This window comes from Streptomyces sp. NPDC093260 (genome assembly GCF_040683715.1).
In the GTDB taxonomy this organism is placed as follows: Bacteria; Actinomycetota; Actinomycetes; order Streptomycetales; family Streptomycetaceae; genus Streptomyces; species Streptomyces sennicomposti.
The window spans coordinates 1-441,173 of sequence record NZ_JBFBEK010000003.1 but is presented as its reverse complement, the minus strand read 5'-3'; the positions used below and the strand labels follow the sequence as shown (position 1 = coordinate 441,173).

The 441,173-nt window shown below is 73.2% G+C and carries 380 protein-coding genes, 3 tRNA genes, 2 rRNA genes, 5 pseudogenes and 2 riboswitches; of the genes and pseudogenes, 157 read left to right on the top strand and 233 right to left on the bottom strand.

Going from position 1 to position 441,173, the window contains the following annotated elements:
- A partial coding sequence (locus AB0N63_RS06160) for a carboxyl transferase domain-containing protein (RefSeq protein WP_365524801.1) occupies positions 1-163 on the bottom strand: 163 nt, incomplete at its 3' end.
- 326 nt (positions 164-489) lie between these two features.
- On the opposite strand from AB0N63_RS06160, the gene AB0N63_RS06155 reads away from it, so the two are divergent.
- On the top strand, positions 490-1,158 hold the full coding sequence (locus AB0N63_RS06155; protein WP_365524727.1) for a hypothetical protein: 669 nt from the start codon (positions 490-492) through the stop codon (positions 1,156-1,158).
- A 167-nt stretch (positions 1,159-1,325) separates the two neighbouring features.
- On the opposite strand, the gene AB0N63_RS06150 is transcribed toward AB0N63_RS06155, so the two are convergent.
- The 4 genes from AB0N63_RS06150 to AB0N63_RS06135 all read right to left on the bottom strand — a co-directional run bounded on the left by AB0N63_RS06150 (position 1,326) and on the right by AB0N63_RS06135 (position 4,963).
- Positions 1,326-2,084 carry a helix-turn-helix domain-containing protein gene (locus AB0N63_RS06150; RefSeq protein WP_365524724.1) on the bottom strand — a complete coding sequence of 253 codons (759 nt, stop codon included), beginning with the start codon at positions 2,082-2,084 and terminating at the stop codon, positions 1,326-1,328.
- Positions 2,081-3,022, bottom strand: a complete 942-nt coding sequence (locus AB0N63_RS06145) for an ACP S-malonyltransferase (RefSeq protein ID WP_365524721.1) — start codon at positions 3,020-3,022, stop codon at positions 2,081-2,083. The genes AB0N63_RS06150 and AB0N63_RS06145 overlap by 4 nt, the downstream gene beginning before the upstream one ends.
- 316 nt (positions 3,023-3,338) lie before the next feature.
- The gene (locus AB0N63_RS06140) at positions 3,339-4,121 is read right to left on the bottom strand and encodes a TrmB family transcriptional regulator sugar-binding domain-containing protein (protein WP_365524718.1); all 783 of its coding nucleotides are present in this window, start codon (positions 4,119-4,121) and stop codon (positions 3,339-3,341) included.
- A gap of 86 nt (positions 4,122-4,207) precedes the next feature.
- The gene (locus AB0N63_RS06135) at positions 4,208-4,963 is read right to left on the bottom strand and encodes a helix-turn-helix transcriptional regulator (RefSeq protein WP_365524715.1); all 756 of its coding nucleotides are present in this window, start codon (positions 4,961-4,963) and stop codon (positions 4,208-4,210) included.
- Positions 4,964-5,710: 747 nt separating this feature from the next.
- Between AB0N63_RS06135 and AB0N63_RS06130 the strand changes: the two genes are divergently transcribed.
- Genes AB0N63_RS06130 through AB0N63_RS06120 form a run of 3 tightly spaced genes read left to right on the top strand, consistent with a single transcriptional unit; the run spans position 5,711 to position 9,984 of the window.
- Positions 5,711-8,512: a non-ribosomal peptide synthetase gene (locus AB0N63_RS06130; RefSeq protein WP_365524712.1), complete on the top strand. Its 2,802-nt coding sequence runs from the start codon at positions 5,711-5,713 to the stop codon at positions 8,510-8,512.
- A gap of 53 nt (positions 8,513-8,565) precedes the next feature.
- On the top strand, positions 8,566-9,504 hold the full coding sequence (locus AB0N63_RS06125; protein WP_365524708.1) for an NAD(P)-dependent oxidoreductase: 939 nt from the start codon (positions 8,566-8,568) through the stop codon (positions 9,502-9,504).
- Between the two features lie 15 nt (positions 9,505-9,519).
- Positions 9,520-9,984, top strand: coding sequence for a nuclear transport factor 2 family protein (locus AB0N63_RS06120; RefSeq protein ID WP_365524705.1), 465 nt, complete (start codon positions 9,520-9,522; stop codon positions 9,982-9,984).
- 122 nt (positions 9,985-10,106) lie between these two features.
- Here AB0N63_RS06120 and AB0N63_RS06115 read toward each other — a convergent pair whose 3' ends face one another.
- Positions 10,107-11,102 (bottom strand): LysR family transcriptional regulator, encoded by a 996-nt coding sequence (locus AB0N63_RS06115; RefSeq protein ID WP_365524702.1) that lies wholly within the window; start codon positions 11,100-11,102, stop codon positions 10,107-10,109.
- 133 nt (positions 11,103-11,235) lie between these two features.
- Here AB0N63_RS06115 and AB0N63_RS06110 point away from each other — a divergent pair, with 133 nt between their 5' ends.
- Positions 11,236-11,907, top strand: a complete 672-nt coding sequence (locus tag AB0N63_RS06110) for an NAD(P)H-dependent oxidoreductase (protein WP_365524699.1) — start codon at positions 11,236-11,238, stop codon at positions 11,905-11,907.
- A gap of 14 nt (positions 11,908-11,921) precedes the next feature.
- Here the strand turns inward: AB0N63_RS06110 and AB0N63_RS06105 are convergent, their stop codons facing one another.
- The 4 genes and pseudogenes from AB0N63_RS06105 to AB0N63_RS06090 form a co-directional block, all read right to left on the bottom strand.
- Positions 11,922-12,950 (bottom strand): polyprenyl synthetase family protein, encoded by a 1,029-nt coding sequence (locus AB0N63_RS06105; protein WP_365524696.1) that lies wholly within the window; start codon positions 12,948-12,950, stop codon positions 11,922-11,924.
- A 452-nt stretch (positions 12,951-13,402) separates the two neighbouring features.
- Positions 13,403-14,137: a lytic polysaccharide monooxygenase gene (locus AB0N63_RS06100; RefSeq protein WP_365524693.1), complete on the bottom strand. Its 735-nt coding sequence runs from the start codon at positions 14,135-14,137 to the stop codon at positions 13,403-13,405.
- Positions 14,138-14,398: 261 nt separating this feature from the next.
- Positions 14,399-15,457, bottom strand: coding sequence for a HEAT repeat domain-containing protein (locus AB0N63_RS06095; protein WP_365524689.1), 1,059 nt, complete (start codon positions 15,455-15,457; stop codon positions 14,399-14,401).
- Positions 15,458-15,750: 293 nt separating this feature from the next.
- Positions 15,751-16,383, bottom strand: a pseudogene (locus tag AB0N63_RS06090) (HEAT repeat domain-containing protein); the annotation flags it as partial.
- 273 nt (positions 16,384-16,656) lie between these two features.
- Between AB0N63_RS06090 and proS the strand changes: the two are divergent.
- A complete protein-coding gene (gene proS / locus AB0N63_RS06085) occupies positions 16,657-18,069 on the top strand; it encodes a proline--tRNA ligase (protein WP_365524686.1) in 1,413 nt (470 codons plus the stop codon).
- A gap of 105 nt (positions 18,070-18,174) precedes the next feature.
- Here the strand turns inward: proS and AB0N63_RS06080 are convergent, their stop codons facing one another.
- From AB0N63_RS06080 to AB0N63_RS06070, 3 genes are read right to left on the bottom strand one after another with little or no spacing between them, the layout of a single operon-like run.
- Complete coding sequence (locus AB0N63_RS06080) at positions 18,175-19,359, bottom strand: cytochrome P450 (RefSeq protein ID WP_365524683.1); 1,185 nt, start codon at positions 19,357-19,359, stop codon at positions 18,175-18,177.
- Between the two features lie 29 nt (positions 19,360-19,388).
- The gene (locus AB0N63_RS06075; RefSeq protein WP_365524680.1) at positions 19,389-20,744 is read right to left on the bottom strand and encodes an FAD-dependent oxidoreductase; all 1,356 of its coding nucleotides are present in this window, start codon (positions 20,742-20,744) and stop codon (positions 19,389-19,391) included.
- Complete coding sequence (locus AB0N63_RS06070) at positions 20,734-20,943, bottom strand: ferredoxin (RefSeq protein WP_365524678.1); 210 nt, start codon at positions 20,941-20,943, stop codon at positions 20,734-20,736. Before AB0N63_RS06070 ends, AB0N63_RS06075 begins: the two co-directional genes overlap by 11 nt.
- An 898-nt stretch (positions 20,944-21,841) precedes the next feature.
- On the opposite strand from AB0N63_RS06070, the gene AB0N63_RS06065 reads away from it, so the two are divergent.
- The 4 genes from AB0N63_RS06065 (at position 21,842) to AB0N63_RS06050 (ending at position 27,995) form a co-directional block, all read left to right on the top strand.
- Positions 21,842-23,485 (top strand): ricin-type beta-trefoil lectin domain protein, encoded by a 1,644-nt coding sequence (locus AB0N63_RS06065; RefSeq protein WP_365524676.1) that lies wholly within the window; start codon positions 21,842-21,844, stop codon positions 23,483-23,485.
- Between the two features lie 47 nt (positions 23,486-23,532).
- On the top strand, positions 23,533-23,808 hold the full coding sequence (locus tag AB0N63_RS06060) for an RICIN domain-containing protein (protein ID WP_365524673.1): 276 nt from the start codon (positions 23,533-23,535) through the stop codon (positions 23,806-23,808).
- A 238-nt stretch (positions 23,809-24,046) separates the two neighbouring features.
- On the top strand, positions 24,047-25,483 hold the full coding sequence (locus AB0N63_RS06055; protein ID WP_365524798.1) for a lectin: 1,437 nt from the start codon (positions 24,047-24,049) through the stop codon (positions 25,481-25,483).
- Positions 25,484-25,586: 103 nt separating this feature from the next.
- Positions 25,587-27,995, top strand: a complete 2,409-nt coding sequence (locus tag AB0N63_RS06050) for a ricin-type beta-trefoil lectin domain protein (RefSeq protein WP_365524670.1) — start codon at positions 25,587-25,589, stop codon at positions 27,993-27,995.
- A gap of 266 nt (positions 27,996-28,261) precedes the next feature.
- On the opposite strand, the gene AB0N63_RS06045 is transcribed toward AB0N63_RS06050, so the two are convergent.
- Positions 28,262-28,843 (bottom strand): TetR/AcrR family transcriptional regulator, encoded by a 582-nt coding sequence (locus tag AB0N63_RS06045; protein ID WP_365524667.1) that lies wholly within the window; start codon positions 28,841-28,843, stop codon positions 28,262-28,264.
- A gap of 178 nt (positions 28,844-29,021) precedes the next feature.
- Between AB0N63_RS06045 and AB0N63_RS06040 the strand changes: the two genes are divergently transcribed.
- Complete coding sequence (locus tag AB0N63_RS06040; protein ID WP_365524664.1) at positions 29,022-29,237, top strand: creatininase family protein; 216 nt, start codon at positions 29,022-29,024, stop codon at positions 29,235-29,237.
- 365 nt (positions 29,238-29,602) lie between these two features.
- On the opposite strand, the gene AB0N63_RS06035 is transcribed toward AB0N63_RS06040, so the two are convergent.
- Positions 29,603-30,994 (bottom strand): amidase, encoded by a 1,392-nt coding sequence (locus AB0N63_RS06035; protein WP_365524661.1) that lies wholly within the window; start codon positions 30,992-30,994, stop codon positions 29,603-29,605.
- Positions 30,981-31,190 carry a hypothetical protein gene (locus AB0N63_RS06030; protein ID WP_365524659.1) on the bottom strand — a complete coding sequence of 70 codons (210 nt, stop codon included), beginning with the start codon at positions 31,188-31,190 and terminating at the stop codon, positions 30,981-30,983. The genes AB0N63_RS06035 and AB0N63_RS06030 overlap by 14 nt, the downstream gene beginning before the upstream one ends.
- A gap of 239 nt (positions 31,191-31,429) precedes the next feature.
- Between AB0N63_RS06030 and AB0N63_RS06025 the strand changes: the two genes are divergently transcribed.
- Positions 31,430-32,329, top strand: coding sequence for an MBL fold metallo-hydrolase (locus AB0N63_RS06025; RefSeq protein WP_365524656.1), 900 nt, complete (start codon positions 31,430-31,432; stop codon positions 32,327-32,329).
- Positions 32,330-33,048: 719 nt separating this feature from the next.
- Here the strand turns inward: AB0N63_RS06025 and AB0N63_RS06020 are convergent.
- The 4 genes from AB0N63_RS06020 to AB0N63_RS06005 all read right to left on the bottom strand — a co-directional run bounded on the left by AB0N63_RS06020 (position 33,049) and on the right by AB0N63_RS06005 (position 37,527).
- A complete protein-coding gene (locus tag AB0N63_RS06020; RefSeq protein WP_365524653.1) occupies positions 33,049-33,441 on the bottom strand; it encodes a type II toxin-antitoxin system death-on-curing family toxin in 393 nt (130 codons plus the stop codon).
- The gene (locus tag AB0N63_RS06015; RefSeq protein WP_365524650.1) at positions 33,438-33,632 is read right to left on the bottom strand and encodes a hypothetical protein; all 195 of its coding nucleotides are present in this window, start codon (positions 33,630-33,632) and stop codon (positions 33,438-33,440) included. The genes AB0N63_RS06020 and AB0N63_RS06015 overlap by 4 nt, the downstream gene beginning before the upstream one ends.
- Positions 33,633-33,939: 307 nt before the next feature.
- Complete coding sequence (locus AB0N63_RS06010) at positions 33,940-35,295, bottom strand: TRAM domain-containing protein (RefSeq protein ID WP_365524647.1); 1,356 nt, start codon at positions 35,293-35,295, stop codon at positions 33,940-33,942.
- A gap of 180 nt (positions 35,296-35,475) precedes the next feature.
- Complete coding sequence (locus AB0N63_RS06005) at positions 35,476-37,527, bottom strand: APC family permease (protein WP_365524644.1); 2,052 nt, start codon at positions 37,525-37,527, stop codon at positions 35,476-35,478.
- Positions 37,528-38,214: 687 nt separating this feature from the next.
- Between AB0N63_RS06005 and AB0N63_RS06000 the strand changes: the two genes are divergently transcribed.
- The gene (locus tag AB0N63_RS06000; protein ID WP_009191122.1) at positions 38,215-38,886 is read left to right on the top strand and encodes a TrkA family potassium uptake protein; all 672 of its coding nucleotides are present in this window, start codon (positions 38,215-38,217) and stop codon (positions 38,884-38,886) included.
- Entirely contained in the window at positions 38,886-39,563 is a 678-nt protein-coding gene (locus AB0N63_RS05995) for a TrkA family potassium uptake protein (RefSeq protein WP_365524641.1), read from the top strand. Before AB0N63_RS06000 ends, AB0N63_RS05995 begins: the two co-directional genes overlap by 1 nt.
- Before the next feature lie 98 nt (positions 39,564-39,661).
- Here the strand turns inward: AB0N63_RS05995 and AB0N63_RS05990 are convergent, their stop codons facing one another.
- The 7 genes from AB0N63_RS05990 to AB0N63_RS05960 form a co-directional block, all read right to left on the bottom strand.
- A complete protein-coding gene (locus AB0N63_RS05990; protein WP_365524638.1) occupies positions 39,662-40,456 on the bottom strand; it encodes a DUF3159 domain-containing protein in 795 nt (264 codons plus the stop codon).
- Positions 40,457-40,459: 3 nt separating this feature from the next.
- Positions 40,460-40,858: an OB-fold nucleic acid binding domain-containing protein gene (locus AB0N63_RS05985; RefSeq protein WP_365524636.1), complete on the bottom strand. Its 399-nt coding sequence runs from the start codon at positions 40,856-40,858 to the stop codon at positions 40,460-40,462.
- Positions 40,859-40,901: 43 nt separating this feature from the next.
- A complete protein-coding gene (locus AB0N63_RS05980) occupies positions 40,902-41,588 on the bottom strand; it encodes a response regulator (RefSeq protein ID WP_365524634.1) in 687 nt (228 codons plus the stop codon).
- Positions 41,585-44,245: an ATP-binding protein gene (locus AB0N63_RS05975; protein ID WP_365524632.1), complete on the bottom strand. Its 2,661-nt coding sequence runs from the start codon at positions 44,243-44,245 to the stop codon at positions 41,585-41,587. Before AB0N63_RS05975 ends, AB0N63_RS05980 begins: the two co-directional genes overlap by 4 nt.
- 448 nt (positions 44,246-44,693) lie before the next feature.
- On the bottom strand, positions 44,694-45,455 hold the full coding sequence (locus tag AB0N63_RS05970) for a DUF3710 domain-containing protein (RefSeq protein WP_365524629.1): 762 nt from the start codon (positions 45,453-45,455) through the stop codon (positions 44,694-44,696).
- 1 nt (position 45,456) lies between these two features.
- A complete protein-coding gene (dut, locus tag AB0N63_RS05965; protein WP_365524626.1) occupies positions 45,457-46,026 on the bottom strand; it encodes a dUTP diphosphatase in 570 nt (189 codons plus the stop codon).
- Entirely contained in the window at positions 46,023-46,607 is a 585-nt protein-coding gene (locus AB0N63_RS05960) for a PaaI family thioesterase (protein ID WP_365524623.1), read from the bottom strand. Before AB0N63_RS05960 ends, dut begins: the two co-directional genes overlap by 4 nt.
- A gap of 57 nt (positions 46,608-46,664) precedes the next feature.
- On the opposite strand from AB0N63_RS05960, the gene AB0N63_RS05955 reads away from it, so the two are divergent.
- Positions 46,665-47,141 carry a DUF3093 domain-containing protein gene (locus tag AB0N63_RS05955; protein WP_365524620.1) on the top strand — a complete coding sequence of 159 codons (477 nt, stop codon included), beginning with the start codon at positions 46,665-46,667 and terminating at the stop codon, positions 47,139-47,141.
- Between the two features lie 107 nt (positions 47,142-47,248).
- On the opposite strand, the gene AB0N63_RS05950 is transcribed toward AB0N63_RS05955, so the two are convergent.
- The 4 genes from AB0N63_RS05950 to AB0N63_RS05935 all read right to left on the bottom strand — a co-directional run bounded on the left by AB0N63_RS05950 (position 47,249) and on the right by AB0N63_RS05935 (position 50,801).
- Complete coding sequence (locus tag AB0N63_RS05950) at positions 47,249-48,190, bottom strand: hypothetical protein (RefSeq protein ID WP_365524617.1); 942 nt, start codon at positions 48,188-48,190, stop codon at positions 47,249-47,251.
- Between the two features lie 13 nt (positions 48,191-48,203).
- Entirely contained in the window at positions 48,204-48,500 is a 297-nt protein-coding gene (locus AB0N63_RS05945) for a DUF4193 domain-containing protein (RefSeq protein ID WP_005481602.1), read from the bottom strand.
- A gap of 393 nt (positions 48,501-48,893) precedes the next feature.
- Positions 48,894-50,141, bottom strand: coding sequence for a HAMP domain-containing sensor histidine kinase (locus tag AB0N63_RS05940; RefSeq protein WP_365524615.1), 1,248 nt, complete (start codon positions 50,139-50,141; stop codon positions 48,894-48,896).
- A gap of 6 nt (positions 50,142-50,147) precedes the next feature.
- Positions 50,148-50,801, bottom strand: coding sequence for a response regulator transcription factor (locus tag AB0N63_RS05935; RefSeq protein ID WP_009191109.1), 654 nt, complete (start codon positions 50,799-50,801; stop codon positions 50,148-50,150).
- Positions 50,802-51,226: 425 nt separating this feature from the next.
- On the opposite strand from AB0N63_RS05935, the gene AB0N63_RS05930 reads away from it, so the two are divergent.
- Positions 51,227-51,400, top strand: coding sequence for a hypothetical protein (locus AB0N63_RS05930; RefSeq protein WP_019981855.1), 174 nt, complete (start codon positions 51,227-51,229; stop codon positions 51,398-51,400).
- 100 nt (positions 51,401-51,500) lie between these two features.
- Here AB0N63_RS05930 and AB0N63_RS05925 read toward each other — a convergent pair whose 3' ends face one another.
- Complete coding sequence (locus AB0N63_RS05925; RefSeq protein ID WP_365524612.1) at positions 51,501-52,316, bottom strand: inositol monophosphatase family protein; 816 nt, start codon at positions 52,314-52,316, stop codon at positions 51,501-51,503.
- An 8-nt stretch (positions 52,317-52,324) separates the two neighbouring features.
- Positions 52,325-53,452 carry a ferrochelatase gene (locus tag AB0N63_RS05920; protein ID WP_365524609.1) on the bottom strand — a complete coding sequence of 376 codons (1,128 nt, stop codon included), beginning with the start codon at positions 53,450-53,452 and terminating at the stop codon, positions 52,325-52,327.
- A gap of 146 nt (positions 53,453-53,598) precedes the next feature.
- On the opposite strand from AB0N63_RS05920, the gene AB0N63_RS05915 reads away from it, so the two are divergent.
- Together AB0N63_RS05915 and AB0N63_RS05910 are read left to right on the top strand one after the other, a co-directional pair.
- Positions 53,599-54,837, top strand: a complete 1,239-nt coding sequence (locus AB0N63_RS05915; protein WP_365524607.1) for an MFS transporter — start codon at positions 53,599-53,601, stop codon at positions 54,835-54,837.
- Positions 54,797-56,116, top strand: a complete 1,320-nt coding sequence (locus AB0N63_RS05910; protein WP_365524604.1) for a D-arabinono-1,4-lactone oxidase — start codon at positions 54,797-54,799, stop codon at positions 56,114-56,116. The genes AB0N63_RS05915 and AB0N63_RS05910 overlap by 41 nt, the downstream gene beginning before the upstream one ends.
- Here the strand turns inward: AB0N63_RS05910 and AB0N63_RS05905 are convergent.
- Positions 56,040-56,966, bottom strand: a complete 927-nt coding sequence (locus tag AB0N63_RS05905; protein ID WP_365524601.1) for a hypothetical protein — start codon at positions 56,964-56,966, stop codon at positions 56,040-56,042. The two genes, AB0N63_RS05910 and AB0N63_RS05905, sit on opposite strands and share 77 nt — an antisense overlap.
- A gap of 488 nt (positions 56,967-57,454) precedes the next feature.
- On the opposite strand from AB0N63_RS05905, the gene sepH reads away from it, so the two are divergent.
- Positions 57,455-58,495 carry a septation protein SepH gene (gene sepH / locus AB0N63_RS05900; protein WP_019981861.1) on the top strand — a complete coding sequence of 347 codons (1,041 nt, stop codon included), beginning with the start codon at positions 57,455-57,457 and terminating at the stop codon, positions 58,493-58,495.
- A 360-nt stretch (positions 58,496-58,855) separates the two neighbouring features.
- Here the strand turns inward: sepH and AB0N63_RS05895 are convergent, their stop codons facing one another.
- A complete protein-coding gene (locus AB0N63_RS05895; RefSeq protein WP_365524598.1) occupies positions 58,856-59,707 on the bottom strand; it encodes a sulfurtransferase in 852 nt (283 codons plus the stop codon).
- Positions 59,708-60,079: 372 nt separating this feature from the next.
- Between AB0N63_RS05895 and AB0N63_RS05890 the strand changes: the two genes are divergently transcribed.
- A complete protein-coding gene (locus AB0N63_RS05890) occupies positions 60,080-60,901 on the top strand; it encodes a VOC family protein (protein ID WP_365524595.1) in 822 nt (273 codons plus the stop codon).
- A 158-nt stretch (positions 60,902-61,059) separates the two neighbouring features.
- On the opposite strand, the gene AB0N63_RS05885 is transcribed toward AB0N63_RS05890, so the two are convergent.
- The 4 genes from AB0N63_RS05885 to AB0N63_RS05870 all read right to left on the bottom strand — a co-directional run bounded on the left by AB0N63_RS05885 (position 61,060) and on the right by AB0N63_RS05870 (position 66,486).
- Positions 61,060-61,716, bottom strand: a complete 657-nt coding sequence (locus AB0N63_RS05885; protein WP_365524592.1) for a thymidine kinase — start codon at positions 61,714-61,716, stop codon at positions 61,060-61,062.
- A 66-nt stretch (positions 61,717-61,782) separates the two neighbouring features.
- Positions 61,783-62,973: a nucleotide pyrophosphatase/phosphodiesterase family protein gene (locus tag AB0N63_RS05880; protein ID WP_365524589.1), complete on the bottom strand. Its 1,191-nt coding sequence runs from the start codon at positions 62,971-62,973 to the stop codon at positions 61,783-61,785.
- Complete coding sequence (locus tag AB0N63_RS05875) at positions 62,973-63,569, bottom strand: DUF5998 family protein (RefSeq protein WP_365524586.1); 597 nt, start codon at positions 63,567-63,569, stop codon at positions 62,973-62,975. The genes AB0N63_RS05880 and AB0N63_RS05875 overlap by 1 nt, the downstream gene beginning before the upstream one ends.
- 52 nt (positions 63,570-63,621) lie before the next feature.
- Positions 63,622-66,486 (bottom strand): GNAT family N-acetyltransferase, encoded by a 2,865-nt coding sequence (locus tag AB0N63_RS05870; protein WP_365524583.1) that lies wholly within the window; start codon positions 66,484-66,486, stop codon positions 63,622-63,624.
- A gap of 222 nt (positions 66,487-66,708) precedes the next feature.
- Between AB0N63_RS05870 and AB0N63_RS05865 the strand changes: the two genes are divergently transcribed.
- Positions 66,709-66,990, top strand: coding sequence for an HPr family phosphocarrier protein (locus AB0N63_RS05865; protein WP_365524580.1), 282 nt, complete (start codon positions 66,709-66,711; stop codon positions 66,988-66,990).
- A 355-nt stretch (positions 66,991-67,345) separates the two neighbouring features.
- On the opposite strand, the gene AB0N63_RS05860 is transcribed toward AB0N63_RS05865, so the two are convergent.
- From AB0N63_RS05860 to AB0N63_RS05845, 4 genes are all read right to left on the bottom strand, one after another.
- A complete protein-coding gene (locus AB0N63_RS05860; RefSeq protein ID WP_365524577.1) occupies positions 67,346-68,005 on the bottom strand; it encodes a GntR family transcriptional regulator in 660 nt (219 codons plus the stop codon).
- 261 nt (positions 68,006-68,266) lie between these two features.
- Complete coding sequence (locus AB0N63_RS05855; RefSeq protein WP_365524575.1) at positions 68,267-69,025, bottom strand: M23 family metallopeptidase; 759 nt, start codon at positions 69,023-69,025, stop codon at positions 68,267-68,269.
- A 12-nt stretch (positions 69,026-69,037) separates the two neighbouring features.
- Positions 69,038-69,200, bottom strand: a riboswitch (cyclic di-AMP (ydaO/yuaA leader).
- A 223-nt stretch (positions 69,201-69,423) separates the two neighbouring features.
- On the bottom strand, positions 69,424-70,812 hold the full coding sequence (locus AB0N63_RS05850) for a pitrilysin family protein (RefSeq protein WP_365524572.1): 1,389 nt from the start codon (positions 70,810-70,812) through the stop codon (positions 69,424-69,426).
- The gene (locus tag AB0N63_RS05845; protein ID WP_365524570.1) at positions 70,809-72,179 is read right to left on the bottom strand and encodes a pitrilysin family protein; all 1,371 of its coding nucleotides are present in this window, start codon (positions 72,177-72,179) and stop codon (positions 70,809-70,811) included. Before AB0N63_RS05845 ends, AB0N63_RS05850 begins: the two co-directional genes overlap by 4 nt.
- 417 nt (positions 72,180-72,596) lie before the next feature.
- On the opposite strand from AB0N63_RS05845, the gene AB0N63_RS05840 reads away from it, so the two are divergent.
- A complete protein-coding gene (locus AB0N63_RS05840) occupies positions 72,597-75,053 on the top strand; it encodes a DNA topoisomerase IV subunit A (RefSeq protein ID WP_365524567.1) in 2,457 nt (818 codons plus the stop codon).
- Between the two features lie 232 nt (positions 75,054-75,285).
- On the opposite strand, the gene AB0N63_RS05835 is transcribed toward AB0N63_RS05840, so the two are convergent.
- Both AB0N63_RS05835 and AB0N63_RS05830 read right to left on the bottom strand, forming a co-directional pair.
- Entirely contained in the window at positions 75,286-76,503 is a 1,218-nt protein-coding gene (locus AB0N63_RS05835; protein WP_365524563.1) for a GTP-binding protein, read from the bottom strand.
- A 271-nt stretch (positions 76,504-76,774) separates the two neighbouring features.
- Positions 76,775-77,941, bottom strand: a complete 1,167-nt coding sequence (locus AB0N63_RS05830) for a citrate synthase/methylcitrate synthase (RefSeq protein WP_365524560.1) — start codon at positions 77,939-77,941, stop codon at positions 76,775-76,777.
- Positions 77,942-78,047: 106 nt separating this feature from the next.
- On the opposite strand from AB0N63_RS05830, the gene AB0N63_RS05825 reads away from it, so the two are divergent.
- Entirely contained in the window at positions 78,048-79,307 is a 1,260-nt protein-coding gene (locus AB0N63_RS05825) for a citrate synthase (RefSeq protein WP_365524557.1), read from the top strand.
- 53 nt (positions 79,308-79,360) lie between these two features.
- Entirely contained in the window at positions 79,361-80,314 is a 954-nt protein-coding gene (locus tag AB0N63_RS05820; protein WP_365524555.1) for a sucrase ferredoxin, read from the top strand.
- Between the two features lie 150 nt (positions 80,315-80,464).
- Here AB0N63_RS05820 and AB0N63_RS05815 read toward each other — a convergent pair.
- Positions 80,465-80,563 (bottom strand): annotated as a pseudogene (locus tag AB0N63_RS05815) (MerR family transcriptional regulator); the annotation flags it as partial.
- 113 nt (positions 80,564-80,676) lie between these two features.
- On the opposite strand from AB0N63_RS05815, the gene AB0N63_RS05810 reads away from it, so the two are divergent.
- Entirely contained in the window at positions 80,677-82,458 is a 1,782-nt protein-coding gene (locus tag AB0N63_RS05810) for a sensor histidine kinase (protein ID WP_365524552.1), read from the top strand.
- A gap of 169 nt (positions 82,459-82,627) precedes the next feature.
- Here the strand turns inward: AB0N63_RS05810 and AB0N63_RS05805 are convergent, their stop codons facing one another.
- Genes AB0N63_RS05805 through AB0N63_RS05795 form a run of 3 tightly spaced genes read right to left on the bottom strand, consistent with a single transcriptional unit; the run spans position 82,628 to position 85,413 of the window.
- The gene (locus tag AB0N63_RS05805) at positions 82,628-83,686 is read right to left on the bottom strand and encodes an ABC transporter substrate-binding protein (RefSeq protein ID WP_365524550.1); all 1,059 of its coding nucleotides are present in this window, start codon (positions 83,684-83,686) and stop codon (positions 82,628-82,630) included.
- A gap of 58 nt (positions 83,687-83,744) precedes the next feature.
- Positions 83,745-84,608 carry an ABC transporter permease gene (locus AB0N63_RS05800; protein WP_365524548.1) on the bottom strand — a complete coding sequence of 288 codons (864 nt, stop codon included), beginning with the start codon at positions 84,606-84,608 and terminating at the stop codon, positions 83,745-83,747.
- A complete protein-coding gene (locus AB0N63_RS05795; RefSeq protein ID WP_365524546.1) occupies positions 84,598-85,413 on the bottom strand; it encodes an ABC transporter ATP-binding protein in 816 nt (271 codons plus the stop codon). Before AB0N63_RS05795 ends, AB0N63_RS05800 begins: the two co-directional genes overlap by 11 nt.
- 159 nt (positions 85,414-85,572) lie before the next feature.
- On the opposite strand from AB0N63_RS05795, the gene AB0N63_RS05790 reads away from it, so the two are divergent.
- Positions 85,573-86,265 (top strand): response regulator, encoded by a 693-nt coding sequence (locus tag AB0N63_RS05790; protein WP_365524543.1) that lies wholly within the window; start codon positions 85,573-85,575, stop codon positions 86,263-86,265.
- Between the two features lie 111 nt (positions 86,266-86,376).
- On the opposite strand, the gene AB0N63_RS05785 is transcribed toward AB0N63_RS05790, so the two are convergent.
- From AB0N63_RS05785 to ppc, 6 genes are all read right to left on the bottom strand, one after another.
- On the bottom strand, positions 86,377-87,972 hold the full coding sequence (locus AB0N63_RS05785) for a cation acetate symporter (RefSeq protein WP_365524540.1): 1,596 nt from the start codon (positions 87,970-87,972) through the stop codon (positions 86,377-86,379).
- The gene (locus AB0N63_RS05780) at positions 87,969-88,523 is read right to left on the bottom strand and encodes a DUF485 domain-containing protein (RefSeq protein WP_365524538.1); all 555 of its coding nucleotides are present in this window, start codon (positions 88,521-88,523) and stop codon (positions 87,969-87,971) included. The genes AB0N63_RS05785 and AB0N63_RS05780 overlap by 4 nt, the downstream gene beginning before the upstream one ends.
- 69 nt (positions 88,524-88,592) lie before the next feature.
- Entirely contained in the window at positions 88,593-89,282 is a 690-nt protein-coding gene (locus tag AB0N63_RS05775) for a response regulator transcription factor (protein ID WP_365524535.1), read from the bottom strand.
- Positions 89,279-90,430: a histidine kinase gene (locus tag AB0N63_RS05770; RefSeq protein WP_365524533.1), complete on the bottom strand. Its 1,152-nt coding sequence runs from the start codon at positions 90,428-90,430 to the stop codon at positions 89,279-89,281. Before AB0N63_RS05770 ends, AB0N63_RS05775 begins: the two co-directional genes overlap by 4 nt.
- Positions 90,427-90,951 carry a DUF1453 domain-containing protein gene (locus AB0N63_RS05765; RefSeq protein WP_365524530.1) on the bottom strand — a complete coding sequence of 175 codons (525 nt, stop codon included), beginning with the start codon at positions 90,949-90,951 and terminating at the stop codon, positions 90,427-90,429. The genes AB0N63_RS05770 and AB0N63_RS05765 overlap by 4 nt, the downstream gene beginning before the upstream one ends.
- A gap of 272 nt (positions 90,952-91,223) precedes the next feature.
- On the bottom strand, positions 91,224-93,953 hold the full coding sequence (gene ppc / locus AB0N63_RS05760) for a phosphoenolpyruvate carboxylase (protein WP_365524527.1): 2,730 nt from the start codon (positions 93,951-93,953) through the stop codon (positions 91,224-91,226).
- A gap of 295 nt (positions 93,954-94,248) precedes the next feature.
- Here ppc and AB0N63_RS05755 point away from each other — a divergent pair, with 295 nt between their 5' ends.
- Both AB0N63_RS05755 and AB0N63_RS05750 read left to right on the top strand, forming a co-directional pair.
- Positions 94,249-95,256 (top strand): fatty acid desaturase, encoded by a 1,008-nt coding sequence (locus AB0N63_RS05755; protein WP_365524525.1) that lies wholly within the window; start codon positions 94,249-94,251, stop codon positions 95,254-95,256.
- On the top strand, positions 95,253-95,927 hold the full coding sequence (locus AB0N63_RS05750; protein WP_365524523.1) for a TetR/AcrR family transcriptional regulator: 675 nt from the start codon (positions 95,253-95,255) through the stop codon (positions 95,925-95,927). Before AB0N63_RS05755 ends, AB0N63_RS05750 begins: the two co-directional genes overlap by 4 nt.
- A 2-nt stretch (positions 95,928-95,929) precedes the next feature.
- Here AB0N63_RS05750 and AB0N63_RS05745 read toward each other — a convergent pair whose 3' ends face one another.
- The gene (locus AB0N63_RS05745) at positions 95,930-96,292 is read right to left on the bottom strand and encodes a VOC family protein (protein ID WP_365524521.1); all 363 of its coding nucleotides are present in this window, start codon (positions 96,290-96,292) and stop codon (positions 95,930-95,932) included.
- A 3-nt stretch (positions 96,293-96,295) separates the two neighbouring features.
- On the bottom strand, positions 96,296-97,162 hold the full coding sequence (locus tag AB0N63_RS05740; RefSeq protein ID WP_365524518.1) for a trans-aconitate 2-methyltransferase: 867 nt from the start codon (positions 97,160-97,162) through the stop codon (positions 96,296-96,298).
- A 127-nt stretch (positions 97,163-97,289) separates the two neighbouring features.
- On the opposite strand from AB0N63_RS05740, the gene tamR reads away from it, so the two are divergent.
- Positions 97,290-97,787, top strand: a complete 498-nt coding sequence (gene tamR / locus AB0N63_RS05735; RefSeq protein ID WP_009189059.1) for a MarR family transcriptional regulator TamR — start codon at positions 97,290-97,292, stop codon at positions 97,785-97,787.
- A gap of 111 nt (positions 97,788-97,898) precedes the next feature.
- Here tamR and AB0N63_RS05730 read toward each other — a convergent pair whose 3' ends face one another.
- Positions 97,899-98,675, bottom strand: a complete 777-nt coding sequence (locus AB0N63_RS05730; protein ID WP_365524516.1) for a response regulator transcription factor — start codon at positions 98,673-98,675, stop codon at positions 97,899-97,901.
- 304 nt (positions 98,676-98,979) lie between these two features.
- On the opposite strand from AB0N63_RS05730, the gene AB0N63_RS05725 reads away from it, so the two are divergent.
- Positions 98,980-99,423: an N-acetyltransferase gene (locus AB0N63_RS05725; RefSeq protein WP_365524513.1), complete on the top strand. Its 444-nt coding sequence runs from the start codon at positions 98,980-98,982 to the stop codon at positions 99,421-99,423.
- Positions 99,424-99,615: 192 nt separating this feature from the next.
- Here AB0N63_RS05725 and AB0N63_RS05720 read toward each other — a convergent pair whose 3' ends face one another.
- The 5 genes from AB0N63_RS05720 to galT form a co-directional block, all read right to left on the bottom strand.
- The gene (locus AB0N63_RS05720; protein WP_365524510.1) at positions 99,616-100,197 is read right to left on the bottom strand and encodes a hypothetical protein; all 582 of its coding nucleotides are present in this window, start codon (positions 100,195-100,197) and stop codon (positions 99,616-99,618) included.
- A 207-nt stretch (positions 100,198-100,404) separates the two neighbouring features.
- Complete coding sequence (locus AB0N63_RS05715) at positions 100,405-101,091, bottom strand: adenosylcobinamide amidohydrolase (protein WP_365524507.1); 687 nt, start codon at positions 101,089-101,091, stop codon at positions 100,405-100,407.
- Between the two features lie 228 nt (positions 101,092-101,319).
- On the bottom strand, positions 101,320-102,519 hold the full coding sequence (gene galK / locus AB0N63_RS05710; RefSeq protein WP_365524504.1) for a galactokinase: 1,200 nt from the start codon (positions 102,517-102,519) through the stop codon (positions 101,320-101,322).
- Entirely contained in the window at positions 102,519-103,487 is a 969-nt protein-coding gene (gene galE / locus AB0N63_RS05705; protein ID WP_365524501.1) for a UDP-glucose 4-epimerase GalE, read from the bottom strand. The genes galK and galE overlap by 1 nt, the downstream gene beginning before the upstream one ends.
- Complete coding sequence (gene galT / locus AB0N63_RS05700; protein ID WP_365524499.1) at positions 103,484-104,545, bottom strand: galactose-1-phosphate uridylyltransferase; 1,062 nt, start codon at positions 104,543-104,545, stop codon at positions 103,484-103,486. Before galT ends, galE begins: the two co-directional genes overlap by 4 nt.
- A 288-nt stretch (positions 104,546-104,833) precedes the next feature.
- Between galT and AB0N63_RS05695 the strand changes: the two genes are divergently transcribed.
- Positions 104,834-106,525, top strand: a complete 1,692-nt coding sequence (locus AB0N63_RS05695) for a sodium:solute symporter family protein (RefSeq protein WP_365524496.1) — start codon at positions 104,834-104,836, stop codon at positions 106,523-106,525.
- A 21-nt stretch (positions 106,526-106,546) separates the two neighbouring features.
- Positions 106,547-106,873, top strand: a complete 327-nt coding sequence (locus tag AB0N63_RS05690; RefSeq protein WP_365524494.1) for a hypothetical protein — start codon at positions 106,547-106,549, stop codon at positions 106,871-106,873.
- A gap of 314 nt (positions 106,874-107,187) precedes the next feature.
- Here AB0N63_RS05690 and AB0N63_RS05685 read toward each other — a convergent pair whose 3' ends face one another.
- From AB0N63_RS05685 to rsmI, 10 genes are all read right to left on the bottom strand, one after another.
- Positions 107,188-107,856 (bottom strand): LuxR C-terminal-related transcriptional regulator, encoded by a 669-nt coding sequence (locus AB0N63_RS05685; RefSeq protein WP_365524492.1) that lies wholly within the window; start codon positions 107,854-107,856, stop codon positions 107,188-107,190.
- Positions 107,857-108,055: 199 nt separating this feature from the next.
- Complete coding sequence (locus AB0N63_RS05680; RefSeq protein ID WP_365524489.1) at positions 108,056-110,041, bottom strand: PQQ-binding-like beta-propeller repeat protein; 1,986 nt, start codon at positions 110,039-110,041, stop codon at positions 108,056-108,058.
- A 55-nt stretch (positions 110,042-110,096) separates the two neighbouring features.
- On the bottom strand, positions 110,097-112,058 hold the full coding sequence (locus tag AB0N63_RS05675) for a PQQ-binding-like beta-propeller repeat protein (protein ID WP_365524487.1): 1,962 nt from the start codon (positions 112,056-112,058) through the stop codon (positions 110,097-110,099).
- Between the two features lie 254 nt (positions 112,059-112,312).
- On the bottom strand, positions 112,313-114,130 hold the full coding sequence (locus AB0N63_RS05670; RefSeq protein WP_365524484.1) for an ABC-F family ATP-binding cassette domain-containing protein: 1,818 nt from the start codon (positions 114,128-114,130) through the stop codon (positions 112,313-112,315).
- Between the two features lie 245 nt (positions 114,131-114,375).
- Positions 114,376-115,281 carry a 4-(cytidine 5'-diphospho)-2-C-methyl-D-erythritol kinase gene (locus AB0N63_RS05665; RefSeq protein ID WP_365524481.1) on the bottom strand — a complete coding sequence of 302 codons (906 nt, stop codon included), beginning with the start codon at positions 115,279-115,281 and terminating at the stop codon, positions 114,376-114,378.
- Between the two features lie 106 nt (positions 115,282-115,387).
- Positions 115,388-116,329: a 16S rRNA (adenine(1518)-N(6)/adenine(1519)-N(6))-dimethyltransferase RsmA gene (gene rsmA, locus AB0N63_RS05660; protein WP_365524478.1), complete on the bottom strand. Its 942-nt coding sequence runs from the start codon at positions 116,327-116,329 to the stop codon at positions 115,388-115,390.
- Positions 116,330-116,447: 118 nt separating this feature from the next.
- Positions 116,448-117,740, bottom strand: coding sequence for a ubiquitin-like domain-containing protein (locus tag AB0N63_RS05655; RefSeq protein WP_365524475.1), 1,293 nt, complete (start codon positions 117,738-117,740; stop codon positions 116,448-116,450).
- Positions 117,741-117,855: 115 nt separating this feature from the next.
- Positions 117,856-118,737, bottom strand: a complete 882-nt coding sequence (locus AB0N63_RS05650; RefSeq protein ID WP_365524473.1) for a TatD family hydrolase — start codon at positions 118,735-118,737, stop codon at positions 117,856-117,858.
- A gap of 79 nt (positions 118,738-118,816) precedes the next feature.
- Positions 118,817-119,260: a hypothetical protein gene (locus AB0N63_RS05645; protein ID WP_365524470.1), complete on the bottom strand. Its 444-nt coding sequence runs from the start codon at positions 119,258-119,260 to the stop codon at positions 118,817-118,819.
- A 394-nt stretch (positions 119,261-119,654) separates the two neighbouring features.
- Positions 119,655-120,500 (bottom strand): 16S rRNA (cytidine(1402)-2'-O)-methyltransferase, encoded by an 846-nt coding sequence (rsmI, locus tag AB0N63_RS05640; protein WP_365524467.1) that lies wholly within the window; start codon positions 120,498-120,500, stop codon positions 119,655-119,657.
- A gap of 155 nt (positions 120,501-120,655) precedes the next feature.
- On the opposite strand from rsmI, the gene AB0N63_RS05635 reads away from it, so the two are divergent.
- The 3 genes from AB0N63_RS05635 (at position 120,656) to AB0N63_RS05625 (ending at position 126,145) form a co-directional block, all read left to right on the top strand.
- Complete coding sequence (locus AB0N63_RS05635; protein ID WP_365524465.1) at positions 120,656-122,410, top strand: phospholipid carrier-dependent glycosyltransferase; 1,755 nt, start codon at positions 120,656-120,658, stop codon at positions 122,408-122,410.
- Between the two features lie 212 nt (positions 122,411-122,622).
- Positions 122,623-124,245, top strand: a complete 1,623-nt coding sequence (locus AB0N63_RS05630) for a penicillin-binding transpeptidase domain-containing protein (protein ID WP_365524462.1) — start codon at positions 122,623-122,625, stop codon at positions 124,243-124,245.
- Between the two features lie 235 nt (positions 124,246-124,480).
- On the top strand, positions 124,481-126,145 hold the full coding sequence (locus tag AB0N63_RS05625) for a penicillin-binding transpeptidase domain-containing protein (protein ID WP_365524458.1): 1,665 nt from the start codon (positions 124,481-124,483) through the stop codon (positions 126,143-126,145).
- Positions 126,146-126,264: 119 nt separating this feature from the next.
- Here AB0N63_RS05625 and AB0N63_RS05620 read toward each other — a convergent pair whose 3' ends face one another.
- Positions 126,265-126,621: an SsgA family sporulation/cell division regulator gene (locus AB0N63_RS05620; protein ID WP_365524455.1), complete on the bottom strand. Its 357-nt coding sequence runs from the start codon at positions 126,619-126,621 to the stop codon at positions 126,265-126,267.
- 218 nt (positions 126,622-126,839) lie between these two features.
- Here AB0N63_RS05620 and AB0N63_RS05615 point away from each other — a divergent pair, with 218 nt between their 5' ends.
- The 4 genes from AB0N63_RS05615 to AB0N63_RS05600 all read left to right on the top strand — a co-directional run bounded on the left by AB0N63_RS05615 (position 126,840) and on the right by AB0N63_RS05600 (position 130,731).
- Positions 126,840-127,919 (top strand): energy-coupling factor ABC transporter permease, encoded by a 1,080-nt coding sequence (locus AB0N63_RS05615; RefSeq protein ID WP_365524452.1) that lies wholly within the window; start codon positions 126,840-126,842, stop codon positions 127,917-127,919.
- A 1-nt stretch (position 127,920) separates the two neighbouring features.
- Complete coding sequence (gene cbiQ / locus AB0N63_RS05610) at positions 127,921-128,682, top strand: cobalt ECF transporter T component CbiQ (protein ID WP_365524449.1); 762 nt, start codon at positions 127,921-127,923, stop codon at positions 128,680-128,682.
- A complete protein-coding gene (locus AB0N63_RS05605) occupies positions 128,670-129,428 on the top strand; it encodes an ABC transporter ATP-binding protein (protein WP_365524446.1) in 759 nt (252 codons plus the stop codon). Before cbiQ ends, AB0N63_RS05605 begins: the two co-directional genes overlap by 13 nt.
- A 127-nt stretch (positions 129,429-129,555) precedes the next feature.
- The gene (locus AB0N63_RS05600) at positions 129,556-130,731 is read left to right on the top strand and encodes a serine hydrolase domain-containing protein (protein ID WP_365524795.1); all 1,176 of its coding nucleotides are present in this window, start codon (positions 129,556-129,558) and stop codon (positions 130,729-130,731) included.
- A gap of 43 nt (positions 130,732-130,774) precedes the next feature.
- Here the strand turns inward: AB0N63_RS05600 and AB0N63_RS05595 are convergent, their stop codons facing one another.
- The 4 genes from AB0N63_RS05595 to AB0N63_RS05580 all read right to left on the bottom strand — a co-directional run bounded on the left by AB0N63_RS05595 (position 130,775) and on the right by AB0N63_RS05580 (position 134,915).
- Positions 130,775-131,068 carry a DUF1876 domain-containing protein gene (locus AB0N63_RS05595; RefSeq protein WP_365524444.1) on the bottom strand — a complete coding sequence of 98 codons (294 nt, stop codon included), beginning with the start codon at positions 131,066-131,068 and terminating at the stop codon, positions 130,775-130,777.
- Between the two features lie 209 nt (positions 131,069-131,277).
- On the bottom strand, positions 131,278-131,793 hold the full coding sequence (locus AB0N63_RS05590) for a YbaK/EbsC family protein (protein ID WP_365524442.1): 516 nt from the start codon (positions 131,791-131,793) through the stop codon (positions 131,278-131,280).
- 217 nt (positions 131,794-132,010) lie between these two features.
- Entirely contained in the window at positions 132,011-134,212 is a 2,202-nt protein-coding gene (locus tag AB0N63_RS05585) for an MMPL family transporter (RefSeq protein WP_365524439.1), read from the bottom strand.
- A gap of 103 nt (positions 134,213-134,315) precedes the next feature.
- Positions 134,316-134,915 carry a TetR/AcrR family transcriptional regulator gene (locus AB0N63_RS05580; protein WP_365524436.1) on the bottom strand — a complete coding sequence of 200 codons (600 nt, stop codon included), beginning with the start codon at positions 134,913-134,915 and terminating at the stop codon, positions 134,316-134,318.
- 492 nt (positions 134,916-135,407) lie between these two features.
- Between AB0N63_RS05580 and AB0N63_RS05575 the strand changes: the two genes are divergently transcribed.
- Positions 135,408-138,977, top strand: a complete 3,570-nt coding sequence (locus AB0N63_RS05575; RefSeq protein WP_365524433.1) for a S41 family peptidase — start codon at positions 135,408-135,410, stop codon at positions 138,975-138,977.
- Between the two features lie 131 nt (positions 138,978-139,108).
- Here AB0N63_RS05575 and AB0N63_RS05570 read toward each other — a convergent pair whose 3' ends face one another.
- The 4 genes from AB0N63_RS05570 to AB0N63_RS05555 form a co-directional block, all read right to left on the bottom strand.
- Positions 139,109-139,321: a hypothetical protein gene (locus AB0N63_RS05570; RefSeq protein ID WP_365524431.1), complete on the bottom strand. Its 213-nt coding sequence runs from the start codon at positions 139,319-139,321 to the stop codon at positions 139,109-139,111.
- Positions 139,322-139,422: 101 nt separating this feature from the next.
- Positions 139,423-140,316: an SDR family oxidoreductase gene (locus tag AB0N63_RS05565; RefSeq protein ID WP_365524428.1), complete on the bottom strand. Its 894-nt coding sequence runs from the start codon at positions 140,314-140,316 to the stop codon at positions 139,423-139,425.
- Positions 140,313-141,299, bottom strand: coding sequence for an alpha/beta hydrolase (locus tag AB0N63_RS05560; protein ID WP_365524426.1), 987 nt, complete (start codon positions 141,297-141,299; stop codon positions 140,313-140,315). Before AB0N63_RS05560 ends, AB0N63_RS05565 begins: the two co-directional genes overlap by 4 nt.
- Positions 141,296-142,867, bottom strand: a complete 1,572-nt coding sequence (locus AB0N63_RS05555; protein WP_365524423.1) for an NAD(P)/FAD-dependent oxidoreductase — start codon at positions 142,865-142,867, stop codon at positions 141,296-141,298. The genes AB0N63_RS05560 and AB0N63_RS05555 overlap by 4 nt, the downstream gene beginning before the upstream one ends.
- Positions 142,868-143,101: 234 nt before the next feature.
- On the opposite strand from AB0N63_RS05555, the gene AB0N63_RS05550 reads away from it, so the two are divergent.
- Complete coding sequence (locus AB0N63_RS05550) at positions 143,102-143,719, top strand: MerR family transcriptional regulator (RefSeq protein ID WP_365524792.1); 618 nt, start codon at positions 143,102-143,104, stop codon at positions 143,717-143,719.
- Positions 143,720-143,809: 90 nt separating this feature from the next.
- Here the strand turns inward: AB0N63_RS05550 and AB0N63_RS05545 are convergent, their stop codons facing one another.
- On the bottom strand, positions 143,810-144,613 hold the full coding sequence (locus AB0N63_RS05545) for an exodeoxyribonuclease III (RefSeq protein ID WP_365524420.1): 804 nt from the start codon (positions 144,611-144,613) through the stop codon (positions 143,810-143,812).
- Positions 144,614-144,767: 154 nt separating this feature from the next.
- Between AB0N63_RS05545 and AB0N63_RS05540 the strand changes: the two genes are divergently transcribed.
- Positions 144,768-145,244, top strand: a complete 477-nt coding sequence (locus AB0N63_RS05540) for a GNAT family N-acetyltransferase (protein WP_365524418.1) — start codon at positions 144,768-144,770, stop codon at positions 145,242-145,244.
- Positions 145,245-145,425: 181 nt separating this feature from the next.
- Here the strand turns inward: AB0N63_RS05540 and AB0N63_RS05535 are convergent.
- The 7 genes from AB0N63_RS05535 to galU all read right to left on the bottom strand — a co-directional run bounded on the left by AB0N63_RS05535 (position 145,426) and on the right by galU (position 151,233).
- A tRNA-Ala gene (locus AB0N63_RS05535) sits at positions 145,426-145,499 on the bottom strand.
- Between the two features lie 99 nt (positions 145,500-145,598).
- Positions 145,599-146,972, bottom strand: coding sequence for a gephyrin-like molybdotransferase receptor GlpR (gene glpR / locus AB0N63_RS05530; RefSeq protein WP_365524415.1), 1,374 nt, complete (start codon positions 146,970-146,972; stop codon positions 145,599-145,601).
- Between the two features lie 243 nt (positions 146,973-147,215).
- Positions 147,216-147,830, bottom strand: a complete 615-nt coding sequence (locus tag AB0N63_RS05525; RefSeq protein ID WP_365524413.1) for a GNAT family protein — start codon at positions 147,828-147,830, stop codon at positions 147,216-147,218.
- Between the two features lie 20 nt (positions 147,831-147,850).
- Positions 147,851-148,381 carry a MogA/MoaB family molybdenum cofactor biosynthesis protein gene (locus AB0N63_RS05520; protein ID WP_365524411.1) on the bottom strand — a complete coding sequence of 177 codons (531 nt, stop codon included), beginning with the start codon at positions 148,379-148,381 and terminating at the stop codon, positions 147,851-147,853.
- Entirely contained in the window at positions 148,378-148,911 is a 534-nt protein-coding gene (gene moaC / locus AB0N63_RS05515) for a cyclic pyranopterin monophosphate synthase MoaC (protein WP_365524408.1), read from the bottom strand. The genes AB0N63_RS05520 and moaC overlap by 4 nt, the downstream gene beginning before the upstream one ends.
- A gap of 86 nt (positions 148,912-148,997) precedes the next feature.
- Positions 148,998-150,320: a gephyrin-like molybdotransferase Glp gene (glp, locus tag AB0N63_RS05510; protein ID WP_365524405.1), complete on the bottom strand. Its 1,323-nt coding sequence runs from the start codon at positions 150,318-150,320 to the stop codon at positions 148,998-149,000.
- 4 nt (positions 150,321-150,324) lie between these two features.
- Entirely contained in the window at positions 150,325-151,233 is a 909-nt protein-coding gene (gene galU / locus AB0N63_RS05505; RefSeq protein WP_365524402.1) for a UTP--glucose-1-phosphate uridylyltransferase GalU, read from the bottom strand.
- A 100-nt stretch (positions 151,234-151,333) separates the two neighbouring features.
- Between galU and AB0N63_RS05500 the strand changes: the two genes are divergently transcribed.
- Positions 151,334-151,951 carry a 5-formyltetrahydrofolate cyclo-ligase gene (locus AB0N63_RS05500; RefSeq protein WP_365524399.1) on the top strand — a complete coding sequence of 206 codons (618 nt, stop codon included), beginning with the start codon at positions 151,334-151,336 and terminating at the stop codon, positions 151,949-151,951.
- 99 nt (positions 151,952-152,050) lie between these two features.
- Here the strand turns inward: AB0N63_RS05500 and AB0N63_RS05495 are convergent, their stop codons facing one another.
- The gene (locus AB0N63_RS05495) at positions 152,051-154,933 is read right to left on the bottom strand and encodes a penicillin acylase family protein (protein WP_365524396.1); all 2,883 of its coding nucleotides are present in this window, start codon (positions 154,931-154,933) and stop codon (positions 152,051-152,053) included.
- A gap of 262 nt (positions 154,934-155,195) precedes the next feature.
- On the opposite strand from AB0N63_RS05495, the gene AB0N63_RS05490 reads away from it, so the two are divergent.
- The 6 genes from AB0N63_RS05490 to mscL all read left to right on the top strand — a co-directional run bounded on the left by AB0N63_RS05490 (position 155,196) and on the right by mscL (position 161,076).
- Positions 155,196-156,692, top strand: a complete 1,497-nt coding sequence (locus AB0N63_RS05490) for a potassium/proton antiporter (protein ID WP_365524789.1) — start codon at positions 155,196-155,198, stop codon at positions 156,690-156,692.
- A 370-nt stretch (positions 156,693-157,062) separates the two neighbouring features.
- Entirely contained in the window at positions 157,063-158,361 is a 1,299-nt protein-coding gene (locus AB0N63_RS05485; RefSeq protein ID WP_365524394.1) for an MFS transporter, read from the top strand.
- A 67-nt stretch (positions 158,362-158,428) separates the two neighbouring features.
- Positions 158,429-158,731, top strand: coding sequence for an FmdB family zinc ribbon protein (locus AB0N63_RS05480; protein WP_365524391.1), 303 nt, complete (start codon positions 158,429-158,431; stop codon positions 158,729-158,731).
- A gap of 76 nt (positions 158,732-158,807) precedes the next feature.
- Positions 158,808-159,641 carry an S-methyl-5'-thioadenosine phosphorylase gene (locus AB0N63_RS05475; RefSeq protein ID WP_365524389.1) on the top strand — a complete coding sequence of 278 codons (834 nt, stop codon included), beginning with the start codon at positions 158,808-158,810 and terminating at the stop codon, positions 159,639-159,641.
- 559 nt (positions 159,642-160,200) lie between these two features.
- Positions 160,201-160,560: a hypothetical protein gene (locus AB0N63_RS05470; protein ID WP_365524386.1), complete on the top strand. Its 360-nt coding sequence runs from the start codon at positions 160,201-160,203 to the stop codon at positions 160,558-160,560.
- A 57-nt stretch (positions 160,561-160,617) separates the two neighbouring features.
- Entirely contained in the window at positions 160,618-161,076 is a 459-nt protein-coding gene (mscL, locus tag AB0N63_RS05465) for a large conductance mechanosensitive channel protein MscL (protein WP_365524383.1), read from the top strand.
- 70 nt (positions 161,077-161,146) lie between these two features.
- Here mscL and AB0N63_RS05460 read toward each other — a convergent pair whose 3' ends face one another.
- On the bottom strand, positions 161,147-161,317 hold the full coding sequence (locus tag AB0N63_RS05460; protein ID WP_365524381.1) for a hypothetical protein: 171 nt from the start codon (positions 161,315-161,317) through the stop codon (positions 161,147-161,149).
- Between the two features lie 74 nt (positions 161,318-161,391).
- Here AB0N63_RS05460 and AB0N63_RS05455 point away from each other — a divergent pair, with 74 nt between their 5' ends.
- The 4 genes from AB0N63_RS05455 (at position 161,392) to AB0N63_RS05440 (ending at position 166,087) form a co-directional block, all read left to right on the top strand.
- Complete coding sequence (locus AB0N63_RS05455; RefSeq protein ID WP_365524378.1) at positions 161,392-162,639, top strand: low temperature requirement protein A; 1,248 nt, start codon at positions 161,392-161,394, stop codon at positions 162,637-162,639.
- Entirely contained in the window at positions 162,629-163,657 is a 1,029-nt protein-coding gene (locus AB0N63_RS05450; protein ID WP_365524376.1) for a P1 family peptidase, read from the top strand. The genes AB0N63_RS05455 and AB0N63_RS05450 overlap by 11 nt, the downstream gene beginning before the upstream one ends.
- A 285-nt stretch (positions 163,658-163,942) precedes the next feature.
- Positions 163,943-165,163, top strand: coding sequence for an Ig-like domain-containing protein (locus tag AB0N63_RS05445; protein ID WP_365524373.1), 1,221 nt, complete (start codon positions 163,943-163,945; stop codon positions 165,161-165,163).
- Positions 165,164-165,340: 177 nt separating this feature from the next.
- A complete protein-coding gene (locus tag AB0N63_RS05440) occupies positions 165,341-166,087 on the top strand; it encodes a DUF6227 family protein (protein WP_365524371.1) in 747 nt (248 codons plus the stop codon).
- A gap of 89 nt (positions 166,088-166,176) precedes the next feature.
- On the opposite strand, the gene AB0N63_RS05435 is transcribed toward AB0N63_RS05440, so the two are convergent.
- The 5 genes from AB0N63_RS05435 to AB0N63_RS05415 all read right to left on the bottom strand — a co-directional run bounded on the left by AB0N63_RS05435 (position 166,177) and on the right by AB0N63_RS05415 (position 172,174).
- Positions 166,177-166,425, bottom strand: a complete 249-nt coding sequence (locus AB0N63_RS05435; RefSeq protein WP_365524368.1) for a hypothetical protein — start codon at positions 166,423-166,425, stop codon at positions 166,177-166,179.
- Between the two features lie 114 nt (positions 166,426-166,539).
- Complete coding sequence (locus AB0N63_RS05430; protein ID WP_365524365.1) at positions 166,540-168,696, bottom strand: fructose-specific PTS transporter subunit EIIC; 2,157 nt, start codon at positions 168,694-168,696, stop codon at positions 166,540-166,542.
- A gap of 226 nt (positions 168,697-168,922) precedes the next feature.
- Entirely contained in the window at positions 168,923-169,870 is a 948-nt protein-coding gene (gene pfkB / locus AB0N63_RS05425; RefSeq protein ID WP_355153043.1) for a 1-phosphofructokinase, read from the bottom strand.
- The gene (locus AB0N63_RS05420; RefSeq protein ID WP_365524362.1) at positions 169,867-170,628 is read right to left on the bottom strand and encodes a DeoR/GlpR family DNA-binding transcription regulator; all 762 of its coding nucleotides are present in this window, start codon (positions 170,626-170,628) and stop codon (positions 169,867-169,869) included. Before AB0N63_RS05420 ends, pfkB begins: the two co-directional genes overlap by 4 nt.
- A gap of 166 nt (positions 170,629-170,794) precedes the next feature.
- Positions 170,795-172,174 (bottom strand): MFS transporter, encoded by a 1,380-nt coding sequence (locus AB0N63_RS05415; RefSeq protein ID WP_365524359.1) that lies wholly within the window; start codon positions 172,172-172,174, stop codon positions 170,795-170,797.
- Positions 172,175-172,349: 175 nt separating this feature from the next.
- Here AB0N63_RS05415 and AB0N63_RS05410 point away from each other — a divergent pair, with 175 nt between their 5' ends.
- The gene (locus AB0N63_RS05410; RefSeq protein ID WP_365524356.1) at positions 172,350-173,285 is read left to right on the top strand and encodes a LysR family transcriptional regulator; all 936 of its coding nucleotides are present in this window, start codon (positions 172,350-172,352) and stop codon (positions 173,283-173,285) included.
- Between the two features lie 195 nt (positions 173,286-173,480).
- Here the strand turns inward: AB0N63_RS05410 and AB0N63_RS05405 are convergent, their stop codons facing one another.
- Positions 173,481-175,013: an MFS transporter gene (locus AB0N63_RS05405; protein ID WP_365524353.1), complete on the bottom strand. Its 1,533-nt coding sequence runs from the start codon at positions 175,011-175,013 to the stop codon at positions 173,481-173,483.
- A gap of 62 nt (positions 175,014-175,075) precedes the next feature.
- Between AB0N63_RS05405 and AB0N63_RS05400 the strand changes: the two genes are divergently transcribed.
- Positions 175,076-176,107, top strand: a complete 1,032-nt coding sequence (locus AB0N63_RS05400) for a YafY family protein (RefSeq protein ID WP_365524350.1) — start codon at positions 175,076-175,078, stop codon at positions 176,105-176,107.
- Between the two features lie 517 nt (positions 176,108-176,624).
- Here AB0N63_RS05400 and AB0N63_RS05395 read toward each other — a convergent pair.
- Both AB0N63_RS05395 and AB0N63_RS05390 read right to left on the bottom strand, forming a co-directional pair.
- Positions 176,625-177,623, bottom strand: a complete 999-nt coding sequence (locus AB0N63_RS05395) for a sigma-70 family RNA polymerase sigma factor (protein ID WP_365524347.1) — start codon at positions 177,621-177,623, stop codon at positions 176,625-176,627.
- 532 nt (positions 177,624-178,155) lie between these two features.
- Positions 178,156-178,956, bottom strand: coding sequence for a class III extradiol ring-cleavage dioxygenase (locus AB0N63_RS05390; protein WP_365524344.1), 801 nt, complete (start codon positions 178,954-178,956; stop codon positions 178,156-178,158).
- Positions 178,957-179,081: 125 nt separating this feature from the next.
- On the opposite strand from AB0N63_RS05390, the gene AB0N63_RS05385 reads away from it, so the two are divergent.
- Positions 179,082-179,630: a MarR family transcriptional regulator gene (locus tag AB0N63_RS05385; protein WP_365524342.1), complete on the top strand. Its 549-nt coding sequence runs from the start codon at positions 179,082-179,084 to the stop codon at positions 179,628-179,630.
- 552 nt (positions 179,631-180,182) lie between these two features.
- Here the strand turns inward: AB0N63_RS05385 and AB0N63_RS05380 are convergent.
- Positions 180,183-181,763, bottom strand: coding sequence for an MFS transporter (locus AB0N63_RS05380; protein ID WP_365524339.1), 1,581 nt, complete (start codon positions 181,761-181,763; stop codon positions 180,183-180,185).
- A 300-nt stretch (positions 181,764-182,063) separates the two neighbouring features.
- Positions 182,064-182,750: a helix-turn-helix domain-containing protein gene (locus tag AB0N63_RS05375; protein ID WP_365524336.1), complete on the bottom strand. Its 687-nt coding sequence runs from the start codon at positions 182,748-182,750 to the stop codon at positions 182,064-182,066.
- Between the two features lie 391 nt (positions 182,751-183,141).
- Here AB0N63_RS05375 and AB0N63_RS05370 point away from each other — a divergent pair, with 391 nt between their 5' ends.
- Positions 183,142-184,419: a M6 family metalloprotease domain-containing protein gene (locus AB0N63_RS05370; RefSeq protein ID WP_365524333.1), complete on the top strand. Its 1,278-nt coding sequence runs from the start codon at positions 183,142-183,144 to the stop codon at positions 184,417-184,419.
- A 281-nt stretch (positions 184,420-184,700) separates the two neighbouring features.
- Here the strand turns inward: AB0N63_RS05370 and AB0N63_RS05365 are convergent, their stop codons facing one another.
- Positions 184,701-187,397, bottom strand: coding sequence for an ADP-ribosylglycohydrolase family protein (locus AB0N63_RS05365; RefSeq protein WP_365524330.1), 2,697 nt, complete (start codon positions 187,395-187,397; stop codon positions 184,701-184,703).
- A gap of 204 nt (positions 187,398-187,601) precedes the next feature.
- On the opposite strand from AB0N63_RS05365, the gene AB0N63_RS05360 reads away from it, so the two are divergent.
- Positions 187,602-187,674, top strand: a tRNA-Arg gene (locus AB0N63_RS05360).
- Between the two features lie 257 nt (positions 187,675-187,931).
- Here AB0N63_RS05360 and AB0N63_RS05355 read toward each other — a convergent pair.
- The 3 genes from AB0N63_RS05355 to AB0N63_RS05345 all read right to left on the bottom strand — a co-directional run bounded on the left by AB0N63_RS05355 (position 187,932) and on the right by AB0N63_RS05345 (position 191,911).
- The gene (locus AB0N63_RS05355) at positions 187,932-189,002 is read right to left on the bottom strand and encodes an NADH:flavin oxidoreductase/NADH oxidase (protein ID WP_365524786.1); all 1,071 of its coding nucleotides are present in this window, start codon (positions 189,000-189,002) and stop codon (positions 187,932-187,934) included.
- 1,132 nt (positions 189,003-190,134) lie between these two features.
- Positions 190,135-190,596 carry a hypothetical protein gene (locus AB0N63_RS05350; protein WP_365524327.1) on the bottom strand — a complete coding sequence of 154 codons (462 nt, stop codon included), beginning with the start codon at positions 190,594-190,596 and terminating at the stop codon, positions 190,135-190,137.
- 118 nt (positions 190,597-190,714) lie between these two features.
- Positions 190,715-191,911, bottom strand: coding sequence for an MFS transporter (locus AB0N63_RS05345; protein WP_365524324.1), 1,197 nt, complete (start codon positions 191,909-191,911; stop codon positions 190,715-190,717).
- Positions 191,912-192,010: 99 nt separating this feature from the next.
- Between AB0N63_RS05345 and AB0N63_RS05340 the strand changes: the two genes are divergently transcribed.
- Together AB0N63_RS05340 and AB0N63_RS05335 are read left to right on the top strand one after the other, a co-directional pair.
- The gene (locus tag AB0N63_RS05340; RefSeq protein WP_365524321.1) at positions 192,011-193,054 is read left to right on the top strand and encodes an ArsR family transcriptional regulator; all 1,044 of its coding nucleotides are present in this window, start codon (positions 192,011-192,013) and stop codon (positions 193,052-193,054) included.
- A 128-nt stretch (positions 193,055-193,182) separates the two neighbouring features.
- Entirely contained in the window at positions 193,183-193,692 is a 510-nt protein-coding gene (locus AB0N63_RS05335; protein WP_365524318.1) for a glutathione peroxidase, read from the top strand.
- A 167-nt stretch (positions 193,693-193,859) separates the two neighbouring features.
- Here the strand turns inward: AB0N63_RS05335 and AB0N63_RS05330 are convergent, their stop codons facing one another.
- Together AB0N63_RS05330 and AB0N63_RS05325 are read right to left on the bottom strand one after the other, a co-directional pair.
- Complete coding sequence (locus tag AB0N63_RS05330; protein ID WP_365524315.1) at positions 193,860-195,737, bottom strand: MFS transporter; 1,878 nt, start codon at positions 195,735-195,737, stop codon at positions 193,860-193,862.
- A 149-nt stretch (positions 195,738-195,886) separates the two neighbouring features.
- On the bottom strand, positions 195,887-198,253 hold the full coding sequence (locus AB0N63_RS05325; RefSeq protein ID WP_365524313.1) for a D-alanyl-D-alanine carboxypeptidase: 2,367 nt from the start codon (positions 198,251-198,253) through the stop codon (positions 195,887-195,889).
- Positions 198,254-198,686: 433 nt separating this feature from the next.
- Between AB0N63_RS05325 and AB0N63_RS05320 the strand changes: the two genes are divergently transcribed.
- The 4 genes from AB0N63_RS05320 (at position 198,687) to AB0N63_RS05305 (ending at position 203,036) form a co-directional block, all read left to right on the top strand.
- On the top strand, positions 198,687-199,439 hold the full coding sequence (locus tag AB0N63_RS05320; RefSeq protein WP_365524310.1) for a GPP34 family phosphoprotein: 753 nt from the start codon (positions 198,687-198,689) through the stop codon (positions 199,437-199,439).
- A 412-nt stretch (positions 199,440-199,851) separates the two neighbouring features.
- Complete coding sequence (locus AB0N63_RS05315; protein WP_365524307.1) at positions 199,852-200,712, top strand: helix-turn-helix transcriptional regulator; 861 nt, start codon at positions 199,852-199,854, stop codon at positions 200,710-200,712.
- 214 nt (positions 200,713-200,926) lie between these two features.
- The gene (locus AB0N63_RS05310) at positions 200,927-201,118 is read left to right on the top strand and encodes a DUF397 domain-containing protein (protein ID WP_009189155.1); all 192 of its coding nucleotides are present in this window, start codon (positions 200,927-200,929) and stop codon (positions 201,116-201,118) included.
- 346 nt (positions 201,119-201,464) lie between these two features.
- The gene (locus AB0N63_RS05305; protein ID WP_365524304.1) at positions 201,465-203,036 is read left to right on the top strand and encodes a sodium:solute symporter family protein; all 1,572 of its coding nucleotides are present in this window, start codon (positions 201,465-201,467) and stop codon (positions 203,034-203,036) included.
- 11 nt (positions 203,037-203,047) lie between these two features.
- Here the strand turns inward: AB0N63_RS05305 and AB0N63_RS05300 are convergent, their stop codons facing one another.
- The 5 genes and pseudogenes from AB0N63_RS05300 to AB0N63_RS05280 form a co-directional block, all read right to left on the bottom strand.
- Positions 203,048-204,166 carry an ADP-ribosylglycohydrolase family protein gene (locus tag AB0N63_RS05300; RefSeq protein ID WP_365524302.1) on the bottom strand — a complete coding sequence of 373 codons (1,119 nt, stop codon included), beginning with the start codon at positions 204,164-204,166 and terminating at the stop codon, positions 203,048-203,050.
- A gap of 164 nt (positions 204,167-204,330) precedes the next feature.
- Complete coding sequence (locus AB0N63_RS05295) at positions 204,331-204,900, bottom strand: hypothetical protein (RefSeq protein ID WP_365524299.1); 570 nt, start codon at positions 204,898-204,900, stop codon at positions 204,331-204,333.
- A gap of 110 nt (positions 204,901-205,010) precedes the next feature.
- Positions 205,011-207,596, bottom strand: a complete 2,586-nt coding sequence (locus tag AB0N63_RS05290; RefSeq protein WP_365524297.1) for a bifunctional FO biosynthesis protein CofGH — start codon at positions 207,594-207,596, stop codon at positions 205,011-205,013.
- Positions 207,597-207,854: 258 nt separating this feature from the next.
- Positions 207,855-208,421: a protease inhibitor I42 family protein gene (locus AB0N63_RS05285; RefSeq protein ID WP_365524295.1), complete on the bottom strand. Its 567-nt coding sequence runs from the start codon at positions 208,419-208,421 to the stop codon at positions 207,855-207,857.
- A 160-nt stretch (positions 208,422-208,581) separates the two neighbouring features.
- Positions 208,582-208,713 (bottom strand): annotated as a pseudogene (locus tag AB0N63_RS05280) (RNA-guided endonuclease TnpB family protein); the annotation flags it as partial.
- Between the two features lie 370 nt (positions 208,714-209,083).
- Here AB0N63_RS05280 and AB0N63_RS05275 point away from each other — a divergent pair.
- Positions 209,084-212,026: a BTAD domain-containing putative transcriptional regulator gene (locus tag AB0N63_RS05275; RefSeq protein ID WP_365524292.1), complete on the top strand. Its 2,943-nt coding sequence runs from the start codon at positions 209,084-209,086 to the stop codon at positions 212,024-212,026.
- 218 nt (positions 212,027-212,244) lie between these two features.
- Complete coding sequence (locus AB0N63_RS05270; RefSeq protein WP_365524290.1) at positions 212,245-212,445, top strand: hypothetical protein; 201 nt, start codon at positions 212,245-212,247, stop codon at positions 212,443-212,445.
- Positions 212,446-212,601: 156 nt separating this feature from the next.
- Here the strand turns inward: AB0N63_RS05270 and AB0N63_RS05265 are convergent, their stop codons facing one another.
- The 3 genes from AB0N63_RS05265 to AB0N63_RS05255 all read right to left on the bottom strand — a co-directional run bounded on the left by AB0N63_RS05265 (position 212,602) and on the right by AB0N63_RS05255 (position 216,855).
- Positions 212,602-213,246, bottom strand: coding sequence for a hypothetical protein (locus tag AB0N63_RS05265; RefSeq protein WP_365524288.1), 645 nt, complete (start codon positions 213,244-213,246; stop codon positions 212,602-212,604).
- Between the two features lie 176 nt (positions 213,247-213,422).
- A complete protein-coding gene (locus AB0N63_RS05260; RefSeq protein WP_365524285.1) occupies positions 213,423-215,786 on the bottom strand; it encodes a PQQ-binding-like beta-propeller repeat protein in 2,364 nt (787 codons plus the stop codon).
- 337 nt (positions 215,787-216,123) lie between these two features.
- On the bottom strand, positions 216,124-216,855 hold the full coding sequence (locus tag AB0N63_RS05255) for a VOC family protein (RefSeq protein WP_365524282.1): 732 nt from the start codon (positions 216,853-216,855) through the stop codon (positions 216,124-216,126).
- 134 nt (positions 216,856-216,989) lie between these two features.
- Here AB0N63_RS05255 and AB0N63_RS05250 point away from each other — a divergent pair, with 134 nt between their 5' ends.
- Both AB0N63_RS05250 and AB0N63_RS05245 read left to right on the top strand, forming a co-directional pair.
- The gene (locus AB0N63_RS05250; RefSeq protein WP_365524783.1) at positions 216,990-217,625 is read left to right on the top strand and encodes a TetR family transcriptional regulator; all 636 of its coding nucleotides are present in this window, start codon (positions 216,990-216,992) and stop codon (positions 217,623-217,625) included.
- Between the two features lie 184 nt (positions 217,626-217,809).
- Complete coding sequence (locus tag AB0N63_RS05245; RefSeq protein ID WP_365524280.1) at positions 217,810-218,478, top strand: pyridoxal 5'-phosphate synthase; 669 nt, start codon at positions 217,810-217,812, stop codon at positions 218,476-218,478.
- 324 nt (positions 218,479-218,802) lie between these two features.
- Here the strand turns inward: AB0N63_RS05245 and AB0N63_RS05240 are convergent, their stop codons facing one another.
- Entirely contained in the window at positions 218,803-219,420 is a 618-nt protein-coding gene (locus AB0N63_RS05240; protein WP_365524278.1) for a GNAT family N-acetyltransferase, read from the bottom strand.
- A gap of 154 nt (positions 219,421-219,574) precedes the next feature.
- On the opposite strand from AB0N63_RS05240, the gene AB0N63_RS05235 reads away from it, so the two are divergent.
- Positions 219,575-220,801, top strand: a complete 1,227-nt coding sequence (locus AB0N63_RS05235) for an NAD(P)/FAD-dependent oxidoreductase (protein ID WP_365524276.1) — start codon at positions 219,575-219,577, stop codon at positions 220,799-220,801.
- 37 nt (positions 220,802-220,838) lie between these two features.
- On the opposite strand, the gene AB0N63_RS05230 is transcribed toward AB0N63_RS05235, so the two are convergent.
- Positions 220,839-222,152 carry an MFS transporter gene (locus AB0N63_RS05230; protein ID WP_365524273.1) on the bottom strand — a complete coding sequence of 438 codons (1,314 nt, stop codon included), beginning with the start codon at positions 222,150-222,152 and terminating at the stop codon, positions 220,839-220,841.
- 71 nt (positions 222,153-222,223) lie between these two features.
- Between AB0N63_RS05230 and AB0N63_RS05225 the strand changes: the two genes are divergently transcribed.
- Together AB0N63_RS05225 and AB0N63_RS05220 are read left to right on the top strand one after the other, a co-directional pair.
- Positions 222,224-223,210, top strand: a complete 987-nt coding sequence (locus AB0N63_RS05225) for a helix-turn-helix domain-containing protein (RefSeq protein ID WP_365524271.1) — start codon at positions 222,224-222,226, stop codon at positions 223,208-223,210.
- A gap of 265 nt (positions 223,211-223,475) precedes the next feature.
- Positions 223,476-224,279, top strand: coding sequence for a serine hydrolase (locus AB0N63_RS05220; protein WP_365524268.1), 804 nt, complete (start codon positions 223,476-223,478; stop codon positions 224,277-224,279).
- A gap of 572 nt (positions 224,280-224,851) precedes the next feature.
- Here AB0N63_RS05220 and AB0N63_RS05215 read toward each other — a convergent pair.
- From AB0N63_RS05215 to AB0N63_RS05205, 3 genes are all read right to left on the bottom strand, one after another.
- A complete protein-coding gene (locus AB0N63_RS05215; protein WP_365524780.1) occupies positions 224,852-225,370 on the bottom strand; it encodes an ATP-binding protein in 519 nt (172 codons plus the stop codon).
- Between the two features lie 488 nt (positions 225,371-225,858).
- Complete coding sequence (locus tag AB0N63_RS05210; RefSeq protein ID WP_365524265.1) at positions 225,859-226,371, bottom strand: EF-hand domain-containing protein; 513 nt, start codon at positions 226,369-226,371, stop codon at positions 225,859-225,861.
- Between the two features lie 194 nt (positions 226,372-226,565).
- A complete protein-coding gene (locus AB0N63_RS05205) occupies positions 226,566-226,934 on the bottom strand; it encodes an STAS domain-containing protein (RefSeq protein WP_169439001.1) in 369 nt (122 codons plus the stop codon).
- Positions 226,935-227,330: 396 nt separating this feature from the next.
- Between AB0N63_RS05205 and AB0N63_RS05200 the strand changes: the two genes are divergently transcribed.
- Entirely contained in the window at positions 227,331-227,915 is a 585-nt protein-coding gene (locus tag AB0N63_RS05200; RefSeq protein ID WP_365524261.1) for a sigma-70 family RNA polymerase sigma factor, read from the top strand.
- Entirely contained in the window at positions 227,912-229,102 is a 1,191-nt protein-coding gene (locus AB0N63_RS05195) for a zf-HC2 domain-containing protein (RefSeq protein ID WP_365524259.1), read from the top strand. The genes AB0N63_RS05200 and AB0N63_RS05195 overlap by 4 nt, the downstream gene beginning before the upstream one ends.
- Before the next feature lie 216 nt (positions 229,103-229,318).
- Here AB0N63_RS05195 and purU read toward each other — a convergent pair whose 3' ends face one another.
- Both purU and AB0N63_RS05185 read right to left on the bottom strand, forming a co-directional pair.
- Positions 229,319-230,203, bottom strand: coding sequence for a formyltetrahydrofolate deformylase (gene purU, locus AB0N63_RS05190; RefSeq protein ID WP_365524256.1), 885 nt, complete (start codon positions 230,201-230,203; stop codon positions 229,319-229,321).
- Between the two features lie 118 nt (positions 230,204-230,321).
- Entirely contained in the window at positions 230,322-230,825 is a 504-nt protein-coding gene (locus AB0N63_RS05185; RefSeq protein ID WP_009189178.1) for a hypothetical protein, read from the bottom strand.
- A 117-nt stretch (positions 230,826-230,942) separates the two neighbouring features.
- Here AB0N63_RS05185 and AB0N63_RS05180 point away from each other — a divergent pair, with 117 nt between their 5' ends.
- Positions 230,943-232,256 (top strand): ABC transporter substrate-binding protein, encoded by a 1,314-nt coding sequence (locus AB0N63_RS05180; protein ID WP_365524253.1) that lies wholly within the window; start codon positions 230,943-230,945, stop codon positions 232,254-232,256.
- 156 nt (positions 232,257-232,412) lie between these two features.
- Here the strand turns inward: AB0N63_RS05180 and AB0N63_RS05175 are convergent, their stop codons facing one another.
- Together AB0N63_RS05175 and AB0N63_RS05170 are read right to left on the bottom strand one after the other, a co-directional pair.
- Positions 232,413-234,122 (bottom strand): hypothetical protein, encoded by a 1,710-nt coding sequence (locus AB0N63_RS05175; RefSeq protein ID WP_365524250.1) that lies wholly within the window; start codon positions 234,120-234,122, stop codon positions 232,413-232,415.
- Between the two features lie 157 nt (positions 234,123-234,279).
- Positions 234,280-235,665 (bottom strand): hypothetical protein, encoded by a 1,386-nt coding sequence (locus tag AB0N63_RS05170; RefSeq protein WP_009189181.1) that lies wholly within the window; start codon positions 235,663-235,665, stop codon positions 234,280-234,282.
- 345 nt (positions 235,666-236,010) lie between these two features.
- On the opposite strand from AB0N63_RS05170, the gene AB0N63_RS05165 reads away from it, so the two are divergent.
- The 3 genes from AB0N63_RS05165 (at position 236,011) to AB0N63_RS05155 (ending at position 239,241) form a co-directional block, all read left to right on the top strand.
- Positions 236,011-236,676, top strand: a complete 666-nt coding sequence (locus tag AB0N63_RS05165) for a bifunctional DNA primase/polymerase (RefSeq protein WP_365524247.1) — start codon at positions 236,011-236,013, stop codon at positions 236,674-236,676.
- Positions 236,677-236,815: 139 nt separating this feature from the next.
- Positions 236,816-237,610, top strand: a complete 795-nt coding sequence (locus AB0N63_RS05160) for an ABC transporter ATP-binding protein (protein ID WP_365524777.1) — start codon at positions 236,816-236,818, stop codon at positions 237,608-237,610.
- Complete coding sequence (locus AB0N63_RS05155; RefSeq protein WP_365524245.1) at positions 237,607-239,241, top strand: transporter; 1,635 nt, start codon at positions 237,607-237,609, stop codon at positions 239,239-239,241. Before AB0N63_RS05160 ends, AB0N63_RS05155 begins: the two co-directional genes overlap by 4 nt.
- Before the next feature lie 74 nt (positions 239,242-239,315).
- Here the strand turns inward: AB0N63_RS05155 and AB0N63_RS05150 are convergent, their stop codons facing one another.
- Together AB0N63_RS05150 and AB0N63_RS05145 are read right to left on the bottom strand one after the other, a co-directional pair.
- Complete coding sequence (locus AB0N63_RS05150) at positions 239,316-240,185, bottom strand: alpha/beta hydrolase (protein ID WP_365524774.1); 870 nt, start codon at positions 240,183-240,185, stop codon at positions 239,316-239,318.
- 845 nt (positions 240,186-241,030) lie between these two features.
- Positions 241,031-241,723 (bottom strand): metal-dependent transcriptional regulator, encoded by a 693-nt coding sequence (locus AB0N63_RS05145; protein WP_009189186.1) that lies wholly within the window; start codon positions 241,721-241,723, stop codon positions 241,031-241,033.
- Between the two features lie 449 nt (positions 241,724-242,172).
- Here AB0N63_RS05145 and AB0N63_RS05140 point away from each other — a divergent pair, with 449 nt between their 5' ends.
- Positions 242,173-242,562, top strand: a complete 390-nt coding sequence (locus tag AB0N63_RS05140; protein WP_365524243.1) for a RidA family protein — start codon at positions 242,173-242,175, stop codon at positions 242,560-242,562.
- A 53-nt stretch (positions 242,563-242,615) separates the two neighbouring features.
- Here the strand turns inward: AB0N63_RS05140 and AB0N63_RS05135 are convergent, their stop codons facing one another.
- From AB0N63_RS05135 to pdxH, 3 genes are all read right to left on the bottom strand, one after another.
- Positions 242,616-244,085: a PAS domain-containing protein gene (locus AB0N63_RS05135; RefSeq protein ID WP_365524240.1), complete on the bottom strand. Its 1,470-nt coding sequence runs from the start codon at positions 244,083-244,085 to the stop codon at positions 242,616-242,618.
- A 165-nt stretch (positions 244,086-244,250) separates the two neighbouring features.
- On the bottom strand, positions 244,251-245,006 hold the full coding sequence (locus AB0N63_RS05130; RefSeq protein ID WP_365524238.1) for an SIS domain-containing protein: 756 nt from the start codon (positions 245,004-245,006) through the stop codon (positions 244,251-244,253).
- A gap of 104 nt (positions 245,007-245,110) precedes the next feature.
- Positions 245,111-245,788: a pyridoxamine 5'-phosphate oxidase gene (gene pdxH / locus AB0N63_RS05125; RefSeq protein WP_365524234.1), complete on the bottom strand. Its 678-nt coding sequence runs from the start codon at positions 245,786-245,788 to the stop codon at positions 245,111-245,113.
- Positions 245,789-246,090: 302 nt separating this feature from the next.
- Between pdxH and AB0N63_RS05120 the strand changes: the two genes are divergently transcribed.
- Positions 246,091-247,191 (top strand): citrate synthase 2, encoded by a 1,101-nt coding sequence (locus tag AB0N63_RS05120; protein WP_365524770.1) that lies wholly within the window; start codon positions 246,091-246,093, stop codon positions 247,189-247,191.
- A gap of 40 nt (positions 247,192-247,231) precedes the next feature.
- Here AB0N63_RS05120 and AB0N63_RS05115 read toward each other — a convergent pair whose 3' ends face one another.
- From AB0N63_RS05115 to AB0N63_RS05065, 11 genes are all read right to left on the bottom strand, one after another.
- Positions 247,232-248,260 carry a 2-oxoglutarate and iron-dependent oxygenase domain-containing protein gene (locus AB0N63_RS05115; protein WP_365524231.1) on the bottom strand — a complete coding sequence of 343 codons (1,029 nt, stop codon included), beginning with the start codon at positions 248,258-248,260 and terminating at the stop codon, positions 247,232-247,234.
- Between the two features lie 326 nt (positions 248,261-248,586).
- Positions 248,587-249,198 carry a TetR/AcrR family transcriptional regulator gene (locus tag AB0N63_RS05110; RefSeq protein ID WP_365524228.1) on the bottom strand — a complete coding sequence of 204 codons (612 nt, stop codon included), beginning with the start codon at positions 249,196-249,198 and terminating at the stop codon, positions 248,587-248,589.
- Positions 249,186-249,923 (bottom strand): enoyl-CoA hydratase family protein, encoded by a 738-nt coding sequence (locus tag AB0N63_RS05105; protein ID WP_365524225.1) that lies wholly within the window; start codon positions 249,921-249,923, stop codon positions 249,186-249,188. The genes AB0N63_RS05110 and AB0N63_RS05105 overlap by 13 nt, the downstream gene beginning before the upstream one ends.
- Positions 249,920-251,488, bottom strand: coding sequence for a 4-coumarate--CoA ligase family protein (locus AB0N63_RS05100; protein WP_365524222.1), 1,569 nt, complete (start codon positions 251,486-251,488; stop codon positions 249,920-249,922). The genes AB0N63_RS05105 and AB0N63_RS05100 overlap by 4 nt, the downstream gene beginning before the upstream one ends.
- 63 nt (positions 251,489-251,551) lie before the next feature.
- Positions 251,552-252,712: an acyl-CoA dehydrogenase family protein gene (locus AB0N63_RS05095; RefSeq protein ID WP_365524220.1), complete on the bottom strand. Its 1,161-nt coding sequence runs from the start codon at positions 252,710-252,712 to the stop codon at positions 251,552-251,554.
- Positions 252,713-252,864: 152 nt separating this feature from the next.
- On the bottom strand, positions 252,865-254,790 hold the full coding sequence (locus tag AB0N63_RS05090; RefSeq protein WP_365524217.1) for a biotin carboxylase N-terminal domain-containing protein: 1,926 nt from the start codon (positions 254,788-254,790) through the stop codon (positions 252,865-252,867).
- A 28-nt stretch (positions 254,791-254,818) separates the two neighbouring features.
- A complete protein-coding gene (locus AB0N63_RS05085) occupies positions 254,819-256,417 on the bottom strand; it encodes a carboxyl transferase domain-containing protein (protein ID WP_365524215.1) in 1,599 nt (532 codons plus the stop codon).
- A complete protein-coding gene (locus tag AB0N63_RS05080; RefSeq protein ID WP_365524212.1) occupies positions 256,414-258,114 on the bottom strand; it encodes an acyclic terpene utilization AtuA family protein in 1,701 nt (566 codons plus the stop codon). Before AB0N63_RS05080 ends, AB0N63_RS05085 begins: the two co-directional genes overlap by 4 nt.
- On the bottom strand, positions 258,111-259,034 hold the full coding sequence (locus AB0N63_RS05075; protein WP_365524210.1) for a TIGR03084 family metal-binding protein: 924 nt from the start codon (positions 259,032-259,034) through the stop codon (positions 258,111-258,113). The genes AB0N63_RS05080 and AB0N63_RS05075 overlap by 4 nt, the downstream gene beginning before the upstream one ends.
- Positions 259,035-259,225: 191 nt before the next feature.
- The gene (locus tag AB0N63_RS05070) at positions 259,226-260,206 is read right to left on the bottom strand and encodes an EamA family transporter (protein WP_365524207.1); all 981 of its coding nucleotides are present in this window, start codon (positions 260,204-260,206) and stop codon (positions 259,226-259,228) included.
- A gap of 99 nt (positions 260,207-260,305) precedes the next feature.
- Entirely contained in the window at positions 260,306-263,134 is a 2,829-nt protein-coding gene (locus tag AB0N63_RS05065) for an FAD-binding and (Fe-S)-binding domain-containing protein (protein ID WP_365524767.1), read from the bottom strand.
- Positions 263,135-263,523: 389 nt separating this feature from the next.
- On the opposite strand from AB0N63_RS05065, the gene serC reads away from it, so the two are divergent.
- The 8 genes from serC (at position 263,524) to AB0N63_RS05025 (ending at position 271,395) form a co-directional block, all read left to right on the top strand.
- Positions 263,524-264,642: a phosphoserine transaminase gene (gene serC, locus AB0N63_RS05060; RefSeq protein ID WP_223001086.1), complete on the top strand. Its 1,119-nt coding sequence runs from the start codon at positions 263,524-263,526 to the stop codon at positions 264,640-264,642.
- A 548-nt stretch (positions 264,643-265,190) separates the two neighbouring features.
- Complete coding sequence (locus AB0N63_RS05055; RefSeq protein ID WP_365524203.1) at positions 265,191-266,384, top strand: ATP-binding protein; 1,194 nt, start codon at positions 265,191-265,193, stop codon at positions 266,382-266,384.
- Positions 266,381-266,782, top strand: coding sequence for a roadblock/LC7 domain-containing protein (locus tag AB0N63_RS05050; protein ID WP_365524200.1), 402 nt, complete (start codon positions 266,381-266,383; stop codon positions 266,780-266,782). The genes AB0N63_RS05055 and AB0N63_RS05050 overlap by 4 nt, the downstream gene beginning before the upstream one ends.
- The gene (locus tag AB0N63_RS05045; protein ID WP_365524197.1) at positions 266,779-267,150 is read left to right on the top strand and encodes a DUF742 domain-containing protein; all 372 of its coding nucleotides are present in this window, start codon (positions 266,779-266,781) and stop codon (positions 267,148-267,150) included. Before AB0N63_RS05050 ends, AB0N63_RS05045 begins: the two co-directional genes overlap by 4 nt.
- Positions 267,128-267,721 carry an ATP/GTP-binding protein gene (locus AB0N63_RS05040; RefSeq protein ID WP_365524194.1) on the top strand — a complete coding sequence of 198 codons (594 nt, stop codon included), beginning with the start codon at positions 267,128-267,130 and terminating at the stop codon, positions 267,719-267,721. The genes AB0N63_RS05045 and AB0N63_RS05040 overlap by 23 nt, the downstream gene beginning before the upstream one ends.
- A gap of 135 nt (positions 267,722-267,856) precedes the next feature.
- Positions 267,857-269,224: a cytochrome P450 gene (locus tag AB0N63_RS05035; RefSeq protein WP_365524192.1), complete on the top strand. Its 1,368-nt coding sequence runs from the start codon at positions 267,857-267,859 to the stop codon at positions 269,222-269,224.
- Positions 269,225-269,332: 108 nt separating this feature from the next.
- Positions 269,333-270,592 carry a cytochrome P450 gene (locus AB0N63_RS05030; RefSeq protein ID WP_365524189.1) on the top strand — a complete coding sequence of 420 codons (1,260 nt, stop codon included), beginning with the start codon at positions 269,333-269,335 and terminating at the stop codon, positions 270,590-270,592.
- The gene (locus tag AB0N63_RS05025) at positions 270,589-271,395 is read left to right on the top strand and encodes an enoyl-CoA hydratase/isomerase family protein (RefSeq protein ID WP_365524185.1); all 807 of its coding nucleotides are present in this window, start codon (positions 270,589-270,591) and stop codon (positions 271,393-271,395) included. The genes AB0N63_RS05030 and AB0N63_RS05025 overlap by 4 nt, the downstream gene beginning before the upstream one ends.
- Before the next feature lie 132 nt (positions 271,396-271,527).
- Here the strand turns inward: AB0N63_RS05025 and AB0N63_RS05020 are convergent, their stop codons facing one another.
- Positions 271,528-273,087, bottom strand: a complete 1,560-nt coding sequence (locus tag AB0N63_RS05020) for a cellulase family glycosylhydrolase (protein WP_365524182.1) — start codon at positions 273,085-273,087, stop codon at positions 271,528-271,530.
- A gap of 267 nt (positions 273,088-273,354) precedes the next feature.
- Here AB0N63_RS05020 and AB0N63_RS05015 point away from each other — a divergent pair.
- Positions 273,355-273,933, top strand: a pseudogene (locus AB0N63_RS05015) (DUF4157 domain-containing protein); the annotation flags it as partial.
- Positions 273,934-275,358: 1,425 nt separating this feature from the next.
- On the opposite strand, the gene AB0N63_RS05010 reads toward AB0N63_RS05015, so the two are convergent.
- A complete protein-coding gene (locus tag AB0N63_RS05010) occupies positions 275,359-276,345 on the bottom strand; it encodes a WD40 repeat domain-containing protein (RefSeq protein WP_365524179.1) in 987 nt (328 codons plus the stop codon).
- A 130-nt stretch (positions 276,346-276,475) separates the two neighbouring features.
- On the opposite strand from AB0N63_RS05010, the gene AB0N63_RS05005 reads away from it, so the two are divergent.
- Positions 276,476-277,150 (top strand): GDSL-type esterase/lipase family protein, encoded by a 675-nt coding sequence (locus AB0N63_RS05005; protein ID WP_365524177.1) that lies wholly within the window; start codon positions 276,476-276,478, stop codon positions 277,148-277,150.
- A 120-nt stretch (positions 277,151-277,270) separates the two neighbouring features.
- Positions 277,271-278,263 (top strand): aldo/keto reductase, encoded by a 993-nt coding sequence (locus tag AB0N63_RS05000; protein ID WP_365524174.1) that lies wholly within the window; start codon positions 277,271-277,273, stop codon positions 278,261-278,263.
- Positions 278,264-278,433: 170 nt separating this feature from the next.
- Here the strand turns inward: AB0N63_RS05000 and thpR are convergent, their stop codons facing one another.
- From thpR to AB0N63_RS04985, 3 genes are all read right to left on the bottom strand, one after another.
- On the bottom strand, positions 278,434-279,006 hold the full coding sequence (gene thpR / locus AB0N63_RS04995) for an RNA 2',3'-cyclic phosphodiesterase (RefSeq protein WP_365524171.1): 573 nt from the start codon (positions 279,004-279,006) through the stop codon (positions 278,434-278,436).
- 293 nt (positions 279,007-279,299) lie between these two features.
- On the bottom strand, positions 279,300-280,838 hold the full coding sequence (locus AB0N63_RS04990; protein WP_365524169.1) for an MFS transporter: 1,539 nt from the start codon (positions 280,836-280,838) through the stop codon (positions 279,300-279,302).
- Positions 280,839-280,871: 33 nt separating this feature from the next.
- Positions 280,872-281,309, bottom strand: a complete 438-nt coding sequence (locus tag AB0N63_RS04985; protein ID WP_164585378.1) for a MarR family transcriptional regulator — start codon at positions 281,307-281,309, stop codon at positions 280,872-280,874.
- A 152-nt stretch (positions 281,310-281,461) separates the two neighbouring features.
- Between AB0N63_RS04985 and AB0N63_RS04980 the strand changes: the two genes are divergently transcribed.
- Complete coding sequence (locus AB0N63_RS04980; RefSeq protein ID WP_365524167.1) at positions 281,462-281,650, top strand: ribbon-helix-helix protein, CopG family; 189 nt, start codon at positions 281,462-281,464, stop codon at positions 281,648-281,650.
- A gap of 31 nt (positions 281,651-281,681) precedes the next feature.
- Here the strand turns inward: AB0N63_RS04980 and AB0N63_RS04975 are convergent, their stop codons facing one another.
- Positions 281,682-283,133, bottom strand: coding sequence for an NCS2 family permease (locus AB0N63_RS04975; RefSeq protein ID WP_365524165.1), 1,452 nt, complete (start codon positions 283,131-283,133; stop codon positions 281,682-281,684).
- Between the two features lie 289 nt (positions 283,134-283,422).
- Between AB0N63_RS04975 and AB0N63_RS04970 the strand changes: the two genes are divergently transcribed.
- The gene (locus tag AB0N63_RS04970) at positions 283,423-283,710 is read left to right on the top strand and encodes a DUF2530 domain-containing protein (protein WP_365524162.1); all 288 of its coding nucleotides are present in this window, start codon (positions 283,423-283,425) and stop codon (positions 283,708-283,710) included.
- Positions 283,711-283,893: 183 nt separating this feature from the next.
- Positions 283,894-286,293, top strand: a complete 2,400-nt coding sequence (locus AB0N63_RS04965) for a cation-translocating P-type ATPase (protein WP_365524159.1) — start codon at positions 283,894-283,896, stop codon at positions 286,291-286,293.
- 67 nt (positions 286,294-286,360) lie between these two features.
- Here the strand turns inward: AB0N63_RS04965 and AB0N63_RS04960 are convergent, their stop codons facing one another.
- Both AB0N63_RS04960 and AB0N63_RS04955 read right to left on the bottom strand, forming a co-directional pair.
- Complete coding sequence (locus AB0N63_RS04960; RefSeq protein WP_365524764.1) at positions 286,361-289,516, bottom strand: molecular chaperone Hsp90; 3,156 nt, start codon at positions 289,514-289,516, stop codon at positions 286,361-286,363.
- Positions 289,517-289,947: 431 nt separating this feature from the next.
- Positions 289,948-290,874, bottom strand: a complete 927-nt coding sequence (locus AB0N63_RS04955) for a DUF3027 domain-containing protein (RefSeq protein WP_365524156.1) — start codon at positions 290,872-290,874, stop codon at positions 289,948-289,950.
- A 379-nt stretch (positions 290,875-291,253) separates the two neighbouring features.
- On the opposite strand from AB0N63_RS04955, the gene AB0N63_RS04950 reads away from it, so the two are divergent.
- From AB0N63_RS04950 to AB0N63_RS04935, 4 genes are all read left to right on the top strand, one after another.
- On the top strand, positions 291,254-292,816 hold the full coding sequence (locus tag AB0N63_RS04950) for an MFS transporter (protein WP_365524154.1): 1,563 nt from the start codon (positions 291,254-291,256) through the stop codon (positions 292,814-292,816).
- A 106-nt stretch (positions 292,817-292,922) separates the two neighbouring features.
- Positions 292,923-293,399 carry a DUF2771 domain-containing protein gene (locus AB0N63_RS04945; protein WP_365524151.1) on the top strand — a complete coding sequence of 159 codons (477 nt, stop codon included), beginning with the start codon at positions 292,923-292,925 and terminating at the stop codon, positions 293,397-293,399.
- Positions 293,400-293,461: 62 nt separating this feature from the next.
- The gene (locus tag AB0N63_RS04940) at positions 293,462-294,169 is read left to right on the top strand and encodes a futalosine hydrolase (RefSeq protein ID WP_365524148.1); all 708 of its coding nucleotides are present in this window, start codon (positions 293,462-293,464) and stop codon (positions 294,167-294,169) included.
- A complete protein-coding gene (locus AB0N63_RS04935; RefSeq protein WP_365524145.1) occupies positions 294,150-295,034 on the top strand; it encodes a 1,4-dihydroxy-6-naphthoate synthase in 885 nt (294 codons plus the stop codon). The genes AB0N63_RS04940 and AB0N63_RS04935 overlap by 20 nt, the downstream gene beginning before the upstream one ends.
- A gap of 91 nt (positions 295,035-295,125) precedes the next feature.
- Here AB0N63_RS04935 and AB0N63_RS04930 read toward each other — a convergent pair whose 3' ends face one another.
- Complete coding sequence (locus AB0N63_RS04930; RefSeq protein WP_365524142.1) at positions 295,126-295,509, bottom strand: cold-shock protein; 384 nt, start codon at positions 295,507-295,509, stop codon at positions 295,126-295,128.
- Positions 295,510-295,674: 165 nt separating this feature from the next.
- Between AB0N63_RS04930 and AB0N63_RS04925 the strand changes: the two genes are divergently transcribed.
- Positions 295,675-295,926 (top strand): hypothetical protein, encoded by a 252-nt coding sequence (locus AB0N63_RS04925; protein WP_365524140.1) that lies wholly within the window; start codon positions 295,675-295,677, stop codon positions 295,924-295,926.
- On the opposite strand, the gene AB0N63_RS04920 is transcribed toward AB0N63_RS04925, so the two are convergent.
- Positions 295,902-296,585, bottom strand: coding sequence for an HAD family hydrolase (locus AB0N63_RS04920; protein ID WP_365524137.1), 684 nt, complete (start codon positions 296,583-296,585; stop codon positions 295,902-295,904). The genes AB0N63_RS04925 and AB0N63_RS04920 overlap by 25 nt on opposite strands.
- A 576-nt stretch (positions 296,586-297,161) precedes the next feature.
- Positions 297,162-298,247, bottom strand: a complete 1,086-nt coding sequence (locus tag AB0N63_RS04915; RefSeq protein ID WP_365524134.1) for a hypothetical protein — start codon at positions 298,245-298,247, stop codon at positions 297,162-297,164.
- 434 nt (positions 298,248-298,681) lie between these two features.
- Here AB0N63_RS04915 and AB0N63_RS04910 point away from each other — a divergent pair, with 434 nt between their 5' ends.
- Positions 298,682-301,372 carry a helicase C-terminal domain-containing protein gene (locus AB0N63_RS04910; protein WP_365524132.1) on the top strand — a complete coding sequence of 897 codons (2,691 nt, stop codon included), beginning with the start codon at positions 298,682-298,684 and terminating at the stop codon, positions 301,370-301,372.
- A gap of 67 nt (positions 301,373-301,439) precedes the next feature.
- Entirely contained in the window at positions 301,440-303,086 is a 1,647-nt protein-coding gene (locus AB0N63_RS04905) for a DNA repair helicase XPB (RefSeq protein ID WP_365524129.1), read from the top strand.
- On the opposite strand, the gene AB0N63_RS04900 is transcribed toward AB0N63_RS04905, so the two are convergent.
- Both AB0N63_RS04900 and AB0N63_RS04895 read right to left on the bottom strand, forming a co-directional pair.
- Entirely contained in the window at positions 303,049-304,230 is a 1,182-nt protein-coding gene (locus AB0N63_RS04900) for a glycosyltransferase 87 family protein (RefSeq protein WP_365524127.1), read from the bottom strand. The two genes, AB0N63_RS04905 and AB0N63_RS04900, sit on opposite strands and share 38 nt — an antisense overlap.
- 17 nt (positions 304,231-304,247) lie before the next feature.
- The gene (locus AB0N63_RS04895; RefSeq protein ID WP_365524761.1) at positions 304,248-304,430 is read right to left on the bottom strand and encodes a hypothetical protein; all 183 of its coding nucleotides are present in this window, start codon (positions 304,428-304,430) and stop codon (positions 304,248-304,250) included.
- A gap of 677 nt (positions 304,431-305,107) precedes the next feature.
- Between AB0N63_RS04895 and AB0N63_RS04890 the strand changes: the two genes are divergently transcribed.
- Entirely contained in the window at positions 305,108-307,072 is a 1,965-nt protein-coding gene (locus AB0N63_RS04890) for a UvrD-helicase domain-containing protein (protein WP_365524758.1), read from the top strand.
- 71 nt (positions 307,073-307,143) lie between these two features.
- On the opposite strand, the gene AB0N63_RS04885 is transcribed toward AB0N63_RS04890, so the two are convergent.
- Positions 307,144-307,866 carry a copper homeostasis protein CutC gene (locus AB0N63_RS04885; RefSeq protein WP_365524125.1) on the bottom strand — a complete coding sequence of 241 codons (723 nt, stop codon included), beginning with the start codon at positions 307,864-307,866 and terminating at the stop codon, positions 307,144-307,146.
- 114 nt (positions 307,867-307,980) lie between these two features.
- Positions 307,981-308,658: a maleylpyruvate isomerase family mycothiol-dependent enzyme gene (locus AB0N63_RS04880; protein ID WP_365524122.1), complete on the bottom strand. Its 678-nt coding sequence runs from the start codon at positions 308,656-308,658 to the stop codon at positions 307,981-307,983.
- Positions 308,659-308,948: 290 nt separating this feature from the next.
- Here AB0N63_RS04880 and AB0N63_RS04875 point away from each other — a divergent pair, with 290 nt between their 5' ends.
- Both AB0N63_RS04875 and AB0N63_RS04870 read left to right on the top strand, forming a co-directional pair.
- Entirely contained in the window at positions 308,949-309,602 is a 654-nt protein-coding gene (locus tag AB0N63_RS04875; RefSeq protein ID WP_365524119.1) for a hypothetical protein, read from the top strand.
- 52 nt (positions 309,603-309,654) lie between these two features.
- On the top strand, positions 309,655-310,698 hold the full coding sequence (locus AB0N63_RS04870) for a GNAT family N-acetyltransferase (RefSeq protein ID WP_365524755.1): 1,044 nt from the start codon (positions 309,655-309,657) through the stop codon (positions 310,696-310,698).
- 59 nt (positions 310,699-310,757) lie between these two features.
- On the opposite strand, the gene AB0N63_RS04865 is transcribed toward AB0N63_RS04870, so the two are convergent.
- Together AB0N63_RS04865 and AB0N63_RS04860 are read right to left on the bottom strand one after the other, a co-directional pair.
- Positions 310,758-311,030 carry a DUF4031 domain-containing protein gene (locus AB0N63_RS04865; RefSeq protein WP_365524117.1) on the bottom strand — a complete coding sequence of 91 codons (273 nt, stop codon included), beginning with the start codon at positions 311,028-311,030 and terminating at the stop codon, positions 310,758-310,760.
- A gap of 106 nt (positions 311,031-311,136) precedes the next feature.
- Positions 311,137-311,520: a hypothetical protein gene (locus tag AB0N63_RS04860; protein ID WP_365524114.1), complete on the bottom strand. Its 384-nt coding sequence runs from the start codon at positions 311,518-311,520 to the stop codon at positions 311,137-311,139.
- Between the two features lie 57 nt (positions 311,521-311,577).
- Here AB0N63_RS04860 and AB0N63_RS04855 point away from each other — a divergent pair, with 57 nt between their 5' ends.
- The 3 genes from AB0N63_RS04855 (at position 311,578) to AB0N63_RS04845 (ending at position 314,522) form a co-directional block, all read left to right on the top strand.
- Positions 311,578-312,531, top strand: coding sequence for a MurR/RpiR family transcriptional regulator (locus AB0N63_RS04855; protein WP_365524111.1), 954 nt, complete (start codon positions 311,578-311,580; stop codon positions 312,529-312,531).
- Positions 312,532-312,870: 339 nt separating this feature from the next.
- Entirely contained in the window at positions 312,871-313,806 is a 936-nt protein-coding gene (murQ, locus tag AB0N63_RS04850) for an N-acetylmuramic acid 6-phosphate etherase (protein ID WP_365524109.1), read from the top strand.
- A 155-nt stretch (positions 313,807-313,961) separates the two neighbouring features.
- Complete coding sequence (locus AB0N63_RS04845; protein WP_365524107.1) at positions 313,962-314,522, top strand: hypothetical protein; 561 nt, start codon at positions 313,962-313,964, stop codon at positions 314,520-314,522.
- A 52-nt stretch (positions 314,523-314,574) separates the two neighbouring features.
- Here the strand turns inward: AB0N63_RS04845 and AB0N63_RS04840 are convergent, their stop codons facing one another.
- From AB0N63_RS04840 to thrC, 6 genes are all read right to left on the bottom strand, one after another.
- Positions 314,575-316,047 carry an MFS transporter gene (locus AB0N63_RS04840; protein ID WP_365524104.1) on the bottom strand — a complete coding sequence of 491 codons (1,473 nt, stop codon included), beginning with the start codon at positions 316,045-316,047 and terminating at the stop codon, positions 314,575-314,577.
- Positions 316,048-316,312: 265 nt separating this feature from the next.
- On the bottom strand, positions 316,313-317,467 hold the full coding sequence (locus tag AB0N63_RS04835) for an NADH:flavin oxidoreductase (RefSeq protein WP_365524101.1): 1,155 nt from the start codon (positions 317,465-317,467) through the stop codon (positions 316,313-316,315).
- A gap of 199 nt (positions 317,468-317,666) precedes the next feature.
- Positions 317,667-319,289, bottom strand: coding sequence for a chaperonin GroEL (gene groL / locus AB0N63_RS04830; protein WP_365524099.1), 1,623 nt, complete (start codon positions 319,287-319,289; stop codon positions 317,667-317,669).
- A 358-nt stretch (positions 319,290-319,647) separates the two neighbouring features.
- Positions 319,648-319,851 carry a cold-shock protein gene (locus AB0N63_RS04825; RefSeq protein ID WP_009189266.1) on the bottom strand — a complete coding sequence of 68 codons (204 nt, stop codon included), beginning with the start codon at positions 319,849-319,851 and terminating at the stop codon, positions 319,648-319,650.
- 429 nt (positions 319,852-320,280) lie between these two features.
- Entirely contained in the window at positions 320,281-320,556 is a 276-nt protein-coding gene (locus AB0N63_RS04820) for a MoaD/ThiS family protein (RefSeq protein ID WP_365524096.1), read from the bottom strand.
- On the bottom strand, positions 320,553-321,842 hold the full coding sequence (thrC, locus tag AB0N63_RS04815) for a threonine synthase (protein ID WP_365524093.1): 1,290 nt from the start codon (positions 321,840-321,842) through the stop codon (positions 320,553-320,555). Before thrC ends, AB0N63_RS04820 begins: the two co-directional genes overlap by 4 nt.
- Positions 321,843-321,859: 17 nt before the next feature.
- Positions 321,860-322,018: riboswitch (SAM riboswitch) on the bottom strand.
- A 184-nt stretch (positions 322,019-322,202) separates the two neighbouring features.
- Here thrC and AB0N63_RS04810 point away from each other — a divergent pair.
- Both AB0N63_RS04810 and AB0N63_RS04805 read left to right on the top strand, forming a co-directional pair.
- Positions 322,203-323,159, top strand: coding sequence for a glucosyl-3-phosphoglycerate synthase (locus AB0N63_RS04810; protein WP_365524090.1), 957 nt, complete (start codon positions 322,203-322,205; stop codon positions 323,157-323,159).
- 336 nt (positions 323,160-323,495) lie between these two features.
- Positions 323,496-324,929: a trehalose-6-phosphate synthase gene (locus AB0N63_RS04805; RefSeq protein ID WP_365524088.1), complete on the top strand. Its 1,434-nt coding sequence runs from the start codon at positions 323,496-323,498 to the stop codon at positions 324,927-324,929.
- A 60-nt stretch (positions 324,930-324,989) separates the two neighbouring features.
- Here AB0N63_RS04805 and otsB read toward each other — a convergent pair whose 3' ends face one another.
- The 3 genes from otsB to AB0N63_RS04790 all read right to left on the bottom strand — a co-directional run bounded on the left by otsB (position 324,990) and on the right by AB0N63_RS04790 (position 327,806).
- On the bottom strand, positions 324,990-325,856 hold the full coding sequence (gene otsB, locus AB0N63_RS04800) for a trehalose-phosphatase (RefSeq protein WP_365524085.1): 867 nt from the start codon (positions 325,854-325,856) through the stop codon (positions 324,990-324,992).
- Positions 325,857-326,066: 210 nt separating this feature from the next.
- Positions 326,067-326,297 (bottom strand): DUF3263 domain-containing protein, encoded by a 231-nt coding sequence (locus AB0N63_RS04795; RefSeq protein ID WP_365524752.1) that lies wholly within the window; start codon positions 326,295-326,297, stop codon positions 326,067-326,069.
- 234 nt (positions 326,298-326,531) lie between these two features.
- Positions 326,532-327,806 (bottom strand): extracellular solute-binding protein, encoded by a 1,275-nt coding sequence (locus AB0N63_RS04790; protein ID WP_365524082.1) that lies wholly within the window; start codon positions 327,804-327,806, stop codon positions 326,532-326,534.
- A 107-nt stretch (positions 327,807-327,913) separates the two neighbouring features.
- Between AB0N63_RS04790 and AB0N63_RS04785 the strand changes: the two genes are divergently transcribed.
- The 3 genes from AB0N63_RS04785 to AB0N63_RS04775 all read left to right on the top strand — a co-directional run bounded on the left by AB0N63_RS04785 (position 327,914) and on the right by AB0N63_RS04775 (position 331,112).
- Positions 327,914-328,852, top strand: a complete 939-nt coding sequence (locus AB0N63_RS04785) for an ROK family protein (RefSeq protein ID WP_365524079.1) — start codon at positions 327,914-327,916, stop codon at positions 328,850-328,852.
- 4 nt (positions 328,853-328,856) lie between these two features.
- On the top strand, positions 328,857-330,017 hold the full coding sequence (gene nagA / locus AB0N63_RS04780) for an N-acetylglucosamine-6-phosphate deacetylase (protein ID WP_365524749.1): 1,161 nt from the start codon (positions 328,857-328,859) through the stop codon (positions 330,015-330,017).
- Between the two features lie 165 nt (positions 330,018-330,182).
- On the top strand, positions 330,183-331,112 hold the full coding sequence (locus tag AB0N63_RS04775) for a 1-phosphofructokinase family hexose kinase (RefSeq protein WP_365524077.1): 930 nt from the start codon (positions 330,183-330,185) through the stop codon (positions 331,110-331,112).
- A 3-nt stretch (positions 331,113-331,115) separates the two neighbouring features.
- Here the strand turns inward: AB0N63_RS04775 and AB0N63_RS04770 are convergent, their stop codons facing one another.
- Both AB0N63_RS04770 and cdgB read right to left on the bottom strand, forming a co-directional pair.
- Positions 331,116-332,057 (bottom strand): CBM35 domain-containing protein, encoded by a 942-nt coding sequence (locus AB0N63_RS04770; protein WP_365524074.1) that lies wholly within the window; start codon positions 332,055-332,057, stop codon positions 331,116-331,118.
- Positions 332,058-332,176: 119 nt separating this feature from the next.
- Positions 332,177-333,835, bottom strand: a complete 1,659-nt coding sequence (gene cdgB, locus AB0N63_RS04765) for a diguanylate cyclase CdgB (RefSeq protein WP_365524071.1) — start codon at positions 333,833-333,835, stop codon at positions 332,177-332,179.
- A gap of 451 nt (positions 333,836-334,286) precedes the next feature.
- Between cdgB and AB0N63_RS04760 the strand changes: the two genes are divergently transcribed.
- Positions 334,287-334,874 carry a flavin reductase family protein gene (locus AB0N63_RS04760; RefSeq protein ID WP_365524069.1) on the top strand — a complete coding sequence of 196 codons (588 nt, stop codon included), beginning with the start codon at positions 334,287-334,289 and terminating at the stop codon, positions 334,872-334,874.
- A gap of 92 nt (positions 334,875-334,966) precedes the next feature.
- Here the strand turns inward: AB0N63_RS04760 and arfB are convergent, their stop codons facing one another.
- Positions 334,967-335,404 carry an alternative ribosome rescue aminoacyl-tRNA hydrolase ArfB gene (gene arfB / locus AB0N63_RS04755; protein WP_365524066.1) on the bottom strand — a complete coding sequence of 146 codons (438 nt, stop codon included), beginning with the start codon at positions 335,402-335,404 and terminating at the stop codon, positions 334,967-334,969.
- 198 nt (positions 335,405-335,602) lie between these two features.
- Between arfB and AB0N63_RS04750 the strand changes: the two genes are divergently transcribed.
- Entirely contained in the window at positions 335,603-336,178 is a 576-nt protein-coding gene (locus AB0N63_RS04750; RefSeq protein WP_365524063.1) for a TerD family protein, read from the top strand.
- Positions 336,179-336,303: 125 nt separating this feature from the next.
- On the opposite strand, the gene AB0N63_RS04745 is transcribed toward AB0N63_RS04750, so the two are convergent.
- The gene (locus AB0N63_RS04745; RefSeq protein ID WP_365524061.1) at positions 336,304-337,713 is read right to left on the bottom strand and encodes a M1 family metallopeptidase; all 1,410 of its coding nucleotides are present in this window, start codon (positions 337,711-337,713) and stop codon (positions 336,304-336,306) included.
- Between the two features lie 39 nt (positions 337,714-337,752).
- Between AB0N63_RS04745 and AB0N63_RS04740 the strand changes: the two genes are divergently transcribed.
- Complete coding sequence (locus tag AB0N63_RS04740) at positions 337,753-338,253, top strand: hypothetical protein (protein WP_365524059.1); 501 nt, start codon at positions 337,753-337,755, stop codon at positions 338,251-338,253.
- 95 nt (positions 338,254-338,348) lie between these two features.
- Here AB0N63_RS04740 and AB0N63_RS04735 read toward each other — a convergent pair whose 3' ends face one another.
- Positions 338,349-339,062, bottom strand: coding sequence for a pentapeptide repeat-containing protein (locus tag AB0N63_RS04735; protein WP_365524057.1), 714 nt, complete (start codon positions 339,060-339,062; stop codon positions 338,349-338,351).
- Between the two features lie 201 nt (positions 339,063-339,263).
- Here AB0N63_RS04735 and AB0N63_RS04730 point away from each other — a divergent pair, with 201 nt between their 5' ends.
- Positions 339,264-340,781, top strand: coding sequence for a DHA2 family efflux MFS transporter permease subunit (locus AB0N63_RS04730; RefSeq protein ID WP_365524747.1), 1,518 nt, complete (start codon positions 339,264-339,266; stop codon positions 340,779-340,781).
- A gap of 116 nt (positions 340,782-340,897) precedes the next feature.
- On the opposite strand, the gene AB0N63_RS04725 is transcribed toward AB0N63_RS04730, so the two are convergent.
- Together AB0N63_RS04725 and AB0N63_RS04720 are read right to left on the bottom strand one after the other, a co-directional pair.
- On the bottom strand, positions 340,898-342,319 hold the full coding sequence (locus AB0N63_RS04725) for an FAD-dependent oxidoreductase (RefSeq protein WP_365524054.1): 1,422 nt from the start codon (positions 342,317-342,319) through the stop codon (positions 340,898-340,900).
- Positions 342,320-342,329: 10 nt separating this feature from the next.
- Positions 342,330-343,001, bottom strand: coding sequence for a rhomboid-like protein (locus AB0N63_RS04720; protein WP_365524744.1), 672 nt, complete (start codon positions 342,999-343,001; stop codon positions 342,330-342,332).
- 188 nt (positions 343,002-343,189) lie between these two features.
- Here AB0N63_RS04720 and AB0N63_RS04715 point away from each other — a divergent pair, with 188 nt between their 5' ends.
- A complete protein-coding gene (locus AB0N63_RS04715; RefSeq protein WP_365524051.1) occupies positions 343,190-344,254 on the top strand; it encodes a right-handed parallel beta-helix repeat-containing protein in 1,065 nt (354 codons plus the stop codon).
- Positions 344,255-344,309: 55 nt separating this feature from the next.
- Positions 344,310-345,338 carry a methyltransferase gene (locus AB0N63_RS04710; protein ID WP_365524048.1) on the top strand — a complete coding sequence of 343 codons (1,029 nt, stop codon included), beginning with the start codon at positions 344,310-344,312 and terminating at the stop codon, positions 345,336-345,338.
- A gap of 126 nt (positions 345,339-345,464) precedes the next feature.
- Here the strand turns inward: AB0N63_RS04710 and AB0N63_RS04705 are convergent, their stop codons facing one another.
- The 7 genes from AB0N63_RS04705 to AB0N63_RS04675 all read right to left on the bottom strand — a co-directional run bounded on the left by AB0N63_RS04705 (position 345,465) and on the right by AB0N63_RS04675 (position 350,901).
- On the bottom strand, positions 345,465-345,797 hold the full coding sequence (locus AB0N63_RS04705; RefSeq protein WP_365524046.1) for a TcmI family type II polyketide cyclase: 333 nt from the start codon (positions 345,795-345,797) through the stop codon (positions 345,465-345,467).
- A gap of 51 nt (positions 345,798-345,848) precedes the next feature.
- Positions 345,849-346,334, bottom strand: a complete 486-nt coding sequence (locus tag AB0N63_RS04700) for an SRPBCC family protein (RefSeq protein WP_365524044.1) — start codon at positions 346,332-346,334, stop codon at positions 345,849-345,851.
- Between the two features lie 2 nt (positions 346,335-346,336).
- Positions 346,337-346,594, bottom strand: coding sequence for an acyl carrier protein (locus tag AB0N63_RS04695; protein ID WP_009189293.1), 258 nt, complete (start codon positions 346,592-346,594; stop codon positions 346,337-346,339).
- Between the two features lie 72 nt (positions 346,595-346,666).
- The gene (locus tag AB0N63_RS04690) at positions 346,667-347,938 is read right to left on the bottom strand and encodes a ketosynthase chain-length factor (RefSeq protein ID WP_365524042.1); all 1,272 of its coding nucleotides are present in this window, start codon (positions 347,936-347,938) and stop codon (positions 346,667-346,669) included.
- Entirely contained in the window at positions 347,935-349,203 is a 1,269-nt protein-coding gene (locus AB0N63_RS04685) for a beta-ketoacyl-[acyl-carrier-protein] synthase family protein (protein ID WP_365524040.1), read from the bottom strand. Before AB0N63_RS04685 ends, AB0N63_RS04690 begins: the two co-directional genes overlap by 4 nt.
- The gene (locus AB0N63_RS04680; protein ID WP_365524038.1) at positions 349,200-349,664 is read right to left on the bottom strand and encodes a cupin domain-containing protein; all 465 of its coding nucleotides are present in this window, start codon (positions 349,662-349,664) and stop codon (positions 349,200-349,202) included. Before AB0N63_RS04680 ends, AB0N63_RS04685 begins: the two co-directional genes overlap by 4 nt.
- Before the next feature lie 100 nt (positions 349,665-349,764).
- Positions 349,765-350,901 (bottom strand): SchA/CurD-like domain-containing protein, encoded by a 1,137-nt coding sequence (locus AB0N63_RS04675; protein ID WP_365524035.1) that lies wholly within the window; start codon positions 350,899-350,901, stop codon positions 349,765-349,767.
- A gap of 245 nt (positions 350,902-351,146) precedes the next feature.
- On the opposite strand from AB0N63_RS04675, the gene AB0N63_RS04670 reads away from it, so the two are divergent.
- On the top strand, positions 351,147-352,793 hold the full coding sequence (locus AB0N63_RS04670) for an FAD-dependent monooxygenase (RefSeq protein ID WP_365524742.1): 1,647 nt from the start codon (positions 351,147-351,149) through the stop codon (positions 352,791-352,793).
- 47 nt (positions 352,794-352,840) lie between these two features.
- On the opposite strand, the gene AB0N63_RS04665 is transcribed toward AB0N63_RS04670, so the two are convergent.
- Positions 352,841-352,914, bottom strand: a tRNA-Thr gene (locus AB0N63_RS04665).
- A gap of 227 nt (positions 352,915-353,141) precedes the next feature.
- On the opposite strand from AB0N63_RS04665, the gene ugpC reads away from it, so the two are divergent.
- From ugpC to AB0N63_RS04650, 3 genes are all read left to right on the top strand, one after another.
- A complete protein-coding gene (gene ugpC, locus AB0N63_RS04660; protein WP_365524033.1) occupies positions 353,142-354,281 on the top strand; it encodes a sn-glycerol-3-phosphate ABC transporter ATP-binding protein UgpC in 1,140 nt (379 codons plus the stop codon).
- Between the two features lie 228 nt (positions 354,282-354,509).
- A complete protein-coding gene (locus AB0N63_RS04655) occupies positions 354,510-354,959 on the top strand; it encodes a hypothetical protein (protein ID WP_365524031.1) in 450 nt (149 codons plus the stop codon).
- Positions 354,960-355,076: 117 nt separating this feature from the next.
- Entirely contained in the window at positions 355,077-355,811 is a 735-nt protein-coding gene (locus AB0N63_RS04650; protein ID WP_365524028.1) for a nucleotidyltransferase family protein, read from the top strand.
- Positions 355,812-355,927: 116 nt separating this feature from the next.
- Here AB0N63_RS04650 and AB0N63_RS04645 read toward each other — a convergent pair whose 3' ends face one another.
- From AB0N63_RS04645 to AB0N63_RS04615, 7 genes are all read right to left on the bottom strand, one after another.
- Positions 355,928-357,667 carry a DoxX family membrane protein gene (locus AB0N63_RS04645; protein WP_365524026.1) on the bottom strand — a complete coding sequence of 580 codons (1,740 nt, stop codon included), beginning with the start codon at positions 357,665-357,667 and terminating at the stop codon, positions 355,928-355,930.
- A gap of 185 nt (positions 357,668-357,852) precedes the next feature.
- The gene (gene rlmB, locus AB0N63_RS04640; protein WP_365524023.1) at positions 357,853-358,797 is read right to left on the bottom strand and encodes a 23S rRNA (guanosine(2251)-2'-O)-methyltransferase RlmB; all 945 of its coding nucleotides are present in this window, start codon (positions 358,795-358,797) and stop codon (positions 357,853-357,855) included.
- Positions 358,798-358,919: 122 nt separating this feature from the next.
- Entirely contained in the window at positions 358,920-360,320 is a 1,401-nt protein-coding gene (cysS, locus tag AB0N63_RS04635; protein ID WP_365524020.1) for a cysteine--tRNA ligase, read from the bottom strand.
- 154 nt (positions 360,321-360,474) lie between these two features.
- A complete protein-coding gene (locus AB0N63_RS04630) occupies positions 360,475-360,879 on the bottom strand; it encodes a PPOX class F420-dependent oxidoreductase (RefSeq protein WP_365524018.1) in 405 nt (134 codons plus the stop codon).
- A gap of 29 nt (positions 360,880-360,908) precedes the next feature.
- On the bottom strand, positions 360,909-361,487 hold the full coding sequence (ispF, locus tag AB0N63_RS04625) for a 2-C-methyl-D-erythritol 2,4-cyclodiphosphate synthase (protein WP_365524016.1): 579 nt from the start codon (positions 361,485-361,487) through the stop codon (positions 360,909-360,911).
- Positions 361,477-362,241, bottom strand: coding sequence for a 2-C-methyl-D-erythritol 4-phosphate cytidylyltransferase (gene ispD / locus AB0N63_RS04620; RefSeq protein WP_365524013.1), 765 nt, complete (start codon positions 362,239-362,241; stop codon positions 361,477-361,479). Before ispD ends, ispF begins: the two co-directional genes overlap by 11 nt.
- 511 nt (positions 362,242-362,752) lie before the next feature.
- The gene (locus tag AB0N63_RS04615; protein ID WP_003953493.1) at positions 362,753-363,235 is read right to left on the bottom strand and encodes a CarD family transcriptional regulator; all 483 of its coding nucleotides are present in this window, start codon (positions 363,233-363,235) and stop codon (positions 362,753-362,755) included.
- A gap of 878 nt (positions 363,236-364,113) precedes the next feature.
- Between AB0N63_RS04615 and AB0N63_RS04610 the strand changes: the two genes are divergently transcribed.
- Positions 364,114-364,827, top strand: coding sequence for a DUF461 domain-containing protein (locus AB0N63_RS04610; RefSeq protein WP_365524010.1), 714 nt, complete (start codon positions 364,114-364,116; stop codon positions 364,825-364,827).
- 117 nt (positions 364,828-364,944) lie between these two features.
- Here AB0N63_RS04610 and AB0N63_RS04605 read toward each other — a convergent pair whose 3' ends face one another.
- Together AB0N63_RS04605 and AB0N63_RS04600 are read right to left on the bottom strand one after the other, a co-directional pair.
- Positions 364,945-365,625 (bottom strand): response regulator transcription factor, encoded by a 681-nt coding sequence (locus tag AB0N63_RS04605; protein WP_009189308.1) that lies wholly within the window; start codon positions 365,623-365,625, stop codon positions 364,945-364,947.
- On the bottom strand, positions 365,622-366,899 hold the full coding sequence (locus tag AB0N63_RS04600) for an ATP-binding protein (protein WP_365524008.1): 1,278 nt from the start codon (positions 366,897-366,899) through the stop codon (positions 365,622-365,624). Before AB0N63_RS04600 ends, AB0N63_RS04605 begins: the two co-directional genes overlap by 4 nt.
- A 343-nt stretch (positions 366,900-367,242) precedes the next feature.
- Between AB0N63_RS04600 and phoU the strand changes: the two genes are divergently transcribed.
- The 4 genes from phoU to AB0N63_RS04580 all read left to right on the top strand — a co-directional run bounded on the left by phoU (position 367,243) and on the right by AB0N63_RS04580 (position 370,016).
- On the top strand, positions 367,243-367,953 hold the full coding sequence (phoU, locus tag AB0N63_RS04595) for a phosphate signaling complex protein PhoU (RefSeq protein ID WP_365524005.1): 711 nt from the start codon (positions 367,243-367,245) through the stop codon (positions 367,951-367,953).
- 231 nt (positions 367,954-368,184) lie between these two features.
- Complete coding sequence (locus tag AB0N63_RS04590) at positions 368,185-368,340, top strand: hypothetical protein (RefSeq protein WP_169439427.1); 156 nt, start codon at positions 368,185-368,187, stop codon at positions 368,338-368,340.
- 528 nt (positions 368,341-368,868) lie between these two features.
- The gene (locus tag AB0N63_RS04585) at positions 368,869-369,432 is read left to right on the top strand and encodes a lamin tail domain-containing protein (protein ID WP_365524001.1); all 564 of its coding nucleotides are present in this window, start codon (positions 368,869-368,871) and stop codon (positions 369,430-369,432) included.
- A gap of 197 nt (positions 369,433-369,629) precedes the next feature.
- Entirely contained in the window at positions 369,630-370,016 is a 387-nt protein-coding gene (locus AB0N63_RS04580; protein ID WP_365523998.1) for a hypothetical protein, read from the top strand.
- Positions 370,017-370,057: 41 nt separating this feature from the next.
- Here AB0N63_RS04580 and AB0N63_RS04575 read toward each other — a convergent pair whose 3' ends face one another.
- Positions 370,058-370,468 (bottom strand): VOC family protein, encoded by a 411-nt coding sequence (locus AB0N63_RS04575; RefSeq protein WP_365523996.1) that lies wholly within the window; start codon positions 370,466-370,468, stop codon positions 370,058-370,060.
- A gap of 187 nt (positions 370,469-370,655) precedes the next feature.
- On the opposite strand from AB0N63_RS04575, the pseudogene AB0N63_RS04570 reads away from it, so the two are divergent.
- Positions 370,656-370,904 (top strand): annotated as a pseudogene (locus AB0N63_RS04570) (UTRA domain-containing protein); the annotation flags it as partial.
- Positions 370,905-370,982: 78 nt separating this feature from the next.
- Here AB0N63_RS04570 and AB0N63_RS04565 read toward each other — a convergent pair.
- Entirely contained in the window at positions 370,983-371,744 is a 762-nt protein-coding gene (locus tag AB0N63_RS04565) for a phosphoglyceromutase (RefSeq protein ID WP_365523993.1), read from the bottom strand.
- A 229-nt stretch (positions 371,745-371,973) separates the two neighbouring features.
- On the opposite strand from AB0N63_RS04565, the gene AB0N63_RS04560 reads away from it, so the two are divergent.
- Positions 371,974-373,365 (top strand): MFS transporter, encoded by a 1,392-nt coding sequence (locus tag AB0N63_RS04560; protein WP_365523990.1) that lies wholly within the window; start codon positions 371,974-371,976, stop codon positions 373,363-373,365.
- A 226-nt stretch (positions 373,366-373,591) separates the two neighbouring features.
- On the opposite strand, the gene AB0N63_RS04555 is transcribed toward AB0N63_RS04560, so the two are convergent.
- Positions 373,592-374,062: a DUF2000 domain-containing protein gene (locus AB0N63_RS04555; RefSeq protein ID WP_365523988.1), complete on the bottom strand. Its 471-nt coding sequence runs from the start codon at positions 374,060-374,062 to the stop codon at positions 373,592-373,594.
- Between AB0N63_RS04555 and AB0N63_RS04550 the strand changes: the two genes are divergently transcribed.
- The gene (locus AB0N63_RS04550; RefSeq protein WP_365523986.1) at positions 374,061-374,894 is read left to right on the top strand and encodes an AraC family transcriptional regulator; all 834 of its coding nucleotides are present in this window, start codon (positions 374,061-374,063) and stop codon (positions 374,892-374,894) included. The two genes, AB0N63_RS04555 and AB0N63_RS04550, sit on opposite strands and share 2 nt — an antisense overlap.
- Positions 374,895-374,928: 34 nt before the next feature.
- On the opposite strand, the gene AB0N63_RS04545 is transcribed toward AB0N63_RS04550, so the two are convergent.
- Positions 374,929-375,435: a YbjN domain-containing protein gene (locus AB0N63_RS04545; RefSeq protein ID WP_365524739.1), complete on the bottom strand. Its 507-nt coding sequence runs from the start codon at positions 375,433-375,435 to the stop codon at positions 374,929-374,931.
- A gap of 4 nt (positions 375,436-375,439) precedes the next feature.
- Positions 375,440-376,777, bottom strand: coding sequence for a D-inositol-3-phosphate glycosyltransferase (mshA, locus tag AB0N63_RS04540; RefSeq protein WP_365523984.1), 1,338 nt, complete (start codon positions 376,775-376,777; stop codon positions 375,440-375,442).
- A gap of 219 nt (positions 376,778-376,996) precedes the next feature.
- Here mshA and AB0N63_RS04535 point away from each other — a divergent pair, with 219 nt between their 5' ends.
- The 3 genes from AB0N63_RS04535 (at position 376,997) to AB0N63_RS04525 (ending at position 380,843) form a co-directional block, all read left to right on the top strand.
- Entirely contained in the window at positions 376,997-377,818 is an 822-nt protein-coding gene (locus AB0N63_RS04535; RefSeq protein ID WP_365523982.1) for a class I SAM-dependent methyltransferase, read from the top strand.
- A gap of 279 nt (positions 377,819-378,097) precedes the next feature.
- Positions 378,098-379,243: an NlpC/P60 family protein gene (locus tag AB0N63_RS04530; protein WP_365523980.1), complete on the top strand. Its 1,146-nt coding sequence runs from the start codon at positions 378,098-378,100 to the stop codon at positions 379,241-379,243.
- Between the two features lie 250 nt (positions 379,244-379,493).
- Entirely contained in the window at positions 379,494-380,843 is a 1,350-nt protein-coding gene (locus AB0N63_RS04525; protein ID WP_365523978.1) for a fused response regulator/phosphatase, read from the top strand.
- A gap of 184 nt (positions 380,844-381,027) precedes the next feature.
- On the opposite strand, the gene AB0N63_RS04520 is transcribed toward AB0N63_RS04525, so the two are convergent.
- From AB0N63_RS04520 to AB0N63_RS04500, 5 genes are all read right to left on the bottom strand, one after another.
- Positions 381,028-381,375: a DUF2516 family protein gene (locus AB0N63_RS04520; protein ID WP_365523975.1), complete on the bottom strand. Its 348-nt coding sequence runs from the start codon at positions 381,373-381,375 to the stop codon at positions 381,028-381,030.
- A gap of 163 nt (positions 381,376-381,538) precedes the next feature.
- Entirely contained in the window at positions 381,539-382,258 is a 720-nt protein-coding gene (locus AB0N63_RS04515; RefSeq protein WP_365523972.1) for a hypothetical protein, read from the bottom strand.
- Between the two features lie 109 nt (positions 382,259-382,367).
- Positions 382,368-382,982 carry a helix-turn-helix transcriptional regulator gene (locus AB0N63_RS04510; protein WP_365523969.1) on the bottom strand — a complete coding sequence of 205 codons (615 nt, stop codon included), beginning with the start codon at positions 382,980-382,982 and terminating at the stop codon, positions 382,368-382,370.
- Positions 382,983-383,295: 313 nt separating this feature from the next.
- Positions 383,296-383,949: an RraA family protein gene (locus tag AB0N63_RS04505; RefSeq protein WP_365523966.1), complete on the bottom strand. Its 654-nt coding sequence runs from the start codon at positions 383,947-383,949 to the stop codon at positions 383,296-383,298.
- Positions 383,950-384,107: 158 nt separating this feature from the next.
- A complete protein-coding gene (locus AB0N63_RS04500; RefSeq protein ID WP_365523964.1) occupies positions 384,108-385,016 on the bottom strand; it encodes a winged helix-turn-helix domain-containing protein in 909 nt (302 codons plus the stop codon).
- A 181-nt stretch (positions 385,017-385,197) separates the two neighbouring features.
- Here AB0N63_RS04500 and AB0N63_RS04495 point away from each other — a divergent pair, with 181 nt between their 5' ends.
- Complete coding sequence (locus tag AB0N63_RS04495) at positions 385,198-385,386, top strand: hypothetical protein (protein WP_164391339.1); 189 nt, start codon at positions 385,198-385,200, stop codon at positions 385,384-385,386.
- A 460-nt stretch (positions 385,387-385,846) separates the two neighbouring features.
- Here AB0N63_RS04495 and AB0N63_RS04490 read toward each other — a convergent pair whose 3' ends face one another.
- Together AB0N63_RS04490 and AB0N63_RS04485 are read right to left on the bottom strand one after the other, a co-directional pair.
- Complete coding sequence (locus AB0N63_RS04490; protein ID WP_365523961.1) at positions 385,847-387,106, bottom strand: GNAT family N-acetyltransferase; 1,260 nt, start codon at positions 387,104-387,106, stop codon at positions 385,847-385,849.
- Between the two features lie 107 nt (positions 387,107-387,213).
- The gene (locus tag AB0N63_RS04485; protein WP_365523958.1) at positions 387,214-388,011 is read right to left on the bottom strand and encodes an ABC transporter permease; all 798 of its coding nucleotides are present in this window, start codon (positions 388,009-388,011) and stop codon (positions 387,214-387,216) included.
- Positions 388,012-388,191: 180 nt separating this feature from the next.
- Between AB0N63_RS04485 and dtd the strand changes: the two genes are divergently transcribed.
- A complete protein-coding gene (gene dtd / locus AB0N63_RS04480) occupies positions 388,192-388,617 on the top strand; it encodes a D-aminoacyl-tRNA deacylase (RefSeq protein ID WP_365523955.1) in 426 nt (141 codons plus the stop codon).
- A gap of 57 nt (positions 388,618-388,674) precedes the next feature.
- On the opposite strand, the gene AB0N63_RS04475 is transcribed toward dtd, so the two are convergent.
- From AB0N63_RS04475 to AB0N63_RS04455, 5 genes are all read right to left on the bottom strand, one after another.
- A complete protein-coding gene (locus AB0N63_RS04475; RefSeq protein ID WP_365523952.1) occupies positions 388,675-389,640 on the bottom strand; it encodes a folate-binding protein in 966 nt (321 codons plus the stop codon).
- Between the two features lie 9 nt (positions 389,641-389,649).
- Entirely contained in the window at positions 389,650-390,087 is a 438-nt protein-coding gene (locus AB0N63_RS04470; RefSeq protein WP_009189351.1) for a transcriptional repressor, read from the bottom strand.
- Positions 390,088-390,162: 75 nt separating this feature from the next.
- Positions 390,163-390,738: an FABP family protein gene (locus AB0N63_RS04465; RefSeq protein ID WP_365523949.1), complete on the bottom strand. Its 576-nt coding sequence runs from the start codon at positions 390,736-390,738 to the stop codon at positions 390,163-390,165.
- A 226-nt stretch (positions 390,739-390,964) separates the two neighbouring features.
- The gene (locus AB0N63_RS04460) at positions 390,965-391,330 is read right to left on the bottom strand and encodes a DUF397 domain-containing protein (protein WP_365523946.1); all 366 of its coding nucleotides are present in this window, start codon (positions 391,328-391,330) and stop codon (positions 390,965-390,967) included.
- Entirely contained in the window at positions 391,312-392,154 is an 843-nt protein-coding gene (locus AB0N63_RS04455) for a helix-turn-helix transcriptional regulator (protein WP_365523943.1), read from the bottom strand. The genes AB0N63_RS04460 and AB0N63_RS04455 overlap by 19 nt, the downstream gene beginning before the upstream one ends.
- A gap of 186 nt (positions 392,155-392,340) precedes the next feature.
- On the opposite strand from AB0N63_RS04455, the gene AB0N63_RS04450 reads away from it, so the two are divergent.
- Together AB0N63_RS04450 and AB0N63_RS04445 are read left to right on the top strand one after the other, a co-directional pair.
- Positions 392,341-392,745, top strand: a complete 405-nt coding sequence (locus AB0N63_RS04450; protein WP_365523940.1) for a hypothetical protein — start codon at positions 392,341-392,343, stop codon at positions 392,743-392,745.
- A 136-nt stretch (positions 392,746-392,881) separates the two neighbouring features.
- The gene (locus tag AB0N63_RS04445; protein ID WP_365523937.1) at positions 392,882-393,244 is read left to right on the top strand and encodes a DsrE family protein; all 363 of its coding nucleotides are present in this window, start codon (positions 392,882-392,884) and stop codon (positions 393,242-393,244) included.
- A gap of 13 nt (positions 393,245-393,257) precedes the next feature.
- Here the strand turns inward: AB0N63_RS04445 and AB0N63_RS04440 are convergent, their stop codons facing one another.
- The 8 genes from AB0N63_RS04440 to AB0N63_RS04405 all read right to left on the bottom strand — a co-directional run bounded on the left by AB0N63_RS04440 (position 393,258) and on the right by AB0N63_RS04405 (position 398,844).
- Complete coding sequence (locus AB0N63_RS04440; protein ID WP_365523934.1) at positions 393,258-393,515, bottom strand: DUF3099 domain-containing protein; 258 nt, start codon at positions 393,513-393,515, stop codon at positions 393,258-393,260.
- 135 nt (positions 393,516-393,650) lie between these two features.
- Positions 393,651-393,938 (bottom strand): DUF1416 domain-containing protein, encoded by a 288-nt coding sequence (locus AB0N63_RS04435; protein WP_009189358.1) that lies wholly within the window; start codon positions 393,936-393,938, stop codon positions 393,651-393,653.
- Between the two features lie 46 nt (positions 393,939-393,984).
- The gene (locus tag AB0N63_RS04430) at positions 393,985-394,830 is read right to left on the bottom strand and encodes a sulfurtransferase (RefSeq protein WP_009189359.1); all 846 of its coding nucleotides are present in this window, start codon (positions 394,828-394,830) and stop codon (positions 393,985-393,987) included.
- 145 nt (positions 394,831-394,975) lie between these two features.
- Positions 394,976-395,056 carry a putative leader peptide gene (locus AB0N63_RS04425; protein ID WP_351515640.1) on the bottom strand — a complete coding sequence of 27 codons (81 nt, stop codon included), beginning with the start codon at positions 395,054-395,056 and terminating at the stop codon, positions 394,976-394,978.
- Positions 395,057-395,306: 250 nt separating this feature from the next.
- A complete protein-coding gene (locus AB0N63_RS04420) occupies positions 395,307-396,032 on the bottom strand; it encodes a DUF2993 domain-containing protein (protein WP_365523931.1) in 726 nt (241 codons plus the stop codon).
- A gap of 183 nt (positions 396,033-396,215) precedes the next feature.
- The gene (locus tag AB0N63_RS04415; protein ID WP_365523928.1) at positions 396,216-397,535 is read right to left on the bottom strand and encodes a hypothetical protein; all 1,320 of its coding nucleotides are present in this window, start codon (positions 397,533-397,535) and stop codon (positions 396,216-396,218) included.
- A 2-nt stretch (positions 397,536-397,537) separates the two neighbouring features.
- The gene (locus tag AB0N63_RS04410; RefSeq protein WP_365523925.1) at positions 397,538-397,792 is read right to left on the bottom strand and encodes a MoaD/ThiS family protein; all 255 of its coding nucleotides are present in this window, start codon (positions 397,790-397,792) and stop codon (positions 397,538-397,540) included.
- A gap of 59 nt (positions 397,793-397,851) precedes the next feature.
- Positions 397,852-398,844 carry an alpha/beta fold hydrolase gene (locus AB0N63_RS04405; protein WP_365523922.1) on the bottom strand — a complete coding sequence of 331 codons (993 nt, stop codon included), beginning with the start codon at positions 398,842-398,844 and terminating at the stop codon, positions 397,852-397,854.
- A gap of 303 nt (positions 398,845-399,147) precedes the next feature.
- Here AB0N63_RS04405 and AB0N63_RS04400 point away from each other — a divergent pair, with 303 nt between their 5' ends.
- The 7 genes from AB0N63_RS04400 (at position 399,148) to mshD (ending at position 406,414) form a co-directional block, all read left to right on the top strand.
- Positions 399,148-399,969: a response regulator transcription factor gene (locus AB0N63_RS04400; RefSeq protein ID WP_365523919.1), complete on the top strand. Its 822-nt coding sequence runs from the start codon at positions 399,148-399,150 to the stop codon at positions 399,967-399,969.
- 85 nt (positions 399,970-400,054) lie between these two features.
- Positions 400,055-401,077, top strand: coding sequence for a LacI family DNA-binding transcriptional regulator (locus tag AB0N63_RS04395; protein ID WP_365523917.1), 1,023 nt, complete (start codon positions 400,055-400,057; stop codon positions 401,075-401,077).
- A 137-nt stretch (positions 401,078-401,214) separates the two neighbouring features.
- Entirely contained in the window at positions 401,215-402,345 is a 1,131-nt protein-coding gene (locus AB0N63_RS04390; RefSeq protein ID WP_365523914.1) for a trypsin-like peptidase domain-containing protein, read from the top strand.
- A 47-nt stretch (positions 402,346-402,392) separates the two neighbouring features.
- Positions 402,393-402,800: a hypothetical protein gene (locus AB0N63_RS04385; RefSeq protein ID WP_365523911.1), complete on the top strand. Its 408-nt coding sequence runs from the start codon at positions 402,393-402,395 to the stop codon at positions 402,798-402,800.
- Positions 402,801-402,899: 99 nt separating this feature from the next.
- Positions 402,900-403,640: a response regulator transcription factor gene (locus AB0N63_RS04380; RefSeq protein ID WP_365523908.1), complete on the top strand. Its 741-nt coding sequence runs from the start codon at positions 402,900-402,902 to the stop codon at positions 403,638-403,640.
- The gene (locus AB0N63_RS04375; RefSeq protein ID WP_365523905.1) at positions 403,637-405,124 is read left to right on the top strand and encodes a HAMP domain-containing sensor histidine kinase; all 1,488 of its coding nucleotides are present in this window, start codon (positions 403,637-403,639) and stop codon (positions 405,122-405,124) included. The genes AB0N63_RS04380 and AB0N63_RS04375 overlap by 4 nt, the downstream gene beginning before the upstream one ends.
- 369 nt (positions 405,125-405,493) lie before the next feature.
- Positions 405,494-406,414: a mycothiol synthase gene (mshD, locus tag AB0N63_RS04370; RefSeq protein ID WP_365523902.1), complete on the top strand. Its 921-nt coding sequence runs from the start codon at positions 405,494-405,496 to the stop codon at positions 406,412-406,414.
- 393 nt (positions 406,415-406,807) lie between these two features.
- Here the strand turns inward: mshD and AB0N63_RS04365 are convergent, their stop codons facing one another.
- The 5 genes from AB0N63_RS04365 to AB0N63_RS04345 all read right to left on the bottom strand — a co-directional run bounded on the left by AB0N63_RS04365 (position 406,808) and on the right by AB0N63_RS04345 (position 411,752).
- Complete coding sequence (locus AB0N63_RS04365) at positions 406,808-407,449, bottom strand: ABC transporter (RefSeq protein WP_365524737.1); 642 nt, start codon at positions 407,447-407,449, stop codon at positions 406,808-406,810.
- Positions 407,450-407,643: 194 nt separating this feature from the next.
- Entirely contained in the window at positions 407,644-409,218 is a 1,575-nt protein-coding gene (locus AB0N63_RS04360) for an ABC transporter permease (RefSeq protein ID WP_365523899.1), read from the bottom strand.
- Positions 409,215-410,078, bottom strand: coding sequence for an ABC transporter ATP-binding protein (locus tag AB0N63_RS04355; RefSeq protein WP_365523897.1), 864 nt, complete (start codon positions 410,076-410,078; stop codon positions 409,215-409,217). Before AB0N63_RS04355 ends, AB0N63_RS04360 begins: the two co-directional genes overlap by 4 nt.
- Positions 410,079-410,334: 256 nt before the next feature.
- A complete protein-coding gene (locus tag AB0N63_RS04350; RefSeq protein ID WP_365523894.1) occupies positions 410,335-411,213 on the bottom strand; it encodes a zf-HC2 domain-containing protein in 879 nt (292 codons plus the stop codon).
- Positions 411,210-411,752: an RNA polymerase sigma factor gene (locus AB0N63_RS04345; RefSeq protein ID WP_365523891.1), complete on the bottom strand. Its 543-nt coding sequence runs from the start codon at positions 411,750-411,752 to the stop codon at positions 411,210-411,212. Before AB0N63_RS04345 ends, AB0N63_RS04350 begins: the two co-directional genes overlap by 4 nt.
- 527 nt (positions 411,753-412,279) lie before the next feature.
- Between AB0N63_RS04345 and AB0N63_RS04340 the strand changes: the two genes are divergently transcribed.
- The 3 genes from AB0N63_RS04340 to AB0N63_RS04330 all read left to right on the top strand — a co-directional run bounded on the left by AB0N63_RS04340 (position 412,280) and on the right by AB0N63_RS04330 (position 416,550).
- On the top strand, positions 412,280-412,792 hold the full coding sequence (locus AB0N63_RS04340; protein ID WP_365523888.1) for a transglycosylase SLT domain-containing protein: 513 nt from the start codon (positions 412,280-412,282) through the stop codon (positions 412,790-412,792).
- 220 nt (positions 412,793-413,012) lie between these two features.
- Positions 413,013-415,361, top strand: coding sequence for an RNA degradosome polyphosphate kinase (locus tag AB0N63_RS04335; protein WP_365523885.1), 2,349 nt, complete (start codon positions 413,013-413,015; stop codon positions 415,359-415,361).
- Complete coding sequence (locus AB0N63_RS04330; RefSeq protein ID WP_365523882.1) at positions 415,342-416,550, top strand: CHAD domain-containing protein; 1,209 nt, start codon at positions 415,342-415,344, stop codon at positions 416,548-416,550. Before AB0N63_RS04335 ends, AB0N63_RS04330 begins: the two co-directional genes overlap by 20 nt.
- 88 nt (positions 416,551-416,638) lie before the next feature.
- On the opposite strand, the gene AB0N63_RS04325 is transcribed toward AB0N63_RS04330, so the two are convergent.
- Complete coding sequence (locus AB0N63_RS04325; protein WP_365524735.1) at positions 416,639-416,845, bottom strand: hypothetical protein; 207 nt, start codon at positions 416,843-416,845, stop codon at positions 416,639-416,641.
- Positions 416,846-416,982: 137 nt separating this feature from the next.
- Between AB0N63_RS04325 and AB0N63_RS04320 the strand changes: the two genes are divergently transcribed.
- Together AB0N63_RS04320 and AB0N63_RS04315 are read left to right on the top strand one after the other, a co-directional pair.
- Entirely contained in the window at positions 416,983-417,822 is an 840-nt protein-coding gene (locus AB0N63_RS04320) for a hypothetical protein (protein ID WP_365524733.1), read from the top strand.
- A 141-nt stretch (positions 417,823-417,963) separates the two neighbouring features.
- Positions 417,964-418,143, top strand: coding sequence for a hypothetical protein (locus AB0N63_RS04315; RefSeq protein WP_009189379.1), 180 nt, complete (start codon positions 417,964-417,966; stop codon positions 418,141-418,143).
- Positions 418,144-418,240: 97 nt separating this feature from the next.
- Here the strand turns inward: AB0N63_RS04315 and AB0N63_RS04310 are convergent, their stop codons facing one another.
- The gene (locus AB0N63_RS04310; RefSeq protein ID WP_365523880.1) at positions 418,241-418,588 is read right to left on the bottom strand and encodes a metal-sensitive transcriptional regulator; all 348 of its coding nucleotides are present in this window, start codon (positions 418,586-418,588) and stop codon (positions 418,241-418,243) included.
- Between the two features lie 203 nt (positions 418,589-418,791).
- On the opposite strand from AB0N63_RS04310, the gene AB0N63_RS04305 reads away from it, so the two are divergent.
- Together AB0N63_RS04305 and AB0N63_RS04300 are read left to right on the top strand one after the other, a co-directional pair.
- Positions 418,792-419,412, top strand: a complete 621-nt coding sequence (locus AB0N63_RS04305; protein WP_365523878.1) for a DUF47 family protein — start codon at positions 418,792-418,794, stop codon at positions 419,410-419,412.
- 7 nt (positions 419,413-419,419) lie between these two features.
- Positions 419,420-420,418: an inorganic phosphate transporter gene (locus AB0N63_RS04300; RefSeq protein WP_365523876.1), complete on the top strand. Its 999-nt coding sequence runs from the start codon at positions 419,420-419,422 to the stop codon at positions 420,416-420,418.
- 140 nt (positions 420,419-420,558) lie between these two features.
- On the opposite strand, the gene pstB is transcribed toward AB0N63_RS04300, so the two are convergent.
- The 4 genes from pstB to pstS all read right to left on the bottom strand — a co-directional run bounded on the left by pstB (position 420,559) and on the right by pstS (position 424,672).
- A complete protein-coding gene (pstB, locus tag AB0N63_RS04295; protein ID WP_365523873.1) occupies positions 420,559-421,335 on the bottom strand; it encodes a phosphate ABC transporter ATP-binding protein PstB in 777 nt (258 codons plus the stop codon).
- Between the two features lie 41 nt (positions 421,336-421,376).
- Positions 421,377-422,441 carry a phosphate ABC transporter permease PstA gene (gene pstA / locus AB0N63_RS04290; protein ID WP_365523870.1) on the bottom strand — a complete coding sequence of 355 codons (1,065 nt, stop codon included), beginning with the start codon at positions 422,439-422,441 and terminating at the stop codon, positions 421,377-421,379.
- Positions 422,438-423,445 (bottom strand): phosphate ABC transporter permease subunit PstC, encoded by a 1,008-nt coding sequence (pstC, locus tag AB0N63_RS04285; protein WP_365523867.1) that lies wholly within the window; start codon positions 423,443-423,445, stop codon positions 422,438-422,440. The genes pstA and pstC overlap by 4 nt, the downstream gene beginning before the upstream one ends.
- A 99-nt stretch (positions 423,446-423,544) precedes the next feature.
- Positions 423,545-424,672, bottom strand: a complete 1,128-nt coding sequence (gene pstS / locus AB0N63_RS04280; protein WP_365523864.1) for a phosphate ABC transporter substrate-binding protein PstS — start codon at positions 424,670-424,672, stop codon at positions 423,545-423,547.
- A gap of 469 nt (positions 424,673-425,141) precedes the next feature.
- Between pstS and AB0N63_RS04275 the strand changes: the two genes are divergently transcribed.
- Positions 425,142-426,707 carry an FAD-binding oxidoreductase gene (locus tag AB0N63_RS04275; protein ID WP_365523862.1) on the top strand — a complete coding sequence of 522 codons (1,566 nt, stop codon included), beginning with the start codon at positions 425,142-425,144 and terminating at the stop codon, positions 426,705-426,707.
- Positions 426,708-426,928: 221 nt separating this feature from the next.
- Here AB0N63_RS04275 and AB0N63_RS04270 read toward each other — a convergent pair whose 3' ends face one another.
- The 3 genes from AB0N63_RS04270 to AB0N63_RS04260 form a co-directional block, all read right to left on the bottom strand.
- A complete protein-coding gene (locus tag AB0N63_RS04270) occupies positions 426,929-427,633 on the bottom strand; it encodes a phosphatase PAP2 family protein (protein WP_365523859.1) in 705 nt (234 codons plus the stop codon).
- A gap of 246 nt (positions 427,634-427,879) precedes the next feature.
- Positions 427,880-428,881, bottom strand: a complete 1,002-nt coding sequence (locus AB0N63_RS04265) for a bifunctional lytic transglycosylase/C40 family peptidase (protein ID WP_365524730.1) — start codon at positions 428,879-428,881, stop codon at positions 427,880-427,882.
- A gap of 153 nt (positions 428,882-429,034) precedes the next feature.
- A complete protein-coding gene (locus AB0N63_RS04260) occupies positions 429,035-429,754 on the bottom strand; it encodes a trypsin-like peptidase domain-containing protein (RefSeq protein ID WP_365523856.1) in 720 nt (239 codons plus the stop codon).
- Between the two features lie 665 nt (positions 429,755-430,419).
- On the opposite strand from AB0N63_RS04260, the gene AB0N63_RS04255 reads away from it, so the two are divergent.
- The 6 genes from AB0N63_RS04255 (at position 430,420) to AB0N63_RS04230 (ending at position 437,810) form a co-directional block, all read left to right on the top strand.
- Entirely contained in the window at positions 430,420-430,728 is a 309-nt protein-coding gene (locus AB0N63_RS04255) for a hypothetical protein (RefSeq protein ID WP_009189392.1), read from the top strand.
- 256 nt (positions 430,729-430,984) lie between these two features.
- Positions 430,985-431,842, top strand: a complete 858-nt coding sequence (locus AB0N63_RS04250) for a hypothetical protein (RefSeq protein WP_365523853.1) — start codon at positions 430,985-430,987, stop codon at positions 431,840-431,842.
- Positions 431,832-433,199: a hypothetical protein gene (locus AB0N63_RS04245; protein ID WP_365523851.1), complete on the top strand. Its 1,368-nt coding sequence runs from the start codon at positions 431,832-431,834 to the stop codon at positions 433,197-433,199. The genes AB0N63_RS04250 and AB0N63_RS04245 overlap by 11 nt, the downstream gene beginning before the upstream one ends.
- Positions 433,196-434,755 (top strand): SCO6880 family protein, encoded by a 1,560-nt coding sequence (locus tag AB0N63_RS04240; protein WP_365523848.1) that lies wholly within the window; start codon positions 433,196-433,198, stop codon positions 434,753-434,755. The genes AB0N63_RS04245 and AB0N63_RS04240 overlap by 4 nt, the downstream gene beginning before the upstream one ends.
- Before the next feature lie 14 nt (positions 434,756-434,769).
- On the top strand, positions 434,770-436,194 hold the full coding sequence (locus AB0N63_RS04235; protein WP_365523845.1) for an ATP-binding protein: 1,425 nt from the start codon (positions 434,770-434,772) through the stop codon (positions 436,192-436,194).
- 26 nt (positions 436,195-436,220) lie between these two features.
- Entirely contained in the window at positions 436,221-437,810 is a 1,590-nt protein-coding gene (locus AB0N63_RS04230) for a type IV secretory system conjugative DNA transfer family protein (protein WP_365523842.1), read from the top strand.
- A 32-nt stretch (positions 437,811-437,842) separates the two neighbouring features.
- On the opposite strand, the gene AB0N63_RS04225 is transcribed toward AB0N63_RS04230, so the two are convergent.
- From AB0N63_RS04225 to AB0N63_RS04215, 3 genes are all read right to left on the bottom strand, one after another.
- A complete protein-coding gene (locus AB0N63_RS04225; protein ID WP_365523840.1) occupies positions 437,843-438,409 on the bottom strand; it encodes a GNAT family N-acetyltransferase in 567 nt (188 codons plus the stop codon).
- Between the two features lie 69 nt (positions 438,410-438,478).
- Positions 438,479-438,595, bottom strand: a 5S ribosomal RNA gene (gene rrf / locus AB0N63_RS04220).
- An 89-nt stretch (positions 438,596-438,684) separates the two neighbouring features.
- A 23S ribosomal RNA gene (locus AB0N63_RS04215) occupies positions 438,685-441,173 on the bottom strand; the annotation flags it as partial.

Genomic DNA, 441,173 nt, shown 5'->3' with positions numbered 1-441,173 from the left:
ACTGCTCGACCTCCTGGAAGGACCCCGGGTCCAGGAGCAGCTCGATCCGCTCCCGCGCCGTCAGCTTGCCCTTGGCGTGCTGCGCCGCGGTCGCCGCCGGGACGCCCCCGAGGACCTCCTCGCGCAGCAGCGCCAGTTCGCTGACCCGGTCCCGCATCGTCATGGCCGACTCCCCTCGCCTCGCGCGCCCGCCGCATTCCGGATTCCGGCCGCGTGCTCGTCCCGTGCGTGGGCGAAGCCCATCGGACACTCCCTTCCGGGCGGGTGGGGAAGAAGAATGCGACACCTTCGGAGCGCGGTGTCCGACGCCGACAGTGACACCGCGTCCCAGCCCGGCCAACGGCCCTGGCAGGAAAGTGCCACGACCGGCCGGGGGCCGTCGCCCGGCCGCCCTTTCACCTTCCTGCCAACCTTCTCGGCTACCGACTTCATCGACGGATCCGGCGCCTACGCTCCCACATCGAAGAACTCGAAGAAGGGAACGAGGAATTGAACAGAGGATTCGTCTGCGCCGCGCTGGCCGTCGTCGGCGCCTTCTCCCTCCTCGGCGGAACGGCCGCCGCCGCGCCCACGGAGGGAGCCGGCACAGCGCCTTCCTGCGCCGGGGTCAGGCTGACCGGCTCGCTGCCGGTGCCGCCGGCCGGGACGGCCGTGGAGCAGACCGTCACCATCGGTGCGGACTGCGCCCCGCACCCGGGCCCGGTGCGCCGCGTCCCGGCCAGGGCCGCCACGGCGGACTCCCTCGCGGCCGCCGAGGCGACGACGCGTCACGTCCGCAGCTGGAACGAGGAGTTCGACTGCTGCAACATCCGGATGACGGGCCTGTACACCACGTCCGACTGGAACATCGCGGACGGCCGGATCACCACCGCCGCCACCGGCGCCACCCAGGGCTTCAACCGTGAGCCGTGGGACGCCGGCTGGTCGCTCAAGTCCGCTGCCAGCAGCCAGGACTGCGCCACCGACTGTACGGCCGTCAACGCCGTGGCGGACGCGTCCTTCACGTACAAGGGCATCTTCGACGCGAGCGGCGACTGGTACGCCAACAGCCACCACTCCTCGGTGCGGCTCAACGCCGACGGGACGGCCCAGTGCACGTTCGACGTCGAGCTGAAGCACACGTTCGTCGGCTGGAACTGGCAGCACGGCTGCGAGTGAACGGCCGGGCGTGGCGGTCCGGCGCCGACGCGCCGGCGTACGGCAGGGCCGCCGGGCCCGGCGTCCGGCGTCCGGCGTCCGGTCGGAGACTTGCCGTAGGGGCAGGCGCCGGGGACGTCGCCGCCGGTCTCCCCGGCGCGTGCCGGGCGCCGCCGCCACGCCGCGCGTCACCCCGGGGCCGGGCGGCGGCCCACGCGCGCCCGGCCGAGACCGTCGCCCAGCTCGCCGGCCGCGTCGATCGCCGCGCCGAGCAGCTGGCGGCGCGGGCCCGCCATGCGGTCCTGGGGGCCGGTGAGGGCGAGCGCGGCCACCACCCGGTTGCCCGGGGCGCACACGGGCACCGCCGTGCAGACCCGTCCCGGCACCAGCGGGTCGGGGCCGTGCGCCCATCCCCGCCGCCGGACCACGGCCAGTTGAGCGGCCGTGAAGCGGGCGCCGCGCAGCCCCTCGTACAGGGTTCCCGGCTCCTCCCAGGCGAGCAGCACCTGGGCGACCGGACCGGACGTGGCCGGCCGGGCGGTGCCGACCGGCAGCTGATCGGCGTCCCCGGTGCGCTCGTCGGAAGTGGAGATGCAGATCTGCATGGCGCCGTGGCGCCGGAAGAGCCGGGCATGCAGTCCGGTCAGCGCGTGCAGGTCCTCCAGGACCGGAGCGGCCGCCCTGGCCAGCCGGTCCTGGTGGACCTCGACGGCGATGTTCCCCAGCCGCGGCCCGACCACGAAGCGCCCCTGGAAGTCACGGGCGAGCAGGCCGAGTTGCTCCATCCCGCAGGCGATGCGGTGCACCGTCGGGCGGGCGAACCCGGTGACGGCGACCAGTTCGGCCAGCGACGCCGGGCCCCCCTCGACCACGGCGAGCAGGGTCGAGGCCTTGTCCAGCACCCCGATGCCGCTGATCCGCGTCCGCTGCGAGGTCGTGACACTCATCGTCCGGCCGCCGGCGGTGCGAGGAGGGCGGCGGGGCCGTCGACGGAGACGGCCTCCATTGCGGGGTCGATCCGCCGGGCGAGGCCGGCCAGGGTGCGTCCGGGGCCCAGTTCGACCAGCCGCCGGCAGCCCAGCCGCCGCAGGGTCCGCACGCTCTCCTCCCAGCGCACCGGGGAGGTGAGCTGCTGTACGCCGAGCCGTGACCAGACGCGGCCGTCGGTGTGGGGCGCGGCGTCGACGTTGGCGACCACCGGCCGGTGCGCCGGGGCGAACTCCGTCCTGCCCAGTTCGCGGCCGAGGGCCTCGGCGGCCGGAGCCATGAAGGGGCTGTGGAAGGCCCCGCCCACGTCGAGGCGGAGCATCCTGCCCCCGATGGAAGCGGCCCGCTCGCCGGTCGCGGCGACGCCCTCCGGGGAGCCGGACACCACGGTCTGGCCCGGCGCGTTGACGTTGGCGACCCAGACGTCGGCGCCTTCGGCGCGCACCTCGGCCACCAGCGCGTCGACCTGGTCGAGGGGCGCGGCCACCAGCACTCCCATGGTGCCCTCGCGGGCCAGCGCGGCCTCCCGCATGGCCCGGCCGCGCACCGCGACGAGTTCGGCCGCCCGGCGCACGCCGAGGGCCCCGGCGGCGGTGAGGGCGGAGTACTCGCCGAGACTGTGGCCCGCGCAGGCGACGACGGGGCCGTCAAGGCTCCCGGCCCGCACCGCCTCGGCGTGGGCCATCACGGCGACCGTGAAGACGGCGAGCTGGGCGAGGTCGGTGCGCCGCAGCTGTTCGGTCGGGGTGCGCAGCAGGAGTTCCGCGAGGTCCTCGCCGGTGGCGGCGGAGATCTCCTCGGTCAGGGTCCAGGAGGCGGTGTCCCGCCAGGGTTCGCCCATCCCCTGCTTCTGCGTCCCCTGCCCGGGGAACACGAGGGCGACCGGTACTCGATTCATGGGCTCGCCTTCCGCGCGACGTCTTCGGTGGGGCCGGGTCACCCCTCCGGGTGACCCGGCCCCCGTACGCCGACGACTGTCACGAAGGGGGGACCAGCCGTCGGGTACGGAGCCTTCCTGGCCGTTCGGGCCCCGTACCGCGCCCCATGGAACTGGCCCGGGCGAGCGGGCGGCAATGCGCCTTTCAGGAAGATGCCAGCCTGGCCCGGCCGGGCGCCGGGCGCCGCGCCCCGTGGCACCCAGTGCCCACGCAGCGAGGCACGGCGCACGTGCCCACCGCTCCGACCGAGGGCGTCCGCGGCGGACGACGACGATGTCAGGCGCCGCCGTGGCGGGGCGTGCCGGGCCGGGTCGCCGGGGGCAGCAGGCCCAGCTCGGCGGCGCGCACACCGGCCTGGAAACGGGAGGTGGCGCCGAGCAGCGCCATGATGTCCGCCACGTGCCGCCGGTAGGTGCGCACGGAGATGCCCTGTTCACGTGCGGCGACCTCGTCGGTGACGCTGGCCTGCAGCGCGCCCAGGATGCGCCGGGCCAGCGCCGCGCGCTGCCGGTCGCCGAAGACGAGCCGCTCCCCGGCGGGGACGGCCTGCGCCCACACGTTGTCGAAGAGGGTGGCGAGCGCGTGCAGGACCTCCGGCACCCGGATCAGCGAGGCCCGCCGGCCCACCGCCGACTGGGCCACGACCAGGGCGGTGCGGCGGTCGGCGATGAGCGCCTGGAGCGGCGGGATGCGGGCGATGCGGATGGCGACCGGCCACTGCCGGCCGAGCTGTTCGCGCACGTAGTCCTCGTCGACCAGCTCGGGGCTGGACAACAGCCGTACCGTCACTCCCTCACGGGCGCCGTAGATGAGGTCGCGCTCGGTGCGCCCGGTCTCCTCGTCGGAGCCGCGCCGGCGGGCGTGCACGATGTCGATGCTGCGGCGGGCGCCGGTGATCAGTTCCTCCGCCCGGTCGAGAACGGCCTCGTAGTCGTGGGGCAGGATGGTGATCAGCCTCTCCTGGCGGCTGCGCGACCGGTGCAGGGCCACGGTCGTCTCGATCAGTTCCTGGACTTCGAGCAGGGAGCGTTCCAACTCGTCGTCTTCCCTGTGGGGCACGTCGTCTTCCACCCTCTTCCGGTGTCTCGGCTCCGCCCGGCGGGGTCGGCCCTGTCCCGCCGGGCACGTGTGCGGCGCGGCGCGCACTACTCCGACAGCAGTCCGAACTCGACGGCCTTGACCCCGGCCTGGAACCGGGAACTGGCGTCCAGTTCCCGCATGATCTCGGCGACGTAGCGCCGGTAGGTGCGCAGGGAGACGTTCAGTTCCCGCGCCGCCGTCTCGTCGGTGTGGCCGGCGCGCAGCCACTGAAGGATCTTGCGGACGAGTTCGGTGCGCAGCCGCGGGCTCAGTTGGAGGTGGTCGGTCAGTCCGCGCCCGCGCGACCAGGCGCTGGCGAAGAAGAGTTCGAGGGCGCGGACGGTGGCCGCGTCGTGCACGACGAGGTCGGGTCCGGCGCTGCTCTCCACGGCGCGCATGACGGCGGCGGCGCCGTCGACGACGACGACCGCGCGGAGTTCGCTGCGCGAGACCCGTACCACGCAGGGGCCGCCGCCGGTCAGCGGCGCCAGTGCGGCGTCGGCCACTTCGGCGGTGCACAGGACCCGGACGGTCACGTGCGCGGGAGCCTCGGCGAGTAAGCGGACGACGACGTCGGTGAACTCGCCGACCTCGGTCAGCAGCGCGCACACCGTGTGCCGGGCCGGCGCGATGAGCGCCCGGAGGACCTCGCCGGGCGCCGCGCCGTCCGTGCGGGCCACCGGGGTCGGCTCCTCCAGCCGCTGCCGGTGGATGGAGACGGTGCTCTGGATCAGCGCACCGGCCTGGAGCAGCGCCCGTTCGACATGGGTCGCGTGGTCCAGGGCCGGTTCCGGCCCGCCCACGGTTGCCCGTTCAATCATCATCTCCGACATAGACGCCCCCCACGCCTGTGAAGTCCCGGCCGGTTCGGTGACGTCAGGAGTCGGTCGTCGCGAGCACGCCCGACTCGCCCTCTTCAACCCGACAGGCGGAACTTCTTCCAGAATTCGCTTCGACCAGAAGAAGATCATTAGCGTGACGACACTAGTTCAGGCCATATCTAAAGTCAACGCGCGTTCCCCTGTTGACACAGAGTCCCATTTACCCGCAGCCGAAGACTGACATCCGACAGGAATCCGGACGACTGCCGCGCGCATTGTCAGCAAACTGCACGCGAGCCCGGAAACGGAACTTCAATTTCCCCCTCTCGTGACCAAGCGCTTCGTTACCGTGACGTAACGTGGTCTCCCTGACCGTAAGCGGCCATCCGTCTCACCTTGTGAACCGACTCTCGCCTACGGTCACACCCTGAACACGGGACGCACAGGGGTGACACACATCGCATCCACGCCTCGGCCCCCCTGGGGCACGCCGTAATGCACCGCGTTCCGGGGCACCTCGGGCGCCGCGGAGGACGAGACGCCCCCTTGATGATCAGCCAAACCGATTAACTGCGTGTAGCAAGCACCTTCCGCGCGACTTTTCGACGATTCCGGCATCCGACCCTCGAAAAATGCTTTCGAATTCAAATTTCGAGTCGGGACTTCCACCGATCACGGCACGTCCGGAACACACCTTCTCGACGCACCGGGCGGCGCCCGGCGCGCCACCAGGCTAGGGAGACCACCGTGAACACCACGCACCGGCGGACCATCGCCGACCTGTTGCTGCACGCGGCCCGGCAGCACGCCGACTCGGGCGTCCGGCACTGCCACGGCGGAGCGGCGGCCGGGCACGAGGACCAGAGTTACGCCGAACTGCGCGACGACGCGCTGCGGGTGCTCGGCGGGCTGCGCCGGCGCGGGTTGCGCCCCCAGGACAAGGTGGTTCTGCTCCTGGAGCGCCCCAGAGACTTCCTCACCGCCTTCTGGGCGGCGGTTCTCGGCGGCTTCGTGCCCTGCCCGATGGTGGCGCCGGCCGGTGACCCCGAGCGGTGGGCCGCCCAACTGCGCCACGCGCACACCCTGCTGGACGGACCGCTGCTCGTCACCGACCCCGGCCGGGAGGCCACCCTGCCGGCGCTGGACGGCCTCTCCGTCAGCGCGTTGCGCGACCTGTGGGGGGCCGAGCCGGCCGAGCCGTACACCGGTGCCGCACCGGAGGACACCGCGGTGCTCGTGCTCACCTCCGGGTCCACCGGAAACGCCAAGGCGGTCGTGCTGACCCACGCCAACCTGCTGGCCTCCATGGCCGCCAAGAACGGCCACCACGGGCTCACCCCCGCGGACACCAGCCTCAACTGGGTCTCCTTCGACCACGTGGCCGCCCTGCTGGAGGGCCACCTGCTGCCCCTGTCCACGGCCAGCCGGCAGGTGCACGTCGAACCCCGCGTCGTCCTGGACCGGCCCCTGGAGTTCCTGCGGCTGATATCCCGGCACGGCGTGACGATGACCTTCACACCCAACTTCCTGCTGGGCGCGATCCTCGCCGCGGCCGGCCGTGAGCGGGCCGCGGACACGGCCGCCGAGGACGACCGGCTCGACCTGAGCCGCCTGCGGCACATCATCAGCGGCGGCGAGGCCGTCGTCTGCGCCACCGGTGAGGCCTTCCTCGACCGGTTCGCGGCCGACGGCCTCGCCCGCGACGCGCTGTGGCCGGCCTTCGGCATGACCGAGACCTGCGCCGGCAGCGTCTACTCCGCCGGCGCCTTCCCCGGCGCGGACCGCGGCCAGGAGTTCGCGAGCCTCGGCACTCCCGTCGAGCGCCTGCGCATCCGGGTCGTGGACGACGAGGACCAGCCGCTGCCCGAGGGCGAGGTGGGCGAGTTGCAGCTCACCGGCCCGATGATCACGCCCGGATACCACAACGACCCCGGGGCGACGGCGGACGCCTTCACCGCCGACGGCTGGTTCCGCAGCGGCGACCTCGGCCGGATCGACGGGGGACGGCTCACCCTGGTGGGCCGCAGCAAGGACAGCGTCATCGTCAACGGCGTCAACTACTTCAGCCACGAGATGGAGACAGTCCTGGAGCAGCTGCCCGGGGTGGCCGGGTCCTACGTGGCGGTCTTCCCCACCCGGACGTCCGGGGACGACACCGAGCGTCTGGTGGTCGCCTTCCACCCGGAGGTCCCCGACGGCGACGAGGCGGCGCTGCACCAGGCACTCGCGGCGATCCGCAGCACGGTGGTGCTGCACTGGGGCTTCCGCCCCTCGCTGATCCTGCCGCTGCACCGCGAGGCGTTCCCCAAGACCAGCCTCGGCAAGACCCAGCGCGCTCTCATGCGCCGCCGGCTGGAAGCCGGCGGCTACGACCGGGCCGTGCGGGCCGTGCGGGAGCTGGCCACACGCATGCTCGGCGGTCATACTCCCCCGGCCGGGCCGACCGAGCGGACGCTGGCCGGCATCTACGCCGAGATCCTCGGCCTGGAGCCGGAGGCGGTCGGGGCCGAGGCCAACTTCTTCGACCTGGGCGGTACCTCGCTCGACATCCTGCGGCTGCGCAGCCGGGTCGCCCAGTGCCTGGACGCCCCCGGGCTGGAGGTGATCACCGTGTTGCGGGCGCCCACCGTCCGCGCGCTCGCCCGGCGCCTGGACGGACCGCGCGCGAGCGGCGCGCCCGCCTACGACCCCGTGGTGCCGATGCAGACCGGTGGCGCCAAGACACCGTTGTTCTGCGTGCATCCCGGGGTGGGCGAGGTGCTCGTCTTCGTCAACCTGGCCCAGTACTTCGTCGGCGACCGGCCGTTCTACGCGCTGCGGGCCCGCGGCTTCGAGGACGGCGAAAAGCCCTTCGCCACCTTCGAGCAGATGGTGGACAGCTATGTCGAGGCGATCCGCGCCCGCCAGCCGCACGGACCCTACGCGGTGGCCGGGTACTCCTTCGGCGGCGCCGTGGCCTTCGAGATCGCGAAGGAACTGCGCGCGCGGGGGGAACGCGTCGACTTCGTCGGCAGCTTCAACCTGCCGCCGCACATCAAGTACCGCATGGAGCAACTGGACTTCACCGAGACGGCGGTCAACCTGGCGTTCTTCCTCGCCCTCGTCGACCGCGGGCAGGCCCGCGAACTGCCGGGCCGGCTGCGCGGCCTGCCCGCCGAGGAGCAGATCGACCGCCTGGTACGCCTCTTCCCTGCCGACCGGCTGGCCGAACTCGATCTGGACGCCGAGCGGTTCGGCAACTGGGCGGCACTCGCCGACGCCCTGACCGACCTGGGCCGCGACTACCGGCCCACCGGCACGGTGCCCTCGATGAGCGTCTTCTACGCCACGCCGCTGCACGGCACCAAGGAGGACTGGCTGGCCCGCGAACTGCGCCGCTGGGACGAGCACACCACCGGGCCCAACCGCTACATCGAGGTGCCCGGCGAGCACTACACCCTGATGGGCCCGCGGCACGTCGCGGCCTTCCAGGCCATCCTGCGGGACGAACTGGACCGCGCGATGGCAGACGCCGACGCGGCCCGCCGCGACGCGCACCGCACCCACTGAACACGGCCGCGCGCCGCGGCCGGCGGCATCACATCCATGGGGGACGAACAGACATGCTGAAAGGCAAGAAGATCCTGGTCACCGGCGCCACAGGCCAAGTGGCCCGGCCCGTGGCGGAGGCACTCGCCGAGCACAACGAGGTCTGGTGCCTGGGGCGGTTCGGCGCCCCGGGCGTGCGGGAGGAACTGGAACGCAGCTCCCTGACCACACGCCGCTGGGACATGGCCGACCACTCCGGCGACGCGCTGCGGGACGTGCCCGGGGACTTCACCCACGTGCTGCACTCGGCGGTGCACCGCGGCGAGGACGGCGACTGCCACGCCGCCGCCGAGATCAACGCGGTGGCGACGGGCCTGCTGATGGACCACTGCCGCACGGCCGAGTCGTTCCTGTACGTCTCGACCGGCGCCCTCTACGCGCGCCAGAGCCTGGACCACGCCTACACGGAGACCGACCGCGTCGACGCGGTCGCGGACTGGCTGCCCGCCTACCCGGTCGGCAAGCTCGCCGCCGAGGGCGCGGCCCGCGCCTTCGCCCGGGTGCTCGGCCTGCCCACCACCATCGCCCGGCTCAACATCGCCTACGGCCCCGGCGGCTACGGGGGGGTGCCGATGCTGTACTTCCGGCGCATGCTGGCCGGCCAGGAGATCCCGGTCCCCGTGACAGGACAGAACTGGTTCTCCCCCTTGCACACCGACGACCTGGTGGCGCAGGTGCCCGCGCTGTGGGCGGCCGCCGCGGTCCCGGCCAGGATCGTCAACTGGGGCGGCGACGAGGCGGTCGGCGTCACCGACTGCGTGCGGTACCTCTCGGAGCTGACCGGCGTCCCGGCGAAGCTGACGCCGAGTCCCGTCACCCGGGAGACATACCGGTTCGACCCGGCCCTGCGCCGGGCGCTGACCGGCCCCTGCACCGTCTCCTGGCGCGACGGGGTCCGCGACACCCTCCGGGCCCACTTCCCCCAGTACGTCCGCCGTTCGGCCCGAGTCTGAGGAGCACCCACGCCCATGAACCGCGACCCGCTCCGTACCACGCCCGCGGCCGCCGACGGGGCCACGCACCCGCACCGGCCCGAGGCGTCGCCCAACGCCGAGCTGATCCGCTCCGCCTACCGCGCCTTCCACACCCGCGATCTGCCGGCCCTGCTCGGCACCCTCGCGCCCGACGTGCGCTGGGTGCACCCCGACAGCATGTCCGCCTACGGTCTCGGCGGCGTCAAGCACGGTCACGCCGGCGTCCGGGAGTTCCTCGCCCGGGTGCCGCGCGTGCTCGGCGGCATGCGGCTGGAACCGCAGGAGTTCGTGGAGTGCGGTGACCGCGTCGTCGTGTTCGGCGAACGCGACGTCACCTCGCTGAGCGGCCGTACCGAGCGGCTGAAGTTCGTCCACTCATGGACCCTGAGCGACGGCCGGGTGGCCGTCATGGAGGACGTCTTCGACACCGCCCTGCTGCACGAGCTGATCGAGGGCTGACGCGTGCGTGCGCCGGACGGGGCAGGGTCCGTCCGGCGCGCGCACGCGACGTCGCGCGGGCGACCGCGCACACCCGGCCGTGAGGCGAGAGCGCCCGCTCCCGCCCGCACGGAAGAATCGATTCAGCAGTCCGGGCACCCGTCGCGGACGGTTCCGTCCCCTCCGTCCGGCTCCCGCTCACCGTCGGCGCACCGCCCGGGCAGCAGGTCCACCGCGGCGCGCACCGCGGCCATGACGGCCGCCACGGCGGGCCGCTTCAGGGTCCCGCGCCGCACCACCAGGGACAGGTGCCGCCGCAGACGGAGCCCGTCCAGGGCGATCCGGCGCACCGGGTAGCCGGCCCGCTCGGGCACCAGGTCCGGCATGAGGGAGACGCCCCAGCCGCAGGAGACCAGTCCGAGCACGGCCTGGGCGTCACCCGTGCGCGCCACCACGTCCGGGACGAACCCGGCCGCGGCGCAGGCGTGCAGCACCACGTCACGCAGTCCGGAGCCGTCGGCGAGGATCCAGGGACGGTCGGCGAAGTCGGCGAGCGCCGGCGGCCGTGCGGCCGGCTCGCCGTCCGGTATCTCGTCCCGGCCGTCGCCCACGGCGGTCACCAGCCGCACCCGGTCGACGGCCAGCGGCTCCTCGTGCAGCCCCGGAACGGACGGCTCGGGCACCTGGTCGTAGCGCACCGCCAGCACCAGGTCGACCTGGCCGAGACGGACGGCCGTGCGCGCCCGGCCCGACGGCAGCCCCTGCAGGGTGATCCGCAGATCCGGATGCTCACGGCGCACACGTGTGAGCACCGGCACCATGAGCGCCGGCCCCTCGTGGAACGGCACACCGACCCGCAGCTCCCCGCTCACCCGGCCGCCGATCGCCTGCAGTTCGGCCTCCGCCGCCTCCAGGTCGGCCAGGACGCGCTCGGTGTGCCCGGCCAGGAGCCGCCCGGCCACGGTGAGGCAGGCGCGCCGGCTGCCTCGGTCGACCAGCTCCGTCCCGGTCTCGGCCTCCAGCGCGGACAACTGCTGGGAGACCGCGGAGCGCGTGTAGTTCAGGGCCTCGGCCGCGGCCGCGATCGATCCCCTCGCCTCGACCTCGCGCAGCAGCACGAGTTTCCGGACATCAAGCACGGCGTCTACCGTCACTTCCACTAACGTCGAACGTCGTCAAATGCCACTCCTGATCCAGAGACACCGGGCGGAGTCAACCGATTTAATGACGTAACTGCACACATTCCGCTCGGTATCGAGGAGTCGTCCCGGCATGCCCACTCTTCTCCATCTCGACTGCAGCCCGCGCCCCGAGTCGGTCTCGGCACAGATCACGGCGGAGTTCGCCGCCGCGTGGCGCGTGGCGCATCCCGAGGGCAGACATCTCTACAGAAGCCTGGCCAGAGACCCGGTGCCGCACGTGGACGCCGCCTACGTGGAGACGGTGAGCCGGCTGGAGGCCGCGGGCACCCGCGACCTGGACGAGGCGCGCCGTGCGTTCCGCACCCTGAAGGAGCGCAGGTCGTGGCGGGTGAGCTGGAAGCTGATCGACGCCCTGCTCGCCGCCGACGTGCTGCTGATCGGACTGCCGCTCTACCACTTCTCCGTCCCTTCCGTCTTCAAGGCCTGGCTGGACCGGGTGGCCATTCCGCCGCTGCTGGTCGACCCCGAGACCGGCCTGGGCCCGCTGTCGGGCAGACGGACCGTGGTGGCCACGGCGCGCGGCGCGACCTCCGACCACTTCGCCGACGAGTGCGACGACGACTTCCAGGAGCGCTACGTCCGCGCCGCGCTCCGTGCGCTGGGGCTCGCCGACGACCTGGTCCTGCTGCAGGCGGACATGACCAAGGCCGGTCATGTCCCCTGGCTCGCGCCGTTCCAGCAGACCGCGCGGTCCTCACTGGAGCGTGCCGTGGAGGCGGCGCGCACTGCGGCGCGCCGCTGATCCCGGCCCCGCCGTCACTCCGTGCGCGAGGCCACCACGTCGCACAGCGCGTCCAGCGCTCCGCGGGCGGCGCCCGGCGGCAGCGGGGCCAGGGCACTGCGGGCCGCCGCGAGCCGACCGTCCATGAGCGCCCTGGCGCGGTCCAGGGCGTCGGAGCGGCGGAGCAGGCCCAGCGCCCTGTCACGTTGCGGACCGTTCAGCCCGGCGGGCCCGGACAGCAGGGCCAGCAGCTCCTCGTCCTGCGGACGGCCGGCGTCGAGTACCAGCACGACCGGCAGACCGGCCACGCCGACCGCCAGGTCCTTGCCCTGTTCCTTGCCCGACTGCCAGGCCGGAGCAGTGACGTCGAGCAGGTCGTCGGAGATCTGGAAGGCGGTGCCGAGGTGTTCGCCGTAGCGTGCGAGCGCCTCGTCCACCCCCTGCCGGGCGCCCGACTGGAGGGCGCCGAGCCTCAGGGCGAAGGAGAACAGGGAGGCCGACTTGTCCGCGACCACGTCGAAGTAGTGGCGCAGCCGTTCCCGGTCGCCGTCCGGGCCGACCAGCTCGCGCAGCTGGCCGCGGACGAGGCGTTCGGAGGCCTGCGCCTGCAGCGGGACGGCCGCGGGGGTCAGATCCGCCGACAGCTGGGCGGCCTTGGCCAGCAGCCAGTTGCCCGACCGGACCGCGACGGCGTTGCCCCAGCAGGCGTTGACGCTGGTGACGCCGTGCCGGATGACCGCCTCGTCCATGACGTCGTCGTGGTGGAGCGAGGCGGTGTGGATCAGCTCGGAGACGACGGCCGCCTCGACGACGCCCGGAGCCCGAGGATCGCCGAACTCGGCTCCCAGCAGGGTGAGCAGCGGACGCAGACGCTTGCCGCCGGCCGTCACCAGGTGCCCGGCGACATCGGCGAGGAACGGGACGGAAGTCTCGCCCACACAGGCGAGCAGCCGTGCCTCGACCCGGTCGAGGGAGCGGAGCAAACGGCGCTCGAGGGCCTTGTCCCGCATGGTGAGCCGGGCGACGACGGACCGTCCTCGCACTCCTGCGGTGAGCGCGGGCATCTGCTTCTCCTCTGGGTCACGGCCATGGGGCCGGAGTGTTCCTGTCGGAGCGTAGGAAGGCCGCGCGGTGCGGGAGCAGTGGCGTTGTCCGCAACCGGACACGTGGGGCCGCGCCGGAGCGGCCCGTCGCGGTCGCGGCGGGCGGTGTGACAGCAACCTGCCACACGTATTGGCATCCCGGCCCCGGTGTGGGCGGACGGACCAGGTGTGCGCCGCGCCGGCCGCCGCGGGCGGCCGCACGGACACCCGTGCACAAGCCGCCGGCACAGGGTCCGCGAGAGCGACGGTGCCCGGGCTCGGCGGAGTTGAGCGCTCTTCGACACGTGCCGGCGCCGACCGGCAGGTGCCGGGCACGGCGACGGCACGGGGCACTGCGCACCGGCCCGCCTGGCCGGCTTCCGGCGGGGCGGCCTGTGCACGGGCGCCCCGCCGGAAGCCGGTACGGCTGGTGATCAGGGCGCCGGGCAGACGCCGAGGTCTTCCCAGACGCCCCACTCGCCGGTGGTGCCGGGCTTGTCGCCGGTCACCCACCACTTGGCGCGCCAGGTGTGACCCCCGTAGGAGACGGTGTCGCCGCCGTTGTAGACACGTGCGGGGTCCCAGGCGGCCGCGGTGCAGGTGCCTCCGCCGCCGGTGCCGCCGCCGTCGCCTCCCCCGGTCCCGCCACCGCTGCCGCCGATGACGACGTCGACGCAGGAGTAGAAGGCGTTGGCGGTGTCCGCGATGTTCCAGACGGCCAGCACCTTCTGGCGGCCGGTGAAGCCGCCGAAGTCCACCTGCTGGCTGACGTCGGCGCCGGGCTGCGCGTTGTGGCCGTCGAACTCGGCGATCTTCCGGCCGCCGATGAAGTACTGCCAGTTGGCGGTGGCGTGCCGGGCGGTGTTGTGCCAGGTGAAGGTCGCCGAAGAGCCGACCGGCGTGGCCTTCCAGCCCTTGCTGTCGTCGTCCAGTTCGGCGTACTCCGCGTGCCCGCCGCTGCAACTGGACAGGCCCTTGGGCCCTTCGACGCTCTGCGGCTCGTACTTGATCTGGCCGCAGGAGACGACGCCCTCGGCGCACTGCTCCTGCCGGCTCGTGGGCAGCGTGACCCAGCCGTGGGCGCTGGCCGAGCTCGCGGGAAGGCTGACGGCGAGCACGGGCGCGGCCAGCGCGCCGATCACACAGGCCACCCGTCTTTTCGTGTTCATGCCATACCACTCTCCTCGATGGACCGGAACCGGCGCCGCGCGGGAGTCGGCGCTCACGCTCCGAAAGAAGGCGCACAGGTCTAGACCTGCCTCGGGCTTGGTCTAGACCATACTCGGGGAGCGCACCCGGTCAAGGGGTTGGACAAGGCGAACTGCGGGTGCGGGCAAGGAAGATGGGCTCCCGGGCCGGTGAAGGCGTACTCGGTGGGGAGCGAGGCGGGGGCGAGGCGGGGCGCCGCTCCGGGGGATCGACCGCCCCCTTCAGGAAGTCCCGTCGCCCTTCCCGCGCGTCCCGTCGTCCTCGTCCTCGCCGGAGCGCTCGGCGAGGATCGTGAGGAAGGCCGAGGCGACGAGGGCGACGGCGCGGTCGTCGTCGTGGGTCAGCCGGCGCAGGACCTCCCGTACGGACGTCCCCGGCAGCTCGACCAGCGCCTGGGTGAGGCGGATCCGTGTCGCGGAGTCGGCGGTGGGCGAGGCGAGCCGGTCGGCCAGGACGGTCAGGACCCGGTCCGCGCACTCGGGGTCCCGGGACAGCAGGCCCAAAGTCTCCGCCGCCTCGACGTCATGGCCGCCCTCGACCACCATCCCCACGAGCACCGGAACGGCCGTGGTCTCGCCGCACCTGCCCAGCGCCAGAGCGGCACGTCCGCGCACCGTCGGGTCCGGGTCCCCGAGCAGGTCCGCGAGCGCCGCGATCGCTCCCGGGGCCTCGGGCATCTCGGCGATCGCGAGCACCGCGCGCCGTCTGATGTCCGCGTCCGCCGAGCGCAGTCCGGCGGCCAGTGACGCCACGGCGTCGCCGCCCGACCGGGCGAGCGCCCAGCGCAGGGCACCGGCGACATGGGGGTCGGACTCGGTCAGGACCGCCCCGGCCAGCAGCTCGGCGGGGACCGGGGCGCCCTCCGGCCGGGCCAGGACCGCCTGCTGCCGGCGCGCGGCGCTGGCCGAGTCGAGCCCTTGCATCAGCGCGACGATGCGCAGGACGTCCGGCCAGCCGGCGGGCGCCGACGCGTCGACGGCGCGGAGCAGCCCGAGCAGTTCCCGTTCCCGCTCCAGGCGCTCCTCCGTCCGCCGGACGAGGTCGCCGACCAGGGCGGACGGCGAGAAGCCCGGGTCCTCCAGCGAGCGTCCGATCTGCTTGAGCGAGAGGCCGAGGGAGCGCAGGCTCTCCACGTGGAAGATCCTGCGGACGTCCTCGGCGGAGTACTCGCGGTAGCCGCCGACGGTGCGACCGGTCGGCCGCACCAGCCCCAGGGCCTCGTAGTGCCGGAGCATCCGGGGACTCACCCCCGAACGCCGGGCCACCTCGCCGATCAGCACTCCGCGCTCTCCCTGGCGTTTCCGGGGTTCTCGGCCCGCCCGGTGTTCTCGGCCCGCCCGGCGTTGCCGGCCCGCCCGGCTCGCTCCGCCTCCACGGCCCTCACGGCCTCGGACGGCGCCGACGACTCGGACGTCCCCGTGGGCGGGGTCGCCTCCGGGGACTCGCTCGGCCCCGTGGGTTCGACCGCACCGCTCGCCTCCGCGGCCCCCCTGGGCCCGACGGTCTCCCCGGCGTCGGCGCTTCCCCCCGCCACGGCCGCCCCCGGCCCGCCTCCGGTGCCGGTGCCCGCCCCCGCGGCAGCGGCTCGCTCCGGGCCGAGGGCCACGACACGCTTCGCCTCCTCGACCGCCGCGTCGAAGCCGGTCTCCGGATCCCGGCGGAGCAGTTCGGTGGCGCGGGCGTGGGCGGCCACCGCCGGGTCGGAGCTCGCCGCGGCCGTCGCCAGGGCGTGCACGGCGACGTCGCCGAGACCGGCCAGGGCCCGACTCAGGCTCAGCCGCACTTCGCGGTCACCGCGCCCGAGTTGACCGGCCAGTTCGCCGGCCAGGTCCTTCTTCTCGTCCTCGGGCGCCAGGGCGACCGCGACGCGCCACGCGGTCCGCGCGACCTCGTCGTCGGGGTCGCGCAGCATGGCGCGCGTGATCCAGGCCCAGGCCCGCCCGTCACCGATCTTGGAGAGCGTGTGCAGCGCCTGGCTGCGCGCCTGAGCGCGCTCGGAGCCGAGTTCCCGGCGGAGCCGGGGCAGGGTGGTCTCCGCCGGGAGGCGGGTCAGCGCCCAGGACAGCATGTCCCGTACGAAGAGGTCCGGTTCGACGGCGCACCGTTCGACGAGCGGCTCCAGGAGGGCGGTGCCGGGGTTCGAGCCGGCCGCCAGGGCCGCCTGGAGCCGGACCGACGGGTCGCCGGCGCTCAGGGCGCCGGCCAGACGGGTGTCGCGCGGGGTTTTGTTGGTGGGATTGATCGAAACCACCTCCTGCCTCCAGGGGACACCTTGTCACCATGTCAAGGTCAAGCCGGTGACCTGCCGGGAAGGGGAGCTGCCGGACCTGCCCGTCCGGGGAGCGGCAGGTCCCCCGGCCGACCGCGGCACCGCCCTCCGCCCCGCCTCCGCACCCCCGCCGTCCGCACCGCCCCAGTCGCCGTCGCCCGCCGTAAAGCCGCTCGCGTGCGGCTGAGTCCGCGCTCTAGCATGCGCGCTATGGCAAAGGCACCCGTTCTCACCCCCCGGGCGGAAGACTTCCCCCGCTGGTACCAGGAACTGATCAACAAGGCCGAGCTGGCCGACAACGGTCCGGTGCGCGGCACGATGGTCATCCGACCGTACGGGTACGGGCTGTGGGAGCGGATGCAGCAGGAGATGGACGCCCGGATCAAGGACGCGGGCGCTGCCAACGCCTACTTTCCGCTCTTCATCCCGCAGTCGTACCTGACCCGCGAGGCCGAGCACGTCGAGGGGTTCGCGCCCGAGCTGGCGGTCGTCACGCACGGCGGCGGCAAGGAACTGGAGGAGCCGATCGTCGTCCGGCCCACCTCGGAGACGATCGTCAACGAGTACTTCTCCAAGTGGGTGCAGAGCTATCGCGACCTGCCCCTGCTGATCAACCAGTGGGCGAACGTCGTCCGCTGGGAGATGCGTCCGCGCGTCTTCCTCCGGACGACCGAGTTCCTGTGGCAGGAGGGGCACACCGCCCACGCCACCTACGAGGACGCCCGCGCCTACGCCGCGCGCATCCACCGGGACGTCTACCGCGACTTCATGGTCGGCGTCCTCGGCATCGACGTGGTCCTCGGCCGCAAGACGGCCCGCGAGCGCTTCGCGGGTGCGATCAACACCCTCACCCTCGAAGGCATGATGGGCGACGGCAAGGCGCTCCAGATGGGTACCAGCCACGAGTTGGGACAGAACTTCGCCAGGGCCTTCCACACCCAGTACCTGTCCAAGGACGGCAAGCAGGAGCTGGTCTGGCAGACCTCGTGGGGCACGTCGACCCGCATGGTCGGCGGGCTGATCATGTCGCACGGGGACGACAGCGGGCTGCGCGTGCCGCCCCGGCTGGCACCGGTCCAGGCCGTCGTGCTCGCGGTCAAGGACGACGACGCGGTGATCGCGAAGGTCCGGGAGATCGGCGACCGGCTCAAGGCCGCCGGGGTTCGGGTCCAGGTCGACGACCGCGCCGACGTCCCCTTCGGCCGGCGCGCCGTCGACTGGGAGCTGAAGGGCGTGCCGGTCCGTATCGAGGTGGGCCCGCGCGACCTGGAGAACGGCACCGCGATGCTGGCCCGCCGCATCCCCGGCGGCAAGGCGCCGGTGCGGATCGGGGAGATCGAGGCGCTGCTCCCGAAGGTGCTGGAGGAGGACCAGGCGCTGCTGCTCGCGCAGTCCCGTGAGCGCCGCGAGGACCGTACGGTCGAGACGGCCACCATCGAGGAGGCCGTGGAGGCGGCGGCCACGGGCTGGGCCCGCATCCCCTGGGCCACGCTGGGCCCGGAGGGCGAGGCGACTCTCGCCGAGCAGGGCGTGTCCGTACGCTGCCTGGTCGCCGCGGACGGTTCGGTCCCGGACAGCGACGACCAGCCGGGCAACGTCGCCGTCGTGGCCCGCGCCTACTGATCCACGCGGGACCCGGCCACCGTTCGCACAGGGTGCCGGGCCCCGTCGGTGAACGACCGCAGCCGCCGACGGGCCCGCCGAAGGGTCCCGCCCATCCGCGGCCCCTCACAGGTGGATGGGCAGGTGGCGGGGTCCACGCAGCATCGCGTTCTGCCGGTACGGGGGCGGGTCTTCGAGCAGGCGGGCGCTGCCGAGGTGGGGAAGCAGGGCGCCGAGCGCGGCGTACGCCTCGACGCGGGCCAGGGGACCGCCGTAGCAGGCGTGGATGCCGCTGCCGAAGCCGAGGTGCTGGTTGTCCGGGCGGGCGGGCTCGAACCGGTCGGGGTCGGCAAACCGCCGGGGATCGCGGTTGCCCGAGGCCAGGGCCAGGATGACGGAGGCTCCTCTGGGGACGGTGGTACCGGCGACGTCGATGTCGGCGCGGGGAATACGCTCGCGCATGTGGACCGGGGGCTCATAGCGCAGCAGTTCCTCCACCGCTCGCGGCAGCAGGTCCGGCTCGCGGCGCAGCCGGTCCAGTTGCTCGGGCCGGCGCAGGAGGGTGAGGGCGCCGTTGGCGATCAGGTTGACCGTGGTCTCGTGTCCGGCGATGAGGAGCAGCACGGCGGTTTCCGCGAGTTCCTCCTGGGTGAGGCGCAGGGCGGGGTCCGGTTCGTTGACGAAGGCGGAGAGCATGTCGTCGCCCGGCTTGCCACGACGCTGTTCGGCCAGGTTCAGCAGGTAGCCGCCCATCTCCACGCGCGCCTGTTCCCCGGCCTTGTCCGTCTCGGTGGAGTCGTCGTCGGGCCTGACGTCGGCGGCTGCGACCAGGCGATCGGACCAGGCCCGGAAGAGCGGCTCGTCCTCGTGCGGCACGCCGAGCAGGCGGCAGATCACGGTGACGGGCAGGGGGTAGGCGAAGTCGTCGACGACGTCGACCTGTTGGCCCGCCTCGAACGGCTCCAGCAGTTCCTCGGCGATCCGGTCGATCTCGTCGCGCATGCCGTCGACCCGGCCAGGGCTGTGCGGGGGCCCGAAGGGCCGCATGGCGAGGGTGCGCAGCCTGTGGTGCTCGGGGTCGTCGAGCCGCAGGAACGGCGGCTTGTGGGTCGCCTCGCCACGGGTGCGGGGTTCGGCACTCATCCGTGGGTCGTGGAGCAGAGCGGCGACGTGGTGGTAGGTGCCGATGAGGTAGCTGCCGTCGGCCTGGGGCACCACGGGACCGGCCTCGCGGAGTTCCGCGTACAGCGGGTAGGGGTTGGAACGGCTGGCGTAGTCGGTGATCCGTGCCAGCAAGGTAGCGGAGTCCATGGCGGCTCCTCGTGGGGGCGGGATGTGGGCTACACCACCGTCAGCCGGCGGTCGGGAAGGTGACCCGTGAGTGCGACGGTCGGACCGTGGGACAGCACGGAAGGGTCCGGTACGGCGGAGGGGATCGTGATGTCGGCCGCGATCGCACGGTCCTGCGCGCCGGGCGGGGGCGGGAACGGAGCGGCGGTCTCGATCAGGTGCCGGTAGTAGTCGAGCGCCTTGGCCATGTCGACGGTGACGGCGGCGGTCACCCGGCCCTGGTAGCCGTAGACCATCGCCAGACGGCGCGCCTCCAGGGAGCCCTGGGCGATGACCACGTGGTCGGAGTAGGTGGGCACGCCCACCGACTTGATGTTGAGCCCGAACTGGGTCGACCAGAAGACCGGGACGGCCAGGTGCGGGCGCTGCAGCGGCGCCGGGTTGACCATGTTGTGGGCCGCGACCTCGGCCTGCTCGACCGCGTTGCCCCAGTGCTCCAGCGACAGCATCTGGTAGCCGAACAGCGGGTGCGGGAAGCGGGAGACGTCCCCGGCCACGAAGACGTCGTCGGTGACGATCCCGTACATGTTGAAAGCCCGGCAGCCCGCGTCGCAGGCGATGCCGCGCGGACCCGCCGCCAGCCCGGAGTCGGCCAGCCACTCGACGTTGCGGATCGCCCCCAGCGCCACGACGCACACGTCCGCCTCGACACGGCTGCCGTCGGACAACTGCGCGCCGGCGAAGCTTCCGTTGCCGTTCAGGGCGGTGACCGTCACCCCGGTGCGCAGGTCCACTCCGTGGTTGCGCTGCATGACGGCGGCGAGCTTGGACAGGGTGCCGCCGAGCGCGCCGACCAGAGGGGCGGGGCCGCGTTCGGCGACGGTCACCTCCAGGCCCAGTTCCCGGCAGGCCGAGGCGATCTCCGAGCCGGCGAAGCCTCCGCCGATCACCAGCACCCGCTCCGGCCTCGCGGCCAGTCGCTCGGCCAGTCCTGCGCCGTCCTCGCGCGTGCGCAGGGTGAACACCCCGTCCAGGGCGCCTTCCTCCGGGTTGGGCCAGGGCCGCGCGCGGGTCCCGGTGGCGATCAGCAGCCGGTCGTACGGCAGTGACTCGCCGTCGGCCAGCAGCACCCGTTTCGCCAGCAGGTCCACACCGGTGGCGCGCACGCCGAGGCGCCACTCGGCGTCCGGGTCCCGGCGCATCGGCAGCTCAAGGGTGTCCGCCGTCGCCTGCCCCAGCAGCACCTGCTTGGACAGCGGCGGCCGGTCGTAGGGCACATGCGGCTCGTCCCCGACCACGGTCAGAGACCCGGTGAAGCCCTCTGCGCGCAGCGTCTCCGCGGCCCGCAGCCCTGCCAGCGAGGCGCCGACGATGACGATACGGCCGTCTTTCAGGTCATCGGGCACCGGTGGTCACCTCTTCCCCGAGGAGGATCGCCTGCACCGGGCACGCCGCCGCGGCCTGGCGCACCCGCTCCACCTGGTCGTCCGGGACGGCCGTGGCGTACAGCAGCCCCTCCTCCCCGTGCAGCTCGAACACCTCAGGGGCGAGGAACACGCACTGCGCGTAGCCCTGGCAGCGGGTGAGGTCGACAACGGTCCGCATGTCCACCACTTCTTCCTCCGTTGTCACACCCCCCTCAGCTCCAGCATGTGGCCAGATCCGGGCACCCGCATGTCCTGTGATCGCTAACTGGAGTTCGGGCCGGAACGATGACGGTGAGATGGACGAACGCTCGTGATCTGCCCGCCAGTTGCTCTCCTCAGCCTTCAGCCGTGGCACCCCCGGCGGAGCAGGCGCCGCGCCCTTTTCGGCCAGGTCGTCCGGGTGAGCCGAACCGCCTGCGGGGCGGCGGGCGAGTGCGCCTCGAAGACGTCCTCGGCGACTCCTGCCCGGAAGGATTCCGGGCCGCGGCGCGGGAGTGCTTCGACGTCGGTGCCAGCACCGCCGGACCATGCCCGGCGCCCGCTGGTTTCCCGGCGCCACCCTCAGCCACGCCCAGCACACGCTGCGCGGCTGCACCCGGGCGCCCCCGCGATCGTCGCACCGGACGAGACGGAGCCGGCGCGGGCCCGCGGTCCCCAGGGGCCCCATGCGCCCGGGACGAATCCAGACCTCCTCGCGCGAGTCCACGGCAATGCCGTCCAGACCCTTGAGTCCGCCCCCGCTGTGTGCCAGCCTCCTTTTCAACAACAGCGAACATTTTGTCTGGAATTTCGAACACTTCTCGTCGGAGAGCGACAAGTGTGATCACGCCCTCCGGGAGATGGTGAGTGCCGACCGCAGAGGTGTGCGCCTGGGAGCGCTCCCACCTCAAGGAAGGCCGGCCAGCCCCGGAGCGACGGACGGCCCCGGTGTTTCCCGGAGCCGGCCGACTGCGCCACGCCTTCCGACGGTGAACCAGCCCGGCTCCCGCGCATGCGCGGGAGCCCGGGTGAACCACCCCATGCACCCCCACCGGATCCACCCCCACGAGCAGCCCGTTCCCGGAGGTCCACGGACGATGCCCGCACACATTCCCCCCGCACGACGAAGGCTGCGTCATCTGGCGCGCCGGTCACGGACGTTGGCACTCACAGCGGCCGGCGCCCTTCTCTCGCTCGCGCTCCCCCTGGTCGTCGTCGGCACGGCCCAGCCCGCGGCCGCGCTGGGCAACGGCCTGGCGCTGACGCCGCAGATGGGGTTCAACGACTGGAACGCCTACGGCTGCAACGTCTCCGAGTCGCTCATCAAGTCCACCGCACAGGCGATGCACTCCAACGGCATGCAGGCGGCGGGCTACACCTACGTCAACATCGACGACTGCTGGATGACGCACTCCCGCGACTCCTCGGGCCGGCTGGTTCCCGATCCGGCGAAGTTCCCGGACGGCATCAAGGGGACCGCCGACTACGTCCACTCGCTCGGCCTCAAGCTGGGCATCTACGAGGACGCCGGCACCGCCACCTGCGCCGGCTACCCCGGCAGCCTCGGTCACGAGACCACCGACGCCCAGTCCTTCGCCTCCTGGGGCGTGGACTACCTGAAGTACGACAACTGCAACAACAACGGGGTGGCCGCGCGGTCCCGCTACACCGCGATGCGCGACGCCCTCGCCGCGACCGGCCGGCCCATCCTGTACAGCCTGTGCAACTGGGGCCAGGACGACGTGTGGACCTGGGGCGCGGACGTCGGCAACAGCTGGCGCACCACCGGGGACATCACCGCCAGCTACTCCAGCATGCTCTCGATCTTCCACTCCAACGTGCGCCTGGCCTCCTACGCCGGCCCCGGCCACTGGAACGACCCGGACATGCTGGAGGTCGGCAACAGGGGCCTGTCGGACACCGAGGCCCGCTCGGAGTTCAGCCTGTGGGCGGAGATGGCGGCCCCGCTCATCGCCGGCACGGACCTGACCTCCGCCTCCTCCACCACGTTGGCCACCTACACCAACTCCCGTGTGATCGCGGTGGACCAGGACCCGCTGGGCAGGCAGGGAACCATGGTGTCCTCGTCGAACGGCCTGGACGTCCTGGCCAAACCGCTCGCGAACGGTGACGTGTCCGTCGCGCTGTTCAACGAGACCGGATCGACCGCGACCATCAGCACCACCGCGAGCGCGGTCGGCAAGACCGGCGCCGCCGGGTACACGCTGACCGACCTGTGGTCCGGGGCGACGTCGACCACCTCGGGCACGATCAGCGCGTCGGTGCCGGCACATGGGGTTGTCATGTACCGGATGTCCGGGGGCAGCGACACCGGCGGCGGAGCCACCACGGGCGAGATCCACGCGGTGGGCGCCGGCAAGTGCCTCGACGTGCCCGGCTCGGCGACCACCGCAGGCACCCAGGTCGAGATCTGGACCTGCGGCGGTGGAGCCAACCAGCTCTGGACGCACACCTCGTCCCAGCAACTGACCGTCTACTCGGGCAGCTCCCGGATGTGCCTGGACGCCTACGACAACCGGACCGCGCCCGGCACCAAGGTGGAGATCTGGCAGTGCAACGGCCAGGCCAACCAGCAGTGGAGGATCAACTCCGACGGCACCATCACCGGAGTCCAGTCCGGGCTCTGCCTGGACGTCACCGGAGCCTCCACCGCCAACGGGGCCCTGGCCGATCTGTGGACGTGCAACGGACAGAACAACCAGCGTTGGAGCCTGAGTTGAGCCTGTCAGAACGCTCGTAGGGATCGCCGGGCCGGCACCGACCCCTGGTGCCCGGCCCGGCGCACGTCGTTTCCCCGCTCGTCGCCCGGCGACACCGCCGTACACGTGTACGCCCGATCCCGCCGCCACCCGTCTGGACGTCGTGGTCCCCCCTCTCCCCCCTCCGGAGGAGGTTCCCGTGGAACCTCGACTCCGACCGCAGTGTCACCAGTGCCAGGTCCGGCCTGTGCCTGGACGCCACCGGCAACGGCACCGCCAACGGCACCGTGGTCCAGCTGTGGCAGTGCACCGGAGCCGCCAACCAGAAATGGACCCGCGGCTGATCACCGGCCGGGTCCTCAGGAAGGCCGCGCTTCCCCCCTCATCCCCCTGGTCCTCCTTGTTCCATCCTCCCTTCATCCCCCTTCATCCCCCTTCACCCCCCTTCATCCCCCCGACCCCCGACCCCCGACCCCCGACCCCCGACCCCCGAGGAAGAGGACAATGCATCCGTCACCCGTCTCCCCCCGGAAGGAAGCGGCGAGAGGACGCCGCTTCCCGACGGCTGCCGTCACCTGCGTGCTGGCGCTGTTGGCCACGATGCTCGCGACCGCGCTGACATGGCCGGCGCCGGCGTCCGCGGCAGCCGTACCACTCGTCAGCTCGGCCTCAGGACGGTGTCTCGACGTCAAGGGCGATGCCGACGCGGCGGGCACCACCCTCGAGATCTGGGACTGCAACGGCCAGGCGAACCAGGCGTTCGAGTTCACCTCGTCCGGCGAGCTGAGGACCATGGGCGGTACCCGCTGCGTGGACGCCTCCCACTCCGGCACCACGCCGGGGACCCAGGTGATCATCTGGACCTGCAACGGCCAGGCCAACCAGCAGTGGCGGCACACCTCCGACGGGACCGTCACAGGAGCGCAGTCGGGGCTGTGCCTGGACGTCGACGGCGCCTCCGCCGCCAACGGGACCGCCGTCGTCCTGTGGACCTGCAACGGCCAGAGCAACCAGAAGTGGGGCACGCCGTCGACGACGCCTCCGCCGACAGGCGCCTCGCACTCCTGCGACATCTACGCCGCGGGCGGTACACCCTGTGTGGCCGCGCACAGTACGGTCCGCGCGCTCTACGGCTCGTACAGCGGCAGCCTGTACCAGGTCAGGCGCTCGTCCGACAACGCGACGAAGGAGATCGGTGTGCGGACGCCCGGCGGCTACGCCGACGCGGCGGCGCAGGACTCGTTCTGTTCGGGTACCACCTGCGTGATCACCATGGTCCACGACCAGTCGGGGCGCGGCAACGACCTCTGGTACCAGGGGTCGGCACAGGTTCCCGGGTCGAGTCAGAGCAGCCCGGCGAAGGCGGCCTCGGAGTCCCTTGCAGTCGGCGGCACCAAGGCCTACTCGCTGTACATCAATCCCGGCAACAGCTACTGGCGGGACGGGCACCTGACGGGTGTACCGACCGGCAGCGCGCCCGAGGGCGCCTACATGGTCACCAGCGGCACCCACGTGAACAACGGCTGCTGCTTCGACTACGGCAACAGCGAGACGACCCGCGGCGCCGACGCCGCCGGTGCCATGGACGCGATCAACTTCGGCACCGAATGCTGGTTCGGAGGCTGCCCGGGCAGCGGGCCGTGGGTCCAGGCGGACCTCGAGTGGGGTCTGTACTCCGGCGGCAGCCAGTCCTGGAACACCCGACAGCGTGCCTTCACCAGCAAGTTCGTCACCGCGATGCTGAAGAACAACGGCACCTCGAGATTCGCCCTCAAGGGCGGTGACGCGCAGTCCGGCGGACTCACCACGGTGTGGGACGGCGGACTGCCCAGCGGATACAGCCCCATGAAGAAGCAGGGGGCCATCGTGCTGGGAAGCGGCGGCGACTGCTGCAAGCCCGGCGGTGGCGCGAACCAGAGCGCCGGCACCTTCTACGAAGGGGCGATCGTCGCGGGATACCCCTCCGACGCCACGGACAACGCGGTGCAGTCCGACATCACTGCGGCCGGTTACCGCTGACGCCGCGCCGCGCACGCGGCACCAGGCGGGCGGTCCTCCGGCCGGCCCGGAGGACCGCCCGCCGCCGGCACGACACCCACCCCCCGCGAAAGGAAACCCTGCCATGTCAGCGTTCAGCCGGTTGCTCCGGCGCTTACGCACCTCGACGGCCGTGCTCGTCGGCCTCGTCCTGGCCGCCGGCGGCATGGTCGCCGGTGTCGCCGAACCCGCCCAGGCGGCCACCGCGATCACGATCAACGGCTCCTCCACGGGCCGCACGTTCGACGGCGTGGGCGCGATCAGCGGCGGCGGCGGAAACAGCCGACTCCTGATCGACTATCCCGAGCCGCAGCGGGGCCAGATCCTGGACTACCTCTTCCGGCCCGGTTACGGCGCCTCCCTGCAGATCCTCAAGACCGAGATCGGAGGCGACACCAACTCCACCTCGGGAGCCGAGCCGAGCCACGAGCACACGCGGACAGACCTGAACTGCGACCGGGGCTACGAGTGGTGGCTGATGGAACAGGCCAAGTCACGCAACCCGAACATCAAGCTGTACGGCCTCGCCTGGGGAGCGCCCGGCTGGGTCGGCAACGGCAACTTCTGGTCCTCCGACATGATCACCTACCTGGTCTCCTGGCTGGGTTGCGCCAAGCAGCACCGGCTGACCGTCGACTATCTGGGCGGATGGAACGAGCGCGGCTACAACGTCTCCTGGTACGAACAACTGCGCGCGGCGCTCGACAGCAACGGCTACGGCAGCGTCAAGATCGTCGGAGCCGACTCCGACTGGTCCATCGCGGGCGACGTCAACTCCAACCCGGCCTTCGCCTCCTCGGTCGACGTCATCGGCACCCACTACCCCTGTGGTTACCGGTCCGCGCAGACCGACTGCGGTGTTCCGTCGTCCGCCACCTCGTCCGGCAAGCAGCTGTGGGCGAGCGAGAACGGCTCCGACGACTACAACGCCGGTGCCAACGCGATGGCCCGGGGCATCAACCGCGGCTACATAGACGGCAGGATGACCGCGTACCTCAACTGGCCCGTGGTGGCCGCGCTCACGCCGAACCTCCCGTACCCCACCATGGGTCTCGCGCTCACCCCGCAGCCGTGGTCCGGCTACTACGCGATCGGCAAGAACGCCTGGGTGACGGCCCAGACCACCCAGTTCACCGCCCCCGGCTGGCAGTACCTCGACTCCTCCAGCGGTTACATCGGGGGCAGCCGCGGCAACGGCAGCTACGTCTCGCTGAAGTCCACGAACAAGTCCGACTACTCCACGGTCATCGAGACCATGGACGCGACCAGCGCCCAGACGCTGAACTTCGGCGTCACCGGCGGTCTGTCCACCGGTACCGTCCACGTGTGGTCGACCAGTGTCAACTCCGGTAACTCCGCTGACTACTTCGTCCACTCCACGGACATCACGCCCTCGAACGGCGGCTTCAGCCTGACCGTGCAGCCCGGCCGCGTCTACACGATCACCACCACCACCGGCCAGGGCAAGGGGGCGGCCGCCGGCACGGCCCAGAGGCCGATGAGCCTGCCCTACAGCGACGACTTCGACGGCTACACCACCGGGGCCGAAGCCAAGTACCTCATGGACTGGCAGGGAGCCTTCGAGGTCGCGGCCTGCGGCGGCGGACGCGGCGGCAAGTGCGTGCGGCAGATGAGCGCACAGGCACCGATCACCTGGGACCCGCTCACCGATCCCCACAGCATGCTCGGAGACCTCGGCTGGAGCGACTACACCGTCTCCTCCGACGTACTGCTCGAGAGGTCCGGGTACGCCGAACTCCTCGGCCGCGCGAACACGCAGAGCTACAGCGGGGCGGCCGGACTGAACGCCTACCACCTGCGCGTGAGCGACACCGGAGCCTGGTCGCTCCTGCGCACCGGCACGGGTGGCGATTCGACCGCGCTGGCCCACGGAACGACCGCGGCGATCGGCACCAACAAGTGGCACACCCTGTCCCTGGGCTTCTCCGGCAGCACCATCACCGCCTTCGTCGACGGCACCAAGGCCGGTTCGGCCCACGACTACGGCTACGCGGGCGGACAAGTCGGCTACGCCACCGGCCAGGGCGAGACGGCACAGTTCGACAACCTGTCCATCACCCCCGGCCAGGGTGGAGCGGGCGGCGGCACGAGCGGACCGATCACCGGCATCGGCTCAAGCCGCTGCGTGGACGTGCCCAACCAGTCCCAGACCGACGGAACCCAGGTGCAGTTGTGGGACTGCAACGGTGGCGGCAACCAGAAGTGGACCACCACCTCGGCCGGTGAGCTGCGGGTCTACGGCGGCGACTGCCTGGACGCGGCAGGGCAGGGCACCAGCCCCGGCACCAAGGTGGACATCTACACCTGCGACGGCGGCGGCAACCAGAAATGGACGTTCAACGCCGACGGAACGATCACCGGCAACCAGTCCGGCCTGTGTCTGGACGCCACCGGCAACGGAACCGCCAACGGCACCCTGCTGGAGCTGTGGACCTGCAACGGCGGCAGCAACCAGCAGTGGATCCACTACTGATCCCAAGGGTGCCGGTCGCCTCAGCGCACGGCTCCTGACGGCGCCGGCAGCACCACGTCCGGGTCCACCACGGTGATGCGGTCGCCGAACTCCAGCACCGACGACGAGTGGGCGATCACCGGAGTGTGACTGGGTCCGTAAGGCAGTCGGCTCCGTCCCGTGATCGGGGCAGAGCCGACTGGTCACCGGGCCGCGGAGACGATCCGAAGGGTGACCGCCACCGTGCCGACGGGGAGGTTTCCGCACCGGCGCCGGCCGCCGTCACGTCAGGATCGGCCGGAGGTCCGTTCCTGGTTGCCGAAGAGCTCGGTCACGAGCCGGCGGGCGTACGTGGCGTCGAGCCCGGCCGGGCGGAAGAGGATGCGGTACATCATGGGGGCGACGATGCGGTCCATGGCCGTCTCGACGTCGGGAGTGTTCTCCTCGCGGTCGGCCGCTCGGGCGAGAATGACGTCGATCTGTTCAGCCGCGTAGGCCGAGCACTGGCCGGCGTTGCCGCCGTCCGGGTCGCCGAGCAGGGCGTCGCGGATGTAGGCGCGGCCCGAGGTGGACGTCATCTCGTCGAGGAACTGTTCGGCCCACGCTGTGAGGTCGGACCGCAGGTCGCCGTGGTCCTCCGGTTCGGTGTCGGGTCGCAGCCGCTCCACCGCGACGTCCGACAGCAGTTCCTGCAGGGTGCCCCAGCGTCGGTAGATGGTCGACGGGGTGACTCCGGCGCGCTGGGCGACCAGTGGGACGGTCAGTGCCTCGCGGCCCCTTTCCTCCAGGAGTTCCCGTACAGCGGTGTGCACCGACGCCTGGACGCGCGCGCTGCGTCCGCCGGGGCGGGCCCTTTGCTTACTGCTCATCACACCAGCTTAAAGCACAGTCCTTGCGTTTAGCTGGCCCGATACCCGGGCTCAGTGGAGCCAAGCGCTCGTTCTGACGGCTCAGGCGGGATCCCGACCATGCCGAGTATCGCTGGAACCGCCCGACTCCTCCCACGCCGCGAACTGGTGCGACGTGACGCCGTCGTACCGCTTGCCGGTGGGCTCGAAGGAGCAGCACGGGGAACACCTGCCGACCGGTGCGGACGACTTCCTTGTCGTGGAGGTGTGCCGCAGGGTCGCCGAGGCCGCCGACGTTCCCCTGGCCGTCGCCCCGTCGGTGTGGTGCGGCCCGGCCGAGCACCGCATGTCCTTTGGTGGCGCCGCGGCTGGACGCACCGATCGCGGTCACCCGCTGCTTCAGGGCCGGGCGTGAGGTGATCGCCGACGCGTTGGCGACCCAGCGGTACCTCATGGCCTGCCTGCGAGGGCGAGACCTCCACGGCACTGCCCGTCTTCCCCTGCCATGTACGCACGCGGCGTGTCGCCCGGGTGGTGGGCCCGGACATCTTCCTGCGGTTCCGAGGATCCCCCGGCCGTCTGGCGTTCCGTCACCTTCGACATCATCACGCGCTCCGGCACCGCGGGTGGAGGCCGGACCGCGGCCGCGGCGAAAGGGCGAGGGCCTGCTCGACGGCCGTGCCGGAGTCCTCACGGATCTCATCGTCGCGGGCCTCCGGTTCCGATCCCGACCGAGCCGAGCCGAGCGGTGTGCGGGCCGGGCCGGCCCGCACACCGCCCTCAGGTGAGGGGTGCGAGCCATCGGGCGGACTGCGTCCGCTCGTATGCGTGGCCCACCAGCAGCAGCGTCCGCTCGGCGAAGGGCCGCCCGAGCAACTGCATGCCGATGGGCATGCCTGCCGTGTCCTGGCCGACCGGGACGGAAAGTGCGGGCACTCCTGTGATGTTGGCCGGGGAGGAGAGGCGCACGTAGGCGTCGGAGACGCTCTCGACCGTGCCGTCGGGCCAGGTGACGGTCTCCTGGCCCGACGGGACCGCGGCCATGGGGACCGCAGGGGCGGCGATCACGTCGACTTCCTCCAGGATGCGGGCCCATGCGCCGCGCATCAGCGTCCGGGCGCGCTGCGCCCGGAGGTAGTCGCCCGCGCCCATCAGCTCGCCGGCCTCCAGGAGGATCCGGACATCCGCCTGATACAGCTCGGGGACGGTACGCAGGGTGCTTTCGTGGTAGGCGGTGGCTTCCGGCACCATCAGGCCCCACTGGGTGGCCTGGATGTAGCGGGTCATCGGTATGTCGATCTCGATGAGCCGGGCGCCGAGCGTCTCCAGCTGCGCGATGGCGCGGCGGACGGCGGCCGCGACATCCGCGTCGACGTGTTCGAAGTAGTAGGTGCGAGGCACGCCGACGCGCACTCCCGTCAGGTCCGGGTCGGGGCTCGGCCGGTAGTCGGCGCCGGGGACGGCAGCCGAGGCGGGGTCGCGGGCGTCGTGCCCGGCGATGGCGGTCAGGACCAGGGCCGCGTCGTCGACAGTGCGGGTGATCGGGCCGACGTGGTCGAGCGACCAGGACAGTGACGTGACGCCGTGACGGGACACGAGTCCGTACGTCGGCTTGAGGCCGACCACCCCGTTCAGGGTGGCGGGCACCCGGATCGATCCGCCGGTGTCGGTGCCGAGGGCGAATGTCGCCGCACCGGAGGCCACGGCGACGGCGGAGCCGCCGCTGGAGCCACCGGCGATCCTCCCTCGGTCCCAGGCGTTGTTGGTCTGCGGGGTGGTCAGCCCGTAGGCGAACTCGTGGGTGTGCGTCTTGCCGATCAGGATGGCGCCGGCCGCCCGCAGACTCGCGACGACCGCGCTGTCGGAGGCCGCGCGGTGACCGGCCCGGGTCCTGGAGCTCGCCGTGGTGGACACGCCGGCGACATCGATCAAGTCCTTGAGTCCCACCGGGATCCCGTGCAGAGGGCCCCGGCAGGAGCCCTGTGCGACTTCGCGTTCGGCCTCGCGGGCGGCCACGCGGGCCTGATCAGCGGAAACCGCGACGTAGGCCGCGACCTGCGGCTCCACCTGCTCGATGCGGTCCAGGACCGAGCCGACCAGCTCGACGGGGGACAGCCGTCGCTCCCGGATCTGCTGCGCGGCGGCGGCGAGGGACAACTCATACGGCTGCATCGTGCTTCTCCTTTTCCGCACGAAAGGCACCGGCGGGCGCGGTGTCCCCGAAGTCCAGCTCCCGCAGGACAGCGACGACGGAGTGGATGTGGTTGGCGGTGGCCGCAACCGCGGAGTGGCGGTCATCGGGCAGCGGAAGCCCGGCACGGGCGGCCCAGCGGGCGGCCTCGGGCGGTGTGAGTTCGGCGGAGGTCATGGCATTTCCCCTGGTCGGGCCTGGAGCACCGAGGCACCCCACGCCAAAAGCTACTGATTTGCTTTAGCTCGACTGTAGGTTCTACCGTGACTTAAGGCAAACTGTTCGCTTTAAGGAGGTCGCCGCACTCCTAGCTGCAGCGGCCCTCACCGCGCTCGCCGTGTCACGAACCAGAACAAGGCCCAGCAGCTGCCCGCGCAACCGCCCCCTTGGCTGAAGAGCAAAGGAGAAGACAGATCATGCAGAGTCCCTCCGGCACCCCCGTCCCCTCCTGGACCGTGGGCGCCGTCACCGTCCACCGCGTCGACGAAACACCGTTGCCGCCCGCGACCGGACCCTGGCTCCTGCCCGACGCCACTCCCCAGGTGGTAGCAGCCCAGGACTGGCTGCGCCCCCACTTCGCCGGCGATGACGGCATCCTCCACATCGACAGCCACAGTTTCGCGTTCGCCGTGGACGGGCTACGCGTACTCATCGACACCGGCATCGGCAACGGCAAGGAACGGGCCAACCCTGCCTGGCACGACCTGCGCACCGACTTCCCCGAGCGCCTGACCGCCGCCGGCTTCCCGCCCGACTCCGTCGACCTGGTGGTCCTCACCCACCTGCACGCCGACCACGTCGGCTGGAACACCCGGAAGGCGGACGGCGAGTGGGTCCCCACGTTCCCCGCGGCGCGCTACCTCACCGCACGCACCGAAAGGGAGTTCTGGGCCGCGTACGACATGGAGGAGGCGCGCCGCCAGATGTTCCGCGACTCGGTGATCCCGGTCGAGCAGGCCGGACTGCTCGACCTGGTCGACGTCCCGGCCGAGGGCGTGCACATCACCCCGAGCCTGCGCCTGGTCCCCACCCCCGGACACACCCCCGGCCATGTCGCGGTCGAACTGAGCAGTCGGGGTGAGACGGCGCTGATCACCGGTGACTGCATCCACCACCCGGTCCAACTCGCCCACCCCGCCGTCGGCGCCTGCGTGGACATCGACCCACAGCAGTCCGAGACCACCCGCCGTGACTTGCTCGCTTCCCTCGCCGGCACGGACACCCTCCTTCTCGGCACCCACTTCGCCCCGCCCACAGCCGGCCGCATCGTCGCGCACGGGGGCGCCTACCGGCTGCGGCCCGTCCCGGCGGCCTGACCTGCGAGCCGACCGGGCCGCCGGGGCCCGACAGGCTCGGCGGCGCCGCAGGCCGACACCCTCGGCCGCTGCATCACCTTCGACCTGTGAACTGTGCGGGCCAGGCTGGAACGACGCCCGGTCGCGCGATCGTCTCGTGCACCAGCGGCGGGTTACCCAGATGCCGCCGGTCATGGGCGCGGTCCGGCCCTGGTCGGGTGATCGGCGTACGCATATCTGCCCCGCGGACCCCCTGGGCGCGACCGGCGGCAGCCTCACTGACCAGCCGTCAGATCGGGCGCCGAGACCATGCGCCACAGACGCGGGGCCGGGCCGTGCAAGCCGCTTCAGCCGCCTTCGCACGTCGGGTGGAACACCAAGGTCGGCGGCGGCCGGGGAGGCTGCGGCGAGTCTCCACATCGTGCACTTCGGAAAACAGGTCGAGCACCACCGAACACATCTGGAAGACCCAAGAAAGCCTCAGGTCAGAGCTTCTTTGCAGCAGGCTCCAAAATCGCCACGCACTCCACGTGCGAAGTCACCGGAAATATGTCGCAAGTCGAAGCTCCCACGTAACCGCAGGTCAGAGGCCGGTCTTGGCTCGCCCAGCGGCTTTCTCCCTACGCATCGACCCGCTGAACGGACGCGCCCACTGGACTGGACCAGCCCACCCGGCGAAGTCCCAGGAGCCGGCACCGTCCACGGCACCTCGTTCCGCCCCGGATTTCACGACTCGAACGTCAGGGCACTGGAAACCAGACCGCCAGGCGCTTTGCAATGACCGGTACATCGATGTTGTCCTGCGCGACGTCCTCGACGAACGGGCCGGCAGCGGGGACGGGCGGCGGGACAGTACTGGCGCTGACGCCGTTGAAGCGCAGGAAGACGCGCATGGCGAGCCAGGCGGTGCGTTTGTTGCCGTCGATCAGCGCGTGATTGCGGGCGACGGAGTGCAGCAGGGCCGCCGCCTTCTCGTGCAGCGTGGGATACAGCTCGGCTCCGAACACGTTCGTCCGAGGTCGCTCGATCGCCGACACCAGAAGGCCCATGTCACGCACGCCGTGCTCGGTACCGTTGACCGCGCGGGCGATGGCCAGGATCTCGTCGACCTGGAGGTAGCGCACGTCGGTCACTTCAGGTAGTCCAGAATCTCCGCATCACTCTCCATCAGCTCAGCCAGGACGTCATCAACCTTCAGCTCGGCCCGGTCCTGGGCCTCACGGATAGCCTCGATGGCAAGTTCCTGCTTGCTGCGACGCTCCCGACGAGCCCGCTCGGTGAGCTTCGCGTCAAGGTCGTCGGGGAGTCGGAGTGTCATCGCCATACACAGATGATACCTGAGCGGTATCACGGTGGCGCGGTCGAGTCGCGTCCCTGGCACCGTGTGGCCGAAGATGGCGGCTCGCGGCGGGGGCGGAGGCGGAGGCGCAGCAGTGACTTCCGCGTCAAGCGTCGTCCGAGCGTCAAGATTCTCCGAACGCCCCTCTATATGCGTCGCCTATGCAGGCACCCCGCCCACGAAACCGCGGGTCAGCTCGGTGCAAAGAGCAATCCCCCGCTCGAACCGCTGCACAGAGGGAAACAGGTCGAGCACCACCGACCACATCTGGAAGGCCCGAGAAAACCGCAGGTCAGAGCCCCTTCGTAGCAGGCTCCAGAATCGCCACGCACTCCACGTGATGCGTCATCGGAAACAGATCGAACGCCCGCAGCGTCCGCACCCGGTAGCCGCCCTCGCGGAAGTAGGCCAGGTCTCGGGCCAGGGCCGCCGGGTCGCAGGCGACGTAGGCGATGCGTCGGGCGGCGAGGGAGGCGAGGTGGGCCACCGTCTGGCGGCCGGCGCCGGCCCGCGGCGGGTCGAGGACGATCAGGTCGACCTCGGTGATGCCGGTGCGCGGCAGGATCGACTCGACCTTGCCCTGCTCGATCCGCACGCGCGGGAAGTCGGCGAGGTTGTGCCGGGCGTCCTGCACGGCGCGCTTGCCGGACTCGATGCCGAGGACGGCCCCCTTCTCACCGATCCGGTCGGCGAGGGCGCCCGCGAACAGGCCGACGCCGCAGTACAGGTCGAGGGCCATGTCGCCCTTGCGCGGCAGCAGGCCCTGCATGACCGCCTTGACCAGGGTGTCGGCCGCCTTCGGGTGGACCTGCCAGAAACCGCCGCCGCCCACCCGGTGGGTGCGGCCGTCAGCGCGCTCGCGGACGAAGGGGCGGCCGTGGACGCGGTGGACGCCGCCGGTCTTCTCGTCGACCCGGAGGACCGAGACCGGCTTGTCCAGTTCGACCAGCGGGAGGCGGGCGCCGGGACGCGGGGTGAGGATCACCTGGCGGTCCTGCGAGCCGGTGGCCGCGATCGCCTCCACGGACTCCATGCCCGTCCAGTCCCGCTGCTCGATGCCGAGTTCGCTGACGCCCTCCGCCGCGATCATGCAGTGCTCGATCGGCTCCACCTCGTGCGAGCGGTGGCGGCGCAGTCCGGCGTGACCGGTGGCCGGGTCGATCGCGTACTGCACCCGCGTGCGCCACTGCGGGACCTCGCCGGGGGGCAGCTTGTCGCCCTCGGCCGGCATCACCGTGCCGTCCCAGCCGGCCTCCTCGGGCGTGAGGCCCGCCAGCCGCTTCAGCTGCTCGGCGATCACCTCGCCCTTGAGCCGCCGCTGCGCGCCCGGCTTGGCGTGCTGCCAGTCGCAGCCGCCGCACCGGCCGGGGCCGGCGTACGGGCACGGGGCCTCGACACGGTCCTTGGACGCCTCCAGGATCCGTACCGCGTCCGCGCGCAGGAAGCGCGCCCCCTCCTCGCCCTCGGTGACGCGCGCCACGACCCGCTCGCCGGGCAGCGCGTGCCGGACGAACAGCACCTGGCCCTCGTCGGTGCGGGCGATGCAGTGGCCGCCGTGGGCGACGGGGCCGATCTCGACCTCGTACTCCTGTCCCACCAGCGTGTCCGTCTCCGGCCCCACCTGCGTCTTCTTCGGTTCTGCCTGCATGGTGGGGTGACTCCAGATCGGAAAGCGGGAAACGGCCGGACAACAGCCCACCAGTCTACGTGGGTGTCGTCCGGCCGTTCACCACGAGGCGGGTCCGCCGACCGTCCACCGGCCGATCCGCCCACCGGCCGGTCCTTCGGCCTTCGGCCCGGAACGCTCTCCGGGCCGCCACCGCGGACCTCAGCCCTTCGCCGCCGGCGACTCCTTCGGCCGGTCCTGGGCCGGCCCCCGCCGCACCGCGCCCGGCGCGTTCCAGTCCTGGCGCCTGCGGGCCCGTACCTTCGCCGCCTCGGAGGACGCGAGCTGGTAGGGCACCGAGGTCACCATGACGCCCGGCGTGAACAGCAGCCGGCCCTTCAGCCGCAGCGCGCTCTGGTTGTGCAGCAGGTGCTCGTACCAGTGGCCGACGACGTACTCCGGGATGATCACGGAGACCGCGTCGCGCGGGGACTCCTTGCGCAGCCCCTTGACGTACTCGATCACCGGGCGGGTGACCTCGCGGTAGGGCGAGTCGAGCACCTTGAGCGGTACGTCGATGCCGCGCCGCTCCCACTCCTCGCGCAGCGCCTTCGTCTCCGCCGGGTCGACGTTGACGGTGAGCGCCTCCAGCGTGTCCGAGCGCATCAGCTTGGCGTAGGCCAGCGCGCGCAGCGTGGGACGGTGGATCTTGGAGATCAGGACGACGGAGTGCACGCGGGAGGGGCGGACCATGTCGTCGCTGGGGCCCTCGGGGGCGGCGATCTCCTCCGAGACGCGGTCGTAGTGCTTGCGGATCGCCGTCATCGTCGCGAAGAAGATGCACATGCCGAGCAGGGCCACCCATGCGCCGTGGGTGAACTTGGTCAGCAGCACGACGACCAGCACCAGGCCGGTGAGGCAGGCGCCGAAGGCGTTGATGGCGCGCGAGCGGATCATGTGCCGCCGCTTGTTCTGGTCCCGTTCGCCGGCCAGGTGGCGGTTCCAGTGCCGGACCATGCCGATCTGGCTGAGCGTGAAGGACACGAACACGCCGACGATGTACAGCTGGATCAGGCGCGTGGAGTCCGCGCCGTACAGGACGGTCAGCAGGGTCGCCGCGCCCGCCAGCAGGACGATGCCGTTGGAGAAGGCGAGGCGGTCGCCGCGGGTGTGCAGCTGGCGCGGCAGGTAGCGGTCCTGGGCGAGGATCGAGCCGAGCAGCGGGAAGCCGTTGTACGCCGTGTTCGCCGCGAGGAACAGGACCAGCGCCGTGGCCGCCGCGAGGACCACGAACAGGAAGCTGCCCTTGCCGAAGACGGCCTCGGCGACCTGGGAGATCACCGGGTTCTGGACGTAGCCGGAGCCGAGCGGGACGCCCTGGCGGAGCAGGTCGGTGGCCGGGTTCTCGGCCATGTGGACCTTCGTCGTCATGGCCAGGCCGATGATGCCGCAGAACATCGTCACGGCCAGCAGGCCCATCATCGCCAGCGTGGTCGCGGCGTTCTTCGCCTTGGGCTTGCGGAAGGCCGGGACGCCGTTGGAGATCGCCTCCACGCCGGTGAGCGCCGCACAGCCCGAGGAGAAGGCGCGCAGCAGCAGGAAGACCAGCGCGAAGCCGGCCAGTCCCTGGTGCTCGGCCTTGATGTGGAAGTCGGCGGTCGGCGCGCGCATGGTGTCGTCGAGGACCAGGCCGCGGAACGCGCCCCACACGATCATGACGAAGACGCCGGCCACGAACACGTACGTCGGGATCGCGAACAGCGTGCCCGACTCGCGCACCCCGCGCAGGTTCATCAGCGTCAGCAGCACGATCACGGCGACCGCGCACAGCACCTTGTGCTCGACGACGAACGGCACGGCCGAGCCGAGGTTCTCGATGCCGGAGGAGATCGACACGGCCACGGTCATGACGTAGTCGACGAGCAGCGCGCTCGCGACCGTGAGACCCGCCTTGGGGCCGAGGTTGGTGGTCGCGACCTCGTAGTCGCCGCCGCCGCTCGGGTAGGCGTGCACGTTCTGCCGGTAGGAGGCGACCACGGTGAACATCAGCACCACGACCGCCACCGCGATCCACGGGCTGAAGTGGTACGCCGACACGCCCGCGATGGACAACACCAGCAGGACCTCGCCGGGTGCGTACGCCACGGAGGACAACGGGTCGGAGGCGAAGACGGGTAGTGCGATGCGCTTCGGCAGGAGGGTCTCCCCCAGCCGGTCGCTGCGCAGTGCGCGCCCGATCAGAATCCGTTTGGGCACGTCGGTCAGTTTGGACACAAGAGAGGATCGTAGGGCTTCGAACTGGGGCTCGCCCACCTGCCACCCGAGATCTGCCTCACGAGTGAAATCGGCGGCGGCCAGGGCGACGGATTCCGCAGGTGAGGAGGGAGCCGTGCCTAGATGGCTGAATCCCCGGCGAATTCTTCGTCCGCGCCGACACCCGGAGGTCCCATGCCCCCGACCGCGGAGCTGATCGGCGCCGCCGCAGCGCTGCTCGGCCTCGGATTCCTGACCCTGCGCAGCGTGCGCAGCATCACTCGGCGAAGGGCGCCGGAGGCGGAATAGGCCGCCTTTCGGGCTCCCCCTGGTGCCGTGCGGGGCCTGCTCGGCGGCTTTCGCCCCTCTTGGGGCGTCGTGTGGGCCTCCCCGGGCGTTTTCGGCCCTCTCGGGACGCCCTGCGGGGCCTCCCCGGGCGCCTTGCGGGCCGGTCGGGAACACTGTGCCGGGGCGCTTCGAACGCCCGTGCAAGGCGTCCGGAGGCAGCCGCCCGCCCGCGCTCGCGGGGCGCCCGCGCCCCGGTCCGGGCCCTCCCGGGCCGTACGACCGCTCGCGGCGGCGGGGCGGCGGACGCGTCCCGCGATGCGGCACGGGGGTGCCCCTCCCGTACCGGGCATGTGTAGCTTGTCCCTCTGTCTGAGACCCTGATGGGGCTGAGCAGTAGCTATTGACACCGGAAGGACGGTCGTGCACATCGTCATCATGGGCTGCGGGAGAGTGGGTTCCGCTCTCGCCCAGACCCTGGAGCAACAGGGGCACACGGTCGCCGTGATCGACCAGGACCCCACCGCCTTCCGTCGGCTGGGCCCTGGATTCGGCGGCCGCCGGGTCACCGGGATCGGCTTCGACCAGGACACCCTGCGCGAGGCGGGCATCGAGGAGGCCGGCGCCTTCGCGGCCGTCTCCAGCGGCGACAACTCCAACATCATCTCCGCGCGGGTGGCCCGCGAGATGTTCGGCGTGCAGAACGTCGCGGCCCGGATCTACGACCCCCGCCGCGCCGAGGTCTACCAGCGCCTGGGCATCCCGACGGTGGCCACGGTCCGCTGGACGGCCGACCAGATGCTGCGGCGGCTGCTTCCCTCGGGTGCGGAGCCGCTGTGGCGCGACCCCACCGGCGGGGTCCAGCTCGCCGAGGTGCACGCCTCCCCGAAGTGGGTCGGCCACAAGATCAGCAAGCTGCAGGAGGAGACGGGCGTCCGGGTGGCGTTCCTGACCCGGCTCGGCGAGTCGATGCTCCCGTCGTCGCAGACGGTGCTGCAGGAGGGCGACCTCGTGCACGTGATGATGCGGACGGACGAGGTGGAGAAGGTCGAGGCGGCGTTCGCCGAGGGCCCCGAAGAGGAGAGCGGTCACTGATGAGGGTCGCCATTGCCGGTGCCGGAGCGGTCGGTCGTTCGATCGCGGCCGAGCTGCTGGAGAACGGCCACGAGGTCCTTCTCGTCGACAAGGCGCCGACCGCCATCTCGGTCGAGCGCGTGCCGCAGGCCGAGTGGCTGCTGGCCGACGCCTGTGAGATCACGTCCCTGGACGAGGCCGCGTTGCAGCGCTGCAACGTGGTGATCGCCGCGACCGGCGACGACAAGGTCAACCTGGTCGTCTCCCTGCTGGCGAAGACGGAGTACGGCGTCCCGCGCGTGGTCGCCCGGGTGAACAACCCGAAGAACGAGTGGCTCTTCAACGAGGCGTGGGGCGTGGACGTCGCCGTGTCGACGCCGCGGCTGATGTCCGCCCTGGTGGAGGAGGCGGTGAGCGTCGGCGATCTGGTCCGGCTGCTGCGTTTCAGCCACGGCGACGCCAACCTGGTCGAGCTGACCCTGCCGGAGGAGTCGGCGCTGGCCGGCACCCAGGTCGGCGACGTGCAGTGGCCGGAGGACACCTCGCTGGTCACCATCATCCGCGGCACCCGGGTGCTCACCCCGTCGCAGGACGACTCGCTGGAGCCGGGTGACGAACTGCTGTTCGTGGCCGCGCAGGCCCGCGAGGAGCAGCTGGAGGACCTGCTGTCGGTGCGGCGCGCGGACCTGGAGGGCTGAGGGGCCCTGCGCGTTCGGCTCCACGACGCGAGGGGCGCCCGGAGATGTCCGGGCGCCCCTCGCGTCGTCGTCAGGCGCCGTACGGTCCCGCTGGGCGGCTACGCCTCCCGGCGGTGCCGGCCCGCGGCCGGGCCGTCGGCCGCACCGGGCGCGCCCGGCGTCTCACCGCGCTCCGCCACGGGGGCGGCCGCCTTGCGCTCCTCCTCGGCCTTCTCCTCCGCCTCCATCTCCGCGAACACGTCGATGGGCGGCGGCGCCTTCGCCAGGAACACCCAGGTCAGGTACACCGCGAGCAGGAACGGCGGGATCTTCAGGATGACCAGGACCCAGCCGAGCTGGGCGGTGTCCGCCCACCAGTACAGCGGGAAGAGGATCGCGCACTTGGCGAACAGGATCAGGCCCCAGGCCCAACTGGCCTTGGTGTACGCCTTCCTGCGGCCCGGGTTGCGGGTGCGCCAGGAGAGGTTCTCCTTGAAGACCGGGCCGAGGATCAGACCGATCAGCGGCACCCCGGCGAGCGCGGTGACGATGTACGCCACGCTCAGCCCCAGGGTGTAGAGCATGCCGGGCAGGTAGAAGTCCTTGGCGTTGCCGGTCATCATCGCGAAGACCACGCCGAAGGCCACGCCGAAGACGCCGCTGAAGGCGTGCTTGACGGTGTCCCGCATCGCCAGCCGGACCGCGACCAGCCCGAGGGAGACCACGAGCGCGGCGATCGCGGACCAGTGCAGGTCCTTGTTGATCGTGAAGATGGTGACGAAGAGCAGGCCCGGCAGGACCGTCTCCACCATGCCCCGCACTCCGCCGAACGCCTCGAACAGCGCGGCCTCCGTCACCGCCCTGGCCTCGGCGTCGGCGGTCGTGTCTTCGGTCGGCTTGTCGAGTGACGTCACGGGCTACTCCCGTCCGAGGGGTCGCAGTTCGTACTTGGGGTTGAACAGCACCCGGCGGCCCCGGCTCATGGAGATCCGGCCCGATGCGATCAGCTTGCGCCCCGGTTCTATCCCGACGATGGAGCGCCTGCCGAGCCACACCACGTCCAGGGCGGCGGAGCCGTCGAACAGCTCCGCCTCCAAGGCGGGGACTCCGGCGCGCGGGCGCAGGGTGACCGTGCGCAAGGTACCAGTAACGGTGACGACCTGGCGGTCGTGACAGTCACCGATACGGGTGCATCCGGCGGTCTCGGCGTCCTCCCGCAGCTCCTGCGACTCCAGGTCCTCCTGGGACGAGGAGAGCCGGTCGAGCATGCGCCGGAACCGGCCCACCGGCTTTTCGGAACGCGGAACAGCACTCATATCTGAAGCGTACCGGGGTGTGCGCAGGACGCCGTAACCGCGCTCACCTCTCGAAGCGGTAGCCCATGCCGGGCTCGGTGACGAAGTGCTTGGGGTGCGAGGGGTCGGCCTCCAGCTTGCGGCGCAGCTGGGCCATGTAGACGCGCAGGTAGTTCGTCTCGGTCCCGTACGACGGCCCCCACACCTCCTGGAGCAGCTGCTTCTGGCTGACCAGGCGGCCGGTGTTGCGGACCAGCACCTCGAGCAGATGCCACTCGGTCGGGGTGAGGCGTACGTCCCTGCCCGCGCGGTTGACCTTCTTCGCGGCCAGGTCGACGGTGAACTGCTCGGTCTCCACCGTGGTGACCTCGTCGTCGCCCGCGCCCACCGGCTCGGCCCGGCGGACGGCGGCGCGCAGCCGGGCCAGCAGCTCGTCCATGCCGAAGGGCTTGGTGACGTAGTCGTCGGCGCCGGCGTCCAGCGCCTCGACCTTCTCGTCGGAGGAGTGCCGGGCGGACAGGACGAGGATCGGCACCCGGGTCCAGCCGCGCAGGCCCCTGATCACCTCGACGCCGTCCATGTCGGGCAGCCCGAGGTCGAGGACGATCACGTCGGGGTGGCGGGAGGCGGCCAGGTCGAGGGCGGTACGGCCGTCGCCCGCGGCGTCGACCTCGTACGTGCGGGCCTTGAGGTTGATCACGAGGGCGCGCACGATCTGCGGCTCGTCGTCGACCACCAGCACCCTGGTCATGAAACCTGCCTTTCGGGGTGTACGGGGCTGCTCTGTGCGCTCTCGGGGCGGTCCTGTTCCGCACGGCCGCCGGGTCCGGGGCGGTCCGCTTCCGCACGGCTCGGCTCCGCACGGTCCTGCTCCTCCGCGCGGCCGGGTGCGGGATCGTCCTGTTCGGGGCGGGGGCCGGCGGCGCGGACGGTGAGCACCATGGTGAGGCCGCCGCCCGGGGTGTCCTCGGCGCCGAGGGTGCCGCCCATGGCCTCGGCGAAGCCGCGGGCCACCGCGAGTCCGAGGCCGACGCCCGCCCCGCGCGGGGCGTCGCCGTAGCGCTGGAACGGTTCGAAGATACGGTCCTTGGCGTCGTCCGGAACGCCGGGCCCGCGGTCCACGACCCGTACCTCCACCCGGTCGGCGATGGCGCTGGCGGACACCAGGACCGGTGCGCGCGCCGGGCTGTACTTCACGGCGTTCTCCACGATGTTGGCCATGGCGCGCTCCAGCAGCCCGGCGTCCACGGCGACCATCGGCAGCGTCTCGGGCACGTCCAGTTCCACACTGGCCTCGGGGACACCGCCGAGCGCCATCGGCACCACCTCGTCGAGGTCGATCTCGCGGATCAGCGGGGTGACGGTGCCGGTCTGGAGCCGGGACATGTCCAGCAGGTTCCCCACCAGGTGGTCGAGGCGGTCGGCGCCCTCCTCGATGCCGCCGAGCAGTTCGGCCCGGTCCTCCTCGGACCACTCGACGTCCTCGGAGCGCAGCGAGGAGACGGCGGCCTTGATCCCGGCGAGCGGGGTGCGCAGATCGTGGCTGACGGCGGCGAGCAGCGCGGTGCGGATGCGGTTGCCCTCGGCGAGGGCGCGGGCCCGGTCGGCCTCCTCCTGAAGGCGGCGGCGATCCAGCACGACGGCGGCCTGGGCGGCGAAGGCGGCGAGCACCCGGCGGTCGGAGGCGGGCAGCACCCGGCCGGTGAGCGCGAGCGCCATGTGGTCGCCGACCGGCATGTCCACGTCGGCGTCCTCGGGGCGCTGGAGGGGCCGGTCGGCGCCGACCCGGCCGGCGCAGGTCCAGGGGTCCACGTCGCTCTGCCGTTCCAGCAGGGCCACCGAGTCCATGCCGAAGGTCTCGCGGACCCGTTCCAGCAGTGCTTCGAGGCTGGTCTCGCCGCGCAGGACGCTGCCGGCGAGGAAGGACAGTATCTCCGCCTCGGCGCGCAGCCGGGCGGCCTGGTGGGTGCGGCGGGCGGCCAGGTCCACCACGGAGGCCACCGACACGGCGACGCCGACGAAGATCGCTATGGCGACGATGTTCTTGGGGTCGGCGATGGTGAGCCGGTGCAGCGGGGGTGTGTAGAAGTAGTTGAGGAGAAACGATCCGACGGCCGCCGAGGCGAGCGCCGGGAGCAGACCGCCGAGCAGGGCCGCCGCCACCGTCAGGGCCAGGAACAGCAGCATGTCGTTGGCGAGGCCGAGATCCACGGTGCTGAGCAGCAGCCCGAGCAGCGCCGGGCCGGCCACCGCCATCAGCCAGCCGGACACGATCCGGGCCCGGCCGAGCCGCGCCCCCCGGGCCACGGGCAGGCCGCGGCCCTTGGCTATCTGCCCGTGGGTGACGATGTGCACGTCGAGGTCGGGGCCGGACTCACGGGCGACCGTGGCGCCGACGCCTGGCCCGAAGACGTACTGCCAGGTCTTGCGGCGCGAGGAGCCGAGCACGATCTGGGTGGCGTTGACGCCGCGTGCGAAGTCGAGCAGCGCGGCCGGTATGTCGTCGCCGACCACGTGGTGGAAGGTGCCGCCCAGGTCCTCCACGAGGGTGCGCTGGAGGGCCAGCTCCTTGGGGGAGGCGGAGGTGAGTCCGTCGCTGCGGGCGACGTAGACGGCCGTCACCTCGCCGCCGGCGCCCTTCTCGGCGAGGCGGACGGCGCGGCGGATCAGGGTGCGTCCCTCGGGGCCGCCGGTCAGTCCGACCACGATCCGCTCGCGCGAGCCCCAGATCCGCGAGACCTGGTGTTCGCTGCGGTAGCGCTGGAGGTACTCGTCGACGCGGTCGGCCACCCACAGCAGGGCGAGTTCGCGCAGCCCCGTGAGGTTGCCCGGGCGGAAGTAGTTGGACAGGGCCGCGTCGACCTTGTCGGGCTGGTAGATGTTGCCGTGCGCCATACGGCGGCGCAGCGCCTCGGGCGACATGTCGACCAGTTCGATCTGGTCGGCGCGGCGGACGATCTCGTCGGGCACGGTCTCGCGCTGCCGGACTCCGGTGATGGCCTCGACGACGTCGCCGAGGGATTCCAGGTGCTGGATGTTGACGGTGGAGACGACGTCGATGCCGGCGGCGAGCAGTTCCTCCGCGTCCTGCCAGCGCTTCTCGTTGCGGGAGCCGGGGACGTTGGTGTGGGCGAGTTCGTCCACGAGGGCGACGGCGGGGGCGCGGCGCAGCACGGCGTCCACGTCCATCTCGGTGAAGGTGCCGCCGCGGTGGGTCAGCTCGATGCGGGGGACCTGTTCCAGGCCGTGCAGCATCACCTCGGTGCGCGGGCGGCCGTGGTGTTCCACGAACGCCACGACGCAGTCGGTGCCGCGTTCGACCCGGCGGTGCGCCTCGGAGAGCATCGCGTAGGTCTTGCCCACGCCCGGTGCCGCGCCGAGATAGATCCGGAGCTTGCCGCGTCCCATGGCCTCATTGTCTTCCGTCACGTCCGTGCACGCCGGATCGACCCTACGACCGGCGATCGGGACAAAAGGCGCTGGACAGGGGGTGAGCGGCGGTCTTTGACACATCCCTGACGGCGAGGGCCCGGGCACCGCCCCCGGCAGGACGCACCCGACCACAAGGCAGCGATACCCGACGCTCGGGGTGCGGCCGGGGCCGACGCCCGGCGGGCAGCTCGCGGTCCAGGCCGGCGCCGCGCACACGGCATCCGGACCGGGCCGACACCCTGCGGGACGGGGACCGAGCGAGGCCGGCACCTGGGGCGCCGACGACCCGGCCGTGGCCCGCACCGGACACGCGGCCGACGGGTGCCGCAAGCAGCGGAAAGGGCCGCGCTCCCCCAGGGATGCGGCCCATGTGCCCGGCGGCCGGGTGGCCGGGCCGTCGCCCGGCCTCCGCGCCGCCGGGTCGCTAGCGCACCTCGGTGATCTCCGGGCCGCGCTGGAGCTGGCCCATGCCGCCGGAGAAGCGGGACTGGCCCTCCTCCTGCTGCACGCCCTCGGGCACCATCTGCGCGTCGTTCGGCAGCTTCAGGACGATCGGGTCGCGGGGCGCCATCGGGCCCTCGCCGCGGACCACGACGGTGTCCCGGAAGATCTGCTCCAGGAGCCCGGCCGCCTGCGGCTGCACCGCGCCCTGGCCGGAGATCACTCCGCGCAGGAACCAGCGGGGACCGTCCACGCCGACGAACCGCACGACCTGGAAACCGCCCGTGCCGTCGGGCAGTTGCACCGGCACCTGCGCGCGCAGCTCCCAGCCCAGCGGTCCCTCGACCTCGTCGACGATGCCGCCCTGCTGGGTGATCCCGCCGGCGATCTCCTCGCGCACCTCGCCCCAGATGCCCTCGCGCTTGGGCGCGGCGAAGGCCTGGAGCTGTACGGCGCTGTCCCCCAGGACGACGGTCGCCGCGACGATCGCGTCGCCCGCGACCTCCACCCGCAGCTCCATGCCGTCGACACCGGGCACGAAGAGACCTCCGAGGTCCACCCGGCCCTCGTTCGGGTCGCGCACCTCGGAGCTGTCCCAGGGGCCGTCGGGCCGCGGCTCCGGCTCCAGGCGCACCCGCTCGCGCTCGCCCTCGTCGTCCGCCTCGGTGTCGACGCTGTCGACGACCTGCTCGGCCTCGCCGGCCGCGTCCTCGGCGGCACCCTTCTTCTTGCGACGTCCGAACACGTCACTGTCCTTCCCGGTCGGATACGACCGAAGCGTATCTATTCCCACCCGTCTGACCGCCGTCGGCGGCCCGACCGCTTGTGCCGCTCACGCCGTCCACCGCGGCGTGGCCACCGGTGGACCCGAAGCCCCCCTCGGCCCGTGCCGAGTCGGGAAGCTCCGCGACCTCCTGGAAGCGGACCCTCTCGACCTGCTGGACGACCAGTTGGGCAATCCGGTCGAAGCGCTCGAACCGCACGGACTCGCGCGGATCGAGATTCACCACGATCACCTTGATCTCCCCACGGTACCCGGCATCAACCGTCCCCGGGGCATTCACGAGGGCGACACCGCAGCGGGCGGCGAGACCGGACCGCGGATGCACGAAGGCCGCGTACCCCTCGGGGAGCGCGACAGACACTCCCGTGGGCAGGACGGCCCGCTCGCCGGGCGCGAGTTCGCAGGCCTCGGTGGTGCGCAGATCGGCGCCCGCGTCGCCGGGGTGCTCGTACGCCGGAAGCGGTACGTCGGCGTCGACGCGCCGGATCAGCACGTCCAGGGGCCCGCGGCCGGCGGCGGTGGGGCCGGTCACGGGTTCACCTCGAAGGCGCGGGCGCGACGGACCTGGTCCGGGTCGTTCATGGCGGCCTGGATCTCCTCCTGGCGGCCGTGGTTCACGAAGTGGTCGACCTCGACCTCGATGAACAGGGCCTGCGCGCGGACGGCGACCGGTCCGTCGGGGCCGCCGATGCGCCCGGTCGCCTGGGAGTAGATCTTGCGTCCGGCCACGGCGGTGACCTCGGCCTCCAGGTGGAGGGTGGTCCCGACGGGCACGGGCCGCACGAAGTCGGTCTCCAGCCGACCGGTGACGGCGATGGTGCGCAGCAGCCAGTTCAGCGAGCCGAGGGTCTCGTCGAGGGCGGTGGCGAGGAGCCCGCCGTGGGCGAGGCCGGGCGCGCCCTGGTGGGCGGGCTGCACGGTGAACTCGGCGGTGATGGCGACACCCTCGCCGGCCCGGGCCTGCAGGTGCAGTCCGTGCGGCTGGTCACCGCCGCAGCCGAAACACTCGCCGTAGTGCGCGCCGAGGAGTTCCCCGGGCGCGGGGGCGTCGGGGTGCCGGACGGGTTTCACGGCGTCGGCGGGGGGCTGAAGAGCTGCGGAACTGGCACTCACAGGCGCAGACCTTACCCGCGCCCGCGGTCTTCGCCGACACCGTGCCAAGCTAGCTTCATGCAGCTTTCCGCCCAGCCGTACGAAGAACGTCTCACCGCGCCCCGTTCCTGGTGGCTGATCAGCTTTCTGGTCGGTGTCTCGTTCGCCCTGATCCTCTTCCCCTTCGGCACCCTGCCGATGCTCGGCGGCCTGGTCGGCGGCACCGCGGCGGCGGCGGTGGTGGCCAGTTCCTACGGCTCGCTGCGGATCCGGGTGGCGGGCGGTCATCTGATCGCGGGCGAGGCGAAGATCCCGGTGACGGCGCTGGGGGCGGCGGAGATCCTGGACCCGGAGGAGGCGCGCGCCTGGCGTACGCACAAGGCCGACACCCGGGCCTTCCTGCTGCTGCGCGCCTACATCCCGACGGCGTTGCGGGTCGAGGTCACCGACCCGGAGGACCCGACGCCGTACCTGTACCTGTCGACGCGGGAGCCGCAGCGTCTGGCGGACGCCCTGCGGCAGGCCCGGGCGGCGGCGAAGCCGGAACCGGCGTAGGCGCCCCGGCGCCCGTCCACTGCCTCGGGGACGGGCCGTCGCGCAGGGGGTCCGGGGCGCGCGCAGGACCTCTGGGGCAGGCGGCCGACCGGGCGGGGAGCGCCCTCTCAGGACGGGTCGTCGCCGCGCAGCTTCAGCGGGGTCTCGGGGGCGTCCAGCGGCGGCAGCTCCGGCAGGGCGTCCCAGGGGACCTGGATCTTGCGCAGGTCCGCTCTGACGCGGGCGGCGAGCTTCTTGGTGTCGCGCCGGTTGATCACGGCGCCGACGGCCGCGCCCACCAGGAACGGCATCAGGTTGGGCAGGTCGCGCACCATGCGCTTCATGATCTGCTGGCGCAGCCGGCGTTTGGTCTGACCGCCGAGGGCGGCGTCGATCGTCATGGGCTTGCGCACGTCGATCCCGCGCTCCCCCGACCAGGAGGACAGATACGCGGCGCTGCGGGCCTTGAGCGGCCCGGGCGGCCGTACTCCGTAGACCTCGTGGAGTTCGGCGATCAGCTTCAGCTCGATCGCGGCGACTCCGGTGATCTCGGCCGCCAGTTCGGTGGGCATCGCGGGCGGTACCGGCAGCATGGCCGCGGCGCCGATCCCGGCTCCGACCGTGGACGTCGCGTTGGCGGCACCGGCCACCAGCTTGTCGGCGATCTGTTCGGGGCTGAGGCCCGGGAACTGCCGGCGAAGCGTGGCGAGGTCGCGCACGGGTACGCGTGGGGCGATGTCGATGACGCGGTCGGCGAGGTGGGACAGCCCGGCCTTGGCGAGGCTGCCGCTCTTGCGGACGCCGGTGCGGGCCGTTTCGCCGGCCCTGCCGCCGAGCGTCGCGACGCGGCGCCGGGCGAGGGGCGCGGGGCCTTCCGCCGAGGCGGAGTCACCACGCCCGGACACCCGTTCGAGCGAGGCCGATCCCGCTGATGCCGTGGCATCTGTCCGTTCGGACGGACGGGAGGGGCCTCGCTCGTGGTCACGCGCGCCGTAGGAGCCGTCGGACGGCTCCGAGTCCGCTTTCCCACGGGGGAAGCGGCGCTTCCAAGGAGGGGTCGAGCCAGTCACGGCCGACCCTGCCTCAGTCGCAGTCGCGGCAGATCGGCTGGCCGTTCTTCTCGCGGGCCAGCTGGCTGCGGTGGTGCACCAGGAAGCAGCTCATGCAGGTGAACTCGTCCTGCTGCTTGGGCAGTACCCGGACGGCCAGTTCCTCATTGGAGAGGTCGGCGCCGGGCAGTTCGAGACCCTCGGCGGCCTCGAACTCGTCGACGTCGACGGCGGAGGTCGACTTGTCGTTCCGCCGGGCCTTCAGTTCTTCAAGACTGTCCGAGTCGACGTCGTCGTCGGTCTTGCGTGGGGTGTCGTAATCGGTTGCCATGTCGCTCTCCCCCTCTGGGTGTCTGCGGTGTCTCCAGCGCACGTAACGCGTGAGAGGCCGGACTTGTGCCCGACCTGAGGCGGAGATTTTGCCTCACATCAAGGTCTGTTACTCAATCGACACCCAACCGAACTCCTCGAGAGTGATCGGCTTGGATGGCGATGGGGACCGTACACGGTTCGAATGCCGCAGTTCAAAGCGGTCTCACCGTGTACTTCCCGTGATCAGGGCCCCCGAAAACCCGGATTTTCCCGGCTTTCCGACCCCCTTCATGATCACGCAGAGTAGATGGCCGGAAAACCGTCCATGTGATGGATCGCACATGAAGAGGTCGGTGAGGACGCCCGAAAATTCAGCGCAAAGCGAACATCCTCGAATGTCGAGGTCATGATCTCAGATCGGCAGGGTGACTCGCATCACGAGCCCGCCCCCCTCGCGCGGCTGCGCCGCGATGTGGCCGCCGTGCGCCCGCGCCACCGAGCGGACGATGGACAGGCCCAGCCCCACGCCCTTGTCGCTGCCGGTGCGCTCGGTGCGCAACCGCCGGAACGGCTCGAAGAGATTGTCGATCTCGTACGCCGGGACGACCGGTCCGGTGTTCGTGACGACCAGGACCGCCTGCCCGCGTTCGGTGTCCGTGGTGACCTCCACCCAGCCGCCCTCGGCGACGTTGTAGCGCACCGCGTTCTGCACCAGGTTCAGCGCGATCCGCTCCAGCAGCACGCCGTTGCCCTGGACGACCGCCGGCCGCCGCTCGCCGCGGATCTCGACGCCCTTGGCCTCCGCCTCGCCGCGCACCTGGTCGATCGCCTGCGACGCGACCTCGGCGAGGTCCACCGGCTTGCGCTCGACGATCTGGTTGTCGCTGCGGGCGAGCAACAGCAGGCCCTCCACGAGCTGCTCGCTGCGCTCGTTGGTGGCCAGCAGGGTCTTGCCGAGCTGCTGCAGCTCCATCGGGGCGTTCGGGTCGGACAGGTGCACCTCCAGAAGCGTGCGGTTGATCGCCAGCGGGGTACGCAGCTCGTGGGAGGCGTTGCCGACGAAGCGCTGCTGGGCCGTGAAGGCCCGCTGGAGGCGCTCCAGCATGTCGTCGAAGGTGTCCGCCAGCTCCTTCAGCTCGTCGTCCGGGCCGTCCAGCACGATCCGCCGGGACAGGTCGGAGCCGGCCACCGCGCGCGCGGTGCGGGTGATGCGGCCGAGCGGCGCGAGCACCCGGCCGGCCATGGCGTAGCCGAAGGCGAACGCGATCACGGCGAGACCGAGCAGGGCCAGCAGCGAGCGGCTGAGGAGGCTGTCCAGGGCGACCTGGCGCTGGTGGTCGGTGCACGCGCTGATCGCGGCGTTGAACTCGTCGAGCGACAGGTTGCCGTTGTTGACGCCCGGGCAGTCGTGGCTGAAGACCTTGAGGCTGTTGAAGTCGATGATCTTGAACAGCGGCTGGTTGCCCGTGCGCAGGGCCTGCGCGGCGAGCAGGTAGATGATCGACAGCAGCAGGATGCCGGCGATCAGGAACATGCCGCCGTACAGCAGCGTGAGCCTTATGCGGATGGTCGGGCGCAGCCACGGGAAGGGCGGCTCCGGCCTCCTGGGGTCCCAGGTGGGCTTCGGTGGCGCCTGGGGCGGCGCGGGGGTGGCGGCCACGGCGGATCAGATCCGGTAGCCGGAGCCGGGCACCGTCACGATCACCGGGGGTTCGCCCAGCTTGCGGCGCAGCGTCATCACGGTGACGCGTACGACGTTGGTGAACGGGTCCGTGTTCTCGTCCCAGGCCTTCTCCAGGAGCTGCTCGGCGGAGACGACGGCGCCCTCGCTGCGCATCAGCACCTCCAGGACGGCGAACTCCTTGGGGGCGAGCTGGACCTCCTTGCCGTCGCGGAAGACCTCGCGGCGGTTGGGGTCGAGCTTGATCCCGGCCCGTTCCAGGACGGGCGGCAGGGGGACGCTGGTGCGCCGGCCGAGGGCACGCACGCGTGCCGTCAGCTCGCTGAACGCGAACGGCTTGGGCAGATAGTCGTCGGCGCCGATCTCCAGCCCCTCGACGCGGTCGCTGACGTCGCCGGAGGCGGTCAGCATCAGCACCCGGGTGGGCATGCCCAGCTCCACGATCCGGCGGCAGACGTCGTCGCCGTGCACGAGCGGGAGGTCGCGGTCGAGGACGACCACGTCGTAGTCGTTGACGCCGATGCGCTCCAGGGCGGCCGCACCGTCGTACACGACGTCGACGGCCATGGCCTCCCGGCGCAGCCCGGTGGCCACCGCATCGGCGAGCAGCTGCTCGTCCTCGACGACGAGTACGCGCACGTCGCTGTCCTTCCTGTGTCCACCCGCGTAGCGCCGCCTCGGGCGCACGCGGGCAGGGGTCTTCATGGGTGTGTGCCACCATCCTGCACTTTTCGGCCGTAAGTCGGCTGTAAGCCGGGGGGACGGCCGACGAGGTCCGGGCGTGCGGCGGGTGAAGGGGGCGGGAACGGCGAATTTTTCTCGTGCGGCCGAGGTTTTGCCGCAAGGAAGGCTGGGGAGGACGGCTTTACACCCCGCGATCACGCTCTGCATGTGCCGCACCACCATGCGGTACATGGCAATCCGCTTCCGCAGAGTGGGCGTGGGTGTCCGGCACCGCCGCCGCCCGCAGGGCAGCGCTGGGCACCTGCGGGAGACGTGATCGCCCCTTCCCGACGGCACACCCCCGTGCCACCGACCCACGACCCAGGACGAGGGGGCGCAGCATGGACGCATTCACCGCAGGACTTCTGCAGCGCATAAAGGCGACCGAGTCCGACCTGACGCGGGCTCGCGACGAGGGCGACGACTTCCTCGTCGAGGTGGAGCTGGCCGAGCTCGACGACCTGCGCCGCCTCGCCGCCGAACACGGTGTGGAGGTCGGCGTGTCCGGCGTATGACCAGCCTGCACTCGATCGGCGCCGCGGAGCAGAGCGGGGCCCCGGCGAATCCAGCGCCGGGGCCCCGCTCTTCGCATGCGCGCGGGTGCGCGCCCGCCGCTCAGTCGTGCCAGGCGCCGAAGTCCTCCAGGAGGCCCTGCAGGGGCTCGAAGACGCCGGGTGAGGCGGCGACCGTCAGTTCGCCCGAGGGGCGCTCCCCGGGGCGGCCACCCGTCACGGCGCCCGCCTCCCGGGCGATCAGGTCCCCGGCGGCGTAGTCCCACGGGTGGAGTCCGCGCTCGTAGAAGCCGTCCAGCCGGCCGGCGGCCACGTCGCACAGGTCGACCGCGGCGGAGCCGCCGCGCCGGATGTCGCGCACCAGCGGGATCAGCCGCTGGGCGACGGCGGCCTGGTGGGCGCGGACCTCGGCGACGTAGTTGAAGCCGGTGGAGACCAGGGCCTGGTCCAGCGGCGGCGCGGGACGGCAGGCCAGCTTGCGCTCGCCGGCCCACACGCCGGTGGCCCACGCGCCGCGGCCGCGCACGGCGTGGAACGTCTCGTCGCGCATCGGGGCGGTCACCACCGCCACGACCGGCTCGCCGTCCTGCTCGGCCGCGACGGAGACGGCCCAGGTGGGCAGGCCGTAGAGGTAGTTCACCGTGCCGTCGAGGGGGTCGATCACCCAGCGGATGCCGCTGGTGCCCTCGCTGGAAGCGCCCTCCTCGCCGAGGATGCCGTCGGCGGGGCGCCGGTCGGAGATCAGATCGGTGATCAGCTTCTCGGCGGCCAGGTCCATCTCGGTGACCACGTCGATCGGGCTGGACTTGGTGGCGGCCACCGCCAGGTCGGCCGGCCGGCCGTCGCGCAGCAGTTCCCCGGCGCGGCCGGCGGCCTGGAGGGCGAGCTGGAGCAGTTCGGTGTACAGGGCGTCGCTCACGGTGGTCCTCACGCGTAGGGGCTGTCGGCGCCCGCGGCGGCGGGCCGGGCGGTGCGGGCCGGGCAGCAGCCCACCGGGCAGACGTCGTGGCTCGCGCCGAGCGCGCCCAGGGCGCACGGCGTGACCCGCTGGCCCCGCTCGGCGGCGGCGCGCTCGGTGATCAGATCGCGGATCGCGGCGGCGAAGCGCGGGTCGGCGCCGACGGTGGCCGAGCGGCGCACCGGCAGGCCCAGCTCCGCGGCCTTGGCCGTGGCCTCGGTGTCGAGGTCGTAGAGGACCTCCATGTGGTCGGAGACGAAGCCGATGGGTGCCATGACGACGGCCGGGACGCCGGCCGCGTGCCGCTCCTCCAGGTGGTCGCAGATGTCGGGCTCCAGCCACGGGATGTGCGGGGCGCCGGAGCGCGACTGGTAGACGAGCTGCCAGGGGTGGTCCACTCCCGTGCGCTCGCGGACGGCGTCGGCGATCAGCCGCGCCACTTCGAGGTGCTGGCGGACGTACGCGCCGCCGTCGCCGTGCTCCGGCACGGGTCCGGAGGTGTCGGCGGCGGAGGTCGGGATGGAGTGGGTGGTGAAGGCGAGGTGGGCGCCGGAGCGGACGTCCTCGGGGAGGTCCACCAGGGCCTCGATCACGCCGTCGATCATGGGTTCGACGAAGCCGGGGTGGTTGAAGTAGTGCCGGAGCTTGTCGATCCGCGGCAGCTCCAGCCCCTCGCCCTCCAGGGTGGCGAGCGCGTCGGCCAGGTTCTCCCGGTACTGGCGGCAGCCCGAGTAGGAGGCGTAGGCGCTGGTGGCCAGGACGAGGATGCGGCGGCGGCCGTCGCGGACCATGTCCCGCAGGGTCTCGGTGAGGTAGGGCGCCCAGTTGCGGTTGCCCCAGTAGACCGGCAGGTCCAGGCCGTGCCCGGCGAAGTCCTTGCGGAGGGCGTCCAGCAGGGCGCGGTTCTGTTCGTTGATGGGGCTGACGCCGCCGAACAGGAAGTAGTGCTGTCCGACCTCCTTGAGGCGTTCCTTCGGGATGCCGCGCCCGCGCGTCACGTTCTCCAGGAACGGGACCACGTCGTCCGGCCCCTCCGGGCCGCCGAACGAGAGCAGGAGCAGGGCGTCGTACGGGGTGACATCGAGCGCGTCAGGCATGTCTCGATCCTGCCACCCGGCACGGGCGGCCGGGTCGCCGACCCGCGACCGGTGGTGCGCCGCAACTGCCCGGCCCGTAAGCTGTATCAGCTTCCTTCGCGCCTTACCGGACCCCCCGGAGACGCCTTACCGGACCCGGAGAGACCGTGCCCAGCCCGTACCGCGCCCTGTTCGCAGCCCCCGGCTCCCGGGCCTTCAGCGCCGCGGGGTTCCTCGGCCGGATGCCGCTGTCGATGATGGGCATCGGTGTCGTCACGATGATCTCCCAGCTGACCGGCCGGTACGGTCTGGCGGGCGCGTTGTCGGCGACCATCGCGTTGTCCGCCGCGGTGATCGGTCCGCAGATATCCCGGCTGGTCGACCAGTACGGGCAGCGCCGGGTGCTGCGGCCGGCGACGCTGGTCGCGCTGGGCGCGGCGGCGGGGCTGCTGCTGGCCGCGTACTTCCGGTGGCCGGACTGGGCGCTGTTCGTGTGCGCGGCGGGAATCGGTTCGGTGCCCTCCCTGGGGGCCATGGTCCGGTCGCGCTGGGCGGCGCTGTACCGGGGGACGCCTCGGCTGCACACCGCCTACTCGTTCGAGTCGGTGGTGGACGAGGTCTGCTTCATCTTCGGGCCGATCGTCTCCATCGGGCTGTCGACGGCCTGGTTCCCGGAGGCGGGGCCGCTGCTGGCCGCCTGCTTCCTGGCCGTGGGCGTCTTCTGGCTGACCGCGCAGCGGGCCACGGAGCCGGAGCCGCACCCGCGCGAGCACCACGGCGGGGGCTCGGCGCTGCGCTCGCGCGGGCTCCAGGTGCTGGTGGCCACCTTCGTGGCGACCGGGTCGATCTTCGGGTCGGTGGACGTGGTCACCGTGGCCTTCGCCGACGACCGCGGCCACAAGAGCGCGGCGAGCGTCGTGCTCGCGCTGTACGCGGCCGGCTCGTGCACGGCGGGGGTGCTGTTCGGTCTGCTGCGGCCGTCCGGGGCGCCCGCCCGCCGCTGGCTGCTGGGCATATGTGCGATGGGCGTGAGTATGATCCCCCTCCTACTGGTCGGAAACCTGCCGTTCCTGGCCGTGGCGCTGTTCGTTGCGGGCCTGTCCGTCGCTCCCACGATGATCACGACGATGGCCCTCGTCGAAGAGCACGTACCGCGCGCGCACCTGACCGAGGGCATGACCTGGGTGAGCACCGGCCTGGCGGTCGGAGTGGCGCTGGGCTCGTCGGTGGCCGGCTGGGTGATCGACGCGGCCGGCGCGCGTTCGGGGTACGGGGTTCCGGCGGTGTCCGGGGCCGTCGCGGTCGCGGTCGGTTTCCTCGGGTACCGCCGGCTCAGCAGGCCGGCTCCGGGTCGGGGAGGCTCCGTTGGGCAGCAAGACGAGCGCGAAGAGCGGCACGTGGCGTAACTGGGGCGGCAACGTCAGCGCCCGTCCCGTGCGGGAGGTCGCTCCGGCCTCGGTGGCGGAGCTCTCGGCCGCGGTGCGCGAGGCCGCCGAGGACGGTCTGACGGTGAAGGCCGTCGGTACGGGGCATTCCTTCACCTCCATCGCCGCCACCGACGGGGTGTTGATCCGCCCTCAACTGTTGACCGGCATCCGCGCCATTGACCGGGACGCCATGACGGTCACGGTGGAGGCCGGCACCCCGCTCAAGAGACTCAACATGGCCTTGGCGCGTGAGGGACTGTCCCTCACCAACATGGGCGACATCATGGAGCAGACGGTGTCCGGGGCTACCAGCACCGGCACCCACGGCACCGGCCGCGAGTCCGCCTCCATCGCCGCGCAGATCAGGGGCCTGGAGCTGGTCACCGCTGACGGCACGGTGCTCACCTGTTCGTCGACCGAGAATCCGGAGGTCTTCGCGGCCGCCCGAACAGGGCTCGGCGCGCTGGGCATCGTGACCGCGATCACCTTCGCCGTGGAGCCGGTCTTCCTGCTCACCGCCCGCGAGGAACCCATGCCCCTGGACCGGGTGCTCGCGGAGTTCGACCAGCTGTGGGCGGAGAACGAGCACTTCGAGTTCTACTGGTTCCCGCACACCGGCAGCACCAACACCAAGCGCAACAACCGCAGCGCCGGACCCGAGAAGCCGGTGGGGCGCGTGGCCGGCTGGGTCGAGGACGAACTCCTCTCCAACGGCGTCTTCCAGGCGGCCAACTGGGTCGGCCGCGCGGTGCCCGCCACCGTCCCGGCGATCGCCCGCCTCTCCAGCCGGGCGCTGTCCGCGCGGACGTACACCGACATCCCCTACAAGGTCTTCACCTCGCCGCGCCGGGTGCGCTTCGTGGAGATGGAGTACGCCGTCCCGCGCGCGGCCCTGGTCGACACGCTGCGCGAGCTGAAGGCGATGGTGGACCGCTCGGGGCTGCGGGTGAGCTTCCCGGTGGAGGTGCGCACCGCGCCCGCCGACGACATCACCCTGTCCACCGCCTCCGGCCGCGACAGCGCGTACATCGCCGTCCACATGTTCCGCGGCACGCCCTACCACCGCTACTTCACCTCCGCCGAGCGCATCTTCACCGCGCACGAGGGCCGGCCGCACTGGGGCAAGATCCACACCCGGGACGCGGAGTACTTCGCCGGCGTCTACCCGCGCTTCGGCGAGTTCACCGCGCTGCGGGACCGCCTTGACCCGGGGCGCCTGTTCCAGAACGACTACCTGCGGAGGGTGCTGGGGTCGTAGCGGGCGCGGGGGGCGTGCCGCCGGCCCCGGACGCGCCGTCGGCGGTGCCGGAGCCGCCCGTCCCGGTGCCGCTGGTCGCGGTCCCGTCTCCGGACGTGCCGTTCCCCGCCGTGCCGTCCGTCCCGCTTCCGGCGCTCCCCCTGCCGCCGGTTCCCGTGCTCGCGCCGGCGTCGGGCGTCGGGGCGGGGCTCGGTGTCGTGCCGGTGCCGGGGCGGTCGGAGGCGGCGCCGCTCGGGGCCGTGCCGCCCGACGCGCCGTCACCGGCCGTCGAGCCGGCCGTCGGTGACGTCGACGGGTCCGGCGTGTCGTCGCCGGACGACGGCGAGGCGGCGTGCCGGCCGGTCACCGCGTCGCCGACCGTCGTGCCGTGCCCGCCGCTGAAGCTGTTGCCCGACATGGTCTCGTAGACCGTGATGCCGCCCATGGTGACGCCGAAGACGAGGGCCGCCGCGACGAGGGGCCGCTTCCAGCTCTTGATCCGGGCCCGGTAGACCGTGCCCTGCGAGAACTCGCCCGGCAGCGGCGCCGTCCGCTCGACGGGCGCGCCGGAGCGCAAGGCCGCCGGTACGTCGGCGGAGCCCGGCCGGGTGGCGACGGCCACCGTGCGGATCTGCTCGCCGGTGCGCCGGAAGAAGTGCTGGAAGACCGTGCCGCCGCAGGTGGCGATGACGCTCACGACACCGGCGCCGAGGATCGTGCCGTAGACGCCGAAGTACGAGGCGAGCTTGGCGGCCACCACCGCCGCGACCGCGCTGCCCGCGACCTGAGCCGCGTTCAGGTCGAGCCGCCTCCTCTTCGTCACCTCCTCTGCCGCGATCGGCACGTCACCGTTGTCGGGCTTTCCTCGCATACCCGGACCTTGCCTGCCTCTCCCACACATCGACGGACCTTCGGGGCGTGATCGACCCACTGCACGAGAAAGGGACGTATGGACGAAACGGTTAGTTCCGTTTCTGGCGATTCCGTGAAGTACGCCACGTTCATGATCGATAAATCCGGTCAGGGACGGTCAAGTCCCGTCCCCGGCCAGAAGTTGGCCGCGCGCCAATCCACGCACGTGGTCCGAATGGAGTAGTGTTGCGAGCCCTGGGTCCGGTCTCCCGCCAGGGTGTCCGGGACCCGTCTGGACCGCCGGGAGGGGGCTGGTTGCACAGGGTGACGGAGTTGGTCACTTAGCGTTGCGAACAGGTAACCGTGCCATAACGGCGATCCAGGGCCCGTGCCCGACACGCCGGGCAACTCGGCAAGGTTGTGGCAGGCTGCACCCGGGCAGGCCACACTCGACTAGCGGAAGCAGCGACGCACGTGACGTCGGCAGGCACCACCCGGGAGGTCCCCATGCCCGAACTGCGTGTCGTGGCCGTCTCCAATGACGGCACACGGCTGGTGCTGAAGGCTGCGGACAGCACGGAGTACACGCTTCCGATCGACGAACGGCTCCGTGCCGCCGTGCGCGGCGACCGTCCCCGCCTCGGCCAGATCGAGATCGAGGTGGAGAGCCATCTCCGCCCCCGCGACATCCAGGCGCGGATAAGAGCGGGTGCGACCGCGGAAGAGGTCGCCCAGCTCGCCGGCATCCCCGTCGACCGCGTCCGCCGCTTCGAGGGACCGGTGCTGGCGGAGCGCGCCTTCATGGCAGAACGCGCCCGCAAGACCCCGGTCCGCCGCCCCGGTGAGAACTCCGGCCCCCTGCTCGGCGAGGCCGTCCAGGAGCGGTTGCTGCTGCGCGGCGCCGAGAAGGACACCGTCCAGTGGGACTCCTGGCGCCGCGACGACGGCACCTGGGAGGTGCTGCTCGTCTACCGGGTCGCGGGCGAACCGCACTCGGCGAGCTGGACCTACGATCCGCCGCGCCGCCTCGTGCAGGCCGTCGACGGCGAGGCGCGCGCCCTGATCGGCGAGTCCGACGACCTCGGGGCGCCGGAGCCGAGCTTCCCGTTCGTGCCTCGTATCGCCCGGCTGCCGCGCGACCGCCCGCTGGACCGGGAGCACCGCGACCGGGACCGCCCGGCGCTGCCCGCGCAGAGTTCCGAGCCGGCCGAGGAGAGCACCGGCGAACGTGACTCGCTGACCAGCCTGCTGGAGGCGGTGCCGAGCTTCCGCGGCGACCTGGTGGTGCCCGACCGGGCGCCGGAACCCGCCGCCGAGTCCGAGGAGGAGGCGGAGCTGGAGGAGCCGCCGGCCCCCGCGGCCTCCGCCGGCGCCGGGTCCGCCTACGCGGACGTCCTCATGCCGCGCTCCGTCGGCAGCCACCGCGACCGCCTGATCGGCGCCACCGACCGCCAGGCCGAGGCGGACGGCGTCCGCCCCGGCCGCCGGGCCGCCGTCCCGAGCTGGGACGAGATCGTGTTCGGCACGCGGCGCAAGAAGCAGGAGTAGTCCCGCCGCCGGGCGGTACCGTCCGGACTCGCGCCCCGGGAGGCGGCGGCGACGCCGTCCTGGGCGGGGCGGAGACGGCGTTGTCTGGGTGACGGTGTGACGACGGCATGCACGCACGCACGGGCGTCGTCGTGCACGTGTGCGGCCGCCGTTGACGGCCGCGTCCCGCGCCGCAGGCGACCGCGTTCGTACGCGCGTGCTTCACGTGGGGCGCGCGCGTACATCACGTCGCCGTGCACGCGCGCGTGCCGTCGTCCGCCTACGCGTGGACGGGGTCCTGCGTGAGGGCGCGCGAGCGCCGTCGTGCGCCTATGAGGGCCGCCCCTCTCAGGGACGGCCCCCCTTCCTTCCCGGGTCCCGTTACTGCGGGTCCGGGCCCACCGCCACCGGCCTCGCCGGGTCCGAGGACCACTCCGACCACGAGCCGGCGTACAGGGCCGCCGGGATCCCCGCGATGTCCAGGGCCAGCACCTCGTGCGCCCCGGAGACCCCCGAGCCGCAGTAGACGCCGACCTCCCTGCCGTCGCCCGCGCCCAGCGCCCTGAACCGGGCCTGGAGCTCCGCCGCGGGCAGGAAACGGCCGTCCGGACCGACGTTCTCGGTCGTGGGCGCGGACACCGCGCCCGGGATGTGGCCGCCCACGCGGTCGATCGGCTCCACGTCACCGCGGTACCGCTCCCCCGCGCGCGCGTCGAACAGCAGCCCGGAGCGCGCCAGTTCCCCGGCCGCGTCGGCGTCCAGCAGCGGCACCGCGCCCGGCGCCGGCGCGAAGTCGCCCTCGGCGGGCTCGGGAACCGCCGCCTCCAGCTCCCCCGCCCAGGCGGCGAGGCCGCCGTCCAGGACCCGTACGTCGGGGTGGCCCGTCCAGCGCAGCAGCCACCAGGCGCGCGCCGCCGCCCAGCCCTGTCCGCCGTCGTACACGACCACCGGCCGGGTGGCGCGCACCCCGGCGCGGCGCGTCGCGGCGCCGAACACCTCGACGTCGGGCAGCGGATGGCGGCCGTGGGCGCCCGGCGCGGAGGCCAGTTCACGGTCGAGGTCGACGAAGACGGCGCCGGGGATGTGCCCGGAGGCGTACGCGGCACGCCCGTCGAAGGGCGGCTCGCCGGCCGCCTTGGCCACGCTGAGCTGCCAGCGGACGTCGAGCAGCACCGGCGGGTGCGGGCGCGCGAGGGCGGCGGCGAGATCGGCCGCGGAGATGATGGCGTTCATGGTCACCATCCTTGCGCACGGGGTGGCCCCGGCGTCCGCGTCCGGCTACTGTGCACGGCCCCGGGTCCGGTCACGAAAGGTACGGAACCGGCCACATGCTGTACGGGCGATCGACACACGCCGGACAGTGCGCCGCAATGGCCGGGACACCGGCGGAAGCACGCTTCAAGTGCCCCGTCCGACGCTCCGCCCGACGGGCGCGGGGCGGGCGGGGCCGGACCCCGCGGGCCCGGCGCGCTGCGACTTGGCCCGGCACGGTCCGGGCGACGGGCCGACCGCGGCCAAGAGGGCACCGGGCCCGCCGCGGACGGGAAGACGACAGGCCCCGGGACCGGGACGACGACAGGCCCGGGGGCCGCGAAGAGGAGGACGATGACCGAGGCACCGGAGTCCGCGGGCGACAGCGGCCGCGGACCGGCCCGCCGACGGCCCGGCACACCGTGCTGGGCCAGCCTGATGGCCCATTCCATGACCACCGCTCAGGCCTTCTACGGAGAACTGTTCGGCTGGGAGTTCCGGCCCGGACCCGACCGGCTCCGCCCCTACGTACGGGCCGTGCTGGCCGGCCGGGACGTGGCCGGAATCGGCCCGCTGCCACCGGATCTGCCGCTGCCCGCCGCCTGGACGCCGTACCTCGCCTCCGACGACGTGGATCTGACGGCCGAGACGGTACGGCGGTGCGGCGGCACGATCGGGGTCGGCCCCCTGGAGACGGGCGACGCCGGGCGGCTCGCGATCGGTTCCGATCCGTCGGGCGCGGTGTTCGGCCTCTGGCAGGCCCCCGCGCACCGGGGCACGGACCAGGGCGGCGGGCCGGGCACTCCGGTCTGGCACGAGCTGCGCACCTTCGAGACGGCGAACGTCGCGAAGTTCTACGGAGCCCTGTTCGGATACGGGACGGAGCGTCGGGAGCCGGACGCGGAGCCGGGCGCGTCCTGCGACGACCATGTGACGCTGTCCCTCGCGGGCCGTCCGGTCGCCGCGCTGCACGGGGCGGGTGCGGAGCTGCCCCGCGCGCGGGGTTCGCACTGGCTGACGTACTTCGCGGTCGCCGACGCCTACGCCTCCCTCGACCGCCTCACCGCCCTCGGCGGCCGGGTCCTCGCCCCGCCCCGCGACACCGGCCGCGGACGGATGGCCACGGTGACCGATCCGGAGGGGGCGCGGTTCGCGCTGCTGCAGAGGGGTCGTTGAGGCGGCCGACGCCAACGGGCCGGGCCGGGCTCGTTGAGCCGGTGCGACGGGTGGCGCGGCGGACGAGGTGACGGTCGAATCGGCGCACCCGGCGGACCGGCGGTCGCCCGACAGGCCGGTGCCGATGCGCGCTCGGCGGGCGGACGGGCTCCAGTGGGTCAGCGGCGGTCCGGGACCACGGGCAGTACGTCCGGGGACAGGGCCGCCGCGCGGGCCGAGGCCGCGGTCATCCGGCGGCGGTGGTGGCGGCGGCACAGCACCTCGTAGCCGACCTCGTCCGCCGCGTGGTTCACGTCGCCGACGACGACCTGGGCGCCCTCCAGCACCATGACGCCGCCCACCGTGCGGGCGTTGTGGGTGGCGCGGGCGCCGCACCAGCACAGCGCCTCCACCTGGAGCACCTCGACGCGGTCGGCGAGTTCGACCAGCCGCTGGGAGCCGGGGAACAGCTTGGAGCGGAAGTCGGTGGTGATGCCGAAGGCGAAGACGTCGATCCCCAGATCGTCCACCACGCGCGCGAGCTGGTCGATCTGCTCCGGTGCGAGGAACTGCGCCTCGTCGGCGATCACGTAATCGGCACGGCCGCCCCGGGAGAGCTGGTCGACCAGGTAGGCGTACAGGTCCACACCGTCCTCGACCTCCACCGCGTCCGTGACCAGGCCGAGGCGCGAGGACAGCTTGCCCTCGCCGGCCCGGTCGTCGCGGGTGAAGATCATGCCGACGAGGCCGCGCGCCGAACGGTTGTGCTCGATCTGGAGAGCCAGTGTCGACTTCCCGCAGTCCATCGTTCCGGAGAAGAACACCAGCTCGGGCATGGGAGGTCGGGCACCTTTCGGCGGGGCGGGGAGGAAGGTCGGCGGGCCCGGTGTGCGGGCGGCGCGTCAGGAGCGTACTTCGAGGAGGGGCACCAGCTGCTCGGCAGGGGTCATCGAGCCGTGGTTGCCGGCCATCGAGGACTCCTTCGGCTCCCGCTCGGAGGCGATGAGCAGCACGTCGTCGCGGGCGGCGGCGATCACGTCGCCGAGCCGGTCGTGGACGCGGTCGTCCACCCGCGGCCCGAACCAGCCGGCCGCCACCGCCTCGTCCCGGGAGGCCACCCAGAACTGCTCGCCGAGCACCTCGCGCCAGCAGGTCAGCACATCACCGGCGGCGCCGGGTACGGCGTACACGTGCCGGGCACGGCCCTCGCCGCCGAGGAGGGCGACGCCGGCGCGCAGCTCCCAGTCCTCGTCGAAGTCGATGCGGTGCTGCTCGTCGAACGGGATGTCGACCATGCCGTGGTCGGCGGTGACGTAGAGGGCGCTGCGCTCGGGCAGCTGTTCGGCCAGGCGCTGGACCAGCCGGTCGACGTGCATGAGCTGGCCGCGCCAGGTGTCGGAGTCCACGCCGTAGCGGTGGCCCGCGCCGTCGAGTTCGGAGTAGTACGTGTAGACGAGGGCGCGGTCGCCGGCGGCCAGCTGCTCGGCCGCGACGTCCATGCGGTCCTCGCCGGTCAGCCGTCCCAGGAACGTTCCGCCGGTGAGGGCGACCTTGGTCAGCGGGGTGTTCTCGAAGGTCGGCGAGGACACCTGGGCGCTGTGCACGCCGGCCCGCTGGGCCAGCTGGAAGACGGTGGGGTACGGCTGCCAGGCGCGCGGATCGGTGTAGGGCTGCCAGCGCAGCTGGTTCATCAGCTCGCCGGTCGCCGGATTGCGCACCGTGTAGCCGGGCAGGCCGTGGGCGCCCGGCGGCAGGCCGGTGCCGACGGAGGCGAGGGAGGTCGCGGTGGTGGCGGGGTAGCCGGCGGTGATCGGCCGGCCGGTGCCGCCGCGCGAGCTGTCCAGCAGGGAGGTCAGGAAGGGCGCCTCCCCGGGGTGCGCGCGCAGCTGCTCCCAGCCGAGCCCGTCGATCAGGAAGACGCAGGCGCGGTCGGCCGGGGTCAGCTCGGGAATGGCGGCCGTCATGTCCGGCACGCCCATGCCCGCGGCCAGCGTGGGCAGCAGGTCGGCGAGGGAGCCGGAGCCGTACGCGGGGACGGGTGCGGAGGCGACGGCGAGCGGCTCGGGGTGGTCCCAGGCGGTGGACAGTGTCATCAGCGGGTGACGTCCGCGGTGGCCTCGGAGATGGCCTGGGCGAAGGCGAGGGCCTGGCGCACCGTCTCGGGGCCGTCGCCGGCCTCGCTGACGCGCAGGCTCAGGTCGTCGGCCGTGGAGTTGCCCGTGTAGCCGTGGTCGGCCTCGCAGTCGGGGTCGCCGCAGGCGGCGGGCTCCAGGTCGATGCGCGAGACGGCGCCCCAGCCGATGGTGAGGACCACCTCGCGGGGCAGGGTGCCCGGTGTGTACTGCTCGGGGTTGGCGACCATCCGGCTGACGACGACCGACGAGATCCGGTCGATCCGGACCGACTCGGTGGAGGTGGTGGCGTACGGCGTCGGGGAGGTGGTGTCGGCGGCCTGCTCGTCGGTGTGGCTGACGATGAACCGGTTGTCGGTGAGGACGAGCACCGTCACATGGCGGCGCACTTCGTTCTGGTCGAAGGTGGTCTCCTGGTGGACCAGGTACGACCGGATGGGCTCGCCGCCCACGGCGGCCTCCACCGCCTCGGCCACGAGAGCCGGGTAGTAGCCGCTGCGTTCGATCGCCGCCCGCAGCCCCTGGGTCGTCGTACTGGTCTTGGCCATGCCGTCCATCCTACGGGGGCGCGCCGACTGCGAGGCACCGCTGCGCGCGGGAGAAGCGCCGTCAGTACGCCGGGAGCGTGCGCGGTCCGAGATCGTCCCGCGCGGGCGGGGGCGCCAGGCGCACGCTGGCGCTGAGGACGCTCACCCCGTGCGGGGCGACGACGGCCGGCTCCAGGGTGACGGCGACCACTTCCGGGTGGTCGTCCACGAGCCGCGAGACGCGCAGCAGCAGTTCCTCCAGGGCGGGCGTGTCCACCGGTGCGGAGCCGCGCCAGCCGAACAGCAGGGGCGCCGTCCGGATCGAGCGGATCATGGAGGTCGCCTCCCGGCCGGTGACGGGGACGAGCCGGTGCGCCATGTCGTCGAGCAGCTGGGAGGCGGCGCCGGCGAGCCCGAAGGAGAGCACCGCGCCGGCCGCCGGGTCGATGACGGCGCGGACGACGGTGTCGACGCCGCGGGGCGCCATCGCCTGCACCACCGGCCGCAGTTCCTCCGGTGCGCCGAACAGCTCGGTCAGCTCGGCGTAGGCCCGGCGCAGTTGCTCCTCGTCGGCGAGGTCCAGGCGTACGCCGCCGAGGTCGGCGCGGTGGCGCAGATGCGGGGCGGTGGCCTTCAGGGCGACGGGGTAGCCGAGGCTGTGGGCCGCCTCGGCGGCGGTGTCGGGGGTGGGTGCGGGCAGGGCGCGGCGGACGTGGACGCCGTAGCGGCCGAGCAGTTCGCAGGTCTCCTCGGGGCCGAGGGTGAGGCCCTGTCCGCGCGCGAGGAGGCTGCGGATCAGCTCGGCGGCGCCCCGCTCGTCGATGTCGTCGTACTCGGGCACCTTGCCGGGGTCGGCGGCCTCCCGCCGCCACTGCCCGTAGCGGACGGCTTCGGCGAGGGCCCGGACGGCGCGTTCGGCGGCGGGGTAGGCGGGGATGAGACGCGGGCCGGCGGCGGGGCGGGGCCGGGCCGCGTCGGACGGCTGCGCGGGAGTGGCCTGCGGGGCGACGGCCGTGGTGGCGCCGGTGGGCGTGCCGGGGGCGGTCGCGTGGGCGGCGGCGGTGCCGGGGACGGCCTGCGGGCCCGTGCTGGCCGCTGCGGACAGGGCCTCGGCCAGGCCGCCCAGCTCGACGTGGACCACCAGCACCGGCTTGCCGGGCACCGCCTCGGCGGCCGACTGCAGCGCCGCGGCCAGGGCGGCGTCCTCGGTGGCGCCCTCCCCGAGGGCCGGTATGGCGGTGACGACCACGGCGTCGCTGGTCTCGTCGGCGAGCGCCTGCGCCAGCGCGGCCCGGAAGTCCTCGGCGGACGCGGCGGTGGTCAGGTCCCGGGGCGGCTGGGGGCGCAGACCTTCGGCCAGGCACCGGTCGTACGTCAGGACGCCCAGGGACTCGGAGTTGCCGAGGATGGCCACCCGGGGACCGGAGGGCAGCGGCTGGCGGGCGAGGAGCAGTCCGGTGTCCACCAGTTCCGTGATGGTGTCCACGCGGATCACGCCGGCCTGCCGCAGCAGGGCGGAGACCGTGGCGCGCGGCAGCCGGGTCGCCCGTACCGCGTGTCCCTGGGGGGCCGATCCGGCGCCCTGCACGACGACCAGCGGTTTGGCGGCCGCCGTGCGCCGGGCGAGGCGGGTGAACTTGCGCGGGTTGCCGATGGACTCCAGGTACATCAGGGCGACGTCGGTGTCCGGGTCGTCGTACCAGTACTGGAGGACGTCGTTGCCGGAGACGTCCGCGCGGTTGCCGGAGGAGACGAAGGTGGACACGCCGGTGGTGCCGGTGACGCCGCCGCCGCGTCGGTGCAGCCGGGAGAGCAGGGCGATGCCGATGGCGCCGGACTGCGCGAACATGCCGATGCGGCCGGGGCGGGGCATCTCGGGGGCGAGGGAGGCGTTGAGGCGGACGCCGGGCGAGGTGTTGACGATGCCGAAGGCGTTCGGGCCGATGATGCGCATGCCGTACGCGCGCGCGAGCCGGACCAGGGCCCGCTGGCGCTCGCGTCCCTCGGAGCCGCTCTCGGCGTACCCGGCGGAGATGACGACGAGGCCCTGCACTCCGTGCTCGCCGCACTCGGTGACGACCCCGGGGACGTGCTCGGCCGGCACGGCCACCACCGCGAGGTCGACCGGTCCCTCGATCTCCCGCACCGAGCGGTGGGCGGGCACTCCGTCGATCTCCGTGCGGCCGGCCTCGAAGGCGCGGTTGACGGCGTGCAGACGGCCGGTGAACCCGCCGGCGCGGATGTGGTCGAGGATGCTGCGGCCCACGCCCCCGGGCGTGCGGCCCACGCCGACCACGGCGACCGAGCCGGGCACGAGCAGCCGGCGCACCGACCGCGCCTCGGCACGCTGTTCCCGCGCGCGCTGCACGGCCAGCGAGCGGTCGGTGGGCTCGATGTCGAACTCCAGGCGTACGACGCCGTCCTCGAAGCTGCGCTTCTGGGTGTACCCGGCGTCCGTGAACACCTTGATCATCTTGGTGTTGGCGGGCAGCACCTCGGCGGTGAACCGGCGGATGCCGCGCTCGCGGGCGACGGCGGCGATGTGTTCGAGCAGTGCGGAGGCGACCCCGCGGCCCTGGTGGGCGTCCTGCACCAGGAAGGCGACCTCGGCCTCGTCGGACGTGCCGGCGCCGGCGGGCCGCCCGGCGGCGCCGATGCGGTCGTAGCGGACGGTGGCGATGAACTCTCCGCCGATGGTGGCGGCGAGGCCGACCCGGTCCACGAAGTCGTGGTGGGTGAAGCGGTGGACGTCCTTGGCGGACAGGCGCGGGTAGGGCGCGAAGAACCGGTAGTACTTGGACTCGTCCGACACCTGTTCGTAGAAGCTGACCAGCCGGTCGGCGTCCTCGGCGGTGATGGGCCGGATCCGTGCGGTGCCGCCGTCGCGGAGCACCACGTCGGCCTCCCAGTGGGCTGGATACTCGTGCCGGTCCGACGCGGTCTGCATGGGCCCCAGAGTACGGCTAGCCACCGACGGCGGCGCGAGGCAGTCTGTGGGGACCACGACCGGCGGGGGCCCGCCGGAACCCGCCGGGACGCCCGCGAGACGCCGCCGTCCGGGCCGCGGTCCGGCGTCCGGGCCCGGGGCGGTGACCGTGCCGCCCCGGGCGGCCCTCCGGATGTGGGAAACTGGTCTAGACAACCCGGAACACCTGAAGGGCAGCATCACATGGCTGAGCGCCGCGTCAACGTCGGCTGGGCCGAGGGTCTCCACGCCCGCCCCGCCTCCATCTTCGTCCGGGCCGCCACGGCCTCCGGCGTCCCCGTGACGATCGCCAAGGCCGATGGCGCCCCCGTCAACGCGGCCTCCATGCTGGCCGTCCTCGGCCTCGGCGCGCAGGGCGGCGAGGAGGTCGTCCTGGCCTCCGACGCCGAGGGTGCGGACGCCGCCCTGGACCGCCTGGCCAAGCTGGTCTCCGAGGGGCTCGAGGAGCTTCCCGAGACGGTCTGACCCGGGCCCGGCGGATCACCTGGATCACCTGCCGGACCACACGCCGAAGCCGCGCCGCCCGTGCCGGGCGGGGCGGCTTCGGCGTTTCCGGGGCCCCGGCGGTTGCGGACCCCGCAGTTGCCGCGGCCGGGGGCTTTCGGGATCCGGTGTGGCCCGGTTTCCGTGCGTCCGGCTTTCTGCGCGTGACGTTTCGGAGCCGGACGGCCCGGACGTCTCCGGCGGTCGCGTCAGCGCATTTCCGGGCAGCCTCGAAGAACCCACCGCACCGCACTCTCACGGGAATTACGAAAACCCGCGAAAAGGGCAGCGGTAATTCGTCTAGATCGGATATCCCTCTTTGTATACGGGCACCGTGTTAATGCCACGCGCCCGACATGTTTACGGGATGTTGCGAAGTCCTCACGCGGCACACGGCGGCCGTCCGCTCGGTGTGCGCGGCGGTCAGCGCACGCGCGCGCTCGCCGTCGCGGCGGGCCACGGCGTCCGCGATGGCGCCGTGCTCGGACCAGGCCGCGACGGGGTCGGCCGGGGTCTCCACCACGAACATCCAGGCGATCTTGTGCCGCAGCTGGGTGAGCGTCGCGGTCAGCGCCGGACTGTCGCAGGCCTGCGCCAGCGTCTCGTGGAACCAGCCCCCGAGCGCCCGCAGCTCCTCGCCCGAGCCGCTCGCGGCCCGCTCCTGCCCCAGTCTGACCAGGCCGCGCAGCACCTTGAGATGGGCCTGGGTGCGCCGCTCGGCGGCCCGGGCGGCGCACAGCGGCTCCAGCAGCCGGTGCATGTCCAGCAGATCGGCGGCCTCCTGCCCGGTCGGCTCCGCCACGCACGCGCCCGCGTGCCGTCGCGTCACCACGAAGCCCTCCGCCTCCAGGGTGCGCAGCGCCTCGCGCACCGGGACGCGGGAGACGCCGTAGCGGCGGGCGAGGACTTCCTCGGTGAGCCGGCTGCCGCGCTCATAGACACCGGCGACGATGTCGTCCCTGATCGCCGTGCACACCGAGTGCGCCGGAACACGCATTCCCGACCTCCGCCCGAATCACGCTCAAATCACCGTGCCGCACCGGCGACGGGCGACACCTGTTCCGTGACTCTATTGCAATACGCCGGGATTTCCGACGGGCAGCCGGGTTCCATGGGAAATTTTTGGACAGCAAAATACCTGGGCGGCTGGAAATGCCGAAAGCCCCGGCTCGGGGCCGGGGCTTCGTGGACCGTCCGTGGTCTTCCGCACTTGTCGTGCGGTCGTGCTCTGCGCTCTTCGGCGGTCGCGGGCCGTTGGTCAGACGTTCACACCGTGCTGGCGCAGGTAGGCGACCGGATCGACGTCGGAGCCGTAGTCCGGGGTGGTGCGGGCCTCGAAGTGGAGGTGCGGCCCGGTGACGTTTCCGGTCGCGCCGGACACGCCGATCTGCTGCCCCGCGACGACCTGCTGGCCCACCGTGACGCCGACGGACGACAGGTGGCCGTACTGCGTGTACATGCCGTCGGCCATCCGGATCACGATCTGGTTGCCGTACGCCCCGCCCCAGCCGGTCTCCACGACGGTGCCGACGCCGACCGCGTGCACGGTGGTGCCGCTCGCGGCGTGGAAGTCGACGCCGGTGTGGGAGCCGGAGGACCACAGGGAGCCGCCGGTCTTGTAGCCGGTGGAGACGTAGGAGCCGGAGATCGGCGGCACGAAGGTGTTCAGGCGCTTGCGCTCGGCCTCGCGGGCGGCGCGCTCCTTGGCCTCGCGCTCCTTCTTGGCCAGCGCGGCGGCCTTCTCGCGGGCGGCCTGCTCGGCCAGTTTCTGCTCCGCGGCGTGCTGCTGCGCGGCGGCCTGCGCGTCGATCTTGGCGGCGACGGTGTCACCGATGGTGATGACCGGGGTGAGGCCGGTGTCCTCGGGGGCCGGGGTCTCGGCGGCGAGCGCCGGGGCGGCGGCCAGGGTGCCGAGGACGCCGGTGGTGGTGAGGGCCGCGACGCCCGCCGCTCGGACGGTGGTGCGGTGCATCCGGCTGGGCCGGCGGTGCTTCCCGGTGGCGCGCGTGAACGCCATGCAGACGTGGGTCCTTTCCTTCCCTCTCGCCTACCGGGTTAGCTGACGGGTTCGGAGCAGGAAGGTCTCCTACGGACCCCCTCGCCGGCGCGTGGGCGTCCGATTCACCCCAGGGACTGCGTGGGTCCCCGGCTCCCCTGGCTCGCGCCGTACGGGGACTCGGCGATGACTGTCCGGTGCCGCGGGTGCGGCGCACTGCCTGACGAACAGCCGGATCGACGCTAGACGGGGCCGGTTTCGATTCCCAAACGGATCCGGTGTTTTGTAGCGCAGGCCACAGGTCAGACAGGCAGCCTCTCCCGCAATTCGGACACGACGGGGCCCTGGTGACGCTTCGGTCACCAGGGCCCCACGCGCACGCGTGCGTCGCCGTCGCCCCGCGCGGGCGGCGGATGCCGCTACTCGGCGGCGACGACGGTGACCTGACCGATGCCCAGGGCCTCGACCGGCTCCTTGATCTGCGCCGCGTCGCCGACGAGGACGGTCACCAGGCGGTCCACCGGGAAGGCGTTGACGACGGCCGCGGTGGCCTCCACCGTGCCGGTGGCGGCGAGCTGCTGATAGAGCGTCGCCTGGTAGTCGTCGGGCAGGTGCTGCTCCACCTGGTCGGCCAGGGTGCTCGCCACGGCCGCCGCCGTCTCGTACTTCAGCGGCGCCACGCCGACGAGGTTCTGCACGGCGACGTCCCGCTCGGCGTCGGTGAGACCGCCCGCGGCGAGCTTGCGCAGCACCGTGAACAGGTCGTCCAGGGCCGGGCCGGTGTTCGGCGTGTCGACCGAGCCGCTGATGGCGAGCATCGCGGCGCCCGAGCCGTCGGGGGCCGAGCGCAGCACCTGGCCGAAGGCCCGCACGCCGTAGGTGTAGCCCTTCTCCTCGCGCAGGACGCGGTCCAGGCGGGAGGTGAGGGTGCCGCCGAGGCAGTAGGTGCCGAGCACCTGCGCGGGCCACACCCGGTCGTGCCGGTCGGGGCCGACACGGCCGATGAGCAGCTGCGTCTGGACCGCGCCGGGGCGGTCCACGATGACCACGCGGCCGGTGTCGTCGGCGGTGACCGGCGGCACGGGCCGCGGCTCGGTCGGCGAGCCGGTCCAGGCGCCGAGGGTCTCGCCGAGCAGTGCGTCCAGGTCGATGCCGGTGAGGTCGCCGACCACCACGGCGGTGGCCGTGGCGGGCCGTACATGGCGGTCGTAGAAGGCGCGGACGGCCGCCGCGTCGATGGCGCGGACGGTGTGCTCGGTGCCCTGGCGCGGGCGGGAGATGCGCGCGTCGGCCGGGAACAGCTCCTTGGAGAGTTCCTTGGCGGCGCGGCGGGAGGGGTTGGCCAGCTCGTGCGGGATCTCGTCCAGCCGGTTGCCCACCAGCCGCTCCACCTCGGAGTCGGCGAACGCGGGCGCCCTGAGGGCGTCGGCGAGCAGCCCGAGGCCCTTGGCCAGCCGGGAGGCGGGCACCTCCAGGCTGAGCCGGACGCCGGGGTGGTCGGCGTGCGCGTCGAGGGTGGCGCCGGCGCGCTCCAGCTCGGCGGCGAACTCCTCGGCGGAGTGCTTGTCGGTTCCCTCGGAGAAGGCCCGCGCCATGATCGTGGCGACGCCGTCCAGGCCCTTCGGCTCGGCGTCCAGGGGCGCGTCGAGCAGCACCTCGACGGCGACGACCTGCTGGCCGGGGCGGTGGCAGCGCAGCACGGTGAGACCGTTGTCGAGGGCGCCGCGCTCAGGCGCCGGGAACGCCCACGGCCTGGCCTCGCCGGGCTGCGGCTGGGGGTGGAAGTCCATGGTGGCCAGCTCGGTCACTTCGCCGTCTCCTCGGTGTCGTCGGTGGCCGCGGCGTCCGCGTCCTGGGCGTCGGCCGCGGCGGCGGGCGTCGGCTCGTAGACGAGCACCGCGCGGTTGTCGGGGCGCAGGCGGGCCTTGGCGACCTCCTGGACCTCCTCGGGGGTCACCTCCAGGACGCGCCGGACGGCGGTCAGGGCGAGCTGCGGGTCGCCGAACAGGACGGCGAACCGGCACAGTTCGTCGGCGCGGCCGGCCACCGTGCCGAGCCGGTCCAGCCACTCGCGCTCCAGCTGGGCCTGCGCGCGCTCCATCTCCTCGGCGGTCGGTCCCTCCTCGGCGAACCGGGCCAGCTCCTCGTCGATGGCGGTCTCGATGACCGGCACCTCCACGTCGCCGGAGGCCTTGACGTCCAGCCAGCCGAGGGACGGCGCGCCGGCCAGCCGCAGCAGGCCGAAGCCGGCCGCGACGGCGGTGCGGTCGCGGCGCACCAGACGGTTGTAGAGCCGGGAGGACTCGCCGCCGCCGAGGACGGTGAGGGCGAGGTCGGCGGCGTCGCAGGCGCGCGTGCCGTCCTCCGGCAGCCGGTAGGCGGCCATCAGGGCGCGGGCGGGGACCTCCTCCTCGACGACCTCGCGCAGCTGCTCGCCGAGGACGTCGGGCAGGGAGCCGTCGCGCGGCTCGGGCTTGCCGTCGTGGGCGGGGATGGAGCCGAAGTACTTCTCGATCCAGGCGAGCGTCTGCTGCGGGTCGATGTCGCCGACGACCGACAGGACGGCGTTGTTGGGCGCGTAGTAGGTGCGGAAGAACGCGCGGGCGTCCTCCAGGGTGGCCGCGTCCAGGTCCGCCATCGACCCGATGGGCGTGTGGTGGTAGGGGTGGCCCTCCGGGTAGGCGAGGGCGGTCAGCTTCTCGAAGGCGGTGCCGTAGGGGACGTTGTCGTAGCGCTGGCGGCGCTCGTTCTTGACGACGTCCCGCTGGTTCTCCATGGACTCCTCGTCGAGGGCGGCCAGCAGCGAGCCCATGCGGTCGGCCTCCAGCCAGAGGGCGAGCTCCAGCTGGTGGGCGGGCATGGTCTCGAAGTAGTTGGTGCGCTCGAAGCTGGTGGTGCCGTTGAGCGAGCCGCCGGCGCCCTGCACCAGTTCGAAGTGGCCGTTGCCCTTGACCTGGGCGGAGCCCTGGAACATCAGGTGCTCGAAGAGGTGAGCCAGACCGGTGCGTCCCTTGACCTCGTGACGGGAGCCGACGTCGTACCAGAGGCACACCGCCGCGACCGGGGTCAGGTGGTCCTCTGAGAGCACCACGCGAAGGCCGTTGGCCAGGCGGTGCTCGGTCGCTGTCAGGCCGCCGGAGCCTGCCTCGGCTGTGGCCGTGTGACCCATGGGCATGTACGTCCCTTCGATCGCGATGGCGGTCTGGAAACCGCCCTTTTCCTGCCGGTCCTGCCACTGTATGCAAGCGCGCGCACGCCTGGCGAAGTTCCCGGACGTCGTACGCCGAGAGCGAGAACGAAAGAGGGACGGCGACCGGCCGCGCGGGGAGCCCCGGGGCGCGGCGAGGGCGTGTGCGGCGCACGGGAGCGCCCATGGCGCGTGGTGGGGCGTGAGGGGGTGCAGGGCAGCGCGCGGGGGGTGCGGCGGGGCGCGCCAGGCCGTCTGTGGGGGGTCTGCGCGGGGGTGTTGGGCGGGTCCGCGTACGGTGCCTCCGGCGGTCAAGGGGCGGGGTCCGGTCCGCGTTGTCAGTCGGGCGGTCCACAATGGTCCGCGTCAGATCCCGTCACACGCTTCAGCAAGGAGCCGGCAGCGATGGCCCGCCGCAGCACGAAGACCCCGCCGCCCGACGAGCCGTACGAGGAGAAGATCCTCGACATCGACGTCGTCGACGAGATGCAGGGCTCCTTCCTCGAGTACGCGTACTCGGTCATCTACTCGCGCGCCCTGCCGGACGCGCGGGACGGCCTGAAGCCGGTGCACCGCCGCATCGTGTACCAGATGAACGAGATGGGGCTGCGCCCCGAGCGGGGCTACGTGAAGTGCGCCCGCGTCGTCGGCGAGGTGATGGGCAAGCTCCACCCGCACGGCGACGCGTCGATCTACGACGCGCTGGTGCGGCTGGCGCAGTCCTTCTCGATGCGCGTGCCCCTGGTCGACGGCCACGGCAACTTCGGCTCCCTGGGCAACGACGACCCGCCGGCCGCCATGCGGTACACCGAGTGCCGGATGGCCGAGGCGACCAGCCTGATGACCGAGTCGATCGACGAGGACACGGTCGACTTCGCGCCGAACTACGACGGCCAGGAGCAGGAGCCGGTGGCGCTGCCCGCCGCCTTCCCGAACCTGCTGGTCAACGGCGCGTCGGGCATCGCCGTCGGCATGGCCACGAACATGCCGCCGCACAACCTCGGCGAGGTGATCGCGGCCGCCCGGCACCTGATCCGCTACCCGAACGCCGACCTGGACGCGCTGATGAAGCACGTGCCGGGCCCCGACCTGCCCACCGGCGGCCGGATCGTCGGCCTCTCCGGCATCCGGGACGCCTACGAGAGCGGCCGCGGCACGTTCAGGATCCGCGCCACGGTGACGGTGGAGACCGTGACGGCCCGCCGCAAGGGCCTGGTCGTGACCGAGCTGCCCTTCGCCGTCGGCCCGGAGAAGGTGATCGCCAAGATCAAGGACCTGGTCGGCTCGAAGAAGATCCAGGGCATCGCGGACGTCAAGGACCTCACGGACCGCGAGCACGGGCTGCGCCTGGTCATCGAGATCAAGAACGGCTTCGTGCCCGAGGCGGTCCTGGAGCAGCTCTACAAGCTGACGCCGATGGAGGAGTCCTTCGGCATCAACAACGTCGCCCTGGTCGACGGCCAGCCCCTCACGCTGGGTCTGAAGGAGCTGCTGGAGGTCTATCTCGACCACCGCTTCGACGTGGTGCGGCGGCGCAGCGAGTACCGCCGCGGCAGGCGCCGCGACCGGCTGCACCTGGTCGAGGGCCTGCTCACCGCTCTGGTGGACATCGACGAGGTCATCCGACTGATCCGGTCCAGCGAGAACTCCGCGCAGGCCAAGCAGCGGCTGATGGAGCGGTTCTCGCTGAGCGAGGTCCAGACGCAGTACATCCTCGACACCCCGCTGCGCCGGCTGACGAAGTACGACCGGATCGAGCTGGAGGCGGAGAAGGAGAAGCTCATCGCGGAGATCGAGGAGCTGACCCGGATCCTGGAGTCGGACGCGGAGCTGCGCAAGCTGGTGTCCACGGAACTGGCCGCCGTCGCCAAGAAGTTCGGCAGCCCCCGGCGCACGCTGCTGCTGGAGGCCGGGGCCGTGCCGGTCGCCGCGGTGCCGCTGCAGGTGGCGGACGACCCGTGCCGGGTCCTGCTGTCCTCGACGGGCCTGCTGGCCCGCACGCCGAACGACGAGCCGCTCCCCCGGGACGCCGACGGCAAGCGGGTCAAGCACGACGTGATCGTCTCCTCGGTGCCGGCCACCGCCCGCGGCGAGGTGGGCGTGGTGACCTCCACCGGCCGCCTGCTGAGGGTGAACGTCGTCGACCTGCCCCAGCTGCCCGAGACGGCGACCGCGCCGAACCTCTCCGGCGGCGCGCCGATCACCGAGTTCGTCTCCCTCGGGGACGACGAGACAGTGATCTGCCTGACCACGCTGGACGAGTCCTCGCCGGGGCTCGCCCTCGGCACCGAGCAGGGCGTCGTGAAGCGGGTGGTGCCCGACTACCCGGCGAACAAGGACGAGCTGGAGGTGATCACCCTCAAGGAGGGCGACCGGATCGTCGGCGCGGCGGAGCTGCGCACCGGTGAGGAGGACCTGGTCTTCATCACGGACGACGCCCAGCTGCTGCGCTACCAGGCCTCCCAGGTCCGGCCGCAGGGCCGCCCGGCCGGCGGGGTGGCGGGCATCAAGCTCGCCGACGGCGCCAAGGTCATCTCGTTCACGGCGGTGGACCCGGCCGCCGACGCGGTGGTCTTCACGGTCGCGGGCTCGCGCGGCACGCTCGACGACTCGGTCCAGACGACGGCGAAGGTCACCCCGTTCGACCAGTACCCGCGCAAGGGCCGGGCCACCGGCGGCGTGCGCTGCCAGCGGTTCCTGAAGGGCGAGGACTGCCTGTCCTTCGCGTGGGCGGGCCCGGTCCCGGCCCGGGCGGCCCAGAAGAACGGCACCCCGGCCGAACTCCCGGACATCGACCCGCGCCGGGACGGCTCGGGCGTGTCGCTGGCCAAGACGGTGGCGGCGGTGGCGGGGCCGGCCTGATCCGGCGGGGAGGCCTTCGGGCCTCCCCGCCGCTGGCGCTCGGCGGGGGCGGGCGCTCGACGGAGGCGACGCCTTGGGGGTCGGGGCCTGCGCACCGCGGGCGTCCGGCGGAGGGTCGGGTGCCTTGAAGGTCGGGGCCTGCGGGCCGCGGGTGTCCCGCGAGAGGCGGGCCTTGACGGATGAGGCCTGCGGGCCGGGCGTCCCGACGGCCGGGGCCTCCCCGGTCGGGTGTCTAGAGGTCCGGCTCTTCCGGGTCGGGGGCGTCGAAGTCGAGGTCCTCCGGGTCGAAGGCGGCCGAGCCGGGTTCCCGCAGGTCGGAGGCGCCGGGGCCGGGAGCACCTGAGGCCTGCCGGGCCTCCGGTGCTCCCGGCTCGTCCGGTTCGTCCGGCCGCGGTACGTAGCGCAGGACGCCCCACATGGCGTGTTCGTCGGCGGTGTGCGGGCTGTCCGCCACGCACGCCTGGAGTTCCTTGTCGAGGGCCGGCACGTCGATGCCCGCGCCGATGAGGACGAGTTGGGTGCGGCGCGGCTCGCCGGCCGGCCACGGCTCGGGATAGAAGCGCAGGAAGCGGCCTACCGCGTGCACCGCGTAACGGTTGCGGGCGTCGTGCAGGCCGAAGTCGACGTACCCCTTGACGCGGTACAGCCCCTCGGGCCGGCTGTCGAGGAAGCGCATCGACCGGCGCGGATCCAGCGGCGTGTCGCAGGAGAAGGAGAGCGTGTCGTAGCCGGTGTGCAGATGGCCGCCGTGGCCGTCGGCCGCGTCGTCCTCCTCGTGCCTGTGCAGGTCGTCGAAGGACAACTGCCCGACGCGCTCCTCGCTCGGCCGGCAGTCGAACAGGAACTCGGGGTCGATGCGGCCGTAGGAGGCCGGGACGACGGCGGCCCGGTCCACCAGGGACCGTACGAGCCCGAGCGCCCGTTCTCCCCCGTCGGCGCGGTCGGCCTTGTTCACGACGACCAGGTCGGCGAGCGCGAGATGCCGGTCGATCTCCGGATGCTTGGCGCGCGTGGCGTCGAACTCGGCCGCGTCCACGACCTCGACCAGCCCGCCGTAGACGACCCGGGGGTTCTCGCTGGCCAGCACCATGCGGACGAGTTCCTGGGGCTCGGCGAGCCCGCTGGCCTCGATCACGACGACGTCGACGCCGGCGGCGGGCCGGGTGAGCCGGTCCAGGTAGAGGTCGAGTTCCCCGGCGTCGACCGCGCAGCACAGGCATCCGTTGCCGAGGGAGACGGTGGAGTCGCCGAGCGCCCCGGCGACCGCCATGGCGTCGATCTCGATGGCGCCGAAGTCGTTGACGAGGGCGCCGATCCGGCTGCCGCCGCTGTGGTGCAGGAGGTGGTTGAGGAGCGTGGTCTTCCCGGAACCGAGGAATCCGGCCAGGACGACGACCGGGATCTGCCGCACCGTGGGACCCGGGCGCGTCTCCGGGTTCGACTGCTGCACCGCGCTACCTCTCTCACGCCGACGCGTGCACCGGCTCACGGCCGCGTGCACGTACGGGACTGAACGCCGCCCCAGGATACGAGCCGCGCGCGTCATGCCGGAGTGACCGATTGTCAGCAGCGCTCACCGGGCAGATTGTCAGCAGCGCTCACCGGGCAGACGTCGGGCATGGCGCCGGAGCGCTGCCACCCGTGCGCCGGCTCGCCCGTCCGCCGGGTTCGCGGCCTTCCTGGTCGCCGTTGGGTCCGCCTGTCGGCTCGGCCCGTCCGGCTCAGGCCACCGCCGGCAGCTCCGCCGGCGCGTGCGGGCCCACATACCGCGCCGCCGGGCGGATGATCTTCGAGTCCTCCGCCTGTTCGAGGATGTTCGCGCTCCAGCCCACCACGCGGGCCGCCGCGAAGGTCGGGGTGAACATCTCGCGGGGCAGCCCGCACAGTTCCATGACGACACCGGCGTAGAACTCGACGTTCGTGTGCAGTTCGCGGCCCGGCTTCAGCTCGGCCAGGATCGCCTCGACGCGGCGCTCGACCTCGACGGCGAACTCGACCCGCGCGCCGCCGAAGCGCTGTGCGGTCTCGCGCAGCATCCGGGAGCGGGGGTCCTCGGTGCGGTAGACCGCGTGCCCGAAGCCCATGATGCGCTCACCGGCCAAGACCCGCTCCCGGATCCAGGCGTCGATGCGGTCGGGCGTGCCGATGGCGTCCAGGGTGTCCAGCGCACGGCTGGGCGCGCCCCCGTGCAGGGGCCCCGACAGCGCACCGACAGCGCCCACCAGGCAGGCACCCACGTCCGCGCCCGTCGACGCGATGACCCGGGCGGTGAAGGTCGACGCGTTGAAGCCGTGGTCGATGGTGGAGATCAGGTACTGCTCGACCGCCCTGACCCGCTCCGCGTCCGGTTCTTCGCCGGCCAGCATGTAGAGGTAGTTGGCCGCGTAGGAGAGGTCCTCGCGCGGTTCGACCGGCTCCAGTCCCCGGCCGAGCCGGTACAAAGCGGTCAGCAGGGTGGGGACGGCCGCGCACGCCACCAGGGTGTCCTGGAGCCGCCGGTCGGCGTCGAGGTCGTACACCGGCCGGAAGTCCCGCGCCGCGCCGAGCAGCGAGAGGGCGGTGCGCAAACCGGCCAGTGGGCCGGAGCGGGCGCTCGCCGCCGCCACGCCGGGCAGTGCCGCACGCACCTCGTCGGGCAGTCGGCGCAGCGCGGCGGTACGGGCCGCGAAGGCGGCGCCGCGGTCGGCGTCCGGCAGTTCCCCGTGAACGAGGAGGTGCCAGACGTCCTCGAACCGGCGACTGCGGGCGAGGTCGACGGCGGAGTACTGGCGGTAGTGGTAGAAGCCCTCGCGTCCGCGGACATCACCGATTCGGGTGTCCGTCACCACGACTCCGGCGAGCCCTCGTGGGGCTTCGACGAGAGTGGATGCGGCCCTGTTGCTGGTCATGGTTCCTCCCTGTACTTGATTCGACTGTCCATGCTTGAATCACGGCCTGTCAATATTGATTCAATCAACACTTCATCTGTACGTCCGGACGGATACGGTGGCCTGCATGCGCGATCAAGTACCTCCCACCGGCCCCGCCGAGCGGCGGCTGAGCACGAAGGAGACCGCCGAACTCCTCGGCGTGAAGCCGGAGACCGTGTACGCGTACGTGAGCCGCGGCCAGCTCGGCAGCCGCCGCGACCCCGGCGGCCGGGGCAGCACCTTCGACGCCGCGGAGGTCGAGGCGCTCGCCCGCCGCAACCGGCGCGAGAGCACCGCACCCGCGGGCTCCGGCGCGGAACTGTCGGTGCGCACCCGTCTCACGCTCATCGAGGGCGACCGGTACTACTTCCGCGGCGTCGACGCGACGGAGCTGGCCGCCCGGCACAGCTACGAGGAGGTCGCCGAGTGGCTGTGGACGGGGCGCCTGATCCCCGGCGCCGCCTTCACGGCGCCCGAGGAATCCGTCGCCGTGGCCCGCCGGGCCGTCGAGGCGCTGCCCGAGCACGCGAGCCCCACCGACCGGCTGCGGGTCGCCGCGATCGCCGCCGCCGCGGCGGACCCCCTGCGGTTCGACCTGTCCGAGGACGCCGTGCTCGGCACCGCCCGGGTCCTCATCCCGACTCTCGTCGACTCGCTGCCGCCGGCCCCGCTCGGCCGCCGCGAGCGCCGGGGGCCGCTCGCCCACCGCCTGTGGGCGCGGCTGACCGGCCACCCCGCCGACGACGCCTCCCTGCGCGTCCTGGACACCGCGCTGGCCCTTCTCGTGGACCACGACCTGGCCGCCTCGACGCTCGCCGTAAGGGTGGCCGCCTCCGCCCGCGCCCACGCGTACGCCGCCGTCTCCGCCGGGCTGGGCGTCATCGAGGGCCCCTTGCACGGCGCGGCCGGCGGTCTCGCCCACCGGCTGATCCTGGAGGTGCTGGACCGCGGCGCCGCGGGCCCGGTCATCGCCGACGAACTGCGCGAGGGCCGGCGTATCCCCGGCCTCGGCCACCGCCTCTACACCGGCGAGGACCCGCGCGCGCGTACCCTCTTCGCCCTGCTCGAGGACCTGCCGCACGCCGGGCCCGCCCTGGCCGCGGCCCGGGACATCGAGGCCACGGCCGCCCGCAGCACCCCGCTGCACGCCAACGTCGACCTCGCCCTCGCCGTGTTCACCGCCTCCAGCGGCATGCCGTCCACGGCCAGCGAGACCGTCTTCGCCGTAGCCCGCACGGCCGGCTGGATCGCCCACGCCCTGGAGGAGTACGGGGAGCGCCCGCTGCGCATGCGCCCGAGCGGCCGGTACGTCGGTCAGCGGCCCCCGCAGCCCCTGCCGGAGTAGCCCACCGGGCGACCGGAACTCACCGGACGCGCAGGCAGGTTAGGCTTACCTCTGTGAGTACGTGTGCGACCACCTCGCTCCGGCTCGACGAGCCGGTGTCCGCCACCGCACCCACGGCGACGACATGGCTGCTCCTGGAACAGCCCGGGCCGTGGGGCGCCAAGGCGCTCACTTCGAGCCACCTGGATCCGGCCCTGGGACGCGCCCTGGAGCGGGCCGCCCAGGGCACCGGGGTCAGGGTCGCTCTGATCCGCCGCCCCGGCCGGCACGCCGACTGCCACGCCCCGGCCCCGCGGCACGTCTACGCGGCCCACACCGTCCCGGGCGGCACCTGGGTGCGCGGCGCCCTGACCACCGCGCCGGACCGCCTGCTGGACCTCGACTTCACCGCGCTCGGCAAGGGCGACCACCGCACCTTCGACACGGCCCTCGGCGGCCGCCCGTACACCGGTGACCCGCTCGTCCTCGTCTGCACCAACGGCAGGCGGGACCGGTGCTGCGCCCTGCTCGGCCGGCCGCTCGCGGCGGAACTGTCCGCCTCAGGGCTGCGCGGCGCCTGGGAGTCCACCCACCTCGGCGGCCACCGTTTCTCCCCGACGCTGCTGCTCCTGCCGTACGGATACGCGTACGGCAGGGCCGAGGCGCACACCGTCAAGGAGGCCCTCCAGGGCGTCCGGGAGGGCCGCGTGGTCCTCCACGGCTGCCGGGGCCGCACCGCCTGGCAGCGGCCCGCCCAGGCCGCCGAACTGGCCGTGCGCGAGGCGGCCGGCGAGTACGGCGCCGACGCGCTGACCGTGGCGCGCACCGACGTCCTGGATGCCGGCGGCGCACCCCGATGGGAGGTGACCGTCAGCCACCCCGACGGCCGCCGGTGGCACGTCGTCGTCGCCCAGGGCGCCGCGGAGCCGCCCCGTCCGGAGAGCTGCGGCGCGGCGGTGCTCGGCGGTCCGGCCCGCATGGACGTGGTGTCCGTCCGGGAACCGGCGCTGGCGCGACACGGCGGTTGAGACGCCGCGGTACGGGCTACGGCCGCAGGAAGCACGGCGGGGTCGTCCACAGCCGCCGGGCAGCGAGGCGGGCGGCTCTGCGGCCCGGGGCGTACCGCGGGGCGGCTCCTACGGATCCGATCGGGGCGAGTCGGAGCCGAACAGTCGCCGTTCCCGCTCACGGCGCTCCTGCGTCCGCCGGACGAGGTCGCCGACCAGGGCGGACGGCGAGAAGCCCGGGTCCTCCAGCGCGCGTCCGATGCGGCGAACCGGATCAGACCGGCGGGACCGGAGCGCATCGGACCGGGCCGGGCCGGGAGGGCGCGCAGAGATCCGCGTCGCACCCCTGTGGGCGGCTCCCGCGCACACGTACCGTCGTCGCCATGAGTTCCACTGCCCCAGCCCGCCGGCGGCGCCTCGGCCTGCCACGGCGGGCGTTCTCGCAGGTGCTGCTGATGCAGCTCGCCGTCGCCGCGGGAGTCGCCGTCCTCGCGACCGGGCTGTTCCTGGCCCCGCTCAGCCATCAGCTGGACGACCAGGCGATGCGCCGTGCGCTGGCCATCGCCGAGACGACCGCGCAGGAACCGCAGATCGCGAGGGACCTGCTGACCACCGCCCCCAGCGTGAACGGCCCCGTGCAGCGGGAGGCGGAGCGGATCCGGCTGGCCACGGACGCCGAGTACGTCGTCGTGATGGACATGCGGGGGACCCGCTGGTCGCACACCGACCCGCGGCAGATCGGCAACCGCGTCTCGACGGACCCCAGCGCCGCCCTGGACGGCCACGAGGTCATGCAGATCGACACCGGCACCCTGGGCCGCTCCGCCCGCGGCAAGGTGCCGCTCTACGCCCCCGGTGGCCACCGGGTCGTCGGCGCGGTCTCGGTCGGCATCGCCTACGACAGCGTCCGGGGCAGACTGGTCGACGCGATCCCGGGTCTGCTGGCGTACGCGGGCGGCGCACTGGCGGTGGGCGCGCTGGCCGCCTGGCTGATCTCCCGGCGCGTCCAGCGGCAGACGCGGGACCTGGCGTTCTCGGACATCGCCGCCCTGCTCGCCGAGCGGGAGGCGATGCTGCACGGCATCCGGGAGGGTGTGGTCGCCCTGGACCGGGGCGGTCGCGTCCGGCTGCTCAACGACGAGGCCCGGCGGCTGCTCGGCATCGGCGAGGAGGCCGTCGGCCGCACCCCGGACGAGGCGCTCGGCCAGGGCCGTACGACCGATGTGCTGGCCGGCCGGGTGACGGGCACCGATCTGCTCACCGTGCGCGGCCGGCGGGTCCTGGTCGCCAACCGCATGCCCACCGACGACGGCGGCGCCGTCGCCACCCTGCGCGACCGCACCGAACTGGAGCAGCTCGGCCGCGAGCTGGACTCCACGCACGGTCTCATCGACGCGCTGCGCGCGCAGGACCACGAGCACGCCAACCGCATGCACACCCTGCTCGGGCTGCTGGAGCTGGAGATGTACGACGACGCGGTGGAGTTCGTCGGCGAGGTGGTCGGCGACCACCGGGCCACGGCGGAGCAGGTGACGGAGAAGATCCGGGACCCGCTGCTGGCCGCGCTGCTGGTCGGCAAGGCGACCGTCGCGGCCGAGCGCGGGGTCGCGCTGTGGGTGTCGGACCGGACCTGGCTGCCGGACGGGCTGGTCGATCCCCGGGGTCTGGTGACGGTGGTCGGCAACCTGGTGGACAACGCGCTCGACGCCGTGGCGGCGACCCCGCACGCGCGCGTGGAGGTCGAACTGCGGGCCGAGGGGCGGACCGTCGTCCTCAAGGTACGTGACACCGGCCCGGGGATACCGGCCGACCGGCGTGATCTGATCTTCACGGAAGGGTGGTCCACCAAGGAGCCCCCGGCGCACGGCAAGCGCGGTCTCGGTCTTTCCCTGGTGCGCCGGCTCGCCGAACGGCAGGGCGGCGGTGTGAGCGTGGGCGAGGCGTGCGGGGGCGGCGCGGAGTTCACCGTGGTCCTGCCCGAGGCCCTCGCCGAACCGGGCCTCAGGGCGGTGCCCGCGCGCCACGTCGAGGCGGAGTCCGCAGCACACCACGCCGGGGCGGAGCCCGCATCCCGTCCCGCCGGGCCGGACTCGGTGGCGCGGGCCGCCGGGGCGGAGCCCGCGCGGGCCGCCGTCGTGGACGCGGCCCCGGAGGAGGCTCGGTGAGTGCGGTGCGGCGGGACGCGACACGGGCCGCCCTGAACACCGGTCGGTGTGGGCGGCCCGCGCCGGGGACACGGCTCATGGGGCGGGGGCGCAGACCGTGTCCCCGGATGCATACGGATCCGGCCGGTGATCTTCTCGACTCCGGCCCGGACGCCGTACGGTCGTCGCGTCAGCCGGTGGCCTTCTCCACGAACTCGGTGGTGTAGGTCTTGCTCAGGTCCACGTCGGCGTTCTTGATGGTGGGGTTGAACGCCTTGAGGACCTTCTCGACGGTCTCGGGACCGTTCTTCGGCATCACACCGTCCTCGGTGAACATCGGCAGTGTGCTCTTGATGGCCGCCGCGTACAGGAACTTGTTGCCCTGGGAGTAGTCGGCGGGCATCTTGTCGGCGATCTCGGTCGCGCTGTGGGTGGACATCCACTTGAGCGTCTTGACGAACGCGTTGGCCAGCTTCTGGACGGTGTCCTTGTGGCTGTTGACCCAGTCCGTACGCATGTAAAGACTTGACGAGGGATACGGGCCGCCGAGGGCCTCCAGCGACCCCTGCGGGGTCCGCATGTCGACCAGGACCTGCCCGGCCTTCTTGTCCAGGATGGTCGCGACGGTCGGGTCGGTCGTCATGCCGCCGTCGATGGCCCCCTGCTGGAGCGCGGAGATGAACGTCGGCCCGGCCCCGACGGCCACCGGCGTGAACTCGCTGACGTTCACGCCGTTCTTGACCGCGAGGTACTTGGTGAGGAAGTCGGTCGAGGAGCCGAGACCGGTGACGCCGAGCTTCCTGCCCTTGAAGTCCTTGGGCGAAGTGATCTTGTTCGCCGACTTGTTCGAGACGACCTCCACCTCGCCGGGCGCGTGCGAGAACTGCACCACGGACTCGATGTCCTTGCCCTTGACCTGAAGATCGAGGGTGTGGTCGTAGAAGCCGACGGCGCCCTGCACCTGCCCGGAGACGAGCGCGGTCTCGGCCTGGACGCCGGCGGGTTCGCTCAGCAGCTCGACGTTCAGGCCCTCCGCGGAGAAGTAGCCGAGGCGCTGGGTGAGCATGGCGGGCAGGTAGATGACCTTGTCCAGGCCCCCCACCATGATCTTGACGTGCTCGCCCTTGCCGCCGCCACCGCTGCCGGAGTCGGCGGCGGAGCCGGCCGCGTCGTTGGCGCAGGCGGTGAGGGAGGACAGGGCGAGCAGACCGGCGGCGGCGGACGCCGCGAATCTGGCGGGCTTGTGCATGGTGGTTCACGTCCTTGTGAAGGGGCGGTACGGAACGGAAGGGTGCGGGACGGGTGCGTCAGTCGCCGGAGTCGGCGGGCTTCCAGCGGAAGATGCGGCGCTCGGCGAAGGTGAGCAGTCCCTCGGCGACGAGGGCGACCGCGGCGAGGATGACCATCGCGGCGTAGACACCGGCCGCGTTGAACGTGCCCTGGGACTGCGCGACGAGCAGGCCGATGCCCTTGGTGGCGCCGATGTACTCGCCGACGATCGCGCCGATCAGCGCGAAGCCGAAACTGACGTGGAGGCTGGTGAAGATCCACGAGGTCGCGGACGGGATGACCACCTGGAGCGTCACCCTGCGGTCGCTCGCACCGAGGATGCGCGCGTTGGAGACCAGGTTGCGGTCGACCTCGCGGGCGCCCTGGAAGGCGTTGAAGAACACCGGGAAGAAGACGAGGACGACGGCGGAGGCGACCTTGGAGACCGGCCCGAGGCCGAACCAGATCACGAAGATCGGCGCGAGCACGATCCTCGGGATGGAGTTGAGCACCTTGATGTAGGGGCCGAGGACGTCGGCGAGGAACGCGACGCGGCCCAGCGCGATCCCGAGGACCACACCGGCGACCACGCCGACCACCCAGCCCAGCAACGCCTCGTAGAGCGTGTACCAGATCTGCTCGCCGAGCGAGCCGAGGGCGGTGCCGTGGGTGATCCAGGTCCAGATCTGGTCCCAGATCCGCGAGGGCATCGAGAAGTTGAACGGATCGATGACCTCGGCCCGGGAGAGCACCTCCCACAGGCCGAGCACGGCCACCAGGAGCAGGGCGCGGGCCGCGTTGACGACCACCTTGCGCCGGCGGGCGGCACGGGCCCGGGACCGCGCCCGGTCGGGCGTCTTGGCCGTGTCGGCGACCGGGGTGCTGAGGACTTCAGGCGACATGGGCGGCGCCCCTCTCACGGGTGATGCGGACCTCTTCGCCGAGGGACTGCCAGATCTCCCGGTAGATCTCGATGAAGTGCGTCTGCAGGCGCACCTGCTCGACCTTGCGCGGCCGGGGCAGGTCGATGTCGAAGACCTGCTTCACGGTCGCGGGACCGGCCGTCATCACCACGACCCGGTCGGCGAGCGCGATGGCCTCCTCCAGGTCGTGGGTGACGAAGACGACGGAGGCCCCCGTGCCCTCCCACAGCTCCAGCAGCTCGTCCGACATCAGCGCCCGGGTCTGCACGTCGAGCGCCGAGAAGGGCTCGTCCATCAGCAGGATCTCGGGGTCGTTGACGAAGGTGGCGGCGAGGGCGACACGCTTGCGCTGGCCGCCGGAGAGCTGGTGCGGGTAGCGGTCCTCGAACGCGGCGAGACCGACCCGGGCCAGCCAGGCGCGCGCCTTCTCCTTGGCCTCCGCCTTCGGCACACCGCGAAAGCGCGGGCCGGCCATCACGTTGGACAGCACCGTGCGCCAGGGGAAGGTGGCGTCCTGCTGGAAGACGAAGCCGACCTTGCCGCCGACACCGCGAACCGGCTCGCCGGCCACCAGCACATCACCCTGGGTGGGCTCCTCCAGGCCGCTGACCAGCGTCAGCGTGGTCGACTTGCCGCAGCCGGTGGGGCCGACCACGGCCACGAACTCGCCCCGGCCGACCGTGAGGTCGAGGTCCCGCACGGCCGTGTGCAGTCCCCCGGACGGGGTCCTGAACGTCTTGCTCGCGCCCCGCAGTTCGATGGCGGGACTGGTGTCTGTGCTCATGGCCCGGGACGGTAGATGTGGCCCCGGCCACAACAGCAGTCTTTGCGGCGCAAGCCGTTCTTTTGCTCGCAAGGACCTGTTGTGCTCGTTTTGCTCGCGCTACAACAACGGAGCCGAAACACGGGCTTAACACCGGCCCGGCCTGGAGGAAGAGGCCCGATGATTGACGTCCTGGTGGTCGACGACGACTTCCGTGTCGCCGAGATCAACGCCAAGTACGTGGGAAAGGTTCCCGGTTTCCGGGTGGCCGCCCGCGCGCACAGTGCCGCCCAGGCGCTGGCCACCGTGGAGCGCGGCGACATCGACCTGGTGCTGCTCGACCACTACCTGCCCGACCGGACCGGGCTGGACCTCGTCCACCGTCTGCGCGATCAGGGTCTGGGCACCGACGTCATCATGATCACCGCGGCCGGGGACGTGGCCACCGTGCAGCAGGCGATGCGGTTGGGCGCCCTGCACTATCTGGTCAAGCCGTTCACCTTCGCCGCGCTGCGCACCCGCCTGGACTCGTACGCGGCCCTGCGCCGCACCGTCGACCGGGTCGGCGGCCGGGGGGTGGCCGGGCAGGAGCAGGTGGACCGGATCTTCGGCGCGCTGCGCACCGGGCCGGCGCCCTCCTCCCCCGGCCTGCCCAGCGGTCACTCGGAGCCGACGACGGACCTCATCTGCGGCGTTCTGCACCGCGCCGCACATCCCCTGTCGGCTCACGAGGTGGCTGCCCGCACCGGCCTGAGCCGCTCCACCGCGCAGCGCTACCTCCGCCACCTGGAACAGGCCGGCCGCCTGCGCCTGTCCCTCAAGTACGGCGACACGGGCCGGCCGGAGCACCGCTACGCGTGGGTGACGCCGTAACGCTACAGCGGTGGAGGAGGGCCGGCCGGTGCGGTTGCGGGACGAAGACGCGGAGCCACGACGGCGGACGGGCCGCTGCCGCACCGGCCCCTGCACGGCCCCCGCATCGGCCTACACGGCCCCCGCGCCGGTCAGCGACCGCACCTCCGTCTCCGCGTGCTTGGCCTCGTCCGGCAGTTCGGCGGAGGTCACGGTGCCGAGCCAGCCGGCGAGGAAACCGAGCGGGACGGAGACGAGGGCGGGGTTGTCCAGTGGGAAGAACTGGAAGTCGACTCCGGGGAACAGCGAGCCGGGGCTGCCGGAGACCACCGGGGAGAGCGCGACGAGTCCCAGCGCCGGGATCAGCCCGCCGTACACCGCCCACACCGCGCCGCGGGTGGTGAAACCGCGCCAGAACAGCGAGTAGAGCAGCACGGGCAGGTTCGCCGAGGCGGCGACGGCGAAGGCGAGACCGACCAGGAAGGCGGTGTTGAGGTCGCGGGCGACCAGGCCGAGGGCGATCGCGACCACCCCGATGCCGACCGCCGCGCCGCGCGCCACGGCGACCTCGCTGCGCGGCCGGCCGCCCCTGCGTCGCCGCAGCGACGCGTACAGGTCGTGCGCCACCGACGCCGAGGAGGCGAGCGTGATCCCGGCGACCACGGCGAGGATGGTGGCGAAGGCGACGGCGGCCACGACCGCGAACAGCACCGTGCCGCCCGTGGAGGACGCGCCGCCGCCGAGGTCGAGGGCGAGCAGTGGCACCGCCGTGTTGCCGGCGCCGTTCGAGCCCTTCACGGCCTCGGGGCCCACGATCGCGGCCGCGCCGAAGCCGAGGACGATCGTCATCAGGTAGAACGCGCCGATCAGCCCGATGGACCAGATGGTCGAGCGGCGGGCGGCCAGCGCGGTCGGCACGGTGTAGAAGCGGGACACGATGTGCGGCAGGCCGCCGGTGCCGAGCACCAGGGCGAGGCCGAGGCTGATGAAGTCCAGGCGCGCGGTCCAGTCGTGCCCGTAGTGGAGACCCGGCGCGAGGAAGGCGCTGCCGTGTCCGCTGCGCTCGGCGGCGGTGAGCAGCAGGCGGTCGAGGTCGCCGTGAAAACGGACCATGACGAGCACGGTCAGCACGACGGTGCCGCCGAGCAGCAGCACCGCCTTGACGATCTGGATCCAGGTGGTGGCCCGCATCCCGCCGAGCGACACATAGATCACCATGAGCGCGCCGACGCCGATCACCGTCCAGACCTGGGCCGCCCCGCCCGTCCGCCCGAGCAGCAGCGCGACGAGGCTGCCCGCGCCGACCATCTGCGCCACCAGGTACAGCACGGACACGGTGACCGAGCTGGTGCCCGCCGCGATCCGCACCGGCCGCTCGCTCATCCGCGCCGCGACCACGTCGGCGAGCGTGAACCGTCCGCAGTTGCGCACCAGTTCGGCGACGAGGAACAGCACCACGAGCCAGCCCACGAGGAAGCCGACCACATACAGCACCCCGTCGTAGCCGAACAGGGCGATCAGTCCGGGAACCCCGAGGAAGGAGGCTGCGGACGCGTAGTCGCCGACGATGGCAAAACCATTCTCCATGGGCGAGAAGAGTCGTCCGCCGGCGTAGAACTCCTCCGCCGAACCGTGCCGGTTGCGGCTCACCCAGGTCGTGATGCCCAGCGTGACCGCCACGAACACGCTGAACAGCGACAGCGCCAGAGTCTGGTGGTCACCGCTCACGACACACCGCCCCGAGCGCCGCGGGCCAGCTCCTGGGTGTTCCAGCGCAGTTCGAGCGCGGCACGGTCCCGGCGCAGCCGTGCGTGCCGGGCGTAGGCCCAGGTGAGAAGGAAGGTGGTCAGGAACTGCCCGAGGCCGGCGAGCATCGCCACGTTCACCGCGCCCGCCACCGGTCGCGCCATGAAGCCCGGTGCTGTGGTGGCGGTCACGACATAGCCCACGTACCAGGCGAGGAACGCCGTCACCGCGGGCACCACGAACCTCCGGTAGCGCCTGCGCACCTCCTGGAACTCCGGGCTGCGCTGCACCTCGAGGTATGCCTCGGCCGCGGCGCGGGTGCCTCCTCCGGTCCGGTCCTCACGGCGTGAGGCCGGGACCGGTGCGACGGGGGCCGCGGTGCCGTCGCCCTCGCCCCAGCCGGATGCCAGCGCGTCGTACCAGGGGTCGCGGTACGCCGTGTCCTCCCGTGTCTGTTCCTGTCCGTCGTGAGTCCCGGGCGTTCTGTCGGGAGCGCCCCCGCCCGCCGGGGGACGACCGTTGCTTGACTGCATGCCCAAGCATGGACAGAACGGGAAGATCCCTGACTTCCCTTCCTCCCGCTCTTCACCCCATCAGGTGATTCACTTCGCCGGTGGCCGCACCAGTCCCTTCGCATAGGCGTAACGCACCGCCTGCGCCCGGTCCTTGAGGCCGGTCTTCGCGAAGAGGTTGTTGATGTGGGTCTTCACCGTCGCCGTGGACACATGCAGCCGGCGGGCGATCTCCTGGTTGTTCAGGCCCTCGGCGATCAGGACCAGCACCTCGCCCTCGCGCGCGGTGAGGCCGTCCGGGGTCTGGTCCACCGGGGGCGCCCACGGCTCGGGCCCTGGCTCGGACAGCCGCTCCAGCAGCCGCCGCTGGATGCTGGGGGCCAGCCCTGCCTCGCCGGAGAGCACGCTCTCGACGGCCCGGACGATCTCGTCGCCGCCCGCGTCTTTGGTCAGGTACCCGCGGGCGCCCGCTCTGAGGGCGGGGAACAGCGAGTCGTCGTCCGCGAACGTCGTGAGGATCACCACCTGCGTCCCCGGGTGCTCCGCCCGGATCCGCCGGGTGGCCTCGACGCCGTCGCAGCGGGGCATCCGCAGGTCCATCAGGACCACATCAGGAGCGAGTTCCGCGACGAGCTTCACGGCTTCGTCCCCGTCTCCCGCCGCTCCCACCACCTCGATGCCGGGCAGCAGTCCGAGCAGCATGACGATGCCCTCCCGCACCACGGTCTGGTCGTCTGCGACCACCACCCGCGCGGGCTTCTTGCCGTCCTCCCGCGTCATACCGGCACCTTCAACGTCACCGCGAACCCCTCCTCGCGCGGCCCTGCCTCCAGCGAACCGCCCAGCAGTTCGGCACGCTCCCGCATGCCCAGCAGACCGTACCCGCCGCCGGCGGCGGTGAGTTCGCCCGGAGAACCGCCCGAGTCCCGTACGTCCAGCACGACCTGGTGCTCGCCGTAGTCCAGTCGTACCCGGACCTTCGCGCCCGCGGCGTGCTTGCGGACGTTCGTCAGGGCTTCCTGGGCGACTCTGCGCACGGCCTGCGAGGCCTCGGCCGGCAGCGGTCTGCGTTCACCCGAGATGGTGACCTCCGCGCCGTCGTTCTCGCCCACCAGACCGCTGAGGAACTCCTCCAGGGGCGTCAGCTCGCCGCGCAGGGCGGACAGCGCCTGCCGGGTCTCGGCGAGGCCGTCCCGGGCCATCCCGCGGGCGGCCACCACCCGTTGGAGGATCTGCTCCCGGTCCGCGTCCCGCTCGATGAGGAGCCGTGCGGCCTCCAGGTGCACCAGCTGCGCCGAGAGGCTGTGGGCGAGCACGTCGTGGATCTCCCGCGCGATCCTGGCCCGCTCCGCGAGCGCCGCCGACTCCGCCTCCGCCGCACGCGCGGCCCGCTCCTGGGCGAGCAGCCGCTGGGCGTTGCCCCGGGCGTCGGCGTCCAGCCGCAGCACATAGCCGGCGAGAGCGAGACCGACCGCCGTGACGACCGTGGTGAGCAGATGGTCGTCGTCGGCGACGGCGTAGGCGGTGAGGGCGAGAGCGGTGGCGGGCGTGGCGGCGGCGAGCGGCAGCCGCTCCAGCGCCGCGACGGCGCAGCCGCACCAGATCACGAGGGAGGGCACGCCGAAGTCACCGGCCTGAGCCGCGGCTCCGACAGCGAGGAGGGCCGTGACAAGTCCCAAGGAGGGCCAGAGGCGGTGGGCGAGGGTGGTCCGGAAGAACGCCCAGGCGAGGACGGCGGTCGCCAGGACGCCCGTCGCGGCCGCGACGGCCGCCCACGCGTGGGCCTGGTGGGCGTCGACAGCGCCCCACAGCAACGTGCCGGCCACCAGCAGCCGCACACCCCAGCCGAGCAGGCGCCGGGGCCGTGAGATCCCTTGGCGCCCCAGTGCTTCCGGCGAGGGCCAGCGCGTCCAGACGTTCTCCGTCATACCCGTTCCTTCCACGCGGGCCGAGGCCCCTCGCCACCGTACGCCGGGGTCCGGGCGTCCGCCGGGGGGAGGCTCCTGGTGCGCTGGACGAGGACTCCCGAGCGGACGAGGAGGGTCGCCGCGAGCGCGAGCATCACGGCGGCGCTGTCCTGGTGCACACCGAGCAGTGCGCCGACTGCGAAGAGGCCGACGCGCAGGAGGATGCCGCCGAGCCACACGGCGATGCTCGCCCTGGTGCTCTTGGTCCACACGGCGCCGTCCGGCTCCGTCCATATGCGCGTGGTCCAGGCCCAGCCGGCTCCGATGCCCAGGCCGACGAGCATCTCGACGGTGAGCAGCAGTGCGGAGGCGGTGCGGTGGTGGGCGTCGAGTATGCCCGGTTCGCGCAGCGCGACGACCGCCAGGATCGCGGGCAGGACCCACCAGCGCCGGTCCGTGTCGAGCCGGCGGGCGCGGAACTGCCGGGAGATCACCAGTGCGGCCACGGCGAGGATCACCAGCACGTCGACGAGCCCGGACATCGTGCCTCCGTGGGGGGGGAAGGAGAGGCCGGCGGCGGAGCGCTGCCGACGCCTTCGACGCTACGGAACTGCGCGGGCCTGTTGATCGGACCACGGGTGGATCATGGGTGGACGCGCGAACGCCGCTGGTCTCCACCCCGGGGGGGGTGACAACGGGGGTGGCGCGCCCAATCCGCCCGGGCGGGGGCGGGGCGCGCGCCGGGGGCGCGGGGGGGCGCGCGGGGGGGGGCGCGCGCCCGCGGGCCCCGCGCCCCCGTCTCGTGCCGTGCCGGTCAGCCGGTGTTGCGCAGGCCGGCCGCCACGCCGTTGACGGTCAGCAGCAGGGCCCGCGCGAGCAGCGGGTCGGGCTCCTGGCCGGCCGCCGCCGCGTCGCGCTGCCGCTTGAGCAGGGCGACCTGGAGGTAGGAGATCGGGTCGAGGTAGGCGTCGCGGATGGCGAAGGTCTGCTTCAGCACGGGCTGCGCGGCCAGGAGTTCGCTCTCGCCGGTGACCCGCAGCACCTCGGCGACGGTGAGTTCGTGCTCGGCCTTGATGACGTCGAAGACGTGCTTCAGCTCGTCCGGGACGAGGGTGTCGACGTAGTGCTGGGCGATGCGCAGATCGGTCTTGGCGAGGGTCATCTCGACGTTGGAGATGAAGTTGCGGAAGAAGTGCCACTGTTCGTGCATCTCGCCGAGCACGGTGTCCAGGCCGGTCTCGCGCAGCGCCTTGAGGCCGGAGCCGACGCCGAACCAGCCGGGCACGATCTGCCGTGACTGGGTCCAGCCGAACACCCACGGGATGGCGCGCAGGCCGTCGAGCGAGACGCCCGATCCGGGGCGGCGGGAGGGCCGTGAGCCCAGGTGCAGCTCGGCGAGCTGGTCGACCGGAGTGGAGGCGAGGAAGTACGTCGGCAGGTCGGGGTCCTCGACGAGCCGGCGGTAGGCGGCGTGGGCGGCGTCGGAGACGACGTCCATGGCCGCGTCCCAGCGGGCGAGCGCCTCGTCGGACTGGCGGGGCGCGGTGTGCAGGGCGGAGGCCTGGAGGGTGGCGGCGACCGTCAGCTCCAGGTTCTCCCGTGCGAGGGAGGGGATCAGGTACTTGTCGGAGATGACCTCGCCCTGCTCGGTCACCTTGATCTCGCCCTCCAGGGTGCCCCAGGGCTGGGCGAGGATCGCGTCGTGGGAGGGGCCGCCGCCGCGGCCGACGGTGCCGCCGCGGCCGTGGAAGAGGCGCAGGCGTACGCCGTAGCGGTGGGCGACGTCGCGCAGCCGGCGCTGGGCGCGGTGGATCTCCCACTGGCTGGTGGTGATGCCGCCGAACTTGGAGGAGTCGGAGTAGCCGAGCATGACCTCCTGCACGTCCCCGCGCAGCGCGACCAGGCGCCGGTAGGACGGGTCGGAGAGCATGTCCTCCAGGATGGTGTCGGCGGCCTTCAGCTCGTCGGTGGTCTCCAGCAGCGGCACGATGCCGATCTTGGCCCAGCCGGCGTGCAGGTCGAGGAGGCCGGCCTCGCGGGCCAGGACGGCGGCGGCGAACACGTCGTCGGCGCCCTGGCACATGGAGATGATGTACGACTCGATGACCTCGGGCCCGAAGACGCTCAGGGCGCGCTTGACGGTCTCGAAGACGCCGAGGGTCTTGGCGCCGGCGGCGTCCACGGGGGCCGGGGTGGGGGCGAGCGGGCGGCGCGAGCGCAGTTCCTTGGCGAGCAGCCTGGCCCGGTACTCGCGGGGCATGTCGGCGTAGCGCCAGGACTCCTCGCCGAGCCGGTCGAACAGCTGACCGAGGGCGTGGTGGTGGGCGTCGGCGTGCTCGCGGACGTCCATGGTGGCGAGCTGGAGGCCGAAGGCGGCCAGGGTGCGGATGGTGCGGGCGAGCCGGCCGTCGGCGAACAGGCCGCCGCGGTGCTGGCGCAGCGAGTCCTGGAGCAGGCGCAGGTCGGCGAGGAGTTCGGCGGTGCCCAGGTAGTCGCGGCCGTCCTCGTGGGCGGTGGAGCGGGCCAGGCGGCGCTTGGTGTTGACGAGCTTCTGCCGGATGCAGGTGGCCTTGAGCCGGTAGGGCTCCTCGGCGTTGAGCCGCTTGTAGCGGGGGCTGATCTCGGGCAGGTTCTCCAGGTCGGCCTGGAGGGAGGCGAGGAGTTCCTCGGTGGCGCCGGTGTAGCGGATGGAGTTGGAGAGGAAGCCGCGCAGCTCGTCGACCATGTCGAGGGCGTCGTTGATGCCGTGCTCGTGCTGGAGGATCAGCACGTCCCAGGTGACCTGCGGGGTGACGTTGGGGTTGCCGTCGCGGTCGCCGCCGATCCAGGTGCCGAAGGTGAGCGGGCGGGTGTCGTCGGGCAGCTTGACGCCGACGCGCTCCAGTTCCGCGGTGAGGTCCTCCAGGACGTCGCCGACGGCGCCGGCGTGGAGTTCGTCCAGGTAGTAGATGGCGTTGCGGGCCTCGTCGGTGGGCTCGGGGCGCACGACGCGCAGTTCGTCTGTCTGCCAGACGAGGTCGATGTTCTCGGCCAGCCGGGTGTCCAGGCGGCGGCGGTCGGACTCGAGGACCGGGGTCTCCAGCAGCGCGGCGATGCGGCGGAGCTTGTTGAGCACCGAGCGGCGGGCGGCCTCGGTGGGGTGCGCGGTGAACACCGGGCGGACGTTGAGGTGTTGGACGGTCTGCCGCAGGTGCTCGGGGTCGGCGTCCTTGAGCCGGTCGGCCGTACGGGCGAGCAGTCCGCCCTCGGCGGCGCGGCGGGCGCGCAGTTCCTTGCCGCGGTGCACCTGCTCGGTGACGTTGGCGAGGTGGAAGTAGGTGGAGAAGGCGCGGACCAGCTTGGCCGCCGTCTCCAGTTCGGTGCCGCGCAGCAGTTCGGCTGCGGCCTCGCCGTCCTCTCTGGTGAGGCGGCGGACCTTCTCGACCAGGTCGAGGAGTTCCGGCCCCTCCTGCCTGACCAGGGTCTCCCCTAGCAGGTCACCCAGTCGGCGGATGTCGGCGCGCAGCTCGCTGCTGGTCGTGGTCTGGTCGTCGGCACTGCTCACAGGTGCGGCTCCTTGCAGTGTTGAAGCTCGTCTGGAGGGGGACCCGGAAGGGTGCCGCGCGGCGGGGGCCGCATACGGGCCGGGCATCCGGGAAGTCATCTTCTTCAGCGGACCGCGCTGTCCGACCGGTACCAAGTCTAGGTGTCGGTCGGGACGCGCAGGCCAGGGGCTCTTGCCGCGCGGCGACGCACTGCCATACTTACGTTGCCGTAGGTTACGCAACCGTAGGGAGCTGGTCCTTCCCTGAAACGGCCTCCGGCATCTGTCTCGACCCTCGACCCCCCAGAGGACGCCCATGACGTCAAGCTCCTCCGATGTGATCGACGAAGCCCCTCAGACGGCCGGCCCCGCGCCCTCCGCCACGCTGGGCGGCGAGCAGAAGCGTTCGATCGAGCAGATCACGCTGCTGCTGTTCATCACCGTTCCGTTCCTGGCGCTGGTCGCCGCGGTGCCGCTCGCGTGGGGGTGGGGGGTGAGCTGGCTGGACCTCGGTCTGCTGGTCTTCTTCTACTTCCTGGGCTGCCACGGCATCACCATCGGCTTCCACCGGCACTTCACCCACGGTTCCTTCAAGGCCAAGCGGCCCCTGAAGATCGCGCTGGCGATCGCGGGGTCGATGGCGGTGGAGGGGCCGCTGGTGCGCTGGGTGGCCGATCACCGCCGGCACCACAAGTTCTCCGACCACGAGGGCGACCCGCACTCGCCGTGGCGCTACGGGGAGAGCGTCCCCGCGCTGCTGAAGGGCCTGTGGTGGGCGCATGTGGGCTGGATGTTCGACGAGGAGCAGACCCCGCAGGACAAGTACGCGCCGGATCTGATCAGGGACCCGGCCATGCGGCGGATCTCCCGGCAGTTCGTGCTGTGGACGACCGTGTCGCTGGGGCTGCCGCCGCTGATCGGCGGGCTGGCGACGATGTCGTGGTGGGGCGCGTTCACCGCGTTCTTCTGGGGTTCACTCGTCCGGGTGGCGCTGCTGCACCACGTGACCTGGTCGATCAACTCGATCTGCCATGCGGTCGGCAAGCGCCCGTTCAGGTCGCGGGACCGCTCGGGCAACGTGTGGTGGCTGGCGATCCTGTCCTGCGGCGAGTCGTGGCACAACCTGCACCACGCCGACCCGACCTCCGCCCGGCACGGTGTGGAGCGCTGGCAGCTGGACTCCTCGGCGCGGATCATCCGCTGGTGCGAGCGGCTGGGCTGGGCCCATGACGTGCGCTGGCCGTCACGCTCGCGCATCGATTCCCGCCGCAACACCGACGTACGCGGCTCCCGCCGCCGGAGGGAGACCGCGAAGGCGGCATGATTGACGCCGTGGCGACCGACTCCAGCACCCCCAGCAATGACAAGCCGCGGCGTGCGCGCCGCACCCGGATGACCGGTGCCGAGCGCCGCCAGCAGCTGCTGGAGATCGGTCGCACCCTGTTCGCGGCGAAGGGTTTCGAGGGCACCTCGGTGGAGGAGATCGCGGCCAGGGCCGGAGTGTCCAAGCCGGTGGTGTACGAGCACTTCGGCGGCAAGGAGGGGCTGTACGCGGTGGTGGTGGACCGCGAGATGCGGCGGCTGCTGGACATGGTGACCAGCTCGCTGACCGCCGGGCACCCCCGGGAGCTGTGCGAGCAGGCGGCCTTCGCGCTCCTGGACTACATCGAGGAGTACACGGACGGCTTCCGCATCCTGGTCCGCGACTCCCCGATCCCCCAGTCCACGGGCTCCTTCGCCTCCCTGATCTCCGACATCGCCACCCAGGTGGAGGACATCCTGGGCCGCGAGTTCAAGTCCCGCGGCTTCGACCCGAAGCTCGCCCCGCTGTACGCGCAGGCGCTGGTCGGCATGGTCGCGCTGACCGGCCAGTGGTGGCTGGACGTACGCCGCCCGAAGAAGGCGGAGGTCGCCGCGCACCTGGTGAACCTGGCCTGGCACGGCCTGGACGGCCTGGAGCCGAAGCCGCGGCTGATAGGGCACCGCAAGAGCTGAGGTCACCCGGTCGGCTCCAGGAACTCCAGGCGGTTGCCCACCGGGTCCTCGGAGTAGAAGCGGCGGTGGCCCGGGAGGTCGTCGTCCCAGGTGACCGGGGCGCCGCGTTCGGTCAGACGGGCGGCGTACGCCTCGATGCCGGTCACCCGCAGCCCGGGATGGGCCTTCTTCGCGGGCCGGAAGTCCTCCTCGGTCCCCAGGTGGAGCTGGACGGCCCCGGCCTGGAACCAGCAGCCGCCGCGCGCCGCGAGCACCGGCGGCTTGGGGATCTCCGTCATGCCGAGGACAGCGGTGTAGTACGCCCTGAGGTCGTCCTCGGAGCCCGGCGGGGCGGCGAGCTGGACATGGTCGACGGCGGTGAGCACGTCTCAGGCCTCCTTGCGGGCGACGGCGAAGACGCGGCGGAACGGGAACGGGGTGCCGTGCGGCCCGGCCGGGTAGGCCTCGCGCAGGGCGGCCCGGTACTCGGCGAGGAACGCCTCGCGGGCCTCGGGATCGTCGGCGAGGACGGTGAGCACGGGCCGCAGCCCGGTGCCCTTCAGCCAGTCCAGCACCGGGTCCTCGCCCCGGAGCAGATGGACGTACGTCGTCTCCCACACGTCCGCGGCGCAGCCGAGGGCGGTGAGGCGCTCCAGATACCCCTCGGGGCCGAGCACGGCGTCGTCGTGGCGCAGGACGCCGTCCAGGCGGTCGCGCCAGCGGGCGGAGGCGGCGAGCGAGCGCATGATCGTGTGGCTGGGGGCGGAGAAGTTGCCGGGGACCTGGAAGGCGAAGGCGCCGCCCGGCTTCAGGGCCGCCACCCAGTCGCCGAACCGGCCGGCGTGTCCCGGCACCCACTGGAAGGTGGCGTTGCTGACGATCAGGTCGTACGGCTCGGCGGGCGTCCAGGTGCGGACGTCGGCCGGGGCGAAGTCGAGGCGACCACCGCCGGGGGTCGGGCCCTCGTGCTCCACGACGGCCTTGTCGAGCATCTCGGGCGAGTTGTCGTACCCCGTGATGTGCGCGGCGGGCCAGCGGTCGGCCAGGAGCGCGGTGACGTTGCCGGGGCCGCAGCCGAGGTCCGCGACGCGGGGCGCGGGGGTGGGCGGGGGCGGGACGCGGGCGAGGAGGTCGGCGAACGGGCGGGCCCGGTGATCGGCGTGGCGCAGGTACTGCGCGGGGTCCCAGACGGGGTTCGGGGCGCCGGCCCCGGACCGGCCGGACCGGGACTCGGACGGGGACCTGGACTCGGACATGGCGGCCTCCTCGGGCTCGTCGTCGGCGACACACTGGCGTGGTTCCACTGTCTCCCCCACCTTCTCTCCATGTCAAGAATGTTGACGTCAAGAGACTTCACATCGACACAACCACTACACTGATCGCATGGAGGACGAGGTCGATCGGCTGGTCGCGGCGTGGCGGCGGGAGCGCCCGGACCTCGACGTGGAACCGCTCGAGGTGCTGAGCCGGGTCAGCAGACTGGCCCGGCACCTGGACCGGGCGCGTCGGCTGGCCTTCGCCGAGCACAGCCTGGAACCCTGGGAGTTCGACGTGCTGACCGCGCTCCGTCGCGCGGGGGCGCCGTACCAGCTCTCCCCCGGACAGCTGCTGACCCAGACCCTGGTCACCTCGGGCACGATGACGAACCGCATCGACCGGCTGGCGAAGAAGGGCCTGGTCGAACGGCTGCCCGACCCCAGCGACCGGCGAGGGGTGCTGGTCCGGCTCACGGACGAGGGCCGCGACCGCGCCGACCAGTCGCTCGCGGGCCTGCTGGCCCAGGAGCGCGCGATCCTCGGCGAACTCTCCGCCGCCCAGCGCACGGAACTGGCGGGGCTGCTGCGCCAGCTGACGGCCCCGTTCGACAACATCCCGGGCTGAGGGCAGGCCGCGGGTCTCCCGCGGACCGGCCGCCGGCCCGGTGTCTCACGGGCCGCTGAGCACAGGCCCGCTTCCGGCTGACCACAGGCCCGCTTGCGGCCCCCGGCCCGGTCAGGCGCTGCTGCTCTCCTCGACGTCGATGCGCCCGGCGGCCGGCCCCAGCTCGGCCGGGCCGACCCCGGCGCGACGGGCCAGGGCGACGGCGGCCAGCGTGGAGTGCACGCCGAGCTTGCCCAGCACGTTCTGCATATGGGTGCGGACGGTGTGCGGGGAGAGGAACAGCCGCTCCGCGACGGCCTTGCGGCCGAGCCCGGCGACCATGCAGCGCAGCACCTCCCGCTCGCGCGGGGTCAGCGACGCCACCAGCCGCTCGCTCTCGGTGCGGTGCTTGCGGGCCGCGGTCAGCTCGCGCAGGACGCCGGTGAGCAGGGCGGGCGGCAGATGCGTCTCGTCGCGCAGCACGCCCCGGATCACGGTGAGCAGCCGGGACAGCGAGCAGTCCTTGGCCACCCAGCCGGAGGCCCCGGCCTGGAGGGCGAGCGCGGCCCGGCGCGGGTCGTCCTTCTCGGCGAGCACGACGGTGCGCACCCCCGGCTGGGCGGTGCGCACCCCGGCCACCAGGGAGATCCCGTCCACCAGCCCGTCGGCGTTGCCCTCCTGGACGGGCACGGCGGGCCGCTCGCCGGGGACGTTCCCGCCGAGGTCGGCGTCCACGAGGAGGACGTCGAAGCGGCGGCCCTCGGCGGCGGCCCGCTCCAGGCAGCGCAGCGCGGCCGGACCGGAACCGGCCGCGGACACGTCGACGTCCGGCTCGGCCGCCAGCGCGGCGGCGAGGGACTCCGCGAAGATCCGGTGGTCGTCGACGACCAGGACTCGGACTCGAACCACTGAACCCCCCTCCCCCAGACTCCCGGAGGAGCAGGGGATTCCCGTCATCGCAGACGCACATCACGAAACGCCGGCGCACCGCTGCCGCCTTCGCCTTCCGGTGCGGGTACGGCACCCGGGGCCGGTACGACCGCACGGCCGCCGCCCGCGGAAGAGCTACCCCCGCCGCGGGCGCCGTACCCGGCCGTCTCGCCCACTGAACGGCGCCGGCCCCCGTCGGCACCGTTCCTCAGAGTACGGACGGCGGCCGGAAGGGGAAGACAATTCGCAGAACTGATCGGTCGTCGCGTTTAAGGTGTGCCGCATGTTCCGTATCGAGGCGGGAGTCGACAAAGAGCGCCGCAATCTGCTCCGCTCCCGGCTCCGCGAGACGAACACGGCGGCCTCCCCCGTCCTGGCGGCGCTGCGCGGCACCCCGGCGGAGCGCGAGGCGCCCCTGCACGTGTGGGCGCTGGACCCGGCGGGGGCGCTGGCGGGCGGCCTGGTGGGCCACACCTGGGCGACCTGGCTGCACGTCACGTACCTGTGGGTCGACGCCCGCCACCGGGGCGCGGGCCTCGGCTCGCGCCTCCTGACCCGCGCGGAGCGCATCGCCCGCGAGCAGCGCGACTGCACCGGAGCCCGCCTGGAGACCTGGGACTTCCAGGCCCCCGCTTTCTACCGCCGCCACGGCTACAAGGTCATCTGCGCGCTCCCGGACTACCCCCCGGGCCACACGGAGTACACGCTGGTGAAGCCACTGGGGTGAGAGGGTGTCAGTCCACCGGCGGAGGCGGCGGGACCGGCGGAGGCGGATACGCCGGCCGGGGCGGAACTCGCGGCCGGCGCTCCCCCACCGGCGGCGGAGGCTGCGGCTCCAACGACCACCGCGGCCGTCGGAACCGTCGTCACCCTCGAACTCGCCATCTGATCAAGATGGCGAGCGCTCAAATCGGTGGAGTCAGGTCACCGAGATCTGCCACTTGCCGTGTTCGGACACGGTGACGTATCCGTGCTGCGGAAGGCGCAGGGTGCCCTTCTGGTTGACAGCGGAGGTGAACCGGATCAGCTGCTTGCCGCCGTTGGCCGGCGTGTAGATGATGGTGCCGGGTGAGTCGATGAAGTCGTAGTGCACGACCGGGGCGTATTCGAAGTACGGCTTGGGGCTGAAATAGCCGAAGGTCTGGGTTCCTTTTCCCCGGACTGTTTTGGTCGGGAGCTGAGGCAGTGCGTCGCTGTCCACGACGCGCACCTTCCACCGGCCCAGGCCACTGGCGGCCTCGTCGCCCACCATGACCCGCCAGATGGCGAGGGCGTCGCAGTCGGCTGGCAGGACGATGTGCGACGGCCCGGTCCGGCCGATGGTGACGAGCGTGTCACGGGCCCGCTGATGATAGGGACCCTTGCGCACGGTCGACAGGTCGAAGCTCGTGGCGAAGCCCGCGCGGAACTCCAGAAGGACCGGCTTTCCTTCCCCTGCGCCCGGTATCTCGACAGTCCGGCTGCGCCAGCCGGACCATTTGGCAGACGTGGTGCTTCCCACGTTCCCTCCCCGTGTCGGTCGCGAAGCGCTCGGGAGCCATGGTGGCACGCGGGCCAGGGCCGGCAGCGCCACCGCCTACTCGGGCAGGGGGACAGGCGGCCCGTTCGCGCCGTCGGGCTGGGCACTCACAGAGGCCTCCGGTGCGGAGCGCGGCCTGTCGCACACGGCGCCCGGGCCTGTGGCGTGACTCGACTCGCTGAGCCGGCCTCAGCGGGGCGGGAGGGCTGCGGCTACTGCCCTGTGGACCGCTCGGGCGAGGCGGGCGCCCCAGAGGGAGCGGGGGCCGGCGAAGGCGTGGAGGTCGGCGCCGGGGGCGGGGACGCGGGCGGCGACGCAGACGGCGTCCGTGGGGGTGCCGGAGCAGTCGTGGCCCGCGTCGAGGAGGGCCTGGACCTTGGCCTCCGTGGCGGTGGCGACCGCGTTGACCAGGGCGGCGTCGGTCAGCGCCACGGGCAGGGCGGCGACGATGTTGATCGTGCCGGGTTGTGCGGGCAGGGCGTCTGCACGGTGCTCCGCGGGAGCCGCGGCCCAGCCTCGTACGCTGATGCCCGCCGTGGCCACCGCCTGCGCGCCGGCGTCCTCCGCCCGGCCGTTCCGGGTGACGTCGGCCGCCGTCATCAGCCCCACCCCCGCTCCCACCGCGCCGGCCTCGGCGGCCAGTTCGGCGAGGTGCCGGTCGGGGTCGGTGCGCCGGTAGCCGTGGGCGACCTGGGCGTTGAGCACCCAGCCCCGCTCGCCGATCCCGCCGCCGAGCACCGCACTGCTGATCATCCGCCATCCCGGGCCGGCCTCCCACAGCAGCGCGTGCAGGCGTTCGCCGTCCTCCGAGCGGGTCAGCAGCCGGGCGGAACGCGGGCCGGCGGTGGCGGCGGACGGGGGGAGGATGGCGGTCACCGGGCGGCGCTCCTTGTGCGGTGGGGTGCCGCTGGATCGTATGCCGGACGAGGGCGCGCAGACCGCCATGGGGTGCGGTCGACGCGGACGGCTCCCGCGGTCCGCCACCCAGCCGTGCGCCACCCAGCCGTGCGCCGGGAAGCGATACCGGTGGAGGGACCGGGTTCCGGCGTCCGGCGCCACGGACACCCGTGGCGCCGGAACGTCACCCGCGCCCCGGAGGGCGTCTCACCCCACCCGGCGCGCCCCCGCCGACGGCACCGCCTCGAAGATGCGGGGCGGGGTGAAGGACGCGGTGGCGAAGGCCTCTTCGAGGGCCTTCGTGAGCGACGGGACGTCCGGCTCCTCCGCGAGGACGATCGCCGAGCCGCCGAAACCGCCGCCCGTCATGCGGGCACCCAGGGCGCCCGCGGCCAGCGCGGTGTCGACGGCCAGGTCCAGTTCCGGGCAGGAGATGCGGAAGTCGTCGCGCAGGGAGGCGTGGCCCTCGGTGAGGACCGGGCCGATCGCGCGGGTCCGGCCCGACTCCAGGAGGGCGACGACCCGTTCGACCCGCTCGTTCTCCGTGACGATGTGGCGGACCAGGCGCCGCACCTCCGGCTCGTCGCCGAGCCGTTCCAGCGCCGCGTCCAACTCGGCGTGGGGGACGTCGCGCAACGCGTCCACGCCCAGCAGCGCCGCGCCCTTCTCGCAGCCCGCGCGGCGCTTGCCGTACTCGCCGTCGCTGTGGGCGTGCTTGACGCGGGTGTCGACCACCAGCAGGCGCATGCCCTCGGCCGCCAGGTCGAAGGGGATCTGCCGCTGGGACAGGTCGCGGGTGTCCAGGAACAGCGCGTGGCCGGCCGTGCAGCAGGCCGAGGCGGTCTGGTCCATGATGCCGGTCGGCGCGCCGACGTAGACGTTCTCGGCGCGCTGGCACAGGCGGGCCAACTGCCAGCCCTTCAGACCGAGTCCGTGGAGGTCGTTCAGGGCCAGGGCGACCACGACCTCCAGCGCGGCCGAGGAGGACAGGCCCGCCCCGGACGGCACCGTCGAGGTCAGGTGCACGTCCGCGCCCGTCACCTCGTGGCCCGCCTCGCGCAGCGCCCACACCACGCCCGCCGGGTACGCCGTCCACTCCCGGTCGGAGGCGGGAGCCAGGTCGGCCACCCGCAGTTCGACCGGGCCGCCCGGCACGTCCGCCGAGTGCAGCCGCAGTACGCCGTCGTCCCGGCGGGACACCGCCGCGACCGTGTGGTGCGGCAGCGCGAACGGCATCACGAAGCCGTCGTTGTAGTCGGTGTGCTCGCCGATGAGGTTGACGCGGCCCGGCGCCGTCCAGACGCCGTCCGGCTCCGCGCCGTAGAGCGCGGTGAAGCCGGACCCGACTTCGTGGACCTCTTGGCCCTCGTGACCCTCTCGGGTCTTGTGGACCTCTTGTGCCCCCACTACTGCTCCTTCGTGACGGTCTGCGCGAACTCCCAGGCGTCCGCGACGATGCCCGCGAGATCCGCGCGGGACGGGGTCCAGCCGAGCTTGTCGCGGGCGGCGGCAGCGGAGGCCACCAGGACCGCCGGGTCGCCGGCCCGGCGCGGGGCGGTGACCTCGGGGATCGGGTGGCCGGTGACCTGCCGCACGGTCTCGATCACCTCGCGCACGGAGAAGCCGCTGCCGTTGCCGAGGTTGCAGATCAGGTGCTCGCCCGGGGCGGCCGCCTTCAGTGCCAGCAGATGCGCCTCGGCCAGGTCGGCGACGTGGATGTAGTCGCGGACGCAGGTGCCGTCCGGGGTCGGGTAGTCGTCGCCGTAGACGGAGATCGCCTCCCGGCGGCCCTGCGCGACCTGGAGGACGAGCGGGATGAGGTGCGACTCGGGCTGGTGCCGCTCGCCGTACGCGCCGTACGCCCCGGCCACGTTGAAGTAGCGCAGGGAGACCGCGCCGAGCCCGTGCGCCGCCGCCTCGCCGCTGATCATGTGGTCGACGGCCAGCTTGGAGGCGCCGTAGGGGGAGGTCGGGGCGGTCGGGTCGGTCTCGGTGATCGGCGTGTTCACCGGCTCGCCGTAGGTGGCCGCCGTGGAGGAGAAGACCAGCCTGCGCACGCCGGCCTCGCGCATCGCGGCGAGCAGCGCCATGGTGCCGCCGACGTTGTTGTCCCAGTACTTCTCCGGCTTCACCACCGACTCGCCGACCTGGGAGAACGCGGCGAAGTGCAGCACCGCGTCATAGGAGGCGTCCAGCCATTTGGCGGCGTCGCGGATGTCGCCCTCGACGAAGGCGGCGCCGGCCGGCACGCCCTCGCGGAAGCCCGTCGAGAGGTTGTCGAGGACGGTGACCTCGTGACCCGCCTCCAGCAGATGCTGGGCGACCACGCTGCCGACATAGCCCGCGCCGCCCGTCACCAGGTACTTACCGCTCATGAACTCGCTACCTCTCGCAATCGCTCGGCCGCGCGCTCCGGCGGCACGTCGTTGATGAAGACGTTCATGCCGGACTCGGAGCCCGCGAGGAACTTCAGCTTGCCGGAAGTGCGGCGGATAGTGAAAAGCTCGAGGTGGAGCGCGAAGTCCTCGCGGACCACGCCCTCGAACTGCGCCAGCGCGCCGAACGGCGCCTGGTGCCAGGCGGCGATGTACGGGGTCGGCGGCTCCCCCTCGCCGAAAATCCGGTCGAAGCGCCTCAGCAGTTCCAGATACACCTGGGGGAATTCCGTGCGCGCCGCCTCCTCCAGCGCGAGCAGGTCGGGGACCCGGCGCTTGGGGTAGAGGTGCACCTCGTAGGGCCAGTGCGCGGCGTACGGCACGAAGGCCGCCCAGTGCTCGCTCTCCAGGACGACCCGCTCACCGGCGAGTTCCCGGTCCAGGACGGCGTCGAAGAGGTTCTCGCCGCCGGTCGCCTCCTTGTGGGCGGCGAGCGAGGTCAGCATCCGCGCGGTGCGCGGGGTGGTGAAGGGGTAGGCGTAGATCTGGCCGTGGGGGTGACCCAGGGTCACGCCGATCTCGGCGCCGCGATTCTCGAAACAGAACACCTGCTCGACGGAGGGCAGATGCGACAGCTCCGACGTCCGATCGGTCCACGCCTGGAGGACCAGCCGCGCCTGTGCCCCGGTCAGATCGGCGAAGGACGCGTCGTGGTCGGAGGTGAAGCAGACGACCTCGCAGCGGCCCGAGTCGCCGGCGAGCGACGGGAAGCGGTTCTCGAAGACCACCACGTCGTAGGACTCGTCGGGGATCTCGGTCAGCCGCTCGCCGCGCGTCGGGCACAGGGGGCACTCGTCGGCCGGCGGGTGGTAGGTGCGGCCCTGGCGGTGCGAGGCCACGGCGACCGCGTCGCCGAGCAGCACGTCGGGGCGGATCTCGGAGGTGGTGACGGTCGGCTCCAGCGGGCGCCGGTCGACGGCGTCGCGCACGGTGTCGTCACCGAGGTCGTAGTAGATCAGCTCACGGCCGTCGGCCAGCCGGGTCGAGGTCTTCTTCACTGCCGGACTCCCTACTGGTCCCCGCGGACTCCCGACCGGTCCGCGTCCGGGTCGCCGCACCCGCTCAACCCATCAACCGAATCACTCAACACAATCAAACATAACACGCCACAACCAATCATCGAAGCCCTCGCGGCGCCGCAACGTCCAGGTGACCATCGGCGTGGCGAAAGGTCACTTCGGCGGCACATCACAATCAAACAAAGACAACCAACAGAAGTGTTCATTTTATGAACGCGGAGGCGTAGGTTCCACGCTGGACCAGTTCGCGCGACGAAGCGAGTTCTCATGCAAACCCCCACATACGCACCCGCGTACCTGGCAGCGGAGCTACGGCTGCCCACCAACGGCCTCGACTACGCGATCCTCGGCATCTACTTCGCCGTGGTCCTCGGTATCGGCTTCGCCGCCCGCCGCTCGGTCAGGACCAGCCTCGACTTCTTCCTCTCCGGGCGCTCGCTGCCCGCCTGGATCACCGGTCTGGCGTTCATCTCGGCCAACCTGGCCGCCACCGAGATCCTCGGCATGGCCGCCAACAGCGCCCAGTACGGCGCGTACACCGTGCACTGGTACTGGATCGGCGCCATCCCGGCCATGGTCTTCCTCGGCCTGGTGATGATGCCCTTCTACTACGGCTCCAAGGTGCGCTCGGTCCCCGAGTTCCTGCTGCTGCGCTTCGACAGGGGCGCGCACCTGCTCAGCTCGATCCTGTTCGCCTTCGCGGCGATCCTGATCGCGGGCGTCAACCTCTACGCCCTCGCGATCGTCGTCGAGGCGCTGCTGGGCTGGCCGCAGTGGGTGGCGATCGTGGTCGCGGGCTTCTTCGTCCTCGCCTACATCACCCTCGGCGGGCTCTCGTCGGCGATCTACAACGAGGTGCTGCAGTTCTTCGTGATCCTCGCGGCGCTCATCCCGATCGTCGTGCTCAGCCTGAAGAAGGTCGGCGGCTGGGACGGCCTGACCCACAAGCTGACCGCGCAGCACGGCGAGAACTTCACCACCGCCTGGGGCGGCACCGGCATCGGCCACGCCAACCCGCTCGGCGCGAACTGGCTGACCATCGTGCTCGGCCTCGGCTTCGTGCTGTCCTTCGGCTACTGGACGACCAACTTCGCCGAGGTGCAGCGGGCGCTGTCCGCGAAGAACCTGTCCGCCGCGCAGCGCACGCCGCTGATCGCCGCGTTCCCGAAGATCTTCATCGTCTTCCTGGTGATGATCCCAGGTCTGGTCGCCGCCGCGCTGGTGCCGAACATCGGCACCTCCGCCTCCGGGCTCCAGTACAACGACGCGATCCCCTACCTGATGCAGGAGCTGCTGCCCAACGGCGTGCTCGGCATCGCGGTGACCGGGCTGCTCGCCGCGTTCATGGCCGGCATGGCGGCCAACGTGTCGTCGTTCAACACCGTGTTCACCACCGACATCTGGGCGAAGTACATCGTCAAGGACCGCGAGGACGCGTACTACGTGCGGTTCGGGCGGCTGATCACCGCGATCGGCGTGCTGGCCTCGGTGGGAACGGCGTTCCTGGCGTCGTCGTTCTCGAACATCATGAGCTACCTCCAGACGCTGTTCTCCTTCTTCAACGTGCCGATGTTCGTCGTCTTCATCGTCGGCATGTTCTGGAAGCGGGCGTCGAAGAAGTCCGGCTTCTGGGGGCTGCTCGCCGGCACGACCGCCGCGATGGTGAACTACTTCGTCCTCTACAAGAAGGGGATCGTGGACATCCCCAGCGACCAGGGCGCCAACTTCGTCTCCGCGATCGCCGGGTTCGTCGCCGGCGCGGTGGTCATGGTGGCGGTGTCGCTGTTCACCAAGCCGAAGCCGGCGGAGGAGCTGCGGGGGCTGGTGTACGGCACCACCTCGCCGGGCATGGCGGAGGCGCCGGCGCCCGGGGACGAGGCCTGGTACCGCCGGCCGGCGCTGCTCGGGTGGGGGGCCGTCGTCCTCGCCGCCATCTGCTACATCCCGTTCTCGTTCTGACCGCGGGAGGATTGAGAGACCATGTCACAGGCTGAGAACTCCGGACGGTCCGAGCGTTCCGGATACTCCGAGCAGGACGTCCAGCGGGAAGTCACCGAGCTGGAGGGGAAGTCGGCGACGGCCGCGCGGATCTTCGATCTGCGGCGGATCATCGGCGGGTTGTTCGTGCTGTACGGGGTGATCGTGACGATCACGGGGATCACCGATTCGCAGGCGGCGATCGACAAGGCTCAGGGGGTGAACATCAACTTGTGGACCGGGATCGGGATGCTGGTCCTCGGGGTGTTCTTCCTGGTGTGGCTGAAGCTGCGGCCGATCCAGGCGCCGGAGACACCGAAGTCCGAGTGAGGCGGCACTCCGTGCGGACGCGGACCCGGACGGCACCCGGCACTGCGGGTGCCGTCCGGTGCTTTCGGGGGCGCCGTCGGCACGGTGCCCGTCATGTGCTTTCCCGCGCGCCGCAGACACGGTGACCGTCCGGCGAGTTCACGCACACCGGCTCGGCGGCCTGCCTCCCCCGAGCTCCTCGATCAGGGGGACCCCCATCGGCGGTGCGGGGCGGCCCGCACGCCCGCCGATTCGCGGGCCTGGGCTCGTGGTGAGCCCGCACCGCGCGGCCGATGCGGTGCGCGCGGCCGCGGAATGCGGCCGCGCGGCAGGGTTCAGAGGCGGGGGGGCTGGTCCAGGATGCCCGTTCTGGCTGCCAGCGCCGCTGCTTCCAGGCGGGAGCCGACGCCCAGCTTCATCAGGACCCGTTGTACGTGGGTGCGGGCCGTGCTGGGGGCTATGCCCATGCCCGCGGCGATCACCCGGGTGTCCTCGCCCTCGGCGACCCTGACCAGCACCTCCACCTCCCGCGGGGTGAGCAGCCTGAGCAGTCTGCGGCCCTCGTCGTCCGGTTCGGCGGCCGGGTTCAGCAGTTCGGCGAAGGCCCCCTGGAGCAGGCCGGGGGCGACCGCGGCCTCGCCCGCCCGGGCCTTCATGATCGCCCGCTCCACGCCCTCGATCCGCTCGTCGTGGCGTACGTAGCCGCAGGCACCCGCCGCGAAGGCGGCCGCGATGCCGCGCGGGGAGGGCACGGGACCGAGGACCACCACGGCCACCTGCGGGCGTTCCCGTCTGATCCGCGCGACCGGGTCGAAGGCGCCCGGCTGGGCCGGCGCCGCCGTGCCCAGCAGGCACACCTCCGGCGCACGGCTGATCACCAGCTCCGCCGCGCCGGCGGCCGGCGCCGCCGCGGCGAGCACCCGGTGTCCCCGCAGTTTCAGCGCCGAGGCCAGCGCCTCGGCGAGCAGCCGGTGGTCGTCGACCACCATGAGCCGCACTCCCATCGAACAACCCCCCCCCAGTCCCCCAGCCGACACCCGCGCGGGCCCGTCCGTGCCGCACCGGCCCGAACGGGCGGGAGGCCCCCCGGCTCTCCCGCCCGTCGCACACCGATGCTCCGGGAAACTACACGCTCGTCCGACCCGGCGCTGCCCCTACCGGCGGAAAGTGCCCCGGATCGGCGCACTTTCCGGCGCACCGGCCTCAGCCCGCGCCGTAGGCCGCCGCCAGGTAGCGCGCGCCCGACCCCTCGTACTCGGAGATGTAGCGCTGGGACAGGTACAGACGGCCGTTCTGGTAAAGCGTCTCGCCGTAGCGCACCGAGAAGCTGTCCACGACGTCCCGGACCGAGTCGTCCGCCGAGGTCTGGAGCAGGACGGTCTTCTTGAACGTCGTGCCGTCGATGGCGAGGACCTGTCCGCCCTTGTTGTACGGGGGTTCGTTGTAGGCCACGATGTTCCCGCCGTCCATGCGCAGCGGAGTGATCGTGTAGCCGCTGCCCGCGTCCGCGCGCTGACCGGTCTCCTTGCCGGTGCCGAGGTCGAAGGCGACGACCTCGTTGGTCTTGGCGATGCTGTCGCCGCCCGCGTCGTGCTCCGCGGTGGCGAGGTAGATCCGGTCGTTGCCGACGACGGCGCCGATGCAGTCCTCCGGCCGGCTCACCCCTTCGCACTTGGCGGCGAACCGGTCCGGCGGGACGGCGATCCTGGCGCGCAGCGCACCCGTCTTGTTGTCGATGCTGAACAGGTCGGAGATGCCCTGGCCCCCGTCGGAGTCGCCGACGTCCGCGCCGACCACGAGCGGGTTCGTGGAGATGACGCTCGCGTACTCGATGCCGGAGGACATCTTGTACTCGGAGAGCACCTTCCCGGACGTCGGGTCGATGGTCTGGACGAGCAGCTGGCGGTTGCCGTACTGGCCGCACTTGCGCACCGCGACCAGTTTGTCGCCGCCGCCGTAGCCCGCGTCGTAGCAGGTGTCGCCGGTCTTGGGGCTCCACAGGACCTTGCCGTCGGCGAGCGAGAGGGCCGCGCCGCCGTTGGTGCTGCCCACGGCGACGGTGTTCCCGCTGAGGGTGACGTTGTCGAAGCTGATCAGTTCGTCACCGGACTTGACCGTCTGCGTCCACAGCTTCTTGCCGGCGTCGAGGTCGATCGCCGCGATCTGGCTGCACCCGTGGAAGGGCTTCGCCTTGGTCGGCATGGCGGGCTCGTAGAGGACCGCGGTCTTGTGGTCCGCGGTGACGTGCGCCGTGGACTCGCACACCGGGCCGGGAAGCTTGATCGTCCAGATCTTGGTGCCCTTGGCGGGGTCGTAGCCCACGAGTTCGGCGACGCCGGGCTTGACGTACACCTTGTCGGTGGCCCAGGAGCCGGTGACCGTGACCTGCTGTTCCACCTTGGTCAGCGGCACGTTGAAGAGCATCTTGGCGCTGGGGTCGGCGGGGGCCTTCTCCTTGCCGGTCCCCGTGCCGCCGGCGCCGCCCTTGTCTCCGCCCCCGCCGCCGGTGGTGCCGCTGGTGCCGGCGGTGTCCTGCTTGCCGTCGTCACCGGAGTGCGAGTACCAGACGCCGCCGATGACGATCAGCGCGATGGCGACGACGGCCGCCCCGATGATCGTCAGCTGCTTCTTGCGCTCGCTGCCGCCGCCACCGCCCGGCGCCGCGCCGTGCGGCTGCGGGACGGTCTGCGGCTGGCCCGGGTAGCCGTAGCCGGGCTGACCCGCGGCGCCCGGCTGACCCGGCTGACCCGGGTAGCCGTAGCCCGGTTGGCCCGGGGCGCCCGGCCGGCCCGGGTAGGCGTAGCCGGACTGCGGGGTGCCGTACTGGCCCGGCTGCGGGGTGCCGTACGCGGGCGGGGCCGCGGGCGGGGGCGGCTGCGCCGGGCCGGGGTAGCCGTAGCCCGCCGGCGGCTGGGGCGGCTGCGGGGCCTGCGGATAGCCGTAGCCGGGCCCGTGCTGCGGCGGGCCGGCCGGTGGAGCGGGCGGCTGCGGCGGACCCGCCGGGGGCGGCGGGGTCCGCGGAGCGCCCTGCGGCGGCGGGGGTGTCTGCGGGGCGCCCTGCGGCGGCGGGGCGGGCTTGCCGAGGTTCGGGCCGCCCGGCGCCGGCGGGGTCTGCGGCGGCTGGGCCGGGGACGGCCCGAAGCCGCCCTGCGGGGGCTGGTTCGGCGGGGGCGGCGGCGGCTGGGTCATGAACGGTGCACCTCGGAGGAACGGGAAGGACGAGGACGACGACGGGCGGTCCGGCTCAGTTGCCGAAGGCGAGCATCAGCTTCTCCTTCGACTTGTCGCTGCCGCTCAGCCGCGTGGTGGAGATGTAGAAGCGGCCGTCGACCCAGTCGATGTCCCGGGAGAAGAAGCCGTTCTCGATGTCCGCGGTGCTCTGCGGGTTCTGGAGCAGCTTGGTCGGGGTGTGGCTCGTCCCGGCGGTCGGCACGGACACGATCTGGCCCCCGCTGTCGTAGGACGGCTCGACGTAGGCGATCAGCTTTCCGCCCTCCACCTTGACCGGCATCATCGAGGTGTCCCCGGGTGACTTGACCCGCCACTTCTCCTTGCCGGTGGCCAGGTTGACCGCGACGATCTCGTTGGCGCCGGTGGTCGCCTGGGTCGGCAGGTAGAGGGTGTCGGCGTCGGCGGCGACGCCCTGGCAGCCCTGGAGGTCGCGTACGAGGATGGCCCAGCCGCACTGGGGGGCGAAGGAGCCCTTGACGTCGACCTGGGAGCGGACCGAGCCGTCGTTGTTCAGGGTCGAGACGTTCCAGTGCTTCTTGTCGTCCGTCGAGTACAGGACCAGCGGGTCGACGGAGTAGGCGCGCTGCACCGACCAGCCCTTGGGGATCTTCCTGGTCCACTTGGCCTTGCCGGTGGCCGGGTCCAGCTCCTGCACCTCGTCGTGCTCGTTGGCGCCGCCGGCGCCGCACGAGGCGACCGATATGAGCTTCGCGCCGCCCGCGAAAGCGGTCGGGAAGCAGGCCTCGCCGTACTTCTGCTTGTCGTAGAGCTTGCGCCCGCTGCCGATGTCGTAGGCGACGCCCGACTGCGAGCGGCCCACCATCAGCGTCTTGCCGGTGACGGACAGCTCGATGGTGGTGGTGCTGTCGAAGAGCTGCCCCTCGGACAGCTTGGTGCTCCAGCCCTTCGCACCGGTCCTCAGGTCGAGCTGCTGGAGCTGGTTGCACTTGGCGCGGTCGCTGGTGCCGCTCTCGTAGGCCACCACGACCTTGTCGTCGGCCGTCTTCTCGGGCGTCACCGCGCAGATCTTCTGCGGGAAGGAGACCGGGGCCCAGGTGGGGGCGCCGTCGGCGATGTCGTAGGCGAAGACCTGCTTGTACGCCGCCTTCACCGCCGACTTGCCGGTGATCCACATGCCGGGGGCACCGGCGCCCGAACCGGGGGCGTCGGGCGCCTCCTTGTACCAGAGCACCTTCGCCTCGCCGGCCTGGCGGCCGGCGTTGAGGTTCTCCGGGTCGTCGCGGCCGTCGCCGCTGCCGTCACCGGGGTTGGCGGGAGCCGCGGAGCCGGAGGGCTCGGGGACCTCGCTCTTCTGCGCGACGGGCTTCTTGTCGCCGTCGTCACCACTGGTCACGGCGTACACGGTGCCGCCGACGACGAGCAGCGCGGCCACCGCGGCGCCGACCACCACGGCGGGGCGGCCCTTGAACGGGTTGCGGGAACCGCCGGGCGGAGTGCCGGGCGCACCGGGCACACCGGGGAACTGCGGCTGCTGCGGGTAGCCAATACCGGGCTGCGGGGCGGAGCCGTACGGGCCCGGCTGCGGGGTCCCGTAGGGGCCCGGCTGCGGGGTCCCGTAGGGGCCCGGCTGCGGCTGGCCGTACGGGCCGGCCTGCGGCTGGCCGTACGGACCGGGGGCGGCGCTGGGAGCGCCCGGCGCGCCGTAGGGGCCGGGCTGCGGGGCGCCGTACGGGCCGGCCTGCGGCTGGCCGTACGGGCCCGGGGCGGGCGGCTGCTGCGGGTAGCCGTAGCCGGGCTGGGGCTGCGGGGGGCCGGCGGGCGGCGCAGGCGTCTGCGGCGGACCGGCCGGGGGCGGCGGCGTCCGCGGGGCGCCCTGCGGCGGCTGCGGGGCGCCGAACCCGCCGCCCTGCGGGGGCTGCTGCGCCTTCGACGGATCGGACGGCCGCGGAGGCCGGTCCTGCGGTTCCGGTGCGCCGAAGCCGCCCTGCGGCGGCTGGTCGGGTGGCTGAGACATCAGCGCGTTTCCCCCTCGTCGACTGATTCTTAGCCACGTCCTGAGCCGCGTGATGGCCCCGGTGCCGTACTCAGCCGGTTTCAGACAGTTCTCGGACGGCCCTTTCTATCACTGGCCGCCGACACCCCACCGGGCCGTGTCCACCCCTGTTTCCAAGGGAGGACCGGCCTGTGATGCCCCCGTTACGGCGCGCCGGGAATCCCCCGCAAACCGGCACGCGCCCTTCACACGGCGCACGCGCCCCCGCCGAGCGCCTATGCGTCCTCGGCGAGTTCGAGCCAGCGCAGCTCCAGTTCCTCCCGCTCGGAGGCCAGGTCCCGCAGCTCGGCGTCGAGTTCGGCCACCTTCGCGAAGTCCGTGGCGTTCTCGGCGATCTGCCCGTGCAGCTTGGTCTCCTTCTCGGAGATCCGGTCCAACTGCCGCTCGATCTTCTGGAGTTCCTTCTTGGCGGCGCGCTGCTCGGCGGCGCTCCTCTCCGGTCCGCCGGAGGTCTCGGCGGCGGGCGCCGGGGCCGGGGCGGCGGCCGCGGCGCGCTGCTCCATGCGGTGGCGGCGCTCCAGGTACTCGTCGATGCCGCGCGGCAGCATCCGCAGGGTGCCGTCGCCGAGGAGGGCCTGCACCGTGTCGGTGGTGCGCTCGATGAAGAACCGGTCGTGGGAGATGACGATCATCGAGCCGGGCCAGCCGTCGAGGACGTCCTCGAGCTGGGTGAGGGTCTCGATGTCGAGGTCGTTGGTGGGCTCGTCCAGGAACAGGACGTTGGGCTCGGCCATCAGCAGGCGCAGCAGCTGGAGCCGGCGCCGCTCGCCGCCGGAGAGGTCGCCGACCGGCGTCCACTGCTTCTCCTTGCCGAAGCCGAACGTCTCGCACAGCTGGCCGGCGGTCATCTCCCGGCCCTTGCCGAGGTCGACGCGCTCGCGGACCCGCTGCACGGCCTCCAGGACCCGCCAGTCGGGGTCGAGTTCGGCGACCTCCTGGGAGAGGTACGCCAGCTTCACGGTCCTGCCGACGGCGATCCTCCCGCCCGCGGGCTGGACCTCGCCCTCGGTGCGGGCGGCCTCGGCCATGGCCCGCAGCAGGGAGGTCTTGCCGGCGCCGTTGACGCCGACCAGGCCGATGCGGTCGCCGGGGCCGAGCTGCCAGGTGACGTGTTCGAGGAGGGTCTTGGGTCCGGCCTGGACGGTCACGTCCTCCAGGTCGAAGACGGTCTTGCCGAGCCGGGAGGAGGCGAACTTCATCAGCTCGCTCCTGTCACGCGGCGGCGGCACGTCCTTGATCAGCTCGTTGGCGGCCTCGACGCGGAAGCGCGGCTTGGAGGTGCGGGCCGGGGCGCCGCGGCGCAGCCAGGCCAGCTCCTTGCGGACCAGGTTCTGCCGCTTGACCTCCTCGGTGGCGGCGATGCGCTCGCGTTCGGCGCGGGCGAAGACGTAGTCGGAGTAGCCGCCCTCGTACTCGTAGACGGCGCCGCGCTGGACGTCCCACATCCGGGTGCAGACCTGGTCGAGGAACCAGCGGTCGTGGGTGACGCAGACCAGCGCCGAGCGGCGGCCGCGCAGATGGGCGGCGAGCCAGGCGATGCCCTCGACGTCGAGGTGGTTGGTGGGCTCGTCCAGGACGATCAGGTCCTGTTCCTCGATGAGCAGCTTGGCCAGCGCGATGCGCCGCCGCTCGCCGCCGGACAGCGGTCCGATGACGGTGTCCAGGCCCTTGGGGAAGCCGGGCAGGTCGAGGCCGCCGAACAGGCCGGTGAGCACGTCGCGGATCTTGGCGTTGCCCGCCCACTCGTGGTCGGCCAGGTCGCCGATGACCTCGTGCCGCACGGTGGCCTCGGGGTCCAGCGAGTCGTGCTGGGTGAGGACGCCCAGGCGCAGCCCGCCGGAGTGGGTGACCCGCCCGGTGTCCGCGTCCTCCAGCTTGGCCAGCATCCGGATGAGCGTGGTCTTGCCGTCGCCGTTGCGCCCGACGACGCCGATCCGGTCCCCCTCGGACACGCCGAGCGAGACGCCGTCGAGCAGGGCACGCGTGCCGTACACCTTGCTGACGTTCTCGACATTGACCAGGTTGACGGCCATTTCACTCCTGCCCGGGGGGGATGGATCAGCCTTCAAGCGTAGGGCCTCGGGACGGCGATCCGGAGCGCGGGAATGTCGTCACCCTTCGTGATGACATGATCGCGGACGGGCCGTGACGGTGGAGGGCAGGCGGCAGGATCCCGTCCATGGGAGGAACCACGACCGCCGGGTTCGCGGAGCACCGCCCCGGATGGCCGGTGCCGCCGCGGGACGGCTGCACCGTGGAGGACCTGTCCAGGTCCTGGCTATGCCGTGCCTTTCACCACCGTCGCCCCCGGCGCCGGTGACGCGGCGACGCGGGTTGCGCGGCAGGTGCCGGAGGTCCGCAGGGCCTCGGCGACCTCGGTCGCCGTCGCCGCGTCCGGGGTGAGGAACGCCGTCGTCGGGCCCGAGCCCGAGACCAGGGCGGCCAGGGCGCCGGCCGCGCGGCCCGCCGCGAGGGTGCCGGCGAGGGACGGGCGCAGGGAGAGGGCGGCGGGCTGGAGGTCGTTGGAGAGGGCGGCCGCCAGCGCGTGGGCGTCGCCCTTGGCCAGCGCGGCCAGCAGTTCCTCGGAGGCGGCCGGCTCGGGGACCGCGACCCCCTCGGTGAGCCGGTCGAACTCGCCGTAGACCGCCGGGGTGGACAGTCCGCCGTCGGCGACCGCGAACACCCAGTGGAAGGCGCCGCCCACCTCCAGCTCGCGCAGCTTCTCCCCGCGGCCCGTGCCGAGCGCCGCACCGCCGACCAGGCTGAACGGCACATCGCTGCCCAACTCGGCGCAGATGTCGAGGAGTTCCTCGCGGGAGGCGCCGGTGCCCCACAGCGCGTCGCAGGCCAGCAGCGCGCCCGCGCCGTCCGCGCTGCCGCCCGCCATGCCGCCGGCCACCGGGATGTCCTTGGCGATGTGGAGGTGCACACGGGCCTCGCGGCCGTACCGCCCGGCGAGCGCGAGGGCCGCGCGGGCCGCCAGGTTGGTGCGGTCCAGGGGGACCTGGGCGGCGTCCGGGCCCGAGCAGGTCACCCGCAGTTCGTCGGCCTCGGTGACGGTGACCTCGTCGTACAGGCCGACCGCCAGGAAGACGTTGGCCAGGTCGTGGAAGCCGTCGGGCCGGGCGGCGCCGACCGCGAGCTGGACGTTGACCTTCGCGGGGACACGGACGGTGACGCTCACTGGTTTCCGGGCTCCTTGTGTTCCTCGGGGGTTCGGCGGGGCGGTGCACCCGAGGCGTTCCGCGGGTGCGGGCGCTCAGCGGACGCGGGTCGTTCCGCGGGGGCGGTCAGTCCGCGGGCTGCTCCACGGGCCGCCCTTCGGGCCGCTCTTCGGCCCGCTCCGGCTCCCCCGGCCGGTCCGCGTCCGCGGCCCGCCTGTGCTCCGCGATGCGCGCGAACTCCTCCACGGTCAGCGACTCGCCCCGCGCTTGCGGCGACACCCCGGCCGCCACCAGCGCGTCCTCGGCCGCGGCCGCCGAACCGGCCCAGCCGGCGAGTGCGGCCCGCAGGGTCTTGCGGCGCTGCGCGAAGGCCGCGTCGACCACCGCGAACACCTCGCGCTTGGTGGCGGTCGTCCTGACCGGCTCGGTGCGCCGGACCAGGGACACCAGTCCGCTGTCCACGTTCGGTGCGGGCCAGAAGACGTTCCGGCCGATCGCGCCGGCCCGCTTCACCTCGGCGTACCAGCCGGCCTTCACGGACGGCACGCCGTACACCTTCGAGCCGGGGGCTGCGGCGAGCCGGTCGGCCACCTCCGCCTGCACCATCACGAGGGTGCGTTCGATGCTCGGGAAGGTGTCGAGCATGTGCAGCAGCACGGGCACGGCGACGTTGTACGGCAGGTTCGCGACCAGCGCGGTCGGGGCCGGCCCGGGCAGCTCGGCGACGTGCATCGCGTCCGAGTGGACCAGCGCGAACCGGTCGGCGCGCTCGGGCATCCGGGCGGCGACCGTCGCGGGCAGCGCGCCCGCGAGCACGTCGTCGATCTCCACCGCGACGACCCGCTCGGCGGCCTCCAGCAGGGCCAGGGTGAGGGAGCCGAGCCCCGGGCCGACCTCGACGACCACGTCCTCGGGCCGGACGCCGGCGGTGCGGACGATACGGCGGACGGTGTTCGCGTCGATCACGAAGTTCTGGCCGCGCTGCTTGGTGGGACGCACACCGAGGGCCGCCGCCAGCTCACGAACGTCGGCGGGGCCCAGCAGGGCGTCAGGGGTGGGGCTGCTCACGGCACCAGGGTACGGGGGGTGCGGTACGCCGGGTGACCGTGGCCGCGCGCCCGCACGGACGAGGAGCGTCACCACCCGCACCGACGAGGCCCTCGCTGCCCGGCGGGCGGAGGATGCCTCACGAGCGCAGTCGCTCCCCGCAGTGGGGCCAGGGGCTGGCCCCCCGGCGCACGTACAGCTTCTTCGCGCGGTACGTCTGCTCCGCCGCCGACGCGTCCTCGGGGCGGCCCCGGCCGCCGAGGCCGTGCCAGGTGGCCGCGTCGAACTGGTACAGCCCCCCGTACGTCCTCGACGGGTCCACCGCGTCCGGCCGCCCGCCCGACTCGCACCGCGCGAGCCCCTGCCAGTCCAGGCCGTCGGCGTCCCGCACGGACCGCGGACGGGCGCCGGTGCCCACCTTCACCAGCTCCGCGCGCGGGGCGAGCACCACCTCCGACGCCACGCGCCGCGGCCGCTCCCGCACGCCGTTGACGGTGCGCAGCGCGTACGTCACCCGCAGCACCCCCGGCCGCCCGGGCCGCTCCACGACCTCCGTGCCCTCGAACAGCGCCGGATCGGCGACGCGCCGCACGGCGTACGGGACCTGCTCCTCGCGGACCTCCCGCGAGCCGGTGATCCGCAGCACCGTGACGGTCTGTCCGTCGCGCGGGAAGCTGTCCGCCGGCACGGAGAGGGCGTCCTGCCCGCGCAGGAGGACCCCGGCCTCCGCCACCGCCTCGGCGACGGTGGCCGCGCTGGTGCGGACGGTGCGCGGCCGGCCGTCCGCCATGACGGTCACCGTGCGCTCGGTGCGCACCTCCAGCGTGAGGCCGGCGCGGCCGACGGTCCGGGAGGGCGCGGCCGACAGATACGCGCCCTCCGCCCGCACCCCCCACTCCCGCAGCGCCTCCCCGACCGTCAGCGCCGTCGTCCACGCCTCGTACCGGCGCCCGTCCAGGGTGAGCCGCACCGGCCGCCCGTGCCGGACCTCGACCACGTCGCCGCTGCTCAGCGCGGCGCCGGGGGCGGGCGTCACCGCGTCGCGCGCGTCCAGCGGCACGCCCTGTTCGGCCAGCAGCCCGGTGACGTCGTCGGCGAAGGTGTGCAGGGTGCGCGGCCGGCCGTCGACGGTCAGCTCGACCGCCTTGTCCTTGGCGACGAACGCGGTGGTGCCGCCCGCGAGGAACGCCACCACCAGCGCCTGCGGCAGCAGCCGGCGCACCCCCGTCTCCGGGCGCGCCCGGTACGGCGACCGGACTCCGCGCCGCCGCAGCCCGCGCCCGGCGCCGGCCTGCCGTGACTGCCGGGGGAGCGCCGCGCGGGCCTCATAGGCGGGGCGGTAGGTGTCGCCGGGGGCGACCTCGCCGGTCTCAGGGATCTCGTGCGGGATCCGGTAGGGGATCTCGTACGTCTCGTATGGCGTTCTGCTCACGCCGGCACGCTCCAGGGGCCGAGGTCGCGAAGGCCCGGTTCGGGCCCCCAGAACCTAGCGGAGCGATCGTCGCTCTCCAAAGCGACGCGACTACGCAGCGTGCGTCAGCGCACGCTCAGTAGTCGAAGGCGCGTGCGGTGTTCGCGGCGAGCGCCGAGGCCAGCGTGTCCTCGTCGATCCCCCGCACCGCCGCCATCGCCCGCACCGTGACCGGCACGAGGTAGGGCGCGTTGGGCCGTCCGCGGTAGGGCGCCGGGGTGAGGAAGGGGGCGTCGGTCTCCACCAGGACCAGCTCCAGCGGGGCGACGGCCAGGGCGTCCCGCAGGTTCTGGGCGTTCTTGAAGGTGACGTTGCCGGCGAAGGACATGAAGTAGCCCGCGCGGGCGCACACCTCGGCCATCTCCGCGTCCCCGGAGTAGCAGTGGAACACCGTCCGCTCCGGTGCGCCCTCCTCCTTCAGGACGCGCAGCACGTCGGCGTGGGCGTCGCGGTCGTGGATGACGAGGGCCTTGCCGTGCCGTTTGGCGATCTCGATGTGGGCGCGGAAGGAACGCTCCTGCGCGGCCTTGCCCTCCGGGCCGGTGCGGAAGTAGTCGAGGCCCGTCTCGCCGACGCCTCTGACCTGGGGCAGCGCGGCCAGCCGGTCGATCTCGGCGAGGGCCTCGTCCAGCGCGGCGTCGCCGCCGGGCTCCCGGGCGCCCTGCCGGGACCAGCCGCCCTCAGGATCGCCGTGGACGATGCGCGGCGCCTCGTTCGGGTGCAGGGCGACCGCCGCGTGGACGTTCGCGTACGCCGCGGCGGTCTCGGCCGCCCAGCGCGAGCCCGCGAGGTCGCAGCCGACCTGGACGACCGTGCTCACCCCCACCGACGCGGCCTTGGCCAGTCCCTCCTCGACCGTGCCGGACTGCATGTCGAGGTGGGTGTGGGAGTCGGCGACCGGGGTCCTGAGCGGTTCCGGGAGCGGGGGCGCCGCGTTCTTGTCGGCGTGGGAAGGCATGTCCCCGATCCTACGGAAGGGTCCCGCCCGCACCGCCGCGAAGGCCCCGTCTCCCCCCGGCGTTCACGCCCGCGCGGGATCAGTCCGCCTTGCGGTGGAAGGGGTGCAGCAGGTCGGCCAGGTGCCAGTGGTGGCCGTCCTGCGGCTTCCGGTCCGCCGTCTCCTCCCCGGGCGCGGGCTCGGACGCGTTCTCCGCGGTCCCGGGGGCCGTCACCGGGCCCGCCGGGCGCTGCGGCCGGTGCTCGCGCAGATGGCTCTGCGCGGACGAGACCCGGCCGGCCCGCATGATCCGCACGACGTGGCCGTCGCAGTTGCGGCAGCTGGGCCGGCTCAGCGGCGAGGGGACTATGCGGCCGTCGGCGACGTAGAGCACGAACTCGTGCCCGTCCGCGTCCGTGTGGTGCTCTATCTCGTACGACTGCTCCCACCCGTGCCCGCAGCGCATGCAGGCGAAGGAGTACGACTCGTTGACCACGGCGGTGGCAGTGCCGCGGTGGCCGGTCTGCCCTGAGATCTCGCTCATGCCAGCTCCTCATGTCCGCTGGACGAAGGGACCGGTTCGTCCCTGCCCTCCAGTGGACGCCTCGGCGGGCGCCGGCGCAGCAGCCCTGTCGAGTGTTGGAGGCGATTTGAGCGGCGCTTGCCCAAGGATCCCCTGAACGGCAGGTGTCGCTTTGCGTTGCCAAAACGCCGCTTTGCTCCCCCATGGGGCGCGCGCTCATGAGAGATACGCCCTGCTCAGAGGGGGTGTGAGCAACGTCCCACCGGGGCGCGGCCGTCAACCGGCGTACGCGGGGTCAGCCCCGTCCCGCGCACCGTCGGCGGAACCGATCAGACCGCACCGGCCGCGCCCCGCGGCGCCCCCGCCCCCACCCGGAGCGCCCGCGTCCTCACCCGGAGCGTCCGCCCCCGGGCCCTCACCCCGAGTGCTTCGCCGCCACCACGGCGTCGAACACCGCGCGCTTGGGCAGCCCGGCCTCCGCCGCGACCGCCGCGATGGCCTCCTTGCGCCGCTCGCCGGCCTCCTCGCGCACCCGCACCCGGCGCACCAGCTCCTCGGGGCCGATCTCCTCGGCGCCCTTCTCCGGCGCCCCCTCGACCACGACCGTGATCTCGCCGCGCACCCCCTCGGCGGCCCACGCGGCCAGCTCGCCGAGCCCGCCGCGCCGTACCTCCTCGTACGTCTTTGTCAGCTCCCGGCACACCGCGGCGCGCCGCTCGGGGCCGAACACCTCGGCCATCGCCGCGAGGGTGTCGTCGAGCCGGTGCGGGGCCTCGAAGTAGACGAGGGTGCGCCGCTCGGCGGCGACCTCGCGCAGCCGGGACAGCCGCTCGCCCGCCTTGCGCGGCAGGAACCCCTCGAAGCAGAACCGGTCGACCGGCAGTCCGGACAACGCGAGCGCGGTCAGCACGGCGGACGGGCCGGGGACGGCGGTGACGCGTACGTCCTTCTCGACGGCGGCGGCGACAAGCCGGTAGCCCGGGTCGGAGACGGACGGCATGCCCGCGTCCGTGACCAGCAGCACCCGCGCCCCGCCGAGCAGCTCCTCGACCAGCTCCGGGGTGCGGGCGGCCTCGTTGCCCTCGAAGTAGGACACGATCCGCCCCTTGGGCGTCACGCCGAGCGCCTGCGTGAGCCGGCGCAGCCGCCGGGTGTCCTCGGCGGCGACCACGTCGGCGGCCGCCAGTTCCGCGGCGAGCCGGGGCGGCGCGTCCTGCACGTCGCCGATGGGGGTACCGGCCAAGACAAGGGTTCCAGTCACCCGCCCATCCTCTCAAGCCCGCGCCCGTCGACCGCCCCCGGCACCGCGGCGGCCACCGCCCGAGGCGGGCGCGGAAACCCCCGCGAAGGCGGACGCACCCCACCCGTACCGCCCATGCACGGGACTCACACAGCCCCGTTCCCTACGATGGCGCGGTGACCAGTACCGCGTCCTCCACGGACCCCCGGCAGGACCTGGCCCCGTACGACCGGGAGCCGTCGTGGCGCCGGCGGCTGCGCCGCCTCGGCCACGAGGCGGACCCGGCGGCCGGGCCCGCAGGCGACGTGCGCGACCGGCTGGCGCCCCCGTACGCCGAGCCGGGCCCCCGGCTGTGGGCCGCCCTCGGCGTCCCGCCCGGGCCGGCCGGCCTCCTCACCCGCTGGTCGGGCTGGATCGGCCCGCTGCTGGTCACGCTGCTGGCCGGCGTGCTGCGCTTCTGGCACCTGGGCAGCCCGAAGGCGGTGATATTCGACGAGACGTACTACGCCAAGGACGCGTGGGCGATCGTCCACCGCGGCTTCGAGGTCAACTGGGACAAGAACGCCAACGACCTGATCCTCGGCAGCGGCGGCCACCTGCCGATCCCGTCGGACGCGGCGTACGTCGTGCACCCGCCGGTCGGCAAGTACGTGATCGGCCTGGGCGAGCTGATGTTCGGGTTCAATCCGTTCGGCTGGCGCTTCATGACGGCGCTGCTCGGCACACTCTCGGTGCTGATGCTGTGCCGGATCGGCCGCCGGCTGTTCCGCTCCACCTTCCTCGGCTGCCTGGCGGGCACGCTGATGGCGGTGGACGGCCTGCACTTCGTGATGAGCCGGACCTCGCTGCTCGACGGCGTGCTGATGTTCTTCGTGCTGGCGGCCTTCGGCTGTCTGCTGATCGACCGCGACAGGGCGCGGGCGAGACTGGCCGCCGCGCTGCCGGTGGACGCCGACGGCCGGGTGCGGCCGGACGCGCACACGGCCGGGACCGTCCGGCTGGGGTGGCGGCCGTGGCGGTGGCTGGCCGGTCTGATGATGGGCCTGGCGATCGGCACCAAGTGGAACGGCCTCTACATCCTGGCCGCGTTCTGCGTGATGGCGGTGCTGTGGGACGTGGGTGCGCGCCGGGTGGCCGGCGCCCGGCACCCGTACCGCGCGGTGCTGCTGCGGGACACGGGCGTCACGTTCCTCGCGACGGTGCCGGTGGCGATCATCACGTACATCTGGTCCTGGGCGGGCTGGATCTTCTCCCCCACCGACGGCACCGGCGGTTACTTCCGCAACTGGGCGGCGACCGACGGCCGGGGCAGTTCCTGGTCCTGGCTGTTCCCGGACTGGTGGCGCAGCCTGTGGCACTACGAGCACGAGGTCTACAAGTTCCACGTCGGCCTGTCCTCGCCGCACACCTACCAGTCCAACCCGTGGAGCTGGATCGTCGACGGCCGCCCGGTCTCCTACTTCTACGAGTCCCCCGCACCCGGCGCCGGCGGCTGCCCGGCCGACGCCGGCGACAAGTGCGCCCGCGAGGTCCTGGCGCTGGGCACGCCGATGCTGTGGTGGGCGGCGTGCGCGGCGCTGGTGTACGTGCTGTGGCGCTGGTTCTTCCGCCGCGACTGGCGCGCGGGCGCCATCGCCTGCGGCGTCGCGGCCGGCTACCTGCCCTGGTTCCTGTACCAGGAACGCACGATCTTCTTCTTCTACGCCGTCGTCTTCGTCCCGTTCCTGTGCCTGGCGGTCGCGATGCTCGTCGGCGCGATCCTCGGCCCACCCGGCGCCTCGGACACCCGCCGCGTCGCGGGCGCCACGGGCGCGGGCGTCCTGGTCCTCCTGATCACCTGGAACTTCATCTACTTCTGGCCCCTGTACACCGGCACCGCGATCCCGATCGAGGACTGGCGGGCCCGGATGTGGCTGGACACGTGGGTGTAGGCGGGCGGGGGCCCGCCCCGATCGTTCATATACGTGGCCGAATGGGGCCATCCTGGTCAGCCCGCTGATCTCTGTTCGGACAAGTTCCCGGGACCTCGGTGACCCCGTGGGGCCGCTCCGCTTACAGTGCTAGGCGCGAAGCAGTCTTTGAACGCGTTCAAATCGGCGGCGGGCGAAGGCTCACGGAGCGGAGACGGGGAGGGAGCGCTCGGATGCGCAAGGGAGCCAGGGCCGCGATAGCCGGCGGGGTGTTCGTCGTGTTCGTGGGCGGGGCGGTGTACGGCGGGTACAACCTGCTGTCCGCGCTGAACGGGACGGCGGTCGCCGACTCGCCGGTTCCCGTGCGGACCGGGCCGCCGAACGCGGACGAGGTCAAGGACACCTCCGCGAGGTTCTTCGCCGCGTGGGCGAAGGGCGACGCGACGACCGCCGCCTCGTACACCGACTTCCCCGACGCCGCGCGCACCGTGCTGTCCTCCTACGGGCAGGACGCGCACATCGGCCAGGTGAGGATCACACCGGGCGCCGCCGACGGGACCACCGTCCCCTTCTCGGTCACGGCCACCGTCTCCTTCGACGGCAAGTCCGCGCCGCTCGCCTACCGCAGCCGGCTGACCGTCGTGCGCGGCACCAACAGCCACCGGCCGCTGGTCGACTGGCGGCCCGAAGTCGTCCACCCCGGCCTGGAGAGGGGCGACACCCTGGTCACCGGGGCCTCCGCCGCCCCGCCCATCGAGGCCGTCGACCGCCACGGCGCCGTGCTGACCAAGGACAAGTACCCCTCGCTCGGGCCGATCCTGGACCAGCTGCGGGCCAAGTACGGCGACAAGGCGGGCGGCACCCCGGCCGTCGAGCTGAGCATCCGCCACGAGGACACCAACGCCGCCGAGACCCCGCTCCTCACCCTCGCCGAGGGCAAGGCGGGCAAGCTGCGCACCACGCTCAGCGCGAGCGCCCAGGCGGTGGCCGAGCAGGCGGTGCAGAAGTACCCCGAGTCCTCGGTGGTGGCCGTCAAGGCGTCCACCGGCGAGGTGCTCGCCGTCGCCAACCACCGCGACGACGCCTTCAACGCGGCGTTCCTCGGACAGCTCGCCCCCGGCTCCACCATGAAGATCGTCACCGCCGCCGCCCTCATCGACAACGGCCTCACCCGGGCGAGCGGCCCCGCACCGTGCCCGGACGACGTGCTGTGGGAGGGCCAGACCTTCCACAACCTCCAGGGCATGAAGCCGAACGAGCACGCCACCCTCGCCGAGAGTTTCGCCCGCTCCTGCAACACCGCCTTCATCAAGTTCACCCCCAGGCTGAAGGTGGACTCCCTGACCCGCGAGGCCCAGGACCGCTTCGGCCTCGGCCGGGACGACTGGAAGACCGGTATCCCGTCCTACGACGGCTCGGTGCCCGCCGTCAGCGGCCCCGACCGCGCCGCCAACATGATCGGCCAGGGCCAGGTGCAGATGAGCCCGCTGAACATGGCCTCGGTGACCGCCACCGCGCTCACCGGCCGCTTCCGGCAGCCGATCCTCGTCGCGCAGAGCCTGGACGGCCGCGAACTCGCCACCGCCCAGGGGCTGCCGGCCGGCACCTCGGCCCAGCTGCGACAGATGATGCGCCGCACCGCCACCACCGGCACCGGCGCGGTCGCGATGTCGGGGCTGCGCGGCGACATCGGCGCCAAGACCGGCTCCGCCGAGGTCGACGGGCAGGACAAGTCCAACAGCTGGTTCACCGGCTACCGCGACGGCGTCGCGGCCGCCGCGATGACCCAGGAGGGCGGCCACGGCGGCGACGCGGCCGGCCCGATCGTGGCGGCGGTCCTGCGCGCGACGGGCTGAGCCGACTCCCGCAAGCCTGCCGCCGGTCGCCGTACGGGCCGTTGGGCCGGTCGGCTCTGCGGGCGTGCGACGGCGAGGTGATTGTCGCAGGTTGGCTACGGTCGCCCGATCGTCGCCGACCTGCCCCGACGGGACCCTAGGCTGGTCGCCGTCGTCGCGTCCGCGCGGCCGTGCCCGCACGAGGACGACGGCAGCACGGGCGGCGGGGGCCCTGGATCGCGGAGGACGGAAGGCAGTGGGCAAGAGAAGGCGCGTCGCCGAGCGACGGAACAAACGGCCGGCCCTGATCGGCGGACTGGTCGCCGTGGTCGTCGGCGGCGCCGGCATCGGCGCCTACGCGCTGTACGGCGGCGGCGCCGAGGCCGAGGGCCACACCGCGTCCGCGGGAACCGTCGAGAAGGTGAAGACCGGCCCGCTGACGGCGGTCGAGGTGCAGACCGCCGCAGGACGGTTCCTGACGGCCTGGCAGCAGGGCCGGCCGGCCGAGGCCGCCGCGGCGACCAGCGACTCGGCGGCGGCCACCGCCCTGCTGACCGAGTACGCCAAGGACGCCCACCTCACGAACGTCGCGGTGACCGAGGGCACGCCCAGCGGCGGCAAGGTACCGTTCTCCGTCAAGGCGACGGTGGCGTACCGGGGCGTGACCGCGCCGCTCGCCTACGACAGCGCGCTGACCGTCGTACGCCGCGACGCCGACGGCGCGCCGGTCGTGGACTGGCACCCGGCCGTCGTCCACCCCGACCTCAGGGACGGCGACAAGCTCGTCACCGGCGAGTCCGGCACCCCGCCGGTCACGGCCCTGGACCGGGACGGCCACGAACTGACCACCGCCGCCTACCCCTCGCTGGGGTCGGTGCTGGACGGGCTGCGCGAGAAGTACGGCAAGACCGCCGGCGGCAGGGCGGGCGTCGAACTGCGCATCGTGCGCGGCGCGGCGGCGAAGAAGGCCAAGCTGTCCGACAAGACGCTCGCCGAGCTGAGCAAGGGCACGCCGGGCACCGTCCGCACGACGCTGAGCCCCGCCCTCCAGGCCGAGGCCGAGCGGCAGGTCGCCCGGCGGGAGCGGTCCGCCGTCGTCGTCCTGCGGCCCTCCACCGGCGAGATCCTGGCGGTGGCCAACGCCGGGCGCGGCTTCGACACCGCCCTCCAGGGCTCCCTCGCGCCCGGCTCCACGATGAAGGTCATCACCTCGTCGCTGCTGATCGAGAAGAAGCTCGCGTCGGCGGACAAGCAGCACCCGTGCCCGAAGACGTTCACCTACGGCGGCTGGGAGTTCCACAACGACGACGACTTCGAGATCAAGGAAGGCACGTTCAAGGCGAGCTTCGCCCGCTCCTGCAACACCGCCTTCATCAGCCAGGCGGGCAAGCTGAAGAACGACGACCTGACCCGCCAGGCCCAGGAGGTGTTCGGGCTGTCGCGGGACAACTGGTCGATCGGGGTGCCCTCCTTCGACGGTGCGGTGCCGGTGCAGTCGGCGGCCCAGATGGCGGCCTCGCTCATCGGGCAGGGCGGGGTGCGGATGAACCCGCTGAACATGGCGTCGGTGGCGGCCACGGTGAAGACCGGGACCTTCCACCAGCCGTACCTGGTCTCGCCGTCGGTGGACCACCGCAAGCTCGCCACCGCCTCGCGCACCCTGTCCGCGGACACGCTCGCCCAGCTGCGCGAGCTGATGCGCTACACCGCCCAGTCCGGCACGGCCGCCGAGGCGATGGCCGGCCTCGGCCCGGACTACGGCGCGAAGACCGGCTCCGCCGAGGTGGACGGGCAGAAGAAGCCCAACGGCTGGTTCACCGCCTACCGCGGCGACCTCGCCGCGGCGGGCGTCGTCCAGGCCGGCGGCCACGGCGGCGACACGGCGGGCCCGATCGTGGCGGCCCTGCTGAAGAAGGGCTGACCCTCCAGGGCGCCGGGGAGAGCGGGGCCGGCGACCACCGGCCCCGCCCGGCCGCTGCCGGGCTGCTACCGCGCCGCTACGGGTGCGCCGCCGGCGTCACCTGCCCGCCGCTGCCCGCGTCACCGGTGCGCCACCGCCGGCGTCTCCGCCGCCGTGTACGTCCGCCGCAGGAACCGCGTCAGCGTCCTCGTCTCGAACTGCACCACCGACACGCCCCGCGCGGAGTGGAACTCGACCACGGCCTGGACCCGCCCGCACGGCCACACCCGCACCTCACCGGTGCCGGTGGGGGCCCGCAGCCCCTGTTCGAGCAGCGAGCGGGAGAACGTCCACTCGTGCCGGTCGGGCAGTCTGACCTGGACCGACCGGGGCTCATCGGGGTCGTAGCGCAGGACGACCGGTACGGCGCCGGGATCCTCCCGCAGATCGTCGTCGGTGACTATGTGGGCTCGTGCGTACTGTTCGACTACCGGCATCGGACGACCCCTTACGCTCTGTGACCCCCACGAAAGCTGCCTGTCCTCGCTCCTCCCCGTTCTCTCCAATGTCGCACATTTCCCGGAGAGCGCTTCCCGAACCATCGGCGGCCAAAGGCACTCATCGCGCGTACCCACTGCTCGGCGGGGCACTCCGCCACAGTTCACGACGCCCTCGCTCTTGCAACCTGTTCGCAACTGCCCGCTATCCTCGAACGGTGCATGTGCCTGACGGATTCATCAACGCCCCCACCTCCGCCGCCGCCGGTGTGGTAGCCGCCGGCGCCCTAGCCGTGAGCCTGCGCGGCGCCCGCCGGGAACTCGACGAGCGGACCGCGCCCCTGGCCGGTCTCGTCGCCGCGTTCATCTTCGCCGTGCAGATGCTCAACTTCCCCGTCGCGGCCGGCACCAGCGGCCACCTCCTCGGCGGCGCCCTCGCGGCGATACTCGTGGGCCCCTACACCGGGGTCCTGTGCGTGTCCGTGGTCCTGCTGATGCAGGGCATCCTCTTCGCCGACGGCGGCCTGACCGCACTCGGCGTCAACATCACCGACATGGCGATCACGACGACCGTCGTCGCGTACGCCGTCTTCCGCGGCCTGGTGAAGGTGCTGCCGCGCCGCCGCCGCTCGGTGACCGCCGCCTCGTTCGCCGCCGCGCTGCTGTCGGTCCCGGCCGCCGCGCTGGTCTTCACGCTGATCTACGCGATCGGCGGCACCACCGACGTGTCCATCGGCAAGGTCGCCACCGCCATGATCGGCGTGCACGTCCTCATCGGCATCGGCGAGGCCGCGATCACCGCGCTCACGGTCGGCGCCGTGATCGCCGTGCGCCCCGACCTGGTGTACGGCGCGCGCGGCCTGGAGCAGCGCCTCAAGCTGCGGGTCAACGGCGAACTGGTCGACGCGCCCGTCCCGGCCGCCGCGCTCCCCCGAGCTCTCGACTCCGCTCGAGCGGGGAGGCGCCCCCATCACCGCAAGCTGTGGATCACCGGCCTGGTCACCTCCCTGATCCTGGCCGGCTTCGTCAGCTTCTACGCCTCCGCCAACCCCGACGGCCTGGAGAAGGTCGCCCACGACAAGGGCATCGACCAGAAGGAGAAGCCGCACGCGAGCGCGGACTCCCCGCTCGCCGACTACGGGGTGAAGGACATCTCCGACGCCCGGCTGTCCGGCGGCCTCGCGGGCGTGATCGGCGTCGGCGTCACCGTCGTCGTCGGCAGCACCGTCTTCTGGGTGGTCCGCCGACGCCGTACGGACTCCGACGCCCCCGGGTCCTCCGTCTCGCAGGCCGCCTGAGATGGGAGCCGGGCACGCCCATCGGCTGTACCGGCACGGGCACTCGCCCGTGCACGGACTGCCGGCGCACACGAAGCTCGCCGCGGCCTTCGCCTTCGTCGTGGTCGTGGTGTCCACCCCGCGCGAGGCGATGTGGGCGTTCGCCCTGTACGCCGTGCTGCTGGCCGCGGTCGCCGCGGCGGCCCGGGTGCCGGCCGGCTTCCTGCTGAAGCGGCTGCTGATCGAGGTGCCGTTCGTCGCGTTCGCGGTGCTCATGCCGTTCGCCGCCGAGGGCGAGCGGGTGCACGTCCTCGGGCTGTCGCTGAGCGTGAACGGCCTGTGGGGCGCCTGGAACGTGCTCGCCAAGGGCACGCTCGGCGTCGCCGGGTCCGTGCTGCTGGCCGCCACCACGGAACTGCGCGAGCTGCTGCTCGGTCTCCAGCGGCTCAAGCTGCCCCCGCTGCTGGTGCAGATCGCCTCCTTCATGATCCGCTACGGCGACGTCATCACCGACGAGATGCGGCGCATGCGGATCGCCCGCGAGTCCCGCGGCTTCGAGGCGCGCGGTGTGCGCCACTGGGGGGTGCTCGCCAAGTCGGCGGGCGCGCTGTTCATCCGTTCCTACGAGCGCGGCGAGCGGGTCCACCTGGCCATGGTCAGCCGCGGCTACGCCGGTTCGATGCCGGTCATCGACGAGGTGACCGCCTCCCGGGCGCAGTGGTCGTACGCACTGGCCCTCCCCTGTGCCGCGCTCGTCGTCTGTCTGCTGGGATGGGTCCTGTGACTGCTTCTCTCGAGGTCTCGGGCCTCGCCTTCGCCTACCCCGACGGACACCAGGCCCTGTTCGGCGTGGACTTCGCCATCGAGCGCGGTGAGCGGGTGGCGCTGCTCGGCCCGAACGGCGCCGGCAAGACCACCCTGGTGCTGCATCTGAACGGCATCCTCGGCGGCGGCGCCGGCACGGTGACGGTGGCCGGGCTGCCGGTCGGCAAGCGGCACATGGCCGAGATCCGGCAGAAGGTCGGCATCGTCTTCCAGGACCCCGACGACCAGCTGTTCATGCCGACCGTGCGCGAGGACGTGGCGTTCGGTCCGGCGGCGGCCGGTGTGAAGGGGCCGGAGCTGGAGGCGCGGGTGCGCACCGCCCTGGAGCGGGTGGGCATGGACGGGTTCGCCGACCGCCCGCCGCACCATCTCTCCTTCGGGCAGCGCCGCCGGGTGGCGGTGGCGACCGTCCTCGCCATGGAGCCGGAGATCCTGGTCCTGGACGAGCCCTCGTCCAACCTGGACCCGGCCTCGCGCCGCGAACTTGCCGACATCCTGCGCTCGTTGGACGTGACCGTGCTGATGGTCACGCACGACCTGCCGTACGCGCTCGAACTGTGCCCGCGCGCGCTGGTCCTCAGCGACGGGGTGATCGCGGCGGACGGCCCGACCGGCGAACTCCTCTCCGACGACGCCCTGATGCGCGCCCACCGCCTGGAGCTGCCGTTCGGCTTCGACCCGCGCTCGGTGACGGCCCGCACCTGAGTCCCGGCCGTCCTGCCCGCCCCGAGGAATCGCAGGCGGCGCGCCCGTGTTCCACTCACTGTCGCAGGCCTAGGGCGGCCGCGGGTGACGAGTGGTGAGTGACGGGAGCAGGGACGTGAGCGCGAGCGTGGACGTGCACGGCACGGTGGCCGAGGGCTTCGAGCCGGTCGGGGAAGCGTTCGCGGAGAACTTCGCCGCCCGCGGCGAGCGCGGCGCGGCGGTCGCCGTCTACCGCGGCGGGCGCCGGGTCGTGGACCTGTGGGCCGGTACGCGGGACGTGGACGGCGCCGAGGGCGCGCCGCGCTGGGAGCGGGGCACCGCGCAGATCGTGCGCTCGGCCACGAAGGGCGTCGCCGCCGCCGTGCTCCTGCTGCTGCACCAGCGCGGGGAGCTGGACCTGGACGCGCCGGTGGGCGCGTACTGGCCCGAGTACAAGGCGGCCGGCAAGGAGCGCACGCGGGTGTGGCACCTGCTCGCCCACCGGGCGGGCGTGCCCGCCCTCGACGTGCCGCTCACCCCGGCCGAGGCCGCCGATCCGGCGCGCGGCGCGCGGGCGGTGGCCGCGCAGGCGCCGGCCTGGGAGCCGGGCACGGACCACGGCTACCACGCCCAGACCTACAGCTGGCTGACGGACGGGCTGGTCCGGCGGTTGACCGGGCGAAGCATCGGCGAGCAGATCGCGGCGGAGATAGCCGGGCCGCTCGGCGCGGACCTGTGGGTCGGGCTGCCCGAGACCGAGCGCGCCCGGGTCGGACGGGTGGGCCGCGTGGAGCCGCCGGCCACGGAGAACGGCGGCCTGCGGACCAGGCCCAAGCGCGCGGTCGCCGAGGCCTACGCCGACCCGGACTCCCTCACCAGCCGGTCCTTCGGCGCGATCACCCCGCACGCCGACGAGAACGACCCGGCGTACCGGGCGGCCGTGCTGCCCGCCTCCAACGGCATCGCCACCGCCGACGGCCTGGCCCGCTTCTACGCCTCCCTGATCGGCGAAGTGGACGGCGGCACGCGCCTGTTCACGCCGCAGACCCTGGAGCGGGCGCGCACCGAGGCCTCGGCGGGAGCGGACCGCGTCCTCGTCGTCCCCACCCGCTTCGGCCTCGGCTACATGCTGCACGGCGGCGCCTCACCGCTGCTCGCCCCGGGCTCCTTCGGCCACCCCGGCCGCGGCGGCGCCCTGGGCTTCGCCGACCCGGAGTCGGGCATCGCCTTCGGCTACGTCACCAACGGCTTCCGCACCAATGTGACGGCGGACCCAAGAGCGCAGGCGCTGGTCCGGGCGGTACGGACCGCGACGACGGCCTAGCCGCCCCGCGGCCGCACCGCCCGGCCCGCGGTGGTCCGTCCGGTCACATGTGGATCGGCTGGGAGGTGCGGCCCGAGGCCTCGTCGATCTCGCCGTGCGCCTTGGTGAGCAGTTGCTCGGCGAGTTCGTTGAGGGCGCGGGCGCCTGCGATCTCCTCGCCGATCCGCGGCTGGTTGGAGTCGGTGCGGTGGCGGCTGGCCGTGCCGTGCGCGCGGACCGCGCTGCCGTCGGGCAGACGGACCATCGCCGCGGCTTTGGTGTGCTGGTCGTCCTCCTTGAACTCCAGCTCCACGTGCCAGCCCACTGCGGTCTTCATCGTGTCCATCGCCATGTCCATCACCTCCGGAGCACCTGTTTCCAGGGTGCTCCTTTCCGCACCGCCGCGCAGCGTCGGGCACGGCCGTGAACACCGCCGTGACCGCGCCGATCGGCGGTCCGCAGCCGGAGACCAGCGGGAAGGCGACGAGCTTGTCCGGGATGCGGTGCGCGAGGGCTTGCAGCAGGCGTGGGTGACCGCCGCCGGCAGGACGGCGGCGGCCGGCGGCGTCACGAGGTCCGCTCGCGCACGTCCGCGAGGGTGGCGCCGGCGTGGGCGACGAGGTCCGCGGGCGCGATCGGGAAGACGGTGTACGGCGTTCCGGCCGCCGCCCACACGACGTCATGCGCGAGCAGGGACCGGTCGGCGAGGACACGGGTCCGGGTCCGGTGCCCGAAGGGCGGCACGCCGCCGATGGCGTACCCGGTGGTCTCCCGGACGACGTCGGCCCTCGCCCGGGTGACCTTCCCGGCCCCGAGCTGCTCCCGCACCCGCTCGAGGTCCACCCGCGAGGCCCCGTCCATGAGGACGAGCACGGGCTCCTGGTCGGCGGCGAAGACGAGCGACTTGCAGATCTGGCTCAGCTCGCACCCGACGGCCGCGGCGGCCTCGGCGGCGGTCCGGGTCGCCTCCGGGAACCGCCGGGTCCGCGCGAGCAGATCGTCGAGCCCGAGCCCCCGGAGGGCCTCGGCGAAACGGGGGTGCGCTCCGGACCCCCCGGCGTCGGTGTCGGCCGCGGTCGTCATACCGGCACGGTACGTCATCGGCGGGGCGCGCTCGCGCGGTTTCCCCGTCCGGTCGCCCGCCGCCGGGCCGCGGGGCCGGAGGCCGCCGGACACCGTGCCCGTCGGGCGGGGGACGCGTTCCGGCACGAGGTGCGCCCCGGCCCCCTGCACGGCCGGACGGCCGGTGAGCGACCCGTGCGGGTCCTCACCGGCCGTTCGGTGCGGGCGGCGCCGAGGATCAGGCGGGGACCAGTTCGCGGTCCTCGTCGGCGTCCTTCTCGCGCAGGCCCTCGCCCTCCACGTCGACGTTGGGCAGGGCGCGGTCCAGCCAGGCCGGCAGCCACCAGGCGCGGCGGCCGAGCAGGGCCAGGACCGCCGGGACGATGGCCATGCGGACGACGAACGCGTCGAAGAAGACCGCGATCGCCAGGCCGAAGCCGATCATCTTGATCATCGCCTCGCTGGAGCCGATGAAGCCGGAGAAGACGGCGATCATGATGACCGCGGCGGCCGTCACGACCCGCGCGCCGTGCCGGAAGCCGGTCACGACCGCCTGGGTCGCCTTCTCGCCGTGGACGTACGCCTCGCGCATCCGGGTCACGAGGAACACCTCGTAGTCCATCGCGAGGCCGAAGACCACGCCCACCATGAAGATCGGCATCATCGACATGACCGGCCCGGTCTGCTCGACGCCCATCAGGCCGGACAGCCAGCCCCACTGGAAGACCGCGACGACGGCGCCGAGCGCGGCCAGCACCGACAGCAGGAAGCCGAGGGCCGCCTTCAGCGGGACCAGGATCGAGCGGAAGACCACGATCAGAAGCAGGAAAGCGAGGCCGACGACCAGCGCCAGATACGGGACCAGGGCGTCGTTCAGCTTCTGCGACACGTCGATGTTCATGGCCGTGGAGCCGGTGACCAGGATCTCGGCGTCCGTCTTGGCCTTGATGTCTCCGCCCGCGCCGCGGATGGCGTGGACCAGGTCCTCGGTGGTGGTGGAGGACGGCTTGGAGTTCGGGACGACGGTGATCGTCGCGGTGTCGCCGGCCTTGTTGGGCTGCGGCGGGGTGACGGTGACGACGTCCTTGAGACCCTTGATCTCGTCGCTCACCTCGGTGAAGGCGGTCTTCGGGCGGGCGCTGTCCTTGGCGTCGACGACGACCATCAGCGGGCCGTTGAAGCCGGGGCCGAAGCCCTCGGAGAGCAGGTCGTAGGCGCGGCGCTGGGTGGTGGAGACGGGCTGCGAACCGTCGTCGGGCAGGCCCAGCTCCAAGGACGCGGCCGGGACGGCGGCGGCGCCCAGGCCGACCACGCCGAGCAGCAGCACGGCGACGGGCCGGCGGACCACGAAGCTCGCCCAGCGGGTGCCCATGTTGGGGCGGGCCGGCTTCTTCGCGGCGCGGCCGCCGCCGAGCAGCTTGCTCTTCTCACCGGCCGGCTTGACCCGGCGGCCGGCGTAGCCGAGCAGCGCCGGGATCATGGTGAGGGCGATGAGGACGGCGATGACGACCGTGCCGGCCGCCGCGATGCCCATCTTCGTCAGCATCGGGATGTTGACGACGGACAGACCGACCAGGGCGATGACGACGGTGAGACCGGCGAAGACCACCGCGGAGCCGGCGGTGCCGACCGCGCGGCCGGCCGCGTCCTCGCGGGTGCGGCCCTCGGCCAGTTCGGCGCGGTAGCGGGAGACGATGAACAGCGCGTAGTCGATGCCGACCGCGAGGCCGATCATCGAGGCCAGGGTGGAGGTGGTGGTGCCCAGGTCGAGGGCGCTGGCCAGGGCGGTGACCGTGGAGACGCCGATGCCGACGCCGATGATCGCGGTCAGCAGCGGCAGCCCGGCCGCCAGCAGCGAACCGAAGGTGATGACGAGGACGACGGCCGCGATGGCGATGCCGATGATCTCGGTGGCGCCGGTCTCGGGCGCGGCGTTGAGCGCGTCACCGCCGATCTCCACCGTGAGCCCGGCCTTGCGCGCGTGGTCCGCGGCGTCCTCCAGCGCGGTGCGGGAGGAGTCCTCCAGCTCCATGCCGGAGACCTTGTACTTCACCGACGCGTACGCGATCGTGCCGTCCTTGCTGACCGCGTGACCGGTGTAGGGGTCGGCGACGGAGGCCACCTCGGAACCGCCGGTCAGCTCCTTGACCGTCTTGTTCACGGTCGCCTTGGTGCCGGCGTCGGTCATCTTCTGGCCGGCCGGCGCCTTGAACACCACGCGCGCGGTGGCGCCGTCGGCGCTCGCGCCCGGGAAACGCTGTTCCAGCAGGTCGAAGGCCTTCTGCGCCTCGGTGCCGGGGATGGAGAAGGACGTGTTGCCCGCGGCGGGCGCGGAGGCCGCGCCGACGCCGGCGAGCGTCAGCAGCGCCACCCAGATCAGGGCGACGAAGTGCCGTCGCCTGAAGGCGAGGCGGCCTAGTTTGTACAGGAACGTGGCCACTTGGGCGTACTCCCGGTCAGGTCGTTGGGTGGAACTGGGCAGGGGTGATCAGCCCGACGACGTGAGCGGTGACGTCAGAGGGTGGGCTTGCTGGGGAGGGGTGTCAGGAGGTGGGCGCGCCGAGGGCGGGGAGGACCACGGCGTCGATGTACGAACGGAGGAAGTCCTGGGTGGGCGGCTGATCCTCCATCAGCGCGCGGACGACGAACCCGCCGGCCATCATGTGCACCACGAAGTCGAGTGCCGGACAGTCCGCCCGGACCTCGCCCCGGTCCACGGCGCGTCGCACCAGGCGGTTGAAGGCGGCCGTCTCGGGCTCGATGAGCTGTTCCCGGAAGGCCTGCCGGAGATCGGGGTTGTTGTGCACCGCCATGGCCAGGCCCCGCATCAGCGCGGAGTTCTGCTCCATGGTGCAGTCGTCCTCCCGGGCGACCAGGGCGTGCAGATCGCCGCGGAGGGATCCGGTGTCGGTGCCGTCGAACGTGCTGGGCTTGTCGTGCCGGACGGCCCGGACCACCAGTTCGGCCTTGCCGCCCCACTGGCGGTAGAGCGTGGCCTTGCTGGACCGGGTGCGGGCGGCGACGGCGTCCATGGTGAGGGCGTCGTAGCCGACCTCGCGGAGCAGGTCGAGCACGGCCGCGTACAGCTCGGCCTCGCGCTCGGGCGTGAGCCGGCTCCGACGCGTGGTCGCCACCTCGGTCATCCCGCCCGCCCTTCCTGTCCGCTCCGGCCGCGCCGGACGATGCTGTTCCGTACGTCACGAATGTAGCGCACGGCGCGAGCGAAACGAAACAGTTTCGTACGTGGGGTGGGTCACGTCTGTCGGTTCGACATAAGGGCGGCAGGCGGCGACACGAGGTGCCGGACTCCGGTGCGGTGGAGGGCCCCAAGCTTGCGGTGCGGGCGGGCGCCGGGCCTGCGCTGCGGTGGAGACGCCGGAGCCCGGTGCGACAGGGGCGCCCGGCCTGCCGGCGCGACACGGGTCACCGGGCTCCGGTTACGGCGGGGGTCGCCGGGCTCGCACTGCGGTGGGTGCCGGGGTCCGTGCGGTGGGGGTGCTCGGGCTCCCGGTGCCGCTCGGGCCGCCGGGAATCCGGCGCGGCACGGGTCGCCGCGTTCCCGGCGCGGCCTGGCCGCCGCGTCTCCCAGCGCGGCACGAGTTGCTGCGCTCCGTCGCCGGGCGAAGCATGGATTGGTGAGTTATCTGCGCCTGCCGCACCTCAGCGGCGACCTGTTGTGCTTCGTGGCCGAGGACGATCTCTGGCTGGCCCCGCTGGACGGAGCGGACCGGGCCACGCGGCTCACCGTGGACCGCACCAAGACCGGGCACCCCCGCTTCTCCCCCGACGGCCGCCACATCGCGTACACCACCTGGCGCAGCCTCGCGCCGGAGATCCATCTCGTACCGGTGGACGGCGGACCGGGCCGGCAGCTGTCGTACTGGGGCAGCTCCGACACGCGGGTGTGCGGCTGGTCGCCGCCCGACGAGATCGGCAACACCGAGATCCTCGCCGTCACCTCACAGGGCGAGCCGTTCTCGTACTTCACCTGGGCCTACAAGGTCGCCACCGACGGCTCCCCCGGCCGCAAACTGCCCTGGGGCCCGGTCTCCGACCTCCAGGCCGCCGACGTGGACGGCGAGCGCAAGAGCCTGCTGCTGACCGGCACCCCGCCGCACGAGCCGGCCTCCTGGAAGCGCTACCGGGGCGGTGCGACGGGACGGCTGTGGCTGCACGGGCAGCGGCTGCTGCCCGACCTCGGCGGCCATCTGGCCTGCCCCATGTTCGTCGGCGGCCGGATCGCCTTCCTCTCCGACCACGAGGGCGTGGGCAACCTCTACTCGTGCGCCTACGACGGCTCCGACCTGCGCCGGCACACCGACCACGACGCCTTCTACGCCCGGCACGCGGCGAGCGACGGAAGCCGGGTGGTGTACCAGTGCGCGGGGGAACTGTGGCTGGTGGACGACCTGTCCCCGGACTCCGAGCCGCGCAGGCTGGAGGTACGGCTGAGCGGGCCGCGGGCGGGGCGGCGCCCCTATCCGGTGCCGGCCGCGCAGCACGTGGACGGCATCTCGGTCGACGAGACGGGCCGGGCCAGCGCGGTCGTCGTCCGCGGCTCGCTGTACTGGCTGACGCACCGGGACGGACCGGCCCGCACGATCAGCGACACGCCAGGTGTACGGGTCCGGCTGCCGGAGATGCTCGGGGCGAGCGGGCGGATCGCCTACGTCACCGACGCCGACGGCGAGGACGCCGTCGAGATCGCCGACCTGCCGCGCGCCACCGGCTCGCACCCGCCGCGGCGGCTCGCCTCCGGGGAACTCGGCCGCGTCCTGGAGATGGTCTCCGACCCGGACGGCGAACGCCTGGCCGTCGCCGCCCACGACGGCCGCCTCCTCCTGGTCGACGTCTCGGAGGAGAGGGAGGACGCCGGCGGCGTGGGGGACCTCCTCCGGACGGGGGAGGGCGGGGAGGGAGCCGGTGGGGGCGGCGCCTCCGGCGGGGGTGACGCCGGCACCCCCGAACCCCCGGGCGGAGCCCAACCTCCCGCCGGTGCCGACACCGCCACGCCCCCCGGCGCAGCCGGCACCCCTGACGCCCCCGGCGAAGCCCGGCCCCCCGGCGAGGCGGACACACCCGCGGCTCCCGGCGAAGCCGAAGCGGCGGAGGCCCCTGCCGGAGGCGACACCGCCACGCCCCCCGGCGCAACCGTGCCCCCCGCCGCTCCCCCCGGAGGGCTCGTCACCGAGTTGGTGCGGTCGGAGAACGGGCCCGTGCGGGATCTCGCGTTCTCGCCGGACGGGGCCTGGGTCACCTGGTCCCACCCCGGCATCGGCCGCTCGCTGCGGCAGATCAGGATGGCCCGCATCAAGGACCGCACGGTCATCGACGTCACCGACGGCCGCTTCGAGGACGAGAACCCCGTCTTCACCCGCGACGGCCGCTACCTCGCCTTCCTCTCCTGGCGCGGCTTCGACCCGGTGTACGACGTGCACACCGGCGACCTGTCCTTCCCGCTCGGCTGCAAGCCCTACCTGGTCCCCCTCTCCTCCGCGACCCCCTCCCCCTTCGCCCTGACCCCCGAGGGCCGCCCCGCGGCCGGTGGTCTCGACCCGGTGGAGGACGAGGAGACCGGCGAACCGGGCGCGGTGACGGTCGAGGTGGAGGGGCTGGAGAGCCGGGTGACCCCGTTCCCGGTCACCGCATCCAAGTACTCCGCGCTGCACCCCGTCGCCGGCGGCGGCCTGGTCTGGCTGCGCTGGCCCATCTCCGGCGCGCTGGGCGAGACGTTCGCCAACCCCAACGACATGACCGGCCGCCCCACGCTGGAGCACTTCCACATCAGCAAGGCGAAGAAGTCCGAACTCGTCAGCCACCTCGACTGGTTCACGGTCAGCGGCGACGGCACCCGGCTGGTCGTCGTGGACGAGGGCGACCTGCGCGCGGTCCCCTCCACCGAGCTGGGCGACAGCGACACCACGACCTGGATCGACACCCGCCGCATCCTGCACACCGTCGACCCGCCCGCCGAGTGGCGGCAGGCGTACGAGGAGGCGGGCCGGATCGTCCGCGACTACTTCTGGGACCCGGGGATGTGCGGCATCGACTGGGACGGTGTGCTCGCGCAGTACCGCCCGCTGGTCGAACGCGTCGCCTCCCCCGACGAGTTCGCCGACCTGCTGCGCGAGGTCCTCGGCGAACTCGGCACCTCGCACGCCTACGTCGCGGCCGCCCGGCGCAACGAGGGCCCGCCGCACTACCAGCGCTGGCAGGGCCTGCTCGGCGCCGACCTGGTGCGCCGCGACGCCGGCTGGGTGGTCAGGCGCATCCTGCCCGGTGACTCCTCCGACTCCCGCGCCCGCTCCCCGCTGGCCGGTGCCGGCATCCGCGACGGCGCGGTGCTGACCCACGTGGACGGCCGCCCGGTGGATCCGGTGACCGGACCGTTCCCGCTGCTGGCCGGGGCCGGCGCCACGACGGTGGAGCTGACGTTCACGGCGGCGGCGGGCGAGGGGCCTTCCCGCCGGGTCGCGATCGTCCCGCTGGTCGACGACCGGCCGCTGCGCTACCAGGACTGGGTGTCCAAACGCCGCGCGGTGACGCGGGAGTTGAGCGACGGCCGGTGCGGCTACCTGCACATCCCGGACCTCGGCGGCTCGGGCTGGGCGCAGTTCAACCGGGACGTGCGCATGGAGATGTCCCGGCCGGCGCTGATCGTGGACGTGCGCGGCAACGCGGGCGGCCACATCAGCGAGCTGGTCATCGAGAAGCTGACCCGTACGATCCTCGGCTGGGACCTGACCCGCAACGCCGAGCCGGTGTCCTACGCCTCGAACGCGCCGCGCGGGCCCATCGTCGCCCTCGCCGACGAGGCGACCTCGTCCGACGGCGACATGATCACGGCGGCGATCAAGCTGCTGAAGCTCGGTCCGGTGGTCGGCCAGCGCACCTGGGGCGGCGTGGTCGGGATGACCGGCCGGCACCGGCTCGGCGACGGCACGGTGATCACGGTGCCGATGAACGCGGCGTGGTTCGACGCGTACGGCTGGTCCGTCGAGAACCATGGCGTGGCCCCCGACGTGGAGAGCCTGCGCACCCCGCTGGACTGGGCCGAGGGCCGCCACCGCGAGATGGACGACGCGATCGAACTCGCCCTGGAACTCCTGTCGTCCAACCCCCCGGCCACCCCGCCCACCTACGCCGACACCCCGAACCTCGCCCGCCCCCACCTCCCCCCACGCCCCGGGGCCGGGTCCGAGTGAACGGCCTGCACCGCTGCCACAGCTGCGGGCAGGCGTTCCGCGGCACGGCGAAACGCGGGGCACCCGGAGGAACTCGGGTGCCCCGCGCCGTCCCGGCCAGGCCAGGCCGAGCAGAGTGTCGGACCTACCGCTTAGCGGTCGAAGTCCTCACCGATGCGCTCGTCCAGCTCGTCGTGCGTGTCACTGATGCCCTGACGCGCCCGCTCGCCCTGCTGCGACGCCCGCTGACCGGCCTTCTGACGGGCCTCACCGGCCCGCTCACGGCCCTGCTGCTGACCCTGCTGCTGGCCCTGGCGGGCCTTCTGCTGCATCTGCTCGGCCTGACCCTGGGTCTTGTCCTTCATGCCCATGCTGTTTCACTCCCGTGTGGGTGAGTCGATCCCCAAGTGGGTGAGGGGATCGGGCTCGACCAGATTCACACGCGTGGTGACCCTCCGCATGTCGATCAACGACGGTGCGTGACCCCCGTACTCCGCTCCTGCTCGTCGGCCGCGCCCCCCGCCCCGACGAGCCCGGTCCGCATCCCGCTCAGCCGGTCCGCGAACCGTCGCATCTCCCGCTGCCCCACGGTGCCGATGACGGCCGGCAGATAGCCGCGCACGCTCTGCATCCCGCGCAGCCACCACTGCCCGTACACATGGCTGGAGCGCCGCTCGATGCCGTCCACGATCCGGTCCACGGCCGGACCGAGCGGGTAGGTCTTGTTGGACGGCCACGGCAGCCGCTGGCGCAACTCCCGCATCACGTCGTCCTGGTCGGCCCCGCGCACCATGTCGGTGTCGGTCCAGGACAGGTACGCGACGCCCACCCGCACGCCCTGGTGGCCGACTTCGGCACGCAGGCTGTGCGCGTACGCCTCCACGCCGGACTTGGAGGCGCAGTACGCCGACATCATCGGCGCCGGGGTCATCGCGGCGAGCGAGGCGACCTGGAGCAGATAGCCCCGGCTCTCGGTGAGCGCGGGCAGGAACGCCCGGCCGGTGACCGCCGAGCCGATCAGGTTGACCTCGATCACCCGCCGCCAGGCCTCCGGGTCGGAGTCGACGAACGGACCGCCGGTCGCCACACCGGCGTTGGCGACGACGATGTCCACCCGCCCGAAGCGTTCCTCGACCTCCGTCGCGACCCGGGCCATCGCCTCGTGGTCGGTGACGTCGGCGTGCCAGTGAGCGCTCTCGGTGTGCAGCCGGTCGGAGACCTGCTTGAGCGCGTCCGGCTCCAGTCCGACCAGCGCCACCTTCACGCCCCGCGCGGACAGCTTGCGCGCGAGCAGCTCGCCGACGCCCCGCGCGGCGCCCGTGACGACCGCTACCTGCCCCTCCAGGCTGACCCTGCTCATGCGCCCTCTCCGATCCGTGCGTCGTCGATCCGTACGTCGTCGTTGTCGTTGCCGCCGCCGTTCGCGCTGTCCGCGCCACGGGGGCCGGCGTACTCGGCGACCAGCTCGCGGATCCTCGCGGTGATCGCCTCCGGCGCCTCCATGGGCGTCATGTGGCCGAGGCCGGGCAGCTCGGTCAGGCCGACGCACTGCGGCAGCGCGGCGGCCAGCGCGCGGGCGTGCACCGGCGGGGTGAGCCGGTCGGCGGTGCCCACGACCACCGCGGCCGGCACCCGCAACCGGCGTACGCCGTGGTCGAGATCGAGCGCGTCGAGCACCTGCGACCAGGCGTGGCGCACCCGGCGCGGGCAGGCGTGCACGATCCGTGCGCACGCCTCGACCGCCTGCGGCGCCGGACGGGCGCCCATCGTGGCGTACTTGAGGATGCGCTGGGCGAGCGGCGTGACGGGCCCGAGGGGCGCCCGGGAGCCGAGGACGCGCCGGGTCAGCACGGTCCGCAGCCGGCCGGCCCGGATCGGTACGACGGTCGACTCGGCGACCAGCCGGGAGGCGCCGGTGCTGCACAGCAGGACGGCCGCGGCGTGTTCCTGGAGACCGGGCCGTTCGGCGGCGGCGATGATCGTCATGCCGCCCATCGAGTGGCCGGCGAGCACCGCCTTCTCGCCGGGGGCGAGGGTGGCGGCGAGCACGGCCTCGAGGTCGTCGGCGAGCGCGTCGGTGCTGCACGCCGGGTTCGCCGGGCTGCGGCCGTGGCCGCGCTGGTCGTAGGCGATGACGCGGTGGTCGACGGACAGGTCCCGCAGCTGCGCGGCCCAGAAGGCGGTCGAGCAGGTCCAGCCGTGGGCGAGGACGACGGCGGGAGCGCCCTCGGGACCGTGCACCTCGACGTGCAGCCGGGCGCCGTCGGCGGAGACGACGGTGAGTTCGCGGGCGGCGGCCGGCGGGGCGTAGGGGCCGGCGGTGAGGGCAGCGGGGCGGCTCACGCGCCCACCTCCACCTGCGGACCGGCGTCCTCGCTCACCACGGCGCCCGAAGACGGTTCGGCCGGAGCGCTCTTGGCGGCAGCGGCGCGGACGACCTCGTACTCGGCGAGGTCCACCCGGCGGGTCTCACGGCGGAACTCGGTCGTCGTGCCGGGCCAGATGGTGGTGTTGCGGCCGCTCGGGTCGAGGTACCAGCTGGTGCAGCCGCCGGTGTTCCACACCGTGCGCCGCATGCGCTCCTGGACCTTGCGGTTCCAGGCGTTGACGGCGCTCGGCCGGGCGTCGAGGGCGACCCGGCCGCCGAGGACGTCCAACTGTCGCAGATAGTCGGCCATGTAGTTCAGCTGGGACTCGATCATGAGGATCATCGAGGAGTTGCCGAGGCCGGTGTTGGGGCCGATGATCGTCATCCAGTTCGGGAAGCCGGAGGCGGCGGCGCCGCGCAGTGCGGCCATGCCGTTCTTCCAGGTCTCCGCGAGCGTACGGCCGTCCGCGCCGACGACCCGTTCGGAGATCGGCATGTCGGTGACGTGGAAGCCGGTGCCGAAGACGATCGCGTCGACCTCGGTCCCGGTGCCGTCGGCGGCGACGACGGTGGAGCCGCGGACCTCGCTCAGGCCGCTGGCCACGACGTCGACGTTGTCCTGCGCGAGCGCCGGGTAGTAGGCGTTGGAGAGCAGGATGCGCTTGCAGCCGATGCGGTAGTCGGGGGTGAGCTTGGCGCGCAGCGCCGGGTCCTTGATGGCGCGGGCGATGTTGCGCTTGGCCAGCTGCTCGACGAAGCCGAGTTCGTTGGGGTGCTTGGTGAACGCCTGGACCTGCAACTCCCGGATGCCCCACAGCAGTCCGCGGCGCAGCCGGGTGGTCACCGGCAGCGCGCGGTGCACGGCGCGCTCCAGGCCGGTGACGGCCCGGTCCATACGGGGCATCACCCAGGCCGGGGTGCGCTGGAAGAGGGTGAGGCGGGCGACCTCGGGCTGGATGGAGGGCACGATCTGGATGGCGGAGGCGCCGGTGCCGATCACGGCGACGCGCTTGCCGGCGAGGTCGTAGTCGTGGTCCCAGCGGGCGGAGTGGAAGACCTTGCCGGGGAAGGTGTCCAGGCCCGGGATGTCGGGGACCTTCGGGTCGGACAGCGGGCCGGTCGCGGAGACGACGACGTCGGCGGACCAGTCGCCGCCGGTGGTCTCGATGTCCCAGCGCAGCAGCTCCGTGTCCCAGGTCATCTTCTTCACCTCGGAGTTGAGGCGCAGGTGCGGGCGGAGCCGGAAGGTGTCGGCCACGTGCTCCAGGTAGGCGCGGATGTGCTGCTGGCCGGAGAAGGTGCGCGGCCAGTCGGGGTTGGGCGCGAAGGAGAACGAGTACAGGTGCGAGGGCACGTCGCAGGCGCACCCCGGATAGCTGTTGTCGCGCCAGGTGCCGCCGACGCTGCCGGCCCGCTCCAGGACGACGAAGTCGGTGATGCCCTCGCGGCGCAGCCGCACGGCGGCGCCCAGACCGCCGAAGCCGGACCCGATCACCGCCACCCGCACATGCTTCTTCCCGTGCCCGTGCTCCTGCTCGGCCATTGAGCGCCCCTCCATGACTCGCCTGTAGCGACACGCATCCGGTGCGGTCCGCACCGGCCTTCCGCGACTCTGCCAGTGAACACTGGCGCAATGGTGAGAGCGTAGAGGAGGTCCGTACCGATCGGTAGGGGTGCGCCAAGGAAAGTTACCGGCGGTACAACATAGGCTTCCGGTGTGGCAGAAGACGCTGGACGAGACGACGGAGCGGGTGGCGGCGGCCCACGCGAGTACCGCATGGAGGAGCTGGCCCGGCTGGCCGGCATCACCGTGCGCACCCTGCGCTTCTACCGCGAGCGCAAGCTGATCCCGCCGCCGCGTCGCGAGGGCCGCATCGCCTGGTACGACGACCATCACCTGGCCCGGCTGCGCACCATCTCGGCCCTGCTGGAACGCGGCCACACCCTCAGCGGCATCGCCGAACTGGCCGAGGCCTTCGACCACGGGCGCGACGTGGGCGACCTGCTGGGCGTCGGCGCGCCCACCGAGGAGACCCCGGTCCGCCTCACCCCCGAGGAACTCGCCGACCACTTCGCGGGCGAGGTCACCGCGGAGAACCTGGCCGCCGCGATGGACCTCGGCTACCTCGGCACCGACGGCGACGAACTCGTCCACATCAGCCGCCGGCTGCTGGACGTCTCGGCCGCGCTGGTCCGCGAGGGCATCCCGCTCGCCGAGGTCCTGGCCGCGGGCCACCGCGTCCGGGAACACACCGAGGCCCTGGCCGGGCTCTTCACCGACCTGATCACCCGCCACGCCACCCAGGACGACCTCCACCGCCTGCGCCCCCTGGCGAAGAGCGTCGTGGACGCGGAACTCTCGATGGCCCTGGACCGGCGACTGCGCAAGGAGTGAGACGCGTCCGGGCGGCCGGGCCGCGGAGGGCGCGGGCGAACCCGCCCCGGAGGCCCAGGAGGTCCGGAGGCCTTGGAGGCCCGAAGGCCCTCAGAGGTCGTAGACGGCCGTCACCGGGGCGTGGTCCGACCACCGTTCGGCGTGCGTGGCCGCGCGCTCCACGAACCCCTTGACCGCCTTGGCGGCCAGCCCCGGCGTGCTCACGTGGTAGTCGATGCGCCAGCCCGAGTCGTTGTCGAAGGCCCTCCCCCGGTACGACCACCAGGTGTACGGGCCCTCGACGTCCGGGTGGAGGGCGCGGACGACGTCGACGTAGCCGCCGGCCCCGGGGCTGAGCACCTCGGTCAGCCACTCCCGCTCCTCGGGCAGGAAGCCGGAGTTCTTCAGGTTGCCGCGCCAGTTCCTGAGGTCGGCCCGCTGGTGGGCGATGTTCCAGTCGCCGCAGACCAGGACCTCGCGGCCGTCGGCGGCGGCGCGCTCGCGCAGTTCCTTGAGGTAGGCGAGGAACTCGCCCATGAAGCGGACCTTCTCGTCCTGGCGTTCGGTGCCGACCTCGCCGGAGGGGAGGTAGAGGGAGGCGACCGTCACACCGGGCAGGTCGGCCTCGACGTACCGGCCGCTGCCGTCGAACTCCGCCGAGCCGAAGCCCACCCGGACGCGGTCGGGCTCGCGGCGGGTGTAGAGGGACACGCCGGCGCGGCCCTTGGCGGCGGCGGGCGCGTGCGTGACGTGCCAGCCCTCGGGCGCGCGCACCTGTTCGGGCAGCTGCTGCGGCTCGGCCCGCACCTCCTGGAGGCACAGGACATCGGCGCCGGTCCGCGCCAGCCACTCCACGAAACCCTTCCTCGCGGCGGCACGCAGCCCGTTCACATTGACGGAGGTCACAGTCAGCAAAGCACTCTCCCTGCCTTCGCCGACGACTCCGCCCCGGACGCATGGGCGAAGGTCACAGTCAGCACCCGGGCACCCTACCGGCACACTGGAACGGGTCCCGCGAGGGACCTGCCCCGGCCCCTGTCACCGACTGCATTGATATACGGTACTCAACATGTTCATTCGCCCTGTTCCGTTCGACCACCCGGACGCCGTCAAGCTCAACGACGAGGTCCAGGCCGAGTACCACGTGCGCTACGGCGACGGCGGCGACGCCACCCACCTGGACCCGGCCGACTTCCGGCCGCCCCACGGGGTCTACCTCATCGCCTACGACGAGGACGGCGCCCCGGTCGCCACCGGCGGCTGGCGCAGCCAGGACAAGAACGACGAGGGCAACGAGGACGGCGACGCCGAGCTGAAGCGCATGTTCGTCGTGGCCTCCGTGCGCGGCCGGGGGCTGGCCCGCCGCATCCTGGCCGCCCTGGAGGACGACGCCCGTGAGGCCGGCCGCACCCGCATGGTCCTGGAGACCGGCACCAAGCAGCCCGAGGCCATCGCCCTGTACACCTCCAGCGGCTACGAGCCCTGCACCAAGTTCGGCTACTACCGCTTCCACGAGGAGAGCCTCTGCTACGCGAAGGCCCTCTAACGCGCTGCGAGAAGGGCGACGTCCGGCCGAGTCCATGGCCGGGCGTCGCCCTCCTCGCGGGAAGCGCTGCGGACGGATGTCCGGCAACCGTCCCGGAGCCCCGGAAACGACGAAGGTCCCGGCCGATCAGATGATCGGCCGGGACCTTCGTTCACCGCTCTCTGTCGAGAACGGTTGTGCGTGGACCTGAGGGGATTCGAACCCCTGGCCCCCTCGATGCGAACGAGGTGCGCTACCGGACTGCGCCACAGGCCCTTGCAACGAGTGAAACTCTAGCATCCTCAACCGGGTGGTTGGAAATCCGTTCCCGGGCTGGTCAGCGGCGGGGGCGGACGGCCGCCGGGGCCGGGACGGCTACTCGTTGGCCGCGCGCGGCCGGCCGCCGTCCTCGTACTGGTCGAAGAGCGGGGTGCGCCCCCGCTCGCGGGAGCGGCGGGCCGAGGCGGCCCGGCGGGCGTCGGTGCGGCCGTCGTCGTCGGCGCGGTCCTCGTCCGGGACCGACGGCTCGGCCGCCTCGGCCACGGCCGGTCCCTGCTCGGGCACCGCGGCGGACGAGCGCGCCGAACTCCAGGCGTCCGGTGCGCCGAGGTCCACGTCGGAGGTGGCCCGGGGTGCGACCGGCGCGGTGACGTACGTCGGAAGCGGCACCGGCACCGGGTCCCAGCTGTCGCCGTGGCCGGGGCGGGGCCGGCGCTCGCGCTGCTGGTCCAGCCACTCGGCGTGGTCGGTCTGCTCGACCAGGGCGCGCCGGTCGGCGGCGAGGGCGGACAGCCCGGGGTCCGTCTCGGGCTCGGGGCCCACGTCCGGCTCGTCCACGTCCTCCTCCGCGGCCGCGCGCCGGCGCGGCTGGCGCCGGCTCTCGCGCAGCCGCTGCGCGGCTGCCTCGGCGTGGCGGCGGTCCATCTGGTAGGCGAACCGGCGGCGCTCCTGGACGCGGAGGTACGCGATGTACGCGCTGAGCAGCACGGCGGGCACGGCGGGCGCCCACAGGAAGGCGAGCCCGCCGACGGCGGCGACGATGGCGCCGAGCGTGAAGGCGAGGAAGAGGACGACGGTGGTGCGCCGGCGGCGGGCGAGAACCCGTGTGCGCCGGGCACGTGCCGCCGCGGCCTCCGCGCCGGGTGCACGCCGGGGCGCCGGGACGCGCTTGCGCGCGGGAGCGTCGGCCGACTCGTCCGCCGGTGCCGCGCCTCGATCCGCCTGCCCCGCCTCCGGCCCCGGGGTCGGCGCGGCGGGCGATCCGGCGTCCGGCCCCCCGGCCCGTCCCGCGCTCCCGGCCCTGGCCGGGAGCGGTACCGCGTCCGGCTCGGCGGCCGGCCCCGGGACGGCTCCGGCCGCACGGCCGGAGCCCGGCGCGCGGTCGGGATCCGACGCGCGGGCCGGGCCCGAGAGACGCTCGGGCGTCCGCTCCTGGCGGTCCTGCGCGAGGGGGAGTTCCGCTTCCTGGGTCCGGGTCGGGGGTACGGCGAAGGCCCGGACGTCCACCGAGTCGGTGACGGCGTCCGGAGACACGGCGCCGGCCTCCCCCTCCTCGGCGGAGCGCGCTTTGAGGTCCCTGGCGTACCGGCGCTCCATGCCCGCCCGTCCGGAAAGCAGCCGGATGGCGGTGCTGAAGCGTTCCGTCGGACGGGCCTCGTTCAGCTCGTCCTGCCTACGGAGCCACATGGGCACCAAGTAGGCGGCCCAGGCCCCGACAATGACTGCGTAGATGAGGCCGCTGCTGCTCACGCCTCACACGGTAGAGGGGTTTACGCAAGGCCATCGGCCAATTGGGCCGGTGTGTCGCACGATCTGGCTGATATTCCCAACTTTTTTTGCGACTGATGCGATGAGCGGACCGTCAGGAGAGCGGATGCGGGCGAATTCATTGCCTTCGGACCTGAATTCGAACACTTATTCAATTCACTGGCTCACGTCATCCCGCAGGCGGCAGCGGCGAGTTGGGCGGACGGGACGGGAAGAGCCGTCCGCTCAGGCCGGGTTTCCCTTCGGCGCCCGCTGGGCCCGGGTGCGCCGCCACCGGTTGAGCAGGCCGTCGGGGACCTCCTCCGCGGTGAGCGCGAAGACCAGATGGTCGCGCCACGCCCCGTCGATGTGCAGATAACGGGGCCGCAGTCCCTCCTCGCGGAATCCGAGTTTCTCCACCACCCGGCGGCTCGGCCCGTTCTCGGGGCGAATGCAGACCTCGATGCGGTGCAGGCCGACGGTGCGGAAGCAGTGGTCCACGACCAGGGCGACCGCGGTCGGCATCACCCCGCGCCCGGCCACCGACTCGTCCACCCAGTAGCCGACGTGGCCCGAGCACATCGAGCCCCAGGTGATCCCGGCGACCGTCAACTGCCCGACCAGCCGCCCCTGGTACTCCACGACGAACGGCAGCATCCGCCCGGCCCGCGCCTCCGCCCGCAGATGGCGCACCATCTGCCGGTAGGTCGGCCGGTGCGTGATCGGCCCGCCCGGCGTGGGCGGCGGAATGGTCGCCTCCCAGGGCCTGAGCCAGCCCCGGTTGCGCTGGTTGACCTCGCGCCAGGCCCGCTGGTCGCGCAGCCTTATCGGCCGGAGGACGACATCGCCCTCCGCGAGCACCGCGGGCCACACTGGGCTGTTCAGCTCGCACCCCCACGCTCGGCGCCGGGTCTGGGATGGTCCCCGCCGCGCACCTGGTCGACGGCGTGCGTCAACAGCGGCTGCAGTACGGCCAGTCCGTCCTTCACCCCACCTGTGGACCCCGGCAGGTTGACGATCAGCGTCCGCCCGGCCACGCCGGCCAGACCGCGCGAGAGCGCCGCCGTCGGCACCTTCTCGCGGCCGAAGGCCCGGATCGCCTCGGCGATGCCCGGCACCTCGCGGTCGATCACCCGGCGGGTCGCCTCGGGGGTGCGGTCGGTGGGCGAGATGCCGGTGCCGCCGGTGGTGACCACGACGTCGTACCCGGCGGCCACGGCGGCGCGCAGGGCGGCCTCCACCGGGTCGCCGTCCGGGACGACCTCGGGGCCGTCGACGGCGAATCCGAAGCGGGCGAGGCCGTCGGCGACCAAGGGGCCGCCCCGGTCCTCGTAGACCCCGGCGGCGGCCCGGTTGGAGGCCGTGACCACCAGTGCCCGGTACGTCCCGCCGGCCGCTGCCTCGTGTGTCATGCCCGGCTCCAGTCGCCCGACTTGCCGCCCGTCTTCTCCTCGACCCTCACATCCGTGATGACCGCTCCCTTGTCGACCGCCTTCACCATGTCGATCACGGTGAGCGCGGCGACGGTGACCGCGGTGAGCGCCTCCATCTCGACGCCCGTGCGGTCCGTCGTCTTCACGGCGGCCGTGATCTCCACGGCGTCGTCCGCGACCGACAGGTCCAGTTTCACACCCGACACCGACAACGGGTGGCACAGCGGGATGAGGTCCGGGGTGCGCTTGGCGCCCATGATCCCGGCGATCCGGGCGGTGGCCAGGGCGTCGCCCTTGGGCACCCCCTCCCCGCGCAGCAGCTCGACGACGCGGGGCGAGACGAGGACGCGACCGCTCGCGCGGGCGGTGCGCGCGGTCACGTCCTTGCCCGACACGTCGACCATCCGGGCGGCGCCCGCGTCGTCGAGGTGGGTCAGCCGGTCCTGCCCGGCCGTCGGCACGCGGTGCTCTACAGGTCCGGGGGTCTCCCCCCGGGAAGGTGTGGTCATGCTCTGCGGCGCTCCCGATTGGGGCCCTGCGCGGTGCGGTCGCGCGGGCCTGCTGTGCGCGACACGGTACCGCCAACCCGGGCGGGTCAGCCGAGCAGGACCACCTCGACCTCGGCGCCGGGTTCCAGGGACTCGGTGTCCTCGGGGACCACGATGAGGGCGTCGGCCTGCGCGAGCGCCGCGATCAGATGGGAGCCGGAGCCGCCCACGGGGGTCACCTCGCCGTCGGAGTACCGCCCGCGCAGGAACTGCCTGCGTCCCTTGGGCGAGGTGAGCGGAGCGTCCGCCGCGAGCGTGGCCCGTGCGCTCGGCCGGTGCACGTCCTTCAGGCCCATCAGGGTGCGGATGACCGGACGGACGAACAGCTCGAAGGAGACGTACGACGACACCGGGTTGCCGGGCAGCGCCAGCAGCGGGACGTGGTCGGGGCCGACGGTGCCGAAGCCCTGGGGCTTGCCCGGCTGCATGGCGAGCCTGCGGAACTCCACGCCGCCGCCCGCCTCGTCCTCGTCGCCGACGTGCGCCAGCGCCTCCTTGACGACGTCGTACGCGCCCACGCTCACCCCGCCCGTGGTGACCATCAGGTCGGCGCGCACCAGCTGGTCCTCGACGGTGGTGCGCAGGGTGTCCGCGTCGTCGGCGACGGCGCCCACGCGGTAGGCGATGGCACCGGCGTCGCGGGCGGCCGCGGTCAGCGCGAAGCTGTTGGAGTCGTAGATCTGCCCGTGGCCCAGCTGCTCGTCGGGCTGGACGAGTTCGCTGCCGGTGGACATCACCACCACGCGCGGGCGCGGGCGCACCCGGACCGTGCCACGGCCGATGGCGGCGAGCAGCGCGATCTGCGGCGGACCGAGGACCGTGCCGGCGCTCAGGGCGCGGTCGCCCGCCTTGACGTCGCTGCCGGCGTCACGCACGTGCGCGCGTGCCTTCGCCGGACGGTGCACGCGCACCTGCCCGGTGGCGCCCTCCGGGGAGGCGCTGCGGGCGCGCATCGAGCTGACCGGGCCCTCGCCGAGCCCGCCGTCGGTCCACTCCACGGGGACGACGGTCTCGGCGCCGGGCGGCAGCGGGGCACCGGTCATGATCCGGGCGGCCTGCCCCGGACCCACGTGCGGCGGTTCGGCCGCGCCGGCGGCGACGTCCCCGACGACCTCCAGGGCGGCCGGGAACTCCTCGCTCGCGCCCGCCACGTCCGTGACCCGCACCGCGTAACCGTCCATGGAGCTGTTGTCGAACGGCGGCAGGGACAGGGGCACCGTGATGTCCTCCACCAGGACGCAGCCCTGCGCGTCGAGCAGTTGCAGCTCGATCGGCTCCAGGGGGCGGACGGTGGTCAGGACGTCCTGGAGGTGCTCGTCCACCGACCACAGGCGGTCGGGGCCGGCGGTGTCCTGTCCTGCGCTGCTCACGTCGTCACATCTCCTCGGCTACGTACCGCTTGAGCCAGTTCCTGAAGTCGGGACCGAGGTCCTCACGCTCGCACGCGAGCCGGACGATGGCGCGCAGATAGTCCCCGCGGTCCCCGGTGTCGTAGCGGCGGCCCTTGAAGACGACGCCGTGCACCGGGCCACCGGCCGTGCCGGAGGGGTTCTGCGCGAGCTGCTGGAGCGCGTCGGTGAGCTGGATCTCGTTGCCCCGGCCGGGCTCGGTCCTGCGGAGTATGTCGAAGATGTGCGGGTCGAGGACGTAGCGGCCGATGATCGCGTAGTTGGAGGGGGCGTCCGCCGGGTCCGGCTTCTCGACCAGGCCCGTCACCTGGACGACGTCGCTGTCCGCGGTGGGCTGCACGGCCGCGCAGCCGTAGAGGTGGATCTGCTCGGGCGCGACCTCCATGAGGGCGACGACGCTGCCGCCGTAGACCTCCTGGACCTCTATCATCCGCTGGAGCAGCGGGTCGCGCGGGTCGATCAGGTCGTCGCCGAGCAGGACGGCGAACGGCTCGTCGCCCACGTGCGGGGCGGCGCACAGCACCGCGTGGCCGAGGCCCTTGGGGTCGCCCTGGCGGACGTAGTGCATCGTCGCCAGGTCGCTCGATTCCTGCACCTTGGCGAGCCGCTCGGCGTCACCCTTGTTGGCGAGGGCCGACTCCAGCTCGTAGTTGCGGTCGAAGTGGTCCTCGAGGGGGCGCTTGTTGCGGCCCGTCACCATGAGGACGTCGTCGAGGCCCGCGGACACGGCCTCCTCGACCACGTACTGGATCGCCGGCTTGTCCACGACCGGCAGCATCTCCTTGGGAGTGGCCTTCGTCGCCGGCAGGAACCGGGTGCCGAGGCCGGCTGCGGGAATGACAGCCTTGCTGATCCTGGGGTGCGTCTGACTCATGGCGGCAACCATATCCGCTGCCTTGCGGGGAGTCCGTCCCTCCGGTTCGACGGTACACATCGGCCCACGCGCCGAATCCGAGGAAAGGCACGGAAGTCCCTTGCATGACACCGGACCTGCGCCGGGGCCCGACAAGCGGGCGCTGCGGCGCGCCCTGCTCGCGGCCCGCGGCCGGCTGACCGCCGACGACGTACGGGAGGCGGGGCGGGCGCTGGCCCGGCGCGCCCTGGAGCTGCCGGAGCTTGCGGGGGCGCGCACGGTGGCCGCGTACGTCTCCGTCGGCGCCGAGCCCGGCACCCACGCCCTGCTCGACGCGCTGCACGCGCGCGGGGTGCGCGTCCTGCTGCCGGCCCTGATGCCCGACAACGACCTGGACTGGGGCCTCTACGGCGGCGAGGGTTCCCTCGCGCGCGTACGGCACGGCGGCGGCCGGATGGAGCTGTTCGAACCGGCCGAGCCGCTGCTCGGCCAGGACGCCGTGACGGGCGCCGACGCGGTGCTGCTGCCCGGCCTCGCCGTCGACCGCCTCGGTCTGCGGCTCGGCCGCGGGGGCGGCTCCTACGACCGGGTGCTGGCCCGGCTGGAGCGGGCGGACGCGCATCCCGCACTGGTGGTCCTGCTGTACGACCCGGAGGTCGTCGAACGCCTTCCGGCCGAGCCGCACGACCAGCCGGTGCGCGCCGCGGTGACGCCGTCGGCGGTCCACCGCTTCGGCTGACGCCCGCCCCCGGGTACGCCGATGGCCCTCCACGCGCGCGTGGAGGGCCATCGGCGGGGTGGCGCCGTCAGCCGCGGAGGGCCCGGGCGCCGGCCGGTGTCACGGCTTGAGCACCAGGGTGTCGCTCGTGCTCCTGCCGACGGCGTTCGCCGAGAACGACCAGGGCAGCAGCTCGCCCTTGGCCCACAGACTCGTCTGGTCGGTGTAGTGGGCGCTGAAGGCGTGTCCGGACGCGCCGGTCAGGTTGATCCACTTGGACTTGTCGAGGTCGGCGAGGTTGACCACCATCCGCATGGACGGCACCCAGACGACGTTGTAGCCGCCGGCGGCGTTCCACCCGGACGCGTTGACCGCGGCCTCGCCGCCGCTGAGCTTCCAGGGGCCGCGGTTGAGGATGTACTGGAGGAAACCGGGGCCCTCGGTGCCGAGGGTCTGGTTCTTCAGGAACAGGCGGTGCAGCCGGCCCCAGCTCCAGGAGTCGATGTCCTTGCCGAGCTTGGCGGTCAGCTCCCAGCGGGCGTCGATCATGGCGCGGGCGAACAGCTGGTCGCGGTTGTCGGCCTTGGGGCGGGTACCGGAGGCCGGCGTCTTCCACCAGTCGCTGTTCTCGTCGTCCATGAGGTTGCGCACGACCTCGAACCAGCGGTCGCCGCCGTCCGGCTGCGCCTGGTCGGCGTCGCGCTCGCCGCACTCGCGGACCTTGGTGGTCTCGTCGACCGGACCGGTGTTGCCGGCCGGCTCCACCCACAGGCACTGGCCCTTGAGGCGCAGTTCCTTGGGCAGCTTGTTGCCGAAGGCCAGCTTGAGGACGTTGCGCCAGACCGCGTTGAAGTAGGCCGCGGCCGCCGAGTCGGCGTCCTGGGTGTAGTCCCAGCCCTCCAGGAGCTTCTGCGCCTGGCGGACGTCCTTGTCCTTGAGGTCGATCTTCAGCAGCTTGGGCACCAGCAGCTTGGCGATCTCGCTGCTGTTGTCCATCTGCATCTGCCGCATGTCCTCGGTGGAGATCTTGCCCCCGCCGTCGATCTTCGACTGGATCAGATCGGTGATCCGCTGGCTGCGGGTGCCGTAGCCCCAGTCCGTGGTGAGCGTGTACGGGTACTTGTCCTGGTCGACGACGGCCTGGTTGGCGGTGACGATGTAGCCGCGCTTCGGGTTGTACTCGTAGGGCAGCTCGTCCTGCCCGATGTAGCCCTTCCAGTCGTACTTGGAGTCCCAGCCGGGCGCCGGGACGGAGCCGTCGTCGTTCTTCGCGCGCAGCGGGATGCGGCCGGGCAGGGTGTAGCCGATGTTGTTCCTGGTGTCGGCGTAGATCATGTTCTGCGACGGCACGTCGAACAGCGCCGCCGCCGAGCGGAAGCCGCTCCAGTCCTTGGCCCTGTCGATGGCGAAGACGGCGTCCATGGTGGTGCCCGGCTCCAGCGCGGTCCACTTCAGGGCGATGGCGTAGCCGTCGCCGCGGTCGGGCGCCGCGGTGTCGACGGTGGCCTTCTTGCCGACCTGGACGAGTTCGTCGTCGCGGTCGGAGAGCAGCGGCATCCCGTCCCGCGTCTCGCGGACGACGATCGTCTTGGCGGCGCCGCCGGCGACCTTGATGGTCTCCTGGCGGGTGCGGAACGGCACCGTCTTGTCGTCGCGCAGGTAACCGTTGCCGCTGAGCTTCTCGAGGTAGAGGTCGGTGACGTCGACCCCGGAGTTGGTCATGCCCCAGGCGATGTTCTGGTTGTGGCCTATGACCACGCCGGGCATGCCCGCGAAGGTGTAGCCGGTCACGTCGTAGGGGCACTTGTCGGAGACCGTGCGGCAGTGCAGGCCCATCTGGTACCAGACGGACGGCAGCGCGGGACCCAGGTGCGGGTCGTTGGCGAGCAGCGGCTTGCCGGTGATGGTGTACTTGCCGCCGACCACCCAGGAGTTCGAGCCGATGCCGTCGCCGTTCACCCCGACGGCCGCGGGCAGGTCCTGCATGACGCCGCGCAGGCCCATCAGCTGGCCCTGGACCCCGGAGCCGCTCGTGCCGGACGCGCCCGCGGAGGCGCCGGTACCGGTGCCCGTGCCGCTACCGGTACCTGTGCCGGCACCAGTAACCGTGCCCGTCCCGGTACCCGTGCCCGTCGAGAGGCCCGTGCCGGACGAGCCGGTGGAGCCGGTGGAGCCGGTGGAGCCGGTGGAGCCGGACGAGTCCGATCCGCTGTCGCCGCCCTTGAAGGCCCCGGCCAGTTCGCTGTACTGGCCCTCGGTGACGATCGGCTTGTTGCGGCCGTACGGGTAGTCCGGGTACAGGTCCTTGATCTGCTTGGGGCCCAGGCGGCTGGTCATCAGGGCGCGGTCGATCTCGTCCTGCATGTTGCCGCGCAGGTCCCAGGCCATCGCCTTGAGCCAGGAGACCGAGTCGACCGGGGTCCACTCGGTGGGCTTGTAGTCGTTGGTCAGGCCCAGGGCCGCGTACTCCAGGGAGATGTCCTGGGCGGAGCGGCCCTTGAGGTAGGCGTTGACGCCCTGGGAGTAGGCCTGGAGGTACTTCTTGGCGGCGGGCGACAGCTTGGTGTCGTACTCCTGCTTGGCCACGCGGTCCCAGCCCAGGGTGCGCAGGAACTCGTCGTTCTTGACCTGGCCCTTGCCGAACATCTCCGACAGGCGGCCGGAGGTCATGTGCCGGCGGACGTCCATCTCGTAGAACCGGTCCTGCGCCTGGACGTATCCCTGCGCCATGAACAGGTCCTCGGGCGAGGAGGCGTAGATCTGCGGGATGCCGTAGCCGTCGCGCTTGACGTCGACGGGGCCGGACAGCCCCTGGAGCGTGGCCTCGCCGTTGGTCTGCGGGAAGGAGGCGCGGACGGTGCTGACGGACCAGTAGGCGCCGTAGGCGACGCCGCCGATGAGGGCCAGCACCAGGACGATCACGACGAGTCGGGCTTTTCGCCCCTTCTTCCGGCCGGACTTGCCGGGCTTGTCACCCGTTGTGGCGGTGGTGTTGGGGGGCATCGCTGTCCTTGCTGTCCTAACGCGAGCGGCAGGTCGGGCTGTGACTTTGAATGAGCGCTGGAGCAACCATAGGCGCAGGGCCCGGTCGCACTTGACGCGGAGTCGAGTGACAGCCACGGACGGGCGTTCGATCTTCCCGCGGGAAGCGTCAAGAAAGCGTCAAGAGTTAGGTAAGGTAACGAAGTAACCGGACGACCCGGCGAGCCCGCGTTCCGGGCCGACCAGGACATTCCGGACGGAGAACTCGGGGAAGGAACCGCCACTGACTGTTCACCACCTCAACCAGCTCCTGCTCGCCTGCTCCCTCGTCCTGCTCGTCGCCGTGGCGGCGGTCCGGATCTCCTCGCGCAGCGGGCTCCCCAGCCTGCTCGTGTACCTGGGGATCGGCGTCCTCATCGGCCAGGACGGCCTCGGCCAGATCCGCTTCGACAGCGCGGAGATGACCCAGGTCATCGGGTACGCGGCCCTCGTCGTGATCCTGGCCGAGGGCGGCCTGGGCACGAAGTGGAAGGAGATCAAGCCGGTCCTGCCGGCCGCCTCGCTGCTCGCGCTGGTCGGGGTCGGGGTCAGCGTCGGCGTCACCGCGGCCGGCGCCCACTACCTCGTCGGGCTGGAATGGCGCCAGGCGCTCATCATCGGCGCCGTGGTGTCCTCCACCGACGCGGCGGCCGTCTTCTCCGTGCTGCGGCGCATCCCGCTGCCCGCGCGCGTGACGGGCACCCTGGAGGCCGAGTCCGGCTTCAACGACGCCCCGGTCGTCATCCTCGTCGTCGCCTTCTCCACCGCCGGCCCGGTCGAACACTGGTACGTGCTGGTGGGCGAGATAGCGCTGGAGCTGGCCATCGGCGCCGCCCTGGGCATCGCGGTGGGCTGGCTCGGCGCCTGGGGCCTGCGCCATGTCGCCCTGCCCGCCTCCGGCCTCTACCCGATCGCCGTGATGGCCATCGCGGTCACCGCCTACGCCGCCGGCGCGCTGGCGCACGGGAGCGGCTTCCTCGCGGTCTACCTGGCGGCGATGCTCCTCGGCAACGCCAAGCTGCCGCACTGGCCCGCCACCCGCGGCTTCGCCGAGGGGCTCGGCTGGATCGCGCAGATCGGCATGTTCGTCCTGCTCGGTCTGCTGGTCACCCCGCACGACCTGCTCGACGACTTCCTGCCCGCCGTCGTCATCGGCCTGGTCCTGACCATGGTGGCGCGCCCGCTGAGCGTCCTGCTCAGCCTGCTGCCGTTCCGGGTGCCCTGGCCGGAGCAGGTCCTGATGTCGTGGGCCGGGCTGCGCGGCGCCGTGCCGATCATCCTGGCGACCATCCCCATGGTGAACGGCGTCGCCAACAGCGAGCGCATCTTCAACATCGTCTTCGTGCTGGTCGTCGTCTACACCGTCGTCCAGGGACCGACCCTGCCCTGGCTCGCCCGCAAGCTGCGGCTCGGCGAGAGCGAGAGCCCCGCCGACCTCGGCATCGAGTCGGCGCCCCTGGAGCGGCTGCGCGGCCATCTGCTGTCCGTCGCCATCCCCGAGGGCTCACTCATGCACGGCGTCGAGGTGGCCGAGCTGCGACTGCCCGCCGGGTCCGCGGTCACGCTCGTCGTCCGCGAGGGAAAATCGTTTGTCCCGCTGCCGACGACGGTCCTCAGGCGCGGCGACGAACTCCTCGTCGTCGCCACCGACCCGGTCCGCGAGGCCGCCGAACGCCGGCTGCGCGCGGTCGGCCGCGGCGGCAAGCTCGCCGACTGGCTGGGCGCCAACGGAGCGCGTTGAGGTCGGGTGCGCTGAGGGATGCCGGGGACACCGCGCGGGGCGTCCCGCCGGGGCGTCCCGCGCCGTGTCGCGGAAAGGCGCGTTCGGGGTGGCGTGCGCCCGTCGGAGTGCGGCGTACGCCCGTGCCCCGATCGCAGGCGTACGGCCGCCCGGGTGCTCGCTTTCACAGGTGCACGAGCACCCGGCCCCTGTACGATGAAGGCGCACCCTGATCGAACCAACTCTGCCTGACGCAGAGCTGGCGCGACCGTATGGCGGCCGGCTCGCCCCCCTCAGCGGGCGCCGGCATCTACCGCAGTCCGCGCAAGAGGACAGCTCTCGGCGCGCCCGTACCCGGGGCGGCGCTACCAGGCGGCAGAAAGGCACGGCCGTGGGATCCGCGGTCACCACCACCGACCCCGCGAAGACCTCGACGGCTTCCTCCCGCCCGGGATACGGGCAGTTGCTGCGCACCCGCGGCGCCTGGACGTTCCTGCTCCCCGGTTTCGCGGCACGGCAGCCGTTCGCGATGCTCACCATCTCCATCGTGCTGCTGGTGCAGCACACCACCGGCTCCTACGGCGCGGCGGGCGCCACCGCGGCCGTCACCGGTGTCGCCATGGCGCTGTTCGCCCCCTACAGCGGACGGCTCGCCGACCGCTACGGACAGCGCGCCGTCCTGCTGCCCGGCGTCCTCGTGCACACCCTGGCAGGCCTCACCCTCACCGCGTTCGCGCTGGCGCACGCCCCCCTGTGGGTGCTGTTCGTCGCGGCCGTGCCGACCGGCGCCTCGGTGCCGCAGATCGGCCCCATGGTGCGCGCCCGCTGGGGCGTCACCCTGAAGGACTCGCCGCTGATGACCACCGCGGCCGCCTTCGAGTCGGTCACCGACGAGCTGACGTTCGTCTTCGGCCCCCTGCTGGCCACCGCGCTGTGCACCGCCGTCGCCCCGGCGGCCGGCCTGCTCACGGAGGCGTCGCTGACCCTGGTCGGCGGTCTGCTGTTCGCCGCGCAGAAGCGCACCCAGCCGCCCGTCGCGGCGGGCGACGGGCACGCGCGCGTGGACCACGTCTCCGCGCTCGGCGTCCCCGGCGTGCGGGTGCTGATCGCGGCCTTCCTCGGCATCGGCTCGGTCTTCGGCGGCATGCAGGTCTCGCTGGCCGCCTTCACCGAGTCCATCGGCGAGCCCGGTCTCAACGGCGTCCTGTACGGCACGTTCGCCGCGGGCAACATGCTCTCCGGCGTGGTGTGCGGCGCGATCGCCTGGAAGGCTGCCCCGCAGCGCCGCCTCCTGGTCGGCTACACCGCCCTCGCGCTGGCCGCCTCCGCGCTGTGGACCGCCCACTCGGTGCTGCTGCTGGCCGCGCTCGGCCTGTTGGTCGGCATGTGCATCGCGCCCGCCCTGATCACCGGCTACACCCTGGTCGAGGGGCTGGTCCCGGCCGGCGCCCGCACGGAGGCGTTCACCTGGCTGACCGGCGCGGTCGCGCTGGGGCAGGCCGCCGCCGTCACCGTCGCCGGACAGCTGGAGGACCGGCTGTGGGGCGGGGCCGGGTTCCTGGTCCCGATGACCGGCACGGTGCTCGCCCTGCTGGCCCTGGTGACCCTGCGCTCGCGCCTGGCCGCCCGGCCCGGCGGCCGCACCGTGGCACGTGGCGTCGGTCACCGCTCACCTGTCGCAGTGGACTGACGCGGCGGAATACGTCACTATGGTTCGTCGTTAGCACTCATCGAGTGAGAGTGCCAGGAGGAAGACAGTGCCCACCTACCAGTACCAGTGCACCGAGTGCGGCGAGGGCCTCGAGGCGGTGCAGAAGTTCACCGACGACGCACTCACCGAGTGCCCCAACTGCTCGGGCCGCCTGAAGAAGGTGTTCTCCGCGGTCGGCATTGTCTTCAAGGGCTCCGGCTTCTACCGCAACGACAGCCGCGGATCGTCGTCGAGCAGCAGTCCGGCGTCGTCGAAGTCGTCGAGTTCCTCGTCCACGACCGGCTCGGCCGGTTCGTCGTCGAGCGGGTCCTCGTCGTCGTCCTCGACGTCCACCAGCTCCGCCGCCTGACGTCGCACTTCCGGACCCCGTCGGCCACCGCCGGCGGGGTCTTCGGCGTGTCCGGGGGGCGGCTAGGGTGCTGTGCATGGCGAACGCAGAGATCGGTGTCATCGGCGGGTCCGGCTTCTACTCCTTCCTGGACGACGTCACCGAGGTCCAGGTGAACACGCCGTACGGGGCGCCCAGCGACTCCCTGTTCCTCGGCGAGGTCGCCGGCCGGCGGGTCGCCTTCCTGCCCCGGCACGGCCGCGGCCACCACCTCCCGCCGCACCGCATCAACTACCGGGCCAACCTGTGGGCGCTGCGCTCGGTGGGCGTGCGCCAGGTCCTCGGGCCCTGCGCGGTGGGCGGGCTGCGCCCCGAGTACGGGCCGGGCACGCTGCTGGTCCCGGACCAGTTCGCCGACCGTACGAAGTCCCGCGAGCAGACCTACTTCGACGGGCTGCCGCTGCCCGACGGCACCCTGCCGAACGTCGTCCACGTCTCCCTGGCCGACCCCTACTGCCCGGTCGGCCGGGCGGCCGCGCTGACGGCGGCGAGCGGGCGGGACTGGGCGGCCGTCGACGGCGGCACGCTCGTCGTCGTGGAGGGCCCGCGCTTCTCGACCCGCGCCGAGTCGCTGTGGCACCAGGCGCAGGGCTGGTCGGTGGTCGGCATGACGGGCCACCCCGAGGCGGCGCTCGCCCGGGAGCTGGAACTCTGCTACACGTCCCTGACGCTGGTCACCGACCTCGACGCGGGCGCGGAGAGCGGCGAGGGCGTCTCCCACGAGGAGGTCCTCAGGGTGTTCGCGGCGAACGTGGAGCGGCTGCGGGGCGTGCTGTTCGACGCGGTGGCGGCGCTGCCGGCCACGGAGGACCGGGACTGCCTGTGCGCCACGGCGCTGGGCGGGATGGACCCGGGGTTCGTGCTGCCGTAGCGGCCGACGGAGCCGGGCCCGGGGGTGAGTCGCTGCCGGGCGGGACGGCGGGCGGGGGCGGAACGTCACGTTCGGGTGAGGGAGTTCTCCACAACCGGCGAGTAGTGCACGGGGCCCGGCGGGCTGCGGCGCGATGCCTCATCGTGGCAGCGCAAGCCGGTTCGCCGGTCCGGTCCCGTCCCCGCAGGTGGTGGTCCACGTGTCCCTCCCGCCCACGTTCCCCTCGTCCTCTCCCCCGCCGTCCTCCCCTGCTCCGTCCTGGTCGTTCACGCCGCCGGTCGCGGGTCCACGCGGCGCGGACACCCCGCCCACGTACGAGGTGCCGCACTTCCCGCCGGTGCGGGTGCGCGGCGGACGGTACGGGCCGCTCGGTCTCGTACGGCGGCGCGGGAGGACCCTGGCGGTCGGCCTGGCACTCGCGGCGGCCGCGCTGGTGGCCGCGGGCCCCCGCCCGGGGACGGACCCACCGGGCGGCGGACCGGCGCGGGGACACCCGGCCCGGCCGGCGGACGCACCGCCGGGAGCCCGGGACGGCCTCGACGCGAAAGCGGAGCGGACGGTGACCGCGCCCGTACGCATCGCCGACGCGGAGACCGTGCGACTGCTGCGCCCCGGCGACCGGGTCGACGTGATCGCCGCCGGGGACCCGGCGGCGGGCGGCACGGCCCGGGTGCTGGCGCACGGGGCGAGGGTGGTCCGCATGCCGCGGGCGACGACCGGCGGCGCGGACGCGCAGATGCCGGACGGGACGGACCGGGACGGCTCGGTCCCGGACGGGGCGGGCCCGCCGGGCACGGAGGGGGCGTTCCCCGCGAGCACGGACGGCGGGGCGCTGATCGCGCTGCGGGTGCCCCGCGCCACGGCCGCGCGGCTGGCCGGGGCGAGCGCGACCACCCGGTTGGCGGTGACCCTGTGGTGACCCGTAGGTTGAGTGGCCGTTTGTCCGACCAGCAGTACATCCGAGAAGGGGCCACCGGTGAGCAAGAAGCAGGACCCGAGCGTCTGGCAGGGCTTCAAGGCCTTCCTGATGCGCGGGAACGTGGTCGACCTGGCCGTCGCGGTGGTCGTCGGCGCGGCCTTCACCAACATCGTCAACGCGGTGGTGAAGGGGATGATCAACCCGGTCGTGGGCGCGATCGGCACCAAGAACCTCGACCACTACAGCTCGTGTCTCAGCTCGTCGTGCCGGGGCGACCGGGGCATCGAGATCGCGTGGGGCTCCGTGCTCGGCGCCACGCTCCAGTTCGTGATCACGGCCGCGGTGGTCTACTTCCTGATGGTCCTGCCGATGGCCAAGTTCCTGGCCCGGCAGGAGGCGCGCAAGCGGGCCAAGGAGGGCGCGCAGGAGGTCATGGACGTGACCGAGCTTCAGGTGCTCAAGGAGATCCGCGACGAGCTGGTCGCCCAGCGCGGCGGCACGCACGGCGGACGCTAGTTCCGGGACCGTCGGCGACAGCACCGGGCGGTGCCGTCCGCGGCGCGGGCGCCGGGCGGCGCCGGCCGCGTCAGATGTGGTGCGGCGGCTTTTCGTCGAGGAAGCGCTTGAGGTCGGCGGCGGCGTCGCCGTCCGGGCGCTCGCCCCACCCGCGGTCGGTGTCGTCCGTGGACTGCTGGCTCAGCGGATCGTCGAAGACCAGCGCGTTCTTCGGATCGCGCGGCTCGGGGCTGTCACTCATGTCTCAAGGGTACGGCGGCCGCCCAGTCCGGTTGCTGCGGGCGTCCGGAGCCGGTTTCTGCTGTGCTGGGGGCCATGACGTCCAATTCCTGTTCCCCCGGCCGGCCGGCTCCCGCGCCCCGGAGCCGCCCGGCCCGCCCCCTGCGGCCGCTGACCGCGCGCGGCCGCGACGAGGCGCACCGGGCCGCCTCGTCGCTGGAGCTCCTGTTCGACCTGTGCTTCGTGGTGGCGGTGGCACAGGCGGGCATGGAGCTGGTGCACGCCGTGGCCGAGGGCCATGCGGCCCAGGGCATCCTCAACTACGCCATGTCGTTCTTCGCCATCTGGTGGGCCTGGATGAACTTCTCCTGGTTCGCCTCGGCCTACGACAACGACGACGTGCTCTACCGCGTCGTCACCCTGGTGCAGATCGCCGGTGTACTGGTGCTCGCGGCGGGCATCTCACGGGGCTTCGAGCACCACGACTTCTTCCTGGTGTGGCTCGGCTACGCGATCATGCGGCTGGCGATGGTCGCCCAGTGGCTGCGGGCGGCCGGATGGGCGTCGGGCCCGGAGCGGCGCATGGCGCTGCGCTACGCGGGCGGTGTGCTGCTGTGCCAGGTCGGCTGGCTGGGGCTGTTGCTGTTGCCCGAGCCGGACCGGCCGTGGGTGTTCCTGGTGATGGCGATCGCGGAGCTGTGCGTACCGGTGTTCGCGGAGCGGGCGCACGCGACGTCCTGGCATCCGCACCACATCGCCGAGCGGTACGGCCTGTTCACGCTCATCGTGCTCGGCGAGACGGTCTCGGCGGCGACGATCGCGGTGAAGTCGGCCGCCGACGAGCACGGCGTGCTCGGCGAGCTGCTGCCGATCGCGGTCGGCGGTCTGCTGATCGTCTTCTCCGCGTGGTGGATCTACTTCGTGGTGCCCATCCACGGGCATCTGCGCTCCAACCGGGAGTCGTTCGTGTGGGGTTACGGCCACTATCTGATCCTCGCCGCGGCGGCGGCGATCGGAGCGGGCCTGGAGGTGTCGGTGGAGCAGGCGGTAGGCAAGACGCAGCTGTCCACCCTGGCGGCGTCGGCGGCCGTGACCCTCCCCACGGCGCTGTATCTGCTCACCGTGTGGGCGCTGCACGCGCGCTACTTCAAGGCGGGACTGGCGGCTCAGCTGGTACTGCCCTGCACGGCGCTGCTGGTGGTGTGCTGCACCTTCCTGGGCGAGTGGGCGGTGCTCGCGGCGGGCCTGGTCGCGGCGTTCGCGGTGGCGGCGGGCGTGACGCTCACGGCCCGGGGAGCGCGGACCGGCACGGGCGGCGACGAGGCCGGCTCCCGTGACGGCTGACGCTCTGACGGATGTCGCCGGTCTGCGGGTGGGGCATGCCACCCGCAGGGGTGACGGGTGGCTGACCGGGACGACCGTCGTACTGGCGCCGGAGGGCGGCGCGGTCGCCGCCGTGGACGTGCGCGGCGGCGGGCCCGGCACCAAGGAGACCGACGCCCTCGATCCGCGCAATCTGGTGCGGACCGTGGAGGCGGTGGTGCTGTCCGGCGGCAGCGCCTACGGACTGGACGCGGCATCGGGGGTGATGGCCTGGCTGGAGGAGCGGGGACGCGGAGTGCGGGTCGGCCCCGGTCCGACACACGTGGTGCCGGTCGTTCCGGCCGCCTGCGTGTTCGACCTGGGGCGGGGCGGCGACTTCCGGGCCCGGCCGGACGCGGCCACCGGGCGGGCGGCGGTGGCCGCGGCCGCCGCGAGCGAGCCGGGCGGCCCCGTGCCGCAGGGGTGCGTCGGGGCCGGGACGGGGGCGGCCGTCGGGGCGCTCAAGGGCGGGGTGGGCACAGCCAGCACGGTCCTCGACTCGGGCGTCACGGTGGCGGCGCTGGTGGTGGCCAACGCGTCCGGGTCGGTGACGGATCCGGAAACGGGGGTGCTGTACGGGGAGTTGTTCCAGGGCCGGGTGGAGTGTCCCGATCCCGCGACGCACCGGGCGGCGCGGGCGCGGCTCGCCGAGTGCGCCGAGCGAAACGGGCCGCCGCCGCTGAACACCACCCTCGCGGTGGTCGCCACGGACGCGGAACTGTCCAAGGCGCAGGCGCAGAAGCTCGCCGGCACGGCGCACGACGGCATCGCACGGGCCGTACGGCCGGTGCATCTGCTCGACGACGGGGACACGGTGTTCGCCCTGGCCACCGGGGCGCGCCACTTGGATGCCGGCCGGCCCCTCGCCCTGAACGCCGTCCTCGCGGCCGGTGCGGACATGGTGACCCGCGCGATCGTCCGTGCCGTACGCGCCGCCGAGTCGGTGGACGGCCCCGGCGGGGCATGGCCGGCGTACGAGGAGTTGTACGGGGGGCGCTGAGGCGAAGTGCGGCTGCGGCTGCGGGGTTGGGGACGGGGGTGGAGGGTTTCGGGGAGGGGGGCGGGGGGCGGGCCCCCGGGGGGGGGAGAGGGCGCGGGGCCGGGAGGAGGCGGGGGCCGTGGGCGCGCGGTGACCGCCCGTGTGTCACGCCAGGTCTGCGATTGTCCCGGTTCTGTCACGTGAAGGTCTTCGGGACGATCGGCGGGAACCTCGTGGGGGGCGGGCCGCCTCTACACCCACGCCACGTGCAGTGGATCACGCACCTCGACGAACCTGGAGCAGCCCGTGACTAGGCCGGACATAGCAGCGCGGCGCGTCCTGGGGGCCTGTGCCGCCCTGATGGTCGGCACCCTCACCCTCACCGGATGCGGCGGCGACGCCAAGGCGGACGACGCCGGCAAGGACGGCGGCGGCAGCGCCGCCAAGACCTCCACGGCGAAGATCGTCATCTCGGCCAAGGACGGTTCGACGAGTGCGTCGATCAACGCGACCGGCGTGACGGTGAGCGACGGCAAGCTCACCGACGTGAAGATGACCGTGGCCGGCTCGGGGCAGCCCGTGCCGGGGTCGATCTCCGCGGACGGCTCCACCTGGAAGCCGAAGGAGCAGCTGGAGCGCGGCACCAAGTACCAGATCTCGGCGACCGCCAAGGACTCCGGCGGGCTGCCCGCCGCCGCGAACTCCATCTTCACGACCGTCTCCAAGGCGAACAGCTTCATCGGCACCTACACGCCGGACGACGGCACGACGGTGGGCGTCGGCATGCCGGTGTCGTTCACCTTCGACAAGGCGATCAGCGACAGGAAGGCCGTGCAGTCGCACATCACGGTCACCTCCAGCAGCGGCCAGCAGGTGGTGGGCCACTGGTTCGGCGCACAGCGGCTCGACTTCCGGCCCGACGACTACTGGAAGGCCGGCTCCAAGGTCACGATGAAGATCGACCTGGACGGCGTGCAGGGGGCGAACGGCCTCTACGGCACGCAGAGGAAAACGGTGACGTTCACGGTCGGCCGCTCGCAGGTCTCCACGGTGGACGTGAACACGCAGACGATGACGGTGGTCCGGGACGGCAGGACCCTCAAGTCGGTGCCGGTCTCCACGGGCAGCCCCGAGCACACCACGTACAACGGCACGATGGTGATCTCGGAGAAGTTCACCCAGACGCGGATGAACAGCCAGACGGTCGGCCTGGGCGGCGAGTACGACATAGCGGACGTGCCGCACGCCATGCGCCTGACCACCTCGGGCACCTTCATCCACGGCAACTACTGGTACCAGAAGGGCAACCCACCCTTCGGCCGTCAGGGCACCAGCCACGGCTGCGTCGGTCTCGCCGACGTGCAGGGCGCGCAGGGCGACACCACCGCCAAGTGGTTCTACGACAACTCGCTCATCGGCGACGTGGTGGTCGTGAAGCACTCCCCCGACAAGACCGTCGCCCCGGACAACGGGCTCAACGGCTGGAACATGCCGTGGAGCGAGTGGACCGCCGGCAGCGCCGTCTGACCGCCGCGAAGCGCCCTTGAACAGCGGATTTTGACGCCTCGTCGGGCCGCGCGGGAACATCTCGCGCGGCCCGGCCGTTTTTCCGGCAGACGTTTTCTCGGTTCCGGGGCACGATGTCCGGCCGAGGGGCTACGGTATGCACCCACCAGGTGACATGCAGCAACGCCGGGAGAAACCTTGAGCGTTCCGTACGAGACGGCTGCGTACGAACCACGCGAGTCCCCGCAGTCTCCGGAGGAGCACCTCGCGCGCCTGCTCGGCCGCGCGCTGAACTCCTTCGAGCTGCCCGACGAGACGATACGCCGGCTCGACTGCGCGCTGGCGTACGACGGGTCGCTGCGGTCGGCGCACCACAGCGCCGGACTGCACCGCGAGACCTACCGGCACACCTGGCTGCTCGCCGACGGTTCGGCGCTCACGCTGTGGGAGCTGGTGCACAACACGGTGCCCGGCGGCGAGTCGCAGCACGAGGTGTATCTGGACGAGGAGGAGCTGCGCACGGCCACGGGCCGGCTGCCGCTGCCGCCGGACCCGCCGGACTTCGAGCTGCCGCTGCCGGTGCGGTTCGCGCCGCTGCCCGAGACGCGGCACACCTACGCCCCCGACGACTCGGGCGACCACGCGCGCCGGCTGCTGCGGCGCGCGGAGAACGCGGACCGGCCGGGCCCGGAGGTGGCCGCGCTGCTCGCGGAGGCGTCCGGGCACCGGATCACGCAGGCGTTCGGCCGTCCCTGCCGGTCGGTGCGGGCCGGGCTGTGCTTCTCGCTGTACGAGCACGCGTTCCTGCTGAGCGACGGCGCGGAGGTCTCCCTGTGGGAGCTGGAGCACACGGCGACGCCGGACGGCCGCCACATGTGCGAGGTGTACGCGACGGAGGACGCCGCGCGGGACGCGATGGAGCGGCGGGCGGCGCAGGTGCCGTAGCCGACGGCAGGACGGCCACGGGGCCGCGGAGGGCCGCCGGGAGCCGGGAGAGCCGTTGAGCGCCGGAGGACGGCGGCCGGAGGGGAAGGTCAGCCGTCGCTGAGCTGGCGCATCAGGCCGGCGAAGGCGGCCCGTTCCGCGGCGGACAGCTCGACGTACTCGCGGTGCGGGCCGGAGGTGCGCTGCGGCGGGAGGGCCGGCAGGCCCGGCACGGGCCGCCGGCGGATCTCGAACCGGAGGCCGTAGCGGTAGCCGGCGAGAACGAAGGCGCAGGCGATGATCAGCACGGCGGGCAGGGCCACGCCGCACCACAGCAGCATCGAGACGTGCTCAGGCATGACACCAAGTGAACACCACGGTCCGGGGCATCGGCCCCGGACCGTGACGTATCTCGCAGGTGACGTGAACCGCTCACAGCACCCCAAAGCGGCAGGGCCGCGGCGTCGGGGCCGTCAGGCGGCCACCGGCTGCTCGCGGTCGGCCGACCCGGCCCGCGCCGCCTGCTCGTCCTCGCCCTTCTCCCGCCCGCCGCCCGGGGCGCCCGGGGCGGAGCCGCGCAGGGTCTTGAGGGCGACCACCAGGGCCGTCGAGGCGCACACGCCGGCCGCGACGGCGACCAGGTAGAGGAACGGGTTGCCGATCAGCGGGACCACGAAGACGCCGCCGTGCGGGGCGCGCAGGGTGGCGCCGAAGGCCATCGACAGGGCGCCGGTGAGCGCGCCGCCCACCATCGCCGACGGGATGACCCGCAGCGGGTCGGCCGCGGCGAACGGGATCGCGCCCTCGGAGATGAAGGAGGCGCCCAGGACCCAGGCGGCCTTGCCGTTCTCCCGCTCGGTCTCGGTGAAGAGCCGGCCGCGCACGGTGGTGGCCAGGGCCATCGCCAGCGGCGGCACCATGCCCGCCGCCATCACCGCGGCCATGATCTTCATCGCCGAGTCGCTCGGGTCGGAGACCGCGATCCCGGCGGTGGCGAAGGTGTAGGCGACCTTGTTGACCGGGCCGCCGAGGTCGAAGCACATCATCAGGCCGAGCAGCGCGCCGAGCAGCACGGCGTTGGCGCCGCTGAGCCCGGACAGCCAGTCGGTCATGCCCTTCTGCGCGGTGGCGATGGGCTTGCCGATGACGACGAACATCAGGAACCCGACGACGGCCGAGGAGATCAGCGGGATCACCACCACCGGCATGATGCCGCGCAGCGCCTGCGGTATCCGCACCCGCTGGATCGCCGTCACCACCGCGCCGGAGATCAGTCCGGCCGCCAGGCCGCCGAGGAAGCCGGCGTTGATGGTCAGCGCGATCGAACCGCCGACGAAGCCGGGGACCAGGCCGGGGCGGTCGGCGATGCCGTAGGCGATGTAGCCGGCCAGGACCGGGACGAGGAAGGCGAAGGCCACCCCGCCGATCTGGAACATCAGCGCGGCCCAGCTGTCGGTCTGGGTCCAGACGAAGTGGTCCATGACCGAGGGGGCCTTGTTGACCTTGTAGCCGCCGAGCGCGAAGCCGATCGCGATCAGCAGACCGCCGGCCGCGACGAACGGGACCATGTAACTGACGCCCGACATGAGCCACTTGCGCAGCTTGGTGCCGTAGCCCTCGCCGGGTTCGCCGGTGCGTTCGACCGGGGTGCCGGTGGCGGCCGGGGCGGTCGTCTCACCCCGGGCGGCCTTCTGCCGGACCTCGGTGATCAGTTCGCCGGGGCGGTTGATGCCGGCCTTCACGCCGACGTCCACGGTCGGTTTTCCGGCGAAGCGGTCCTTGTCCCGCACGGGGACGTCGTGGGCGAGGATCACGCCGTCCGCCGCGGCGATCAGCGCCGGGTCGAGGCGGGTGAAGCCGGCCGAGCCCTGGGTCTCGACGACGAGTTCGACGCCCGCCTCCCGGCCGGCGTTCTCCAGCGACTCGGCGGCCATGTAGGTGTGCGCGATGCCGGTGGGGCAGGAGGTGACGGCGACGATCCTGAAGGGGGGCTCAGGGGTGGGATCGGGGGCGGCGGGGTCCTTGGTGTCCTTCGGGGCGGGTGCTTCCGAGCGGGCGGGGGCCGCGGCCGGCGTGCCCGCCTCCGCCGGGGCCGCGTCGTCGGCCGGGGAGGTCTGCACGGAGCCCGAGGGCGCCTCACCCGAGGGCGTGCCCGCCTCCGTCCGCGCCGCGGCGGCCTCCTGCGGAGTCGTGTCCCCCCGGATCAGCGCCGCCGCCGTCGCCGTGTCGGCGACCAAGCGCAGCGCGGCTGTGAACTCGGCGCTCATCAGCTGGCGGGCCAGGGCGGACAGGATCGTCAGATGGGCGTCGTCCGCGCCCGCCGGTGCGGCGATCAGGAAGACCAGGTCGGCGGGGCCGTCCGCGGCGCCGAAGTCGATCCCGGCGGCGCTGCGCCCGAAGGCGAGCGTCGGCTCGGTGACGTGCGCGCTGCGGCAGTGCGGGATGCCGATGCCGCCGTCCAGGCCGGTCGGCATCTGCGCCTCGCGGGCGGCCACGTCGGCGAGGAAGCCCGCCAGGTCGGTCACCCGGCCCAGAGCCGCCATCCGCTCGGCGAGGGCGCGCGCCGCCGCTTCCTTGGTGTCGGCGGACAGGTCGAGGTCGACCAGGTCCGCGGTGATCATCTCGCTCATCGCGGGCTCCTTCGCACGCGTGTCGCCCGGGCGGCGGGGGAAGCCGGGGCGGGGGTGGGGACGGGGATGCCGTGGGGGGCGGCGGGGGCCGGGGCCCCGGCACGGGTGCCGTGGGGCGCGGCGGAAGCCGTACGGGCGGTACGGGCCGTGTGGGCCGCGGGCGGAGAGCCTGCGGTCCGGGTCCGGTTCCGGGTTGCCCGGAGAGCGGTGGGGGACGTCGGGCGGGTCATGGCGCGGGGTCCGTCAGGGGGCGGTCGAGGGGGACGTCGGCCGTCACCGTGACCGCCGCCGGGGACAGGTCGGCCGGGGTGGGCATCACGCTGCCGGGCAGCTGGACGGCGGCCGCGCCGTGCGCGACGGCCGAGGCCAGGGCCTCGGGGCCCGCGCCGCCCGCGATGAGGAAACCGGCCAGCGAGGCGTCGCCCGCGCCGACGTTGCTGCGGACGGCGGCCACCGGCGCGCCGCCGTACCAGGCGCCCGCGCCGGTCACGAGGAGTTGCCCGTCGGCGCCGAGGCTCGCCAGCACCGCGCCCGCGCCGAGCGAGCGCAGGTCCTCGGCCGCCTTCAGCGCGTCGCCCACCGTCGCCAGGGGGCGCCCGACGGCCTCGGCGAGTTCCTCGGCGTTGGGCTTGACCACGTCCGGGCCCTCGCGCAGCGCCGCCAGGAGGGCGGGCCCGGAAGTGTCCAGCGCGATGCGCACCCCGGCGGCGTGCGCCCGGGCGACGAGGTCGGCGTACCAGGAGGGGGCGAGGCCGCGCGGGAGGCTGCCGCAGCAGGCGATCCAGTCGGCGCCGTGCGCCTGGCGCCGTACGGTCCGCAGGAGCAGTTCCCTCTCCTCGGGGCCGAGTTCCGGGCCGGGCGCGTTGATCTTCGTCAGGACGCCGTCCGCCTCGGCGAGGGCGATGTTGGAACGGGTGGTCCCGGCGACCGGGACCGGTGCGACCTCGATGCCCTGCGCTGCGAGGAGTTCGGCGACGAGGGCGCCCGGCGCGCCGCCCAGGGGCAGGACGGCGACGGTGCGGCGGCCGGCGGCGGCCACGGCGCGCGAGACGTTGACGCCCTTGCCGCCGGGGTCCATGCGTTCGCCGGTGGCGCGGACGACCTCGCCGCGGTCGAGGGAGGGGACCTCGTAGGTGCGGTCCAGGGACGGGTTGGGGGTGACGGTGACGATCATGCGCGGACCACCTCCGTGCCGGCGCGCTCGATGGCGGCGGCGTCCTCGGGGCTCAGGGCGCTGTCGGTGATCAGCAGGTCCACGTCGTCCAGGTCGCCGAAGCGGGCGAAGTGCTCCTGGCCGTGCTTGGCGGAGTCGGCGAGCAGCACCACCCGGCGGGCGGCGGCGACGGCGGCCCGCTTCACGGCGGCCTCGGCGAGGTCGGGAGTGGTCAGTCCGTGCGCGGTGGAGAAGCCGTTGGCGGCGACGAACAGCACGTCGGCGCGGATCTCGCCGTACGCGCGCAGCGCCCAGGCGTCCACGGCGGCCCGGGTACGGTGCCGTACGCGGCCGCCGACCAGGTGGAGCTGGAGGCCGGGGTGGTCGGCGAGGCGGGCGGCGATGGGCAGGGAGTGGGTGACGACGGTCAGCTCGCTCTCCAGCGGGAGCGCGGCGGCCAGGCGGGCCACGGTGGTGCCGGCGTCGAGGATCACGGTGCCGTCGACGGGCAGTTCGGCCAGGGCCGCCTTGGCGATGCGGTCCTTCTCGTCGGCCGCCGTGGACTCGCGTTCGGTGAGGTCCGGTTCGAAGTCGAGGCGGCCGGCCGGGATGGCCCCGCCGTGCACCCGGCGCAGCAGTCCGGCCCGGTCGAGGGCCTTGAGGTCGCGGCGGATCGTCTCCGCCGTCACCTGGAACTCCTCGGCGAGCGACACGACGTCCACCCGGCCGCCGTCACGGGCGAGCCGGAGGATCTCCTGCTGCCGCTCCGCTGCGTACATGTCCGTCTGCCTCCGACCGATGCCCGAATCTGTGGTTTACCGGGGAGACTACGCCTGCGTTGCGGGAAAGTAAACAGATTCGGGTGCCGTTCGGGCATGAACGGACATGGACGGGGACAATCGGACACGTTCGGGCCGGCCCTCCCTGCTCACGGCGCTCACGGCGCTACGAAGCCGCCCCCGCGCGGGCCGTGGCGTCCGGCTCCGCCGGGGACGCGGGCGGGGTCCGGTCGGGGCGGGGCAGCAGGAGCGGGGTGGCCAGGACGAGGAGTCCGGCGGCCGTGAGCGCGGTGCGCGGGCCGGTGGCGTCGGCGAGCAGTCCGCCGAGGGCCGTGCAGAGCGCGATGGCCGCCTGCTGGCCGACCGACCAGGCCGTCAGGGTGCGGGCGACGAGATGCTTGGGCGTGTGTTCGAGCCGGTAGGCGGCGAGGACCGGGGTGTACAGGCTCATGTTGACGATGATCGCCAGCTCGACGGCCATCACGGTGACGAGTCCGGTGACGCCGGGCCGGACGAAGGCCAGGCCGATCAGCCAGACGGCGCGCAGCGTGCCGACGGTCCGGAAGACGGCGGGCCGGCCGTAACGGGCCACGACACGGCGGGCCAGGCGGGAGCCGACGAGGCCGCCGAGGCAGGGCGCGGCGAAGGCGAGGCCGTACTGCCACGGCGGGAAGCCGAGCCGGCGCAGCAGGAGCACGGCGAGCAGCGGTTCGGTGGCCATGATCAGACCGGCCACGAGCAGCTGGTTGAGGTAGAGCGCCCGCAGGACGGGGTGGCCCATGATGTGCCGCCAGCCGTCGAGCAGCGCGACCGTCCGGCGGGGGCCGCCCTTGCGGGCGGGCGGCGGGGACGGTTCTGCCGGGGTTTGCGTGGCCGGTTCCCCGGTGGCCTGCGGGACCGCTTCCGCGGTGGTCCGCGAGGCCGCATCTCCCGCTCGCGGCGCTTCCCCGCACGGCTGCGGCGCCTCCTCACGGCCGCCGATCGCGGTGAGGCAGAGCGCGGACAGGAGGTAGCTGAGCGCGTCGGCGATCACGGTGACGACCGGGCCGAACAGGCCGATCGCCGCCCCGCCCAGCGGCGGCCCGACCGCGATGGAGCTCCAGTTCGTGGACTCGAACCGCGCGTTGGCCACCAGCAGGTCGTCCGGCCGGACGAGCGCCTTCAGGAAGGCGCCGCTGGCCGCGTTGAAGGCGATCTTCGCCGCGGCGACCAGGGCCGAGACCACGAGCAGCTGTACCCAGCTGAGCCATCCGAGGGCGTAGCCGACCGGGATCGTCGCCATGGCCGCGCACCGGGCCAGGTCCGTCCCGATCATGACGGGGCGCTTGCGGCGGAACTCCACCCACGGCGCGAGCGGCACCGCGATCAGCGCGCCCACCGCGGGCCCCACCGCGGACAGCGCGGACACCTCGGCGGGGCCGGCGTGCAGCGCCAGCACGGCGATCAGTGGGAACGCCCCGAAGCCCAGCCCGGAACCGTAGGCGCTCACCGCGTAGGCCGCCCACAGCCAGCCGAACCGCCGCCCCAGCCGTCTCCTGTCCTCCACCACGCTCAGCGCACCCCTCGCCGTCACCCCTCGCCGTCCCGCCAAGCCCACCCCGCGACCCGCGCGGACAAACCGGCGTTGACGGAGGCGAGCTAACCGGGGAGCGCAGCAGCAGGTCAAACAACCGCCTCGCCCGCACTCCACAACCAGCGGTTGTTCACTAAGGTGGCTCCGCGTGGACCTAGAAGCCGTACGCACCTTCGTCGCCGTGGCGGACGCGGGCCAGTTCCAGAAGGCCGCCACCGATCTGGCGGTGACCCAGCAGGCCGTCTCCAAGCGCGTCGCGGCGCTGGAGCGCGACCTCGGCGTACGGCTGTTCGGGCGTACACCGCGCGGCGCGGAACTCACCATCGACGGGCAGGCGTTCCTGCCCCACGCGCGGGAGCTGCTGCGCGTCGCCGAGCGGGCGGCCGCGTCCGTGCGCACCGGCCGCCGTGCGCTGCGCGTCGACATCATCGCCTCACGCGGCGCGGCGTCGGGTCTGATGCGCGACTTCCACCGGGCGCACCCCGAGATCGACCTCGATGTGCTGATGCTGTTCGACATCGAGTCCGCCGTCGCCGCGATCCGTTCCGGCACGATCGACGCTTCCTTCCGGGCCGTCGCCGCGCCCGGCCGCCCGCTGCCCGACGACATCGCGTCCGAACGGGTGCTCGACGAGCCGCTCCAGCTCCTCACCGGCCCCGCACACGTGCTGGCGGGCGCCCGGTCGGTGCCCCTCGCCCGGCTCGCCGGGCACCGGATCTGGATGCCGGGCCTCGCCCCCGGCACCGAGTGGACCGCCTACTACGACGACCTGGTCGCCGAGTTCGGCCTCTCCATCGAGGCGACCGGTCCCAACTTCGGCTCCGACGCCCTGCTCGACACCGTCGCGGACACCCCGGCCCTGGCCACCTTCATGGGCGAGCACACCCGTCTCGTCTGGCCCGCCGGCCACGGCCTGCGCCGTATCCCGGTGACCGACCCGACGCCGGTCTACCCGCACTCGCTGCTGTGGCACCGCGACAACCCCCACCCGGCGCTGGCCGCCCTGCGCGCCCACCTCGCCGCCGCGACGCCCGGCCACGACGCCACGGGGACCTGGCGGCCGGACTGGGTGTTCCCCCGCTGACCGCTCTCCTGGCCACCCCCGCTGACCGCCGCGCGGGCCAGCACGCCGGCCGCCAGACCGACCGGCCCCCCGACCGCCGCGCCGAGCAGCCCGGCGCCCCCCACCCCGGCCTTGCGTCCCGGCCCCGGCACGGCGAAGGGGCCGGCGCCCCCTCGGCCGCCGACCCCGCACCTCACCTCACGGCATCCCCGCCGCTCAGCCGACCAGTTCCCGCTCCCGGCCGCCCGCCGCCGACGGCCCCGCGGGCTCCGCGCCCTCGCCGCCGCCCTCCACGTGCTGCGCCGGCCGCTTCGGCAGCGCGGACATCAGCACGAAGATGACGCCCAGCACCACCGCCACCCACACCAGCGCGTTCCGGAAGGCGTGCGCGAAGGCCGGGCCCACCTGGTCCGGGGTCAGCCGGTCGCCGATGACGCCGAAGAACACCACCGACACCAGCCCGAGCCCCAGCGCGTTGCCCATCTGCTGGACGGTGTTGATCAGCCCGGACGCCGAACCGGCGTGCTCGCGCGGGACCTCCGAGAGCACCGCGTCCGTCAGCGGGGCCACGATCAGGCCCATGCCCGCTCCCATCACCACCAGCGGCAGCGCCATCTGCCAGGGCGCGATGTGCAGGCCGTAGCGGTCGGACTCCCAGATGTAGAGCAGGACGCCGGCCGCCATCAGCAGCGCGCCCGCCTGGAGCACCTTGCGGCCGAAGCGCGGGACCAGCCGCTGCACCGACAGCCCGGCCGCCGTGGACACCGCGATCGAGAACGGCACGCCCGTCAGCCCCGCCTTCAGCGGGCTCCAGCCCAGCCCGGTCTGCATGTACAGCGTCCAGACCAGGAAGAACACCCCGAGCGCGACCCCGAACACCGTCTGCACGGCGATGCCGGCCGCGAAGCTCTTGACCCGGAACAGCGACAGCTCGACCAGCGGGGACCCGTCCCGGGCCGCCTTGCGCCGCTCGTACGCCACCAGCGCCGCGAACACCGCCAGCGCGCCCGCCATCGACGCGTACCCCCACAGCGGCCAGCCCAGCTCGCGGCCCCGGGTCAGCGGGTAGAGCAGCATCAGCAGGCCCAGCGTGACCAGGGCGACGCCCACCAGGTCGAGCTTCATCGCGCGCGGCGCGCGGGACTCGGTGATGAACCGGCCGCCGAGCAGGAAGGCCACGACGCCGACCGGCAGGTTGATCAGGAAGATGGGCCGCCACTCCAGGCCGAACAGGTTCCACTGCGTGAGCAGCGCGCCGAGCAGCGGGCCGGAGACCGCGCCCAGGCCGACGATCGCGCCGAACAGGCCGAAGACCTTGCCGCGTTCGTGGGCCGGGAAGGTGGCGTGCACGATCGACAGCACCTGCGGGACCATCAGCGCGGCCATGCCGCCCTGGAGGATGCGGGAGGCCACCAGCATCTCCGGGTTCGCGGCGAGGCCGCACAGCGCGGAGGCGAGGGTGAAGCCCGCTATGCCGACGAGGAAGAGCCGCTTGCGGCCGTGGATGTCGCCGAGCCGGCCGCCGGTGATCAGCCCGGCCGCGAAGGCGAGGGCGTACCCGGCGGTGATCCACTGGATCTGGCTGAAGGACGCGCCGGCGTCCTGCTGGATGGACGGGATCGCGATGTTGACGATCGTGACGTCCACGAGGTCCATGAAGGCCGCGGTCATCACGATCGCCAGCGCGAACCAGCGGCGGCGGTCCGCCGCCTGTGCCGTGTTGCTGACAGGGGTTTCGCTGGAGGTCATGCAGGGACGGTAGGGGGGCAGTAGGTCAGACCATGTCCTAGATCTGCGGCATCCTCGGTGCCATGACGACGGACACCCCGGCCCGGCTCCTCCAGCTGCTGTCCCTGCTCCAGACGCCCCGCGAGTGGCCCGGCGGGGAGCTGGCCGAACGGCTCGGGGTGTCCCGGCGCACCGTGCGCCGGGACATCGACCGGCTGCGCGAGCTGGGCTATCCGGTGCAGGCGACCATGGGCGCCGACGGCGGCTACCGGCTGGTCGCGGGCAAGGCGATGCCGCCGCTCGTCCTGGACGACGAGGAGGCGGTGGCGATCGCGGTCGGGCTGCGGGCGGGCGCCGGGCACGCGATCGAGGGCGTGGACGAGGCGTCGGTGCGGGCGCTGGCCAAGCTGGAGCAGGTGCTGCCGGCCCGGCTGCGGCACCGCGTCGCCACCCTCCAGGCCGCGACGACTCCGCTGACCAGCGGGGACGGGGCGAGTGTCGCACCCGAGACGCTGACCGTGATGGCCTCGGCGGTGGCCGGGCGGGAGCGGCTGCGGTTCGCCTACCGCGCCGGGGACGGCACCGGCACGCGCCGGATGACCGAGCCCCACCGGCTGGTCTCGACCGGGCGGCGCTGGTACCTGGTGGCGTACGACCTGGACCGGGCGGACTGGCGGACGTTCCGGGTGGACCGGGTGAGCGAGCCGTTCGCGACCGGAGCCCGGTTCGCGCCGCGGGAACTGCCGACGGGCAGCGCGGCGGAGTATCTGCGGCGGTCGGTGTACCAGCGGCACCAGGAGACGTACACGCTGGTCGTGACCTTCGCGGCCCCGGCCGAAACGGTCGCGGGCCGGCTGCCGGCGTGGTTCGGCGCGCCCGAGCCGCTGGACGGGGGACGGTGCGGGCTGCGGTCGCCGGTCGGGGACCAGGTGGAGTGGGTCGCGATGCGGCTGGCGACACTGGGCTGCGACTTCACCGTGCACGAGCCGGCGGCACTGGTGCGGTGCGTACGGGAACTGGGCGCGCGGCTGAGCCGGGCCGCCGCCGGGGGCGGCGAGGGCGGCGACGGGAGCCGTGGGCACGCGGGGGTCGTCGGGGGCAACGGCCCTGCGTGACCAGGGAATTAGCGATGCGTAGTTCCGCTGTGGCAGAGTGCTGCGCGCGGGCCACCCCGGGGTTCAGGTCCGGGGTGTCCCGCTTCACGACTCCCCCGCCGCGGCTCGCGCCCGTTCTCCGGCGTGCCCTCGCCCCACCCGCGCATGGAGCCGGGCCTCGGCGCCCGGGGGGTGAGGCGCCGAAGCCCGGCTCTGGGAAGGTCCCGGCGCCGGGGGGAAGTGCGTCGGGACATGGCTCGGTGGGTCGGTCCGACGCCGGGTGCTCGACGTCGGGGTGCGGGCGCGGTCGACACGTACGTGCGCGTTCCATACGTACGGGACGCGGGGAGCGTTCATACGGGTGGTGCGGAGCGTTCCTGCCGTGCGGGGCCGCCGATGGGGTCCGCAGAGGTTGTTCCCGGGCCGCGGCCGTTCGAAGCGGCGGTACACGGCCATGTTCGCGCGGTCTTCGGCCACCCGGCGTACGCCGCGAGGGCCGCCGGGGGCGCCGACGCGCCCCCGAGTCGCCCGGACGGGCTCACGCCGCGGCGTCGAAGCCGGTGTCGCGGGCCAGCTTCTTCAGCTCCAGCAGCGCGTGCTTCTCGATCTGGCGGATGCGCTCGCGGGTCAGGCCGTGCTCCTTGCCGACCTCGGTCAGCGTGCGCTCGCGGCCGTCCTCGATGCCGTACCGCATCTTGATGATGGACGCCGTGCGCTGGTCGAGGCGGCCGATCAGGTCGTCCAGTTCCTCGCTGCGCAGCAGGGTCATCACCGACTGCTCGGGCGACACCGCGGAGGTGTCCTCCAGGAGGTCGCCGAACTGGGTCTCGCCCTCGTCGTCCACCGACATGTTCAGCGAGACCGGGTCACGGGCCCAGTCCAGGACGTCCGCGACGCGCTCCGGCGTGGAGCCCAGCTCCGCGGCGATCTCCGCGGGCTCCGGGTCGCGGCCGTTCTCCCGGTTGAACTCGCGCTGGACGCGGCGGATGCGGCCCAGCTCCTCCACCAGGTGGACGGGCAGCCGGATCGTGCGGGACTGGTCCGCGATCGAGCGCGTGATCGCCTGGCGGATCCACCAGGTGGCGTACGTCGAGAACTTGAAGCCCTTGCGGTAGTCGAACTTCTCCACCGCGCGCACCAGGCCGGCGTTGCCCTCCTGGATCAGGTCCAGCAGAGGCAGGCCGCTGCGCGGGTAGCGGCGGGCGACCGCCACGACCAGCCGCAGGTTGGAGCGGATGAAGACGTCCTTGGCCCGCTCGCCCGCGTCGACCAGGGCCTGCAACTCCTCGGGCGTGACCTCGGTCTTCGACTCCTCGTACCCGTCGAGGATCTGCCGCGCGAACACACCCGCCTCGATGACCTGGGACAGCTCGACCTCCTTGGCGGCGTCGAGCAGCGGTGTGCGCGCTATCTCGTCGAGGTACATGCCGACCAGGTCGCGATCGGCGATCTCGCCGGCGTGGGCGCGAACACTGCTTGCCGCGTCGGCCGTCTCGCCGGTGGCGGACTTACGACGGGCGACGGCACGGGTTGCCATGCGTGCTCCCTTTGCGATGGTGGGTCAGCGGGTGGTCCTTGGGATGCTCGGCACTCTCATCGGGCTCTCAGAACTCGGGGTCTTGGGAACTCTCCTCGGGTGCCCCGCATCCGATGGAAACAACGACTGGAATCAGGACAGAATTCCCAAGCCGCCTCTCAAATTTTCTGATCATGCAGTACCCTGTCCGCCGCACCGCCCCGTGGACGGCGGTGACGGACGAGGACCCCCAGGTCAGGACGGGGAACCCGGGACTCCGGAGCACCGTGGGGCCACGTCGCCCTCCGGTGCCTGAGAGGCCCGTCACACGGACACCGCAACGCCTGCCGACGCCTGCTGACGCCTCACGGTGTCCGCCGGTGGGAGCGTGCCGCCGCCGGGTTCCGCCGCCGAACGCCCTCCCACCCCTCATGACGGCTCCTACCGGCGGAAGGTTGCCGCACACCCGGGCTCCGAGGAGATTCCCAGACCCTTCACATCCCTGACGTACGCGGCGCACACGCGACCCGCTCAGCGGACCGCACGGTCCGCTTCAGCCGAACTGCACCGACCGCTTCGCCATTCCCAGCCAGAAGCCGTCGATCACCGAGCGCGGCCCGTCCGGCCCGTCCAGTTCGCCGCCGGCCTCGGCCGCGCCCATGGTCACGAACAGCGGGGCGAAGTGCTCGGTGCGCGGATGGGCGTACCGGCCCGCCGGGGCCTTGTGCAGGAAGTCCAGCAGGGCGTCCCAGTCCCGGGCCTCCAGGGCGCGCCGCCCCCAGTCGTCGAACTCGGCGGACCAGCTCGGCACTCCCCCGCCCGTGTGCCGCAGCGCGGCGAGGTTGTGGGTGAAGAAGCCGGAGCCGATGATCAGCACGCCCTCGTCGCGCAGTGGGGCGAGCCTGCGGCCGATGTCCATGAGCCGGACCGGATCGAGGGTCGGCATGGAGATCTGGAGGACGGGGACGTCGGCGGCCGGGAACATCTCGACCAGCGGCACATAGGCGCCGTGGTCCAGGCCGCGGTCGGGCACGTCCTGCACGGGCAGGCCGGGGCCGCGCAGCAGCTTGCGCACGCTCTCGGCCAGCTCGGGCGCGCCGGGGGCGGCGTAACGCACCTGGTAGTAGTGCTCGGGGAAGCCCCAGAAGTCGTAGACCAGGGGGACCGTCTCGACTGCGCCGAGGGCGAGCGGAGCCTCCTCCCAGTGGGCGGAGACGACGAGGATCGCCTTGGGGCGGGGCAGCGCGGCGGACCAGGCGGCGAGCTGACCGGGCCAGACCGGGTCGTCGGCGAGCGGCGGCGCGCCGTGGCTGAGGTAGAGGGCGGGCATGCGCTCCTGAACGGTGGCGGACACGGCGGCAGCTCCCTGCGCTTCTCGGTGGGTCGGCCCTTCGGACCATTCGCTTGAAGTTTAAAGCTTCTCGAAGCCTACGCCGATGTTGTTTAATCTTCAAGGAAGCGTTTCGTACAGTGGGACACATGAACACGGCACCCTCTTCCGCGCCCGAGTCCCCCGCCGCCGCACCCATCGCCGCACGCGCCGGGTCCCAGCGCTGGCTCACCCTCGGCGAGCAGCGCGTCTGGCGCGCCTATCTGCACGCCACCACCCTCCTGGAGGACCACCTCGACCGGCAGCTCCAGCGCGACGCGGGCATGCCGCACATCTACTACGGCCTGCTGGTCAAACTCGCCGAGGCCCCGCGCCGCCGGCTGCGGATGACCGAGCTGGCCCGGGACGCCAAGATCACCCGCTCCCGCCTCTCGCACGCCGTCTCCCGGCTGGAGAAGAACGGCTGGGTGCGCCGCGAGGACTGTTCCTCCGACAAGCGGGGCCAGTTCGCGGTGCTGACGGACGAGGGCGGCGAGGTGCTGGCTCGCACCGCGCCGGGGCACGTGGCCGCCGTGCGCCAGGCGCTGTTCGACCGGCTGAGCCCGGAGCAGCAGAAGTCCCTCGGCGAGATCATGCAGATCGTCGCCGAGGGACTCCAGCCGAACGAGGCGGGCGCGGACCTGCCCTGGCTGCGCTGAGGACGGCTTCGCCGGTGCCGCGGCGGTCGCGGACGCGGGCGACCGCGCGGGGAACCGGCCTCGCCCAGCGGCCTCCGTACACCCAGCGCACGCGCCACGGCGGATCTCGGCTCAGGTCTCGGGTCCGGCCTCAGCGCGGATCCCGGCTCAGGTCTCGGCGCGGATCCGGGCTCGGGCTCGGGCTCGGGCTCCGGCTCCGGCTCCGGCTCCGGCTCCGGCTCCGGCTCCGGCTCCCACAGGATCGGCGGGGTGGGGCTCGGGTGTCCCGCCCCGGCGGCGAGGCGGTACGACGACCGCCGCGAGCGCCGCGGCCAGGGAGAGGGCGGCGGCGACGGCCGGCCCCAGGCGTACCCCACCGCACGGCAGAGCCCCCGCCCCACGACAAAGCCCCGCACCGCCCGGCCGACTGCGAGGTCGGTACCGGGCGGTGCGGGGCTGTGCGGGACCGGGAGTCCGACGCCGGGACCGGAAGTCCCGAGGCGGGGACCGGAAGTCCCGAGGCGGGGACCGGGAGTCCCGAGGCGAACAGGCCGGGTCAGGCCGTGGCCGGTGTCAGTGGGCGATCACCGGCACCGGCAGCTCGTCCTCCAGGCCCTCGCCGGCTGCGGAGTCCGCGCCGGTCACCGTGGTGCTGCCCGGCCGGCCCGCGTTGACGAAGGTCAGCGCGATCACACCGGCCACGGCCAGGATGCCGACGGCGAACCAGATGGCGTTGGTGTAGCCGTGCACCAGGCCCTGGAGCTGGACCAGCTGCTGCCCGCCCTTGCCCGTGCCCGCGTTCGCCATGTGGTCCTTGATGTACGCGGCCGTGGCGGAGGAGGCGATCGTGTTCAGCAGCGCGGTGCCGATGGCGCCGCCCACCTGCTGCGAGGTGTTGACCATCGCGGAGGCCACGCCGGCGTCACGCGGCTGGACGCCGAGGGTGGCCAGGGACATGGCCGGCATGAACGCGGTGCCCATGCCGAGACCGAGCAGCAGCATCCCGGGCAGCAGCAGGGACGCGTAGGAGGAGTCGACCTTCAGCTGGGTCAGCAGGAGCATGCCGACGGAGGCGACCAGGAAGCCGGGGCCCATCAGCAGCCGGGCGGGGACCCGGGTCATCAGCCGGGCGCCGATCTGGGTCGAGCCCGTGATCATGCCCGCGATCATCGGCAGGAACGCGAAGCCGGTCTTCACCGGCGAGTAGCCCTGGACGATCTGGAGGTAGTAGGTCAGGAAGAGGAACAGGCCGAACATGCCGATGATGGCCAGGCCCAGCGAGAGGTAGACGCCGCCGCGATTGCGCTCCAGGATCACCCGCAGGGGCAGCAGCGGGGCCTTGACCCGGGACTCCACCAGCACGAACGCGCCGAGCAGCACCACCGAGGCGATGAACATCGAGACGGTCAGGGCGTCGCCCCAGCCGGCGGACTCGGCGCGGGTGAAGCCGTAGACGAGGGCGACCAGGCCGAGAGTGGACAGGACCACGCCGGGGATGTCGAGCGGCGAGCGGTTGCGGCCGCCGGCCGGCTCGCGGATGACGAAGTAGGCGCCGGCCGCGGCGACCACGGCGAACGGGATGTTCACGAAGAACGTCCAGCGCCAGTCCAGGTACTCGGTGAGGAATCCGCCGAGGATCAGACCGACGGCGCCGCCGCCGCCCGCGATCGCGCCGTAGATACCGAACGCCTTGGCGCGCTCGCGGGCGTCGGTGAACATCACCGCGAGCAGGGAGAGCGCGGCGGGCGCGAGCAGCGCGCCGAAGGCGCCCTGGAGCGCGCGGGCGCCGAACATCATCGCGCCGGTCGTGGCGGCGCCGCCGAGCGCGGAGGCCGCGGCGAAGCCGGTCAGACCGGTCACGAAGGCGCGCTTGCGGCCCCACAGGTCGGCGATCCGGCCGCCGAACAGGAGCAGTCCGCCGAAGGCGAGGGCGTAGGCGGTGACGACCCACTGGCGGTTGCCGTCGGAGATGCCGAGGTCCTGCTGGGCGGAGGGCAGGGCGATGTTCACGATGGTGGCGTCGAGGACGACCATCAGCTGGGCGAGCGCGATGAAGACGAGCGCTTTCCAGCGGTTGGCGTCTCCCGCCTCGCCGGGATCGCGCCGGGCGGTCTTCGCCGGGACACGGGGAGCCTGTGCGGCTGTTTCGGACATGGGAGTACCCACTTCAGGACTTCGTGACGGAAAAAGGGTGTCGAAAAGTGACGGCCCGCCCCTGAGGGACGGCCGGAAGCAGCGTGCCGGCGGGACGGCGGGTCCCGCGGCGGTCGGTCGCGGAGAGTCGGTCGGGCGGAGTCGGAAAGGAGTCGGTCGCGGACGCCCGGTGAGGGACGTTCGGTCACGGACGCCAGGTCAGGGGCGTGCCGTCACCGGCGTGCGGTCGGGGCCGTGTCAGTCACGGCGGTATCGGTCACAGCCGTATCGGTCTCGGCCGCATCGGTCGGGGCCGTTCGGTCACGGGCGTTCGGGTGCCGGGCCGGCGGTGGCGCACTCCCGGCGGAGGTCCTCCATGGTGATCGCCGTGCCCGGCAGGGCGGTGCGGGCCGGGGCCCGCAGCCCGTCCAGGAACAGCTGCAGATGACGGTGGACATAGCGGTCGTGGCTGGGGCAGCCGGTGCCGGCCGGGGGCCTGCTGAGCTGGGCCGCGGCGACCAGCAGATCGCCGACGCCCACGTCGGCGCGCAGTTGCCCGGCCGCCACGGCGCGGTCCATGACCTTCTGGACCAGGCGCTCGCAGCGCTCGCGCGCGGCCTCCAGGTCCGGGTGGTTGCGGTCGAAGGTGCTGGCGACCATCGGGCACAGGGCGCTGACCCGTTCGTCGGCGGCGGCGTGCAGGAAGCTCGACAGCGCCTCGAAGGCGTCGCCGGTCTCGGCGAGCGCCCGCTCGGCGGCGAGCGTCGTACGGTCCATGACCGAGCACAGGACCTCGCGGACGAGGGCGGCGCGGTCGGGGAAGTTGCGGTACAGCGTGGCGTTGCCGACGCCGGCCCGGCGGGCGACCTCGTCGAGCGGCACGTCGGGGCCGTGCTCGACGAGCATCTCGCGGGCGGCGGTGACGATCCGCTCGCGGTTGCGCAGGGCGTCGGCGCGCGGCCTGGTCGCCTTGCGCTGCGCGGGTTTCGCGGTCGTCGCGGCCGGCACGGCGTACTCCTTCGGTCGGGCGGTGAGGCGAAGCGGAGAGGGACTCCCCGTTTCGCGCGGACACCTGACCAAACGGGGAAACGGTCCCCGGTTATTTCCGCATCGGTGAGAAAGGTCGACGTGACCTGAGCCACATGACGTTCCGTCACGGCGGCTCGTCTCACCCGACCGGCGGCTCCCGCCCGCCGCGTCTTCCGTTCCACGACCGCGGGGGCCGTCCTCACCAGCGGACCCGACGTTCATTCGCACGACCGGCCGCCCGTTCCCACGACCGGACCGCTCCAGCGCGCGCCCGCCGCACCCGCGACAGAGGGTGATCGAACAGGGTGCAGCCGAAGACCGGTGGCTGCCTGGGGCGAACCGGTGGCTGCCTGGAGCGAAAGGTCCACGCATGCCGCCGCAGCCGCCCCGCCGCCGGATACGCAAGCGCCGTGCCGCCGCTCTCACGTCCGTCGCCGTCCTGACCTTCGCGGTCAGCACCGCGGGGGCCGCGCATCTGACGGCGGACGCCTCGGCGAACGGCGCCTACGGCCTGGCCCGCTCCCCGGCCCTCATACCCTGCATGATCAGCGGTCCGACCTCCGTGCAGATGACGGAGGGCGTCCCCACCGCCCGCGGCTACGCCCGCTCCACCGGCACCGTGCACGCCCTCACCCTGATGATCGACTTCTCCGACGCCGAGGGCCAGGGCGACGCCCTCGACCGCTTCCACGAGTTCTTCCCGCAGACCCAGAACTGGTTCCGCACCGCCTCCTACGGCCGCCTCGACTACCGCCCGGAGACCCCGATACCCCACTGGCTGCGCATGCCGAAACCGTTCAAGGCGTACGGCATAGAACGCGGGGCGCCCTTCGACCCCGGCTACCGCCAACTGGTCCAGGACATCGTGACGGCGGCCGACCCGACAGTGGACTTCCACGACTACGACCTGCTCAACGTGCTGATGACCCCGAACGCCGGCCCCTCCGCGCTGGACACCGTCCTGTCCGTCACCTTCGCCGGCAACGCCGAGGCCCCGACCGCCGACGGCGTCCCCGTCTCCAACGCGTCGTTCGTCTACTCCCGCCAGGACGACGGCTCCGGCGCCTACGACCGCACCGGCTACCGGGTCCTGCCGCACGAGAACGGCCACGTCTTCGGTCTGCCCGACCTCTACACCCAGGAGGGCGGCGGCGCGGTCGGCCACTGGGACATCATGAGCGAGGACTGGGGCGCCAACAACGACCTGCTGGGCTGGCACAAGTGGAAGCTCGGCTGGCTGGACGCGAACCAGGTCAGCTGCGCGAGCAGGCGCGGCTCGGCCGAGTACTCGCTCACCCCGCTGGAGCGCAAGGGCGGCCCCAAGCTGGTGTTCGTCCCGCTCGACGACCACACCGGCTACGCCCTCGAACTGCGCACCCGCGAGGGCAACGACGAGACGGTGTGCCGGCCGGGCGTCCTCATCTACAAGGTGGACGCCGGCGTCGACACCGGCCGCGGCCCCATCACGGTCTTCGACGCCCGCCGCGACTCGGGCGGCTGCACCCGCAGCCCCAACGTGCAGGCCGAACTCTCCGACGCCCCCTTCGCCCCCGGTGAGACCTTCAAGGACCCCCGGGCGAAGATCCGCATCGACGTCGCGGCGGCCGACCTCGACGGCAACTACCGGGTCCGGGTCACCAGACAGTGACGGCGCCGGCCCGACTACCGTAGGCCTCCCGCCGTCGGACCGCCCCGAGGACCAGCCCGATGGCCCCGCCGTCCGCCACCCCGCGCCCGCCATGGAGGAGCCCTCCGGGGCCGCCCCGGCCGCCGTCCCCGCGGAGGCGGTCACCCCGCTGATCGGGGGTGTCGCGGTACCGCACCGGCTGACGGAGGCCGACGGCTGAGCCCTCAGTCCGAGGGCTCAGCCGTCGGCTCTCGTCCCGACGACAGGGGCGTGCCCCGGCCGTCGGGACGAACGAACCTGGCTCACCAGCCCGGGTAGCGGTCCCACCAGTGCTCGTCCCAGCCCGGGGTGTACTCGGTGCCGCCGGGCCGGTCGGTGAGCTGGGCGACGAGGTCACGGGCCAGCACGTCCAGCACCCAGGCCAGTTCGTGCCGGCTGACCAGACCGACCGGCAGCGCCTCCGCCCCGTGCGCCGCCCCGAGCAGCGCCCCGGTCACACAGGCCACCGAGTCCCCGTCCGGCGCCTGGGCGGCGAACCGCAGCGCGGCCTCCACCTGGTCCCGTTCCGGGAAGGACGCGGCGACGTACAGACCGCCGAGCAGCCCGGAGGGCGCGGTGGGGTCCGGTGCGAGGCGGGCGAGACGGTGCGCGTCGGCGGGGTGCTCCTCGGCCTGGCGCAGTGCCGTGGCGAGCTGGTCGCGCTGGTCCGCGGTGAGGTCGGGATCGGCGTCGGGCAGGGCCCGCAGGCCCTGCCCGAGGGCGTCCCGCACCCGCGTCGGCGCGCTGTGGGCGAGACAGTGCCCGACCAGCACGGCCGCATGGGCGGCGGCGGCCTGGGCGGCCGGGTCGCCGTGGGTGAGGGCGGCGATCTCCCGCAGCGCGGTCACCGCGTCGGCCGCCTTCCGGCCGGCGAAGACGACGGCGACGGGGAGGGTGCGGGTGAGGGCGTGGCAACCGCGGCTGGACGTCGTCGGCTTGTCCACGGTGCCCTGCTCGGTCCGGGACAGCGCGGCCACGGTCGCCGGCGCCGACCCACGCCGCTGGGCCAGCACCGGCACCTCGGCCAGCCAGCCGTCGGGCCAGGTCCTGCCGCCGTACGGCACCCAGCGGTGCCGTAGCCGCTCCGTCTCGACGCCCTGGAGGACGGCCCACCGGCAGTAGGCGTGCCACAGCACGGACGGCGGATGGCAGACGCCCTTGTGGTCGCCCCGGACCAGCGCGCGGATCGTGCCCTCGGCGGTGAAGCAGGCGAGCTGGGTGCTGACCCCGGCGCGCAGTGGCACCCCGGCGGGCAGTTCACCCCCCGCGGCCCCCAGCGTGTCGCCGACGGCCAGCCCGAGCAGCAGCCCGCGCACCCGGGAGAGCGCCCGCCTCTCCTCCAGGAACGGGGTCCGGGGCCGCTCGGCCTCCCGTGGCACGGGGCTGTCCGCCCCGGGGTGACCCGCAGGCGGCCGCCCCCCACCGTCCCCGCCGGTCAACGCCCGCACGGCATCGTGCAGTTCACGATGGGCGGAGAGCTGCCACCCGTGCACCAGCGCATCCCGCAGCTCGGACAGCGCGGTCTCGCCGTCGATCCCGGTGGCCAGATGGGCGTAGACGGCGGCGACGGCGGGGGTGCGGCTCTGTCCGGCGACGCAGTGCAGCAGCACCCGCTTGCCCTCGCGGCGCAGCCGCAGCACCTCGCGGGCGGCCTGGTCGACGACGTAGTGGAGGTTGGCGTTGGAGCCGTCGCCGTCCACGAGCCAGACGCGAACGTGCTCGACGGTATCGGCAGCAGTACCGCTGTCGACGCCGGGCAGGACGGGGCCGGTGCCCATACGGCACAGCGAGACGACGGCATCCACGTCCACGGGCTCGGTCCCGTGCAGCAGGGGGAGGTTGCCGAGCTGGACGCCGGGGTCGCGCGGGTGCGGCACGGCGAAGCCGCGGGGCACGCCGGCCGGGGCGGGCACGCGGGCGGCCGAGGGCCAGCCGAGGGCGTCGTCCTGACCGCCCCGCGCGGTGCGCACCGCGAGGCGCACGAGGTCGGGCCCGGTGAGTCCGGGCCAGCCGTGCACGGCCCGCTGCCAGGCGAGCGGGATGCCGGAGCAGCCCCAGCGCGCGCCGAGCAGGGCTCCGGCGACGGCGGCGACGGTGTCGGTGTCGTCCCCGGCGCGCACCGCCGCCTCCAGGGCGAGGCGCAGGTGCTGGGCGGGGAAGCTGCCCCGGGCGGGGTCGAGTTCGGGCACCGGGGTGCGGGTGACGGCGGACCAGGCTGCCTGGAGGGCGGTGACGACCCAGCCGTTGGGCGAGAAGTGCCGCGGCGGACGGGCCTCGGCCTCGTCCAGCCGCTCCGCCCACAGCGCGCGCCGCTCGGCGGGCAGCAGCTCCAGACCGGCCCGTACGCCGTCGAAGGTGCCCTCCAGCACCGCGGTGCGGATACCGGAGCACCACAGCACGCAGGCGTCGGCGCAGTCGGGGTCGGGGTGGGTGAGCGAACTGACGGCGACGGCGGCCTCGGCGAGCGCGGCCGCGTCGCCGAGGTGGGCGAGGGCGACGATCCCGGTGCGCATCAGCGAGCCGTTGCCGGCGCTGTGGGCGTGCCGGTCGGCGTGGTCGCGGGCGGCGGCCCGCAACGCGGCGCCGGCGGCCCCGGGCGCCTGCGCCGCGGCGCGCAGCACGGCCCGGGTCTGGGCGCCGACATCGCTGGCGCCACTGCCGAGCCAGCGGTGGAAGTTGGCCGCGACGGCGTCCAGCGCCTCCGGCGCACGGAGGTCGGCGCCGGTGGCGGCCACCTCGGCTATGCACACCTGCATCTGGGTGTCGTCGGAGTACTCGCCGGGCGCGTACGGCCCGAGACCGCCGCCGATCATCTCGGGCCGCTGATCGGGCCCGAGCACCGCCGCGAACTCGTACGGCACCCCGAGCGCGTCGCCCACGGCCGCCCCGAGCAGCACCCCGGCGGCCCGATCGACGCCGCGCGCGTCCAGAGGAGGAGCGGGGACACGTGCACGAACCATGGGGCCTCCCTCGACACGACGACGCGCCCAAGACGATCACGCCCCTGACGCGGCGCCAGCTTGGCACGCCCACCCCTTATCGTCAAGCAGACGATAGTTGTCGGCGGGCCGGACCGCGGGCAATCGAGAGGCCGCACGGGCACCCCGAACCATCCCCACCCCCACCTGCGCAGTGATCCGGTACCCTGTGGACCGAGAGACCCGGCCTTCGTAGCTCAGGGGATAGAGCACCGCTCTCCTAAAGCGGGTGTCGCAGGTTCGAATCCTGCCGGGGGCACAGCGAAAGGGCCAGCTCAGGAGGGTTACCTCTCAGGCTGGTCCTTCGTCGTGTCCGGGGTCGCGCCACCCGCGTGCCACTACGTGCAGGAACCCTGGCCCGGGACGGGCGTGGCCTCCGGCGCGGAGTTGCTTCGCAGGTCTGCACCACGGTGCGGGACCCGTCTCCGCCTCCTTGCTCGTGACGGCCGGCGCAGAGGACGGCACGCATGGTCTTGTGCCTGTGCCGAGTTCCCGGGTGCTCGCGCGACGACGGTCTCAGCGATGACGTGGGCGGCCACGCTGGTACTGCTTCGGCCACGGGACGTCGTCACCGAGCACTCGAGCCGCGTGGAGCGGCCAGGTCGGGTTGCGCAGCAGTTCGCGCGCGAGCATGATCGCGTCGGCCGAGCGGTCCACGAGGATCTGGTCGGCCTGCTCCGGCGCGGTGATCAGGCCGACCGCGGAGACGGGCAGGGCCGCGCCCTCGCGGACGGTTCGGGCGAAGGGCACCTGGTAGCCGGGCTCCACTTCGATACGGGCGTTGTGGACGAGCCCGCCGCTGGTGATGTCCACCAGGTCGACGCCGTGGGCCACCAGGTGCCGTGACAGCTCGACCGTCTCCTCCGGGGTCCAGCCGCCGTCGGCCCAGTCCGTGGCCGAGAAACGTACGAACAGCGGGCGGTCCTCCGGCCACTGCGCCCGTACGGCGTCGGTGACCTGGACCAGGAAACGGCTGCGCCCGTCGAGATCGCCTCCGTACTCGTCGCTGCGGTGGTTGGACAGCGGTGACAGGAACTGGTGCAGCAGATAGCCGTGCGCGGCGTGGATCTCCAGGACGTCGAAGCCAGCGGACAGCGCTCGCGCGGCGGCGTCGCCGAAGGCCCGGACCAGAGCGCGGATGTCGTCCACGCCGAGTTCCCGCGGGGCCGGCCAGTCGCCGAACGGCAGCGGTGACGGTGCGACCGTCTGCCATCCTCCGGCCTCCGGTCCGACGTACACGTCGCCCTCCCAGGGCGGTGCCGTCGACGCCTTGCGGCCGGCATGGGAGATCTGGATGCCGGCAACGGCTCCCTGGCCGTGGACGAAGTCGGTGATCCGCCTGTACGCGGCGGCCTGCCCGTCATCCCAGATGCCGGCGTCGGCAGGGGTGATCCGGCCCTCAGGTTCCACTGCCGTGGCCTCCTGCATGACCAGGCCGGACCCACCGCGTGCCAGGGAGCCGAGATGGACCAGATGCCAGTCCTGCGGATAGCCGTCGACCGAGCTGTACTGGCACATGGGGGCCACCCAGGCCCGGTTCGGGAAGGTCGTGCCGCGCAGGGTGAGCGGCGAGAAGAGACGGCTCATCGGAGGCCTCGCAGGAGGGCTGGGGGACGCCGGGTGCCCCGCAGCCGTCGAGCCGTGACGGCCTGGGTTCCTGCGGGGCGCCCCGCACGGTGCACCGCCGAGTACCCCGGCGGCTCGGGGCGCACACCACCGGCCAGGCCTGCTCGTCGGCGCGGATGTCCGGGCATGGGGCGGTCCCGGGCCGTGGTCGCGTGCGCACCTGGGTCGTCGTCCTGATCGCCCGCAGCTGTCATCACAAGCATCGACCGTCTCCCGGCGGGGCCTGAGGATCGTCGACACGACCGGGGTGGAGGACCTCATCACGTCCGTCGTGAAGCGCCGGCGCGTGACGGACAGGTGGCGCAAGGCGCGGCCGTGGTCCACGGCCACCGTCAGTGTGACTCCGTACAGGAGGAGTTGCCATGCCGCCAGGACCGGGCGGCGCAGGGGGCGCGGGAGTTCGGCGAGGGACGTGTGCAGGCGGGCGCAGTGGAAGGGGACGTGGCGTTCCTCGTCGGAGAGGATGCGGGCCGCGACCTCCGAGGTGAGCGGGTCGTCCGTGCCGTCGCGCAGCGCGCGGTAGTACCGCAGGGCCACCACCTCCGCGATCATCAGCACCAGCAGTTCCGTGCGCAGGCCCATCAGGCGGCGCAGTCGTACAAAAACCGTGTCGCTCCAGTGGCCGGACAGCGTCGGTCTGCCGCCCGCGGCCAGCAGCCGGGCGAGGAGGCGGGCGTGGTTCTGTTCCTCGGCCACGAACAGGCGGAGCGCCCGCGCGTAGTCGGTGTCGCCGGCCTGGTCCGCCTTGCTCACCAGGTTGGCGCCGTCGCCGTCCTCGCCGGCCTGGAAGCGCTGGATGCCCGCCCATACCGCCGGGTGCAGCGTCGCCCCCCGGCCCCAGTCCGGGTCCCCCGCCCCGCGTCTGCGCTCGCGCTCGTCCTCGAACCGCTCCACCCACTTGGCGAACTCGCCCCCACCCACCCGGTCTCCCCTCTCCGGGACACGCCACCGTGTCCTGGAGGGGGACGACGCCTCAGGTCACCGAACCGTTCCCGTGCCCGGAACGGTTCGGTGACCTGGACCGGTCGTTCCCGATGGGCTGAACAGAGGGTGTCTCTCCCTGCCCCTCGCCCGAAGCGCCGCCGTCCGTCCCTCAGAGCGCCGTCGTCCGTGCGGAGCGGTGGGCCGTCAGGGCCCAGATGACCCAGGCGTCCAGGGCGATCGAGATCAGGGCCCACAGGGGCTGGTACGGGAGCCAGAGGAAGTTGGCGATCAGGCTCAGGGAGGCCATGAAGACGCCGACCACCCTCGCCCACAGGGCGTCCGTGAGGAGGCCGAGGCCCGTGATCACCGAGATCACGCCCACGATCAGCAGGACCCAGCCCCAGCCGGTCAGGTTGAAGCGGTAGACGTAGTCGTTGATGCTCGCGTAGATGTCGTCGGACGCGATGGCCGTGATGCCCTTGAGGATGTCCAGCAGGCCGTCCACCAGCAGCACCACTCCGGCGAACACCGTGCCGCCCGCCACCCACATGCTGGTCCGGTCCCGGCCGCCGCCGGCGCCCGCGTGTTCCTGGTGGGGATGGCTTCCCGGCGATGTCGGCTGCTGCGTCATGGCGTCGTCCCTCCTGGTTCCGGTGCGTCCACCGCCACCGTGTCCGCCGGGAGGGCGTGCCACCACCGGAGGGCCGCCGAACGGGTGACGGGACCCGCCGCCGCGTGCACGGCGGTGTTCACCGCAGCGCCGGCTCCCCGCGACGGTCCGCCACCGCCGGGGCCACCGCCAGGAGCAGCGTCACGGCCGCCGACGCCGCCGCCGTCCCCGTCATCGCCGCGGCCGGCGAGGTGAGCTGCGCCGCCGTGCCCGCCAGGGCCGCGCCCACCCCCTGCGTCGTCAGCATCCCGGCCGAGTGCAGTCCCAGCGCGTGGCCGCTCAGCGCGGGCGGGGTCAGGTTCATCAGCCGTTCCTGCTGGACCAGGCTGGCGCCGAAGCCGACCGAGGCCAGCGTCACCAGGCAGGCCGCCACCTCCACCGGCGGCCGCAGGGCGAAGAGCAGGTACGGCGCGGCCAGCAGCGCCAGCAGCGGTGTGGCCGCGCGGCGGCGCACCGCGGGCGGCAGCAGACGGCCCACCGTCACGTCGCCGGCCAGCATCCCCAGCGCCGCGCACGCGAACAGCGTCCCGGCCGCGCCGGGGGCGTACGGCACGTACAGCGACTCGCAGCCGACCACCAGGCCGTTGGGCAGCCACAGGCCGAGGTAGGTGAGGCGGCGCGGGCGGTCGCGCCACAGGACGGCGTTGGTGCGCCAGGTCGCCGCCACCGACGGGCGGCCGGAGGAACGGGGCGCGCGGCCGCCCAGGGCGAACCGGACCCCGGCCGCGGCCACCGCGTACAGCACCGCCGCCAGCAGCAGCGACACCCGCGGCGACAGGGCCGCCACCAGCGCCCCGCCCGTCGCGTACCCGGTGATCTGCATGATCCCGCTCATCATGTTGAACACCGAACGCCCCAGCAGATAGCCGCCGTCCGTCCCGTCCTTCGCGAGGATCTCGTTCAGCAGGCCCCAGCGGACGCCGCCCCCGAGCGAGGCGACCAGGCCCTGGACGAGGACGACCGCGAAGACCGTTGCGAGCGGCAGCCCGGGCAGCGCCAGGAGCGCCGTGAGGAGCGCGAAGGCGAGCGGGATCCCCGCCAGCGTTCCGCGCGGCGGCAGCCGGTCGGCGCCCGAGAGCAGCAGTGTCGCCCCCAGCACCTGGGCGAGCGACGGGCCGAACATGCTCACCGCCGACAGCAGCGGCGAACCGGTCGACCGGTACACCAGCGTGCCGAGCGCCAGCCCGCTCGCCGTCTGCGCGACGGTCTGGGCGGCGGTCGTCAGGAGGAGCGGAGTGAACTCCGGGGTGCGGAAGAGGTCTCGGTAGCTGCGCATGCGCCGGAGTCTCGGGCGGGCGCCGTCGCCGCCGTTACTGTTTCGCGTGCGTGCGAAACGTCGCGGTGACGAGCGGGCCGGGGAGGGAGGCGGGGCGGGATGGGGCTGTGGGAGGTCAACGCCGACACCCTCGCGGGCAGCCGCTTCCTGGTCTCCCCTCTCGCCGAGACCTTCGCGAGCCTGAAACTCCTGCACGCCGGCACCGGCCGCCACCCCGGCGAGCAGGCCTGGCTCCGCGCCCACCTGCCCGGCTACCGGCGGCTGCTGGCCGGCGACCCCGTCACCGCGCTGCTCGTCCGCGCCGGACTCGGCCGCGACTGGATCGCCGACTTCCTCACCCCCACGCCCCGCGACGAGGAGAGCTTCGCGGACGGGGTGGCCCGCGTCCGCGCCGCCGACCCCGTCGCCGCCCGCGCCCATCTGCGGCTGTCCCTGAACGGCCCGCTGCCCGCCGCGCTCGACCGCGACGACCTGCCCGAACGCGCGGCCCGGCTCCTCGAGCACGTCTGGGCCGAGACCGTACGGCCCTCCTGGGACCGGCGGCGGCACGTCCTGGAGGCCGATATCGTCGCCCGCACCGCGCAGGTGAGCCGGGGCGGCTGGGCGGCCGTCCTGGACGCGCTGCGGCCGGGCACCCGCTGGCTCGGCGGGAACCGCTTCCAGGTCAACGCGCACGCCTACCCGCCGCGCGAGACCGCCGGCGCGCAGCTCGTCCTGGTGCCGGTCACCCCGCAGACCGGCTGGGTGGCGTGGGACGAGCCGCCGAGCCGGTACGCCGTCGTCTACCCGTGCGCGGGCGTCCTCGCCGACGCCCGCGCCCGGCGCTCCTCCGTCTCCGCCGCACTCGGCGCGCTGCTCGGGCCCGCCCGGGCCGAGGTGCTGGTGCTGCTCGGCTCGCCGCTCAGCACCACCCAGCTGACCGCCGTGACCGGGCAGGGGCTCGGGTCCGTCGGCCGGCATCTGCGGGTGCTGCTGGACGCCGGGCTGATCGAGCGGCGGCGGGCGGGGCGGTCGGTGCTGTACTCGCGTACGGACGCGGGCCGGGTCCTCGTCGAGGCGGCCACGCGGGAGTGGACGGCGACCGTAGCGGACGGCACCGGACACCGGGGACGCGCGGACGGCGGACACGCCGGACGCCGCTGAGACTCTCTCCCGCGAGCGCGTCGCGGGGACACGGGCCCGACGGGGTCCTCCGTTCGGTCCCGGCCCGATCCGGACGAAAGACCCGGGCGACGGCCCCGCCCCAGTTCACAGGCACTAGCATCCGGCCCATGACCACTGCAGACAGCAACGGCACCTCCCCCCTCGACGTGGAGATCGGCGCCCTTCAGGGCGGCCCGGCGAACCTGAAGCAGTACGCGGGCCGCCCCGTGCTCATCGTGAACGTGGCGTCCAAGTGCGGCCTCACCCCGCAGTACGCCGGCCTCGAACAGCTGCACGAGCGGTTCGCCGACCGGGGCTTCACCGTGCTCGGCGTGCCCTGCAACCAGTTCGCCGGGCAGGAGCCGGGCAGCGCGGCGGAGATCGCCGAGTTCTGCTCGGCGACGTACGGCGTCACCTTCCCGCTCACCGAGAAGGTCGACGTCAACGGCGAGGGACGCCACCCGCTCTACGACCGGCTGACCGACGCCGCCGACGCCGAGGGGCACAGCGGCGACATCCGCTGGAACTTCGAGAAGTTCCTGGTCGGACGGGACGGCGAGGTCGTCGCCCGGTTCTCCCCGCAGACCACGCCGGACGACCCCGCGCTGGTCGCGGCCGTCGAGGCCCAGCTCGCCTGACCCGCAGCACGGACGATCCGCGGCCCACAGCGCGGACGGTCCGCGCAGCAGTGCGGCCGCGCCTCGCGACAGCGACACGACCACGCCCCGCCGCATACGCCGGGGCGCCGGCGCCCCGGGTCCTCACCCGAGGCGCCGGCGCCCCCGCGCGAAACGATCCGCCGCGCTCACTTCAGCTCGTCCGGGCACGGCGTCCCCCGCGGCAGCTGGTACGGCGCCGCCAGCCGGTACGTCCCCGCCCGCGGCGCGAGCAGCATGGTCCACTTGTCGCCCATGGCGTCCTCGGGCGTCTCCCACAGACAGCCGTTGACGTTGTCGTACGTCTTCGGCGTGCCCTCGGGGCGGTGCTTGGACGCCTCGGTCTCCTCGGGCGCCTTGAGCCGCTTGCCCTGCTCGTCCACGATGCTCAGCCAGGGCGAGTACGGGATGCGGATGAGGACGCGGCCCGGCTTGCTCACCTCGATGGTCAGCTCGACCTGCTCGGCCCGGTCCACCACCGCGTTGGGCTCGGCGAGCGGCTTGGGGTCGGTCACCTCGAACAGCTGCCAGTTGGCGTCGCCCCAGACCTGCCGCAGATACGGCTGGCCCTGCCGCACCAGCTCGCGTTCGCGCTGGCCGCCGTCGCCGTCCGGCTCGCCCTTGGGCAGCACCACGTAGTGCACGGCCCAGCGCTGGAGCCACTCGTGGTAGTTCGCCGAGTTGAGCGTGTCGTCGTAGAAGAGCGGGTTGCGCTTCATGTCGGCCTGGCGGTTCCAGCCGCGCGCCAGGTTGACGTACGGCGCGAGCGCGGAGGCCTCGCGGTGGGAGCTGGCCGGGACCACCTCGACCCGGCCCTTCTCCGCGCCGGCCTTCTGGAGCTGGTGGACCAGCGGCGCCAGTTCGTGCGACCAGGAGGCGGCCGGCGCGGTGTGGACGACGTCGTCCACCGACTTGACGCCGATCCAGCTGACGAAGCCGGCCAGGGCCAGCACGATCGCGTACCACTTGCGCGAGCGCGGGAGGGCGAAGGGCAGCGCCGCCACCAGGACCACCCCGGCGAACAGCATCGCGAGGCGGGTGATGTTGGAGCCGATCTGCGAGCTGACCACCCAGACCCCGACGACCGACAGGGCGTACACCCACGAGGTGATCCGGACCGTCTTCCACTCCCGCGGGACGAGGACGGCGGCGAGGACCGCGTAGAGCAGCGGCAGGCTCGCCGAGCCGAAGCCCATGGGCTGGGTGCCGGAGAAGGGGAACAGCAGGGCCGAGACGGCCACCACCGCGGCCGGCGCGAGACCGAGCGCCCACGCGCCCGGGCGGCGCTTCTGGAGGAACAGCGCGACCGCGACCAGGCCGACGAAGAGTCCGGCGACGGGCGAGGCCATGGTGGCGAGCGCGGCCAGCGGGGCCGCGGCCAGCGCCTTCGCCCAGCGCTTGTGGCGCCAGCGGTACGGCCAGCAGAACACGGCCGCCACCGCGCCCAGCGCGAACAGCGAGCCCAGGCCGAACGTCACCCGGCCCGACAGCGCGTTGCACAGCAGCCCGAAGACCCCGGCGAGCGCCGCCCACAGGGGGTTCTTCACCGCGCGGCTGCGGATCAGGACCAGGGTGAGCAGACCCGCCGACAGCGTCCCGGCGATCATCATCGTCGTCCGGACGCCGAGCACGGACATCAGGTACGGCGACACCATGCTGTAGGAGACGGCGTGCATCCCGCCGTACCAGGCGAGGTTGTACGCCGAGTCCGGGTGCCGGCCGACGAACTCGGCCCACGCGTCCTGCGCCGCGAGATCGCCACCGCTGTTCGCGAGCGCGAAGAACCAGACGAGGTGCAGGATCCCGGCCAGCGCGGTGACGGAGAGGGCGGGGTGCCGCAGCATCCGCTCCCGCACCGCCATGACGACGGCCCCGGCCCGGGACCGCGCGGCGACGGCTCCTGAGGTGTGGTCGCCCACCGGCTTCGAGCCGTCACGTTCCGTACGGCTCGTCCGCGGTGGTATTCGCGGCCCGGCTCCCGGGCCCGGCTCGGCGTCGTCGGCGCGTGTCGGCTCCGCAGTGGCCACCTGAAGGCACTCCCCGTGTCCCGTCCTTGAGTTTCCGGCCGCGTCCCGCGACCGGCGACGTGCCCCGTCTCGCGACGCTAGCACGCACCCCGCCGGGGAGGCCCGTCCGGAGGGCTCCCCGACGGGGTGCGCGGCCTTGCCCGGCCGGGTCAGCCGATGCGGGTCAGCTTGGCCGTGAAGCCGGGCTCGGCCAGGTCCTTCTGCAACGCCACCGGGACGCGGATCGCGCCGCCCGCGCCGCCGTCGCCGACGGTGAGCGTGCCGACCTGGGCACCCGCCTTCGCGGTGTGCGGCACGGCGTCGGCGGTGAAGGAGAGCTTCACCACGGAGCCGGCCCAGCCGACCGCGGTGACGTCCTCGGTGACCACGACGGGGGTGTGGCCGCCGAGCCGGTCGTCCACGTACCCGACGACGTCGCCCTTCTTCATGATCTTCTCTGAGGTCAGCGCCTTCTCGGCGCCGAGCAGCGCGGTCTTGCTGACGTTGTTGACGGTGTCGAGGATCGACGTGCCCTTGTGCTGGCCGAGGATCGCGCCGACGACGGTCACCGTCTGCCCGCCGACCTTCTTGCGGGCCGCGAACAGCAGGTTGCCGCCGGCCGCGGTGGTCGTGCCGGTCTTGATGCCGATCGCGCCCATCCAGTAGGGCAGCGAGTTGTAGTTCGGCCAGTTGTGCCCGGAGGGGTCGGTCCAGCTGGCCGCGCCGGTGATCGCGGTCAGGGCCGGGATCCGCACGACCGCGTTGCCGAGCTTCACCTGGTCCTCGGCGGTGGAGACGGTGGTCTTCGTGAGGCCGGAGGGGTCGGTGTACGTGCTGTTCGTCATCCCGAGTTCCTGGGCGGTGGCGTTCATCTTCTTGACGAACGCCGCCTCCGAGCCCGCGTCCCAGCGCGCCAGCAGCCGCGCGATGTTGTTCGCGGAGGGGATCATGACGGCCGACAGCGCCTGCTTCTCGGTGAGGAAGTCACCGGCCTTGACGGTGTTCAGGGTGGACTCGCCGCCCTTGTCGTAACCGCCCTCCTTCTCCGCCGTCTCGTCGACCTTGATCTTCGGGCCCTCCTCGCCGGGCTTGAGCGGGTGGTCCCTGAGGATGATGTACGCCGTCATCGTCTTGGCGACCGACCCGATGGCCGCCGGCTTCTGCTCGCCGAAGTGGTCCATCGTGCCGACGCCGTTCACGTCCATCCAGCCCTGGCCCTCGTCCGGCCAGGGCAGGGTCAGCTTGCCGCCGGCGAAGGTGTGGCTCTCCTTGGCGGTGAGCTGGAGACCCGGCTCGGGCAGCGGACGCAGGGACTGCGCGATCGCAAAGACGATCAGGAGCAGCACCACCAGCGGCGTCCAGATCTTCACCCGGCGCATGGTGGTGCGCAGCGGGGTCTCCGGGGGCGGCGGCGTGTTGGTCAGCTCGGCCAGCAGGTCGAGCGGGGGCTTGGGAGGCAGCGGCTGCTGGGTGGTGCGCTCGGGGCCGACCGGAGCCGCGGCCGGGATCGCGGCGGTGACCGCCGGATCGGCCTTCGGCTGCGGCGACGGCTTGCCGGGGGCGTCCTTCGGCGGCGCGGCGTCGGCGTCCGGCTTCGCCTTCGGCGGCCGGCGGGTCGCCGGGTCGTCGAGGGGCTTGAGCGCGACGAACTTGCTGGTGCGCTCGGCCTCCGACTCGGGCGTGGACGTCCCGCCCGCCGCGGGGTGCGCCGGGGTGTCCTTCTTCGCGCCCTTCCCGGCGGCTTCGGGACCGGCCTTCCCGCCCTTCTCGGCGCCGCCGAGCTTGAGCATGGTGGTGGGCTGGTCCACCGGGGGCTTGGGCGCCTTGAAGATGGCGGTGGGCTGATCGACCGGGGACTCGGGCTCGGGCGCCCGATCGGGCCCGGTCTCGGCCTTCGCTTCGGGCTCGGGCTCGGAGGCCGGGTCGGGCTCGGCCTCGGCCTCGGGGCCGGACTTCGCGGACTCGGGCTTGGCGGCGGTCTCGGTCTCGGACGCCGGGTCGGCCCCGGTCCCGGGCTCAGGCGTCGACTCGGGCGCGGCCTCAGGCGTCTTCGCCTCAGGCGCCGCGGCCCCGGACGTCTTGCCCTCGGGCTTCGCGTCCGCCGTCGCGCCGTCCTCCTCCGCCTCGCCCGTCGCGTCCTCGGCGTCGGCCTCGGCCCCGTCCTTCTCCGGCTCGGAGCCGTCCTTCTCCGCCTCGGCGGCGGCCTCGGTCTCCGCGTCGTCCCCCTTCACCGCGGGCGCGGCGCCGGCGGAGCCGGCCGCCTCGTCCGCCCCGGCGGTCTCCGGCTCGTCGTCACGTACGGCACCCGCGCGCGCACCGTCGCCGGACTCCCCGTCACCCGACTCGCCGTCACCCGCCGCGCCCGCCTCACGAGCGTCCTCGGCGGACTCCTCGCCGTCCCCGGCCGCACCGGCCCCCTCCGCGCGCCCGGAGGACCCCGCGGAGTCCCCGGCGCCCGCGGAGGCACCACCGGACGCCCCGGAGTCCTCCGCCGTCTTCAGATCCCGTACCGAAAGCACCCGAGTGGCCGTGTCCACACCACCGCGCCCCTCGGACGTGTCGCCCGTCCCGGACTCCCCCGCGAGGGCGAGGCGCGGGTCGCGGGCGTCGCGCGCCTCGCCCCTGGCCCCGGGAACCGGACCCCCGCTCCCCGACGTCGGTTCTGCCGACGACTCGCGCTGCTTCGACCTGTCGGGGGACTCGCCCGCCACCGATGCCTCCTCATGTGCCGCACCCCGCGTACGGCTACCGAACCGTGAACCGCCATCTGGACGCCGGCCGGTCCCGACCGGCCGTACCACCCGGTCGTACCGCTGTCCGAACCATGTACCAGTGTCCTGTGCGCGGACCAAACCCGACTGGTAGACGAGAACGACATACCTACTGGTTCCACTACGAACCGGTCACGCACCCTCGACAGACCAATGTGAGAGGGGTCACCCTGTCATTCATCCACGCGGGGAGGCATGGATGGGCAGGAGCCGCAGAACAATTCCGGAGGAGCTTCTGTTGCTCGCACTGGACCCGGCCACGGGTACCACTGCGCAGCCGCAGTCGCTCGACCTGGGTCTGGCCGGAGCGCAGCTTGTGGAGCTGGCGCTGGCCGGACGGATAGCCCCAGACGGGGATCGTATCGCCGTGGTGGTGCCACGGCCGACAGGAGATCCGACACTGGACTGCGCGTTGGAGTTGCTGCGAAGGCGCGGCGCTCCGGTACGGGCCGTCCACTGGATCGGCGGACCCCGGCTCGGGCTCCGCCAGACCTACCTCTCGCATCTGGAGCGGTGCGGCATGGTCGCCGCCGTGCCCGGCCAGATGTGCGGGGTGCTGCCGACGACGCGCTACCAGGCGACGGACACGGCCATCAGCCGGGAGATCAAGGCCCGGCTGGATTCCGCGATCCGTACCGGCGTACCGCCGGACCCGCGGACGGCGGCGCTGGCGGCGCTGGCCCACGCGGTCGGTCTGGGCAAGCACCTGTATCCGGGCAACGAGGGCCGCTCGTCCCGTTCCCGGCTGCGGGACCTGATCCGGCACGACCCGATGGGCGGACTCGTCGCGCACGCCGTGATGGACGTCCAGAACGGCGCGGCGGCCCAGCCCCGCCGCGGTCAGGCCACGGCCGGCCGGCAGCCCGCCGGGGCCCGGTCCGGACCGGAACCCGCTCGCGGGGTCCCGATGCAGCCGCACCACGGGTCCATGGCACGCGCCGTGGCCCACTGAGGCGGCGCCGGCGGCAACCCGGGCGCAGGACGCGCCCACCCGAACACGCGCACAGCACCACCCGCGCCCACCGTGCACCGTGCGGCACCACCCACCGCGCGGACCGCACCCGGCGCGCACCGGCGCGCACCGCGCGCCACCGCCGCACCGCACGTCCCCAAGTCCCGGTTCGGGAGCCGCAGGCCGAGCGGGGTGGGGAGACCCTCAAGGGTCTCCCCACCCCGCTCGGCCGTGTCCGCGAGGCGGTCCCACCGTCGCACGGGCCATCCGTTCCACACGATCCACTGAACATGCGAACTGGCGCGCAGCGCCCGCATATCCGGCGTTTCCCAGCGGTAAGAAGCACCTTGGTGGCAATCTGCTCAACAGCAGATACGCAAAGTAGAGGCACGCAGCCGGAGGTGCACGTCCCGTGGCGTCCAATGTCAATCCCACCGTCAGGAGGCGCCGGCTGGGCCAGGAGCTGCGCAGGCTCCGCGAGCTCAAGGGCATGACCGCCGAGGAGGTGGCGGAGCGGCTGCTGGTGTCGCAGTCGAAGATCAGCCGGCTGGAGAACGGACGGCGCAGCATCAGCCAGCGCGACGTCCGCGATCTGTGCGGGGTCTACGAGGTGGAGGACCACCGGATCGTCGACTCGCTGATGCAGATGGCCAAGGACTCGCGCCAGCAGGGCTGGTGGCACTCCTTCGGCGACATCCCGTACAGCGTCTACATCGGTCTGGAGACGGACGCGGCGAGCCTGCGGGTCTACGATCCTCAGGTCGTCCCGGGCCTGCTCCAGACCCGGCAGTACGCGGAGGCGCTGATCGCCGGCGCGCTGCCGGAGACGGCGCCCGCGGACGTCGACAAGCGCGTCCAGGTGCGGATGCGGCGGCAGGAACGAATCTCCGCCACGGAGAACCCGCTGCGGCTGTGGACGGTGCTGGACGAGGCCGCGCTGCGCCGCACCGTCGGCAACTCCGACGTGATGCGCGACCAGTTGGAACACCTCGTGGAGCAGTCCCAGCTGCCGCACGTCACCGTGCAGGTGATCCCGTTCGACATGGGTGCGCACCCGGGCCTGAACGGGCAGTACGCGATCCTGGAGTTCCCGGACGCGGCGGACTCCAGCGTCGTCTACATCGAGGGCGTCACCAGCGACCTGTACCTGGAGAAGGCCAACGACGTGCAGAAGTACAGCGTGATGTACGAACACCTGCGGGCGCAGGCGCTGAACGTCGAGCAGTCGCGCCAGTTCATCGCGAAGGTCGCCAAGGAGCACGCGAGTCGGTGAGCGGGCGGGACGGTACACCGCGAACCCGCTTTCAGGTAAGACCTGTTAAAAAAAGCCATTCGGACGAGTGAACGGGTTTCCTGCGGGACCGAGCCCGGCGAGTAGCGTCGATCACGCCATCGAGCAAGAACGTTGGCGTGTACCGCGCTGTGGGTTTCCGACGCGTCGTGCGGTGTCAGCAATTCCACCACTCCACTCGCATTCCGGAGCAGAAATGGCAATTCGTCAGGGCGCCACGGAGACGTGGACCAAGTCCTCGTACTCCACGGGCAACGGCGCGTGCGTCGAGATCAAGTCGCCGGTCGTCGCGGCCATGGCCGTACGGGACTCCAAGGTTCCCGAGGGTCCGGTGCTCGGCTTCCCCGCCGACGCGTGGAACTCCTTCGTCCACTCGATGAAGGCGTGAGCGGGAGGACCCCCTCCTCTCCCCCACCGGCGCCCCGAGCAGCGCCGCGCACCATCGCAGGACACAGCACCACAACAGCTGAACACGCACCACCGAGAGCCCTCTCGACGAGCCCGCCGTCCTTGCCGAGGGGGCTCTGCTCTGTCTCGTGACTGTTCATGTGAGTGAACGAAGGTCAGTGAGACGAACATCTTTACCCGCTCTTGACCTTCCGCTTTCTTGTCGTGCTCATGCGACCACACCCACGATGAGCGGGCACTTCGCGGCCTCCCTCGCCCTCACCCCACTCAGGCGAAGTGCCGACCAGCTGAGCGGAGTTCACAAGGCGGACCCTGGAAGGGGGCACATGAACAGTCTCGACTGGACCGTGCTCATCGGCTACTTCGGCGTGATGGTCGCGATCGGCCTCTGCTCGCACAAACGGGTGGACGACGTCAGCGACTTCTTCACCGCGGGCGGCAAGATGCCCTGGTGGCTGTCCGGCATCTCGCACCACATGTCGGGCTACAGCGCGGTGATGTTCACCGGCTACGCGGGCATCGCCTACACCTACGGCGTCACCTCCTTCGTCACCTGGTCCTTCCCGATCGCGCTCGGCATCGCCATCGGCTCCAGGCTGTTCGCGCCGCGCGTCAACCGGCTGCGCTCCCGGCTGCACGTGGCCTCACCCCTGGAATACCTGAAAAGCCGCTACAACCTGCCCACCCAGCAGGCGCTCGCCTGGTCCGGGATGCTGCTGAAGATCGTCGACGTGGGCGCCAAGTGGGCCGCGATCGCGACCCTGTTGTCCGTCTTCACCGGGATCAGCCTCGACCAGGGCATTCTCATCACCGGCGCGATCACCGCCGTCTACTGCACCATCGGCGGTCTGTGGGCCGACGCGCTCACCGAACTCGGCCAGTTCGTCATCCAGTTGCTGGCCGGGCTGTCGATGTTCGTGGCGGTGGTGCTGAAACTGAACGACAAGGGCATCGGCTTCCTCGGCGCCTGGGACGAACCCGCCCTGCACGGCCACGGCAAACCGCTGGTCGGCCCGTACGGCACGGTCTTCCTGCTGGCGTTCCTCTTCATCAAGCTGTTCGAGTACAACGGCGGCATGCTCAACCAGGCGCAGCGCTACATGGCCACCGGCAGCGCCCGGCAGGCCGAGCGCTCGGCGCGGCTGTCCGCGCTGCTGTGGCTCGTCTGGCCCCTCGTGCTGTTCTTCCCGATGTGGATGTCGCCGCTGCTGGTGCACGCCGAGAAGCCCGACGGCTCCGACTCCTACGCCCTGATGACCGAACAGCTGCTGCCGCACGGTCTGCTGGGTCTGGTGATCGTCGGCTTCTTCTCGCACACGATGGCCATGTGCTCCTCCGACGCCAACGCCATCGCCGCCGTCTTCACCCGTGACGTGGCCCCCGCGCTGTCCCGGCGGGCCCGGACCTGGGGGCAGCGGTCCGGACTGGTCGCCGCCCGGATCACGACGGTCGTCTTCCTGGGCCTGTCGATGGCGGTCGCCACCCAGGTCGACTCGCCGACGTTCAAGGACATCATCACCGTCGTCATCAAGTGGGTGGCCGGCCTGATGGGCCCGATCGCCATCCCGATGATGCTGGGCCTGCTGCGCGCCTTCCGCCGCTCCGGCCCCACCGCCGCGCTCACCAGCTGGGCGCTCGGCCTGATCGCGTTCTGGCTGGTCAACTACCCGGTGAACAGCGCGGTGGACGGCGGTGTCCCGCTGGAGTACCAGGTGTCGGTGCCGCTCGCGGTCTCCCTGGTCCTGTACGTCCTCATCGGCCGGCTCAAGCCCGAGGACACCCCCGAACGGCTCGCGGTCATCGAGCAGGTCAACACCGACGGCGACGGCGCCTCCGCGGCGGCCCCGATCCCCGCACCGGCGGGCGCGGGCGACGACGTGGTCGGCACCCAGCCGTAGCGGCGGGGCCTTCAGCCGCCTCTCGGGTAGCGGGTCAGCCAGCCAGGGGAGGAGCCGGTGGGGCCGTGCAGCGCCGGGCCCTGGGTCATCTCCATCGCGAAGTCGTCCGCCAGCACCAGCAGCGTGGGGCGGCCCTCCAGTTCGGCCAGCCAGGCCGGCGGGAGGGCCGTCTCGCCGTGCAGGGCGCCGAGCAGCCCGCCGGTGAGCGCGCCGGCCGCGCCCGAGGGACCGCTCTGGTTCACCGCCAGGCACAGCCCGTGCCGTACGTCCTCGCCGACCAGCGCGCAGTACACCGCGACCGCCAGCGACTCCTCCGCGGTGCCCTCCCCCGCCAGCTCCGCCACCCGCTCCGGTCCCGGCATGCCCTGGCGCACCGCGCCGAGGGCGTGCTGGAGGGCGTCCGACACCGGCTGGTGCCCGGGCCGTACGGCCAGCAGCGCCAGCGCCTTCTGCACCGCGCCGTCCAGATCGTCGCCGCGGGCCAGCGCGTGCACGATCACGGCGTACGCACCCGCCGCCAGGCACGCGGAGGGGTGGCCGTGGGACTGCGCGGCGCACTCGACGGCGAGCTGCACGACGAGCTGCGGCTCCCATCCGACGAGCAGACCGAACGGCGCCGACCGGGCGGCGGCCTCCGGCCCGGGCTCGCCGGGGTTCTTGGGCGCCTCCAGGGTGCCCATGACCTCGTCGCCGAAGCCGAGGAGCAGCGCCCGCGTGGCGTCCCGGCGGGCGTAGAGCCACTCCTCGCGGGCCAGCCAGCCGTCCTCCGCGCGGCGTTCGTCGGGGCCCCAGTCGCGCTGGGTGGCCGCCCAGCGCAGATAGGCCCGGTGCAGATCGGTCGGCGGGTGCCAGGCGCCGGTGTCGCGGCGCACCTGGGCGCGGATCAGACCGTCCACGGAGAACAGGGTGAGCTGGGTGAGGTGCGAGACCGCGCCGCGCCGGCCGTGGGCGGGCAGCAGGTCCACGACGCCCTCGGGGCCGTGCGCCGCCTGGATCGCGGCAAGGTCGAGGCGGTCCACCGGCGCGCCGAGCGCATCGCCGAGCGCCGCCCCCAGCAGGGTGCCGCGCACCCTGCTGCGGAAATCCTGCTGCTCGGCGCGCCCCCAGACGGCACCGGCCGTCGCACTCACGTCGTACTCACCCAGACCTCCCTCACGGCCACCGTCCGTACGTACGACGCTCGGCACTGTAGTCGAACGGGAAGGCTGTGTTCAGGGGGCGATTTCCGGCGGACCAGGCGAGACGGGGCGGACGCGGCGGACGCCGCTGCGGGGGCGCAGTGGGCGGGCCGCCGCTAGGCGACGACGACCACCCGGGTCCCCTTCTCCGCGAACGTCCACAGCGCCGCGCCGTCGGCCTTGCCCGTGCGGACGCCGCCCGTCTTGACGTCGGGGGCGACCGGCGGCGGGGAGGCGCCGTCCACGGCGTTGCTGAAGGCGATGAAGATGCCCGCCTTGCCGGCGAAGTACATGATGTGCTCGATCTTCGTGCCGTCCGAGCCCGTGGTGGCCGGCACCCGCTGGGAGATCGCGTAGGCGCCCGGGTCCGGGCTGACCGTGCCCGGCCAGACGGTGAAGGTGCGCACCGGCATGCCGCGCACGTCCATCAGCCACACCCGCTTCTGGCCGAGCGAGTAGACCACGCGGCGGCCGGTGCCCGAGTCGGCCGGCGGCTCGGGCGGAGCGCTGGGCCTGGGCGAGGCGGCCGGGCGGTGGGCGCCGGCCGACGCCGACGTGCTCGGGCGGGCGGTCGCCGCCGTGGGCTGCGGGCCGTGGTCGGCCTGGACGGCGAGCACGGCGACCGCCGCCACGGCTCCCACGGTCAGGCCGCTGACCCAGGCCCACGAAGGTATTCGGGCCGGCATGGGCACGCATCTCCTCGGCTGTTCGACCCCTCCTCCGGGGGCCGGATCATCCTACTGCGAGCCGTCCGCGCCCCCGCGTGCCCGACCGGCGGCCGGACGGCCCGCCCCGGCTACTCCAGCACCGGCAGCAGCTCGGGCAGATGGCCGTCGGAGGCCGCCGCCGCGCGCTGCCGCTCCTCGGGCACCTCGCCGTAGAGCGTGGTGCGCGGCTTCGCCGGCCGGCCGGCCGCCGCCGCCACCGCGACGAGGTCCTTGACCGACTTGTACGACCCGTAGGAGGAGCCCGCCATCCGCGAGATCGTCTCCTCCATCAGCGTGCCGCCGAGGTCGTTGGCGCCCGAGCGCAGCATCTCGGCCGCGCCCTCCGTGCCGAGCTTGACCCAGCTGGTCTGGATGTTGGGGATGTGCGGGTGCAGCAGCAGCCGGGCCATCGCGGTGACCGCCCGGTTGTCCCGCACGGTCGGGCCGGGGCGGGCGATGCCGGCCAGGTAGACGGGGGCGTTGGTGTGCACGAACGGCAGGGTGACGAACTCCGTGAAGCCGCCCGTCTCCTGCTGGACGCGGGCCAGGGTGCGGAAGTGGCCGAGCCAGTGCCGGGGCTGGTCGACATGGCCGTACATCATGGTCGAGGACGAGCGGATGCCCAGCTCGTGCGCGGTCGTCACCACCTCGATCCAGGTCGCCGTGGGCAGCTTGCCCTTGGTCAGCACCCAGCGGACCTCGTCGTCCAGGATCTCCGCCGCCGTGCCGGGAATGGTGTCGAGCCCGGCCTCCTTGGCGGCCGTCAGCCACTCGCGGATCGACAGGCCCGTGCGGGTCGCGCCGTTGACCACCTCCATCGGCGAGAAGGCGTGCACGTGCATGCCGGGGACGCGTTCCTTGACGGCCTTCGCGATGTCGAAGTACGCCGTGCCGGGCAGGTCCGGGTGGATGCCGCCCTGCATGCACACTTCGACCGCGCCGACCTCCCACGCCTGCTGCGCCCGGTCGGCGACCTGGTCCAGGGAGAGGGTGTAGGCGTCGGCGTCGGTGCGGCGCTGCGCGAAGGCGCAGAACCGGCAGCCGGTGTAACAGACGTTGGTGAAGTTGATGTTCCGCGTGACGATGTACGTCACGTCGTCGCCCACCGCCGCCCGGCGCACGTCGTCGGCGATCCGGCACAGGGCGTCCAGCGCGGGCCCGTCCGCGTGCAGCAGGGCCAGGGCCTCGGCGTCGGTGAGCTTCGTCGGATCGTCGGCGGCCGTGCGCAGCGCCTGCCGTACGTCCGTGTCGATGCGCTCGGGCGCCATGCCGGGGGCGGCCGCCTCGCGCAGGGCGTCCCAGTCGCCGTAGACCTCGTCGAAGTCGTCGCGCCGGTCGGTGGTGCGGCCCTCGGTGTCGATCGAGGCGTGCAGGTCGGTGCGGCCGGAAGCGGTGAACGCCTCGTCCGGCTCCTGCCACGGGCGGCCCTCCACGACGGCGTCCTCGCGGGCGAGTCCGGTCGCCGGGTCGGCCAGCGCGCGCACGTGCGGCAGCAGCCGCGGGTCCAGCCAGGGTTCGCCGCGGCTGACGAACTCCGGGTAGACGCACAGGCGTTCGCGCAGCTCGAAGCCGGCCGCACGGGACTTCTCGGCGAGGTTGTCGATCTGCGGCCAGGGGCGCTCGGGGTTGACGTGGTCGATGGTGAGCGGGGAGACGCCGCCCCAGTCGTCGATGCCGGCGCCGATGAGCCGTTCGTACTCGCCGTCCACCAGGTTGGGCGGGGCCTGGAGGCAGGCCGAGGGGCCCATGATGTGCCGGGCGACGGCGACCGTGGCGACCAGGTCGTCCAGTTCGGCGTCCGGCATGCCGCGCATCGCCGTGTCCGGCTTGGCGCGGAAGTTCTGGATGATCAGCTCCTGGACGCCGTGGTAGGCGCGGGCGACCTTGCGCAGCGCGAACAGGGACTCGGCGCGCTCCTCGTACGTCTCGCCGATGCCGATGAGGATGCCCGAGGTGAACGGCACGGAGGAACGCCCGGCGTCCTCCAGCACCCTGAGCCGGACGGCGGGTTCCTTGTCCGGGGAGCCGTGGTGGGGGCCGCCCGGCTCGGACCACAGGCGGGTCGCGGTGGTCTCCAGCATCATGCCCATGGAGGGCGCGACGGGCTTGAGCCGCTGGAAGTCGGTCCAGGTCATGACGCCCGGGTTGAGGTGGGGCAGCAGGCCCGTCTCCTCCAGGATGCGGATCGAGACGGCGCGGACGTAGGCGACGGTGTCGTCGTAGCCGTGCGCGTCGAGCCACTCGCGGGCCTCCGGCCAGCGGTCCTCGGGCTTGTCGCCGAGGGTGATCAGGGCTTCCTTGCAGCCGAGTTCGGCGCCCTTGCGGGCGATGTCGAGGACCTCGTCGGGGGACATGAACATCCCGTGGCCGGCGCGGCGGAGCTTGCCGGGGACGGTGACGAAGGTGCAGTAGTGGCACTTGTCGCGGCACAGCCGGGTCAGCGGGATGAACACGCTCTTGGAGTAGGTGATGACACCGGGCCGGCCGGCCGCCTCCAGTCCCGCGTCGCGCACCCGCGCGGCGGAGGCGGCGAGGTCGTCGAGGTGCGCGCCGCGGGCCTGGAGCAGCACCGCGGCCTCGGCGACGTCGAGGGCGACGCCGTCCCGGGCACGTTTGAGCGCGCGACGCAGGGAGTTCTCGGTGGGTCCGGTTCCGGAGGTCGCGGAAGTCGTCATCCTTCGAGCATACGGACGCGGTGATCAAGTCCGGGTCCCGGCGGGTCCCGGCGGCGCGTGTGAGCGGCGTACGGAAGACACGGGGCTCGGCGCCCGCGTCTTGGCGGGCGGCGCACACCTCAGGTCAGTGGCCTGACCGGCCGCGCTCCGGCGACCGGGAGCGGGCCGGGCGGGCGGACGGCCGCCGGTAGCGCGGGCGCGTTCCGGGCACCGGGCCGGTGGCCGCGGCGCTCGGCCGGCGGGACACGGACGCCCGGGTCACTCGACGGTGACGCTGTAGGTGACGCGTCCGGGCTCGGGCGCCGTGGGTGCGGCGCCGCCGGGCGCCGAAGCGGGAGTGCCCGGGGCCGTCGTGGCGGGCGTCGCCGGCGGGGCGGTCGGGCGGCCGCAGGTGTCGTACGTGCAGTGCAGCATCACGATCCGCGTGCTGCCCTTGGCGACGGCCTCGAAGGTGAAGACGCGGTGGCCGCTCGCGCCGGGCTGTGCCTCGCCGACCGAGACGTAGCGGTCGCCGCGGCTGACGACCACCGAGGCATCGGGCCGGGGGTCGGCCACGGACCAGTGCTCGCGGGTGGAGGCGTTGTCGTCGAAGGTGAGCGTGAAGCGCTCGCCGACGCGGGCGCTGATCGCGTGGTCGGCCACCGGGTGGTCGGTCGGCCCGTCGTCGCCGGACGCGCAGCCCGTGGCGAGGGCGAGCAGCGCCGCCCCCGTGGCGACGGCGGCCCTGCCCCGAAAGCCGCTCACGCCGGTGCCGGGCGACCGTCGCTCCACGGCCGTGCCCGGGTCACGGCGGGTGTGGTCGCCGCCCGCGCCCCCAGAGCCCATCCGTCGTCCGTCCCCCGTGCCTCGTCCCGTGCGGACCGGGAGGCTAACACGCGGACGGGACACGGGGGACGGCGACGGCGCGGAGGGAGGGGAAGGGCCCCGAGCGTGGTTTTCGGTCCGGTCAGCTGACGGTCACCCTGCTCCACTCCCGCCGCGGCTGGCACTCGTTCCACGGCCACCGGCACCGGCCCCATGCCGCCTCCAGCCCCGCACGGGCGGTGGCGGACACCCGCAGCCGGTACGTGTACCGGGCACGCCCCACCGCCTTCCCGGCCTCCCGCACCCCCGCCACACCCCCCTGCCCCGTGCTCCGATCCCGGTCAGCCGGCCCCGAACGGCCGACCTGCGCTGACCGTACGTACGAGTCGGGGACACCTGCACACTTCTTCCACCACATCCACCCCAACCGTGAACAGTGGTGAGTGTGTTCGCGTTTGCCCGGCTCCGCCGGGTCGGCGGTCGGGGCGCTCCGCCCCCTGGGAAGCCGGTGCGGCGACGCTCCGCGTCGTCGGCGTGGGATGCGATTCCTCCCCGGCGTGAACGCCGGTGCATCCTCGCAAGAGATCGGTGATCGCCGTCTCGCGGAGCTGACGCATCCGGTGCCAGCAAGGCAAACTGGCCTCTCGATGGTGGTTTGTTCGGCAGGTGGCCAGGGGGCAGCGATGGACGGTGTACCGCGAATGCCTGAGCGGCGGGGGCCCGGAGCACCGGCGCCACTGCGCTTCGGCGTCCTCGGCCCGGTGCGCGCCTGGCGCGGCGAGGAACCGCTGCCCACCGGCTCACCGCAGCAACGCGCCCTGCTGGCCGCCCTGTTGCTGCGCGAGGGCCGCACCGCGACCGCGTCCGAGCTGATCGACGCCCTGTGGGGCGAAGAGCCGCCGCACCAGGCGCTGGCCGCGGTCCGCACCTACGCCTCCCGGCTGCGCAAGGCCCTCGACCCGGACATCCTGGTCAGCGAGTCCGGCGGCTACGCCGTACGCGGCCTCGGCGAGGACGCCCTCGACCTGGCCGCGGCGCAGGCACTCGCGGCGGCGGCCGACAAGGCCCGCGCCGCCGGCGACCTCGGCCGCACCCGGGAGGCGCTGCGCGGCGCGCTCGCCCTGTGGGACGGCGAACCGCTGGCCGGGCTGCCCGGCCCGTACGCCGAGGCGCAGCGCGCCCGCCTGGAGGAGTGGCGGCTCCAACTCCTCGAGGCCCGGCTCGACCTGGACCTCGAACAGGGCTGCCACGCGGAGGCCGTCTCCGAACTCACCGCGCTGACCGCCGCGCACCCGCTGCGCGAGCGGCTGCGCGAACTGCTGATGCTCGCCCTCTACCGCAGCGGCCGCCAGGCCGAGGCCCTCGCGGTCTACGCCGACACCCACCGGCTGCTCGCCGACGAACTCGGCGTGGACCCGCGGCCGGAGCTGCGCGACCTCCAGCAGCGCATCCTCCAGGCCGACCCGGCCCTCGCCGAACCCTCCGCCCCGCCGCCCGAACCGACGGCCGCTCCGGTGCGCCCCGCGCAACTCCCGGCGACGGTCCCCGACTTCACCGGCCGTGCCGCGTTCGTCGTCGAGCTGAGCGAGGTGCTGGCGTCGGCGGACGGCCGGGTGATGGCGGTCTCCGCGCTGGCCGGTATCGGCGGCGTCGGCAAGACCACGCTCGCCGTGCACGTCGCCCACCAGGCGCGATCGGCCTTCCCCGACGGCCAGCTCTACGTCGACCTCCAGGGCGCCGGCTCCCGCGCCGCCGAACCGGAGACCGTCCTCGGCTCCTTCCTGCGCGCCCTCGGCACCGCCGACTCGGCGATCCCGGACTCCCTGGAGGAACGCGCGGCGCTGTACCGGTCGGTGCTGGACGGCCGCCGGGTGCTCGTGCTGCTGGACAACGCCCGGGACGCCGCGCAGGTCAGGCCGCTGCTGCCGGGCACGGAGGGCTGCGCGGCCCTGGTCACCTCCCGGGTGCGGATGGTGGACCTCGCCGGGGCGCACCTGGTGGACCTGGACGTGATGAGCCCGGAGGAGGCGCTGTCCCTCTTCACCAAGATCGTGGGCGAGGAGCGGGTCTCCTCGGAGCGCGAGGCCGCCCTCGACGTGGTGGCCGCCTGCGGCTTCCTCCCGCTGGCCATCCGCATCGCCGCCTCCCGGCTCGCCTCCCGCCGCACCTGGACGGTGTCGGTGCTGGCTGCGAAGCTCGCCGACGAGCGGCGGCGGCTGGACGAGCTGCAGGCGGGCGACCTCGCGGTCAAGGCCACCTTCGAACTCGGCTACGGCCAGCTGGAACCGGCCCAGGCCCGCGCCTTCCGCCTGCTCGGCCTGGCCGACGGCCCCGACATCTCCCTGGCCGCGGCCGCCGCCGTACTGGACCTCCCGGTGGAGGACACCGAGGACCTGCTGGAGTCCCTGGTCGACACCTCACTGCTGGAGTCCGCCGCCCCCGGCCGCTACCGCTTCCACGACCTGGTCCGCCTCTACGCGCGCGCCTGCGCCGAACGCGACGAACATCCGCCGAGCGAACGTGACGCGGCGGTGTCGCGGCTGCTGGACTTCTATCTGGCGACGGCGGCCGGGGTGTACGCGATCGAGCGGCCGGGCGACCGGCTGGTGGACCACCTCCAGCCGACGCGGACGCCGGGTCTGGCGTTCGCGGACCGGCAGGCCGCCTGGGACTGGCTGTACTCGGAGGCCGTGCCGCTGCTCGCCTGCGCCCGCCAGGCGGCGCGGCACGCCACGCTGCGGCGGGCGGTCGACCTCCTGTGGGCGTCCGTGGACCTGGCGGAGTCCGGCGCCCACGCCAAGGAGTACGAGGCGGTCGCCACGGCGCTGCGCGAGGCGGCGCACGCGGCCGGCGACGTGCGCACCGAGGGCCGTGCCTCGGTCGTCCTCAGCAACGCCCGCCTGTTCTCGGGGGCGTTCGAACCGGCCCGCCGCGAGGCGCAGGAGGCGTTCCAGCTCGCCGAGGCGGCCGACGACCCGCTGCCCTCCTGCTGGGCGGCGAACATCCTCGGCAGCATCGCCTTCTACCAGAACCGCCACACGGACGCCGAGACGTACTTCAGCCAGGCCATCGAGAAGTTCCGCGACTGCGGCGACGTCGCGGGCTCGGCCAGCCCCCTGTGCAATCTCTCGCGCCTGCACCTCGCCACCGGGCGGGCGGACACCGCCGTCGCCCTCGCCCGTCAGGGCACCGACATCTACCAGACCCTCGGCCACACCCTGCGGGTGGCGAACGGGCGTTACGCGCTGGGCATGGCGCTCGGCAAGACCGGGGACCACGACGCCGCCGCCGAGCAACTCACCGAGGCGCTGCGGATCTTCCAAGCCAGCCGGCAGCGGCTGTGGGAGGGCATGACGCTCTGCCGGCTCGCCGAGGTCGACATCGCGGCCCGCCGGCCGGCCCCGGCCGCGACCAACGCCGAACTGGCCCTCACCGTGCTGCGCGGCATCGGCGGCGAGTGGCGCCGCGGTCATGTGCTGACCGTGCTGGGCAAGGCCCTCGACGGTATCGGCCATTCCGGCCGGGCACAGGTGTGCTGGCGTGAAGCCCTGGTCATCTACGAGAAGTTGGGCTCCCCGGAGGCCGCGGAGGTCAGCGGGCTCCTCACTCCGGTGACGGCGGCCTGAGGGGCGGCCGGCCCGCCGGGCGTTCATCATTCGTTTATCGCCTCACGTCATGCTCGACGTGTCGATCCGTCGCGTCGGGGGGCGGACGGACCGCCGGTGAGGGCCATCGCACCGCGGACTAGGGTGGGCGGCCCGAGCGGCCCACCCGGGCACCCTCGGGGGAGTGACCGGGTGGGCCCTCACAGTTCCGAATGGATCCGCCAAGGGGAGACAGCACCATGAGCGACACCCAGAACGACCCAATCGTCAAGCCGGACAACACCCACGTCACCGACGCTCCGGCGGGCGAGGACATCCAGCCGCTGAACACGCACGTGACCAGCAGCCCGATCAAGCCGCTGAACACCCACGTCACCGACGTCGACGACAGCGGCGAGACCAAGCCGGACAACACGCACGTGACGTCCGAGCCCAGCTAGGACTTCCACCGGGCGGGGGACCGCCCCCGGGGGGGACCGACCGGGGGGGGACCGGCCGCGGCGGCGCCGAGGGGGAGCCGCCGCGGCCGAGGCGTGTCCGGACCCCGATCAGCTACGCGCCCGCTTCCCGCGGGCGCGTACGCGTGTGGCGCGCCGTCAGTCGCCGAGCGGCGGGGCTGTCGGGTCCGGGGCGCAGTGGTCCACCTCGTGGATCAGGCCGTCGTCCTTGACGGCGCCGTCGTCCAGCGGGACGCGGACCTGTGCCGTGCCGCCGGCCGGGACGGTGACCTCGGCCGACCTGTAGGCGACCGACTCGTCCTCGGCGTCCTGGAATTCCACGAAGGCGGTGAACCTCGCGCCGGCGCCGTTGGGGTTGCTGACCTCGACGGTGGCGTACGGCGCCTTCTGCGTCGCGCAGCTCACCAGCCTCACCTTGCCGGCGGCCAGGTCGCCGCCGCCCGGCGTGCCGGAGGCCGAGGGCGTGGAGCGGTGCGCGGGGCGGCGGTTGGAGGAGCCGTCGCTGGAACCGCCGCTCGTGCCGTAGCCGTCCTCGTCGTCGGCGCTGCCGTAGGTGTCGTCGGTGTCGTCGTACGCACTGCCGCCGCCCGACGAGGACGACGACGTGCTGTCGTGGTCCTGGTGCGAGCTGGAGCAGCCTCCGCCGCTCCCGCCGTGACCGTGGCCGTGGCCCCGGGAGAAGCCGGTCAGCGCCAGCACCGTCGCCGCCAGCACCGCCGCCAGCCGGAGACCGCGTCCCCGGCCCCGAGTTCCGCGTGCTTTCCGCGCTCCCCGTATACGCATGGCGGTCACCCTATCGACTGCCCGGCAGTCGGGTGGCGGAGGTCGCGCACTCAACGTAGTTTGATGAGTGCGCACGGTGAAGCGGTGCGGCCGCTCACCCGCGACGACGGCCGTCGTCCGAGTCCAGCCCTTCCGTGCATCCCGTGCGACGGCCGTCACCAGCCGGCGGCGCCTTCCTACGTGGTGCGGGCCGTGCCCGTGCCCTTCTCCGCGTCCAGCGCGTACACGCAGCGGTCCTTGCTGCACGCGTAGACGACGCCGTCGCGCACCACCGGGGAGCCGGTGATCTCACCGCCGGTGGCGAGCTTCCAGCGCAGCCGGCCGTCGTCGGCCTTCAGCGTGTACAGCAGGTGGTCCGTGGAGCCGAAGTGGATGCGGCCCTCGGCCACCGCCGGGGAGCCGACGATCTCGCCGCCGGACTGGAAGCGCCACTTGGGCGTCCCGGTCACCGCGTCCAGCGTGTACAGGCCCTTGCCGCTGCCGACGTGCACATGGCCGGCCGCCACCAGCACCGGGTCGATCGCGGACCGCGCCTCGGTGGCGATGCGCCAGCGGTCGCGGCCGTCGGTGGCGTCGAGGGCGTAGACCGTGCCGAGGTAGTCGGCGAGGTAGACGCCGCCACCGGTGACCGCGGGGCCGGGGGCGAAGGCCGGAGGGCACAGGAACACCGCGGGCGCCTCGAAGTGCCAGCGCACATGCCCGCCGGCCACGTCGAGGGCGACGACGCGGGTGCCGGCGCAGACGTAGACGTAACCGTCGGGGGCGGGGGTGACGCGGACCGGGACGCCGCCGCAGGAGGCCGCGTCGCCGATGGGGTACGACCAGCGCTCCTCGCCGGTGCGGGCCTCCAGGGCGCGCAGCCGGGCGTCCTGCCAGACGTAGACCGTGCCGTCGTGGAGGACGGGGCCGGCCTCGGGGGTCTCGAAGTCGCTCTGGCAGCCGGTGATCTCCCACAGCTTCTGCCCGCCGGCCGCTTCCCAGCCCTGGACGCCGCCGCCGCGGGTGCCGGTGACGACGGTGCCCCGGTCGGCCTTGAGCGTGTACACCCAGGCGTCGGTCGGCAACCGCCACAGATCGGCGCCCTCGCGGGCGTCCAGCGCGAACAGGGTGGGGCCGTCGGAGGCGTGGACGCGGCCGTCGGCGACCGCCATCGACCAGGCCACGTCACGGGTCTTGAAACGGCGGCGGCCGGTGGCCACGTCCAGGGCGTGCACCTCGAAGGAGGTGACGTAGACGAGGTCGCCGGCGACGGCGGGGGTGCCCCAGACGTCGTTGGACATGCGGAAGCGCCAGGGGCGCCAGCCGGGCGCGGTCTCCGGCGGCACGGCGGGCGCGGCCGGCACGCCGGGCATGGGCGCGACGGCGGAGGCGACCGGGTCGGCGCCGGGGCGGGGCTTGGACCAGGAGGCGGCGAGGCCCGCCTCCGGCGGGGGCGCCTTCACGGCGGCGGCGCGGGCGTCGGCGACGCGCGGCCCCGGCCCGATCGGCACCCGGGCGCCGGCCAGCTGCACCGGCCCGGGGTCGGGCGCGCCCACCGGGACGGGCGGGTGGTGCGGGGCGGGGACGACCGGGTCGTGCGAGGGCGGCGGCGGCACGTGCGGGCGGCCCCCGCCCCGCGGGCCGGGCGAGGTGGGCGGCGGGGTGGGGCGGCCGCCGCGACGGGACTCGATCAGGCCGACCGCCGGTTCGGGCAGCCAGGCGGAGGCCGTGCCGCTGTCGTCGGAGCCGGAGCCGAAGAGGTGGGGGGCGAGCTGGGCCTGGAGGTCGGCGGGGGTGGGGCGGGCGGTGGCGTCCATCTGCATGCAGGACTCGATCAGCGGGCGCAGCTCGTCCGGGAGCCCTTCGAGGTCCGGCCCCTCACGCAGGAGCATGAAGACGGTCTCGACCGGGTTGGCGCCGTGGAAGGGGGCGTGTCCGGTGGCGGCGAAGACGAGGGTGGAGCCGAGCGAGAAGACGTCGCTGGCGCCGGTGACGCTGCGGGAGTCCTTGGCCTGCTCGGGCGACATGTAGGCGGGGGTGCCGACGGCGACGTTCGTCATCGTCAAACGGGTGTTCGAGACGCCGGAGGCGATGCCGAAGTCGATCACCCGCGGCCCGTCCTCCACCACGAGGACGTTGGACGGCTTCAGATCGCGGTGGACCAGCCCGGCGCCGTGGATGGACTGGAGCGCCTCGGCGATCCCGGCCGCCAGCCAGCGCACCGCCTGCGCCGGCAGCGGCCCGCACTCGGTCACTATCTCCTCGAGGGAGGGGGCGGGGACGTAGGCGGTGGCGAGCCAGGGGACGGCGGCGCGCGGGTCGGCGTCCACGACCGCGGCCGTGTAGAAGCCGGAGACCGCCCGCGCGGCCTCGACCTCGCGCGTGAAGCGGACCCGGAAGAGCTGGTCCTCGGCCAGCTCGGTGCGGACGGTCTTGATCGCCACGCGCCGGCCGGACGCCGAGCGCGCGAGATAGACGAGCCCCATGCCGCCGGCGCCCAGCCGTCCCAGCACCTCGAACGGCCCGATCCGCCGCGGATCGTGCTGCGTCAGCTGATCCACTTGCCTGCCACCTCCCCGTACGAGCCGCGTCACCACCTGTGTACGCGGCCCCCGTGCAGCGTCTCACCCACCGCACCGCCATGGCGGCACGCACCCCGATTCTTCCTGGCCGCGGCACTGGTTGCGAACCCGCCGACGAATCGGGATGTCCCGCCGCAATTCTCCGCCAAAGCGGTGCTTTCCAGCCGGACCGCGTGCCGAATTCACCTTTCCGGTACGACCGGGCGCCGTCGTTCCGGTACGGCGGGGTCCCGGCCTTCCGGTACGGCGGCGCCGGCGCCCGTGCGGTACGGCCGGGTCCGCGCCCCCTGCGGTACGGCTCCGGGGCCGCGCCGCCTCACCTCTCCAGTACGGCGAAGGACGCCCCCTGATTGTCCACGACGACGCCGACGGTGCCGTAGGAGGTCTCGAAGGGCGGCACCTGCACCCGCCCGCCCAGCGCGACCGCCGCGTCCAGCGCCTCGCCGGCCCGCTCGACCCGGAAGTGGACGAGGAAGTGGGGCGGCATCTCGGCCGGGAACACCTCGGAGACGGGGGCGCGGCCGAAGTCGGGGCGGGCGCCGGGACCGAAGAGGGCGTCGTGGAAGAGGGAACCGTAGAAGGCGTTCGCGGCCTCGGTGTCGCGGGTGTAGAGCTGCGCCCAGGCGAAGGCGCCGGGCTCGTGGCGGCGGCCGAAGCCCGCGCGGCCGGCCGGCTGCCACAGGCCGAAGACGGCTCCCTCCGGGTCGGCGGCCAGGACGGCCGTGCCGAGCCCGCCCAGGGCCGCCGCCGGGGCGACGATCCGCCCGCCCCCGGCGACGATCCGCCCGGCCAGCGCCTCGGGGTCCGGGGCGGCGAAGTACACCGTCCACACGGTGGGCATCCGGCCGTCCGTCTTCGGCGTGAGCGCGGCCACCGGCTCGCCGTCCAGCCGGGCCAGCACGGAGCGGCCGAACGCCGCCTGGCCGTCCTCGAAATCCCACCCGAAGAGCTGACCGTAGAAGCGCTTGCCCGCCGCCACGTCGGGGAGCTGCGCGTCCACCCAGCACGGGACGCCTTCGGTGTACGCGGATGCCCTGTTTTCGGCCATGCCGTCAAAGTAACCGGCTCCCTCGCAGCCCGCAGACCAGGCACACCAGCCCCGATCGGCCCCCGCACCCCATTTGCAGTCGGCCGAATCGCGCTCCCACCCCCCCTCGGTAAGCTGACGACATGACAGGACAAGTGCGTACCGTCGACGGCCGCGTGGCCGGGCGGCGTGGGCAGGCGACTCGGCAGAAGCTGCTCGACTGCCTCAGCGACATGCTCAGCTCTTCTCCCTACCGGGACGTCAAAGTCATCGACGTCGCCCGCAAGGCGGGCACTTCGCCCGCGACCTTCTACCAGTACTTCCCGGACGTCGAGGGCGCCGTCCTGGAGATCGCCGAGCAAATGGCGTCCGAGAGCGCCGATTTGACCGGCCTGGTGCGGGACCGCTCCTGGGTCGGCAAGGCCGGGTGGCAGACGGCACAGGAACTCGTGGACGGATTCCTGGAGTTCTGGCGGCGCAACGACGCGATCCTGCGCGTCGTGGACCTCGGGGCCGCCGAGGGCGACAAGCGCTTCTACAAGCTGCGGATGAAGATCCTGAACTCCGTGAACAGTTCCCTCGCGGATTCGGTTGCCGAACTCCAGTCCAAGGGCAAGGTCGACAAGGACGTGAACCCGGCCGCGATCGCCGGTTCCCTCGTCGCGATGCTCGCCGCGGTCGCCTCACACCAGAAGGCCTTCTCCTCCTGGGGCGTGAAGCAGGCCGAACTCAAGCCGAACCTCGCCCTGTTGGTGCACCTGGGCATGACCGGCAAGAAGCCGAGCAGATAACCGGCAGCCGGTACGGCGCCGGTCCTCCCCGGCCACAAGTCCTGTCAGACAGGCGGCGGTCCACCCGAGTGGACCGCCGCCTGTCGCGTTGTACGGCGCCATGGGGTACGGCACCCGGGGCGCGGCAACACGAGGTACGGCCTCCCGCGCGGCCGGGGGCCGCCCCGGCACCGATACTCGGGGCATGGAAACGGATCTCCAGGAGCTGCTGAAGTCGCTGCGGGTGTGGGACCCGGAGGTCACCACGCTGCCCGCCCTCGACCCCGCCGCCGCCCCCGACGCGCCCCTTCCCCTCTTCGCCGCGTGGTTCGCCGAGGCCGCCGCGGCCGGTGAGCGCGAGCCGCACACGATGTCGCTGGCGACGGCCGACGAGGAGGGTCACCCGGACGTCCGCATCGTGGTGCTGCACGGCGCCGACGAGGCCGGCTGGGCCTTCGCCACCCACGCCGACAGCCGCAAGGGACGGCAGCTGGCCGCCCGCCCGCACGCGGCCCTCGCCTTCTACTGGCCGGTGCTCGGCCGCCAGGTCCGGGTCCGCGGCCCGGTCGCCACCGCCCCGTCCGAGCAGGCGCGGGCGGATCTGCGGATGCGGTCCACCGGTGCCCTCGCCGCCGCCCTCACCGGCCGTCAGAGCCAGGTCCTCGGCTCGCTGGAGGAACTGGCCGAGACATCGGAGGCGGCCTGGGAGCGGGCCGGTGCTGAACCGGACGCCGAGGCGCCGACCTGGACGCTGTACCGCCTGCGGCCCACCGAGGCCGAGTTCTTCCAGGGCGACGCCCGCCGCCGCCACGTACGGCTGCGCTACCGGCGGGACGAGGGCGATGCCTGGACCCGGGAGCTGCTGTGGCCGTGAGGCCCCGCCGCACCTGCCCGGGCCGCCGCTCCTCGGGTCCGCCCGGTCCGCCCGCTCTCCCGCCCGTCCGCCCGCCGGCTCACCCGAACGCGTACCGGGCGAGGTCCGTCAGCGGGCGGCAGCCGAGGCGCTGGCAGAGGCCGTCGCCGGCCGGGGTGGCGAGGTCGGTGAAGAGCAGGTCCTCCGCCGCCCCGCGTCCTCGCGCGGTCCCCGAGTCGCGCCTGGTCCCTTGACCCCCGTCCGGCCACCCGCCCGGGGCCGGCCCTCGGCCCGTGCCCGGTTCCCGGCCCGCGTCCGGCCACCGGCCCCCGTACGCGGTTCCGGCTACCGGGCTGCGGCCTCGTCCTGCTCCGGCTCCGGGTCCGTCGTCAGCCGGGCGTGCAGGTGGCAGTCGCGGAAGGCGTCGTGGCGGGCCTCCTCCCACATCGCACCGCGCTGGGTCCCCTCGTAGCGGTATCCGCACCGCTCGGCGACGCGGCAGGACGCCTCGTGGCCGAGGGCGTGGCCCAACTCGATGCGGTGCAATGCGAGTTCTTCGAACGCCCAGCGGGTGGCGAGCTTCAGCGCCCGGGTGGCGACGCCGTGGCCGCGCGCCTCGGGCAGGACCCAGTAGCCGATCCGCCCGCACCGCATGGTGCGGCTGACGACGTGGACGCCGACATGCCCCAGGATCACGCCGGTCTCCTCGTCCGTCACGCACAGGGGCATGCCCGTGCCGTCGGCGGCCTCCGCGACGTGGGAGGAGAGGGACTCGCGGGCGTCGGCGAGATCGCGTTCCATGATCAGCGGCGTGTTCCAGCGCCGGAACTCCGGGTCGGAGCGCCCGCGCAGCCAGGTGCGCACGTCGTCCTCGGAGTGCCGGTCCCACAGGCGCAGCCGGAGTCCGTGCCCCCGCAGGTCGAGGGTGCTCCGGGCGAAGGACTGCTCACGTATGTCGGCCATCGGGTCATTGTGGCCGAGACCCGTCACGACCACGGAGGCACGGGGCGCCGAAGTGGTGGGCGCGGTACGGCCCGTGGTCACATGTGATCAATCCGCAACCAATTCCGGTCTTGACCGAGACCCATCAACCGGGTGCGTGAATACGCTCCCCCTCATGGCCGACTCCACCCCCACCACCCGGACCGCTCCGCCCGCCCCCTTCGCGCCGGAGCACGCCGACCGCCCCGTCTACGTCGTCGGCGGAGGCCCCGGCGGGCTGGCCGCCGCGTACGCCCTGCGCGCGCGGGGCGTACGCGCCGTCGTACTGGAGAAGTCCGACCGGGTGGGAGCGTCCTGGCGCGGGCACTACGACCGGCTCCGTCTGCACACCACCCGCCGCCTGTCCGCGCTGCCCGGACTGCCGATACCCCGCCGGTTCGGCCGTTGGGTGGCGCGCGACGACCTGGTGCGCTACCTGGAGAAGTACGCCGAGCACCATGAGCTGGAGGTCGTGACCGGCGTCGAGGTCTCCCGGATCGAACGCGCCCCGGACGGCACCGGCTGGCTGCTGCGCGCCACCGGCGGCCGGGAGCTGACCGGCGGCGCGGTGGTCGTCGCCACCGGCCACAACCACACTCCGCACCTGCCCGACTGGCCCGGCCGTACGGAGTACACCGGCGAGCTGCTGCACGCGTCCGCCTACCGCAGCCCCGCCCCGTACGCCGGCCGGGACGTCCTCGTCGTGGGCGCCGGCAACACCGGCGCGGAGATAGCCGTCGATCTGGTGGAGGGCGGCGCCCGGCGCGTACGGCTGGCCGTGCGCACCGTCCCGCACATCGTGCGCCGGTCGACCGCCGGATGGGCCGCGCAGTACACGGGCGTGCTGTGCCGGCGGCTGCCGGTCGCCCTGGTCGACCGGCTGGCCCGGCCGCTGGCGCGGCTGAGCGTGCCGGACCTGTCGGCGCACGGGCTGCCCCGCCCGGACACCGGCCTGTACTCGCGGGTGCGGCAGGGGGCGATCCCGGTCCAGGACGTCGGACTGATCGACGCCGTACGCACCGGCCGCGTGGAGGTGGTCGCCGCCGTCGAGGCCTTGGAGGGCGGCGAGGTCGTCCTCGCCGACGGCTCCCGGATCGAGCCGGACGCCGTGATCGCGGCGACCGGCTACACCCGCGGCCTCACCGACCTGGTCGGCCATCTCGGGGTGCTGGACGGCCGCGGCCGCCCGGTCGTGCACGGCCCCCGCACCCCCGCCGACGCGCCCGGTCTCTACTTCACCGGCTTCACCAACCCCGTCAGCGGCATGCTCCGCGAGCTGGCGATCGACGCGGAACGCATCGCACGGGCCGTCGCCCGACGCCACGCGAACGCCCGCACCGGCCTGCCGGGGCAGCCGTCCTGACGGCCCGGCGCCGGGCGGAGCGGGCGGCCCCGGCCCGTCACCCCGCGTACGCCGCCGCGGCGGCCGGCCGGCGCCGGATCACCAGCGCCATCAGCGCCGCCGCCGCGCACAGCGCGCCCGAGGCGTACCAGACCGTGTCGTAGGAGCCGAAGGCGTCCCGCGCCACGCCGCCGAGATAGGCGACGAGGGCGGCGCCGACCTGGTGGGAGGCGAGCACCCAGCCGAACACGATCGCGCTGTCCTCGCCGTACTGCTCCCGGCACAGGGCGAGGGTGGGCGGCACGGTGGCGACCCAGTCGAGGCCGTAGAAGACGATGAAGAAGATCATCGGCGGGTGGACGCTCGGCGCCAGCAGCATCGGCAGGAACAGCAGGGCGACGCCGCGCAGCGCGTAGTACACGGCGAGCAGCCGGCGCGGTTCGAAGCGGTCGGTGAACCAGCCCGAGGCGATCGTCCCGACCACGTCGAAGACGCCGATGACCGCGAGCAGCGAGGCGGCGGCCGTGACGGGCATGCCGTGGTCGTGGGCGGCGGGCACGAAGTGGGTCTGGACCAGGCCGTTGGTGGACGCCCCGCAGATCGCGAAGGTGCCGGCCAGCAGCCAGAAGGGCCCGGTGCGCACCGCCGAGGACAGCACGGTCAGGGTCCGCCGCGCCGCGCCCCGCACGGGCCCCGGCCTGGGCACGAACTCCGTCGCCCCGTACGGCCGTACGCCCACGTCGGCGGGGTGGTCGCGCAGCAGCAGCCAGACGAAGGGGACGACGGCGAGGGCCGCGAGCGCCACCGTGACGGCCGCCGGACGCCACCCGTGCGGGGACTGGACGATCCAGGACAGCACCGGCAGGAAGATCAGCTGACCGGAGGCGGAGGCGGCGGTGAGGATGCCGGTGACCAGGCCGCGCCGCTCGGTGAACCAGCGGTTGGTGACCGTGGCCGCGAAGGCCAGCGCCATCGAGCCCGAGCCGAGGCCGACCAGCAGGCCCCAGCACAGCCACAGCTGCCAGGCGGCGGTCATCCACACGGTCAGACCCGAGCCGACCGCTATCACGGTGAGCGCGACGGCGACCACCTTGCGGATGCCGAACCGGTCCATCAGCGCGGCGGCGAACGGCGCGGTCAGCCCGTACAGGGCGAGGTTGATCGAGACCGCGGCGCCGATCGTGCCGCGCGACCAGCCGAACTCCGCGTGCAGCGGGTCGATGAGCAGGCCGGGCAGGGAACGGAAGGCCGCCGCGCCGATGATCGTGACGAAGGTGACGGCGGCGACGAACCAGGCACGGTGCACCGTGAGGCGGCGGCGCCGGAGCGGTTCTTCCGCGACGTCGAGTGCGGGTTCGGTTGTCTGGGTCACGCCATCGAGCTTCCGGCGTGCGCGCCTTCGCATCGAGTGGCCCGAAGGACAGCATTCGCTAGGATCGGGCCATGGACCCGTTCCGGCCGCACCGCGTCGCCGTTCTCGCCCTCGACGGGCTGCTCCCCTTCGAGCTGGGCATCCCGCACCGGATCTTCGGCCGGCCCACCGACGCCGAGGGGCGGCTGCTGTACGACGTCGTGACCTGCTCGGTGCGGCCGCCGGGCCCGGTCACCACGGACGCCGACTTCTCGATCGACGTCGCGCACGGGCCAAAGGCACTGGCCACCGCCGACACGGTGATCGTCCCGGCCTCCTACGAACTGGGACCGGTCTTCGAGGAGGGGCGGCTGACCGAGGACCTGGCCGCCGCCCTCGCGCTGATCCGGCCCGGCACCCGGCTCGCCTCGATCTGCACGGGCGCGTACGTGCTCGCCGCCGCCGGACACCTGGACGGCCGTCCCGCGACCACGCACTGGGCGCACGCCGACCACTTCCAGCGGCTGTTCCCGCGGGTCGAGGTGGACGCGGACGTGCTGTTCGTCGACGACGGCGACGTGCTGACCTCGGCGGGCGTGGCGGCCGGGATCGACCTGTGTCTGCACATGGTGCGCCGCGACCACGGCATCGCCGTCGCCAACGACGTGGCCCGCCGCACGGTCGTGCCCCCGCACCGCGACGGCGGGCAGGCGCAGTACATCGCCCGTCCGGTGCCCGACCCGCAACTGGCCACCACGGCCACCGCCCGTGCCTGGGCGCTGGAACGGCTGCACGAGCCGATCCAGCTGCGCGACATGGCCGAGCGGGAGGCCATGTCGGTACGCACGTTCACCCGGCGGTTCCGGGAGGAGGTCGGGGTGAGCCCGGGGCAGTGGCTCACCCGGCAGCGGATCGAACGGGCCCGGCACCTGCTGGAGTCGACGGACCTGTCCATGGACCGGGTGGCACGGGACACGGGCTTCGGCACGGCCCAGTCGATGCGGCAGCACCTCATGGCGGCACTCGGGGTGACCCCGACCGCCTACCGACGCACGTTCCGGGCGGGCGGGGCGGCGTAGGGCGGAGCGGGGGCCGGGCCGGGGCGGGCCGGGGCGTCCACGGCCGTCCAGCCACCTATGGCTCTTCTCACAATTCGGGCGTACGGCGGTTTTCGGTGATGACGGTCACCTTCCGGTCCAGCCGTTTTGTCTATGTTCGTCTCCGGGTCGTCCGATCCCCCAGGGCCTCTCGTCTGGATCACGCCGGGCTCGCGGGCCCTGGCACCGCACCCTGATCCAGACGGAAGACCCCAGCCCCCCGTCACGAAACAGGGCCTTCTCGACCATGCTGAATCGCTTGCGCTCGGTGCCGCGTCCGAGGACCGGCGCCCTTCTCGTCTCCGCCGCGGCACTGCTGTCCGCCGGCACCCTGGCCGCCGCCGCGCCGGCGCACGCCCAGGACGCCTCCCGGGTGACCGCGGCGGTGCTCCCGCTGGACGGCGCCCGGCAGCAGCCCGTCGTCTACGGTGACGACACCCCCTACGACACCGCCAGCATCGTCAAGGTGGACATCCTCGCGACGGCGCTGCTCCAGGCGCAGGACGCGGGGCGGTCCCTCACCGCGCGGGAGCGCGCCCTGGCCGAGCCGATGATCCGCGAGAGCGACAACGCGGCGGCGAACGCCCTGTGGCGGCAGATCGGCCGCGCACCGGGCCTGGCCGCGGCGAACAAGCGGCTCGGGCTGACCGAGACGCAGGGCGGTCCCGGCACCAGGTGGGGACTGACCCGGACCACGGCGAGCGACCAGATACGGCTGCTGCGCGCGGTGTTCGACCCGCCGAAGGCGGGCCCGGCCGCGCTGAACCAGGCCTCCCGGGCCTACCTCCGGACCCTGATGAACAGCGTGGACGACGGACAGGCGTGGGGCGTCTCGGCGGCCGGTTCGGCCTCGGGCACGGCTCTGAAGAACGGCTGGCTCCAGCGGAACCCGACCGGCCTGTGGGACGTGAACAGCGTCGGGCGGATCACCGTCGGCGGGCACCGCTACCTGGTCGCGGTCCTGTCGGCCGGCAACGCGTCGATGGACGACGGCGTCTCCCTGGTCCAGCGGACGGCGCGGACGGCCGTGTCCTCGACGGCGGGACGATAGCGGAACCGAGGTCGGGTTCGGCCGGGGCGCGGAGTTGTCCACAGCCTGTGGAGAAGTCGGCGCGAGCCCGGGTGCCGGACTGCGGAACGAGTCCAGGTCCCGAACGGCGGGGCGAGTCCGGGTGGCGGCGCGCCCATGCCCGCCCCGAGCACGGCACCGCGCGCCGCCATCCGGCTCCGGCGCACCGACCCCACCCCCCCTCGGTCCTGACGGGACCGGTCGGCGCCGACCTCACGACTCGCACTCGCCGAGGCTTCGGCACCCGGAGCCTCCGGCGGTCCGGAGTCCGGCGTGCGGCCCTCGGCGTCCCCTCACGGCGAATCGCTGCCACAAGCGTGATCAAACGGACACGGCACGTCAACAGCCGTTCGGCGGTATGCCCGTTATGCGGGGCTCGCAACGGCCGCGCACGGAAGCATCCCCCGGCGCACGGCCCTCATCCGGACCGGCACCCTCGGCGCACGGCCGCCTCCGGGACAGGCGTCGGCGCACGGTCGCCGTCCGGGCCGCGCCACCAACTCCCGCGAGCCGCGGGCGGCACGGGCGCGGTCGCCCGCGAGCCCGTCCGGCCCTCACACCGCCTCGAAGGCCAACCCTTCGTACGTCGGCCCGTCGAGACCCGGCGTCCCGGCCGGCACCGCGGCGCCGCCCACCGGGAGCTGGTCGCCGCAGGAGGCCGGGGCGGCCCGCTCCGCGGCGGCCGGGGCGCAACGGTCGAGTTCGCACCAGATCCGCTTGCCGGCGCCCTCCGCGCTCCACCCCCACCGGTCGGCGAGGCCGTCCACCAGGGCCAGGCCCCGCCCGCCCGTGGCGTCGTCGTCCGCGCAGCGCGGCACGGGCGCCCGGGTGCTGGCGTCGGCCACCTCCAGCCGCACGGTGGCCGCCTCGGCCGCCGCGCCGGGCAGACAGAGCCGCAGCACGGCCGGACAGCCGGTGTGCACCACGGCGTTGGTGACCAGCTCGGAGACGAGCAGGACCAGCGTCTCGGCGAGCGGCTCGTCGGCCGCTATCCCCGACCCGGCCAGCCGGGAACGGGCCCACCTGCGGGCCCGCCCCACTTCCGCGGGGTCGGGCCGGATCTCCAGCTGCACTCGAAGCACCTGCACCGCTCACACCATCCGAACCGGCGGACCCATGGCCCCGCGCCGTGCGAGGGCCACGATCGTAGCCATTTTCTGCATGGCCAGAACAACGACCAGAGCAAGCGTCACGGACTGTGACTCCCATGCGAGACAGCATGGTTGACGTACCGTCACCGCAACAAGCGCTTCGGGCATATTCCCGCGCGAAGGAGTACTCGTGCGGCATACTGTGCGACGCTCGTCGCGAGGAGTCGAACAGGTGGGCAGCACACGCCACCCGACCTCGCAAGCAGCCGCACGCACCGCCCTGGCCGGGGCCGCCCCTGGGACGACGCCGGGACGGCCGGTCCGCGGAGCCACTCGCACCCGACCCAAGGTACCGGAGCGGACCGGCGACTCCGGGACGTGACGGGTGGCGCGGGGCGGACAACTCGACGACTACGCTCCGTATCCGCGCTCCGTCGCGGTCCGCGGCGGCCGGGGTCGCCCCCGCCCGGTCACTCGGTGACGGTGAAGTAGCGGGCCAGCGCGGGGACGACGTCCTGCTCGCCGATCCTGTCGTCGCCGTCGGCGTCGAGCGCGGCGGCGGTGGCCCGCGCGGTCTGTTCGGACACGCCGAGGGCCCTGAGCGTGCGGGCGGTGTCCGCGACGGTGGCGGCCCCGTCGTCGTCGGTGTCGGCGACGGCCAGGGCGGCGTGCAGGAAGGGGCGGGCGATCTCGGCGAACCGCTCGGGGTTGTCACGCAGCCGCTTGACCGCGCCGGTCACGAACTCCTGGCGGGTGATGCGCTGATCGCCGTCGGCGTCGGCGATCCCGGCCATGCCCTGCCAGAAGGCCTCCGCCCCGCCGTACAGGGCCTGGCCCTTGTCGGAGCGGGCGGTGACGCCGAACTCGGCGAGCAGCGCCTTGGCCGCCACGTTGAAGTCCTCGCGGTCGATCCAGCCGTTGCCGTCCTGGTCGAGGGTGGCGAACCGGTCCCCGATCCTGCGTTCGTACTCGCTGCTCACCATGTCTTCTCGGGCCGCCTCACGTGTGGGGGGTGCGTCTGGCTGGGAGCGTACGACGCCGGGCGCCCGCGGCAGGCCGGAAAGCGGCCGTTGTGCCGACTCCGGGGTGACTCCGGGACACGGGTACTACCACTGCGGGTGTCGCGACCCGAGTGGGCCGGGGGTGTCGCGACCCGGGTGGACGCGGCGCGGGCGCGCTACGCGGACAGCGGTTCCTCGTCGACCGCCGAGGCCAGGTCGGGGCGCACGTCGAAGAGGCGGCGCACGCCGAGCGCGCCGAGGACGCGGTTGACGTGGGAGCCCTCCTCGGCGCCGCCGGCCGGCAGCAGCAGCCGCAGCCGGCCCTGGCAGGAGCGGATCAGCCGGCGGGCGGCGATGAGCACGCCGACGCCGCTGGAGTCGCAGAAGAAGACCTCCGAGAGGTCCAGTACGAGATCGTGGCGGCCCTGCGCCACCACGTCGTGGACGCGCTGGCGCAGCACCGGTGAGGTCACCAGGTCCAGTTCGCCGGCGACATGGAGCACGCTCCACCCGCCCTGTTCGTCGCCGGTCACCTTGAACACCACGGCCCGCCCTCCGCTCGCCGGTTCTTCCCCGGAACCGCCCGGAAACGGAGCCAGTTCCTACGTTTCTTTCCGCGCGGCTGCCCAGCGGCCGTTCCCCCAAACACCGCACGTCAAACCGACCTTGTTCATCAACCGGTTCGTTTCGGTCAACTCCGGTCGCGTTCGGTCGGAATTGGTCCGCCGGTGCGGGGGTAGACGCGACAGAACGAGAAGACGCCCTCTACCACCTGCGGCTCGTCGGGGGGCGCACATTGGCACAAAGGGGCGTGCGGCCCCGTATGTGCCGACTACATTCGGAAGGACCGGACGGACAGGCTGGAAACCGGCGACGAGCGTAGAAACCGGCGACGGGCCGGGACACGGGCGCGGCAGGGCGCCGGGCGCGGAGGGGGCCGCATGGCGGAGAAGGACGCACCGCCCCGCTGGGACAGCGGGATGCAGCAACGGCTCGCCCGCGGCGAGGCCGCCGCCCTCGGCGAGCTGTACGACCGGTTCGCCTCCCTCGTGCACGGCCTCGCCCACCGCGTGCTCGGCGACGAGCAGGGCGCCGACGCCGTCACCCGCGAGGTGTTCGCCCACGTCTGGCAGCACCCCGACGCCTACGACCCGCGCCAGGGCCCCCTGCGCACCTGGGTGGCGACGCTGACCCACCGGCTGGCCGTGCAACGGCTGCGCGCCCTCGGGGCCGCCGCCCTGACCGACGGCGGCGAGGGCTCGCCCGAGGAACTGGAGCGCAGGGTGCGCCGCGCCTCCGTCGCCGCCCGCGCCGACTTCATCGTCCACTCCATGCCCGCGCCGCTGCGCGCCGCCCTGGAGCTGGCCTACTTCCAGCGCCGCGACTACCGGCAGACGGCCGCCGACCTCGGCGTCACCGAGGACGAGGCCCGCCGCCGGCTCCGCCTCGGCCTCCAGCTGCTGGCCACCGCGCACGACGCGGCCGGCCCCGGCGCGCCGCCACCGGGATACGGAGGCGCGGCATGAGCGGACGGACCCGGCCGGAGCGGCGGCCGGCCCGACGAGAGGACGCGGGCGGACCCGTGCCGGCACACGACGTCCTGAAGTCGCTCCTCGGGGCGTGGGCGCTGGCCGCCTGCTCGCCCCGGGAGGCGGCGGCCGTGGAGGAGCACCTCGGCGGCTGCGGCGACTGCGCCGAGGAGGCGCTGCGGCTGCGGGCGGCGGTCGGCCTGCTGCACCCGCCCGAGAGCCTCGACCTGGACCCCGGCCTGCGCACCCGGGTCATGGAAGGCTGTCTGGAACGGCGCCCGGCGCGCGTCCCGGTGCCCGAGTGGGCGGCGCCCTACGACGCGGAGACCGCGCGCCTGGACGCGCTGCTCCAGGACATCCGCGACTCCGAGTGGCACGCGCCGGTGCGGCTGCGCTGGTTCGAGGGCGAGGCGGCGACCAGCCGCCGGACCACCGTCGCGGGGGTCATCGCGCATCTGATGAGCGTGGACGGGCTGGTCGCGGTGGCGCTCGGCCTGGCCGACCCGCTCGCCGGCACCCCGGCCGACCCGCCCACGCCGACGGCGCGCACCGAGGCGTGCTGGCGGGCCTCGCACTACCCGCCGACCCGTTCCGTACGGACGCCCTGGCGCAGCCAGACGCACGCGCTGGTGCGGACGGTGTCCCGGGCCGACGGGACCGAGCCCGGCGACGCCGTCGGCCCCGAGCGGGCGACGGTGCCGTACGGCGGCTTCGAACTGCCGCTGCGCGACGCGCTGCTGGACCGGGCCTTCGAGTGCTGGGTGCACGCCGAGGACATCGCCGGCGCGGTGGACTACCCCTACGGCCCGCCGGCCCCGCGCCATCTGCACGGGATGATCGACCTGGCCGCCCGGATGCTGCCGGGGGTGCTGGCCGAGCGGCGGCGCGCCGGGCTGGCCGCACCGGGCCGCGCCCGGCACCTGGTGACCGCGGGCGCGCCGGGCCGCAGTCTGCGGCTGGAGATCGAGGGCTCGGGCGGCGGCCAGTGGCTGATACCGCTCGACTCGCCCGGCGCGGTGGGCTCCGCGGACCACGAGGTGGCCCATGTGGCACTGGACGGCGTGGAGTTCTGCCATCTGGCGGCCGGCCACATCGCGCCGCGCGAGGCGGCCGCCGGCCAGAACGGCGACCACGACGCGATCAGGGACGTCCTGTACGCGGCGGCATCACTGAGCCGGATGTAGCCGCCCGCCGGGCCGTCCCGACCGGCCCGGCCGGACGGAGACGGCCCCGGTCCCCGACCGGCCCTTGGCCGGGCAGGTCGTCAGGCCGGCCGTGCCGTCACGACCCCGCGCCCCCAGCTGATCGAGCCGCAGGCCGCCAGGCCGCGTCCCGCACCGCCGGGCGACCGCCGTCCGGCGACCGCCGCCGTCCGCCGGGCCTCCGTCTGACGCCGCGGCTCAGGCGAAGACCACCGTGCGGCGGCCGTTCAGCAGGATGCGGTGTTCGGCGTGCCACTTCACCGCGCGGGCCAGGGCCTGGCACTCCACGTCGCGGCCGACGGCGACCAGCTGGTCCGGGTTCACGTCGTGGCCGACCCGCTCGACCTCCTGCTCGATGATCGGGCCCTCGTCGAGGTCGGCGGTCACGTAGTGGGCCGTCGCGCCGATCAGCTTCACGCCCCGCGCGTGCGCCTGGTGGTAGGGCTTGGCGCCCTTGAAGCTCGGCAGGAAGGAGTGGTGGATGTTGATGATCCGGCCGCTGAGCTGCTTGCACAGGTCGTCGGAGAGGACCTGCATGTAGCGGGCGAGGACGACGAGTTCGACCTTCTCCTCGCGCACCAGCTCCAGCAGCCGCGCCTCGGCCTCGGCCTTGGTGTCGCGGGTCACCGGGATGTGGTGGAAGGGGATGTCGTAGGAGGCCACCAGCTCGGCGAAGTCGGTGTGGTTGGAGACCACGGCGGCGATCTCGACGGGCAGCGCCCCGGTCCGCGCGCGGAAGAGCAGGTCGTTCAGGCAGTGCCCGAACTTGCTGACCATCAGCACGATCCGCATCTTGTCCTCGGCCCGGTGGATCTGCCACTCCATGCCGAAGGAGTCGCCGATCGCCGCGAAGCTGGCCCGCAGCTTGTCCACGTTCACCGGCGGCTCGGCGGAGAAGTGGACCCGCATGAAGAACAGTCCCGAGTCCTGGTCCCCGAACTGCTGGCTGTCCACGATGTTGCAGCCGGTCATGAACAGATAGCTGGACACGGCGTGCACGATGCCCTGCTTGTCGGGGCAGGAGAGGGTCAGGACGTACTGGTCGGCCGTGGTCGCGGCGGCTCGGGAAGACTGCTCAGTCATGCGGGACAGGGTCCCACACACCCCGCCCGCCGCGGGAACGCGTACCGCCGACCGGACGCGTCTCACGCCGCGGACCGTACGCGTGCCCGTACCCCGCGCGGGCGCCGCGCCGGGGGCCCTATGCCGCGCCGCGGGTCATGATGCGCAGCACCTCCAGGCTGCGCGGCGGCGCGTCCGGGTCGTCGCCGTCGCTCGCCGCGAGCCGCAGATGCGCGTCGCGCGCCGCCCGCACCGCCTCCGGCCAGGCGTGGTGGTCGAGATAGGCGGCCACCGGGGCGTCCGGCCCGACCTGGTGCATGATCCGCAGCACCCGCAGGACCGCCGTGTCGACGAGCGCCGCCTCCTGCGAGTCGCGGAAGATCGTGCCGACGTACTTCTCGGCGGACCAGTTGTCCAGCCAGGTGTCCTCCACCAGCCGGTACACGGCGTCGGTGACGTCTCCGTACCCCTCGACGCCCGCCAGCCAGACGTCCCGCTGGAACACCGGGTCGGAGAGCATGTGCAGCGCGGAGCGCACATTGCTGCGCCAGCGCCACCACGGCATGTCGTTGAGTGGCATGCCGCCCATGGTGGAGGAGCGACGGCCGCGACGGGAAGAGTTCTCCGAACCTTGCACGGTCACCGATCGTACGTTCTCCCTCCGGACGGCCCGCCCGGCCCCCGCAATTCACCGTCCCGTCACCCATTGTCGACGAAGGATCGCTCCTGGGTTAGGGATGTGCCGGAATCGTGCGGGGACATGACCGGCAGGCGACACGCGCGCAGCTTCCTCCCCACCGCCCCCGCCCGGCCCGCCGGACGGAGAAGGGCCCTTCCGACCGCGGCCGCCCTGGCGGTGTGCGCGTCGCTCGCCGCCGGCTGCGGTGTCGTCCCCGCCGTCACGGGGGGCTCCGGGGACGGCACCGTGACCGTGATGACCTGGGCGCCGGACGGCACCCGGGCGACCAACAAGCCCGGCATGCCCGCCATGGCCCGCGCCTACGCCCGCCGGGTCAACGCCGACGGCGGCATCGCGGGCCACAAACTCAAGGTCCTCACCTGCAACGAGGGCAACGACAGCGTGGCGGCGGCCAAGTGCGCCCGGCTCGCCGTCAAGGAGAACGTGGTCGCCGTCGTCGGCTCCTACAGCCAGTACAGCGACTCCTTCTTCCCGCCGCTGGAGGGCGCGGGCATCCCGTACCTCGGCGGCTACGGCGTGACCACCGCCGAGTTCACCCGGGCGCTGTCCTACCCCGTCAACGGCGGCCAGCCGAGCCTGCTGGTGGGGCTCGGCAGGGCGCTGGCCGCCGACTGCGGCCCGGTCACCTTCGTCCGGCCCGACAGCATCGCCGGCGACGAGCTGCCCGGCCTGCTGAACGCGGGCCTCGAAGCGGGCGGCCACGGTCCCGCCCACGACCAGCCGGCCGCCGAGGACGCCACCGAGTACTCCGGGCAGGCGGACCGGGCGCTGAAGCAGTCGACCGCCGAGAAGGGCCGGCGCGGCTGCGTGGTGCCCTCCCTCGGCGAGCGCACCAACATCTTCATGGACTCCTTCCGCCGCGACCGCGACAGCTACCCGGCGGTGCGCACCGCCGCCGTGCTCGGCAACGTCGACCAGACGGTGATCGACGCGAGCGGCGGGCGCACGGGACCGTACGAGGGGGCGTACATCACCGGCTGGTACCCGGTGGCGGACGATCCGCGGTGGGCGCCGATGAAGAAGGTCGTCAACGAGCAGGCGTTCGGCGACAACCGTGTCGATCCCGCCGACGCCGGGGTGCAGACCACCTGGATCGCCTACACCGTGCTGCGCGCCGTCCTGGAGAAGATCGGCTCCGGCGCGGTGACCGCCGACACCGTGCGCCACACCCTCAACAGCGGGCTGAGGGTGGACACCGGCGGCCTGACCCCGCCGCTGAGCTGGAGCCAGTCCGGCCCCTTCGCCGCCGCGGGCCTGGCCCGCCTCGTCAACGCCGGCGTCACCCTCCAGGTGGTGCGCCAGGGCCGGCTGGTGGCGGCCACGCAGGACGCCGTGGACGTGACGAGGACGCTGCGGAACGCGGACGTGGACTGAGCGGAAGCGGGCCGCGTACGAGTCCAGCCCGGCGCGAGCCGGGCCGAGGACGGGCCGGGCTCCCGGCCGCCGGAGATCTCCGGGACCGGGGGCTCGCTCGTGCCCGGCCGGTGCGCGAGGCGCTGCCCGGCGGGTGCGTGCCCGGCTTTCAGCCGGTCACAGCTGGGTGGGCTGGCGCTGGGTCAGGCCGTACTTCCCGGCGATCGCGTTCCACAGCCCGGCGGCCTTGCCCTTCTGGGCGCTGGCGACGCCGCTCTCCCGGTTGCCCGCCTGCGCGTGGGGGGTGGTGCGGGCCTGGCCCTTCTTGCAGCCGTTCTTGCCGCCCACCTGGTCCGCCCACGCCGCGTAGTGCTGGTCGGCCGAGGCGGACGCCTTCCAGGCGCTGGTGAGAGCGCCGGTCAGCTGCGCGTGGTCCGGCAGCTGGTCGACGGACAGCCCGTTCAGCCGGGTGACCAGCTCGCCGCGCTGCTTGGCGGCGGCGCGCAGGTCGGCGGCGGCCTGGTGGAGGTTGGCGCACTTCTTGACGTCGGCCACCGCCTTGATCACGGAGGCCCGGCTGCTGCCGCTGTCGGCCAGCAGCTTGTCCAGCTCCACCGCCTGCTGGCGGGCCGGGTCGGCGGACGGCGAGGCCGACGGCGCGGTGCTCCCGGGCGCGGTCGCGGAGACGTCGGTGCCGGCGTCGGCCTTCTTGTCGTCGTCGCCGCCCCCGCTGAGCAGCGCGCCCGCGCCGACGCCGAGGACGGCGATGCCGACGCCGACGGCCGCGATCAGCGGCAGCCGCCCGGTGCGCTTGCCGCCCCGGCCGCCGTCGTCGCCCTGGCCGGGCCCGCCGGGCTGCCCGCCGTACGGCGCGCCCGGTCCGGCGTAGCCACCGGGGCCGGGGTGGCCGGCCGGGGCGGGGCGGGCGTCGTGGCGGGGCTCCACCTGGGGCAGCTGCGCGGTGGCCGGGGCCTCGCCGCCGGCGCGGAAGAGGTTGTCGAACTCGGCGGGCGGCTGCCGTCCGGCGTCGCCCGGGCCGCTCGCGCCCGGCCCGGCGCCGAAGGGCGCGCCCGGGCCGCCGCCCGCCGGGCCGCCGGGCACGGGGGCCATGAACTGCGTGGGCTCGGCGTCCGGGTTGCCGCCCGCACCGCCGCCCTGCGGCACCCGGCCGAGGAAGTGCGTCGCGGGATCGCCGCCGGGCGTCTCGGGCGGCATCGCGCCCGCGCCCACCGGCGGTATGTACTGCGTCGCGCCCTCGTCCGCGGGGGTCGCGTACGGCGCCGGGCCGTCGGTGACCGGCGGTATGTACTGGGTGGCGCCCTCGTCCGCGCCCGCGGCCCCGTACGGCGCGGCCGGCGGCAGCGGCGCGGTGTGCGTGCCGTGCGCCCGCGGCTGGTGCTGCTGGTACGGCGGCTGCGCGCCCCCGTGGGCACCGTGGCCGGGCGCCGGGGCGCCCTCCGGGGGCAGCGGGCCCGCGCCCGGGTGCCCGGCGGCGGGTCCCTGCGCGCCCCACTGGCCCTGCGCCGTCTGGCCCGGCTGCTGCTGGTACTGCTGCGGGGAGCCCCAGCCCGGCGCGGGCGCCTGGGCCTGCCAGCCCTGTCCGGGCCCGGACTGCGGGGGCTGCGGGCTCTGCTGCTGTCCCGGACCCCACGGCTGGCCCCAGGCCTGGCCGCCGGCCGGAGCCGTGCCGGGTCCCTGCCCGCCCTGCTGCGCGGGCGGCATACCGCCCGGACCACCGTGGCCACCACGGCCGCCGTAGCCACCGTGGCCGCCCGCTCCGCCGCCCGTCATGCCCGGCAGCAGGGGCTGCCCACCGTCGGAGGGCAGCACGATGCCTTCGCGCGCGGGCTGCGCCGAGGGCTCCTCGCCCTGTCCACTCTGCGTCACCGGGACTCCTACGAATGGGGGACTTGCGGAATCGTCGGCTCACGCTACCGGGTCCCCCGAGCCCGGTGCCACGCAGCACGGGACTCCGCCCCTTCCCCCACGGCCGCAGTGACGAAACCCGCGCCCGATGCGCTGTACATGGTCCACGCGCACGCGGTCACGCCGCCGCCTGCACCTCCAGCCGCGCCCCGAACTCCCGTACCACCGCCTCGTCCCGGAACGGATCGAGCCGCTGCTGGAAGTCCTCCAGATACTCCGCGCCCCGGTTGGAGCGCAGCGTCTCCAGCAGCTCCACGGCCTTCATGCCGGTGCTGCACGCCTGCTCGATCTCCCGCTGCTGCACCTGCGCCGTGGCGAGCAGCACGTAGCCGATCGCCCGGCGCCTGGCCCGCGCGGCCGGGTGCCCGGCCAGCGCCCGCTCCGCCTGCCGGGCCGCCGCCTCCGGCTGCCCCAGGTCGCGGTAGCAGTGCGCCAGCTCGTCGGCGAGGTACGCCTCGTCGAAGTGCGCGATCCACGCCGGATCGTCCCCGGTGTCCGACTCGGCCGCCTCCAGCGCGCTGATCGCCCGTCCCGCCGACAGCTGCGCCGAGCGCACATCGCCCATCAGGGCGTGCCCGCGCGCCTCGGCCGCGTGGAACATCGACTCCGCGCGCGGCGTCACCCGGCCCCGCGCCCCCTCCTGCGCCGCCCGCGCCAGCTGCGCGATCTCCCGCGGATTGCCGAGCTGGGCCGCGAGATGGCTCATGGACGCCGCCAGCACATAGCCGCCGTAGCCGCGGTCGCCGGCCGCCTGCGCGAGCCGCAGCGCCTGGATGTAGTAGCGCTGCGCCAGCCCCGGCTGGCCGGTGTCCACGGCCATGTAGCCGGCCAGTTCCGTCAGCCGCGCCACCGCGCCGAACAGATCGCGGCCCACCGCCTCCCGGTACGACCCCGCCAGCAGCCCGGACACCACGCTGTTGAGGTAGTGCACGACCACCGGTCGCACATGCCCGCTGCCGTACGTGTGGTCCAGGTCCACCAGCGCCTGCGTCATGGCCCGTACGGCCGCGACGTCCGACTGCCCCACCCTCGGGCCGGCCGCCCGCGCCACCTGGCCGTCCGGCGCGGAGATCAGCCAGTCCCGGCTCGGCTCGACCAGCGCGGAGGCGGCGACGGAGGAGCCGGACAGGAAGTCCCGCCGTCCCACGTCGCTGCGCCACAGCTCGCACACCTGCTCGATGGCCCCCAGCACCGTCGGCGAGAACTGGAGACCCACCCCGGAGGCGAGGTTCTTGCCGTTGGCCATGCCGATCTCGTCGATCGTGACCGTACGGCCGAGCTTGCGGCCCAGCGCCTCGGCGATAATCGCCGGCGCCCGGCCCCGCGGTTGCTGTCCCCGCAGCCAGCGCGCCACGGACGTCTTGTCGTACCGCAGATCCAGGCCGTGCTCGGCGCCGCACATGTTGACCCGGCGGGCCAGCCCGGCGTTCGAGCAGCCCGCTTCCTGAATGAGCGCCTGCAGCCGTTCGTTCGGCTGCCGCGCTACGAGAGGCCTTGCGGCCATGGCATAACCCCCTGCTTCCTGGCGGCTCGCGTGTGGCTGCGGTGCCCTGCCCACGCACCGAAGTTGACGTGACTTGCGCGGCCGGCCCCCGACGCATCCCGGCGAGGAGACCGGCCGTGAAGATCAATGCCCACGGACATACCGAAAATGCGGGACATGCGAAGATTGCCGGAGTAAAGGTGCATGCCGCCCCCACACTCAACTACCCCGCGCCCGCCGCGGATCCTCCCGCGCGCCCCCGCCCGTGCACCCATGCGCCCCGGCCGTGGAATCGGTGCACCTCCCCCGCGCGCGACCCCGCCGCACACCCCGTAACTCCAGGTGGGCACGGGAGTTGAGTGGAACGTGGAAGAGACGATCCCGGACACCCAAGTCGCGCCCCTCACCGGCCAGATCCCCCTCCAGCGCTGCGACTCGCTGCTGGAGACCGCCGTTCGCTATGCCGAAGAACGCCACTGGGACGTACTTCCCGGCACCTGGCTGGAGGACGCCGACGGGGTGCGGCGCTGCTCCTGCGGCGACCCGGCGTGCGCCGCACCCGGCGCACACCCGGCGCGCGAGGACTGGGCGAGCCAGGCCACCGGCAGCGCGACCGTCGCCCGCCGGCTGTGGCAGAAGCGGCCCACCGCGTCGATCCTGCTGCCCACCGGCCGCACGTTCGACGCGATGTGCGTCCCCGAGACCGCCGGGTTCCTCGCGCTGGCCCGGATGGAACGCATGGGCCTCGCCCTCGGCCCGGTCACCCTCACCCCGGAGCGGCGCATGCAGTTCTTCGTGCTGCCCGGCGCCTGCGCCAAACTCCCCGACCTGGTGCGGCGGCTCGGCTGGTCCCCGTCCTCCCTCGACCTGGTCGCGCTCGGCGAGGGCGCCTACGTCGCCGCCCCGCCCACCCGCTACGGCACGCGCGGCGCCGTCCAGTGGGTCTGCCGGCCGACCCGCGCCAACCGCTGGCTGCCCGACGCCGAGGAACTGATCTCCGCCCTCGTCTACGCCTGCGGACGCGACCGCTAGCGCCGGCCCGAGGGGACGCGTCGTCGCCCGGGACCGGCCGCGCGCCGATCAGCTCCGGGCCGGTCCGACGACGCGCGTCCACACCCGAAGGCCGGACGCGCGCCGGTGAACGCCACGCCGCTCCCCCGTAGGGTGCACCCTGACGGAGGGAGCAGCAGTGGTGAGTACCAGCGCCGTACGGATTCAGGGACTGTGGAAGCGGTTCGGGCAGCAGATCGCCGTCGCCGGGATCGATCTGGAGCTGCCCGCCGGGAAGTTCATCGGCCTGGTCGGCCCCAACGGCGCCGGCAAGACCACCACCCTGTCCATGGTGACCGGCCTGCTCCGCCCCGACCAGGGCACCGTCGAGATCGCCGGGCACGACGTGTGGCGCGACCCGGTCGCCGTGAAGGCGCGCATCGGCGTCCTGCCCGAGGGCCTGCGCCTGTTCGAACGGCTCACCGGGCGCGAACTCCTCGCCTACTCCGGCCGGTTGCGGGGACTGCCCGGCGACGAGGTGGACCGGCGCGCCGCCCAGCTGCTCGACGTGCTCGACCTGGCCGGCGCCCAGCACAAGCTGGTCGTCGACTACTCCACCGGCATGCGCAAGAAGACCGGTCTCGCCGCCGCCCTCCTGCACAACCCCGAAGTCCTCTTCCTGGACGAGCCGTTCGAGGGTGTCGACCCGGTCTCCGCGCAGACCATCCGCGGCGTCCTGGAGCGCTACACGGCCTCCGGCGCCACCGTCGTGTTCTCCTCGCACGTGATGGAACTGGTCGAGTCGCTGTGCGACTGGGTCGCCGTGCTGGCCGCCGGCCGCATCCGCGCCCACGGGCCGCTCGCCGAGGTGCGCGGCGACGCCGCCACCCTCCAGGAGGCCTTCCTCGAACTCGTCGGCGCGCAGGGCCGCGCCGCCGGGTCCGACCTCGACTGGCTCGGCGGCGGCGCCCGATGACCGCCACCGCCCCGGCCGGCCCGCAGACCCCGCCGGCCGCCCCCGTCCCGTCGATCACCCCCGTCGTCGTACGGCTGAAGCTGTCGCTGCTGCGCAACGGGCTGCGGCAGTCCGCCGGGCGGCGCGCCGCCTACGTCACCTCCGCCGTCCTCGCCCTGCTGTTCGCCCTCTCCCAGCTGCTCGGCCTGATCGTGCTGCGCGGCCACGCGCACATCGCCTCCGTCGCCGTGCCCGGCGGGGCGCTGCTCGCGCTGGGATGGGCGGTGATGCCGCTGTTCTTCCCGAGCGGCGACGAGACCCTCGACCCGACCCGCCTGGTGATGCTGCCGCTGCGCCCGCGGCCCCTGGTCCGGGCGCTGCTGGCCGCCTCCCTGGTCGGCGTCGGGCCGCTGTTCACGGTGCTGCTGCTGGCCGGCTGTGTGATCGCGGTGGCGCACGGGGCGGTGGCCTGGACCGTCGCGGTCGTCGCCGTCCCGCTCGCGCTGCTGGTGTGCGTGGCCCTCGCCCGGGCCGTGGCCGCCGCGAACATCCAGCTGCTGACCAGCCGCCGGGGTCGCGACCTCGCCGTGCTCAGCGGCCTGGTCGTCGCCGTGGGCGCCCAGCTCGTCAACTTCGGCATGCAGCGGCTCGGCACGGCCGGCCTGGCCCAGCTCGACCCGGCCGCGGCCGTCCTGCGCTGGGTGCCGCCCGCGACGGCCGTCGGAGCGGTGGACTCCGCGAGCCGCGGCGACCACGCGGTGGCCGCGGCCCAGCTCGCCCTGACCGCCGCCGCCCTCGCCGCCCTGCTCGGGGTGTGGGCGCGCAGCCTCACCCGGCTGATGACCTCCCCCGACGCCTCCACCGTCCAGAGCCCCGACACCGCGGCCCGCAACCGCTCCGGCGGCGGTCTCGCCCGGCTGCTGCCGCCCGGCCGTACCGGCACCGTCATGGAGCGCAGCCTGCGCTACGTCTGGCGCGACCCCAAGACCAAGGCCGCCTGGGTGACCTCGCTGGCCATCGGCCTGATCGTGCCCGTCTTCAACGCCCTCCAGGGCACCGGATCGCCGTACTTCGCCTGCTTCGCCGCCGGGATGCTCGGCATCCAGATGTACAACCAGTTCGGCCAGGACACCTCCGCCTTCTGGATGGTCGCCCTCACCATCTCCACCCCGCGCGACGCCTACGTCGAACTGCGCGGGCGCGCGCTGGCCCTCCTCACGGTGACCCTGCCGTACGCCACCCTCGTCACCGTGCTGACCACCGCGCTGCTCGGCGACTGGCAGCGGCTGCCCCAGGTGCTCGGCCTGTCCTTCGGGCTGCTCGGCGCGATGCTGGCGACCGGGGCGTGGATGTCGGCCCGCTTCCCCTACTCCATCCCGCAGGAGGGCTACAAGAACGTCGCCCCCGGCCAGGCCGGCCTCGCCTGGATCGCCGTCTTCGGCGGCATGCTCTCGGCGGCCCTGCTGTGCTCCCCCGTCATCGCCCTCACCATCTGGTCGCACGTCAGCGCGAGCGGCGAGGACTGGAGCTGGCTGCTGCTGCCGGTCGGCGCGCTCTACGGCGCCGGGCTGACCGTCCTCGGCCTGCGACTGGCCGCCCCGCGCACGGCGGCCCGGCTGCCGGAGATCCTCACGGCGGTCAGCAAGGGCTGAGGCGGTACGCGCCCTCGGCACCGGGGCTGCGGGCCGGGGGCGTACAGGTTGTGCGGGGCGCGGGGTCGCGCGGGTCACGGGGAGAGGACCGACTCCAGGAACGGGGCGATGGCCGTGCGCCACGCCTCCGGCTGGTCGCAGTGCACGAGGTGACCGGCGTCCACCACCTCCGCGTACTGACCGCGCGGCAGGACCCGCACCATCTCCTGCGCCTCGGCCCGGCCCAGCTCGCCGTCGAGGCCGCGCACGACGAGGGCCGGGCAGCGCACCTGGGTCAGCTCCTCCCAGTGCGCGTCGTACACCCACGTCTCCCGGGAGGCGAGCATGTCCGCGGGCTCGAAGACGGGACGCCAGCCGTCCGGGCACTCGTGCATGACCTCGGCGTAGAACTCGCCGCGGGCCGGGTTCGGGCGGTCCACCCAGGGATCGTCCTCCCCGAACCACCTGCGGACGTCGGCGAGCGTGGCGAACGGCACCGGCCACGTCCTGAACCACTCCTCCCACTCCCGCTGGGAGGCCGCGCCGAGCGCGGAGGCCCGCATGTCGCAGATGACCAGCCCGCGCACCAGGTCGGGGCGCCGGGCGGCGAGCTGCCAGCCGGTCAGGGCGCCCATCCCGTGGCCGATGACCAGGACCGGCCCGAGACCGAGCTGCTCGACGGCGGCCTCGGCGTCCTCGACGTAGGCCTCGCGGGTGAGGGCGGACGACGAAGGCTTGTCGCTCTGGCCGTGGCCCCGCTGGTCGAGCGCGACGGCCCGGTACCGCCCGGACAGCCACCGAGCGGTGCCCGCCCAGTGCGAGGCGCGGCCCATGAGGCCGTGGAGCAACAGCACGCCGGTGGCGCGCGGGAAGGCGGTACGGCCGTCGGCCGGACCGGGACGCTCGGCCGGGGCGGGGTGCTCGGACGGCCCGGAGGACTCGCGCGCCCCGGGGTGCTCGGACACGGCGGAGTGCCCGGGCCGGGCGGCCCGCTCGGCCTCTTCGGCGCGTCCGGAGTGCTCCGGGACGGCGGAGAGCCGCTGCCGCCCCGTCGCCTGTGCCGACCGCATGGACGACGCGGACTGCGCCGGTTCCACCGGCCCTGCCCGCTCCACCCGCCCCCGCTCCACCGGCTCCTGGGCCGGGACGAAGGGTTTGTCCGCCTCCTCGCCCTCCCCCACGGCCCCGTGGCCGTCCTTGGGGGGTTCGGCGAACTCCCAGGCGGCGAGCCGTACGCCACCCGCCCCGGTCACGTCGATACGCCGCGCCATCGGTCCTGGCACCCCCCTGGTTCCGCTCCGGCCGCCGCTCGTCCGTCCCCGGACGGTCCGGCGGTCGGCCCTGTGAACCAACGTTCCGCTTGTCTCTCTGCCGTCGTGCGCCCTGCTCCGGACCGGACCGCGCGGGGCGGCCGGTCACCTCACCCGCAGGCTATCGAAAACCTTTTCGAAAGCACCCTTTTCCCAGCGAACACCCCACGTTCGAGTGACCCCGCCCCAGGAATGATCGCCGCCGTCGAGGGGAGATCTTCAACGGGAGGCGGACCACTCGGGGAAAAGGGGTCCGCGGGGAACGACCCTGAGAGCTCGGGGCTCCGGGTCGCACCAGGGGAGGACAGGCCCCGGCGCCGTACGGCGCCGGGGCCCTCCACACGTCTGCGGCACATCCTCCCCCACCCCTTCGGGTCATATGCCTCTCGCAACAGCCTCGCACGCGAGGCGCCGCGCCCGCTGCCCTTCGGCGCACTCGGCCCGCACCTCATCGCAGGCCCGGAACCGGGCGGAGAGACACCGGCCGGGGCCGGCTCCGCTCAGCGCTTGGCGACGAAGACGTGCGAGGCGGTCTCCGACTCCAGCTCGGCCGCCTCGCCGCCGCTGCCGACCAGCACCCCGCCGGGCGACTCCGTCACGCTGACCACCGAACCGGGCTGCACCCCCGCCCGCCGGAGCGTGTACATCAGCTGCGCGTCCGTCTGGATCGGCTCCCCGATCCGGCGCACGACGACCGTCTTGCCGTCGGAGCCCGGGTCGAGATCGGCCAGCGACACCATGCCCTCGTCCAGGAACGGGTTGGCGCCGTCGGCCTCGCCCAGCTCCTCCAGCCCCGGGATCGGGTTGCCGTACGGCGACTCGGTCGGGTGGCGCAGCAGCTCCAGCACCCGGCGCTCGACCGCCTCGCTCATCACGTGCTCCCAGCGACACGCCTCGGCGTGCACCTGCTCCCACTCCAGACCGATCACGTCGACCAGCAGACACTCGGCGAGCCGGTGCTTGCGCATGACGCGCGTGGCCAGCCGGCGGCCCTCGTCGGTCAGCTCCAGATGGCGGTCCGGCGCCACGGAGACCAGACCGTCGCGCTCCATCCGCGCCACCGTCTGGCTCACCGTCGGCCCGCTCTGGTCCAGCCGTTCGGCGATCCGGGCGCGCATGGGGACGACGCCTTCCTCCTCCAGTTCGAGGATGGTGCGGAGGTACATCTCCGTGGTGTCGATCAGTCCGGACATACGTGCCCCTCGATTACCTCTGCCGGCGGCTGGACGCCTCACCGGAGCGTGCGCTGGCCCTGGAGTCAATTCTGACGCATACCACCGACAACCGGAGCGCTCCGCCGAAAGAGGGGGCCGGAACAGGACGGAGCACGCAGAAGCAGACGACCCGCGAGCTGGGTCCCCCCGCCTGACGGCGGAGAAGCCGGCCGGACGTACCGGCAGCTCGCGGGTCGGGTGACTGCTTGGGACTGGGCCGGCCGCACGCGTCTGTCGCGCACTGGTCCGGCACCGCACAGGATGTGGTGACGGGCCGCTAGCCCGCAGCCACCTCACGCGTCCGGTTCTCATACATCTGCCGAACCACCTCCCTTCTCGTGTGCTCCACACCCTAAGAACCGTCCGGGCCGGGATCAACCGCTTTTTTTCCGGGACGCCCGCACGGCCGCGCCGCTACCGTTCCGCGCATGACGCAGCGATGGGTGGTGCTCAGCGGGTCGGTGTTCGAGGAGCGGATCGGGTACGCGCGCGCCGTGGTGGACGGGGAGTGGGTGCACGTGTCCGGGACGACCGGGTACGACTACGCGGCCATGACGATCTCCGAGGACGTGGTGGAGCAGGCCGAGCAGTGCCTGCGGAACATCGAAGCCGCGCTCGGGGAGGCCGGGTGCGGGTTCGAGGACGTGGTGCGGGTGCGGTACCTGCTGCCCGAGCGGGCGGACTTCGAGCCGTGCTGGCCGGTGCTGCGGCGGGTGTTCGGGCAGGTGCGGCCGGCGGCGACGATGATGGTGTGCGGGCTGGCGGACCCGGCGATGAAGATCGAGATCGAGGTGGACGCGCGCAGGCCGGGGGCGTGATCGCTTCCGCTGCTCCTCCCCGGCCCGCGGCTCGGGTCAGGGACGGGGCTCGGTCAGGGACGGGGCTCGTCGGCCAGGGTGGCCAGGTCCAGGGTGGTGGCGATGCGGGCGGCGACGTCCTCGGCGTAGGTCGTGTCGGGGCGTTCGAAGGGGGCGCGGCCCGAGGTGCGCAGGAAGGTGACGACGCCCAGGGTGCGGCCGCGGCTGCGCAGGACCGCGCACAGGGCGTGGACCGTGTCGGCCGGCCACTGGCGGGCCAGGGCCCAGTCGCGGGCCTGGTCGGGCGGTGCGGTGCCGACGGTGGCGCGGACGGAGCCGTTGCGTTCGGCGCACTGGAGGGCGGGGTGGCCGGGGCCGTAGCGGACGGGCAGGGCGGTGCGGCCGGTGCGCAGGCTGGGGCCGGGGCCGCCGGCCGGGGTGGCGGCGACGCGGACGAGGCGGGCCGGCGCGGCGGGGGCGTCGTCGGCGGGCGGGGTGGCGGGGGTGCTGCCGGCGGGGGCCGTGGTGTCGTCGGCGACGCGGTCGATGACGGCATGGTCGGCGAAGCCGGCGAGGGCGAAGTCGAGGTGGACGGTGGCGGCGTCGAGCGGGTCCTCGCACTCGGCGGCGGCGCGGGCGGCGCGGTGCAGCTGGTTGGTGCGGAACCGCAGCAGGGAGGCCTCCTGTTCGCCCTGCTTGGTACCGGTGACGTCGACGAACAGCCAGGCGACGCCGAGCGGCACGGGCTCCTCGGCCAGCGGTGAGGCGAGGCGGACGAAGCCGCTGCGCCAGCAGCGCCGCCGTTCGCCCTCCGGGGTGCGCACGCCGACCCAGATCTCGGCGGGCGCGGGCGGCGCGCCTTCGGCGAGGACGTGGGTGAGGGCGCATTCGAGTTCCTCGACGCCCTGGGAGAGCAGTTCGCCGAGCGGGCGGCCGAGGGCGGCGGCACGGCCGGTGCCGAGGGCGCGGGCGGCGTGGGCGTTGACGACGGCGGGGCGCAGGTCGGCGTCGACCAGGACGACGCCCCAGGAGGCGTCCTCGAAGAGGGCTTCGCTGAGCGCGATGGAGCGTTCGAGGTCGATCTGCGCGTGCACCTCGCTGAAGGCGCAGTACAGGCCCGCGGGGGTGCCGTCGGGGCCGCGGACGGCGGCGGACTGGGTGCGTACGAGGACGCGGCCGCCGTCCTTGGTGAGCAGGGCGAACTCGTGGACCTGGCGGCCGGGGGCGTGCATGGCGGCGAGCAGGCGGCGTTCGACGTCCTCGGCGTCGGCGCTGCGGACGGCCCAGCCGGCGAAGCCGCGCCGCCCGACGGCCTCGGCGGCGCTCCAGCCGAGGATGCGTTCGGCCTCGCGGTTCCAGTGGGTGACGACGCCGTCGGCGTCGAAGGCGCACAGGGCGGCGTCCATGCCGTCGAGGAGGGCGGCGAGCAGGTCGGAGCCGTCGGGGCCGGCGGGCGCGTCGCCGCACCCGGTTCGGCTCCGGTCCGGCTCGGGCTCTTCCGGCCCGAGTTCGTCGGTGGTCCCACTACGCCGGGAAGCACTCACCTGGACCCCCTGCAAGGCTGCGTCGGCGCGTTGTGCCGCGTCGGTTCACTCACTGGCCATCATTCAACTTGAACGTGACACAGCGCACACCGGATTCCCGCAAGTTGGGGGCACTTCTCGGCCGGTCCTTGGCCGCACGGCCCGGGCGGGGGCGGCGGGACGGGGTCAGCGGCGATAGAAGATCCGGTCGGCGTACTGGTCGAAGACGCGGGCGTTCCAGTCGTGGCCGCCGTCGACGTTGCCGGAGCGCAGCAGCGGGGGTTCGATGCCGCGGTCGGCGAGGGCGCCGGCGGCGGTGGCCACCACGGCCTGCATGAGGGCGGAGGTGACGACGGTGGAGGCGGGCGCGAAGGGCGCGGGGACGGTGTCGAGGGTGAGTTCGGCGTCGCCGACCGCGATCTTGGAGTCGAGGACGATGTCGCAGTGGTCCTTCAGGTACGTCCCGGAGACGTGCCGTGAGGTGGTCTGGGTGGCGTAGGCGACGGAGGTGACGCCGATGACCCTGATGCCGAGGGCTCGGGCGTTGAGGGCCATCTCGACGGGCAGGGCGTTGCGGCCGGACAGGGAGACGATCACGAGGGCGTCGCCGGACCGGATCGGGGAGCTGTCGAGGACGGCGGCGGCGAGTCCGTCGACGCGTTCCAGGGCGGAGCCGAGGGTGGCGGGCATGACGTCGACGCCGACGGCGCCGGGGACGGCGAGCAGGTTCATCAGGGCGAGGCCGCCGGCGCGGTAGACGACGTCCTGGGCGGCGAGGGAGGAGTGGCCGGCGCCGAAGGCGAAGAGGCGGCCGCCGTCGGCGACGGTGTCGGCGAGGAGGGTGCCGGCGGCCGTGATGGCGTCGGCCTCCTCGTCGCGGACCCGCTGGAGCAGGCCGATGGCCGCGTCGAAGAACTGGCCGGCGGGCGTACGGTCGCTCATGCGGGTTCCGTCCCTTCGGGGGGTGTCTGCACGTCGCGATCACGGTGAGGTCTGGACCACAGCCCTGTCAATACGGCCCACCCGCCGCCCCGGCGGAAGTCCCCTCAGGGGCTGAGCCGTTCCACCCGCCAGCCGCCGTCGGGTTCGGCGACGTAGCGCAGGCGGTCGTGGAGGCGGTTCTCGCGGCCCTGCCAGAACTCGACCGAGCGCGGCGCGACCCGGAAGCCGCCCCAGTGCGGCGGTACGGGGACCTGTTCGCCCTCGGGGTAGCGGCCGGCGAGTTCGGCGTAGGCGGCGTCGAGGGCGCCGCGGGTGGCGACCACCGTGGACTGGGCGCTGGCCCACGCGCCGAGCTGGGAGCCGTGCGGGCGGGTGCGGAAGTAGGCGGCGGTCTCGTCGCGGCCGGTGCGGCGGGCGAGGCCCTGGACGATGACCTGGCGGGCCATCGGGTGCCAGGGGAAGAGCAGCGAGACGTACGGGTTCTCGGCGAGGTCGCGGGCCTTGCGGGAGTCGTAGTTGGTGTAGAAGACGAAGCCCCGTTCGTCGAAGCCCTTGAGCAGGACCGTGCGGGAGCTGGGGCGGCCCTGGGCGTCCGCCGTGGAGACGATCATGGCGTTGGGCTCGAAGAGGTGGCCCTCGGCGGCGGCCTGCTGGAACCAGTGGGCGAACTGCGCCACGGGCGTGTCGGCCAGGTCGGCCTCGGTGAGGCCCTCGTGCCGGTAGTGCTTGCGCATGGCGGCGAGGTCGAGGGACGCGGATTCTCCGGCTGCTCGGTCGGTCACGCGGTCATCTTGCCGTATGGGAGGCCCGAGGCCCCCGGGTGTCCTTCGTCACTGCGTGGCACCGAGTGCCGCGTACTCTCCCCAACGGTGGCACTCGGGGATATCGTGCTGCTGCCGCACCGGTTGGGTGAGCCCCGACCGCACGGGGCACACAAGGGATGACCGCCCCGGACCGCGAGCCGCAGGACACGGCCGCGGAGCCGTACCGGCGGGCGCGCACGCAGATCCGCTTCCGTACCTCCGACGGCCTGGCCGTCGCCCCCACCGCACCATCTGCCGCACAGACCACGAGGAGCCGCCTGATGTCCGACTTCGTACCCGGGCTAGAGGGAGTCGTCGCGTTCGAGACGGAGATCGCCGAACCGGACAAGGAGGGCGGCGCCCTCCGTTACCGGGGCGTCGACATCGAGGAGCTGGTGGGCCACGTCTCCTTCGGCCATGTGTGGGGGCTGCTCGTCGACGGCGCCTTCAACCCCGGGCTGCCGCCGGCCGAGCCGTTCCCGATCCCGGTGCATTCGGGTGACATCCGGGTGGACGTGCAGTCGGCGCTGGCCATGCTGGCCCCCGTGTGGGGGCTGAAGCCGCTGCTGGACATCGACGCCGAGCAGGCCCGCGACGACCTGGCGCGGGCGGCCGTGATGGCGCTGTCGTACGTGGCGCAGTCGGCGCGCGGGCAGGGGCTGCCGATGGTGCCGCAGCGCGAGATCGACAAGGCGAACTCCATCACCGAGCGGTTCATGATCCGCTGGCGCGGCGAGCCCGACCCCAAGCACGTGGCGGCCGTGGACGCCTACTGGTCCTCCGCCGCCGAGCACGGCATGAACGCCTCCACCTTCACCGCCCGCGTCATCGCCTCCACCGGTGCGGACGTGGCCGCCGCCCTGTCGGGCGCGGTGGGCGCGATGTCCGGCCCGCTGCACGGCGGCGCGCCCTCCCGGGTGCTCGGCATGATCGAGGAGATCGAGCGGACCGGCGACGCGGTGGGTTATGTGAAGCGGACCCTGGACCGCGGCGAGCGGCTGATGGGCTTCGGCCACCGGGTGTACCGGGCGGAGGACCCGCGCGCGCGGGTGCTGCGGCGGACCGCGAAGGAGCTGGGCGCGCCGCGGTTCGAGGTGGCCGAGGCGCTGGAGAAGGCGGCGCTGGAGGAGCTGCACAACCGCCGCCCGGACCGGGTGCTGGCCACGAACGTGGAGTTCTGGGCGGCGATCATGCTGGACTTCGCCCAGGTGCCGGCGCACATGTTCACGTCGATGTTCACCTGCGCCCGTACCGCGGGCTGGTCGGCGCACATCCTGGAGCAGAAGCGCACCGGCCGCCTGGTGCGGCCCTCGGCCCGCTACATCGGCCCGGGTCCGCGCAGCCCGCGCGAGGTGGCGGGCTACGAGGACATCGCGCACTGACCGTACGCACCGGCGCGCGTGCCTGACAGGTCCGCGGGTGTCACGCGGGGCTGAGCAGCTCCGCGTGGTGCCGGCGGGCGACCAGGGGGTGGGCGCGCAGCTTGCCCTTCAGTTCGTTGTAGCCGTACTCGGCGAACAGCGGGTTGTCCGGGTCGTCGGTGACGCCGGGCGCGGCGGCGGCGTGCGGGAAGGGCAGCGGGGCCACCCGGGCGTCCAGGCGCGGGTTGTAGAAGAAGGGCACGGAGAACCGCTCGGTGGCGCCGGGCGGGGAGACCACGCGGTGGTTGGTGGCCAGCAGGTAGCCGTTGGTGGCCACCTCCAGCAGTTCGCCGAGGTTGACGACGAACGCGCCCGGGATCGGCGGCACGTCGTGGAAGAGGCCGTCCTCGCGCTGCACCTGGAGGCCGCCGATCCCGTCCTGGAGCAGCAGGGTGAGGAAGCCGTAGTCCTTGTGCGCGCCGACGCCCTGGCCGGTGCCGTCGTCGGCGCTGCCGGGGTAGCGGACGAGTTTGAGCTGCGGGTGGGCGTGCGCGCCGAAGACCGGGTCGTAGAAGTCGGCGGGGGCGCCGATGGCGGTGAGCAGTTCGTGCAGCAGCCTGCGGGCGACGGCGCTGAGCCGGTCGATCCAGTGCAGGGCGGCGGTGCGCAGTCCGGGCAGGGCGGCCGGCCACTGGTTGGGGCCCTGGAGCCACCAGTAGGCGGGCTCGCCGGGGGCGGGGACGCGGGCGGGCCGTTCGGCGCCTATGTCGAGCTGGTCGCGCCAGTCGCGGGCACCGCCGGTGCGTTCGTCGCCGGTGCGGGTGTAGCCGCGGAAGTGCGGGGAGTGCACGTTGTCCAGGGCGAGGCGGTCGGCCTCGGGCAGCCGGAAGAAGGCGTGCATGGCGGTGAGCAGGGCGTCGGTCTCGGCCTGGGTGACGCCGTGCCCGACGAGCTGGAAGAAGCCCACGTCGTGGGCGGCGCTGTGCAGTTGGGCGTGCAGCAGGCCCCGCGCCCGGGGGCCGCGGTCGGCCGCGCCGAGGTCGATGACGGGCAGCTGCTGGTACGACGGGTTCGTCGCCGTGTGGGTCATGAGGAGTCCGCGGGGTGTACGGGGGTCCGGGCCGCCGTCGTCGTGGGTGGGCGGGCGGCCGCGGAGACCGGGGTGGGAGAGACCGGGTGGGCCGGGTGTGCCGGTGGGGGCGCGCGGCTCGGGCGCCGCGGCGGCGAGGGACGGCAGAAGGTCCCTGGGGTGGGGTCAGGCGGAGCGCCGACAGCCCATGCTCGTGACGCGCCCGTAGTCCACGTGGCGGCGTCGGACGAGCATCGCAGGCATGCGCACAGGTTACTGCGGCCCGGCCGCTACCGGTGCGGCCCGGTTCACGTTTTCTCGCACGCTCTTACGCGGCGTCCCGGTGCTCAGCCGAGGGCCTTGTCGAGGAGCGCGGCCCATTGGGCGACGACGCCTTCGCGGCGGGCGCTGTCGTCGGTGAGGAGGTTGGCCAGACCCAGGCCGCGGGCCATGTCGAGGAAGCCCTGGACGGTCTCGCGGACGCCGGGACGGGACTCGTCGGCGCCGAGCAGCTCCACGGCTATGCGGTGGGACTCGCGGCCGACACGGGCCTCCAGCTCGGTGACGCGGGGGCGCAGCTGGTCCTCGTCACAGGCGGCCACCCACAGGTGCAGGGCGGCGCGGAAGAGGGGGCCGGTGTAGAGGCCGACGAGGGCGGCGACGACGGCCCGGCGGTCGCCGGCCGGGCCCTTGCCGCCCTGCGGGAACAGGGCGGTGAGGGCGGTGGAGCGTTCCTCGGCGACGTACTCGACGGCTGCGGTGAACAGGTCCTCGCGGGTGGGGAAGTGATGCTGCGCGGCGCCTCGGGAGACGCCGGCGCGCTCGGCGACGACGGACACCGTGGAGCCCGCCCAGCCGTGCTCGGCGAGGCAGGCCACGGCGGCCTCCAGCAGCCGCTGCCGGGTGGCGCGGCTGCGGTCCTGCTTGGGGCGGCGGTCGGCTGCGGTCACAGCACCCATGCGGCATCCCGTCGTTCGAGGAAGGCCGTCATCCCCTCCCTGGCCTGGTCGGAGCTGAACAGCCGCGCCGAGAGCGCGGTCAGGTCGGCCGCCTCCCGGTCGATGGTCTCCAGCACCTTAGCCGTGAGCAGCCGTTTCGTCTCGGCCAGGCCCTGCGGCGAGGCCTTGCGCAGTCCGTCCAGGACGGGGGCGAGGACGGCGTCCACGTCGTCGCCGGCGGCGGTGAGCAGACCGACGCGTACGGCCTCGGCGGCGTCGAAGCGCTCGCCGGTGAGGTGGTGGCGGGCGACGGCGCGCGGGTCGGCGCGGGGCAGCACGGTCATCGAGATCACGGCGGGCGCCACCCCGATGCGCGCCTCGGTGAAGGCGAAGGTGGCCGTGGTGGCCGCGACGGTGATGTCGCAGGCGGCCAACAGCCCCAGGCCGCCGGCGCGGACGTGCCCGGTGACGCGGGCGACGACGGGCTTGGGCAGGGCCACGATCTGCCGCAGCAGCGCGACCAGCGCCTCCGGGTCGGGAGGATCGCGCAGGTCGGCCCCGGCGCAGAAGGTGGTGCCGCTGTGGGTGAGCACGACGGCCCGTACGTCGCCGTCCTCGCCGCACTCGGCGAGCGCGGCGGCGAGGGCGCCGACCAGGGCGGCGGACAGCGCGTTGCGGGTGGCGGCCGAGTCCAGGCTGAGGGTCTCGATGCCGCGGACGCGGTCGCGGCCGACGAGGGCGGTCATGGGCGCTCCCTGAGCCGGCGGCGCAGGATCTTGCCGGAGACGGCGCGCGGCACGGCGTCGATGAAGGTGACCTTGCGGACGCGTTTGTAGGGGGCGACGCGTTCGGCGACGTACGCCGTCACGTCCGCCTCGGTCAGCCCGTCGGCACCGGCGCGGCGGACGACGTGGGCGTGCGGGATCTCGTTGCCGTCGTCGTCCGTCCCGCCGATGACGGCGGCGTCGGCGACGGCGGGGTGGGTGAGCAGCAGGGCCTCCAGTTCGGCGGGGGCCACCTGGTAGCCCTTGTACTTGATGAGTTCCTTGACGCGGTCCACGACGAAGAGCCAGCCGTCGGCGTCGACGTGGCCGACGTCCCCGGTGTGCAGCCAGCCGTCGCCGTCGATCATGGCGGCGGTGGCGTCGGGACGGCCGAGGTAGCCCTTCATGACCTGGGGGCCGCGGATGAGGATCTCGCCGGGCTCGCCCACGCCGAGGTCGGTTGCGGGGTCGTCGAGGGAGACGATCCGCATCTCGGTGCCGGCGATGAGCCTGCCGACGGTGCCGGGCGGGGCCTTCTCCAGGGCGTCGGGCGGGGTGACGTGGGTGCCCGGGGACAGTTCCGTCATGCCGTAGGCCTGGCCGACCGGCGGCAGGCCGAGCCGCCGGGAGCAGGCGGCGGCGAGTCCGGCGTCCAGCGGGGCGGCCGCGCTGATGACGTACTTCAGCGAGGACAGGTCGTAGCCGTCCACCGCCGGGTGCTTGGCGAGGGCGAGGACGATCGGCGGGGCGACGTACAGGCCGGTGATGCGGTGGTTCTGGATCGCGGCGAGGAAGGTCTCCAGCTCGAAGCGGGGCAGGACGACGACGGTGGCGCCCTTGCGCAGGGGCGCGTTCATCAGCGCGGTCAGGCCGTAGATATGGAAGAACGGCAGGACGGCGAGGATGCGTTCGCCGGGCCCGGAGGTGATCGCCGGGTCCAGTTGCGCGAGGTTGGTGGCGATCTGCCGGTGGGTGAGCATGACGCCCTTGGGGACGCCGGTGGTGCCCGAGGAGTACGGGAGGGCCGCGACGTCCGCCGCCGGATCGACGGCGACGGACGGTTCGGGCGCGGTGGAGGCGACCATGTCGAGCAGCGAGCGGTGCCCCGGCGCGCTGTCGCAGACGAGGATCTCCTGGATGCCGCCCGCGAGTTCGGCGGCCCGGCGCGCCGCCGGGAGCAGCGGCGAGACGGTGACGATCCAGCGGGCCGCCGAGTCCGTGAGCTGTTTGGCCACTTCCTCGGGGGTGGCGAGGGGGTGGACGGTGGTGACCGTGGCGCCCGCGCGGGTGGCCGCGTAGAACGCGATCGGGAACGCCACGGTGTTGGGGCTGTGCAGGGCGAGGACGTCGCCCTTGCGTACGCCGGCTTCGGCGAGCGCGGCGGCGACGCGGCGGTGGAAGCGGTCCACCTGTGCGTAGGTGAGGGTGGTGCCGTCCGTGCCGTCGATCAGTGCGGGCGCGTCGCCGAACTCGGCGGCGTGTCCCAGGACGGCGTCGTGGATGGGCAGTTCCACTGCCGGAACGTCTGCGTACGCGCTGCGGAACACGGTTCCTCCTCACCCCGCCGGCCGGCGGGTGGGTACGGAGCGGTGCGGGTCAGGCGGTGCGGGTCAGTACGACTTGGGCAGGCCCAGGCTCTGGTGGGAGACGTAGTTCAGAATCATCTCCCGGCTCACCGGCGCGATGCGAGCCACGCGCGCGGCCGTTATCAGCGAGGCGAGTCCGTACTCGCGGGTGAGGCCGTTGCCGCCGAGGGTGTGCACGGCCTGGTCGACGGCGTTCACACACGCCTCCCCGGCCGCGTACTTGGCCATGTTGGCGGCCTCGCCCGCGCCGACGTCGTCGCCCGCGTCGTAGAGGTGGGCGGCCTTCCGCATCATCAGGCGGGCCAGTTCGAGGTCGATGTGGGCGCGGGCCAGCGGGTGGGCGACGGCCTGGTGGGCCCCGATGGGGGTCTTCCACACGGTGCGCTCACGGGCGTAGTCGAGGGCGCGGCCGAGCGCGTAGCGGCCCATGCCGATCGCGAAGGCGGCCGTCATGATGCGCTCGGGGTTGAGGCCCGCGAACAGCTGGAGGAGTCCCGCGTCCTCGTCCCCGACGAGCGCGTCGGCGGGCAGCCGGACGTCGTCCAGCACCAGCTCGAACTGCTTCTCGGCGGCGTTCAGTTCCATGTCGATCGGGTTGCGCCGGAAGCCCTCGGTGTCCGGCGGGACGATGAACAGGCACGGCTTGAGGCGGCCGGTGCGGGCGTCCTCGGTGCGGCCGACGATCAGGACGGCGTCGGCGATGTCCACGCCGGAGATGAACACCTTGCGGCCGGTGAGCAGCCAGTCGTCGCCGTCGCGGCGGGCGGTGGTGGTGATGCGGTGCGAGTTGGAGCCGGCGTCGGGCTCGGTGATGCCGAAGGCCATGGTGCGGGTGCCGTCGGCGATGCCGGGCAGCCAGGCGCGCTTCTGCTCCTCGGTCCCGAAGCGGGCGATGACGGTGCCGCAGATCGCCGGTGACACCACCAGCATGAGGAGCGGGCTGCCCGCGGCGCCCAGCTCCTCCAGGACTATGGAGAGTTCGGTGACGCCGCCACCGCCTCCGCCGTACTCCTCGGGGAGGTTGACGCCGAGGTAGCCGAGCTTGCCCGCCTCCGCCCAGAGTTCTGTCGGGTGGCGGCCTTCGGCGACGGTGCGGGTGATGTAGTCGCGACCGTAACGCTTGCCCAGTGCGGCTACCGCCGCGCGGAGGTCTTTCTGCTCTTCGGATTCGATGACGGGGTTCATGTGGTCTCCCGGGTGCGGCTCTGTCCGTGGCTGGTCGCGCAGTTCCTCGCACCCCTTCGGGGGGTGGGCCGGCGTCGCCCTGTGCGTGCGGGTTGTTCGTGGGTGCTCGCGCTGACGCGCGGAGCCGCGGATCGGCTGGGTCCCGCGGCCCCTCAGGGGGCGTTTTCCGCCACCACGGCCAGCAGGGCGCCGACCTCCACCTGTCGGCCCGGGGTGGCGTGCAGGGTCGTCAACGTGCCTGTGGTGGGGGCTGTGATCTTGTGTTCCATCTTCATCGCCTCCAGCCAGAGCAGGGGCTGGCCGGCCTCGACCCGGGCGCCCTCGGTCAGGCCCTCGGCGACTCGGACGACCGTGCCCGGCATGGGGGCGGTCAGGGAGCCGGGGGCGCGCCCGGCGACCGGGGCGGGGAAGCGGGGCAGGGCGGTGAGGGCGGTGCCGCCCACGTGCACCTGGTCGCCGTAGCGGGCCACCTCGAACCGGCGCCGGACGCCGCCCGCTTCGAGGACGACCAGGTGCGCGCCCGCGTGCACGACGCGTACGTCGTCGGTGTCGGCGGCGAGGCCTTCGCGGGTGTGCCGGTAGCGGGCCTCGTGTTCCTCGCCCGCCATCAGGTAGCGCTTGGTCTGCGGCTGGGAGGGCACGTTGCGCCAGCCGCCGAAGCGGGACCGGCCGCAGGCGTCGGCGAGCGCGGCCGCCAGCGGGGCGTACGGGTCGGGGGTGGGCTCGGTCAGCTCGGCGAGGTGGCGGTCGTAGAAGCCGGTGTCCATGCGGGCGGACGCGAACTCCGGGTGCCTGAGCGAGCGCACCAGCAGGTCGCGGTTGGTGACCGGGCCGTGCACGGCGGCCCGTTCCAGGGCCCCGGCGAGCCTGCGCAGCGCCTCCGCGCGCGTGGCGGCGTGGGCGACGACCTTGGCGAGCATCGGGTCGTAGTGGACGCCGATGGTGTCGCCGTCGCCGTAGCCGGTGTCCAGGCGGACGCCGTCGGGGACGGCGAGGCGGTGCAGGACGCCGGTCTGCGGGGCCCAGTCGCGGGCGGGGTCCTCGGCGTACAGGCGGGCCTCGATGGCGTGTCCGCGCGCGGGCGGCGGTGCGCTCGCCAGCGCGTGGCCCTCGGCGACGCCGAGCTGGAGGGCGACCAGGTCGATGCCGAACACGGCCTCGGTGACGGGGTGTTCGACCTGGAGGCGGGTGTTCATCTCAAGGAAGTGCGCCCGCCCGTCGGCGACCAGGAACTCCACGGTGCCGGCGCCGACGTAGTCGACGGCGCGGGCGGCGCGCACGGCCAGCTCGTACAGCTCGGCGGTGAGGGGTCCGGCCAGGCCGGGCGCCGGGGCCTCCTCGATCACCTTCTGGTGGCGGCGCTGGAGGGAGCAGTCGCGGGTGCCGAGCGGCCACACGGTGCCGTGCGCGTCGGCGAGGATCTGCACCTCGACGTGGCGGCCGCCCTCGACGTAGGGCTCGGTGAACACCTCGCCGTCACCGAAGGCGCTCGCCGCCTCCGCGCGCGCGGCGGCCAGTTCCGCGTCCAGCTCTTCGAGGCGCCGCACGACGCGCATCCCGCGGCCGCCGCCGCCCGCCGCCGCCTTCACCAGCACCGGCAGATCGGCCTCGGTGACCTCCTTCAGGGGCTCGATGCCCATGAGCTGCTTGGCGCGGGTCTTGGACGCCATCGCCTCGATGGCCTCCGGCGGCGGCCCGATCCACACCAGGCCCGCGTCCAGGACGGCGCGGGCGAAGCCGGCGTTCTCGGACAGGAAGCCGTAGCCGGGGTGCACGGCGTCCGCTCCGGCCGCGAGCGCCGCCTTCACGATCAGGTCGCCGCGCAGATACGTCTCGGCGGGCGTGGCTCCCGGCAGGCGTACGGCGGCGTCGGCCACGCGCGCGTGCAGGGCGCCCGCGTCGGCGTCCGAGTGCACGGCGACCGTGCGGATGCCCAGGTCGCGGCAGGTGCGGAAGACGCGGCAGGCGATCTCGCCGCGGTTGGCGACCAGGACGGTCGAGATCGCCGTGTCCCGCGGGGTCGCGAGGTCCGTCGATGTCCTGGGGTCCGCCGGGATCGCGGAGTCCGTCGGCGTCATGGGGTTCGTCCTCACTTGTGTCGCTCCCTCACATCCGGAAGACGCCGAAGCCGCCGCGCGCGCCCTCGAAGGGGGCGGTGTGGATCGCGGACAGGCACAGACCGAGGACGGTGCGGGTGTCGCGCGGGTCGATGACACCGTCGTCGTACAGCCGCCCCGACAGGAACATCGGCAGCGACTCCGACTCGATCTGCTGTTCGACCATGGCGCGGAGCGCCGCGTCCGCCTCGTCGTCGTAGGGGTGCCCCTTGGCCGCCGCCGACTGCCGGGCGACGATCGACAGCACGCCGGCGAGCTGCTGGGGGCCCATCACGGCGGACTTGGCGCTCGGCCAGGCGAACAGGAAGCGCGGGTCGTAGGCGCGGCCGCACATGCCGTAGTGCCCGGCGCCGTAGGAGGCGCCCATGAGGACGGACAGGTGCGGGACGCGCGAGTTGGAGACGGCGTTGATCATCATCGCGCCGTGCTTGATGATGCCGCCCTGCTCGTACTCTCGGCCGACCATGTAGCCGGTGGTGTTGTGCAGGAACAGCAGCGGGATGTCGCGCTGGTTGGCGAGCTGGATGAACTGCGCCGCCTTCTGCGACTCGGCGCTGAACAGGACGCCCCGCGCGTTGGCGAGGATGCCGACCGGATAGCCGTGCAGGCCCGCCCACCCGGTCACCAGGCTCGTCCCGTACAGCGGCTTGAACTCGTCGAAGTCGGAGCCGTCCACGATCCGGGCGATGACCTCGCGCGGGTCGAAGGGGACTTTCAGATCGCCGGGCACTATGCCGAGAAGCTCCCCGCCGTCGTATGCGGGCGGTTCGGCGAAGGGCGGATCGGGACGGGCCTTGCGGTGGTTGAGGCGGGCGACGACGCGGCGCGCCTGGCGCAGCGCGTCCCGCTCGTCCACGGCGAAGTAGTCGGCGAGACCGGACACGCGCGCGTGCATCTCGGCGCCGCCGAGGGACTCGTCGTCGCTCTCCTCACCGGTGGCCATCTTCACCAGCGGCGGCCCGCCGAGGAACACCTTGGCACGCTCCTTGACCATGATCACGTGGTCGGACATGCCGGGGACGTAGGCGCCGCCCGCGGTGGAGTTGCCGAAGACGACGGCGACGGTCGGGATGCCGGCCGCCGACAGCCGGGTGAGGTCGCGGAAGACGGCCCCGCCCGGGATGAAGATCTCCTTCTGGGAGGGCAGATCGGCGCCGCCGGACTCCACCAGGCTGATGCAGGGCAGCCGGTTGGCGAGCGCGATGTCGTTGGCGCGCAGGGCCTTCTTCAGGCTCCACGGATTGCTGGCCCCGCCGCGCACGGTCGGGTCGTTGGCGGTGATCAGGCACTCGACGCCCTCGACCACCCCGATCCCGGTGACCAGCGACGCCCCGACGGTGTAGTCGCTGCCCCAGGCGGCCAGCGGCGACAGCTCCAGGAACGGCGTGTCGGGGTCGAGCAGCAGCTCGACGCGCTCGCGGGCGAGGAGCTTGCCGCGCCCCCGGTGCCGTTCGACGTACTTGGGGCCGCCGCCCGCGAGCGCCTTGGCGTGCTCGGCCTCCAGCCCGGCGAGCCTGGCGAGCATGGCCTCGCGGTTGGCGCGGTAGTCGGGGGAGTTCACGTCCAGGGCGGTGGGAAGGACCGTCACAGCAGCACCTCCGGTATGTCCAGGTGGCGGGAGCGCAGCCACTCCCCGAGGGCCTTGGCCTGCGGATCGAAGCGGTGCTGGGCGGCGACGCCCTCGCCGAGGATCCCCTCGACGACGAAGTTCAGGGCGCGCAGATTCGGCAGCGCGTGCCGGGTCACGGTCAGCGTCCGGCTCTCCGGGACCAGCTGCCGGAACCGGTCGGCGGTCAGTTCGTGGGCCAGCCACCGCCAGGCGTCCCGCGACCGCGCCCATACGCCGACGTTGGCGTCGCCGCCCTTGTCCCCGCTGCGCGCCCCGGCGACCAGCCCGAGGGGCGCCCTGCGCACGGGCCCGGCCGGCAGCGGCTCCGGCAGCGCCGGCCCGGACACGTCCGCCAGGACACGCCCCTGCGGGGCGGGCGGTACGGCGACACGCCGGCCGTCGGGAAGGACGGCTACGTGCTCGACGGCGTCCTGGGGGACGTGGGCGGCCTCGAAGACGCCGTAGGGAGCGCCCTTGCCGGGCGGGGCGAGGACGTGGAAGCCGGGGTAGCCGGCGAGCGCCAGCTCGATGGCGGCCCCGCTGAAGGCGCGGCCCACGGCCTTTGGGTCCTGGTCCCGGACGACCAGCCGGAGCAGGGCGCTCGCGCACTCCTCGGTGTCGGCGTCGGGCCGGTCGGTGCGCACCAGGTCCCAGCGGACCTCGGCGGGCGGCGACTCGGCCGCGTCGAACGCGTCCCGCATCTGCTGCCGTACCAGAGCGGCCTTGTCCTCGACGCCGAGGCCGGTGAGGACGAAGGTGACCTCGTTGCGGAAGCCGCCGAGGCGGTTGAGCCCGACCTTCAGGGTCGGCGGCGGGGCCTCCCCGCGCACCCCCTCGATCCGCACCCGGTCCGGCCCCTCCTGGCTCAGCCGCACGGTGTCCAGCCGCGCGGTGACATCGGGACCGGCGTAACGTGCGCCGCCCGTCTCGTACAGGAGCTGCGCCGTGACCGTGCCGACGTCCACGACGCCGCCGGTGCCGGGATGCTTGGTGACGACGCAGCCGCCGTCCTCGTGGATCTCGGCGAGCGGGAAGCCGGGGCGGCGCAGCCGGTCGAGGCCGTGCTCGGCGAAGAAGGCGTAGTTGCCGCCGGTGGCCTGCGCGCCGCACTCCAGCACATGCCCGGCGACGACGGCGCCGGCCAGCCGGTCGTAGTCGTCCGGCCGCCAGCCGAACCGGGCGGCGGCCGGACCGGTGACCAGAGCGGCGTCGGTGACGCGTCCGGTGACGACGATGTCCGCGCCGGCCCGCAGGCACTCGGCGATGCCGAAGCCGCCGAGGTAGGCGTGGGCGGCGAGGGCGCCCGGGTGAGCGGCGGTGCGGTCGTCGCCCTCGACGTGGGCGACGCGCACCGGGACGCCGAGCCGTCCGGCCAGCTCGCGCACCCGCTCGGCGAGCCCGGCGGGGTTGAGTCCGCCCGCGTTGGCGACGATCCGCACCCCGCGCTCATGGGCGAGCCCGAGGCACTCCTCCAGCTGGCGCAGGAAGGTGCGGGCGTATCCGGCGGCGGGGTCCTTGAGCCGGTCCCGGCCGAGGATGAGCATGGTCAGCTCGGCGAGGTAGTCCCCGGTGAGGACGTCCAGCTCCCCGCCGGTGAGCATCTCGCGCATGGCGTCGAACCGGTCGCCGTAGAAGCCGGAGGCGTTGCCGATGCGGAGGATGTCCCGCGAGGTCACGAGGCGCCCTCCTCGGGCGTGGGCGCGGCTTCGAAGGGGTGCTCAGGGGTGAGTGCGGGCCCGGAGGCGGGGGCGGCGGTGGGGGCCGTCTCGTCGGAGGTGGGCTCGGCCTCCGTCGCACGGCCGTACCCGGTCCCCGTCCGGGGCGGGCGACCGGTGCCGGGCGGGCCGGCGAAGGCCTGTGCGATGTCCAGCCAGCGGTCGGCGTCAGGGCCCTCGGCGCGTACGGCGAGGTCGGCGCGGTGGGCGCGCTGGGTGACCAGCAGACAGAAGTCGAGGGCGGGCCCGGTCACCCGCTGGGCGGCGTCCTCGGGCCCGTACGACCACAGCGCGCCGGACGGCGCGACGACCTCCACCCGGAACTCCTCGCCGGGCGCGGGCAGCCCCCGCACCCCGAACGCGAAGTCCCGCGCCCGCACCCCGATGCGCACCACGTGCCGGAGCCGGTCCGTGGGAGTGCGCACCACGCCGAGGGCGTCGGCCACGTCCTGCCCGTGGGCCCAGGTCTCCATCAGCCGCCCGGTGGCCATGGAGGCCGCCGACATGGGCGGCCCGTACCAGGGGAACCGCGCACCGGGCGCGGATTCCCGCAGCGCACGGTCCAGGGCTGCCCGCCCCTCCCGCCACCGCGCCAGCAACTCCTCCGGCGGCAGCGCGGCCCCCTCCTCGGCCCCTTCGTCCACGAAGGAGCCGGGCGCGGCGAGCGCCTTCTCCACCAGCGCGCGGAACTGCTCGGGCTCGGTGACGGCGAGGAACGCGGAACGGTCGGTCCAGGCGAGGTGGGCGATCTGGTGCGCGACGCTCCACCCGGGCGCGGGCGTCGCCAGCCCCCACCGCTCGGCCCCCGCCCCGGCCACCAGCCGGTCGAGTTCCTCGCTCTCGTCACGCAGATCATCGAACACGAGCGTCGGTTCGGACATGGGGGGAGCATGGCAGCGCCGGTCAAAACAATCAAGCACGCTTGCATGAATCAGGCCGGAAGAAAACGCCGCCGGCCTGTCACCGACGGCGACCGAGGGGCACGACGGCACGAGGGCCCCGGCGGAACGGCGCGCAGCGCCACGGCCGGGGGAACACGCGGCGAGGCAGCCCGCGATCCGCGCCCCGCGCGTCACGCCTCCGGCACCGCCCGCTTCCCCCGTCCCCGGCCCACCTGGGTCCTGACCGCGCCCATGCTCGCTGCGATGACCAGGGCGATGGCGACACCCTCGGCCGGGGAGAGGGACTGGTTCAGGACGAGGAAGCCGGCGGTGGCGGCGAGGGCCGGTTCCAGGCTCATGAGGATGGCGAAGGTGGGCGCGGGCAGGCGGCGCAGGGCGAGCAGTTCGAGGGTGTAGGGCAGGACGGAGGACAGCAGCGCCACCGCCGCGCCCAGCGCGAACGTCGTCGGGTCGGCGAGCTTCGTCCCCGACTCGGCGATCCCGAGCGGCAGGAACAGCACCGCGCCGACCGCCATCGCCAGGGCCAGCCCGTCGGCCTGCGGGAACCGCCGCCCGGTACGCGCGCTGAAGACGATGTACGCCGCCCACATCGCGCCCGCCCCCACCGCGAAGGCGGCGCCGACCGGATCGAGGCCGCCGAACCCTCCGCCGCCCAGCAGGAAGACACCCGCCAGGGCCAGGGCCGCCCAGAGCGCGTTGACCGCCCGCCGCGAGGCCAGGACGGACAGGGCGAGCGGACCGAGGACCTCCAGGGTGACGGCCGGGCCGAGCGGGATACGGGCGACGGACTGGTAGAAGAGGCCGTTCATCGCCGCCATCACGACACCGAACACCACGACCGTCCCCCAGTCGGCGCGCGAGTGGCCGCGCAGCCGGGGGCGGCAGACCACCAGCAGCACGATCGCCGCCACCAGCAGCCGCAGGCTCACCACACCGAGCGCGCCCGCGCGCGGCATCAGCGTCACGGCCAGCGCGCCGCCGAACTGCACGGAGACGCAGCCGCCGAGCACCAGCCCGACCGGCCCGAGCGCCCCGAACCGCCCGCCGCCCGCCGCCCCTCCGGCCTGCGGGGCGGAAGGGACGGCCGGGTCCGCGGCGGGGGCCGCGTGGACGGACGGAAGATCGGTGCCGGGGCTGCTCGGGGTGCTCACAGGGCGGTCCAGGGGGCTTGGGATCTGTACAGCGCGATGTACTACTGAGTCCAGGGTAATGGACTCGGTCAGGCGCGTAAACCGCCTAAGGGACTGTCCCTACGCCCCCAGCCCCTCCGCCAGGACCTCCGCCAAGTGCCGGCCCCGGACCCCGGCCAGTTGCTCCAGCTGGGTGCGGCAGGAGTAGCCGTCCGCCAGGAACACCGTGTCCTCCGGCGCGGACCGGACCGACGGGAGGAGTCGTTCCTCCGCGCAGGTCTTCGACATCTCCCAGTGGCCCTTCTCGAAGCCGAAGTTTCCGGCCAGGCCGCAGCAGCCGCCGGCCAGTTCGCCGGCCAGGCCCGCCGCGGCGCGCAGTCCGCGGTCGGCCGCGTCGCCGAGGACGGCGTGCTGGTGGCAGTGGGTCTGGCCGGCGACCGGGCGGTCCAGGCGCGGCGGCCGCCAGGTGGGGGCGTGTCTCTCCAGGGTCTCGGCGAAGGTCAGCACCCGGTCGGCCAGGCGCCGCGCCCGCGGGTCGTCGGGCAGCAGTTCGGGCAGGTCGGCGCGCAGGGCGGCGGCGCAGCTCGGTTCCAGGACGACGACCGGGGCCGCGGTCTGCAGGACCGGTTCCATCAGGTCCAGGGTGCGGCGCAGCACCGTGCGGGCCTGGTCGAGCTGGCCCGTGGAGATGTAGGTCAGTCCGCAGCACACCCGGCCCCGGCCGCGCAGCAGCGCGAGCGGGTTCAGGAACCTCGATCTGCCGTCGCCGACCGGCGGGCGGTCCAGCCGCAGGGTCGGCGGGAGGGCGACCCGCAGTCCGGCCGCCTCCAGTACCCGTACGGCCGCGCGGCCCACGGCGGGCGAGAGGTGTTCGGTGAAGGTGTCCGGCCACAGGACGACGACGAGTCCGCCGCCACCCTCCCGGGCCCGTTCTCCACCACCCTCCCGGTCCCGGGCCCCGTCCGGATCCGGCAGCGGGCGGTTGCGCCACCAGCGCGTGAAGGGCTCCCGGGCCAGCCGGGGGATCGCCCGTTCGGGTGCGAGTCCGGCGAGGCGTTTCGCGGCGGCGGCCAGGGGGCCTACGGCGGCGAGCGCGTTGAGCGCGGGGGCGGTGCGGGTCCGGGCCGTCCAGCGCAGCCACACCGGGAGCCGGCCGAGGGCGTAGTGGGCGGCGGGGCGGCGGCGTCCGGCGTAGTGGTGGTGCAGGAACTCCGCCTTGTAGGTGGCCATGTCGACGCCGACCGGGCAGTCGGAGCGGCAGCCCTTGCAGGACAGGCACAGGTCGAGCGCGTCGCGGACCTCCGTGGAGCGCCAGCCGTCCGTGATCACCTCACCCGCGAGCATCTCGTGCAGCAGACGGGCGCGGCCGCGGGTGGAGTGCTCCTCCTGGCCGGTGGCCCGGAAGGACGGGCACATCACCGCCGCGCCGGACACCTCGGTCGTACGGCATTTGGCGACGCCCACGCAGCGGCGGACCGCCGCCGTGAAGTCGCCGCCGTCGGCGGGGTAGCCGAAGGCGACGGGCACCGGTTCGCGGGGCAGCGCGGCGAAGCGCAGGTCGGCGTCGAGGGGTGCGGGACGGACCAGGATGCCGGGGTTGAGCAGGTCGTCGGGGTCCCAGAGGGCCTTGGCCCGCTCGAACAGGGCGACCGTCTCCGTCCCGTACATCCGCGGCAGCAGTTCGGCGCGGGCCTGCCCGTCGCCGTGCTCCCCGGACAGGGAGCCGCCGTGGGCCACCACCAGGTCGGCGAGGTCCTCGGAGAAGCGCCGGAAGCGGCCGACGCCCGCCTCGGTGAGCAGGTCGAAGTCGATGCGGACGTGGATGCAGCCGTCGCCGAAGTGCCCGTACGGCGTGCCGCGCAGTCCGTGGGCCGCCAGCAGGGCGCGGAACTCCCGCAGATAGGGGCCGAGGCGGGTCGGGGGGACCGCGCAGTCCTCCCAGCCGGGCCAGGCCTCCGTGCCGTCCGGCATGCGCGTGGCCGTGCCGCTGGCGTCCTCCCGGATGCGCCACAGCGCCCGTTGCGCGAGCGGATCGGTGACGACGAGGGCGTCCAGGACGTCGGCGGCGCGCACGATCGCCTCGGCACGCGCCCGTGCCTGCGCCGGGGTGTCGCCGCCGGTCTCCACGAACAGCCAGGCCGCGCCGCGCGGCAGGTCGGCCGTGCCCGGCACGAGGTCCGCCGCCATGCCCTCCACGGTCAGCGGCCCGAGCGGCAGCAACCCGGCCGCGGCCTCGGCGGCCCCGCTCTCGTCGGCGTACCCGAGGACGGCCAGCGCCCGGGCGCGCGGGGCGGGCACGAGGGAGACCACCGCCTCGGTGAGGACGGCGAGGGTGCCCTCGGAGCCGCAGAAGGAGCGCGCCACGTCGGCGCCCTTCTCGGGCAGCAGGGCGTCCAGGGCGTAGCCGGAGATGCGGCGGGGCAGGTCGGGGAAGCCGGTCCGCAGCCGGGCCAGTTCGTCCTCGGCCAGGTCGCGCAGCCCGTCCGGGGCGCCGGCCCACCGGCGGCCGAGGACGAGGCGGCGGCCGCGCGCGGTGAGCACCGACAGTTCCCGGACGTTGTCCGCGGTGGTGCCCCAGGCGACCGAGTGGGAACCGCAGGAGTTGTTACCGATCATGCCGCCGAGGGTGCAGCGGCTGTGCGTGGAGGGGTCCGGGCCGAAGCGCAGGCCGTGCGGGGCCGCGGCCTCCTGCAACCGGTCGAGGACGACGCCCGGCTGGACGACGGCGGTGCGCGTGCCGGGGTCCAGGCGCAGCACGCGGTTCATATGGCGGGTGAAGTCGAGGACGACGCCCGTGCCGGTGGCCTGCCCGGCGATCGACGTGCCGCCGCCGCGCGCCACGACCGGCGCCCCCAGCTCCCGGCAGACCTCCAGCACCGCCGCCACGTCGTCGGCGTCCCGCGGCGCGACCACGCCGTGCGGGACGCGGCGGTAGTTGGACGCGTCCATGGTGGCCAGCGCCCGGGCGGTGGCGTCGAAGGCCACCTCGCCCCGGACGGCCGCCCGCAGCCGCGCTTGAAGATCCGAGAGGCCCGAAGGGTCCGAGGGGTCCGGGCCGTCCGGGAGGCCCGAGCGGTCCGAGCGCGCCGAGAGGCCGGAGCGACCCCGGCGGCCCGGGAGATCCGAGCGCTCCGGGCGGCCCGCGGGTTCCGGGAGATCCGAGAGATCCGTCATGCGTCCAGAATGCATCCGATCACGGACAGTCATCAGAAGTTGTCCACAGCCCCGCAGTTCGGATCTGCTTGTCGTACGACCTCACAAGCCCATCTATCGGCGATCTCGTCTCATCGGACGGACACGGTTCCGTCCCTTTTCACCCAGGGACTACCCTCCGAGTCGTGGCCGACATCCAGATTCCCGCTGACATCAAGCCCGCCGACGGACGCTTCGGCGCGGGTCCCTCCAAGGTGCGGACCGAGGCGCTGGACGCCCTCGCCGCCACCGGTACGTCCCTCCTGGGCACCTCCCACCGCCAGGCTCCGGTCAAGAACCTGGTCGGCAAGGTCCGTGAGGGCATCAGCGAGCTGTTCCAGCTCCCCGACGGCTACGAGGTGGTCCTCGGCAACGGCGGCTCCACCGCGTTCTGGGACATCGCGACCCACGGGCTGATCGACGGCAAGTCGCAGCACCTCACCTTCGGCGAGTTCAGCTCGAAGTTCGCCAAGGCCGCCAAGCTCGCCCCCTGGCTCGCCGAGCCGACCCTCGTCTCCGCCGACCCGGGCACGCACCCGGAGCCGAAGGCCGAGGCGGGCGTCGACGTGTACGCGTACACGCACAACGAGACCTCCACCGGCGTGGCCATGCCCATCAAGCGGGTCGAGGGAGCCGACGAGGGCGCGCTGGTGCTGGTGGACGCCACCTCGGGCGCGGGCGGACTGCCGGTCGACATCGCCGAGACGGACGTCTACTACTTCGCCCCGCAGAAGTCCTTCGCCTCCGACGGCGGTCTGTGGATCGGCGTGTTCTCCCCGGCCGCGATCGAGCGCGCCGAGCGCATCCACGCCTCCGGCCGGCACATCCCGGAGTTCTTCAGCCTGCCCACGGCGATCGACAACTCCCGCAAGAACCAGACGTACAACACCCCGGCGCTGGCCACGCTGTTCCTGCTGAACCAGCAGCTGGAGTGGATCAACGGCCAGGGCGGTCTGGACTGGGCGGTCCGCCGCACCGCCACCTCCGCGCGCACGCTGTACGGCTGGGCGGAGGACGTGAAGTTCGCGACGCCGTTCGTCACCGACCCGGCCAAGCGGTCGCAGGTCATCGGCACGATCGACTTCTCCGACGACATCGACGCCGCCGCCGTCGCCAAGGTGCTGCGCGCCAACGGCATCGTGGACACCGAGCCGTACCGCAAGCTCGGCCGCAACCAGCTGCGGGTGGCGATGTTCCCGGCGATCGACCCGGCGGACGTCGAGGCGCTGACGAAGTGCGTCGACTACGTGATCGAGAAGCTGTAGTCGTACCCCACGACAGCGAGGGCGCCCGGCGGCTGGTCCGCCGGGCGCCTTTCGTGTGGCCGGGCCGCCTTTCGCGGGTGCGCGCACCGCCCGGTGCCCTCTCCCCCCTCCTCTCATCGCGGACTCCCCCGCCCCGCCGGGCGCCCCCTCGCGCCGGGCGTCCGCACCGCCTCCGCCGGGGTCCCCCGTCGCCCTCCGCCGGGCGCCTTCCCGTGCCGCGGCGGACGCCCTTCGTTCACGCTCCGCCGCGCGACCCGTTCGTTCGTGTGCGGATCCGGTGGAACATTCGCCGGACCAACCAGACATCAGGTGTCAACTCGGCTCGCCCGGCTGCGACTTAGGCTTTACTCCGCTGATAAGATCAACACACTTTCAGTAGGCTGGCGCAGCGTCAGATATGCGTCACGGGGGACAGTCCCGAGGAGGCCCCACCGCGAAGGAGCAGCCGTTGGCCCGCGAGTGAGCCCGCAGCGCTCCCCATGAGACCTGCGAACGCGGACACCCCCGCGAGGCCTGCTCATCTCCGCGATGCGACTCGAAAGATTCCCATGACGTCTTTGATCGAAGATCCCCTGCTGTGGATCTTGCTAGGAGTGCTCGTCACCGCGGTCCTCGCGGTGCTGCGCGCTCGCAGAACCAACATGGCGCTCCGCAGGCAGAGCGCCGAGCTCCGGGCCAATCGCGACGGACTCGACGCGGAGCGCCTGCGGCTGCACGCCCAGTACGAGAGCCTGCGCGCCGAGCACGAACGCGCGCTCGCCGAAGTCCGCGCCGCCGCCGAGTCGGAGACCAAGGACGTGCTCAGGGCGTGGATGCGCACCCTGCAGGTCCTCGCCGACGAGCAGCAGCGCTCCATCAGCGACCTGGCCCGGCTGAAGTACGGCAACGATCCCAAGATCCTCGCCGACTTCATGACCATCGACCACACCAACTCGCAGTTCGGCCGGCGCGCCCAGGGCATCGCGGCCCTGTGCGGCGGCTGGCTCGGCCGCCGGGAGAGCGCCGCCTCCGTCTACGACGTGGCGCGCAGCGCGCAGGGCCGTATCCGGCACTTCGACCGGGTGCGGATCCACAGCCAGGTCAACGTGGCGGTCACCAGCACCGCCGTGGAGCCCGTCGCCGTGGTCCTGGCCGAGCTCCTCGACAACGCCACCAACTACAGCGCCCCCGGCACCCCCGTCGAGATCAACATCCAGTCGGTGCCCACCGGCGTGTGCCTGATCATCGACGACGCCGGTCTCGGCATCAGCCAGGAGGAGAAGGACCGGGCCGCAGCGCTCCTCAACACGCAGGGCCCCGTCTCGATCACCAGCCTCGGCAGCCCGCCCCGGGTCGGCTTCGCCGTCGCCGGTGTGCTCGCCGCCCGGTACGGCTTCAAGGTCTCCGTCGATTCCGTCTCGCCGTACGGAGGCGTCCGCGCGGTCATCCTGCTCCCGGAGAGCCTCTTGACCCACGAAGTCCCCCAGCCCCAGCCGGCCGAGATGACGACGCACGACTTCGACGGGCCGGAGTCCGCGTCGTACGCCGCCCCGGGGCCGTCCCCGGTGACGATCGTCGGCAAGACGGCCGGGGGCCTGCCCAAGCGCCGTCGCGCGGTCGCGGTGGTGCCCCAGCCGGAACCCTCGGTGTCTGATGCCTCGGAGCAGAGCAGCGAGGTGACCGCGTCGCGCCTTGGCGCCTTCGCGCGCGGAACGCTTCTGGGGCGGGACACGTCCATCACGGAAGGATCACAAGAGCAGTGAAGCCCGATCTGTCCTGGGTGCTGAACGACGTGCTGACCGTACGCGGCGCCCGCCATGCGATTCTCGTCTCCGCCGACGGCCTGCTCATGGAGCGCTCCAGCGAGATAGGCAGGGACGAGGCCGAGACCAACGCGGCCGCGATGAGTTCCATGCAGTCGCTCAGCCGCGCCGTGGCCGGCTTCGTCTCCGGCGGCCACGGGATCTGGAAGCAGACCCTGATGGAGTACGACGGCGGCTGGATCTTCCTGATCGCGGCGGGCAGCGGCGCGTACCTGGCGGTCTCCGCGGCCCTCGACGTCGACATGGAACTGATGTCGATCCGGATGCAGCAGCAGGTGACGGCGCTGGGGAAGGCCCTGAGCGCTCAGCCGCGCCAGAGCGCCGGTGCCGAGGCATGAGCGGGCCCGGCGAGGACGCCCTGGTCTCCAGCGAACTCGTCCGCTCCTATGTCATCACCGGTGGCCGGCAGCTGCCCGACGACGACGAGCTGTCGCTGCACACCCTGGTCACCCTGGCGCCCGACCGGCAGATGCCGCTGAACGCCGGCCCGGAGGTCCGCGCCATCTGGGAGCTGTGCTCGGGAGGCTATCTGGCCGTGGTGGAGGTCGCCGCCCACCTCGGTCTGCCGGTGGGCGTCGCCCGCCTGCTGCTGACCGATTTAGCGGAGCAGGGTCATCTGCTGCGCCGCGCCGCGCCCCCGCGGGCCAAGCCTCAAGAGAGAGCCGTCATCGAGAAGGTGTTGCATGGACTACTCAAAGCCCTCTAGGCCTGAGCCCCGCTACGTCTCGGACGCGGTCACCGTCGCCGCGAAGATCCTCGTGGTGGGTCACTTCGCCGTGGGCAAGACCACGTTCATCGGCTCCCTCTCCGAGATCGCCCCGCTGCGCACCGAGGAGCGGATGACCCAGGCCGCCGCCCACGTGGACGACCTGCGAGGCGCGCCGGACAAGGTGACGACGACCGTCGCCCTGGACTTCGGCCGGCTCACCCTCAGCGACGACGTGGTGCTGTACCTGTTCGGCACGCCCGGGCAGCAGCGGTTCATCCAGCTGTGGGAGGACATGGCCCGCGGCGCGCTCGGCGCGCTGATCCTCGTGGACCCGGTCCGGCTGGCCGAGTCCTTCCCGGTGATCGAACTGGTGGAGAAGTACGGCCTGGAGTACTCCATCGCCGTCAACTCCTTCACGCCGGACGAGCGGTACGACGAGGCGGAGATCCGCGAGGCCCTCGATCTGCTTCCCGACACGCCCGTCTCGTACTGCGACGCCCGCAGCCGCGACTCGTCGGGCCAGGCACTGATCACTCTCGTACGGCATCTGCTGACGCGTACGGCCTGATCCACCGGGCGCCACCCCCAGCCCTCCTCCGGAACGCCCCGGACCGTCCCCCCCCCGGAGCGCGTCGGAACACCCCCGGAACGCCCCTGCCGCCCGGAACGCACGAACACCGGGCAGACGAAGGACCCGAACACCATGGAATATCAGCGACCGGCCGACACGCCGGGCATACCGTCCAGATGCCCGATGCACGGCCAGGACTTCGCCGCCGACCCCCACGGCGCCTACGACAAGATGCGGGCGGCCGGCCCCGCCGCGCCGGTCGAACTCGCCCCGGGCGTGGACGCCACGCTCGTCGTCGGCTACCAGGCCGCGCGCAGCGTGCTCCAGAACACGACCGACTTCAGCCGCGACCCGCGCCGCTGGAGGGCCCTCAACGAGGGGCTGATCGCACCGGACAACCCGGTGCTGCCGATGATGGCGTACCGCCCCAACTGCCTGTTCACCGACGGGGCCGTGCACCTGCGGCTGCGCAAGGCCGTCACCGACAGCCTGGACCGGCTCGACATCAGCCGCATCCGCCGGGACGTCGAACCCATCGCGGCCTTCCTCATCGACCGGTTCAGCGAGCGCGGGCGCGCCGACCTGCTCAACGACTACGCCAAGCTGCTGCCGCTGCTGCTGTTCAACCGGCTCTTCGGGTGTCCGGCCGACATCGGCGACCGGCTCACCAGCTCCATGTCGGCGATCTTCGACGGCCGGGACGCGCTGCGCGCCAACGAGGAACTCACCTCGTGCCTCATGGAGTTGATCGCCCTCAAGCGGCGCGAGCCGGGTGACGACGTCACCTCCTGGCTCATCCAGCACCCGGTCGGGCTGACCGACGCGGAGCTGAAGGACCAGCTGGTCATGCTGATGGGCGCGGGCGTCGAGCCGGAGCGCAACCTGATCGGCAACTCGCTGCTCCTGCTGCTGTCCAGCGGCTCCTCGGAGCGGGGCGCGGGCATGCTGATCGAGGAGGCCCTCGACCACGTCCTGTGGAACAACCCGCCCATCGCGAACTACGCCACGCACTACCCGCTGCGCGACGTCGATCTCGGCGGCGTGTACGTCGAGGCCGACACCCCGCTGGTGATCAGCTTCGGCGGCGCCAACAACGACCCCTCGCTGCGCACCGCCCGGCAGTCCCTGAGCAAGGGCGCGCATCTGGCCTGGGGCGCCGGTCCGCACGCGTGCCCGGCGAAGTCGCCGGCGACGGTGATCGCGCTGACGGCCGTCGAGGCGATCCTCAACGCGCTGCCCGACCTGACGCTGGACATCCCGGCCGAGCAGGTGGAGTGGCGGCCCGGTCCCTTCCACCGGGCACTGGCCGCGCTGCCGGTCCGCTTCACCCCGACCCCCGGCACCCGGGTCGCCGCCCTGCACACCCCGGCGCCGGCCGCGTCGGCCCCCGCGCCCGCGCCGATGCCGGCCCACCCGCCCGTACCGAGTGTCCGGACGCAGGACAACTCGGCGCGCAAAAAGGGATTTTGGAGCACGTTCCTCGACATCTTCCGCGTCTAGCGGCACGCATGTGACAGGAGCAACAGTCTTCGACGCATGAGCAGGGGGAGGGGAAGGGTAGCTTCCGCCGGGATCATCTGTGATCGACACGGCCAGAAGGAGCTACACGTGACGGCAGTGGGTGACATAGGCGGCGGACTCGACCGTCGAGCCGTCATCTCAGTTGTCCGGCGCCTGCGTTCTCCGGAGGGGCAGGCCGACCCCCTCCCCCTGTGGAAAGAACTGCGTGACATGGGCGACGTGGTCCCCGCCCCCTGGGGCGGGCACTTCGTCACCGGGTTCGAGGTGTGCAACCAGGTGCTGCGCGGCCGTGACTGGCTCGCCCCCGACATCGCCTGGCAGGAACGCCAGCCCGCCCCCGAGCGCTGGCACGCCCCCGCCACCCGCGAGATGAGCCACACCCTGTCCCGGCTCAACGCCCCCGAGCACACGTGTCAGCGGCGCGGTCTCGGCAACCTCTTCGACCGCGGCACCCTGGAGGCGATGCAGCCGGACGTCGAGGACCACGTCCGCCGGCTCTGCGACGCCCTGGAGGAGCGGCTGCGCACGGCGGGCGAGGCCGACCTGGTCCCCACCGTCAGCGAGCGGCTGCCCGTCGAGACGGTCGGCCACTGGCTCGCCATCCCCGCCGAGCGGTACGCGCACATCCTGGACTTCACCCACCGCCAGGTCTTCGCCCAGGAACTCCTCCCGACGCAGAGCGACCTGAAGGTCTCCGCCGCGGCCACCATGGAGATGCGGGCCTTCTTCACCGACCTCATCCGCGAGCGCCGGGCCCACCCCGGCGACGACGTCGTCTCCGAGTGGGTCCGCCACTGGGACGCCCGGTTCCCCGACGACCGGGCCGCCGCCGACCGCGGCCTCTACCACCTGGTCATGTTCATCACGATCGCCTCGCTGGAGACCACCGCGACGCTGCTGTCGAACCTGGTCTGGCTCCTGCTGCGGGACCGCGCCCAGTGGGACTGGCTGCGCGCCCACCCCGAGCACGTCGACGACGCCATCGACGAGGCACTGCGCTACGACCCGCCCATCCACCTCAACTCGCGTGTCGCCGCCAAGGACACCGTGCTCGCCGGGGTTCCCGTCGCCAAGGACACGATGGTCCACGTCCTGTACGGCGCGGCCAACCACGACCCCCGGCGCAACGAGGACCCGCACACCTTCGACGTCCGGCGCAGAGGTGCGCACCTCACCTTCGGCGGCGGCGCCCACTACTGCCTCGGGGCGGGCCTGGCGCGCCTCGAGGCCCGTACACTCCTCTCCCACCTGCTGAAACGATTCCCTGATCTCGCCCTCGCGAGCGGCCCCGAGTACGCGCCCCGTATGGTGTTCCGCCGCGTGACCTCCCTGAGAGTGACGTCATGACCGTCCTGCCCGACCCGACCGTCCAGTACCTCAAGACGGTGCGGACCGACCGGCAGGGGCCCGTCCTGTCCATCGAGCTGAACACCCCGGAGCAGGGCAACGTTGTCACCGACACCATGCTCGACGAACTCCTCGCCGTCCTCGACGCACAGGACCCCGACGTCCGGGTCGTCGTGCTCTCCGGGGCCGGCGCCGACTTCTGCCTGGGCGGCGACCGCTCCGAGTTCGCCGAGCAGCTGGCGCAGGACCCGACCGGGGGCGGCATCCGCGGCTCCGGCGCCAAGGCCCGCCGGGTCTGCGAGGCCCTGTCCACCAACCCGGCGGTCACCATCGCCCGCGTCCAGGGCAAGGCCATCGGCGCCGGCCTCGCCCTGGCCCTCGCCTGCGACCTCAGGGTGGGCGCGGAGACGGCCACCTTCCGCCTCCCGGAACTGGCCCTCGGCCTGCCCACCGCGTGGGGCGGCCTGCTGCCCCGCCTCCTCAACGAGGTCGGAGCGGCCCGGGTGCGCGAACTCGTCCTCACCTGCCGGGCGTTCGACGCGCGGGAGGCGAGAGACCTCTCGATCCTCCAGAACGTGGTCCCGGAGAACGACCTCGACGCCGCGGTGCGCACCTGGGCGGCCCCGGTCGTCCGCCGCTCGCCGACGGCCCTGCGCGTCACCAAGCACCTCTTCAACGCCTACGCGAGCGCGACCCGCCTGGCCGATGTCACCGTCCTCGACGCGGAGTTGCTGGCCTCGGCGCTGGCGGCCAACGAGTACACGACGGGCAAGGCGTCCCGCGGTCCAGGGCATCTGTTCTAGGGGCGCCCCTCCCCACCGCCCGAACCCGAATCCGGCGTGCCCGTCGGGAGGGTGAGGGGAGCGGTCGCCACAACGCGGGGGCGGGGCGCCCGGTCGTAGCCAGTCGCCCCGTCCCCGCCTGTCCGGCGTTCCTCAGGACGCCGTGCAGGTCACCACCGGCGCCGCCCCGCCCCCCGGCGCCCCGCCGAAGCCGAAGCTCGTCGAAGCGCCCGGCGCCACCGCGCCGTTGTGCGCGGCGTTCACCGCCGTCACGGTCGCTCCGCTCTGCGTGTAGCTCGCGTTCCAGATGTTGGTGATCTTCTGGGCGCCCGGCCAGGTCCAGGTGACCTTCCAGGACGTGAGGGCAGCGGTGCCCGAGTTCTTCACCGTGACCGAGGCGTTGAAGCCGCTGCCCCAGTCGTCGCTGACGGTGTACGCCGCCGTGCAGGCCGGCGCGCTGCCGCCCGTGCCGCCGTCGTCCCCGCCGCCCCCGCCGCCGCCCGCCGGGAAGCCCGGGGCCTTGATGCTCGTCAGGTAGCCGTCCTTGACCGTGTCCACCGTCTGCCAGTCGTCCTTGAGGATGCCGCCCGTGTCACCCGAGTCCGGGTTCCACGACCAGAACGTCCACTGGAAGCCGTCCGCCCCGTACGTCGAGGTCGGCCGCAGGTAACTCACCAGTGCCGAGAGCCACTTCTGGTCCACCGTCGACTGGAGCGTCGTGCCGAACTCGCCCACCCACACCGGCGCGATGTTCTGCTTGAAGACGTAACCCCAGTACTTGTCCCACACGCCCGGCATGTTCGCCGGGAACGCCGGGTCGCTGAACCAGCTCTGCTGGGCCACGCTCGTGGCGTAGTCGTGGGCCGAGTACACGACCCGGTTCGCCACGGTCAGGCGCACCGGGTACTGCCCCACCCCCATCAGGTTGCCGCCCCACCAGCCGGAGACGCCGTCGACCGTCTGCACGCCCTCCACGAAGACCAACAGGCTGGGGTTGACCGAGAGCACCGCGTCGCCCGCCCGCTCGGCCGCCAGCCGCCAGTCGGTCGCCTGGTCGCCGCAGCCCCAGCAGGCCGGGTCGTGCGGCTCGTTGTGCAGGTCGATGCCGATGACGGTGTCCTGGCCCTTGTAGCGGGACGCCAGCGCCTTGAGGTCGGCGATCCACGTCGACTCGGGGACGGCCGAGGTGTACCAGAGCGCCGACTGGCCGCCGGAGTCCGGGCGGTGGCGGTCCAGGATGACCTTCAGGCCGTCCTGCCCCGCGTACGCCACGATCTTGTCCATGACCTGGAGCGGGGTCAGGCCCTGGAGATCGGTGTTCATGTTGTTGAAGTTGATGCTGTCGGCCGTCGTCCCGGCCTTGAAGACGTCGTCGCTGTAGGGCAGCCGGATCGTGTTGTAGCCCAGCGACTTCATCTGGTCGATCATGCTCTTGTAGTCGCGGGACCACAGGCCGTGGACCACGTGGTTGCCGGTCTCGAAGCCGAACCAGTTGACGCCCGCGATCCGGACCGGGTTCCCGGCCGCGTCCAGGATCTGGCGGCCGCTGGTGTGCCAGTAGCCGGCGCCGGCGGCCGTGCCCGCGGCGGTGCTCTCCTGCCCGGTCACGGCGGTGGCCGCGTGCGCGGCCGTCGCCGCGCCGAGGCCCGCGCCCAGGGGTATCAGGAGCGCCGCGGCGGCCGTGCACAGCGCTCTACGCATGCTGCGGAACATGTCGCTGCTTCCTCTCGGAGGCGCGGGCCGGAACAGTATGGGAGCGCTCCCATTCCCGCCCCTCCATGGAAGCCACGTCCCACCGGCCCGTCAAGACCGTGGACACGACAACCGCCCCGGGCGGCGCGAGCGTGGAACCAAGGGCGTCGTCCACCCATGTCTGCCCTCGTACCTGCCCCTGCGGGCCTCCCGCGCGGGCCGCGCGGCCGGTAAGGATCGGGCGACGCCCCTCAGAACCGATGCCTCCGCGCCGCCCCGGGAGTACGTATGCGCAGCCAGGACCAGTCCAAGGATCCGAGCGGGCGGATGGCGGGCGCCGTACGGACCCCGCGGGTCCCGGCCGGGCGGCGCACCCGCGCCGTACCCCCGCAGCACGCCTTCGCCGCCCGGTCCCCCGAGGCGCTCCTCGCCCTCCAGCGCACCGCCGGGAACGCCGCGGCGGCCGGGCTCGCGGCGGGGCGGGGCGGCGCCGCGCACTCCGTCGGCCAGGTGCTCCGCTCGGCGGGCGCCCCGCTCGACGGCGCCCTGCGGCAGGACATGGAGCAGCGGCTCGGCGCGGACTTCGGGGACGTGCGTCTGCACACCGACGCCGCCGCCCGCCGCTCGGCCGCCGAGGTCGGCGCACGGGCGTACACCTCGGGCAGCCATGTGGTGATCGGCGACGGCGGCGGCGACCGGCACACCCTCGCCCACGAGCTGACCCACGTCATCCAGCAGCGCAGCGGCCCGGTCGCGGGCACCGACCACGGCGACGGGCTCCGGGTCAGCGACCCCTCGGACGCGTACGAGCGCGCGGCGGAGGAGAACGCCCGCCGGGCGCTGGCCGCCTCGCCCCAGCAGTCCGCGACGGCGTCACAGCCCACCACGGCCCAGCGGTCCGTCACGGCCGACCACGCCGCTCACGCCGGCCACTGCGGACACGCCGCCCACACCGGCCACGCCGCCCCCACCCTCCAGCGCGTCCGCTCCGGTCGCCCCACCGGTCTCACCACCGTCGGCGGCGACGACGCGTACTTCACCACCCAGTCCCCCGAAGGCGTCCTGCGCGACGGCCCCTCGCCGAACAACCTGATCGGCCACCACGTGGACCACGTGGACGCCCAGAACCACCACCCCGGCGACGTGAGCCTGCGCATCTCGGACGACGGCTCCCTCGCCGTCCACGACACCGACCGGGAGCCGAAGGAGTTCTACGCCACGAACGCCGTGTTCCAGCAGGCGGTCACCCAGCTCGGCCAGGCCGGCAGCCACTACACGCTCGTACAGGGCGGGGCGCAGATCAAGACCGAGGCGGGGACGCTGACCAAGGTCACCCCGGTCACGGCGGATCCCGCCACCCGGCGGATGGCCGGCGGGTTCGCCGACCTGGTGCGGGTGCAGTGCATCGACGTGGCGCGCGAGGTGGTGGGCAGCCGCCAGATGAACGTGGTCACGGACGGCGGCGGCGCGCGCGGCACCGCCCCCTGGGGCGCGAACGTCGGGGTCCGCCTCGCCCACCACCTCGCCGGGACCGTGCGCTCCGGCGGCGCCACGGACGGAGCGGCCGCGGCGACGGCGGCCGGCGACGAGCAGGAACGCCACACCGAGCCCGAGGTCGCCCGCGACTACGGCACCACCCTGCGCGAACGCCCCGGCGACGCCGACGCGGCCGCCCGGGACATGGGCGTCAACCAGCACGCCCACCCGGAGATCGGCGAGGGGTTCGCCACCCTCTCCGTCGGCAGCGACGACAAACTCGACTACGCGACGGCCCCCGCCGGACACGACCGCACCGACCGCGGCGACGTCGACGTGTGGAACTACCACTTCGCCGGAGTCGTCGCCCGCAGCCTCGACGGCGCGGACTGGGTCACGCTGGAGAACTACACCCGCAACCAGAACGCCCAGCGCGCCCTGAGCCAGCTGGAGCGCCAGCTCCTCGGCGCCTACCGGGAGAAGACGAAGACGATCTTCAACAGCTTCCGGGGCAAGGAGCCCCAGGGCGCGCTGGAGAGCGACCGGGTCATCGAGATGATCCAGAAACTCGCCGACACCACCCGCGCCCGCGCGATGCAGGAGTACCAGGCCCTCGGCATCGACCAACTGGCCTGGCAGGGCAAGTGGTTCTTCCGCCTCTACGGCTCGCAGCCCGGCGAGACCTTCCACGACAAGCAGTACGCGTCCGGCACCGGCGACTTCGTCAACCCGCTGACCGTACGGGTGCGTCGGCAACCGTGACGCCTTCGGGGCGGGGGCCGGAACTCCCCGACCGGCAGCTCACGTGGCGGCCCTTCAGCGTCGCTTGAGCCGCCGCAGCCCGAACACGACGGCCGCCGCGAGCACCACGACCACCGCGCCGGTCTTCACCGTGCCGCTGAGGCCGTCGCCGCCCACTCCTGGGACGGAGGAAGTCGCCCTGCCGGACGGAGACCTGCTGCCACCGTCTCCCCGGCCGGGCGCGTCCTTGGCCTGGACGGGGCTGTCCGCGCCCTCGCTGCCGTACAGCAGCTTGGTGCCGTCGGCGGTGTAGGTGACCGACTCGCCCTGGCGCTGCAAGGGCACGTCGAGCTGGCCGGCCCGCTTGATCCGGCCGCCGTTCCAGTCGTAGGAGACCCCGCCGAAGTAACCGCGCACGGCGAGCTTCGTGCCGTCGGGCGAGAAGGCGGCGTCGGTGGCCCACAGGTCCACGGGGGCGATCGGCTCGAAGACGTTGGCGCCCGAGGTGGACAGGCGGGCCGGGCCCTCGAAGAGGTGGCCGCCGTCCTCCTTCTTGTCGACGATGTAGACACGCCCGGTCTTCGGGTGCACGACCAGCGACTCGGCGTCGCGCGGGCCGTCCGCGTACTTCACCACGTACTGCGTGGCCCGGATCGTCTGGTCCTTCAGCGCCTCGGGCTCGGGCAGTCTGTAGATCCACACGTAGGGCCAGGTGCCGCCGAGGTTGTCGCCGATGTCGCCGACGTAGATCTGGTTGCCGGGGCCGATGGAGATGGCCTCGACGTCGCGGGGCCTGCCGACGCCGCTGAGGGTGACGGTGGCGACGGTCTTCCCCGTCTTCCCGTCCACGGCGTAGATATAGGGGCCGTCGTCGCTGTCGTTGTGGGTCCAGTAGACGCCGGGGTGCAGGTGTGAGGCGGCGAGGCCGCTGGACTCCTTGATCCGCGGGTCCCTGATGGTGAACCCGCCGTCCCCGTCGGCGGCCGAGGCGGGCACGGGCAGGGCGACGGCGCCCACGAGGAGGGCGGCGGTCCCGGCGAACAGGGCGAACGGTCGGCGCATGCCCCAAGCCTGCCATCCCGCACGGCGGTTCGGGCGGGCCGCCCGCCAGTCGCGGGCGCGGGACAGCGGGTGGCGGGGTTCACACCGGTCCGGTGCACCCGCCGCCGCCGCGATCCCCGATGATGAGCGGATGCTCAGGTTGATGCCCGTCGGAGACTCGATGACCATCGGCAGCGCCGGCGAGCACACCTGGCGTTACCGTCTGTGGCGGCACCTGCGCGACACGTACGGGGGGCCGTTCGCCTTCGTCGGCCCGCGGGAGGCGCTGTACGACCAGGCGACGCGGACGCCGACCTCGTACGAGTACGCCGACCCCGACTTCCCCCGCGCCCATCTGGCCGGCTGGGGCGAGGGCTGGCAGCACATGGCCCCGCTGATCGGCGAGGCGGTGCGGGCGAGCCGCGCCGACGTCCTCCTCGTCTCCCTCGGCCTCATCGACCTGGGTTTCTACACCAACGCCGAGCAGACGGCGCAGAACGTCGTCTCGTTCGTGGCCGCGGCACGGGAGGCCGGGCCGCGCGTGCACATGGTGCTGCTGCCGGTGATACCCAACGTCCGCGCCGAGAACGAGCCGGCCTTCGCCGACGAGGTGTCCCGCTTCAACGAGCTGCTGGCCAAGGCGGTGGCCGACCTGGACGAGCCCCGCTCGCCCCTGCTCCTCGCGTCCCCGCCGCCGACCTACGACATCCACGCCGACACCTACGACGGCACCCATCCGAACGCCCACGGCGAGCACAAGATCGCCGCCGCCTTCGCCGACGCGATGCACGGGGCGTGGGGGTGGGGCGGGCCGTACGCGGGCTGAGGCGCCCCCGGGGGGGCACGGGCACCGAGGCGCCCCGGGCGCCCGCCGGCGCAGGATCCGGCGCCTCCCCGAAGAGCCCCCCTTGCTTCGAGCGCACTCCAGGGCATTGGCTTGGGGACCATGAAGTACACACAGCTGGGACGCACGGGACTGAAGGTCAGCCGACTGGTGCTCGGCACGATGAACTTCGGGCCGCAGACCGACGAGGCGGACAGCCACGCCATCATGGACGCGGCGCTGGACGCGGGGATCAACTTCTTCGACACGGCCAACGTGTACGGCTGGGGCGAGAACAAGGGCCGCACCGAGTCGATCATCGGCAACTGGTTCGCCAAGGGCGGCGACCGGCGCGACAAGGTCGTCCTCGCCACCAAGGTGTACGGCAACATGGGCGCGGACGGCGAGGCCTGGCCCAACCACGACAAGCTGTCCGCGCTGAACATCCGGCGGGCCGTGGACGCCAGCCTCAAGCGGCTGCGGACCGACCACATCGACCTGTACCAGTTCCACCACATCGACCGGGACACGTCCTTCGACGAGATCTGGCAGGCGATCGACGTCCTGGTCCAGCAGGGCAAGGTCCTCTACGCCGGTTCGTCCAACTTCCCCGGCTACAAGATCGCGCAGGCCAACGAGGCGGCCGCGCGCCGGGGCGGCACCATCGGCCTGGTCAGCGAGCAGTGCCTGTACAACCTGGCCGAGCGACGCGCCGAGATGGAGGTCATCCCGGCCGCGCGGGACTACGGACTCGGCGTGATCCCGTGGTCGCCGCTGCACGGCGGGCTGCTGGGCGGGGTGCTGAAGAAGCAGGCCGACAGCGGCCGGCGCGCCTCCGGGCGGGCCGCCGACGCCCTCGCCGACCCGGTCCTGCGCGGGCGGGTCGAGGCGTACGAGGCGCTGCTCGACAAGCACGGCCTCCAGCCGGGCGAGGCGGCGCTGGCCTGGCTGCTGACCCGGCCCGGCGTGACCGGCCCGATCGTCGGCCCGCGCACCGCCGAGCAGCTGGCGTCCGCGCTGCGGGCGGTCGAGCTGGAGCTGAGCGAGGAGGTCCTGTCCGGCCTGGACGAGATCTTCCCGGGGCCGGGCCCGGCCCCGGAGGCCTTCGCCTGGTAGCCGTTGAGGGCACCGGCCGCCCGGCCGCCCGTGCCGCCTGACGGCACGGGCGCGGCGGCCGCGCCCGGCGTCACCTGCCGAGCGCGGCCGCCAGGGCGACGACGGCCAACATGAGCACAAGCGCACCGGCCATGATCCGGTTCCGGGTTTTGGGGTCCACGTCTTCGAGACTAACCGGACGCGCCGAGCGGCCAGCGGCCGACCGGCTCGTAACGGGGCTGTTCGCCGGGCACGCCCGACCTCGGCAGCCGGCTGCGGACGAGGACCAGTTCCGTCACCGTCCAGGTGCGCCCGGCGAAGTCCTGGAGCGCGGCGACGTACGGTCGCACGTCCACCGCCTCGCGGGCACGGGCCACCGTCAGGTGGGCCTTGTAGCGGCGGTGCTCGCCCATCTCCAGGCCGGTCCTGCGGGCGGCGGCGTCCGCGCGGTCGGCCAGCAGCCGCAGCGCGCCGAGGTCGCCCTCCGCGCCCGTCCACAGCGCCTTCCCGCGCCCGAACTGTCCCCCACCGCCGAGCGCGAGCGGGAACGGCTCGGTGCGCCGCGCCGCCTTCGCCAGCCGCGCCGACAGCTCCGGTACGGCGTCCTCGTCGACCTCGCCGTAGAAGGCGAGCGTGAAGTGCCACCCGGCCGGCTCGGTCCACCGGAACCTCCCGGCCCCCGGCAGCTCCCGCAACCGCTGCACCTCACGCCCGAGCACCCGCACGACATCCTCGGGGGGCAACACGGCGGCGAACAGTCTCATGTCCCCAGTGTCCCCGCCGCGCGCTCCGCGAGTGCACCCGTGTGACCAGGTCACCGTGCCTGTCGTGGTGCCGCGCGGCCGCATGCGACCCGGCGGCGCCGGCGTGCCCGGTGTACCTGATCGTGGATCCGTGCACCGGCGTGCGGCACCTGCCCACCCTGCCGAAGGACGGCGGGCACCGCGGCGACCTCGGCCTGGACTTCGGCGACGAGATCGACCTGACCGGCACGCCCGTCGGGCTGGTCCTGAGGACCGGCGAGCTCCCCCGCAACCGAGCCCGGCGGGCGGCGCCGTCAGGCCGCCGCCCTCGCCGGCTCCTTGTTCTTCTCGTTCTTCTCGTGGGCGTCCCCGCGGGGGACGAAGGTGAGGCGGGGGTGGCGGCCCTGCCAGGAGAGGGCGGGGCGGACGTCGCCGGCGCGGGTCAGGGCCAGGCCGATCGCGGTCGCCGCCGCCAGGGAGATCACGCCGCCGAGGGCGAAGCCGGTGCGGGGGCCGTAGGCGTCGGTGACCCAGCCGACCAGGGGCGCGCCGAGCGGGGTGCCGCCCATGAAGACCATCATGAACAGCGCCATCACCCGGCCGCGCATGGCGGGGTCGGTGGCCATCTGCACCGTGGTGTTGGCCGTGACGTTGACCGTGAGGCCGAACACGCCGATCGGCGCCATCAGCAGCGCGAACAGCCAGTACGACGGGGCCAGCGCGGCCACGATCTCCAGCGCGCCGAAGGCCGCCGCCGCGGCGATCAGCACCCGCAGCCGGGCCGTGCCCCGCCGGGCCGCGAGCAGCGCGCCGACCAGCGAGCCGACCGCCATCACCGTGTTGAACAGGCTGTACGCCCCGGCGCCCGCGTGGAACACGTCGTCCGCGTAGGCCGAAAGCCACACCGGGAAGTTGAACCCGAAGGTGCCGATGAAGCCCACCAGGACGATCGGCCAGATCAGATCGGGGCGGCCGGCGACGTAGCGCAGGCCTTCCCGCAGCTGGCCCTTGCCGCGCGGGGTGCGCTCGACCACGTGCAGTTCGCGGGCCCGCATCAGCAGCAGGCTGGTGAGCGGCGCGACGAAGGACAGGCCGTTGGCGAGGAAGGCCCAGCCGGTGCCCACACCGGTGATCATCAGGCCGGCGACCGCGGGGCCGATCAGCCGGGCGGACTGGAAGTTCGCCGAGTTCAGGCTGACCGCGTTCTGGAGCTGCTTGGGGCCGACCATCTCCGAGACGAAGGACTGCCGGGCCGGGTTGTCCACGACCGTGGCGAGTCCGACGGCGAAGGCGGCCACGTACACGTGCCACACCTCGACATGGCCGGTGAGCGTGAGCGCGGCGAGCGCCAGGCCGGTGAGGGCCATCGCGGACTGGGTGACGAGCAGCGTCGGCCGCTTCGGCAGCCGGTCCACCAGGACGCCGCCGTACAGGCCGAAGAGCAGCATCGGCAGGAACTGGAGGGCCGTGGTGATGCCCACGGCGGCGGAGGAGCCGGTGAGGCTGAGCACCAGCCAGTCCTGGGCGATGCGCTGCATCCAGGTACCGGTGTTGGAGACCACCTGGCCGATGAAGAACAAGCGGTAGTTGCGGACCTTGAGCGAGCTGAACATCGACGAGCCGCCGCGGGCGGCGCCCTTGCGGGGCGCGGAGCGCTGCGGCCCGGGGGCGGTACGCGGTCCGACGGCGCCGCGTGGTCCGGCGGCGGGCCGCGGGGCCGCCTCGGCGGTCGTGGCGGCGGGTGCGGTCCCGGGGCCGGTGCCGGGGTCGGCGGCGGTCCCGGGGTCAGGGGCGGGCTGGGTGTCGTGGGCGGTCGGTGCGGGGGCGGAAGCTGCTCCGGGTCCCGTACTCAAAAGGGTTCGCCTCCTTGGTGCTGCCGACGTTCTCTACAGGTGCGCGAGCTTTTCCAGTACGGGGGCGGCGTCGCGCAGTTTCGCCCACTCGTCCTCGTCGAGCCCGTCGACCAGACCGGCCAGGAAGGCGTTCCGCTTGCGGCGGCTCTCCTCCAGCATCGCTTCGGCCTGCTCGGTGCGGGTGACGACCTTCTGCCGCCGGTCCTCGGGGTGCGGCTCCAGCCGTACCAGCCCCTTGGCCTCCAGCAGCGCGACGATGCGGGTCATCGACGGCGGCTGCACATGCTCCTTGCGGGCGAGTTCGCCCGGCGTGGCGCTGCCGCAGTTGGACAGGGTGCCCAGCACCGACATCTCGGTGGGGCTCAGCGACTCGTCGACGCGCTGGTGCTTGAGTCGACGGGACAGCCGCATCACGGCGGAGCGCAGGGAGTTCACGGCGGCTACGTCGTCGCCATGGGTAAGGTCCGGCATGTTCTTTAGCGTAACTCATTACTCTCGCTAAAGACCAACCGGGAGAGGCACGGACGGGGTGACCCTGGCCACTACCGGCCGAACACTGTCACTCATATGGGTGACAGGGGGAGGAAAGGCCTACCCCGGCGCGAAGCGCTGCCGCGACCCTCATGTCCATGGGGACCAGCGTGCTCAGCCTGCGCATGGACCGCGAGCTGCTCGAACGGCTCCGGGCACACGCGGCGAAAAGAGGAATGAGCGTCCAGGACTACGTAGTCCGGACGCTCATGCGAAACGACTTCGACGAACGGTTCCACGCCGCCGTCGAGGAGACGGAGCGGTTCTACGGCGTGCCGTAGAACCGCTCCCCTCCGGGGACCCCGAGGGCCGTCAGAGCAGGCCCAGGGCCGGCATCAGGTAGTAGAAGGCGAACACCGCCGCGACCACGTACATCGCCGGCGGCACCTCCCGGCCCCGCCCGGCGGCCAGCCGCAGCGCCACGAAGGTGATGAAGCCCATCCCGATGCCGTTGGTGATCGAGTAGGTGAACGGCATCATCAGCATCGTCACGAAGGCCGGGATGGCGATCGTGTGGTCAGCCCAGTCGATCTCCTTGATCGAGCCGGACAGGATCAGGAAGCCCACCGCGAGCAGCGCCGGGGTGGCCGCCTGGGACGGCACCATCGTGGCGACCGGCGTGAGGAACAGCGCCACGGCGAACAGCGCGCCGGTGACCACGTTCGCGAAGCCGGTCCGCGCGCCCTCGCCGACACCGGCCGTGGACTCCACGAAGCAGGTGGTGGCCGAGGAGGAGCTGGCGCCGCCGGCGGCGACGGCGATGCCGTCGATGAACAGCACCTTGTTCATGCCGGGCATCTGGCCCTGCGCGTCGGTCAGCTTCGCCTCGTCGCTGATGCCCATGATCGTGCCCATGGCGTCGAAGAAGCAGGACAGCAGCACGGTGAAGACGAACAGGATGCCGGTCAGCACGCCGACCTTGTCGAAACCGCCGAACAGGCTGACCTTGCCGAGCAGCCCGAAGTCGGGGGTGGAGACCGGGTTGCCCGGCCACTTCGGGGTGGTCAGACCCCAGGACGGGATCTTGGCGACGGCGTTGATGATCACCGCGACGACCGTCATCACGACGATCGAGATGAGGATCGCGCCGGGCACCTTGCGCACGATGAGGGCCAGCGTCAGCAGCGCGCCCAGGATGAAGACGAGGACCGGCCAGCCGTTGAGGTGACCGTCGGCGCCGAGCTGGAGCGGGACGGTGGTGTGGGCGGCGTCCGGGATGCGGGAGACGAAGCCGGAGTCCACCAGGCCGATCAGCATGATGAACAGGCCGATGCCGATGGCGATGCCCTTGCGCAGGCCGAGCGGCACGGCGTTCATCACGCGCTCGCGCAGGCCGGTCGCCACCAGCAGCATCACCACGAAGCCGGCGAGGACGACCATGCCCATCGCGTCCGGCCACGACATGCGCGGCGCGAGCTGGAGCGCGACGACGGTGTTGACGCCGAGACCGGCGGCCAGCGCGATCGGGACGTTGCCGATGACGCCCATGAGCAGCGTGGTGAACGCGGCCGTCACGGCGGTCGCGGTGACGAGCTGGCCGTTGTCGAGCTGGTGCCCGTACATGTCCTTCGCGCTGCCCAGGATGATCGGGTTCAGCACGATGATGTAGGCCATCGCGAAGAAGGTGGCGAAGCCGCCGCGGATCTCGCGGGACAGGGAGCTGCCGCGCTCGGAGATCTTGAAGTAACGGTCGAGGGCGCCGTACGGGGGCGGCGTCCCCGGCTTCTCGGGGGCGGGGACCTTGGCGGTGGCCGAGGTGGACATGCGGATGACCTCAGGGATGCGGGGAGGTACCGGAGTACCGAGCCGGGAAGGGGATCAAACGTGGTCGAGTCTGGCCGTCTTCTGTCACCAACAGATCTCCCCCAGATTGCGGTTGGTGCTTTCTACGAAGATAAGCGGCCAGGCGCAGACCGTTTCAGTATGAACATATGAAGGCGAAAATGGCCATCTCCGCGCGTAGACCCCGGGCCGCGCAAGCGTCGCGCCCACGGCCGCGGCTCCTCTCCCCCGGGCCGTGAGGCCCCCGCGCCCCGGGCCGTAAGCTGAGCGCATGGCGAAGTGGACCCCCAAGCACGAGGCGCCGGAGCCCTTGGAGGGCCCCGTGGTCGCCACCATCACCGGCGGCACGGTCGTCTGGTTCGTCCTCTTCCTGGTCCAGCTCCCCTTCTACGGCTGGTACGCCGACCACGACCGCACCTGGTGGCTGTGGACCTGCCTGGCCGGCGGCGGCCTCGGGCTGATCGGCATCTGGTACGTCCGCAGACGCGACGCGGCGATCAAACGCGCGGCGGCGGCCGGCGCGACGGCGCCCACCGGTCACCCGGCCCCCACGGACTGACCCGCCCACCGGGCGCCCTTCCCCGCGGACCGGCCCGCCCACCGGGCGCACGCCCCCCACCGGCTGATCCGCTCCCCGACGGCCGCGCGCCGACGGCTTGATCCGTACCCCCGCCCGTCGGTGACCGTTCACGACGGGGGGTTCGGCGAGTGAAGGGTCCCGTCCCCACGTACCGTCGAAGGCATGACGCACAGCGACACCGGTACGGAACTGGACCCCGTGCACCCCGTGCCCGTACCCCCGGCGCGGACGACCGGACTCACCGCCGGCGAGGTCGCCGAGCGCATCGCCCGCCGTGACGTCAACGACGTACCGGTGCGGGGCAGCCGCAGCCTCGCCGACATCGTCCGCGCCAACGTCTTCACCCGGTTCAACGCGATCATCGGCGTGCTCTGGGTGATCACCCTTTTCGTCGCGCCGATCCAGGACAGCCTGTTCGGCTTCGTGATCATCGCCAACACCGGTATCGGCATCGTGCAGGAGTGGCGGGCCAAGAAGACCCTCGACTCGCTCGCCGTGATCGGCGAGGCCCGGCCGACCGTGCGGCGCGACGGCACGGCCACCGAGATCGCCACCTCGGAGATCGTCCTGGACGACGTGATCGAGATCGGGCCCGGGGACAAGGCCGTCGTGGACGGCGTCTGCGTCGAGGCCGACGGTCTGGAGATCGACGAGTCGCTGCTCACCGGCGAGGCCGACCCCGTCGTCAAACGCCCCGGCGACCCCGTGATGTCCGGCAGCTTCGTCGTCGCCGGCGGCGGCGCCTTCCAGGCGACCAGGGTCGGCAGCGACGCCTACGCCGCCCAGCTCGCCGAGGAGGCCTCCCGCTTCACGCTCGTCCACTCCGAGCTGCGCACCGGCATCTCCACCATCCTCAAGTACGTGATGTGGATGATGGTCCCGACCGCGATCGGGCTCGTCATCAGCCAGCTCATCGCCAAGGACGACGACCTCAAGGACTCCGTCGCCCGGATGATCGGCGGCATCGTGCCGATGGTCCCCGAAGGGCTGGTGCTGCTCACCTCCGTCGCCTTCGCCATCGGCGTGATCCGGCTCGGCCGCAAGCAGTGCCTGGTGCAGGAGCTGCCCGCCATCGAGGGCCTGGCCCGGGTGGACACGGTGTGCCTGGACAAGACGGGCACGCTCACCGAGGGCGGCATGGACGTCACCGAGGTCCGTCTCCTGGACGGCCGGGACGAGGCGTACGTCCGCCAGGTGCTCGGCGCGCTCGGCGAGTCCGACCCGCGCCCCAACGCCTCCCTCCAGGCGATCATCGAGGCCTGCCCGGACAGCGAGGAATGGCGGTGCGTGGAGTCGCTGCCCTTCTCCTCGGCCCGCAAGTACAGCGGCGCCAGCTTCAGCGAGGGCGACGGCGAGTCCAGTACGTGGCTGCTCGGCGCGCCGGACGTGCTGCTGCCGGAGAGGTCGCCGGCGCTCGCCGAGACCGGGCGGCTCAACGAGCGGGGGCTGCGCGTGCTGCTGCTGGCCCGGGCCGGCCGCGAGCTGGACGACCCGGAGGTCACCCGCGACCTCACGCCCACCGCGCTGGTGGTGCTGGAGCAGCGACTGCGGCCCGACGCGGCCGGCACCCTGCGGTACTTCGCCGACCAGGACGTCCGCGCCAAGGTGATCTCCGGCGACAACGCGGTCTCGGTGGGCGCGGTGGCCGCCAAGGCCGGGCTGGACGGCGGCCCAGCCGTGGACGCGCGCAAGCTGCCCGAGGAGCGGGCCGCGCTGGCCGAGCGGCTGGACGGGGCGACGGTGTTCGGGCGGGTCACCCCGCAGCAGAAGCGGGACATGGTGGGCGCGCTCCAGTCGCGCGGGCACACGGTGGCGATGACCGGCGACGGCGTCAACGACGTGCTGGCGCTCAAGGACGCCGACATCGGGGTGGCGATGGGCTCCGGCGCGGAGGCCACCAAGGCGGTCGCGCAGATCGTGCTGCTGGACAACAGCTTCGCCACCCTGCCGTCGGTGGTGGCCGAGGGCCGGCGCGTCATCGGCAACATCACCCGGGTCGCGACGCTGTTCCTGGTCAAGACGGTCTACTCGGTGCTGCTGGCGGTGCTGGTGGTGTGCTCCCAGGTGGAGTACCCCTTCCTGCCCCGGCACCTGACCCTGCTGTCCACGCTGACCATCGGCGTCCCCGCCTTCTTCCTGGCGCTGGCTCCGAACAAGGAGCGCGCCCGGCCGCACTTCGTACGGCGGGTGATGCGGTACGCGATCCCCGGCGGCCTGGTGGCCGGCGCGGCGACCTTCGTGACGTATCTGATCGCCCGGAGCCACTACACCGGGCCGGACGCGCTCGACGCGGAGACCAGCGCGGCGACGCTCACCCTGTTCCTGGTCTCCATGTGGGTGCTGGCGATCATCGCGCGCCCCTACACCTGGTGGCGGATCGCGCTGGTGGCGGCGATGGGAGCGGCGTTCGTGGTCGTCCTGGCCGTCCCGGCGCTCCAGCACTTCTTCGCGCTGCGACTGGTCGGCACGTCGATGCCGTGGCTGGCGGTGGGCATCGCGGTGGTGGCGTCGGCGGCACTGGAGCTGCTGTGGAAGTGGGTGGGGCGCCGCTTCCCGGCGTAGCCCCACCCACCGCCGTCGGGGGTCCGGGGTCTCTCGTCCGGATCGGGCGTGATCCGGACGAGAGGCTCTAGTCGAACCAGCGGTCGCGGGCCAGTTCCTCGGTGCGGGACGGGTCCTCCAGGAGGGCGGCGACCTCGAAGCGGCGGGGCCACTGGCCGGCGGCCCAGGCGAGGCCCGCGGCGACGCCCTCCAGGGTGGCCGCGTGCAGCACGCCGTCCTGGGTGAGGCGCCAGTCCAGCTCGGTGCCGTCCACGACGAGTTCCTCATGCTCGACGTAGGTCTCCGGGGTGCGCGGGCCGAGCAGCACCCGCACGGACTCCGGTACGTCGTGCTGGGCGCCCGCCGAGTCCACCTCGCCGGTGACGGACTCGCTCAGCCGCCGCACCTGGAACAGCTCGGCCAACTCGGCGGCCAGGGAGGGCCGTACGGGCAGCAGCGGGACGCCTGAGGTGAACGGCAGCAGGTCCGGGGAGTCGCAGACCACGGCGTCGGCGGCGTCCACCACCTCCACCCGGCCGTCCACCACGGCCCGCACCTCGTCGGGCAGCGTGACCTGTTCGGGGTCCAGCTCGGCCAACGCGCCGTAGAGGGCGTGCAGTTGGGCCGAGGTCACGGGGCGGTCCGGGTCGGCGAGACGGTCCAGCAGCTCGGCCGCGCCGCCCGGTTCGGCGAGCAGCGCCGCGACGCCGGTGCGCACGCCGAGCGCCCGCAGCACCTGCTCGTCGTCGAAGCCGGTCGCGTCCGCCTCGTCGTACAGGCCGCGCAGCAGCGGGTCGGAGCCGGCGGCGCGCAGTCCGGCCGGGCGGCGGCCGCCGAGCACCGGGTGCCCGCGCAGCCACCAGGCGGTGTAGGGGCGGACGATCTCATGGGTGCCGTCGGGCAGCAGGACCCGCACCGGCTGGGTGAGCGCGTCGCGCAGCGGCGGCCGGGCGAGCAGGGCGAGGGCGGCGGGCCACTGGTCGTCGTCCACCAGGTCCAGGTCGCGCACGGCGACGATCTCGGTGGCGACCGGCGGGACGGGGCTGTCCGGGAAGCGGTCGAGGACGTCCTCGCACCACACGTCCACCGCGTCCAGCAGGCCCGGGTCGTCGGGCTCGGGGAAGTCGCCCTCGCGGGGCTCCAGTTCGTCCGGATCGAGGACGACGTCGGTGGCGCGGACGAGGGCGAAGTCCACGAGGACTCCGCAGGCCGCGAGCGGCTGCTCGCCCCACCTGTCGGCCAGCTCCTGGTCGACCGCGGCGAGTTCGCCGTCCCGCATGATCCGCGCGAACGGGCCGCCGGGGAAGACGAGTTCGCCGGCGGGGGCGAGTTCGCCGTCCTCGTCGGGCAGGGCGAGCGCGCCGAGCCACGGCTCGTCGCCGGGCTCCAGACCGGCGTCCCGCACCAACGCGAGGACGGTGTCGGCGAGTTCGTCGGCGTCCGGCATGTCCTCGTCCCACCCGCCGCCGTCCGCGTCCAGGGAGGCGGCGACGGCGGCCCGCACCTGCGGGGTGGTGAGGACGGCGCGCGGGGTGGCGGGCAGCGCGCCCAGCTTCTCCAGGATCGGGTGGGCGGCGTCGGGGTGGGCGACCTTCAGGCCGAGCCGGGCCAGCACCTCGGGGTCGGCGACGGCGGCGCTGTCCGGGGCGGGCAGCAGGACCTGGCGGGGACCGATGGCGGTGCGGCCTCCCCCAGTGCCGAAAGCCCGGGAGGTGCCCCCAGCCAGCGGCACGGGCAGGCCGGAGAGCCGGTCGGGGTCGACGCCGGCGAGGCTGTCGTACAGCCGCCGCCACCAGTCCGGCTCCTTCTCCAGCCCGGCCAGCCGGTCCACGGCGTCGGTCAGCGGCAGCCGGGCCACGCCGAGGGTGCGCAGTTCCGCGCGGCGTTCGAGGCCGGCGGGCAGCAGCGTGGGCAGCACCTCGGCGAGGACGCGCACGGTGTCGGCGCCCGCGCCCTCCACCACCTCGGCGTCGCGCGGACGCAGCGACTCGGGCAGTTCGTCGGAGTCGTCCTCGCGGGGCGTGGCGGCGGGCGGCAGGAAGGAGGTGCGCGGCAGCCGGTCCAGGATCGCCCGGCGCAGCGCGCCGTCCAGTTCGCCCTTGCCGAGCGGGCCGGGCACGAGACCGATGACGCCCTCGGTGACCGGCCGCCAGTCGGCGAGGAGGGCGGCGTAGGCGTCGGCGGCGCGCTGCACGAGGAAGTCGGTGAGCGGACCGGGCGCGGCGTGCCGGCGGGTGGAGTCCAGCGGGAACGACGCGATGAGCAGCGCGGGCACGCCGAGGGGTTCGTCGCTGGGGGTGGGCGCGTGCAGGACGGGGCTGGTACGGGGGCGGGCCGGGGCGCCGCCGTCGTCCACGGGGACGGCCCAGGCCACCGACCACTGCGGTCGCAGCCGCTCCTCGACCGGGCGGTCGGCGAGCAGGTCGGGGGTGAGGGGGCCGTGCGCGTCGGCGGTACGCCAGCGGGTGACGCCGTCGCGGGTGTCCTCCACGACGGTGAGCGCGCCCTCGGTGCGGCGGCGCAGGGTGCGGGGCTCGGCGTCGCCGACCTCCACGACGACTTCCTCCAGCCCGGGCAGGGCCAGCAGCAGCGCGTCGTCCACGGCGTGCAGGAGACGTTCGGCGAGGTCGGCCGCCGCGGTGTCGCGCAGCGGCAGGATGACGACGGTGTCGTACGGGTCGGGGGCGGTGCCCTCGGCGGCGAACGGGAGCCGCAGCAGCGGGACGTGGCCGTCGCGGCGGCGGATCTCGTCGCCGAGGCCGGGGCTGTGCCGGGCGGTCTCCTCGGCCAGGCCCCGGGCCTCGGCCAGCGACCAGCGCACACCGCCGTGCCGGCCGACGACGGCGGGCTCGTCGGTGACGGCGAGGACGGCGGCGAAGCCGACGCCGAACCGGCCCACGGCGGTGGCCTGCCCGGCGGCGTCCCGCTTCGCGGAGGCGCGCAGCGTGGACAGCGACTCGACGCCGGTGGCGTCCAGGGGCGCGCCGGTGTTCGCGGCGACGAGGACCCCGTCGCGCAGGGTGAGGCGGAACCGGCCGGGGACGCCGGCGCGGGCGGCGGCGTCGGCGGCGTTCTGCGCGAGCTCGATGACGAGGCGGTCGCGGTAGCCGCCGAGGACGAGGTCCTCCTCGGCGTTGGCGTCCTCCCGGAACCGCGCCGGGCTGGTGGCCCAGGCATCCAGCACGCCCCGCCGCAGCCGGGCGGTCCCGAAGGGATCGCCATCGGCGGACGGCTGCACCAACATACTCACGTCGATTCTCCTCACGAGGGTGGAACCGAAGGTACCGCGCGGGGGTGACACGGCACGCACGGTGCCCGGCGGGGGGCGGGTGCCCTGTTCGCGCGGCGCCGCACGGACCCGGTGGTCCGGGGTCGGCGCAGCGGGGAGCGACACGCCGCCCGACCACCGGGAGGCCCGATGCCCGCGACGCCGGCCGGCAGGGACGACGAGGTGTCACTGGGCCGCCCGAGCCGCCGGACGGCAGCGCCCCGCCCCCGGCGAGCGGGAGCGGGGCGCTGTGACGGAGCGTCCGGTCGGCGAGGCGGCTTCGGCTGCCGCCCCACGATGGTGATCACGGCGGCGCCCCCGTCGTGGCCACCCGCCTGGGGCGCCGAGGGCACTCGTCGGCCGGTCACGGGAGGCCGGGGCATCCCCGTCCCGCGGGCCGCGGCCCCCTAGGAGTGACCCAGTTCCGCCGTCTCCTCGTCCGGGAGCGGGGGGACCGAGCCGGAGTCCGGGGCGGGGCGGAGGGGGAAGGGGTCGACTCGGGTCTCGTCGATGACCGGCGGGGCCGGCTGCGGGGGCTTCGGCATGACAGCCGCCTCCGAGTGGCCGCCGCAGCCGTAGGCGAGAGAGACCACGCGGCCGTCGGCCGGGGAGAACTCGTTGGCGCACACGCCGAACGCCTGCCCGAGCGAGCCGCCGATCGGAACGAGGAAACCGCAGCTCACGCAGGTCGCCGGGGCAGCCTGCGCCATCGGTGTCTTCGGCCCGAACGCCTCCTCCCAGCGGTCGGCCGCGACATGCAGGCCGTAGCGGGACAGGACCCGCGCGCGCCGCATCCCCAGCTCCTCGGCGACCGCCGCGACCGAGCCCCGCGAGGGCGCGGTGGGCAGGTTGCGCGGCGGGCCGTCGGTGACCTCGGCGTCCTCCGCCTCCACCAGCTCGGCCATCTCCTCGGAGACGGCGGAGTTCGGCGGCGGCGCGTCCTCGCCGGAGAAACCGGGTTCGAGGCGCAGATCCTCCGCGTCCGTCGGCAGCAGATCGCCCGGCCCCATGTCGCCGGGCCGCAGCCGCTCGCTCCACGGCACCCACTCGGGCGCGAGCACGGCGTCCGGGCCGGGCAGCAGCACCGCCTCGTCCAGGGTGACGATCTTCGCGCGGGAGGCGCGCGTCACCGTGACGGCCCAGCGCCAGCCGCGGTAGCCCAGCTCCTTGGACTCGAAGAAGTGGGTGACGACGCGGTCACCCTCGGCCACCACGCCCGCGTGCTCACCGACGACGCCGGGCGCTGCCACCTCCTCCGCTGCGGCGCGGGCGAGGTCGACGGCCTCGGCGCACAGGCGGTCGGGGGTGCGGCTTCGCGTGGTCGCTGCGCTCACAGGTATCGCTTCTCTCCTACGCCGTCTGACGGGTGCGCCGGCCTGAAGGCGGCGGGGCGAACGGAGCGGACCTGCGGACCGCGTCGACGTACGCGCCCGATCGCGCTCGGGCGCACCTACGTCATCCATTCTGCGGTATGCCCGTAAGGCGCGCGGCCGAGAACGTTCGCCACGGCGCGCTACGCACGCTACCTTCTCGCCGCCGCTCGGCCTACACCGACGGTGCCTCACGGTCGCGCGGCGCACGGATTCGCCGGCCCGGGAGGGTCCGCGCGCCGCCCTGCGCGGCCCCGCCGTGCGGTGCGCCCGTCGGGGGGCGGGCGGGCCGTTCCGGGCCGTCTTGACGCTAGCCGCGGCCGTCTCGGGGCAGTATGACGGAGTGGCAGCCCCGAGGACGCCCCCGCAGACCCCCGCCGGGACCGATGAGCCCCAGGGGGCCGAGGGAAGCAGCCGAGGCAGCGGTTCGGGCCGGTTCGGCGGGTCCGTCCGCGCGGTCGGCCGTGCCCTGCGCCTCCCCTTCACGGGCACCGTGCGCGGCATCCGCAAGGCCACCCACGCGCACGGCGCCGGCGAGTCCGGCCTCGGCAAGCTGATCGAACTGCACGCGGTGAACGGCGCCGGCGACGTCATGGTCACCGTCGCCCTCGCCTCCACCGTCTTCTTCTCGGTCCCCACCGACGAGGCCCGCGGCCGGGTCGCGCTCTACCTCGCCATCACCATGGCGCCCTTCACGCTCCTCGCCCCGGTGATCGGCCCGCTCCTGGACCGCCTCCCGCACGGCCGGCGGGCCGCGATGGCCGCCGCGATGCTGGCCCGCGCGCTGCTCACCCTGGTCATCGCGGGCGCGGCGGCCGGCGGCGGCCTGGAGCTGTACCCGGCGGCGCTCGGCGTGCTGGTCGCCTCCAAGGCGTACGGGGTGGTCCGCAGCGCGGTCGTGCCGCGGCTGCTGCCGCCGCGGTTCTCGCTGGTCAAGGCGAACTCCCGGGTGACCCTCGGCGGGCTGCTGGCCACCGGCGCCGCCGCGCCCCTCGGCGCGGGCCTGCACCTGATCGGCCCGCGCTGGCCGCTCTACGGCGCCTTTGTGATTTTCGCCGCGGGAACGTTCCTGTCGTTCTCCCTGCCGCCCAAGGTGGACTCCGCCAAGGGCGAGCACCGGGCGCTGCTCGCGGCGGCGGAGGGCGCGGTACGGCACGGGGCGCGCCGTGGCCCGGCCGAGCCGCCCGGGGCGCCGTCGGCCCCTTCCGCCCCGCCCGGAGCGGCCGGGCCGCCCGAGCGGGCCGGGACGCCCCCCGCCCCGCCCCGGCCGCCCGAGGAGCCCCCCGCTCCGCCCAGGCGGCCCGGGCTGCGCACCGTCGGTCCGGCCGTCACCCACGCCCTGGCCGCCAACGCGGCGCTGCGCTGCCTGTCCGGGTTCCTGATCTTCTTCCTCGCCTTCCTGCTGAGGGAGCACCCGCTGGCCGGGCAGAGCGCGGCGGTCTCGCTCGGGATGGTGGGCGTCGCGGCCGGCGCGGGCAACGCCCTGGGCACCGCGGTCGGGGCGTGGCTGCGGTCACGCGCGCCGGAGGTCATCGTCGTGACGGTCGTCGCGATCGCGCTGGGCGCGGCGGTCGCGGCTGCGGCCCTGTTCGGCACGGTGCTGGTGACGTGCCTGGCGGCGGTCGCCGGGTTCGGGCAGGCGCTGGCCAAGCTGTCCCTGGACGCGCTGATCCAGCGGGACGTGCCGGAGGGGGTGCGCACGTCGGCGTTCGCCCGCTCGGAGACGCTGCTCCAGATGGCCTGGGTGCTCGGCGGCGCGATCGGCATCGTGCTGCCGCTGAACGGGGTGCTGGGCATGGCGGTCGGCGCGGCGATCGTCGCCACGGGCTGGCTGAGCACCGTACGGGGCCTGCTGGCCTCCTCCCGCCACCCGGTCCCGCCGCGCGGGGACCGCTCCGCGGCCTGATCGCGGGCGCCGGCGGCCTCGGCCATCGGGACGCCGTCGCCCCCTCGCACGGCACGCCGTACCCCCGCGTGGGCGGGGGGCTGGACGTGCCCGATAGCCTTCGGCCATGACCTCGCTGCAATCCGCCGTGCGACGCCGCCGCGCCGTCGCCGCAGCCGGCGCCGTTTCCGCCGGACTGCTCGTCCTGACGGCCTGCGACAAGCCGACGCCGATGGCCACGATCACCGCAGGCGACAACTCGGTGCACTCGGAAGCCATCTGCTACAACGACGGCAAGGACCTGACGGCCGCCGACCTGACCAAGTGCCTCAAGGACACCTCGGGCATCGAGACGATCACGGTCGACCCCGACGACACCGTCCGCTTCGGCGTCGATCCCAAGATCGCCGACGAGGGCTGGACGATCCTGCTGAACGACCAGCAGCTCACCGACTCCAGCAAGAAGACGTACCGCACCATCCCGGGCAGCGTCTTCTTCAACGCCCAGTACGGAGCCACCGGCGACTCCACCAAGGTCTCCATCAAGGAGGGCGACAAGACCACGAAGGGCGTGTGGACCTTCAAGCTGAAGAAGGACTCCTGACCACGTCCCCCGTGCCGTCCGGGCCCGCGGCGCACTCCGCGGCCGCGGGGCCTTCCGCGCGCGTGCTCGTCGCCACCGCGGTCCCCGTCGAACGGGACGCGGTGGCGAAGGCGTTCGGCGGCCCGGTGCGCGAGCTGCCGCTGCCCGGCACGACCCTGCACCGCGTCGCCGGCCGCGATCTGATCGCCGCCGGCGTCGGCCCCGCCCTCGCCGCCGCCTCCACCGCCGCCGCGCTCACCGCGGCCGCGCTCGGCGGCACGCCGTACGACCTCGTCGTGTCGGCCGGCATCGCGGGCGGTTTCGCGCCCGGCGCGCCGGTCGGCTCGCTCGTCGTCGCCGACGAGATCACCGCCGCCGACCTCGGCGCCGAGACCGGCGACGGATTCCTGCCGGTGACCGAACTCGGCTTCGGCACCGCTGCCCACCGTCCCCCCGAATCACTCGTACGGGCTATCGCCGCCGCGACCGGCGCGGCGGTCGGCGCCGCGCTGACCGTGTCCACCGTGACCGGCACCGCCGCCCGCGCCGCCGCCCTGCGCGAGCGCCACCCCCGCGCCCTCACCGAGGCGATGGAGGGCTTCGGCGTCGCCGAGGCCGCCGCCGCGCACCGCGTCCCCGTGCTGGAGCTGCGCGCGGTCTCCAACCCGGTCGGGCCGCGCGACCGCGCCGCCTGGCGCATCGGCGACGCGCTCGCCGCCCTCACCGAGGGGTTCGGGAAGCTCGCCCCCGTACTGGAGAGTTGGAGCCCGCATGAGCCAGTCGCATCCTGAGACGTCCGCCGGGCACGGCCTGCCCGACCCGCTGCGGATCGCCTACTCGCCCTGCCCGAACGACACGTTCGTCTTCGACGCCCTCGCCCACGGCCGGGTGCCGGACGCGCCCGCGCTCGACGTCACCTTCGCCGACATCGACATCACCAACGGCATGGCCGAGCGCGGCGAGTTCGACGTGCTGAAGGTGTCGTACGCGGTGCTGCCGTACGTCCTCGGCGATTACGCGCTGCTGCCGTGCGGCGGTGCGCTGGGGCGCGGCTGCGGGCCGCTGGTGCTGACCAGGGAGGCGGACGCCGACCTCAAGGGCCGTACCGTCGCGGTGCCGAGCGAGACGTCGACGGCGTACCTGCTGTTCCGGCTGTGGGCCGCGGACACCGTGCCGGGCGGGGTCGGGGAGATCGTGGTGATGCCGTTCCACGAGATCATGCCGGCCGTGCGGGACGGCAAGGTGGACGCCGGTCTGGTGATCCACGAGGCCCGCTTCACCTACCAGAACTACGGTCTGCACAAGCTCGCCGACATGGGCGAGCACTGGGAGGACACCACCGGGCTGCCGATCCCGCTCGGCGCGATCATCGCCAGGCGGTCACTGGGGAGCGCGGCGCTCCAGCGGCTCGCGGAGGCGGTCCGGGCGTCGGTGCGCGCCGCGTGGGACGACCCCGAGGCGTCCCGGCCCTACGTCATGGAACACGCCCAGGAGATGGACCCGGCCGTCGCCGACCAGCACATCGGGCTGTACGTCAACGAGTTCACCGCCGACCTCGGCGAGGACGGCTACGCCGCGATCCGCGGACTGCTCACGCGGGCGGCGGCCGAGGGACTGGTCCCGGCCCTCGGCCCGGACGCGCTCGCCTTCCCCTGACACGGCGGTGCGGCGCCTCCCCCGGTGTGGGGGCGGCGCCGCACGGCGTCGCGGGCCGCCGCGGCGGCCGGGCTCCGGGTCCGCGACCCGGCTACACGTCCAGCTGGTCGGCGACCGCGCGCAGCAGCGTGGCGGCCTTCTTGCCGTAGGCCTTGTCGGGGTAGCGGCCGCGGTTGAGGGTCTGGCCGACGTCGTCCAGCAGGGAGGTCAGGTCCTGCACGATGGGCAGCAGCTCGTCCGGCTTCTTGCGCTGGGCCGCCGCCACCGACGGCGTCGGCTCCAGCAGGGTCACCGACAGGGCCTGGTCGCCGCGCTGTCCGGCGACCACGCCGAACTCCACTCGCTGTCCCGGCTTGAGCGTGTCCACTCCGGCGGGCAGGACCGAGGAATGGACGAAGACGTCGCCGCCGTCGTCGCGGGAGAGGAAGCCGAAGCCCTTCTCGCTGTTGAACCACTTGACCTTGCCGGTAGGCACGTCTGTCCTCGTCCTCGTACTCGTCGGGGTACTGCTTCTGGAAACGGCTCTGGATAGCACGCGGGCGGGTCGCGCCCGGACCCGCCGGTACCAGGCTAATGGTCTTGGGGCGGCTGACAAGACGTCGCCCGGTTGTTCCCTCGCGCTGGGAACTACCCTGGTCCGGTGCGTGACAAAACCCAACCGAATTCCGCCGCGCCGGGCGACGGGCTGATCCGTGCCGGCGCCATCGTGTTCTTCCTCGGCACGGTGGCCACCATGGTCACGGTGGCGCCGCTGTTCCTCGGGGCGAAGCCTTTTCCGACCTACATGTTCGGGTTGAGCATGCTGATGGCCGTCGGCTTCCTCATCGCCGGGGCCGGAGTACTGCGGTCGATCGCCGCCGGGCGGCGTCAGGCGCGGGGCGAAGCCGGGTAGGAGGCGGGGCGGTCGGAGGCCGTGCCCGTCTTTTCGGCCGAAAAGGCCTGACCGTAGTCCGAAAACCAATTCGGGAACTCGGTCAGATCCGAGAGGACCACATCGGCGCCGGCCGCACGGAGTTCCTTCTCGTCGCAGGGGCCGGTGGCGACCGCGACGGAAAGGGCGCCGGCCGCGCGGGCGCCGCGTACGTCGCCCACGTGGTCGCCGACGTACACCTGCGCGCCGTGCGCGCGCAGCGCCTCGGCCTTCTGCTCGGCCCACAGGCCGCCGACGACGGCGTCCGGGGCGATGCTCAGGTGCTCCAGGTGGAGGCGGGCGTTCGGCTCGTGCTTGGCGGTGACGACGAGCGACCGGCCACCGGCCCGCCGCACCGCCTCGACAGCCTCGCGGGCGCCGGTGAGGGCGGGGGTGGCGGCGACGGCGTACTCCGGGTACATCGCGCGGTACAGGTCGGCGACGGCCTCGATGCGCTCGGCCGGGAACCAGTTGACCAGCTCCTCGTGGAGCGGCGGCCCCAGCCGGGTGACCGCCAGATCGGCGTCGATGTACGTCCCGGTCCGCTCGGCCAGCGCCAGATAGCAGGCGCGGATGCCGGGACGCGAGTCGATGAGGGTCATGTCGAGATCGAACCCGACGGTCAACGCACGAGAAGTCATACGCGCCATTGTGCCGAGGGGGCCGGTCGGGGGGACGGTGCGGGGTGCCGGGGGTGCCCGGGGGTGTGTGGGGTGCTGCGCATGGGGACGCGCGGGTGCGGACTCGGCGGCCCGGCGTACGGGTATCTCGGCCGGGGGCCGTGGGACGCCTCGGCCGGGGGCGCGCGGGCGCCCCGCGGTGGACCGGCGTACGGGTGTCTCGGCCGGGGGCCGGCGGACACGCCCCCGGCGGGTCGCCGACTGCCCGGCGCGTGCGACCGCCCCCCGACCGCGGCCGGGCCCAGCCGTCACCACCCGTTCGACACGTCGGTTCGTGCGGGTGTGCCGAGCGGGGGCCCGGTGCCGCGCCCCCGCGGTCGCTGCCCGTCCGGCACGGGCGACCGCGCTGGCGGACGGCCGTCCGGCCCGCGTGACCGTGCGCGTCGCCTCGGCCGAGCACCACGCGCCCCGGTGGTCACCGGATGCCCGGTGCCGTGGAGCCGGGCGGATCCCCGGTGCCGTGGGGTCGGGCGGACGCGCGGTGCCGTGGGGGCCGGGCGGATGCTGCGGCCAGGGTGCGGTGCGCGTCCCCGGTCGTCACCGGCGGCGTTGCGAGCGCCAGAGGAGGAACAGGGCCGAGAGGACGGCCGCCGTGCGGATCACCCAGGGCCAGGTCTGGGTGATGGCGTCGTTCATGTGGCCCTGGGCGATGGGGTCGCCCCAGCGGCCGTTGTCACGGCCCCACAGCCAGGCGAAGCCCGCCGCGAGGGCCAGGCCGGGCATGCCCATGACCGCCCACTTGGTCTCCGCCGGGGTCAGCCGCCGCGAGCCGTAGGCGATGACCCAGCCGAGGAGCAGCGCGAACCAGTTGCCGAGCACCGCGCCCGCGACCAGCAGCAGGGCGGCGAGCAGGAGCAGCGGGTTGCTCCACCTGGCGCGCGCCGCCTTCGCCTCGGCTGCGCGGCGGGGCGGCAGCAGGCCGAAGCGTCTGCGGGCGGCGGCCGGCGCCGGTTCGGCCGCCGCCGCCGGAGCCTCGGCGGCGGGCGCCGGCTCCGCCGCCTTCGGGGGCTGCGGGGGCGGCGGGGCCTTGAGGAGGTCGGCGATCTCCACGCCGCCGACGAAGCCGGGCACGTCGTCACCGATACCGAACGGGCTGCCGCCGTCCGTACGCCACCAGTCCGCCGCGCTGCCGAGCTGGTCGGCGGTCGCCAGATGCGGGGGGAGGGCGCCGCCGGCGGACGGCGGCGGGGCCGCCTGGTCCGCTTCCGGCCGCTCGGGACGCGGCCGGGGCACGATCCGGCGCAGCCCCCGGGTGCGGGCGGGGCGTTCCGCCCCGGACGCGTCCGAGGACTCCGTCACCTCCTTCGGCCTCGCCGCCGGGGCCTCCGGCTCCCGCTGCACGGGTACGGCCGGGGCCGGGACCCGCGTCCCCGGCGGACCGGCGGAGCCCGCACCGGAGCCGCCCGCCGCCGCGACGATCTCGTCGGGGCTGCCCAGCCGGTCGATGATGCGGCGCACGGCCGCGGGACTGTCCACGGCCGCCTTCGCCCGGCGCCGGTCGATCTCGTTGCGCAGCTCGGAGACGAGGCGCATCCGGGTGGCCGAGGGCAGCTGCTGTTGCTGCGCCACGTCTCCGACGCGGCTCAGATACTCGTAGACGACCTGGTCGCTCTCGATCCCCACGAACCCCTCCGGGGCGGCTGGCCGATGACCCCGGCGCACGACGTTACCGCGTACGGCCCACCCCCCGAAGCGCCCCGCACCGTGACCGCCCGAACCCCCGCCCGGTCACCGCCCGGAACCGGTGCGTCCGGGTGCCTCCGGACCGCCACCGCCCCGACCGACGGGTCCGGGTGCCCCCGCGCCGCCACCGTCGGAGCCGGCGCCCGAGCGTGCCCGCGCCCCTTCGCGGCGGTCCCCCCGCTCGGCGTCACCCGCTCGCGCCGGTGGGACGCGCCCGCCCGCCGTGGGTGCGGGCGGCGGCGGGAGTGCGCGCGGGCGCCTCCGGGGCAGCAGGCGGTGGACGGACCGCTCGGCGGAATCCACGGCTCCGGGCGTGGGTCCGGGCCCTCCGCGGACGTGTCCCGGGGACCCTCCCACCCGCTACCGTGGGTCGGATGAGCGGTGATGAGAAAGCGGCGGCGGCTCCCCGATCGCTGGCGGAGGCGCTTCGTCAGCGCGACGACGCCTCGCTGGCGGCACTGCTGCGCGCCCGCCCCGACCTCGTCACGCCCGTTCCGACCGACCTCACCCAGCTCGCGACCCGGGCCGGCACCCGGGCCTCGGTGGTGCGCGCGCTGGAGCAGCTGGACCGGTTCGCGCTCCAGACCGCGGAGGCGCTGGCGGTGGCCGGCGACCCGGCGTCCTACGGCGGACTGCTCGGCCTGATGGCCGGGGACGACGGCGACCCGGAGGTCGCCGCCGCGCTGCCCCGCGCGCTCGGCGCCCTGCGCGAACGGGCCCTGGTCTGGGGTGAGGACGACCGGCTGCGCCTGGTGCGCACCGCCCGCGAACTGCTCGCGCCGTCCCCGCAGCACCCCTCGCCGACCGGGCTCGGCCCGACCGTGCAGGAGGCCACCGCGGGCATGTCACCGGGCCGTATCCAGGAGATCGTGGCCGCCGCCGGACTGCCCTCCACCCACGACTCGGTCTCCGCCGTCGCCTCCCTCACCGCCCTGTTCACCGACCGCGAGCGGATGTCCGCACTCCTCGCCGACGTGCCGGCCGACTCCCTGGAGGTGCTCGACCGCCTGGTGTGGGGGCCGCCGTACGGGCAGGTCACCGCCGATCCGGCGCCCCGGCTGCGGCTGCTGCTCGACCGGGGACTGCTGCTGCCCACCGCGCCCGGCACCGTCGTCCTGCCCCGCGAGGTCGCCCTCCATCTGCGGGCCGGCCGCGCGCACCACGCGCCCGAGCCGGTGCCGCCCGCCGTCACGGCGAGCGCCACGCACACCGCGCGGGTGGTGGACATGACGGCGGCCGGGCAGGCGTACACCGCGCTCGCCACCGTCGAGGAGCTGCTGAAGGACTGGGACGAGGGCGGGCCGCACGTGCTGCGCGCGGGCGGCCTCAGCGTCCGCGACCTCAAGCGCACCGCCGTCGCCCTGGACGTGCCCGAGCCGGTGGCCGCGTTCTGGGTGGAGCTGGCGTACGCGGCCGGACTGCTCGCCTCCGACGGCGAGGTGGACGAGCGGTACGCGGCGACCCCGGCGTACGACGAGTGGCGGGAGCTGCCCCCGGCGGACCGCTGGGCGCGGCTGGCGCAGGCCTGGCTCACAGCCACCCGTACGCCGGGGGTGGTCGGCGACCGGGACGCCAAGGACCGCACGCTGTCCGCACTCGGCCCGGGCCTGGACCGGTCGGCCGCACCGGAGGTGCGGCACCGGGTGCTGGCCCTGTTGGCCTCTCTGCCCGAGGGCGCCGCGCCGGACGCCGAGTCGGTGCAGGCCCGGCTGCGCTGGGAGAGGCCCCTGCGCGGGCCGCAGCGGACGGGCGACCACGATCTGCGCACCCGGCTGGCCCGCTGGACGCTGTCCGAGGCGGAACTCCTCGGCGTCACCGGCCGCGGCGCGTTGTCCGCGCACGGACGGGCACTGCTGGGGGCGGGGGCGGGAGCAACCGCCGCCGGACCGGCCCCGGACGCGGACTCCGGTGCGGGCGCGGGCGCGGGTGCCCGTACGGGCACGGCTTCCGGCACGGACGCGGGTCGGCACGTGCCCGACGGTCTGCCGGGCGCCGGGCCGGGCGACAAGCTCCCCGTCCACAAGCACCACCCGCACCACCCCACCGCCGAGCCCCCGCACGCCCCGACGCCCTCGCTTGCTCCCCTCTCCCCCGCCGAGCAGGCCACCGCCACGGCCGCCGCCGCCCGGCTGCTCGCCCCGCTGCTGCCCGAGCCGCTGGACCACGTGCTGCTCCAGGCGGATCTGACGGCGGTGGCGCCCGGCCCGCTGCGCCGCCCGCTGGCCGACATGCTGGGCGTCCTCGCGAACGTCGAGTCCAAGGGCGGCGCGACCGTCTACCGCTTCACCCCCGCCTCCGTACGCCGTGCCCTGGACGCCGGCCGCAGCGCCGCCGACCTGCACGCCTTCCTCACCGAGCACTCCCGCACCCCGGTGCCGCAGCCGCTGGCGTACCTGATCGACGACGTGGCCCGCAAGCACGGGCATCTGCGGGTGGGCGCGGCCTCGGCGTACGTGCGCTGCGACGACGACGCGCTGCTCAACGAGATCCTCGCCGACAAGCGGTCCGCCGGCCTCGGGCTGCGCCGCCTCGCGCCGACCGTGCTGGCCGCGCAGGCCGACCCGGGCGCGCTGCTGGAGGGGCTGCGCGCGATGGGGTACGCACCGGCCGCCGAGTCCGCCGCGGGCGACGTGGTGATCGCCCGCGCCGACTCCCACCGCACCCCGCCGCGCACCGCGCCCGAGCCGGTCCCGGACGGCCCGCCCGCCCCGGACATCCCTCTGCTGTCGGCGGCGATCCGTGCGATCCGGGCGGGCGACCTGGCCGCCACCGCCCCGCGCAGACCGGCCGCCGCGGACCCGGCGGCCGACGGCGAGCCGCCCCGCACCAGCGCGGCCGAGACCCTGGCCACCGTGCAGGCCGCCGTGCTCACCGGCGAGGCCCTGTGGATCGGCTACGTCAACGCCGACGGCGCGGCCAGCCAGCGCGTCATCGCCCCGATCCGCGTCGAGGGCGGCTTCGTGACGGCGTACGACCACACCGCCGACGAGGTCCGCACCTATCCTCTGCACCGGATCACGGGTGTGGCGGAGCTCGCGGAGGAAGCCGCCGCGGACCCGTCGTGAGCGGGCGCCGGTAGGGCACACTGGACGATTGGCCGTGTGGTGCGGCCGAACGGAAAGGGTGCCGCGCGTGAATGGTCCGCTCATCGTCCAGTCAGACAAAACCCTCCTGCTCGAAGTCGACCACGAGCAGGCCGACGACTGCCGTCGTGCCATCGCGCCGTTCGCCGAGCTGGAGCGGGCGCCCGAGCACATCCACACCTATCGGGTGACGCCGCTCGGGCTGTGGAACGCGCGGGCCGCCGGGCACGACGCCGAGCAGGTCGTGGACGCGCTCGTCCAGTACAGCCGCTACCCGGTGCCGCACGCGCTGCTCGTGGACATCGCCGAGACGATGGACCGCTACGGCCGCCTCACCCTCTCCAAGCACCCCGCGCACGGTCTGGTGCTCACCACCACCGACCGGCCGGTGCTGGAGGAGGTGCTGAAGTCCAAGCGGGTCGCCCCGCTGGTCGGCGCGCGCATCGACCCGGACACCGTGGCCGTGCACCCCTCCGAGCGCGGGCAGATCAAGCAGACGCTGCTGAAGCTCGGCTGGCCGGCCGAGGACCTGGCCGGTTACGTGGACGGCGAGGCGCACCCGATCGACCTGCGCGAGGACGGCTGGAAGCTCCGGCCGTACCAGAAGCAGGCCGTGGAGAACTTCTGGCACGGCGGCAGCGGCGTCGTCGTGCTGCCCTGCGGCGCGGGCAAGACGCTGGTCGGCGCGGGCTCGATGGCGCAGGCGAAGTCCACCACCCTGATCCTGGTGACGAACACCGTCTCCGCCCGGCAGTGGAAGCACGAGCTGGTGAAGCGGACCTCGCTGACCGAGGACGAGATCGGCGAGTACAGCGGCACGAAGAAGGAGATCCGCCCGGTCACCATCGCCACGTACCAGGTGCTCACCACCCGCCGCAAGGGCGTCTACCCGCACCTGGAGCTGTTCGACTCCCGTGACTGGGGCCTGATCGTCTACGACGAGGTGCACCTGCTGCCCGCGCCGGTCTTCAAGTTCACCGCCGACCTCCAGGCCCGCCGCCGGCTCGGCCTGACCGCGACCCTGGTCCGCGAGGACGGCCGCGAGTCCGACGTGTTCTCGCTGATCGGGCCGAAGCGGTTCGACGCGCCGTGGAAGGAGATCGAGGCGCAGGGCTACATCGCGCCCGCCGACTGCGTCGAGGTCCGGGTCAACCTCACCGACTCCGAGCGCCTCGCCTACGCCACCGCCGAGACCGAGGAGAAGTACCGCTTCTGTGCGACCACCGCGACCAAGCGGAAGGTCACCGAGGCGATCGTGCGCCGCTTCGCGGGGCAGCAGATCCTCGTCATCGGCCAGTACATCGACCAGCTCGACGAACTCGGCGAGCACCTGAACGCCCCCGTCATCAAGGGCGAGACGTCCAACGCCCAGCGCGAGAAGCTGTTCGACGCCTTCCGGGAGGGCGAGATCAACGTCCTCGTGGTCTCCAAGGTCGCCAACTTCTCCATCGACCTGCCGGAGGCCACCGTCGCCGTCCAGGTCTCGGGCACCTTCGGCTCCCGCCAGGAGGAGGCCCAGCGCCTCGGCCGCGTGCTGCGCCCCAAGGCCGACGGCCACCAGGCGCACTTCTACTCGGTGGTCGCCCGCGACACCATCGACCAGGACTTCGCCGCCCACCGCCAGCGCTTCCTGGCCGAACAGGGCTATGCCTACCGGATCATGGACGCGGACGAGTTGCTGGCAGAGGAAGCCTGACCGGGGCCCGCTCCGCCCGCCGCCCCCGCCGCTCCCACGCCGCCCCCGCCAGCATGGCCAGCGCGAACAGGGGATAGGGGGAGGCCAGGGGCTGCTGCCACCAGGCGAGGTGGAGGTCGCGGTCGCCGGCCCGGGGGACCAGCCACATCGTGCGGGCGGCGAAGCAGACCAGCGCCACGGCGGCCCAGGCCCGGCGGCCCTCCGCCAGGAGCACGACGATCAGCGGCACGCACCACACCCAGTGGTGGGACCAGCTGATCGGGGAGACGAGCAGGGCGGTGAGGGCGGTCAGCAGAACGCCCCACCGGTCGAGCGGGGCGCGGCGGGCCAGCCACAGGCCGGTCACGGCGACCGCCGGCGCGGACAGCAGCCAGGCGAGGCCGGGTGACGGGTCGTGCAGGACGCGGGCGACCAGGCCCTGGAGGGACTGGTCGTCGATGATCCAGGTCTTGCCGACCCGGTCGGTGCGGAAGAAGAGGCGGGTCCAGTACTCGACGCTCGCCGCGGGCAGGACCAGGGCGCCCAGGGCGACGGTCCCGGCGAACGCGGCCGTCGCCGTCGCCGCCTCCCTGCCGCGCCCGCGCAGCAGCAGGTAGATCAGGAAGAGTCCCGGGGTGAGCTTGACGCCGGTGGCGATGCCGATGGCCGCGCCCCGGCCGCGCGCGCCCGGCGGCCGGGTCAGGTCCCACAGGACGAGGCAGGCCAGGGCGAGGTTGATCTGGCCGTAGCCGAAGGTCTGGAAGACCGGTTCGAGCCAGAGCGCGAGCGCCGTGCCCGCGCAGACGAGGGGCAGGTCCGCCGCCCGGCCCGCGAGGCGGAAGGAGAGCCGGACCAGCCAGGCCAGGAGCAGCGCGTTGACCGCGCAGAACGCCAGCTTCGCCGTCGGTACGGGCAGCAGCGCGGCCGGCACGAACAGCAGCGCCGCGAACGGCGGGTACGTCGCCGGGAGCCGGCCCTCGGTGATGGTGAAGCCGTACAGGTCGCGGCCGTGCAGGACGGACGCGCCCTCGGCGCGGTAGACCACCGCGTCGGGCATCGGCACCCTGAGGACCGCGAACAGGGTTCCCAGGGCGAGCAAGGAGACGGCCAGGAGGACGTAGGGCGTCGCGGGATGCGACCGGAGTGCCACCGTCCGTTTCGTCACGGGGCGACCCTAGTCGGTCATTTGTGCCGTACGCCCGCCTCCTCGCCGTACTCGCCGAGGATGATCACGTCGAAGGCGGCGCCCGCGAACACCTTCACGGCGCGCAGGGCGTCGCCGAGGCGGTGGTGGTGGCTGCCCCGGACGGCCGTGGCGCCGGCCGGGCGGGCAGGGGGTGCCGGATGGATTCCTGCTGCGCTCATGGTTGCTGCGCTCATGACTCAATGGTGGTCCGGGGACTTGAGGCGGGCGTCCCCCGCGGAGCCGACCTCATCGCCGTCCGCGTACCCCTCTGGAGGGACCGCACCCCTTGCGCCGGATGGGTGACGACCCCTAGGGACTGTCTGACAATTCCCGTCTGCCTCGCGACGCCATGCACGCACTCTCGCGGCACCGGGCGCAGACCCGAGTACGTCCAGTACGAGGGCCTGCGCCCGGCACCCCGAGAGCACGCACCTGACGCCGCGCGGCCGCCCTTCGGGCGACGACGGGAATTATCAGACAGGCCCTAGGGGCCCGCGCGGCCGGGGGCCGGTGCGGGGTCGGGCCGCGGTCGGCCGTGGGGGCACGGGGTGCGGTGCGCGGGCCGTCGTAAAACGGTTGGCCTCCGCCCTCCCGACGACCTAGAATCTCCGCTCTTGCCCGCCTCCCTCGCGGAGCGCCGCCGTCCGGACGGAAACCGGGCGGCAGATCCCGCAGCCGTACGGCGCCGCCGCGCCCGGCCCCGCCGTCAGTCCCGTAGGTACCCGGAGGCACTTCCTTGTCCACGCCCGCCGACGCCTCGCCCGCCCCCGCCCCGGCCGCAGCCGGACCGGTCGACGACAACCCGCTGGTCCGCGAGCGGTCGCACCTCGCCGCCTCCCGCGCCGCGCTGCGGGCCATGCGCGAGGACGTCGCGTCCCTCGACATCCGCGACGTCACCGCGAACTGGGTCAACGCCGAGGTCCTGGCCCGCCAGATCGACGACCGGATCAAGGCGCTGGCCGACCTCAGCGACACCCCGCTGTTCTTCGGCCGCCTCGACTACCTGCACAGCCCGGGCGCGGACCAGGCGGAAGGAGCCGACGGGGAACGCTTCTACATCGGGCGGCGGCACGTGCACGACGCGGACGGCGACCCCATGGTCATCGACTGGCGTGCACCGGTCTCACAGCCGTTCTACCGGGCGTCCAGGAAGAACCCGATGGACGTCGGGCTGCGCCGCCGTTTCGGCTACACCGGCGGCGAGCTGACCGCGTACGAGGACGAGCACCTGTCCGACCCGGCCGAGACCGCCGCCACCAGCAAGCTGCTCCAGCAGGAGATCGAGCGCCCGCGCGTCGGTCCGATGCGGGACATCGTGGCGACCATCCAGCCCGAGCAGGACGAGATCGTCCGCTCCGGCCTGTCCGGCACCGTCTGCGTGCAGGGCGGCCCCGGCACCGGGAAGACCGCCGTCGGCCTGCACCGCGTCGCCTATCTGCTGTACGCGCACCGCGACCGCCTGGCCCGTACGGGCACCCTCGTCATCGGGCCGAACAAGTCCTTCCTGCACTACATCGAGCAGGTGCTCCCGGCGCTCGGCGAGCTGACCGTGCAGCAGGCGACCGTGGACGACCTGGTCGCGCACGTGGAGGTGCGCGGGGCCGACGACGCGGCGGCGGCCGTCGTCAAGGGCGACGCGCGGATGGCCGAGGTGCTGCGGCGGGCGGTGTACGCGCACGTGACGCTGCCGGCCGAACCGGTCGTGGTGGTGCGCGGCTCCCGCCGCTGGCGGGTGCCGGCGTACGAACTGGAGGAGATCGTCCGGGAGTTGCTGGACCGGGGCATTCGCTACGGCGCGGCGCGCGAGGCCCTGCCGCAGCGCATCGCGCACGCGGTGCTGGTGCAGATGGAGCGGGCCGGGGAGGCCCCGGACGACCGGGTGCAGGACGCGGTCGCCCGCAACACGGCGGTGAAGGCGGCCGTCAAGGCGATCTGGCCGCCGGTCGACCCGGCCAAGCTGGTGCTGCGGCTGCTGTCCGACGCGGACTTCCTCGCCGCGCATTCCGAGGGCGTCCTCACCGAGGACGAGCGCAAGACGATCCTGTGGGCCAAGCCGGTGCGGTCGGTGAAGTCGGCCAGGTGGTCGGCGGCGGACGCGGTGCTGATCGACGAGGCCGCCGACCTGGTCGAGCGCACGCACTCGCTCGGGCACGTGGTGCTGGACGAGGCGCAGGACCTCTCCCCCATGCAGTACCGGGCGGTCGGGCGGCGCTGCACCACCGGTTCGGCGACCGTGCTGGGCGACCTCGCGCAGGGCACCACGCCGTGGGCGACCCGGACGTGGGAGGAGGCGCTGGCGCACCTGGGCAAGTCCGAGGGGATCATCGAGGAGCTGACCGCCGGTTTCCGCGTCCCCACGGACGTGATCGCCTACGCCTCCCGGCTGCTGCCGCACATCGCCCCGAACCTGACCCCGGTCGCCTCGGTCCGCGAGAACCCCGGCTTCTTCGAGGTCCGGACGGGCGAGGGCGACGCGGACGTGGTGGCGGCGTGCGGGGAACTGCTGCGCAACGAGGGCTCGACCGGCCTGATCGCCGCCGACGCCCGCGTGCCCGCGCTCGCCGAGGCGCTGACGGCGGCGGGGCTGCCGTATCTGGCGCCCGGCGAGGAGACGACGGCCGAGACCCGCCTCACCCTGGTCCCGGCCTCGCTCGCCAAGGGCCTGGAGTACGACTACGTGGTCCTGGACGAGCCGCAGGCCGTGGTCGACGGCGAACCCGACGAACGCACCGGCCTGCGCCGCCTGTACGTCTCCCTGACCCGAGCGGTCTCGGGCCTGGTCATCACCCACACGGCGCCGCTGCCGCCTCAGCTGGCCTGAGGCAGGCGCCCTCGGGGGCGCGCTGGGCCGGGGCGCGTGGCCCCGGCCGTTCTCCCGCGTGCGGGGCGCCCTCAGACGGCCAGCGTGTGGACCGTCTCGCCGTTCAGGACGGCGCGCCACTGGGCGACCGAGGCCGTGGAGACCGGGCCGGTCCAGCCGGTGGGGCGGGCCGCGCCGCCGATGTGGAAGGCGTCGATGCCGGCCGTGCGCAGCGCCGCCACATGGTCCAGGCGCAGTCCGCCGCCGACCATGATCTGCGGCTCGTAGCCGGGCTCCCCGCTGCGCGCCGCCTCGGCGAGCAGCGTGGGCAGCCCCTCGTCGACGCCGCCGGCCGCACCGGCCGTGAGGTAGGTGTCCAGGCCCGGCAGGCCGTCCAGCTGCTTGCGCAGGGCGTCGCGGTCGGCGGCCCGGTCGATGGCCCGGTGGAAGGTCCACCGGCAGCCGTCGAGCGCGTCCACCACCCGCTCCACGGCCGCGAGGTCCGCCGTGCCGTCCGCGTCGAGGAACCCGAGGACGAACTCCTCGGCCCCCGCCTCCCGCAGTTCGCCGACGACCCCGGCAAGCCTGTCCACGCCCGCGGCGCCGCCCGCGGCGAAGCCGTCCGCGAGCCGCACCATCACGCGCAGCGGGATGTCGACGGCGGCGCGGATCCCGGCCACGGTCCCGGCCGACGGGGTCAGCCCGTCGGCCGCCATGTCGGTGACCAGCTCGAGGCGGTCCGCGCCTCCGGCCTGGGCGGCGACCGCGTCCTCGACGTCGAGGGCGATCACCTCCAGGACTGCACGCATGCTCATGGGACCCCTTTCCTCGGTTTCCCCTGGGGCTGACAGGTCTAGTCCAATATCAGGGTACGCCGAGGAGGTCCCCGCGGGGGGAACCGGTCCGGCCGAACATGCCGGCCGAGAGGTTCAGCCGAAGATGTTCAGCTCCCCCGCCTCGGCGCCCGCCAGCTCGTACCCGTCCGCCGGCAGCGGCCGCCCCGAGTACAGCCGGACGAGGGTCGCGGCGTCGCCGATGTAGCGGGCCGGGGTCCGCTCGCCGCTCACGTCGCCGAGGCGCAGCGGCTCGTCCAGGTCGTCCAGATCGGCGTGCACCGGCAGGCGGCCGCCCCTCTCCCGGCTGACCCGGGCCAGCAGCGGCAGCGCGTACGCGAGCCCCGCGCCGGCGTACGCGCCCGGCTCGCCGAACGTCTCACGCACATCGCCCGCGTGCACCCACTCACCGAGCGCGATCACGTCCAGGAGGCCGTCGCCCGCCGCGATCACCGGGCCCGCCTCGCTCATCCCGCGCTCCAGCTCGTCCACCACGCGCGCGTGCGGCCAGTCGGCCCGCTCGGCGATGTCCCGGTCGTTGGACTCGGGCGAGAACACGCCCCGCTCGAACCGCCCCTCCACCACCCGGATCAGCGCGGCGGAACAGTGCGCGAGCACGTCCCGCACCGTCCATCCCGGACACGCGGCGACCGGCAGCGCGAAGTCCGCCTCCGGCCGCGCCCGCAGCAACGGGACCAGCGCGTCCCGCTCCACGGCCAGCAACCGACCGGGCAGTTCGGGGTCCCTCGTCTCGCGCACGTCAACAGAAGTCATGCCCCCACGCTAGGGCCTGTCCGTCCATTCGCGTCGTCGCCCGGAGGACGGCCGCGTGGCGTCAGGCGCGTGCTCTGGGGGTCCCCCCTGCTCGAAGAGCCTGGCGGAGTGCCGGCTCCCGGCCCTCGTACGGGACGTACTCGGGCCGGGGGCCGGTGCGGTGAGTGGGGTTACCCCTGCCCGAGGGCCCGGGGAAGCCTGCAGGGCGTCGCGCGGCAGACGGGAACTGTCGGACAGGCCCCAGGGGCTCGGCTCCCCGGACGGGCGGGTACGACGGGAGAATGGGGCCCATGGCCGATCACGCGGATCTCGACACCCTCCGGGCCCGTTTCGCACGCGCCCTCGACAGCACCCGCGGCCCCGGCGGCGGCCCCGACCCCGCGCCCTACGCCGACGACCTGCTGCGCCGCTGGCGGGAACCGCAGCGGCACTACCACACGCTCACCCACCTCACCGCCGTCCTCGACCACGTCGACGTACTGGCGGAGTACGCCGCCGACCCCGACGTGGTGCGGCTGGCCGCCTGGTTCCACGACGCCGTCTACCTGCCCGACCGGTCGGAGAACGAGGAGCGCTCCGCCCGCCTCGCCGAACGCGCCCTGCCCGAGGCCGGGGTGGCGGCGGACAAGACCGCCGAGGTGGCCCGGCTGGTCCGTCTCACCGTCACCCACGACCCGGCCGGCGACGACCGCGACGGCCGGGTCCTGTGCGACGCCGACCTCGCGATCCTCGCCGCGCCCCCGTCCGCCTACGCCGCCTACGCCGCCGGCGTCCGCGAGGAGTACCACTTCGTCCCGAACGACCTCTTCCGCACCGGCCGGTCCGACGTACTGCGCCGGCTCCTCGCCCTGCCCCGCCTCTTCCGCACCCCCTACGGCGAACGCCACTGGGAGGCCACGGCCCGCTACAACCTCGCCTCCGAACTGGAAATGCTGTCGCAGTGACGTCCGCCCGGCCCCTACCCTGCGCCCTATGAACGCATGGGGCGGGGAACAGGTGGAGCGGGCCGTCGCGGACGCGGTGGCGGTGCTGCGGACGGCGACGGACCGGGACTGGGACGGCGTACGGGCCGGCCGGCTGGAGTGGAGCTGCCGGCACACCGCCGAGCACATCGCGAGCGATCTCATCGCCTACGCCGGTCAGTTGGCGGGCCGCGCGCAGCACGACTACGTCCCCTTCGAGATCACCCTCGACGAGGGCACCGGCACCGCCGACGTGCTGGACGTGATCGCGACGACCGGCGCGCTGCTCGCCGCGGCCGTCCGCACCACCCCGCCGGGCGTACGGGCCTTCCACCCGTACCCCTTCCGCAGCGCCGGTCCCGAGGGCTTCGCGGCGATGGGCATCGCCGAGGTGCTGCTGCACACGCACGACATCGCCACCGGCCTGGGCCTGGCCTACGAGCCGCCCGCCGACCTGTGCGAGGGCGTCCTCACCCGCATCTTCCCGCACGTCCGCCCCGGAGAGACCGCCTGGTCCACCCTCCTGTGGGCCACCGGCCGCGGCGAGTTGCCCGGCCGCGCGCCGGTCGCCGAGTGGCGCTGGCACAACACCCTCGCCCTGCCCGCCGAACGCCTCACCCTGGAGGGCGTCAGCCCGGCCGCCGCCCTGGACCTGTCCGCCGGCGGGGACGGCGGCCTCCGGTGGGTCGAGGGCGGCCCCTTCACGGGCACCCGCGAGGCCGCCGGGATGATCACCAAGGCGTACCTCGACGGCGTGCACCGGTCCGAGTGGGGCATGTTCGCGCTGGTGCGCCGCGAGGACGGGCGCGCGGTCGGCGCGATCGGCTTCCACGGCGCCCCCGACGAGGACGGCCGCGCCGAGATCGGCTACGACCTCGCCGAGTCGGCCCGCGGCCAGGGCTACGCCACCGAGGCGGTACGCGCCCTGGCGGCATGGGCGCTGGCCCGGGACGACGTACGCGCCCTGCTCGCCACGGTCGAGCGGGACAACGTCCCCTCGCAGCGGGTGCTCACCCGAGCGGGCTTCGTCCAGGTGCCCGATGTGGACGACCTGCTCGCGTACGAACTGCGGCCTTAGGGCTGGGACTCAGGCCCTGAGGCCCGGGCCCGGGGCGACTCCCGTGCCGGGCGCGGGGGTCACGGCTGCCGGTCGCGGCGCTTGCGGCGGCGCAGGCCGGCCGCGTGCAGCAGCCGCACCACCTCGCGGCTGCTGACCTCCACCGCGCCCGCGGCCACCGCGTCCGGGTAGCGGTGCGCGGGCAGGTCGTAGTGGTCGCGGTCGAAGGCGCGCCGGGGCAGCCCCAGTCCGGCGGCGAACAGGTGCAGTTCCGCGTAGGAGACGTCGCTGACGAGGTGCGACCACAGCCGGCCGTGCCCCGGCCAGTTCGCCGGGTCGACGTAGACGGTCACGGCGCCGCCGGGGCCGTACGGGCGGCGACGGCCTCCGCCGTACGGGTGAGCGCCACGACGACCGCCGTACGGGCGGCCGTCAGGAGGACCGCCGCACGGGTGGGCGTCACGACGCCGTCCCGCCCAGGGCGCGGGCCAGGCCGCCCACCGGGGCCACCTTCACGCCGGCCTGGCTGCACACCCAGTGCGGATCGGGGCCGAGTTCCGGCTCGACGTCCAGCGCGTGCGGGTCGCCGTAGCCGCACACCGGGCACAACGGCCAGCGGCCGTACCGCTCCAGGAGCGCGTCCTGGACGTCCTGCGCGACCAGTCCGGCCACGTACCGCGCGCCGTCCGGCCACTGCTCCACCCACCAGCGGCGCTGGGCGACGGAGTCCTCCACGAGCGAGACGACGTCCGCCTTCGCGACCTCGCCGGCGACGAGGTCGGCGAGCACGAGGGCACGCGCGGCGTGCAGGGCCTGCTCCAGCGGGCTGATGGGGTCTGCCATGCCCCCATTGTGCGCACCTCTTGACCACACCTCCGCCCGGAAAATAGCTTTCATGGTGTGACCCACGACGTGAAGGAAATTTTCGCAGGCTCGGGTACCAGGGGCGCTCCGGGCACCGCGCCGCCCGCACCCGCCGCCCTCGCGGCCAAGGTGCGCACGCTCGCGCCCTCCATGACCCGTTCCATGCAGCGCGTCGCCGAGGCCGTGGCGGGCGACCCGGCCGGCTGCGCCGCCCTGACCGTCACCGGCCTCGCCGAGCTGACCGGCACCAGCGAGGCGACCGTCGTGCGCACCGCCCGCCTGCTCGGCTATCCGGGCTACCGCGATCTGCGCCTGGCCCTCGCGGGCCTGGCCGCGCAGCAGCAGTCGGGGCGCGCGCCCGCCATAACGACCGACATCGCGGTGGACGACCCCATCGCCGACGTCGTCGCCAAGCTCGCCTACGACGAGCAGCAGACCCTCGCCGACACCGCCGCAGGGCTCGACACCGTCCAGCTCGGCGCGGCCGTCGCCGCGCTCGCCGCCGCCCGCCGCACCGACGTCTACGGCATCGGCGCCTCCGGGCTCGTCGCCCAGGACCTCACGCAGAAGCTGCTGCGGATAGGACTGATAGCGCACGCGCACAGCGACCCGCACCTCGCCGTCACCAACGCGGTGCAGCTGCGCGCGGGCGACGTGGCGATCGCGATCACCCACTCGGGCTCGACCGGTGACGTGATCGAACCGCTGCGGGTCGCCTTCGACCGGGGCGCGACCACCGTCGCGATCACCGGCCGCCCCGACGCGCCCGTCACCCAGTACGCCGACCACGTGCTGACCACCTCCACGGCCCGCGAGAGCGAGTTGCGCCCGGCGGCGATGTCCTCCCGCACCAGCCAACTCCTGGTTGTGGACTGCCTGTTCGTCGGCGTGGCGCAACGGACCTACGAGACGGCGGCGCCGGCCCTGGCGGCGTCGTACGAGGCACTGGCCCACCGCCACACCCCACGCGGCTCCGACCGGCGCGCGTAGGCGCGGCGGCGCGGGCGGCCTCCCCCCGGGCGGCTCCGGAGTCGCCCGGGGGGCAGTTCCCGCCTGGGGGCCGGCTCCGGCTTCGGGGCAGGGCCCCGGGCCGCCGGGAAGGCCCGGGGCGCGACGCTTCCGCGTACGCCGTCCGGACGGCAAGCGCTGTCCGGGGCGCGCGGTCAGCCGTTCCGGGGGGGGCCGCCGGCACCGGTCCCGGTACCAGCGCCCGTACACGCACCCCGCACCGCACCCGCACCGCACGACCCGCACCCACCTCGCACCCGCACCCGCACCCGCACCCGCGATCCGTACCGCATCGCCCGCGCACGAAGAGAGCCGTCCCTCATGACCTCCACGCCCCACTACCGAGAGCTGCGTACCGAGCTGGAGACGCTGACGACCGAGGCGTTCCGGCCCGAGCTGGCCGAGATCGACCGGCTGCCCACCCTGGAGATCGCCCGGCTGATGAACGCCGAGGACACCACCGTGCCGCGCGCGGTGGCCGAACGGCTGCCGCAGATCGCCGCCGCGATCGACGCGGTGACCGAGCGGATGGCGCGCGGCGGCCGGCTGATCTACGCGGGCGCGGGCACCGCCGGGCGGCTCGGTGTGCTGGACGCCTCCGAGTGCCCGCCCACCTTCAACACCGACCCCGGACAGGTCGTCGGCCTGATCGCGGGCGGCCCGCAGGCGATGGTGACCTCGGTGGAGGGGGCCGAGGACTCGCGGGAGCTGGCGGTCGAGGCGCTGGACGCGCTGAAGCTCACCCCGGACGACACGGTGGTCGGCGTCTCCGCCTCGGGCCGCACCCCCTACGCCGTCGGCGCGGTCGAGCACGCCCGCCGGCTCGGCGCGCTGACCGTCGGCCTGGCCTGCAACGAGGGCAGCGCGCTGGCCGCCGCCGCCGAGCACGGGATCGAGGTCGTGGTCGGTCCGGAGCTGCTGACCGGCTCGACCCGGCTGAAGGCCGGCACGGCGCAGAAGCTGGTCCTGAACATGATCTCGACGCTCACGATGATCCGCCTCGGCAAGACGTACGGGAACCTGATGGTCGACGTGCGCGCCTCGAACGAGAAGCTGCGCGCCCGCTCCCGCCGGATCGTGGCCCTGGCGACCGGCGCGCCGGACGAGGAGATCGAGCGCGCCCTCACGGCGGCGCACGGCGAGGTGAAGAACGCGATCCTGATCCTGCTGGCCTCAGTGGACGCCCCGACGGCCGGCCGCCTCCTAGAGGAGTCGTCCGGCCACCTGCGGGTCGCCCTCGACCGGGCGGGCGGCTGACGGCAGGGGCCTTGAGGACGAGCGGGAGATCCGGGCCACGCAGGGGGAGGACCCCGCCTGCCCCGTGCGGGATGCGGCCCGGCGTTCCCCCTCTTCCCCCGCCCCCCGGCGGCACCGCCCCGCAGCCACCGCCACGGGCCTACGCTGGGGGGACCATGAACCATGCCCAGCTCACCGCTCTCGGACGCGCCCTCCGGCTCCTCGGCGAGCACGGGGAGGCGCTGTCCGCCGACACGCCCGACGCCAGACTGCACGAGGTGAAGGGCGACCTGCGGCGCGCTCTCGACCTGCTGGAGGAGAGCGTCACGTCGGCCGCCCCCGCCACCCGCTGCCCCGAGCACCCGAACGGCCCGGTGGACACCAGCGCCCCGGACCTGTGCCTGCTGTGCGAGACCCGGCGGCGCGCCGCCCGCCACGGCTCCTACGGGCGCCCGGCAGCCGAGTCCGCGCCCGCGCCGTCCCGCTACGGCGTGCGCGAGGACCGGCCGCAGCCCCAGCAGCGCTGGCTGCCGGAGCTGTGGAACGGGCGGGAATGGCAGTTGTGCGGGACCCCGCGCCGGGACCGGCGGGAGGCGGAGCTGTTCATCGCCGCCCAGCGCCGGGCGCCGCGGGCCGCGATCGCCTACCGGCTCGTGCACGAGTTCACCGACTACGAGGTCGTCCGGGTCTGGGGCCACCCCGTGCGGGTGGACATCGAGCCGCTGGGGAACCTGTAGGCGCCCAGCCCCCGTCCGCTCCCCGCCGCTCTACGGCCGCGTCCTCACCGCTCTACGCCTTCACCACGGGCGCTCCCGGCTCGTCCGCGGCGGCGAGCGGCGCGCTCGGGGCGGCGGTCCGCCGGCGCGGGATGAACGAGGCGATGGCGAAGCCCAGCAGGGCCGCGCCCGCGCCGAGGGCGAGGACGGTGCGGAAGCCGTTCTCCGAGGGCAGCGCGTGGGGCCCGGACGCGGTGGTCATGTGGGCGAGGACCACACCGGCCACGGCGCTGGCGGTGGAGGTGCCGATGGAACGCATCAGGGTGTTGAAGCTGTTGGCCGCGCCGGTCTCGGAGGCGGGCACCGCGCCCATGATCAGGGTGGGCATCGCGCCGTAGGTGAAGCCGATGCCGGCGCCGATGACGCAGGACGCCAGCACGAAGTGCCAGAGCCGGTCCATGAGGGCGATGTCGAGGCCGTAGCCGGCGGCGACGATCAGCGCGCCGGTCATCAGCGTCACCTTGGGGCCGCGGGTGCGGGAGACGGCCGCCGAGACCGGCGCCACCGCCATCATCACCAGGCCGGAGGGGGCCATGACGAGGCCGGAGACGAGCAGGGACCTGCCGAGGCCGTAGCCGGTGCGGGTGGGCAGCTGGAGCAGCTGCGGGATGACCAGGGACATCGAGAACATCGCGAAGCCGATCGCGATGGAGGCGAGGTTGGTGACGAGGACCTGACGGCGGGCGGTGGTGCGCAGGTCCACCAGCGGCGCCTCGATCCGCAGTTCGAAGAAGCCCCAGGCGATCAGGATCACGACCGCGGCGGCGAACATGCCGAGGGTGGTGGCGCTGCCCCAGCCCCAGTCGGCGCCCTTGGAGACGGCCAGCAGCAGGCACATCAGGCCCGCCGCCATGCCGGCCGCACCCACGGCGTCGAACCGGCCGCCCGAGCGCACCTTCGACTCCGGTACCAGGACCAGCACCAGCACCGCCGCGACGACGCCCAGTGCGGCGGAGGCCCAGAACAGCACGTGCCAGTCGAAGTTCTCGGCGACGACCGCGGCGGCGGGCAGCCCGAGGGCGCCGCCGACGCCGAGCGAGGCGCTCATCATCGCGGTCGCCGAGCCCAGGCGCTCGGCGGGCAGCTCGTCGCGCATGATGCTGATGCCGAGGGGGATGACGCCGGAGGCGAGGCCCTGGAGGGCGCGGCCGGCGATCATCGGCACGAGGGAGTCGCTGAGCGCGGCGGTGGCCGAGCCGATCACCAGCAGGCCGAGGCTGACCAGGAGCATGCGGCGCTTGCCGTACATGTCGCCGAGGCGGCCCATGACCGGGGTGGCGACGGCGGCGGCGAGCAGCGTGGCGGTGACGACCCAGGCGGTGTCCGACGCGGCGGCGTGCAGGAGCGTGGGCAGCTCCGCGACGATCGGGATGACCAGGGTCTGCATCAGCGAGACCACGATCCCGCCGAAGGCCAGCACGGCCACGACGGCCCGGGGTCGGGGCGGGGCCTCGACCGCGATGGGCCGGGCAGGGGCGTCGGACATGGGGACGACTCCGTCGAGGGCAGAGGTACTTGACTCAGGCAACCATAATCGAGATTGATTGACTTAAGCAAGGGAAAGCCCCTACTGGTCACCGCCCGGCCGCACGCCGCCGGGACCCGTCGCGGGCACCGCCGCGCCCGGCGGAGTCCGCCGCAGGCGCGGCGAAGGGAGCGTGGCGGCGGCCGTCACCGCCGCCGCCACCGTCCCCCCGCGCCCGGCCCCGCCGCGGCCACCCCTCCAGGGGCGGCTCGCCGGCCGGGCCGGGTCAGCTCAGCGTCGTCAGCGACGCCGCGTCGTACGGCTTCAGGTCGTCGTAGCGGTCCGCGAGGACCTTCGCCGCCCACTGCGGGTCCTGGAGGAGCGCGCGACCCACGGCGACCATGTCGAACTCGTCGCGCTCCAGACGGTCCAGGAGGTTGTCGAGGCTGCCCAGGGACGCGCCCTCGCCCTGGAACGCCTTGATGAAGTCGCCGTCCAGGCCGACCGAGCCGACCGTGATGACCTGCTTGCCGGTGATCTTCTTCGTCCAGCCCGCGAGGTTGAGGTCGGAGCCGTCGAACTCGGGCACCCAGTAGCGGCGGGTGGAGGCGTGGAAGACGTCCACGCCGGCCTCGGCGATCGGGGTGAGGATGGCCTCCAGCTCCGCCGGGGTCTCGGCGAGTCGCGCGTCGTAGGCCTCCTGCTTCCACTGCGAGTAGCGGAAGAGGATCGGGAAGTCGGGCGAGACGGCCGCGCGGACCGCCGCCACGAGTTCGGCGGCGAACCTGGTGCGGGCCACCGGGTCGCCGCCGTAGGCGTCGGTGCGGCGGTTGGTGCCCGCCCACAGGAACTGGTCGAGCAGATAGCCGTGGGCGCCGTGGATCTCGACGCCGTCGAAGCCGATGCGCTCGGCCGCGGCGGCCGACTCGGCGAACGCGGCGATGACGTCGTCCACGTCCTGCTGCGTCATCGCCTTGCCCTCGCCCTCGGTGCCGTCGACGCGCAGCCCGGACGGGCCGACCGGCGGGGCGTCCGCGAACGGCGGCCGGCCCGGCTTGCGGACCATGCCGATGTGCCACAGCTGCGGGACGATCGTGCCGCCCGCCGCGTGCACGGCGTCGGCGACCTTCGCCCACCCGGCGAGCTGCTCCGTGCCGTGGAACCGCGGCACCCGGCTGCTCTCACCGGCCGAGGGGTGGCCCACGTAGGTGCCCTCGGTGACGATCAGCCCCACCCCGGCGGCGGCGCGGCGGGCGTAGTACGACACCACGTCCTCGCCGGGGACGCCGCCCGGGGAGAACATGCGGGTCATCGGCGCCATCGCGATCCGGTTGGGGACGGTCAGGCCGTTCAGCGTGATGGGCCGGGCCAGGACCCGGGCCGCGCGGGAGGCCGGCTCGGGGGCGGGGCCGGGCGTGGGCTCGGAGGTGGTGACGCTCATGTGGGGGCTCCTGTGCAGGACTCGATACCCAGTGGTATGTGCATGTGCATACGCACGGAGTCTGACACCGGCGGCCGCCCTTGTATTCCGCCGCCCCCGCGAAGTGACCCGGAACACGCCCGAGGGCGGCGTCCCCTGTCGGTGAGACAGGGGACGCCGCCCTCGGTGTGCGACGGACGGGTCCGATCCTCGGGGAGGATCAGAAGTCCATGTCACCGCCCGGCATGCCGCCACCGGCGGGCGCGGCGGCCTTCTCCGGCTTGTCGGCGATGACGGCCTCGGTGGTGAGGAACAGCGCGGCGATCGACGCGGCGTTCTGCAGCGCGGAGCGCGTCACCTTCGCCGGGTCGATGATGCCCTCGGCGACCAGGTCGACGTACTCTCCGGTCGCGGCGTTCAGGCCGTGGCCCGGGGTCAGGTTGCGCACCTTCTCCACCACGACGCCGCCCTCGAGGCCGGCGTTGACGGCGATCTGCTTCAGCGGGGCCTCGAGCGCCAGCTTGACGGCGGCGGCGCCGGTGGCCTCGTCACCCTCCAGCTCCAGCTTCTCGAACACCTGGGAGGCCTGGAGCAGGGCCACGCCACCACCGGCGACGATGCCCTCCTCGACGGCCGCCTTGGCGTTGCGCACGGCGTCCTCGATGCGGTGCTTGCGCTCCTTCAGCTCCACCTCGGTGGCGGCGCCGGCCTTGATGACCGCGACACCGCCGGCGAGCTTCGCCAGGCGCTCCTGCAGCTTCTCGCGGTCGTAGTCGGAGTCGCTGTTCTCGATCTCGGCGCGGATCTGGTTCACGCGGCCGCTCACCTGCTCGGAGGAGCCGGCGCCGTCGACGATGGTGGTCTCGTCCTTGGTGATGACCACCTTGCGGGCCTTGCCCAGCAGGTCGAGGGTGGCGTTCTCCAGCTTGAGGCCGACCTCCTCGGAGATGACCTCGCCGCCCGTGAGGATGGCGATGTCGCCGAGCATGGCCTTGCGGCGGTCGCCGAAGCCCGGGGCCTTGACGGCGACGGACTTGAAGGTGCCGCGGATCTTGTTCACGACCAGGGTCGACAGGGCCTCGCCCTCGACGTCCTCGGCGATGATCAGCAGCGGCTTGCCCGACTGCATGACCTTCTCCAGCAGCGGGAGCAGGTCCTTGACCGAGGAGATCTTGGAGTTGGCGATGAGGATGTACGGGTCCTCGAGCACCGCCTCCATGCGCTCCATGTCGGTCGCGAAGTAGGCGGAGATGTAGCCCTTGTCGAAGCGCATGCCCTCGGTGAGCTCGAGCTCCAGACCGAAGGTCTGCGACTCCTCGACGGTGATGACGCCTTCCTTGCCGACCTTGTCCATGGCCTCGGCGATCAGCTCGCCGATCTGGGTGTCGGCGGCGGAGATGGAGGCGGTGGAGGCGATCTGCTCCTTGGTCTCGACCTCCTTGGCCTGGTCGAGCAGGGCGGCGGAGACGGCCTCGACGGCCTTCTCGATACCGCGCTTCAGGGCCATCGGGTTGGCGCCGGCGGCCACGTTGCGCAGGCCCTCGCGGACCAGCGCCTGGGCGAGGACGGTGGCGGTGGTCGTACCGTCGCCGGCGACGTCGTCCGTCTTCTTGGCGACTTCCTTGACCAGCTCGGCGCCGATCTTCTCGTACGGGTCCTCGAGCTCGATCTCCTTGGCGATGGAGACACCGTCGTTGGTGATCGTGGGAGCGCCCCACTTCTTCTCGAGGACGACGTTACGGCCCTTGGGGCCGAGGGTCACCTTGACGGCGTCCGCGAGCTGGTTCATGCCGCGCTCGAGGCCTCGCCGCGCCTCCTCGTCGAACGCGATGATCTTGGCCATGTGAAGTGGTCCCTCCAGGACTGGGGGTGATTCCTTCGGACCGCGCCCGCGCCCGCGACGGACGGCTCGCGTGCCTCGTGGTTCCTTGCCCCACCCGGCTCGCGGGCCTCACCGACCCGGTCCTCGTTGTCACTCTCACCTTCAGAGTGCTAACGCAATGATTAGCACTCGACCCCCGAGAGTGCAAGCGCCTTCGGCGACTACGACACCCCGCTCAGCCCCCCGCGAACACGGGCCGCCGGCCGGGCGCGCACGCGTCCCCGCCCCACCCGGCGCGCGCCCGCGCGCACAGCGAAGGGCCCGCACCGCCGATGGCGGTGCGGGCCCTTCCGAAGAACGCTTGCGGTGGCCGCGCGATTCAGGCCGTCACGCGGACCATGTCGGCCTGCGGACCCTTCTGGCCCTGCGAGATCTCGAACTCGACCCGCTGACCCTCTTCCAGCGAGCGGTAGCCGTCCATCTGGATCGCGCTGTAGTGGACGAAGACGTCCGCACCACCGTCGACCGCGATGAAGCCGTACCCCTTCTCCGCGTTGAACCACTTGACGGTGCCCTGAGCCATGCCTAACTCCCCTATTACTGGCCCTTGCACAGATCCACACTTCGCGGATCCGGGTCAGACCTCACCCCCCGTGGACGGGGGCGTGCGCCGGAACGCGTCGACCGCGGCTGAATGTATCTGTCCAACTGCCGTCTGCAACAGGTCAATCGGACGAGAATTCTGGACGGGAGCGGTCCGGAATGTGGTGAGAATTCGCCCCGATTCAGGGCAACTCGGGCCTCACAAAAAAGACAAATGCCGCGGAAAGTGAGCGCACTTTGGCTACTTCTCATCGTCGTGCGGCAGAAAAAGCGGGCTTCCTGATCCTCGGATCAGGAGCGCGTTCCCCAACTCTACCGCGCTCAATCACGCAGAACTGCCCCCTCCGCTTCTCTCACGGAGGGGGCAGCCCGGTGAACAACGGGTAATCGGGATTACCCAGGGTAAGACTCAGCCGCCGGCGACCGCCGGGATGATCGACACACCGGCGCCGTCCGGCGTGGCCGTCCCGAGGCCCTGCTCGAAGCGCACGTCGTCGTCGTTGACGTAGACGTTGACGAAGCGGCGCAGCTTGCCCTGGTCGTCCAGGACACGCGCGGAGATGCCCGTGTGGTTCTTCTCCAGGTCGGCGATGACCTCGGCGAGGGTCGCGCCCTCGGCGCTCACCTCGGCCTGGCCGCCGGTGTAGGTGCGCAGGATGGTGGGGATGCGAACGGTCACGCTCATGATGCGAGGCCAGCCTCTCGGAAGGAGTCCAGGGTCGGGCGGATGGTCGCGGTCAGGCCGGTGCCCGCCACCGCGTCCAGGGTCTTGAGGCCGTCGCCGGTGTTGAGCACGACGGTGGTCTTCGCCGGGTCGATGAGACCGGCCTCGATCAGCTTCCTGGTGACGCCGACGGTCACGCCGCCCGCCGTCTCGGCGAAGATGCCCTCGGTGCGGGCGAGCAGCTTGATGGCGTCCACCACCTGCGCGTCCGTCACGTCCTCCACCGCGCCGCCGGTGCGCCGGGCGATGTCCAGGACATAGGGGCCGTCGGCCGGGTTGCCGATCGCCAGGGACTTGGCGATGGTGTCCGGCTTCTGCGGCCGCACCACGTCGTGCCCGGCCTTGTAGGCGGTGGACACCGGCGAGCAGCCCTCGGCCTGGGCGCCGAAGATCTTGTACGGCCTGTCCTCGACCAGGCCGAGCCTGATCAGCTCCTGGAGCCCCTTGTCGATCTTGGTGAGCTGCGAGCCGGAGGCGATCGGGACGACGATCTGGTCCGGCAGCTCCCAGCCGAGCTGCTCGCAGATCTCGTACGCCAGCGTCTTGGAGCCCTCGGCGTAGTACGGCCGCAGGTTGACGTTGACGAAGCCCCAGCCCTCGCCGGCCGGGTCGCCGATCAGCTCGGAGCAGAAGCGGTTCACGTCGTCGTAGTTGCCCTCGATGCCGACGAGTTCGCCGCCGTAGACCGCCGCCATGACGATCTTGCCCTGCTCCAGGTCGTGCGGGATGAACACGCAGGAGCGGAAGCCGGCACGGGCGGCGGCGGCGCCGACGGCGCCGGCCAGGTTGCCGGTGGAGGAGCAGGACAGGGTGGTGAAGCCGAAGGCGCGGGCGGCCTCCAGGGCCTGGGCGACGACCCGGTCCTTGAAGGAGTGGGTCGGGTTTCCGGAGTCGTCCTTGACGAAGAGCCTGCCGGTCTCGACGCCGAGTTCGGCGGCGAGGCGGTCGGCCTGGACGAGCTTGGTCCAGCCCGGGTTGATGTTCGGCTTGCCGGCCACGTCGGCGGGGACGGGCAGCAGCGGGGCGTAGCGCCAGATGTTCGCGGGGCCGGCCTCGATGCGCTTGCGCAGTTCCTCGGTGTCGTAGGCCGAGAAGTCGTAGGCGATCTCCAGCGGGCCGAAACACTCCTCGCAGGCGAAGACCGGGCCGAGGGGCACGCGGTGACCGCACTCGCGACAGCTGAGCGCGGCGGCGGGGCCGAGGTCTACGGTGGAGTCGGTGCTGCTTGCAACTGTCTGCACAGCCATGGAGGCGAGGCCCTTTCTCCTCATCTTCCTCACGACGCATCTCGCCGTGAGACGGATTTGGCACCTTCCCTAGCCGGGAGCCTCGCGGAAACGATCGCGGCGGGCGATCTACGAGACCGGCTGGAGGGTTGCCGGGGCTTCATCGGGCCGTGTCCCTCTGCCCCTCTGGATGAGCGGTATTCGATTGTGGGTCGCGGCGACCCCGGCATGCGATGGTCATCCGCGTTGTTCAAGACTGTAACCGAAGGCCGGGACAGTGAGAGAGAGTCGTCCGAACCGCGAGACAGATCACAGGATGATGTGATCCGCGCCGTGCGGGCGCGCCTGACACGCCCTAGCAGGAACGAGGAGCCGTCGACCGTGCTGGAAGAAGTCGAGCGCTGGCTGAGGACGCGCTCCTGGTCCGTGGCCGACCGCCCGCTGCGGACGGTCCTGGCCGCCAAGCGCGCCGGCGGCTCGACGGTCAGCGTGGTGCTGCCCGCGCTGAACGAGGAGGCGACGGTCGGGGAGATCGTCGCCGTGATCCGCGAGGAGCTGGTGCGGCGCGTCCCGCTGGTCGACGAGATCGTCGTCGTGGACTCCGGCTCCACCGACCGGACCTCCGAGGTGGCCGCGGCGGCCGGCGCCCGGGTGGTGCACCGCGACGCGATCCTGCCCCGTATCCCGGCGGTGCCCGGCAAGGGCGAGGTGCTGTGGCGCTCGCTGCTGGTCACCGGCGGGGACATCGTGTGCTTCGTGGACGCAGATCTGCGGGAGTTCTCCGCCGACTTCGTCACCGGCATCGTCGGCCCGCTGCTCACCGACCCCGAGGTGCAGCTGGTCAAGGCGATGTACGACCGTCCGCTGAGCGTGCCGGGCGCGAGCGCGGCCGGGCAGGGCGGCCGGGTCACCGAGCTGATGGCCCGCCCGCTGCTGAACATGCACTGGCCGCAGCTGGCCGGCTTCGTGCAGCCGCTCGGCGGCGAGTACGCGGCCCGCCGCTCGCTGCTGGAGCAGCTGCCGTTCCCCGTCGGCTACGGCGTCGAGCTGGGGGTGCTGGTGGACGCGCTGCACCTGGTCGGCCTGGACGCGCTCGCCCAGGTCGACGTGGGCGTCCGCCTGCACCGGCACCAGGACGGCCAGGCACTCGGCCGGATGGCCGCCGCGATCTACCGCACCGCCCAGCTGCGCCTGGCCCGCGGCCACCTGATCCGCCCCGCCCTCACCCAGTTCGAGCGCGGCGCGGACGGCTTCGAGCCGCGCACCTACTCGGTGGACACCGAGGAACGCCCCCCGATGACGGAGATCGCGGAATACGCGGAACGCCGGGTGGCGTGAGGCCCGGGGCGGCTGCGGGCCGCCCGGGTACCAGACCCCGGCCCCGCCGGGAGCCGGCCCAGGACGCCCGGGGATCAGCCGGGTACGCCGTCCGACCGGCTCCGGCGGCCCGCCGCGTCCCGCTCGCGGGTCAGGTACGCGCCGCCCTTGCCGTAGGTGCTCATGCCGTAGGGGGCGGCCGGCGCGGAACCGACCTCGGCGTAGCAGTCGCCGACCGGGCTGGTGATCGCGCAGGCCTTCCTGCCGACACCGACACCGACACCGACAGGCGGAATCCCCGCCCGCCCCGTCCCCGCACACGTTTGAGTGTTCGGGACCCGGGCTAGGTTCAGGACCATGGCTGCAACGCACGGTGCCGAGGTGCTGGTCGCCTCCAATCGCGGACCGGTTTCGTACGAACTGCGCCCGGACGGCGGTGAGGGCACGCTGCACGCGAAACGCGGCGGCGGCGGACTGGTCTCCGGGCTCTCCGCGATCGGCCCGGACGCGGGCGCGGTCTGGGTGTGCGCGGCGCTCGGCGACGCCGACCGGGAGGCGGTGCGCCGCTTCGAGGGCGGGCGCCGGCTGCCGGCGGAGGACACCGGCGGCCAGCAGGTCCGGATGCTCGACATCGCCCCGGACGTGTTCTCGGACGCCTACAACGGCATCGCCAACTCGGTGCTCTGGTTCGTGCACCACATGCTCTACCAGACCCCACTCGAACCCGTATTCGACGCCGGGTTCCGCCGTCAGTGGGCGTCGTACGAGGCGTACAACCGCGCCTTCGCCGAGGCCCTCGCGGAGGAGGCGGCCGAGGGCGCGGCCGTGGTGGTGCAGGACTACCACCTCACGCTGGTGCCGGGCATGCTGCGCGATTTCCGGCCCGATGTGCGCATCGGGCACTTCTCGCACACCCCGTGGGCCCCGGTCGACTACTTCCGGATGCTGCCCGACGACATCGCCGAGCAGGTGCTGCGCGGCATGCTCGGCGCGGACCGGCTCGGCTTCCTCACCCGGCGCTGGGCGGACGCCTTCGCCGGCTGCTGCGAGGCGCTGACCGGCGGCCTCGGCGGCACCCGGATCGGCGTGCACGGGCTCGGCGCGGACGCGGAGTTCCTGCGGGAGCGCTCGCACCGCGCCGATGTGAAGGAGCGGATGGCGGCGCTGCGCGAGGAGATCGGCACGACGCCCGACGGCGGCGCGCGCCGCACGATCGTCCGGGTGGACCGCACCGAGCTGTCGAAGAACATCGTGCGCGGCCTGCTCGCCTACCGGCAGCTCCTGGAGGACCGGCCCGAGTGGCGCGAACGGGTGGTCCACATCGCCTTCGCCTACCCCTCCCGCCAGGACCTGGCCGTCTACCGCGAGTACACGGCCGAGGTGCGGCGCGTGGCGGACGAGATCAACGAGCGGTACGGCACCCCCGGCTGGACCCCGGTCGTCCTGCACGTCAAGGACGACTTCGCACGGTCGCTGGCGGCGTACCGGATCGCGGACGTGGCGCTGGTCAACCCGATCCGGGACGGCATGAACCTGGTCGCCAAGGAGGTCCCGGTGGTCTCCGACGCGGGCTGCGCGCTGGTGCTGTCCCGGGAGGCGGGCGCGTACGCGGAGCTGGGGGACGACGCGATCGTCGTCAACCCGTACGACGTGGTCGGCACCGCGGACGCCCTGCACGAGGCGCTGAGCATGGCGGGCCCGGAGCGGGCCGAGCGCAGCAAGCGCCTGGCCGCCGCGGCGACGGCCCTGCCCCCCGCCCAGTGGTTCCTGGACCAGCTGAACGAACTCTGAGACCGACCACCCCCGGGGCCGCGCCCCGGGGCCTTCCGGTACGGCCTCACGGCCCGCCGCCTACGGCAGCGCGTCCGCCAGGTTCCGCAGCAGCTCGACCACGCCCGCCGGTCCCGGCACCACCAGGTCCGCCCGCTCGGACAGCTCGGTGACCTCGCTGCTGCCGCTGCACACCAGCAGGCCCGGTACGCCGTCGGCGCGCAGCTTCTCCACCGCGGCGAAGGCGGGCAGGTCGCCGAGGTCGTCGCCGGCGTAGAGGACGGAGGCGGCGCCCCGGGCGCGGACGTAGTCCGACAGGGCCACGCCCTTGTCCATGCCCGGCGGGCGCAGCTCCAGCACCATCCGGCCCGGCTCCACGATCAGGCCGTGCCGGGCGGCGAGTTCGGCGAGGGGCTCGCGCAGCAGGTCGTAGGCGGCCTGCGGGTCCTCGGCACGGCGGGTGTGGACGGCCAGCGAGCGGCCCTTCTCCTCGGTCCAGGTGCCCTGCCAGGCGCCGATCCGGTCCAGGAAGCCCGGCAGTTCGGCGCGGACGGCGGCGACGCCGGGGTGCGGGGCGGGCGCGGTGACGGTGCCCGTCGCGGCGTCCCAGCGTTCGGCCCCGTAGTGGCCGAGGACGACGAGGTGTTCCAGGCCGGGTACGCCCGCGAAGCCGCCGTTGCGCACCGCGACGCCGGCCGGGCGGCCGGTGACCACCGCGACGGCGGCCACCTTCGGGGCCAGCGCGGCGAGCACCGGTACGGCCTCCGGGTGCGCCCGGGCCTGGTCGGGGTCGGGCACGATCGGGGCGAGCGTGCCGTCGAAGTCGAGTGCGATCACCGCCCGGTCCGGCCGTGCGAGGACGGCGGCGAGGCCGTCCCGGCCGGCCTGGGTGGCGGGGGTCGGCAGGGAGGCGGCGGGGTTGGTCGAGTCCGTTTCGTGGCTGCCCATGAGCCGAACCTATCCACACTCGCCCGGCCGCACTCCTCGACGTGCCCCACGGCCGGCCCGGCCTGCCCCACCGGTCCGCACGCCCCGCGCATCCCGCACGCCCCGCGTATGCCCCGCGTCACGCGTATGCCACGCGTCCCGCGCCCCCGGGTCCCGAGGCCGGCCTACGCGGCCTCCCGGTGGCCCGGAGGCGGCGCGCCCACCGGTCCCTCAGCGTTCCGCCCGGCGGGCCTCGCGGATCCGGCGCAGGCGGTTGACCGTCACCGGGTCGTGGGCCAGGGCGCGGGTGTCGTCCAGGAGGGCGTTGAGGAGCTGGTAGTAGCGCACGGGTGAGAGGCCCAGTTCCTCGCGGATCGCGCGCTCCTTCGCGCCGGGGCCGGGAAAGCCGCGCCGCTCCAGCGCGAGGATGTCCCGCTCCCGCCGCCCGAGCGCCTGCTCCAGCCCCTCGCCGCTCCCCTCGCGGCGGCCCGCGTCGCCCCCGTCCGGCACGCCGCCGTCCAGCGGGCCCCCGTCCGGCGCGCCGTCACCGCGTACGCCCTCGTCCCGTACGTCCATACCCCGCACCGTAACCCCGGCCACCGACAACGCGGCCGGGGCGGCCCCGAAAGACCGCTCCGCGCACGCGAGCGGCCCGCGGCCGCGGGGGCCGCCGGGTTCACGCGTCCGGCGGCGCCGTCACTCCCCGCCCCGCGTGCTCTCCGCGTCCGAGGCCGTGGTCTGGAGCTGGTTCAGGATCGCGGTGGGGTCGCCCTCGGGACTGACCGTGCGGCCGATCTCCTTCTTCACGTCCGCGCTGACCTTCGCCCAGGACGTCTTGCCGAACGGGTAGAGCTGCGCCAGCGGCAGCTCCTCCAGGAACGGCCACAGCTTCCTGTCCCGGTCCGCCGCGGACATCGCGTCCGAGGCGGAGCTGGTGACGGGCAGCAGGTCGTACTCGCGGGAGAAGGCCAGCACGTTCTTCTGGTCGTAGACGAAGTCGAGGAAGTCGCCGATCTCGTCCTTGTGGCCGTGCTTCTTGAAGGCCATCATCCAGTCGGTGACGCCCATGGTCGCCTTGGGCGTGCCGTTGCGCCCCGGCACCGGCACCATGCCGAAGTCGACGCCCTTCTTGGCGGCCTGCTGCATCAGCGTCGGATGGCCGTTGAGCATGCCGACCTCGCCGGCCGCGAACGCCGAGAAGGCCTGCGCGCGGTTCAGCTTGCCCGGCGCGACGGGGCCGGTCAGGTCCTTGCCGACCAGCTCGTCCTTCAGCCAGGTGAACGTTTCCGCATTCTGCGGGGAGTTGATCGTGTAGGTGCCGATGTCGTCGGTGTAGCCGGCGCCGCCGCTCAGCAGCCACTGCAGGGTCTCGGCCTGCGCCTCCTCGGGGCCGAGCGGCAGGGCGTAGGGGTACTTCACGCCCTTGGCCTTCAGCGCCTCGGCGTCGGCGGCGAGGTCGGCCCACGTCGTGGGCGGCTTGGTGATGCCCGCCCGGCCGAAGAGGGTCTTGTTGTAGAACAGCACGCGCGTGGAGGCGGCGAACGGGATGCCGTACTGCACGTGCCGCAGCTGGCCGGCCTCGGAGAGCTGGCCGAGGAAGTCGGCCTGCACGGGTATGGAGAGCAGGTCGTCGGCCTTGTAGAGCATGCCCTGGTCGGCGTAGTCGGCGTAGGCGCCGATCTGCGCCATGTCCGGCGGGTCGCCCGCGTCGGCCATCTCCTTGACCTTGCGGTCCACGTCGGTCCACGGGTACACGCTGACCTCGACCTTCACGCCCGGATGGGCGGACTCGTAGTCGCGGACCAGGCCGTCCCAGTACTTCTGCGAGCTGTTGGCCGCGGAGTCGCCGTAGTCGGCGGCGACCAGTCGCAGCGTGACGTCGGAGGAGCCGGTGCTCCCGCAGCCGCCGAGAAACACCGTCATGCCCAGCGCGGACACCACCGCGATCGTTCCTGTCCTGCGCCGCTGCACTGCCTCTTCCGCCCCTCAGGTACCGCTGTTCGACATGTGGACACGATAGGTCTACACCACGTGAGTGGACTAGACCTCTTGTGGGTCGAAGGGCCACACTGTCCCCCGTGAGACACGTCATCGCGCTCGATGTGGGCGGCACCGGGATGAAGGCCGCGCTGATCGCCGCCGACGGCACGCTGCTGCACCAGGCGCGGCGCGCCACCGGCCGCGAGAACGGCCCCGACGCCGTCGTCGAGAACATCCTCGGCTTCGCCGCCGAACTGCGTGCCGTCGGCGCCGAGCGGTTCGGCGAACCGGCCGCCGCCGCCGGCGTCGCCGTCCCCGGCATCGTGGACGAGGAGCGCGGCGTCGCCGCCTACGCCGCCAACCTCGGCTGGCGCGACGTACCGCTGCGCGCTCTGCTGGCAAAGCGGCTGGGCGGCATCCCCGTCGCCCTCGGCCACGACGTGCGCACCGGCGGCCTCGCCGAGGGCCGCATCGGTGCGGGCAAGGGCGCCGACCGGTTCTTCTTCGTGCCGCTGGGCACCGGCATCGCCGGCGCCATCGGCATCGACGGCCGGGTCGAGGCGGGCGCGCACGGCTTCGCCGGCGAGATCGGCCACATCGTCGTACGGCCCGGCGGCACCCCCTGCCCGTGCGGCCAGCGCGGCTGCCTGGAGCGGTTCGCGTCAGCCGCCGCGGTCAGCCAGGCCTGGGCCGAGGCGTGCGGCGACCCCCAGGCGGACGCGGCGGACTGCGCCAAGGCGGTGGAGTCCGGCGACGCCCGCGCGCGGGAGGTCTGGCAGGAGGCGGTGGACGCGCTCGCCGACGGGCTGGTCACCGCGCTCACCCTGCTGGACCCGCGCACGCTGATCATCGGCGGCGGACTCGCCGAGGCCGGGGAGACTCTCTTCGCACCGCTCAGGGAGGCCGTCCGGCGGCGGGTCACCTTCCAGAAGCTGCCCGCCGTCGTCCCCGCCGCCCTGGGGGACACCGCCGGCTGCCTGGGCGCGGGCCTCCTCGCCTGGGACCTCCTCAACACTTCTACGACTGCCCGGAGGTAGCCCCCTGATGGCCAACAAGGTTCTCACCGGAGCCCGGGTGGTACTGCCCACCGGGATCGTCGACGGCGGCCACGTGATCGTCGACGGCACGCGGATCGCCGACACCGGGACCGGTCCCGGCACGGCTCCGGCGGGCGCCGAGACGCTCGACGTCTCCGGCCACTGGCTGGTCCCCGGGTTCGTCGACCTGCACAACCACGGCGGCGGCGGCGCGTCCTTCTCCGGCTCCGCCGACGACGTCATGACCGCCGTCCGCGCCCACCGCGCGCACGGCACCACCACCCTCGTCGCCTCCACCGTCACCGACGACATGGGCGTCCTCACCAAGCAGGCCGGACTGCTCGCGGAGCTGGCCGAGCAGGGCGAGATCGCCGGCATCCACTTCGAGGGGCCGTTCATCTCGCCGTGCCGCAAGGGCGCGCACTCCGAGGCGCTGCTGCGCGACCCGGACCCGGCCGAGGTGCGCAAACTGGTCGACGCCGCGCGCGGCCACGCCAGGATGATGACGCTCGCCACCGAACTGCCCGGCGGCCTGGACTCCGTACGGCTGCTCGCCGACCACGGCGTGATCGCGGCGGTCGGCCACACCGACGCCACCTACGAGCAGACCGTCGAGGCCATCGACGCGGGCGCCACCGTCGCCACCCACCTGTTCAACGCGATGCCGGCCCTCGGCCACCGCGCCCCCGGCCCGATCACCGCCCTGCTGGAGGACGAGCGGGTCACCGTCGAACTGATCAACGACGGGGTGCACCTGCACCCGGCCGCCCTGGAACTGGCCTTCCACCACGCGGGCGCCGCCCGCGTCGCGTTCATCACCGACGCCATGGACGCCGCCGGCTCCGGCGACGGCCGCTATCTGCTCGGCCCGCTGGAGGTCGAGGTGGCCGACGGCGTCGCCCGACTGGTCGAGGGCGGCTCGATCGCCGGCTCGACCCTCACCCTGGACCGTGCCTTCCAGCGGGCGGTGACCGTCGACAGGCTCCCGGTCGAGGACGTGGTGGCCGCGCTGTCCGCCAACCCGGCCCGGCTGCTCGGCCTGGACGACCGCATCGGCTCCCTGGAACCGGGCAAGGACGCCGACCTGGTGCTGCTGGACGAGGAGTTCACGCTCAAGGGCGTCCTGCGGCGCGGCGAGTGGGTGGTCGCTCCCGACCTGGCCTGATCCGTTCCGTCCCCGGCGACGGGGGCGGGCCCGAGGGGTGGGCGGCGGCGCGCGCGTTTGGCATGATCGAGACCCGGAGAGGTCCAGGGCGCCGAGCCCGGGCCGGTCCGGGACATCGGGACAGCAGGCGCGCCAGACGCACTTACTCGGGGGAGGTCGGCCCACGTGATCCTCACGGTCACGCTGAACACCGCTGTCGACATCACCTATCGGGTGCCCGCACTGCGGCCCCACACCTCGCACCGGGTGACGGAGGTGACCGAGCGGCCCGGCGGCAAGGGCGTCAACGTCGCCCGGGTGCTGGCCGCCCTCGGCCACGAGGTCACCGTCACCGGCTTCGCCGGCGGGACCACCGGGAGCGAGCTGCGCGACCGGCTCGCCGCCCTGCCGGGGATCGTGGACGCGCTGGTCCCGGTGGCCGGCGCGACCCGCCGCACCGTCGCGGTCGTCGACGAGCGCACCGGCGACACCACCCAGCTCAACGAACCGGGCCCGGTCGTCACCGCCGCCGAGTGGGCCGCCTTCCAGAAGACCTACGAGGACCTGCTCGGCTCGGTGTCGGCGGTGGCGCTGTGCGGCAGCCTGCCGCCCGGCCTGCCGGTGGGCGCGTACGCCACTCTGGTACGGGCCGCGCGGGCCGCGGGCGTCCCCGTGCTGCTGGACACCAGCGGCGAGGCGCTGCGCCGCGGGATCGCGGGCCGCCCCGACATCGTCAAGCCCAACGCCGACGAACTCGCCGAGCTGACCGGCTCCCTCGACCCGCTGCGCGCCACCCAGGACGCCCGCCGCCGCGGCGCGCGCACGGTCGTCGCCTCACTCGGCGCGGAAGGGCTTCTGGCGCACACGCCGGAGGGCCTGTGGCGGGCGGCCCCGCCGGCCCGCGTCCACGGCAACCCGACCGGGGCGGGCGACTCGGCGGTCGCGGGCCTGCTGTCGGGCCTGACCGAACGTCTCCCCTGGCCGGACCGCCTGGCCCGCGCGGTGGCCCTGTCGGCGGCGACCGTCCTGTCCCCGGTGGCCGGCGAGTTCGACCACCCGGCCTACGAGCGGCTGCTGCCCCGGGTGGCGGTGACGGGGGAGGTCAGCGCGGCGTGAGGGTCAGCCGTTCTCGCCGGTGAGATACAGCTGGTCCAGGTTCACGTTGCACTGGTTGCCCTCGTTGCACGCGAGCTCGATCGTGTTGGTGCCCTTGTTCAGGTTCACCAGCGCCCAGGTGTTCTGCCAGTTGTTCTCCCAGGTGCCCTCGGGCAGCTTCGCGAAGTTCTTCATGTTCAGCGGCTTGGAGTTGGGCTGGCCGTTGACCACCAACGTGGCGTTGGCGTCCACGCCCGGGATGCCGTAGACGACGTACAGCCGGTAGGAACCCGCCTTCTGGATGCCGTTCACGGTCCAGGTGACCTTGGCGCCCACGTGGTTGAAGCCGGTGACGTAGATCCCGCCGTCCGCCTTCGCGCCCTTGATGTCGGACGCCGTGGTGGTGCCCGTCAGGAGCAGCGCCTTCGCGTCGATCTTCGGAAGGTCGCCGTTCGGGGCGACGCTGCTCGTCGGGGACGAGCTGGGGCTGGCGCTCTGGCTGGCCGGGGGGGTCGTCGCGCCGGACTGCCCGCCGGCCTGGTCGTCGCCCTTGTCGCCGAGCACCGTCACGGCGATGCCGATGACGACCGCGGCGACCACCGCGACCGCGCCGATCAGCAGGCCCTTGGTGTTGGGGCCGCGGCGGCCCTTGCCGCCGCCGGCGCCCCGGCCCTGCTGCTGGCGGGGCGGCTGCGCGCCGCCGGGGAGGGTCTCGGGTGCGGCGTAGTGGGCGTTCGGCTGGCCGTAGGCGCCCTGCTGCTGCGGTACCTGCCCGTACGGCCCCGGGGCGGCCTGACCCTGCTGGCCGTACTGCCGCTGGCCGACCGTGCGGACCCGGTTGACCGAGCCCGGGTAGCCGTAGCCACCGGAGGGCGGCTGGGCCCCGTTGGCCTGGCCGTCGGCGTACAGGTAGCCGAACGGGTCGTCGTCCTCGGGCGTGCTCGCGCCGTTGTTGCCGGGCGTCATCCCTTGGTGCTCCTCAACAGTGCGGGTCGGATGCAGTACGTCGTCAGATTGGACGAGCCTACCCGCTCTGCTGGACCCGAACGGGGGGCTCAGTCCGCATCAACCCGCTGACCTGCGGCTCAGCCGGCCCGGCGATGCTGTTTGGGACGAGATCGTTTCTCGACGTACATCCGCTCGTCCGCGGACTTCAGCACTTCGTCCGCCGTCATCCCGCAATGCGCCCATCCGATGCCGAAGCTGGCGCCGACGCGGACGGCGCGGCCCTCGGCGCGGATCGGCTGGATGATCTCGTTGCGCAGGCGTACGGCGAGGTCCTGGGCGTCGGCGCGGCCGAGGCCGTCGGCGAGGATCACGAACTCGTCGCCGCCGAGCCGGGCCACGGTGTCACCGTCGCGCACGCCGTTGCTCAGCCGGCGGGCGACCTCGATGAGGACGGCGTCGCCGGCGTTGTGCCCGAACCGGTCGTTGATCGACTTGAAGCCGTCCAGGTCGCAGAAGAGGACGGCCAGCCCCTTGGCGCCGTCGTCCCGCTCGCCCTCGGGGGCGATGGTGTGCTCATGGTGGTCGTAGGCGTCGTAGGCCTGCGGGACGGGGGCGAAGTCGAAGCCGTGCGCGGCTTCGGCGGCGGCGTCGTAGGCGGGGTGGCCGTAGGCCGCGTCCAGCGGGTCCGGCTCGCCGGGGTGGACGGACTGCGGGCGGCTGCACAGCCGGGCGGACAGCCGCGCGCGCAGCTCGGCGGAGTTCGGCAGTCCGGTCAGGGAGTCGTGGGAGGCGCGGTGGGCGAGGTGCAGCTCGCGGCGCTTGCGCTCCTCGATGTCCTCGACGTGGGTGAGCAGGAACCGGGGCCCGTCGGCGGCGTCGGCGACCACGGAGTTGCGCAGGGAGACCCAGACGTAGCTGCCGTCGCGGCGGGCCAGGCGCAGCTCGGCGCGGCCGCCCTCGGCGGAGGTGCGCAGGAGGGTGCCTATGTCCTCGGGGTGGACGAGGTCGGAGAAGGAGTAGCGGCGCATCGCGGAGGCGGGGCGGCCCAGCAGCCGGCACAGGGCGTCGTTGGTGCGCAGGATGCGGCCGTGCTGGTCGCCGCCCATCTCGGCGATGGCCATGCCGGAGGGCGCGTACTCGAAGGCCTGCCGGAAGCTCTCCTCGCTGGCGCGCAGGGCCTGCTGCTCGCGCTCCAGGCGGACCAGGGCGCGCTGCATGTTGGCGCGCAGCCGGGCGTTGCTGATCGCGATGGCGGCCTGGAAGGCGTAGACCTGGAGGGCCTCTCGGCCCCAGGCGCCGGGGCGGCGGCCGTTGCGCGGGCGGTCGACGGAGAGGACGCCGAGGAGTTCGCCGGAGGAACCGCCGGGGGCGTACATGGGGGCGAAGAGGCGGTCGGAGGGGTGCCACTCGTCCTCGAAGCGGGGAGCGGGTCCGTCGGTGTACCACTGGGGGACGTCGTCGTCGTCGAGGACCCAGCCCTCGGTGTGGGGTATGAAGACCAGGTCGCCCCACCGCTCGCCCATGCCCAGCCGGCGGTCCCAGGACTCGCGGGCGCCGACCCGGCCGGTGATCAGGGCCTCGGCGGCGGGGTTGCCGGAGAACGCCGCGACCACCAGGTCGCCGTCGGGGCGCACGAGGTTGACGCAGGCCAGCTCGTAGCCGAGGCCGGTGACGACGCCGTCGGCGACGGTCTGGAGGGTGTCCGCCAGACTGCGCGCGGTGTTCATGTCCGCCATGACCTGGTGCAGTTGCCGCAGGGTCGCAAGACGGACGTACGGTTCCGACTCGGTCTCCATGCTCGCCCTCCCCCCGAGACCTGGCAGCGCATCAAAGGGTTCTCTTCGGCGTATCGTTCCGTGCGGTCTCCGCCACTGAATCACAGCGCGAAGCCCACTCGGTACACAGGGTCAACAATTCAGGTCCCTTGTGACTCAAGTCACAGAAGAACGTGAACAATTGAGTGGAGTTTCTGCTTTTTCCCTGTGCGTCAACCGAACGCAAACTTTGTGGGTGTGTGGCCATGATGCACGAGGGACCGCCCGGGCGGGCTGGAATCACATGTTCCGCCCGTTACCCGTGCACTCCCGCCCCGCCCCGGCGCGCGCCCCGGGCCCGCTCCTCCGCCCCGGTCTCCGGCGGCTCCCGCGGCCCCCGGCGAGACGGGAGTGCCTGGTCCGCTGGTCCTAGGTCCGGGTTCGGGCGCGGGCCCGATGCGGGGACCGCCGGACGGTCATTAGCGTTGCGGTTGTGCTGAACACTTCACCCGTACCGTCCTCCTCCCCCGCCACCGCGACCGTCCTTGGGCATGCTGAGGGGGTGACCGACGACGAGTTCCGCGCCGCGATGTCCCGGCTGGCCGCGGGCGTGGTGCTGGTGACCGCGCAGGAGCCGCCGCTCGACCCGGACGACCCCACGGCGCCCGGCGGCGAGGACGTGGGCATGACGGCCACGGCCTTCGTCTCGGTCTCCCTGGACCCGCCGCTGGCCCTGGTCAGCCTGCGCGAGGGCTCGCGCATGGACGACCTGCTCGCCGAGCAGCCCCTGTGGGCGGTGTCCGTCCTCGCCGAGAGCCAGCGGCACATCGCCGGCCGGTTCGCGATGAAGGGCCGGATCAGCGACCGCCTGCTCTTCGAGGACATCCCCTGCGTCCGCGGCGAGGTCTCCGGCGCCCCGCTGGTGGGCGGCGCGCTGGCCACCCTGGAACTGCGCACCGAGCAGCGGGTGCCGACGGGCGACCACACCCTGGTCATCGGCCGCGTCCTGACCGCCCGCCTGCCGAGCGCGGAGGGCGGCCCGCTGACGTACTTCCGGGGCCGCTACCGGCACCTCGGCTGAGCCGCCCCCGCCGGGCGGCCCGGGCATCGGCTACCGGTGGGCGCGGATCCGGCGCCCACCGGTCCCCGGCCACCCGCGTCACCAACCTCTCCCTAACCCCAGTCGCGGCCCTGGCGGCCGCGCTTGGTCTCCGCGCGCTGCTTCTTCTCGCGCAGACGGCGTTCGTTGATGCCGCGCGGGACGCGGGTGGGACGGCGGGGCTTGGGGGGCGGGGCGGTGGCCTCGGCGAGCAGGGCCGCCAGGCGTACGGCGGCGGCTTCGCGGTTGCGCCACTGGGAACGGTGCTCGGCGGCGCGGACGGTGATCACCCCGTCCACGAGCCGGCCGGCGAGCCGCTCCAGCGCGCGCCGCTTCCACACCTCGGGCAGGGCCTCGGTGCGGGCGAGGTCGAAGCTCAGCTCGACCCGGCTGTCACTGGTGTTGACGTGCTGGCCGCCGGGCCCCGAGGACCGCGAGAAGCGCCAGGCCAGCTCGGCCTCGGGGAGCGCGACGGAGCCGCGGATGAGATGGGGACCGGACATGGGGTCCATGTTCCCGCCCCTGACCGGGTCACGTCACCGTAATTTCCCGCCCCGTCGCACGTTCGCCGCCGCACACGGGAGAGCCGTGTTCGAGGCGGCCTTGGTAAAAAAGGTAAAGAGATCCGGAACCATGGGGACCCCGCTCGGCGTTCTTGGGAGTGGCGGTAGCTTCGTCCGCACAAGCAACGAGGGAAGGGACTCCCCACAATGGCTGTAAGCCTCTCCAAGGGCGGCAACGTCTCGCTCACCAAGGAAGCCCCGGGCCTGACCGCCGTCACGGTGGGCCTCGGCTGGGACGTCCGCACCACCACGGGCACGGACTTCGACCTGGACGCGTCCGCGATCGCGGTCAACACGCAGGGCAAGGTGTACTCCGACGCCCACTTCGTGTTCTTCAACAACAAGCAGACCCCGGACAACACCATCGTCCACACCGGCGACAACCGCACGGGCGAGGGCTCCGGCGACGACGAGTCGATCAACGTCAACCTCGCCGGCCTCCCGGCCGACATCGACAAGGTCGTCTTCCCGGTCTCCATCTACGACGCCGAGAACCGCGGCCAGAACTTCGGCCAGGTCCGCAACGCCTACATCCGCATCGTCAACCAGGCCGGCGGCGCGGAGATCGCCCGCTACGACCTGTCGGAGGACGCGGCCACCGAGACGGCGATGGTCTTCGGCGAGCTGTACCGCAACGGCGCGGAGTGGAAGTTCCGCGCGGTCGGCCAGGGCTACGCCTCGGGCCTGGTCGGCATCGCCCAGGACTTCGGCGTCAACGTCTGACGGTCCGTCCGTGGTGATCGGGCTGCCCCGGCGCGGTGCCACGCAGCGCACCGGCGGCGGCCCCGCCCACCGGGAGGCGGCGCGGCCGGGCGGCCCCTCCCGCCGGTTCCCGCGGTGCGCCGCCGTCAGGGGTGCGCCGGCTGCCCCTCGCCGTACAGCCAGGTCTTCCAGATGTCCGTGAAGTCCTTGCCGGGGGCCTTCTTCTCGACGTAGGCCGTGAAGTCGGCGGTGGAGGCGTTGCCGTGGCGGTGCGCGGCGGCCCAGCCCTGGACGATGTCGTAGAAGGCGTCGTCGCCGACCGTCTGGCGGATCTTGTGCAGCACCATCGCGCCACGGTCGTACACCGGCGCGTCCGAGATCACGGCGGCGCTGCTCGGTCGGCCCGGCGGGAAGGCCCAGACGTCCGTGCCGTTGTCGCCCTTGCCCTGGTAGACCCTCTCGAACGTCTCCTGCGCGCTCCTTCCCCCGTGGTCTTCCGCCCACAGCCACTCCGCGTACGTCGCGAAGGACTCGCTGAGCCACATGTCCCGCCAGCTCTTCGGCGTGACGGAGTCGCCGTACCACTGGTGGGCGATCTCGTGCACGAGGGTGCTGGTGTCGGGCTCGCCGGGGAAGGTCGGCCGGTTCTGGGTCTCCAGCGCGTAGTCGACGCCGTTCACCCGGTCGACGATCGCGCCGATGGAGGAGAAGGGGTAGGGCCCGAAGTTGTCCTCCGCCCACTCCATGATCTCGGGAATCTTCCCGAGCACCTGCTCGCTCCCCGTCGCCAGGGCCGGATCGACGGCGACGTAGACGGGCAGGCCGTTCTCCAGGGTCGAGCGGGTCACCTGGAAGTCGCCGACGGCGACCGTCGCCAGATAGGTCGCCATCGGCTCGGCGGTGTGCCAGCGGAACGTCCTGCGGCCCTCGGCGCTCGTCACGCCCTTCAGTTCGCCGTTGGAGACGGCCGTCAGCTTCCCGTCCGCGGGCACGCTGACGGAGATGTCGTAGGTGGCCTTGTCGGAGGGGTGGTCGTTGCCCGGGAACCAGGCCATGGAGCCGACCGGCTGGCCGAGGGCCACCGCGCCGTCGCCGGTGCGCAGCCAGCCCTCCTTCGACCCGCCCGGATCGACGACCGTCTCGGGGGCGCCGGAGTAGCGGACGGTCGTCGTGAACGTCTCGCCCTCGCTCAGCTCCCCGTGCGGTCGCACGGTCAGCTCCTGACCGGCCCGGTGGAAGCGCGCGGCCTTCCCCTCGACGCTCACGTCCCGCACGTCCAGGCCCTGGAGGTCGAGGTCGAAGGCGGACAGGTCCTGGGTGGCGCGGGCGGTGATCACCGCCGTGCCGGTCAGCCGGCGGCCGGCCGGGTCGTAGTCGAGAGCCAGGTCGTAGTGGGCGACGTCGTAGCCGCCGTTGCCGGCCTTGGGGAAGTACGGGTCGCGCAGCCCGGAGCCGCCGGGCGTGCCCCGCACGCCTCCGTCGCACCCGCTCAGGGCGACGGCGAGCACGACCGCGGCGGCGGCCAAGGACCGGACGGTAGGGGCGGGCCTGTACACGGTGCGATCCTATGCGGCGGCCATGACACCATCGCGTACGTGCTCGACATCGGCTACGCCCTCTCCAACCGCTTCCCCGACCCGCCGCAGACGGACTACCGCCGTGCGGACGTCCACGCGCTGCGCCACGACCTGTTCTGCGGCGACGTGTACCTCGCCGACACGAAGGCGGACCGCGAGCTGGCCACGGCCTGGGGCTGGGTGCCGGTGCTGGACTTCGCGTGGGCGCTGTGCGACATCGTGGAACGGGTGGACCGGGACCCGGCCGGCTCCCGCGCCGCCCGCCCCCAGCGGGCCGAGCTGGACTTCACCGAGTCCACCGACCGCATGCTCTTCGAGCGCCGCTTCGGCTGGGTGGACATCGAGGCCGACTGGATGCCGGCCGACGAGCCGCCGCTGAGCTTCTCGCACGCCGAGCTGCGCCGCGAGGCCCGCGACTTCCTGCACGATCTGATCGCCGACCTGTGCGACCTGCACGAGGACCTGGCGGAGAACCCGGCGGTCTGGACCCTCCAGGCCCGCTTCCCCCGCCTGGCGTGAGCGTCGCTCACGGCGCCCGCGCGTGACCCGGCCGGCCTCGGCCCGCCGGGGGCCTCGCGCGCCCTGGCCCGGGGGCCTTGCCCTGAGCCCCCTCCCTATCCCTCCACCCTGATCCCCAGCCGCGCCGCCAGCACCGGGGCCAAATCCAGCAGCTGGCCGGTGCTGATCACCGCGCCCGCCAGCCGCTCCGCCCCGCCCGCGATCTCCAGCGTGGCGGCGCCGCGCAGGTCCACGTCCGTGAGCGTGGCCCCGGTGAACTCCACGCCCTTGAGCGCGCAGTCCACGAACTCCACCCGCTCCAGCCGGGCGCCGCCGAAGTCCGGCTCGATCAGCACGCAGCCCTCGAAGACCACGTCCCGCAGTCGCGCCGTGCGCAGATTCAGGTAGTCGATCTTGCCGCCGCGGATCAGCACCCGCTCCAGCACGGCGCCGTGCAGCTGGGTGCCGCCGAGCCGGGCGTCGGTCAGCTGCACGTCCCGCAGCGTCGCCTCCGCGAGATCGGTGCCGACCCCGCGGACGCCGCCGAGCACCGAGTCGAGGAAGCGGGCGTGGCGCAGCGAGGCGTCGTCCAGCGCGCACCCGCGCAGCGCGCAGTCCATGAACCGTGCGCCCGCCCCGTCCTGTCCGGAGAGGTCGGTCTCGCGGAACTCCAGCCCGTCGTAGTCCCCGTCCGGGGCCAGTCCCGCGCCGTCGTACGCCTCCAGCGCCGGCAGGCGCACCTCGGGCCGCCGGGCCGGCTTCACCCCGCCGCCCCCGCGACCGCCGCCACCGTCGCCGCCGCTCGTCCGGCCGTTCGTCCTCCGCACCATGCGCCCATGCTGCACCCCGCCACTGACAACGCCCCGGAGACCGCCGGGCTGTCCCGGCCACCGCGGGCCGCCCCCGCCCCCACCCCGGATGCGATTCATACCGATTCATGCTCTTCTGACGGAATGAGCATCACCCGAAAAGGTGAATCCTCGTCCGTGCAACGCCATCAGGGGGCCCGTTCGAGCCCCCTGGCGAACGCCCTGCGCCCCGGGCACTCCGCGCACCAGCCCCGGCACGCCCGCCCCGCCGCCGACGCGCACCGCTGGTGGGCGCTGGTGGTGATCGCGCTGGCGCAGCTGATGGTGGTCCTGGACGCGACCATCGTGAACATCGCGCTCCCCTCCGCGCAGCACGCCCTGCACATGTCGGACGCCAACCGCCAGTGGGTCATCACCGCCTACACGCTCGCCTTCGGCGGGCTGCTCCTGCTCGGCGGGCGGATCGCCGACCTGGTGGGGCGCAAACGCACGTTCGTCATCGGCCTCATGGGCTTCGCCGTGGCCTCCGCGATCGGCGGCGCGGCCGCCTCCTCCGGCATGCTCTTCGGCGCCCGCGCGCTGCAAGGGGCGTTCGCCGCCGTGCTGGCCCCCTCCGCGCTCTCCCTGCTCACCACGACGTTCACCGATCCCAGGGAGCGCGGGAAGGCGTTCGGGATCTACGGCGCGCTCGCGGGCAGCGGCTCGGCGATCGGCTTCATCGTCGGCGGGCTGCTCACCGAGTACCTGAACTGGCGCTGGTGCCTGTACGTGAACGTGCCCATCGCGATCGTCGCCGTCCTCGGCGCGCTGGCGCTCCTGCACGGCCGGGCGGGCGAGGCCGGGGACGGCGCCCGGCTGGACGTGCCCGGCGTGGTGCTCGGCTGCGGCGGGCTGGTCGCCGTCGTCTACGGGTTCAGCGAGGCCGAGCCGCGCGGCTGGACGGACCCGGTGGTGCTGGGGCTGTTCGCGGCGGGCGTGGCGATGCTGGCGGCGTTCGTGTGGTGGCAGACTCGCGCCCGGATGCCGCTGTTGCCGCTGCACGTGCTGCGCGACCGCAACCGGGCCGGCTGCTTCCTGACCATGCTGCTGGCCGTGATCGGCATGTTCGGGCTGTTCCTGTTCATGACGTACTACCTCCAGGAGATCCTCGGCTACTCGCCCCTGCGCACCGGCCTGGCGTTCCTGCCGCTGACCGCCGCGATCATCGTCGGCTCCACGCAGATCTCCGCGCGGCTGCTGCACCAGGTGGCCCCGCGGCTGCTGATGGTGCCCGGGATGCTGCTGGCGGCGGGCGGACTGCTGCTGCTGACCCGGCTGACGGTGGTCGCCGAGTACACCACCGAGGTGCTGCCCGCGCTGCTGCTGATGGGCCTCGGCATGGGCCTGACCTTCATGCCGGTGTTCGCCACCGCCACGGCGGGCGTCGCCCCCAAGGACGCGGGCGTGACCTCCGCGACCGTGAACACCTCGCAGCAGGTGGGCGGTTCCATCGGCACGGCGCTGCTCAACACGGTGGCCACGACCAGCGGGACGGCGTACGTCACCGCCCGTCTGCACCGCCCGGCGGACCGGGCGCGGGTGGTGCCGGAGGGCATCGTGCACGGCTACACGGTGGCCATCTGGTGGGCCGCCGCCGTGATGCTGCTGGCCGGGCTGGTCGCCGCCGTGATGGTGACGGCCCGCGCGCCCAAGCACGGTCTGCCGGCGGCGGAGCAGCCGGTGCCGGAGTCGGCGGTGTGAGGAACCCGCGGGGGAGGAACCCGGAAGCCCCGCGAGGGGCGGGGAGGGTTCCGGCTGCGACCGGAGCCCTTCCCGTGCGGGCCCCCTGAGGGCGGCCGCCGAACCCCCTGCGGCCCTCAGCCCCGCCCCGCCACCCGGTCGGCGATCCGGGCCAGCCGGGAGGAGCGGGCGGCGTGGGTGAGGGCCTCGCGGCGGTCGGCGGTGCGGTAGGTGGCGTACATGCCCTGCACGCCGAGCCAGCGCAGCGGCTCCGGCTCCCACTTGCGCACCTTGTGACCGGCCCACGGCAGCGCGGTCAGCGGCGTCGGCCCGCCCTGCCCCGAGTCCAACTGGACCAGGTCGGTGAGGGTGCGGGCGGCGAGGTTGGCGGTGGCGACGCCCGAGCCGACGTAGCCGCCGGCCCAGCCGAGTCCGGTCGTACGGTCCAGGGTGACCGTGGCGCACCAGTCGCGCGGCACGCCGAGCACCCCCGACCAGGCGTGCGCGACCCGCACTCCGGCCAGCACCGGGAAGAAGGCGGCGAGGATGTCGCGCAGCGCCTCGACGGTCCCGGGCTGGGTGCGGCCGTCGTTGTCGGTGCGCGAGCCGAACCGGTACGGCACCCCGCGTCCGCCGAGCGCGATCCGGCCGTCGGCGGTGCGCTGCGCGTACATGTAGGCGTGCGCCATGTCGCCGAGGGTCTCGCGGCCGTCCCAGCCGATCGCCGCCCACTGCTCGTCGGTCAGCGGCTCGGTGGCGATCATCGAGGAGTTCATCGGCAGCCAGGTGCGCTTCTGCCCCTTCAGCGAGGCGGTGAAGCCCTCCGTGCACCGCAGCACGTAGGGGGCGCGGACGGTGCCGTAGGGGGTGACGGCGTGTTTGGGGCGGATCTCGGTGACCGGGGTCGCCTCGTGGATCGTCACGCCGAGCGCCTCGACGGCCGCCGCGAGGCCCTTGACCAGCTTGGCCGGGTTCAGCCGGGCGCCGTGCGGGGTCCAGGCGGAGCCGACGGCGTCCGCGACGCGGACGCGCTCGGCGGTCTCGCGCGCCCCGTACAGCTCGCGGTCCTTCTCGCCGAAGGCGAGTTCCCGCTCGTGGAAGGCGCGCAGCCGGGCCAGCTGGGCGGGGGTGCGGGCCACCTCCAGCACGCCGCCCTTGTGGACGTCCGCCTCGATGCCCTCCTCGGCGGCGACGCGGATCACCTCGTCCACGGTGTCGTTCATCGCCTGCTGGAGCCGTACGGCGGCCTCGTGGCCGTGCAGCTCGGCGTACCGGTCGCGGCCGGCGACGCCGTTGTAGAGCCAGCCGCCGTTGCGGCCGGAGGCGCCGTAGCCGCAGAACTTCTGCTCCAGAACGGTGATCCGCAGGAAGGGGGCGGTCTTCTTCAGGTAGTACGCCGTCCACAGGCCCGTGTAGCCGCCGCCGACGATCACCACGTCCGCGTTCGCGTCGCCGGTGAGCGGTTCACGCACGGCCGGCAGGCCGTCGTCCGCGAACCAGTAGGAGATGCCGCCGTTCACGATGCCGCTGTTCACGGCCCTGTCTGCCGAGCTGCTCATGGCCGGGACGCTAACGCCTTCCCGCCGCCCGTGTCTCCTTCGGAATCCGTGTTCTTCCCGCGCCCCCGCCCGCACCCGTGCCCGTACCCGCGGCGAGCGGGCGGCAGGCGAGGCCGATCAGGACGGCGGTGAAGTGGCCGAGGTCGGTGAAGGTGCGGCCGGTGGCGAGCGGGACGGCGAAGAAGCCGAGCGCGGCGGCCGCGTACCCGTACCGCCAGGGCCTCGGGACGCACCAGGTCAGCACGCCGACCACCCCGGCCAGGGCGTAACTGACGCCCACGTCCAGGGTGTCGACCGCCGAGTCGGGGACCACCCCGCGCCGGATGCCCCACAGCAGCGCGCCCTCGCTGATCAGGGTGGCCAGGACGTGCGCGGCCGCGCACACCGCCAGCCAGCGCGGGGTGCCGAGCCGGCGTTCGGCCTGCGCGTGGAAGACCGTGTAGAGCACCGCGTACGGCAGCCAGCGGCCGCCCGCGATCCACATGGCGCTGGCGACCAGGACCCGCACCGGGTGCTCCGACAGCTCGTGCAGGTTGGTGGACCGCTGGCGCAGGAACTCCGTCTCGAAGCGCGGCGACATGTGGTGCAGGGCGACGGTCGTGACGAACAGGACGGCCAGCCAGACGTACGTTCCCGGGGCGCTGCGGACGTAGCCCGCCACCGCCCTCGGCACCGACCGCATCCGGAAGACCGCGTTCACCCTCGCAAGTATCACCGGCAGGCCTCGGGGGCCGCCCGCCGGGCCGCCCCTGGCCCCGCGCCGTCGGGCGGCCCGCGGGACCGCCGCCCGGCCGGCCGCACCGCCCCGTGACACGCCACCGGACGGCCTATCCCGGCTTTTGCGGACTATCCGGTCATAACGTACAGAATATGACGAAACGCCACATCGCCTTGCTCCTGAGCGCCGTAGCACTCGTCGGCTCCGGCGTAGCAGCCGCCCCGCCGATCTCCGTGCCGAAGGTGCGCCTGGTGCACTCGGGCCAGTCGATCCAGAAGGCGGTGGACGCCGCGCAGCCCGGCGACACCGTCCTGCTGATGCCGGGCACCTACCGCGAGAGCGTCAAGATCGCCACCCCCGGCGTGACCCTGCGCGGCACCGGCGCGGAGATCACCGTCCTGAAGCCGGCCACCGGGACGAACGCGAACGACTGCGGCAAGCGCGGCAACGGCATCTGCGTGGCGGGCACCAAGGCCAAGCGCCTGAAGGGCGTCACGGTCGCAGACCTCACCGTCACCGGGTTCTCCCGCGCCGGAGTGATGGCCGTGGGCACCGACGGGCTGACCGTGCGGAACGTGTCCGCCGTCAAGAACGGGCTCTGGGGCATCGCCGAGGAGCGCTCCAAGCGCAGCGAGTACCGCGCCAACCTGGCCCGCGGCAACGGCGACGCCGGTCTCTTCCTCGCCAACACCATCACCGCCGAGCAGGGCGCCCTCGACACCGGCGGCACGGTGATCGCCCAGAACCGGCTGGAGGACAACCGGATCGGCCTCACCGTCCGCCGCCTGCGCGACCTCACCGTCGCCGGCAACTACGTCACCGCCAACTGCACCGGCGTCTTCGTCGTCGGCGACGAGAACAAGCCCCACGCCGGCGCGCTGAGCGTGCGCGACAACCTGGTCACCCGCAACAACAAGTACTGCCCGAAGACCGCCCGGCTGCCCTACCTCCAGGGCTCCGGCATCGTCCTGACCGGTGCCGAGAACACCGAGGTCACCGGCAACACCGTCCTCGGCAACTCGGGCAGGTCCCCGCTGTCCGGCGGCATCGTGCTCTTCAAGAGCTTCGTCGGCGCCGCCAACGAGCGCAACCGCGTCAGCGGCAACGCCCTCCAGGACAACTCCCCCGCCGACCTGGTCAACCAGGAGAGCACCAAGCGCGGCAACACGTTCCAGCAGAACTCCTGCCACGCCTCCAAGCCCGCGGGACTGTGCTGAGGCCCCGGCCGCGCACACGACCGCGACCGACCGACAAGGAAGGAACAGGCGGCACATGACGACCGCTCAGACCGCACCACCGCCGTCCATGCGGCTCAGGGAGCTCGTGTTCGGGGCGGCCTGCGCCGCCGCCCTCCGCGCCGCCGCCCGCCTCGGCGTGGCCGACGCGCTCGGCGACTCCCCGGCCGCCGTGGAGGACCTCGCCGCCGCGGTGAAGACCGAGCCCAAGCCGCTGCGCCGGCTGCTGCGCGCCCTGACCTGCTACGGCGTCTTCACCGAGCAGCCCGACGGCACCTTCGCGCACACTGACATGTCCAGGCTGCTGCGCGAGGACGACCCCGCGAGCCTGCGCAACATCACCCTGTGGTGCACCGAGCCGTGGACCTGGCAGGCCTGGCCCAGGCTGGACGAGGCGGTGCGCACCGGCCGCAACGTCGTCGAGGACCTGTTCGGCAAGGAGTTCTTCGTCTACCTCAACGAGGACGCCCCCGAGTCGGCGGACGTCTTCAACAAGGCGATGACGACCTCCAGCAAGCAGTCCGCGCAGGACGTCGCCGATCTGCTGGACCTGTCCGGCGCCGCCTCGGTCGCCGACATCGGCGGCGGCCAGGGCCATGTGGTGGCCAGCCTGCTGGAGAAGTACCCGGCGATGCACGGCACCCTGCTGGACCTGCCGCGCGTGGTGGACAACGCCGACCCGCGGCTGCGGCCGGGCGGCGCGCTCGCCGACCGGGTGACGATCCTGCCCGGCGACTGCCGCGAGTCCGTGCCGGTCACGGCCGACGTCTACATCATCAAGAACATCCTGGAGTGGGACGACGAGTCCACCGCCCGCTGCCTGCGCAACGTGATGGCGGCCGGCGGCCCCAAGGCCCGCGTCGTGGTGATCGAGAACCTCGTGGACGACACCCCGTCCATGCGGTTCAGCACCGCGATGGACCTGCTGCTGCTGCTCAACGTCGGCGGCGCCAAGCACACCACGGAGTCGATGGTGAGCCGGCTGAAGGCGGCCGGCCTGGTGATCGACGACATCAGCCCGGTCAACCCGTATCTGCACGCCTTCGACTGCACGGTCCCCGTCTGAGCCGACCCGGTCCGACGGCGGTTGCCGCGCCCCGGACACCCGGACACCGGTCGCCGGGCCCGCGACGCTGCGGGCCCGGCGACCGGTTGTGTCGTCCACGGCCCCTTACGGGGCCGGGCGGTGGGTTCACGACTGGGCGTCGCGCTCCCACAGGTAGAAGCGGTGCGCCATCGCGTCCTTCGGCGAGCGCCACGTCTCGGGGTCGTACGCGCTGACGTACGCCGACAGCCGCTCGCTGATGCCCTGGAACTCGGGGTGCTTCGCCACCTTCGCGATGGCCGGGCCCGGGTCCCGGTCCGCCTCGACCAGGTGGATGTACACATCGCCGAACTGGAAGAGACTGCGCCGGGTGACGCCGACCAGGTGCGGCAGCTCCCCCCGGTCCGACTCCTCGAAGATCTTGGCGATGTCCGGGGCCGACCCCGGCGCCATCCGGGCCACGATCAGGGCCTGGTGCATGAGCCTTCTCCTTCTCGTCCGGTGCCCGACCGGGTTCTTCTCCGGTCCGGCTCAGTCGGTGGTCAGGGCGGGCTCGGGTCGGCGGCCGGCCGCGGCGGCCTGCTCGATCTTGTCCCGGATGAGGGCCATCTGGACCTTGGAGTTCTTGTTGATGTTGTCGGTCATCCAGTCGTCGTCGACCGGCGCCTCCGGCTTCATCGCGAAGTCCTGCGTCCAGATCATCCGGGTGCCGCCCGGCACCTCCTCGTAGCGCCAGTGGATGTCCATGTGCGCGAACGGACCGGTCTCCACCCGGCGGGCCCGCACGGTGCGGGTGGCCCGGTCCGGCTCACGCTCGGACACCCAGCTCCACACGGTGCCGTTCTCGTCGGGGTGCATGGTCAGCCGGAAGGTGCACTTGTCGCCCTCCTGCTCCAGGATCTCGGCCGAGGCGTACTCGCTGAACAGCTCCGGCCACTTCGCCACGTCGTTGGTCATCTCCCAGACCAGGTCCAGCGGTGCGGCGATCGTGATCTCGTTCTGGGTGTGTCCCGCCATCTCTACGCTCCTGCCAGAAGGGTGCTGTTGACCAGGTCGAGGAACTTCCGGGGCGTCTTGCAGCGCTCCGCGTCGGCCGGCATCGGCATGCCGTGCCGGTTCTCCAGCTCGCCCACGATGCCGAGCAGGCCGAGCGAGTCGATGCCCAGCTCCTCGAACGAGACATCGGCCCGGTCCGTCAGCTCCTGCGGGCTCACGGTGATGCCCGCGGCCTTCTTCATGAGTTCGGACAGTTCTTCCACGGTGATGCGGTCACTCATGCGGTCGTTCCTCTCTTTGTGCTCCCGGCTGGTTGCTCCGGCCGCCCCGGACGGACCCGTCGGCGACGGGACCTAGGTGGCGTCGGCGGTGCCGTGCCGCAGCACCAGCGCCGAGTTCGAGCCCATGAGCCCCCGGCTGAGGACCAGCGCCGTGCGCACCTGCGCGGGACGCGCGCCACCGGTCACCAGATCGAGGTCATGGCAGATGTCGAAGACGTTCGGGGTGGGCGGGATCAGACCGTGCTCCATCGCCAGCACGGCCGCCGCCGCGTCCAGCACCGGGGCCGCGCAGTAGGCCCGGCCGGTGCCGGTCTTGGGCGCCGTCACCGGCACCCGCCGGCCGTGCGCGCCGAGCGCGTCGGCGATCGCCAGCGCCTCCGCACGGTCCGCCTCCGGGACGCCGAGGGCGTCGGCGAAGACCACGTCGACCTCCTCCGGCGCGCAGCCGGCCTCCGCCAGCGCGCCCCGGACGGCCTCCGCGAGGCCCTGCCGGGACAGCTCCCAGCGGGAGGCCCCGGTGAAGGTCGCCGCGTGCCCGGCGACCCGGGCCCGTACCGGCACCCCGCGCTCCCGGGCGGCCGACTCCTCCTCCACGACGAGCATCGCGCCGCCCTCGGCCGGCACGAACCCGCACGCCTGTTCGGTGAACGGCCGGTACGCCCGCCCCGGATCGGTCACCGGGCTCAGCTCGCCGTACCCGAGCTGGCACACCATCGAGTACGGGGCCAGCGGCGCCTCGGTGGAACCGGCCACGATCACGTCCGTACCGCGTCCCACGGCCCGCGCCGCGTGCGCCAGGGCGTCCAGGCCGCCCGCCTCGTCCGCGGCGACCACCGAGCACGGCCCCTTGAAGCCGCGCCGGATGGAGACCTGGCCGGTGCTGGCCGCGTAGAACCACGCGATGGACTGCCAGGGGCCCACGTAGCGGCGGCCCTTGCCCCACAGCTTCTGGAGCTCCCGCTGGCCGAACTCGCCGCCGCCCGATCCGGCCGCCGTCACCACGCCCGCCGAGAACGGCGTGCCCTCGGTGTCCGCCCGGCCCAGCCGCGCGTCCTCCAGGGCGGCGTCCGCCGCGGCCATCGCGAAGTGCGTGAAGCGGTCCGTCTGGACGAGGTAGCGCTCCTCGATCGCCGCCGACGGGTCGAAGGACCGCACCTCGCCGGCCACCTTCAGCGGCAGGTGCTCGCAGCCCTCACGGGTCACCCGGTCCAGGACGCTCACGCCCTCCTGGGTGGCCTTCCAGAACGTCTCGGTGCTGGTCCCGTTGGGCGCGACGACACCGATGCCGGTGACGACCGCGCGCCGCGGACCGGATCCGCTCGTCCGTGTGCTCGGTTGGCTCATCGTGACCTCTCCCTCGGCCGGGTCAGGATCACCGCCGACTGGAAACCGCCGAACCCGCTGCCCACGGAGAGCACCGCGTCCAGCTTCCGCTCGCGCGCCACCCGGGGCACGTAGTCCAGGTCGCACTCGGGGTCGGGGGTCTCGTAGTTGGCGGTCGGCGGCACCACCTGGTGGGCCAGCGCCAGCACGCACGCCACCACCTCGATCGCCCCGATGGCGCCCAGCGAGTGGCCCACCATCGATTTGATGGAGCTCATCGGCGTGCCGTAGGCGTGCTCGCCCAGCGCCCGCTTCACCGCGGCCGTCTCGTGCCGGTCGTTCTGCCGGGTCCCCGAGCCGTGCGCGTTGACGTAGTCGATCGCCGTGCCGTCCAGCCGGGCGTGGTCCAGCGCGGTCTCGATGGCCCGCGCCATCTCCAGGCCCTCACTGGTCAGACCGGTCATGTGGTAGGCGTTGCCGAAGGTGGCGTAGCCGCTCAGCTCGCAGTACACGTGCGCACCGCGCGCCCTGGCGTGCTCCAGCTCCTCCAGCACCAGCACCGCGCCGCCCTCGCCCATCACGAAGCCGTCCCGGTCGTTGTCGAAGGGCCGGGAGGCGTGCGCCGGGTCGTCGTTGTTCGGCGAGGTCGCCTTGATCGCGTCGAAGCACGCCATCGTGATCGGCGATATCGGCGAGTCCGACGCGCCGGCTATGCAGATGTCGGCGCGGCCCTCCTCCACGGTGTGCAGCGCGTAGCCGACCGCGTCGAGCCCGGAGGTGCAGCCGGTGGACACCGTCTGCACCGGCCCGCGCGCCCCGAACCGCTCCGCCACCGTCGAGGCCAGCGTGCTCGGCGTGAACGCCCGCTCCAGGTACGGCTGCGCCCGCTCGTGGTCCACGTCCCAGCGCTCGCCGCCATGGCTGACCAGCACGTAGTCGTTCTCCAGGCGGGTGGTGCCGCCGACCGCGGTGCCGAGCGAGACCCCGACCCGCCAGGGGTTCTCCCCGGCGAGGTCGAGACCCGAGTCGCGCACCGCTTCCTGGCCGGCCGCCAGCGCGAACTGTATGTAGCGGTCGCAGCGCGCCACCTGCTCGGGCTCCAGGCCCGCCGCCGCCGGGTCGAAGTCGCACTCGGCGGCGATCTGGGACCTCAGGCCCGACGGGTCGAAGAACGTGATGCCACGGGTGGCGGTACGCCCGTTCGCCAGCAGGTCCCAGAAGGCGGGGGCGCCGATGCCGCCCGGCGCCACGATGCCTATGCCGGTGACCGCGACCCGCCTGGTCATGACCGCACCTCGGCCGGCCCGGCCGCCGCTTCGGCCGGCTCGGCCTCCCGGGCGCCGGCCGGGACCGCCGCCGCCTCCGTGCCCTCGGTGTCCACGTGGCCCAGCTGCGGGCGCGGCGCCAGCGGACCCAGGTGGAAGACGATCCGTGCCTCGGTGTCGCCCACGTTGCGGAACCGGTGGCGCATGTAGGCGGGGATCATCAGCCCCTGCTCGGGCTTGAGCGGGTGCGGTTCGCCGTCCAGGTCCACCTCCAGGTCGCCGCAGACGACGTACACGAACTCCTCGGAGTAGGGGTGGTAGTGCTCGCCGATGCGGTCGCCGGGCTGCACCAGCGCCACGCCCATGAAGCCGCTGGTGGAGCCCACCGTGGCCGGGGTGAGCATGGCGCGCAGATCGCCGCCGCGCTTGGTGTTGGGCTCGGTCTCGCTGAGGTCCACGATCCTCGGCCTGGGTTTGATCACGTCTTCCTCCGGTGGTGAGTACGTCGGCTGGGTCTTTCGTTCGGATCGGGCCGGACCCCGCGAGCCCGGCGTGATCCGAACGAGAGGCCCTGGGGGAGCGTCAGGCGTCCGGCGCGGACCGGCGGTCGGTGATGAGGTCCATCCGGGCGAGCGTGAGCAGCCGGGACAGGTCGCCGTCCTTCTTCGCGGCGCCCTCGCCGAGCAGCGTCGTCAGCTCCGCCACCTGCGCGGAGTCCTGGATGCCGAGCGCTGCGGCCGGGTCGCTCTCCAGGGCGCCCCGGATGTCGATCAGCCGTACGACGACGTCGTCGCGCTCGAAGACCGTGCTGCGCAGCACCGGGCTCGCCGGGTCGTCCGCGGCCCGCTCGTCCGCGCGGGACAGCAGCTCGGCCAGCTTCATGCCCTGGCCCTGCCGCGCCGGGTAGTACAGCGCGTGCCGCTCGACCCGCTCGTCCTCCTGACCGGTCGTCACGTGGTGCACGGCCGGCAACGCCGCCCGGGTGAAGAACACCCGCGCCGACTCCTGGTCGTTGAGGTCGCGGTCCTGTTCCAGATAGGGGTTGATGGCCTCCTCGACCGCCCGGATGCCGGGCTGCCGGGCCACGTGCCGGAGCGCCGCCAGCAGGTCGCCGCGCACCTCGATGGCCCGCACCACCCGGTTGCCGTGCATGAACAGCGAGGTGCGCAGCAGCCGCGTGGTGTCGTCCACCCGCGCCTCGGGCGCCTCGTAGTTCGCCAGCAGCTCGGCCACCTTCGCCTCGCTGCCCGGCTTCACCGTGAACGTCAGCGCGTGCCGGATCACCCCGTCGCCGATCCGCGGCGAGATCTGCAGCTGCCGGTCGCCCGAGTCCTGCCGGCCGCCGCCGGTCTCCCGCACGATGTGGAAGCGCAACGAACGGGTGTCGCGGATGCAGCTGTGCATCGGCTGCACCATCCGCACGTGCTCCTCGCTGTTCACCCAGGCGAGGAACGGCGGGGCGCTCTCCCACTCGCTGGTGATCAGCCACTGGGAGGGGTTCTCGATGGACTGGCACAGCTGGTCGCTGACATGCCCCGGCACCGCCGAGACCTGCTTGCCCATCTGCTCGTACGCCTCCAGGAACTGCTGCTGGGCGCCGTCGCAGACGTCCACCAGCAGGATCACGCGGAGCCGGGAGCCGTCGAAGACGGACTGGGAGACACGTTTCGAGGCCTGCTGCTCGGTCGGTTCTGACACACGCTCGGAAATGGCGGTCATCTGCGTACGACTCCTTGGCGGGATCGGCGATTCGCACGGGACGGGGAAGGAAGGCGCCGGCCGCGGATGACGCGACGTCAGCGTGATCTCGATCCTGTGCCGGGTGAGATCGACGCGCGACTCGTATGCACCACAAGGGTGATCACGCGGGTGATAGACCCCGCCAACGCACGCGGACCGACCGCCCGGCGGGCATGGAGACACCGATGCGCCCGCACCCCCGCACCCCGCTCCTGGAGGCATCGATGCGCCAAGAAGCCGACCACCGGGTACCCGTCCTCATCGTCGGCGGCTCCCTGGTGGGCCTGTCCACCTCGCTGTTCCTCGGCCGCCTCGGCGTGCCCCACCTGCTCGTCGAACGCCATTCCGGCACCTCCCACCATCCCCGCGGCCGCGGCAACAACGTGCGGACGATGGAGCTGTACCGGGTCGCCGGCATCGAGGACGACATCAAGGCGGCCGCGTCGCTGCTGGCCGACAACCACGGCATCCTCCAGACCCCCACCCTCGTCGGCGACGCCGGCGAATGGCTGTTCAAGCACATCGACCCGGGCGGCGGCCTGGCCCGGTTCAGCCCCACCGGCTGGTGCCTGTGCAGCCAGAACGACCTCGAACCCGTCCTCGTCGAAGGCGCCCGCCGGCTCGGCGGCGACCTGCGCTACTCCCACGAACTGGAGACCTTCGAGCAGGACGGCGACGGCGTCACCGCGACCGTCCGCGACCGCGCCACCGACGAGCGCTACACCGTCCGCGCCGACTACCTCGTCGCCGCCGACGGCCCCCGCAGCCCCGCCCGCAACCGCCTCGGCATCGGGCAGAGCGGACCCGGCGACCTGTTCGCCAACGTCAGCGTCACCTTCCGCTCCAAGCTCCTCGCCGACGTCGTGGGCGACCGCCGCTTCATCTGCTGCTACCTCACCCACCCCGACGCCGACGGCGCCCTGCTGCCCGTCGACAACAAGGAGCACTGGGTCTTCCACGCCCCCTGGCACCCCGAGCGGGGCGAGACCCTCGACGAGTTCACCGAGGAACGCCTCCAGCGGCACATCCGCCGCGCCGTCGGCGCCCCCGACCTCGACGTCGAGATCACCGGCAAGGCGTCCTGGCGGGCCGCCGAACGCGTCGCCGACCGCTACGCCGCCGGCCGCGTCTTCCTCGCCGGCGACTCCGCCCACGAGATGTCCCCCACCGGCGCCTTCGGCTCCAACACCGGCATCCAGGACGCCCACAACCTCGCCTGGAAACTCGCCGCCGTCCTCGACGGCTGGGCGGGTCCCGGCCTGCTGGACACCTACGACACCGAACGCCGCCCGGTCGCCCTGGCCACCAGCGCCCGCGCCTCCGCCCGTTCCGTCGAGCACAGCCACCCCGGCTTCGCCCCGGCCCCCGGCATCGGCGGCGGCAGGCGCGGCGGCATCCTCAACGTCGTCCTCGGCTACCGCTACCCCGAGGGCGCGGTCGTCGGCGCCGCCCCCGGCCAGGACGTGGTCCCCGACGCCGTACGCCTCACCGGCGAGCCCGGCACCCGCGCACCCCACCTGTGGCTGCGCCACGAGGGCGAGCGGATCTCCACCCTGGACCTGTACGAGCGCTCCCTGGTCCTGCTCAGCGACGGCCGCTCGGAGGCCGGCTGGCACGCGGCCGCCCGCCGCGTAGCGGAGACGGACGGCATCCCCCTCGCCTCGTACCGCTTCGGCACCGACCTGATCCACGAGCCCCAGGGCACCGACGCCGCTCCGGCCCCCGACTGGTCGGCCGCCCACGGCACGACCCCCGACGGCGCGGTCCTCGTCCGCCCGGACGGCTTCGTCGCCTGGCGCTCCACCACGCCGGCCCAGGACCCGGAGGGGACCCTCCGCAAGGTGCTGACGGAACTGCTGCACACCGCCTGAACAACGAAAAAGGCCAGGTCGGATAGTTCCGACCTGGCCTTTTCTCGAGCCCCCTGTCGGATTCGAACCGACGACCTACGCATTACAAGTGCGTTGCTCTGGCCAGCTGAGCTAAGGAGGCGCCGCGGTCACGCCCGTGCAGTGTACCCGGGCCGCAGACCGGGACCTCGAGAACTTCCGCGAAGTTCACAGCCCTCGGCCTACTGACAGAACAGGTGAACGCCGGGTACCGTCCTGATCCAGTTCACTCGTGTGGACCAACCCACAACGGAACATCCGTAGTGGCGACCACCTTCCTACAACGGATCGTCCGGCACGTTCCTGCCGGTAGAAGGGGGCCCATTCACCATGGCCACTGTGCAGTTCGACAAGGCGACCCGGATCTACCCGGGTTCCGAGAAGCCCGCCGTCGACGCTCTGGAGATCGACATCGCGGACGGCGAGTTCCTCGTCCTGGTCGGCCCGTCCGGCTGCGGCAAGTCCACCTCGCTGCGGATGCTCGCCGGGCTGGAGGACGTCAACCGCGGCGCCATCCGCATCGGTGACCGCGACGTCACCCACCTGCCGCCCAAGGACCGGGACATCGCCATGGTGTTCCAGAACTACGCGCTCTACCCGCACATGACCGTCGCCGACAACATGGGCTTCGCGCTCAAGATCGCCGGCGTCAACAAGACGGAGATCCGGCGCAAGGTCGAAGAGGCCGCGAAGATGCTGGACCTCACCGAGTACCTGGACCGCAAGCCGAAGGCCCTCTCCGGCGGTCAGCGCCAGCGTGTCGCCATGGGCCGCGCCATCGTCCGCGACCCGCAGGTGTTCCTCTTCGACGAGCCGCTGTCGAACCTCGACGCCAAGCTCCGCGTGTCGACCCGTACGCAGATCGCCTCGCTCCAGCGCCGCCTCGGCATCACCACCGTCTACGTCACCCACGACCAGGTCGAGGCCATGACGATGGGCGACCGGGTGGCCGTGCTCAAGGGCGGCATCCTCCAGCAGGTGGACTCGCCGCGGAACATGTACGACAAGCCCGCCAACGTCTTCGTCGCCGGCTTCATCGGCTCTCCCGCCATGAACCTGATCGACGTGCCGATCATCGACGGCGGCGTGAAGTTCGGCAACAGCGTGGTGCCGGTCAACCGGGACGCGCTCAAGGCCGCCGCCGACAAGGGCGACCGCACGGTGACCGTGGGCGTCCGCCCCGAGCACTTCGACGTGGTCGAGCTGGGCGGCGGCGCGGCCGCGGCCTCCCTGTCCAAGGACACCACCGACGAGCCGGCCGGCCTCGCCGTCTCGGTCAACGTGGTCGAGGAGACCGGCGCCGACGGCTACATCTACGGCACCGTCAGCGTCGGCGGCGAGCAGAAGGACCTCGTGGTCCGCGTCAGCAGCCGCGCCGTCCCGGAGAAGGGCGCCACCGTGCACGTCGTGCCGCGGCCGGGCGAGACCCATGTGTTCTCGACCTCCACGGGCGAGCGTCTCTCCGACTGACACCCTTACGGCTGAAACCTCGGGACATCCCGGGGCGATTCGCTCAGGTTGACGAGAAGGGCCCCGCGAGCTGGTGCGGGGCCCTTTCCCGTTTCCTCGGAATACCCCACGGCACCGGACATTTCGAGCGATGTTCGTCAACATGGCGCCCGGCGCGCCGCAGGTCCGGATCCCCCGAAGGGGTGACTAAATGTCGCCAAATCATTACCGGGGGCTACGCTGCGACGCGTGAAGCACTCCACCACCCACCCCACGCGACGCGGCCGGGGCCCCGCCCGCCGGATCGGCCGCTCCCTCGCCCTCGTCCTGCCCGTCGTCCTGGTGCTCTCCGGGACCCTCGCGGTCACCCGAGTCGACTGGTCTGGGGACTCCTCGTCCTCGGTGCTCACCGCGTCCGACACGTCGGTGGCCGGCACCCCGGCCCGCGCCCGCGCCCCCCAGGACGTGCTGCGCGACCGGTTGCTGACGGAGTTGCAGGAGAAGGACCCGGGCGTCGCGCTCACCCACCTCCAGCAGGCGGTCGACGACCGCCCGTCCCTGGCCCGGCACTGCACGTCGATCGCCCGCACCCTCGGCCGCGCGGCGGTCCGCCTCTACGGCGCCTCCCGCGCCCAGTCGTACGCCCGCCCGGTCTGCGACACCTCCTTCGCCTCGGGCGTCCTCGCCCCGCACAGCTGAGGGGCCGGGGGTCGGTCCCCGGCCCCCGCGCTCCCCCGCACGGCCCCTCGTGCCCCGCTCCCGCCCCGCCCCGCCGCCCCCGGACAGCGGTCGCGTACGGGCACGTACAGTGCCCCCATGACCCATCCGAATGCGGCTTCGCGCCCCACTCAAGCCGTCGTCCTGGCCGGAGGCCAAGGATCGCGGCTGCGGCCCTACACCGACGACCGGCCCAAGCCGATGGTCGAGATCCCCGGCACGGGCACCCCGATCATCGGGCACCAGCTCGCCTGGCTCGCCGAGGAGGGCGTCACGGACGTGGTGATCTCCTGCGGCCACCTCGCCGAGGTCCTCCAGGAGTGGCTGAAGTCGGCCGCGCTGCCCGTGAACGTCACCACCGCCGTGGAGACGGAGCCGCTCGGCCGCGGTGGCGGCCTGAAGTTCGCCGCCGCCCACCTCCCCCACCCGGACCGCGCCTGGTACGCCACCAACGGCGACATCTGGACCCGGTTCTCGCTGCGCGACATGGCGGACTTCCACACCGAGCGCGACGCGGTGGCGACCCTCGCGCTGGCCCGGCCGCGCATCCCGTGGGGCGCCGTGCAGACGGACGGGTTCGGTCACATCACGGACTTCATCGAGGCCCCGCCCTCCACGTTCGAGATCAACGCGGGCGTCTACGTCTTCTCCCCCGGCTTCGCCGATCTGCTCCCCGAGCGCGGCGACCACGAGCGGACCACGTTCCCGCGGCTGGCCCGCGAACTCCGCCTGGCCGGCTTCCCGATCCCTCAGGGCGCCTATTGGCGGGCCATCGACACCGCGAAGGACCTCACCGAGGCCGCGAAGGAACTGGCCGCCCCGGGCCGTACCTGACGCCCCACCACCGCACGACAGCACGACAGCAACGAGAAGGGGTCCCGCACGGGTTCTGTGCGGGACCCCTTCTCGTCGTGGCACGGAACGCCCCACGCGGCCGGCCGTGCGCGGCGCTACCCCAGCAGGCCGCCCACCAGTCCCGGCCGCCCGGAGGACGTGCCGCCGGCGGAGCCCGAGTCGCCGCCCGGACCGGAGCCGCCGCTCGCGCCGCCGCCCGAGGTCGGGCCCGCGCTGGTGCTGGGCGCCTGCCGCACCGGGGCTGAGTGGCGCGGGGTGGTGTGGCCCGTGGTGCCCTGGGTCTGGCTGGGGGCGCCGGCGGTGGCGCCGCTCTCACGGGCCGTGCCCGGCGTGGTCGCGGGGCCGCCGGACGGACCGGCCGTCGTACCGCGACGGCTCGGCGCGGCCGGGGCGGCCGGCGACGTGCCCTGCCGCTTGCCGTCGGAGTGTCGCGGCAGCGGCGAGCCGGGCTGCGCGTTGCGCGGGGCGTCGCCGGGCCGGGGGGTGACCACCTGGTCGGCGTCGCGCACCGCGTCGCCGAGGAGCGATCCGGTCAGCAGGGTGAGCCCGGTGACGACCACCGTGAGCAGCGCGCCGCGCCGCAGCACGTACCGGCGCAGGTCCCAGATGTGGGCGCGGGGTCCCAGCCGCCGCCAGGCGGACGCGGCGAGGCGGCCGTCGACGGAGTAGACCGGCGCGCCGGCGATGATCAGCGGCGACCAGGCGGCGAGGTAGATGATGTCGGGCGCGTCGTAGACGGGCAGGGTGCGCCAGGTGACCGTGACGATGAGCGCGGCCGACAGCAGCGCGCCGAACACCGCGGCGACCCGCTGCCAGCAGCCGAGGATGGTGAGCACGCCGACGATGACCTGGAGGAAGGCGATGACCAGTCCGGAGCCGACCGGGTGCTGGAGGGCGAACTGGCGCAGCGGCTCGGCGGCTTCCCAGGGGTGCAGCGAGTTGAGCCACTTGACCATGGAGCCGCGCTTGCCGCCGTCGAAGTAGAGCGGGTCGCACAGCTTGCCCATGCCGGCGTAGACGGTGATGAAACCGAGGAAGATCCGCAGTGGGAGCAGGACCACGCCGAGGTTCATCCGGCGGCCGGGGTAGTAGGCGTGGCGGGCCGGGTCGTCGCTGTGCCGCCGGCCGCGCCGGCGGCCGTCCTCCAGGGTCTCGTCCGGGCCGTAGGGCTCGTCGTCGTAGGCGCCGTCGTACGCCTGGCCGTCGTAGACGTAGCCGTCGGGGTGGCCAAGGCGGGTGGGGGGCGGTGCGCCGCCCGGCGTGGCGTAGCCGGCGCCGCCGTATCCGCCGGAGTCGTAGCCGGACTCGGCGGTGCGCATGTGCGGGAGCAGCCGGGTGTCGCCGGTGTCGGGGCCGTGCGGGCCGCCGACGGCGGGCATCCCGACGGTCTGGTCGAGGGTGTCGTAGGAGCCGCCGCCCGCGCCCCGGCCGGAGCCGGCGTCGATACGCGGGATGACCTGGGTGGCCCCGGCGTCGGCGGCGGACTCCTCGGTGTAGCCCACGCTGCCGCTGCGCACGGCTTGCAGCAGCCGGTGGGCGCCGGTGTCGTCGGGGGCGGACCGGCCGCTCCAGACGAGGGGGCGGCGGGGGGCGGCGGTCCCGGCCAGGCCGGCGGCGGGCACCCGGGCGGTGTCGGCGACGCCCTGGGACGGGGCGGGCCGAGGGGACCGGGCGCGCCAGGACGCGGCGCCCAACTGCACGCGGAAGCTGGCGTGGGAGACGATGACCTGCGCCGGATCGCTCGGCACCTTCACCATGCTCAGCGCGGGAGCGTCGTCGTATCCCGACGAGCGGTCCCCCGTGGGTGTGCGGGGTGTTCTGGTGTCCACACTCATCTAACCGAGTGACGTGGAGTTAGGACACTGCCGTGACCCGGCGGATCTGTCCGGACCGCGTCAAGGACGCGGCGACCTGCCACGTTTACCCGAGCAGGTGAACCACCGCACTCCCGTTCGGACGCCCGCTCCGGCGCGTCGTACGGCGGCGGGGACGCCCGGAGCGGACGGCCGCCGCCGGCGGATCAGCCGCGTCGGCGCGCCGCCTCGTACAGGACGATGCCCGCGGCCACACCGGCGTTCAGCGACTCGGCGCCGCCCGGCATCGGGATGCGCACCCGCACGTCGCAGGTCTCGCCGACGAGCCGGGACAGGCCCTTGCCCTCGCTGCCGACGACGATGACGACCGGCCCCTCCAGGGCGTCCAGGTCGCCGAGTTCGGCCTCGCCGTCCGCGGCCAGGCCGACGACGGTGAGGCCCGCCTTCTGGTACTGCTCCAGCGCGCGCGTCAGATTGGTGGCGCGGGCGACCGGCGTACGGGCGGCGGTGCCGGCCGAGGTCTTCCAGGCGCCGGCGGTCATGCCGGCCGCGCGCCGCTCGGGGACGACCACGCCGTGCCCGCCGAAGGCGGAGACGGAACGGACGACCGCGCCGAGGTTGCGCGGGTCGGTCACCCCGTCGAGGGCCACGATCAGCGGGTCCTCGCCCGCGTCGGCGGCGGCGTCGGCCAGGTCCTCGGGGTGGGCGTACTCGTACGGCGGGACCTGGAGGACCAGACCCTGGTGGTTGAGCCCGTTGGTCATCCGGTCCAGCTCGGGGCGCGGCGCTTCCATGAGGTTGATGCCGCCGCGCTCGGCCGCGAGCTGGAGCGCCTCGCGCACCCGCTCGTCGTTGTCGATGAACTGCTGGACGTAGAGCGTGGTGGCGGGCACGCCCTCGCGCAGCGCCTCGACGACCGGGTTGCGGCCGACGACCAGCTCGGAGGCCGAGCGGCCCCCGCCCCTGCGCTGCTGCGGGCGGCCGCCCTGCGCGCGGCGGGACTTGGCCTGCGCGGCGCGCTGCTTGGCGTGTCCCTTGCGCATCTCGGCGGGCGGCGTGGGGCCCTTGCCCTCCAGGCCACGGCGCCGCTTGCCGCCGCTGCCGACCTGCGCGCCCTTCTTGCCGGACATGCGGCGGTTGTTCGCGGCCATGATCTACCTGTCTGTCGAAAGCGTCGTACGCACGTTCGTCATCGCGTACGTCTGTCACGTCTGTGGAGTGCGCCGCCCGGCGGGGCCGGGCGGCACGGCGGTCCTGCGGACCGCGGGCGGGCTCAGCGGGGGCCGAGGCTCCAGCGGGGGCCCTGCGGGCTGTCCTCGATGACCAGACCGGACTGGCCGAGCTGGTCGCGGATGGCGTCCGCGGTCGCCCAGTCCTTGCGCGCCCGGGCGGCCTCGCGCTGATCGAGCACCATCCGGACCAGGGTGTCCACCACCCCGTGCAGGTCTTCGCCGCGGTCGCCGCCCTCGCCGGCCCACTGCTCGTCCATCGGGTCGAGACCGAGGACGCCGAGCATGGCCCGCACCTCGGCGAGCCGGGCCACCGCGGCCTCCTTGTCGTCGGCCGCCAGCGCGCTGTTGCCCTGCCGGACGGTGGTGTGCACGACGGCTAGCGCCTGCGGGACCCCGAGGTCGTCGTCCATGGCCTCGGCGAAGGCGGGCGGCACCTCGGCGGAGGGCTCCACCGGTCCGGCCTTCTCCACCACGCGCTGGATGAAGCCCTCGATCCGCGCGAACGCGGACTCCGCCTCGCGCAGCGCCGCCTCGCTGTACTCGATCATCGACCGGTAGTGCGGGGTGCCGAGGTAGTAGCGCAGCACGATGGGCCGCCACCGCTTGACCATCTCGGAGACCAGGACGCTGTTGCCGAGCGACTTGGACATCTTGTCGCCGGCCATGGTGACCCAGGCGTTGTGCACCCAGTACCGGGCGAACTCGTCGCCGTAGGCCTTGGCCTGGGCGATCTCGTTCTCGTGGTGCGGGAAGATCAGGTCCAGGCCGCCGCCGTGGATGTCGAAGGCGCTGCCGAGGTACTTGTGCGCCATGGCCGAGCACTCCAGATGCCAGCCGGGCCGGCCCTCGCCCCACGGGGTGGGCCAGGTCGGCTCGCCCGGCTTGGCGGCCTTCCACATGGCGAAGTCGCGCGGGTCGCGCTTGCCGGTCTCGCCCTCGCCGGAGGGCTGGAGGAGGTTGTCCAGCTCCTGCCGGGACAGCTCCAGATAGCCGGGGAAGGAGCGCACGTCGAAGTAGACGTTGCCGTCGGCCGCGTAGGCGTGCCCGCGGTCGATGAGCCTCTGCATCATCTCGACCATCTCCGGCACATGGCCGGTGGCGCGGGGCTCGTAGGTGGGCGGCAGGCAGCCGAGGGCGGTGTAACCGTCGTTGAACGCGCGCTCGTTCTCGTAGCCGATGGACCACCACGGGCGGTGCTGGTCGTGCGCCTTGGCGATGATCTTGTCGTCGATGTCGGTGACGTTGCGGATGAACGTCACCTCGTAGCCGCGGTGGGCGAACCAGCGGCGCATGATGTCGAAGTTCAGCCCCGACCGGATGTGACCGATGTGCGGGGCCGCCTGCACGGTGGCACCACACAGGTAGATCGAGACGCAGCCCGGCTTGAGCGGGGTGAAGTCACGGATCTGCCGGGCGCTGGTGTCGTACAGGCGAATAGTCACCACTCCAGGGTAGTGGGCCGCGGGGAGTGCCTCGCGCCCCTTGGGCACAAGGGCGTGTATTCGTGTCCCGGCCCGGCCGCCCGGGACGGGCGGAGGCCTCCGGGCCCGCCCCTGCGGACGGCCGGAGGCCTCCGGACGAGGCGTCGCCGCGGGGTTACAGGCTGCCCACGACCTTGCGGGCCCGGATGCGGACGACCACCCGTTCGGCGTCCTGCGCCGAGGACGGGTTGAACTCGGCGTACTTCTTGCCGGTGTACTTCAGGGACAGTTCGTCGATGAGCGCCTGGCCGCCCTCGGTGGTCATCTCGACGATGCCGCGGATCTCGGCGTACTCGTAGGGGTTGTCGGGGTTCTGGACCACGACGCTCACCCGCGGGTCGCGGTCGAGGTTCTTCTTCTTGCGGCGGTCCACCGTGGTGGAGACGAGAAGGTCGTCGCCGTCCCGCTTCACCCACACCGGCGACAACTGCGGGCTGCCGTCGGGCTGGACGGTGCCGACGACGATGAAGACGGGGCGGTCGAGAAGGTTCTTGAGCCGGTCGGACAGTACGGCGGACATGGGGGCACCCTCCGGTCCTCGATCGCTGATCAGTCAGCGGTCTCGATCACTGGTCGTTCAGCGCGTACCCTCGCACGCCCTCGGTCCACGCGCACCACGAGGGCCGTGGCCACCGCCATCAGTCCCTCGCCCCGGCCGGGGAAGCCCAGTCCGTCGGTTGTCGCGCCGGAGACCGACACCGGCGCGCCGGCCGCCTCGGAGAGGATCTTCTGCGCCTCCTCGCGCCGCTTGCCGATCTTCGGCCGGGGGCCGACGACCTGCACGGCGACGTTCCCGATCCGGAAGCCGGCCGCGCGCACGATCCGCGCGGCCTCCGTCAGCAGGGTGACGCCTGAGGCGCCCGACCACTCGGGGCGTCCGGTGCCGAAGTGCTGGCCCAGGTCACCGAGCCCGGCGGCGGAGAACAGCGCGTTGCACGCGGCGTGCGCGACGACGTCGGCGTCGGAGTGGCCGGCCAGCCCCGGCCCCTCGCCCTCCCACTTCAGTCCGGCGCACCACAGCTCGCGGCCGTCCTCGAAGGCGTGGATGTCGGTGCCGATGCCGACCTGGGGCAGCACGACGGGGGCGGTGGAGTCCGGGTTCGCGTCCGGGGTGCGCTCAGAAGCCATCGTTCAGCCTCCGCCGGGCCAGGACCGCCTCCGCGAGGACGAGGTCGAGCGGGCGGGTGACCTTGAAGGCCTCCTCGTGACCGGGCACGGCCACGACCCGCTCGCCGAGCTGTTCGACCATGCTCGCGTCGTCGGTGACGTCACCGGTGACCGTCCGGTGAGCGTGCTCCAGCGTGGCGCGGTCGAAGCCCTGCGGGGTCTGCACGGCGCGCAGCAGGGAGCGGTCCGGCGTGGCGACGACGGGTTCGGGGCCGCCCGGCGCCGAGGCCGGCTCGACCTGCTTGACGGTGTCCGCCAGCGGCAGCGCCGGCACGACGGCGGGCGCCCCGTCCCGTACGGCCTCGATGACGGCGTCCACGGTGTCCACCGGAACCAGCGGGCGGGCCGCGTCGTGCACGAGGACGATGTCGTGGCCCGGCGGCAGCGCCTCCAGGCCGAGCCGCACCGACTCCTGGCGGCTCTCCCCGCCGGGCACCACCAGGAAGTCCGTGCGCTCGGGCAGCGCGTGCGCGTCCAGGAGCGACTTGACCTCGGCGGCGCCGTCGGGCGGGGCGACGACCACCACCAGGGAGACCGCGCGGGAGGCGGCCATGGCGCGCACCGCGTGGATCAGCATGGGCGTGCCGCTCAGCGTGCGCAGCGCTTTGGGCGCGCCCGGGCCGAGGCGTACCCCCCGGCCGGCGGCCGGGATCACGGCGGCGACGGGGGTTCCCGGCCGGCCGGCCGCGGGTGAGGGGCGCGATTCGTCAGACATCGGTTCCTGTCCGGGTCGTGTGCTGGAGGCCGTGCCGCCGGTCCGCGTCGTCCGCCCGTCAGGCGCCGGTTTGGCGGCGGTGCCTACGTGGGTATGGCCACACCGTGCCGGGCGCGACGCCTTGACCGGACCCTTCCGTGACCCCGGTCGAGCGGACTGCCCGGGCCCGGCACACAGTATCGGGGGGACTTCCCTCGCCGTGCGGCATGTCCGCCGCGCGTGCGGGTACCTGCCGCTCATCACGCCGCGAGGCGCGTACGCCCCGCCGGGACGTCGAGTCGTCGTCGGGCTGCCGCGCCGAGTGGTGCGCCGGTGTCCTGCGGGGCATCCGGGGAACACCAGGTGGCCCTGGGAACTCCGGCGCCGTGGGTTTCGGCGGTGGATGCGGACATGCCGCAGCGCCCGGCGACTGCGTTCCAGTCATCGGGCACCGCGGCAGTGCTGTGCTGCGCTGCGCTGGACGGAGGCGGTCGTCGTGGCCGCCCGGGTCCGTGTCAGGGCACCTCGCGCGTCAGGACGCGAGCACCTCGTCGAGCAGGGCTTCGGCCTTGTCCTCGTTGGTGTTCTCCGCGAGGGCGAGTTCGCTCACCAGGATCTGGCGAGCCTTGGCGAGCATGCGCTTCTCACCGGCGGAGAGACCGCGCTCGCGCTCACGACGCCACAGGTCACGCACGACTTCCGCGACCTTGATGACATCGCCGGAGGCGAGCTTCTCCAGATTTGCCTTGTAACGACGCGACCAGTTCGTGGGCTCCTCGGCGTACGGAGCGCGCAGCACCTCGAAGACCCGGTCCAGCCCGTCCTGACCGACCACATCACGCACGCCGACGAACTCCGCATTGTCCGCTGGCACACGTACCGTCAGGTCACCCTGGGCGACCTTCAGCACCAAGTAGGTCTTGTCCACGCCTTTGATCTGGCGAGTTTCGATAGCCTCGATCAGCGCGGCCCCGTGATGGGGATAGACCACGGTGTCGCCAACCTTGAACGTCATGTGACAGGTACCCCTTCCGTGGCTATCCAGGGTAACACGGATACGGCGTCTTCTGAATGGCGTTTTCGCAGGTCAGGGCATATCTCGGGGCTTGACAACAGCAACCGGAACGTGCTTCGGAAGGGGTCGCCGGGCCGAGACGGGGCGGGTATTCGCAGGTCGGAGGGGCTTCCCGCACAGGGAGAAACGCACACGTTACACGCATCCGGCCGCCCCTCCAAACGGCCGAACGTCCCGTTTTGTCCGGTTCCATGTGTCCGACTTCCGCTACTCCGTTCGGTGAGCCACGTCGCGTTCGGGACGAATCCGAAATTGATCACGCCATGGCGCCGGGGCGTCCCTGAGGGCCGTGATCAATTTCGGCGGTCGCTTCCCCACGGGTTCGGCAGTCCCTTCCCCGCCGGGTTCCGTACCGGCTTCCCGAGGGGCGCGCATTCCGTGCCGGGAAATCCCTGAGCGAGGGCGCGGCGGAAGGCCCCGGGTAAGGGCGGCGGCTTTGGCGCCGGGTATACCGGCGGGTATGCCGTCCGGTATGCCGCGCGGCGCTTTCCGTCCGGCCGGCGGACGGCGCTTATGCGAATGGCGTGCCGCGGGGCGGCCAATGCGCGGCGGGACGGCATCGCGGGCACGGTGCGCGCCGCCCCCGGACGGCGTCCAGTCCCTCGAACGGCCTCCGCGGGAGACACCCGCAGGGCCCCCCGAACGGCCGTGTGGAAGGCGTCGCGGGAGGCGTGTCCGGGTGCCCCGGGGCGTGCTGGGGCGGGTCGGGTGCGGGGGCTCGGGAACGGCTCGGTAACCTAAGGCCGCTGACAGACACTTAGGGCGGCTTTATAAGGGAGTCGCCCTGTACCGCCCACGTTCAAGGAGTTGCCGCCGCCGTGAGCAGCAGCCTTCGACGCGGCGCCCTCGCCGCCGCCGCCATCGCGTTCTCGATCGCCTCGCTCGCCGCGTGCGGCGCCGGCAACGATGCCCAGACGCTCGAGGTCAAGCCGGACAACGCGGCCGTCACGGTCGGAACCATCAAGGTCCAGAACGCGGTGGTCATCACGCAGCCCGGCACCCAGACCAAGGGCCCGGCCGTCATCTCCGCGACCGTCTTCAACGGCGGTGACCACGACCAGACCCTCGACGCCATCCGCGTCGACGGCGACGGCACCGCGCAGCTCAGCCCCGCGCAGGGCAAGGGCAAGGGCAACGGCAAGCTGACCGTCCCGGCCGGCGGCTCGCTGATCATCGGCGGCAAGGGCAACGCCTCCGCCGTGCTGCCCTCCCCCGGCGGCAACGTCGCCGACGGCAACGCGCAGAAGATCACCTTCACCTTCAGCGAGACCGGTGACGTGAGCCTGCGCGCCTTCGTCGTCCCGGCCGAGAGCTACTTCGACAAGTGGGGCCCGAGCAACATTCCGGCCGCGCCGGGCGCCTCGCCCTCCGCCTCCAAGAGCGCCTCCACCGGCTCCGCGGGCCGGCCGAAGACGGGCGAGTCGCCGTCCGGCTCTCCGAGCTCGAACGGCTCCGCGTCCGGCTCGCCGACGGCCTCGGGCAACCCGGCCGCTCCGAGCGACTCGGCCTCCCAGTCGGTCGCCGGCCACTGACCGGGCGGCCCTGAGGCCCCCGCCGCCTGCGTACGCCTGAGGGCGGCGCGCTCCCTGCGGGGAGTGCGCCGCCCTCGGGCGTCGTCGGGGCCGGACGCGGGCCGGTCCGGGAGCGGCCTACGGCTCGAACTTGTAGCCGAGGCCCCGCACCGTGACCAGGAAGCGCGGCGCACCCGGGTCCGGCTCGATCTTCGCGCGCAGCCGCTTGACGTGGACGTCGAGAGTCTTGGTGTCGCCCACGTAGTCGGCGCCCCAGACCCGGTCGATCAGCTGCATCCGGGTCAGCACCCGGCCGGCGTTGCGCAGCAGCATCTCCAGGAGGTCGAACTCCTTGAGCGGCAGATCGACCTTGGAGCCGGACACCGTCACCACGTGCCGGTCGACGTCCATCCGGACCGGGCCGGCCTCCAGCGCGGCCGGAGTGACCTCCTCCGGCTCACCGCGGCGGCGCAGCACCGCACGGATGCGCGCCACCAGCTCGCGCGAGGAGAAGGGCTTGGTGACGTAGTCGTCGGCCCCTATCTCCAGACCGACCACCTTGTCGATCTCGCTGTCCTTGGCGGTCACCATGATCACGGGGACGTTGGAGCGGCCGCGCAGCTGACGGCACACCTCCGTGCCGGGCAGGCCCGGCAGCATCAGGTCGAGGAGGACGAGGTCGGCGCCGTTGCGCTCGAACTCGTCGAGTCCGTCGGGGCCGGTGGCGGCCACGGCCACCTCGAAGCCCTCCTTGCGGAGCATGTACGACAGGGCGTCGGAGAAGGACTCCTCGTCCTCGACGACGAGCACTCGGGTCACGGAAGGACCTCCGGGGCGGGAAGCGGTTCGTACGGGGATGTGTCGGTGGGGGGCTGCCCGGCCTCGTCGCCGAGGGCGGGGTGCTGCTGCGCCCGGTCGCGGACGCGGTCGCGGGCCGCGCGGGCCGCGGCCGCCTCCGGCAGCCGCAGGGTGAAGGTGGAGCCCTGACCCTCGGCGCTCCACACCGTGACCTCCCCGCCGTGCGAGGCGACCACGTGCTTGACGATCGCGAGCCCGAGCCCGGTGCCGCCCGTGGCGCGCGAGCGGGCCGGGTCGACGCGGTAGAAGCGCTCGAAGATGCGCTCCTTGTCCTTGTCGGAGATGCCGATGCCCTGGTCGGTGACGGCCAGCTCGACCAGATCACCGCCGGGTGCGGTGATGCGGCGGGCGGCGATGCCGACGCGGGTGCGGGCCGGTGAGTAGTTGACCGCGTTCTCGACGAGGTTGCCGAGGGCGGCGGCGAGCTGGCCGCGGTTGCCCCAGACATGCAGGTCCGCGGTACCTCCGGCGGCCATGGTGATCTGCTTGGTGCCCGCCTGGTGGCGGCAACGGTCGATGGCCTCGGCGACCAGTTCGTCCACGCGCACCGGCTCGGCGTCCTCCAGCGGGTCGTCGTTCTGCACCCGCGACAGGTCGATCAGCTCCTGCACGAGGTTGGTCAGCCGGGTCGCCTCGATCTGCATCCGCCCGGCGAACCGCTGCACGGCCTCCGGGTCGTCGGAGGCGTCCATGACGGCCTCGGAGAGCAGGGAGAGGGCGCCCACGGGGGTCTTCAGTTCATGGCTCACATTGGCGACGAAGTCGCGCCTTACCGCCTCGATGCGCCGGGCCTCGGTGAGGTCCTCCACCAGCAGCAGCACCAGCCGCGACCCGAGCGGGGCGACCCGCGCGGAGACGGCGAGGGCCTCGCCGCGCCCGGTGCCGCGCCGCGGCAGGTCCAACTCGACCTGGCGTATCTCCCCGTCCCGCCGGGTGTCGCGGGCCATCTGGAGCATCGGCTCCACGGCCAGCTTGCCGCCGCGGACGAGCCCGAGGGCGTACGCGGCCGAGCTGGCCTTGACGACGGCGTCGCCCTCGTCGAGGACCACGGCGGAGGACCGCAGCACGGACAGCACGGTGTCCACGCCCGGCGGCAGCACCGCGTCGGTGTGCAGGGAGGTGCGGGTGGGACGCTTCTGCTCGCGCTCGCTGAAGCGGAACGCGAGCATGGCGATGACGCCGGTGAGCACTCCGGCGATCGCTGCCGCTGCGGCGACCGCCGCGTTCACGTCCATGCCTCCAGGTTAGGCACGGGGTATGACGGGACCGCACCCATCCGAGTGCGACCTCGAACACTCGTCGCCCAGAGTTCACCTTGGGGCCAGTGACGGTTCATTTGGGATGACGGAAACGGACGCGTGGAGGCCGGAGCGTGGGAGCGTGGGGTTCGCGCCACCGGCCGCCGTAGCGGGCGCCGGGGCCGTCCGTCGCCTCGGCGGGCGGCGGGGCCGTCGGCCGGCACCGCGGGTTCCGCCGGCCGTGACCGGCGGGCCGCCGCCCCGCACTCAGTGCAGCCCCCTGCAATCCTGCAGCCCCTGCAACCCCGGACGAAGACGCACGCACGAGAGGGAACCGAAGATGCGGGACGCGTACCACGAGGAACTGGACTCGATCGGCGACAGTCTGGTGGAGATGGCCCGGCTGGTCGGGTCGGCGATCGGACGCGCCACGACCGCCATCCTCGACACCGATCTGAAGCTGGCCGAGAGCGTGATCGAGGCCGACAAGAAGGTCGACGAGCTCCAGCACGACCTGGAGGCCAGGGCCATCGCCCTGCTGGCCCGGCAGCAGCCGGTGGCGACGGACCTGAGGATCGTCGTCACCTCGCTGCGGATGTCCGCCGACCTGGAGCGCTCGGGCGACCTCGCCCAGCACGTGGCCAAGCTCGCCCGGCTGCGCTTCCCCGAGCGGGCGGTCCCCCACGACCTGCACGCCACCATCCTGGAGATGGGCCAGCTCGCGCAGCGCCTGATGGCGAAGGCGGCCGAGGTGATCGTCACCAAGGACGTAGACCTGGCGCTCCAGCTGGAGCAGGACGACGACGATATGGACCTGCTGCACCGCACCCTGTTCCAGCACCTGATCGACGACCGCTGGAAGCACGGCATCGAGACGGCCGTGGACGTCACCCTGCTCGGCCGCTACTACGAGCGCTACGCCGACCACGCGGTCGCGGTCGCCAAGCGGGTGGTCTACCTGGTCACGGGTGAGCACGCCGACGAGTTGCAGCAGCAGGACATCCCGCCGGTGGCGGGGACGGGAAGCGGGGCGGGGGTGGAGGGGGCGTAGGCCTCCGGCCGTTCTCGGGGCGGTGTTCTCCGGCGCGGGTCGCGGGGGCGCGGGCTGCGGCGTTGCGGACTGCGGGCCGCGGGGGGTGCAGGCTGGGGGCCGCAGGGTTGCGGGCAGCGGCGGTGCGGGCCGCCGGGGGGTGCGGGCGGGCGCGAGCCACTGTGCGCCGTTGATGCGCCCGGCGCGGCGGGCATGAAATGGGCGAAGGCACTCAGCCTCTAGGAGGGACCCATGGCCGAATCCCCCAGCACCGCTCCCGACCCCACCCAGACCCGAGAGACCGAGCAGCCCGCCGAGCCCAGAATCCTCCCGCTCCTGGCGGCCTGCGGCTGCGGCTCGGGCTGCGGTTGCGGCTGCCAGTCGGGCGGCGCCTGTCAGTGCGGCTGACCAGGGCACGCCGCCCGTAGGGGCGCGTACGCCTGTACGGCGTGACAGGCCTGTGCCCGTACGCCGTCGCAGGTCGACGCCCGTACGCCGTCGCAGATCATCGCAGGGCCCCGGCGCATGTCGCCGGGGCCCTGCACCGCGTACGCCCCCGTCCGCTTCCCCGCGCCGGCACGACACCCGTCCGGGGGACGCTTCCCCGGCAGGGCGCGTTACCCACTCAGGGGTGACGGCGCCGACCGGCCCGGGGTGGCGCGCCCTGGCGACCGCCGCCCCGAGCCCAAAGCGCACAAGGCCGAGGCTCCCGACGGACCGTCAACACCGCCCGTACACCACGTAAATGGGCGCTACACCCAAGAGTCACAGAAATATGCACAACAGGTAACACAGGACGGGAACCCGACGTATTCCGCCGCGGGACGGACACAGTGTGAGGGCGCGGCCAACCCGGCCGCCACCCGCACACAGCGCATCCACGGACGCGGCGAGATCCGCGACCGGGGGCGCGCTCGCACCAAGCAGGGAGAGCCTGTGTCCGTTTCCGTCTCTGTGACCGCCCGCCGCCTGACCGCAGCCGCCGCCGTGGCCGGAGCGCTGGTCGGGATGGCGACGCTGCCGGCGTCCGCGGCCGACCACGCCCCGCACCGCCAGGGTGTGGTGATCAGCGGTCTGCACCTCGACGACGAGACCCGCGCCCATCGTTCCAACCGCTCCCTCAACAACGAGTGGGTGACGATCAGCAACGACACCCGCCGCGACGTCAACCTGAACGGCTGGACGCTGTCCGACAGGCAGGGTCACACCTACACCTTCCGCCACTACCGCCTCGGCGGCCACACCACGGTCCGCGTCCACACCGGCTACGGCCACGACACCCGTACCGACCTCTACCAGGACCGCCGCACCGCGGTCTGGGACAGGCACGCGGACACCGCCACCCTGCGCGACGCGAACCACCGCTTCGTGGACTCCCTCGCCTGGGGCGACCAGCGCCACGTGAACCGCCCCGTCCCGCGCCACGCGGAGCACCCCGGCGCCCACCACGCCGAGCGGCCCGGCCCGCGCCACCTCGAACACCACGACGGCCGGCGCTGACCCCAGCCGGCCCGATGGCCCCCTCCCCGCCGTCCTGTCACGGGGAGGGGGCCATCCCCCCACCCACGGCCCCGGCAGGATTTCCCGGTACGGGCGAAGGCGACGCCGCCGCTGAAGCCGACGGCGGCGTAACAACCTGTCTCCAGCCCGGTCCGCGGCTCTTCCGGCCGAAAACGGCACCTGCCAGAGTCCGCACCGTGAAAGACACCAGAAGACAGCAACTGGCCCTGCTGCCCGGCGTCGCCCTGGCCGCGGCGCTCCCCGGCATCACACTCACCGACGCCGACGGGAGCCCGCTGCTCGGCTACCTCTTGTCCCTCGTCATCTTCGCCGGCGTCGGCACGGCGATCTGGTCCACCCCGCAGAGCCCCCGCCAGGCGCCGGTGCTCCTGCTCATCCTGGCGATCGTGGGCGTGACCCAGGACACCCTGGTCTGGTACCTGATCACCTGGCTGAGCGACGTCGGGGTGGCGAGCGTGTGGTCGGCGATCACGGCGGCCGTCGTCGTACGGGCCTGCTGCTGGGCGGGGGTGTGGCTGCTGCCGGGGGCGGGAAGGGAGACGGACGCCGCGGCGAGCCCGTGACGACCGGACGCCTCTTCACCGAGGAACGAGGGGCCGGTGGCTCAGGCGGGCAGATTCAGCTGCCAGGACACACCGAACCGGTCGTTGACCCACCCGAACCGGCGGCTGAAACCGTAGTCCCCGAGCGGCATGAGCTCCGCGCCCTGCTGCCCGAGGGCGGCGTAGAGCCGGTCGATCTCGGCCTCGTCCGCGCACTGCACGAAGAGGGAGACGGCGGGAGTGAAGGTGAAGTCATGTCTCGCCGGGCTGTCGATGCACATGAACTGCTCACCGGCGAGCGAGAAGGTCGCGTGCTGCACGCTCCCCTCGGCGCCGGGCCCGTCGGCGCCGTAGCGGGTGATGCCGACGATCTCGGCGTCATCGAAGAGCGAGACGTAGAAGCCCATGGCCTCCTCCGCCCGCCCCTCGAACATCAGGAAAGGGGTGATCTTCCGCGACGAAACGATCTCCATAGCGCAGGCTCCTCCGCCGCCGGCCAGTCCACACACCGCCACGCTAACGCGGGCGGGCCTCGGCGCCCTAGCGGAACGCCCGGACGCACTCCTCCGGGGCGACGGCCACTGCCTGTCTGACAGCGCCAACGCGGACGAAAGCCCCGCCGACCCGGCGCAGACCGCCGATACCGCCTTCCGAGCACGCAACCCCGGCCCCGGCGGCATCTGCGCCCGCCCAGAAGAACCCGGCCACCGCCTCGGCCACTTCGGAGAGGAGATCCGCGCCCGGATGCCCACCCCGGACGAGGTACGCACCCTGCGCCTCGCCTCCGGCGTCCCCGTCATCCACCTCATCCGCACCGCCCACGACACCGAGAGGCGAGCCGTCGAGGTGTGCGACACCGTCGTGGCCGCCGACGCCTACGTCCTCGCCCACCAACTCCCAGCGACGTGACGGCGCAGCGCGCCGGCATGCCGAAGCCCCCCGCCGCGAGCCGTCGCGGACAGGGGGCCTCAGGAAGAGCAGCCGAGGTTACTTCTTCTTGCCCTGGTTCTTGACCGCCTCGATGGCCGCGGCTGCCGCGTCCGGGTCGAGGTAGGTGCCGCCCGGGACCAGGGGGCGGAAGTCGGCGTCGAGTTCGTAGGCGAGGGGGATGCCCGTGGGGATGTTGAGGCCCGCGATGTCGGCGTCCGAGATACCGTCCAGGTGCTTGACCAGGGCGCGCAGGCTGTTGCCGTGGGCGGCGACCAGGACCGTGCGGCCGGTCAGGAGGTCGGGGACGATCGCGTCGAACCAGTACGGGAGCATCCGGACGACGACGTCCTTGAGGCACTCCGTCTGCGGGCGCAGCTCCGGCGGGAGGGTCGCGTAGCGGGGGTCGGAGAACTGGGAGTACTCGGCGTCGCGGTCCAGCGGCGGCGGCGGGGTGTCGTAGGAGCGGCGCCAGAGCATGAACTGCTCCTCGCCGAACTCCGCCAGCGTCTGCGCCTTGTCCTTGCCCTGGAGCGCGCCGTAGTGCCGCTCGTTCAGGCGCCAGCTGCGGTGGACCGGGATCCACAGGCGGTCGGCGGACTCCAGCGCGAGCTGCGCCGTGCGGATCGCGCGCTTCTGGAGGGAGGTGTGGACCACGTCGGGCAGCAGGCCGGCGTCCTTGAGGAGCTCGCCGCCCCGCGTCGCCTCCTTCTCGCCCTTGGCGGTCAGGTTGACGTCCACCCAGCCGGTGAACAGGTTCTTCTCGTTCCACTCGCTCTCGCCGTGGCGGAGGAGGATCAGCTTGTACGGTGCGTCGGCCATGTCTCCGAGCCTAATCCACGCATACGGCGCGCCGCCCGTGTGCCCGGTGGGCGGACGCCCCCGCGGCCGCCGGCTGAGGTCCGGTGCAGCACAGACGGGCGTCCCCTCCCGCCCCCGTTGCGGCCGCGACCTCGACGGTTGACGGGATCTGTTAATTGGGTGGCCTCCGCGGAGCGTCCACTCGTAAGTTGTGCTCGTCGCCGCAGCCGCTTACATCCGGGGGTCCTCCATGTCCGTCTCCGCGCTCAGACGTGCCGCTCGCGAGACGGTCTCCGGCCTGCCCCGCGCGTTCTGGTGGCTGTGGACCAGCACCCTCGTCAACCGGCTCGGCGCCTTCGTCGCCACCTTCATGGCGCTGTACCTGACCCTGGACCGCGGCTACTCCGCCTCCTACGCCGGTCTCGTCGCCTCCCTGCACGGTCTCGGCGGCGTGATCTCCTCCCTCGGCGGCGGCGTGATGGCCGACCGGCTCGGGCGGCGGCCCACCCTCCTCGTCGCGCAGGCCTCCACGGCCGTCTTCGTCGCGCTCCTCGGCTTCGTGCACGACCCCGTCTCCATCGCCGCCGTCGCCTTCCTCGTCGGCATGGCCTCCAACGCCTCCCGGCCCGCCGTGCAGGCGATGATGGCCGACATCGTGCGTCCCGAGGACCGGGTGCGGGCCTTCTCGCTCAACTACTGGGCGATCAACCTCGGCTTCGCGGTCTCCTCCATGGCGGCCGGTTTCATCGCCGAGTTCAGCTACCGCGCCGGTTTCCTCATCGAGGCCGGGATGACCATGGCCTGCGCCCTCGTCGTCTTCCTCAAGCTGCCCGAGTCCCGGCCGGACAAGGCGCACGGGAGCGGCGCTCCGGGCGACGGCGCGGGCGACCGGGTCGGGCTCGGCACCGTGCTGCGCGACCGGCGGTTCATGGCCGTCGTCGGGCTGTCCTTCCTGGTCGCCCTCGTCTTCCAGCAGGGGTCGGTCGGTCTGCCGGTCGCGATGGGCCGGGCCGGGTTCACACCCGCCGACTACGGCTTCGCCGTCGCCGTCAACGGCGTCCTGATCGTCGCCCTACAGATCCCGGTCACCCGGTTCATCGAGCACCGCGACCCGCGACGGCTGCTCGTCGTCTCCTCGCTGCTCGCCGGGTACGGCTTCGGGCTCACCGCCTTCGCCGGGTCGGTCGCCGTCTTCGCGCTCACCGTGTGCGTGTGGACGATCGGCGAGATGGTGAACGCTCCGACGCAGACCGGGCTCGTCGTGCGTCTCTCTCCCGCTCAGGGACGCGGCCGCTACCAGGGGGTCTACACCCTGTCCTGGTCGCTGGCCGCGCTCGTCGCTCCGCTGATGTCCGGGGCGGTCATCGACCGGCTGGGCGCGGTGTGGCTGTGGGGGATGTGCGCGGTCGTCGGGACGGCGGCCGGCGTCGGTTACGGGGTGCTGATGCGGCGGCTGCCCGCGGAGGGGGCGGCTGACGCCAGCGGCGTCGAGGAGGCTGCGGCGCCGACCACCGGGGCGCCCTCCGCTGCGGCGCCGACCACCGGGGCGCCCTCCGCTGCGGCGCCGACCACCGGGGCGCCCTCCGCTGCGGCGGCCGCCGCGCCCGGACTCGCCCGCGCCGCCGAGGCCGACGCGGTCTGAGCCGACGGGTCTGAGCCGGTCCGGGTGGGGGCCGGGGGCCGGGTGGGGGCCGGGGGCCCGGGGGTCGGGTGGGCCGGGGCGGGTGTCTCGCCCCCGCCGCCCCTGCCCTTCCCGTCCCCGGGGCCTTCGCCCCAGACCCCCTTGTGCGCAGTTCCCCGCGCCCCTCAATGCGCCCCCGCCTCGCCCCGTTTGGGCAGTTCCCCCCGCCCCTGCATGCGCCCCCGCCTCACGGGTGCATCCGTGCCCCCTTCAGTACCTTGTCCACCGCGTTCCGCGGGCCGTACACCGCCAGGCCCACCAGATCAAGGTCGGCGGTCGGGACCGCCGCCACCGCCGCGCGGTTGTCCGTGTCGTTGCCCGTCGCGAAGAGGTCGGAGGTGAAGACGGCGCGCGGGAGGGCGCGCGCGAGCGCGCGTCCGTGCGCCGCCGTCAGCGTCTCCTTGGCGCCCTCGAAGACCAGCACCGGCTGGCGGAACATCGGCAGGTACGGCACCTCGTCGGCGTCCGCGTACGGCTCCCCGATCACCTCGGGGACCGTCGTGCCGAGGCCGCTGACCAGGAAGGCGGTGACGTTCAGGCGCTGCCAGGACTCCAGGTCCTCGCGCAGCAGTACGGCGATCTTCGTGTCGAAACGCATGTCAGGCATGCCGGAAGCCTCGCGGACGGCCCGCGGCGTGGTCTTGTACGTTCTTTGCATGGCCGCCCAGTCCGCCGCCCGGCCCGCTTGGCCGTCCCGGGGCGGCATCTCGAGCAGCGTCTCCGCCTGGCGCCCGCGCGTTCCGGGCGTGGTGGAGGTCTTCCACGCGCAGTTCACCGGCTACGCCTATCCGATGCACGTCCACGACGCCTGGACGCTGCTGATCGTGGACGACGGGGCCGTACGGTACGACCTGGACCGGCACGAGCACGGCACCCCCCTCGACACGGTGACCCTGCTGCCGCCGCACGTGCCGCACAACGGCTCCCCGGCCACCCCGCACGGTTTCCGCAAGCGGGTGCTGTACCTGGACTCCAGCCGGCTGGGCGAGGACCTCATCGGGGCGGCCGTGGACGGGCCCGGGCTGCGGGACCCGGTGCTGCGACGGCGGGTGGCGCAGTTGCACACCGCGCTCGCGCTGCCCGGCGAGGAGCTGGAGGCGGACAGCAGGCTGACGCTGGTCGGCGAGCGGCTGCGCGCCCGTCTTCGGCCTCGGGGCGCGCCGGAGGTCCCGCGGCCGGACCCCGGTGTGGCCCGGCGGCTGCGGGAGCTGCTGGACGAGCGGGTGCCGCAGGGCCTCACCCTCGACGAGGCGGCGGCTGCCGTGCACGCCCATCCGGCGCATCTGGTGAGGGCGTTCAGCGGGGCGTACGGCATCGCGCCGCACCAGTACCTGCTGTCCCGGCGGGTCGAGCGGGCCCGGCGGCTGCTCCTGGCCGGGATGCCGCCGGCCGAGGTGGCCACGGCGACCGGCTTCTACGACCAGGCCCATCTGACCCGGCACTTCCGGAAGTTGGTCGGGGTCACTCCCGGCCGTTACCGCGCCCGCTGACCGGGCGGAGGACGGCGACGGGGCGAAATCCCCGTCACTCCCCCCGGCGTTCCGTCAGGTGCGCGAACGCCTCCAGGTTCCGCGTCGACTCCCCGCGCGAGACCCGCCACGCGTACTCGCGGCGGATCGCGGAGGCGAAGCCCAGCTCCAGCAGGGTGTTGAAGCTGCCGTCGGCGGCTTCGAGGACCTGGCCGAGGAGGCGGTCCACCTCGTCGGCGGTGACCGCGGCCAGCGGCAGACGGCCGGTGACGTAGACGTCGCCGAGGTGGTCGACGGCGTAACCGACGCCGTACAGCTTGAGGTTGCGCTCCAGGAGCCAGCGGTGGACGCCCGCCTCGTTCTCGTCGGGGTGGCGGATGACGAAGGCGTTCAGGGACAGGGAGTGGCGGCCGACGATCATCTGGAGGGTGGTCGACAGCTTGCGGGTGCCGGGGAGTTTGACGACGTAGGTGCCCGGCTCGGGGCTCTCCCACTCCACTTCGGCGTCCTTCAGCGCGGCCTCGATGACCTGTGCCGCCCGCTGCTGCTCGCTTTCGCCCATCGCCTTACCCATGGGGGGAGCGTACGCGACGGCGGTGGGCGTGCAGGGCGGCCGTGTAGACGTCGGCGGTGGCGGCGGCCGAGGAGTCCCAGCCGAAGGACCGCGCGTGCCGGGCGGCGGCGGCGCCCATGCGGTCGGCGAGGTGCGGCGTGTCGGCGAAGTCGCGCAGCACGCGCGCGTAGGCGGCCGGGTCGTGGCCCTGGACGAGGAATCCGGTCTCGCCGTCGCGCACCGCGACCGGCAGGCCGCCGACCGCGGCGGCGAGCACGGGGGTGCCGGCGGCCTGCGCCTCGATGGCGACCAGGCCGAAGGACTCGCTGTAGGACGGCATGACCAGCACGGACGCGGCCCGGAACCAGTCGGCGAGCTGGTCCTGCCCGACGGGCGGGCGGAACCGCACGACGTCGGCAATGCCGAGCCGGGCCGCCAGCTTCTGGAGGCCCTCCGGTTTGGCGAGGCCGCTGCCGCTGGGGCCGCCGACTATCGGGACGACGATGCGCGAGCGCAGGTCGGGGCGTTCGTCGAGGAGGACGCCCACGGCCCGCAGCAGGACGTCGGGGGCCTTGAGCGGCTGGATGCGGCCGGCGAACAGGGGGATCAGGGCGTCCTCGGGCAGGCCGAGGCGGGCGCGGGCGGCGGCGCGGCCGTCGCCGGGGCGGAAGCGGGTGAGGTTGACGCCGGGGTGGACGACGGCGACCTTGGCGGGGTCGGCGGCGTAGTGCCGGACCAGTTCCTCGGCCTCCTCGTCGGTGTTGGCGATCAGCCGGTCGGCGGCGGCGACGATCTGGGTCTCGCCGATGACGCGGGCGGCCGGTTCGGGGGTGTCGCCCTCGGCCAGGCTGGCGTTCTTGACCTTGGCCATGGTGTGCATGGCGTGCACCAGGGGGACGCCCCAGCGCTGGGCGGCGAGCCAGCCGACGTGGCCGGAGAGCCAGTAGTGGGAGTGGACGAGGTCGTAGTAGCCGGGGCGGTGACCGGCCCATGCCTGCATGACGCCGTGGGTGAAGGCGCACAGCTGGGCCGGCAGGTCCTCCTTGGCCAGGCCCTCGTACGGGCCGGCGTCCACGTGCCGGACCAGGACGCCGGGGACGAGTTCGACGGCGGGCGGCAGGCCGCCGGCGGTGGCACGGGTGAAGATCTCCACCTCGACGCCCTGCGCGGCCAGCCGCTGGGCCAGCTCCACGATGTAGACGTTCATGCCGCCGGCGTCGCCCGTGCCCGGCTGGTGCAGGGGTGAGGTGTGCACGGACAGCATGGCGACGCGCCGGGGGCGACGGTACAGCCGCAGCCGCGCGGGAGCCGACGCGGAGCGACGCCCGAGCCTGCTGACGTACTGGCTCACGTGGCGTTCCTCTCTGCTGCTGTCGCGGACATGCCGGACAGGGGTCGCGGCGCGCCCTTCGGGGGCAACGCCGGACGGGCCCGCTTCCATCCCAACGCCGGCACTTTTGCCGAATCATTACCGAGAGTCGGTCAACCGTTCGATACTGGGGTGCGTGCCGGCCTCGGGGCGGCCACACGCCGTACGTCCTGCACCGAGTGCCCCCATACCCTCGTATCCATGACATCCCGCGCAGCGACCCGCGCCACAGGCCCCGTGGGAACGGTGACGCGCGGGACGACCAATCCGAACCGACTGCGCCGCATGGACCGCTGGATAGCCGCCGTGCACGGCGCCGAGCTGCGGCGCGCCACCGATCCCGTGGCCGTCGACCTCGGCTACGGCGCCGCCCCCTGGACGGCCGTGGAACTGCTGCACCGGCTGCGCACCGTGGCGTCACGCGCGCGCGTGGTGGGCGTCGAGATCGAGCCGGCCCGGGTCGCGGCCGCCCTGCCGTACCAGCGCGACGGACTGGTCTTCCGGCACGGCGGCTTCGAGGTGCCGGTCACGCCGCGCCCGCACCTCATCCGCGCGGCGAACGTGCTGCGCCAGTACGACGAGGCCGAGGTCGCCGGCGTCTGGGAGCGGCTGTGCGCGCGGCTCGCCCCGGCGGACGGGCTGTCGCGCGGCGGGCTGCTGGTGGAGGGCACCTGCGACGAGATCGGGCGGCGGCACGTGTGGGTCGCGCTCGGCCCGGAGGGCCCCCGCACGGTCACCTTCGCCACCCGCCTCGGCTCCCTGCACCGGCCCTCCGACCTCGCCGAACGCCTCCCGAAGGCGCTCATCCACCGCAACGTCCCCGGCGAGCCGGTGCACGCCTTCCTGCGCGACTTCGACCGCGCCTGGGCCGCCGCCGCGCCCTACGCCTCCTACGGCGCCCGGCAGCGCTGGATGCGCGCGGTGCGCGGTCTGACGGCCGACTGGCCGGTGACGGACGGGCCGAAGCGCTGGCGGCAGGGCGAAGTGACGGTGGCGTGGGGGGCGTTGGCGCCGCGCGGCTGAAGGGCGCGGCACACGACCGAAGGGGGCGCGGGCCGCGGTGAGACGGGCCGGACGCGCGCTCCCGGCGTCGGCGGGCCACGTCTCGCTGTGGCCCTGACTGCGGGGAACGATCTCCGTGCGCCCTTCGTCACACAGGCGGGAGATCGTCACGGGTGGGGCGCGGGTGGGGCTTTGGCGGACCCGGATCGTGACGGCCTCTGTCGTTTTGCGCGGCGGCATGGCACGATCCCCCAGACGCGGTTAAGTTACTGACGGTAAATCAGCTTTGGGGGCTGGGGTATGGGACGGGGCAGGCGCACTGTGCTCGCGGCGGCCGTGACCGTGGTCTGCGCGGTCACCTTGCTGGGGGCGCCGGGTACGGCGTTCGCGAGCGTGCGACCCGACCCGGCGCCGACGTCCACCGCGCCGGCCTCGCCGTCCGGTTCACCCTCCCCCTCCCCCTCGGTCACACTCCCGCCGGACAAGGACCTGGAAGCGGTCCGGACGAAACTGGACGATCTGTACCACGACGCCGCCGTCGCCACCGACGCCTACAACGCGGCCGAGGAGAAGACGAAGAAGCAGTCCGCCGAGATCGCCGATCTGAACGAGAAGATCGCCGCCGGGCAGCGCGAGCTCGACGGTCTCAAGGACCGCGCCGGCGCGGCGGCCCGCGACCAGTACCGCACCGGCGGGCTGCCGCCCCAGGTGCAGTTCATGCTCAGCGGCGACCCGCAGCAGTTCCTCGACAGCGCCGGACTGGTGATCCAGGGGCAGCGGGCCACCAGCGGCCTGATCGACGACATGACCCGCACCCAGCAGGACCTGCGGCAGTACGCCGACGACGCCGCCGAGCGCCTGAAGGACCTGGAGGCCAACCGCAAGGCCAAGGCCGCCGCGCAGAAACGCGTCCAGGAGCGGATCGAGGAGGCGGAGAAGCTCCAGGACACGCTGGAGAAGCGGCAGCGGGAGCGGCTGGCGCAGCTGGAGAAGGAGGCCGCGGCGCAGGCGCAGACGGCCTGGCTGGGCACCGGCGTCCTCAAGGACGTCAGCGGCGAGGCGACCGAGGCGGGCGCGAAGGCGGTGGGGTTCGCCACCGCGCAGATCGGCAAACCCTACGAGTGGGGCGCGGAGGGGCCGAAGACGTTCGACTGCTCCGGGCTGACCTCGCAGGCCTGGGCGGCGGCGGGGCGGCCCATCCCGCGCACCTCGCAGGAGCAGTGGAAGCAGTTGCCGCACGTGGCCGTGCAGGACATGCGCCCCGGCGATCTGATCATCTACTTCGGCGACGCCAGCCATGTCGCGATGTACGTCGGCGACGGCAGGATCGTGCACGCCCCGCGCCCCGGTCGCACGGTGACCCTCGCGGGCGCGGGCGAGATGCCGATCCTGGGCGTGGTGCGGCCGGACGCGGAGACGGGTTCCGGGAAGCCGGCCACCCGGTGACCTGGACCATGTGACGCACCGCACCCGAGCCCCCCGCCGCACCAGGGGGCGGCGTGAGCTACGTCATCCCCCGGCCCCGGTCGCGCTGTCCAACTCCGGTAGGGATCGCGGCATATGACAGAGGCCGCGGCGGGAGCGACGTGCCTCACACCATTCCGCTGCGGCGCCGACTACCGCTATGGTCCCCGTCGGTGGGGCGAGGTCCCTCGTACCCACCACGCCCTCGGGGGGAGGGAAGGAACCCAGGACGATGCCCGTGCCCGTACCCCGGCAGCGAGCGATCCCGGCCGCGGAGAGCGGCCAGGCGCAGACCGTGTCCCACGGCGCCGCCGGCCCCGCCGCGGCACCGGCCCCGCACGGGGAAGCCACGAAGGACACCACGGTAGAGAAGGACAGCCGCTCCGGCGGCCACCATGCCCACGGCAGCGCACCGCTGACCCTGCTGCTGATCGAGGACGATCCCGGCGGCTCGCCGATCGTGCCCGAACTGATCGACTCCTCCGGCAAGCCCATCCGTATCCGCACCGCCCGCAACCTCACCGAGGCCGGGCGGCTGCTCACCGACGACGTCCACTGCATCCTGCTCGACCTCGCGCTGCCCGCGCCGGGCCGGGCGGGCGGGGCGGACGACGAGCTGGCCGTGCTCAAGCAGGTGCTGGAACTCGCGCCCCGGCACGCCGTCCTCGCGCTCACCGCCTCCGGCGACGCCGAGCGCGGCGCCGAGGCGGTACGGGTGGGTGCGCAGGACTACCTCCTGCGCGACGAGCTGGACGGGCCGCTGCTGAGCCGGGCCATCCGGTACGCGGTGGAGCGCAAGCGGTCCGACAGCGCCGAGCGCAGGCTCGCCGAGGGCAAGCTGCGGGCGCAGGAGAACCGCCGGCTGGAGCGCGGGCTGCTGCCGACGCCGCTGCTGGACGGCGCGGCGCTGCGCTTCGCCGCCCGCTACCGCCCCGGCCGCTCCCGCGCGCTGCTAGGCGGCGACTTCTACGACGCCGTGCGCACCCCCGACGGCACCGTGCACGCCATGATCGGCGACGTCTGCGGGCACGGTCCCGACGAGGCGGCGCTCGGCGTGGAGCTGCGGATCGCCTGGCGGGCGCTGACGCTCGCGGGGCTGTGCGGGGACGAGCTGCTGAACACGTTGCAGCAGGTGCTGGAGCACGAACGCGCCGACGACGAGATCTTCGCGACGCTGTGCACGGTGGACATCGCGCCCGACGGGCGCCGCGCCGGACTGTGCCTGGCCGGTCACCCCGCCCCGCTGGTCATCACGCCGGGCCGGCCCGCCCGGCTGCTGCCGTACGAGAACAACGGACCCGCCCTCGGTCTGCTGCCCGGAGCGCGCTGGCCCCGGACCCAGGTGGAGCTGGGCGCCGAGTGGAGCCTGATGCTCTACACCGACGGCCTGATCGAGGGCCGCAGCGGCGTGGACGGCGAACGGCTCGGCCAGGACGGGATGCTGGAGATGGTCCGCCGCCAGCTGGACCAGGGCCTGCGCGGCGAGGAACTGCTACGGGAGGCGGTGAACGAGGCCCGCGAACTCAACGGCGGCGACCTCACCGACGACGTGGCGGTGGTCCTCCTGGACCGGCAGCCGTAGCGGGACGCGAAGCCGGCACCGGACCGGAAGCCGGCACCGGGCCGGGGCACGCCGCCGGTCACCGTATCGGGGCGCGCCGCCGAGGCATCGCGACCCGGCGGTCGTCCAAGCGGTCGCCACGGCGGTGACCGGCTCGCCGCCGGGCGGCTCGGGTCGCCGCCGTCACCGCCCGTGCGCGGAGTGCTCAGCGGCCGCCGTTGTACGGGCCGTACGGGCCGTCGCTGCTGCTGCCGCCTCTGCGGCCCCAGCGGCTGCCGCCGCCGGAGACCTGCTTGAGCGCGGGCCGTACGTCCACGATGTAGACGATGCTCGCGACCGCGCCGATGGCCGGCAGGATGCCGATGATCGAGAACAGATAGCTCACGAGCAGCGCCAGCGCCAGGATGACCAGCCAGAACACCTTGTTCTGCTTGTCCGCCGCGCGGAAGGCGTCCTCGCGCCGGAACGCCGCGTCGAACAGCCCGAACGCGGCCAGGGCCATGAGGACGATCTTGATGATCCCCAGGAAGCCCGCGAAGCCCAACATCAGCATGCCGTCCACCGCCCGTTCTCTCCGACTCGTCCCGTCACCGTACCCGTAGAACGGGCCGGGCACCCCGAGGGTGCCCGGCCCGCACACCTGTCGCCCGTACGGGTGACGCGCCCCGCCCGCCGCCGGGGAGACGCAGCCCCCGCGGCCGGGCCGGGACCGGTGACTACTTGGCGGGCGGGGTGGTCTTCTTCCCGGCCGGGGCCACGTTCTTGCGCGGGGTCGGGGCCTTCTTGGCCTCCGGAGCGGTCGCGGCCTTCTTCGCCGTCGGGGCGGTGGCGGCCTTGACCTCGGTGACCTTGGCCGCGGCCGCCCTGGACTCCTCCGCCTTGACCGGCTGGACCGGCGCGGCGGCCGCGGGGCGCGGCTTCGGCTCGCGCTCGGGCTCGACCGCGACGGCGAGTTCCTCCACGCCCTCGGCGATGTCCTCGATGCCCTCGGCGGCCTGGCCGCGCCAGGTCCGCACGGCCTGCTCACCCTGCTCGGCGAGCTTGTCGTAGGTCTCGCGGGCCTTGACGGCGTACTCGGCGGCGACGCCGACGCCGCGCAGGGCGAGGTCCTGGGCGGTCTCGCCGAGCTTCTTCAGGTCGGCGTCGAAGTTGGTGCCGAACTTCTTCAGGTCGGTGTCGAGGGAGTTCAGGAAGCCGGTGACCCGGGTCTGGACGGTCTCCTGCGTCTCCTTGACGCGTGCGGTGGCCCGCTCCTGGACGGCCTTCGGGTCGGTGTTGCGCACGGCGTCGATCCGCGCGGGGGCCTCGGCGCGCAGCTGCTCCACCAGGGCGGGCACCTTCCTGGCCTGGCGCAGGGCCAGGTCCGCGGTGCCGGCGGCGAAGTAGAGCGGCTTGGGGTCGCTGAGGGTCTTGCGCAGGTCGTCGGTGATGGCCATGGTGTTGATCCTCCCGGATCGCTTTCGGCTGAGGGTTGTGGTCTGCGTGGTGCGCCGCGGTGGTCCGCCCGGCCGCCGCACCGGCCGCCTCGGCGGGCCGGCCGGCGGATCAGCCGGCCGCCTCCCGCGGCCCGGCGCCGCCGCCGGATCTGGGGGCCTGGCGCCCGGCGCCGGCCCCGGAACGGCCGCCGTCCGGGTCGGGAACGGCGGCGGGGCGTATGACGCCGCCGGGACCGTCGCCGTCGCTCTCGATGTGCACGTCGTCCGCGTCGTCGCCGGTGGCGCCGCCGCCACCGCCGGCGACGGTGCCGGGGCCGCCGGAAGGGGCCGCGCCCGTCCCGCCCGCGCCGTCGCCGCGGGCGGCCTTGCCGGCCCCGAACCCGTTCTCCTTGCGGAAGGACTCGTAGACCTGGAGGAGCACCTGCTTCTGCCCCTCGGTGAGCGTGGGGTCGGCGAGGATGACGGCGCGCGTCTCCACCTCGTCCCGGTCCCGCTCGGCGTCGAGGATGCCGGCCCGTACGTACAGCGTCTCGGCGGAGATCCGCAGCGCCTTGGCGACCTGCTGGAGCACCTCCGCGCTCGGCTTGCGCAGCCCGCGCTCGATCTGGCTCAGATACGGGTTGGACACCCCGGCGGCGTCGGCGAGCTGCCGCAGCGACAGCTGCGCGTTGCGCCGCTGCTCGCGCAGGTACTCACCGAGATTGCCGACATTGAGCGATGCCATGCCTCCACCATGCACCCACCCCGCTAACAATTGCAAGCACACCGCTTGCAACAGCGCGCGCCGCCCCTGGGGCGCGACCCGGAACCGTCCGCCCTGCCTCGGCCTTCCCGGCGGGGAAAGCCGCGGCATCGGTCGGACCGGGCGGAGCGCCCGGGGTGAGGGGGGCGGGTAGCGGGTTGCTGAGCATCGGGGCGTTCGCCGAGGCGTCCCGGCTGTCGCCCGAGGCGCTGCGGCTGTCGCCGCGCGTCCGGCGCCCCGGCCGACGTCGGCTGTGCGGTCGCCGACGTCGTGGCGGCACAGGGGCGTCGAGGCCTCAGGCCCCGGTCTCGTAGCCGGCCTCGTGCAGGAGGGCGTCGATGCGGGCTCGGTGGGAGGTCTCCCAGTCGTCCAGGGTCTGGGTGGCCTCCTTGGCGAGCCGGGCGCGGGCGGCGGTGAGGATCTCCTCGGCGCGGGCGGCCGGGACCGTGACGACGCCCTCCTCGTCGGCGACCACGACATCGCCCGCCTCGACCTCGACCCCGCCGCAGCGCACCCGCTCGTTCAGCGGGGTCACGACCGACTTGGCGCCCGGGACGGGGATGATCCCGCGGGCGAAGACGGGGAAGCCGGCGTCCCGCACCTCGCCGAGGTCGCGGATCAGCCCGTCGGCGACGAACGCGGCCACGCCCCGGCGCTGCGCCACCGCGCACACGTTGCCGCCGGCCAGCGCGTGGTCGAGGTCGCCGGACTCCACCACGATCACCGAACCGGGGGCGGCCCGGTGGATGGCGGCGTGCAGCATCAGGTTGTCGCCGGGCGGGCACCGCACCGTGAACGCCGGTCCGGCCACGCGCGGCACCGGCCCCCACAGCGGGCGGATGCCGATGTCCATGACGTGGGCGCGACCCAGCAGATCGGCGAGGGTCGTGGTGGGGACGTCCCGGAAGCCGCTGACGGCGGGGCCGGTTCCCGTACTCGAAGTGATCACGTCCGCGACCCTAGTGCGGTGAAATCCCGTTGCTCCAGGACCGCTCGCGCCACTACCGTTCCGGCCGGACGACGGCTACGAGGACCTGCGGCCACCAGGCCCCCGCCGCCACCAGGACCTGTGGACGCCGGACGGCGACCACGGGGCCGTGACCGCGGCTACGCGAACGACAGCTCCGTCGTGATGGTGTCCCACAGGGCGTCGAACCACTTCTGCGACTCGGCGACGAACACGGCGTCGCGGCGGCCGGCGCTGCGGACGAAGGAGAACAGCAGGGACTTGGAGCCCAGTGCGTCGAACATGTCCAGCACCTCCTCGCCCCAGCCCTCCTCCCGCCGGGTGAGCGTGTAGTAACCCAGCAGCGCCTCGTCGCCGTTGAGCAGGTAGAGCTTGACCGGCGGGGTGAAGGGCAGCGCGCGGAAGGTGACGCGGACGTCGATGCCGTGGGTGGAGCGCAGGGACATGAGGTTGTGCCGCAGCACCTGCGCCTGCGCGTTGCGCATCTGGAGCCAGCGCCGGTGGATCGCGGTGTCCTCCTCCCCGTCGCCCGTGACGGAGACGGGGAAGGCGAGGGAGATGTCCCGGGACGGGACGAGGACGCGCACCTCGATGCCCTCGGGACGCAGCCGGCCCTCGTGGATCAGCCGCATCGGCTCGCTCAGCGCCACCATCAGCGTCTCCGCCGTGTGGCACACCACGTCGATGCGCACCCGCCGATCCGCGAACGCGTCCGTCAGCCGCGGGGCGAGGCCCACCAGGGCCGGCTGGGGCTCCTCGCGCACGGGGGCGGCCTCGGCGATCCTCGGGGGGCTGCCCTTGCTGACGTTGCTGAGCAGCCCGTCGTCCTGGAGCGCCCGCAGGGCCTGGCGGACGGCGCCCCGCTCCACCCCGAACTCGTCGGCGAGTTCGGCCTGGGTGGGCAGCCGGTCGCCCGGTTTGAGGTCGCCCGAGCGGATCCGCTCGCGCAGGGTCTCGGCGATCTCCTGGGCCGAGGGGCTGCGCCGGCTTCCGTTCACCGCCGTGTGCTCCTGCGCGGTCTCCTGCGCGTTCTCCTGGGTCACGACCAAAACGCTACAACTTTGATCCATCTCACGGCAGTTGTTTGGGAGTTGTTTAGGACTGGCAGCCAAGTGGGGACAACTTCAGCAGAGTTGGTTACCAACTCGGTTCAGTTGGCGGAGAGTTCAGCTCCTCGCCCGCCAAGTGCTCCGTCCCGTTCCGCACACGCACATCCGAAGGGGGAAAACCGTGCTCGCTCCCGCTCTCCTGTCCGCCCTCTCCGCCGCCGGCCTCGAACAGATCGTCCAGTGGAAGTACGGCACGTGGGGCTTCGTCGGACTGCTGCTGCTCTCCGTCGGCGTCAAGGCCCGCAACCCGGCCGTGGGTTTCGCCGGGGCGGTGGTGCTGCTGACCCTGTTCGCCGGGTCGGTGCGGTGACCTTGGCCGGTTCCGGCCCCCGGGTCACGGCCCGCGGGGCGGTTCACCGGGGAAGCGGGCAGGCCGGCGGGAAGCAGGGAGCAACTTCCCGCCATCCTGAGGAAGTTCACCGCAAGGTGGTTATGCGGCCCGCCCAAGTGGAGATAAGAAAGAAGGAAGTTGGTAGCCAACTTGGACGACATGGTTCAGACCTTCGTCGGTTGGCCACCAGGGTGACAGACGAGACGCCGCAGGACCAGGTTCCTCTCCTGGAGGGGAGCCGGGAACCCGGTCCGCACCGGCACGACCCGCACAGCCACAACCGAACACCGACAACCGAACAGCGGGCACAGCCACAACCGAAGACCGTCACCACGCACCGCCACAACAGAACAGCACCACTCGCCGTACCGGCACCACCGCTGCGGCAGCACGCTACGGATTCGTCATCCCTGTCACCGCCGGAGGCAGGAAGGAGCGATCAGAAGATGTCCGGGCACCACGGCCGCCTGGACGTACGCAGCAGGGCGTCGGCCACACGGGCGGCGCCCGCTCGTTCTTCCCGCACCCGGCCGAGCGCCACGAGCCGCACCGCCGACTCGTCGCCGAGCCACAGCGGCGCCACCTCGCGCACGTCCAGCGTCAGATCGGCGCTCGCGGTCGTCGGCGTGCAGGACGCCCCGGCCGTCGAGGCCTCCAGCCGCCAGCGCCCGCCGGCCAGCCCGGCCCCGTCCACGACCTCCAGCACCAGCGCGCCCTCCGCGTCGTAGGTACGCGCCTCCAAGGCCCGGGCGACGTCGAGGATGCGCACCCACAGCCAGTCCGCCTGCGTGGTGATCTGCGCCGCGCGCGGGTCCGGCAGGAGCAGCGGGAGCATGTCGTCGGGGGCCCGCCAGCCGCTCTTGACCCGCACCACCCAGTCGATCGAGCACACGTACCGCCACAGGGCGCGCTCGGCGGCCGGGGTCACCGCGATCAGGTCCCGCACCGTGGCCGTGTTCAACGGCTGCTTGGCGTCGCCCCAGGTGTCGTCGCACGCGTACGTCACCAGGCCGTCGACCGTGCCGTCCGCCGCGCGGTGGACGGCGTAGAAGGGTTCGGTCCACTGCTGCCGGTCCAGGCGCACCGCACCGGTGCTGATCTGCCACCACCGGTCGCTCCTGTCGACCGCGCCGGGCTGGAGGCGGCGCAGCCGCTCGAACAGCTCGGGACCGAGCTTGCGCACGTCGTCACCGTCCACGAGGTCGATCCGGCCGCCGTCCTCGGGGGCCGGCCGGCGCGCGTCGAGACCGGCCCGGGTCAGGTCCACCGTCCACTGGGCGGCCCAGGTGGCGGGGCCGAAGCCGAAGCGGCCGTAGATCGGGTACTCGGCGGCGATCAGGGTGGCGGCGACGTCGCCGCGCTCCTTCGCCGCAGCCAGGTCCTGGCCCATCATCCGGGTCAGCAGGCCGCGGCGGCGGTGGGTGGCGGTGACGGTGACGCTGGTGACGGCGGCGGTGGGGACGGTCGCGCCCCCGACGACGGTCAGCTGCTGCGCGAAGGAGCGGAACGTCGCCACACAGCGGCCGTCGTCGAACGCGCCGAGGGTGCGCGCGGGCACCAGGTAGGACGAGCGGTCGGCGATCTCGGTCTCGGCGACGGCCGGGGACCGCAGGAAGCCGGTGTTCAGCGCGCGGATCCAGTCGGGGATCTCGGTCTCGGTGATGGGTCGTACGTCGATGCGGGGGTGGGCGCCAGTCATGGCCCCGACGCTAGGCGGAGGCGGGCGGGGGTGTCGCGGGGTTTTCCGGGGGCCGCACCGCCCGTACCTTCGCGTGCCGTCGTGGCCGGGCGGCGGCTGCCGCCGGTTCAGGTCAGCAGGTCGTCCACCTGGGCCTCGCCGTCGCGGTAGCGGCGGGCGATCTCCGCGCTGCACTCGTCCGCCGTGCGCTGGAGCCGCTGCCTGCGGCGGGACACCTGCTGCTCGTACCGCACCAACCGGCCCATGGCCGCGCGGAGTTCCAGATCGGTGCGGGCGTCCAGGTCGGACAGCTCGACCTCGCCGAGCATCTCCGCGGCCAGCCGCCGCACCTCCTCGCTCTGCGGGGTGCCGAGGGTGACGTGCCGGGCGGAGGAGCGCTGCCGGGCGGGCGCGTCCTTCAGGATCTCCGCGAGCCGGTCCACGACGGGACCCTGCCCGGCGTGCACGACGGAGGTGAGCCCCGCCCCGGCCGCCCCGGACCCGGGCGCGCCCTCCGGCCCGTCCCCGGTCCCGCTCCCGCCGCCGGTCCCGGAGGCGGGAGCGGCGCTCTTACCGGCCTGCGCGCCGCGCCGGGCCAGTTCCGCGCGCAGGATGTCGATCCGGCCCTGGAGCAGCCGCCGTACATAGCTGAGGTCGGCCTCGTCGCGCTGCGCCCGCCGGCGCAGGGCGCGCAGCTCGGGCAGGCTGGCGGCGGTGAGGTCGGGCTCGGCGGCGTCGGCGGCCGGCAGCGGGTCCGCGGCCGGTGCCGCCTCCGCGAGCGGGGCCGATCCGGCGACCGTCGGTTCGGACGGCAGCGGCGGGCTGTCGGTGCGCTGCACCGGCGGCCGGTGGGCCTCCGCGACCGCCGCGTGGAGCGGCGAAAGCGCTCCGGGCTGCGCCTGCTGCTCGGTACTCGATGTGCTCATGAGCCTCAACCGTCCCCTCGACCGGCGCGTACGGAAGCATCGTGCCACCCCAAGCGGCCCGTATGTGAACGAGTGCGCCCGATCACCCCCAGATGGGGGGTTACGGATCAGAAAGAAGCACGATATGGACGCACCGGCCCGCCGGGGGAGCGCGTCCGGTCGCGCGGCATCATGGTCGGCATGCGTGCAGTGGTGCAGAGGGTGGACGGCGCGAGCGTCGTCGTGGACGGCGAGACGGTGGGGGCGATCGAGGGCGAGGGGCTGTGCGTCCTGGTCGGGGTCACCCACGAGGACACCAAGGAGAAGGCGGCGCAGCTCGCCCGCAAGCTGTGGTCGATCCGGATGCTGAGCGAGGAGCGCTCGTGCAGCGACGTCGACGCCCCGCTGCTGGTGATCAGCCAGTTCACGCTGTACGGCGACGCCCGCAAGGGCCGCCGCCCCACCTGGAACGCGGCGGCGCCCGGCGAGGTCGCCGAGCCGCTCGTCGAGGAGGTGGTCGCGCGGCTGCGGGCACTCGGCGCGACGGTGGCGACGGGCCGGTTCGGCGCGCAGATGCGGGTGTCGCTGACGAACGACGGCCCGTTCACCGTGCTGCTGGAGTTGTGAGCGCCGTACGGCCGGCGCCTCGCGAAGAGAGGCGCCGGCCGTACGCACGTGTGAGTCCTACGGCTCCACGACGGTCTCCTGGGCCGCCGCCGTGTCGCCGGCCGTGAGCCGGGCGTCCACCGGGACGTTGCGCTTGATCACGGCGAGGGCGACCGGGCCCAGCTCGTAGTGCCGGACCGAGGTCGTGACGACGCCGATCCTGCGGCCGTCGGGACCCTCGTCGGCGAGGCGGATCTCCGTGCCGTGCGGCGGCAGGTGCACGTCGCTGCCGTCCAGGTGCAGGAAGACCAGGCGGCGCGGCGGCTTGCCGAGGTTCTGCACCCGGGCGACGGTCTCCTGGCCGCGGTAGCAGCCCTTCTGGAGGTGCACGGCGGTGCCGATCCAGCCCAGCTCGTGCGGGATGGTGCGGTGGTCGGTCTCGAAACCGAGGCGGGGGCGGTGCTGCTCGACGCGCAGGGCCTCGTGGGCGAGGAGCCCGGCGGGCGGTCCGGCCTTCTCGGCGTACGCCTCCAGGTCGGCCCGGGGCAGGAACAGGTCGCGGCCGTGCGCGGTCTCCCGGACGACGACGCCGTCGGGGACCTCGGCGATGGAGCCGGCCGGCAGGTGCACGACGGCGAAGTCGGCGGTGCGGTCGGCGACCTCGACCCGGTAGAAGAACTTCATGGACTCCAGGTAGGCGATCAGCGTCTCCTGGGTGCCGGGTTCCACGTGCGCCCAGACCGTCTCGCCGTCGTCCACGAGGTAGAGCGCGTGTTCGATGTGGCCGTGCGCGGAAAGGATCAGCGCCTCGGTGGCCCGGCCGGCGGGCAGCTCGCTGACGTGCTGGGTGAGCAGCAGGTGCAGCCAGCTCAGCCGGTCCTCGCCGGAGACGGTGACGACGCCTCGGTGGGACAGGTCGACGAAGCCGGTGCCGTCCGCGAGGGCGCGCTGCTCGCGGAACAGGTCGCCGTAGTGGGCGGCGACGCCTTCGTCCACGCCCTCGGCGGCGACGGCGCCGGGCAGCGACAGCAGGGGGCTCTTCATACGGCCAGCCTACGACGTGGTAGTTGAACTCTTCAGCGTGCAGTCCTCGCACCGGCCGAAGATCGCGAAGTGCTTCATGTCGGTGTCGAACCCGAACTGCTCGCGCAGCTTGGCGGTGAACTCGGCGGCCACCTCGACATCGGCCTCGATGACGTTCTCGCAGTCCCGGCAGACCAGGTGCAGGTGGTGGTGGCGGTCGGCGAGGTGGTAGGTGGGGGCGCCGTGGCCGAGGTGGGCGTGGCTGACCAGGCCCAGTTCCTCCAGCAGCTCCAGGGTCCGGTACACCGTGGAGATGTTGACCCCCGAGGCGGTCTTGCGCACCTCGCCCAGGATGTCGTCGGGGGTCGCGTGCTCCAGGGTGTCCACCGCTTCGAGCACGAGTTGCCGCTGCGGCGTCAGCCGGTAGCCGCGCTGCCTGAGGTCGCTCTTCCAGTCGGTGCTCACCACACCCCAGAGTCTAGGACCACCGGAGGGCGGGTACGCGAAGAGCGACCACTCGGACGGCGACTGTCCGGGCAGCGGCTACTTGAAGAAGGCGATGCCGTCGTCCGGCAGGTCGTCCGGGAGGGCCTTGGCCCAGCGCTCGACCTCCTCGGGGGTGACGACCTTCTTGAGGTGCGCGGACATGTAGGGGCGCAGTTCGACCTCGGGGGTCTGCTTCTCGCCGACCCACATGAGGTCGCTCTTGACGTAGCCGTACAGCCGCTTGCCGCCGGTGTAGGGGGCGGAGTCGGCGGTACGCGCGACGGCGTCGGTGACCAGGTCGATCTGCGGCTTCTTGTCGGCCATCTCGCCGTACCAGATCTCGATGACGCCGTCGTCGCGGGTCATCGTCACCTCGACCTTGCGGTCGGGGCCGATCCGCCAGAAGCCGGACTCGGTCTCCAGCGGGCGCACCTTGTTGCCGTCGTTGTCCAGCACCCAGGTACGGGAGTGGTACTCCAGGAAGTCCCGGCCGTCGTGGGAGAAGGTGACTTCCTGGCCGAAGTTGCACTTCTCGGAGCCCGGGAAGTCGTGCACACCGGCACCGGCCCAGTCGCCCAGCAGGAAGGCGAGGGGTACCAGGTCCTTGTGGAGGTCGGACGGGATCTCGATCATGAGCGGCGGTTCCTGTTCGGGGTCAGCGCTGGCCCTGGTACAGCTTCTTCACGGTCAGGTAGGCGAAGGCGAGGACGCCGACGCAGACCAGGACCAGCAGGGTTTCGAAGAAGATCTCCACGGTTGCTCCTTGTCGAGCGCGGTGCGGTACGTGCGTACGCAGAGGGCCGGTGCCCAGCTTAGTCGGCCGGGCTCCGGCCCTCTCTACGAGGTGCGCCGTGCGGGGTCAGCCCCGCGGCCCGCCGTCCTTCACCCCGCTCACGAACCGGTTCCAGACCCCGGCGGGGAAGAGGAGCGCTCCGCGGGCGGGGTCCTTGCTGTCCCGGACGGGGACGACGGAGGGGAGGTTGTCGGCGACTTCGAGGCAGTTGCCGCCGTCCTGGTTGCTGTAGCTGCTCTTACGCCACTCGGCGGCGTTCAGGAAGTCGTCGGAGACCTCGACGCAGGCCCCGCCGTCCTGATTGCTGTAGCTGCTCTTGCGCCACTCGGCGGTGTTCAGGAGGTCGTCAGAGACCTCGACGCAGTTGCCGCCGTCCGAGTTGCTGTAGCTGCTCTTGCGCCATGTCACGCTGGTCAGGTCGATGGCTCGCACGGCAGTTCCTCCAACGTCCGCAAGATCAGTTTCCGCGACTCCGCCGAGTTCAGCACCGAGTCACGTACGGCATCATAGGTGCGGTGCAAGTGCTCAACCTTGCTTGTTTCTTCGATCAATTCACCTCGTACGTCGTTCTCCGCGTAGGCCACGGTACGACCGTCCAACAAACGCAGGAACATGGTGTCTGTGCTGTCCATGCCGTGCAGGCCTGTACCGAAGGGCAGGACGTGGAGGGTGATGTTCGGACGCTCTGACGCATCCACCAAGTGCTCCAACTGCTCGCGCCACTCATAGGGGTCACGCAGTGAATTGCGGAGCACGGTCTCGGAGAGGATCACCCGGAACGGTGGCGCTCCATCGCCCTCGACTACGCTTCTCCGCCCAATGCGTGCCTCTACTTGCTGGTCCAGTTCCTTCCCTCTGAGTCCGCCAGCCTCAAGCGCTTCACGCGCGTAAGCGGCAGTCTGGAGAAGCCCCGGCGGCCTGCTCACCGAGTACTGCCACAGACTCACCGCTTCCGCCTCCAGCAGCATGTACCGCCGGTACTGCTCCTTGAACTGCGACGGGTCGCCCACCGCCAGTTCCCACAGGGCCAGCAGCAGGCCCGGCGTCTCGTAGTACTGGTCGAGTGCCTGAACCACCTCAGGGCTTCCCAGCGTGTGGCCGTTCTCCATCTTGCCGAACAGGGACCAGTCCCAGCCGACCTTGTCGCCCAGCTCGCGCAGCGAATCCCCCTTCGCCGCCCGCAGTGACCGCAACTCCTCCGTGAACCGCTGCCTCGGTTCCTGGCTCCGGCCCGTGATCACCCGCCTCGGCGGCATCGCACCCTCCGTCCCCTCCACGCCCATCGCTGTGGAATTTGTGGAACTAACACTCCCGGGCGACGAAGAACCGCTCGTCAACGGTGTGCCGCCCCCGTAGCCGGGCCATCCTCGATACAGCCCACACCACGCAGAGTAGTGCAACTGTCTCATTCCGTATAGAAGTTGGATGAATGGAGCGAAATCATGAGGGCGGAGTCCGCAGCATCCTTCGAACCCGGAGTACTCCTCTACGACCCGGCCCGCGCCGCGGTCGGCGAGTACCGGGACCGCTCTGGCCCCTACGCCCTGCTCCGGCCCGTCGGCGGTGGCCGTGAGTGGCAGGCCGACCCGGCGGCGCTGCGGCCCGCGACGCCCGAGGAGCGCCTCACCGCGGGCGTCCGCGCGGCCAACGACCGCACCCGGGCGGCGCGGGCGGGGGCCGCCGGCCCGGAGGCCCCCACCCGCCCGCCGCTGCCCGTGCGCGGCTGCGCGGTCTGCGAGGCGCTGGACGCGGAACGGCACATCGCCCGCGCGGAGGGCGACGGCAGCGCGGAGACGGACGCGAACGTCCTGCTGCGCCGCCACCGGCGGCAGGAGCACGACGGATGACGCGCGGCCGCCCGCACCGCCGCGGTCGCGGGCGCGGCGGCCGGCACCGCCGCGACGGCGCCTTCTGGTCCGGCCTGCTCGCCCTCCTCTGCCTCGCCAGTCTCCTGGCCGCCGTGGCGGCGGCTACGCTTCCGGCATGGCGAAGAAGCTCGTGATCAAGGTGACGGCGGGGGCGGACGCGCCCGAGCGGTGCTCGCAGGCGTTCACGGTCGCGGCGGTGGCCGTGGCCAGCGGCGTGGACGTCTCGCTGTGGCTGACCGGGGAGTCGTCCTGGTTCGCGCTGCCCGGCCGCGCCGCCGAGTTCGAGCTGCCGCACGCGGCCCCGCTGCCCGATCTGATCGACTCGATCCTCGCGGCCGGCCGCATCACCCTGTGCACGCAGTGCGCGGCCCGGCGCGACATCACGGAGCAGGACGTGCTGGAGGGCGTGCGGATCGCGGGGGCGCAGGTCTTCGTGCAGGAGGCGCTGGGCGAGGAGACGCAGGCGCTCGTCTACTGAGCCGGCGCCCGCGTCAGTGGCGTCTCTTTCCGTCCAGCTCGTCCCACCACTCGTCGGACTTCGGGTCGCCGGACGGGTCGTCCCACCAGCGGTCGTCGGGGCCGCGGCGGTTGGCGACGATGGCGGCCACCGGCGGGATCACCATGGCGAACAGGCACATGCCGACCGCCGCGGGCACCGACCAGATGCGCACCACGCCCCAGGCCAGGACGAACAGCGTGACGCAGGTGCCCATCATGGCGAAGTACTGATGCCGCCGACGTGCGTACATGACTCCAGAGTAGGGCGGCGGCCCCGGGGCGGGCATGCCGAAGGGCCGCACCCCAGGCGTCCAACCCGAGGGGTGCGGCCCTTCCGCGCTCAGTGCGGTGGACCGGGGCCTTGGACCACGGTCCGGACCGCGGTCTCAGACCGCGATCGCGACCTCCGCGAGGCCGCCCTTCTGGGCCACGACCGTGCGGTCGGCGGTGCCGCCGGGGACCAGTGCCCGGACGGTCCAGGTGCCCTCGGCCGCGTAGAACCGGAACTGGCCGGTGGCGGAGGTGGGGACCTCCGCGGTGAACTCGCCGGTCGAGTCCAGCAGGCGGACGTACCCCGTCACGGGCTCGCCGTCGCGGGTCACCTGGCCCTGGATCGTCGTCTCACCGGGCTTGATCGTCGAGGCGTCGGGGCCGCCGGCCTTCGCTCCGCACATGTCGTACTCCTGTTGAGGGGTCTTGGGGGTCGGTCGGGTCGGGGGACTACTTGCCGGAGCCCAGCTCGATCGGCACGCCCACGAGGGAGCCGTACTCGGTCCAGGAGCCGTCGTAGTTCTTGACGTTCGGCACGCCGAGCAGCTCGTGCAGCACGAACCAGGTCAGCGCGGAGCGCTCACCGATGCGGCAGTAGGCGATGGTGTCCTTGGCCAGGTCGACGTTCTCCTCGGCGTAGAGCTTCTTCAGCTCCTCGTCCGACTTGAAGGTGCCGTCGTCGTTGGCGTTCTTCGACCACGGGATGTTCGCGGCGGACGGGACGTGGCCCGGGCGCTGCGACTGCTCCTGCGGCAGGTGGGCCGGGGCGAGCAGCTTGCCGGAGAACTCGTCGGGCGAACGGACGTCGACCAGGTTCTGCACGCCGATGGCCTTGACCACGTCGTCGCGGAAGGCGCGGATCGAGGTGTCCTGCGGCTTGGCCTTGTACTCGGTCTTCGGGCGCTCGGGGACGTCGGTGCCGTCGACCAGCTCGCGGGCGTCCAGCTCCCACTTCTTGCGGCCGCCGTCGAGGAGCTTGACGTTCTCGTGGCCGTACAGCTTGAAGTACCAGTAGGCGTAGGACGCGAACCAGTTGTTGTTGCCGCCGTACAGGACCACGGTGTGGTCGTTGGCGATGCCCTTCTCCGACAGCAGCTTCTCGAAGCCGGCCTGGTCGACGAAGTCGCGGCGGACGGGGTCCTGGAGGTCCTTCGTCCAGTCGATGCGGATGGCGTTCTTGATGTGGTTCTTGTCGTACGCGGACGTGTCCTCGTCCACCTCGACGATGGCGATGCTCGGGTCGTCCAGGTGCTCCTGGACCCAGTCGGCGTCGACCAGTACGTCGCTGCGGCTCATGCTCTGTCTCCTCCGGGGCAGTTACGGCGGGGCGTGCGAGTGCGAGGGGCGCGCGCGGGCACGGACCGGCGTCGGTGTGCGTGGCGCGCGGACGGCCCCGGATCGGGCGGCGGGGCCGGCGGGGATGCGGAGGCGGAGCCCCCGCTCAGAAAGAGCGACAGAGCATGGCGGCAACGCGGCACAGGTCCACTGCCCGCCGCTTCGTGAGATCCGCCTGTCGCTTCATGGTGACGATCGTAGGGAGGGACAGGCGGCCATGTCACCGGCGTGTCGCATGATGAGACGGGATCGTCCGGATGGTGGGACCGGATTGCTCCGGGAGGGCGTGCCGCGGCCGCCCTCGACGCCGCCGGGCCCCGGTGACGGCCTGCGCATCTGCCGTGCGGACGAGGACGTCTCGCCTGTCGGACCATCGGTCTGCCGTCCGGTGGACGGCGGTGTCCGCGCGGGCGCCGGGCCGGCGGACACCAGGCCTGCTACCCGGCCAGCTTGACGTTCGAACCCTTCACCGCGATCTCGACGCCGTCCGACGCCGCCCGCACCGAGTCGAGCTGGATGCCGCCGGGCAGCTGGTCGATGGCCTGCTGGAAGTCGGTGATCGAACGGACCCGGTCCTCGGCCAGGCTCAGACCGCCGAACTTGGGCAGGCCGTCGGCCGTGACCTTCATCCTGTTGCCGTGGACGGCCACCGAACTCAGCACGTAGACCGGCTGGGGCAGCACCGAGACCTTGAGGGCGACCTTGATCTTGCCGTTGCCGCCGTCGGACAGGCCGATCACCTGCGTGGTGACGCCGGGCAGCAGCTGCGTCGGCTCCGACCTGGCCGTCTTCAGCAACTCGCTGTAGGAGATGGTCGCCGTGCCGGTGGCGCTGGCAGCGGTGGCCGAGCTGTAGTCGCCGGAGAACGTCACGTCCCGCATGTCGGCCTTCAGATCGTCGATGCGGATCTTCTGGCCGTCCTTGCCGGTGTCCGCCTCGTAGGTCTTGATGCCGACCTCGACGTCGTCCAGCTCGCCACCCGCCACCTGGGTGAGGAAGGGGAAGCCCTTGATGGACACGTCGGGGGTCTCGGCCAGGTTCTGCGTGGTCCTGAGCTTGTCCGCCGCCTGGTCCTCCGCGAAGTACACCGCGACGCGGTCGACCACGACGAACAGCACTCCCAGGATCACGACGACGATCAGAAGGACTCGCAGCGCGCGCATCCGGTGTTCCCCCACTCTGGGTCCCCGGCGACCGGCCGGCCGCCCGCCGCGAGCCTAGCCCCGGCCGTCAACCGGACCGGCGAATTGTCGATCACCTGTGACAGTCACCGCCGATGACCTGCGGCGGTCACCCGGGCCACCCGATGGCCCGGCAACCACCCGGGTCACCCGATGGCCCGGCGGTCACCCGATGGCCCGGCCGAGCACCCACACCACCGGGGCGGCGGCCGTCAGGGGCAGGGCGACGCCGGCGGTGAAGTGGACGAAACGGGACGGGTAGTCGTAGCTGGCCGCGCGGTGGCCGATCAGCGCGCACACCGCCGCGCCCGCGCCGAGCACCGCGCCCTTCGTCCCCAGGTCCGTCATGCCGCCCACCGCGATGCCGGCTCCCGCCGCCGCCAGCAGGGCGACCACGACCGAGGCCGCCGTCGGCAGCGGCAGGGCGCGGGCCAGGACCGCCACGGCGACCGAGACCGCGCCGACCGTGACCGCGTCCGCGCCGCCCGCGAGGTACCCGGTCGCGATGATCGCCAGCGCCGCCGCCGCGACGGTCGCCATCAGGCCGTACATCCGCTCGTCCGGGTCGGCGTGCGAACGCAGCTGGAGGACGAGGGAGAGCAGCACCCACACGCCGAGGGTGCCGAGGATCGCCGCGGGCGCGTGCTCGCGGCCCGCCCCGAGCACCGCCGCGTCGCAGACGAGCGCGCCCGCGAAGCCGAGGGCGATGCCCTGCCGGGCCGGCCACATGCCGTTCAGCCGGAACCAGCCCGCGGCCGTCACGGCCTGGAGCAGCACCAGCGGGACCACCAGCGCGTACGTGCCGACCTGCGCCGCACCGGCCAGCAGCAGCCCCAGCAGCGCGGTGAGCGCGGCGGGCTGCATGCCCGGCTCGATGATCGGCGAACGGCCCTCGGCCCGGGCCCGCTGCGCGTCCGTGACGCGGGCGTTGCCACCGAGGGTGGCGGGGCCGTAGCCGCCGGAGGTGTCGGTGGGGGCCGCGGGGGCCGCCGTGGTCTGCGGGCGGGCCGCCTGGGGCTGCGAGGCCTGCGGCTGCGCGGGGGCGGGCGCGGCAGCGGGGGTCTGGTGGTCCGGGTGGTCCAGCGGGGCCATGTAGGCCGTGGGGGCCGCCGGTTCCGCCGTGGCGTCGATACGGCTGTAGGTCTGGGTCTCCCAGGTCTGCCCCTGCCACTCCTGCGTGTACTGCAGGTCGGCGTGCGGATCGTCGTACGCCTGCTGCTGCCCGGGCCACGCCTGATGCTGGTGGGAGTGCTGCTGCGGCTGCTGTGGCTGGGGGTACTGCTGGGAGTGGTCCTGCGGGTACTGCTGCGCGGGCGCCTGCGGGTGCTGCCCCTGCACGTGCTGCCCCTGCGGGTGCTGCTGGTACTGGTGCTGCTGCCCCTGCGGGTACTGCTGCTGGTACTGCTGTGCGTACGGGTCGTAGCCCTCGTAGGGGCCCGTCCCATACGCGCCCTCCTGCGGCGTCTCATACGGCCGGTCGGTCATGCTCACCCTCCTGCGAACGGCGGGAGCACCTCGACCGTGCCGCCCTCGATCAGCCGTACGGTCTCATGCCCGCGCGTTCCCACCGGATCGCCGTCGACGATGAACGAGCAGCGCAGCAGGACGCGCGCGAGCTCGCCCGGGTGCCGCTCGCGCACGGCGTCGAGCGCCCCGGCGAGCGTCTCCGCCTCGAACGGCTCCTCGGCGACCCCGGCCGCGGCCTTCGCCGCCGCCCAGTAGCGCACCGTGACCTTTGCCATCCCGTTCCTCGAAAGTCGTCGGTCGTCCGGTGGTGAACCGGCCATGGACAGGGGCCAGGCTAGCCCGCCTGTGCGATCGCCCAGAGCGCCATGCGGTCCAGGAGGGTGTCGGGGGCCGCGTTCTCGGCGTGGCCCATGCCGGGCTCCAGCCACAGTTCGGCGTGGTCACCGGCGGCCGCGGCCAGCATGCGCGGGTGGTCGAGCGGGAAGTAGGCGTCCCGGTCGCCGTGCACGATCAGCAGCGGCGCGGGCGCGATCCGGGCGGCCGCCGCCACCGGGGACAGCGGGACCGGGTCCCACTCGCGGTGGTGGATGCGGGTGCGCAGGCCCCAGCGGCCGACCAGGCGGCCGGTGGGACGCATGACGAGCCAGTGCAGGCGGCGCATGGGGGCCGTGCCCCGGTAGTACCAGCGGGCCGGCGCACTCACCGAGATCACGGCGTCCGTGCGCGCCGCGTCCGCCTCCGTTCGCGCCTCCGTCTTCGGACGGCCCGCCGTCCCCGCGTCCGCGCGCCCCGCCGTCCCCGTCCCCGGCTCCGCGCCCGCCGCCTCCCCCGCCGCCGGGCCCTGCTCGCCGCCGGGGCCGTACAGCGCCGCGTGCCGCAGGACCACCGAGCCGCCCATGGAGAAGCCGACGGTCGTCACGCGCGCGTGCCCGAAGCCGCGCGCCCACGCCACCGCCGCGGCCAGGTCCAGCACCTCCCGGTCGCCGACCGTCGAGCGCCCGCCGGAGGCGCCGTGCCCGCGGAAGGAGAAGGTCACCACGGCCCCGTGCCGGGCGAAGGCCCACGCCGCCCGGCGTACGTGCGGCCGGTCCAGATCACCCGTGAAACCGTGCGCGATCACGAACACGTGATCGACGTCAGATGTCCCCGAGGGGTCGCCTGGATGTCCCGCGGCCACCCCCCGCCCGGCCGCCCCGGGCTCGTAGAGGGCGTCGACCGCCACCCCGTCGGCGGTGCGCAGAAACCTCCTGACACGTGTCCGCTGCGCCGCCCCCGGCCCCGGTGCCGTCGTCGAACGCGCCACATGACCTGCCGAATCCCCGCTCATGTCGGCTATTCTGCTCGGAAGAGGACTCGGGCAGCGAAGCCCCCGGGTCCTTTTGTGCTTTCGGGAAGCGTTGTATACGACGCGGGAAACCGCAGGTGTACGGGCGTTCCGGAGGCGCGGTGGCTCTTGGGGCTCCTCCGGGATTCCCGGGATCCGCGGCGGGTCCCAGGGGCGCGGGACCCGCACCACGACGAAGCGACGATGAGTGCCGCAGACGTCCTCGCAGGGACCCGAGGAGGAACCGAACGCCATGGACGAGCGAACCGTGCACGAAGAACGCGTGACCCGGGCAGGTGGGACGCGATGAGTTCTCTGCTGCTGCTGACCAACGCCCTACAGCCGTCGACGGAGGTGCTTCCCGCCCTCGGTCTGCTGCTCCACAACGTACGCGTGGCCCCCGCCGAGGGCCCCGCGCTCGTCGACACGCCGGGCGCCGACGTGATCCTGATCGACGGGCGGCGCGACCTGCCGCAGGTGCGCAGCCTGTGTCAGCTGCTGCGCTCCACCGGGCCGGGCTGTCCGCTGATCCTGGTCGTGACGGAGGGCGGCCTCGCGGCCGTCACCGCCGACTGGGGCATCGACGACGTCCTGCTGGACACGGCCGGCCCCGCCGAGGTGGAGGCCCGGCTGCGGCTGGCGATGGGCCGCCAGCACATCGGCGGCGACGACTCCCCCATGGAGATCCGCAACGGCGACCTCTCCGTGGACGAGGCGACCTACAGCGCCAAGCTCAAGGGCCGGGTGCTGGACCTCACCTTCAAGGAGTTCGAGCTGCTGAAGTACCTCGCGCAGCACCCGGGCCGCGTCTTCACCCGCGCCCAGCTCCTCCAGGAGGTGTGGGGCTACGACTACTTCGGCGGCACCCGCACCGTGGACGTGCACGTACGGCGGCTGCGCGCCAAGCTCGGCCCCGAGCACGAGTCGCTGATCGGCACGGTCCGCAACGTCGGCTACCGGTTCGTCACCCCCGAGAAGGCCGACCGGACGGCGGACGAGGCGAAGGGCAAGGCCAAGCCGAAGGCGGGCCGCGCGGACGGGCCGGACGACGCGAACCGGGGCGAGGCGGACGAGTCCGCGGCCGGCCCGGCTGGCGCGGCGCGCACGGAGGTCTCCGCGGAGGCGTGACGGGCGTACGGCAGGGCGTTGCGCCGCACATCCAAGGCGTGACACGCCCTGCCCGCAGGCGGGTCCATCCGCGTAGACTCCGCGCGTGGCAAAGGTGACTCGGGACGACGTGGCGAGACTGGCGGGGACTTCCACCGCCGTGGTCAGCTACGTCATCAACAACGGACCCCGGCCGGTCGCCCCGGCCACGCGCGAGCGCGTTCTCGCCGCGATCAAGGAACTGGGGTACCGGCCCGACCGGGTGGCGCAGGCGATGGCCTCGCGGCGCACCGACCTCATAGGCCTGATCGTCCCGGACGCCCGCCAGCCCTTCTTCGGGGAGATGGCGCACGCGGTCGAGTGGGCCGCCGCCGAGCGCGGCAAGATGGTTCTCGTCGGCAACTCCGACTACGTCGGCGAGCGCGAGGTCCACTATCTGCGCGCGTTCCTCGGGATGCGCGTCTCCGGGCTCATCCTCGTCTCGCACGCGCTCAACGACCTGGCCGCCGCGGAGATCGACGCCTGGGACGCCCGGGTGGTGCTGCTGCACGAGCGGCCCGAGGCGATCGACGACGTGGCCGTCGTCACCGACGACCTCGGCGGCGCGCAGCTGGCCGTCCGGCACCTGCTGGAGCACGGCTACGAGTACGTCGCCTGCATGGGCGGCACCGCCGACACCCCGGCGGTGGGCGACCCGGTCTCCGACCACGTCGAGGGCTGGCGGCGCGCGATGGCCGAGGCCGGCCTGCCGACCGAGGGCCGGCTGTTCGAGGCCCCGTACAACCGCTACGACGCCTACCGGGTGGGCCTGGAGGTCCTCGCCGGGCCGCACCGGCCGCCGGCGATCTTCTGCTCCACCGACGACCAGGCGATCGGCCTGCTGCGGGCCGCGCGCGAGCTGCGCATCGACGTGCCGGGCGAGCTGGCGGTGGCCGGGTTCGACGACATCAAGGAGGCGGCGCTGGCGGACCCGCCGCTGACGACGGTCGCCTCCGACCGCTCCGCGATGGCCCGCTCCGCGGTGGACCTGGTCCTGGACGACGGCCTGCGCGTCGCGGGCTCCCGCCGCGAGCGGCTGAAGGTGTTCCCGTCGCGGCTGGTGGTACGGAGGTCGTGCGGCTGCGCATAGCGACGCCCTGAGCGGTGGGGGCACGCCCTCGCCGGCCAGGGCCCGCGTGCCGTCCTTATATCGGGCATACGAGGTTCTGTCGGGCTTCTCAGCGGGGCCTCAGGAAGCTCTCATGATCCCGGGTCACTCTCAATGACATGACCGAGAGCATCCGCCGCACCGGCGAGTACGAGCACCCCCAGGGTGACGGGCAGGACCCGTTCGCGTACCGGCAGCAGCACGCCTCCACCCCCGTGGACCCGGAGTGGCCGGCCCCGCCGGCCTACCCTCCGGCGCAGCCCCCGGCCACCGCGCCGACGGCCGCGTACGGCCACGGCGGTCACGGCGGCGGCACCGCTCTCCCGCCGGCCGCACCGGCTCCCTCCCCCGCTCCCGCTGCGCGGAAGCGCGCCAAGGGGCCGCTCGCGCTGCTCGCCGCCGTGGCGATCGCGGCGGCGGCCGTCGGCGGCGGCACCGCGTTCGCCTTCCAGGAGCTGACCGGCAAGGACACGGCCGTCGCCAGTTCCTCCGGTACCAGCGTGGTGCCCACCAGCCAGCGGGGCAGCATCTCCGCGATCGCCAAGGCGGTCAGCCCGAGCGTCGTGGAGATCACCGCCGCCCTCGCCGACGGCACCTCCACGGGCTCCGGCGTCGTCATCAGCAGCGGTGGTGAGGTCGTCACCAACAACCACGTCGTCGCGGGCGCCTCGTCGGTCAAGGCGCGCACCAGCGACGGCCGCACCTACACCGCCCAGGTCGTCGGCACCGACAGCTCCAAGGACCTCGCCCTGATCAGGCTGGAGGGCGCCTCCGGCCTCAAGGCGGCCGCCCTCGGCGACAGCGACGGCGTCGCGGTCGGCGACCAGGTCGTCGCCATCGGCTCCCCGGAGGGCCTGACCGGCACCGTCACCAGCGGCATCGTCTCCGCGCTGCACCGGGACGTGACCGTGTCCACCGACGAGAGCCAGGGCCAGGACCAGGGGCAGGGGCAGGGCGGCGACCAGTGGCCGTTCCAGTTCGGCGGCCGGCAGTTCAACGGCGACACCGGCTCCTCCACGACCACCTACCAGGCGATCCAGACCGACGCGTCCCTCAACCCGGGCAACTCCGGCGGCGCGCTGATCGACATGAACGGCGCCGTCGTCGGCATCAACTCGGCGATGTACTCGTCGTCGTCGGCCAGTGGCTCGGACTCCTCCGGCGCGGGCAGCGTGGGCCTCGGCTTCGCCATCCCGATCAACACCGTCAAGGCCGACCTGGCCAAGCTGCGCTCGGGCTCCCAGAGCTGAGGGAGCCATCTCCTGGGGGGACCACACACGGCGAACAGGAGTACGTCATGATCCAGCAGATCGCGCACGAGAAGGCCGACACCGTCGGTGTGACCGTTCCCGCGGGCGTCGCCCTCCCCCTGGCCGTGGCCAAGGAACTCCACAGCCCGGCGAACCTGCCGGTGGAGGGCCTCGCCGACTGCCTCCCGGACGGCCTGCCGGCCGGCCGCACCCCCAGCCCGGCCACCGCCGCCACGGCCACCGTCCCGACGGGTGCCGCCGCCCCGGCCCCCGCCGCTCCCGCCGACCCCGACCCCACCGGGTCCGAGTCCGACCCCGCCGAACGCCCCGTCCTCGCCGCGCACCGCATCCCCGAGGCCGCCGAGGTGCCCCAGCTGATGGGGCTGCGGACGCCGCCCGCGCGCCCGCACCGCCACAAGGTGCCGCTGCGCCGGCTGACGGCCATGGCGGCTTGAAGGGCACGGGGCGGCCGGGAAACATGCGAGCCTGAAGAGCGTCCCGCCGGGACCGACCGACCGCCCCCAGCCGCCCCCCGACCCGAGGAACGACCACCGATGAGCCCCGCCGACGGCGACCGCGACCGTGACCCCCAGCGCATCCTGATCGTCGACGACGAACCCGCGGTGCGCGAAGCGCTCCAGCGCAGCCTGGCCTTCGAGGGATACGACACCGAGGTCGCCGTCGACGGGGCGGACGCGCTGGAGAAGGCCGCCGCCTACCGGCCCGACCTGGTCGTCCTCGACATCCAGATGCCCCGCATGGACGGCCTGACCGCCGCCCGCCGCATCCGCGGCACCGGCGACACCACCCCCATCCTGATGCTGACCGCCCGCGACACGGTCGGCGACCGGGTCACCGGCCTGGACGCCGGGGCCGACGACTACCTGGTCAAGCCGTTCGAGCTGGACGAGCTGTTCGCCCGTATCCGCGCCCTGCTGCGCCGCAGCTCCTACGCCGCGGCCGTGGCGGGCGCCGCCGACGAGGGCGACGTGCTCGCCTTCGGCGATCTGCGCATGGACCTGGCCACCCGCGAGGTCACCCGCGGCGGCCGCCCGGTGGAACTGACCCGCACCGAGTTCACGCTCCTGGAGATGTTCATGGCCCACCCGCGCCAGGTCCTCACCCGCGAGCAGATCCTCAAGGCCGTCTGGGGCTTCGACTTCGAGCCCTCCTCCAACTCCCTCGACGTGTACGTGATGTACCTGCGGCGCAAGACCGAGGCCGGCGGCGAACCGCGTCTGGTGCACACCGTGCGCGGCGTCGGCTACGTCCTCAGGCAGGGCGGCGCCGAGTGAAGGGCGCCGTACGCCGCTACCGCGCCCTGCCGATGCGGTCCCGGCTGGCGCTGCTGGTGGCGGCCGCGGTGGCGTTCGGCGTCGCCGTGGTGTCGGTGACGTGCTGGTTCATCGTCCGCGGGCGGCTGTACGCCCAGGTCGACGAGGACCTGAGGCAGGCCACGCAGCAGCCGCAGCACTACTCCGACGTGGTGGGCGCCCTCAGCGACTGCGCCCAGACCCCGCAGGGCTCCCCGAGCGAACTGCGCACCCGCGGCAACTACTACCTCCAGCTGGTGCGGGCCGACGGCACCGCCTGCGTCTCCTCCAACTCCGCGGGCGTGGTCAAGGTGACCGCCTCCGACCGCCGGGTGATCCAGGAGATCGGCAACGGCGGCAGCCGCGACGGGGTGCAGGTGCTGCGCAACGGCACCGCGAGCGACGGCACCTCCGTACGGGTGCTGACGCTCCCGCTGATCGTCACCCAGGGCCTCGGCACCGAGCCGCACCTCTTCCCCGGCACCGCCCTCCTCATCGCCACCCCGCTGGAGAGCACCCAGCGGACCCTGAACGACCTGGCGCTGATCCTGCTGCTGGTCTCCGGGATAGGCGTCGTCGGCGCCGGCGCGGCCGGCCTCGCGGTGGCCCGCGCCGGTCTGCGGCCCGTGGACCGGCTCACCGAGGCCGTCGAGCACGTGGCCCGCACCGAGGACCTGACCATCCGCATCCCCGTGGAGGACGACAGCGAGGACGAGATCGCCCGCCTGTCCCGCTCCTTCAACTCCATGACCTCCTCCCTGGCCTCCTCCCGCGACCTCCAGCAGCAGCTGATCGCCGACGCCGGGCACGAACTGCGCACCCCGCTCACCTCCCTGCGCACCAACATCGAACTCCTCACCCGCAGCGAGGAGACCGGCCGCCCGCTGCCCGAGGCCGACCGCAAGGCGCTGCTGGCTTCGGTGAAGGCGCAGATGACCGAACTGGCCTCGCTCATCGGCGACCTCCAGGAACTGTCCCGCTCCGACAGCCAGCGCGGCGAGCGCATCCAGGTGATCGCGCTCCAGGACACCGTGGAGGCGGCGCTGCGCCGGGCCCGGCTGCGCGGCCCCGAGCTGACCATCACGGCGGACGTGGAGCCCTGGTTCGTCCGCGCGGAACCGGCGGCGATGGAGCGGGCCGTCGTCAACATCCTCGACAACGCGGTGAAGTTCAGCCCCGAGGGCAGCACGGTGGAGGTACGGCTCACCGACGGCGTCCTCACCGTCCGCGACCACGGTCCCGGCATCGCCGCGGACGAACTCCCACACGTCTTCGACCGCTTCTGGCGCTCCCCGAGCGCCCGCGCGCTGCCCGGCTCGGGCCTCGGCCTGTCCATCGTCGCCCGCACGGTGCGCCAGGCCGGCGGCGAGGTCGGCCTGGCCCCGGCCCCGGGCGGCGGCACGGTGGCGACCGTACGGCTGCCGGGGGCGCCCGTACCGCCGCCGGAGACGCCGGGCACCGCCTGAGCCGCCCGAGCCGCCCTGGCCCTGGGGGCCGGGGCTGAGGCCGAGGGCCGGGGCTGAGGCCGAGGGCCGGGGCTGAGGCCGAGGGCCGGGGCTGAGGCCGGAAGCCGGGGGCCGGGGCTGAGGCCGGAGGTCGGGGGCCGGGGTTGAGGCCGGGGGCCGGGGCTGAGGTCGGGGGCCGGGGCTGAGGCCGAGGGCCGGGGCTGAGGCCGGAGGTCGGGGGCCGGGGCTGAGGCCGGGGGCCCGGGGCCTGTCCCGGGCACGAGCATGCCGGGCGCCGGAAGCCGGGGGCTTTCCCCCTCGGGCGGTGGTGGTGCGTCCTGCCGAACCGCCACTGCCGGGGGAAGGCCCCCGCTCTGTACCCTCTGGACCATGACCAGCGACGCCACCGCACCGATCGCCCGCCGGCTCGAGACCGTCTCCGAGCCGACCCCGGAACAGGCCGACGCCGTGCTCGAACTGCTGGCGGCCGCGGCCCGCGAGGACGGCCGGCAGGCGGTGTCCGAACAGGGCCGGCTGCAACTGCGCGGTGGTGCCCGCGAGGGCGTGTCGCATCTGCTGCTCAGCGTCGACGGCGAACTCGTCGGCTACGCGCAGCTGGAGGACACCGACCCCGTGGAGGCGCCCGCCGCCGAACTGGTCGTCCACCCGGCGCACCGCGGCCACGGACACGGCCGGGCGCTCGGCTCGGCGCTGCTGGCCGCCTCCGGCAAGCGACTTCGGGTGTGGGCGCACGGCGGGCACTCCGCCGCCCGGCACCTCGCGCAGGTCCTCGGCCTCACCCTGTTCCGCGAACTGCGCCAGATGCGGCGGCCGTTGACGGACTTCGAACTGCCCGAGCCGACGCTGCCCGAGGGCGTGACGGTACGGACCTTCGTCCCCGGTCAGGATGACGCCGCCTGGCTCGCGGTGAACGCGGAGGCGTTCGCCCACCACCCCGAGCAGGGCTCCCTCACCCAGCGGGACCTCGACGACCGCAAGGCCCAGCCGTGGTTCGACCCGGACGGCTTCTTCCTCGCCGAACGCGCGGGCCGGCTGGTCGGCTTCCACTGGACCAAGGTCCACGCGGAGGAGCGGCTCGGCGAGGTGTACGTCGTCGGGGTGCGCCCGGGCGCGCAGGGCGGCGGCCTCGGCAAGGCCCTCACGATCACCGGCCTGCGCCACCTCGCCGCGGCGGGCCTGCCGACCGCGATGCTGTACGTCGACGCCGACAACAAGGCGGCGGTGGCGGTCTACGAACGCCTCGGCTTCACGACGTACGAGACGGACCTGATGTACCGCACGGAGACCTGAGGGGCCCTGCGGGGGCCTGGGCTTCGCCCCCCGGGGGCCCGTTCGCCCGGGTGCTGGACGCGCCTCGGGCCCGGCGGCCCCGGGCCCGTCGTCAGGGAGGTCGGGGCGGACCGCAGTCCACGGCGGGACGCGGGCCCCGGTGGGACCGGCCGCAGGCCCCGGGCAACGTACCGCGAGCGGGGCTCGGGCGCCGCGCCCGACACGGCGGCTCCCGGTGGCCCGGTCGCCGGCCGAGGCGGCGGGCCGCGCGTCCCCCGGCATGAGGCGGTTCGCGGGCCGGATGCCGTACCAGCCGTACCGCGCACCGGGCTTCGGCCGTGCCGCCCGCCGCGCACCGGGCCTCACACTCCGCGCCGGGGATCCGGCTTCAGGCGCCGCGCCGCGCGACGGGCCTCAGGCGCCGTGCGGCGAGGGCGCGCCCGGGCCCGGTGTGCGACGGGTGCGGGAGGTGCGGCGGAGGCGGTGCAGGGGTTCCGGCAGGCAGGCGGCGCACAGCAGCGCGGCCGCCACCAGCAGCCCGGCCCACCACCGGTGCGCCTCGGCCCAGTTCGGGTCGCCGGGCGGCACCAGCAGGTGCCAGCGGCTCGACAGCAGCAGGACGGCCACGGCCAGCGCGAGCAGCGCGAGCGCCGCGCCCGCGCCGGGATCGGGCTCGCCCCGCAGCCGTACCGACGCCGCCGCCAGGGCCACGGCGCTCACGCCGACCGCGGCCGCCTCCAGCGTGATCGCGCCGGCCGGCGGCCGGGCGGCGGCGGGCACGAGGAACAGCACGGCCGTCCACCAGGCCGCCGCGAGGGGCGCGACGAGGGCCGGCCGCAGCCCGGCCCGTACGGGCCGCCGCACCGGGACCACCTCGGTGGTGCGCCGGGCGGGGTCGTCGAACAGGAACGCCAGCGCCAGCCCGCCGACCAGCGCGGCCAGCCGGAGCACCAGGAGACCCGTCATCGCGTCCGGTTCGTGCCCGGGCAGCCGGGTCCCGGCGGCCATCGCCACGCCCAGGACGCCCGCGGCCCCCAGCACCCGCCAGGGCAGCACCCGCCACACCACCGGGACCAGCGCCCGCGGCAGGGCCGTGCCCCCCGGGGCGCCCGCCGCCTCGCGCGGCACGGCCCTACTCCCCGGGGCCTCCCCCGCTTCACGCGGCCGAGCCGTACCCGCCGTGGCGCGCGCAGCCTCCCGCGGCCCGGTCGCACTTCGCGGGGCGTCCGCCCCCGCCTCGTCGTCCTCCCTCACGCCGCGCACGAGTCGCCCTTCGCTCCGCCGAGGCCCGTGGCCGGGACGTGCAGCAGTTCCGCCGCCCGGACCGTGGAGACGCCGGGCTCGGTCAGCTCCGCCCAGTGGGCCTTGACCTGCGCCGCGACCTCGGTGCGCGGGCGCTGCAGCAGCGTCTTGACGACCGTGGTCTGGCCGGCGCTCATCATCAGCCCGGACGTCGGCGTCAGGACGTACGCGCCGCCCTCGGTGCTGTCGTCGAGCCGGACGTGGCGCAGGTCGCCGAGCGGATCGGGAGCGGCGCCCAGCGCGAGCCACATGACGGTCACGACCCGGCCGTCGCACACCTCGCCGCCGGCCTTCTCGTCGCCCGCGACCAGCACGGAGGCCAGCCCGGCCGAGAACTCGGGGACGCGGTTGCCGCCCCAGCGGGTGCCCACGGTGACGGCGCCGGGCGTCGTCAGCGGGTCGTAGGAGGGGTCGTTGTCGAGGCCGTAGCGGGCCTCCACGCGCTGCCGCACGGTCAGCGGCCGGGCGGCCACGGCGGCGGGCGCGAGGGAGCGGACGCGGTCGGCGGCCTTCGCCCAGTCGGCGGTGCGGCCGGTCCACTCGGGCAGCGCGCAGTACGTCGTCGCGCCGCGCACGGCACAGGTCTCGACGCTCTCCGGATGCTCGGAGACCTTCGCCCGGGCCGCCCGGAGCGCGGCGGACGGGCCCGCGGACTGGCCGGCGATCCCGGTGGCGGTGGCGGCGAGCGCGAGGACGGTCACCGCCTTGATCGCGGTGGTGCGGCCGCCGCTGCGCAGCAGGGCGGCGCACAGCACGAGCGCGATCAGGCCGGTGAGGTAGAGGGCGTGCCAGGCGGCCGGGCGGCCGACCAGGTCGGAGGGGACCGGGTCGGCGCCCGCCTCGCCGACGACCGGGGACAGCCACCGGGACCAGGGGGCGTCCGTGAACACCATGAAGTCCAGGGCGGCGACGTACGCGGCGGCCGTCAGGAGCGGGGCGGCGAAGCCCGAGGCGACCAGCCGGGCCAGCAGCACGCCGACCACCCCGCACAGCAGCACCGTCAGCGGGGCCACCGCGAGTTCGGACACCGAGCCGTGGCCGACCGCGCCGGGCCTGAGCGCCGTCCAGCCGAAGCGGACGGCCACGAGCAGACCGGTGTACAGGGCGAACGGGACGACGGAGAGGGCGTGCGCGAGGGTGCGCCGCCAGGGATCCATGACCAGGGTGCCGAAGTGCCGGTCGGTGTCGTGGCGGCGGGAGCGCAGCACGGCCCGGTTGGCGCAGACGAACACGGCGAGGCCGAGCAGCACGGAGCTGGTCTGGGTGGCCCGGTCGGCGTCCTGGAGGGCGGGGTAGTCCGCCATGCCCTCCTGTCCGGTCAGCTCGTGCCAGCCGGGGTGCCCGGAGAACGTCGCCCAGAGCATGGCGGCCGTGTACACGACGAAGAAGACCAGGACGATGACCTGCTGGAGCAGTTCGCGCGCCTCGAACAGGGCGAGGGCGAGGATCGCCCGGGTGCGCGGGCCGCCCAAAGGCGCGGCCGGGGTCACGGCCTCGGGCGGGGTGGCGACGGTCGCGGTCATCGGGCGTTCACCTGCGCCCCGGTGCCGTCGAGGGTGAGCAGGTAGCCGTCCTCCAGAGTGGGTTCGAGGAGGTCGGCGCCCTCGGGCGCGTCCCCCACGTTGCGGAAGGCGCCGGTGCCGGTGCGCCAGCAGGCGCGGGCGCCCGGGTCGCGTTCCGCGCTGGACCACACCCGGCCGGCGGCCCGCGCGGTCAGCTCGGCGGGGGTGCCCTCGAAGCGGACGCGGCCGCCGGCCATGACGATCACGCGGTGGCAGAGCATCGCGACGTCCTCGGTCTGGTGGGTGGAGAGCAGGACGGTGCGGCCCTCGCCGGTGCGGGTGATCAGATCCCGGAAGCGCATCCGCTGCTCGGGGTCGAGCCCGGCGGTGGGCTCGTCCAGGACGAGGAAACCGGGGTCGCCGACCAGGGCGGCGGCCAGGGCGACGCGCTGGCGCATACCGCCGGACAGCCGTTTGATCCGGCGGCCCCGGACGTCACCGAGGTCCACCTCCTCCAGGACGCGGCGCACCTCGCCGTGGCGGGCGGCGCGGTCGGTCAGCTCCTTGAGGATCGCCACGTAGTCGACGAACGCGAACGCCGTGAAGTCCGGGTGGAAGCCGGGGTTCTGCGGCAGATACCCGAGGGTGCGCCGCACCGCGAGGCGGCCCGCGACGGTGCCGGGGTCGTGGCCGAGGACCGTGAAGGCGCCGCGGTCGGCGGGCACGGCGGTGGCGAGGACCCGCAGCAGCGTGGTCTTGCCGGCCCCGTTGGGCCCGAGCAGCGCGGTGATCCCCTCCTCCAGCCGCAGCCCGACGTCGTCGAGAGCGACGGTGCCGCCGTAGCGGACGCTGAGCCCGGAGGCGGAAACGGTGACGGTCACGAGGCACTCCCGTGCGGAGGGGCGACGTCGGCGACGTCGTGGGCGGTGGGGATGCGGGCGGTGGGGATGTGGGGCGGGGCGGCGGGGCCGCCAGGGGCGAGGGCGGGGCGGATGCGGGGCGGGCGCCGCGCGGCGCCCGCGCCGGGTACGGGCGAGACGGGGCCGCGGGCCAGCGCGTACCTCCCCGCAGGGCCACCGGAGGGCCGGACGGGCGCGGGGCACGCGAGCGCCCGGCTCCGGGCAGGACAGGCGCGGGTCACCGCACACCTCCCTGCGGACCGCCCGGGGTGCGAGCGGCGAAGTCGAAGCGGTCGCGGGTGTGGAAGAGGAGGCCGATCGCCAGGGCGGCGACGACCGCGGCGGCGGTCTGGCCGGCCGGGGTGAACGGCGGCAGCGGCGTGTCGCCGTGTCCCCTGGCCTCGGCCACCGCCAGCAGCGCGACCCAGCCGCCGCCGGTCAGGGCGGGCGCGAGGACCGGCCCCAGGCGCGGGGTCAGCGCGAGCCCGGTCGCGGTGAGGGCGAGCGCGGGCAGCAGCCAGGCCAGCGCCCCCAGTCCGTAGCCGGGCAGGGCGAGGGTGGCGAGCCCGTTGATGCCGAGCCCCACGGTCAGCACGGCCACCGTCCGCACCAGCATCAGCCGGAATCCGTGCACCGGGGCGACCACCGCCATCTCGTACGTCGGGTCGAGCGCGGGCCCGTACGCCAGCGCCACCCCCGCCAGCGGCAACAGCGGGGCCAGTGCCAGGAACAGGGTCGGCGAGTCGGCCCTGCGCAGTGCCTCGGAGGCGGCGACCGTCATGACCAGCACGGCGGTCACGGCCAGCAGCCAGGAGCGGCGCAGCACGGGCGTGGCGGCCAGCAGCCGCGCGGTGTGGTCGGCGACGCCGAACCGCAGCAGCAGCCGCTCCAGCAGGCCGGGGCGCGGCGCGTCCAGCTCGGCGTCCAGCCGGGCCCAGCCCGCGTCGAGCACGGCCGGGTCGGCGAGGGCGGCCAGCCGCTCCCGGCACCCGCCGCAGCCGGCGAGATGGGCGTCGGCGGACCACAGCAGCGGCGGGGCCAGCCCGCCCCGGTCGTAGGCACGCAGGTCCTCCTCGGCCAGGTGCCAGGCCCTACGAGGGCCGGTGTCGCCGCTCATGCCAGCGCCTCCCGCAGTTGCTTGCGGGCGCGCATGGCCCGCGTCTTGACCGTGCCGGGCGGAATGCCGAGCAGGACGGCCGCCTCCCGGGTCGTGAGCCCGTCGATCACCGTGGCCTGGAGCACCGCCCGCAGCTCCGGCGAGAGCCGGGTGAGGGCGCCCGCGAGGTCGCCGTGCTCGACGCCCGCGAGCACGCGTTCCTCGGCGGAGGCCTCGTCGCGGTGGCGCAGCCGGGCGAGCGCCTGGCGCAGCCGGCCGCGGGCTCCGTCGCCGCGCAGCGCGTCGATCAGCCGCCGGGCACCGATCCGCCACAGCCAGCCGGCCACGTCGCCGTCCTCGCGGTAGACGGCCTTGCCGCGCCAGACGGCGAGGAAGGTCTCCTGGACGACATCGTCGACCATCGCGGGGTCGGCGCACCGGCCGCGCAGCCGCGCGGCCAGCCACGGCGCGTACCGCCGGTACAGCTCCTCGAAGGCGCGCCGGTCGCGCTCCGCGGCGATGCGCCGCAGCAGCTCCCCGTCGCTTCTGGTTCCGCTCACATCTCCTCATCGGCCGAGCCCGCCCGTCCGGTTCACCGCCGGGCCCCGATCTTCCGGAAATCCCGAGGGAGGCCGCGCCGGCCCGACCCCACGGGCCGTACCCGGCCGTGCGTACAGCCGCCGTGGCACGCCCCGGCCGACGCCCGGCGGGCCCGGTCCGCGACGCCCGCGACCGGGGCCGGGAGACGCCGACGGCCCGCCGGCCCGGCTCGATTTCCGTGACGCCCCCCATAGGAGCCGGATCACGTCCTACCGCGGGTCGTAGGGGCGGACCGGCACCAGCAGCGGGCAGACCCGGGACCGGTACGTCCCGGGCTCCGTAGCGGGGTAGTACGTCACACCTTTGCGCCCCGCCCGACGCGCCGCTAACCATGGCTGTCGTTGCTCCGAGCCACGGCACGGGCCCCGCGGATCACGCCGCGGCCCACCGGCTCGGGAACCAGCGCGGGGCGCCGCCGCCCCGACGCCGGCCTCGGACCACGACCGCCGGCGCCACGACGACGATCCCCACCGGAGTGTTCCCCCTCATGACCGCCACCCGTACCCGCCGTACCGCCCGCCTGCGCACCCTCGCCCTCACCGGCATCGCCACCACGGGCGCCGCGGCCGCCGCCATCACCCTGATGCCCACCACCGCGCAGGCCGCCGAGCCCGTCCGGGCCGCCACCGTGGCCTCGGCCGCTCACGACGGCCAGGCCGGCACCGGCACGAAGGGCTACGCCGACAACCTCGACGGCTGGATCAAGCAGTCCCTGGCCATCATGAAGGACAAGGGCATCCCCGGCAGCTACGAGGGCCTGCACCGCAACATCATGCGTGAGTCCTCCGGCAACCCGAACGCCCAGAACAACTGGGACGTCAACGCCCAGAAGGGCATCCCGTCCAAGGGCCTGCTCCAGGTGATCCAGCCCACCTTCAACGCGTACCACGTCGCGGGCACCTCCCAGAACATCACCGACCCGGTCGCCAACATCACGGCCGCGGCCAACTACGCCGCCCACCGCTACGGCTCCATCGACAACGTGAACTCCGCGTACTGACGGATCACCGCGAGCCCTGGGCCAGGACCGGAGCCCTCCTGGCGCCGAAGGCCCGGCGCCGGCGGCCGCAGCCGGCGGGCCGGGAACGCGCCCGGGGGCCGGGCCGGGAACCCCCGCCCGGTCCGGTCCCCGCCCGCCGGAACCCGCAGGCCGCACCCCGCTATCCCGCACGTCATGTCGCCGTAACCGGTGATTCAGACTGGCTTGCGACGCTCGCTCAATGAAGCCCGCCGCGCCCGAGCCCCCGCCGCCCCCGAAGGGGCCCGCTGCCGCGCTCCCGCCCGCGCTTTCCGACGCGCCTGGATCCGTCCCGGCGCGGAAGAATGGATTCATGAGCCAGTCAGACGCCCAGGCAGCACAGGTCCAGCCGGTCCAGCCCTCCGTGGGCGCGATCGCCGCCCACCGCCCGCACACCGTGGCGCCCGCGGTCTCCGACCTGGACCCCGACATCGACGCCGACCTCGACGGCTACGACGGGTCGGCGGACGACGCCGACGCACTGCCGCAGGGCCGCTTCCTCGACCGCGAACGCAGCTGGCTCGCCTTCAACGAACGGGTCCTCGAACTCGCCGAGGACCCGAACACCCCCCTGCTGGAGCGGGCGAACTTCCTCGCCATCTTCGCCAGCAACCTGGACGAGTTCTTCATGGTCCGCGTGGCCGGCCTCAAGCGCCGTATCGCCACCGGCGTGGCCACCCGCTCCGCCTCCGGGCTCCAGCCCCGCGAGGTGCTGGAGATGATCTGGGCGCGCTCGCGGGAGCTGATGGCCCGGCACGCCGCCTGCTACCACGAGGACGTCGCCCCCGCCCTCGCGGAGGAGGGCATCCACCTGGTCCGCTGGAGCGAGCTGACGGACAAGGAGCAGGCCCGCCTGTTCACCCTGTTCCGCCAGCGCATCTTCCCCGTGCTGACCCCCCTCGCCGTCGACCCCGCGCACCCCTTCCCGTACATCTCAGGCCTCTCCCTCAACCTGGCCGTCGTGGTGCGCAACCCGGTCACCGGCCACCGCCACTTCGCCCGCGTCAAGGTCCCGCCGCTGCTCAACCGCTTCCTGGAGAGCTCCCCCGGCCGCTACGTCCCCCTCGAGGACGTCATCGCGGCCCACCTGGAAGAGCTGTTCCCGGGCATGGAGGTCCTTGAGCACCACACCTTCCGCCTCACCCGCAACGAGGACCTGGAGGTCGAGGAGGACGACGCGGAGAACCTCCTCCAGGCCCTGGAGAAGGAGCTGATGCGGCGCCGCTTCGGGCCCCCGGTGCGCCTGGAGGTGGAGGAGTCCATCGACCGCGAGGTGCTGGACCTCCTCGTGCGCGAGCTGAAGATCTCCGAGGCCGAGGTCTACCCGCTGCCCGGCCCCCTCGACCTCACCGGCCTGTTCCGCATCCACAGCCTGGACCGGCCCGAGCTGAAGTACCCGAAGTTCGTCGCCGGCACCCACCGCGACCTCGCCGAGGTCGAGTCGGCCTCCCCGCCGGACATCTTCGCCGCGCTGCGCAGCCGCGACGTGCTGCTGCACCACCCCTACGACTCGTTCTCCACCTCCGTGCAGGCGTTCCTGGAGCAGGCCGCCGCCGACCCCGACGTCCTCGCCATCAAGCAGACCCTGTACCGGACCTCGGGCGACTCCCCGATAGTCGACGCGCTCATCGACGCCGCCGAGTCCGGCAAGCAGGTCCTCGTCCTGGTCGAGATCAAGGCCCGCTTCGACGAGCACGCCAACATCAAGTGGGCGCGCAAACTGGAGGAGGCCGGCTGCCACGTCGTCTACGGCCTCGTCGGCCTGAAGACCCACTGCAAGCTGTCCCTGGTGGTCCGCCAGGAGGGCGACGACACGCTGCGCCGCTACAGCCACGTCGGCACCGGCAACTACCACCCCAAGACCGCCCGCCTCTACGAGGACCTGGGCCTGCTCACCGCCGACCCCCAGGTCGGCGCGGACCTCTCCGACCTCTTCAACCGCCTCTCCGGCTACTCCCGCCGCGAGACCTACCGCCGGCTGCTGGTGGCCCCCAAGTCCCTGCGCGACGGCCTGATCTCCCGCATCAACAAGGAGATCCAGCACCACCGCGCCGGCCGCCCGGCGTTCATCCGCATCAAGGTCAACTCCATGGTGGACGAGGCGGTCGTCGACGCCCTGTACGGCGCCTCGCAGGCCGGCGTCCCCGTCGACGTGTGGGTGCGCGGCATCTGCGCCCTGCGCCCGGGCGTCCCCGGCCTGTCGGAGAACATCCGCGTCCGCTCCATCCTCGGCCGCTTCCTGGAGCACTCCCGCGTCTTCGCGTTCGGCGGCGGCGGCGAACCCGAGGTGTGGATCGGCAGCGCCGACATGATGCACCGCAACCTCGACCGCCGGATCGAGGCCCTGGTCCGGGTCACCGACCCCGGCCACCGGGCCACCCTCAACCGGCTGCTGGAGACCGGGATGTCCGACACCACCGCCTCCTGGCACCTCGGCCCGGACGGCGAGTGGACCCGGCACGCGACGGACCCGGACGGCCAGCCCCTGCGCAACATCCAGGAGATGCTCATAGACGCCCGGAGGCGCCGGCGTGGCACAGCGACACCTTGACCCGACGGACCCCACGGCCGCCGCCGCGCCCGTGCCCGCCGACGCCCTCGCCGCGTACCTCCGCAGCCAGGCGACGGAGTTCCTGCGCGCCCTGCGGCTGCACCAGGAGACCGGCGGCGGCCCGGCGGAGTCCGTCGACGCGGCGCGCGCCCTGCGCCGCTCGGCCCGCCGCATCAGCGGCAGCCTGCACACCTTCCGCCCGCTGCTGGACGAGACCTGGGCGGAGGAACTCCGCCCCGAACTCGCCTGGCTGTCCGGCACGCTGGCGCTGGAGCACGCCTACCAGTCCCGCCTGGACCGCCTGCTCCAGGCCCTGACCCGCCTCTCCCCCCGGACCGGGCCGGCCACGGACACCCTGGTCGACGTGGCCGCGGCCGGCCGTGACACTCCCGTGGCCGCGGGCAGTCGTGCCGCTGGGGCGATGGGGGCCCCGCCCGCACCGGACGCTGTCGGAGGTGCTCGGGGGAGAGTGGGCGCAGCGGCACCCGCGGCAGCGGCGAGCACCGTCTCCCGCCCCGCCCCTCCGGCCGGGAGCCCCGCACCGCCGGAGGGTCGCGGCAACCTCACCGTCGGCGCCGCCAAAGCCGGCGCCCTGCTCGACCGCCAGCTCACCCTCGCCCGCACCCGGGCCCACTCCACCGCCCTCCAGGCCCTCGGCTCCGCCCGCTTCCACGCGGTCGCCGACAAGGTCGCCGTACTCGCCAGCGACGTCCCCCTCGCCCCCGCCGCGCAGACCGCGGACCTGCGCCCGCTGGCCGCCGCGGCCGAGGAACGCCTGGCCGACGCCGTCGCCGTGCTCCCCCTGGTCACCGCGGGGCACCCGTACAACGCGGAGGCGCTGGTCCACGGCCTGTCCCCGGACCCGGCCCCGCACCCGCAGGACGCCCCCTGGCACCAGGTCCGCCTGCTGCTGCGCCTGCACCGCTACGCCCGCGAGGCGCTGCGCGGCGGCGAGGTCCCCGACGCTCCGGCGGACGCGCGGCTGCTGACGGCCGGTCAGGCGCTGGACCGGCACCGGGAGGCCTCCGAGGCGGCGGCGGCCGCGGCCGCCGCCGCCCGCACCCCGCGCATCGCCCCGGCGACGGCGTACGCGCTCGGCGTGCTCCACGCCGACCAGCGGCACGAGGTGGAGGCGGCGCGGTTCACCTTCCAGCAGTGCTGGCAGCAGCGGACCGCGACCACCGGCTGAGCCCGCTCCGCCGCCCCCAGCCGTCTTCCTGTGACTCCCGCCGGCAGCAGCCCGGAAGCCAAGGCGCCAGGAGCCTTACGACGGCCCCTCAGGAACCCCCCAGATGCCCCTCCGCGTCCGTACGCGCCAGGCTCCGCGCCCGGCGCGCGGGACCGCGCCAGCCGCAGCTGCACCGGGCCACGCAGAAACGGCCCTGCTCGGCGGTCGTCGTGCGATGGTCGGGGCGCCCCTCGTCCTCAGAGGCGTTCCGCTGGTCCTGACCCGGGCCGTGCCCGTCCTGCTGCGCCACGTCCACCACGCTACCCAGCCCGGGTGAACGGCCGGTTGCGGTCGGCCATGGCGGCCGCCCCGGCGTGACGGGGCTCCCCACCCGTCGTTATCCGGACGAGGAGGGGGCCCGTGACGGACGTACCGGCTGGGGGTAGGCAGGCGATGGCCAAGCGGCAGCGACGGCTGAGGGACGGCGCGGTGTTCGCGGCGGGGCTGCTGCTCTGCGCGGGCGCCTCGGGATGCGCCGGCGTGGGCGCGGCCTCCGAGGACTCCCGTCCCGCCGACGACCCGGTGCGCACCCTGCGCCAGGCCCCCGAGGCACTGCTGACGGCGGGGAGTTCCCAGGCGCGCACGGCGATGGAGATGGCCACGGGCGGCACCCGGGTGACGATCCGCGGCGAGGGCGCCTACGACTTCCGGCACCAGCTCGGACAGCTCACCGTGGTCCTGCCGGCCGACCCGACGGGCGCCGCCGAGCATGTGCCGATCGTGGAACTCCTCGCGCCGGGCGCCCTGTTCATGAAGAACCGGGGCGCGGGCGTGCCCGCCGACAAGTGGGTGCGGGTGGCGACGGCGACGCTGAGCGACGGCAATCTCGTCACCGGCGGCGCCACCGACCCGTACATCGCGGCCGGGGTGCTGCGCGGGACGCGCGAGGCGACGTACCTGGGGCGGACCGAGGTGGCGGGGGTGGCCGTGCGGCACTTCAAGGGGACCGCGGACCTGGCGCTGGCGGCGCAGAGCGCGTCGGGGGCCGAGCAGGCGGCGCTGCGGGCGGCGGCGAAAGGGTTCGCCACGGACGAGGTGCCGTTCGAGGTCTATCTGGACGACCGGGGCCGCGTCCGCAAGCTCCGGCAGAGCTTCTCCTTCGTCAACGGCCGCAGCCGCAGCCCGGTGGCGGTGGACTCCACGACGCTGCTGTTCGCGTTCGGTACCCCGGTCACCGTGGCCCTGCCGCGCGCCCACGACATCTACACGGGCCGCATCGCCGAGGCGAACTAGCCCTTCCGTGCCATGCGCACGGCATACCCCGCTCCCTACTCTGGGTCCTGTCGCCGGATTCCCGCCTGCCGCGCGGCCTGCCCTCCGGGCAGACGACGGGAATCCGGCGCCAGGACCCAGGCCGGTGACGGCAGAGGAGAGGTGACGCGCGTGGCTCCGGTCGGCGGTACGGCAGTTCAGGACCACGTGGCCCTCGCCGAGATCGAACTGTGCGGGGAGCTGATCATCGCGGCCTCGGCGGCCCGGGGGCGGCTCAGCCTGGAGTGCATCGACGAGGTGCTGAGGGTGACCGAGGAGCGACGCACCGACACCGGACGGTGACCCGGGGCGACGGCCCGGCGCCGGTCCGTGATCCCCGGCCCGACGCCGACCGGATGTGACACACGTCACCGTGGTTCATGTCACCGCGTCGCGCAGCTCACGTCCGCAGCAGCCGGCCGATCGCCTTCGTGGCCTCCTCGACCTTGGCGTCGATCTCGGCGCCGCCCTTGACGGCCGCGTCGGCGACGCAGTGCCGCAGGTGCTCCTCCAGCAGTTGCAGGGCGAAGGACTGCAGGGCCTTGGTGGAGGCGGAGACCTGGGTGAGTATGTCGATGCAGTAGGTGTCCTCGTCGACCATCCGCTGGAGGCCGCGGATCTGGCCCTCGATCCGGCGCAGCCGCTTGAGGTGCTCGTCCTTCTGCTTGTGGTAGCCGTAGGTGGCGTGCTCGTGCCCGCCCTGTCCGCTCTCGCAGGGCGCCGTCGCGCCGGCCTCGGTGGTCGTCATCGCGTCCTCCTGCTGGAACAGAATGGGCAGACATACCCCTGCCCGGTATATCGTAACGAACTTTCCGGGGTACCGGGGCCTTGGTCCGCCCCCGTGCCGACCACTGTGCCTGATGGGCGACACTGGGGACGGCCCCTTAGCCGTGGCCGGATGATGCGCTTAGCATCACCCTGACCGAAACCGAAGCACCCCGAGGACCACACGTGCGCTTTCGTCTGACCCCCAGGGAGACGAGCTTCTACGACATGTTCGCCGCGTCCGCGGACAACATCGTCACGGGCTCCAAGCTCCTGATGGAACTGCTCGGGGCGGACTCCTCCGCCCGGGGCGAGATCGCAGAGCGCATGCGGGCCGCGGAACACGCGGGCGACGACGCGACCCACGCGATCTTCCACCAGCTGAACTCCTCCTTCATCACGCCCTTCGACCGCGAGGACATCTACACCCTCGCCTCGTCCCTCGACGACATCATGGACTTCATGGAGGAGGCCGTCGACCTGGTCGTCCTCTACAACGTCGAGGAACTGCCCAAGGGCGTCGAGCAGCAGATCGAGGTGCTGGCACGGGCCGCGGAACTCACCGCCGAGGCCATGCCGCACCTGCGGACCATGGACAACCTCACCGAGTACTGGATCGAGGTCAACCGGCTGGAGAACCAGGCGGACCAGATCCACCGCAAGCTCCTCGCGCACCTGTTCAACGGCAAGTACGACGCGATCGAGGTGCTGAAGCTCAAGCAGATCGTGGACGTGCTGGAAGAGGCGGCGGACGCCTTCGAGCACGTGGCGAACACGGTGGAGACCATCGCGGTCAAGGAGTCCTGAGGCGTCCATGGACACCTTCGCTCTGATACTGACCATCCTGATCGCCCTCGGCTTCGCGTACACCAACGGCTTCCACGACTCCGCCAACGCCATCGCCACCTCCGTCTCCACCCGCGCGCTCACCCCGCGCGCGGCGCTGGCGATGGCCGCGGTGATGAACCTCGCCGGCGCCTTCCTCGGCAGCGGCATCGCCAAGACGGTCAGCGAGGGCCTGATCGACACCCCCACCGGCAGCCAGGGCATGGGCATCCTGTTCGCCGCCCTGCTCGGCGGCGTGGTGTGGAACCTGGTCACCTGGTACTTCGGCCTGCCCTCGTCCTCCTCGCACGCCCTGTTCGGCGGTCTGGTGGGCGCGGCCCTGGCCGGCGGCACGGCGGTGCACTGGTCCGGGGTCGTCGACAAGATCATCATCCCGATGTTCCTGTCCCCGGTGGTCGGCCTGGTCGGCGGCTACCTGGTGATGACGGCCATCATGTGGATCTTCCGGCGGACCAACCCGCACAAGGCCAAGCGCGGCTTCCGCATAGCGCAGACCGTGTCGGCGGCCGGCATGGCCCTCGGCCACGGCCTTCAGGACGCGCAGAAGACCATGGGCGTCGTGGTGATGGCGCTGGTCATCGGCGGCGTCGAGACCTACGGCGACCCGATCCCGGTGTGGGTGAAGCTGGTCTCCGCGCTGATGCTGTCGCTGGGCACCTACGCGGGCGGCTGGCGCATCATGCGCACCCTGGGCCGCAAGATCATCGAACTGGACCCGCCGCAGGGCTTCGCCGCCGAGGCGACCGGCGCGTCGATCATGTTCGGCACGGCGTTCCTGTTCAAGGCGCCGATCTCCACCACCCATGTGATCACCTCGGCGATCATGGGCGTGGGCGCGACCAAGCGGGTCAACGCGGTGCGCTGGGGCGTGGCCAAGAACATCGTGCTCGGCTGGTTCATCACCATGCCGGCCGCGGCGCTCGTGGCGGCCGCCGCCTTCTCCGTGATCAACCTGCTGTTCCTGTAGGAGCACGGGACCGCAGGAGTACCGCAGTACCGCAGGAGTACGGAGAGGCCCGCCCCCGGTCACCCGGGGGCGGGCCTTTCCGCGTCCTCACGGCGGCACCGCCATGCAGCACCGTGAGGGGACTCGAGAGCCCCGGCGGATCAGCCGAAGCGGCCGGAGATGTAGTCCTCCGTGGCCTGCACCGACGGGTTGGAGAAGATCCGCTCGGTGTCGTCGATCTCGATGAGGCGGCCCGGCTGGCCGACCGCGGCCAGGTTGAAGAACGCGGTGCGGTCCGAGACGCGGGCGGCCTGCTGCATGTTGTGCGTCACGATGACGATCGTGAAGCGCTCCTTCAGCTCGCCGATCAGGTCCTCGATGGCGAGGGTCGAGATCGGGTCGAGCGCGGAGCAGGGCTCGTCCATGAGCAGCACCTTCGGCTCGACCGCGATGGCGCGGGCTATGCACAGCCGCTGCTGCTGGCCGCCCGAGAGGCCCGAGCCGGGCTTGTTGAGCCGGTCCTTGACCTCGTTCCACAGGTTGGCGCCCCTGAGCGACTTCTCGACGACGTCGTTCAGTTCGCTCTTCTTGTACTTGCCGTTCAGCCGCAGGCCCGCCGCCACGTTGTCGAAGATCGACATGGTGGGGAAGGGGTTGGGCCGCTGGAAGACCATGCCCACCTCGCGGCGGACGTTGACCGGGTCGATGCCGGCCCCGTACAGGTCCTCGGAGTCGAGCATCACCTTGCCCTCGACCCGGCCGCCGGGCGTCACCTCGTGCATCCGGTTCAGGGTGCGCAGGAACGTCGACTTGCCGCAGCCGGACGGCCCGATGAAGGCCGTCACCGAACGCGGCTCGACCGTCATCGAGATGTCCTCGATCGCCTTGTGGGAGCCGTAGTACGCGGTGAGCCCGCTCACGTCGATTCGCTTGGCCATTACTTCGTCACTTCCAAACAGTCGGTCGCTGCATGGCCGCGTCAGCGACCGGTCTTCGGGGCCTTCCAGCGGGCGATGCCGCGGGCCGCCAGGTTGAGGATCATCACGAAGGCGATCAGGGTGAGCGAGGCCGCCCACGCGCGGTCGTACGCCGCTCCCGAACCCGCGCTGTTCGCGTACTGCTGGTAGATGTACAGCGGCAGCGAGGACTGCGCCCCCTCGAAGGGGTTCGTGTTGATGAAGGGGTTGCCGAACACCAGCAGCAGCACCGGCGCGGTCTCGCCCGCGATGCGGGCGACGGCCAGCACGATGCCGGTGGTGATGCCGCCCAGCGAGGTCGGCAGGACCACCTTCAGGATCGTGCGCCACTTCGGAACGCCCAGGGCGAGGGAGGCCTCGCGCAGCTCGTTCGGGACGAGCTTGAGCATCTCCTCGGTGGAGCGGACCACGACCGGCATCATCAGGATGGCCAGGGCCAGCGAGCCGGCGAAGCCGAACGGCTGCGTCTTGGTCATCAGCATCAGGCTGAGGATGAACAGACCGGCGACGATCGACGGGATGCCCGTCATCACGTCCACGAAGAAGGTGACGGCGCGGGCGAGGGCGCCGCGGCCGTACTCGACCAGGTAGACGGCGGTGAGCACGCCGACCGGGGCGCCGATCAGGGTGGCGAGTCCCACCTGCTCCAGGCTGCCGATGATGGCGTGGTAGATGCCGCCGCCCGGCTCGGTGTCGGCGACCACGCCCATCGAGTGGGTGAGGAAGTAGACGTCGAGGACCTTCACACCGCGCTTGACGGTCACCCACACCAGGGAGACCAGCGGCACCACGGCGAGCAGGAAGGCCACCCAGACCAGGCTGGTCATGACCCGGTCCTTGGCCTGCCGGCGGCCCTCGACGCGGGCCGTGACGCCGTAGGTGCCCAGCACGAACAGGACGGCGGCGATCAGGCCCCACTGGACGTGGCTGCCGAGGCCGCCGGCCAGGCCGACGACGACCGCGAGCGCGAGCGAGGCGGCCGCGATCGCCCACGGCGTCCAGCGGGGCAGGGAGGCGCCGCGCAGGCTGGTCGAGCCGTTCTTGCCGGACGTCGCTGCGGTGCTCATGCGTTGGCCCCCGAGTACTCCTTGCGGCGGGCGATGATCAGCCGGGCCGCTCCGTTGACCAGCAGGGTGATGACGAAGAGCACCAGACCGGAGGCGATCAGCGCGTCCCGGCCGAACTCGGTCGCCTCGCTGAACTTGCTGGCGATGTTCTGGGCGAAGGTGCCGCCGCCCGGGTCGAGCAGGCTGGCCTTGATGTCGAAGGTCGGGGAGAGCACGGTGGCCACGGCCATCGTCTCCCCGAGCGCGCGGCCGAGACCGAGCATCGAGGCGGAGATCACGCCGGAGCGGCCGAAGGGCAGCACCGACATGCGGATGACCTCCCAGCGGGTGGCGCCGAGGGCCAGGGCGGCCTCCTCGTGCATGCGCGGCACCTGCCGGAAGACCTCACGGCTGACGTTGGTGATGATCGGCAGGATCATGATCGCCAGCAGCACGCCGACGGTGAGCATCGAGCGGGGCGCCCCGCCGTCCCAGGAGAAGATCCCGGTCCAGCCGAGGTACCTGTCCAGCCAGCCGAACAGCCCGTCCATGTGCGGGACGAGGACCAGCGCGCCCCACAGGCCGTACACGATGGACGGCACGGCGGCGAGCAGGTCGATCACGTAGGCGATCGGGCCGCTCAGCCGGCGCGGGGCGTAGTGGGTGAGGAAGAGGGCGATGGCGACCGCGACCGGAACCGCGATGACCATGGCGACGACCGAGGAGACGATCGTGCCGTAGACGAGCACGGCGATGCCGAAGCTCGGCGGGACCAGGTTGGTGTTCCACTCGAAGGTGGTCAGGAAGTTGCCCTGGTCGTCGCTGATGGCGAGGCAGGCGCGGTAGGTGAGGAAGACCGCGATCGCGGCCATGATCGCCAGGAGCAGGATGCCCGACCCGCGGGTCAGGCCGATGAAGATCCGGTCTCCGGGGCGGGTGGCGCCGCGTGCGGCGCGCTTGTGCGCGGCCGGCCCGGGCAGCCCCGGGGACGCGGCGGCGTCTGTGTGCTGTGTGGATATGTCCATCGGGTTCTCCGGTCTGCGGAGCCGTACACGTCGTACGGCTCCTGGCGGCGGTGCACCGGACGGTGCGGCCGGCCCCGGTCGGGGCCGGCCGCACTCGGATCAGCTCAGGCCCTCGATGGTGGTGCGGACCTTGCTGATGATGGCGTCGGGGATCGGCGCGTAGTCCTTCTCCGTGAGGATCTTCTGGCCGTCCTCGCTGGCGATGTAGCGCAGGAACGCCTTGGTCGCGGGCAGGGTGTCGGCCTTGTTGCCCTTGTCGCAGGCGATCTCGTAGGTGACCAGGACCATCGGGTAGGCGCCGTCGGCCTTGGTGGCGTAGTTGAGCTGGAGCGCCAGGTCGCTGCCGGTGCCGACGACCTTGGCGTCCGCGATGGCCTTGGTGGCGTTCTCGACGGTGGCCTTGACCGGGGCGGAGGCGCCGGTGGCGACGGCGACCGTGGTCATGTCCTTGGCGTACGACAGCTCGAAGTAGCCGATCGCGCCGTTGGTCTGCTTGACCTGCTGGGCCACACCGGAGGACTGCGGGGCCGCCTGGCCGCCCTTGGCCTGCCAGGCCTTGCCGCCGGAGTACTTCCAGTCGGCGGGCGCGGCGGCCTTCAGGTACTTGGTGAAGTTGTCCGTGGTGCCGGACTCGTCCGAGCGGTGGAACGCCTGGATCTTCAGGTCGGGCAGCTTGGCGTTCGGGTTGAGCTTCTTGATCTCCGGGGCGTTCCAGTTCTGGATCTTGTCGTCGAAGATCTTGGCCAGGGTCGGCGCGTCGAGGACCAGGTCCTGGACGCCGGGGACGTTGTAGCCGACCGCGATCGGGCCGCCGACCATCGGCAGGTCGATGCCCTGACCGCCGGAGCAGACCTTCTTGGACGCGGCGACGTCCTCGGGCTTCAGCGCGGAGTCGGAACCGGCGAAGGCCACCTGACCCTGGCTGAAGGCGGTGACGCCGGCGCCGGAGCCGCCGCCCTTGTAGTTGATCTGCACGCCACAGGCCTGGCTGAACTCCTTGACCCAGGCGTCGATCGCGTTCTTCTGCGCGGACGAGCCGTCGGCGAGCAGCTGGCCCTTGGCCCCGTCGCACTTGACGGAGCTGTTGGAGGCAGCCGTGCTGCTGCCGCCACCGGCGTTGTCCTTGCCGCCCGTGTCGTCGGAGCCGCACGCCGTGAGGGCCAGGGCGCCGGAGACGGCGAGAGCGCCGAGAGCGAGTGCCCGCCGGTTCTTGCGCTGAAGCTTCACTTGAGGGAATTCCTTCCAGGAGCCGCCGTCCTGTCCGGCGGCGTGCGAAGAGTGGGCGACACCGGTGCGCCGAGACGCGCACCAGCACCGGGTAAGGCCGAAATTAGGCAGAACAGGTGAAGCCGCCGATGGCCGGAAGTGAACGAGGGGTGAACCCCTGCCGTCGGCACGGTGAGGTCACGGAACGCTCACGGGGAGAACACGTGCAGGTCCCGACGGGGCGGGCGCCGAGCGGCGCCCTGGGGTGCGACGGGGCGGGCGCCCCACGGCGTCCCGGGATGCGACGGGGCGGGGCGGGTGCGGGGCCGGGGGTGCCGTGCGGGAGGCGGAGAGGAACGGGCCACGCCTCGCAGCGCCCGCGCGGGCGGCCGTCCCCCGCCCCGGCCCGGGGGACTCCCGCCCCGGGGAAGGAACCCGCCGGGCCCGGTGGCCGTCTCGGTTCACGGGAGTCCACAGGGAGGGGCACGACATGGAACGGCGTGCGTTCACAGCGGGCGGCGCGGCGGCACTGGCCGCGTTCGCCACGGGCGCGTGCAGCGGCGGCGGCGCCGGCGCGAACGGCGCCGCGTCCGGCGCGGGCGGCTCCCGTACGTCCCTGGCCGCGCCCGCCGGCCAGGCGCACCGCACCGCCGCCGACTGGACCGCGCTCGCCCACACCCTGGACGGCGCCCTGGTCCGCCCCGGCGACAGCGGCTGGACGACGGCCCGGCAGCTCTACAACACCCGCTTCGACGGCCTGCGTCCGGCCGCCGTCGCCTACGTCGCGCACACCGACGACATCCGCACGGCCCTCTCCTACGCCCGCGCCCACGGCCTGCGCGTCGCCGTCCGCAACGGCGGCCACTCCTACGCCGGCTGGTCCTCCGGCGACAACCGCCTCGTCATCGACGTGTCCCGGCTCGACAAGGTCCGCGCGAGCGGTACGTCCGCGGTGGTGGGCGCGGGAGCGAAACTCATCGACGTCTACCGCGCCCTGGCCGCCAAGGGCGTGACCATACCCGCCGGCTCCTGCCCCACCGTGGGCGTCTCCGGCCTGGTCCTCGGCGGCGGCCACGGAGTCGTCTCCCGCGCCTACGGCCTGACCTGCGACAGCCTCACCCAGGCCACCGTCGTCACCGCCGACGGCAAGGTGCTCACCGCGAACGCCACCGAGAACAAGGACCTGTTCTGGGCGCTGCGCGGCGCGGGCAACGGCAACTTCGGCGTCGTCACCGAACTCCGCTTCCGCACCCACCCCGCGCCCCAGGCGGTCTCGGCCTACCTCACCTGGCCGTGGGCCGAGGCAGCCGCGGTGCTGGCGGCCTGGCAGGAGTGGGGGCCCGGCCAGCCGGACGAGATCTGGTCCTCCCTGCACCTGGAGAAGACCTCCAGCGGCGCCCCGAAGGTCTCGGTGGCCGCCTTCTCCCTCGGCACCTACGGCGAACTGCAGAACGCGGTCGACCGCCTCGCGGCGCGCGTCGGCGCGCACGCCTCCAGCGTGTCCCTGCGCCGCCACTCCTACGAGGGCGCCATGGAGGCGTACGCCGGCTGCTCGTCCTTCCCGACCGAGCCGCAGTGCCATCTGCCCGGTACGACGCCCGGCCGCTCCGCGCAGGGCCGGCTCGGCCGCGAGACGTACGCGGCCCGCTCGGACTTCTTCGACCGCTCGCTCCCGGCGGCCGGGATCCGGACGCTGCTGGCCCAGGTGCGGGCGGTGCGCGGCGGCGCGGGCAGCATCGCGTTCACCGCACTCGGCGGCGCGGTCAACCGCGTCTCGCCCACGGCGACGGCGTTCGTCCACCGCCGCTCGCGGATGCTGGTCCAGTACATCGCGTCCTGGGCCCCCGGCACGGCCGGCACGACGGCCCAGTCCTGGCTGACCACGGCCCACTCGGCGATGCGCCCGCACGCCTCGGGCGCGGCCTACCAGAACTACACGGACCCCACCCTGAAGGACTGGCGCACGGCGTACTACGGCCCGGCGGCCTCCCGCCTGACCCGACTGAAGCACCAGTACGACCCCGAGGGCTTCTTCACCTTCCCCCAGAGCCTGTAGCCCCCGCCTGGCCGCGGGCAGCGCCGCCCCGTGCGCCTGGCCGCGGGCAGCGCCGCCCCGTGCCGCCCCGCATCCGCGGGCACACGCGCCGCCAGGGCGGCCACGGGCGGGCTCGGGGTACCCCCTGCTCGAAGAGCCCGGGGGAGGCACCCTCCAGCGAGGTCAGCGCCCCGCCCGCACCTCAGCCGCGACGGCCCCGCACCCGCAGCGACCCCGCACCCTCACGCGGCCAGATCCCGCTCCTCGGCGGAAGCCCGCTCCTCACCCCGGGTCTCGGCGACGACCGCCCCGGCCCCCCGAGCAGCCCGCCCCCGCACCAGCCAGGCCCCCCAGGCAGTCCCCTCCACCGCCCGCACCACAGGCGTCAGCACAGCCATCGCCAACGGCGACAGCAACAACGCCACAGCAGTCCCCAGCGCGAACCCGCCCACCACGTCGGTCGGATAGTGCACGCCCATGTACACCCGGCAGAACCCCTCCAGCAGCGCGACGCCGATCCCCGCCAGCCCGAACCGCCGGTTGGCCACGAACAGCGCGGCCCCCATCGCCATGGTGATCGTCGCGTGGTCGCTCACGAACGAGAAGTCGGTCTTCCCGGAGACCAGCACATCGAGCCCCTGGTGGTCCCGGAACGGCCGGGGCCGCTCCACGAACCCCCGTATCGGCACGTTCACCAGCACCGCGATCCCGGCGGCCAGCGGCGCCCAGACCAGCGCGGCCACCGACCCGGCGGCGTCCTCGCCGCCCCGCCGCCGCACGGACCACCAGCACCACACGACCAGCAGCACCGAGGCGAGCAGCAGCCCGTACTCCCCGACGTACTCCACGGCCCGGTCGAACCAGTGCGGGGCGTCCTTGGCGAGGCCGTTGATGTCGTAGAGCAGGTCGACGTCGGGGTTCGACCCGGATTCGGCGAGTCCAGCCATGGTGCTGCGGCCCCTTCGTCGTGTCGTTCCGGGCGCACCCAGCGTGCGCCGCTCCTGCCACCCCCGTGGTCGTAGGTCCGCTCCCGCTGCGTGCGCGCGTCACGCGCCGCGCCCGACGTCGGCTTGGCTACGTCAACAGGAACGCACGAGCCCGTTCGATGCGTTCCGCACTCCACCGAATGATCACGCAGACGTTACCGAAGAGAGATGCGTCGCCGCAGCTCAGGGCAGGGGTTCACGCTCGGTTCAGACCGCCGTGGGGAGCGCTTTCGCGCCATCTTCGGTTACCCGGGTCGCCCCGAAGTAGTCCGGTGTGTCGACGGGGTCGAACCGGATCACCGCACCCGTCCGCGGGGCGTCGATCATGTACCCGCCGCCGACGTAGATACCGACGTGCCGGATGGCCCGCGAATTGGTCAGATCGTCGGAGAAGAACACGAGGTCACCCGGGAGCAGTTCCTCCCGCTTGGGATGCGGCCCCGCGTTGTACTGGTCGTTGGCGACCCGCGGCAGGGTGATCCCCGCACTCGCGTACGCGGCCTGCGTCAGCCCCGAACAGTCGAACCGCCCACCCTGCGCGGCGGTCCCCTCCCCACCCCACAGATAGGGCGTCCCCAGCTTGCTCTGCGCATAGGAGATGGCGGCAGCAGCCTGCTGGGACGGATCCACCCGCCGCACGGGCGCGGCGAAGCTCTTCTCCAGGGTGGTGATCGTCTTCACGTAGTTCTGGGTCTCGGGGTACGGCGGCACCCCTCCGTACCGGATGACCGCGTCCGCCCCCGCGTTGTACGCGGCGAGCATGTTGTGGGTGGCGTCGCCGGGCACCGTCCGCACGTACTTGGCGAGTTCGCAGTCGTAGGAGGCGGCCGACGGGATCGCGTCGTCCGGGTCCCAGACGTCGCGCTTGCCGTCGCCGTCGCCGTCCACGCCGTGGGTGGCCCAGGTGCCGGGGATGAACTGCGCTATCCCCTCGGCCGCGGCCGGTGACTTCGCGTTCGGGTTGAACCCGCTCTCCTGGTACAGCTGCGCGGCCAGCAGCGCCGGGTTGAGAGCGGGACATAGGTTGCCCCACTTCTGCACGAGGGTCGAGTACGCGGCCGGCACCGCGCCCTTGGCGAGCCCGACGGCCCCCCCGCCCACGCCGTTCACGATGTTCCCGGCGACGACGTACACGCCGATCACCAGCACCAGCACGAAGGAGACTCCGGAGCCGACGGCGGCGACCGCGATGACCCAGCCCTTACGCACCGTCAATCACCCTCCGCCCGCCGGGAGTCAGCCCAGGCACAGCTTAAGGCCGCCGCGCCCGCTTTTTGAGGGGATCACACGCCAAGAACGGGCCCCGGCCCACCGCGTCTCAGCCACCGGACGGCCGTGACGGCAAGCGCGCCTCCCAGTGCCCTACCGCGCCCCCGAGGCCACCTCGTACAGTTCCGCCGCGTCGTCGCCGAAGACGACGCTGTAGGAGGTGTCCGCGGTGGAGCCGCCCATTTCATGGCCGCCGAGGACGCCGACGACCTCGTGCCGGCCGTTGACCCACGGGCTGCCGCTGGTGCCACTGGTGAACTTCGGGCAGTCGATGCGCTGTTGCGTGGCGCTGTGCACGCTCGGCCGGTTGGTGCAGCGGACGGGCACCTCGCGCTCGTCCGGGTAACCGGTGACCGTCACCGGCGTCGCCCCGGTCCGCCGCCCCGTGGTGAACCGGTCGGCGCCGACGACGTCCTCCACGTCCTCGCCGCGCAGCGGCTCGAGCACGGCGAAGGCCAGATCGCTGTCCTCGTCCTGGTCGCGCGACCAGCCCTGGGGCACGAACCGCTTGCCCACCGACCACACCCCGTACGGCGCCTTGCCGTCGCGGTACCCCGGCACGAAGACGAGGTCGCTGTCGCCGCTCACGCAGTGCGCGGCCGTGAGGATCAGGTTCCGGCCGGCGCTGTGCACGACCGAGGCGGTGCAGAAGTGGTTCCCGGCCAGGGCGCCGGCCTTGTCCGCGCCGAACAGCGCCCCCACCCGGGCGCCCGGCGCAGTGACCGCGGACACCGCGGTCACCCCGAGCGGCCCCGCCCCGTCGTCGGCGGCGGCGACGGAGGCGGAGGTGACCGCGATCAACGTCAGGGCCACGAACAGCGCCTGGTTCCGGGCGCGGTGACGCGGGCGTCCGTGACGAGCGGGACTCTGGGTACCTGAGGTGCGCATCATCAGGCCCCACTGTGGCCCACGAAGCTGGGAAACCGAGCCCGACTTCACTGAGATTTTCCTGTGAAACCCCCGATCACCGCACAGTCTGCCCCGCATCGTCCTCCTTGTCCCGCGCCGGTCCCCGGGCACGGCCGGCGCACCCACGAGCGCCGCCGAGCGCCCTCCGCCGCACCTGATTCCCCGCCGCGCGCCCCCCAGTCCTCACCCCGGGCGCACACTCCGCGGCCCTCGGTCCCGCCGGCGTCCCACCCCGCGGCCCGACGCACCGATCCACCGCCCGCTTCGGCGGCGCCGCAGGGCCGCCCGACCGGCGAAGCGTGAGACCATCGAGTACGTCGCTCACCCGACTGGCCGTCAGAAACCCTGCCGGACCGGAAAGGTGAGAACGACGGGACCACACGACAGGTTCCGGTCGAACTTCATTGCCCGGCGTGACCTGGCGTGATACACACAGTAACCATACGTACGAAACTCGCCAGGCAATGGCGCCAAGTCGACATACGCGGGCGTCATCGTCGGCGACAATGAGCCTGACCTCTGCGCGCCCGCAGGGGCCGCGGAACTACCCACCAGGGGCGGTGACTTACATGCTCTTTGCGGCCGACAAGGGAGACATCAACACCATCATCGGCGGGATCGCTCCGAACTGGGGCCCCTTCGGCAGCCTGGGCAACGAGGCGAAGGTGATGATCGAGGTGGTGATGGCGGTGGCCATCCTGCTCTGCCTCGGCATCGCCGTGTGGGGAGCGGCCAAGCAGCGCATCGGCGCGACCGCGCTGCGTGACACGTTCAGCGCCGAACAGGGCAAGGGCCTGATCATCGCCGGCCTCACCGGGGTGTTCATCATCGGCTCCCTCGGCACCCTGTTCACGATCGTGTACGGCATGGCCGTGTAGAGCGGGCCGACCGGCGCACACCCGCGCACGCCGCGCACGGTGCGCCGCACCGGCCACCGGCGGCCCCCGAGGACGCCGCCGAGTGCCCCCGCTGCCCCCACCCACCCACCGTGCCCACCGGCCGAGGTTGCGCTTCCCTGATGTCGAGTCACCACACCGCGCCCACGCGGCAACCAGCACGGCTACCGTCGTACGTCCAGGCGTCGCACTTCCAGGCGTTCCGGTACGAGGTCGAGGTCGAGGGAGCGTACGGGACATGAGTCTCGGAGACGAGCACGGGTTCGGTGATTCCGCACGCGCCGACGACGAGTACTACGACGGCGGGCGCACCCGCACCAGACTGCCCGACCGCCCCGGCGACCCCTACGGCGGCGCCCGGCGCGGCTCCCGCTCGTCCTCGCGCGGCCTGATCACGGTGGTCGCCGTGGTCGTCCTGCTCATCGGCGCGATCGCCTTCGCGAACCGCGGCGGCGGCGACGGCGGTTCAGCCGCCTCCGACGGCGCCGGCGACAAGCCGAAGGCCGCGGCGACGGCCGCCACCGGCGAGAAACCGGTCACCACGAAGACCGCGGGCATCCCCTCCGGCTTCCCCCACGACGAACAGGGGGCACAGAGCGCGGCGGCGAACTACGCGGTGGCGCTCGGTTCCGCCGAGATGTTCGACGCCGACCGGCGGCACCGCATCGTGAACACCGTCTACGCGCCGGACATCGCCGCTGCCCGCCAGGCCGACCTGGACAGCGCCTACTCCAGCGAGAAGTTCCTCGCCAACATCGGCCTCACCAAGAACGGCACCGCGCCGGCCGGCCAGACGTTCGTCTCACGGGTCATCCCGGTGGGCACGAAGATCGCCGCGCTGAGCGGGGACACCGCCAGCGTCGAGGTCTGGTACACGTCTTTGTTCGGCCTGTCCGGGCAGGCGTCGACCAACCCGGTCTCGGAGAGCTGGTTCACGACCACGTACCAGCTGCGCTGGGTCGCGAACGACTGGAAGATCACCGACTTCCAGCAGAAGGACGGCCCCGTCCCGGTGGGACGCGACCAGCGGGCCTCCACCGCCGACGACATGACGAAGGCCGTCGAGGAGTACGGAGGCTTCACCTATGCGCGCTAACCACCGCTTCCTCAAGGTGTCGGCCGCCGTCACCGCCGTACAGACCGCCGCGGTACTGCTGGCCACCCGCGCCGTCGCCGACCCCACCCCCGGCGGCACCCCGTCGGCGCCCACGTCATCTTCCTCGTCGCCCAGGCCGTCGACGTCGCCGAGCAAGGACCCGTGCGGCCTGATCCGCGGCCCGGCCAAGGACTACTGCGAAAAGGGCAGCGGCGGCACCTCCCGCTCCAACGGCCTCACCACCGACCCCACCTCCACCCTCGACCCCCTCTCCTCCCTCGCCAAGGGCTGCGCCGACGCCGCCTCCTGGACGGTCAAGCAGCTCAGCAAGGCCGTGCAGTCGACCGCCACCGTCGACTTCACCAACCAGAAGTTCCTCCAGCAGTACGCCATCGTCTTCGCGGCCTCGGCCATCCTCACCCTGCTGCTGTGGCTCCTGGCCGTCGCCAAGCGGGCCGTGCGCGGCGTACCGCTGACCACCGCGATCTCCGAGGCGGTCGGCTTCCTGTGGCTGACCGTCCTCGCCTCCGCCTTCACCCCGCTGATCCTCTACACCGTCGTCTCCGCGACCGACAGCGTCAGCGACGTCCTGGCCAAGGCCACCGGCGACCAGACCGGCACGTTCTTCGGCACCTTCGCCGGCGCCCTCGACAAGGGCACCGACATCGGCGGCGGACCGATCATGCTGATCATCGTCTCGCTCATCTCCATCCTCGCCGCCGGCATCCTCTACCTGGAGATGTTCCTGCGCGCCATCCTGCTCTACGTCGGCGCCCTGCTCGGCGTCGTCGTCTACTCCGGGCTGGTCGACAAGAACCTCTGGGGCCACGTCCGCCGCTGGGCCAGCATCATGATCGCCGTCATCCTGGTCAAACCGGTCATCGTCATCGTGCTCGGCCTGGCCAGCGCCCTCACCACCGACGGCGGCCCCGACGCCCTCGGCGCCGTCGTCTCCGGCCTCGCCATCATCCTGCTCGCCATCTTCGCCAGCGCGATGATCTACCGCTTCGTCCCCGGCTTCGGCGACGAGATCGCGGCCGGCCGCAACAACCGCATCATGCAGGGCGCCGAACGCAAGGCCGCCGCCGTCATCAGCTCCCCGGCCACCATGGTCGCCCAGGGCATCAAGACCCACAGCACCCGCGCCGACAGCAACGGCGGCGCACCCTCCGCCCCCCGGCCGGCCAGTCCCGTCTCCGGGGGCGTCGCCGCGCACAGCGCCCGCCCCTCCGACGGCGGCGGCGGAGCCGTCCCCTCCGCCACCCCGGCCCCCCGGGCGCCCAGCCCGGTGAACACCCCGCACGCCAGCAGCACCCGCAACAGCAGTACCAACCGCACGGGAGGTGAAGGGCGTTGACGACCGAGTCCCACGTGTCCCCCGCGGTCACGCCCCGCCGTACATATCTGATCGGCCGCGCCCGGCCGAACGCGATCGTCGGCCGCAACCGCGAGACCGGCGAGATCGCCCTCATCGTCGTGGGCGCGGCCATCGGCATGATGTGCGGGCTCCTCGTCCCCGTGCTGCCCCTGCGCATCCTGCTGCTGACCGGCTTCCCGCTCCTGGCCCTCGCCGCCGTCTACGTGCCCTACCGGCACCGCACCTTCTACAAGTGGTTCGAGATCAACCGCAGCTACAAGCGCACCGTCAAACGCAACGCCGTCTACCGCTCGGGTGTGATGGAGGCCGGCACCCGTATCGACGGCCGGGAGATCGAGATCGGCCCGCCGCCCGGCATCGGCCGCATCACCTGGCTCGCCGCGCCCTTCGGCCCCGACGAGATCGCCGTCCTGCTGCACGCCGACCGCAAGACCGTCACCGCCGCCATCGAGATCGAGGGCCCCGGCGTCGGCCTGCGCGACTCCGAGGACCAGGAAGCCCTCGTCGACCGCTTCGGCACCCTCCTCAAACACGTGGCCAACGGCGACGGCTTCGTCACCCGTCTCCAGATGCTCGCCCGCACCCTGCCCGCCGACCCCGACGCGCACGCCAAGGACGTCGCCCAGCGCGGCGACGAACGCGCCCCGGGCTGGCTCCAGCAGTCCTACGACCAGCTCCAGTCCATGGTGTCCACCAGCAGCGAGCAGCACCGCGCCTACCTCGTCGCCTGCATGCACTTCACCCGCGAACTGGCCGCCGAGGCGCACGCCATGGCCCGCGCCGCCCGCCCGCAGGCCGGCCGCAAGCTCGACCGGGACGCCGGTCTCGCCGTCGTCATGGCCCGCGAGCTGACCGACATCTGCTCGCGCCTCCAGGAGGCCGACATCCGCGTCCGCCAGCCGCTCGGCCAGGGCCGGCTCGCCTCCCTGATCCACTCCATGTACGACCCGGACCACCCGATCGACCACATCCAGGCGATGACCCGGCGCAACGCCTGGCCCGCCGAGCTGGACGCCCGGGAGGCGACGTACCTCCAGGCCAAGACGCGCGAGTCCTCGACCCGCGAGCCCTGGTGCCACGCCACCGCCTGGGTCAAGGAGTGGCCGATGACCCCCGTCGGCGTCAACTTCCTGGCCCCGCTCCTCGTCCACACCCCGGACGTCATCCGCACCGTCGCCGTCACGATGGACCTCGAACCCACCGAGGTCGCCATCGAACGCATGCTCACCGAGAAGACGAACGACGCCGCCGAGGCCAGCCGCGCCGCCAAGATGAACCGCACCGTCGACCCGCGCGACGTCGCCGCCCACAACCGCATCGACCAGCGCGGCGACGACCTCGCCAGCGGCGCCGCCGGCGTCAACCTCGTCGGCTACATCACCGTCTCCTCCCGCACCCCCGAGGCCCTGGCCCGCGACAAGCGGACCATCAGGGCGTCGGCCGGCAAGTCGTACCTCAAGCTGGAGTGGTGCGACCGCGAGCACCACCGCGCCTTCGTGAACACGCTCCCGTTCGCCACCGGAATCCGACGGTAGGGGCTGATGCTCTGATGCGGGACCCGCTGACCGCGCTCACGGACGCCTTCACGTCCTTCCTGTTCGGGAAGGTCGAGACGACCAGGCTCCCAGTGCGCACCTCCACCGGCCAGGCCCAGGCGGTCTACCTGCCCACCGCCGCCCCCGGCCTCGGCGACTCGGGCGTCATCATCGGCCGGGAGGTGTACTCCGGGAAGGGCTACATCTACGACCCCTTCCAGCTGTACGGCCAGCAGCTGCCCGCCCCGCACTGGCTGGTCCTCGGCGAGTCCGGCAACGGCAAGTCGGCGCTGGAGAAGACCTACGTCCTGCGCCAGCTGCGCTTCCGCGACCGCCAGGTCGTCGTCCTGGACGCCCAGGGCGAGGACGGCGTCGGCGAGTGGAACCTCATCGCCGAGGAGCTGGGGATAACTCCCATCCGCCTCGACCCGACGGCCGCCCTCGACCACGGCATCCGCCTCAACCCGCTGGACCCGTCGATCACCACCACCGGCCAGCTGGCCCTGCTGCGGACCATCATCGAGGTCGCCATGGGCCACGGCCTGGACGAGCGCTCCGGCTTCGCCCTGAAGGTCGCGCACGCCTACGTCAACGAGACGATCGTGCAGCGCCAGCCGGTGCTGTCCGACATCGTCGAGCAGCTGCGCCACCCCGAGCCGGAGTCGGCCGAGGCGATGAACGTCGCCATAGACGACGTACGCGCCTGGGGCCTGGACGTCGCCCTGGTCCTGGACCGCCTGGTCGACGGCGACCTGCGCGGCATGTTCGACGGCCCGACCACGGTCGGCATCGACCTGGACGCGCCGCTGATCGTCTTCGACCTGTCCCACATCGACCGCAACTCCATCGCCATGCCCATCCTCATGGCGATCGTCGGCGTGTGGCTGGAGCACACCTGGATCCGCCCCGACCGCAAGAAGCGCATCTTCCTGGTCGAAGAGGCCTGGCACATCATCAACAGCCCGTTCGTCGCCCAGCTGTTCCAGCGGCTGCTGAAGTTCGGGCGCCGGCTCGGCCTGTCCTTCGTCGCGGTCGTCCACCACCTGTCCGACGTGGTGGACGGCGCCGCGGCCAAGGAGGCGGCGGCGATCCTCAAGATGGCCTCCACCCGCACCATCTACGCCCAGAAGGCCGACGAGGCACGGGCCACCGGCCGGGTCCTCGGCCTGCCCCGATGGGCCGTGGAGATCATCCCGACGCTGACCCCGGGCATCGCGGTGTGGGACGTCAACGGCAACGTCCAGGTCGTCAAACACCTGATCACCGAGACCGAACGGCCGCTGGTCTTCACCGACCGCGCCATGACCGAGTCGTCCTTCGACCGCCTCGCCGACGACGCCCTGCGCGCCGCCGAACTGGAGGCCGAGGCACGGGCGGCGGCCTTCGTGGAGCAGCACGTCCCCGACCTGGGCGGCTCCTCCGAGTCGACGGTGGCCTAGGTCGGCCGGCAGAGAGGCGCACAGCGGTGAGACCGGACGACCGCGGGCAGGGCGGTGGCCGTCGGGACGGCCAGGGCGGCATCCCCGACGGCCTGCTGATCGGCCTGCTCGCCTTCCTCCTCGGCATGACCGTGCTGGTGTGGACGGCGACGGGCCTGGCCGGCCTGTTCTCCCACGGCTCCTGGCCGCACGCCGTCTCCTTCACCCGTACGCCTCTGGCCATGCGCCACCTCGTCGCCGAACCGCACGACATCCCCGGTGCCTGGCCCGGCACCCCGCCGGCCGCTCTCTCGGGGTACGGCCTGTTCTGGGGCCTGTTCATCGGCCAGCTGATGGTGCTGTTCGTGCTGACGGTGTTCGTGCTCGGCACGGTGACCCGCTGGCGGGCGGGCCGCGCCCGCAGGCGAGCGGAGGCGGCAGCCGCGCCGGGGCACGGTGCCCTTCTGGAGCCTCAGGGGTCTCGGGAGTCTCCCGCCCACCACGAGGTCCCCGGGCAGCGCACAGCCGCCGTCCCCGCGCAGGACCCGTTCCCAGCGCTCCAGCAGCCGGTACCCGTACGACCGCCCGTCCCGGAGACCGTGCGGGAAGCCCCTGCACGAGAAACCCCCGTACCGGAAGGGCTCGCGCAGGAAGGGCTCACGGTGGGAGCCGAGCCGCCGCCCGCACCCTCCCCGGCGTTCCCGGAGCTCCCGCGGGCCACCGTCGTCGTCGCGCCGCGGGAAGGCCGCCAGGCCCCGGCCGCCCAGGCCATCCGCGACGCGGCCGGACCCGCCCTCGTCGTCACCTCGAACCCGGCGCTGTGGCAGGACACCAAGGACTCCCGCGCCAAACTCGGCCCGGTCCTCCTCTACGACCCCACGCACCTGTGCGACACCCCGGCCCGGCTGCACTGGTCGCCCACGGCGGGCTGCGAGGACAAGCGGACCGCCCTGGCCCGGGCGACCGCCCTCCTCGCCCCGGTCCGCCCCACCGCGAAGATCGACCAGGCGGTCGCCGAGACCGCCGAGACGCTGCTGCGCAGCTTCCTGCACGCCGCCGCCATCGACGGCCGCACCATCCGCCACGTCCACCGCTGGTCCCAGGGGACGCAGCTCCAGGACGCCGTACGGACCCTGCGCACCAACCCGAAGGCGGCCGCCGGCTCCGCGGGCGAGCTGGAGGCCGCGCTCACCGCGCACCCCGAACGCCGGGACATCGCCCAGGAACTGACGAGCCGTGCCCTGGCCTCGCTGTTCACGGTGAACGTCCGCGAAGCCTGCACTCCCCACCGAACTGATGCGCTCGCCTTGGATTCCTTCGTGAACGAAGGGGGAACGCTTTACGTGGTGGGGGAATCCATCGAGGATCCTCGCACCAACCCGGGCGCCATGCCGCTGCTGACGGCGCTCACCGCAAGCGTGGTCGAGCACGGCCGGCGCATGGCCGAACGGTCATCCTCCGGTCGGCTCGACCCACCACTCGCCCTCGTCCTGGACGACGTGGCGGCCGTGGCCCCGCTGCCGCAGCTCCCCGAGCTGCTGGCCAGGGGCACCGACCAGGGACTGCCGACCCTGGCCCTGCTCCGCTCGCGTGAACAGGGCCGCGCCCGCTGGCCGCACGACGAGCTGCCGGTCTGAGGGCCGCCCGTCGATCCCGCTCAGGGGCCACTTCAGGGACGCTCGAGGACGTACTCCAGCTCGGTCTGCTCGGGGTGGCCGATCATGGGCACGGTGTGGCCGCTCGGCACGAAGCCGAACCGCCGGTAGAAGCGCTCGGCCCGCCCGTTGTCCTCGTGCACGAACAGCCGAACCCGGTCCACGCCGGCCGACCAGACCCACTGCACGGACTCGTCGAACAGGACCTCGGTGAGCCCGCAGCCGCGGTGCTCGGGCCGCACGTACACGCCGACGAGATGCCCCTGGCGCTGTTCGACGGTGCAGCCGGTCCAGTCCGTCATCCCGGCCTCCTCGATCAGCGCGGTGACGCTGCCGACCCACTCGCCGCCGGGGGCCTCCGCGATGAACTGCCGCACCGCGGTGGAGCCTTCGGCGGCTCCGGCCGTCCGCTCCCGCCAGTAGGAGTCCGGCCTGGCGGCAGCGTCCTCGTACGTCTCCAGGAAGGCCAGGTGGGCGATCGGGTCCCGCAGCGCACGAAGCCGCAGGGCCTTCACCGCGGGCCACTCGTCGGCGTGTATGGCACGGACCAGGTACTTCTCGTCGCTGTCGGGGCTGCTCATGGGGCCACGGTAGTCCAGAAAAAACGAAGAGGCCCACACCGTTTCGGTGTGGGCCTCTTCTGAAGAATTGTTCGGCGGTGTCCTACTCTCCCACAGGGTCCCCCCTGCAGTACCATCGGCGCTGAAAGGCTTAGCTTCCGGGTTCGGAATGTAACCGGGCGTTTCCCTCACGCTATGACCACCGAAACACTATGAAACTCTCAACCGCACCACACCACAACCATGGCATGGGGTTGTTCGTGGTTTCAGAACCAACACAGTGGACGCGAGCAACTGAGGACAAGCCCTCGGCCTATTAGTACCGGTCACCTCCACACGTTACCGTGCTTCCAGATCCGGCCTATCAACCCAGTCGTCTACTGGGAGCCTTACCCCATCAAGTGGGTGGGAGTCCTCATCTCGAAGCAGGCTTCCCGCTTAGATGCTTTCAGCGGTTATCCCTCCCGAACGTAGCCAACCAGCCATGCCCTTGGCAGAACAACTGGCACACCAGAGGTTCGTCCGTCCCGGTCCTCTCGTACTAGGGACAGCCCTTCTCAAGACTCCTACGCGCACAGCGGATAGGGACCGAACTGTCTCACGACGTTCTAAACCCAGCTCGCGTACCGCTTTAATGGGCGAACAGCCCAACCCTTGGGACCGACTCCAGCCCCAGGATGCGACGAGCCGACATCGAGGTGCCAAACCATCCCGTCGATATGGACTCTTGGGGAAGATCAGCCTGTTATCCCCGGGGTACCTTTTATCCGTTGAGCGACGGCGCTTCCACAAGCCACCGCCGGATCACTAGTCCCGACTTTCGTCCCTGCTCGACCCGTCGGTCTCACAGTCAAGCTCCCTTGTGCACTTACACTCAACACCTGATTACCAACCAGGCTGAGGGAACCTTTGGGCGCCTCCGTTACCCTTTAGGAGGCAACCGCCCCAGTTAAACTACCCATCAGACACTGTCCCTGATCCGGATCACGGACCCAGGTTAGACATCCAGCACGACCAGACTGGTATTTCAACGACGACTCCACACACACTGGCGTGCATGCTTCACAGTCTCCCAGCTATCCTACACAAGCCGAACCGAACACCAATATCAAACTGTAGTAAAGGTCCCGGGGTCTTTCCGTCCTGCTGCGCGAAACGAGCATCTTTACTCGTAGTGCAATTTCACCGGGCCTATGGTTGAGACAGTCGAGAAGTCGTTACGCCATTCGTGCAGGTCGGAACTTACCCGACAAGGAATTTCGCTACCTTAGGATGGTTATAGTTACCACCGCCGTTTACTGGCGCTTAAGTTCTCAGCTTCGCCTGGACGAATCCAAGCTAACCGGTCCCCTTAACGTTCCAGCACCGGGCAGGCGTCAGTCCGTATACATCGCCTTACGGCTTCGCACGGACCTGTGTTTTTAGTAAACAGTCGCTTCTCGCTGGTCTCTGCGGCCACCCCCAGCTCAAGGCGTAAAGCCCCTCACCAGGTGTGGCCCCCCTTCTCCCGAAGTTACGGGGGCATTTTGCCGAGTTCCTTAACCATAGTTCACCCGAACGCCTCGGTATTCTCTACCTGACCACCTGAGTCGGTTTAGGGTACGGGCCGCCATGAAACTCGCTAGAGGCTTTTCTCGACAGCATAGGATCATCCACTTCACCACAATCGGCTCGGCATCAGGTCTCACCCTCCATGAGTGGCGGATTTACCTACCACTCGGGCTACACCCTTACCCCGGGACAACCACCGCCCGGGATGGACTACCTTCCTGCGTCACCCCATCACTCACCTACTAACCGCTCGGTTCAGCGGCTCCACCACTCCCCATCACTCCGAAGAGATCAAGGGCGGCTTCACGGCCTTAGCATCACGATGCTCGATGTTTGACGCTTCACAGCGGGTACCGGAATATCAACCGGTTATCCATCGACTACGCCTGTCGGCCTCGCCTTAGGTCCCGACTTACCCTGGGCAGATCAGCTTGACCCAGGAACCCTTAGTCAATCGGCGCACACGTTTCTCACGTGTGAATCGCTACTCATGCCTGCATTCTCACTCGTCAACCGTCCACAACTACCTTCCGGTGCTGCTTCACCCGGCAGACGACGCTCCCCTACCCATCACAGCCGCCGTTGGGCGTTATGCTGCAATGACACGACTTCGGCGGTACGCTTGAGCCCCGCTACATTGTCGGCGCGGAATCACTAGACCAGTGAGCTATTACGCACTCTTTCAAGGGTGGCTGCTTCTAAGCCAACCTCCTGGTTGTCTCTGCGACTCCACATCCTTTCCCACTTAGCGTACGCTTAGGGGCCTTAGTCGATGCTCTGGGCTGTTTCCCTCTCGACCATGGAGCTTATCCCCCACAGTCTCACTGCCGCGCTCTCACTTACCGGCATTCGGAGTTTGGCTAAGGTCAGTAACCCGGTAGGGCCCATCGCCTATCCAGTGCTCTACCTCCGGCAAGAAACACACGACGCTGCACCTAAATGCATTTCGGGGAGAACCAGCTATCACGGAGTTTGATTGGCCTTTCACCCCTAACCACAGGTCATCCCCCAGGTTTTCAACCCTGGTGGGTTCGGTCCTCCACGAAGTCTTACCTCCGCTTCAACCTGCCCATGGCTAGATCACTCCGCTTCGGGTCTTGAGCGTGCTACTCAACCGCCCTGTTCGGACTCGCTTTCGCTACGGCTACCCCACAACGGGTTAACCTCGCAACACACCGCAAACTCGCAGGCTCATTCTTCAAAAGGCACGCAGTCACGAGAACAAGGCAAGCCT

Coding starts and splice junctions, on each gene's coding strand:
- AB0N63_RS04985 (WP_164585378.1), bottom strand. CDS start 281,309: ATGCCGGACCTTACCCATGGCGACGACGTAGCCGCCGTGAACTCCCTG.
- AB0N63_RS05210 (WP_365524265.1), bottom strand. CDS start 226,371: ATGGTGAGCAGCGAGTACGAACGCAGGATCGGGGACCGGTTCGCCACC.
- AB0N63_RS05105 (WP_365524225.1), bottom strand. CDS start 249,923: ATGACCGCCCTCGTCGGCCGCGACCGCGTCCGCGGCATCGAGACCCTC.
- thrC (WP_365524093.1), bottom strand. CDS start 321,842: ATGGCTGTGCAGACAGTTGCAAGCAGCACCGACTCCACCGTAGACCTC.
- AB0N63_RS04490 (WP_365523961.1), bottom strand. CDS start 387,106: ATGACTGGCGCCCACCCCCGCATCGACGTACGACCCATCACCGAGACC.
- AB0N63_RS05055 (WP_365524203.1), top strand. CDS start 265,191: ATGACGTCTTTGATCGAAGATCCCCTGCTGTGGATCTTGCTAGGAGTG.
- AB0N63_RS05765 (WP_365524530.1), bottom strand. CDS start 90,951: ATGTCCGGGCTCGTCGACGTGCTGGTGATCCTCGCCGTGGCCGCACTG.
- ispD (WP_365524013.1), bottom strand. CDS start 362,241: ATGTCTGACGAATCGCGCCCCTCACCCGCGGCCGGCCGGCCGGGAACC.
- AB0N63_RS05245 (WP_365524280.1), top strand. CDS start 217,810: ATGGAAACGGATCTCCAGGAGCTGCTGAAGTCGCTGCGGGTGTGGGAC.
- cdgB (WP_365524071.1), bottom strand. CDS start 333,835: ATGGAGACCGAGTCGGAACCGTACGTCCGTCTTGCGACCCTGCGGCAA.
- AB0N63_RS05065 (WP_365524767.1), bottom strand. CDS start 263,134: ATGGACGCGTCCAACTACCGCCGCGTCCCGCACGGCGTGGTCGCGCCG.
- AB0N63_RS05855 (WP_365524575.1), bottom strand. CDS start 69,025: ATGGCGTTCACGCGCGCCACCGGGAAGCACCGCCGGCCCAGCCGGATG.
- AB0N63_RS04310 (WP_365523880.1), bottom strand. CDS start 418,588: ATGACGACCACCGAGGCCGGCGCGACGGCGCCCTGCGAGAGCGGACAG.
- AB0N63_RS05825 (WP_365524557.1), top strand. CDS start 78,048: ATGCGCGATCAAGTACCTCCCACCGGCCCCGCCGAGCGGCGGCTGAGC.
- AB0N63_RS05675 (WP_365524487.1), bottom strand. CDS start 112,058: ATGTCTCAGCCACCCGACCAGCCGCCGCAGGGCGGCTTCGGCGCACCG.
- AB0N63_RS04530 (WP_365523980.1), top strand. CDS start 378,098: ATGGGACGGGGCAGGCGCACTGTGCTCGCGGCGGCCGTGACCGTGGTC.
- AB0N63_RS06150 (WP_365524724.1), bottom strand. CDS start 2,084: ATGAGTGTCACGACCTCGCAGCGGACGCGGATCAGCGGCATCGGGGTG.
- tamR (WP_009189059.1), top strand. CDS start 97,290: ATGGAGGACGAGGTCGATCGGCTGGTCGCGGCGTGGCGGCGGGAGCGC.
- AB0N63_RS05170 (WP_009189181.1), bottom strand. CDS start 235,665: ATGGCCGCAAGGCCTCTCGTAGCGCGGCAGCCGAACGAACGGCTGCAG.
- AB0N63_RS05845 (WP_365524570.1), bottom strand. CDS start 72,179: ATGCCCATGGGTCACACGGCCACAGCCGAGGCAGGCTCCGGCGGCCTG.
- AB0N63_RS05035 (WP_365524192.1), top strand. CDS start 267,857: ATGGAATATCAGCGACCGGCCGACACGCCGGGCATACCGTCCAGATGC.
- AB0N63_RS04600 (WP_365524008.1), bottom strand. CDS start 366,899: ATGGACGTGAACGCGGCGGTCGCCGCAGCGGCAGCGATCGCCGGAGTG.
- AB0N63_RS06065 (WP_365524676.1), top strand. CDS start 21,842: ATGCCCGCACACATTCCCCCCGCACGACGAAGGCTGCGTCATCTGGCG.
- AB0N63_RS04825 (WP_009189266.1), bottom strand. CDS start 319,851: ATGGCTCAGGGCACCGTCAAGTGGTTCAACGCGGAGAAGGGGTACGGC.
- AB0N63_RS06050 (WP_365524670.1), top strand. CDS start 25,587: ATGTCAGCGTTCAGCCGGTTGCTCCGGCGCTTACGCACCTCGACGGCC.
- AB0N63_RS04750 (WP_365524063.1), top strand. CDS start 335,603: ATGGCTGTAAGCCTCTCCAAGGGCGGCAACGTCTCGCTCACCAAGGAA.
- AB0N63_RS04575 (WP_365523996.1), bottom strand. CDS start 370,468: ATGGAGATCGTTTCGTCGCGGAAGATCACCCCTTTCCTGATGTTCGAG.
- AB0N63_RS04895 (WP_365524761.1), bottom strand. CDS start 304,430: ATGAGCGCAGCAGGAATCCATCCGGCACCCCCTGCCCGCCCGGCCGGC.
- AB0N63_RS04650 (WP_365524028.1), top strand. CDS start 355,077: ATGACCCATCCGAATGCGGCTTCGCGCCCCACTCAAGCCGTCGTCCTG.
- AB0N63_RS04350 (WP_365523894.1), bottom strand. CDS start 411,213: ATGAGCGGCGACACCGGCCCTCGTAGGGCCTGGCACCTGGCCGAGGAG.
- AB0N63_RS05310 (WP_009189155.1), top strand. CDS start 200,927: ATGGCAATTCGTCAGGGCGCCACGGAGACGTGGACCAAGTCCTCGTAC.
- AB0N63_RS05945 (WP_005481602.1), bottom strand. CDS start 48,500: ATGGCAACCGATTACGACACCCCACGCAAGACCGACGACGACGTCGAC.
- ispF (WP_365524016.1), bottom strand. CDS start 361,487: ATGGCTTCTGAGCGCACCCCGGACGCGAACCCGGACTCCACCGCCCCC.
- AB0N63_RS04380 (WP_365523908.1), top strand. CDS start 402,900: ATGAGCCCCGCCGACGGCGACCGCGACCGTGACCCCCAGCGCATCCTG.
- AB0N63_RS05435 (WP_365524368.1), bottom strand. CDS start 166,425: ATGCCTGAGCACGTCTCGATGCTGCTGTGGTGCGGCGTGGCCCTGCCC.
- AB0N63_RS05340 (WP_365524321.1), top strand. CDS start 192,011: ATGGGGCTGTGGGAGGTCAACGCCGACACCCTCGCGGGCAGCCGCTTC.
- AB0N63_RS05645 (WP_365524470.1), bottom strand. CDS start 119,260: ATGAGCGAGATCTCAGGGCAGACCGGCCACCGCGGCACTGCCACCGCC.
- AB0N63_RS04860 (WP_365524114.1), bottom strand. CDS start 311,520: ATGGCAGACCCCATCAGCCCGCTGGAGCAGGCCCTGCACGCCGCGCGT.
- AB0N63_RS05400 (WP_365524350.1), top strand. CDS start 175,076: ATGACGACGGACACCCCGGCCCGGCTCCTCCAGCTGCTGTCCCTGCTC.
- AB0N63_RS05010 (WP_365524179.1), bottom strand. CDS start 276,345: ATGCGCCGACCGTTCGCCCTGTTCGCCGGGACCGCCGCCCTCCTCGTG.
- AB0N63_RS05075 (WP_365524210.1), bottom strand. CDS start 259,034: ATGTCCGAACCGACGCTCGTGTTCGATGATCTGCGTGACGAGAGCGAG.
- AB0N63_RS05045 (WP_365524197.1), top strand. CDS start 266,779: ATGAGCGGGCCCGGCGAGGACGCCCTGGTCTCCAGCGAACTCGTCCGC.
- AB0N63_RS06025 (WP_365524656.1), top strand. CDS start 31,430: ATGCAGAGTCCCTCCGGCACCCCCGTCCCCTCCTGGACCGTGGGCGCC.
- AB0N63_RS04615 (WP_003953493.1), bottom strand. CDS start 363,235: ATGACGTTCAAGGTTGGCGACACCGTGGTCTATCCCCATCACGGGGCC.
- AB0N63_RS04805 (WP_365524088.1), top strand. CDS start 323,496: ATGGCTGCAACGCACGGTGCCGAGGTGCTGGTCGCCTCCAATCGCGGA.
- AB0N63_RS04515 (WP_365523972.1), bottom strand. CDS start 382,258: ATGGCCATCACCGACGACCTGCGCAAGACCCTCAGCGACCCCAAGCCG.
- AB0N63_RS05380 (WP_365524339.1), bottom strand. CDS start 181,763: ATGTCCGAAACAGCCGCACAGGCTCCCCGTGTCCCGGCGAAGACCGCC.
- AB0N63_RS05195 (WP_365524259.1), top strand. CDS start 227,912: ATGAGCGGACGGACCCGGCCGGAGCGGCGGCCGGCCCGACGAGAGGAC.
- AB0N63_RS04335 (WP_365523885.1), top strand. CDS start 413,013: ATGAAGCCCGCCGCGCCCGAGCCCCCGCCGCCCCCGAAGGGGCCCGCT.
- AB0N63_RS05145 (WP_009189186.1), bottom strand. CDS start 241,723: ATGTCCGGACTGATCGACACCACGGAGATGTACCTCCGCACCATCCTC.
- AB0N63_RS04675 (WP_365524035.1), bottom strand. CDS start 350,901: ATGACCGCCATTTCCGAGCGTGTGTCAGAACCGACCGAGCAGCAGGCC.
- AB0N63_RS05350 (WP_365524327.1), bottom strand. CDS start 190,596: ATGACGCAGCAGCCGACATCGCCGGGAAGCCATCCCCACCAGGAACAC.
- AB0N63_RS05875 (WP_365524586.1), bottom strand. CDS start 63,569: ATGGACGGCATGGCCAAGACCAGTACGACGACCCAGGGGCTGCGGGCG.
- rlmB (WP_365524023.1), bottom strand. CDS start 358,797: ATGGCCGCGAACAACCGCCGCATGTCCGGCAAGAAGGGCGCGCAGGTC.
- AB0N63_RS05240 (WP_365524278.1), bottom strand. CDS start 219,420: ATGGCCGACATACGTGAGCAGTCCTTCGCCCGGAGCACCCTCGACCTG.
- AB0N63_RS04400 (WP_365523919.1), top strand. CDS start 399,148: ATGAGTTCTCTGCTGCTGCTGACCAACGCCCTACAGCCGTCGACGGAG.
- phoU (WP_365524005.1), top strand. CDS start 367,243: ATGCGGGACGCGTACCACGAGGAACTGGACTCGATCGGCGACAGTCTG.
- AB0N63_RS05750 (WP_365524523.1), top strand. CDS start 95,253: ATGATTGACGCCGTGGCGACCGACTCCAGCACCCCCAGCAATGACAAG.
- AB0N63_RS05920 (WP_365524609.1), bottom strand. CDS start 53,452: ATGCCTGACGCGCTCGATGTCACCCCGTACGACGCCCTGCTCCTGCTC.
- AB0N63_RS04725 (WP_365524054.1), bottom strand. CDS start 342,319: ATGAGCAGCTCGGCAGACAGGGCCGTGAACAGCGGCATCGTGAACGGC.
- AB0N63_RS04410 (WP_365523925.1), bottom strand. CDS start 397,792: ATGGCAAAGGTCACGGTGCGCTACTGGGCGGCGGCGAAGGCCGCGGCC.
- AB0N63_RS05475 (WP_365524389.1), top strand. CDS start 158,808: ATGGCGAACGCAGAGATCGGTGTCATCGGCGGGTCCGGCTTCTACTCC.
- AB0N63_RS04695 (WP_009189293.1), bottom strand. CDS start 346,594: ATGAGTGACCGCATCACCGTGGAAGAACTGTCCGAACTCATGAAGAAG.
- AB0N63_RS04770 (WP_365524074.1), bottom strand. CDS start 332,057: ATGACGCCCGGCAACAACGGCGCGAGCACGCCCGAGGACGACGACCCG.
- AB0N63_RS06015 (WP_365524650.1), bottom strand. CDS start 33,632: ATGGCGATGACACTCCGACTCCCCGACGACCTTGACGCGAAGCTCACC.
- AB0N63_RS04430 (WP_009189359.1), bottom strand. CDS start 394,830: ATGAGCCGCAGCGACGTACTGGTCGACGCCGACTGGGTCCAGGAGCAC.
- AB0N63_RS04820 (WP_365524096.1), bottom strand. CDS start 320,556: ATGAGCGTGACCGTTCGCATCCCCACCATCCTGCGCACCTACACCGGC.
- AB0N63_RS04465 (WP_365523949.1), bottom strand. CDS start 390,738: ATGATCGAGATCCCGTCCGACCTCCACAAGGACCTGGTACCCCTCGCC.
- AB0N63_RS05650 (WP_365524473.1), bottom strand. CDS start 118,737: ATGCCTTCCCACGCCGACAAGAACGCGGCGCCCCCGCTCCCGGAACCG.
- AB0N63_RS05985 (WP_365524636.1), bottom strand. CDS start 40,858: ATGAGTGCTGTTCCGCGTTCCGAAAAGCCGGTGGGCCGGTTCCGGCGC.
- purU (WP_365524256.1), bottom strand. CDS start 230,203: ATGACTGAGCAGTCTTCCCGAGCCGCCGCGACCACGGCCGACCAGTAC.
- AB0N63_RS05805 (WP_365524550.1), bottom strand. CDS start 83,686: ATGCACAAGCCCGCCAGATTCGCGGCGTCCGCCGCCGCCGGTCTGCTC.
- AB0N63_RS04485 (WP_365523958.1), bottom strand. CDS start 388,011: ATGAGCACATCGAGTACCGAGCAGCAGGCGCAGCCCGGAGCGCTTTCG.
- AB0N63_RS05780 (WP_365524538.1), bottom strand. CDS start 88,523: ATGCAGTCAAGCAACGGTCGTCCCCCGGCGGGCGGGGGCGCTCCCGAC.
- AB0N63_RS05865 (WP_365524580.1), top strand. CDS start 66,709: ATGGCTGAGCGCCGCGTCAACGTCGGCTGGGCCGAGGGTCTCCACGCC.
- AB0N63_RS04890 (WP_365524758.1), top strand. CDS start 305,108: ATGCGCGAGGACGTCGCGTCCCTCGACATCCGCGACGTCACCGCGAAC.
- AB0N63_RS05870 (WP_365524583.1), bottom strand. CDS start 66,486: ATGCAGACCGCGTCGGACCGGCACGAGTATCCAGCCCACTGGGAGGCC.
- ugpC (WP_365524033.1), top strand. CDS start 353,142: ATGGCCACTGTGCAGTTCGACAAGGCGACCCGGATCTACCCGGGTTCC.
- galU (WP_365524402.1), bottom strand. CDS start 151,233: ATGAGTCAGACGCACCCCAGGATCAGCAAGGCTGTCATTCCCGCAGCC.
- pstB (WP_365523873.1), bottom strand. CDS start 421,335: ATGGCCAAGCGAATCGACGTGAGCGGGCTCACCGCGTACTACGGCTCC.
- AB0N63_RS04880 (WP_365524122.1), bottom strand. CDS start 308,658: ATGACTTCTGTTGACGTGCGCGAGACGAGGGACCCCGAACTGCCCGGT.
- AB0N63_RS04255 (WP_009189392.1), top strand. CDS start 430,420: ATGCTCTTTGCGGCCGACAAGGGAGACATCAACACCATCATCGGCGGG.
- AB0N63_RS04720 (WP_365524744.1), bottom strand. CDS start 343,001: ATGCGGTCGGTGCCGAGGGCGGTGGCGGGCTACGTCCGCAGCGCCCCG.
- AB0N63_RS05335 (WP_365524318.1), top strand. CDS start 193,183: ATGACCACTGCAGACAGCAACGGCACCTCCCCCCTCGACGTGGAGATC.
- pstA (WP_365523870.1), bottom strand. CDS start 422,441: ATGAGCACCGCAGCGACGTCCGGCAAGAACGGCTCGACCAGCCTGCGC.
- AB0N63_RS05020 (WP_365524182.1), bottom strand. CDS start 273,087: ATGTTCCGCAGCATGCGTAGAGCGCTGTGCACGGCCGCCGCGGCGCTC.
- AB0N63_RS06045 (WP_365524667.1), bottom strand. CDS start 28,843: ATGAGCAGTAAGCAAAGGGCCCGCCCCGGCGGACGCAGCGCGCGCGTC.
- AB0N63_RS05305 (WP_365524304.1), top strand. CDS start 201,465: ATGAACAGTCTCGACTGGACCGTGCTCATCGGCTACTTCGGCGTGATG.
- AB0N63_RS04670 (WP_365524742.1), top strand. CDS start 351,147: ATGCGCCAAGAAGCCGACCACCGGGTACCCGTCCTCATCGTCGGCGGC.
- AB0N63_RS04545 (WP_365524739.1), bottom strand. CDS start 375,435: ATGGGCGAAAGCGAGCAGCAGCGGGCGGCACAGGTCATCGAGGCCGCG.
- AB0N63_RS05905 (WP_365524601.1), bottom strand. CDS start 56,966: ATGCGAGGAAAGCCCGACAACGGTGACGTGCCGATCGCGGCAGAGGAG.
- AB0N63_RS05690 (WP_365524494.1), top strand. CDS start 106,547: ATGTCACAGGCTGAGAACTCCGGACGGTCCGAGCGTTCCGGATACTCC.
- AB0N63_RS05740 (WP_365524518.1), bottom strand. CDS start 97,162: ATGTCCGAGTCCAGGTCCCCGTCCGAGTCCCGGTCCGGCCGGTCCGGG.
- AB0N63_RS04700 (WP_365524044.1), bottom strand. CDS start 346,334: ATGGCGGGACACACCCAGAACGAGATCACGATCGCCGCACCGCTGGAC.
- AB0N63_RS05200 (WP_365524261.1), top strand. CDS start 227,331: ATGGCGGAGAAGGACGCACCGCCCCGCTGGGACAGCGGGATGCAGCAA.
- AB0N63_RS04980 (WP_365524167.1), top strand. CDS start 281,462: ATGTCCATGGGGACCAGCGTGCTCAGCCTGCGCATGGACCGCGAGCTG.
- AB0N63_RS05040 (WP_365524194.1), top strand. CDS start 267,128: ATGGACTACTCAAAGCCCTCTAGGCCTGAGCCCCGCTACGTCTCGGAC.
- moaC (WP_365524408.1), bottom strand. CDS start 148,911: ATGACCACACCTTCCCGGGGGGAGACCCCCGGACCTGTAGAGCACCGC.
- AB0N63_RS05930 (WP_019981855.1), top strand. CDS start 51,227: ATGGACGCATTCACCGCAGGACTTCTGCAGCGCATAAAGGCGACCGAG.
- AB0N63_RS04960 (WP_365524764.1), bottom strand. CDS start 289,516: ATGTTGGTGCAGCCGTCCGCCGATGGCGATCCCTTCGGGACCGCCCGG.
- AB0N63_RS04690 (WP_365524042.1), bottom strand. CDS start 347,938: ATGAGCCAACCGAGCACACGGACGAGCGGATCCGGTCCGCGGCGCGCG.
- AB0N63_RS05265 (WP_365524288.1), bottom strand. CDS start 213,246: ATGCGTATACGGGGAGCGCGGAAAGCACGCGGAACTCGGGGCCGGGGA.
- AB0N63_RS04565 (WP_365523993.1), bottom strand. CDS start 371,744: ATGGCCGACGCACCGTACAAGCTGATCCTCCTCCGCCACGGCGAGAGC.
- AB0N63_RS04435 (WP_009189358.1), bottom strand. CDS start 393,938: ATGTGCGGAGCGAAGGCCGGCGGCCCCGACGCCTCGACGATCAAGCCC.
- AB0N63_RS05565 (WP_365524428.1), bottom strand. CDS start 140,316: ATGAGCAGGGTCAGCCTGGAGGGGCAGGTAGCGGTCGTCACGGGCGCC.
- AB0N63_RS04550 (WP_365523986.1), top strand. CDS start 374,061: ATGGCCGCCCAGTCCGCCGCCCGGCCCGCTTGGCCGTCCCGGGGCGGC.
- pfkB (WP_355153043.1), bottom strand. CDS start 169,870: ATGATCGTCACCGTCACCCCCAACCCGTCCCTGGACCGCACCTACGAG.
- AB0N63_RS05680 (WP_365524489.1), bottom strand. CDS start 110,041: ATGACCCAGCCGCCGCCGCCCCCGCCGAACCAGCCCCCGCAGGGCGGC.
- AB0N63_RS05180 (WP_365524253.1), top strand. CDS start 230,943: ATGACCGGCAGGCGACACGCGCGCAGCTTCCTCCCCACCGCCCCCGCC.
- sepH (WP_019981861.1), top strand. CDS start 57,455: ATGCCCGAACTGCGTGTCGTGGCCGTCTCCAATGACGGCACACGGCTG.
- AB0N63_RS05110 (WP_365524228.1), bottom strand. CDS start 249,198: ATGGGTGCTGTGACCGCAGCCGACCGCCGCCCCAAGCAGGACCGCAGC.
- AB0N63_RS05725 (WP_365524513.1), top strand. CDS start 98,980: ATGTTCCGTATCGAGGCGGGAGTCGACAAAGAGCGCCGCAATCTGCTC.
- AB0N63_RS04270 (WP_365523859.1), bottom strand. CDS start 427,633: ATGGCTGGACTCGCCGAATCCGGGTCGAACCCCGACGTCGACCTGCTC.
- AB0N63_RS05540 (WP_365524418.1), top strand. CDS start 144,768: ATGTTCATTCGCCCTGTTCCGTTCGACCACCCGGACGCCGTCAAGCTC.
- mshD (WP_365523902.1), top strand. CDS start 405,494: ATGACCAGCGACGCCACCGCACCGATCGCCCGCCGGCTCGAGACCGTC.
- AB0N63_RS05580 (WP_365524436.1), bottom strand. CDS start 134,915: ATGACCGAGGTGGCGACCACGCGTCGGAGCCGGCTCACGCCCGAGCGC.
- AB0N63_RS05405 (WP_365524353.1), bottom strand. CDS start 175,013: ATGACCTCCAGCGAAACCCCTGTCAGCAACACGGCACAGGCGGCGGAC.
- AB0N63_RS05370 (WP_365524333.1), top strand. CDS start 183,142: ATGCCGCCGCAGCCGCCCCGCCGCCGGATACGCAAGCGCCGTGCCGCC.
- AB0N63_RS04685 (WP_365524040.1), bottom strand. CDS start 349,203: ATGACCAGGCGGGTCGCGGTCACCGGCATAGGCATCGTGGCGCCGGGC.
- AB0N63_RS04385 (WP_365523911.1), top strand. CDS start 402,393: ATGATCCAGCAGATCGCGCACGAGAAGGCCGACACCGTCGGTGTGACC.
- AB0N63_RS05860 (WP_365524577.1), bottom strand. CDS start 68,005: ATGCGTGTTCCGGCGCACTCGGTGTGCACGGCGATCAGGGACGACATC.
- AB0N63_RS04320 (WP_365524733.1), top strand. CDS start 416,983: ATGGCCAAGCGGCAGCGACGGCTGAGGGACGGCGCGGTGTTCGCGGCG.
- AB0N63_RS05980 (WP_365524634.1), bottom strand. CDS start 41,588: ATGACCAGGGTGCTGGTGGTCGACGACGAGCCGCAGATCGTGCGCGCC.
- AB0N63_RS05385 (WP_365524342.1), top strand. CDS start 179,082: ATGAACACGGCACCCTCTTCCGCGCCCGAGTCCCCCGCCGCCGCACCC.
- AB0N63_RS05420 (WP_365524362.1), bottom strand. CDS start 170,628: ATGTACGCAGCGGAGCGGCAGCAGGAGATCCTCCGGCTCGCCCGTGAC.
- AB0N63_RS05555 (WP_365524423.1), bottom strand. CDS start 142,867: ATGGCCGAGCAGGAGCACGGGCACGGGAAGAAGCATGTGCGGGTGGCG.
- AB0N63_RS04630 (WP_365524018.1), bottom strand. CDS start 360,879: ATGTCCGCCGTACTGTCCGACCGGCTCAAGAACCTTCTCGACCGCCCC.
- AB0N63_RS04405 (WP_365523922.1), bottom strand. CDS start 398,844: ATGAGCGGGGATTCGGCAGGTCATGTGGCGCGTTCGACGACGGCACCG.
- AB0N63_RS06105 (WP_365524696.1), bottom strand. CDS start 12,950: ATGCCCGCGCTCACCGCAGGAGTGCGAGGACGGTCCGTCGTCGCCCGG.
- AB0N63_RS04645 (WP_365524026.1), bottom strand. CDS start 357,667: ATGAGTGTGGACACCAGAACACCCCGCACACCCACGGGGGACCGCTCG.
- AB0N63_RS04710 (WP_365524048.1), top strand. CDS start 344,310: ATGACGACCGCTCAGACCGCACCACCGCCGTCCATGCGGCTCAGGGAG.
- AB0N63_RS05345 (WP_365524324.1), bottom strand. CDS start 191,911: ATGCGCAGCTACCGAGACCTCTTCCGCACCCCGGAGTTCACTCCGCTC.
- galE (WP_365524501.1), bottom strand. CDS start 103,487: ATGAGCGGTAAGTACCTGGTGACGGGCGGCGCGGGCTATGTCGGCAGC.
- AB0N63_RS05880 (WP_365524589.1), bottom strand. CDS start 62,973: ATGACACTGTCCACCGCCTGGGACCACCCCGAGCCGCTCGCCGTCGCC.
- AB0N63_RS04875 (WP_365524119.1), top strand. CDS start 308,949: ATGGCCGATCACGCGGATCTCGACACCCTCCGGGCCCGTTTCGCACGC.
- murQ (WP_365524109.1), top strand. CDS start 312,871: ATGACCTCCACGCCCCACTACCGAGAGCTGCGTACCGAGCTGGAGACG.
- AB0N63_RS04520 (WP_365523975.1), bottom strand. CDS start 381,375: ATGCTGATGTTGGGCTTCGCGGGCTTCCTGGGGATCATCAAGATCGTC.
- AB0N63_RS05755 (WP_365524525.1), top strand. CDS start 94,249: ATGACGTCAAGCTCCTCCGATGTGATCGACGAAGCCCCTCAGACGGCC.
- AB0N63_RS05830 (WP_365524560.1), bottom strand. CDS start 77,941: ATGACCAGCAACAGGGCCGCATCCACTCTCGTCGAAGCCCCACGAGGG.
- AB0N63_RS04455 (WP_365523943.1), bottom strand. CDS start 392,154: ATGCCGCCGAGGCGGGTGATCACGGGCCGGAGCCAGGAACCGAGGCAG.
- AB0N63_RS05365 (WP_365524330.1), bottom strand. CDS start 187,397: ATGGTTCGTGCACGTGTCCCCGCTCCTCCTCTGGACGCGCGCGGCGTC.
- AB0N63_RS04360 (WP_365523899.1), bottom strand. CDS start 409,218: ATGACCGCGACCGTCGCCACCCCGCCCGAGGCCGTGACCCCGGCCGCG.
- AB0N63_RS05630 (WP_365524462.1), top strand. CDS start 122,623: ATGCGCAAGGGAGCCAGGGCCGCGATAGCCGGCGGGGTGTTCGTCGTG.
- AB0N63_RS05605 (WP_365524446.1), top strand. CDS start 128,670: ATGGGTCCTGTGACTGCTTCTCTCGAGGTCTCGGGCCTCGCCTTCGCC.
- AB0N63_RS04250 (WP_365523853.1), top strand. CDS start 430,985: ATGAGTCTCGGAGACGAGCACGGGTTCGGTGATTCCGCACGCGCCGAC.
- AB0N63_RS06100 (WP_365524693.1), bottom strand. CDS start 14,137: ATGAACACGAAAAGACGGGTGGCCTGTGTGATCGGCGCGCTGGCCGCG.
- AB0N63_RS05255 (WP_365524282.1), bottom strand. CDS start 216,855: ATGGCCGAAAACAGGGCATCCGCGTACACCGAAGGCGTCCCGTGCTGG.
- AB0N63_RS04735 (WP_365524057.1), bottom strand. CDS start 339,062: ATGGTGCGGAGGACGAACGGCCGGACGAGCGGCGGCGACGGTGGCGGC.
- AB0N63_RS05285 (WP_365524295.1), bottom strand. CDS start 208,421: ATGGGCTCTGGGGGCGCGGGCGGCGACCACACCCGCCGTGACCCGGGC.
- AB0N63_RS04420 (WP_365523931.1), bottom strand. CDS start 396,032: ATGCGCGCGCTGCGAGTCCTTCTGATCGTCGTCGTGATCCTGGGAGTG.
- AB0N63_RS05295 (WP_365524299.1), bottom strand. CDS start 204,900: ATGCCGGCCCGAATACCTTCGTGGGCCTGGGTCAGCGGCCTGACCGTG.
- AB0N63_RS05220 (WP_365524268.1), top strand. CDS start 223,476: ATGCTGAATCGCTTGCGCTCGGTGCCGCGTCCGAGGACCGGCGCCCTT.
- AB0N63_RS04235 (WP_365523845.1), top strand. CDS start 434,770: ATGCGGGACCCGCTGACCGCGCTCACGGACGCCTTCACGTCCTTCCTG.
- AB0N63_RS04415 (WP_365523928.1), bottom strand. CDS start 397,535: ATGACCGACCGGCCGTATGAGACGCCGCAGGAGGGCGCGTATGGGACG.
- AB0N63_RS04300 (WP_365523876.1), top strand. CDS start 419,420: ATGGACACCTTCGCTCTGATACTGACCATCCTGATCGCCCTCGGCTTC.
- AB0N63_RS04475 (WP_365523952.1), bottom strand. CDS start 389,640: ATGAAGAGCCCCCTGCTGTCGCTGCCCGGCGCCGTCGCCGCCGAGGGC.
- AB0N63_RS06145 (WP_365524721.1), bottom strand. CDS start 3,022: ATGAATCGAGTACCGGTCGCCCTCGTGTTCCCCGGGCAGGGGACGCAG.
- AB0N63_RS04845 (WP_365524107.1), top strand. CDS start 313,962: ATGAACCATGCCCAGCTCACCGCTCTCGGACGCGCCCTCCGGCTCCTC.
- AB0N63_RS04965 (WP_365524159.1), top strand. CDS start 283,894: ATGACGCACAGCGACACCGGTACGGAACTGGACCCCGTGCACCCCGTG.
- AB0N63_RS06110 (WP_365524699.1), top strand. CDS start 11,236: ATGCCCACTCTTCTCCATCTCGACTGCAGCCCGCGCCCCGAGTCGGTC.
- AB0N63_RS05620 (WP_365524455.1), bottom strand. CDS start 126,621: ATGCCGGTAGTCGAACAGTACGCACGAGCCCACATAGTCACCGACGAC.
- AB0N63_RS05225 (WP_365524271.1), top strand. CDS start 222,224: ATGGACCCGTTCCGGCCGCACCGCGTCGCCGTTCTCGCCCTCGACGGG.
- AB0N63_RS05770 (WP_365524533.1), bottom strand. CDS start 90,430: ATGACGGAGAACGTCTGGACGCGCTGGCCCTCGCCGGAAGCACTGGGG.
- AB0N63_RS05430 (WP_365524365.1), bottom strand. CDS start 168,696: ATGAGCGAGATGATCACCGCGGACCTGGTCGACCTCGACCTGTCCGCC.
- AB0N63_RS05115 (WP_365524231.1), bottom strand. CDS start 248,260: ATGACCCACACGGCGACGAACCCGTCGTACCAGCAGCTGCCCGTCATC.
- AB0N63_RS05695 (WP_365524496.1), top strand. CDS start 104,834: ATGCAAACCCCCACATACGCACCCGCGTACCTGGCAGCGGAGCTACGG.
- AB0N63_RS04935 (WP_365524145.1), top strand. CDS start 294,150: ATGAGCCAGTCGCATCCTGAGACGTCCGCCGGGCACGGCCTGCCCGAC.
- AB0N63_RS05395 (WP_365524347.1), bottom strand. CDS start 177,623: ATGGCAACCCGTGCCGTCGCCCGTCGTAAGTCCGCCACCGGCGAGACG.
- AB0N63_RS05235 (WP_365524276.1), top strand. CDS start 219,575: ATGGCCGACTCCACCCCCACCACCCGGACCGCTCCGCCCGCCCCCTTC.
- AB0N63_RS04975 (WP_365524165.1), bottom strand. CDS start 283,133: ATGTCCACCTCGGCCACCGCCAAGGTCCCCGCCCCCGAGAAGCCGGGG.
- AB0N63_RS04510 (WP_365523969.1), bottom strand. CDS start 382,982: ATGGCATCGCTCAATGTCGGCAATCTCGGTGAGTACCTGCGCGAGCAG.
- AB0N63_RS05685 (WP_365524492.1), bottom strand. CDS start 107,856: ATGGGAGTGCGGCTCATGGTGGTCGACGACCACCGGCTGCTCGCCGAG.
- otsB (WP_365524085.1), bottom strand. CDS start 325,856: ATGGGCAGCCACGAAACGGACTCGACCAACCCCGCCGCCTCCCTGCCG.
- AB0N63_RS06120 (WP_365524705.1), top strand. CDS start 9,520: ATGAACCGCGACCCGCTCCGTACCACGCCCGCGGCCGCCGACGGGGCC.
- AB0N63_RS04705 (WP_365524046.1), bottom strand. CDS start 345,797: ATGCACCAGGCCCTGATCGTGGCCCGGATGGCGCCGGGGTCGGCCCCG.
- AB0N63_RS04440 (WP_365523934.1), bottom strand. CDS start 393,515: ATGTACGCACGTCGGCGGCATCAGTACTTCGCCATGATGGGCACCTGC.
- AB0N63_RS06070 (WP_365524678.1), bottom strand. CDS start 20,943: ATGCGGACCGTTGTCGACCTCACCCGCTGCCAGGGCTACGCGCAGTGC.
- AB0N63_RS05095 (WP_365524220.1), bottom strand. CDS start 252,712: ATGAACCCCGTCATCGAATCCGAAGAGCAGAAAGACCTCCGCGCGGCG.
- dtd (WP_365523955.1), top strand. CDS start 388,192: ATGCGTGCAGTGGTGCAGAGGGTGGACGGCGCGAGCGTCGTCGTGGAC.
- AB0N63_RS05355 (WP_365524786.1), bottom strand. CDS start 189,002: ATGAGCCGTCTCTTCTCGCCGCTCACCCTGCGCGGCACGACCTTCCCG.
- AB0N63_RS04715 (WP_365524051.1), top strand. CDS start 343,190: ATGACGAAACGCCACATCGCCTTGCTCCTGAGCGCCGTAGCACTCGTC.
- AB0N63_RS05120 (WP_365524770.1), top strand. CDS start 246,091: ATGTCCGACTTCGTACCCGGGCTAGAGGGAGTCGTCGCGTTCGAGACG.
- AB0N63_RS04525 (WP_365523978.1), top strand. CDS start 379,494: ATGCCCGTGCCCGTACCCCGGCAGCGAGCGATCCCGGCCGCGGAGAGC.
- AB0N63_RS05790 (WP_365524543.1), top strand. CDS start 85,573: ATGATTGACGTCCTGGTGGTCGACGACGACTTCCGTGTCGCCGAGATC.
- AB0N63_RS05810 (WP_365524552.1), top strand. CDS start 80,677: ATGAGTTCCACTGCCCCAGCCCGCCGGCGGCGCCTCGGCCTGCCACGG.
- arfB (WP_365524066.1), bottom strand. CDS start 335,404: ATGGACCCCATGTCCGGTCCCCATCTCATCCGCGGCTCCGTCGCGCTC.
- cbiQ (WP_365524449.1), top strand. CDS start 127,921: ATGGGAGCCGGGCACGCCCATCGGCTGTACCGGCACGGGCACTCGCCC.
- AB0N63_RS04555 (WP_365523988.1), bottom strand. CDS start 374,062: ATGCAAAGAACGTACAAGACCACGCCGCGGGCCGTCCGCGAGGCTTCC.
- AB0N63_RS04390 (WP_365523914.1), top strand. CDS start 401,215: ATGACCGAGAGCATCCGCCGCACCGGCGAGTACGAGCACCCCCAGGGT.
- AB0N63_RS04225 (WP_365523840.1), bottom strand. CDS start 438,409: ATGAGCAGCCCCGACAGCGACGAGAAGTACCTGGTCCGTGCCATACAC.
- AB0N63_RS04945 (WP_365524151.1), top strand. CDS start 292,923: ATGACCTCGCTGCAATCCGCCGTGCGACGCCGCCGCGCCGTCGCCGCA.
- AB0N63_RS05130 (WP_365524238.1), bottom strand. CDS start 245,006: ATGAGCGACCGTACGCCCGCCGGCCAGTTCTTCGACGCGGCCATCGGC.
- AB0N63_RS05955 (WP_365524620.1), top strand. CDS start 46,665: ATGCAGCTTTCCGCCCAGCCGTACGAAGAACGTCTCACCGCGCCCCGT.
- AB0N63_RS06135 (WP_365524715.1), bottom strand. CDS start 4,963: ATGATTGAACGGGCAACCGTGGGCGGGCCGGAACCGGCCCTGGACCAC.
- AB0N63_RS04275 (WP_365523862.1), top strand. CDS start 425,142: ATGGAACGGCGTGCGTTCACAGCGGGCGGCGCGGCGGCACTGGCCGCG.
- AB0N63_RS04535 (WP_365523982.1), top strand. CDS start 376,997: ATGACATCCCGCGCAGCGACCCGCGCCACAGGCCCCGTGGGAACGGTG.
- AB0N63_RS04920 (WP_365524137.1), bottom strand. CDS start 296,585: ATGACTTCTCGTGCGTTGACCGTCGGGTTCGATCTCGACATGACCCTC.
- groL (WP_365524099.1), bottom strand. CDS start 319,289: ATGGCCAAGATCATCGCGTTCGACGAGGAGGCGCGGCGAGGCCTCGAG.
- AB0N63_RS05155 (WP_365524245.1), top strand. CDS start 237,607: ATGACCGCCACCGCCCCGGCCGGCCCGCAGACCCCGCCGGCCGCCCCC.
- AB0N63_RS04245 (WP_365523851.1), top strand. CDS start 431,832: ATGCGCGCTAACCACCGCTTCCTCAAGGTGTCGGCCGCCGTCACCGCC.
- AB0N63_RS06080 (WP_365524683.1), bottom strand. CDS start 19,359: ATGGACTCCGCTACCTTGCTGGCACGGATCACCGACTACGCCAGCCGT.
- AB0N63_RS04425 (WP_351515640.1), bottom strand. CDS start 395,056: ATGAAGCGACAGGCGGATCTCACGAAGCGGCGGGCAGTGGACCTGTGC.
- AB0N63_RS05885 (WP_365524592.1), bottom strand. CDS start 61,716: ATGCCCGAGCTGGTGTTCTTCTCCGGAACGATGGACTGCGGGAAGTCG.
- AB0N63_RS05670 (WP_365524484.1), bottom strand. CDS start 114,130: ATGGCCGTCAACCTGGTCAATGTCGAGAACGTCAGCAAGGTGTACGGC.
- thpR (WP_365524171.1), bottom strand. CDS start 279,006: ATGAGACTGTTCGCCGCCGTGTTGCCCCCCGAGGATGTCGTGCGGGTG.
- AB0N63_RS04590 (WP_169439427.1), top strand. CDS start 368,185: ATGGCCGAATCCCCCAGCACCGCTCCCGACCCCACCCAGACCCGAGAG.
- AB0N63_RS06010 (WP_365524647.1), bottom strand. CDS start 35,295: ATGCAGGCAGAACCGAAGAAGACGCAGGTGGGGCCGGAGACGGACACG.
- AB0N63_RS04340 (WP_365523888.1), top strand. CDS start 412,280: ATGACCGCCACCCGTACCCGCCGTACCGCCCGCCTGCGCACCCTCGCC.
- AB0N63_RS04910 (WP_365524132.1), top strand. CDS start 298,682: ATGAGCGGTGATGAGAAAGCGGCGGCGGCTCCCCGATCGCTGGCGGAG.
- AB0N63_RS05290 (WP_365524297.1), bottom strand. CDS start 207,596: ATGACGACTTCCGCGACCTCCGGAACCGGACCCACCGAGAACTCCCTG.
- AB0N63_RS05090 (WP_365524217.1), bottom strand. CDS start 254,790: ATGACGCCGACGGACTCCGCGATCCCGGCGGACCCCAGGACATCGACG.
- AB0N63_RS05595 (WP_365524444.1), bottom strand. CDS start 131,068: ATGGACATGGCGATGGACACGATGAAGACCGCAGTGGGCTGGCACGTG.
- AB0N63_RS05800 (WP_365524548.1), bottom strand. CDS start 84,608: ATGTCGCCTGAAGTCCTCAGCACCCCGGTCGCCGACACGGCCAAGACG.
- AB0N63_RS05890 (WP_365524595.1), top strand. CDS start 60,080: ATGACCGAGGCACCGGAGTCCGCGGGCGACAGCGGCCGCGGACCGGCC.
- AB0N63_RS06030 (WP_365524659.1), bottom strand. CDS start 31,190: ATGACCTCCGCCGAACTCACACCGCCCGAGGCCGCCCGCTGGGCCGCC.
- AB0N63_RS04835 (WP_365524101.1), bottom strand. CDS start 317,467: ATGAGCGTCACCACCTCCGAGCCCACGCCCGGCCCCGCCCCCGAGCCG.
- AB0N63_RS05320 (WP_365524310.1), top strand. CDS start 198,687: ATGGGCAGGAGCCGCAGAACAATTCCGGAGGAGCTTCTGTTGCTCGCA.
- AB0N63_RS06035 (WP_365524661.1), bottom strand. CDS start 30,994: ATGCAGCCGTATGAGTTGTCCCTCGCCGCCGCCGCGCAGCAGATCCGG.
- AB0N63_RS05140 (WP_365524243.1), top strand. CDS start 242,173: ATGACGCAGCGATGGGTGGTGCTCAGCGGGTCGGTGTTCGAGGAGCGG.
- AB0N63_RS04885 (WP_365524125.1), bottom strand. CDS start 307,866: ATGAGCATGCGTGCAGTCCTGGAGGTGATCGCCCTCGACGTCGAGGAC.
- AB0N63_RS05895 (WP_365524598.1), bottom strand. CDS start 59,707: ATGAACGCCATCATCTCCGCGGCCGATCTCGCCGCCGCCCTCGCGCGC.
- AB0N63_RS05775 (WP_365524535.1), bottom strand. CDS start 89,282: ATGACGCGGGAGGACGGCAAGAAGCCCGCGCGGGTGGTGGTCGCAGAC.
- AB0N63_RS05455 (WP_365524378.1), top strand. CDS start 161,392: ATGACGTCCAATTCCTGTTCCCCCGGCCGGCCGGCTCCCGCGCCCCGG.
- AB0N63_RS05460 (WP_365524381.1), bottom strand. CDS start 161,317: ATGAGTGACAGCCCCGAGCCGCGCGATCCGAAGAACGCGCTGGTCTTC.
- AB0N63_RS05270 (WP_365524290.1), top strand. CDS start 212,245: ATGAGCGACACCCAGAACGACCCAATCGTCAAGCCGGACAACACCCAC.
- AB0N63_RS05495 (WP_365524396.1), bottom strand. CDS start 154,933: ATGCCCCCCAACACCACCGCCACAACGGGTGACAAGCCCGGCAAGTCC.
- AB0N63_RS04450 (WP_365523940.1), top strand. CDS start 392,341: ATGAGGGCGGAGTCCGCAGCATCCTTCGAACCCGGAGTACTCCTCTAC.
- AB0N63_RS04970 (WP_365524162.1), top strand. CDS start 283,423: ATGGCGAAGTGGACCCCCAAGCACGAGGCGCCGGAGCCCTTGGAGGGC.
- AB0N63_RS04445 (WP_365523937.1), top strand. CDS start 392,882: ATGGCGAAGAAGCTCGTGATCAAGGTGACGGCGGGGGCGGACGCGCCC.
- proS (WP_365524686.1), top strand. CDS start 16,657: ATGGCAAAGGCACCCGTTCTCACCCCCCGGGCGGAAGACTTCCCCCGC.
- AB0N63_RS04560 (WP_365523990.1), top strand. CDS start 371,974: ATGTCCGTCTCCGCGCTCAGACGTGCCGCTCGCGAGACGGTCTCCGGC.
- AB0N63_RS05840 (WP_365524567.1), top strand. CDS start 72,597: ATGGCCCGCCGCAGCACGAAGACCCCGCCGCCCGACGAGCCGTACGAG.
- AB0N63_RS05000 (WP_365524174.1), top strand. CDS start 277,271: ATGAAGTACACACAGCTGGGACGCACGGGACTGAAGGTCAGCCGACTG.
- AB0N63_RS05995 (WP_365524641.1), top strand. CDS start 38,886: ATGAGGGTCGCCATTGCCGGTGCCGGAGCGGTCGGTCGTTCGATCGCG.
- AB0N63_RS05025 (WP_365524185.1), top strand. CDS start 270,589: ATGACCGTCCTGCCCGACCCGACCGTCCAGTACCTCAAGACGGTGCGG.
- AB0N63_RS05550 (WP_365524792.1), top strand. CDS start 143,102: ATGGAGGAGCTGGCCCGGCTGGCCGGCATCACCGTGCGCACCCTGCGC.
- pstC (WP_365523867.1), bottom strand. CDS start 423,445: ATGGACATATCCACACAGCACACAGACGCCGCCGCGTCCCCGGGGCTG.
- AB0N63_RS05570 (WP_365524431.1), bottom strand. CDS start 139,321: ATGAAGGACAAGACCCAGGGTCAGGCCGAGCAGATGCAGCAGAAGGCC.
- AB0N63_RS05275 (WP_365524292.1), top strand. CDS start 209,084: ATGGACGGTGTACCGCGAATGCCTGAGCGGCGGGGGCCCGGAGCACCG.
- AB0N63_RS06125 (WP_365524708.1), top strand. CDS start 8,566: ATGCTGAAAGGCAAGAAGATCCTGGTCACCGGCGCCACAGGCCAAGTG.
- AB0N63_RS05975 (WP_365524632.1), bottom strand. CDS start 44,245: ATGGGACGCGGCAAGCTCCGGATCTATCTCGGCGCGGCACCGGGCGTG.
- AB0N63_RS04840 (WP_365524104.1), bottom strand. CDS start 316,047: ATGTCCGACGCCCCTGCCCGGCCCATCGCGGTCGAGGCCCCGCCCCGA.
- AB0N63_RS05795 (WP_365524546.1), bottom strand. CDS start 85,413: ATGAGCACAGACACCAGTCCCGCCATCGAACTGCGGGGCGCGAGCAAG.
- AB0N63_RS05590 (WP_365524442.1), bottom strand. CDS start 131,793: ATGACGACCGCGGCCGACACCGACGCCGGGGGGTCCGGAGCGCACCCC.
- AB0N63_RS05005 (WP_365524177.1), top strand. CDS start 276,476: ATGCTCAGGTTGATGCCCGTCGGAGACTCGATGACCATCGGCAGCGCC.
- AB0N63_RS05520 (WP_365524411.1), bottom strand. CDS start 148,381: ATGACACACGAGGCAGCGGCCGGCGGGACGTACCGGGCACTGGTGGTC.